The sequence below is a fragment of the Brevibacterium sp. MGP-B1 genome (assembly GCF_057766545.1).
Window position 1 is genome coordinate 1 of the sequence record NZ_CM173407.1, and the last position, 461373, is coordinate 461373.

Genomic DNA, 461373 nt, shown 5'->3' on the forward strand with positions numbered 1-461373 from the left:
TCTGGGGTGGTCTAGAGTTATATCTCGTTGCCCCGCCGGAAACACGGTCACTGAGACATTGTTTCCACCGGGTCTGACCAGGACAAACACGGTTTGATCCGAGGGTTCAGTACACCGGGTGGGTGACACAGAATGAAACTGATACCCCCAGTGAACACGCTCGTTTTTCGGGTGGTGGTGATGGGTGTGTGTTTGTGGTTTGAGAATCCAATAGCGTGTTTGTTTGAACAAGTTGTGATGCCAGAACATTTTTATTTTCTGGTGAGACAATTACCTGGCCAAACATTGGTTCACCCCGTGGTGGGTGGTTCTTCGCCGAACCTCCCGCATCACATTGGGTGGCTGTGTGTTTGGTCAGTTATTTTGTGGTCAACCTTCTCACCCCGTGAGGGGTTGGCTGTCTTGCTGGGATTCATTCGTAACATAAAGTTTTTTATGGAGAGTTTGATCCTGGCTCAGGACGAACGCTGGCTGCGTGCTTAACACATGCAAGTCGAACGCTGAAGCCGACAGCTTGCTGTTGGTGGATGAGTGGCGAACGGGTGAGTAACACGTGAGTAACCTGCCCCTGATTTCGGGATAAGCCTGGGAAACTGGGTCTAATACCGGATACGACCAATCCTCGCATGAGGGTTGGTGGAAAGTTTTTCGATCGGGGATGGGCTCGCGGCCTATCAGCTTGTTGGTGGGGTAATGGCCTACCAAGGCGACGACGGGTAGCCGGCCTGAGAGGGCGACCGGCCACACTGGGACTGAGACACGGCCCAGACTCCTACGGGAGGCAGCAGTGGGGAATATTGCACAATGGGGGAAACCCTGATGCAGCGACGCAGCGTGCGGGATGACGGCCTTCGGGTTGTAAACCGCTTTCAGCAGGGAAGAAGCGAAAGTGACGGTACCTGCAGAAGAAGTACCGGCTAACTACGTGCCAGCAGCCGCGGTAATACGTAGGGTACGAGCGTTGTCCGGAATTATTGGGCGTAAAGAGCTCGTAGGTGGTTGGTCACGTCTGCTGTGGAAACGCAACGCTTAACGTTGCGCGTGCAGTGGGTACGGGCTGACTAGAGTGCAGTAGGGGAGTCTGGAATTCCTGGTGTAGCGGTGAAATGCGCAGATATCAGGAGGAACACCGGTGGCGAAGGCGGGACTCTGGGCTGTAACTGACACTGAGGAGCGAAAGCATGGGGAGCGAACAGGATTAGATACCCTGGTAGTCCATGCCGTAAACGTTGGGCACTAGGTGTGGGGGACATTCCACGTTCTCCGCGCCGTAGCTAACGCATTAAGTGCCCCGCCTGGGGAGTACGGTCGCAAGGCTAAAACTCAAAGGAATTGACGGGGGCCCGCACAAGCGGCGGAGCATGCGGATTAATTCGATGCAACGCGAAGAACCTTACCAAGGCTTGACATACACTGGACCGTTCTGGAAACAGTTCTTCTCTTTGGAGCTGGTGTACAGGTGGTGCATGGTTGTCGTCAGCTCGTGTCGTGAGATGTTGGGTTAAGTCCCGCAACGAGCGCAACCCTCGTTCTATGTTGCCAGCACGTGATGGTGGGAACTCATAGGAGACTGCCGGGGTCAACTCGGAGGAAGGTGGGGATGACGTCAAATCATCATGCCCTTTATGTCTTGGGCTTCACGCATGCTACAATGGCTGGTACAGAGAGAGGCGAACCCGTGAGGGTAAGCGAATCCCTTAAAGCCAGTCTCAGTTCGGATCGTAGTCTGCAATTCGACTACGTGAAGTCGGAGTCGCTAGTAATCGCAGATCAGCAACGCTGCGGTGAATACGTTCCCGGGCCTTGTACACACCGCCCGTCAAGTCACGAAAGTCGGTAACACCCGAAGCCGGTGTCCCAACCCTTATGGGAGGGGGCCGTCTAAGGTGGGACTGGTGATTGGGACTAAGTCGTAACAAGGTAGCCGTACCGGAAGGTGCGGCTGGATCACCTCCTTTCTAAGGAGCACACATCAGAACCCCAACGACCGGCCGTACGTGCTTGGTGTTGGGAGCTCAAGGGTGGAACATCACTTCTTCCGCTCATACCTTCCAGCGTTGTCCGGTGACTGCCGTGTCGACGTTGATTGTTGTATGGGCTAGGACAAACACGTTATTGGGTCCTGGAATCACAAACCCCAACCAATGGGTTGGGTGTGGTTTCAACCAACAGGACCAACCCGACCACCAGGCAGCCACAGTGTGGGTGTGTGGTGGTGGGTGTTTGGTAGTGGTTTGAGAATCGTATAGTGGACGCGAGCATCAAACACCACGAAAGTGGTGTTTATGTAATGTGATTTTTCTTGTCATCATCTAGTAAAGGTGAATGAAACAATATTTTTCGCGCACATTTAGCCGGCCCTGTTTGGGGGTTGGGTGAGTGTGTAAGAGCGCATGGTGGATGCCTTGGCATCAGGAGCCGATGAAGGACGTGGAAATCTGCGATAAGCCTCGGGGAGCCGATAAACAGGCGTTGATCCGAGGGTCTCCGAATGGGGAAACCCCGCCACTCGTGAGGGTGGTGACCCGTGTCTGAATATATAGGGCATGTGGAGGGAACGCGGGGAAGTGAAACATCTCAGTACCCGCAGGAAGAGAAAATAACAATGATTCCGGGAGTAGTGGCGAGCGAAACTGGATGAGCCTAAACCGTGTGCGTGTCAAGCGTGCTGGTGTTGCGTACACGGTGTTGTGGGGTGTACATGGTCCGGTCCAGCATGGCCGGTCTGTGAGTGTGGTTGGTGTAGTCGAACCTGGTGGGAAACAGGACCGGAGTGGGTGAGAGTCCCGTAGACGAAACATCAACCGTTCACAGTATGTAGACGCCCGAGTAGCACGGAACTCGTGGAATTTCGTGTGAATCTGCCAGGACCACCTGGTAAGGCTAAATACTTCCTGATGACCGATAGCGGAATTAGTACCGTGAGGGAATGGTGAAAAGTACCCCGGGAGGGGAGTGAAAGAGTACCTGAAACCATGTGCTTACAATCCGTCAGAGCAGTATCTAGATGACTGTGATGGCGTGCCTTTTGAAGAATGAGCCTGCGAGTTAGCGGTGCGTGGCGAGGTTAACCCGTGTGGGGTAGCCGTAGCGAAAGCGAGTCCGAATAGGGCGATTGAGTCGCGTGTCCTAGACCCGAAGCGGAGTGATCTAGCCATGGGCAGGGTGAAGCGTGTGTAAGAGCGCGTGGAGGCCCGCACCCACTTCAGTTGAAAATGGAGGGGATGACCTGTGGTTAGGGGTGAAAGGCCAATCAAACTCTGTGATAGCTGGTTCTCCCCGAAATGCATTTAGGTGCAGCGTTGCGTGGTTCTTGCTGGAGGTAGAGCTACTGGATGGCTGATGGGCCCTACCGGGTTACTGACGTCAACTAAACTCCGAATGCCAGTCAAGGTTCAGCGTGGCAGTGAGACAGTGGGGGATAAGCTTCATTGTCGAGAGGGAAACAGCCCAGACCATCAACTAAGGCCCCTAAGCGTGTGCTCAGTGGGAAAGGATGTTCAGTTGCGAAGACAACCAGGAGGTTGGCTTAGAAGCAGCCATCCTTGAAAGAGTGCGTAATAGCTCACTGGTCAAGTGATTGAGCGCCGATAATGTAGCGGGGCTAAGTACACCGCCGAAGTTGTGGCAGCACCACGTATAACCGTAATGGTGTGGTGTTGGGTAGGGGAGCGTCGAGTTGCCGGAGAAGCTGCCGTGTGAACGAGTGGTGGAGGCGATTCGAGTGAGAATGCAGGCATGAGTAGCGAAAGACGGGTGAGAAACCCGTCCACCGGATGACCAAGGGTTCCAGGGCTAGGCTAATCCGCCCTGGGTAAGTCGGGACCTAAGGCGAGGCCGACAGGCGTAGTCGATGGACAACCAGTTGATATTCTGGTACCGACACACAACCGACAGTACCAAAACACACGAAACTAACCCCTAAACTCGCCCTTTTCGACTTCGGTCGAGTTGGGTGGAGCGCGGGGGGACCTGAGTGTGGAGTCGGTAAGCGTGAGGTGTGACGCAGAAAGGTAGCCAGGCCGTGCGATGGTAGTCACGGTCTAAGGTTGTAGCACGTGGGGGTAGGTAAATCCGTCCCCACAGGTGTGTGAGAGCTGATGGGCGCCCCACATTGGTGGGGTGATCTGGTGATCCTCTGCTGCCGAGAAAAGCATCGACGTGAGGGTGTGTGTTGCCCGTACCCTATAACCGACACAGGTGGTCGAGTAGAGAATACTAAGGTGATCGAGAGAATCGTGGTTAAGGAACTCGGCAAAATGCCCCCGTAACTTCGGGAGAAGGGGGACCATCCCGGTGAACCCAACTTGCTTGGGGATGTGCTGGTGGTGGTCGCAGAGGCCAGAGAGAAGCGACTGTTTATTAAAAACACAGGTCCGTGCGAAGATGTAAGTCGATGTATACGGACTGACGCCTGCCCGGTGCTGGAAGGTTAAGAGGACCTGTTAACCCGTAAGGGTGAAGCGGAGAATTTAAGCCCCAGTAAACGGCGGTGGTAACTATAACCATCCTAAGGTAGCGAAATTCCTTGTCGGGTAAGTTCCGACCTGCACGAATGGCGTAACGACTTCTCTGCTGTCTCAACCACGAACTCGGCGAAATTGCATTACGAGTAAAGATGCTCGTTACGCGCAGCAGGACGGAAAGACCCCGAGACCTTCACTATAGTTTGGTATTGGGATTCGGTGTGGTTTGTGTAGGATAGGTGGAAGACTTTGAAGCCCTGACGCTAGTTGGGGTGGAGTCGATCGGTGAAATACCACTCTGACCATAGTGGATTCCTTAACTTCGGACCCTGATCGGGTTCAGGGACAGTGCCTGATGGGTAGTTTAACTGGGGCGGTTGCCTCCTAAAGAGTAACGGAGGCGCCCAAAGGTTCCCTCAGCCTGGTTGGCAATCAGGTGTCGAGTGTAAGTGCACAAGGGAGCTTGACTGTGAGACGGACGTGTCGAGCAGGAGCGAAAGCTGGGACTAGTGACCCGGCCATGGCTTGTGGAAGCGTGGTCGCTCAACGGATAAAAGGTACCTCGGGGATAACAGGCTGATCTTGCCCAAGAGTCCATATCGACGGCATGGTTTGGCACCTCGATGTCGGCTCGTCGCATCCTGGGGCTGGAGTCGGTCCCAAGGGTTGGGCTGTTCGCCCATTAAAGCGGTACGCGAGCTGGGTTTAGAACGTCGTGAGACAGTTCGGTCCCTATCCGCTGCGTGCGTAGGAAATTTGTGGAGGTCTGTCCTTAGTACGAGAGGACCGGGACGGACGAACCTCTGGTGTGCCAGTTGTTCCGCCAGGAGCATGGCTGGTTGGCTACGTTCGGGATGGATAACCGCTGAAAGCATCTAAGCGGGAAGCCGGCTCCGAGATGAGATTTCCAACCAACTTTTGTTGGGGGAGGTGTCCTATAGATGATGGGGTTGATAGGCCGGGTATGGAAGCACTGTGAGGTGTGGAGTTGACTGGTACTAATACACCGATCACTCACCAACTTTTCCCTTTAGTGGGGTTGGTGTGTGCGAAGAATGTTTCTGTCAGTAGTCTTTTCTAGTTGTGATGAGAGAATGCGCCCCTTTTTGTGGGGTGTGCATGACATAGTTTTTGGTGTTCGCGTTCGCTGTGCGGTTCTTGGACCACTACCACCCAAACTTGGGTTTGGGTGAGTGTGGTTTGTTGGTTTTGCGGTGGTGATAGTGGTGGGGAAACGCCCGGTTAACCGTTCCGATCCCGGTAGCTAAGCCCATTCGCGCTGATGGTACTGCAACTTGGTGGTTGTGGGAGAGTAAGTGACTGCCGCAATATTTTTTAAGGTGATGGCCTCATCCAGTTTTGGGTGGGGCCATTGCTGTATTCACGCACGTGTGCGATAGCTGGTGCTTGTTGCTACCTGACGGGGGCTGGGCTACCTGGCGCGGGGTTGCTGCGCCCCCGTCAGGTAGTAAATGGGGGAGGTGGGGAATGTCTTGTGGAATAGTCCGGAGAACCCTACTTCGGGGCAAGTCGTTTTGTCAGTAATGTGAACATTATGACGACGAACGATACTGCACTTCACGCACAATCAGCAGTGCCGGACGCTCAACAGGCTCGGTCACGGTCGCGCTGGATCGGTATCCTCTGGGCCCTGCATTGGCTGCTGCGCATCGGATTGGCGGTCGCGCTCCTCCCCTACGCCTGGACGAAGATCTTCCACGTTCAGATGGGCTATGCCGACTACGCCGACGCATTAGTCCAGTACGGCGAGATGAGCCCCATGGGTCTTCTGTGGCGTTTCATGGCGTTCTCGCCGACTGTTCAATTCCTGGCGGGTCTGGCCGAGCTTCTCGCCGTCATTCTGCTGCTCTTCCGTCGTTCTGCCTGGCTCGGCGCACTCATCGCAGCTCTGGACATGAGCGTGGTCTTCCTTCTCAATCTGACGTTCGACGTGCCGGTGAAGCAGCTCTCAGGAGCGATGGCCCTGGTCGGTCTCATCCTTCTCATCCCCAACGTGCCCCGAGTCGCGAGATTCGCACTCGGGCGCAGCGTCGGGCCAGCGGTCAGCGGGCTCATCTGGCAGAACCGGATCTTCGTTCGCATCACCCGCTGGGTCTCCCCGATACTCGCTGTTGTCATCATCGTCGGCAGTGGACTGGCAACCGGAATCAGTCTCAATTGGGGCCGACCTGGGGCTCCTGAGGAGATCTCAGGTGTCTATACCGTCACCACGTCAGGCAAACCGGCCCCGATCGAGGGCGCCGACCATACAACCGCAGACATCACTCAGATCGCTTTCGGGCAGATAGGCTCGGGCAAGGGCAAGAGAATGAGCGTGCGGTACTCCGACGGAGACTTCCAAGACGGTGTCTACACCGTCGATGGCCAGTCGATCACAGGGAAGCTCTACCCCGTCCGGAAAGGCGCTCAGACGCTTATTCGCGATCCCTCCGCCACGGTTGAGTTCCGGTACTCGAAGGTCGGAGAGGGCGAGTTCTCTCTTCAAGCAGCGGACTCGGAACTGACGTTGCGCAATGATGAGGAGCGAAGGTTCCTCTTCGATCGAGGCTTCCGCTGGGGACCCGAGACGCCCGTCAACCGCTGAAAGCCGATGAATGATTTGGGGCCCCGCCGATCGGCGGGGCCCCAAGCATCCCTCAGGGATGCAAATGATCAGCGGCGCATCAGCGTCCGAACAGCTTGGAGAACAGGCCCTTCTTCTTCGGTTTGGCCTCCTTGCTCGGCTCTTCCTCGATCGGTGCCTCCGTCTCGGCGGGTTCGACAGACCCGTCACCGAGAGGCCGCTCGTCTTCCGGCTGCTGCTGTCCGCGTGCGGCATCCGAAGCCTCTGCCGCAGGCTCTGCAGCTTCGTCGGCCTGAGCCTCGGCCGCCGGGGTCGCCTCCGCAGCCGGCTTCTCGTCTGGCACGGACTCCGTGGGCGCAGGTTCCGCCGTTTCCTCTGTCTCAGCAGGCGTCGGTGTCGCGGGGGTCGATGCAGGTGGTGCGGCAACATCCTTCACGGTGGGAGCGGAAGTCGACTCGGTCGCGCGAGAGGCGGCGGCCGCCTCGGCGGGGGTGCCTGTGGGTTCCGCGGCGGCGTACTGCTCGGCGGCCTCGCCCTCCAGCGGCGCATTCAGGTCGCAGTTGGAGATGCGACGCTGATCGTCGAAGGACAGGTCGGCCGAGCCGTCAGCGAACAGCATCCGCAGGCCACCCTCGGGGAGCTCTGCCGTCGGAATGCCGCGTTTGGCGATGTACGCTTCGATGGCCGCGCGGTGGTCGGTCACCGTCGTCTGCGTCAGTCCCTGCATGAGCGCCCGCACAGAGACCTTGACCTGCGGTGCGGGCAGGGCGATCTCGGCGGCGTCGACGAGGAGCCAGACAGTGGTCCCGGCGCCGGCGCCGGCAGGATAGTGGGCCCACTTGTCGGTGGCCTCCTTCGACGCCAGGGTCAGCCGCAGTGCGAGCTCCTCATCGAGGGAGAGCTCCGGTGTCGTGAGCTCGCTGACGTCCTCAGCGGCCCCGAACTTGCGCACCTCGTGGGAGAGCCCGACGACGGCATCGGGGAAGTCATTGACATTCTCCCAACCCCACAGCCACGTCTTCTCCCTGCCTGACTCCGAACCAAGCAGGTGCGGCCGGGTGCGCAGGACGGCGCCCTCGGCCGACGTGAACGTCAGGTGCGGGTCGGAGCTGAAGTCGACTTCCCACTCGGCGTCGGCGATGAGCGCACCGAAATGCGTCTGCACCTCCGTCGAATAGAAGACGGCACGATTGACCAGGTCCTGCAGAGTTGAGCTCATGCTTTCAAGCGTATGCGGGAGTGCCCGAGAATCGAGGAGGCACGCGGTGCGAAGGCCGTGTCAGTGCCTCATGGTGAAGTAGAGATCGAGGCAGAACGCCCCGATCTGCCGCCGGATCGTCTATCTCAGAGAGGAGAATCAATGTAAGGTAGTCTGTTGCGCTTCGCAACTCTCACGACTCCATCATCAGCCGCTCTTCACTCAGGACGTTCAACGTGGCATTACTCCGCCTGTCCCTGAAATACGCCAAAGACTACTGGCCGTTCATCATTCTGGTCGTCATCCTGCAGCTGGCCTCGACCATCGCAGCACTGTACCTGCCCAGCCTCAATGCCCGGATCATCGACGAAGGAGTCGCCAAGGGCGATACCGACTTCATCTGGTCGACGGGCATGACGATGCTGCTCGTCTGCCTCGTGCAGGTCGTCACTGCGATCACCGCGATCTACTTCGGCGCCCGGACGGGAATGGGCGTCGGCCGCGACCTCCGCAGAGCCATCTACCGGCAGGTCGACGACCTGTCGATGCTCGAAGTCGGAAAATTCGGATCCGCCACCCTCATCACCCGCAACACCAACGACGTCCAACAGGTTCAGATGCTCGTGCTCATGACCCTGAACTTCATGGTCTCGACACCGATCATGTGCATCGGCGGCATCATCATGGCCCTGCGGGAAGACGCCGGGCTGTCCTGGCTGGTGTGGGTGTCCGTGCCCGTCCTGTTCATCGTCGTCGCCATTCTCGTCTACCTCCTCATGCCGCTGTTCCGCCGCATGCAGGACCAGGTCGACGACATCAACGGAGTTCTGCGCGAACAGATCACCGGCATCCGCGTCATCCGCGCTTTCGTCCGCGAGCCCTTCGAAACCGACCGCTACGCCGATGCCAACCGTGCCCTGACCGAAACCTCGGTCAAGGTCGGCAACCTGTTCGTGCTCATGTTCCCCGCCATCATGATGATCCTCCATCTCGCGACCGCCGCCGTCCTGTGGTTCGGTGGCCACCGCGTCGACGCCGGACAGATGGAAGTGGGATCGCTGACCGCGTTCCTGCAGTACCTGCTGCAGATCCTCGTAGCAGTGATGATGGGCGTATTCATGATGATGATGATTCCGCGCGCCGTCGTCTGCGCCGAACGCATCGCGGAGATCCTCGACACCCGCAGCACGATGACCATCCCGAGCGGTGTCACGGAGCTGCCTGGTCGCGGTGAGCTCGAATTCCGCAATGTCACCTTCGGATATCCCGGCGCCGAGGTGCCTGTGCTCGAAGGACTGAACTTCACCGCCCAGCCCGGAACGACGACCGCGATCATCGGATCGACCGGCTCCGGCAAGTCGACGATCGTCAACCTCATCCCCAGACTCATCGACTCGCAGGTCGGCGAGATCCTCATCGACGGCACCCCCGTCACCGAGTTCAACCGCCACCAGCTGGCCCAACTCATCGGTCTGGTGCCGCAGAAGCCGTACCTGTTCTCCGGCACGATCGCCTCGAACCTGCGCTTCGGCAATGAGGACGCCACCGATGAAGAGCTGTGGGAGGCCCTGCGCATCGCTCAGGCCGACGACTTCGTGGCCGAGAAGGACAACCAGCTCGAGGAGCGCGTCGCCCAGGGCGGTACGAACTATTCCGGTGGGCAGCGGCAGCGTCTGTGCATCGCCAGAGCCCTGACGGTGAAGCCGCAGATCTACGTCTTCGACGATTCGTTCTCCGCCCTCGACGTCGCCACCGACGCCCGCCTGCGGGCCGCCCTCGACGAATCGACGGGGGACGCCACCGTCATCGTCGTCGCCCAGCGCGTTTCGACGATCCGGGATGCCGATCAGATCATCGTCCTCGAATCCGGGAAGATCGTCGGCCGCGGCACCCATGAGGAACTCGCCGAGGCGAACCCGACCTACCGCGAGATCATCGAATCCCAGCTGACCACGGAAGAGGTGAACTGACATGGCCGACAACACCTCAACCGAAACTGTGGTGGCCGCGGAAGACGAATACATCCCCAGCGGCGAAGAGCTGGAGATGAGCGGAGGCACACCTCCGCGCAAGGCCAAGCACTTCTGGCCATCGGTCAAACGTCTGTTCGGACTCATGGCCACGGAGAAGAAGGGCATGTTCTACGTCGTCGCCCTCGTCGTCGGCTCCGTCGTGCTCACCGTCATCGCGCCCAAGGTCCTCGGCAAGGCGATGGACGTCGTCTACTCCGGAGTCATCGGCGCTCAGCTGCCCGCGGGCGCGAACATCGACGACATCATCGCCGGGGCCCGCGCCGAGGGCCGGGACGACTTCGCCGATATGCTCGCCACCGCCGAGGTGGTGCCCGGGCAGGGAATCGACTTCACGGCTCTCGGTCAGATCATCATCGCCGTCCTGCTCATGTACCTCGTGGCCTCGATGCTCATGTGGGCGCAGGGGTATATCCTCAACGCCCTGGTCATGCGCGTGGTCTACCGACTGCGTGAGGACATCGAACGCAAGATCAACCGGCTGCCGCTGCGTTACTTCGACACCCGTCAGCGCGGCGACGTGATGTCGCGAGTGACCAACGACGTCGACAACATCCAGCAGGCCCTGCAACAGGCATTCTCTCAACTCGTGCAGTCAGCGCTGACGATCATCGGCATCGGCGTGATGATGTTCATCGTGTCCTGGCAGCTCGCACTGTTGGCGCTCATCGCTCTGCCGCTGTCGGCGATCATCGCCGGCGTCATCGGTACCCGGTCGCAGAAGCTGTTCAAGGCACAGTGGAAGCACACCGGTGAGGTCAACGGACACGTCGAAGAGTCATTCTCCGGCCTCGACATCGTCAGGGCCTTCGGCCGTGACGAGGTCATGCTCGAGGAGTTCGACCGTCGCAACGAATCGCTGTACAAGGCTTCGGCAGGAGCACAGTTCGTCTCCGGCATGATCATGCCCTCAATGCAGTTCGTGTCCTACCTCAGCTATGTCCTCATCGCCGTCGCCGGCGGCCTCAAAGTGGCGACGGGACAGATGACGCTCGGTGATGCGACAGCGTTCATCCAATACTCGCGCGAGTTCTCGCAGCCGATCTCCGAAATGGCCGGTGTGGCGAATATGCTCCAGTCCGGTGTCGCCTCGGCGGAGCGGACCTTCGAACTGCTCGACGCCGAGGAGGAGGACCCCGACGAGGTGCAGAGGGAGCTGCCCCCGCGCACTCCGGGCAAGGTCGAATTCTCCGAAGCGAGCTTCCGCTACGCTCCGGAGACGCCTCTCATCGAGAAGGTGTCCTTCACCGCCGAACCGGGACATACGGTGGCAATCGTCGGCCCGACCGGCGCCGGCAAGACCACCTTGGTCAACCTCGTGATGCGCTTCTACGAGATCACGGGCGGAACGATCTACCTCGACGGCATCGACACCCGCGACCTCAGCCGGGCCGACCTCCGCTCACATGTGGGCATGGTACTCCAGGATGCGTGGCTGTTCGAAGGCACGATCGCCGACAACATCCGCTACGGTCGGCTGGGCGCCACCGATGAGGAAGTCGTCGCAGCCGCCAAGGCGACGATGGTCGACAGGTTCGTACGCCAGCTGCCCGACGGCTATGACACCGTCATCGATTCCGACGGCGGCAGCGTCTCGGCCGGCGAACGGCAGCTCATCACCATCGCCCGAGCGTTCCTCGCCGACCCATCACTGCTCATCCTCGACGAAGCGACCTCGTCGGTCGACACCCGCACCGAGGTGCTCGTCCAGCAGGCGATGGCGGCGCTGCGGACCGATCGGACGTCGTTCGTCATCGCCCACCGGCTGTCGACGATCCGTGACGCGCACACCATTCTCGTGATGGAGGACGGAGCGATCGTCGAACACGGCAACCACGAGCAGCTGCTCGCGGCAGAAGGCGCTTATTTCCGCCTGTACATGTCGCAGTTCCGCGGAGAGGACGCCGAGGAGCAGTTCACTGCCGAGGTGCTCGCCGAGACCGATGCCGAAGCCGGTGCGCCGGTCGACGAGGCTGCGGCCTCCGACAGCGCGAACGAACCGGACGCCGAAGTTGAAAGCCCCGAGGCGCCGGCAGAGGACGGTCCCACTCAGCAGGCATGATCGTTCCGAACAGCGGCAGGGTCCCCGAGCTCGAGCTCGGGGACCCTGCACCGCATTCACCGCAGAAATCAGATGGTGAACGAAAATCCGACATAACGTTTTTCAGGGCGTGGATGCCGAAGTCGATCCAAATGTGACACAACTCTGGCCGCTCTGCCGTGCGGCTCACTTGCCCCAATTAGAAATTGCTGTGCAGGTGAGAGCACAGCCTGAGGCGCGAACACGTGGGGCACTATGAATGGGGCGCGCGAACAGTATTGCGAAGTGATAAACATTCGGCCAAACACCTCTATCACTTCTGTCATGACCTAAATGACCTAAAGTCGTGCGCTCTTCATTGCCTGCGTATGGTCCAAGCCATAACTGAAGACGGCAACCGACCAGAACTCTGGAAGGACCATCATGAAACGGTTGGCAATGGCGGCAACGTTCGCTCTGGCACTCTCCATCGGAGGATGGGGCCAGGCAGCCGCACAAGCAGATGACAGTACAACCGCGCAGGCGGCCGACATCCAAGCCGCAGGAGAAGCAGGAAACAGCGACGCAGAATCCCCGGGAACAGAGGACCCGCCCACAGATCCTGGTGACGACGCCGCGGACAACGGCACACCCACCGAACCCGGTGACGGGGAGGAATCGAGTGATCCGGGAGGCGATGAGAATGCAGCCGATCCCGGAGACGGTGAAGAGGCAGCCGACCCTGGCGAAGGGTCGGACGAACCGACCGAGGACTCGACCCCGATCGATGCCTCGTTCTCCCTCGACCAGCCGTCGATGCCCGTCGACGAGGCAGCCGAGGCCATCCCGTACACCATCACCGGGCTGAAGGCCGGAGACTCCATCACCGCCGGTCCCGGCGAGAACGGTTCCATCACCGTCGACAGTGACGGAACGTTCAACGGAGAGCTCCGCGGCAACACCGAGCTCAAGGTCGGCGACGTCGTCGATGTCACCGTGACCGTCGCCCGCGACGGCGAGGAGTCGAAGACATTCAGCGGCAGTGTGGAGATCACCGACAGCCAAGATGACTCGGACGCCGCAGTCAGCGTCGACCCGCAGAGCCAGGGGATCGACTCGTATCTCGACAACGGTGTCGACATCACCGTGAGCAATTGCGAGGCGGGCGAAGAAGTGACCGTCACCATCGTCCGCAAGGGCGAAGATACGAACATCTGGGAAGAGACGAAGACCGCCGGCGATGACGGTTCGGTCTCTGCGTCCTTCATGCCCGGCACTGGTGGCGACGGCTGGATCGGTGACTTCGTCGTCAGCGCAGAATGCGGTGACACGAGCGCAGAGACGACGTATTCCGTCACTGAGAACGACGACGGTACTGATGCAGATCTCAGCGTCACCCCGCAGAGCCAGAAGCTCGCCGACTTCCTCGAGAACGGTGTCAACATCACACTCGTCAACTGCCATGTGGACTCCGAGGTGAAGTTCCAGGTGAGCTCCGCGAAAGACCCCGACACCGTGATCTGGGACGAGACCCAGGAAGCCGGTGAGGACGCAGCGGGATCCGTCCAGTTCCTCCCCGACGGTGACGGCGGCAAGGGCTGGATCGGTGACTTCAAGGTAGTGGCCTCCTGCGGTGACAAGAGCGCAGAGACCACGTTCACGGTCACCGATGACGGCAGCGTCGTCGACCCCGAGCTCTCGATCAACCCCGAAGAGATTTCGGGGGAGGACTTCATCGACCGGGACCAAGGTGTGCAGCTGATGGTCAACAAATGCGTCCCGGATGCTGACGTCCACTTCGAGGTCTACTCCGGGGACGAAAGCGAGAAACTCTACGAACAGACCGCGACGGCCAATGAAGAAGGCGCAGCCGGAATCCACGTCTACGGACTCGGGGATGATCCCGCATACTACGTCGGGTCCTACAAGGTCTTCGCCAATTGCATGGACGTCGGCAGGTCAGGGAAGTTCGTCGTGACAGGCGGTGAGCCCGGTGGCGGCAACGGAGGAGACTCCGGTGAAGCCGGCGGATCCGCAGGCGGCTCGTCGATGCCTCGCACCGGTGCCGAACTCACCGGTCTGGCTGCAGGCGCCCTGCTCATTCTCGGCGGTGGAGCGGCCATCGGTTTGGCCCGCCGGAAGAACAAGAGCTGACAGTGACCGGTGACCCGTCGGGTTGGTGACTCCACCCGGCCCGACGGCGAGAGGCGGTCCTGGCGGAAATGACCGGCCCCGGTCCCTCGACTTCGAGTCGAAGAACCGGGGCCGATCTGTGCTGTCCTCACAGGCAGTGCCGACCAGTTCGCGTGCACGCCCGTTGAGTCTCGTCGGAGGCTTGCCGGTGCAGGAACAACGGGCCTACCTTGGTCGTCGTGGAGGCAAGGAAGCTTCCATGAAACCGATGAAAGAGGAACACAATCATGTCCAATCCAGGTCAGCCCGAAATCAAACGCGGTGACAAGGGCACCGCGGTCCTGCGTGCCCAGCGAGCTCTGCGGAGAACTCCCGATCTCAGCGTCGCAGTCGACGGTGATTTCGGACCCGACACCGAAGCGGGGGTCAAACGATTTCAGGAGAGTGCCGGACTGACGGTCGATGGCATCGTCGGAAGAGACACCTGGGGAGCACTTCCGAATGGTGGTCCGATGCCGCTGCTGAAGACCGGGTCGAAAGGTGATGTCGTCCGCAACCTGCAGAAGGTACTCATCTATGGTGCAGACAGCGGTGATTGGCCGTCGCCGGGCGAGGCCGACGGAGACTTCGGGGCCGACACGAAGGAGTCTGTGGAGGGCTTTCAGAAGTGGGGCGGCGTCGACTCCGATGGCATCGTCGGGGACAAGACCTGGGCTGTCCCACTGCACGCCACGAACAGCACTCTCGAGACCGCCGTCGGACTCGACTGGGCCGAGGACTGAGTTCGGCCAGGGTGCTGCTGACGGTTGCGGTCCCCTCTTCCGGTGTCGCGAAGAGGGGACCGCAACATGATTCCACTGAAAATGGCGATAACAATACAGCCCGCCGAATTCTGCGGAGTGATGACGATGTGATCGGCAAGCTGACCAGGACCTGTGTGCGCGTATCACCTCGCCGTTTCTGACAGGACCCGGTCCGACCCGGCCACGCTGGGTCAGAGGGGATGACCAGGAACGACAGCGCCGCCTCGGCGAGAGGCCGCTGCGAGCGGAACTCGAATCTGAAAGTCGGCTCAGTGTTCGATTCGGCAGGTCACGTTGACGTCTCGAAACCAGTCGGAACGCTGTTTCGAAGTTGTCATGACCACAATGATCAGAACTCCACAGATCCCTTTCGTCCTGCCTACGGTCGCATCACAACCGAATACGGCAGATCAACCCGACAACGCTTTCAGCGCATCACTGGCAAAGACGAAAGAAGGAAGATCACAATGAAGAAGCTCGCACTCGCCGCAACCGTCGGTTTCAGCTTTTCCATGCTCGCAGCAGGGCCCGCAGCGGCCGCTGGACTCGACGGCTCGACGGCATCGTCAGAACCATCAGGCACCGCGCAGACGTCTGCATCCGTCGACCCTCAGGATGAGGGTCTCGGCAAAGGATCGTTGGCGCTCAAATACACTTATATGACTCCCATCGAGGTCACCCATGGGTCGGGCATCGAGTACACCATCGACCAGCTCGAAGAAGGTGACGTCGTCACGACCGATCTCAATGATGATGAAGTGAAGGTTGATGAGTACGGCTCCTTCCATGGTTCCGTCGCCCTCGAGTCGAAGCCGGGGCTCGACTCGAACGTCGACTTCACGGTGACTGTGAAGCGTTCGGGAAAGACGGTCGCCGAGTTGCCTGCCAGTGTCGAGATCGTCGATGGCGACCGTGGCGCGCAGGAACCCGGGACTCTGCTGCTCGGCGAGGAATCACTGACGGCCGACGACATGGCCGACATGGGAATGAACATGTCGATCATTGAATGCTCGGCAGGCGATTCGGCCGCGTTCGAGGTGTTTCGTCAGCAAGACGATGATTCCAAGCGCGTTGCCCGTTATCACCAGGCGGTGGGCGAAGACGGTAGTTTCGCAGCTGTGACCTACATGCCCTACGAAAAGAAGGAAAACCTGCCTGGAGACTATACGGTCAAGGCTCAGTGCGGTGACCACAAATCCGAGGAGACCTTCACCGTGACCGGCTGATGTGAGTCGGTCTGAGGCGATCGGCCGCCTCGGTCCGCATTGATTGCTGCTCGGGCCCCGAGCTCGGTTCTGAACCGAGCTCGGGGCCCGACGCGTGTGCGAGCGGAGGGGAACTGGCGCCCGAGCGTCCGTGGAGTCTTTCAGGTGGGTGGTGAGCTCGACCTTGCCGAAGGTCGAAATCAGCAGTAACAATCCGTCCTGACGAATCTGACGGAGTGATATCGACGTGATCGCAGTCTGATCGCGACCTGAGCGTGGAATTCTGCGCGCATCGTCACTGGGGCCTCCCGTCGCGGCCCAGTCCTGCAGCGGGTAATACTGCTGACCTGGAGCGGCAGCATTGTCCCGGCCGATTAGGTTGTGTGAGTCGAAGCTTGATCCTCATCGGTGACTCCACGCTTGGTTCGGCAGGTCACGCTGACGTCACGGAACAGGTCGGATTGCTGTTTCGAAGTTGTCATGACCACAATGATCAGAACTCCACAGATCCCTTTCGTCGTGACTACGGTCGCATCACAACCGAATACGGCCGTTCAATCCGGCGACGCTTTCAGAGCGTCACCGGCAAGGTTGAAAGAAGGATGATCACAATGAAGAAGCTCGCACTCGCCGCGACCGTCGCCCTCGGCCTCTCGGCTTTCGCAGCCGGACCGGCCGCGGCCTCAGCCCGGTCGGCAGCCGCTGCAGAATCTGCTGCGGCAGACCGGTCGGACTCGAACCACGCAGTCTCCTCTGGCGAGGTCGACTCGAGTGACGATTCGACGGTCAGAATAGCCGACCTGGCATTGAAGTATCGGACGATGACGCCGGCTGAGGTGACTGAAGGCAAAGGCATCGAGTATACGATCGACGGGCTCAAGAAGGGCGACCGGGTATCGACAAGCTTGGACAATATTCTGCATACGGTCGAAAAGGACGGAGCGTTCGACGGGGCTGTCGCGATGGACAAGGCACCTGAAGTCGGTTCGAACGTCGAATTCACGGTGAAGCTCGAACGCGGGGATGAACCGGAGCGAGTGTTTCACGAGCGAGTTCGTATCATCGAAGGGGATCGGGGCGACTACGATGACGGCACCCTCGTGATGGATCCGGAATCGACGATGCTCGACGAGGGCCTCTACCAAGAGGGACTCAACCTGACGATGGTCAACTGTTCGGCCGAGGACACAGTTGACTTCACCGTGTACCGGAAGGACGACGACGGCAGGAAGAAGGTCTGGGAGAAGAGCCAGGTGACGGGTGAGGACAAGTCCGCATCAGTGCGGTATATGCCAGAGAGAGCATGCCGCCGACCGGCGAGTACGAGGCTGTGGCCAAATGCGTTGATCTCGAGGACTCGGCGAAGATCGAAGTAGATCCCACCGAACCCCCTGCGTGAGATCACTGCAGCGGACTGCGGCAGAAGAACGGACAGGTGCCCGACTCACGGAACGATCCGTGAGTCGGGACACCTGTCCGTTCGGCGGGCGGCCGGGGGAGGGGTGTAGCCTCTTCCGGCTCAGCCCTTGGCGACGAGGGTGCGCACGGCCGAGGAGAAGAACCCCTGGCCGTCGATTCCGCCGCCGGACTCGGGGCCGAAGCCGGCCTCGACGGCGTGTTCGGGGTGCGGCATCAGACCGACGACATTGCCTGCTTCGTTCGTGATTCCGGCGATGTCTCGCAGTGACCCGTTCGGGTTGGAGCCCTGGTAGCGGAACACCACGCGTCCGGTGGACTCGAGCTCGTCGAGCACCTCGTCGGTGGCGACGAACCCGCCTTCACCGTTCTTCAGCGGAATGCGGATCGTCTGTCCCTGCTCATAGTCGCTCGTCCACGCGGTGTCCGCATTCTCGACGAGGAGGTCCTGGTCGCGGCAGACGAAATGCTGGTGGTCGTTGCGGATGAGCGCACCGGGCAGCAGATGGGACTCGCAGAGGATCTGGAAGCCGTTGCAGATGCCGAGCACCGGCATACCGGCGTTCGCCGCGGCCACCACGGACTCCATGATCGGAGCGAATCCGGCGATTGCGCCGCAGCGCAGGTAGTCACCATAGGAGAACCCGCCGGGCAGGATGACGGCGTCGACTCCGGACAGGGTCGAATCCGCATGCCACAGGTTCACCGGGTTCGCACCGGCCAGACGAACGGCGCGAGCGGCATCGCGGTCATCGAGAGTTCCGGGGAACGTGACGACTCCGACGGAGACACCGGACTCAGGCGTCGCCTCGGCGGTGGGGTCAGCCGCGACAGCGGTCACGATGCGTCCTCGGCCACGCGGACTGCCACAACGTTTTCGATCACGGGGTTCGACAGAAGCTTCTCTGCGGCTTCGCGTGCCTGGGCGAGGACCTCCTCGGTGGCTTCGCCGTCAACCTCGAGTTCGAACCTCTTGCCCTGACGAACCTCACCGAACCCGGTGAAGCCCAGACGGGTCAGTCCGCCGGAGATCGCCTTGCCCTGGGGGTCAAGGATCTCGGGTTTGGGCATCACCTCAACGACGACACGTGCCATGCGTGTACTGCTCCTTTGTGAAAGTGTTCGGGAGTTCCTCCCGCGCTCACCCAGAGTCTACCAACCGCGGCCGAATTCCCCGCCCGCGGCCCGGTCGCCGGACAGTCCGGAGCCCTCAGGAATCGAAGCCCATGCCCACTGCGTCGAGGACCTTGAGCAGAGGTCCGCGACGGCCCTCGTTCTCATCGGCCTTGATCAGCGCATTCGTCGTCATCTTGATGCCCAGCCATGCCACCGGCTCGGGCGGGAACGGCAGGGGGAGTTTGCGCACCATCTCGAGCTCGGTCAGTTCGGTGTCCTCACCGGAGAGCAGATCGAGCATGACAGTTCCGGCGAACCGAGACGCACCCACTCCGAGCCCGGTGAACCCTGCAGCCATGGCGACCTTCTTCCCATAGGCGCTGGTGAAGAACGAGAAGAACCGAGAGCAGGTGTCGATCGGTCCACCCCACTTGTGAGAGAACTTCAGCCCGGCCAGCTGCGGGAAGGTCTTGAAGAAGTGCTCGGCGAGGGTCTCGAAGGTCTCGGGCCGCTGATCGTATCTCCACGACACCTGCCGCCCGAAGTGGTAGACGGCGTCCCAACCGCCGAAGAGGATCCGGTTGTCAGCGCTCAGCCGGTAGTAGTGGAATCTGTTCGCACAGTCGCCGATGCCCTGACGGCCCTCCCATCCGATCGCAGCCATCTGCTCGTTGTTCAACGGCTCGGTCATCAGCGCATAGTCGTAGACGGGAACCGTATGCAGACTCACCCGTTTGAGCAGCGAGGGGAACACATTCGTCGCCAGGGCCACCCGCTTCGCCGTGACCTGGCTGCACTGAGCGGCCGCGCAGTCCTCGAGCGTCTCCGCGGTCACGCGGGTCTGGACTCGCACGCTCGTCTTCGCGTCGCTGACATCGGTGACCTTCGTGCCCTCATAGACCTCGACCCCGAGTTCGCGGACGACCCGCAGCAGCTCCCAGCACAGCTTCGCCGGATGGACGAGCGCGACCTCGCGAGAATCCCACAGCGCACCTTTGTACGTCGGCGACTTGACGATCCCCGCGAGTTCCTGCTGGTCGAGGAAGACGAAACCGGAATCGGGATCGTGGGCCTCCCGCAGCTCGGCGACCTGGTAGTCCTCGGTGGCGACATCGAGTTCGCCCGTGCGTTCGAACTCGACGTCCATCCCGTACTTCGCCACCGCTGCTTCGATGGCGTCGAGGTTCTCACGGCCCAGCTGCGCGAGCCGATCGTTCTCCTCCGGCAGGTGAGCTTCCCCGTTGTCGTAGCCGTGAGTGAGGCTGGCCGCGCAGAATCCGCCATTGCGCCCCGAGGCGGCCCACCCGATCGAGTTCGCCTCGACGAGCACGACCCGACGGTTCGGGTCCCGCTCCTTGGCCTGCAGTGCCGTCCACAGACCCGTGAACCCGCCGCCGACAACGAGGAGGTCGGTCTCGCGGTTCTCCTGCAGCGGCGGCAGCGGCTTCGGACGGAGGTCGGTGTCGAGCCAGAACGGAATGGTCGAGGCGTCGGCCAATGCGGCATTGACGTCCATGTCACTTCACTTTCTTCGCGGTGCGGTCGGTGGGCACTCTGCCGGATAGGTGGGTGCGTTCGGCGGGCACTTTGCCAGGTGAGCAGGTGCGGGGTGGTGCGGAACGGCGGGCCGGCACGAGCGGGCGAACTTCGGGGCCGCCTCGGTGATGGGGCGGGTCATGCGGCCATCGTCTTGATGATCTCGGTGGCGTTGCCGCCGGCCTTGCGCAGGACGAATCCGACGAAGCCGAGTGCGGCGAGGGTGAGCACGAACATCACCGTCGACATCGCCGCGACTTCGGGGCGCAGGGCCACGCGGACGGCGGAGAAGATGTAGACCGGCCACGGGGTGTAGCCCGGCTGTTGGACGAAGCTCGAGAGGATCGTATTGTCGAGGCTGACGGTGAACGACATCAGAGCACCGGCGAGGATGCCGGGGGCCGCGATCGGCAGCGTGATGTCCTTGAACCGGTTCCACGGGGTGGCACCGAGATCGGCGGCGGCATCCTCGAGCTGGGTGTCCATTCCGGCGAGCCGGGCCCTGACGATGAAGGTCACGATCGCCATGGAGAACATCGCATGCGAGATGATGAGCCTGACCAGGCCGTTGTTGAGCGGGGTGATTCCCCAGTCGACGCCGACGGTGACGAACCACGGCAGGAATGAGATGCCGTCGACGATCTCGGGGGTGACCAGGGTCAGTCCGAGGATCGCGGTCAGTCCGAGTGCCCACCATGCGCCCCTTCTGGCCCGGGCCAGAGCGACTCCGCCGAGGGTGCCGAAGATCGTCGAGACGATGGCGGTGCCGACGGCGGCCTGCAGGCTCGTGACGATTGAGGAGACGATGATGTCGTTGTTGATGCCGCTGATGTAGGCGTGCAGGCCGAAGCCGCGGAAGTTCGCGAGCACCTTGCCGTTGTTGAACGAATAGGCGATGATCACCGCGATCGGCACGAAGAGGTAGATGAAGACGAGGATGCCCCAGACGTGCAGGGCGATATCGGTCGGTGTCCGACGTGCGAACGTGTTCTTCTGGGGCATCTCAGGCCCTCCCGTCATGCAGCGGCACACTGTTCAATTTGGCCGTGATCGCCTGCCCGAGCTTGAGCAGTGCGAAGCCGACCCCGACGACGGCCAAGGTGGAGATGATGAGGATCATCGCCATGGCCGCTCCGACCGCCCAGTTCTGTGCGGTGTTGAACTGATTGGCGATGAGCTGACCGACCATGGAGCCGCTCGCTCCGCCGAGGACGGTCGCGGTGACGTAGTCGCCGTTGAGCGGGATGAACACGAGCAGGCAGCCGGAGACGACTCCGGGCATCGCCATCGGCAGCGTGACTCGCATGAAGGTCTTCACCTTTCCCGCGCCGAGGTCGTAGCTGGCTTCGCGCAGCTTCTTGCCCGAGGCGTCGATGGCGACGAACAGCGGCAGGATCATCAGCGGCAGATAGTTGTAGACGACGCCGATCTGCACTGCCGTTCGCGTGTAGAGGATGTCGAGGGGTCCGTCGAGCAGCCCGAGTCCCTGCAGCCAGTTCGACAGGAACCCGTCGGGGGAGAGCATGATCTGCCAGCCGAGGGTGCGGACGAGGAAGTTCGTCCAGAACGGCACCATCACCAGGGCCAGCGCCAGTGACCTGCGGGCGGGGGCAACCTTGATCGCCAGCCAGTACGCGAACGGCAGGGCGATGATCAGGCACAGCAGGGTGCCGAGCAGTGAGATGCGCAGCGTCGCGAAGAAGGTCGAGACGAAGCTTGCGCTCATCGCCTCCGGATACCGACCGAACGACAGGCGATCGGTGGCGATGGCCGTGAACTGGTCGGGCTTGTATCCGAAGCTGTAGAAGACGATGAGGGCGAGGGGAATGATGAAGAAGAACAGCGCATAGGCCCATGTCGGAAACGACATGGCCGCCGGGCCGAAGAACTTCGTCGCCGGCTTCTTCGGTCGTCGCTGCTGCGGTCGGGTCTGAGTGCTCATGCTCCGCTCCTGGCCTGGGCGTCGGTGAGGATCTTCGTCCGGATCTGATCGGCCGGGGTCTGCTTGCTCGGTTCGAGACGGTCGAGGACCTTCTGGGCGGGGAAGATGAGGTCCTGTTGGTCGAGGTCGGCCTTCTTCGCCTGCTCGGCCAGGCCCTTCGTCCCGATCGGGTAGCCGATGTAGTCGAGCTGGTCGACCGCAGTGTCCGGCGAGATCATGTGGTTGATGAAGGCGTGCGCGGAATCCGGGTGCGGGGCGCCGGTGGCGATCGCCCAGCAGTCCATCCACAGATTCGCCGAGGGGGTCGGGAAGACGAACTTCCAGTTCTCCGGGTCCTTGACCTCGGTCAGCCCCTGCCGGGCATCGCCGTTGAAGGCATGCAGGAGGGTGAAGCTGCCCTGAATCATGCTCGTGGCGGCGTTGCCGACATAGGCTTTCACGTTCGGGGCCAGATCGTCGACGATGATGTTCCGCGCTGTGTCGAGCTCACCTTCGTCCTGGGTGTTGAGGCTGTAGCCGCGTGCGGCCAGAGCGATCGCCGAGACCTCCCACGGGTCCTCGAGCAGTGCGGTCGTGCCGGCCGCTTCCTTCTGTGCGGCATCGAGGAAGTCCTGCCAGCTGGTCAGCTCCCGGGTGATCTTCTTCGTGTTGTACACGAACCCGGTGGTGCCCCACGCCTTGCAGATCGAGTATGTGTTGTCCGGGTCGAAGTACTGATGAGTGAAGTTCGGATCCATATGCTCGAAGTTCGGGATCAGGCTGAGGTCGAGCTCCTGGAGCAGGTCATGTTCGAGCATCTGCGGAATGTTCGATCCCGTCGGCACGACCACGTCGTAGCCGGACGTCCCACGCGAGGTCGAGAGCTTCGCCACGAGCTCCTCGTTCGATCCGTAGGCGTCGACCTGGACGAGGATGTCGTTCTGGGACTTGAAGGCGTCGAGAAGTTCGGGGTTGTCGTAATCGCCCCACGAGTAGAGGTTGAGCTTCGATTCGAGCTTTCCGTCGGTCGGCGGCGATGCCGCCATCTTCGTGGTCTTCCCACACGCGCTCAGTGCCCCGAGTCCGACGACACCGAATCCGGCCAGCAGCGCTCGCCGGCTCAACCTCGCCGAGGCGGCCCGCGGGGCCAGGAAGGTCACATCGGGTCTCTGCCGGGCCATTTCAGGCACCGCCTTCGAGGAGGGACGCGACCGCGCTCGGCTCCCGGTCGTACACGGCGACGGCGTCGGCGTCCCAGCTCAGCTCCACCTCGGTGCCGGCGCTGATCGGCTCCCGCCCGGCGGCAGGCACGCGGGCGAGGATCTCGTCGTTGTCACCGACGACGATCATGTACTGGATGACATCGCCGAGGAACGAATACGAGATCACGGAACCGCGCGCCGTGTTCGCCTCCCCGGAATTCCCACCGGCCGGGGCGACGTGCATCCGTTCGGGACGGATGGCTGCGCGCACTCGGTCACCGACCTCGAGATCCCGGGGCTCACCGGCGGCGGTCGCCGGTTTGAGCATCAGCGTCGGGGCCGTGAGCACGGCGTTGGCCGTGCGCAGGGTCGCGGTCGTCGAATCGGTGGACGCCACCTCGGCGGGAATGAAGTTCTGTTTGCCGATGAAGCCGGCGACGAAGCCGTTGTGAGGGTTCGCGTAGATGTCCTCACCGGAGCCGATCTGCTGGATGACTCCGTCGTACATGACGACGATGCGATCACTCATCGCCAGCGCCTCATCCTGGTCGTGGGTGACGAAGACGAAAGTTGTGTCGAGCTTCGTGTGGAGGCGTTTGAGCTCGAGCTGCATCTCCTCCCGCAGCTTCCGGTCGAGTGCCGACATCGGCTCGTCGAGAAGGAGGACCTGCGGCCGGTTGACCAGCGCCCGGGCCAGGGCGATGCGCTGCTGCTGACCGCCGGAGAGCTGTTCTGGCTTGCGTCCGGCGAAGTCCTCCATCTGCACAAGTGCGAGGGCATCGCGGACGCGCTGCGCGATCTCCGGTTTCGGGACCTTCGCCTGCTTGAGTCCGTAGGCGATGTTGTCGGCGATGTTCATATGCGGGAACAGCAGGTAGGACTGGAACACCGTGTTGACCGGCCGGCGGTGCGGCGGCAGGGACACGATGTCCTTGCCGGCGAGCAGGATCGCACCGTCGGTGGGGGTCTCGAAGCCGGCGATCATCCGCAGCAGAGTGGTCTTTCCGCAGCCGGAGGGGCCGAGCAGGGAGAGGAATTCGCCCTTGCGGACGTTCAGATCGAGGCGTTCGATGGCGGTGTTGTCGCCGAAGACCTTCTTCACACCCTGGATCTCGAGGTGGTCGAGTCCGGTCTCCGCAGAGGGCGCCGAGGTGGCTGTACTGGTCATGATGGCCTTTCGTCGTGGACGATGCGTCCGTCGCAGATCGTCAGTTCGTTCGTGATCCCCGCGATATCGGTCGGCGGCAGTGTGAAGGGGTTGGCGCTGGCCAAGGCGAGGTTGGCAGGCTGACCGGTGCGGATGTGGCCGTTGTCGGCCGAGCGCAGCAGGTGTGCCGAACCTGCGGTGTAGGCACGCAGCGCTGTCGTCAGGTCGATCGCCTCGTCGGGCAGCAGCGGCGACTCATCCGCGGCGGTCGGGTGCGAGCGGTTGAGCGCGACATGGATCGCGTCCCACGGGTTCGCTGTCGATACCGGCCAGTCCGAACCCATCGCCAGATGGGTGCCGGAGCGGTTGAGGGACCCGAAGGGATAGAGCCAGCCGCTGCGCTCGGCACCGAGGAACGGCAGGTTGAGGTCGATCATCTGCTCGTCATAGCAGGCCCACAGCGCCTGCAGGTTCGCGGTGACGCCGAGTTCGGCGAAGCGGGGGACATCGGCGGGATCGACGACCTGGACGTGGGCGATATGGTGACGGCGTTCGCCGGTGTCAGCTGCGCCGGTCGTCCCGGTGCCGGCCGTGCCCTGGCTGCGGACGGCCTCGAAGGCGTCGAGGGCGGCCTTGACCGCGGCATCGCCGATCGCATGGCAGTGGATGTCGAAACCGGCCGCATCGAGGGCCGCGAACGAGGCCTCGAGGTGGGCGCGAGTGAAATAGCTCGTTCCGAAGCCGCCGCAGGTGCACGTGTATTCGGTCGTCATCGCCGCGGTCCGGGACTCGACGATCCCGTCGAGCATGAACTTCACCGAGGTGGCGCGGAAGCGTCCGTCGGAGCGTGCGAGATCGGTCAGTCGGGCCACCTCGGCGTCGATGTCCTCGACTCCGCGCGGCCACCACAGGCTGCCGACGACCTCGGACCGGAGCACGCCCGATTCCGCTGCCCCGACGTAGGTGTCGTACGGGTCGCGGTGGCCGCCGTAGTCGCCGAGGATGGCGTCCATCCACGCGGTCACGCCGAGGGAGTGGAGGTAGCGCTGACCTTCGCGCAGACCGGCCAGGACCTCCACCTCGGAGGCGGCGGGAACGTGGGCTGAGACGAGGTCGATGGCCGATTCGTGCAGGCACCCGGTGGGGCGGCCCGCGGAATCGGCGACGATGACGCCGCCGGCAGGTGCCGTGGACGTCTCGTCGAGTCCGGCTGCGGTCATCGCCTGCGTGTTCACCCATGCCGAATGATGGTCGGCGCTGAGCAGGATCGCCGGCCGATCGGGGCAGGCCACGTCGAGGATGTCGGCGGTCGGGTCTCCTCCGGGGAAGTGGGCCATCGACCAGCCGCCGCCGATGACCCAGTCGTTCGCAGGGTCGGTCGCGCCGTCATCACGGTTCATGTCGGCGACATAGTTCCGGATCATCTGCAGTGCCGCCTCGAGGCTGTCCGCTCCGCTGATATCGCAGGCCAGGGCCTCCTGACCGCCGAAGGTCGTGTGCACATGCGCATCGACGAAGCCGGGAGTGAGCAGCTTGCCGTCGGCGTTGATCGTGCGCGACGCGGGCACAGCTGCGGGTCCGGTGCCGATCTCGGTGATGATCCCGTCGCGGATGCTCACACGATCCTCGGGGCGCAGAGCCTCACCGTCGAAGATCGTGACGTCGAGGATATCGAGGTCCAAGGCTGCCTCCCGACTGCAGTGTCGTGGCAGAGGCGGATTGCTGAGCCCGCTCTCTGAGTGTGTTGTGGATCACTGTGAAATCACCTTAGCGGAACTTCCACCGTGATTCCACTGATTCCGTTGCAGAAATATGCGTCAAGCGAGGGAAACTGCAACACGGATTGCCAGTAGCGCTGATTCAGCGTCTCACACTGCGATATTCGCACTGGAAGAGTTGGCAGCAAAGGTGAAGCCGCGGGGCACCGACCTGTCGTCGATGCCCCGCGGCTTCTGTGGGGTTGAGAACTGAGCGCTTCAGCCGGGGAAGGTCTCTCCGGTGAGCTTCTCGAAAGCCTCGACATAGCGGGCACGGGTCTTCTCGACCACCTCGGCGGGCAGTGCCGGGGGAGGAGTGTCCGATGCCTTGTCCCAGCCGGACTCCTCGGTCAGCCAATCGCGGACGAACTGCTTGTCGAAGCTCGACTGAGCCTTGCCCGCCTCATAGCCCTCGGCGTCCCAGAAGCGGGAGGAGTCCGGGGTGAGCACTTCGTCGCCGAGGACGATCGTGCCGTCGGGCAGGGTGCCGAACTCGAACTTCGTGTCGGCCAGGATGATCCCGCGCTCCCGGGCGATCTGCTCGGCACGCTGGTAGATCTCCACGGTCAGGTCGCGCAGCTTCTCCGCGGTTTCGGTCCCGACGGTCTCGGCGACGGCCTCGAAGCTGACGTTCTCATCGTGCTCGCCGAGCTCGGCCTTCGTCGCCGGAGTGAAGATCGGAGGCTCGAGGCGATCGGCCTCGACGAGTCCGGCCGGCAGCTGGATGCCGCACACGGACCCGGTGGCACGGTAGTCCGACATTCCCGAACCGGTGAGGTAGCCGCGGGCCACGCACTCGACGGGGAACATGGAGAGGTTCTTCACGATGAGTCCGCGGCCGGCCACGGCCTCCGGCACGTCCGAGCTGATGACATGGTTGCCGATGACATCGGCAAGCTGATCGAACCACCACAGGCTCAGTCCGGTGAGCACCTTGCCCTTGTCCGGGATCTCCGAATCGAGCACCCAGTCATAGGCGGAGATGCGGTCCGAGGCGACCATGAGCAGCTGTTCGGCGCTCGAGGCATCGGCGGCGTCGGCGGGAATGTAGAGGTCGCGGACCTTCCCCGAATACACGTGCTTCCAGCCCGGCAGCACCGGGGCGACCGGTGCGGGGGCGGCGTATCCGGAGGCGAGCTCGATACGTCCGGCGGCGGCCGCCTCGGCGATATCGGTGCGGTGCTGCTCACCGTCCCATTTGATGTCGTCGACCGCGGCATAGGCCTTCGCCCGCGCATCGTCGAGGTCGTCGCCGAGGGAGACGACGGAGAGCACGCGGCCGCCGGAGGTGACGATGTCGCCGGTCTCGGCGATGTCCTTCGTGATCACGGCATCTTCGGGGGCGAATCCGCCGCTGGGACCGGTCGCGAGTTTCGTGCCAGCGTGGAGGACGCTGATGTCGGGCAGGGTTGCGACGGTGTCGAGCCCGCGGATGATGTCTCCGGTGCTCGGAGTGCCCGGGTAGTTCTCGGCGGCCATGACCACGGTCACCGATGAGCGCGGATCCCATTCGAGGGGTGCGGTCTCGTTCAGGCGGCCTTCGGCGGCGGCGAGCAGCGTCTGACCCAGAGGGCTGGACAGGCGGGCGAGCACCGACTGGGTCTCCGGATCGCCGAAGCGGACGTTGAACTCGATGACGCGCAGACCCTTCGACGTCAGCGCGAGGCCGCAGTAGAGAAGCCCGGTGAACGGGGTGCCGCGGCGGGCCATCTCATCGACGACGGGCTGGGCGACGGTGTCGATGATCTCGTCAACGGTGCCGGCAGGCAGCCATGGCAGCGGCGAATACGCGCCCATTCCGCCCGTGTTCGGGCCGGTGTCACCGTCGCCGATGCGTTTGAAGTCCTGCGCCGGCGCCAGGGGGACGGTGGTCGTGCCGTCGCAGAGGACGAACAGGGAGACCTCGGGGCCGTCGAGATAGTCCTCGATGACGACCCGGTCGGAGACCTCGAGGCAGGAGCTCGCATGCGTCAGCGCAGCATCGAGGTCATCGGTGACGACGACTCCCTTGCCGGCGGCCAGGCCGTCGGCCTTGACCACGTGCGGGGCGCCGAATTCGCGCAGCGCCGCAGCCGCCTCGTCGGTCGAATAGGCGACGACGGTGCGTGCGGTCGGCACGTCCGCGGACTCCATGACCTCCTTCGCGAACGCCTTCGAGCCTTCGAGGTGCGCGGCTTCCGCGCTGGGGCCGAAGACGGGGAAGGAGGCTTCGCGCAGAGCATCCGCAACTCCGGCGACCAGCGGGGCTTCGGGCCCGATGACGACGAGATCGACGTCGAGGGTCTCAGCCAGCGCGGTCACGGCGGCGGCATCCGAGGCATCGACCGCCTCGGTGTGGGCGATCTGCGCGATACCGGGATTGCCGGGAGCGGCGATGACGGCGTCGACCTGCGGGTCGCGCGAGAGAGCGAGGACAAGGGCGTGTTCACGGGCGCCCGAACCGATGACAAGAACCTTCACGCCACCAGCCTAAAGGGTCGTAGGCTTGAGTGCGTGACCTTCTCGACTTTCACCCCCGCACAGGCCGCCGAGCTCGCCGTCATCGAGCGCTCAGGCTTCATCGAATCCCGACACATCGGGTCCGCTGTCGTCCTCGACCCGGAGGGATCACCGCTGATCAGCCTGGGTGCCCCCGATGCTGCAGTGTTCACGCGCTCGAGTCTCAAACCGCTGCAGGCGATCGCCGCGATGAGCCTCGGAGCGCAGCTGACCGGACCCGCCGCGGCCCTGGCCGCCGCCTCGCACAAGTCGGAAGCCGGGCACGTCGAGGTCGTCGAATCGATGCTCGACGATGCTGGGCTGAGTGTCGATGACCTGCAGTGCCCGTCCGCCCATCCCGCCGACGGAGCATTCCGCCGCGAACTGCAGGAACGCGCACGGGCACAGGGGGACGAGAACACCGACCCGCGCTCGCCCCTGTATTTCAACTGCTCCGGCAAGCACGCTGCGTTCCTCGCCGCCGCCCGCGCCATCGGCGCCGACACCTCCACTTATCTGTCCCCGGACCACCCCGTCCAGCAGAAGGTCGCCGAGGTGGTCGCCGCCTTCGCCTCAGAGAAACCCTCCGCGGTCGGCATCGACGGCTGCGGAGCCCCCGTGTTCGCGCTCAGCCTCACCGGTCTGGCCCGCGCGGTCGGCCGCGTGGTGCGGATGGGCAGTGCCGAGACCGACGTCCGTGCGGCAGGGGACGCGGCAGGCGAGGAAGACCCCGCCCCGGCGACGGGGGAGTGGACGACATACGAGGCCGAGGCGCGGACCCTCATGGACGCAGTCTTCGCCGACCCGTGGGCCATCGAAGGCCACGGCCGACCGAACTCGACGGTCATCGAACGACTTAGGATCTTCGCCAAGGGCGGGGCTGAGGGTGTCATAGTCATGGCCACGAAGTCAGGATATTCGGTGGCGCTGAAATGCCTCGACGGGTCGGCACGGCCGACCAGTTGGGTGGCACTCAACCTATTGGAGAAGGCGGGCGCCTTCGAGGAGGCCTACCGGCGTTCGGCGATGTACGACGAGCAACTCGAGGACCTCTACGAGGCCATCGTGGATCCGATCACCGGCGGCACCGATTCCGAGGGGCGGACGAACGTTGTCGGCGATCTGTCACTCGGGGAAGATGTAGCGAAGATTCGACGGAGGGAGCTGGACTGATGGCGATTCGCAGAAGGATCGACCCCGATCAGGGACGCAGCGCACTCGAGCTGTGGCTGACGCAGGCGAGGCTCGACGCGGCCCCGGCCGACCGATCGACCACCGCCACCGCAGTGCGCTTCACCCTCGAAGAGCTCGCCTCCCGCGCCGAAGGCAACAGCGTCGAAGTCCGGGTCCCGCCGTTCGGCGTCACCCAGTGCATCGCCGGTCCCCGACACACCCGCGGCACCCCGCCGAACGTCGTCGAAACCTCCGCCGAAGTGTGGCTGGGTCTGGTCACCGGACGCACCGACTTCGCGACCGCGCTCGCCGCCGGGGACATCGACGCCTCGGGAACCCGAGCCGACCTCGGCGATTTCCTGCCCCTCTTCACCCCTGCAGAACTCGAGGCCCGAGCATGAGCGCACAGATCACGCAGACGACGTCGTTCATCGGCGGACGGCATGTGCCGTCACTGCTCACCTACGCCAATATCGACCCGGCCACCGGCGGCCAGCTCGGCGATATCGCCCGCGCCGGGGCCGATGAAGTCGACCGGGCAGTGAATGCTGCGGCGAAGGCACAGCGGGAATGGAAGCGCTCGAGCCCCGAGCAGCGCTCCCGCCTGCTCATCGCCACCGCGGCCGTCATCACCGCCAACCGCGACGATCTGGCCCGCATCGAATCCGAGGACACGGGCAAACCTCTCACCCAGGCCTATGCCGACGTCGATGTATGCGCCCGTTACTTCGAGTTCTACGGGCACACCATCGAGTCCTACTACGGTCACGCGATCCCGCTGGCCGAGGACATGCACGTCTACACGCGCCGAGAGCCCTTCGGCGTCACCGGGCACATCGTGGCCTGGAACTATCCGCTCCAGCTCATCGGCCGCGCCGCCGCCACCTCGCTGGCCACCGGCAACTGCGCCGTCGCCAAACCCGCGGACGAGACCCCGCGGTCGACCGTGCGGCTGGCCGAGCTCATCCACTCCGTCGGATTCCCGGCCGGAGCCTTCAACGTCGTCACCGGACTCGGCGCCGAGGCAGGAGCGGCACTGAGCGCCCACCCCGGAGTCGCACATCTGGGCTTCGTCGGATCGACGCAGACCGGTTCGGCCATCGCCCACGCCGCTGCCGATCGGGTCGTGCCCACGGTCCTCGAACTCGGTGGGAAGTCCGCGAACATCGTCTTCGCCGACGCCGATATCGATGCGGCGATCCCGTCGCTGGTGCGCTCGATCATCCAGAACGCCGGGCAGACCTGCTCGGCCGGGTCCCGGCTCATCGTCCACCGTGACATCCACGCCGAGGTCGTCGAGAAGATGGCCGCCGCCATGGCGCAGGTGACCATCGGCTACGGTCTCGACGACCCGATGCTCGGGCCCCTGATCTCGGCCAAGCAGCATGAGCGGGTGGACGGGTTCCTCTCCGAGGTCGATTCCGGGCAGATCGTCACCGGCGGAACACGGCCCGACGGGCTGGCCGACGACCTTGTCGCCGGGGCGTTCGTCACCCCGACCATCGTCGACTCCGTCGACCCGGCGTCCCGGATCGCCCAGGAGGAGGTCTTCGGTCCCGTCGTCGTGACCCTGCCGTTCGCCGACGACGATGAGGCCGTGGCGCTGGCCAACGGCACCGACTACGGTCTGGTCTCGGCCCTGTGGACGCAGAACATCTCCCGTGCCCACCGGCTGGCCGCCGAGGTCGACGCCGGTCAGATCTTCGTCAACACCTACGGTGCCGGCGGGGGAGTCGAACTGCCCTTCGGCGGATTCAAGAAGTCCGGCTACGGACGCGAGAAATCCATCGAAGCCCTCGACGAATACACGCAGACGAAGACCGTCGCCATCAAACTGTGACGGTGTCGAAGAGGGCGGTGCTGAGGTGACCTTCCCAGTCCTCGGGCTCGTCCTCATCGCCTCCGTCGCCCACGCCGTATGGAACCTCGCCGCGAAATCCGTCACCGGCAAGGGCTATGCCTTCGTGCTCGCCTACCACGGGCTCTCGGCGATCCTGCTCGCCCCACTGGCAATCGTCATCATCGCCACCGGAACGCAGCCGCTGAACTGGGGACTGGTCGGCGCGGCGGCGCTGAGCGCGATCTTCCACATCGCCTACTCGGTGGCCCTGCAGTCCGGCTACGACCACGCCCCGCTCGGCGTCGTCTACCCGACGGCGCGCGGCACCGGGCCCTTGGTCGCGATCATCATCGCCGTGGCCTTCCTCGGTGAGCGCCCCACCCTCGCTGAGGCGGCCGGAGCCTTCACCGTCATCGCCGGGATCGCTGTCGTCACGATCCGTCCCCGCGGCGGGGACGGCCCCACCAGCAGTGACGGACTGCGCCGCGGGCTCGCCTGGGGCGGGCTGATCGGGGCGTTCATCGCCTCATACACGCTGTGGGACGACTTCGCCGTCAACCATGTCAGCGACTCCCCGCTGCTCTACTTCGCCGTCTCCGAAGCCTGCGTCGGGTTGATCATGACCGCGGGAGTCTTCGCGCTTCCCGGCGGGCGGGAGAAGCGCGCCGATCTCAGAGAGATCCTGACGAGCCACAAGCGCGCGCTGGTGACCGTGGCGATCCTCTCACCCCTGGCGTATGTGCTCGTCCTCTATGCGATGCAGCAGGCACCGGTGGCGCTCGTGGCCCCCGTACGGGAGACCTCGATCATCGTCGGCACCCTGCTGGCCTGGTGGTTCTTCGGGGAGAGGAACGTGGTGCTCAAACTCGCCGGTGCCCTCATCGTGGTCTTGGGTATCGGGTTCATCGCCCTCGGGTGAGTGAGGCGCGATTCAGCGGCGGCGCCCGGGCTGTCGGCGGTTGACCCGCACCACCCGCACCGGGCACACGGCATGCGAGAGCACACCCTGCGACGTCGACCCGAGGACGGTGGCGACGAACCCGCCACGGCCACGGGAGCCGATGACCATGAGATCGGCGGTGTATGTGGCGGACACAAGCACCTCGGTAGCGGGGGCATCGAAGACCGAGTACCGCACCTCGAGTTCGGGGAAGTCGGCCTTCAGCGAGTCGGCCGCGGCGGCGAAGGCCTTGGCCGCTTCGTCATACATCCTGATCAGATGCTCCTCGCTGGGCATCCACTCGGGCGAGAGGATATGTGTGGCGGTGACCCCGACGAGGCGCAGCGGAGCACCGTAGATCGCGGCCTGAGCGGCGGCGGCACGCAGCACCGGGGTGTCGGTCTCGAAGGGATCGACGGCGGCGACGACCTCCCCGGTGAAGTCGGGGCGCGAACGTCCGGCCGCCTCGGCGGAGGGATCATCGGTCGTGCGGACGGGATCATCGACGGGCAGGGGAGTCGTCGGCATGACCCGGGTCGGCCACGTGCTCGGGACGATGACGGTGGGGCACTGCGAATGTGCGGGCATGGCCAGGGCCACGGACCCGAGGAGGCGGCCGGCGAACCCGCCGCGACCGCGTGCCCCGACGACGGCGAGGGCGGCGTTCTTCGAATGCTCGACCATCACTCCGGAGGCGTCACCGGGCGCGATCGTCGTCGACACGGGAACGGCGGCTGCAGTGACGGTGGCGGCGGCCGCCTCGGCGATGTCTTCGACGGTCTTCTTCACGGCGCTGTCGAAGTCGGCGGGGTAGACGATGTCGGCCTGGCTCATATTGACGCCGGGGACGGTGTAGGCGGAGACGATGCGGATCTCGGCGGAGGTCTTCTGTGCGTGCGTGATCGCCCACTGCAGGGCGCAGTCGGCGTTGTCGGAACCGTCGATGCCGACGATGATCGTATGGGACATATCGGAACCTCTGTCTTCTGTGGCCGTCAACCTGGTTGCGTCCAGTTTCCATCTGGTTGCGTCCAGTTTATGGGAACTGGCATGAGGCTGCCTGGGAGGAACCTCAGGCTGACTCGACTAGACTGTTCGGGACCTGTTGTTCCGGGGTGTCCCCGGTGATCCATCGGCCCCCATCGGCCACGTGTCCAAGGAGATCATGAAGGACCAGATCGACGTCTCCGTCCGTCGCAGCCCCAAGTACTCGGTGTTCATGGGCATCGGCGCGGTGCTCGGCATCGTGGTCGCGGGAATCCTCGCGGTCTTCGTCGACCCGGCCGATATGCCGATGGGCTACACGGTGGCCAAGGGCCTGGGCCTGATGCTGCTCGTCCTAGGGATCGGCGGGCTGTTCCTCGGCGGACTCGTCGCGCTCATCCTCGACTGGCGGGGGCGGAAGAAGTCGAAGGACTTCCGGGTCGGTGCGCAGATCGACATGGTCGACGACCCGAAGGAGATCGCGCGCCGTCGCATCGCCGAAGCCCGCGGGGAGGACCCGGATGCCGGCGCTGCCGAGGGCGGGACCGCCTCGGCGAGCCAGGACGCCGCACCCGAGGCGGATGATTCCGCACCTGCGGCAGAGGATGTTGCGCCCACTGCCGACGATGCGGACGAGACGGACAATGCGGACGAGGTGGGAACGGGTCGGGATACGGCCCCCGGTTCCACAGTCTGATCACCGGGTCAGCGCGCAGTTGCGGGTATGAGACAATTTCACTCGTGGCAAGAGGAGACGGGCAGCTGACGCACGAAATCGACCCCCTGGACCGCGGACCGCAGGACGAATGCGGTGTGTTCGGAGTCTGGGCCCCCGGCGAGGAAACCGCCAAACTCACCTACTTCGGGCTCTACGCCCTGCAGCACCGCGGACAGGAGTCCGCGGGAATCGCTGCCAGCAACGGCAAGCAGATCCTCATCTACCGTGACATGGGCCTGGTCTCCCAGGTCTTCCATGAGCGTGATCTCGAGCTTCTGCAGGGCCATATCGCCGTCGGGCACACGCGGTATTCGACGACCGGATCACCGTCGTTCGAGAACGCTCAACCCACCCTGGGGCCGACACCGTTCGGCACCGTGGCACTGGCGCACAACGGCAATCTGACGAACTTCGACGCCCTCGAGGCCATGGCCGATTCCCGCCGCGACCACGCGACGAAGGTCGTCGAGGAGGCCACGAAGAAGACGTCCCGCACCCGGCCCTTCCGTGATTCGTCGAACGACACCTCCCTGGTCACCGAGCTGTTCGCGACCGAAGACGGAGAGAACCTCACCGAGGCGGCCCTGACCCTGCTGCCCCATGTCGAGGGTGCATTCTCGCTGGTCTACATGGACGAGCACACCCTCTACGCAGCCCGGGACCGGCACGGGGTGAGGCCCCTGTCGCTGGGACGGCTGGAGAACGGCTGGGTCGTGGCCTCGGAGACTGCGGCTCTCGACATCGTCGGTGCGAAGTTCGTCCGCGACATCGAACCCGGAGAGCTCATCGCCATCGACGAGGACGGTCTGCGTTCGCACCGCTTCGCCGAACCGGACCAGGCCCGCTGCGTCTTCGAATACGTCTACCTCGCCCGTCCCGACAGCATGCTCGCCGGCAAGAACGTCCACGCCGCGCGCACCCAGATGGGCCGGCAGCTGGCCGAGGAATACCCGGTCGACGCCGACCTCGTCATCGCCACTCCCGAATCCGGAACGCCAGCGGCCGTCGGCTATGCCGAGGCCTCGGGCATCCCGTTCGGCCAGGGGCTGATGAAGAACGCCTATGTGGGACGCACGTTCATCCAGCCCTCGCAGACTCTGCGGCAGCTGGGTATCCGCCTCAAGCTCAACCCGATCCGGGAGAACATCGAAGGACGGCGTCTCGTCGTCGTCGACGATTCGATCGTGCGCGGAAACACCCAGCGGGCGCTGGTGCGCATGCTGCGGGAGGCCGGAGCGGCAGAGGTCCATGTGCGCATCTCCTCCCCGCCGGTGAAGTGGCCGTGCTTCTACGGAATCGACTTCGCCACCCGGGCCGAGCTCATCGCCAACGGACTGACGACGAATGAGATCTGCGAGAACCTCGGCGCGGATTCTCTGGGCTATATCTCTCTGGACGGCATGATCGCCGCCACCCAGCAGGAGCGCAGCCAGCTGTGCACCGCCTGCTTCTCGGGCGAATACCCGATTCCCGTCAACAACACCCCCGCCGACAAAGGATGCTGAGTTGAGTTCCGACGCGAACCCGAAGTCCACCACCTATGCCGCCGCAGGCGTCGACGTCGAGGCCGGAGACCGCGCCGTCGAACTCATGAAGGCCGCGGTCTCGGCCACCCACAACTCCTCGGTCGTCGGTGGGATGGGCGGATTCGCCGGACTCTTCGACGTCTCCGTGCTCAAGGACTTCGAGCGACCGCTGCTCGCCTCGTCGACCGACGGAGTGGGCACGAAGGTCGCCATCGCTCAGGCCATGGACAAGCACGACACCATCGGCTACGACCTCGTCGGCATGGTCGTCGACGACATCATCGTCTGCGGTGCCCGCCCTCTATTCATGACCGACTACATCGCCTGCGGCAAGGTCGTGGCCGAACGCATCGCCGATATCGTGCGCGGAATCGCCGATGCCTGCGCCTCGGCCGGTGTCGCACTGGTCGGCGGGGAGACCGCCGAACACCCGGGTCTGCTCGGGGCCGATGAGTACGATGTCGCCGGTGCCGCCACCGGAGTCGTCGAGGCCTCGAAGCTGCTCGGCCCGGAGAAGGTCAAGGCCGGGGACGTGCTCATCGGTCTGCCATCCTCGGGCATCCACTCCAACGGATATTCCCTGGTCCGCCACATCATCGCCGAGGCGGGATGGGGTCTGGACAAGCCGGTTTCGGAATTCGGGCGCACCCTCGGTGAGGAGCTGCTCGTTCCCACTCATGTCTACACCGGCGAACTCGCCGCTCTCTTCGACGCACTGCCCGACGCGGTGCATTCGGTCTCGCACGTCACCGGCGGGGGACTGTCGGCCAATGTGGCCAGGGTGCTTCCGCAGGGTCTGGTCGCGAAGATGTCGCGCGCCTCGTGGGAGATCCCGGCGGTGTTCTCCGTGCTCGGCGACCTCGGCGGAGTGCCGCAGGACGACCGCGAACGCACCTGGAACCTCGGCGTGGGCATGGTTCTCGTCGTCGACGCAGCGTCGGTCGACGGTGTGCTCAATGCGAGCCCCGGAGCCTGGGTGCTCGGCGAAGTCGCTACCGATGACGGTTCTCTGGCGACCGATCCCTACTATGTGCAGGGTGTCAAGGGCGTCGACGGCGGCGCCGCGATCCTGCAGTAATGGGTCGCGTGCCTCGCGCAGCCGACTGGCCTGGTCGCGGTGCATCCCTCACCCGTACTCTCACACCCTCGGCGCAGAGGCTTCGCACACCGTTAGTCTCACACCCTCGTGCTCCTGCACGGGGGTGTGCTGCTTGCGGTGCGTGATGGCCGCGGGAGTGGAGGAATTGCACTCAACGGTGCGTGATGCTCCTCGGTCCCAGCCGCCTCGGCGAGGGGATGGAGCTCGAGCTCACGGTCATTCGGCGCGGTTACGCATGGCGGGCGCCGCCTCGGCGGGGGACTGCCCACGAGCGGAGGGACCGGCGGGCCCACGACCGTCTGCGCGTACGACAGAGGGCGGGGACCGAAGTCCCCGCCCTCTGTGCGTGTCAGATCAGCCGTGTGCGGCTGGACTCATCCGAGTTCAGTTCTCGTACTCGTCGTCATCGTCGACATTGTACTTGTCGGCGTAAGCCGAGTAGTCGGGTTCATCGTCGTACGGATCGGACGGACCGGACTTGCTCGCGTCGGCGCCCAGCTCCTGCTGGAGTCTATTAAGGTCGGTATCCGGGCTGTAGTACTTCAGCTTCCGAGCTACCTTGATCTGCTTTGCCTTTGCGCGGCCGCGACCCACTGGCGTGACCCCCTCCGTCGTCAATGGGGCGAATGGCCCCGGACTAGATCTCTGCTATGCGCTTAAATCCTACCTGTTCATACTGGGAAGTTCCATTTTGTGAGTGGACCTTGGATAGGCTGAACCCATGGCCTACCGTCGCGATTATGTCGTCACCCTGCGGATCTTCGAACCTCTTGTGGTGCATTCCGAATTGCAAGACAGGCAGGTGGAGGACAACCGGTCACGCATCGAGGAGCAGATTTCCCACGACGCTGACAAGCGCTTGATCTCCCTGCCTCCTTCGCCCGTGGCTGATTCCTTCCGGCGCACTCCGATCTACCTTCCGGCGTCTCAGACCGCGGACGGGGTGGATCGTTTCTGCCCTGCTCAGGAGGACATCCGCGGGTGGGAGGCGCTCGAATCACTGACCGAGCACACCTCGAAGGCGACCTTGGACATCGTCGCTCCGAAGTCCGCTCGGCGACGTGCCGCCAGCCGTCGTGCGGAGTGGCTGCAGGATGCCAAGGACACGCGGATCTTCACCCGGGTCTCGGCCTGGGACGTGCCGCCGTCGTGGTGGCTGTTCTTCTCCCTGACCGAGGATCAGATCATCACCGAGGAGACCGACGAGGGGCTCCGTGTGCTCATCCGCACCGACATCCTGGCCGCCTCGGCGCGCATGGAATGGGCCTCGGAGACGATCGCGGACACCTCGAAGGTCGTCGATATGGTCGAGCAGACCTCGGTTCTGGCCGAGTGGATCGACACCTTCGACATGAACTCGGTCCTCGAACTCGACCTCGGCGGGATGTCCGATGTGCTGTGGCCGAGCGAAGCCGCCGAACTCGTCGACTCGTGGGTCACGGCACTGAGCAACAACGATTCCGAGTCCGCGGTCGCCGCCTTCCAGAAGTATGCGGCCGGCTGGGAGCAGCTCAACCTCTACGCCCGCAGCTCCTGACCCCAATTACTACCTGACGGGGGCTGAGCAACCTGGCGCCAGGTTGCTCAGCCCCCGTCAGGTAGCAATTAGGGCGGATAGGATTGTCTGCGAACGAGCCGCACCCGAGAGGACGAGTCCCGCAAGCGTATGGAAGAGAAGAAGCGCCGTCTCCTGACGAGCCAGGATCCCGCCGCTCAGGGGCCTGATCCCGCCGGTGCGTCCGATGGCCCCGGCTCCGGGCCGTCCGCCCCCGGTGAGTCCGCGACCGACGTTGCCACGTCCACTGGTACCCCGAAACCCGCGACCCGGGTGAAAGCGCTGTCGAAGGTCTCCATCGGCTGGCGCATCGTCGTTCCCGCTATCGCCTTCGTCATCCTCACCTGCGGACAGTTCCTCAACACGAACGACTTCTTCCCGCTCGGATCGCTCACTCAGTACGCCACCGCCAAAGACCTCAACGGGACCGTCAACTCCACGTGCATCGAAGCCCAGTTCCCCGGTGAGGACGAACCGCGCCGCCTCGGGTTCAACGCCGCCACCGTCGGCATCGAACGCGGTGATGTCGAATCCCAGCTCGACCGGGTCATCGCCCACCCGGAGCTCCTGCAGTCGATGGCCGACTCGTACATCCGGCTGCACCCGGACGAACCGAAGCCCGAAGCGATGATCCTCTGCCGCACCACCACACAACTGAAGAACGGCCTGGCCGTCGGCGAACCCGAACAGACGACGCTGGCGAAGTGGGAGGTCCGATGAGCAGCATCCCGACCCTGAGGTCCACCCCCACCGAGGCGGCCCCTACGAATCCGTTCCTCCGCTGGTTCATGCCCGAGGTCCCTCTGGCTCGGGTGGCCGTGTTCCGCGTCTTCATCTACGTCTTCATCATCATCGATGTGCTCACGATCTCCGGTGATGTCATCGCCCACGGCTGGACGCCCGAGTTCTACCAGCCACTGTGGTTGGCGAGGTTCCTCCACATTCCCGCCGTCAGCGTCCTCGGCGCACAGATCCTGCTCACCCTCATCATCGTCTTCTCGCTGCTCGCTGCCGCCGGAATCCTTCAGCGCCTCAGCGGCTGGGCGGTGGCGCTCAGCTTCGGCGCGTGGATGTTCTACACCCAGGGCTACGGTTACGTCGCCCACGATCATATGGCGCTCGTCATCGCCGCCTTCGTCCTGCCGACGATCGGAACGGCGCGCTTCCGGGACGTCGGCACCGCCTCGGCGCGGGCCGGCTGGGCGCTGCGGATGGTGCAGATCTCCGTCGTCCTCACCTACTTCTACTCGGTGGTGATGAAGTGGATCGCCTCGGGCAACATCACCCACTGGGCCAACGGTGCGGTCATCATCTGGGCGCTCATGCGCCGCGGCGCCGAATGGTCGAAACCGTTCCTCGAGATGCCCGGCCTCCTCATCGCCGCGCAATGGGCGACACTCGTCTTCGAGTTCCTCTCACCCGTCGTCCTGTTCCTCAAGCGCAAGTGGCTGTACGGGGCCGTGGCCTTCTTCTTCCTCTTCCACCTCATGACCTACCTGGCGCTGGGCATCCACTTCCTGCCGACCGTCATCTGCTGGGCGGCGTTCCTGCCACTGGAGAGGCTCGTGCCCAAGCGCTTCACCAGCACGGGCACCGCCTAATCCGCGGCGTCGTCGACCCGGCTGAGCGCGCTGATCACGGCGCGCACCGCGACACGTTCGGCCGTGTCCGGACGCATCACGGCTACGATCCAGCGTGTCGTCGTCACCCCCGTCAGCGGCACCAGTGACAGTCCCGCATCTCGCGGCGTCGTGAACCGGGGAAGGAGCGCGACTTGGTCCGAGGAGGCGACGATCGCTTCGATGAGCCGGTTGTCCCGGATGCGTTGGACGACGTCGAGGTCGCGACCGGTGAGATGCTCGATCGAGGTGAGGATCGTGTCGAAGGGGTATCCGCGGGGTACTCCCACCCAGCGACAATCGACGACATCGTCCGGGGTCAGCTCGGCGCGATCGGCAAGCCGATGGCCGATGGCGAGGGCCACGTCGATCGGTTCGCGGGCGAGCGGGACGACGGTGAGTCCGTCGGTACCCAGGGGGCGTTCGGCGACGAGGCTGTGTGCGACGACGATATCGACATCTCGGGTCAGCCCCGCGAATTCGTGCTCGGCGAGGTCGACATCGTCCATGCGCAGATCGATGTGCGGGTGGTCCTCCCGCAGCCTGCGCAGCGCATCGGGGAGGAGGTGGGTGAGCGCGCTCGGCAGCCCGGCCAGGGCGATCTCTCCGGCAGCTTCGCCGAGGTGGCCCTCCCATTGGGCCTGCACCCGGGCAAGGGTGCGGGCCACGTCCCGACCACCGTCGGCGAGCAGTCGTCCCGCGGCTGTGAGCGTGAGTCCGCGACCGGCGGGTTCGACGAGAGCGTGGCCGATCTCGCTCCCGGCCTGCCTCAGCTGCTGAGAAACGGCCGACGGGGAGCGATAGGTGACATCGGCGACGGCGGTGACGCTGCCGTATTCGTCGAACAGGCGCAGCAGCTCAAGATGCTTCGGATCGATGACCATGAAGCCATGCTACAGAGTCGATGAAGCACTCTGCGATTGTGCTTCATTGTTGTCGAAGTTGAGAATGGAGCCATGTCATTCAAGCACTGCCTTCTCGCCGCCTCGGTGGCGGTCATGTGGGGACTGAATTTCCTCGCCATCGATTTCTCCCTGGCCCAGTTCCCGCCCTTCTTCCTCGTCGCTCTGCGCTTCGCCCTGCTCGCGGTCCCCGCGCTGCTTTTCGTCCCGAAGCCCGACGTCAAAGCGCGGTGGATCATCGGCTACGGACTCGGCTTCGGACTGCTGCAGTTCCTCTTCCTCTACTGGGCGATGGCCGCCGGCATGCCCGCGGGACTCGCCTCCCTCGTCCTTCAAGCCTCGGGCCCCTTCACGGTGATGCTGGGCATGACATTCCTTCGCGAGAAGGTCCGCGGCTCCCAGATGCTCTTCCTCCTCATCGCGATGGCCGGACTCGCGGTCGTCGGCTGGCAGCGCTTCGACTCGCACGCGAGCTTCCTGCCCTTCCTCCTCACGCTCGCCGGCGCCTTGGGCTGGGCGATCGGCAATATCTGCAACCGGCAGGCCCACACCACCGAGCCGATCAAGCTGACGATGTGGATGTCGCTCGTCCCGCCCGTGCCGATGCTCGCCCTCTCCCTTGCGGTCGAAGGACCCGACCGGGTCGGGGCGTCGGTCGCGGGGCTGACCACCCCCACCGGACTTCTTGCCATCGCTGGGCTGATCTATACAGTGGTCATCGCGACGATCCTCGGTTCGGGCATCTGGTCGTGGCTGATGTCGCGCAACCCCGCCGGAGTCGTCGCCCCCTTCTCGATGCTCGTGCCCGTCGTCGGAATGAGCGCGGCGTTCGTTTTCCTCGGCGAGCGGGTCACCGTCGGCGAGCTGTGCGGGGCCGTCCTCGTCATCATCGGGGTCCTCGGCGCGGGTCTGAAGGCCGCGAAAGGTGCGAAGATCCTCGCCGCCGCTGAGGCGGTCGTGCCCGTGAGTGCGCAAACGGAGGATTCCGACGCGGGCGTTTCCATCAAGGCCAGTTGACAGGGGTTCGCGTAGCCTGAGGTCATGACCGCCGATGATGCGCCTCCGACCCTTCATGACGACCGCCTGTCCGTCGAGGATCTGCTCGCGTCCCCGCGAGGACGCTCGCTCGTGTTCGGGCTGGCCCTGAATGGGCGCGACGACGAATTCGACGAGGAGGGCGAACCGCTCACCGAGGGGGCGCGTGCGCTTTCCGAGGCTCGTCACGATGTCTTCATCGCCGGCTTCCTTGCCGATAAGGAGCAGGGCGCTGCGGTGGCGATGTTCCTCGGCGAGGGAGACTCCGAACCACAACCCGGAGACGTCACTGCCCAGGACGTCGCGGCAACCCTGCGACGCGTCACACCGCTGAGGCCGACTCAAATTGACCTGGAGAACGAGATGGCCAAAGTCATCTCCGGCGCCATGTACTGGCAGCGTCCTCACGGTGCCGATCAGATCGCTGCTGACCCAGAGGTGCGGGACGCTCTGCGCCCCTTCGCGGAGATGCTCATATCCTCTGGCCTGCTCGATGTCTGGACCGCGCCTCTGCACCCGGGCAATCAATGGGCTCTGGCTTGGGACGACGCAGATCATCGCAGTGGGCTGCCTGCAGTATTCGACCGGCCCCTAGGTCCTGTTGATTCGACAGCGGCGCCTGCGATCACGCTGACCGATCTCTATCCGCCTCTCGAAGGAGACGGGGCGAGTCTCTCGTGGGGATTGGACGAGTGGCTCGCAGATGTCCTCACCACGGAAACCCGTTACCGTCACGATTTCGCCAAGAACCCGCATATGGAGCTCAGCGGCGAATGGTGGTCGACTCCGCCAGACGGGCTCTGGTCGTCGACGGGGACCTGGCCGGACGGAACCCTGATCGGCGTCGAACTCGTCGAGGACGATTTCGGTCTCGAGCGTGCCCGAGCCTGTCGTCTGCGACTGCGCCCGGACGCCCGTATCGTCGAGATTCGCGCACCTGAGGATTGGGCCGATCTGTGCCGCCGCTACCCGCTCGACGTCACCGCCCAGCGCCGCTATGTCTGGTCCGAGACCACCGGGCGCAAGGGCCGCTGGGTCATCCCCGACTGGTCACGGGTGGCCGAGGAATTCGACGGTGTCCACGTCGGTCTGGCAGGCTATCTGCGCACGGCCGGTGCGGTCATCGATGTGACGGAGGGCCGCCTCGGCGAGGAATCGGAGACCATCCCCACGGCCGGGAACACGGACGATCGGACCGCGAGTCTCGTGGCAGGGTGGCATCCGGATACGACGTTTTGGCTGAACAACGTCATCGAGGCCGTCACCGAGGTGGCCGAACGGCACTATGACGGCGACGCTGATCGGTGGGTGCGGGGCTGAGTCAGCTGAATGAAAGTCAGTCGCCCGGGGACAGGCTGGGTGCCTCGTCGATGCCGAAACGGGTCTTGAGAGCCCGGCGCGCGGCGAACCAGCCGTTCATTCCGTGCACGCCCGGGGCCGGTGGGGTCGCCGCCGAGCACAGGAATGCCCCGGGCACGCCGAGGCTGTAGGAGTCCCAGGTCAGACGCGGGCGGGCCATCATGCGGTAGAAGGACACGACGCCGGTCGCGATATCCCCGCCGATGTAGTTCTGGTTGTGGCCGGCCATCTCGGAGGCGGGGATCGCGTTGTGCGCGACGATCCGATCGCGGAAGCCGGGAGCGAAGCGTTCGAGCTGGCGGGTGATGTACTCGGTCGGGTCGAGCGGGCAGTCGAAGGGCACGTGCGCATACGTCCACAGCGGTCGCAGGCCGCCCACCTCGCGGGATGGGTCGAAGACGGTCGGATCCGAGACGAGGCACACGGGATCGGCGGGCATGCGACCGGACATCACCTGCGCCTCGGCGGCGGCCATCTGCGCCCGGGATCCGCCGATGTGGATAGTGCCGGCGCGTCCGACCGCGGGATCGGACCAGGGGACCGGGCCGTCGAGGACGAAGTCGACCTTCGCAGCGGCATTGCCGTGTTTGAAGCTGCGCAGAGCTTTGTCGACGTGGCTCGGGATGAGTCCCGAGAAGATCTGCGCGGCGTTCAGCGCCGAGGTGTCGAGCAGGTAGGCGCGGGCCGCTGGCATATCCGAGACGTGGTCGATGCGCGCATCCGTGTGTACGGTTCCGCCGTGGGCTTCGAGGTCGGCGACGAGGTAGTCGATGATCGCCTGCGATCCGCCGATGGGGGAGGGCCAACCTCCTGCGTGGGCGACGGTCGAGAGCATCGTGGCCGTGGCCGCGGTGCCCATGGCCGGCAGCCCGCCGATCGCGTGCGCGGCGACACCGGAGAACAGGGCCTGGGAGGATTCGTGGGAGAGCGGAATGTTCCACGCGGGACTGGCCTGGGACAGGAGCCGAAGGCCGAACTTCACGACGTTCGCGATGCCGGGAAGATCGCGCAGGGTCTCCGGCACAGAACGTTTGTCGCCGAGGGAGAGCCAGATCGCGTCATCGACCCGGTCGAGGAGCGGGGCGAAGAAACGCCGCCATTCCGGTCCTGCCGCGCCGAGGTGGTCGACCGTCTTCTCGAGATCGTGGAAGGCCAGCGCGGCGGGCTTGCCGTCGAGGGGCTGGGCGTAGGAGATCTCGGGGGTGGTGAACTCGAGGCCGCGGGCACGCAGGTCGAAGTCGACGAAGAAGGGGCTGGCGATCGCCAACGGGTGGACGGCCGAGCAGATGTCATGAGTGACGCCGGGAGCCAGACCGAGGTCGAGGGTGCGGGCGCCGCCGCCGATCGTCGGCTGAGCCTCGTAAACTTCGACGCTCAGCCCGGCACGGGCCATGGTGACGGCGGCGGCCATGCCGTTCGGGCCGGATCCGATGACAACTGCATCAACACCTGTGCTCATGTGGCCAGTCTAGGTCAGTGAGATGGACGGCTGCGGTGTGCGTTCCCTGGCGGCTCAGTTGTCGTACACGTTGTCGAAGAAAGCGCATTCGAGGTCGACGGCCCGCTGCCAGATGCGGGTGAGGGTCTTGGCCTCTGAACTTTGGTCTTCTTCCTCCGGGAATACGCGTTCGAGTTCGTCGACAAGGAACTGCACCCACCCGTGGAAGGCCTCGCCTCGGTGGAGATCGATCCAGCCTCGGTGAATATGTCGCGGCGGCATGTCCATCCGGGACTCGGCCCAGTCGAGATAGAGCCATTCGGCGACAACGAGGACGACGAGCAGCTGCGGATACGACGCCGAAGCGACTGACGAGTCCATGAGATCGCGGAACCCAACCGTCGGGGCGGTCAGTTCCGGGTGGAGATAATCGGCTGTATCGACTCCCAATTCGGCGAAGGAGTCGACGAAATAGGTGTCCTCATCGGCGACGAGCATTCCCAGCTGTCGGGCGAACCGCAGCTTCGCCTCGAGTTCATCGGCGTGGGCCACGCATGCGCCGAGCATCGACAGAAACGACTCGAAGAACTGATAGTCCTGCACCAGATAGTCGCGCATCACGGCGTCGTCGATGCTGCCGGCGAAGAGCTCCTGGACGAATCTGTGTTCGACGGCTCCCGCCCACTGCGAGCTGGTCGAACTCACCAGTGCTGATACCGCTCCGTCGGCGTCCACAGTGATCGATGTGTCGAAATCTGTGGTGGTCATTGCTTGTCCACTCCCTCCGCCGGTGCTCACCGGATCAGGTTCAAAGGGTCTGCATACGCACTCTCAGCGCCGGTCCTTTCGGCGCTCCCCTGTAGCACTTCGACACTATCATCGGGCTCAGGTGTGCTGTCAGTGCGAACGGGCCAGGGCCGGCAGATCAGGGCCGGTCGGGCCGGGACCGGCGGATCAGGGTCGGCCGTTCCAGATCGCGATTGTCGAGCACCCATGTGGCGTGTTCCCACGGAGCAGCCTCGGCGAAGTAGAGTCGCTGACCACCGACGTAGCGGCGATTCGACTCATCCTCGGGATCGGCATCGAAGGCTCCGGCAAACCGCTCGTTTCCTCGTGGGACCGAGACTTCAAACGGAACATCGACCCACACGCTCGCATCCCAGAGATCCACAAGCTCGGGACGGTGGAGGAAGATTCCCTCGACCAGGAGGACGCAGTCGCTCGGCAGGCTCCGAGGTTCCGGCGCAAGCGGCCGATCCTCGTCGACGTCCCATACGGCTGGAACGATCGCGCCGCCTCGTCGAAATGGTTCGACGACGGAATCGACGAAAGCTCCGTAGTCATAGGAATAGCGATAGAAAGTGTCTGGCCCCTTACCGTGGGCGTAACGTGTCGCCCGAGGGAAGTGGAAGCCGTCGATGCTGATGGCGGTGACCCGGCGGTCGGAACCATGTCCAGGAACGTCCGCAGCGATCTTGGCCAAATTCACGAGCTCGTGAGCGAGCATCGTCTTCCCCGCACCGTCGACCCCATCGAGGGCAATGAACGCGCGTTGCCTAGGCCGGACTGTTCGCAGTTCCGCCAGTAGTTCCGTGAGCACGCGGGTACGGGAACTCACCGGGATGCCGACCCGGCGGGGGATACCGACCGTGGGGCCGCCTCGGCGAGGGTGTCGGCGATGAAATCGGCGATACGGTCCGCGGCAGGTTGACGACCTGCCGACTGTTCGGCGGACTCGACGGACGGGTTGTAGTTCGTGTTCGTGTTGATGTCGTAGACGACCTGACGGCCGTCGGCGGTCTCGATGAACTCGATGCCGGCGATCTCGATGCCGAGGTCGGCCAAAAGCGTCTCGAGCCGAGCGATGAGCGGTGTTCCGGCCGAGATCTCCTCACGGCGGGCGAACTGGGGGACCGCCTCGACGTCGGGATCAGCCCCGGCACCCGGAATCGTGCAGGCATCGGCCGGGCACAGCTCGAACGACCCACCTGAGACATCGACGCGCACCGCATAGTGGAAGCGTCCGCCGATGAATTCGGCACGAGTAATGAACGGCTGGGCCGACTGCACGTACTCCTGGATGAGAGTGATGCCGTCGATCGGCGCATTCGCGCCACCGGGTGCGAACTCATCGGCGACCGGCTCAAGCTCGGCGTGGGAGTCGAAGCGACGCACACCGAGGCCTTTGCCGCCCTGATTGTGCTTCGTGATGAACGGGGGAGTGAATCCGGCAGCGGCCTCGACGAGGGCTTGCGGACCGAACGCGGCCGCGGTGAGCGGCACATCGAACCCTCGGCCGGCCAGCTCGCGATGCTGTCGGATCTTGCTCACCTCGAGCTCGTAGACTCCACGACCGTTGATCACCCGGCGGCCAGCGGCGGCGAGCCAGTCGAGGACCGCACGCCCGTACTCCTTCACATGCGGATCGGTTCGCGTGTGCGAGGACGCAGAAAGCCGCGACCAGAAGATCCCCTGTGGAGGCCCGGCGGCGAGATCGATCGTGGTCTCGGGCAGCAGCCATTCGACATGTGCGACGCCGAGGCTGTCGAACGCATCCGTGAATGGTGCGATCCATTCCGGATTGTCGTGGATGATGTACACCGTCGGAGTGCCGCAGACGGGCAGGGCATGAGAACTCATCGCGAACCTTCATCGTGTGGAGCCGGTGCGGCCGAGAGTACGCGGAAACATCGGCGGATCTGCTCAACAATCCTACGCCCTGGTGTCCAGCCCTTCGCTGTGTCAGTGCGGCGGCGTAGACTCAGGACATGGCTATCGCAAAGCAGCCCGTTGTCGTGCTCGACGCCCCTGACGCCGGTGAACTCGCAGAGTTCTACGGCAAACTCCTGGACTGGTCGGTCACCGTCGAAGAAGACGGCACCTGGGCAGAAGTCGTCTCCAATTCGTGGCCGCCGATCTGCGTCCAGCAGGTCGAGGACTACCACGCACCCAGTTGGCCCGGTCAGGCCCACCCGCAGCAGATGCACCTCGACGTCATGGTCGATGACCTCGACGTCGCAGAGAAGGCCGTGCTCGAGATCGGTGCAGGCAAAGCCCCAGAGCAGCCCGGAGAGACGTTCCGAGTGTTCCTCGACCCGGCCGGCCACCCGTTCTGCCTGTGCAAGGGATGACCGGCCCCGCCCAGAGCTGATCCGGAGAGACCGTCGGCGCTGATACGTGCCGGCTCAGACCAGGTCGGCCTCCTCGTTGAGCTCCTGGGCGAGGTCCTTCGCCTCTTCCTTCGACGCCGCCGACGGAGTCGAACCCCACAGCGGACGACGATTGCTCTCAGGCACGAAGTGGATCGTGACGAGCCCGATGACTCCAGCGGCCATGAGGTAGATCGCTGGCCACATGAGGAATCCGGTGGCGTTGATGAGCGAGGTCATGACGAACGACGTAGTGCCGCCGAACAGCGAGATCGAGACGTTGAACGCGATCGCCAGGGCACCGGCGCGGACCATCGTCGGGAACAGCGACGGCAGAGTCGAGGGCATCGTAGCGCTGAAGCAGATGAGGCTGAGCCCCATGATGAGCAGGCCGAGGAAGACTACGAAGTCGTTGTGCCCGCGGATGAGCCACAGTGACGGGAACGAGAGCACGATGAGTGAGAGCGCTCCCGCGCGCACAACGGCCTTGCGGCCCAGCCTGTCCGAGAGCTTGCCGATGACCGGGATGAGCGCCAGACAGCAGGCCATGACGATGATCTGCAGGACCTGCGAGGTCAGTTCTGAGACTCCGCCGCTGCCCTGGAGGTCCTCGACCATCGGGAAGTACACGGGAATGAACGAGGTGAGCATGTAGTTCGTCACGTTCCAGGCCAGCACCAGACCACAGCAGGCCAGCAGGTTCGGCCACAGCTTGAAGATCTTTTTGAACTCGCCCTTGGCGTGGTTCTTCTGTTCCTCCTGTTCGGAGAGCTTCTCCATCTCCTTGTAGGCAGGAGTATCCGCGAGCTTCGTGCGCAGGTAGACGCCGATGAAGCCGAGAGGCAGAGCGACGAAGAACGGGATCCTCCAGCCCCACGACTCGAGGAACTCGGGAGTCGAAACAGCCTGCATGATCGTGGCGACGAGTGCACCGAGGACGTAGCCGGTGAACGTTCCGACCTCGAGCAGGCTGCCGAGGAAGCCGCGGCGCCGGTCGGGTGCGTATTCGGCGATGAAGGTCATCGCATTCGAGTACTCGCCGCCGGTGGAGAAGCCCTGGAGCAGACGGCAGGCCAGCAGCAGGAACGGCGCCCACAGGCCGACGGTCGCATAGTCGGGGATGACACCGATGAGGAAGGTGCCGGCGGCCATCATGATCATCGTCATCGCCAGCACCTTGTTGCGCCCGATCTTGTCGGCCAAAGGGCCGAACACCAGACCGCCGAGCGGACGGACAAGGAAGGCGACGGCGAAGAGTCCGGCGACGATGACGGTCCCGATCGGTCCTGAGTCCTCCGGCAGGAAGATTCCCTCAATCACGACGGCGAGGTAGCCGTAGACACCGAAGTCGTACCATTCGGTGATGTTGCCGATGGCCGCGGCGCCGATGGCCCGCTTCGTGACGTCGGGCTTGGTCACTGTGATCTCTTCCGGCCGCCACCGCCGGCGGACATTATCCGGTCCGAACATGCCCCTCCCTCCGATTGCCGGTGAGAGGCTTGCGGGAACGCGATCCGGGCGCGAACTCGCAGAGTGTGAGAATCACGCGCAGTCGTCTCCGCGAGCCCCTCATCGTTCTGGTTGATGTCGTTGCTCTCAGCCAGGTCGCCCCGACGAAAAACACCACTCAAGGCTAGTCCTCTCATCTCTCATGGCAACCCCGATTGCGCGGGAACCCCCGATTTGGAGGTTGTGAACAGCCCGTCGCAGGTCCGTCTAAAGTGATTCCATGCGCGTTCTCACCAGCTTTGATGATCGTGATCCCGTTCCCTGGGCCAACGGTGCCGGGGAGACGACCGAGCTCGTCTCCCTCGCCGACTCCGAGAATCTGACCCCGCTTGCGCGGCCGTGGCGACTGAGCATTGCACGGCTCGACCGCACCGCCGAGTTCTCCGCCCTGCCCGGGATGGCGCGCACCTTCCTGCCCACCGCCGAGGTGGTGCTGTCCGTCGACGGTCGAACACACCGCATTCCCCGGCTGACTCCGCTGCGCTTCCGCGGGGACCGAGCCGTTGTCCTCACTGAACTGGGTGAGCCGTGCTTCGCAGTCAATCTCATGGTCGCTCAGGCGGATTCGGTCGACCCGCCTCGGCGAGGGCTGGCGATGATCGGCCCCGACGAGGAACACGCAGTGAGGGCGGACGACGGCGCCGCCTTCCTCCTCACCCTCGCGTCGAGCCCGGACCGCCCGCGTTTCCAGCTGTTCGAACTCACCGGTTCCGATGGTCCGGCGGACCGCCTCGGCGGAGTCCTCCTGCGCTGAGGGAAGACGGGGTCCACACGTCTGGGGAAATGGTGTGAGGCGCGTGTCTGCCGCATCACACCGGTTGTCGTTTTCGCAGGTCATCACGCCTACCCGCGGTCGGGTGGGTCAGCGATCTCCCAGACTGTGAGGGGGTGGGTCAGGATGTCCGCACACTCGAGTCCGATACTGGTGAGAAGTACGTGTTTATGGAGGACCATTGGCATCGAATCACGGCGAAACCGACCAGACGGACAAGCAGCGGACGACTCCCGGCAGTGAGGCTCCGACGAGCGCGCCGCGGCACTCTCAGACTCTGCCGCTCATCACCGAGGAGATCGCGGAGAGGCCTCGTACCGAGGCGGCGCCGACCGAGCATGTCACTACTCCGGTGATGCCGCCCAATCCGATCCGCCGTGACGATCGGACCGGAGCAAGTCCGGCGAAGAGCGTGTCGGCGGAGACCGTGGGCACCGAGGACGGGCAGCGGACTGCCTCGGTGCCGTCGAGGGACGGGAGCCAGGTGGGAGAAGCGACTGGCGGTGCGGACGAGAAGAAGTCCGAAGGGCGCATTTCGGCCACCCAGTTGATCGCGGGTGCCGGTGCCGCGGCGACCTCCTCGGTCATCGGTGGTCAGCTCGGCGTCGCCGGCACCGTCGTCGGCGCGGGCATCGCGAGCATCGTCACCGGTCTCGCTGTCACCCTCTACGGCCGCAGCCTCGACAAAGGCAAGGAGAAGATCCAAGAGGTCGGCTCCAAGCTGGCCCCGGCCGTCAAGGCGAAGATCGCAAAGAACCCCACCGCGAAGACCGCAGCTGTCGATCAGACACTTGCCGAGGATTCGGCCTTCGCCCCGCCGGAGCCCACCGGTGGCCATGCGACTGCGTCAGCCGCCTCGGTGCCGCACGACAGAACAGCCGAAGACGGCGACAGCAGTGAAACCGAGAGCGAGCCCCGTTCCTGGTGGCAGAAGCTGCGACGCAAACGGGTCCTCTACCCGTTGACGATCGGCGTCGCTGCCTTCGGAATCGGACTCGGTGCGGTCGTCGTGGCCGAGAACTTCACCGAAGCCGATATCTCACCGGGCACCTCGCAGATCTCACGATCGGTGACCGGGCAGTCGACGAACGACGAATCCGTCACCGACGACGGAACTTCGAACTCCGGGACCGCCGGGGACGAATCGTCGAGCGGATCCGGGTCGGGCGCCGATGGCGGTCAGAGCTCATCGAACAGCGGATCGAACACGCAGAACGGTCAGTCCACCTCGGCGGGGGAGACCGGCACCGAAGGTGCGGCCGAGGGACAGGAGTCTCAGGGCACGGACACGACGACGGGCACGAGCGATTCCACCGGCAGTTCGACGAGCACCGACGGCACCGAAGCGAGCAGCGGTTCCACCTCGACCGATGGCACCGGCAGCACCGGGGACACCAGCGGCGGGGCGAGCGGCAGCACAGGCTCCGGATCCGGCTCGGACGGTTCGGGCAGCGGTTCCGGCAGCGGCTCGTCGGGTTCGGGCGGATCCGGAACCGGCGGTTCCGGTGGTGGGTCGGCCGCCTCGGCGGAGGGGTGAGCCGGACAACGTCGCGGACGGGAATTTAGACAGCCCACCCTTGGTTGTTTCGAGTAGAGAACATCGCTAGGTTGAAACTAACTCCGACAGTGTTCTGCCGAAGTCGGGATATCGAGCCTGGCGAACGGCGCTCTGCCGATCGATCAGCTGCACCGGCGGGAAGCACTTCTCACCGGTGGCCGTGATCGCGGTCTGAGTGACGCCGCCTGAAATCAAACGGTTGAAGGAGATGTTATGACGCAACATACAGATCATGAATACGCCGGTCACGACAATACGAAGGCATCGACGACCGAGTCCGGTGCGCCGCGGGAATCCGATGCTCACTCGCTGAGCGTCGGCGCGAACGGGCCGCTGCTGCTCCACGATGTGGCTCTGGTTGAGAAGCTTGCTCGCTTCGACCGTGAGCGTGTTCCCGAGCGCAGCCCCCACGCCAAGGGATCCGGCGCATTCGGCGAGTTCGAAGTCACCGAAGACGTCTCCAAGTACACGAAGGCGGACTTCCTGCAGCCGGGCAAGAAGACCCCGATGCTCGCGCGCTTCTCCACTGTCGCCGGTGAGCTCGGCTCGCCCGACTCCTGGCGTGACGTGCGCGGATTCGCGCTGAAGTTCTACACCGAAGAGGGCAACTTCGACATGGTGGGCAACAATACCCCCGTGTTCTTCGTCCGTGATCCCATGAAGTTCCCCGACTTCATCCACTCGCAGAAGCGCACCCCCGATTCGGGTCTGCGCAGCAACAATATGCAGTGGGACTTCTGGTCGCTCTCGCCCGAGTCGGCTCACCAGGTCTCCTACCTCATGGGACCCCGCGGCCTGCCCAAGAGCTGGCGCCACATGAACGGCTACTCCTCGCACACCTACATGTGGGTCAACGCTGAGGGAGAGAAGTTCTGGGTCCAGTACCACTTCCACACCGACCAGGGCGTGGAGAACATGAGCAACGAGGAAGCTGGTCGGATGGCCGGCGAGGACGCGGACATGCACCGCCGCGACCTGTTCGATGCCATCGAGCGCGGGGACTACCCGTCCTGGACCTTCAGCGTGCAGATCATGCCGTACGAAGAGGCCAAGGACTACCGCTTCAACCCCTTCGACCTGACCAAGACCTGGTCGAAGAAGGACTACCCGCTCATCAAGGTCGGCAAGTTCACCCTCAACGAGAACCCCTCGAACCACTTCGCACAGATCGAGCAGGCTGCCTTCAGCCCCTCGAACACCGTGCCGGGGACCGGGCTCTCGCCGGACAAGATGCTGCTGGGCCGCGTGTTCTCCTACCCGGATGCGCAGCGCAATCGCATCGGCACGAACTTCAACCAGCTGCCGGTCAACGCCCCTGTCACGAAGACGAATTCGTACGACAAGGAGGGCCAGATGCAGTACCACCACTCGGGTAATGCACCGGTCTACGCCCCGAACTCGTACGGACGTTCCTTCCAGGACGAGCAGGGACCGGTCGACAACGGCTGGGAGGCCGATGGCGAGCTGGTTCGCAGCGCCTACAGCCTGCACTCCGAGGACGACGACTTCGGCCAGGCGCACACCCTGGTCCGCGAGGTCTACTCTGAGGAAGAACGCCAGGGTCTTATCGAGACCGTCGCCGGCGGACTCTCCGACGGAGTCGAGGAGCCGGTGCTGTCGAACGCGATCCAGTACTGGAAGAACATCGACGCCGAGGTCGGCGCAGCCATCGAGGCCAAGGTCAAGGGCTGACAGGCTCTGAGACCTTGAGCGTCTGACCGCTCGAGAGTTCGGCACGAGACGGCGGCCCGGAACCTCCCACCGCGGGAGCGTCCGGGCCGCTTTCTCTTTTTCCGTTTTCCAATTACTACCTGACGGCGGCCCAGCAACCTCGCGCCAGGTTGCTGGGCCGCCGTCAGGTAGTTCGTGGAGTCAACTGAGGTGGGCGGCGCGTTGGGCGATGCGACCGCCGGCGAGGACCATCTCGACCTGACGGGGCGACAGGCCATGGCTGAATTCGAACTTTCGGCCGGCCGCCTCGGCGGTGATCGTCGTCCCTTCACCGAGCTCATCGCGCAGACCACGGAACTCAAGCACATCACCCTGGGATAGGGATTCGTAGTCGGATTCGTTCGTGAACTCAAGAGCGAGGACGCCGAAGTTCGCGAGGTTCTGCCAATGGATCCGCGCCAACGATTTCGCCACCACGACCCGCAGTCCGAGATAGCGGGGAGCGATGACCGCATGCTCACGTGAGGACCCCTGACCGTAGTTCTCCCCACCGACGATCGCATGCCCTCCGTCGTGCTCGGCGGCGCGGGTGGCATAGGTGTCATCGACCTGGATGTAGACGAACTCGGAGATCTTCGGGATGTTCGACCGGTACGGCAGAACGCGGGATCCGGCGGGCATGATCTCGTCGGTGGAGACGTTGTCGCCGACCTTGAGCAGGACCTCCAGATCGATGTCATCGGGCAGCGGTTCGAAGTCCGGCAGGGTCGAGATGTTCGTTCCTTTGACGAGCTCGACCGACCGGGCTTCCTCCGGTTCCAGCGGTGGGACGAGCATCTTGCGGTTCGCGGAGTACTTCTCGGGCAACCGCACTTCGGGATAGTCCATGTCGAGATCGCGAGGATCGGTGATCTTCCCGGTCAGTGCGGCAGCGGCCGCGGTCTCCGGCGAGCACAGCCACACGGCGTCCTCGTCGGTACCGGACCGGCCGGGGAAGTTCCTCGGCATGGTGCGCAGACTGTTGCGCCCGACCGCCGGAGCCTGACCCATGCCGATGCAGCCCATGCAGCCGGACTGGTGGATCCTGGCCCCGGATCCCACCAGAGAGGTCAGCCATCTGCCGGCGATGAGGTCGGCAAGGACCTCCCGTGAGGTGGGATTGATGTCGAGTGAGATCTGCTGGTGGATCTGGCGGTCGGCAAGTGTTTCGGCGACGACGGCGAAATCCCTCAGTCCCGGGTTCGCCGAGGAGCCGACGACGACCTGGAAGACGTCGTCACCGGCGACCTCGCGCACCGGAGTGACATTGCCCGGCGACGAAGGTGCGGCGATGAGCGGCTCGAGCTGGGAGAGGTCGATGGCGTCGGTGAGGTCGTACTCGGCACCCTCGTCGGCCTCGATGCGGGTGAAGTCCTCACTGCGGTCGACGGCTTCAAGGTAGTCGCGGACGGCATCGTCGGCGGGGAAGACCGTGGCGGTGGCGCCGAGCTCGGCACCCATATTCGCAATCACGTGACGGTCCATGGCCGTGAGGTTCTTCAGGCCCTCTCCGTGATATTCGATGATCTTTCCGACTCCGCCTTTGACGCCGTGGCGACGCAGCATCTCGAGGATGACGTCCTTGGCCGAGACCCAGTCGGGCAGGGTGCCCGTGAGCTCGACGCCCATGATCTGCGGCGCGCTGATGAAGAGGGGCTCACCGGCCATGGCCATGGCGATCTCGAGCCCGCCGACGCCGATCGCGAGCATTCCCAGGGCACCGGCAGCGCAGGTGTGCGAGTCGGAACCGATGAGAGTGGCTCCGGGCTTTCCGAACCGGGACTGGTGAACGGGGTGGGAGACGCCGTTGCCGGCAGGGGAGAACCACAGACCGAACCGTGCCGCGGCAGAGCGGAGGAATTCGTGGTCCTCCGGGTTCTTCTCATCGGTCTGCAGCAGGTTGTGATCGACGTACTGCACGGACAGATCCGTGCGGATACGGTCGAGGCCGAGCGCCTCGAGCTCGAGCATGACCAGGGTGCCCGTCGCATCCTGGGTGAGAGTCTGGTCGATCCGGATCCCGAGTTCGTTGCCGGGGGCGAGCTCCCCGGATTCCAGATGTGAGTTGATGAGCTTCTGAGCGACATTCTCTGCCATCGTCAACCTCCTTCAGCAGTGGTCGAAGCACATGGCGCGGCACGCCCATGCGTGATCTGTCCACGTTAGCCCTCGCGCACAGGACTCACAAGGGCAGTGGTTTCCGCCCCGACCAGGGCGCATACTGGGACCATGCCGGAATTGCCCGAGGTCGACGCACTGGTGAGCTTCCTGCGCGCGAAGGTCGTCGGCGACTTCGTCACCCGCACCGACATCGGGGAGCTGAGCATCCTCAAGACCGCCGATCCGCCGCTGGATGCGATCCGCGGACTCGAGATCACCGGGGTCTCCCGGGTCGGCAAGGCCCTCATCGTCGAGTTCGACGGCCTCGAACTGGTCTGTCGTTTCGCCCGTGCCGGCTGGCTGGTCTGGCACGAGGCTGTGCCCACCGGCCCGGTGAAGATGGGCAAGGGACCGCTCGGCCTGCGCATCCATCTGGCGTCCGGGGCCGGCTTCGATCTGAGTGAAGCGGGAACGAAGAAGAACGCCGCGGTCTCGCTCGTGTCCGACCGCTCCGAGGTGCCCGCCATCGACAGGGCTGGGCCCGACGCCCTGTCCATCGAGGCAGACCAGTTCGCCTCGGCCCTGGCCGGTTCGAACTCTCGGATCAAGACCGTCCTGGAGGATCAGGAACTCATCGCCGGCATCGGCAACGCCTACTCGGACGAGATCCTCCATGCGGCCAGGCTCTCCCCGTTCGCTCCGGCCTCGGGCGTCGATGCACCGGCACTGCTCGAGACGGTGCGTGAGGTACTCGGTCGGGCCCGGGACGCGTTGATCGAGCTGCCGCCGGGGAAGATCAAGGCGGCGAAGAAGCGCCGACTGCGGGTCCACGGCCGCACCGGGAAGACGTGCCCGGTGTGCGGGGCGACCATCGCGGAGGTCTCCTTCGCCGATAAGTCACTGCAGTACTGCCCCGGCTGCCAGACCGGAGGCAAGAAGCTCAGCGACCGCAGGATGGACCGACTCCTCAAGTAGTCCGCTCAAGCAGTCCGTGTCCTCGACAGATTCGCTGCTCGGTCGGTACCGCACCGAAAGCGACCTCGAGGGAGGCCGTCGCGGCGGTACGGTGCTCTGCCGGCCGTCCCGGAGCTCGCTCTCACCGCCGACGAATCCGTTCGCCTGGACGAGGCTGCGGCGACCTCGGCCCGAGCACGAGCGGGCGCATCGCCAGCAGACCGAGCACGGGGCCGGGCAGGAGCAGCCACACGGCGACGGCTCCGAAACTCACGATGAGGCTCTGGAGGACGACGATGCTGATGACGCTGACGGCGAAGCCGAGGGAGTTCATCACCGTCAGCCCCGTTCCCGTCAGCTCTGCAGGAGCATAACGGGCGGCCAGGTCCGAGAACTGAGGGGAGTCGGCGATGACGAGGAAGCCCCAAAGCGCCAAGGCTGCGACGAGGATCGGGCCCACGTCGGGCAGTAGCGGGTAGATCAGGCACATCAGCCCAGAGCCCGCGAGCGCCGTTGCGGCGACGGCGGCACCCCCGGTCCGGCGAGCGATGATTCCGCCGAGCACACATCCGGCCACCCCGGCGGCGATGACGAGGAAGCTCGTCGTCGCCAGGCCGGTGGAGCCGCTCCTCTCTCCCACAGCAGCGATGACGAGTGTGGGAACCACGGCCCAGAAGGCGTAGAGCTCCCACATGTGGCCCGCGTACCCGAAGACGGCGGCTCGGAACATCCGGTCCCGGAACAGTCTGCGCAGCGCCGGTTCACCATCTCCCCTCGGACTCGTCGTCGCCGTGGACGCAGCGCTCGCCCGCATCACTCCACGGCTTCGGCGCGGCGCCCCGCGCCCGGAGATTATGGCGATGAGCACGGACCCGAGCACGGCCAGGGCGGACGAGCCCCACATGATCGACTGCCAGGGCAGGGAGGCCCCGACCGCCGACAGCAGTTGGGGCATCGCGGTGCCCAGGGTCAGCATCGCGACGAGCCAGGCCAGGGCCTGCCCGGACTTCGCCTGGGCCCGTTTGACGATCATCTTCATGCCCATCGGATAGATCCCCGCAAGGCTGATGCCGACGAAGAAGCGAGAGATCCACACGAGCGCGAGCTCCGAAGGACCGAGGGTCCAGACGAAGTTCAGTCCGGCACCGATGAGGCTCGAGACGATGAAGATCCGCTCGGGCGGAAAGCGGTCGGCGATCCCGGTCGCCGCGCTCAGCAGCGTTCCGCAGATGAAGCCGATCTGGGTGGCGGCGATGAGCCATCCGAACTGCCCGGGGGTCGCCCCGAGCCAGGTCGAGAGCCCTTCGACGGCGCCGCTGGGGCTGAACCACAGCGAGGTCCCGAACCACTGCGCCAAGACGATGGACAGCACAGCGGCCCCCGTGACCCGTCTTGATCGCGATTGCGAAACAGCCATTGTCTCTCCTCATCGACACCCGAAAAGGTGGCCGATCACAGGGCCATCGTGTCACGAACCGCGGTCGGGGGCCACCCCATAGGCGCGCATGGCCACCTCGGCGATGTGAGTGAGGAAGGCCGTGGTCGACATGCGCTCCGGCACGGGGGTGTGCACGCGCTGGACCAGGGCTTCGGTGATTCCGCCGACGACGATGAGGCTGGTGAGATCGCCGCCGTCCGCCTCCGGCGAGAAACCGAGGTCGGGCAGGTCGTAGGCGGACTGCAGCCGCACGAACGCAGAATCGACGGCCGCGGCGAGCATGCGCATCGTCTCCCTCCGCCGGGCTTCGAGCGACTCGTTGACGCCGACGGCCTCGACCTCGAGCACGCGGGCCTTGCGCTCATCGCGCAGCATCGGCATGAGTGCAGCGGACACGACGTGGACGGTCGCGTCGCGCAGGCTCGCCGCGGCCGGAATCGTCAGCGTGGCCATGGCCTCGCCGATCTCCGCATTGAGGACGATGTAGAGCTGTTCGAGCAGCGATTCCTGGGCCGATAACGACTCCTGTGCTGTCCCGTCCTCCGCGGTCGGCCCCGCCCTCCGAGCAGGGAAGAGCTCATAGAAGGACCTGCTCGACACGCCGGATTCGTGGCACAGCGCCTGGATGGAGGTCGCCCGAAATCCGAGCGTTCCGTACAGCTCGAGCGCAGCTTCGAGGAGGCGCTCACGGCGTGCCCCGTCGCGGTCGGCCCGTGAGGTTCCGCGCCACATGCCCGCCGAGGAGGTGCCGGGGAAATTCTCGGAGGCTTGCACATTCATTCCTCCAGTGTAGTGAAAATTCTGATTTTCAATGGCAGTATTGTGACATGCCTTACAGCGTCAGACAGAGACATCGAGCCCCGAAGGTGACCGCGCCCATCCCGCCGGACGACATGCTGCCTCGTGTGTGCATCATCGGGGCGGGATCCTCGGGGATCGCCGCCGCGAAGACCCTCTTCACCTCGGCAATCCCATTCGACTGCTTCGAAAAGGGCAGCGAAATCGGCGGCACCTGGCTCTTCGACAATCCCAATGGTCAGAGCGCCTGCTACGAGACCCTGCAGATCAACACCTCGTGCCCGCGCATGGCCTTCTCAGACTTCCCGATGCCCGAGCACTACCCGCACTACGCCAGCCACGATCAGGTCTTCGACTATTTCCGCGACTACGTCGACCACTTCGGATTCGGTCACACGATCACCTTCAACACAGAAGTCACCGATGTTCGCCGAGGCGGCCGTGGCGGTTGGGATGTCGACATCAGATCCGGAATAGGTCAGGACGCCGTGTCGGAGACCCGGCACTACGATGCCGTGATGGTCGCCAACGGCCACCACTGGGATGCCCGCTGGCCCGACCCTGCCTACCCGGGGGACTTCGCCGGCGAACAGATCCACGCGCACGACTACCGCAGGGGTGACCAGCTCGAAGGACGAGATGTGGTCGTCGTCGGTGCCGGCAACTCGGCCATGGACATCGCCGTCGAAGGCTCGCGCCGGGCGAACAACGTCACCCTCTCGATCAGGCGCGGCCAATGGGTGATGAAGAAGACGATCATGGGCATGGCCGCCGACCAGATCGTCCTGCCCGGGTGGGCCCCGTGGTGGATGACCTCGGCCCGGCTGCGCCTCGGCGCGATGCTCTCCGGAGGGTTGAAGAAATACGGACTGCCGGTGCCCGGCCACACGCCGGGCCAGTCCCACCCCGTGCAGTCGGACGCCATCCGGGATCGGCTCAAGGCCGGTGCCGTGACGGTGCGTCCCGGGATCGAACGCCTCGAGCGCGACCGCGTCGTCTTCACCGACGGAACTTCGGCCCCGGCCGACCTCATCGTCTGGGCCACCGGCTACCGGGTGTCGTTTCCGTTCCTGTCCTCCGACGTCGTCGACGTCGAGAACAACGACCTGCCGCTGTGGAAGCGGTGTGTCCACCCCGACCGGCCGGGTCTGTTCTTCATCGGCCTGCTCCAGCCGGTGGGTGCGGTCATGCCGCTGTCCGAAGCCCAGTCGAAGCTGGTGGCGAAGATCCTCACCGGAGACTGCGAACTGCCGAGCCGTCGGGACATGGTCAGACAGATGGCTCGCGATGACCGCCGGAACAAGAAGCAGTTCTACGATTCGCCACGGCACACGATGGAGGTCGACTTCGACCACTACCTGTGGGAGATCAACCGGGAGATGAAGAAGGGAGCGATCGCCGCATGAAACGCTCCGGCACGACCCGCGGGAAGATCGTCGCCGTCACCGGAGGGGCACGCGGAATCGGCAAGGCGATCGCCGCACAGTTCACCGCGGCCGGCGCTCGAGTCGCCATCGGCGACCGTGACCTCGAAGCGGCCGAGGACACCGCCGCGGAACTGGGAGTGCGCGCCTTCGGCCTCGACGTCACCGACCCGGATTCCTTCGCCGATTTCCTCAAAGCCGTCCGCAGCGATCTCGGCCCCGTCGATGTCCTCGTCAACAATGCCGGCATCATGTGGGTCGGTTCCTTCGATGAGGAACCGAACGAAGCTGCTCGCGGCCAGCTCGAGGTCAACCTCCTCGGCGTCATCAACGGAATCAAGACCGCAGCACCTGCCATGCGCGAGGCCGGGCACGGTCACCTCATCACGGTCGCCTCGGCGGCATCGATCCTGCCCACCCCGGGCGAGGCGACATACGCGGCCACCAAACACGGAGTGCTCGGCTACCTCAAGGCCGTGCGCACGGAGATGCGCGGAACCGGGGTGCACTTCACCGCCGTCATGCCCGCCGTCGTCGACACCGACCTGGCTGCAGGGACCGGCACCGGTGCGGGCCCGCTGCTGCGTCCGGACGTTGTCGCGGCCGCCGTTGTCCGTGCGGTGGTCCGGCCCCGTTTCGAGATCACCGTGCCCGGTTTCATCGGTCCCGTGGCTCGTCTGGCCGACCTTCTGCCGCAGCCGGTCAGGGACCGTATCTTCGGGGCCATGGTGCCCGACCAGGTCGCGCAGGTGCGGGCCGATGCTCGCGCCGGCTACGAGGGCGCGGCGTTCACGACCTCCCGCGCGGGGCGCGGTCAGGGGTGGGCCGCCTCGGCGGAATAGTCCTCCAGATCTATCCGTTGTGCGAACGTGCGGCCCGTTTGCGGCCGATCTTTCGACGAATGGAGGAAAGCTTGACGACGCGGAAGCAGATTCCCGGCACTGACCTGTCCATCTTCCCGATCAATCTCGGCACGAACACTTTCGGGTGGACCGCCGATGAGGCGCAGTCCCATGCCGTCCTCGGCGCCTTCGTCGCCGGCGGCGGCAATTTCCTCGACACCGCCGAGTCCTACCCTGCGTGGGTGCCCGGCAACACCGGCCGCGAATCCGAGACCATCATCGGCACCTGGTTGGCCTCGCGGGTCAACCGCGATGACGTCGTCATCGCCACGAAGGTCGGCGACCATCCCGAGCACAAGACCCAGGACCCCGAATACATCCGCACCGCCATCGACGCATCTCTGGAGCGTCTGCAGACCGATCACGTCGACCTCTACTACGCCCACCGTGACGATGAGGTGACCCCCATCGCCGAGGTGGCCCGCGTCTTCGATGAGATCGTCCGTTCCGGTAAGGCCAAGCACATCGCGGTGTCGAACTATTCGCCGGCGCGTCTGGCCGGATGGTTCGCAGCGGCTGAAGACGAAGGGCTGGTCAAGCCGGTCGCGATCCAGCCGCAGTACAGCCTCGTCTATCGGAGGGAGTTCGAGACCGATCTGCGCCCAATCGCCGAGCGGCGCGATCTCGCGGTGTTCTCGTACTTCAGCCTTGCCGCCGGCTTCCTCACCGGCAAATACCGCACCGAAGCCGACCTCGACGGGGCCGACCGAGGTGGCATGGTGCAGGGATATTTCAATGCCGAGGGACTCAAGGTCGTCGACGATCTCGTCGCGATCGCTGATTCGCACGATGTCGCTCCGACGACTGTGGCGTTGTCCTGGCTGCTGGCGAAGGGCGTGACGGCACCGATCGCCTCGGCCCGCACACCTGAGCAGCTCGAGTCGGTCATGGCCGCGCCCGGGCTCGAGCTCAGCGCCGACGAAGTCGACCGTCTCGACCGGGCCTCGACACCGTTCGCTGTAGAAGAACCGTCCTGACTTCCCTCCCAATTACTACCTGACGGCGGCTCAGCAACCTCGCGCGAGGTAGCTGGGCCGCCGTCAGGTAGTTCTAGGGGTGTCTCAGGCGACGATTTCGTCCTTGGGCTCGACGGCGTGGGCAATGGCAGCGCCGATGACCGTGCCGATGGCGATGGTGAAGAACGTGGTCGCAGCCGCGAGCATGCTGCCGGCAACCCCAGAACCGTCACCGAATTCGATCTGCGAGGCATTGAGGAGCCCGAACGACCCGGGAGCGATGACGAGGAACGCGGGCACGAAGCTGATTCGCCAGATCGGGCCTTTCGGCAGGCGCGAGAGCACGACGGCCACCACCGATGCGGTCAAAGCACCGGCCAGGCCGCCGATGGCCGCACCGAATTCGGCACCGATGCCCAGCTGCGCAAGCGCGGCCACAGCGATGGTGAGGACGATCGGCACGGTGTGCTCGAGCGGAGTGTGCAGATAGATGATGAGGCCCAGCGTCGCGGCGGCCACGCCCAGGGCGGAGAGCCACCATGTCGAGGCGGTGAGCTGGGAGTTCGCAAGCGCCTCGGCGCCGGTGCCGGTGACGACGGCGGCACCGGCGACTCCGGCGATGAACATCGCCAACTGGACGGTGGCCGAGACGAGCCGGGAACTGCCTGCCGAGAGGGCACCGGCGGAGATCTCGGTCAGCCCGGTGACCACGGCGCTGCCGGGCAGCAGCAGCGCCAGGGTGGCGACGATCGTGCGCAGGGGACTGTCCAGCCAGTCGAGGCGGTAGCCGATGAGGATGAGCACCGCGACGATGAACGCCGAGGCGACCGGCAGCAGCGGTCCGAGGCTGGGGTGGCGGGCGTTGACGGCGAGCACACCCGCGACGATGAGCGAACCGAGAGCGGCGAAGGCGAGGTTGACCAGTCCCGGTTCGAGCAGCAGGCACAGCCCGACGCCGACGGGCACCGCGCCGAGGCAGGTCACCCATCCGGGCCAGCGCGAGGGAGTGCCGTAGACCTCGGCCTCGATCATGCGGCGAGCGGCGTCGATGCCGAGCCGACGCGAGCGCACGGCATCGACGATGTCGAGCAGCCTCGCTGTCTGGTCGAACCGCAGGTCAGGACCGATGCGTTCGAACCGGGTGGGACTGCCGGAGCCGATGGTGAGGAACAGGGCCTTGGGAAGAGCTGCGACGTTGATGGACTTCAGGCCGACCGCAGGCGCCAGCCCGGTCAGTGCGTCTTCGACATCGACCGAGGAGATCCCACCAGCGAGCAGCCCGGTCCCGATCGTCACCAGCAGCTCCTGTGCGGGGACGGTCTTTTCGCTTGCCTCGTGCACTCCCAATCCCTCTCGTCTGCAGATCGGCCGACGAAGTAGAAGATACCAGCCTCGTGCTACCTGACGGCGGCCCAGATACCTCGTGTGGAAACTCGCGACCTTGTTGACAACCTCACTCAATACGTTGCTGACAACCTCGCTCACTAGGTTGTGAACGACCTGACTCCATAGGTTGCTCACACCAAACGAACGAGGTTGTCAGCGGCATTTCGTGACAGTTCAATCAGGCGGGGCCTCGCCGGGGAAGTGCATGAGCATGTAGTCCCGTTGCTTCTTCAACCACACATCCGTGGCTCCACGGATCCTGGCGCCGACGACTCTCCACAGCGGATATCGTCTCTGTGTTTCCGCGGTGCGGATCGGAAGCGGGAAGTACACCACTTCCTCACCAGTGGTGGGATCGAAGAGTGCGTAGAAGTCGTCAGTGACGACTGATTGATAGGTGCCGGCCAATGATCTCGGTACTCCGAGTCCAACTGCTTGAAAATAGATCTGCGCATTGCCAGAAGCGATGACGACACGGTCTGGCACCGAGTCAGCCGCGGTCTGGAGAGGTTCACCGACTGACTTCTCGTCGACGCGTGGCTCGTTCATCGCGGCTTGGGCGCGTCGTCGTTGAGCGTATTCACGTGCGATCGCTTCGACTTCAGTATGCGGGATCGGCGTACCGTCCGAAGGGGTGTGGATTGCTGCCTGCCAGGCCTGATGAGGATTCATATCGCCTGGCAGTGACTGATGCCGGCGATGATAGTTGTAGCGGTCGCGGAACATCGCGACCACTTTCCGCGCTTCAGCGAGGCTGCGGGGTCTGTGGGCCCTGAGGACATTCAGCAGTGTTTGGTGGCCACGTTCGTTCTTCCCCTGGGTTTGTGGGTGTCCGGGCCTGCCAGAGATTCCTCGGCACCCATAGTCAGCGAGGAAGAGCTGAGTGGCCACGACCCAACCCTGACGGTTGCCATTGAAGGCGTTACCGTTATCGGTCAGCATCTCTTGAGGCACCCCATAGTTGGCGATGGCGTCAGAGATCGTCTTGATCGCATGATTGCCGTTTTCCACGCCGTGGAAGGCTTGTGTGCCGACGTCGAAGCGGGTGGAATCGTCGAGGAGCTGATACACCGTGATCTTGGTGTCACTGCCGGTGAGTGGGAATTCGAAAGCGTCGAGTTGCCACAGTTCCATGGCGTTGGCGCGGACGAATCGGATCAATGATGATCGGGGACGTTTCTTCGGGTTCGCCTTCACTCGCCCGGAGTTGGAAAGAATCCGTCCGATCGTGGCCACCGATGGGATGGGTTCGCTGAATTGTCCGGTATCGACGCCGTGATACCAGATCGATTTCGGTCCGGCATCCCACCCGGTGGACTCGAGTTCGGTGCGGATCTTCAACACGAGATCGGTGGTGGCCCGGTCGTAGATTCGCACGGTGTTCTTCGGTGCCGATGAACGAGCGTGGAGTGCCTGTAGTCCCTCGGTTTTGTAGCGTTTGCGGATTGCGTAGAACGACGCTCGAGTAATGCCGTGTTGGCGACAGAACTCGGTGATCGATGGTGAGTCTGGTGCGTTGGGGTCGAAGTCGATGATCGCGCGGCGTTTGGCTAGTGAAAGGGCTTCAGGCATGGCCCGAAGTGTGTCAACAACGTATTGAGACATACTGTCAGCAACGTCATGAGTCAGGTTGTCAGCAACGTCATGAGACAACACAGCCCAGCAACCTCGCGCGAGGTTGCTGGGCCCCCGTCAGGTAGCAATAAGGGGAATCAGTGGGAGGCGGGAGCGGTGATTCCTTCGGCGGGGGAGCCGACGAGAGCGGCAGCGGCGCGTTCGGCGATCATGATCGTCGGAGCGTTCGTGTTTCCGGTCGGTACGAGCGGCATGATCGACGCATCGGCCAGCCGCAGCCGGCTCACGCCCCGGACCTCGAACGTGGCCGGGTCGACGACCGCCTCGGCGTCCGTTCCCATCCGGCAGGTCCCGGCTTGGTGATGATAGGTCACAACCGACCCGCGAACGTAGTCCTCGAGGTCCTCGTCGGCCACCTCGGGGCCTGGGTGGATCTCGGTGGGCTGCCACGATGACAGCGCCTCGGCGCGCCCGATCTCACGGCACTGCCTCACCGAGGCGACGAGAGCGTCGACATCGGCCTGTTCCGAGAGCACCTGCGGGTCGACGACGAGCGGATCCTGTGGATTCGGCCCGCTGAGCCGCACCTCTCCGCGGCTCTCGGGGCGAACCAGGCCGCCCTGCAGAGTGAATGCTCCGCCGGGTCCTGGTCCGGTCTGCGCGGCCGGCGCCGCATCCTGGGCATACATCGGCACGGAGAAGAACAACGGTTGGGTGTCGGGGACCGGCAGATCCGGTCGGGACTTCGCAAAGAAGTGCACCTCGGCGGGCGCCACCTCTCCCATCGGCACCTCCCGATCTCCGGTGGAGAAGATGACCGGCGAGAGCCAGTGATCCTGGAGATTCTTGCCGACTCCCGGCAGATCGACCACGGAACCGATGCCGACCTCGGAAAGCTCCTCGGCGGGACCGATGCCCGATCGCAGAAGCAGCTCGGGAGAGGCCAGGGCACCCGCGGAGAGGACAACCTCGTCGGCGGACACGGCGCCGACGCGGCCGCGGAAATCAATCTCGAGTCCGGTGACCGTGGTCCCGTCGAGGAGAAGCCGACGGGCGTGAGCAGAGGTGAGAATCGTGAGGTTCTCATCGCCGAGGCGGGGCTTGAGGTAGGCGCGCCATGTGTTCAGCCGTTTGCCGTCGCGAACGTTGAGTTGGATCTTTCCGATGCCTTCGACGGATCCGGAGTTGTAGTCGTCATTGACGGGTATGCCGGTCTGTGTGGCGGCCGTGAACATGTCCTCCTGCAGCGGGTTGCGCGCATAGTCGACGCGCACATCCATCGGACCGTCGGTGCCACGGTTGTCCGTGATGTCGCCGTCGAAGTTCTCGATTGCGGCGAAGACCGGCCAGACCTCGTCCCAGGACCATCCCGGACACCCGGCGTCGACCCACTGTTCGTAGTCCCAGGCATCGCCGCGGACCCAGATGACGGCGTTGAGGGCATTCGACCCGCCGAGGACCTTGCCGCGGGGGAGGTGGATGCGGCGGTTCATCGCCGCCGGCTGCGGGGGAGTGTAGTAGTCCCAGTCCTGCTGCGAATGCCAGATCAGTCCGAGGTTGTTGAGATGGTCGATGTTCGGATTGGTCTCGTCTCCGCCGGCTTCGACGAGGCAGACCTTCTTTCCGGCATCGAGCAGTCGACGGGTGAGGACGCACCCGGCCGATCCCGCTCCGACGACGACGTAGTCGAATCGCTCGTTCGGGATCTCTGTGGGGAACGTGTCCGGCTGATCTGAAGTGTTCGAGGCCACGGTGCCTGATTCATGCTCGGTTGTCATGGCCTCAAGCTAGTGATGTCGGTCACCGGTGAGGAATGCCCGCGGACGAGGTGTGCACGATTCGGCAAGCCGTCGGCGACGGTCGTGCGCGCATCGTCAATTCCGGTCCCACCCGACCTCTCCGTGCTACCTGACGGCGGCCCAGCAACCTCGCGCCAGGTTGCTGGGCCGCCGTCAGGTAGTAATTGGGGAGGTTAGGAGTCGCAGCAGGGGGAGCCGGACTCCGGGGCGGGGACGTCGAGGACGGGCGAGCGGTCGAAGAATCCCTCGGGCCGCAGCTTGAAGCCGACGGTGTCGACGGGCATGATCGGCCAGTCCTCGACCCGCGGGAAGTGGGTGAGGCCGAAGCTGTGCCAGACCACGATGTCCTCCCCGTCGACGCTGCGATCGGCCGCGGTCCACGCCGGCAGCCCTGCATGGCCGGGATGCTGATTCGGGAAATCCCCGGTCGGGTAGCGCTCGTCCTCCTGATACTGCGAGACCCACAGCGACTTCGACGCGAACGTGGCACGGCGATGAATCGACGAGTCCTCGGCCGCGAGCAACGTGGGCAGGCCCGTCGGGTGCAGTTTGTATCCGACCGGTTCGCCGAGGCGGTTGGTCGACTCCGGGTTCGTCACCACCCACGTCCGCGCCTTCGACTGATCCGCATCCCGCTGCGCAGCCAGTTCGGTCGCCAGGACGGTCCGGGACCGGCTGAAGGCATTGCCGCGCGGGTTGTCTTGCGAGACCGGCAGGCGCACCACGTCCTCCTCCTCGACCCGGCACTTGCCGCCGTCCAGGGCGAAGTCGAGTCGAGCCCCGAAGAGATGCTGGTGGAACGGGGCACCGAGTCCGGGCGCGATCTCCGAGGCGAAATCCGTCGACCCGCTCGGCAGCGCCGAGGTGAAGACGACACCGGTGGCCTTGGCCTCGAACTCGATCGTGCCGTCGAGGTAGAGATACCAGTAGAATCCGTAATCGTAGTTGCCGACCGTGGTGAAGAACGAGACGACGAAGCGACGGTTGCGCCGGGTATAGGCGACACCCGACCACAGGTCCGAATGCTTGGCCAGAATCGACGCGTCCTCCTCGTGCATGCAGATGCCGTTCTTGATCTGCCGAGGTTCGCCGAGGTTGTTCGCCACCCACGGCGACAGATAGGTGATGTCGCCGAGGCAGTCACACCCGAGCTCGAGCGAGTTCGCCCATTGCCCGACGAGGTATTCGCCGGTGTCGAAATAGTTCTGCCACGATCGCACCGGTGAGGGGTCACCATAGGGAACGACCATCTCGGCGATCGCCGCCCGATCGAGGATCGTGCGGCGGCGCTCACCGTCATCGAAGGCGATGTTGTGCAGGACGAGTCCCTCGCGCATGTCGAAGCCGACATCGAACGACCACTTCTCCCACTCGATGTGATTGCCCTCGGTGACCGTGAAGCTCGGCCCCTCCGGCTGCGTGATGGAGATCGGCTTCTGCGTGGTCCGCACAGGTCCGGTCAGCTCCGGATCCGTGTAGTTCCCGTGTTCAGACGGCACCGGAACGTTCTCGAGGTCGAGGACCTGGTCGACGGTTCTGTTCGTGACATCGACATAGGCGACGAGTCCGTCGATCGGGTGCGCCCACGCCGAGTCCGACTCATGCTGCTGGTGGAACGCCAGCCCGCGCAGGATCCTCCGCCCCTTCTCCTCCGGATATTCGAAGACTCCGGCCGACAACGGCGCCACTCGGACCTCTGCGACGGGCAGCCCGCGCTTCTCCAGGCTTGCCAGCCACGTCGGATCGGCGGCGAGGACCTCCTCGACGACCTCGAACTCCTCTTCCATGACGGGGAACTCGCCCTCTTGGGTGGAGTCCACCTCGGCGACGGATTCGACGGCACGTCGCGTCGTCGAGACGACGATATCGCGGGCAGTGCCGGCGGACTTGTCGACGATGAAGGCACGGAAACGGCGATCCACCTCGGCGATGGCCCGCTTCGTACCGCGCACGGGATCGAGCAGGCCGACGTAGGCCATGCGTGCGGTATCGGGGAAGTGCCCGGCCGCGCGCAGCACCGCGGTGACGGTCGAGATCTCGGCCTCGGTCGGCAGGGTGAAGGGGGTGGCGGTGGTCGCCTCGGCGACGGGGGCGGAGGAATGGCAGGACATTGTGCACCTTTGCAATCTGGGCCTGTGGGCTGAGTCACGCTAAAATCTACACTCGTAGGAAATAAAGTCAAGACCCGATCTGCACCGCTGTGGAGGAGCCATGCCCAAGATCGTCGACCACGACCAGCGACGACTGGACCTCGTGCAGGCGACGCTGCGCCTGATCGTCAGGCAGGGCCTCAACGGGGCGACGATGCGCGATATCGCGACCGAGGCCGGGTTCGCCAATGGGGTCGTCAAAACGTACTTCGGTTCGAAGGCGGACCTGCTCGCGGCCACCTACCTCTACGTCTTCGAGGCCACGAACGCCCGGGTCGCGACCTCGACGACGGGCCTGCGCGGTCTCGACGCTCTGCGCGCCTTTGCGCACGAGGTGCTCCCGGTGACCCCCGCGCTGCACGACGAAGCCCGCGTCGTTCTCTCCTATCTCGCCGAGGTGGCCCAGAACCTCGAACACGCCCGCGCGACCGCTGAGACCATGGAGCTCTGGCGGGCGTGGATCGTGTCCTGGCTCGGCGAGGCCGACGCCGACGGTCGTCTGCGTGCCGAGGTCGATATCGAATCCGAGACTGAGGTGCTCCTGACGTATCTGCTCGGAGCGCAGACCAGCGCGATCATCGGCGGGCGCGGATTCGACTTCGCCGGCTTTCGGACCCAGCTCGACTACGTCATCGCCCGACTCGACCGGTCGAACTGAACCGGTAGGGCAGGGGCGAACCTTGGGTAGAGGGAGCCTTGCCGAAGCTGGGTGACCAAATGGTCGGTAATCGTGCTCGGGGTCGTGACTGGCGCGACGGTTGGGGATAGAGTGACCGGACAACGGGCCTTCGGCGAAGCGGTCGGGGCCGAGTGAACTGAGGACGACGATGTTGCTTGAAGACACCGCGAACGACTTCGATGGCTGGCAGGGCCTGGTCTCGGACTCGTTCGTCCCGCTCGATACGGAACCCCAGCGCCGAGGCGGATTCCAAGGTCGCATCAGCGCGCGCGACTACGACTCAGTGGTGATGTCGCAGATCAACGCCAATCCCCATGCCGTCCTGCGCACCCCCGAGCTGATCGCCCGAACCCGACCGGAGGCGCACGGCTGCGCGGCCGGCACGAACTACTTCAAGGTCTCGCTGCAGCTCGACGGGCACGGACTGCTCATCCAGGACGGACGTGAGATGGCTCTGGCGCCCGGATCGCTGGCCATCTACGACACGTCCCGACCGTATACGCTCAGCTTCGATTCGGACTTCTCGTCCTACGTCATGATGTTTCCGCAGTCACGGGTCAACCTTCCTGCCGGAACCGTCGGCCAACTCACCGCCACCCCGATCGGAGCCGACCACCAGCTCGGCGCGGTCGTCGCCCAGGTCATCTCCCAGGCCGGGGCCATGCTGCCGACCCTCAACCGGGCGACCGGTGTGCGGCTGGCCGGCAACGTCGTCGATCTGCTCACCACCGTGATGGCCGACGAGCTCTCTGCCGCGGGCGGCGAGATCGACGAAAGGCAGCGACTGTGGGCCGAGATCACCTACTACATCGATGTCCACCTCTCGGACCCGCAGCTCAGCCCATCGACCATCGCCGCCGCCTATTTCATCTCGGTGCGCACCCTGCACCAGATCTTCGAAGGCACCGGGGAGACTGTTGCCGGAGAGATCCGGCGACGCCGCATCGAGAAGTGTCGACTCGACCTTGCCGACCCCGGACAGCGACAGACCCCGGTGGCTGCCATCGGTGCCCGCTGGGGACTTAGCGATCCCGCACACTTCTCCCGGCTGTTCCGCAGCGCAGTCGGCCAGCCGCCCGCCGGGTACCGCCGCAGCACCCACGCCGACTGAACCAGCCTTCGCACCGGTTGAACCGAAGCGCCCCGGCGGATGCGCGAATCGTCAAGAACTCTGCCTGCAAAGCCAAGACGCGGTCGGCAGGCGGCACCCACACTGGCAGTAATCACTTTGACTGTTAGGTGGATCACATGAGCACTCTCAGCTCGGACCCGGCCAAAGGCGGCCTGGGTTCCCCGATCGGCAATGCCGCCGATCGGGCCTCCACGGACGTCGGGCACGAACCTGCCGCCACGGCCTCACTCGATGCCCGCCGCATCGGAATCCCCGCGCTCGTCTTCATGATCATCGCCGCCTCGGCGCCGTTGACCGTCGTCGCGGGCGGAGTCCCCAGCAATTTCGCCGTCACCAGTCTGGTGGGGATTCCGCTGTCATTCGTCGTCCTCGGGCTCATTCTCATTCTCTTCGCCATCGGCTATGCGGCGATGAGCCGCCACGTCCACAACGCCGGGGCCTTCTTCGCCTACATCTCGAAAGGTCTGGGCAAGCCCGCCGGGATGGGGGCGGCGATGACCGCGCTCGTCGCCTATAACGCCATGCAGATCGGCATCGCCGGAATGTTCGGCTTCGTCTTCTCCTCGTTCCTCGACACCCTCTTCGGCATCTCCTGGTCCTGGTGGGTCTGCGCCCTCATCGCCTGGGTCATCGTCGGCATCATGGGAGTGCTGCGCGTCGACTTCTCCGCGAAGGTGCTCGGCATCATCGTCGGCGCGGAGTTCCTCGTCGTCATCGTCTTCGACATCATCGGACTCACGCACAGCCCCGAAGGCATCACCGGCGACGGGCTCGCGTTCGACCAGCTCTTCGCCCCCGGAGTCGGCGCGGCCCTGGCATTCTCGATCGCGGCTTTCATGGGCTTCGAATCCGGGGCCATCTACAACGAGGAGGTCAAAGATCCTCGTCGCACGGCAGGTCGGGCCACCGTCATCGCCGTGAGCATCATCGCGGTGTTCTACGCGTTCTCAGCCTGGGCGATGGTCGTCGGCGAAGGGACCTCGAAGGTCATCGGCCGGTCCCAGGAATGCGGGCCCGACCTCATGTTCGTCTTCCTCGGCGAACACGCCCCGGTGTGGTTCGTCGACCTCGGCAACCTGCTGTTCCTCACCTCGCTGCTGGCCGCGCTCGTGGCCTTCCACAACATCGTCGCCCGCTACGTCTTCGCCCTTGGTCGAGACCGGGTTCTGCCATCGTCGCTGGCCAGGACCTCGCGGCGCACCGGTGCGCCCGTGGCCGGCTCCCTCACCCAGTCGGGACTGGCACTCGTCATCATCCTCGTCTTCGCCGTGGTCGGCTCCGGCAGCGATGACCCGCTGTTCCCTGTCGTCACGCTCTTCACCTGGCTGACGAACATGGGTGCCTTCGGACTCGTCCTGCTCATGGCGCTGACTGCGCTCGCCGTCGTCGGATTCCTGCGCACGAAGTCGGGGGAGTATTCGCTGTGGACCCGCGCGATCGCCCCGGGTCTGTCAGCCATCGGACTCCTCGTCCTCTTCGTCGCCATCGTCATCAACTTCAACGTTCTCATCGGCGCAGAGGGCACCACGGTCCTGTCCTGGCTGCTGCCGGCAATCGTTCTCGTCCCCGGGCTCATCGGGACGATCTGGGCCATCGTCCTCCGTTCGTCCTCGCCGAACCTCTATGCAGGAATCGGTTCAGGTGGTTCCCTGGGATGACGTAAGCGTTCCGACCGCCTGAAACAGCCGTACATACCGCCAGAAGATGATCACACCAACCGCCGCCGACCACCCGGTCGCCGATCAAAGGAGCACCATGACCGCTGAGGCAACCGCCACCGAAATGACCACCACCGCTGGAATTCTCGCCGCCATCGTCGACCCCTCCGGACGCGAGATCCACGACCCCGCCACCGGTGAGGTCGTCGGCCGCACCCACGAAGGCACACCGGCAGAGATCGATGCTGCGGTGACAGCCGCGCGCCGGGCTCAGCCTGCTTGGGCAGCGCGCAGCTCTCAGGAGCGCAGCGACCTGCTGAATAAGGCCGCCGACGCCATCGAAGCCTCCGCCGAGGCGCTGGCCGAGTTGCTCTCCCGCGAACAGGGCAAACCCCTCAACGGGCCCAACGCCCGCTTCGAAGTCGGTGCCTGCGCGGCCTGGCTGCGTGCGAACGCGTCCTTCGAACTCGAACCCGAAGTCCTTGTCGACGACGGCGAAACCCATGCTGAACTCCATTACAAGCCGGTCGGCGTCGTCGGTGCGGTCGGTCCCTGGAACTGGCCGATGATGATCTCCGTCTGGCAGTTCGCACCGTCTCTGAAGATGGGAAACACCGTCGTCCTCAAACCCTCGGAGTACACGCCGCTGTCCGTGCAGGCGCTTGTGGCTGTGGTCAACCAGGTGCTGCCGGCCGATGTGCTCTCCGTCGTTCCCGGTGATGGTTCTGTGGGCGCTGCATTGACCAGCCACGAGGATGTCGACAAGATCATGTTCACCGGGTCGACGAAGACCGGGCAGGCGATCATGCGCACCGCTGCGGACAACCTCGCCCGCATCACCCTCGAGCTCGGCGGCAACGATGCAGGTATCGTCCTCGAAGACGCCGATCCGGCCCAGATCGCGGGAGACCTGTTCTGGGGCGCGTTCATCAATACCGGGCAGACCTGTGCTGCGATGAAGCGGCTCTATGTTCCCGAATCCCTCTACGACCAGGTCTGCCAGGCCCTCGTCGAGGTGGCCGGACAGTCCCCGATGGGGGTAGGGCTGGAAGAGGAGAACGTGCTGGGGCCGTTGCAGAACAAGCAGCAGTACGACATCGTCGCTCGCCTTGTCGACGCAGCCAAGGACGGGGGAGCGCGCGTGCTCATGGGCGGCGATCCCGTCGCCGATCAGCCCGGCTACTTCTACCCGACGACCCTCGTCGCCGACATCGACAACGACAACCCGCTCGTCGCCGAGGAGCAGTTCGGACCGGTCCTGCCGATCATCAAGTACACCGACCTCGACCAGGCCATCGAGTGGGCCAACGAGCTCGAAGTCGGTCTCGGATCCTCGGTGTGGGGCACCGATCTCGACGCCTGCCGTCAGGTCGCGGCCCGTCTCGAGGCGGGAACCACGTGGATCAACAAGCACGGCGCCGTCGACCCCCGCGTGCCGTTCGGTGGGGTGAAGAAGTCCGGCTTCGGTCTCGAATTCGGTCTCGAGGGCCTCAAGCACGTGAGTGTCCCCCAAGTCATCTCCTGGTAATTGCTACCCGACGGCGGCCCAGCAACCTCGCGCGAGGTTGCTGGGCCGCCGTCAGGTAGCACGGAGGGTCTTCTCCAGCCCTGGACCCTTAGCCGATCACTGCCCCGTGGAGGACGAACGGCTCGAAGACCGGGGCCGCCTCGGCGAGGTGGCAAGGGTCGATTCCGACGATTCGGCGTCCCAAGTGTTCGAACGCGGCATGTCGGCGATTGAGGTCGAGTCTGATCTGCGGCCGGATCCAGGATTCGGCCGACCACCGACTGCGGTTCCAATCGAAGGCACTCGAATGGCCGTGTATCTGATTGAACGGCAGCTCGGCCTCGAGCCGCGGCCAGGACGGGTAGACCTCTGTCCCGGCGGCCGCCCATACCGGGCCGGCATTGTCGTCATCGACGCCGAGGAGCATCGTCCCGGGATACCAGAGCGCACCGTCGTCGGCGGCCTCCTTCAGCGCCTCCACCGTCGCCCCGGCACTGTCCGGGGCTCCGAGCCCATGGCGCCAGAATCCAGCGGTCAGGCCGGCGTGAGTGATCAGCCACTCCTCACCTGAGTCGTCGGTGACTGCCGCTGCCGCCCGGAGGCGACCATCCGCCCACCAATCCCGCAGCTGCGTCTGGGCGGTCTCGTCGATGCTCTCACTCCATTCGAAAACCGGCCGGTCGACGTAGAGCTGCTCATGGTTGCCCACGATCTGAGTCCACACTCTGCGGTCAAGGAGGCCTTGGACGAGGGAGACGACTTCGGCGGATGCCGGACCACGATGGACCAGGTCGCCGACCTGGACGACGTGAAGGTCATCCGGCCAGTCGATATCGGTGCCGAACCGCACTCCGAGCTCCCCGAGGAGGTGGACGAGCGGCGCGAAGTGTCCGCCGACATCTCCGATCACTGCAATGCGAGTGCGGCTATTCATGCGCCCAATCCATCTGTGAAGCAGGGGAGTCGTGACGCTGCGCTATTGTGTCGCGGTCGCGTAGTGCGTGGATCCCGTCGGGCCCTTCGGCGGAGTGGCGGATGCCCGGGGCGACGTAGACGCTGACCGACCATGGCGAGTCAGCGTCGAAGTCGGCGAGGTGCCAGTCGCTGAAACGCTGCGTGAGACTCAGCGATGTGGCTGCTGTACAGTCGTCCAGATCGGCGGGGCCGCCTCGGCGGTGGGTCGTTGTCCCCACGACGAGTCGGCCACCGGGAGCCAAGAGCCCGGCTATGACAGAGATGGTATGCGCAAGCTCGGATTCGGAGAGGAAGGCCGGTACATTGCCCGACATGAGCACGATGTCGAAACGGGTCGGCAATCGGCGATCCGCCAACGTCTCCGAAGTCAGTTCGGTCGCCGACAGCTCGTGGAACCACGAAACCTCATGGAGTTCCCTCGCCACCTGCAGGACCTCGGGTGCCGGGTCGATTCCGAACGTTTCGTGACCAGCTGTGCGCAGCGCCGCGACCGCGTTGCCGATCCCGCACCCGATGTCGAGCACGGTCGCCCGCCGAGGCGCGAGCATGTCGACGAAACGGGCATCGACGGCCAAGTCGGTCCCGTTCGATGACATCCGCCGCATCTTCGCTGCATAGTCCGATAGATTGCTCGGATCAGTCATGATCTCAGTCTCTCACTGCTGGCCTACCCTCCCGTACTACCTGACGGCGGCCCAGCAACCTCGCGCGAGGTTGCTGGGCTGTGTTGTCTCATGACGTTGCTGACAACCTGACTCATGACGTTGCTGACAGTATGTCTCAATACGTTGTTGACACACTTCGGGCCATGCCTGAAGCCCTTTCACTAGCCAAACGCCGCGCGATCATCGACTTCGACCCCAACGCACCAGACTCACCATCGATCACCGAGTTCTGTCGCCAACACGGCATTACTCGAGCGTCGTTCTACGCAATCCGCAAACGCTACAAAACCGAGGGACTACAGGCACTCCACGCTCGTTCATCGGCACCGAAGAACACCGTGCGAATCTACGACCGGGCCACCACCGATCTCGTGTTGAAGATCCGCACCGAACTCGAGTCCACCGGGTGGGATGCCGGACCGAAATCGATCTGGTATCACGGCGTCGATACCGGACAATTCAGCGAACCCATCCCATCGGTGGCCACGATCGGACGGATTCTTTCCAACTCCGGGCGAGTGAAGGCGAACCCGAAGAAACGTCCCCGATCATCATTGATCCGATTCGTCCGCGCCAACGCCATGGAACTGTGGCAACTCGACGCTTTCGAATTCCCACTCACCGGCAGTGACACCAAGATCACGGTGTATCAGCTCCTCGACGATTCCACCCGCTTCGACGTCGGCACACAAGCCTTCCACGGCGTGGAAAACGGCAATCATGCGATCAAGACGATCTCTGACGCCATCGCCAACTATGGGGTGCCTCAAGAGATGCTGACCGATAACGGTAACGCCTTCAATGGCAACCGTCAGGGTTGGGTCGTGGCCACTCAGCTCTTCCTCGCTGACTATGGGTGCCGAGGAATCTCTGGCAGGCCCGGACACCCACAAACCCAGGGGAAGAACGAACGTGGCCACCAAACACTGCTGAATGTCCTCAGGGCCCACAGACCCCGCAGCCTCGCTGAAGCGCGGAAAGTGGTCGCGATGTTCCGCGACCGCTACAACTATCATCGCCGGCATCAGTCACTGCCAGGCGATATGAATCCTCATCAGGCCTGGCAGGCAGCAATCCACACCCCTTCGGACGGTACGCCGATCCCGCATACTGAAGTCGAAGCGATCGCACGTGAATACGCTCAACGACGACGCGCCCAAGCCGCGATGAACGAGCCACGCGTCGACGAGAAGTCAGTCGGTGAACCTCTCCAGACCGCGGCTGACTCGGTGCCAGACCGTGTCGTCATCGCTTCTGGCAATGCGCAGATCTATTTTCAAGCAGTTGGACTCGGAGTACCGAGATCATTGGCCGGCACCTATCAATCAGTCGTCACTGACGACTTCTACGCACTCTTCGATCCCACCACTGGTGAGGAAGTGGTGTACTTCCCGCTTCCGATCCGCACCGCGGAAACACAGAGACGATATCCGCTGTGGAGAGTCGTCGGCGCCAGGATCCGTGGAGCCACGGATGTGTGGTTGAAGAAGCAACGGGACTACATGCTCATGCACTTCCCCGGCGAGGCCCCGCCTGATTGAACTGTCACGAAATGCCGCTGACAACCTCGTTCGTTTGGTGTGAGCAACCTATGGAGTCAGGTCGTTCACAACCTAGTGAGCGAGGTTGTCAGCAACGTATTGAGTGAGGTTGTCAACAAGGTCGCGAGTTTCCACACGAGGTTGCTGGGCCGCCGTCAGGTAGCAAGAGGAGCGCGCGGGGGCCGCGACTGGTCACCCCTGAGTCAGACGCCACCCCTGCGCTGAGGCTCGTTTGTCCCAGAACTCACGGTAGCGACCGCCGCCGGCGAAGAGCTGCTCATGAGTGCCCTCCTCAGCGATACTGCCTTCCCCATCGAGGACGACGATGTGATCGGCCCGCTGTACGGTCTCGAGCTTGTGAGCGATGACGAGCACAGTCGAAGACCTCCGCAGCTCGTCGACGCTGCGCATCACATTCGCCTCGTTCTCCCCATCCAACGCACTGGTGGCCTCGTCGAAGAGAACGATCGGTGCCTTCTTCAGCAGAGCCCTGGCGATCGACACCCGCTGACGTTCGCCGCCGGATAGAGACCGTCCGCCCTCACCGACGACCGTCTGCCATCCGTGTGGCAGCACCTCGGCGATCTGGGTGACCCCGGCGAGCTCGGCCGCGGCGTACACCTCGGAGTCGGTGGCATCGGGGTCGCTCATCGCGACGTTCGACCACAGTGAATCGTTGAACAGGTACACGTCCTGGAAGACCATCGTCAGCTGCGCCATCAGCTGTGAGGTCGGCATGTCCCTGATGTCGGTGCCGCCGACGCGCACCGTCCCGGAATCGACATCCCAGAACCGGGCGATGAGCGCCGCCGTCGTCGACTTCCCCGACCCCGAGGCACCGACCACAGCCGTCATCGTGCCCGCAGCGATGCGCATGCTGAAGTCCTCGAGCACGCGGGACTCGGGCACATAGCCGAATGAGACCCGGTCGAACTCGACCTCGCCCGGTTTCGGCAGGGGGCTCGCGGTCTCGATCTCCGGCAGGGTCTCCGCGGTCAGGATCTCTCTGGCCTGCCGCAGCGGAATGCGTCCCATCTCGATGCCGACAACGGAGTTCGACAGATTCTGCAAGGTGATCGCGAACCGCAGCATCACCCCGATGAACGCAACCGTGACCAGTGGGGCCAGCGCCCCAGCGAGGGCGAGCAGGCCGGAGACGACGATACCGGAGGTGATGAGCAGCTGCACCGCGACCGCTCCCAGTGCCAGCGCAGCGCTGCTGATCCACAGGCTTTTGTGCTGATTGCGCGCATCTTCGGCCGCGGCGTCATCGAGAGGGGCGAACCCGTGGGAACGCCCCGCAGCGCGCAGAGCCGGCTGACACGTCGCGAACTCGACGATGCGGGAGGAGACCTCATCGGCAGAGGCATGGGTGCGAGCGTCGATGGTCTTCTTGATCCGCTGGCTGAGCCACAGCAGCAGAACCGTGAGTGGGGCGAGGACCGTGAGGATCAGCCCGAGCCGCCAGTCGAAGACCCACAGCCCGGCGATGACGGTCAGCAGGGTCGCGAATCCGGAGACCAGCGCCGGCAGCAGATGAGCGATGCCTTCACCTGCCGTCATGAACTGGTGGGACACGAGGCTCGAGATCCTGCCGGTGCGTCGCCGGTCGAACCATCCCAGCGGCAGCTTGGCCAGAGCGTCGCCGATCGCGTGATGCGCGAACCGGATGAAATCCACCGCAGCCAGGTAGCCGACGCGAGCTTCCGCGTAGCGGACGGCGAAGGCGATTGCCGCGAGTACACCGAGGCTGATCAGCCATCCGGTGGTGCCCATGCCCCACGCCGTGTCTCCAGTGCCCAAGGTTCGTGCGAGGGGGAGGAAGGCGAGCAGGGCGAGGCCCTCGAAGCAGCCGGTGACGGTGTGGAGGACCAATGCCGCGCTCAGGCTGCGATTGCCCGAGTCCGACATCAGTTCCCGGTAGGAGCGGATGAGTGGGGTCTTCACCGGGGAATCGGCGGCGGGTGAGTCAGTCATCGTTTCCCTGTCCTTCCGTGATGGTGGCAATGGATTCGCCGAGGCGGCCCGGCCTCCCGATGTCCCGATCGTCCATGATCCGGTGCAGCTGCTCTTCGTCCGGGGACTCGAGGACAGTATCAATGCGCCCCGAACGCATGAGCACCACACGATCGGATCCGATGACCGATTCGCTGCGATGAGCGATGACGAGCACTGTGCGTCCCCGCACCAACTGCGACAGGGCGCGCTGGATCTCGTCTTCCGAATCGGGGTCGGTGGCGGCGGTGGCTTCATCGAGGACAAGGATCGGAGCATCGGCGAGGATCGCTCGGGCGATCGCGATCCGCTGCTCCTGTCCTCCGGAGAGGCGGACCCCTTCACCCCAGATCGTGTCGAGGCTGTCCGGCAGATCGCGGATCTCCTCAGCGATGAAGGCTCTCTCCGCGGCCGCCCAGACCGCGTCGTCGTCGGCTGCCGGGCGAGCCAGCCGAATGTTCTCCCGCAGGCTCAGGCGCAGCAGCTGCGGGTTCTGCAGCACGAAGGCCACCTGTGAGTAGAGTTCGGCGGTGCCGAATGTGCGTACGTCCCGGCCGCCGATGAGCACTCGCCCGGTGTCGGGATCCATGAACCTGGCGGCGAGCACCGCGAGCGTCGACTTCCCCGATCCGGAGGGACCGATGAGCGCGGTGACCGAACCTTTCGGTACTTCGAGACTGACCCGATCGAGGGCATTGACCGCACCCGTATAGGAATAGCTGACGTCGTCGAAGGCGATCGCCGGTACGTCATCGCCAGCCGCGACCGCGGCCGTGCCCGGCAGCGCCCCGGGATCGGTGTCGAGGATGTCGGTGTCGAGGAGATCGCCGAGGCGCTTGGCCGAGCTGCCGGCGATCTGGTAGGCCCACATGGTCCGCCCGATGATTTGGATCGTGTTGGGAAGGACGAGGGCGATGAGGGTGGTGACGATGACATCGGCGGGGGTCACCTCGGTGGCAGAGACGAGGGCGGATCCGACGCAGATATTGAGGACGATGAGCACAGGCACGCTGACCAGGGCCTCGCCGATCGCGGAGGCCCGAAGCATCGGTCCGACCCAGCCGGTGTAGAAGGCGGAGAAGGCATTCGAGGCTTCCGTGTACCGGGCGTGTGCCCGCCCGGTGCGGCCGAACGCCTTGATCACCGCGATGCCGTCGGCGAACTCGACGGCCGTGGACGAGACGTCGGAGAGTCGGGAGTCCATCTCCGCGGTCTTCTCACCCATGCCGCGCATCGTGACCATCTGAACGATCAGATACACCGGCACCGAGGCGAAGGCGAGGAGTCCGAGACGCCAGTCGACGACGAATGCGTAGACGAGGAGCGCAAGCGGGGTGACGATCGCCATCGCCGATTCGACAGGGGCGTGGGCGACGAGCTGGTGGAGGGTCTTCGTATCGTCTTGTACCGCCTTGCGGATCCGCCCCGAGGAGGTTGAGGAGAACCAGGAGAGGTGGATGCCGGCGATGCGGTTGACGATGCGGGCCCGCAGAACTCGTGTGAGCTCGACATCGGCGAAATGCGTGACGAGCAGGGCCGTGAACGTCAGCAGCATCTGCAGGCCGGCCCCGCCGAGGACGAAGCCGATCGCGGAATGGACGGTGCCTTCGTCCGGGGCGGTGCCGGCTAGGGCGGCGCGAACCAGCACATCGCCGAGGTGGACGAGCGCGATATAGGGCGCTAGGGAGGCCACCCCGGCGGCCCCGCCGAGGATCCGCCCCAGCCACAATCGTCCGCGCACGGGCTTGAGCATCTGGGAGAGCATCTCGTTCTCCTGCGCGCGTTTCGTCTTCGGGTCGAGGACCTCGCTCGCCTTTTCGAGGGCAGCCATGGTCATCCTTCCTGCGGGGTGAGTGAGAAGACAGAGTCGGCCGCTTCGGCGATGAGCTCGTCGTCGTGGGTGATGACGATGACGACGGCTCCCTGGTCGGCCAGGGCGCGCATCTGCGCGGCGATGCCGATCAGGTGGCTGAAGCCCAACCCCGAGGTGGGTTCGTCGAAGACGAAGATGGGTGAGTGCGTCGCGGCGGTGGCGGCGATGGCGACCCGCTGTCGCTGCCCACCCGACAGCGACTGCGGGTGTCTGTCCTCGAGGCCGGTCAGGCCCGTGGCGTCGAGCAGTGTCGGCAGGTCGAGGGCTTCACGTTCGGCCACCGTCAGACCCATCGTCACATCGGCTCTCACGGTCTCTCCGAAGAGCTGGCGACCGACGTCCTGCATGACCATCGAGGCGGCCCGGTTGCGTGCACGCGGTCCCAGGGTCTTCCCGCCGAGGCGGATCGTTCCGGAATCCTGCTTGGCCAGTCCGCAGATGAGCCGGGCGAGGGTGGTCTTGCCCGCTCCGTTGGGTCCGGTCAAGGCCGTGATCCGTCCGCGCGGGAACACCATGTGCGGGATGTCTGTGACGGGGGTGCTGCCGTAGGAGAAGCGGAGGTCCTCGATCGCCAGTCCGCTGTTCGAGGTCGTGTCGACCATCGGCTGAGTCTGCGGCACACGCGCAGATTGCAGTCGACGCAGACCTCGTTCGCGCCGCTGCTGATCGGTCTGAGCGAAGAAGTCCTCGGCAGACATATCTTCTGCGACCCGGCCGTCGGCAAGCAGCACTGCTCGGTCGATGATGCCGTCGAGGTAGGCCAGCCGGTGCTCGGCGATGACGAGGGTGTGGCCGGCCTGCTTGAGTCCGTGCATCACCGCGACGAGGATGTCGACCGAGGCCGGGGACAGGTTGGCGCTGGGTTCATCGAAGAGGATGACTCCGGGGCGCTGAGCCAGTGCCGCTGTGCAGGCGACGAGCTGGAGCTGTCCGCCGGAGAGCGAATTGAGACGACGACTGAGGAGCCCGCCGATCCCGGTCACCGCGACGGCGGAGCGGATCCGGTCGAGTATCTCGTCTCGCGCCAGTGCTTGGTTCTCGAGCCCGAATGCCAACTCCCCGGCCACCTCGGTGGTGAAGAACTGGGTGCGGGGGTTCTGGAAGACGGTGGCCGCGACCTCGACGACCCGGTGGACGTCGAGGGTCGTCATCTCCTGTCCGCTGACGGTGACCGTCCCCGAGGTGGTCCCGGCGTGCAGCTGTGGGGCGAGCCCTCCGAGCAGGCGAAGCAGGGTCGTCTTCCCGCTGCCCGAAGGACCGCACAGCAGCACCGCTGACCCCGGCGCAATGTCGAGGTCGACATCGGTGATATCGGCTGCCTCGGTGGTGGCATCTGCAGCAGCCAGCTGCGCGAGGGCGCTTGCGGCGCCGTAGGTGAAACCGGCACCGTCGATCGTGATCCCTCCGGCCCTCATCCTGCTCGTCCTCCGGTGGTTAGGGCGAGAGTGAGGAGGCCGACGCCGGCGAGTCCGAGGAGGAGGTCGGCGGCGGAGAAGCGGAGGTCGTAGACGCTGCTGGGACGTTCGGGACGACCGAGCCCGCGGACGAGCGCTGCGGCAGTGAGTTCGTCACCGGAGCGGATGACTGAGGTCAGCAGCGGAATGATGAGCAGTTCGCCGGTGCGGATCGGGTGGGCGAGGAACGACAGCGGATCCGGGTGGAGGCCGCGCAGGGTCATGGCGTCGCGCACGGCGGCGGCTTCGCGCAGGATCGTGGGGAACATGCGGAAGATCACGGTGACGGGAACCACGATGAAGCGAGGGCAGCGGGCTCGGCGCAGTGCGGCGACGAGGACCGTGGGCCGGATCGCGATGAGGGCGTAGACGGCGAAGGCGACGGTCGCGGTGAAGCGCATCGTCCAGTGTCCGATGACACCGGCGAAGACGAACACAGGATTGGGCCAGATGCCTGCGGCAAGGGCGATGCCGGTGCCGATCGCCGCGACCGTCAGCGCAGAGAACGCGTAACGGGGGCGAACCGTGGCCAGGCAGACCCCGGCGAGCAGCACCGCGGCGTAGGCGAGGATCTGCGAGGTCGAGGCGAGCACGGTGGCATTGATGATGAGGAGGACGAGGACGATCGTGCGCGGATCGGGCACCTTCGCCGAGGAGCGGAAAGTCGAGTCGAGGTCGGCCCGAGAGGGTGACTCGGTTCCGACGATCGACGGGACCGCGGCAGTGCTCCCGGACCCGGCAGTGTGCTCAGGCAAGACCGGCCCTCTCGAAGTGCTTACGGGTGACCCGCACGCCGAGGAGTCCGCCGGCCAGCCCGAGGCCGAAGCTGATGACCGTCCACGCGGGCAGCACCCAGGCCTGCATGAGGGAGGCGAACGCGTCGGCGTAGTCCTGACCCATCTGCTCTGCCGTGGACGCGAAATAGGCCTGTGAGTCGAAAGCGATCGGCAGCAGCGGAACGACGGTGGTCATGGCGAGGACGGCGTAGGCCCAGGGGATGCGCCGCGGTAGGCGCGCAGGGTCGCCGCGGGTGACGACGAGGTCGGCGAGGAAACCGGCGATGAGTCCCGCAGGAACGACCAGCCACGTCTGGCCGGAGAAGACGAGGAGCACGCCGTTGATGCCGCCGAGGAGGGTCAGTGCACCGAGCTTCGGGGTGCGGACGACGAAGAGGGCGACGACGATTCCGTCGAGGATGATGCCGATTCCGAAGCCGACGAACATCGCCAACGGACCGAGGAAACCGACCATCGCGAAGATGAAGACGATGGCGAAGTAGAGAGCCGTGAAGATTCCGACGCTGATGAGGTCGCGAGCAGTGAGATTCAATTGTGTCCTTGAGTCAAGATGAAAGCTGAGGCTAACCTAACATCCATTTGAATCGACGACTACTGCAGTGATGCGCATACGTTGATACCTCGCAATTACTACCTGACGGCGGCCCAGCAACCTGGCGCCAGGTTGCTGGGCCCCCGTCAGGTAGCAATTGGGGAGGGGAAGAGCTCTCGGACGATGTCGAGCACCCTCGCCAGCGCCTCCGACGGGTTGTTCCGGCGCCAGCCGAGGGCGAGCGTGAACGAATCCCCGCCCTCGGCGAGGCGGACATAGCGCACCCCGTCGATGCGGATGTGATCCGAGGACTCGACGACGACGGCCATGCCGACCTGCGCGCCGACGAGCGCCAGCAGGCTGTAGGGGTCCGGTGCCTCCTGGACGACTTGCGGCAGGAAACCGGCGTCATCGGCCAGCCGCATCATCACCTCTCTGACCTGCGACCCGTGCGATGGGGCATAGGAGATGAACGGCTGACCGGCGAGTTCGCCCATGCTCACCGACTCGCGCTCGGCCAGCTCATGCCCCGAGGGCATGGCGATCATGACGCTCTCCTGTCGGATGACGTGGACCTCGACACCCGCCGGCACCGGCGGGCTGATGATCGCGAGATCCGTCTCTCCGTCGCGCAGGGCGATCGCGGCCTCCCCGCAGTACATCTGCGGCTGCAGGTCGAGGCTGATGCCAGGGTGTCGCTCACCGACCTCGCGGGCCAGTCTGGAGAGGATGGAGTAGCCGCTCGTGCCGCCGAACCCGATGCGCACCCGGCCCGCCAGACCCTGTTGAGCGGCCCGGGCGATGCGCCGGGCACCGTCCACCTGAGTCCCGATCGCCGCAGCGGGTTCGAGCAGCGCCTCACCCGCTGGCGTCAGTCGAACCCGCCGGGTCGTCCGCTCGAACAGATCGACGTCGAGGTCTCGTTCGAGCGCGCGGATCATCTGGCTGAGCGCGGGCTGCGCGATGTGCAGACGTTCCGCGGCCCGCCCGAAATGCAGCTCCTCGGCGACGGCAAGGAACGCTGTGACCTGCCTGAACTCCATGTCGTATCCCCACTGCCCAGATTGATAAGAATATACGCTTAATCACCTCGATATTACCTCTTGGACTCTGAGTAATTCCGATGGCACTGTTGAAGACGAACTCAATGCTCAAGGAGACGCCCATGACTGCCGAAACCACAGCCACCCCCGCCACCACCGCCGACCCTTCCGACCTGCTCAACCTCGCCGGACTCCTCACCGACGACGAGCTGGCGCTGCGCGAAAAGGTCCGCAGCTTCGTCGACGAGCGGATCCGCCCGAACATCGCCGAATGGTACGAAGGCGCGATCTTTCCGACCGAGATCGTGCGTGAGATGGGCGAGCTCGGCCTCCTCGGCATGCATCTGCAGGGGTACGGCTGCCCGGGGCGTTCCGCCGTCGAATACGGTCTCGCCGCCCTCGAACTCGAAGCCGGCGACTCCGGACTGCGCACCTTCGTCTCCGTCCAGGGATCGCTGGCGATGTCGGCCATCCACAAGTTCGGCTCCGAGGCGCAGAAGAACCGCTACCTTCCCGGAATGGCCGCCGGAGAGATCATCGGCTGCTTCGGACTGACCGAACCCACCGCCGGATCCGACCCCGCCTCGATGGCCACCACCGCCACCCAGGGCGCCGACGGATCTTGGACGCTCAACGGCGCCAAACGCTGGATCGGCCTGGCCTCGATCGCTGATATCGCCGTCATCTGGGCCGCCACCGACGACGGCATCCGCGGCTTCCTCGTGCCCACCGACACCCCCGGATTCACCGCCACCCCGATCACGCAGAAGCTGTCGATGCGGGCCTCCATCCAGTGCGATATCGACCTTGAGGGCGTGAAATTGCCCGCCGAGGCGGTCCTGCCCGAGGTCACGGGACTGAAGGGGCCGTTCTCCTGCCTCAATGAGGCACGGTACGGAATCATGTGGGGCGCCATGGGGGCCGCCCGTGACTCCTTCGAAGTGGCGCTGCACTACGCTCAGAACCGTCTGCAGTTCGACAAGCCGCTCACCGCTTACCAGATCACGCAGGAGAAGCTGGTGAATATGGCCCTCGAGATCCAGAAGGGCACCCTCCTGGCCATCCAGACAGGACGGCTCAAGGACGCCGGGACCCTCGATCCCGTGCAGATCTCCGTCGGCAAGCTGAATAACTGCCGCGAAGCCATCGCCATCTGTCGGGAGGCCCGGACGATGCTCGGCGGCAACGGCATCACCCTCGAATATTCGCCGCTGCGGCATGCGAACAACCTCGAATCGGTGCGCACCTACGAGGGCACGGATGAGGTCCACACCCTCATTCTCGGCCGCCACATCACCGGCCAGCAGGCGTTCCGCTGACCTGCACCCCGCCGACCCACACCTCGGCGGGGGTGCGCAGAACTTCCAGATCAGTCAGCGGATCGGTCCCGAGGACCAGCAGATCCGCACGGCCGCCTTCGACGATCCGCCCCCGGTCACTAAGCCCGAGCGCATCGGCCGCTCCCGAGGTGGCCGACCGGACCGCCTCGGCGGCAGTCATCCCGGCGTCGATCAGATAGCCGAGCTCATCGTGCAGCGACGCCCCGTGGGGCACAGGCGCGAACGGCGTCTCGTTCGCATCGGTGCCCGCAATGATCCGCACCCCCGCTGCATGCAGGGCGCGCACATTCGACAGGGCGAGAGCGAACGCGGAATCGGCATGCTCGCCGAGGCGGGCGTCGGCAATCGCACGCATCATCACCAGGGTGGGAGAGACGATGGTGCCCGTCTCGACGATCCGAGAGATCGTCGCCTCGCTCAGCCGTGCCCCGAAAGGGACATGGGTGAGCACATCGACACCGGCCTCGAGGCCGCGATCGAACGCCCCCGGAGTGACCGCATGGGCAACGGTGAGCAGCCCCCGGTCGTGGGCTCCGTCGACAAGCGCCCGCAGCGTCGGAATGTCGAGGGCGGGCACCTCGGTGGCGTCCGGATCCTCGATGATGATCTTGATGAGATCTGCTCCGCCTGCCTCCCGCCAGTCGAGGAACCGGACGGCATCGTCGGGCCCGGTGACACCGGATTCGACGGGGAATCCCATCACCTCGATCTGCGTGCTCCCCGGCGCCGAGGCGGCCGATCCGGCGCTGACGATCCCCGGGATTCCGTGGTCGGACCGGAAATCTTCGACAAGCGAGTCCGGATACGTCCCGAGATCGACGAGCGTCGTCAGTCCCGAGCGAAGAGCACCGACGAGCGGTTCCCGCGACTTGAGGTGAACGTGGGTGTCGATGAGTCCCGGCAGGACGAATCCGTTCGACTCCGCAGACGGGTCCTCGGCAGGGCTGATCGTCGTGATCGTATCGGCGAAGTCGATGTCGACGGCATCGCCGATGGCAGCGGTGTCGACATCGATGATGTGCACATTGCGGAGAGTCGTCATGCACCCACCCTAATCACCGCAGGCATCTGCAATCCTCACAGTTCCGGGAACGTGACCTCGGTCAGCTCTTCGGACACCGCCCACAGTCGGCGAGCCACCTCGGTGTCGGTGGACTTCGCCGAACGGGATGCGAACCCAGGCTTTCCGCGGATCTCGAACGGACCGGTCGGGCCGATGTAGCTGTCACCGGGCAGGTCGGCGACGGCGGCGCAGAGGATCGGCCGTGCCCCGTCCTGCTCGCTCTGAGCGACCACTCGGGTGAACGCACGGCTGACTCGCGCGTCCAAAGAGTTGTCGTCGCTGGAGCCGAAGAGGTTCGTCGCCGCCAACCCCGGATGAGCTGCCGTCGCGATCACCGGTGACGAGAGCTCGGACAGTCGACGCTGGAGTTCATTGGTGAAGAGCAGGTTCGCCAGCTTCGACTGACCATAGGCGGCCATCGGCCGATACGATCGGCTCGTCCACTGGAGGTCGTCGAATTCGATCGTGCCGAACCGGTGGGCGATGGAGGCGACGGTGACGATGCGCTCACGCACCTGCGGGAGCAGCAGACTCGTCAGGGCGAAATGGCCGAGGTGGTTCGTCCCGAACTGCGATTCGAACCCGTCGACGGTCCGGTACAGGGGCGGGATCATGATCCCCGCATTGTTGATGAGGAGATCGATCGGATCGGTGAAGTCCGCAGCGAAGTCGCGCACCGAGGACAGATCGGCGAGGTCGAGGTCGCGCACCTCCGTACTGCCGGGCATCGTCTCCGCGGCGGCTTCACCCTTCGCGCGGTTGCGCACGGCCAAGACGACATGGGCACCGCGGCCGGCCAGAACCCGGGCAGTCACCCGGCCGAGTCCGCTGTTCGCGCCGGTGATGAGGACCGTGCGCCCTGTGAGATCGGGAATGCCGAAGTCGATCGGAGAAGTCATGAAGCCATCCTAGATTTCCGCCCTGGCAGTCAGCTGTCCACCTGAGCCGCCACCGCACCACCGAATTTGTTAGGGTAGCCTTCGTGCCGAAGATCCCTGAAACCGGTGCGCAGATTCTGCGCCGAGCCGCCCGTCGGCGCATCCGTCCGCTGCTCGGTGGGGCAGGTGCCCTGTCGATCTGGCAGGTCTGCGAAGCGCTCGTGCCGGTGGCGATCGGCATCATCGTCGACCGGGCGATCATCCCGCTGTCGATCCCGGCTCTCATCATCTCCATCATCGGCCTCGGCCTCCTCTTCACCGTGCTCAGCCTCGGCTACCGTTTCGGCGCCCGCCTGTGCAATTCCGCCCGCGAGCACGAAGCCCACGCCCTGCGCGTCGAGATCACACACGCAGCCCTGACCGCCCCGAGCCTTCCGGCCGACCGTACCTCGGGCGAGGTGCTGTCCATCGCGTCCGCCGATGCCGACACCGCGGCCACCGCATTTCAACAGGCCGGACGCGGCATCGCCTCGGTGCTGGGCATGATCACCGCCGCGGTCTTCCTCCTCATCGCCGACCCCGTGACCGGACTCGTCGTCCTCATCGCCGTGCCCATCGGCCTGATCGTCGTCGCCCTGCCCGGCCGGTCCGTCTCCGCGCGCGCGACCGCGCAACTCGAAGCCGTCGCCTCCGCCGGACGCTCGGCGTCTGACCTCATGCACGGACTGCGCGTGATCAAAGCGATGGGAGGCGAGCCGTGGGCGGTCCGTCGCTACCGCGCCACCTCCGATGCGGCCGCCGAAGCCGGCGTCGCCACAGGTGAGAGGACCGGACGTCTGGCCGGGCTCGGGGCACTCGTCATGTCCGCGGTGCTGGCGATCGTCCTCATCGTCGCGGGCCTGCGCCTCATCGACGGCCAGATGAGCGTCGGCGCGCTCATCGGCATCCTCGGCATGACCGCCTTCCTCACCGAGCCCATGCGCGCACTCGCCGATATCGTCGGCCTCTTCGCCCAATCCCACGGCGCCGCCGAACGGATCGCCCGCCTGCTGACCAGCATCGATGCTGAAGCAGGCACCGGCGATGCGACAGACACCAGCGCCGAGGCGGCCCCCACCACCCGTCACGCCGCCGACATCCGCCCGAGCGTGACAACCACCGAATCCGGAATCACCATCACCGGGTGGCCGACGACCACGGAATCCCACGAACTCACCACCGTCGGGGGAGAGCTGACCTGCATCGTCTCCGACGACGCCGAGGACGCAGCCGGGCTGTTGTCGGCACTGACCTCCCATGCCCGGAGCCTGGGTCCCGCCCGGATGCTCGTCGCGCCCCACGACGTCGATCTGTTCGAAGGCACCATCGGATCGAACATCACGATGGTCGTCACTGACGCCAGTTCAGACGCCGACGTCCGCACTGACGCTGCCGACCACCCGCCGATCTCGGCCGAGGTGCTCACCGCCTCGGGCGTCGACGAGCTGCTCGACCTCGTCGACGGGGGACTCGACTACCGGATTCAGGAACTCGGCGGGAATCTCTCCGGCGGTCAGCGGCAGCGCGTCGCATTGGCTCGAGCACTTCACGCCGCCCCCGAGACCCTCGTCCTCGCCGAACCCACCACCGCCGTCGACGCGGTCACCGAAGCCAAGATCGCCCACGGGCTCTGCCGACTGCGCCGCAGGAGAAGAGACCTGGTCACGATCATCCTCACCTCATCCCCGGCCTTCCTCGCCGCCGCCGACACCGTCGTCTATCGACCGAGGTCCGGCCCGCTGCTCATCGGCCGCCATGCCGATCTCCTCGAGGCAGACACCGACAGTGCCGAAGCCTACAGAGATGCGGTGACCCGATGACGGCGCCGACGCACACCACTCTGACGATCGCCTCGCGGCGTCGATCCTTCGCCCACCTGGCCCCGCTGCTGCGCCGCCGAGCCGGCTGGATCGTCCTCCTCGTCGTCGCGGGACTGGCCAACGCCGGGGCCGGCCTCGTCGGGCCATGGGCGATCGGTCGTCTCGTCGACGAACTCCCCGCCGGAGCCGGCCCCGAACTCGTGTGGACGTGCGCCATCGCCGTCGCGATCGCCGGCATCGTCATGGCCGCCGGCACATGGATCGGCGCCTGGGCGCTCGCCCGCATCGCGATGCCCGTCGTCGCCGAACTGCGCACCGAGGTCGTCGACTCCGCCCTGACACTCGAGTCCCAGCGGATCGAACGCACCGGCACCGGCGACCTCGTCTCCCGCGTCGCCGACGACTCCCGCAAGATCGGCGAGGCCGCCGGCCAAGTGCTGCCGCTCGTCGTCGAATCACTCCTCGTCGTCGTGGTCTCTGCCTTCGGTCTGGCCGCCATCGATTGGCGTCTCGGACTGACCGGGCTCGTCGCCGTGCCGATGTACTGGCTCACCCTGCGCTGGTATCTGCCCAGATCAGAACCCATCTACAAAGAAGAACGCGCCGCTTTCGGCAGGCGTGCCGGACGCCTGCTCGGCGGCCTCACAGGTAGCGCGACCCTGCGCGCCTATCGCGCAGAGGCCGGGGAGATGCGACGCATCGACTCCGCTTCCGCGCATGCCCGCGACCTGTCGATCGACGTCTTCCGATTCGTCACCCGCGCCTTCGGCCGCAACAACCGCGCCGAGGCAGTCGTGCTCTCCCTGCTCCTGGTCGCCGGCTTCGTCCTCGTCTGGTTCGGGGAGTCCACCGCCGGCGCCGTGACCACGGCCGCTCTGGTCTTCCACCGCCTCTTCAACCCCATCGGCGCCCTCGTCGGACTCTTCGATCAGGTCCAGTCGGCCGGCGCCTCCCTGACCCGGATGGTCGGAGTCATCGACGAAGCCAGAACCGCGCCGAGGCGACCGATCCAGGCTGCACCCGCTACCCCCACGCTCGTGCTCGAGGACCTGTGGTTCTCTTACGACACCGACCCGGATACGGACAATCACGTGCTGCGCGGGGTGAGCCTGAGCATCGCGCCGGGTGAGCACATCGCTGTCGTCGGCACCACCGGTGCAGGGAAGACGACGCTGGCGAAGATCGCCGCGGGACTGTCCGCACCCGGCCACGGACGGGCACGGCTGACGGATGGCGGGGCCGCCTCGGCGAACGGGGTGGACGTGGGATCGATGGACGAATCCGCGCTGCGCCGGCATATCGCCATGGTCGCGCAGGAGGTGCACACCTTCTCCGGCAGCCTGCGCGACAACATCACCCTGCCGCGTCCGGACGCAAGCGATGACGATGTGCGCAATGCCGTGGACGTCGTCGGCGCCGGGTGGGCGACATCCCTGCCGAACGGCCTCGATACGCAGATCGGGGAGGGCGGGGTCCGCCTGTCCGCGGTTCAAGAGCAGACGATCGCGCTCGCCCGCCTCGTCCTCGCCGACCCGGACTTCGCGATCCTCGACGAAGCCACCGCCGAGGCGGGATCGGCCGGAGCCCATGTCCTCGAATCCTCCGCCGAGGCGGCCCTTTCCGGCCGTGGTGCGCTCATCGTCGCCCACCGGCTCAGCCAAGCGGAGAAAGCCGACCGGATCCTCGTCATGGAGCACGGGCAGGTCATCGAGGAAGGCACCCACCACGACCTCGTCGCTGCAGGCGGCCGCTACGCCGAGCTGTGGGAGGCGTGGTCGGGCTGAGGCCGTCGGGCAGGGGGCGTCAGCTCAGGCCGAGCACCGTGGTCGCGATCGTGAAATAGAGGATGAGGCCCGTGGCATCGCAGAACGTGGAGATGAACGGGTTGGAGAACACGGCCGGATCCGCCCCGACCTTCTTCGCGATGATCGGCATCAGACCTCCCACCGTCGCGGCCATGATGCACACCGACAGCAGTGTCAGACCGATGACCAGGCCGATCGCCCAACCGTAGACGAGTCCGGCGACGACGAAGCCCAATGTGCCGAGCACGGAACCGAGCACCGCACCCACGCGCAGCTCTCTCCAGATCACTCGGCCGAGGTCGCGGACGCGCACCTCGCCGACGGCAAGGGCGCGGGTGACGGTGGTGGCGGCCTGGTTGCCTGTGTTGCCGCCGGTGCCGGTGAGCAGCGGAATGAAAAGCGCGAGGACGACAACCTGATCGAGCCGGTCCTCGTAGACTTCGAGGACCTGGACGGTGAGGATCGCCGAGACGGCGAGAACGAGCAGCCACACGATGCGGCTCTTGACCAGACGCATGATCGTCGAGGACAGGTAGGAGCGATCCAGCGGTTCCGTACCGGACCCGCGAGCGAGATCCTCCGCATCCTCCTCGTCGACGATATCGAGGACGTCGTCCATGGTGAGGATGCCGACGAGCCGCTCCTCCTGATCGGTCACCGGCATCGCGATGAGCCGGTGGGAGAGGAACTCACGCGAGGCTTCCTCACGGTCCGTCAGCGCATGAGTGCTCAGAGAATCACGAACGATGTCCTCGATGATCGTGTCCTCATCGGCGGCAAGCAGATTGCGCAACGACACCACTCCCCGCAGCACCCGGCCGGGACCGACGACGGGCAGCAGGTAGACGGTCTCGGGTCCGTCGATGCGGGCGCGCACGACCTCCATGGCCTGGGCCGCCGTCCAATCCTCGTGGATGCCGAGGACCTCCGGAGACATGTACCGTCCGATCGCGGACTTCGGGTAGCCGAGCACCGCGGACGTCATCGCCCGCTCGTCCGGGGTCAGCCCCTTCATCAGGCGACTGGCCACACTCGCGGGCAGTTCGCCGAACAGTTCGGCACGGTCATCGGGGTCGAGGCCCTCGACGATATCGGCGACCTCGGGTTCGCGGAGATTGCCGATGAGTTCGGCCTGGTACGCGGGAGGCAGATCCTCGAAGACGTCGAGAGCCTCCTCCTTCGTCAGCACGCGGAAGAGCATCGCCGACTGCAGCGGGGTCGAGGTGTGGACGAGGCGTCCGATCTCGGCACGCGGGACCTGTTGAGCGAGGACTGCGATCTCATCGAGGGTGGACGTATCGATTCTGCCGGTGAGCGCGGATTCGAGCCGGTCGGCCGCCTCGGTCCCCTCTGTCGTATCGGCCACACATGCCCCCTCACCTCGGACGGAAACTTCCGCCCTCAACCTTAGGCCATCCACGAGGCGGCGCCGGGCTCGCCTCGACAGCGCGCAGCCGCGACGTTTCGGGCACCACCGAAACAACACAGCCCTACGATGGTGGCATGACGAGGAGATTCCCGGAGTCCGCACCGAACATCGCCGCCCTGGCGTCGGCCATCGCCGACCCGAGGCGCGTGATGATCTGTGCCAGCCTCCTCGACGGTCGTGCCTGGACGCTCACCGAACTTTCCCGCGCCCTGTCGATTCCGATGTCGTCACTGTCCGAACACGCCAGCATCCTCATCGACCACGGCGTCCTCGTCGAGCGACGAGAAGGCCGACACCGCTATGTTCAGATCGCCTCGACCGACATCGCCGACTGGTTGGAACACACCGGGGCGATGGCCGGCGGAGCGATGACATCAGCACCGACATTGTCTGCGAAGACCCGTGACCGTCAGCTCATCGAAGCCCGCACCTGCTACCGGCACATCGCAGGCCGGTTCGGCACTCAGCTCTTCTCCTCACTGATGCAGCGAGAATGGATCGATCCGTCACTTACCATCACCGAATCCGGGAGGGCCGGGCTCGCCGAGGCGTTCGGACTCGAGGTCGGTCCACCGACCGCCTCGTCGCGCCCCCTTGTGCGCCGGTGCCTCGATTGGACGGAACGTCGTTCCCACCTCGGCGGTCGCCTCGGCGATGACATCTGCCGCACGTTCTTCGACCGCGGGTGGATTATGCGACGGCCGAACTCCCGAGCCCTGACGATCACCCCGGACGGGCGCGAGCACCTCGCCTGGGTGCTCAGCGCACTGAGAGATCATCTCTGACCGACAGCGAACAATCCGACAGCGAACAACGGAGACCGACGATGACCGCACCCACCGACACCGCGAGAGCCTTCCGCGAACTGCACGTTCCCGGTGACCCGTTCATCCTGCCGTGCGCCTGGGACGTGGCCAGTGCGCAGTTCTTCGCCGAGGCGGGGCATGCGGCCATCGGCACCACGAGTCTGGGAGTCGCAGCTGCCATCGGCGCCGCCGACGAGGACCGGGAAACCCTGACCGCAAGCGCGGATCTTGCCGCCGACCTGCGACGGGCGCTGCCGGACCTGCCGCTGACCTGCGACTTCGAAGACGGCTATGGCGACGGCCCCGAATCCGTCATCGACTCCGTGCGCGAGGCCTTCGCCGACTCCGCAACCGGGCTCATCGTCGACGGCATCAACATCCAGGACTCGCGACAGGGTCGGATGAGCGAACCCGGAGTGCTCGCTGCCAAGGTGACGGCGATCAAGGAGACGTTCCCTGCTCTGTTCGTCAACGCCCGGATCGACACGTTCTGGATCGGCCAGGACAACCTCGGCGAGGTCACCTGCCGCATCGACGCCTACACCGCTGCCGGCGCCGATGGCATCTTCGTCCCCGGCTCCCTCGACCTCATGACGATTGAGGCGATCACCGGCCACAGCCGGATTCCGGTGAATCTGCTGGCCAGTCCGCGGTACCCGCGATCAACCCTCGCCGAGGCGGGGGTGGCCCGAATCAGCACCGGATCGCTGCTCTACCGCGCGGCGATGTCGGGGGCGCTGGGTTCCCTGCAAGCGCTCAGCGACGACCGCCCCGCACAGGCCGAGAGCGTGCTGCCGTACGAGGCCTTCACCGAACCGGACCGAGTCAGCGCCCGGTCGCGTCCCGACGGACGGTGAGCACGGGAACGGGGGAACGCAGGATGAGCCGCTGCGCGACCGACCCGAGGATCATCTTGCCCACGCGCGACCGGGCACGGACACCGAGGACGAGGCGATCGACCTCCGCGTGAGCGACCAGTTCGTCGATGACGGCGGTGACCGGGTCGCGATCACCGCGGCCGGACCGATTGATGACGGTGACCTCGAGCCCGGAGGGGATCTCATCCTCGGTGAAGTCATGGAGGGTGAGGTTGATGAGCAGCAGCCCGGTGCCGAGCTTCTGCGCCTCGGCGGCGGCCGATTCGAGGGCAAGCCGGCCCTCGGGGCTGTCGGTGACGGCGACGGCGACTGACATGGGGCTCCTTATCTGCGTCCGTACTCGGCTTTGAATTCGCGTTCGAACTCCGCGAGATCCTTGTCCTTCGTCTCCGGCAGCATCAGTGCCAGGAAGACGAAGGCGATCACGGCGAGGCCGGCGAACATGCCGAAGGTGGCCGTCATGCCCAAGGCCTCGATGAGCGGCGGGAAGAACTGCGCGACGATGGCGTTCATGATCCACAGCACGAACACGCAGATGCCCATTGCGAAGCTGCGGATCTTCATCGGGAAGATCTCCGAGAGCATCAGCCACGTCAGCGGGCCGACCGTTCCCTGCATGGAGAAGACGAAGAGGACGAGGAACGCGAGCACCGTCCATGCCTGTGCCGGTCCGGGCGGAACGATGACTGCGGTCAGGGCGATGAGCGTGTGGAAGACCGCGATGAGGGCGTAGCCGGTGAGGAACATGACCCGGCGCGGCAGCTTGTTGAGCAGGTACATGCCCAAGGAGATGCCGGCCAGGGAGAACACGCCGTTGGCGATGTTGCCGATGATGGCGACACCGGAGTCCAGGCCCGCGCTCGTGAGCAGCTGAGTTCCGTAGTACATGACCGAGTTGATCCCGGTGAGCTGCTGGAAGAAGCCGAGTCCGGCACCGATGATGACCAGTCGCAGCACCCATCGGGTGCCGAGATCGGAGAGTCCGCCCGTGGCCTCCTTCGCATCCTCGGCTGCGAGGTGGGTGACCTCGTCGATCTCGGCTTCGGCACGTTCGGGGGAGCGGACCTGCTTGAGCACGGCCAGAGCATCCTCGGTGCGCCCCTGCGAGATCAGCCAGCGCGGGCTCTCGGGCTGGAAGATCATGCCCACGAGGAGGGCGATCGCGGGTACCAGGGCAACGAGCAGCATCCACCGCCAGATCGAGTCGACATGCCCGAAGAAGTTGAAGATCACGGCGTTGATGACGAACGCCGCAAGCTGACCGCCGACGATCATGAGCTCATTGCGGGTGACATAGCTGCCGCGCTTCTCCGACGGGGCGATCTCACCGAGATAGACGGGCACCGTCGCCGAGGCGCCGCCGACTGCGAGTCCGAGGACGAAGCGGGCGCCGATGAGGAACTCCGCCCCGGGCGCGAGCACGCAGCCGAGGGTGCCGATGATGAAGACTCCGGCCAGGAGCAGGATCGTCTTGCGACGGCCCCAGGCATCGGCGACTCGACCGCCGAAGACCGCACCGAAGGCGGCGCCGACCATGAGAGAGGCGACGACGAGGCCTTCGCTCAGCGCGGTCAGTCCGAAGTCCTCGCTCAGGGGTTCGAGGGCTCCGTTGACGACTCCGGTGTCATAGCCGAAGAGCAGACCGCCGAAGGTGGCGACCGTGGCGATGATGCCGAGGCGGTGGACGGGGCGGCCCGTGCCGACGTGGGGGAGTTCGAAGTTCGTGCTGGCGGTGGACGTCGATCGGCGACGCGGCGATCCGGGTGGCATGGGCGACTCCTTTCCCCTTCAGTCCTAACACATGGGAGCCTGCCGCAAGCGGAGGGGGTGGAGCTCAGTCCTCCTGATACGAGTCGTCGATGACTTCTGGCATCCCGTCGATGACCGAGACCTCTTCGGTTCCGTCGTCGGCCAGGGCATCGACATCGAGGTCGTCGCCATCGAGCTCGGCGACTTCGAATTCGTCATCGTCGTCGGAGACCATCTCGTCGCCGACGCGATTGCCCTGTTCCGCGGCAGGTGACTGATCGGTGTTGAACTCGTCGGAGAGGCCGGGAGCCTCGTTCTCGTCGTCCCAGCCGGCGTCGCCGACGAGGGCATCGTCGGCACCTTCGATGCCCGTGCCTTCCGGCCCTTCGGCGCCGGGCTCGACGGGCGCCTCGGCGGGCTCATCGTCGATGCCGGAGTCGATGTCGACCTGGTCGGCTTCGGCCTCGGCGGCAGCGAGCTCGGGATCGTCCAGTTCGTCTCCCGTCGGCTCGTCGAGTTCGGGATCGTCGAGGATAGGGTCGTCTTCCAGCCGGTCGGTCGCGTCCGAATCGAACTCGCTCATGATCTCTCCTTCGCTCGCAATCAGGTTCGGGCCCTCATTCTTACACGTCGATCCGTCGCAGGCCATGGGGGACAGAATCATTTCCGGTCGAAGCGGTCCTTCCAGTCCCACCAGTCCCAGTGCGCCAGAAACTTCTCTCCGGCCATTCGGCCTGACGAGATGAGATCGAGTTTGTCGGTCGTCGTCAGGGCGAAGTCCGTGCTGCTGTGGCCGGTCGTGTCGACGAACACCGTCCGTTCGGTCACCGAAGGGTCGTCGATGTGCCGCCGGTCGTGTGCGTTGAGCATGGTGGTCAGCAGGGACTTCGCGTAGTGGAAGGTCGTCGCGTTGGGTCGCCATTCCGCGGCCGCGGTCTGCCGGGCCGAGAGCATGACGCCGAAGGTCGGCCAGCGTGCCGGCAGCGCATCCTTGCGGTCGAAGATGTCGACGGGAAAGTTCGAGAGCAGTCCGCCGTCGGCACCGAGCACGGAGTCTCCACCGGCCACATTCGGCTGGGCGGGCAGAGCGCGCGGACGGAAATAGAACGGGCTGGCCGCCGAGGCGCACACCGCCTCGGCGACGGACTGACTGTCCGCATCGACGCCGAGGGCCTCTTCGTAGTCCCAGGGGAGGCGGAGCATGCGGCCGCGGGAGACGTCGGAGACGATGACGACGAGGCGATACGATCGCTCCGACCCGATTGCGCTGTCCGGATCGTCGAACCTGAGGTCACCCCATGTGCGCACCCCCTGATCGGCCAACGCCGAGGCGAGGAAGTCATGGAGTGCCTGCCCCACATACATTCCCTTGTGCAGCAGCAGTCCCTGCACCCGCCCCAACCAGGGGACGAGGCGGAAGGCAGGAGAAAGGTCCTCGAACTCGGTGAAATCCTGTTCGAGGACCTTCTGCCGCAGAGTCTGCGGGCCGATGCCCGCCGCGGTGAGCACACCGACGATGGCCCCGGCCGAGGTGCCGGCGATCCGGTGGAAGTCGTAGCCGCCGTCGGCGAGAGCGTCGACCGCGCCGACCAGTCCCGGCAGCTTCGCTCCGCCGCCCTCGAGAACGAGATCGGTCATCGTCATGGCGGCTCCTTTCCTTCGCGCCCTGATTCCATTGTGGACCAGCGCCGAGGATGTGCCGCCTAGTGACGTGCGACGGTGACCGGCTCGTCTCCTTCCGGTGACCTGTGCTTCTGGCCCGGACCGGTCCGGCCGGTGAAGTGGTCCATCGTCTGGTTGACACCGAGGAAGTCCATGACCTTGTCGAACGCGCGGGTCGGCAGGAGACGGGCACCCGGAACCAGGCGGACGAGCGAGGGCATGACCAGCTGCTCACGACCGGATTCGATGGAGTCGAGGACGCGCGTGGCCACATCGTTCTCTTCGAGGATCGGGAGCAGGCGCGGGAACTTCGTCTGCACTCCCTTGAACATGCCGGTGTTGATGTAGAAGGGGCAGACGGCGAGTGTGTTGACCCGGCTGCCGTCGGCGCGCAGCTCTCCGCGCAGTGATTCGGTGAAGCCCACCGCCGCCCACTTGCTCGCCGAGTAGTCGGTCTGTCGAGCGACTCCTGTCAGGCCGGCAGCGCTGGCGATCGTGACCACCGAGCCGCGATCCCGCTCGATCATTCCGGGCAGGAATGCCTGGGTCGTCCAGTACAGGGCGAAGGTGTTGACGTCGTAGAGGCGACGGACCGCCGCCTCCTCCATGTCGAGAAGCTTCTTGCCGGAGACGATGCCGGCGCAGTTGACGAGGATGTCGATCTGACCGGTCTGCTCGGCGGCGGCGGCAACCTGGTCGGCATCACCGACATTGAGGGTGAAGGAGCGGGCCCTGGTTCCTGCGGCCTCCACCTCGGCGCGTACCGCGTCCCCGCGTTCGTCCGAGAGGTCCCAGATGATGACCTCGGCTGTGCCGCGAGCCGCCGCGTCCAGAGCCATGAGTCTGCCGATTCCGCTTCCGGCCCCTGTGATGAGGATGCGGTTGCCGGCGATCTTCGTTCCACGCGTCATGTCTATGCGTCCTTGCAGTTAGGCGTCAGTGCTGTCCCTCGCGAGCAGAACCCGCCCAAGCGGACCTCACGAGATGTTACTCAACAGTACATCAGTGTGCCGTGGGTCACGCAAGAGCGGGTTGGCCAATCGCCTGTCGCTCGGGGAGCTCAGCTCTCCTTCATGCCTTTCTGGATGAGGTCCATCACCGAGGAGTCCGCGAGGGTCGTGACATCGCCGACCTCGCGATTCTCGGCCACGTCCTTGAGCAGTCGACGCATGATCTTGCCCGACCGGGTCTTCGGCAGATCGGGCACGATCATGATCGAACGGGGAGTCGCGATCGGTCCGATCGAGGACCGCACATGACCTCGCAGCTCACCCACGACATCGTCCCCGCCGTCGTTCGCGCTCTCCCGGAGGATGACGAAGGCCTCGATCGCCTGCCCCGTCATCTCATCAGCAGCCCCGACCACGGCCGCCTCGGCGACCTTCGGATGTGCGACGAGGGCGGACTCGATCTCTGCGGTCGACATCCGGTGACCGGAGACGTTGAGGACGTCGTCGACGCGGCCGAGGACCCAGAAATCACCGTCGCGGTCGATCTTCGCCCCGTCGCCGGCGAAGTACACGTCCGGGTACTGCGACCAGTAGGTCTTCTTGAACCGTTCCTCATCGCCCCACAGGGTGCGCAGCATCGACGGCCACGGCTCCTTGATGACGAGATAGCCGCCGTTTCCGGGCTCGACCGAATTGCCCTCGTCGTCGTAGACGTCGGCGACGATGCCGGGCAGCGGGCGCATCGCCGAGCCCGGCTTCGTCTCGGTCACGCCCGGCAGGGGGCTGATGAGGATGCTGCCGTTCTCCGTCTGCCACCAGGTGTCGACGACGGGGCAGCGGTTCCCGCCGATTTGCTCGCGGTACCACATCCACGCTTCGGGATTGATCGGCTCACCGACGCTGCCGAGTAGACGCAGGCTGGACAGGTCGTACTGCGCGGGGATGTCGCGGCCCCATTTCATGAACGACCGGATGGCCGTGGGGGGCGCAGTAGAGGATGGAGACCTTGTACTTCTGCACGATCTCCCACCACCGGCCCCGGTGCGGTGTGTCCGGGGTGCCCTCATAGAGCACCGAGGTGGCCCCATTGGCCAGCGGACCGTAGACGATGTACGAATGGCCGGTCACCCAGCCGATGTCTGCGGCCGTCCAGTAGACGTCCGTCTCGGGTTTGATGTCGAAGACCGCCCAGTGGGTGAAGGAAGCGCCGACGAGGTAGCCGCCTGTGGTGTGCATGATGCCCTTGGGCTTTCCGGTCGTGCCCGAGGAGTACATGATGTAGAGCGGATGCTCGGAATCGAAGGCCTCCGGAGTGTGCGTCTCCGGTTGCCGATCGACGACCTCGTGCCACCACAGATCACGGTCGCCGTTCCAGTCCACGTCCTGGCCGGTGCGGCGGACGACGAGGACATTGCGCACCTCGGGGCAGTCCTCCATCGCCTCATCGACGACGGATTTGAGACCCGAGGGCTTGCCCTTGCGATAGCCGCCGTCTGCGGTGATGACGAATTCGACTCCGCAGTCCTTGACGCGGTCGGCGATCGCCGAGGCGGAGAATCCGCCGAAGATGACCGTGTGCGGGGCACCGAGGCGGGCGCAGGCGAGCTTCGCGAACACCGTCTCCGGGATCATCGGCATGTAGATGGCGACGCGGTCGCCGGTCTTGACCCCGAGTTCGGTGAGGGCATTTGCGGCCTTCGAAACCTCGCGCAGCAGATCGGAGTACCTGATGGTGCGGGTGTCGCCGGATTCGCCCTCGAAGTAGTAGGCCACACGATCGCCGAGACCGTTCTCGACGTGACGGTCGACGCAGTTGTACGCGGCATTGAGCTTGCCGCCTGCGAACCACTTCGCGAAAGGCTTCTCCGACCAGTCGAGGACCGTGTCGAAGGGGGTCTCCCAGGTGATGCGCCGAGCCTGCTCCTCCCAGTAGCCGATGCGGTCGGCGGCCGCCTTCTCGTATTCGACAGCCTGGGCATTCGCATTCGCGGCGAAGTCCGCAGGGGGTGGGAAAGCCCTGTCCTCGTGGCTGAGTTCCTGAATCGTCGGATTGTTCGTCATCGTGCTCTCCTTTCACCCTGCACCACCACGACGTGGGCGGGTCATCGAACTCACCTTCAACCTACTCCAGTTGATTCGGATTTCAAGAGGTGCGCGCAGACGCGAAGAAGCCCCGTCTCCCAGTCCAGGACTGGGAGACGGGGCTTCCGTGTTGTGGCTCCGACCGGCGTCGATCCGGTGACCTTTCGATTTTCAGTCGAACGCTCTACCAACTGAGCTACAGAGCCGAGCCGCCGACATACTCAATAAGTATGTCGAGAGAAACAAAGGCTCTTCCGAAGAAGAACCTTATGCTCCGCGACCCTGACGGGACTCGAACCCGCGACCTCCGCCGTGACAGGGCGGCGCGCTAACCAACTGCGCCACAGGGCCTTGCTGTTGTGATGGAAGACCTTACGATCTTACACCGTACCCCCAACGGGATTCGAACCCGTGTCGCCGCCGTGAAAGGGCGGTGTCCTAGGCCTCTAGACGATGGGGGCCCAGGTTGTCCTCGGATTCCCCGTGGGCAACGACGTTAAGCTTATCCCACCCGATTCGCGGAATGCAAAACGAAAAGGAGTGTCCTCAGTCACACGACGGAAACGGTGGTTTCGGACGCTCTGCAGGGCCGCCTCGGCGGAGGGATCGGAGTCGCTAGAGTGGGAGGCATGGAGGCCCTGAGTGATGAGGAGTTCGACGCGATCCTCGGCGAAGCCCTGGATCTGCTGCCCGCCGGGGTGACCGAACAGCTGGACAATGTCGCCCTGTTCGTCGAGGACCGGCCGGAGAGCGGTGATCGACACCTGCTCGGCTTCTATGAGGGCACACCGATCGGGGAGCGAGGGATCGCCGGGTTCGAGATGCCCGACAATATCTTCATCTATCGTGACAACCTCATCGACTTCGCCGAGGATGCCGATCACCTGCGCGAGGAGATCGTCATCACCATCGTCCATGAGATCGCCCATTTCTATGGGCTGGATGACGACCGACTCCACGAACTCGGGTGGGGGTGAGCGTCCCCGCCCGAAGGGGCCGACGGGATTACCAGCGGGTCATTTGACGTCACGGGAATTGGCGTCCGCGAGCCTACTTCGCCTATTGTGGGCGGGTACCTATCAGCACCGATACAACATTCCGTCCGTATCGATGCGGGGACACGGAGTCGTGAAAGCTGCGCCTCCTGGCCCCGCTGACCTGCGGGCAGGAGGCACTACCCCCTTATGACAGTTGCATCCAAGACTTCCAGCGCGGCGACCCCGGCCGTGCGAGTGCTCAACCTGGCAGGCATCGACTACAGCCTGCGCAGTTTCGACCACGACCCCGCCACCCGCCGTTACGGTTCGGAGGCCGCCGACAAACTCGGCGTCAGCTCCGACCAGGTGTTCAAGACCCTGATGATCCAGGTCGACGGGCAGCCCGTGACCGCGCTCGTCCCGGTCTCCGGTCAGCTCGACCTCAAGGCCCTGGCCTCCGCTCGCGGAGCGAAGAAGGCCCAGCTGTCCGGCGTCGCCGAGACCGAACGCCGCACCGGCTACCCCGTCGGCGGAGTCTCTCCGTTCGGGCAGCGCCACGCCGTGCCGGTCGTCGTCGACCGCACCGCGCTCGATCATTCGACAGTGTTCGTCTCGGCGGGTCGTCGCGGTCTCGAGATCGAGATCCGCCCTGAGGATCTCGTCATGCTCACGAACGCCCAGGTCGCGAAGATCGCCGCGCTCGACTGATCAGCTCTCGCTGAGAGCGCCGAACCCCGGCCTCATACCCATTCGACCTCACCGATCTCGGGCTCTGCCCGACCGGCGGTGAGGTCGGCGTACATCGCCACGGCATCGGCCACCTCGGCGAGGGGAACCAGGACGTCGAGTCCGACCTCACCTCCGTAGTCGGCCCGCGTCGCCCATCCCCGGTGCCCGGCCGCCCGCTCCAGGGCGTTGGCCTGGGCATAGTCGACGTGCGCGGACACCGGAACGCGCTCACGACGGGTGACGATCCGCGCCGCATCCACCGCCGCCGAGGTGGCCTGACCGTACGCGCGCACCAGCCCGCCCGCGCCCAGCAGGGTGCCCCCGAAATACCGGGTGACGACGGCGACGACGAAGGTCAGATCATGACCGGTGACGACATCGAGGATCGGAGCGCCCGCGGTGCCGGCCGGTTCCCCGTCATCGCTGAAGCGCTGAGTGCGCGAATCGGTGTCGAGGACGAACGCCGAACAATGGTGGCGGGCCTTCGGATGCTCGGCGCGCGCCTCGGCGATGACGGCCCTCGCCTCGGCCTCATCCGCGGCGGGGGAGAGACGGGCGAGGAAACGGGATCTCTTGATCTCGATCTCGGCTTCGACGGGGCTGACGATGGTCCGGTAAGACATGCTCGTCACTGTAGTCGAATGTGTTCTACGATGACCCCACGGGCGCGGATTCCGCGCTCATCCCGGTACTTCAGTGAAAGGGTGACAATGGTGCACCAACCAGGCGAGATCGACCTCGCAGCGCTCAAGGACGAATCCGCCCGAGCCCGTGAACTCGACCGCGCGCACGTCTTCCACTCGTGGTCGGCACAGCGGCTCATCGACCCGCCGACCGTCGCCCGCGCCCAGGGGTCGACGGTCATCGACGGTGAGGGTCGGGAGTTCCTCGACTTCTCCTCTCAGCTGGTGAACACGAACATCGGACACCAGCATCCGGCCGTCGTGCAGGCGATCAAGGACCAGGCCGATCTGCTGTGCACGATCAGCCCGGCCACGGTCAACGCGGCCCGTTCCGAAGCTGCGCGGCTCATCACCGAGCGCACTCCGTCAGGACTCGACCACGTGTTCTTCACCAACGGCGGCGCCGATGCGAACGAGCACGCCATCCGCATGGCACGTCTGCACACCGGGCGGCGCAAGGTCCTCTCCCGCTACCGGTCCTACCACGGTGGAACCCAGACGGCCGTCAACGTCACCGGTGACCCGCGCCGGTGGGAGAACGAGACCGGAGAATCGGGCATCGTCCACTTCTTCGGCCCCTTCCTCTACCGCTCGGAATTCCACGCGACCACCGAGGCTGAAGAGACCGAGCGCGCACTGCAGCACCTGCGTCGGACCATCGAGTTGGAAGGTCCGGCGACGATCGCCGCGATCATCCTCGAATCCATTCCCGGCACTGCCGGCATCATGGTGCCCAGTCCCGAGTACATGCAGGGTGTGCGGGCGCTGTGCGACGAGCACGGGATCGTGCTCATCGCCGACGAGGTGATGGCCGGATTCGGACGCTCGGGCAAGTGGTTCGCCTTCGAACACTTCGACATCGTCCCTGACCTCATCACCTTCGCCAAGGGCGTGAACTCCGGGTACGTGCCCTTGGGCGGTGTCGTCATCAGCGACGACATCTTCGAGACCTTCGCCGAACGTGTCTACCCAGGCGGGCTGACCTACTCCGGGCATCCGCTGGCATGCGCCGCGGCGGTCGCGACGATCAACGCGATGGCCGAGGAGGGCATGATCGAGCATGCCGCTCACATCGGGGAGACGATCATCGGGCCCCGTCTGCGACAGATCGCGGAGAACTCGAAGCACGTCGGCGAGGTCCGCGGCACTGGAGCGTTCTGGGCGATCGAGCTCGTCTGGGACAAGGAGTCCAAGGAGCCGCTGGCCCCTTACGGCGGAGGATCACCTGAGGTCGCCTCGGTAGTGGCGGCGCTGAAGGAACACGGCGTCATCCCGTTCAACAACTACCACCGGCTGCACGTGGTCCCGCCGATCAACATCAGCGAAGAGGACCTCGAACGCGGCCTCGGAGTCTTCGAGAAGGTCCTCACCGACTTAGACTTCCCCCACTAATTACTACCTGACGGCGGCCCAGCAACCTCGCGCGAGGTTGCTGGGCCGCCGTCAGGTAGTAACTAGGGGGTTTGGTGGGTGTAGTTGCCGCCGAGGATTGTCGCGCGGACCGGGATTGCTGCGATCTCGTCCGCCGCGACGTTGCGCGGGTGGGTTTCCAGGGCGACGAAGTCGGCGAGCTTGCCTCGGCTCAGCGTTCCCTTGTCCGCGCCCTGACCCGAGGCCTTCGCCGCCTCGACCGTGTAGGCCGCGATCGCCTCATCGACGCTTAGGGCTTCGGCCGCCGAACCCATGACGTCCCCGTCGCGGGTCTTCCGGGTGACATAGGCTTCGATTCCGCGCAGCACATTGCCGTCGGCGCACGGTCGGTCCGAGCTGCCGGCCATTGGCACACCCGCTTCGACGAACGACTTCGCCCGGTAGATCAGGTGCCGGCGGTCCGGTCCGAGCGAAGCGTTCATCCCGTCCCCGATGCCGTCGGCGAACGCCGCCTGCGGGGTGACGACGATACCGTGTTCGGCCAGCGTCGCCAGGTGCTCGTCATGGACCAATGCGGCATGCTCGATCCGGTTCGGCACCGCCCGGCGGCCATAGCGCTTCTGCGCCTCCACGATATTGGCGATCGCAGCATCCACGGCGGCATCGCCGATGGCGTGCACTGCCAGCGACCAGCCGGAGGCATAGGTGTCGAGGATCTGCTGACGCAGCACCTCGGCGTCGTCCTGCAGATAGCCGGGGTGGTCCTTGCCCGCGTAGTTCTCCCGCAGTGCCGCGGTTTCGCCGGACAGGGCACCGTCCATGAAGAACTTCACAGGCCCGATCGAGATGAGATCATCGCCGAGGCCGGTGCGCAGTCCCGCATCCAGACCGATGCCGAACCCGTCGGCGGAGTTCGCCGCGATCGGGTGCAGCCCGTCGGCCTGCGGCATGAGCTGAGCCCGCGCCCGGAGCTTGCCCTCTTCGCGGGCTCGCAGGTAACCGCTGATTTCGATGGGTGAGTGGCCGATCCAGCCGTAGGCGATTCCGCATTCGCCGAAGGACGTGATGCCTTCCTTCGCGTAGTAGGCCGTCGCGAGATCGAGGGCGTCGACGACGGTGTCGAGCGAATACGGGCGGATGAGATCCTGCACCAGAGTCTGCGCGGTCTCTTCGATCAGCCCCGTCGGATGTCCGGCCGCGTCACGCACGACCTTGCCGCCGACCGGCTCCTCGAAACCGGGGTCCAGAATCCCCGCCCGACGCATCGCCTCGGTGTTGGCGATCGCGGCATGACCGGACGTCTGCCGCATGAACAGGGGGCGGTCCCCGGTGATCTCGTCGAGTCTGGCCAGGTCCGGATACTGCCCGTCGTAGTCACGGTGGGCATACCCCGTGGCTTCGATCCATTCCCCGGACGGAGTCGTCGCCGCGGCCTTCTCGAGTGCGGCATACACATCGGGCAGACCGCCGGGCAGCGCCGTGACATCGACCGAGGCCAGGGTGAGACCGAACCAGGTCGTGTGGCAGTGGACGTCGTTGAAGCCCGGCAGCACAGTCGCCCCGCTCAGGGACTCGACACGATCGGCATCGATGCCGTCGAGCTCCTCGTCGAAGCCGATGATCCGGTTGCCCCACACCCCGATCTTCTGCGCCCGCGGGCGCGTCGGATCCAGCGTAAATGCATCGAGGTCGGTGAAGATCGCGTCGATTCTCATACCGCCACCTTAGTCAGATTCGCACGACTGCTGCCCCACCGTTCACGGCGGGCCGCTGCTGAGTTCACGGCAGGCGCGCCCCGCGAACGGCCGGATCCGTGATGCAGTGGACGAGCGAGAGCCCCTTGTGTGCCAGCGCCCGGTCGAACGCGTCCCGGAAATCCTCGGTGCGTTCGACGCGGATGCCGAGCCCGCCGAAGGCCGTGGCCATGGCTGCGAAATCCGGGTTCTGCAGGGCCGTGGCCGTGGCCCGGCCCGGATATTCGCGGTCCTGATGACCTCGGATCGTGCCGTAGACCGAATTGTCGTTGAGCACGACGGTGATGTCCGTGCCGTACTGGACGGCCGTGGCCATCTCCTGCCCGTTCATGAGGAAATCTCCGTCGCCGGCGATGCAGAACACCGTCCGTTCCGGATGGACGAGGGCGGCGGCGACCGCAGCAGGCAGGCCGAATCCCATCGATCCGTTGCGCGGGCCCAGCGCCGAGGGGAACCCGTGCGTGGGCAGGAACCTGGTCGCCCAGCCGGAGAAGTTCCCCGCCCCGTAGGTGATGATCGCGTCGTCCGGCAGCAGGTCCTGCACATGGACGAATGCTTCGTCCATGTCGACGAATCCCGCCGAGGCGGCCGACCCCGAGCCTGCCACCTGCGGTTTCCGCCACGCCTCGAGTTCGGCCCGGGACTCGGCGACCCAGGCCGGCAGCGGCACGGCATCCCCGGCGGCCTCGGACAGGGCATCGCCGAGCGGCGGTTCGTCGATCGAGCCGTCGGAGGACACCGAATACGTGCGGGTGCCCTCCTCGGTGAACAGGGACTGGGCGAACCGGCCGACCGAGGTGACGATGTGCTGATCGAGACGACCGAAGTGGCCGTGCGCATCGGCATCGGGGCCGATGACGACGGTGCGCTGGTCGACGCCGTTGCTGAACCCGTCGGTGGCCACATCGGTGCGGACACAGCCCAAGAAGATGTGCAGGTCCGCCTCGGCGAGGGTGCGCTTGGCCACGGGGGACGCACCGTAGCCCAAGATGCCGAGGAAGTTCGGACTGTCGTGGTCGATGCCGTCATAGGCGCGGAAGGTGCCGAGCACCCCGAGGCCGCGGTCGCGTGACCATTGGGCGATGCGCCGCGAGGTCGACGGCGACCAGTCCTCGCCGCCGATGATGAGCACGGGACGGTCGGCGGCGGTGATGCGGGCACGCAGCTCCGTGACGTCCCCGGCATACGGTGAGGCCGAGCCGTGCACGCGAGGGGGCAGCACCGTCCCCGAACTCGGGCGGACGAGGACCTCTTCGGGCAGACCGACGATGACGGGACCGGGCCGCCCGGTCACGGCGGTGTGCATGGCGTTGACGACCACCTCGGCGGCCTTATCGGGATCATCGAGGGTGAGCACCTTCTTCGCGGTCGAGGAGAACCAGCCGTCCAGGTCGAATTCCTGGAAGGATTCGCGGCCGCGATGATCGGTGGGGATGAGGCCGACGAAGACGACGAGCGGGGTCGCATCCTGGTACGCGGTGTGGACGCCGACCTTGACGTTCGCCGCACCGGGACCACGCGTGACCATGGCGATTCCAGGCACTCCGGTCATCCGCCCCTCGGCGACGGCCATATATGCGGCCCCGCCCTCCTGGCGGCAGACGATCGGGGTGATAGACGAATCGCGGAGACCGTCGATGACGTCGAGATACGACTCGCCGGGAACCAGATAGGTGCGAGTGACTCCGTGCGCTTCGAGTTCCTCGACGATGAGATGACCTGCAGAAAGAGACGCGGAGGTGTCCATATCCCATGCTTATCATCATTTCGCCTCCTGTGGTTGTCTCAACTGCCCACCACCCTGCCCATTCGAAACTGTGAGGTCGTATGATCGTGCAACAACGGAATCAGTACGGTCCGCCGACTGAGCCCGTGAGCAGGAAATCCGCACCGGACCGGGGTGGGGACTGAGACTGACAGCCAGGAGGCTCTCGCATGACCGGAATCGACTCCGACCAGGCAACGGCGCAGGAGTTTGAGCCCACCGACCTCGGCGGCGGCCGCAGGCACGGTCGGGCAGGAGCCCCCTCGACGCCGCGCCGGGCGCAGCTCGAGCGGGATCCGGGAATGCCGGCGAGCACGTGGCGGCTGCGTTCGGATGCGTGGGAGTATCTGAAGTTCGCGATCAAACGCCTGGCCGTCAGCGGCGGGGACTTCTCGATGATCGCCGAAGACGGCGAAGTGTGGCGGTCACTGCGTTCGCTGAAGACGATCGAGCTCTACTGGGCAGGTTTCGGTCAGCGCTATGTCGAGGAGATCACCGACCTGCTCTCGAACGGCGAATTCGACCGGGCACACGACATGATCACACGTGCGGTGAACCGGCTCCGGGGCACCACCGTGCCCGATACCGGTGAAGACGATCTCACCGAGGATGAGCGCGCCGAACTCAAGGATCGGCAGGACACCCGTCCTCGCTTCGAGGTCCTCATCGTCGACGAGACCACCGAGGGTGGCCGCGATGAGCTGCACACGGACCTGCTCAAACTCCGCAACGCCTCCGACCAGTTCATCTACGACTACGTCATCGTGCCCACCGCCGACGATGCGGTGGCGGCGGCCCTGACGAACCCGAACCTGCTCGCCTGCGTCATCCGCCCCGGTTTCACCGACAACACCCGCGAGGTGCTCAGTCGTGACCTGCGCGATTCCATCGAGTTCGCGCACACCTCGACGAAGGAATCGCCGACGGCGCCGATGAGCCCGCTCAATTCGGTGCGCCGGGTGCTGCGGCTGGCCGACACCCTGGCGAATCTGCGCCCCGAACTCGACCTCTACCTCATGGCCGGTGCCCATATCGAAAGCCTCGCAGGTGCTCTGACCCACCGGTTCCGTCGCGTCTTCCGCCGCGAGGACCAGTTCGAACTCCATCTGTCCCTGCTGCGCCGCATCCAGCACCTCTACGACACTCCGTTCTTCGACGCGATCCGTGAGCACGCCCGCCGTCCGGCCGGTGTCTTCCATGCGCTGCCCGTCTCCCGCGGCGGCTCCGTCGTCGGGTCGAAGTGGATCGGCGATTTCGTCGACTTCTACGGACTCAACCTGCTGCTCGCCGAATCCAGTGCCACCTCCGGTGAGCTCGATTCCCTGCTGGCACCGGTCCACACGCTGAAGAAGGCGCAGTCGCTGGCCGCCCGCGCGTACGGTGCCAAGCGCACGTACTTCGTCACGAACGGCACGTCGACGGCGAACAAGATCGTCCATCAGGCCGTCGTCTCACCCGACGAGGCCGTCATGGTCGACCGCAACTGCCACAAGTCCCACCACCATGCGCTCATGCTCACCGGAGCCCGCACCGCCTACCTCGAGGCATACCCGCTCAACGACGTCGCCTTCTACGGGGCGGTGCCGCTGAACAGGATCAAGCAGCTGCTGCTCGACTACCGGGCCGCCGGCCGCCTCGACGAGGTGCGGATGATCACCCTGACCAACTGCACCTTCGACGGAATCGTCTACGACCCCTACAAGGTCATGTCAGAATGCCTGGCGATCAAACCCGACCTCGTCTTCCTCTGGGACGAAGCGTGGTTCGCCTTCGCCCGGTTCCACCCGGTCACCCGCAAGCGCACCGCCATGGTCGCCGCGGAGACCCTCGAGGAGAACCTCGCCACCAACGCCCACGCCGCGGCGTACCGGGAGCAGCAGAAGCGCCTGTTCGATCCCGAGACCGGTGCCCCCGCCCCCGATTCGGTGTGGCTGGAGGAGGACCTGCTGCCCCCGCCGGATGCGACGATCCGCGTGTACGCGACCCAGTCGACGCACAAGACGCTGACCGCGCTGCGCCAGGGATCGATGATCCACGTCTACGATCAGGAGTTCTCCACCGGCGCCGAGGAGGCCTTCCACGAGGCGTACATGACCCACACCTCGACGTCGCCGAACTACCAGATCCTCGCCTCCCTCGACCTCGGCCGCAGGCAGGTGGAGATGGAGGGCTTCGCGCTCGTGCAGAAGCAGCTCGACCTGGCGATGAGCCTGTCCTCGGCGATCGCGCGTCACCCGCTGCTGAAGAAGACGTTCAAGGTGCTCACAGCCGCCGATCTCATCCCCGAGGAGTACCGGGTCACCGAACGGACGATGCCGCTGCGCGATGGACTGTCGACGATGTGGGACGCCTGGGTCCGCGACGAATTCGTCGTCGATCCCAGCCGCATCACCGTCGAGATCTCGGGCACGGGAGTCGACGGGGACACGTTCAAGCACGAACACCTCATGGACCGCTACGGCATCCAGGTGAATAAGACGAGCCGGAACACGGTGCTGTTCATGACGAACATCGGCACCTCACGCTCGGCCGTCGCCTACCTCATCGAGGTGCTGGTCAAACTGGCGGGGAAGTTCACCGACCCGCACGAACTCCAGGAACAGGATGCGCTGACCGAACCCGCCGCGGTGATGCCCCCGCTGCCGGACTTCTCGGCCTTCGCCCCCGACTACGCGGCCGAGGTGCCCGCCGACGACCCGTCGAAGCAGCTGCCCGACGGCGACCTGCGCACCGCCTACTATGCGGGTCTGCGCCGGCAGAACATCGAGCACGTGCTGCCGCATGAGCTGCGACGCCGCGTCGAGAACGGGGAACAGCCGGTCTCAGCCGGATTTGTCACCCCGTACCCGCCCGGGTTCCCGGTGCTCGTGCCCGGACAGGTCATCACCGCCGAGGTGCTCGACTTCATGTCCGCGCTCGACACCCGAGAGATCCACGGCTACGACTCCCGCCAGGGCTACCGCGTCATCCTCAAAGAGGTCCTGGAGAGCTGAGCGAGATCGACCGTGCAGACCAACCGTCTCATCCAGACCGTCGAAGCCCACACCGAGGGGCTGCCCGTCCGCGTCGTCACCGGGGGAGTGGGGCCACTCCCCGGTGAGTCCATGGCCGAACGCCGGGAGTGGTTCATCGAGAACTCCGACGATCTGCGGACCTTCCTCATGTGCGAACCCCGCGGCCACGGGTGGCTCTCGGGAGCGATCCTGCAGCCGCCGACCCGTGCCGACGCGGACTGGGGAGTGCTCTTCATCGAGGTCACCGGCGTGCTGCCGATGTGCGGGGCCGGCACGATCGCTGTGGCGACCGTGCTCGTCGAGACAGGCATGGTGCCCGTCGTCGAACCCGTGACGACCGTGCGTCTCGACGCTCCGATCGGGCTCATCACCGCCGAGGTGGTCGTCCGGGACGGTCGCGCCGAGTCGGTGACCATCGTCAACGTTCCCTCGTATGCGCATGTCCTCGACCAGACCGTCGAGGTGCCCGGGCGAGGGACGATCGCCTGCGACATCGGCTTCGGCGGGAACTTCTACGCCTTCGTCTCCGCCGCCGACGTCGACATCCCGTTCGAGCGCGACCGGGCTGAGGACTTCATCTCCGCTGGTCGCGAGATCATGGCTGCGGTCAACGAACAGCTCGACCCCGTGCATCCGGTGACCGGATTCCGCGGCTGCGAGCACGTCGTGTTCCTGACGCCGCCGACGGAGCCCGGGCCCAATGGAGAAGTGCCGGATGCCCGCCATGTGCTCATCAATTATCCCGGCTGGCTCGATCGGTCGCCCGGTGGTACCGGGACGAGCGCGCTCATGGCCGTCCGGCATGCCCGTGGGCAGTTGGGCCTGAACACGGATTTCGTCAATCAGTGCTTCATCGGCACCTCGTTCACCGGACGCCTCGTCGAGGAGACGAGAGTCGGCGAACATGTGGCTGTGGTGCCGACGATCACCGGCAGCGCCTGGCTGACCGCGACCTCGCAGTTCATGCTCGACCCCAGCGACCCGTTCCCCGCCGGCTTCACGCTCTGAAGTAGGACCGGCGGCTACCCTAGCTGGCCGGGGTGGAGGACGCGGGAGAGGAAGTCCTTCGTCCGCTGCTCCTGCGGATTGCCGATGACGTCCTTGGCAGGTCCAGCCTCGACGACGACTCCGCCGTCCATGAAGACCACGCGGTCAGCGACCTGCCGGGCGAACTCCATCTCGTGGGTGACGACGACCATCGTCATTCCCGCCTCGGCGAGGTTGCGCATGACCTGGAGGACGTCACCGACGGTCTCCGGATCCAGCGCCGAAGTCGGCTCGTCGAAGAGCATGACGTCGGGGTCCATGCTCAGTGCCCGGGCGATCGCCACGCGCTGCTGCTGACCGCCGGAGAGCGAACCGGGCTTGGCCTCCATCTTCTCGGACAGCCCGACCTTCGCGAGGTTCGCCTCGGCGACCTTGTTGGCCTCGGCCTTCGATCGCTTGAGGACCTTCGTCTGTGCGATCGTGAGGTTCTCGCGCACGGTGAGGTGGGCGAAGAGGTTGAAGGACTGGAAGACCATGCCGATGCGGGTGCGGGCGGCATCGATGTCGAGATCGAGGTCGGTCATGTCCATGCCGTCGACGACGATCGAGCCGCCGGTTGGAGTCTCGAGCGTGTTGATGCATCGGAGCATCGTCGACTTGCCTGAGCCCGAGGGGCCGATGACGCAGACGACCTCACCTTTGACGACGTCGAGGTTGATGTCGGTGAGGACCTGGTTCGTGCCGAAGCTCTTCTGGAGGTTGCGGATCGCGATGATCGGCGTCTTTGTCGACGCGTGCGAGGTGGTGGTCATCATTTCACTCCTGAATCGGCGGAACCGTATTTGCGCTCGAGCACCCGCGACAGATACGACAGCGGGATCGTGATAATGAGGTAGCACAGCGCGATGACGATGAACGGGGTGAGGTTCGCGGTGTTGACGATCTCGGCGCGGCCGAGTGCCGCGAGCTCACGGCCGTCGACCGAGGAGCCGAGGATGTAGGCCAGGGACGAGTCCTTCGCGAGCAGGATGAGCTCGTTCGTCAGCGGCGGGAGGATGATGCGCATCGCCTGCGGCAGGACGATCGTGAACATCGCACGTGACGAGGACATGCCGAGTGACCGGGCGGCTTCGATCTGACCTTTCGGCACCGCCTGGATGCCGGCGCGGATCGTCTCGGCCATATACGCCGAGGAGACGAGGCCGAGGGCGATCATGATGATGATGAGCTGCGGCAGATTGAAACCGGGAAAGGCCACAGGCATGCCGAATCCCAAAACGAGGAAGACGACGAGGGCCGGCAGTCCGCGGAAGAACTCGATGTAGATCGTCGCCAGCCAGCGATAGACACCAACGGAGGACAGGCGCATGAGCGCGACGAACAACGCGATGACAAGGCCGAGGGCGAAGCCGAGGAACGTGTAGACCACGGTGTTCTTCAAGGCCATCGTGATGACGTCAGGGAACATGCCCGTGGCGATGTCGATGCGGCCGAAGGAATCGATGAGCGTCGGCCAGTCGGCGAAGACCGCGACGAGGACCGCGATGACGACGAGGATGGCGTATTGGATGCCACGGGAGAGCTTCGCCTTCTGGCGTTTGCTCATCTTGGCCTTCGGAGTGGCGGTGGCGGCCGGGACGGCAGGGCCGGTCTGGCGGCCGTCCTCGCTCGCTGTGGGAACTGACATGGTTGTCCTTCGAAAAGCTGTGGCGGGGGTGTCCGCCGGGGTGCGTGCCGTGAGTGTCGGTTGGGACTCAGGCAGGTTGGTAGAACTCAGCCGAACGGGCGGCCCGCTGCAATGACAGATCGCAGCCGGCCGCCCATTCGCAAGTGGTCACTTCGGTGCGTCGCCGAACCACTTCTTGTAGATCTTGTCGTACTCGCCGTTGCCCTTGATCTCTTTGATCGTGTCGTCCACGGCCTTCTTCATCTCGGTGTTGCCCTTCTTCATCGAGATGCCGTAGTGCTCGTCGGTCTTGATGTCGAAGCCGACCGCGAAGCCCTTGTTCTCGGTGTTGTAGTTGTAGAGCACCCCGTTGTCATTGACCACGGCGTCGACCTGACCGGTCTTGAGCGCTTCAAGTGAGAGCGGCAGATCTTCGTAGGTGATGACCTCGGAGTCCTTGAAGTGCTCGGTCGCGTAGTCGAGTCCCGTGGTTCCGGCCTGAGCTGCGATCTTGAAGCCCTTGAGCGCCTTTTCGTCTTTCGCAGTCTTGTCGGCCTTCGTCAGGATCGCCTGATTCGCATCGAAGTACGGCTCGGAGAAGTCCGTGGCCTCTTCGCGTTCAGGAGTGATCGTCGTTGCCGCTGCCGCGACATCGCACTTGCTTTGGTTGAACTCCGCGCCCGAAGTGATCGTCTCGAACGAGGTGTTGATGATCTCCTGCTCGACGCCGAGCTTCTTCGCCACGGCATCGACGATGTCGACGTCGAAGCCGACGACCTCGCCGTCCTTCTCGAACTGGAACGGCTGGTAGGACAGATGGGTGCAGGTGGTCAGTTTGCCTTCCTTGACCAGGGGGACTCCGCCTTCGGCGGTCGCTGCAGGTTCGGAATCGCCTCCGCCGCCGCAGGCGGACAGGGCGAGCATGGCGCCGGCTGCCACAATGGCCAGGCTCGAGCGTCGTTTCATGGTTCCTCCAGGGGATCGGTGACGGTCTCGTCACGCAAACGGATTGCCCGGACATCCGTGTCTGGGCAATGTCTGAGAGGAATCCTACCGTGAACTGGGTCACACCAATGACGCTTTGATGATCGCCGAGGCGGTTGTGACGAAATCGTAGTCATTCCCGGTGACCGGGACGGCCGCTCGGTCTCTGACCGCGGACGCGAAAGGGCCCGACCAACGAAAACGTTGGTCGGGCCCTGACCCAGGAATCTCAGCTCAGCTGATCCTCCATATCGAGGTCAGAGGTGTCCTTGGCCAGCCACAGGGCGACGATCGTGACGATGGCCGCGGCGATGATGTAGAGACCGCAGTAGAAGATCGACCCTCCTTCGTGCTGCCACAGAGCGACCATGGCGAACGGTGCGGGACCGGCCCCGATGACGCTCGACATGTTGTAGGAGATCGCCGAACCGGTGTAGCGGACATTGGCGGGGAAGAGCTCCGGCAGGTACGCGGCCATCGGACCGAAGGTCAGCCCCATGAGGATGAAGCCGACGATGAGGCCGATGATGACTCCCGGAGTACCGGCATTGAACAGAGCATTGACGCCGAGTCCGTAGGCCGCGATGAGCACGGTCACGCCCAGCAGCATCTTCCGACGGCCCAACTTCTCGGCCAAGGGACCGGAGACGACGGTGAAGATGCCGAAGAAGACGACTCCGATGATGAGGTAGGTGAGGAATTCGTTCTTCGTGTACCCCAGCCCCGCGACGAAGCCTGCGGGATCGAAGGACTTCCCTGCCGCCTCGGCGGCGGTTTGGGCCTGCTCCGGGGTGGCCGGGGACGTGCCGTAGGTGAGGGTGAACGCGGTCATGAAGTAGAAGATCACGTAGGTCGCGAGCATGATGAACGTGCCCAGGATGAGCGGCTTCCAGCTCGTGGCGAAGACCCGCCCGAGCGGTGCCTTCGAGATCTGCTGCTTCTGAGCGACGAGCTGGAACGCCGGGGTCTCCATGAGCGACATGCGGACATAGAGGCCGACGGCCACGAGCAGCGCCGAGAGCAGGAAAGGAATGCGCCAGCCCCAGGCGAGGAACGCCTCGGGGGAGGTCCAGGTGCCGAGGGCGACGAAGAGCAGGTTCGCGATGATGAAGCCGACGGGCGCGCCGAGCTGTGGGAAAGTGCCCCAGATGGCGCGCTTGCCCTTCGGGGCATTCTCGGTGGCGAGCAGTGCCGCGCCCGACCATTCGCCGCCGAGGCCGACGCCCTGGCAGAAGCGCAGAAGAACGAGGAACAGCGGAGCGAGGACGACCCAGCCCGGCGTGCTGGCGGTCGGCAGCAGGCCGATGAGGAAGGTGCCGATGCCCATGATGAGCAGGGAGGCGATGAGCGTCTTCTTGCGGCCGATGCGGTCACCGAAGTGGCCGAAGATGATCGAGCCGAGGGGGCGGGCGACGAAGGCGACGCCGAAGATCGCGAACGAGCTCAGCAGCTGAGTCGTCGATGTCTGATTGGGGAAGAAGAGGGCCGGGAAGACCAGCGAGGAGGCTGTGGCGTAGGCGTAGAAATCGAAGAATTCGATCGTGGTACCGACCATCGAGGCGGTCAGGACTTTGCCGCGGGTGTTGTTCTTCCGAGTCGCTGCGATTGCGTCGTCGTCGACTCCGGGTGCCGAGGAGGAATTCTCCGGCTGTGTTTCGGTGGACATGGTGGTGCTCCGCTGTTTCGTGAGTGCAGGCACGGGCGGGTGGTCCGTGCCAATGGAAAAGGCCGTCGGCGCTGTGTCTGGCACAGCGTCGACGGCGACGAATCGAGATTACGCTCGTCTCACAAAACGTGATTTCCGAGTCTCACCAATTGGGATTACTAGGTGGTCGAAGTGTTCTGGACAACTCGGACGGGCGATCAGTCCGCGGTGGTGACCTCGGTGATCGTCACCTTCTCCTTGGGTGCGCCGTCGCCGGCGCCGGAGTCCGTGCCCTTGGCAGCGAGATCCGCGACGGTCTTCGTGCTCGTCTCATCCAGCTGTCCGAACACGGTGTAGTCGGGCGGCAGCGAGCTGTCGTCGTAGACGACGAAGAACTGGGAGCCGTTCGTATCCGGACCGGAGTTCGCCATGGCCAGAGTGCCGGCCGGGTAGGTCTCGGAGCCGTCAAGCTCATCGGCGAACGAGTAACCTGGGCCGCCTGACCCGGTGCCTGTGGGATCGCCGCACTGGAGGACGAAGATGCCCTCGGTGGTCAGGCGGTGGCATTCGGTGTCGTCGAAGTACTTCTGTGCGGCCAACGACAGGAAGCTGTTGACGGTACAGGGAGCGCGGTCGGCGTCAAGAGTCACAGCGAGGTCCCCGGCACTCGTCGCCACGGTGGCGTCGACGGTGCCCTTCGCCTGCGGCTTCTCTTCAGGAGCGTCGACGTCCTTCGCGCCCGGCTGCGAATCGGCGGGGTAGGAGCAGGTTCCCGCCGCGGCCGAGGAATCCGAGCTCCCAGAGGACTCGCCGGCGTCCCCTTCGGAATCAGACGATCCGCATCCGCTCAGCAACAGAAGGGCGAGGACAGCGAAGGCCGCGAGGGTCAGCACAAGGGCCGACTTCGGGCGACGGGTCGATTCATCAGAGTGGCGGGTCAGGGCATGAGAGCGACTGGGTGCAGGGTGATCCATGCGTTCATCGTATCGGCACTTTCAGCGAGAAACGGGCTGAGTGTCGAGACACGGGCGTGCGCACGCGTTTCTCGACACTCAACCCGTTTCTCGGCGGGGCCTGGGACTCAGGTCTCGACGGAGGTGCGGGTGCTCGGGTCGGGGGAGCCGCCTCGGCGAAGGAAGATCGCAACGGAGATGACGATGAGCCCGGACACGCACAGGCCCACGCCCACCCACGCCGGTGCACGGTAGCCGAGGCCGGCGGTGATGACGATTCCGCCGAGCCACGCGCCGAGCGCATTGGCGAGGTTGAAGGCGGCGTGATTCATGGCCGCTGACAGGCTCGGGGCGTCATGGGATTCGCGGAACAGACGCATCTGCAGGGCCGTGGTGATCATCGACCCGGAGATGCCGATGAGGAAGAGGGCGATGATCGCAATGGCCGCGATGTGGGTGAAGGCGCCGAACGCGGCGAGCACGAGAGCCGAGAGGATCATGCCGCCGGTCGCCGAGCGTTCGATGGACTTGTCGACCAGGGGTCCGGCGATCAGCGATCCGGCGGTCATGCCCAGGCCGTAGACGGCGAGCACCCACGGGATCGCGACGCTGGGGACGCCGGCGACGTCGGTCATGGTCGGGGTGATGTAGGTGTAGACGGCGAACATTCCGCCGAAGCCGACGGAACCGGCAACGAGGGTGAGGATGATCTGCACACGTCCGAGCGCTTTGATCTCCCCGCGGGCCGAGGGCACTGCGCCGAGCTTCACGCGCGGTACGCCGACGGCGACCATGATGACGGTGAGCACGCCGAGCGCGGCGACGAGGGCGTAGGCGCTGCGCCATCCGAACATATTGCCGAGTGCCGCAGCGAAGGGAACGCCGAAGATGTTCGCGATCGTCAGGCCGAGCATCACTCGTGACATGGCTCGGCCGCGGCGGTTGGCCGGGACGAGGGAGGCGGCGACGACGGCTCCGATGCCCAGGTAGGCTCCGTGCGGCAGTCCGGAGACGAAGCGCGCGATGTTGAACAGCCCGGCCGTCGGGGCGAGCATCGAGGCGAGGTTGCCCAGAGCGAAGAGACCCATCATGCACAGGAGCAGCAACTTGCGATCCATATGCGCGGCGATGGTCGTGATCAGGGGTGCGCCGACGACGACGCCGATCGCATAGAACGACACCGCATGCCCAGCCTGGGGGACCGTGATGCCCAGCTCCTCGGCGATCATCGGCAGCAGGCCCATGGTCGCGAATTCGGTCACCCCGATGGCGAAGGCGCCGATCGCCAAGGCGAAGACGGCGAACTTGTAGACTCCGCGGGAGACCGGGGCATCACTCATGGGGCTCCTTCAAGGAAACGCGGGATCGGGGAGGCAACCGCACCAGCCTATTGCCCGCAGCGGTTCCTCGGAACCCCTCAGGCACCCAATGTGACGATTCGAACAGCCTCAGTCGACGTTCGCTTCCTCGGCGTCGTATTCGGCCAGAGCCTGCGAGGCGACGGAGAAGGCGGTGTTCGCGCTCGGCACGGAGCAGTAGATGGTCGACTGGAGGAGGACCTCCTTGATCTCATCGCGGGTGAGCCCGTTGCGCAGCGCAGCCTTGACGTGCATCGCCAGCTCAGCTTCGTGGCCCCCTGCGATCATGGCCGTGAGCGTGATCGCCGAACGCATCCGCCGCTCGAGTCCCGGCCGAGTCCAGATCTCTCCCCAGGCGTAGCGAGTGATGAGGTCCTGGAAGTCACTCGTGAAGTCGTCGACCTTCGCGTTCGCGCGGTCGACATGGGCATCGGAGAGCACCTGCCGCCGCACGGTCATTCCGGCCTCGCGCACATCGTCGCGGCTCGCCTCCCGCGGCCCGGATGCGGTGGGCAGGTCGACTTCCGGATCGTCTGCGGCGGTCGCGCCCGCACCGCCGGTGCCGCCGGCCCCTGCGCCGAGTCCCTTGCCTGCGAGGAAGTCGTTGAGCAGTCCCGCGGCCACGACCGGAGCCTCGGCCGGCACGAGATGAGCGGCGCCGTCGATGACCTCGAGGAGCGCCCCGGGAACCCCGTTTGCGATCTCGGCGAGCTTCGTCGCCGGAGTCGGCTGGTCCTGTGAACCCGCGACTGCGAGCAGGGGACGCGTGATCTCGGGCAGTCGCGCGCGGACATCGAAGTCGGCCAGCGCATAGCAGAGAGACGCATAAGAGAAGCGGTCGGCGTCCTGCAGCGAATGAAGAAGCGCGGCCGAGGCCTCCGGTTCCCGGTCCATGAACCCTTCCCCGAACCAGCGCTGTGCCGAACCGATGACCTGAGTCGGGGTGCCCGAGGTCGCCACGGTTTGGGCGCGTTCCTCCCAGGCCGAGGCCTCACCGATCTTCGCGCCCGTGCAGAAGACGGCGATGCGGCCGAAGCGATCGCCGTGGTCGAGTGCCAGCTGCAGGGCCGTTGCTCCGCCGATCGAATCGCCGGCAAGGTCGATGGGAGCGCCGGTGGTGGCCACATCGGGAAGGACCCGATCGAGGGTGCCCAGGACCGCCTCGGCGAGGTCGGACATCGTCACCCGTGGGGCCACTGACGTCCCCGCGGGGACGTCGATCGGAACCGAACGACCGTGACCGGGCAAATCGATGCCGATGACCGTCGTCTCCGGACTGAGCGCGGTCAGTTCGGTGGCGGCCTGCTGCCACAGAGCTGCTACGGAGGTGCCCAGCGAAGGCAGGACGACGAGCACTCGGGCATCGGCGGCGGGGGAAGCGGGTGCGGCAAGGACGGATGCGGTGAGGTCCATGGATGTCACTTTCTTCGGTCGGCTCTCAAGTCGGAATACGGGTCTCAGTCGAAGGACGGCAGGTCGATCTCCTGCGGTCCGGAGCTGTCGATGGTCGCCAGGATGGTGCGCCTGATGTCCTCGGCCTCACCGAGGTAGGACTCGGGGGTGAAGAATTCCTCGATTCCATTCTCGTCGCCGATCTCGGCGCGCAGCGCTGCGACAGGGTCGGAGCCGGGGGCGATGATGGCTGCGCGGGTGTCTTTGCCGATCCGATCGCCGAAGACGATGCCGAGCTTCTCCCCATAGATCCCGGGGGAGGCGGCGTCGAGGTTCGCGCGCATGGCCTCGGCGTTGACCCGCAGGCCCGCGATCATCTCGTCGAGGATGATGAGCGAGGAGATCGCCAGGGTCATGAGCTCGGACAGGGCCGGCCATTCGGCATGCCAGGCGCCGTCGGAGCGTTCTTCGGTGGCTTCGGCGGCGGCCGTGGTCAGGGTGGAAAGCGATCCGGGGACGCGCATTCCGTTGCGGTGAAGCAGCACCGCCGAGGTGGGATTCGACTTGTGCGGCATCGTCGAGGATCCGCCGGTGGAGGCCAGGGACAGCTCACCGATCTCGGGGCGCACGCCGATGAGGACGTCGCGGGCGATGGAGGCCCCGACGGTGACGCATTGGGCGAGGTGGGAGCCCCAAGACAGAATGCGGACGCGATCGGTGTGCCAGGGAACGGGGACCTGTGTGAGCGCCGCATCGGGACCGACCATCTGCACGTGGAATTCGCGCAGGAGGGATTCGGTGGAGTCGCCGGCGAACCAGCGGATCGCGGCACGGGTGCCGGCTGCCCCGCCGACCTGCACATAGTCGACGTAGGGCGCCTGACCTTGGACTTCATTGACCTCGGCGGCCCAGGCGGCGGCCTTGAGGCCGAAGGTCGTCGGCAGGGCCGGCTGGGTGAGGGTGCGGGCCAGGCACAGGGTCTTCGCGTGAGCGTCGGAGAGTTCGACGAGGGAGGTGCCGATGACTTCGAGGCGCGCCTGCATCTGCCGCACGACGCGGGAGACGAGAAGGCCGATGGCCGTATCGATGACGTCTTGGCTGGTCAGCCCCCGGTGCAGGCAGCGCGAGGCCTCGGGGGAGAGTCGGGAGCGGACGAGGGCGAGAAACGGGATGAGCGGGTTGCCGCCGGATTCGGCGGCCTCACCCAGGGACTCGAGTTCGGTGTGATCGTCCGTGAGTGTGCGGATCGTGGCGTCGATGGCGGCGGCTACCTCGGCGCGGATCTCCGACGACACCAGCCCCACCCGTGCCTGCGCGACGATCCATGCGGTCTCGACTTGGCCGATCGCGGTGATGAACGCGGCGTCGTCGATGGCTTCGGATCCGCGCAGATCGCCGGGGGCGAAGAGGAACCGGGTGTGGGCGGTGTCGGTCATGTCGCGTCAGTCCTCGTGGCTGGGGAATCGGAGGAAGGGGGTTTCCTCCTCACCCTGCAACCGTATGTCGAAGTGCAGCGATCCGTCAGCCCCTCGAGTGGCGATGAGGCGGGCGCGCTCGTCTTCGTCGAGTGAGGACAGGAGCGGGTCGGCGGTCAGGGCCGCGGTGTCCTCGGGCAGGTAGATGCGGGTGAACAGTCGGTTGAGCAGCCCGCGGGCGAAGATGACGACGCTGATGAAGGGTGCCTTGCCCGCCTCGGTGGGGCCGGGATCGACCGTGGAGAAGCTGAACTCGCCTTCCGGGTCGACGGCGGCGCGGCCGAAGCCGGTGAAGGTGAAGCCGTTGCGGCGCAGCGATCCCGTCTCGCGGGGGACAGCGCCGTGCTCATCGGGCTGCCAGATCTCGAGGATGGCATCGGGGACCGGGTCACCTGCCCCGTCGAAGACGGTTCCCGTCAGCTGCACGGCGCGAGCCGAACCGGGCGGGACGAGCTCATTATCGTGCTCGAAGGGCAGCGCGTAGCCGTAGAACGGGCCGACGGTCTGGCCCGGGGTCGGTGTGAGATCAGGGGTCGTGGGGGTGTCAGTCATCGTCCTCTTCTTCCATCCAGGTCCGGTTGGCGCCGGTGAGCACGATGTCCCAGTTAAAGCCCATGAGGAATTCGTGCTCGGTGATGTTGTGGTCATAGGTCGCCACGAGGCGGTCGCGCGCTTTATGGTCGGTGATCGACTGGTAGATCGGGTCGAGAGCGAAGAGCGGATCTCCGGGGAAGTACATCTGGGTGATCATCCGCTGTGTGAACTCGGATCCGAAGAGCGAGAAGTGGATATGGGCGGGTCGCCAGGCGTTGTGGTGGTTCTTCCACGGGTAGGGGCCCGGTTTGATCGTCGTGAACGAGTAGGAGCCGTCGTCGCCGGTCAGGGTGCGGCCGACGCCGGTGAAGTTCGGGTCGATCGGGGCCGGGTGCTGGTCGCGTTTGTGGATATAGCGTCCGGCCGAGTTCGCCTGCCAGATCTCGACCAGCTGGTTGCGCACGGGGCGGCCTTCCCCGTCGAGGACCCGACCGGTGACGCGGATGCGCTCGCCGATGGGTTCGCCGTCGGCCTGGATCGTCAGGTCGGATTCGAGGGTGCCGATGTCCCGGTGTCCGAAGGCGGGGGAGAAGAGCTCGATCGTCTCGGGGTCGGTGTGGCGGGGGTCCTTCGTCGGGTGACGCAGGATCGATGACCGGTAGGGCCGGTAATCCAGCCGCGGCTGGGTCTCGGGCTTCTTGCCGCCGGCGACATCCTGCTTGTACTGCGCTTCGATGCCGTCGATCTCGGCGGACAGAGTCGCCTGCGATTCGGCTGCGTCGTCGGGGCCTGTCACGGTCTCAGCGATGACGGTCGGGGAATCGAACGCCTCGGTGGTCTCATCGTTCTCCGAGGACTGGTGCTGACTCATCGTCGAACCTCTCTTCGTCTCTTCGTCGGTTGACATCGTGGTGGGGTCGGTGGGGGTGCGGGTCAGCCGTGCGGCCAGCCGGTGTAGCACTCGGCCAGGTAGCGGCGACCGTGGTCGGATTCGAGGATGGACCGGAGTTCGCCGAGGCTGCGCTTCGTTTCGAAGGCATCCTGAGTCGGGTCGGTGTGGAGCATCCGTGTCATCTGGTAGGAGAAGTTCTGGGCCTTCCACACGCGTTTGGTCGCAGTCTGCGAGTAGCCGGCCAGCGCCTCGGCGTCGGAGTCCTTGAGTGCCGAGATCAGGGCGGGTGCGAGCACGGCGACGTCCGCGAAGGCGAGGTTGAGGCCCTTCGCTCCGGTCGGTGGGACGGTATGGGCGCTGTCGCCGGCGAGGAACATCGAACCGTGCTGCATCGGCTCGGTCACGGCCGAGCGGAAGGGGAGCACGGTCTTGTCGAAGATCGGCCCGGTCTTGAGTTCGAAGCCGTCGGGGCCGTCGACGCGGGCCTGGAGTTCGGTCCAGATCCGATCGTCGGACCATTCGGCGACGTCGGTGTCGGGGGAGGCCTGGAAATACATGCGCTGGACGTTGTCGGAGCGCTGGGAGATGAGTGCGAAGCCGCGTTCGGAGCGGGAGTAGATGAGGACTTCGTGGCTGGGCGGGGCTTCGCAGAGGATGCCGAACCAGGCGAACGGGTACTCGTGGAAGAAGCGCTGCCGGGTGCCGTCGGGGATCATCGAGCGGCATGGTCCGCGGGAGCCGTCCGCGCCGACGACGTAGCGGGCGTCGATGCGCAGTTCGTCGCCGTCGGAAGTGGTGGCGGTGACCCAGGGACGTTCGGTTTCGACATCGCCGAGGCGGGTGTCCGTGACCGAGTAATAGGTGGGGCGGCCGGTCCGTTCGCGGGCGGCGGAGAGGTCGACGAAGATCTCGTTCTGGGGGTAGAGCCAGACGGATTCGCCGACGAGTTCGGGGAAGTCGAAGTGGTTCGAGGAGCCATTGACTCGGATGTCGATGCCGTCGTGGCGGTGCCCGTCTGTGTGGACGCGGGATTCGACGCCTGCGGCCTCGAGCATGCGCACCGATCCTGCTTCGAGGATGCCGGCGCGGTGGGTGTGGGCGATGTCGTCGCGGCTGCGATTGTCGATGACGACGGATTCGATGCCTGCATTGTGCAGCAGGTGCGCGAGCATGAGCCCCGCGGGTCCGGCTCCGACGATTGCGACGTCTGTCTGAAGTTGTGCCACCTTGGCCTCCTTGCCTGTCTCTTCTGAACAGTGTGCGCCCAGTCACGGAAGTGAGGCGACGACGTTCTCAATGAATGGGAGAGGGGCGGGGAGGCGTGGGGTGAGTGATGCGCAAATTGTGAGGGGCTTTCCTCAAGGTCACTTTTCCGTAACAGATTACAGAAGTGTTAGAAAAAAGCGTCTTGAAAGTAATTCATGAGTCATCATGAAGTCATTACCCACATTATTTCATCGTGACAAGGCGCTGGAGCGCCCGACAATGAGGAGTCCCCAGTGACCACAAAGACCACGCGTTCGCGCAAATTCAAAGCCATCCTCGCCGGTGGCATCGTCCTCGGTGTCGGCGCTGCCGTGACGCTGGCAGCCTGGACCGACAATGAGTGGGCAGAAGGCACCTTCGGCGCCGGCTCGTTCAACGTCCAGGGCAGCACGGACGGAACGACATTCGCTGACCATGAGAGCAGTGACGGTGCCGCGGCGCTGACCTTCGACCTCGATGGTGGTGACAATATGTCGCCCGGCGATACCGTGGCGGCGCCTTTCGTGCTGCGCCTCGACGGACCGACGAGCTACGACGCGACAGTCTCTCTCGAGTCGGCGGCTGGTGACGGCGACAATGCTGCGGCGCTCACCTACGGGATCGTTCAGGTCGCCTCGTCGGGTGACTGCTCGGCCACCGCAGAGGGCACTTCGATTGTGCCCGAGGGGACGGCGCTGGGCTCGACCGCGGGAGCTGCGGAATTCAATCTCACCGCGGGCGCTGACACTGCGACCGGCGACCCGGTCACGCTGTGCTTCCAGGTCACTGCCGGTGAGTCGCTGGAGCAGGGGCAGAACACAACCGCTCAGTGGCAGTTCACCGCGACCTCGGCCGAATGACGACGCTGAGCTGATCGATGAGGTCGCTTCTGCCGACGCTGTTTAAATTCTTCTCGTCCGGGCGGGCGCCTGATGACGCCCGCCCGGTCAGTCGACGGCAGCTGCGTCAGCGACGGCATCTGCGAGGCCGCCGCATCAAAGCGATTCTCGCCGGCGGCCTCGTCTTCGGCGTGGGCGCGACGGCCACGGTCGCCGCGTGGACGGACTCGGAAGAGGCCTCCGGGTCTTTCGAAGCTGGTCGGTTTAATATCGAGCTCCGGGCCGGCGGCGAATGGAACGGCACGAATGAGATGACCTTCAATGCGGGCAACATGTACCCGGGGCAGAAGGTCTACGCGCCAGTGTCAGTGCGCACCACGTCGAATACGTCGATCGACGGCAAGCTCACGGTCTCAGCACGCGGTATTTCCAATCCGAATACCTTTGCCTCTGCACTCACATACCGAGCCGTGGCCCGATCGACGTCGGGTGTCACCTGTAATGCGGGGAATTTTCCTGGTCCGGGCGCCTTCGTCTTCGGCAGCGCTGCTGCTGCAGTCCCGCTGAGCTCCACTCCCACAGCCGACTCCACCCAGACCCTCAAAGCCGCCTCAGCGTCGGTCCAGGATTATTGCTTCGAGGTGACACTGGCAAGCAACGCTCCGAGCTCTGCCCAAGGTCTGCAGGCGAGCCACACCTGGACGTTCTCAGCCGAGTCCACCGCGCCGGGGAATTGACCATGGCGGGCTCTATGACACGCAAGAGGAACGTGGGTTCATTGCTGGGCGGGGCTGTGCTCAACATCCTCGCCGTCCTTGGCGTGGTCTGCATCGTGCTTGTCATCCTCAGCTTCGTGTTCAACGTGTCGATCATCATGTTCAAAACCGGGTCGATGAGTCCGATGATCCCGGCCGGATCGGCCTCTCTCGTTCGTGAGATCCCCGCAAAGGACATGGAAGTCGGCGACATCGTCACCGTCGATCGCGGGGAGAAGGTCCTACCGGTGACCCACCGCGTCACTGAGATCCAGAGTATTGACGACTCCACCGGTGCCGTGACCTTTGAGATGAAGGGCGACGCGAACGCCGAGAAAGACCCTGACCCATACACCGCCGAGACGGTCCGAACGGTGATGTTCTCCGTTCCCGGGGTTGCTCCGATCCTCCAGCAGTGGCGCAATCCGTTCCTGCTCGGCGGCATCACGATCGCGGCCAGCCTCCTCGTCGTGTGGGCATTCTGGCCACGGCGAGATGAGGATGACGACGACACCCTCGCCGAGGCGGCCCACCCCCGAACGCGGTCACCGCGGCATGCCATTGCGCTGCCGGTGGTGGTGGCCGTGGCTGTGGGTGGGCAGATCGTGCCTGGGGCGTCGTTCGCCGAGGATGCTCTGTCCGTAAACGCGGATCATTCCCTGTCCGCGTCGTCAGGAGCGGCAGATGACATCCTGCGAATGCGCGACTTCGGCGATGCCGAGAAGATGCGCAACCTCAGTCCAGGAAGCTCGGCCACATGGACGGTTGACGTCTGGGCCGACGCACCCGAACCAGGAGACGTAAAGGTTTCGATCGGGTCGGGGGCAGGAGCGGAGGCGCTGGCGGATTCGCTGTCGATCGATGTGCGGGAATGCGCGATGACTGAAGCGGAGGCCCCATGTCCAAGTGGTTCGCAAATGTTGATTCGCGGAATGGTGCTCGGCGAATTGGAGCCAGCTGCCGACGGCGGACTCAAGCTGTTGGAAATGGACAGCGATGACTCTCGCCGAATCCAGGTAACGGCGACTCTCGCTGACGACGCTGATGTTCGCGCGGTAGCTGGCACCACGGCTGGTGTGCGCGTGCTGGCGGAAGGACTCGGCGACAAGGTTTCGACAGGTCCAGGAGATCCTGGGGATCCGGGTGATCCTGGCGCGCCGGGCGATTCTGGCTCTGATTCTGATGGCACTGTCGAGGGCGCGGCCGATGGCGGCGGTTCCGGCGAGCTGCCGTGGACCGGAATCGCTGGTTGGCAGTGGATTCTGCTCGCGGCGTTCCTGCTCGTCGTCATGGGTTCTGCGATAGTGTCGCGGACCCGGAAAGCGAGGGTGTCATGACTGGCAGGACCTCGCCGCGACAATCTTGGAGACGAGCTCGTCTGCTGTTGGCAGTCGTCGCATTGCTCGCCCTCGTCGCCGGTCCAGCCGCAGTCAACGGCACGCTGGCCGGGTGGACTGATTCGAAGATGAGCCAGGGGGAGTTTCAAGCAGGGTCTCTCAATATTTCTGATCTGAAGTGCTCCGACAACTCAGTGATCCTGACTCTGCTTGGAACTGAGCTGCAACTCGATTGGGAGCCGCCAGCGGGAGTTGAGTCCGGCCGATTGACCTATGAGGTTACGGTGGTCAAGAAATATTTGCTGACCAGCGAGACGTTCAAATATGAGACTAGTGACGAGTCTTTCGTGTATAAGGAAACAGCGGGTCTTCTCAATCTGGCGACCTACGAAATGACTGTCCGCGCTAAACCAGTAGGGCAGTGGAGCGGGCAGCCGATGACGGTGAATGGGTATGCACTTACCCGATTGATCCTCAGGTGCAATTGACCTGTCGTCAGGCATATTTTCGCGAGAGTCCTGGCTGAGTGTGGGCTTGACGGTGACGCTTTCTCATTCGCGAGCCGAAGGCACCGGTGGAGTCCGCCGGTGCCTTCGCTGTTTCGGATGGAGCATTACCGCCTCACGGGCGTGGGTTGATCACCCGACCCCAGGTTGACTTATTGCCCCAGATGTTCTGGCGCAGTCCCTCGAGCTGGAGGATCTGCGAGTGGTCGACGAACAGGTTGCATTCGTTTCCGTAGTTCTTGATGTACCACTCGAAGACCGGTCCGTCGGCGGCTTCGAACATGACGTTCTCGAGGCCCAGACCGTTGATGATCGAGGCGGCCGCGGCAGTGTTCCACTCGTCGACGTTCTCCGTGATGCCTTCGGACTCGATCATGATGATCGAGGCCCCGGCGTCGAGGGCCCGCTTGCCGCGGTCGACGAGGTCGCCGATGTCCTTCGCGGACTCCGCAGCCAGCTCGGCTTCACCGGAGTCTCCGCCGGAGCCGATCTGGATGCCCAGCTCCGGCTTCGCCTTCAGCCCGGCCTTGACGACCTTCTCGACGAGGCGCTCCAGCCCTGAGGTCGGGAGCATGATGAATCCGGTCGAGATCTCGATAACGTCGAAGCCGACCTCCTTGGCCTCCTTGAGATACTGATCGACCGCGTCATCTCCGTAGCGCAGGACCGTCTCGATCCATCCGCCTGAGGACACGTACGCCCCGTTCTCATGAGCGATGTCGCTGAAGGCCTTCACCTGATCAGCCGGGATGAGCGAGAACGATCCGCCCGCCCACTTGATGCCGTCGACCCACTGGCCCGCTACATCGAAGACGTCCTGCAGGTGTCGGGTGCCGAAGGTCGAGTAGTACGGGGCGCGGATCTCGGTCATCCCGATGGTGCGGGGCTTGGCCGGGCGGTAGGCGCGGGGGACGAAGTTCATGGACACATCGAAATCGGTGGCGTTCGACATGGTCTTTCCTTTCTTCGGGTGTCGGCGGCTGCCGACAGGTTGTCGGCAATCTGCCGACGGGGTGCCGGGTTCTCCGGCGGGTGACGCAGCCTCAGCTGCGAGCCTGGGGGACGTGCGCGAGGACCGCGGTCAGCTCTCGGATCTGATGGTTCTCGAGGTCGTGGACAAGGTCGGCGATCTCGTCACGCAGCTCCGCCTCGGCGAAGGGAGACGTCAGGGCATCGAACTTCTTCCGGGCTCTCGTCCAGTCGAGAGGATGCGTGGTGAAACCCTCATAGTCGTCGGTGTTCGCCCGGAACTGGGTCCCATCGCCGAGGGTGACGACGAGGTCGGCGCACATCTGCTCGGGGAACCGATCGCTGAACTCCGTGGAGGGAGTGATCGTGACCTTGTGCATGAGGTCCTGGACATTGTCGTCGACAATCCGTTCAGCCTCGTACTGCGCCGGATTGAGCTCACCGTCGAGGAGGACGACCGCGAGCATCCACGGCAGAGAATGATCGGCCTCCTCCTTCGTGCGGATGGAGCGCTTGTCGCCTTCTTCGCCGCCGCCGATGATCGAGTATGCGACATCGAAGGTCGTCAGTTCGACGCTGGCGATGGCATCGGCGCGGAATCCCTCCTGGGAGCGGACTTCCTGTGCGGCGTCGAGGGCCGACTGCGAATGGATCTCCGCATTGTGCTTCTTGATGATCGTGTCCGTGACCTTCTCGAGATCCTCCGCCGACCAGTCGAGGTCGAAGTCTCCGGCCAGGGCCTTGAAGCCCTTGTTGCCTTCGAAGACCTCGGACGGTCCGGTGATTCCGCGTGAGGCCAGGAGCGCGTTGAAGACGCCTTCCTTCGACACGTGCGGATACGCCAGTCCCTTCCAATGACTGAGGTCGCCCGTGCGCGTCACCCTGAGGGCGACATTCGCGGTGCCGGCCATGGCGGCAGCATTCGCGATCTGTTCGACGTCCAGGCCCAGTGCCTTCGCCGAGGCGGCCGCCGCAGCGAAAGCGCCCTGTGTCGTGTGGTCGAAGCCGAGGTCTCTCACCGGTGCGACATCCGAGAGCCGGGTGTGGATCTGATAAGCCACGGCGAAGGCCGTGAGAAAGTCCGAGCCCGAGGCGTCGGCCAGCTCCGCGGCCGCGAGGACCGCGCCCATATTGTCCGACGGGTGGTTGGTTTCGCCCTTGGCCAGGTAGGCATCCATGAAGTCGAGATATCGGCTCAGGGCGGAATTGAAGAACGCTGCGTGATCGGGGCTGGCCTGGCCCCCGCCGATGAGCGTAGCTCCGCGTCCGTCCCCGAAGCCGTCGATGAGGGTTCTGATTTCCTGCAGTGGGGCAGCGTCCAGGGCGCCGATGGCGACGCCGATGGTGTCGAGGACGCGGATCTTGAGCTGTTCGAGGGCGGTATCGCTGAGCATGTCCAGCGAGGCATCGGCGACGAACTGAGCGAGTGATTGCACCTCTGTCGGTGCGTGGTGCTGGTCCATTGTGACCTTCATTTGACCCCTCCTTGTTAGGTAAGGCGTACCTAAATAATGACTCCATAAGTATCTTGACGTCAAGATACTTTTACTGAGACCTGAGTCACATCGGACTGAATGGGAGGTGCTGTGCCCGGCCGTGGTTGACTGATCATTGATTGTTGAGCAAAATGGAGGGTTGTTGTGTTCGTCCGCGAACCTGCCGTGAACAGAAAGCAGCTCAATGATCATCACCGGACTCATCGTCGGCCTCGTCCTCGGATTCGTCTTCCAACGTGGACGTTTCTGCGTGACCGGCGCCTTCCGCGATCTCACGCTGACGGGGAACACGCGCTGGTTCTCCGCCCTCATCGTGCTCATCGCCGTGCATTCCATCGGCCTGTTCCTGCTCAACAGCTTCGGGGTCATCACCCTCGAGGCGACGCCGTTCCCATGGCTGGCCTCGATCGTCGGCGGACTGATCTTCGGTTGGGCCATGGTCTACGCCGGAGGCTGCGCGACTGGCACCTACTACCGGGCCGGTGAAGGACTCGTCGGCAGCTGGTTCGCCCTCATCTTCTACGCGCTCTTCTCCGCGGTGATGAAGCTCGGCCCGCTCGCCGGCTTCACCGAAGGCATCCGCAGTATCACCCTGGACAACGGCAGCCTGCAGGCGAGCAGCGGCATGAGCCCCTGGGTCTTCGTCGCCATCATCTCTGCAGTGGCGATCTGGCTGACCGTCCACCACGCTCGCAAACTCAAGACCCCGATGGCCACCCTGCCTCCGCGCAAGACCGGTCTGGCGCATCTGCTCACCGAGAGGCGTTGGAACCCCTTCGCCACGGCCGTGGTCATCGGCATCATCGCCACGATCGCCTGGCCGCTCTCCGCCGCCACGGGCCGCAACTCGGGTCTGGGCATCACCACCCCCTCGGCGAACCTCGTCGGATACCTCACCACGGGCGACACGCAGCTCATCGACTGGGGCGTCATGCTCGTCATCGGCATCCTCGTCGGCTCCTTCATCGCAGCCAAGGCCTCCGGCGAGTTCCGGGTCCGCGTGCCGGACAAGAGCGTGATCATCAAGTCGATCATCGGCGGTATCGGCATGGGCGTCGGCGCAGCCATCGCCGGCGGGTGCACCGTCGGCAACGCGATGGTCTCGACCGCACAGTTCGAATACCAGGGCTGGGTGTCGATGGTGTTCATGATCGTCGGCTCCGGAATCGCGGCGAAGGTCTCCATCAAACCGAAGAAGTCGCAGGCCACAGCGCCCGCGGCGGAAAGCAGGACAGTGTGAAGCAAGTACTCGAAACCGACGGCCAGGTCTGCCCCTTCCCCCTCGTCGAAGCCAAGGACGCGATGACCGGTCTGGAAGCCGGTGACGAACTCGTCATCAACTTCGACTGCACCCAGGCCACCGAGGCGATCCCGCAGTGGGCCGCCGAGAACGGCTACCCCGTCACCCACTTCGACCGGGTCACCGACGCCAGTTGGACCATCACCGTCCAGAAGGCCTGACCCACCTACAGCCTGACGATCGTCTCCGCCCCATCGGCGACGGTCAGCCGCATGATCGTGTTCTGCTCGATGAGACTCCATCCCCTGTGTTCGAGTCCCGAGGAGGACACGATCATTGCCTTCTCGGGCGACCGCTGCCAGCTCATTCGGTAGTAGTGATCGTGATGGTCCGGGGGCAGCGGTCCCTGCAGATACGGCACTTGTGTTCCCGCAGTGGCGTGAACGACGATCATCTCCTCTGTCGTCAGGAAGAGCAGGTTCATGCCCGGGCGATCGAAGCCGGCCCGCAGCATCCTCACTGTCCCGATCACCGCGTCGAGCAACGATTCGCCGTGCCGCAGCCGCCGGAGGACGAGTGCGAAGACGATCGCAGAATCGGTGGTGCCGCCCACTTCGTCAGCCTCAGCGACGCTGACGAATTCGCGCAGCCGCTCGATCGGGTGCACCGAACCGTTGTGCGCCATCGCCACACCATCGGCCAGGAACGGGTGCGTGTTCTCCTCGAGATCGGCCAATCCGGTCGTCGCCATCCGCAGGTGGCAGATCCGCCCCTCGCTCGCTTCCGCATCCAAAGCGCGGGTCAACCGAGGATCATCGGCACCTTCCGTCGGCGTGCGGAACCGCGCGACCGCCTCGGCGCGGGGGTCGATCCACGCCGTGCCCCACCCGTCATCGTGGACGGTCCCCATCGACTGCCACTGCCGGCACTCATCGACACCGATGAGATCCGCGGCCGTGGTCGGGACGGGGGAGATGAAACCGAGCAGTCTGCACATAGCCTCTCCTTCGCGCTGACCTCAGGTTACGCCGATGGGTAGGCAGTGTCAGTGTCGATGCCTAGACTCAAGACATGAAGATCACGGTTCTCGAAGGCGATATCACCGAGGTGGCCGTCGACGCGATCGTCAACGCCGCGAATTCGTCTCTGCTCGGTGGCGGCGGAGTCGACGGAGCCATCCACCGCGCGGCCGGTCCCGCGCTCCTCGAAGCCTGCCGCGAGGTCAGGCAGACCACACATGTGCGCGGTCTGCCGCCGGGCCAGGCCGTGGCCACCTCGGCGGGGGAGCTGCCTGTCCGCTGGGTCATCCACACGGTCGGACCGAATCGGAACGCGGGCGAGGCCGATCCTGAAATCCTCGAGTCCTGTTTCGAATCGAGCCTCAACCTCGCCGAGGAGCTCGGCGCTTCCTCGATCGCGTTCCCGGCCATCGGCGGCGGAGTCTACGGCTGGTCGCCCAGGGACGTCGCCGAGGCGGCTCACTCCGTGATCGTCGACGGACGGTCCCGCGGACGCTGGGAATCGATCGACGAGATGCAATTCGTTCTCTTCAGCGATCAGATGACCAGCGTGTTCTGCCAGGTCTTCGACCACGATCAGTGGTGATGCCATGAAGGTCAACAGGGTCATTGCGGACATCGCGGTCGACGACCTCGACGCCGCGCGGGAGTTCTATGCGGGCTTCCTCGGGCTGAGCAGCGAGGAATTCAATCTCGGCTGGGTCGCACGTTTCACCTCGCCGGATACCGGTGCCAGCGTGCAGGTGCTCACCGACGATGAAACCGGGCAGACGAATCCCGTGGCTTCGGTGCTCGTCGAGGACGTCGATGCCGCCTACGCCGAAGCTCAGGAACAAGGCATCGAGATCGTCCACCCGCTCACCCACGAGGAATGGGGAGTACGGCGGTTCTTCGTCCGCGCACCCGACGGCAACGTGTTCAATATCGTCGCGCACCCGGAGTGAACCCACTAGAAGCAGTGTTCACGCTGCCCTGTGCCGCACCCTGTGTACGACCGCCACTGCCAGTGCGCTGATGGCGCATCCGGCGGCGATGAGCAGCGGGATTCCGGAGACGGCGGCCTCGACGACATATTCGGGGCCGGTCTGCAGAACCGGACCGACGACTTTGACGAGGAGGAAACCGAGGACGCCGATGAAGAGGAACAGCGCCGCCCTCTTGCCGAGGACCACCGCCAGGGGCTTCGGATACTGATAGGTCTGTGTCGTGCTCATGGTCGATCACCTGATGTTTTCGTCCACGGTCCAAACCATTTGGGCTGTGCCTGCCACGCTACGCCTGCAAGCAGAGTGTGCACTGGGGGATCTGAGGACGTTCGATGGGAGCAGCCGGCGATCACCCGCGTGAAGCACTGCCCGGTCGAACCAGCCCCGTCTCATAGGCGAGCACGATGAGCGCGGCACGGTCCCGGGCATCGAGACGAGTGAGCAGACGACTGACATAGGTGCGAGCAGTGGCGGGGCTGAGGAAGAGTTCGGCAGCAATCTCGTCATTGGTCAGCCCCCGCCCGATTCCGCTGAGGACCTCGACCTCCCGCTCAGTCAGCTCATCGAGCCCATGCCCGTGCGGATCGGGACAATGCCCCTCCGCGACGACCCGCATGACCGAAGCGGTGACAGATGGAGACAACAGGGCATCGCCGGCGGCGACCGTGCGGATCGCGCCGCGCAGATCGTCGGGAGAGACGTCCTTGAGCAGGTAGCCTGCAGCACCGGCGCGGATGGCGGCGAAGACGTTCTCGTCCTCGTCGAAGGTGGTGAGCATGAGCACCCTGACCCCGTTCAGCGCACCATCGGCGACGATGGCCTGCGTCGCCTCGATCCCGTCCATCACGGGCATGCGGATGTCCATGAGCACGACATCGGGGCGCAGCTCCCGCACATGCGACAGCCCTGACCTCCCGTCCGCCGCCTCGGCGACGACCGAGATGTCTCCGTCGCGTTCGGCCAATGGCCGCAGACCGGCCCGGACCAGCTCCTGATCGTCGACGATGACGACGCGGATCGCCTCGGTCATTCGTCCTCCTCCACGTCGATCGGCAGGTGCGCTGTCACAGTGAACCCTTCACCGTTCGGTCCGGCACCGAGGCGTCCCCCGAGCAGCCCCGCCCGTTCCGTCATCCCGCGGATGCCGGCACCGGCGGCCGTGTCTGCGGACCCGCCGTGACCGTCATCGTGGATGCGCACGTTGAGCTCGTCACCGTGCACCTGCGCGGAGACGTTGGCTGCGCTCGCCCCGGAATGGCGGAGCACGTTCGTCACCGACTCCTGGACGATCCGAAATGCCGCGGCGTCGACAGCCCGCGGCAGCCGTGCCGGATCGACCCCGAGGTCGACCGTGACGTCGAGGCCGGCGGCTCGGGCCGCCTCGATGACGGAGGAGATCGAAGCCAACCCCAGCGCCGAGGCGGGTCCCGGGTCGGTCTCGCCCGCGGACTCCTCGCGGAGGACCTTGACCGTGCGACGCAGCTCCCGCAGCGCCTCCGAGGTGGCACCGCGCACCCGTTCGAGTGCGGCCGCACGGTCGTCAGGGTCCACGGCCTCGGCCGCCACGGAGGTGTGCAGGGAAGCCACGGACAGAGTGTGTCCGATCGTGTCGTGAAGGTCGCGGGCGATGCGCACTCGTTCGGAGTGCATCCGCGCCTCGGCGGCTCGGGACTCCTCGGCCGTGGTGAGGGCGGTGATGCGCGCCGACTGCGTACGGGTCTCCCGGATCAAGCGGACCACGGACCCCAGCGCAATGGCGGCGGCTGCCAGGGCAAGTTCGGTGACGAAGCCGTAGCCGGTCAGTTGGGCACGCGGATCGAGGTCATCGAACCGGTAGAACGTCGACACGGCAATCAGGATCGCGGCACCGAGCACCGCCCACGAGGTGCGCCGAACCTCGGCAGTCGAGTAGAGAGCACCGACGGCGGGTAAGACCATACCGATCGGCGGCAGATTCAGGGCGTAGTAGGCGAAGATTCCGAACACGGTCACGGCCAGAACGGTCAGCGGCAGACGGCGACGCAGGAGCATCAGGGCACCGAAGCCGATGGCCCAGGCGACGCCGGGCAGCGGGGAGGACTCGGCATCGGCGGCGATGACCAGCGAGATCACCAGGGTCACCGCAACCGCCAGGGAGGCATCGGTCAGCCACGGTTCGAGGCGCTCGCGCTCCTCACCCGTCTCACTCACAACTGCCGAACCCATAGTCCAAGACTACGGAGCAAACGCGTCCGCCGCAGTCGTTCGGCGTCGATCGGGCAATCGCCTGCAGGCGACTCGAGCCTCGCCTCGGGGCGGGCGGAACTGACGCCTCAGCGTCGATGTGGCAGACCCGGCCGGCCGGAAGAGTAGAGGACATGAATACGACAACAGATTCGAAACGTCCCCTGTCCTGGCCGCTCATCGTCGGTCTCTCCTCTCTGGCACTGCTGTGGCCGCTGACCGGACTGTGGCCCATCCTCGGTGACGGTGCCGTCCGCGCCTTCATCCTGCTCGGTCTCACCGGAGCGGTGTGGATCGGGACCGTCGGCTTCGCCCGCGTTGCTCGGCCCGTACTCACCCTGACGATCTGCGGTGCGGCGCACGGCTTCCTCACCCTCGCATTCGGCGGACTGCTCGCCGGGACCGGGCTGATCAGCAGCGGGCCGGCAGTGTTCATGGCACTCATCCCGAGCCTCGGAATGGGCGCCGGGATCGGCGCCCTCACCGGACTGGCAGCCTTCGGAATCCAGGCGATGCTCGGGAAGCGGGAGCAGCGATGAGACGGCGCCCGCACGCCTCGGTTGCGGCCGGGGCCGCTGTCGCGGTGGTCGTCGCGGTCGGGCTGGCTGCCTGCGGAGTGTCGACTACCTCGGTGACGGAGGCCGAGTTCGACAACGAACTGGCCATCCCGCCGTTGGCGGAATCGACGGTCAAGGGCGGGGTGCGCACCTTCGACCTCACCGCTGAGAAAGGGTCGACGGAGTTCCCCGGTCAGGACGGACCGACGGAGACCTGGGGATTCAACGGGTCATTTCTCGGGCCCACCCTGCGGGCCGAACGCGGGGAGAAGGTCGCCGTCGACGTCGCGAATGACCTCGACGAACCGACGAGCGTGCACTGGCACGGGATGCATCTGCCGGCGAAGACGGACGGCGGTCCGCACCAGATGATCGATCCTGGTCAGACGTGGAAGCCACACTGGACGATCGACCAGCAGGCCTCAACCCTTTGGTACCACCCGCATCCCCACGGGAAGACCGAAGATCACGTGTACAAGGGGTTGGCCGGGATGGTCATCCTCGACGACGATGCCAGCGCCGAGGCTGATCTGCCGGACGAGTACGGCGTCGACGATCTGCCGCTCATCGTCCAGGACAAGTCCTTCGACGATGGTGAGCTCGAGCTCAACGACGACGGGGCCGAACCGGGGATGCTCGGCGACACCGTCATGGTCAACGGCACCATCGGCGGGGTGCAGGAGGTGACATCGGAGAAGGTGCGGCTGCGTCTGCTCAACGGATCGACGGCGAGGACGTACGCCTTCGAATTCCCCGATCGGTCGATGGATCTCATCGCCGGTGACGGCGGACTCCTCGACGAACCCGCCGAGGTCGAACGGCTGAGGTTGGCGCCGGGGGAGCGCGCCGAGGTGGTCGTCGACTTCACCGAGAGTGAGACGGTGCGGATGCGCTCGGCCGAGGTCGATCTCGGCGGGGTGGCGGTGCCGGCGACGATGGGCGGACACGATTCCTTCGACGTACTCGAGTTCCGTGCGGCCGAGACCCTGACGTCTGCTCCGGAACCAGCGTGGTCGCCGTCGTCGCATGCTGGGGACGATGCCCTAGTTGAGGCTGAGGCAGCCACGACCCGGAAGTTCGAACTCGAGGAACGTGAGATCAACGGCGAGCGGATGGACATGAACCGCATCGACGAGGTGGCCTACGTCGGTGACACCGAGGTGTGGGAGGTGCGCAGCAAGCAGCCGATCCCGCACAGCTTCCACATCCACGATGTGCAGTTCGAGGTGCTCTCGGTCGATGGAGAGGCGCCGCCGGTGGAGATGAGCGGAAGGAAGGACACGATCTACCTCGAACCGAACCGCGACTACCGACTGCTCATGCGATTCGAGGATTTCGCCGACCCGACGATGCCGTACATGTATCACTGCCACATGCTGCTGCACGAGGATGAGGGCATGATGGGCCAGTTCGTCGTCATCGAGCGAGGTCAGGAGGCAGAAGTCGGGGTGCCGGCCGGGCACGAAGGTGCAGGGCACGAGCACTGAGGTGGGTCACAATCATTTTGGTGTGACTATGCAGAAATATACCGAGGACGTCCATATGTGCATAGTTGCTAGGTGGTCAGCCCGCCGGGTGCTGTCTCAGTCCGACTGCGGCTCAACTCGAGCAGATGACTCAGGGCGTTCAATGTAACGTGCATGTTCAGAAAACTTGAACATGCACGTTACCTTGAACGCCCGGTGGGTGCGCGGAGGATGTCAGACCGCGGTATAGCCGCCGTCGATGAGGTAGTAGGCGCCGGTGACGAACGAAGCGTCGTCGGAGAGCAGGAACGATACGACCTTTGCGATCTCCTCCGGGGTGCCGAGGCGGCCGAGGGGATGCTTGGCCTTGAGGCCCTCGATGACCTCGGCGTCCAGGCTCGATTCGAGCAGGGGAGTCGTGATGTAGCCGGGGCCGACTGCGTTGATGCGCAAGCCTTCGGCGCCGTACTCGGCGGCGGCATTCTTCGTGATGCCGACGACGCCGTGCTTGGCTGCGGTGTAAGCACCGTTGTTGATCGCGGCGACGGTTCCGTGGACCGAAGCCATATTGACGATCGCCGACTCCGCTGCGCCGGTCTCGAGCATGGCCGGGATCTGGAAGCGCATTCCGTAGAGGACGCCGTTGAGGTTGACGTCGATGACCTTGTCCCACGAATCGAGGTCGGTCTCGCCGACGGGCACCTGCTTGCCGCCGATGCCTGCGTTGTTCACGGCGAAGTTGAGTCCGCCGTAGGTGTCGACGGCGAACTTGACGACCTTTTCCGAGTCCTCCTTCGAGGACGTGTCCTGCTGAATCGCCGAGGCGGTTCCGCCGGCCTCGGTGATCTCGCCGGCGACACGCTCTGCCGCTTCGAGAATGATGTCGGTGAGGACGACCTTCGCGCCCTTGGAGGCGAGGTCCTTGGAGATCGCCTCTCCGAGGCCCGATCCGCCGCCGGTGACGAGTGCGACCTTGTTCGTGAAATCTGCCATGGTGGTGACTCTCTTTCTCGAAAATCTGTGGGACCCTGCTGGTATGGTTCTCACCAGGTGTAACGAGGAAAAGTCCGAGAACATTCCGCTGTGAGTCGTGCTGATTGGTCACACGGAGCATTGATCGAGGCCGTCGGCTGTGGTTCACTGATTGCAATCTGCAATCACTAGCAGAATACACCGCAGCTCGAGGGGGAGCGATGGGAAAAGTGGCATGGGGATTCACCGCCTCGATCGACGGCTTCATCGCCGGGCCGGAGCACGATATGTCGTGGCTATCGGCGTCCGAACCCAACGTCGAAGGCACCACCGAAGACATGGCCTCCAAAGTCGCCGTCATCATCTCCGGCCGGCGCGGCTACGACGCGGCCAAGGCGCAGGCCGATGAACGCGATGAGCTGACCTCCTCTGCCTATGGTGGTGCGTGGTCGGGGACGGAGATCATCCTCACTCATCGTCCCGAGGAATTGGCGGGAGACACCTCGGTGACGGCATTGAACTGCACCATCACCGAGGCGGTCGAACAGGCTCAGCAGATCGCCGGTGACCGTGAAATCCAGATCATCAGCGCCGACATCGCCCGGCAGGCACTCGAGGTCGACCTCATCGACGAACTCCAGGTCTACGTCGCGCCGGTATTCCTTGGTGACGGAACCCGGATCTTCGACGTTCCCGGCGGACGACGGGTCGACTGGGAGCTCGAGACGATCGATACGGCGAACGTCCGCAGCTTCGGCCGGACGTACCGACCCAAGAGGTCTAGCCCTCCCGCCGACTGAGATCCCAGAGGATCCGCAGAGCCTCCTCGTCGAACTCCTCACCGGAATCGACATCCGGTGAACCGCTCCTGACCACGGCGTGGAGGCGTTCCATCTTCCGGTCGAGTTCACTGGCCGCGTCGGCCGCCTCGGTGAGTTCGCCGACGAGACGATCGGGAACGTCGCCGTCGAACTTGTAGTGGATCTTGTGCTCGAGGCTCGCCCAGAAGTCCATCGCGATCGTGCGGATCTGCACCTCGCAGATGACCGGGGTCGGCCCGCTGCGGAGGAACACCGGAACCTCGAGGATCGCGTGCAGGCTGCGGTAGCCGTTGGGCTTCGGATCTGCGATGTAGTCCTTGACCTCGACGAGGCGGACGTCGTTCTGCGCGGTCAGCAGCTCGAGCACATGATAGGTATCGGCGATGAAGCTGCAGGTGATGCGAATGCCCGCGATGTCGGTGATCTCGCGGCGGATGTTCTCGGTGTCGAGCGGCAGGCCCCGACGATGGACTTTCTCCAGCAGGCTCCGCGGCGACTTCACGCGAGAGGAGATGTGCTCGATCGGGTTGTAGCTGCGCGTGTGGACGGACTCCTCGCGCAGGATCGAGATCTTCGTGAGCACCTCGTCGATGACGAAGCGGTGGTGCATGATCAATTGGGACAATTCCAGGCGCAGCTGACGGATGCTCTCGATCTGCTGCGGTGTCAGGGCAGTCTCTGCTGGCGGCATCTCTCTCCCGATCTCCATTGTGGCCTCAGTGTATCGGCGGAGCATCTGTTCTGCGTCAGTGCCGAGGAGTACCGTTTTGGCATGTGCAGAAACATCAGGACCCTCCATAATTTCGAACCCGCCGCCACCTCCGACGAAGTCCACGCCGCCGCACTGCAGTACGTACGCAAGATCGCCGGCACGACGAAGCCCTCGCAGGCCAATGCCGAAGCCTTCGACGCCGCTGTCAAGGAGATCGCGCACACCACCCAGCACCTCCTCGATGCGCTGGTGACGAACGCGCCGCCGAAGAATCGAGAGGAGGAAGCGGAGAAGCGACGAGCGAGATTCGCAGCTCGCGCATGACGATCGCCGGACTCGTCCTCGCCGGCCTCGCCGCCGCCCTGCACGTCTTCATCTTCTACCTGGAGTCCATCGCCTGGACGAGTCCGCGTGCCCGCGCCACGTTCGGCACCACCGAGGCCGAGGCCACGGCGACGAAGTCCCTGGCCTTCAACCAGGGCTTCTACAATCTCTTCTTGGCCCTCGCTGTGTTCATCGGCCTCATCGTCTTCGGTGCAGGTTCTGCCGCGGTCGGTCTCACCCTCGTCTTCGTCGGGGCAGGATCGATGCTCGCCGCAGCGCTGGTGCTCGCGCTCTCAAGCCGTGAGCTGCTCGCCTCCGCTCTCAAGCAGGGCACGCTGCCGCTGCTTGGTGTGCTCTGCCTGATCGTCGGAATGCTGGTCTGAGTCGCAGCGATCCGGTTCAGCCGGCGAACCGCTGATCGGCCGTGAGGTCCTGCGTGATCCTCGCCGAGGCGGTCCGTAGGACCCGCATGATCGCGGGCACGCCTTTCCGGTGCTCCGAATCGATGACGACGCCGAGCCCGGCGATCGCCGCCCCGCCGGCGTCGAAGACGGGAACCGTGATGCCTGTCGTGCCCTCATCGATATGGCCGGAGAGCTCCGCGAAATGGTGAGAGCGGATGGAAGTGAACATCTTGCGCAGAGCTGCGGGATCCGTTGTCGTCTTCTCCGTGATGGCAGTCAGCGGCCCCCGCAGATACGCCTCACGCACGTGTTTGGGCGCATAAGCCAAGAGCACGAGTCCGCAGGACGACGCATGAGCGGGCAGCCGACCAGCGGTCTTCGAGCGGTGGATGACCGCGTTCGGCGCCGACATGCGCTCGATGATGAGCACCTCGCGTTCCCGCAGGATGCCCAACTGCGTGTTCTCGCCGACGAACTCGTGCACACCCATCATGTGCGGTCTGGCCACCGAAGCCAGATCGACGGCATCCGAAGCCCGGTTCGACAGCTCCCACATCCCGACTCCGATCCGGATGCGCCCATTGGGGTCGCGTTGGAGCAGATCGTGACGCATCATCTCGCCGATGAGTCGGTAGGCCGTCGACTTCGGCAGTTCGGCACGCTCGGCGATCTCGTCGGTGGCCAGGCTCTGATGGTCCGGGTCGAAGGATGCGAGCACGCGCACGAGCCGATCGATCATCGAGTCGCCGGAAGGAGAGTTCGCCATGCCTCGGATTCTAGCGGTTCTCCATCGAAATTCTCAATGAATGGGAGCGTTGTGGCTTCGGGTGGTGCGGGTCACTACTCTGACGAGAGGTGCACCACAGTCCTTCGTCGACTGTGCCCGCAGATCGGTTCGTTGCACGGAACCACAGACATGACCCGCCCCGACAAAGAAGTGAGGACAGACAATGACTGATTTCCTGGGAACCGACTGGCACGAGAAGATCTTCACCGGCACCTGGACCGCCGGCTCCGGAGAGACCTACGACGTCATCGAACCGGCCACCGGTGAGACCCTCGGCCGTCTCGGTGCCGCCAGCGCCGACGACGTGAACACCGCCGCCACGCGAGCCGCCGATGCACAGAAGGAATGGGCGAAGACCACCCCGGCCGAACGGGCCGCAGTGCTGCGCCGCGCCGGTGCCCTGTGGGCCGAACACGCCGAAGAGCTCTCCGGATGGATCATCCGCGAAGCCGGCTCCATCCCGCCGAAGGCCGCACTCGAGATCTCCTCCGCCGAAGCCATCTGCTTCGAATCCTCCGCCTTGCCAAGCCACCCCAAGGGGCAGGTGCTCACCTCGAACGAACCCCGTTGGTCCTTTGCCCGCCGAGTGCCCGCCGGAGTTGTCTCCGTCATCGCCCCGTTCAACTTCCCCCTCATCCTCGCCATGCGCTCCGTCGCCCCGGCCCTGGCCCTGGGCAACGCGGTCCTGCTCAAGCCGGACCCCCGCACCGCCGTGTGCGCCGGAGTGGCGATCGCGAAGGTCTTCGCCGAGGCGGGACTGCCCGAAGGACTGCTCCAGGTCCTGCCCGGCGGCCTCGACGCCGGTGAAGCCGTCGTCGCCGCACCCGAGGTCTCCGTCATCTCGTTTACCGGCTCCACCGCGGCCGGACGCAAGGTCGGCGAAGCCGCCGGTCGCCTCCTCAAGCGCTGCCACCTCGAGCTCGGGGGCAACAATGCGCTCGTCGTCCTTCCTGGTGCCGAGGTCGGTCCGGCCACCTCGGCGGGGGCCTTCGGATCGTGGATGCACCAAGGCCAGATCTGCATGACCACAGGCCGCCACCTCGTCCACGAATCCATCTACGACGAATACGTCGAACAGCTGGCCGAACGCGCCCGCAATCTGCCGGTGGGCAACCCCGCCACCGAGGAGGTTGCGATCGGACCGATCATCGACGAGAAACAGCGCACCCACGTCCGCGACATCCTCGACAAAGCCACCGCCGACGGCGCCACACTCGTCGCCGGCGGGCCGGGCGACGGGGCCTTCGTCCCGCCCACGGTGCTCACGGATCTCAGCCCCTCGAACCCCGCCTGGGCGCAGGAGATCTTCGGACCCGTCGCCCCGGTGGCCCGCTTCTCCACCCTCGAAGAAGCCGCCGAGATGGTCAACGCCAGCGAATACGGTCTCTCCTTGGGCATCCTCGGCGATGTGGGTCTGGCCATGGACCTGGCCGACCTCGTCGACACCGGGAAGATCCACATCAACGAACAGACCGTCTCCGATGAGGCCAACGTCCCCTTCGGTGGGATGAAGGACTCCGGCAACGGATCCCGTTTCGGCGGGGCTGAGGCCAATATCGAAGCCTTCACCGAAACCCAATGGGTGACAATGCGTTCGTCCATCGCGCCCTACCCGTTCTGACCTGCACGACAACGCCCCGGAGACACCGATGTCCGCAACCACCCCATCCGCATCCACGACCGGTTCCGCCTCGGCGGGCCGCTGGCCGGCCGTCCTGTGCTGGCTGGCTGTCGCTTTGGAGGGCTTCGACCTCGTCGTCCTCGGCGCGGTCATCCCCGAGCTGCTGGCCACCGAGGCCCTCGGATTCACCCCCGAGGCGGCCACGATGGTGGCCACGCTCAGTCTCGTGGGCGTTGGCCTCGGCGCCGTATCCGTCGGGCCCGTCGTCGACCGGATCGGACGACGGTGGGCGATCATCGGCTGCGTCATCGGCTTCAGCGTCTTCACCCTGCTCGTCGCGTTCGCTCCGAACGTCGCACTGTTCACCACCTACCGATTCATCGCCGGACTGTTCCTCGGCGCCGTGATGCCCAGCGCGCTCGCCTACATCAGCGAGTACAACAAGTCGGGTAAGACCGGCAAGGCCACGACCCTGACGATGACCGGCTACCACGCCGGCGCCGTCGCGATCTCCCTGCTCGCCGTCGCCTACTCCCACAACTGGCACCTGCTCTTCCTCGCCGGCGGAATCGCCGGCCTCGTCATGGTGCCCCTCCTGATCTGGAAGCTGCCCGAATCCGAGGTCTTCCTCATCGCTCAGGAGCTCAAACGCAACCCCGTAGCCGCGCAGGCGGTGGACGCCGACGCCGCCGATCCGTCCGGCACCGTCGATGCACAGGCGAAGACCGGAATGGCGGGACTCTTCGAGGGCAAGCTGGCGTTGGTGACCATCGGCGTGTGGGCAGCGAGCTTCATGGGACTTCTGCTGGTCTACGGACTCAACACCTGGCTGCCGAAGATCATGGCCGACGCCGGCTACGAGGTCTCGGATTCGCTGGTCATGCTCTTCGTCATGAACATCGGCGCCGTCGTCGGACTCGTCCTGGCCGGCTGGCTGGCCGACAAGCACGGGACGAAGAAGATCGTGCTCATGTGGTTCGTCCTCGCAGCCATCTTCCTCGCCGCACTGTCGATCCCGATGACCAGCCAGGTGCTGCTCAACATCGCGGTGTTCATCACCGGAGTCTTCGTCTTCTCCGCCCAGGTGCTCGTCTACGCCTTCGTCTCGGCCATCTACCCGGCTCAGGCCCGCGGCACCGCGCTGGGCATGGCTTCGGGCATCGGGCGGATCGGTGCCATCGTCGGTCCGTTCATCACCGGCGCCCTCGTCACCGCGGGCATCGCCTATCCGTGGGGCTTCTACCTCTTCGCCGTCGTGGCAGTCCTCGGGTTCGCTGCCATGGCGATCGTGCCGCGGACGGTGCGGTGAGGCCGCCGGCATCCGTGAAGTGGCGTCAGTGGGGTTCGCTACTCTGAAAGCATGACTCGGTGGATCGATGCCACGTTCGTTCGCGGCGGCACAAGCAAGGGACTCTTCTTCAGCGAATCCGCGCTGCCGTCGCTGAACGCGGACGGGGACACGGCGGAGTGGGACTCGATCTTCTGCCAGGCGATGGGCTCGCCCGATCCGTTCGGCCGTCAGCTCGACGGAATGGGCGGGGGAATCTCCTCGCTGTCGAAGATCGTCGTCGTGGCCGCCTCGGCGAGGGATGGGGTCGACCTCGACTACACGTTCGGTCAGGTCTCCGTCACCGAGGCGGCCGTCGACTATTCCGGCAACTGCGGAAATCTGTCGTCCGGGGTCGTCCCCTTCGCCTTGTCGGCCGGGCTGGTCTCCGCAGCCGATGGATGGCATGTCTTCCGGCTGTTCAACACGAACACGCAGAAACTTGTCGACGTCGGACTGGGCGTCATCGACGGACAGGCCGACGTTACGGGCGATCTGGTGCTGCCCGGAGTCAGCGGAACGGGCGCACCGGTCGAACTCATCTACCCCGACCCGGGCGGCAGCCGCACCGCCGGACTCCTGCCGACAGGAAAGGCAGCCGAGTCCATCACCGCCGGTGGGGCGATGTTCGAGGTCAGCCTCGTCGACGCCACCCTGCCCGTCGTCATCGTCCCGGGCGCTGCGATCGGACTCAAGGGCACCGAATCTCCGGGGGAGATCGACGCGAACGTGCATGCGATGGGCATGATCGCGGAGCTGCGCCGCAACGCCGCCGTGCGGATGGGTCTGTGTGAGTCACCGGAGGACGCACCGGACGTCGTGCCGAAGGTCGCCGTGGTCACCGCCCCACAGCCCACCCGACGGCTCGACGGAACGACCCTGGCCGCCGAAGAGGCCGACCTGCCCGTGCGAATGATCTCCATGGGGCAGACGCACAAAGCCGTGCCCGGAACCGGAGCCATGTGCCTGGCCACGGCCGCGCAGATCCCGGACACGATCATCAACCGCATCATCCGACGCTCCCGGCCAGGATCTGACACCGGGGACGAAGACAAAAACGTCGGGCCGGAAGTGCGGCTGGCCACCCCTTCGGGCGTCGTCACGGCCGGTGCCGTCTTCGATGCGGACACGGTGACGGCCACCTCCCTCTTCCGCACGGCACGAGTGCTCATGCGAGGGCAGGTGGGCGTCACCGACTAGGCGTCACCAACCGTTGTGGCGACCGTTCTTCCCGGCGTTCTTGCCTCCAGGGTGATCACCGTCGCGGCTGCCCCAATGGTTGCCGTTCTTTCCGCCGTTCTTCCCTGCGTTCTTTCCGCCGGGGTGGTCGCTTGAACCGTCGGCGTCGGCGTTATCCGCAGCGTCTGCTCCGGCGTCGTCGTCCCCGCCTTCATCTGAGGAGTCGAAGAGGCCGACGACGACCGGATCATGGTCGGAAGCCCGGAACTGGTCCGGAGCGAAGAGTTCGCTGACGTTGTAGTTGAAGCGGCTGTATTCGAGGGCCAGGGACTCGACCGAGTTGATGTTCCAGACGTCGGCCCCGGTGACGGAGTCGAAGGCCGTCGCATCCGTGCCTGCCCCGTGCGCTTCGTCCGAGGCGTCGAGGGCGAGGACATGGTCGAGGCTGCCTGTGCGCGAACCGAAGACATACGTGGATTCGTCCGTCTTCTCCGCCGCGATGTCCTTGTATCCGGCCTCGTAGAAGACCTGCATCGGGTCCTCCTGAGTGTAGGAATTGAAATCGCCGAGGAGGTAGACCAGGTCGCTGTTCGCCGCCTCCTGTTGGTCACCGGCAAACCCGACGAGCGCTTCGGCCTGCTTCACGCGATCGGCGTTCGACGCGCCCTGACCGTCACCGGAGTCCTCGTTGCCCGGACCTGACCCGGATCCCTTGGACTTGAAGTGGTTGGAGATCGTCACGAAGGTCTTGTCCTTTTCGATCTCACCGGTACCGTCCTTCGGGGCGAACGCCTGGGACAGGGGTTCGCGGGCATTGGAGAACGCATCCTGATCGTCAAGGATCGTGGATTCGTTCTGCGGGGCCACCTCGGCGGGTTGGTAGATCAATGCCGTGCGGATGACATCCTCATCGGACGGAACGGCGGCAGGGGAGTCGACGAAGTCCCATTTCTCGGTTCCGGCGGCCTTGTTGAGGCGCTTGACCAGGGTCGCCAGCGCGTCGTCGCGGTCCTTGCCGAAGGCGGCGGAATTCTCGATCTCCATGAGCGAGACCACCGAGGCGTCGAGCTTGTTGATCGCGGTGACGATCTTCGTCTCCTGACGCTTGAGACTCTCCGCGTTCGCGGCACCGCGGGCATCGCAGCCGCCGCGGACGGTGATGTGGTTGCCCTCGCGATCGTCGTAGTACTGGCAGCCTGAGAGCTGGTCACCGGTGGTGGTGAAGTAGTTGAGCACGTTGAAGCTGGCGAGGCTGACTTGCCCGCCGACGGCCTCGGGGGCCTCGGTGCGAGTGTCAGTGAAAGTGGTCGGCTGCACAGCCTCGGCGTTATCCCCGGTCAGACGGGTCGTCGGCTGGAATCGCCACTTCTCGTGATCGAAGCCGAGGACGACGGGGGAGGTGAAGTTCGCCTGCGCACCGACACGGACCGGGCCCTCATTACTGAGGTAAGGCAGGGGGATGTCCTTATCGGCCTTGAGGAAGTTCACGGTGGCGCCGTCATCGAGGACGACCTCACGGTCGAGATTCTCGGCTTCCAGAGCCTTCGCCTCGGGGGTGCCGGGGCGGTGAACGTCGGTGGGCTGGTCGAGCGTGCCCTCACCGGTGGCGAGGACGACCTCGCCGTACGTGTTCGTGTTGTAGTTGTCGGCCACGGTCAGCGATTCGCTCGGCTGCAGGAGCATGCCTTCGAGGGATTCGCGCTTCTCATCTCCTGCAGGAAAGGCGTCTTCGACGGGTTTGACCGCCTCGGCGGGTTCGTCGACCGTTTTGAGACCGGACGCGGATACGGAGATCTGGGTCTGACCGTAGTGTTCGGATACAGAGCCGGTGACCTCGACGTGGTCATTGATGTTGATATCGGCGACGGTGTCGGGGGAGTAGACGAAGATGCCGTCGGATGCTGCACCGTCGGCACGGTCGGCCCCGCCGGTGCCCGGAGTCTGGATATAGTAGCCGTTCAGCCCGCCCTCGGGGTAAGCGGCGGTGACGACACCGCGGGTGGTCACGGTTTTGCCTTGGATGGGGCTGGCGTCGCCGGTGCCCTGGACGTCGGCGATCGGCGTGACGCCCTCGGGAGTTTCGCCGTCGTCGCCGTCATCGTCGCCGTCGTCGCTGCTGTCGGGCAGGGCGTTCGGGGTGGGGGCTGCCGACTTCCACGCGTCGCCGGTGAGCTGGATCGACTGGCCGCCGGCGGCAGTCGCGCCGGTCGGTTCGGCTTCCTGGCCGATGACGGGTGCGGGGGTGAAGGTGTTCTTCGTGCCGGTGACGCCCTTGCCGTCGATGACGCCGCCGATCTGCTGGAAGTCGACCAGCTCGCCGTCATCGTCGATGACGAAGGCGCTCGAGCCGTACTCGCCGTCGGCGGCCGAACCGGCCTTGACGGAGTTCGTGATCGACACGTCGATCGCGACGGCACCGGAATCGCCGACCGTCGTGTCCTCGGGCACGGTGACGGTGTTCTCCTGCGCCTGGACGCTGCCGCCGCGTGTCACCGAACCGAAGGTCCACCCGGAGATGTCGGTGCCGGGGTCGGCGGCGACTTCGATGAAGTCGGTCGCGAGGGTGTAGGCGATTTCGGAGATGTGGATGTCGCTGTCTGCGGCGGCATCTGCTGCGACTGCCGGTGCGAGGGGGAGGGCCAGGCCCGCGACGAGGCTGAGCGCCGCGGCGGAAGAGAGGGTGGTCGTGACTTTCATGGGAGCCTTTCGGGCGGATGAGCGGCTGTGCGCCCCGTGACGATCACGTGCGCAGTCCCTTGCACCCTAGCGGCTCACTCATCGACGACAGCGGCGAAGATGTGAACAACTTGTGAACAGTCGAACAGTCCACTGAGTGCCACGGGTGGCACTCATCCTACACAACCCGCCCTGCCCCAGAACTACCTGACGGCGGCCCAGATACCTCGCGCGAGGTTGCTGAGCCTCCGTCAGGTAGCAATTAGGAGGTGAGGGTGGCGGCGAGCTCGTGGAAGTCGCGGCTCGGGTTGCCGAAGCGGTGCAGGGTCATCGACACCGCCTGCTCCTGCACGTAGTACCGCAGCTCCACCCGACCCGAAGTGGTCACCGGCTCATCGATGATCGCGACCTCCGGGCGAGGCGCGGCCGCGGCCAGCAGCTCGTCCTCGAACCGACCGAGGACCCGGATGCGGGCACCTACCGTGTCGTCGTAGCGACCCTGTCCGACCATCTCGGCGAACTCGGCGGCCGACTCCGTGCGGGCGGGGACACCGGCGTTCGTGACGGCGATCTTCACCTCGGCCGGCACATCTTCGGCGACGGACAGCTGCACCGTCGACCCCACCGTGGTGGCGGCGTGGAGGGAGCGTTCGAGATCGAACAGGCTCGCCTCGGCGGTGACGCGCAAGGTGACCGGGCGGGGACGGTAGCGGAAGATGTTCGCTTCCGCGCGCAGTCCCGTGTGGTCCTTCGCCGCACCGAATTCGTCCTCGAACCAGCGCTTGTCATCGGCCTTGGCCGCCTCGAGGTTCTGGCTGCCGGCATCGGCGAAGTGGCCGAAGAGCATGAGATAGTTCGGCCCGCCGGCCTTCGATCCCAGGCCGACCGAGGACTGCTTCCAGCCGCCGAAGGACTGCCGACGCACGATCGCACCGGTGATTCCGCGGTTGACGTAGGCATTGCCGACCTCGACGCGGTCGAGCCAGGTAGTGACCTCTTCGGGGTCGAGGGAATGGATGCCGCCGGTGAGGCCGAAGTCCACGGCATTCTGGAACTCGATAGCCTCATCGAGATCCTTCGCATGCATGAGACCGAGCACCGGACCGAAGACCTCGGTGAGGTGGAAAAACGAACCGGGCTTGACCCCGTCCTTGATTCCCGGGCTCCACAGACGCCCCGAATCGTCGAGCTGCTTGGGCTCGAGCAGCCAGGATTCGCCGGGCTCGAGCGACGTCAGTGCCCGACGCAGCTTGTCCGAGGGATCTTCGGTCAGCGGGCCCATGGTCGATGCGAGATTCGACGGCCAATCGACGACCATCGAGGAGGCGGCATCGATGAGCTGGCGGCGGTAGCGCTCGGAATCGTAGGTCGATCCGACCATGATGCCCAACGAGGCGGCCGAGCACTTCTGCCCGGCATGTCCGAACGCCGAGTACACGAGGTCGGCCATGGCGAGGTCTCGGTCCGCCGCCGGGGTGATGACCAGTGCGTTCTTGCCCGAGGTCTCCGCATTGACGTGGAGTTCGGGACGGAAGGACTTGAACATCGCCGCGGTCTCCGATGCACCGGTGAGGATGACTCGGTCGACATCCGGGTGGGAGACGAGATGCTGGCCGAGCTCCCGCTCGACCGGAGCGCACAGCTGCAGCACGTCCTTGGGCACTCCGGCCTGCCACAGGCAGTCGATGATGAGCGCCGAACAGTGCGGGGTCGGCTTCGACGGCTTATGGATGACTGCCGAACCGGCCGCCAGCGCCGCCACGGTGCCGCCGGTGGGGATGGCCACGGGGAAGTTCCATGGGGGAGTGATGACGACCATCTCATCGGGCGTGAACTCCGCGCCCTCAAGGTTCTCGAGCTCGAGCGAATTCAGCGCGTAGTAGCGGATGAAGTCGATGGCCTCTGATACCTCGGGATCCGACTGCGACGGCATCTTGCCGACCTCGGCGGCCTCGACGGCGATGAACTCGCCGCGACGGGCAGCGAAGATGTCCGCGGCCCGGTGGAGGATCTCGGCGCGACCGGCGGCGCCGAGGGCCCGCCAGTCGGCAGCCGCGGCACGACCGCGGGCGATCATCTCATCGAGTTCGTCCGTGGATTCGACCTTGGGCGCGTTCGGACGGTCGTCGAGGTAGCCGGGGGCGGTCGCCTCGGCGATGATGCTGCGCACCCACTCCTGGTTGGCCGGAAGGGACGGGTCGGTGTCCGGTTCATTGAAGAACTGAGTCGGCACCACGGTCTCGCCGAGTGTTTCGGTCGACCGGTTCTGGTGGCGGTTCGGAGCCGGTGCGGTCTCGCCCTCGGTGTCGAGGATCGATTCGAGCTGGTTGACCGACGCAGTGAACCGGTCGGCTTCGCGCTTGAACACGTCATTGCCGTTGGCGAGGTCGAAGATGCCGGACATGAAGTTCTCGGACGCAGAGTTCTCCTCGAGGCGGCGCACGAGGTAGGAGATCGCGACGTCGAACTCCTTCGGATGCACGGCCGGAACGTAGAGGAGGAGGTCTCCGACGTCCTCGGTCACGGCCGCGGCCTGCTCGCTGGCCATGCCCTGGAGCATCTCGAACTCGACGCGGTCGGTCACGGAGCGTTCGACGGAGAGGTGGTGGGCGAAGGCGATGTCGAAGAGGTTGTGCCCGGCCACGCCGATGCGCAGCCCCTTCATCCGCTCGGGCGTGAACAGCCAGTGCAGAACCCGCTTGTAGTTCGCATCCGTGGACTGCTTCGAATCGCACGTCGTTGCAGGCCAGCCCGCGATCTCGGCGTGCACGGTCTCCATCGCCAGGTTCGCACCCTTGACGAGGCGGACCTTGATCCCGACCCCGCCGTTCTCGACACGGCGGGAAGCGAATTCGCTCAGCCGCTGCACCGCGCCGAGCGCATCGGGCTGGTAGGCCTGGATGACGATTCCGGCCTCGAGATCCTTGAACTCCGGCTCGGAGAGCAGCCGCGTGAACACTGCGATCGTCAGCTCGAGGTCCTGGTACTCCTCCATGTCGAGGTTGACGAACTTCGCGCCGGTCGGGGCTTTCGCGGCCTGCTGGTAGAGCGGACGGAGGCGGTCGACGACATAGTCGACGGTCTCGTCGAAGGCCCACATCGAGATCTGCGAGGCCACGGAGGAGACCTTCACCGACACGTAGTCGACATCGTCGCGGGCGAGCAGCCGGTGGGTCTGCTCCAGGTGGTTGTCGGCTTCGCCGTCACCGAGCACGGCCTCGCCGAGGAGGTTGATGTTGAGCCGGTGACCGTCGGCGGTGAGGGCGGCGACGGTCTTGCCGAACTGCTTGTCCCGGGCGTCGACGACCATGTGGCCGACCATCTGACGCAGACGAGTGCGGGCGGCGGGCACGACGACCTGCGGAGCGATCTTGGCCAGTGCGGCACCGGCCTTGATCTGCGCACGATCGAGGTAGGACATCGTCTCAGGTGCCAGCTTGCCGACCTCGGTCAAGGCGTCGGCGGCGGCGTGGACATCGTCGGTGCGCACGACACGATCGACGAACCCGACGGTGAAGTCGAGGCCGTTGTCGTCGGAGAGGACGGCGGAGAGGCGTTCGGCCGCGGGGTTCTTCGCCGTGGTCATCGACGTCGACACTCGCAGCCACCGGCGGACGGTGTCGATCGACTGGGCAGTGAGCGTGGCGAGGTCGGTTTCGGTGTGCAGCAACTGTGCTCCTTCGGTGCTCGGTTTCGGTGCTCTCACGCGTCGGCGCTGACCGTGGAACCTGGGTGTGAGATCAGTATGCGCCGCCGAAATCCGGGAGTGAAGAGGTGGAGCCGACCGCTCGGAATCTTTGAGTCAGAAGTCCTAGAATAGAGGGATGTATTCTGCTGAGTTCCGTCGCGACGCCGTGGCGCTGCTGGCGACGTCGACCCTCGCCGAGGCGGCCGCGCGCACGGGCGCCTCACCGTCGACCCTGCGTCGTTGGGCGAGCCGATCCGACCTCGAGGATCGCCCCCGCAGCGGCCGCCCGCCGATCCAGGAGACCGCCGACCGGGTTGTCGAAGCACTCGTCGCGACTGCGGGGGCCAGGATCTCCGGACGGGACTATTCGACCCGTGCCCTGGCCGAGGCGACGGGGTTGAGCCAGAGCATCGTCTCCCGGTCGGTGCGGGCATTGACGGTTCCCGTCGCCGAGGTGGCCGGCGGCTCGGAGCTCATCCTCGCTGCCAGCGGGTTTCCCCTCGTCATCGTCGGCGTTCGCAGAAACGATGCAGGTGGGGACGATAGTCGTGGAGAGCCCGCAACCATCGTGCCGCCTCGGCGAATTCAGCGGCGCATCGCGGGAATCACCGCGGCCCTGCGCACCGCGGGCGTCGGGCGGTGGGCGCAGCGCTTCGACAGCGAGCATCGGCAGGTGTCCACCGCCGAACTGCTCGACCTGCTTAACGGTGATGGTGACTACCTCGTCTTCGACCCCCTCGGTGAGGTTCCTGACGACCTGTCCGACGCGGCGGGAGCCCGGGTGAAGGCGTGCGCGGATTTCGACGATTTCGTCAGCGCACTCAAGAGCCGCCTCGGCGAGTGTCAGGACATTCCCGGGTCCCTGCTCGATCTGCTCGCCGACCGCGTCCGGAACGGACTCGAAGGTGTGCTGTGGTGGGAATCGGCCCCGTACGAGGCCCAGAGAAGTTCCATCACTTCTGACTCAATGGAGATATCCTCATGGCTGCCGAAGGAGACCCGATCGATCACCGAGCACCTGGCGATCGCGCTGCGCGAGGAGATCATCGACTCCGGATATGAGCCGGGCGACCGGATCAATCCGCGCCTGCTCTCCCGCCGAATGCAGGTGCCCAGGGGCTCGGTCGATGCTGCGTTGCGGCGCATGGTCGATGACAAGCTGCTCGACGGGTCTCGCGGCGGCGCACGGATCCCCTTGATCACGACCGTCGACGTGCTCGACCTCTATGCCGCGCGCATGGCCATCGGGGAGGTCGTGCTCCGGTCCCTGGCCCTGCGTCCTCAGCGCTACCTCGTGCCCGTGCAGCTGGCCCTGCGGCAGGTGGAAGCGTCGACGCCGACGCGCAGCGGAATCGATGTCGAGGACGCCGACCTCCATTTCCAGCAGGAGCTAGCCCGAGCTTCGGGTCTGCGGGAATCTGCGCGTGCCTTCGAAGCCCTCACTCTGCGGCTGCGCCTGTTCATCTCCATTCTGCAGCTCGACTATTCTCCGGCCAGCGACCGTATCGTCAGCGACGATCGGGCCATGTTCCGTGCGCTCAGCCGGACGGATGCGAAGACGGCGATCGAGGTCTGGCGCGGCAAGGTCGACAATGCCGTGAGACATATGGCCGGTCTGCTGGGCCGGCGGCGCTTCGACCAGGAGCTGTGGATCCAACTGACCCGCAGCCTCGGATGAGTACGGAAGCCGGGACCCGCCTCGGCGGAGGTCGTGGTCTATATTTGTGCCGTGGAGATTTTGGTTGTGGGCGTGGCCGGCGGAACCGGCAGCGGAAAGACGACGCTGACTCAGGCGCTGTTGGACAAGTGCGAAGGCCCGCCGTCCGTGCTCTTCCACGACAACTACTACAGACGGCGCGACGAACTCACCTACGAGGAGCGCGAGAAAGTCAACTACGACGATCTCGACGCCTTCGACAACGACCTCTTCGTCGACCATCTCACCGCGCTGCGGAACTCCGAGGCGGTCGACAGCCCCGTCTACGACTTCTCGATCCACAACCGCAGCGACGAGACGACGCGCGTCGAACCCGCGCCGGTCATCATCGTCGAAGGCATCCTCATCTTCGCCGAACCGCGCATCTGCCGGCTGCTCGACATCAAGCTCTTCGTCGACACCGACGCCGATGTGCGCCTGCTGCGCCGGATCAAACGCGATGTCGTCGACCGTGGGCGGACCCTGCAGTCGGTGGAGGACCAGTACTTGGGCACGGTCAAGCCGATGCACGAACTCTACGTCGAGCCGTCGAAGCGCAATGCCGACCTCATCATCCCCGACGGCGGCCACAACATCGTCGCCATGGACATGATCCTCAACCGCATCCAGCGCGGAGTCGGCTGAAGCTGAAATAGGGTCTGACCTGGCCGTACTGGGTCTTTCGGGGCCGTTCGCGAAGTCGTGTCAGTGCCGACGGGTACCGTTTTCATATGGACGTCGACCCCGCACGGGAACCAGCGCCGGTTCCGGATCCGCCGACCGAGATCACTCGATTCGGTGAGCTCCTGCGCGGTCTCGACCCAGGCGGCACCGAGGCACAGACACTCGAGCGGATCACTGCGCTCGAGGAACTCAAGTCTGCCGTCGTCGCCGCACAGTCGCGGGAGGCAGTGGCGTTCGAAGGGCTGCGCATCGAGCGGGACCGGCTCAACAGGGTGCCCGCGCTCGACTGCGGAAAACGTGCCGGAGACGAGGTCGGGCTGGCGAAGAAGGTCTCGCCCGGATCGGGGCGGAAGTTCCTCAGCACCGCCCGCTCGATCGTCATCGGCATGCCCAATACCTTCAAAGCCCTGTCCAAGGGGGAGATCTCCGAGGACAAGGCGCACATCATGGTCGATGAGACCGCGGTCCTTGCCGCCGCCGATCGGCGCAAGGTGGACACGCGGATGAAGCGCAGTCTGGAACCGTCCGGGTTGCGCACCCTGCGCGCCGAAGTGCGTGCGCTCAGTGCGGAGATGGACGCCGAGGCGGCCGCGAAGCGGGCAGCGAAAGCTGAGTCCAATCGTCGTGTGAATCTGACCGTGATCGATGACGGGATGGCCAGGATCTCTGCGATCCTGCCGCTGGCTCAGGCCGTCGCCGCCTATGAGAGTCTCCGGGCCGGCGCCGAGTCGATCACTGCCGCCGGTGACGCAGGCGGGCGGAACCGCCAGCAGGTGCTTGCCGACACCTTCGTCGAACGATTGAGCGGCCAAACGAGTGCGACGGCGGTGCCTGCGGAGATCCATGTGCTCGTCGAGGCCGAATCCCTGCTCTCGGACGGGCTCGTACCCGCCTGGCTGCCCGGGTTCGGACCGCTGCCGGCGCAGACGGCACGGAAGTTCATCGCCGCGAACGAAGCAAAGATGTTCATCAGCCGGATCTTCACCCGTCCCGACGACGGGCAGTTGGTGGGGATGGATGCGAAGAGTCGAGAGTTCTCCGGCCGACTGCGGCAGATGATCACCTTCCGCGACGATGTGTGCCGGACACCGTGGTGCGACGCCCCGATCCGGCATGCCGATCATGCCCTTCCCGTTGCCGCTGGCGGAGCCACCACCTGGGAGAACGGTTCAGGTCTGTGTGCATCCTGCAATTACGCGAAGGAACATCCCGGGTGGAAGCATGAGGCCACAGCGGACGGGCTGCGCGTCACCACGCCGAGCGGACGATCCTACGAGGTGACCACGCCCGCGGTGGTCCGCCGCATGCGGTTCCCACGTCCCGAAGCGGTGTCCGAACCGGGTGATTCGCCGCCGGGGCCGGATTGGCGGCAGACCTTCTCCCGTTTCCTCGAACCGGATAGGGATGAGGCCAGGAGAGTCGCCGATGAGGCTGGCACAGACGAACCGCAAGAGGCGGCTCAGCCGGACCAGCCGGTCGAATATCAGACGATCGAACCGAAGTGCGTGCTGCCCGAGCGGCTGCCGCCGCGCTATTGCACTCGTGCCGAGAAGATCGCCGGGTGGCGCAGTCGCAATGCGCACCGGCGACCGAGTGCACAGGACTGCAACGGCAGCCCGGTCGAAAGGCAATTGGTTCGGGTGGTGTTCGGGCCCGACTGAGCCGCGTGTCGGATCTGGAACATCGCGGGAACACCTGTCACACGGACACTGCAGAGAATCGTGGTTATGGACAGGGCGGGTAAGAGCGGAAGCACACGACTGACGACTGCGCGGGGGCGAAGTCTCAACCTGGTGGCGCGAGTGCTCCCCTTAGGGGCGGTGGCCTGTTGGGTGATCACGATCTTCGTGCCGGTCCTCGACAGCGGCGGCCCCGCATCGATGCAGATCCGCGTGACGTCTCTCGGTTTCTCGCCGATCGATATGAATGACCTCGACGAGGTCTACCTCGTGCTCTGGATCGTCATCCTCACCGGGGCGTTCACCGCCTGGCTGCTGTCCGCGTCGAAGTGGTGGTCGATCGCGGCCATCGTTCTGGGCACTGTGCTGGGACTGCGACTCCTGCAGATGGTCGCCGATCCGCCGATCATGATGTGGGACGGCCAGACGGCCGACGGCATGCCCACAGGAGGCATGGAGGTCGCCTACCCGGCGGCAGGGTTCGGCCTCTGGGTGCTCGGCAGCCTGCTGTTCTTCGCCGCCGGCATCTGCGGTCTGGTCGCCGCCGCCCAACAGGACCACCACCGTCGTGAACGGATCAAACGCTGCATGTCGAAGCGCCATGGTCCCGCCGCGTGAGACTCGACTCGGCCGACTGCTTCTGCGATTCGCGCAAGCGCTGTCTCTGTCAGCTCTCTGCCTGTGGATCGTCATGCTGTGGGTTCCGGTGGTCGCCAGTCCTGAGGACACGTCCGAAGTGCCGCAGCCGCCGCGCATCATCGTCACTGCTCTCGGCGGACCGCCGTTCGACCTCGATGAGGCTCGGGGTTCGATGGTCCTGGTCGCCGTCGGCGTTCTCATATGTGCGGTTGCTTCGCTCCTGCTCACCGTTCGGGCTCGGCCCGATTCTCACCCGTGGCCGGACGTCGTCGGGCGCATTTGGTCGGTCGGAACTCTCTTTCTGAGCGTCTGCGTCTTCCTCGTATTGGCCGACTTGTCGGCGAATCTGCCGACGATCATGTGGGACGCCGTCGATGATCGCGGACGTCCGGTCTTCGGGATGGTCGTCGCCGAACCGGCGCTGGGTGCAGGGCTTTGGACCATCGGGGGCCTCAGTCTGCTGGCCGCAGGAGTCTGCGGCCTCCTCGGCGACGCCAGGCGGAGGAGGGCAACACCCGCTCACTACGCAAACGCCAGAATCACCCCGTGGCCCCGAGGCAACCGAACACATCGCTGGGCGCAACGGCTGCCGTGGGTCGCGCTCGCCTGCTGGATGCTGATGATCTGGGTACCGATCTTCGACAGCGGCGACCATGGCGACGAGCGATTTCTCGTCACCTCTCTCGGGCAAGTCTCGTGGGGGCAGACGTCCGTCGGAGAGCTGTCGATCGGCAGCTTCGAGTTCGTGTCGACACTGCTGCTGGCGTGGGCGGTCGTGCTCATCTGTGCCGCAGCCGCCAGAGTATTCAGCCCCTTCTCTCACTGGTCCTTCGTCGCGGGACTCAGCGGCGCCGGGCTCCTCATCATCGAGATCGTCCTCCTCGCACGCCCACCCCGTGAGCGCGTCTGGGTCACAGATTCCGCCGGCGAGGACCGCTCGGCACTCATCGTCGCCGATCCGTCAGCAGGCGTCCTCCTCTGGATGCTTGGCGGCTGCGCGCTCATCGCAGCAGGTGTGTGTGGGTTCATCAGCGACCGCCGCCGTATCGAACGAACCTCTCAGCAGGGAACACCGGGGGACGCTGCAGAGAAGTTACGCCGACTGCGGCGGCTGGCACGGTTCCTTCCGCTCATCACGCTGACCGCTTGGGTCATCACCCTCTTCGTGCCGGTCATCGACAGCTTCAACGACAGCGGTCCGCGCATCATCATGACCTCGCTGGGGGACTGGTCACTCGGCTTCACCACTCCTCCCGACACGTTCTACCTCATCCTCTGGGCGGTGATCGGCACCCTCGTAGTCCTCCTCATCGGGCTCGTCCTCGACCCGCCACTGATGATGTGGGACGGTCAGCTGCCTGACGGAACACCGACGGGCGGAATGGAGATCGGCTACCCCTCCGTCGGCTTCGGGCTGTGACTCATCGGCGCCGCAGCCCTCGTCGCAGCTGGGATCTGCGGGCTCCTCGCGCAGACCAAACGCCCCCGACAGGCAGTCCAGGGACCACCAGCCGGAGGCGTTTGAGAACAGAAACTTTCCGCAATCACTTCACGGGTTCGAAGACTCCCGCGAAGTAGTCGCCGATCTCGGCATGCGCATCCAAGGGGAAGATGCCGGAGACGTATTGGTCGGGACGGACCACGACGACGGCACCATCGCGACTGATCTCGCGGGCCTCGAAGATGTCCTCTTCGGGAAGGGTCGCGTAGATCTTCTCCACGTATTCGAGATCAAAGGCACCGATATGCGGACGGAAGACCTTCGGCACATCGGGGAACGCGAACTCCTTGTGCTCCTGCTGGTAGATGACGCTGAACTCGACGAGGGCATCGAGGTCCTCACCCTCCTTGCGGTAAGCGACCAGGGGAGAGGCCGGATCCGATTCGAGCCACGCAGCCAGAGCCGCCACCTTCGACTCGCCGGCGGAGTCGCCGGCAGAACCGTCAACGACCGGAGCGGCCCGATCGGCGAAGACATAGACCCTCCAGCGACCGTCGGCGCGGGCCTCATGTCCGAGGTGGATGAAGTTCGCATCGCAGCTGCGCTTGACCCGAGCCGATTTGAACCGCTTGCCGATCGGGAATCCGGCCGCGAGCTCCTGATGAGTCGTCGGCGTCGTGATCATCGACTCCGTGTACTCGGTCATGAACCCTGCCGGGAACTCCGCGGTCTTGACGTAGAAGTCCTCGAGGTAGGTCTTGTCCGGCAGCTCCTCCTGCGGAGTCGCCATGAGCGTCGACCATTCCTTGTCGAACTCGATGAGGTTCTTCGCCGCCACCTGACGTTCGGCCGAGTAGGTGCGCAGCAGTTCCGTCGACGACCGTCCGGAGATGACCTGACCGAGCTTCCACGCGATGTTGAAGCCGTCCTGCATCGACACGTTCATTCCCTGACCGGCTTTCGCCGAGTGAGTGTGGCAGGCATCGCCGGTGATGAACACGCGCGGACACTGAGAGTCGGGCGCGGTCTCGTCGGTGTCGTCGAAGGCGTCGGTGAGCCGGTGCCCGACCTCGTAGACCGAATGCCAGGCCACGTTCTTCACATCGATGCTGTAGGGCGAGATGATCGCATTCGCCCGACGGATGATCTCGTCGATGCTCGTCGACCGCACCTTGCGCGCATCATCCTCGGGCACCTCGCCGAGATCGACGTACATCCGGAACAGATGCCCGCCCTCGCGGGGGATGTGGAGGATGTTTCCGTGCTTCGACGAGATCGCGCACTTGGTGCGGATATCGGGGAAATCGGAATTCGCGAGCACATCCATCACGCCCCAGGCGTGATTGGCCTGGTCACCGGACATCGTCCGTCCGATCGACGACCGGACCTTCGATCGGGCACCGTCGCAGCCGACGACGTAGCCGGCGCGGATGGTCCGTTCTTCCCCGGCGCGCTCGCCGGCCGTGTAGCGGACGGTGACGGATACCGGATGGTCCTTCGCCGAGGCGGCCGCGGTGTCCTGGTCGACCGCGAGGTCGACGAACTCGATCCCATAGTCGGGCGTGATCTTGCCGGGGGACTGGGCGGCGAACTGGGCGAAGTAGTCGAGCACGCGTGCCTGGTTGACGATGAGGTGCGGGAATTCGCTGATGCCGTGCTCGTCATCCTTGGGCCGACCGGTGCGGATGATGTGCTCGGGGTTCTCCGGATCCGGATTCCAGAACGCCATCTCGGTGATGTGATAGCCCTCGCGCATGATCTCCTCGGCGAAGCCGAACGCCTGGAACGTCTCGACAGAACGGGCCTGGATGCCGTCGGCCTGACCGATGACCAGCCGCGAATCGCGCTTCTCGATCATCCGTGTGTTCACGTGCGGGTATTGCGACAGCTGAGCCGCCGCGATCATCCCCGCAGGGCCGCTGCCGACGATGAGGACATCGACCTCATCGGGCAGATCCTCTGCGCGCTCGATCCCGTAGCCAGCGGCATCCTCGATCCGCGGGTCCGCGGACACGTAGCCGTTCTGATGGAAATGCATGTCAACCTCCGGTTCGTGACACGTCGTCGTGATGTTTGAATGCTATCAGTTCATATACGATCTGGTGTCGGCGGGGTGGTGCCGGTCACCGTCATCGCTGGTCAGCTGCGGCGACCCAATGCCGATGATCGGGCTCACTGACTGCTCGTCTTCGTGGTCCGGGCCCAGCGGGATGCCGGTGCGATCGCGCAGCAGCAGAGTCGCGGCGAGGGCGAGCACGGCGACGACGCCCAGGTACACCGCCACCGAGGCGGTCGTTCCCGTCGATGACACGAGACCTTTCGCGATCGTCGGAGCAAAGGCGCCGCCGAGGATCGACCCGATCGCATAGGACACCGAGACCCCGGAGAAGCGGACGCTGGAGGGGAACAGCTCGGCGTACATCGCCGGCTGCTGACCGTAGGTGAAGCCCAGGCCGACCGTGAGGACGACGAGCCCGAGCAGGAGCATGCCCACCGAGCCGGTGTTGACCAGCGGGAACAGGGAGAAGATGCCCACGAGCAGGAGGATCCAGCCGAGGACGTAGGTGTTCCGGCGCCCGAGCTTGTCTGAGACGGCTCCCGCAATGATCGTGAAGACCAACCAGGACACCGCCGAGGCGGCGACGGCCCAGAGCACGGGACCGCGCTCGAGGCCGATGGGTCCGGCCGGATCCGTGGCGTAGTTCTGGATGTATCCGCCGGTGGTCATGTACCCGGCGGCGTTGTTGCCCATGAACACGAGTGAGGCGAGGATGACGAGCAGCCAGTGGCTCTTGATGAGCTTGCCCAGCGGGTTCGTGACCTGTTCCTTGCGCTCGGCGATCTCGTGGAAGACGGGGGATTCCTCGACTCCGCGGCGGATCCAGTAGCCGACGAAGACGAGCACGATGGAGAGGAAGAACGGCACCCGCCAGCCCCAATCGAGGAAGGCATCGCCCGGGGCGATCGAGGTCATCAGGGCGAGCACGCCTGAGGACAGCAGAAGGCCGATGGACACCCCGATCTGAGGGAAGGAACCGCGCAGCCCGCGTGACTTCTCATCCGCGTGTTCGACGGCGAGCAATACGGCGCCGCCCCATTCCCCGCCGGCCGAGATTCCCTGGACGATGCGCAGTGCGATGAGCAGGATCGGAGCCAGGACGCCCGCGGTTTCGAAGGTCGGCAGGAAGCCGATGAGCGCGGTCGCGGCACCCATGGCGATGAGGGTGATGATGAGGACCACCCGGCGGCCGAGCTTGTCACCGAAATGTCCGGCGAGGAATGCGCCCAATGGGCGGAAGAGGAAGCTGATCCCGACCGTCGCGAAGGCGACCATGGTCGAGAGCGTCGATCCGAGCGGGCCGAAGAAGAGTTCGTTGAAGATCAGCCCCGAGGCCGCCGCGTAGAGGAAATAGTCGTACCATTCGATGCTCGTGCCGACGATCGTTGCGAACGCCACCCGGGTCTGAGTGTGCTTCTGTGCTGCCATGACTCCTGTGTCCTGTCGTGCGTCCCGTCCACATTCTCTGTGGCCTGGATTACTTGTTCTCGGGAACCGTATCATATACGATCTGTGGTGAAGCCAATCGAAATGAGGTGTGAGATCGATGTCGACTCCAGCAGGTGTTCCGACCCGTCCGGGCAAGATCATTGCCGTTCATGTGGCCTACGAGTCCCGTGCGGCACAACGAGGAAAGCGCCCCGCCCAGCCGTCGTACTTCCTCAAAGCGGCCAGCTCCGTCGCCGCCTCCGGCCAGACCATCGAACGCCCCGCCGGCACCTCGCTGCTCGCCTTCGAAGGTGAGGTCGCCATCGTCATCGGCACCCCCGCCCGCAACGTCGCCGAAGCCGATGCCTGGTCGTATGTGGCAGGCGTGACCGCGTCGAATGACTTCGGCCTCTACGACATGAAGACCCCGGACAAGGGATCGAATGTGCGCTCGAAGAGCCGCGACGGATACACCCCGCTGGGTCCCGAACTCATCCTTGCCGCCGAGGCGGCCCCCGACTCCCTGCGCCTGCGCACCTGGGTCAACGGCGAACTCGTCCAGGACGACGGCACGCGCGCCGATCAGCTCATCTTCACGCTCCCGCGCATCGTCGCGGACCTCAGCCAGCACCTCACCCTCGAGCCCGGCGACGTCATCCTCACCGGCACCCCCGCCGGGTCCTCCGTCGTCGCCCCCGGTGACACGGTCGAGGTCGAGGTCACGGCCGCCTCGGCGAACGGCGACGAACTGAGCTCAGGACGACTGACCACCACGGTCGTCGAAGGGCCCGGGGACTTCGATGAGAACCTCGGGAGCCTGCCCGCGGTGAACGAAGCACTCACCGTCGATGCCTGGGGCTCACGCGAAGCCGCCGGGCTCGCCCCGGAGGGCGCCGCCGATGACACTGCCGCGACGGCACTCGGCGATGACCTCGTCGCCAGACTCACCGAGGCTCCGACCGCGGGCCTGTCGGCGCAGCTGCGGTCGCGCGGACTCAACAATGTCGTCATCGAAGGCGTGGCCCCGCTGAAGCCGGGTGCGAAGATCGTCGGCACCGCGAAGACGCTGCGCTTCGTGCCCAACCGCGAAGATCTGTTCAAATCCCACGGCGGCGGATACAACGCCCAGAAGCAGGCCTTCGATTCGATCCGCCCCGGCGAGGTCGTCGTCATCGAGGCCCGCGGCGAATCCGGCTCGGGCACCCTCGGCGACATCCTCGCGCTGCGCGCGAAATCGCTCGGCGCCGCCGGCGTCGTCACTGACGGGGGAGTCCGCGACTCCGCTGAGGTGGCCGAGATCCTGCCCGTGTTCTCCACCGCGAAGCACCCCGCAGTGCTCGGCCGCAAGCACGTGCCGTGGGAATCGGATGTGGCCGTGGCCTGCGGGAACGCCACCGTCCTGCCCGGCGATGTCATCGTCGCCGATGACGACGGAGCCATCGTCATCCCGCGTGACCTCGTCGAAGAAGTCGTCGACGCGGCACTGGCGAAGGAGGCCGAGGACGGCTGGGTGGCCGAACAGGTCGCCGCCGGCAACCCGATCGAAGAGCTCTTCCCGCCCAAGGGCGAATGGAAGGCGAAGTTCGACGAGTGGAAGGCCTCTCGGTGACCGCGACCCCGTCCCTGAGCAAGGCCGAGACCGCCTACCGGTGGATCCGCGAACGCGTCGCCGACCAGACGTATCAGCCCGGACACAAGCTCGTGCTCGCGCAGATAGCGCTCGAACTCGACACCTCGGTGGTGCCGGTGCGCGAGGCCATCCGTCGGCTGGAAGCCGACGGGCTCGTGACCTTCGAGCGCAACGTGGGGGCCCGCGTGGCCATGGTCGACCAAGGGTCCTACACCCAGTCGATGGAAACGGTCGCGATCCTCGAGGCCGCGGCCGTCGCCCAAGCACAGGGCCACCTCGGCGCCGATGATCTGGACGCCGCGGAGCGGATCAACGATCGGATGCGGGCTCTGCTCGATGACTTCGAGCCGGCCGAGTTCACCCGGCTCAACCATGAGTTCCACGAAATGCTCTACCGGCGCTGCCCGAACGAGCGGCTGTGCACCCTCGTCGAACTCGAGTGGGACCGGCTCAACCACCTGCGGGATTCGACGTTCTCCTTCGTCCCCGAACGGGCGCTCGAGTCGGTGGAGGAGCACTCCCGCATCGTCGCCCTCATCCGGGCTCGCGCCTCGGCGCAGGAGGTCGAACGGGCCGTGCGCGAGCACCGCTCGGCCACACTGCACAGCTTCCAGAACTCCCAGACGACCACAGCCCCAACCACGGATTTGCAGACAGATTCATAGAGAGGACAAGTCATGACACAGTCCACCACCCCGCCGGCCGATATGCCGGAGAAGATCCGCCACTACATCGACGGAGAATTCGTCGACTCCATCGACGGAGACGAATTCGATGTGCTCAACCCGGTGACGAACGAGCCCTACATCAAGGCCGCCTCGGGCAAGAAGGCCGATATCGAAGCCGCCGTCGCAGCGGCGAAGACGGCCTTCGACGAGGGCCCGTGGCCGCGGATGCTCCCGCGCGAGCGTGCCCGCATCCTCAACAAGATCGCCGATATCGTCGAATCCCGTAAGGACGATCTCGCCGCCATGGAGTCCTTCGACTCCGGTCTGCCGATCACCCAGGCCAAGGGCCAGGCGGCGCGCGCGGCGGAGAACTTCCGCTTCTTCGCCGACCTCATCGTCGCCCAGGTCGACGACGCCTTCAAGGTCCCCGGACGCCAGGCGAACTACGTCAACCGCAAGCCCATCGGCGTGGCCGGGCTCATCACCCCGTGGAACACCCCGTTCATGCTCGAGTCCTGGAAGCTGGGACCGGCGATCGCCTCCGGCAACACCGTCGTGCTCAAGCCCGCAGAGTTCACCCCGCTCTCGGCCTCCCTGTGGCCGGGCATCTTCGAAGAGGCCGGACTGCCCACCGGTGTGTTCAACATGGTCAACGGCTTCGGCGAGGAGGGATTCGCCGGCGATTCGCTCGTCAAGCACCCCGACGTGCCGCTCATCTCCTTCACCGGTGAGTCGAAGACCGGCCAGACGATCTTCGCCAATGCCGCCCCCTGGCTCAAAGGCCTGTCGATGGAGCTCGGCGGAAAGTCCCCGGCCGTGGTCTTCGCCGATGCGGACATCGAAGCTGCCGTCAACGCCACGATCTTCGGCGTCTTCTCCCTCAACGGGGAGCGCTGCACCGCCGGCTCGCGCATCCTCGTCGAGGAATCGATCTACGACGAATTCGTTGAGCGCTACGCCGCCCAGGCCAAGCGCGTGAAGGTCGGTCTGCCGTCGGATCCCGCCACCGAGGTGGCTGCGCTCGTCCACCCCGAGCACTATGAGAAGGTCATGTCCTACGTCGAGATCGGCAAGTCCGAGGCCCGCCTCGTCGCTGGCGGCGGACGCCCCGAGGGCTTCGAGACCGGAAACTTCGTCCAGCCGACCGTGTTCGCCGATGTGAAGCCCGACGCCCGGATCTTCCAGGAGGAGATCTTCGGCCCCGTCGTCGCCATCACCCCGTTCTCCTCCGACGAGGAGGCCCTGGAGCTGGCGAACAATACGAAGTACGGTCTGGCCGCCTATATCTGGACCTCGGACCTCAAGCGCGCCCACAATTTCTCCCAGGCCGTGGAGTCGGGAATGGTGTGGCTGAACTCGAACAACGTCCGTGACCTGCGCACCCCCTTCGGCGGCGTCAAGGCCTCGGGACTCGGCCACGAAGGCGGCTACCGGTCGATCGACTTCTACACGGAACAGCAGTCCGTGCACATCAACCTCGGCGAGGTCCACAACCCCGTCTTCGGAAAGCAGTGAGGCGGCCATGACCAATCGCAAAGATATGGCCCGGACCTCGGCCGGCTATTTCGTCAGCCAGGAGGCGCCGATCGTCACGGACAACCCCACCGCCACTCCGCAGGCGAGTCCGCCCGACATCCTCCGCTGCGCCTATATGGAACTCGTCGTCACCGACCTCGCCGCCTCCCGGGAGTTCTACGTCGACGTGCTCGGACTCTATGTCACCGAAGAGGATGAGAACACGCTCTACCTGCGCTCGACGGAGGAGTTCATCCACCACAATCTCGTTCTGCGCAAGGGGGAGGTCGCTGCCGTGGCTGCGTTCTCCTACCGGGTGCGCAGCCCGGAAGAGCTCGACAAGGCCGTGGCCTTCTACACGGAACTCGGCTGCGATGTCCGCCGCAACCCCGACGGCTTCGTCAAGGGCGTGGGCGACTCCGTACGCGTAGTCGACCCGCTCGGCTTCCCATACGAGTTCTTCTACCAGTCCGATCACGTCGAACGGATGTCGTGGCGCTACGACCTGCACATCCCCGGCGAACTCGTCCGCCTCGACCACTTCAACCAGGTCACCCCGGATGTGCCGCGTGCGGTGAAGTACATGCAGGACCTCGGCTTCCGCGTCACGGAGGACATCCAGGACGAGGAGGGCACGGTCTACGCCGCGTGGATGCGCCGCAAGGCCACCGTCCACGACACAGCGATGACCGGCGGAGACGGGCCGCGCATGCATCATGTCTGCTTCGCCACGCACGAGAAGCACAACATCCTCTCCATCTGCGACAAGCTCGGTGCCCTGCGCCGATCCGACTCGATCGAACGCGGGCCCGGCCGCCACGGTGTCTCGAACGCGTTCTACCTCTACCTGCGCGATCCCGACGGTCACCGCGTCGAGGTGTACACGCAGGACTACTACACCGGCGACCCGGACAACCCGGTCATCACGTGGGACGTCCACGACAATCAGCGCCGCGACTGGTGGGGCAACCCCGTCGTGCCGTCCTGGTACACGGACGCCTCCCTCGTCCTCGATCTCGACGGCAACCCGCAGCCCGTGCATGCCCGCACGGACGATTCGGAGATGGCCGTGACGATCGGTGCCGACGGGTTCTCCTACACCCGCGCAGATGAGAACGAGGGCAAGCTGGGCAACCAGCTCTGAAAGGAATCCACATGCTCGATGAGGCAACGATCGCGGCCATCGCCGACGATCTCGCTCAGGCGGAGCAGACGAGGTCGAAGATCGGTCTGCTCACCGCGAAGTATCCGGACATGACGGTCGAGGACTCCTATGCGGTGCAGAACGAATGGCGCCGTCGCGGTGAGGCCGCCGGTCGTCGACTCTATGGTCACAAGATCGGGCTGACCTCGAAGCCGATGCAGCAGGCCACCGGCATCACCGAACCCGACTACGGAGCGATCTTCGCCGATCAGGTCTATGACACCGGGTCCGTGATCGACCATTCGCAGTATTCGGGCGTACGCATCGAGGTCGAACTCGCCTTCGTGCTGCGCGACGAACTGCGCGGACCCGACGTCAGTCTCTTCGACGTCCTCCGGGCCACCGAATACGTCGTCCCCGCACTCGAGGTGCTGTCCTCGCGCATCGAGATGGAGGCCCGCACGATCGTCGACACCATCTCGGACAATGCGGCACTGGGGGCGATGGTCCTCGGCGGCCGTCCCGTTGCCGTCGATGCCGTCGACCTGCGTCGCGTGAACGCCCTGCTCTACCGCAATGAGACGATCGAGGACTCCGGAGTCGCCGCCGCCGTCCTCGACCATCCGGCCCGCGGAATCGTGTGGTTGGCAAACAAACTCGCCGAGCACGGAGATGTGCTGCAAGCCGGAGAGACCGTGCTCGCCGGGTCGTTCACCCGCCCCATGTGGGTGCATCCCGGCGACACCGTGCACGCCGACTACGGAGAGCTGGGAGTCATCACATGCCGTTTCGAGTAGAGCTTCCGCAGACCTTCGCCGACCGGGTGGTCGGCCTCGGCGACGGCGAGTACCTGGCCGGGATGTGGGTGTGCTCGGGTTCGCCCGTGGCCGCCGAGATCGCCGCCGCCTCGGGAATGCAGTGGGTGCTCATCGACGCCGAGCATTCCCCGATCGGACTCGAGACGACGACGAGTCTGCTGCGCGCGATGAACGGCTACCCGGCGACCCCCGTCGTGCGGGTGCCGGTCAACGACACGGTGCTCATCAAGCAGCACCTCGACCTCGGCGCGCAGAATCTGCTCGTGCCGATGGTCGATACGAAATCCGACGCCGAGGCAGCTGTGGCGGCCGTCCATTATCCGCCGAAGGGTGTGCGCGGGGTCGGTTCGGCCCTGGCCAGGGCCTCCCGGTGGAACGCCGTGGACGGGTACCTGGGGCGCGCCGATGAGTTCGTGTCCCTGACGGTGCAGATCGAATCGGCGAACGCGGTGGACAACGCCGCTGAGATCGCCGCGGTCGACGGAATCGACCAGATCTTCGTCGGGCCCTCCGACCTGGCTGCGTCGATGGGGCTGCTCGGTCAGCAGACCCATCCGGACGTCACCGATGCGGTGGCCCGGACCTTCGAAGCAGTGACGGCCGCCGGCAAACCCGTCGGTGTCAACGCCTTCGACCCCGAGCAGGCACGGAAGTACCTGGAAGCCGGAGCGTCCTTCGTCCTTGTCGGCGCCGACGTCGGTCTGATGATGAACGGCGCCCGCGCCTGGGCCGAGACCTGGGTTCAGGACTGAGCTCTCGTCACCCCCGGCCGCTGATTTGCGGTCGGGGGTGACGTGTATTCACTGGCTCTCAGTCTCTGCTGCGGCGGCTGCCGGAGATCAGCAGGATCGTTGAGCCGAGTCCGACGAGGACGATGCCCAAGCCGATGAGCATCCCGTTGCCTGTCGTGCCGGTGCGGGGCAGCTCACCGGATGGTGCCGGGGCCGCCGGAGATGCGGGGGTCTCGGGAGTTTCCGCGACCGGTTCGACCGGTGGGGTGTCTGGCTCCTCAGGCCGTTCGGGCGCTTCTGGCCTCTCGGGCTGTTCCGGCTGTTCTGGGGGAGCCGGAGGGGTGCTCGGCTCCTCCGGCGGCGGGCTGGGTTCTTCCGGGGGAGTCGACGGCTTCTCCTCGGGTGGGCGGTGCACGGTCTCGGCGGGAACGCCCCAGTCGCTCGTCCACGCCTTGTTGACGTCGCTGCCCTCGATCGCCGTCACATAGGTGACCCAGCCGACGGGCATGTCTATCGGCTCCGTGTCGATCTCGACGCGGCCGTCCTCGTCGGCGTTGACGGTGAAGTCCTGCACGGACAGCTCGGTGCCGTCGGGCTTCTTCGACTGCGCGGGTTCGGTCTCCACGTGGTAGGCGGTGATGGTGAGGACGGCTTCGGAACCCGGCCGCAGTCCGGTCACGGCCACCTCGTCGTGGGTCGATGTCCCCTCGAGCACTGCCTCGGTGTCGGCGGTCGGAGTCCACGGGACGAACCCCGTCTCACGGGGTTGGCCGTGGATTCCCTTCCATTCCTTCGTTGCCTTGTCCCCGGCGATCGTCTCGGTGAAGTACAGCCAGCCGCGGTAGTCCTCGGGCACGGTGATCTCGTCGGATGTGTGGGTGCCGTTGCCGACATTCTTCGAGGTCACGGATCCGATTTCGCGAGCGTCATCGTTCTTGATGCCCTGCCTCGGGGCCGTCGCGGTCTGCCACAGGGTGTGTTCGACGGTGACGGCGTGGTCGCCGATGAGGCCGGAGACGGTGAATTCGTCGGTGACCGTCTCACCCGGTGTCGGTGTCTGGTCGGAGATCTCGGTGGTCACCTTCGGCTGGGAACTCAGCTCCAGTGACGCCTTGTCCGTGACGGAATCGGGGGTGTCCGGGGTGATGACTCGCTGTACTCGTGTGCCGGACGTCGGTTCGAAGACGCGCACGGTCTGCGGGGCGACCTTCGCCGAGGCGGTCACGGACAGAGCGCCGGGGGCGCTCGCCTGCAGTGTCGTGGTCACGGGTTCCTTCCCCGTGGTCACGGTCGTCGGGGCTTTCGTCGTGCCGGTGGTCTTGAGTGTGACGGGAACGTCGGGGACCTGTGCACCTGAGGCGCTGAGCAGGGAGACCGTCAGCGTCGCCTCATCGGTGGGAGTGCCGAGGACCTTCGGCTTGTCAGTTTTGTCGGAGGCCCAAGAGTCAGGGGAAGTGTTGGATTCCGGGGCGGCATAGGGTTCGAGCACGGGCATGCGCATGACCGGCTCCAGGCTGATGTCGAGGGTGTAAGGGCCGGCCAACTTCTTCGCCTCGGTGAGGATCGTCGAGTGCTTCTTCGCGGCCGCCGCGAACTTCTTGCCCAGATCGGCCGGCTTTTGTGGCGGCACTTTGTGATCGTGGGGGAGTGCCTTGTCGAGTCGGGCCATCGCGCTCAACGCGGCCTGTACATCTTTCGACGTCGAGCCGGCATATTCGTGCAGTGCCCACGCTGTGCGAGCCGAGGTGACCGTGTCGGCCTGCGCTTTCTTGAAGTACTTCGGCAGCGGAGACTTCTTGCCCGCATCGATGCAGTAGGCGGAGGTGTCAGGGAAGGTCCGGTAGGAGCCGTACCAGGTCTTGCCCTGTTTCGCATGGTGCCAGATGCCCGGACCGTAGGCGTTGGGTGCGGTGTGCACCGGAACCTCGCCGAGGCCGACCGGCGGTCCCGCGGCCATGGCCGGTCCCAGCCCGATGAGCGAAGCGATTGTGAGGACGGTGAGGAGCAGCGCGGTGCGCAGCGATGCGAGTCTGAGAGTAGTCATGGACCGATTCGACATTGGGCGCTGGCTGGTCATCTAGGGCTGATTGAGGGGCTGTGGATACCGCTTTGAGCGTCCACAGGTTCTGACGTGTGAGTGGGGGAGGTGCTGGTCGATGGAGGGAGGGGAGTGGCCCCGGGGAGGAACGGCAGCGTCGGGCGCTTGTGGTGGGCGATGTCGACCGTCGGACGTCGGTCGTGGGTGCAGGGGCGGTCTGGTTCCCCGGCCGACACAGAGTCGACGAAACTGTGTCCATCCACAGTCGAAAATGGTTGAGTGGGGCGGGGGACGTCGTTTGAAGAACGTGGCAGTCGGCTGAAGTGTTGCTGGACGGATACACGACGAGGCCGCTTGTGGAGGGCTTCGACTCTAGACTGAGGTGAGCGGAATTTCCCCCATTGCAGAAGGACAGACTATGTCGGCACAGAACGGTCCCGGTTCGCAGAGACCGCAGCCGCCCCAGGTGCAGGGCCCACCGAACCCGAACGTGCCCCCTGCGCACGGCCAAGTGCCAAAGCAGGGCCAGGTCCCTCCGCAGCAGCCATATGATCCGCAGCAGGGTCAGCCGCAGAATCATGATCGGTTCCGGCCGCGACCACAGGGGTCGCAGCAGCCGAACCAGGAGCAACCCGGCGGGTCGCGGCCGCAGCAGCCGCCCATGCAGGGACAGAATCGGCCCCCAGCGCCGGGTCGACCCATGCCGGCGCAGGGACCGCCGGTTATGCAGGGACAGCCGACGCCGGGTCCCGGACGACCCATGCAGCCTCAGATGCAGCCGGTTCCCGGCCAACCCATGCCCGGTCAGCCCATGCCTGGTCAGCCGGTGATGTACGCGCCCCCGCCTGCGCAGGCTCGCGTCTATGCTCAGCCGCGGTTTGCTCCGACGGTGACGCAGGAGATGCGGATCCGTGCAGGGATGCAGGCACCCCAGCAGGTCGTCACCGACACTCCCTGGACCGGCGCCGTGCGGAAAACACAACCGGATACCGAACCCGACTCGACCGGAAACATCGTCCGGCTCGTCGCCGCGATCCTCGTTCTCGTAGGGCTTGTCATCGGACTGGCATTACTTGCCCTGCTCGGCGGACTGAGCTTCGGCGTCCGCCTCTTCGGTCTCATCGGACTCGCGGCGATCCCTCTTCTCGGCATCATCGCCTATGTGCTCTGGCTCGATCGCTGGAGGCCTCAGCCGAAGCTGCTCTTGGGCATCTGCCTGCTCTGGGGTGCCGTCGCCTCGGTCATCCTCACCCTCGGCTTCTCACTCGTCGGCGAGGTCGCGCTCTATATGATCGGCATCAATGGTGTGCCCGACGTCATCGGTGCGGTGATTCAAGCTCCGATCCTCGAGGAATCGACAAAGACCGTCCTCCTCCTCGTCATCGTCCTCGCCGCCCGGCGCCACTTCGAAGGGCCCCTCGACGGGCTCGTCTACGGTTCACTCATCGGTGCGGGCTTCGCCTTCACAGAGAACATCCTCTACCTCGGCCAGTCGTGGAACGACGGCGAACTTCCGGGACTGGCAGTGACATTCGCCATGCGCTGCCTCGGATCGCCGCTGCTCCACACGGCGTTCTCAACCTGTGCCGGTGTGTCCATCGGCCTTGCCGCCCGCAAATGGCCGTGGTGGTCACTCATCCTCATGTGGCTGCCCGGACTTGCGCTCGGCATGATCCTGCACGGCTTCTGGAACGCCTCGATGACGTTCCTCGGTGTCCTCGGCCAAGCAACCCGCGACGTGATGGGCGGAATGCTCCCGCAGATCATCGGCCTCATCGTCCTCAGCGCCATCCTCTCCGCGGCCTGGGTCACTCTCGGGATCATCCTGCGCCGCAGCGAACGCATGCACACTCAGAACATGCTCGGCGACTATGCGAACTCCGGTTGGCTCACCCACGCCGAGGTTGACATGCTCGGCACCTGGAAGGGCCGGAAGAACGGACGCGACTGGGCGAAGTCGTTCCCGGGCGGCAAGGAGGAGATGAAGACCATGATCCGCACCTCCGGCAAGCTGTCGACGACGCGGATGCGCGTGCTCGCCGGAATCGGCGGAGAGCAGGAACGCAAGATTGAACGGGCCGAACTCCAGCAGTTCGCCGACGCTCGCGAACGTCTGCTCGCGGCCTCCAAACAGACCGTTCCCCAACAGTCGATGCGGTAAGTTCCAGCGGTGACGATCTTCGACATTCTCCTCATCGTCCTCGGCATCGGGGCGCTCTTCGCCGGGTTCCGCCAGGGCATCATCACCGCCCTCGGAACCGCGGCGGGCTTCATCGTCGGCTGGATCCTCGGGCGCCTGCTCTCTCCGCTCGTCGAATCGCTGAGCGCCGGCACCGATGTCATGGACAACCAAGGCGTGCTCATGCTGCTGGCCTCGATGCCGTTGGTCCTCAGCGTGCTCTTCGCCTTCGCCGGCAGCGGCATCGGGGCGTGGATCAAGAACAATATGGACTCCGATCTCGGCCAGGGCATCGACGCCGTCGGCGGCACCGTCACCGCCGGAATCGTCTATGTCCTCGTCATCTGGCTCGCCGCAGGATTCATCCGCACCACCCCGCTCGTCGAACCCAATCGCTGGGTCGCCGACTCCTCCGTCATCGCCGCGATCGACCGCACCATTCCCTACTCCTCCCAGAACGCCCTGGGCGGACTGGCGAAGGGACTGAGCGCCTCCGGGTTCCCCCAGGTGTTCTCCGGGCAGCCCGAACAGATCCGCGGAGTCGGAGAACCCGACGAAGGCATGGTCGACGTCGGACGCAGCGTCGAGGACTCGGTCGTCAAGATCACGACGACGGCCACCAGCTGCGCCACCGGTTCGGAAGGCTCCGGCTTCGTCTACGAGGACGGACTCGTCGCCACCAACGCCCACGTCGTGGCCGGATCCACGGAACTGGCCGTACAGGTCGGGGGCAAGGGCAGGCCCTACCGCGCCGAGGTGGTCGAATTCGACGCCGAAGCCGATGTGGCCGTGCTCCGGGTCCAAGGTCTCGATGCTCCCGCACTCGACTTCGGCAACGGACTCGGACCGGGAGACGACTCCGTCGTCGTCGGATTCCCCGCGAACGGTCCCTATACGATCTCACCGACCCGAGTGCGAGAGAAGATCAACGCCCGCGGACTCGACATCTACGATTCGCAGTCGGTCGTCCGCGAAGTCTATGCTCTGCGCGGAATCGTGAGGGAAGGCAATTCGGGCGGACCGCTCATCGACGCCGACGGAAACGTCGTCGGCATGGTCTTCGCCCGCTCCGCCACCGATGACGAAACCGGCTACGCCCTCACCCGAGCCGAGATCGCCGATGAACTCGAAGCCGGTGCCGCCGAGCGCACGTCGCAGCCGACAGGGCAGTGCACGAACTGACCCCGACTACTTGAGGTCGAGCCCGGCGAGGACGGCGCGGTGGTCGCTCGATCCGCGTTCGAGCACCTCGTCGGAGGTGGCGTCGAAACCGCGGTAGAGGACATGGTCGAGCCGGGTGACGGGGAACTGGGCGGGCCAGGTGAAGCCGAAGCCGCCTCGGGCCTCTTCCCGGGTATCCTGCAGCGGCGGCACCAAGGTCTCCATATTGTTGTCCGTCGTCGCCGTGTTGAAGTCGCCGGCGACGACGACATGCTCGGCACCATCGGTCTCCACCGTCGTGGCAAGGCGGCGCAGAGCGGCATTGCGCATCGATTCGTGTCCGGGGCGCACCGAAGGCATATGCACGGCATAGAAGCGGATGTCACCGTGATCGGTCGAGATCGTGGTCGCGAACGCGCGCGGCCACTGCAGACCGAGGTCGACCTCCTCGGGTTCTGACATCGGCCACTTCGACCATACGCCGATGGTGTCGACGACCTGCGAATGCTCGAACGACGAGTCGAGCTCTTTGTGGATGATCTTGCCGGACAGGGATTCGAGTTCCTGGATCGTGACGATGTCGGGATCACGGTCGACGATGTTCTGCGCGGCAGCCGTGGGCTGCGGCATCCTGGCCCCCACATTGTGGGTGGCCACCGTCAGGTCCGGATCACCGGAATCCTCATTCGGCAGCAGGGCAGGTCCGAACATCCCCGTCCACACGAGAGCGGGCACGAGGAATCCGATGGCCGAGAGCCACGAGAAGCGGATGAGGAACATGAGCAGCACGAGCGCGAGGAAGATTCCCGTCCACGGCAGCACCGATTCGAGGATGAGCGCGATGCCCATCCGCGTCGGCAGCAGATCGTGGAGAAGCAGGAATGCCGCATAGAGGATCCCGAAGATCAATGCGGTGATGCCCTTCGCGGGGCTGTGCCTTCTGCGCGGTGAGGAATATGCCTGGTTCATCGATCAACGATCTTAACCGGGAAGTCTGGCCCCACGCTGGAAGCGACTTGCGACGCGGCTCACAGCCGCACGACGTCAGCGACGCGCAGTCGCGCTCCACACCGTCACATCGGGGTGGGTGTCGTAGCGATACCCCGAACCCCTCATCGTGCGCACCACGGAGGCATATTCGCCGAGGCGGCGCCGCAGTCGGCGGATGTGGACGTCCACGGTGCGTTCGTCGGGAACCTCACCGCCGGACCACACCGCGGTGATGAGGTCCTCACGGGGCAGGGTCTCATCGGCATGGGAGACGAGGGTGGCGAGCAGGTCGAATTCCTTCGTTGTGACATCGACGAGGTCACCGTCGATGCGGACCTCGCGGCGGGGGATGTCGATGCGCAGACGTTCGCCGGTGGCCTGGGTGTAGGCGTCGCCGGTCCGTCCGCCGAAACCGCGGGGTGCGGGAGCCGCCGGAGCGGCCTCCTCGCGCAGGGCCGGCGGGTGGATGCGGTTGGGAATGCGCGAGCGCACGGGGCCGTGTGTCGCCGCCGGTGCACCGGTCGCGGCGGGGGAGCCGTTGGCCACGGCTCGCACGGCGTCGATATCGCTGCCGCGGCCCTCCGGTGCCAGGGCGATGACAGCCTGCGTCTCGGCCTGGCTGGCAAGTTCCTTGGCGTAGGCCTGCAGCTCAGCGGCGATCGCGGAGAGGTTCGTGCCGTCGGCTGCGGCCTTGGTCTCATCGAGTCCGATGTAGACGATGATTCCGCGAGCGGCCTTCGGTGAGGGGACGACTCCGGCCGGCCCGTAGGTGTGCGGTGGGTTCTGCGGGTCGACTGCGCTCAACCTGGCTCCTGCACGTCGAGTGGCCACTGCACTGCGGGGGTGGACGTAGGCGGGTTCTGGATTCGGCATAGCTGTCCTTTGCTCCGACCATGAGGTCGATATGACTGGAAGAGTCCGCTGCTTGAGTGAACTCGTTCGAGGCCGGACAGCGGGAGTACGATCACCGACCACGAACGCAGGGCATACACATATGTGCGCCCGGCATTCGCATCTGATGGATCGTCGAAGTCATGACTTCATTATTTGTCACAAAACTTCGGCCGCGCAAAGGAAAACCCGAAAATGAGACGACTGTGACGAAATATGACGTCACAGTCGCCGAGGTCGACGACCGAAATCGTCATCCGCGCGTCGTTTCAGTCGACGATTCCGTACATCCTGTCCCCGGCATCGCCGAGTCCGGGCACGATGTAGCCCTTCTCATTGAGCTTCTCATCGAGTGCCGCGGTGTACACCTTCACCTCGGCGGAATCGCTGTAGTCGCGCTCGATGCGCTGGACGCCTTCAGGGGCGGAGACGAGGCACACGGCGGTGACGTCGCGGGCTCCGCGAGCGAGCAGGAAGTCGATGGCCATGGCCAGGGTGCCGCCGGTGGCGAGCATCGGATCGACGACGAAGATCTGCCTGCCGGTGAGGTCATCGGGCAGGCGATCGGCATAGGCGCTGGGTTCGAAGGTGGTCTCGTCGCGGACCATTCCGAGGAAGCCCACCTCGGCGGTGGGGAGGATGCGCAGCATTCCGTCGAGCATGCCGAGCCCGGCGCGCAGGATCGGGACCACGACGGGGCGGGGCTCGGCGATGCGGGTGCCGACGGTCGTCGTCACCGGAGTCGAGACCTCCTTGTCTTCGACGGCCACCGAGCGGGTCGCCTCATAGGCGAGCAGCATGACGAGCTCTTCGGTGAGCTGTCGGAAACGAGCGGAATCCGTATTCACATCGCGCAGAGCGGTGAGTTTGTGGGCGATGAGCGGGTGGTCGGCTACGTGAAGATGCATACCCAAATGGTACGGGAGAACTTCGGGCTTCAGGCAGTGGTCAACGCGGGGCGAAGCGTTCACAATGGAGGCATGTCGTACTTCACTGAGATCCTGGCCGATTCCGGCGATGGCTTCCGCGCCCTCGATGTCGACGTCCGTGACGCGAACGACCTCGACGACCTCGTCGATATGATGCGTTCGGCAGCCGGCGATGACGGAGAGGCCGTGGCCGTCATCGAACACGAGGACGAATGGTTCGGGCTCGTGCGCCTGTGCCGGAATAATGAGGTCAAGGTCTTCCTCTCCGATCTCGCCGCGGTCGAGACGAGCCCGTTCGCGGAGATCTTCGCCGACTTCCTCGACTCCCGTCCCGACGCCTATGACGCCGAACCCGAAGAGGACTTCGGCGCCGAGGAGGACGAGGCCGCCGTCGACGAGGAGGACGACGAAGACGAGGTCGAAATGCTCGAGTTCGACGCCGATGCCGAATGGGGCGGAGATGCCGATATCTACTCCGACCGCGGAGTCCCCGCCGCCACCCTGATCGACCAGGTCGAAAGCTATCGATCCGACCCGGCCCGCGTCGTCGCCCATGTCGGTGAGACCGTCGGCTTCGCCGATCAGCTCGAGGCCGCACGCTGACCGCTTCGTCCGTGACCCGGCTCGATGAATGGATGGGCCATGCCCTCGCCGAGGCGGCCCTGGCGCCCGCTCATGACGACGTTCCCGTCGGGGCCGTGGTCATCGATGGCGCCGGTGAGATCATCGGGCGCGGTCACAACCGACGCGAGATCGATGCCGACCCGCTCGGCCATGCCGAACTCATGGCGATCTCAGCCGCCGCCTCGGCGAGGGGCGAATGGCGCTTGGACGGCTGCACCCTCGTCGTCACGCTGGAACCGTGCGCGATGTGCGCCGGAGCCCTCGTCGGCTCCCGCATCGACAGGGTCGCCTTCGGGGCCTACGACGACAAGGCCGGGGCGGTCGGATCGGTGTGGGACCTGCTGCGCGACCGCGCCGCACTCCACCATCCGGAGGTCACCTCGGGCATTCGTGCGGAGGAGAGTCGGGCCCTGCTGAGGGAGTTCTTCGCGGCCAAACGCTGAAGTGTCCCAGCTCACGGCGAACCGATTTGGACGCAGAAAGTCCACCGCTGTACAGTTGTCGGCGGTGGCGTGTCCGAGCGGCCGAAGGTGCAACACTCGAAATGTTGTGTAGGGCAACCCCCTACCGTGGGTTCAAATCCCACCGCCACCGCCAAGGGAAACCCCTGATCAGACGCTTCTGGTCAGGGGTTTCGTCTGTCTCGTCGAAGGATGGCATCGGCGCGGGCAGAGGTGTGATGATTGACACACCAGGGTCGAGCGGCGAGACTTGCTCGGTGAAACAGAAAGAGTTTTCCGGGATATGGAATTACTTTTCGGTATCCCGGTCCGGTATCCGGGGCTGAAGACTCGACTGTCTCATTGCGCATGTTCAAGGCGCAGGGCCGACGACGATGATGTCGCCGGCTGACCAAATCGAACAACCTGAGGTGGTCCATGAAAATGGCTGACAACGACCAAGCGGTGCAGACCGCATCTTCGAGACCGGGGCTTCTCGACAAATTCTTCGAAATCACCCATCGAGGCTCGACGATCAGACAGGAGATCCGCGGAGGCATCGTCGCCTTCGTCGCGATGGCCTATATCGTCGTCCTCAACCCGCTCATCCTCGGCGGTTCCCAGGACGTCGCCGGGGACAGCCTCGACTTCGCTCAGCTGACCGCGGTCACCGGGCTCGTCGCCGGCGTCATCACGATTCTCTTCGGCGTCGTCGCCCGACTGCCCTTCGGTCTGGCCGCAGGCCTGGGCATGAACAGCTTCCTCGCCGTCTCCGTCGTCCAGGAGGTCACCTGGGCCGATGCGATGGGACTGGTGGTCATCAACGGCGTCATCATCGTCGTCCTCGGTGCCACGGGCATCCGCACCGCGATCTTCAACGCCGTCCCACATGCGCTGAAGATCGCCATCACTGTGGGCATCGGACTCTTCATCGCCTTCATCGGCTTCGTCAACGCCGGGTTCGTCACCCGCACCCCGGCCGGTCCGCCCGTCCAGTTGGGTCAGGACGGATCGATCGGCTCCCTGCCGACGCTGGTCTTCGTCTTCGCGCTCGTCCTCATCGGCATCCTCGTGGCGCGGAGGATTCCCGGCGGCATCCTCATCGGCATCATCGTGGCCACGATCGCCGCGATCATCATCCAGGCGTTCGCGAAGCTCGGCACCGTCGGCGACCCGGTCAATCCGGACCCGCTGGGCTGGAACCTCTCAGCTCCGGAATTCCCGAAACAGGTCATCGCCCTTCCCGACTTCGGTCTCATCGGCGCCTTCGACCTCGTCGGCGGCTTCCAGCACATCGGAGTCCTCGCGGCCACGATGCTCGTGTTCACCCTCGTGTTCACGAACTTCTTCGACGCCATGGGCTCGATGACCGGTCTGGCCCGCAGCGCCGGACTGCAGACCGAGGACGGAATGTTCCCGCGCATCCGCGGAGCCTTCATCGTCGAAGGTCTCGGCGCGGTCTTCGGCGGCGGTGCCTCTGCCTCGTCGAACACGGTCTTCGTCGACTCCGCAGCCGGAATCGCCGAAGGCGCACGCACGGGTCTGGCCGCCTGCATCACCGGTGTGCTGTTCCTGCTGTCGATGTTCTTCTCACCGCTCATCGCCGTCATCCCGATGGAAGCCGGAGCCGCTGCGCTCGTCGTCGTCGGCGCCATGATGGTCACGCAGATCCGTGAGATCGACATGACCGACTTCCGCACCTCGCTGCCGGTCTTCCTCACCATGGTGACGATGCCGCTGACCTATTCGATCGCCAACGGAATCGGCGTCGGATTCATCTCCTGGGCGCTCATCCACGCCATGAGCAACCGTGCCCGCCAGGTCCACTGGCTGCTGTGGGTCGTCTCGGCCGGATTCGTCCTGTACTTCGTTCGCGGCCCGATTTCGGCTATCTTGGGGGCATGAGAACAATGGTTGGACACTCAGCTTGGGGAAAGGGTCAGATCGCCCACGGGGCTTGACCTGCGGGGACGCCGAGTCCCCTCTTCCGCGTTCTTCTGCGCTGTTCGCATGGATAACCAGAGGCTCGAAGAACGAAGCAAATTGTTCCAACCATGCACTGTGCGCCTCAGTGGAGAGGCGCGGGAGGTGTGAAGTGCGATGTCCGCAGCGACAACGGACCAGTCAACTGCCGAAGTGACAATCAACGGGACCGTTCGTGAGTTCGACGGCCCACCCCATACGAATGCGCTGGACTTCCTGCGCGGTCAGGGTCTGACCGGAGCAAAGGAAGGCTGCGCCGAAGGCGAATGCGGGGCCTGCGCGATCATGGTCGCCCGCCCCGACGAATCCGGTGGAACCCGCTGGACCTCGGTGAACTCCTGCCTGCTGCCGGCAGCAGCCCTCGACGGGGGAGAGGTCGTGACCTCCGAAGGTCTGGCCGACGGAGACACCGTCCACCCCGTCCAGGAAGAGATGGCCGTGCGCGGCGGATCCCAATGCGGATACTGCACCCCCGGCTTCATCTCCTCGATGGCCGCCGAATACTACCGGCCCGACCGCTGCGAGGACGGCTTCGACCTCCACTCCCTGTCGGGCAATCTGTGCCGCTGCACCGGCTACCGTCCCATCCGCGACGCCGCGAATGCGTTGGGAGAGCCCGCCGCCGACGATGCTCTGGCCGCCCGCCGTGACCGCCCGGCCCCGTCGGCTCGAGCCACCGATTATCAGCGCGCCGACACCGCCACGGGAAAGATCGGACGCTACCGTCGTCCCGCCACCCTCGCCGAGGCGACCTCCATCCTCAGCCGGGATCCCGAGGCCACCGTCGTGGCCGGGGCCACCGACTGGGGCGTCGAGGTCAACATCAAGGGAGCACGCGGTAAGAACATCCTCGCCGTCGACCGGCTCGAGGAGATGCGCGGAATCCGCCGGACCGAGTCGTTCGTCGAACTCGGCGCCTCCCGCACCCTGTCCGAACTCGAACGTGAGCTCGCCGGAGACATTCCGCTGCTGGGCAAGCTGTTCCCACAGTTCGCCTCCCGCCTCATCCGCAACGGGGCGACCATCGGCGGCAACCTCGGCACCGGTTCGCCCATCGGCGACACACCGCCGGCTCTGTTGGCGCTGGAGGCCGAGCTCGTGCTCACCTCGGTGCGCGGATCCCGAACCGTGGCGCTGGCCGACTACTTCACCGGATACCGGCAGACGGTGCGGGAGTCCGATGAACTCATCACCGCCATCCGCATCCCGCTGCCGCTGTCCCCGCTGACGTCGTTCCAGAAGATCGCCAAGCGCCGCTTCGACGACATCTCCTCGGTGGCGATCGGCTACGCCGTCGACATCCAGGACGGATTGATCGCCAAGGCTCGGATCGGCCTCGGCGGAGTCGCCGCCACCCCGCTGCGCGCCACCGCCACCGAAGCCCTCCTCGAAGGCCGGCCATGGACATTGGAGACCGTTCATGCGGCGGCCGAGACCCTCGCCGCCGAAGGCACCCCGATGGACGACCACCGCGCGAGTGCGAAATACCGGACCGCGATGCTGCGGTCCTCCCTCGAACGCTTCTACGCCGAGCAGCTCGGCCACCCGGCCGTGACCAGCAAGGAGGTCCAGTGATGAGCCAGCTCTCCCAGCGCCCCGCCGACCCGGTCGTCGGCGAACGCCACCACCACGAAAGCGCCTTCGGTCACGTCACCGGAACCGCGCTCTACACCGATGACCTCGTCGGACGTCTCACCGGGGTCCTCCACGCCTTCCCCGTGCAGTCGACGACCGCGCACGGCCGCCTCGGCGCCATCGATATCGAACCCGCCTATGCGGTGCCCGGAGTCGTCAAGGTCATCACCGCCGCCGATATCCCCGGCGTCAACGATCAGGGCGTCAAACACGATGAGCCGATGCTGCCGGTCGACGAGATCATGTTCTTCGGCCAGCCCCTGGCCTGGGTGCTCGCCGAGGATCTCGAAGCCGCGAAGGAAGGCGCGACCGCCGTCATCGCCGAGGTCGAGGAGCTGCCGTCACTGGTGACCGTGCGGGATGCGATCGCCGCCGACAGCTACCACGGAAAGCCCCTGTCGATCGACAAGGGCGAGGTCGACTCCGCGTTCGCCGATGCCGCTCATGTCTTCGAAGGCGAATTCGAGTTCGCCGGCCAGGAGCACTTCTACCTCGAGACTCAGGCGTGCCTGGCACACGTGGACGAGAACGAACAGGTCTTCATCCAGTCCTCGACCCAGCATCCCACCGAGACACAGGACATCGTCTCCCACGTCCTCGGGGTTCCCGCCCACGAAGTGACCGTGCAGTGCCTGCGCATGGGCGGCGGCTTCGGCGGCAAGGAGATGCAGCCCCACGGCTACGCGGCCCTGGCCGCGCTCGGTGCGAAGCTCACGGGCAGGCCGGTGCGGCTGCGTCTCGACCGCACCCGCGATATCACCATGACCGGCAAACGGCACGGCTTCCACTCGTCCTGGAAGATCGGATTCACCGAGGAGGGGAAGATCCTCGCCCTCGATGCGACGCTGACCGCGGACGGCGGGTGGAGCCTCGACCTCTCCGAACCGGTGCTCACCCGCGCCATGTGCCATATCGACAACGCCTACTGGGTGCCCAACATCCGGGTCACCGGCCGCATCGCCAGATGCAACAAGACCTCGCAGACGGCGTTCCGCGGATTCGGTGGCCCACAGGGCATGCTCGTGATGGAAGACATCATCGGCCGTGTCGCCCCGCAGCTGGGGCTCAGCGCCCGCGAGCTGCGCCGCCGGAACTTCTACGCGCAAGGTCAGGACACTCCCTACTATCAGCCGGTGCGTCATCCCGAGCGGATCGGGGCGTGCTGGGACCAGCTCATCTCCCAATCCGATCTGGAAGCCCGCGAGTCTGAGATCGAGGTGTTCAACTCGGGCAGCGAGCACATCAAACGCGGTCTGGCAATCACTCCGGTGAAGTTCGGGATCTCGTTCAATCTCACCGCCTTCAACCAGGGCGGGGCGCTCGTGCTCGTGTACAAGGACGGATCCGTCCTCGTCACCCACGGCGGCACCGAAATGGGGCAGGGGCTGCATCAGAAGATGCTGCAGGTCGCGGCCACCACCCTCGGTGTGCCACTGTCGACGGTGCGTCTGGCGCCGACGCGCACGGACAAGGTGCCCAACACCTCGGCGACGGCGGCGAGCTCCGGATCCGACCTCAACGGCGGAGCGGTGAAGAACGCCTGCGACCAGATCCTCGATCGGCTGCGGCAGGTGGCCGCGGGCATCCTCGGGGCACCCGCCCATGAGGTGGAGATCTCGCGGGGAATCGTCTCCGCACTGTCCTCGACGAAGACGGTGACCTGGGAAGAGCTCATCAACACCGCGTACTTCCAGCGCATCCAGCTCTCGGCCTCCGGGTTCTACCGCACCGAGGGACTGCACTGGAACCTCTCGCAGATGCGCGGCGAACCGTTCAAGTACTTCGCCTACGGGGCCGCGGTGTCCGAAGTCGAAGTCAACCGCTTCGACGGCTCCTACACCCTGCGCCGCGTCGACATCGTCCACGACGTGGGTGACTCCCTGTCACCGCTGCTCGACCTCGGACAGATCGAGGGCGGCTTCATCCAGGGCGCCGGCTGGCTGACGCTCGAGGACCTGCGCTGGGACGAATCGGACAAGCCGAGCCGCGGCCGTCTGGCCACTCAGGCAGCGAGCACATACAAGATTCCGAGCTTCTCCGAAGTCCCCGAGGTCTTCAACGTCGCCTTCCTCGACAAAGCGCACGAAGAGGGCGCCGTGTACGGGTCCAAGGCCGTGGGCGAACCCCCGCTCATGCTCGCATTCTCGGTCCGCGAAGCCCTGCGCGAGGCCGTCGGCGCCTTCGCACGACCCGGCCACAGCGTCGACCTCGCCTCTCCGGCCACACCGGAAGCAGTGTTCTGGGCGATCGAGGATGCCCGCGGGCAGGGCTCGGGGGCGGCCGCCTCGGCGAGGGAAGGACAACGAGTTCCGTCATGACCTGGATGGACACCGCGGCCGAGCTTCGCGCAGCTCGGGTGCCGGCTGTCCTCGTCACTCTCGCCGCGGTGCGCGGGCATGCCCCGCGCGAGGCGGGAGCGAAGATGATCGCCACCGCCGATGATCTGTTCGGGACCATCGGCGGAGGCAATCTCGAGATGACGGCCCTCACCCGTGCCCGGGAACTGCTCTCCGAGGGGCAGACGGCTCCGGAGATGCTCACCCTGCGGCTCAACGACAAGGCTCCGGCCAAATACGGTCGCCAATGCTGCGGCGGAGAGGTCACCATGCTCTTCGAACCCCTGCCCGTGCCCGCCTCGGTGGCGATCTTCGGCATCGGCAACATCGGACTCGAGCTCACCCGGATCCTCGCCCGCCACGATCTCGACCTCACCGTGTCCGATTCACGGCCGGAACAGCTCGACGCGCTCGATGAGTTGGAGGAGCCGGTGGCGCGGATCCGTCGCGAATTCGCTGTCGTCGGGGAAGAGGTGATCACGGAGCTGCCGGCCGGTGCGCACGTGGTCATCATGACCCATGACCATGCCGAGGACCTGCACCTGTGCTCCGCGGCGCTGACCCGTGGCGACCTCGGATCGGTCGGGCTCATCGGCTCGAACGCGAAATGGCAGCGCTTCCGCAAGAACCTCGCCTCCGAAGGCTTCGCGCCCGAGGCCATCGACACCATCCGGTGCCCCATCGGACTGCCCGACCTGCCCGGCAAAGCGCCCGCGACGATCGCCGTGAGCGTCGCGGCGGACCTGCTCGGACGCATAGCCTGACGCTTCACCACCACTGACTTTCACCACCACTGACTCAAGGAGAACCACTGTGGTCATCTACCGTGCCCGCGTCTTCGATACGCCGGACAACCCATTCACCGGCGGCCGGCTGCGTTCGGCGGCCGATGTCGCCCTCGTCGTCGACGACGGGCTCATCACCTCCCGCACCGATTTCGACTCCGCCCGGGCAGCCCACCCCGACGCCGAGGTCGTCGATCTCCGCGACGGTGTGCTCATCCCCGGACTCATCGACACGCACGTCCATCTGCCGCAGGTCAGGGCCATCGGCCATCTCGGGCGGCCGCTGCTCGACTGGCTCGATCAGTGCGCCCTGCCCGAGGAGGCGAAGCTCGGCGAGCCCGCCTACGCGAAGGCGGTGGCCGGCGAATTCCTCACGGGACTGATCTCGGCGGGGACCACCTCGGCGATGGTCTTCGGTTCGCACTTCGCGGGTGCCATGGACACCTTCTTCGCCGCAGCTTCAGCGTCGGGGCTGCGGATCACCTCCGGGCTGGTGACGAGCGATCGGAATCTGCCCGATGCACTGCTCACCGACGTGGAGCGCTCGACCGAGGAGAGCCAGGCGCTCATCGACCGGTGGCACGGGAAGGGACGGCTGCGGTACGCGGTGACTCCGCGGTTCTCGTTCTCCGCGGGACCGGAGCTGCTGGCTGCTGGCGGCCGCCTCGTGGAGGAGAACCCGGGCATCTGGGTGACCTCCCACCTGAACGAGAACGTCGATGAGATCTCCGGGGTCGCGCAGATCCACCCGGATGCCCGTGATTATCTCGATACGTACGACCGGGCGGGACTCGTCGGTCGGCGCACAGTGCTCGCGCACAACGTCCACCCGCAGGACCGGGAACTGGCACGGATGGCCGAGGCCGGGTCCGTGGCCGCGCACTGCCCGACCTCGAACTCGGCTCTGGCCAGCGGCTTCTTCCCGCTGCGTCGGCATTTCGAGGCCGGCGTCCGGGTGGCACTGGGTTCGGACGTCGGAGCGGGCACCGGGTTCAACCTGCTCAAGGAGGGCGTGCAGTCGTACTTCATGCAGCAGCTCGACCCGGCCGGGGGAGTGGCGTTGACCTCCGCGCATCTGCTGCACCTGGCGACCTCTGCCGGCGCCGAGGCGCTCGAGCTTGATGAGGTCGGGGTGCTCGGCGAGGGCAAGCGCTTCGACGCCGTGCTCATCCGCCCGGCCGAGGGCCAGCCCTTGGACGTCGGCATCCGCCACGCCGCCGACGACGGCGACGCCTTGGCGAAGATCTTCGCCATGGGCACCCCGGGCGACATCGCGGACATCTGGGTCGACGGCACCCCTCTCTGACCCCAATTACTACCTGACGGCGGCCCAGCAACCTCGCGCGAGGTTGCTGGGCCGCCGTCAGGTAGTTCTGGGGAAATGTCTTGACGGGAACTCCACGGGCGACTTATGCTGATTTCACGGAATGGAAACACACTTCCACAATACGGAAAAAAGCGGCAACTCAAAGGAGAGCTCCATGTCCCAGAACTTCACCTCACCTGGCAGCTACGTCCTCAACTGCTCGACCCTGCTCGCCGAACTGCCCGTTCTCGAGCGCGCCCAGGCCGCGAAGGACGCCGGTTTCGACGACGTCGAATTCTGGTGGCCCTTCGACGGGAACCCGAGTCCCACCTCGGCGGAGGTCGATGAGTTCATCGCCTCCCTCGAATCCGCAGGCGTCGCCCTCAAAGGCCTGAACTTCTGGGCCGGAAACATGGCAGCAGGCGATCGCGGAATGGTCTCGATCATCGGCGCCGAAGAGGACTTCGCGAAGAACGTCGACATCGTCGTCGACATCGGCCGCCGCACCGGCTGCCGCGCCTTCAACGCGCTCTACGGTCTGCGCACCGACGGACAGGACCCGGCCGCTCAGGACGCCACCGCCGCCGCCAACCTGGCGCTGGCCGCCGGCAAGGTCGCCGAAATCGGCGGATCCGTCCTCGTCGAACCCGTCTCCGGAGCCGAGGCCTACCCGCTCAAGCGCTACGCCGACGCCGCCGAGGTGGTCGCCCAGGTCCGCGCCGACGGACCCGAGAACATCGCCGTGCTCGCCGACTTCTACCACATGCACGTCAACGGCGACGACGTCGCGGCCGTCATCGAAACCGAAGCCGCGAACTTCGGCCACATCCAGATCGCCGACGCCGACGGCCGCGGGGCACCGGGAACCGGGTCGCTGCCGCTGCGCCAGTGGATCGACCGCGCCTACGAGCTCGGCTACACCGGAGCCGTGGCGCTCGAATACAAACAGGACCGCGCGACCGCCTTCGACTGGCTCGACCGCGCCGCCCAGACCGCCTGAACATCACCACCGACGATTCGAAGGAAACCCCCACCATGTCCAAGACCATCGCTTTCATCGGACTCGGCATCATGGGCCTGCCCATGGCCAAGAACCTCGTCAACGCCGGATTCGACGTCCGCGGCTTCAACCGCACCCCGGCCAAGGCCGACGCCCTCGCCGAGGCGGGAGGCAGTGCCGCCACCACCATCGCCGAGGCGGTGGACGGGGCCGACGTCATCATCACCATGGTTCCCGACTCACCCGACGTCGAAGCCGTGCTCACCGGCGACGACGGAATCCTCGCCCACGCGTCCGCCGGGGCCACCTGGATCGACTTCTCCACCATCCGCCCCGATGTCGCGAAGGACCTGGCCGAACAGGCCAAGGCCGCCGGCCTCAAACCGCTCGATGCCCCCGTCTCCGGAGGGGAGCCCGGAGCCATCGACGGTGTCCTCTCCGTCATGATCGGCGGCGACCAGGCCGACTTCGACGCCGTATCTGATGTCTTCGACGCCGTCGGGAAGACCATCGTCCTCGTCGGCCCCTCGGGAGCTGGCCAGACCGTCAAGGCCGCGAACCAGCTCATGGTCGCCGGCAATATCGGACTCCTCGCCGAAGCCGTCGTCTTCCTCGAAGCCTATGGAGTCGAAACGGGTGCGGCCCTGCAGGTCCTCGGCGGCGGGCTGGCCGGATCCAAGGTGCTCGATCAGAAGGGGCAGAAGATGCTCGACCGCTCCTTCGACCCCGGATTCCGGCTCGAACTCCACCACAAGGACATGGGCATCGTCACCGCCGCCGCCCGCGAGGCGGGAGTGGCGATCCCGCTCGGCGCCACGGTCGCCCAGCTCGTCGCCGCAACCGTGCAGCAGGGCAACGGAGGACTCGATCACTCGGGCCTCTTCACTGTCATCGAAGCCCTCTCCGGCAAGAACGAGAACTGAACGACCGCATCGGCGCCGGTGATCGATCCGTCGATCATCCCCGACCGAGGCCACACCAGCCGGGCGGGGTCGTCGGCCCAACGACACCGACGGTCCCGCCCAACCATGAACCGAGCCGGCGACAGCGTCGTCGCCGGCTCACGAACAAAGGACGAACAATGACACGCATGCGCGCAGTCGACGCCGTTGTGCTCATCCTCGAGAAGGAAGGCGCCACCGAGACCTTCGGGCTGCCGGGGGCGGCGATCAACCCGCTCTACTCGGCGATGAAGGCCCACGGCGGAATCCGCCATACCTTGGCCCGGCACGTCGAGGGAGCCTCCCACATGGCCGACGGATACACCCGTTCGGCACCGGGCAACATCGGAGTCTGCCTGGGCACCTCGGGCCCGGCAGGCACGGACATGATCACCGGCCTCTACGCCGCGGCCGCAGACTCCCAGCCGATCCTGTGCGTCACCGGCCAGGCACCCGTCGCCGTGCTCGACAAGGAGGACTTCCAGGCCGTCGACATCGCCTCGATCGCGAAGCCCGTGACGAAGATGGCCAAGACGGTGCTCGAAGCCGGACAGGTGCCCGGCGTCTTCCAGACCGCGTTCCAGATCATGCGCTCGGCGCGGCCCGGACCCGTGCTCATCGACCTGCCCATCGACGTGCAGCAGACCGAGATCGACTTCGACATCGACACCTACGAACCGCTGACCCCGGCCAAGCCCGCGGCCACCGCGGCGCAGGCGGAGAAGATCCTCGACCTCATCGCCGAGGCGGAGCACCCGATCATCATCGCCGGCGGAGGAATCATCAACGCCGACGCCGCCGCCAGGCTCGTCGAATTCGCCGAACTCACCTCCATCCCGGTCTCGCCGACCCTCATGGGGTGGGGTGCGATCCCCGATGACCACCCGTTGGCCGCGGGCATGGTCGGAATCCAGACGCACGTGCGCTACGGCAACGCGTCCTTCCTCGAATCCGATCTCGTCATCGGCATCGGCAACCGCTGGGCCAATCGCCACACCGGGAACCTCGAGGTGTATCGCAAGGGCCGGAAGTTCGTCCACATCGACATCGAACCCACCCAGATCGGACGCGTCTTCGCCCCCGACTACGGGGTCGCCTCCGACGCCGGAGCCGCCCTCGACGCACTGCTGGCTGCCGCACGCGCTCGGTCGGGCGGGCTGCCGGACTTCACCGGCTGGGCCGGCGAATGCACGGCACGGAAGTCGACCGAGCACCGGAAGACGAACTTCACCGAGGTGCCGATCAAACCCCAGCGCGTCTACCAGGAGATGAACCAGGCCTTCGGCCGCGACGTCACCTACGTCTCGACGATCGGGCTCAGCCAGATCGCCGGCGCCCAGATGCTGCACGTCTACCGACCTCGGCACTGGATCAACGCGGGACAGGCCGGACCGTTGGGCTGGACCGGACCGGCCGCGCTCGGTGTGGCCAAGGGCAAGCCCGGCGAGACCGTCGTTGCTCTGTCCGGCGATTACGACTTCCAGTTCATGATCGAGGAGCTCGCCGTCGGTGCGCAGCACCAGATCCCCTATGTCCACGTCGTCGTCAACAACTCCTACCTCGGTCTCATCCGCCAGTCCCAGCGGGGATTCGAGATGGACTACGAGGTGTCGCTGGCCTTCGAGAACATCAACACCGCCGGTTCCGCATCGTCCGGTTACGGCGTCGACCATGTGGCCGTCGCCCAGGGGCTCGGGTGCAAGGCGCTGCGGGTCGAGGACCCCGAACTCATCGGCGAAGGCCTGCGCGTGGCCAAGGAACTCATGGACGAACACCAGGTGCCCGTGGTCGTCGAGGTCATCCTCGAACGTGTCACGAACATCTCGATGGGAACCGCCCTCGATCAGATCAACGAGTTCGAGACGCTCGCCCAGACTGCGGCCGACGCTCCGACGGCGCTGAGCCCGATGGGCGAACTGGCCGCAGCGAAATAGGCAGGGTTCAACCCGCCGGAGGGCTGGGCCGAACCGGCCGAGCCGAGTAGGCTAGAACGGTATACCGAAACTGCATTCACCGGCCCTCAAGGGCGGGCGACCGAGGAGGAACATGAGCAACGACGCCGACTTCGACCTGATCATCCATGCCGAGAAGGCTCTGCTGCCCGAGGGCATCGAACCGGTGACGGTCGGGGTCAGGGACGGGAAGATCGCCGAGATCGCCCGCGGTGGACAGGATCTGGCCGCGGCCGCCTCGGCGGAGGTGAAAGTCATCGAAATCGGGAATGATCAGGTGCTGCTGCCCGGTCTCGTCGACTCCCACGTCCACGTCAACGACCCCGGTCGCGCCGAGTGGGAGGGCTTCGCCAGCGCCACCCGCGCGGCCGCGGCCGGGGGAGTGACGACGATCGTCGACATGCCGCTGAACTCGCTGCCACCGACGGTCGACGTCGCAGCCCTGGAGACGAAGCGCGAGGTCGCCGAGCCCAAGGCCTTCGTCGACGTCGGGTTCTGGGGCGGGGCGATCCCCGGCAACACCGCGGATCTGCGGCCCCTGCACGAGGCAGGTGTCTACGGGTTCAAATGCTTCCTCGAGGACTCCGGCGTCGAGGAATTCCCGCCGCTGGAACCGGCGGAGATGACGGCGGATATGGCCGAGATCGCCTCCTTCGACGGAATGCTCATCGTCCACGCCGAGGATCACGAGGTCATGACCTCGGCGCCGAAGAACTCGGGGCCGAAGTTCGCCGACTTCCTCGCCACGCGCCCCCGCGAGGCCGAGAACGTCGCGATCGCCCGCGTCATCGACGCAGCCCGGGAGACCGGGGCAAGGGCGCATATCCTCCACCTGTCCTCGGCGGATGCGCTCGACCAGATCGCCGCGGCCAGGGCCGAGGGCATCAAGCTCACCGTCGAGACCTGCCCGCACTACCTTGTCTTCACTGCCGAGGAGATCCCGGACGGGGCGACGACGCACAAGTGCTGCCCGCCGATCCGCGAGGAATCGAACCGGGAGGCGCTGTGGCAGGGCCTTATCGACGGCACGATCGACTGCATCGTCTCCGACCACTCGCCCTCGACGGCCGAGCTCAAGCTGCTCGACACGGGCGACTTCGGTGCGGCGTGGGGTGGGATCTCGTCGCTGCAGCTGGGACTCTCGCTCGTGTGGACCGAAGCCGCGAAGCGCGGAATCGAGCTCGCCGAGGTGGTCCGCTGGATGTCCGCGGCACCTGCGGCCGTGGCGCGGGTCGAAGGCAAGGGAACGATCGCCGAGGGCAATGACGCGGACTTCGCCGTCTTCGCCCCCGACGACGAGTGGACCGTGCGGGCGACGGAGCTCTGGCATCGCAACCAGATCAGCGCGTACGACACCCGCACCGTCCGCGGTCGGGTCACGCAGACGATTTTGCGCGGGGCCCCGGTCGACTTCGAGACCCCGGGAGGCCGCCTCCTCAAAGCCCGCTGACCAATTACTACCTGACGGCGGCCCAGCAACCTCGCGCGAGGTTGCTGGGCCGCCGTCAGGTAGTTCTGGGGAGAAGTTATCCACAGATTGCGTTCGTCTATTGTCTTTTAATGCTTGACGATGCAATTTGGTGTCATGTATCTGTGTATGACGACTGAGAAGCTCTACCGGTTGGGGTTCACCAAGGATGAAGTCAGGCGCGGAGAGCGATGCTGCCTCACCCGCATCGCCCGCGGACGCTATGTGGCGACCGGATCGTGCGACGACGCACGACACGAAACCATCTGGGCGGCCCTGAGCGAAGCGGACTACGAAGAGTTCGGCCACCAAGGAGATATGCGCGACGAGATCGAACCCTTAAGGGTCCTCATCCGCACGCGCGCGGAGAAGATCCACACCGCATCCGGCAGGTGGCGAGTGACGAAGGGGCGTGAAGTCTTCTCCCACTTGTCGGCCGCGCTCGTCCACGGGCTCCCGATCGCCTATCCGGCCGGGACCAGGGTCGAGGTGTTCCGGCCGAACGTCAGTCGCAAGTATCGGCACCTCTATGTGCGCAATCGCGAGGTGCCGTCGGCGCACCGGAAGATGGTCGGCATCTATGCGGTGACGACGATGGAGCGCACGCTCATCGACATCGCCCGTGACTACCCACCGGACGTGTCTGTGCCGATGTTCGACGAAGTGATCCGTCGGGGCCGCACCACGCGTTTCCGAATCGAAGCGGTGCTGGCCGAATGCCCCGAATCCCGCGGGGACGCGGCGGTGCTGCGTGCCCTCGACCTCACCGACGGCCGGCGCGAGGCCCCTTCGGAGTCGATCGCGGCGGTGCGCTTCTTCGAACACGGGATCACCGGCTTCGAACCGCAGGTGGAGTTCTTCGGCCACCTCGGCGAGGCCATCGCCCGTGTCGACTTCTGCAATCACGATGCTCGACTCATCGTAGAGATCGACGGTCTGGAGAAATACACGATGGAGGGGCGTTCGACTCGGGAGAGCCTCGCTGCAGAGAAAGCTCGCGAAGCCGCACTCGAAGCCAGGGGGTACAAGATCATCCGTCTGACCTTCGGCGATCTGTTCCGCACCGCGCCGTTCGAACGGATCCTCGGCATCCTCGCCGCCCGTCTGCGCACCGGATGATCCCGCCCCGAACTACCCGACGGCGGCCCTGCAACCTCGCGCGAGGTTGCTGGGCCGCCGTCAGGTAGCAATTAGGGGAGGAGCTGGGTGCGGAGACGGGCTACGTGGCCGCGGGCGTCGACGTTGTACTCGGCGTGGGTGAGCGTGCCGTCGGCGCCGATGACGAAGGTCGAGCGCTGAGTGCCCTGGAAAGTGTGCTCGCCGACCGTCTTCTGCCCATAGCTGCCGTAGGCCTTCGCCACTGCAGCGCCCGGGTCGGAGAGCAGAGAGAAGGTCAGTCCCTCCTCGGCGGCGAATTCCTTGAGCGATTCGGTGTCATCGGGGGAGACCCCGAGGACCTCGAAGCCGGCGGCCGCCAGCGCCGAGAGATTGTCCCGGAAGTCGCAGGCCTCCGTCGTGCAGCCCGGAGATGCGGCCTTCGGGTAGAAGTAGAGGATGACGCTGCGGCCGGCATAGTCGGCCTTCGACACCGTCCGCCCCTCGGCGTCGGTGAGCGTGAAGTCGGGAGCGATATCTCCGACGGTGAGCTGAGTCTGAGTGGTCGTGGTCATGGTGCGTCCTTTCGTCGTTGAAACGGTGTGTCCGGCGGTGCGCTGAGTGCGCACGCCTGTGCGGCCGTGTCCTCGATGAGCGCTTCGGCGCGCTCGGACAGGGTGGTGAGGTCCGCAGGCCCCGGTGCGATCGACAGCGCCGCCGTGATCCCGGCTTCCCAGCATTCCGCGGCGGTCAGACCGACCCGACCGGCGATGACGACCACCCTCGCCGAGGCGGGGGCATGGTCCCGCACGGCCGCGACGACCTTCCCGCCCAAGGATTGGGAATCGAAGGATCCCTCTCCCGTGAGTACGAGATCGGCGTCGGCCAGGGCCTCGGACAGTCCCACGGCCTCGGCGACCATCGTCGATCCGGGAACCACCTCGGCGCCGAGCATCGTCGTCAGCGCCAACGGAATCCCGCCGGCAGCCCCGAATCCCGGAGTCGCCGCCAGGTCTTTCGCCTCGGCAGAGGTGCCGGTGAGCACCTCGGCCAAGTGGCCGAGCGCGGAATCGAGCACGGCCACCGAGTCCGCGTCCGCCCCTTTCTGCGGACCGAAGACCGCAGCGGCCCCGCGAGGCCCGGTGAGGGGATTGTCGACGTCGACGGCGATGCGCCACCGCACGGCCGTCGCCCGACGGTCCAGCCCCGAGGTGTCGACCGCAGCGATCGCGGCCAGGCCGCCTCCGCCCGGCGCGACCGGCTGACCTGCGGCATCGGTGAAACGGGCGCCGAGGGCGGCCAGTATTCCGGTCCCGCCGTCCGTGCTCGCCGAGCCGCCGATGCACAGCAGGATCTCCTCGACGCCGAGGTCGAGTGCCGCGGCCGCGATGAGCCCGACGCCGAAGGTATCGGCGCGTTCGGGCTGCAGCTCCACGTCCGAGACCTGCGGCAGGCCATTGGCTTGGGCCGCCTCGATGACCGCGGTCTTTCCGTCGGGGGAGAGGCCGAAGCCCGCCGAGGTGGTCCTGCCCAGGGCATCGACCGTGTCGACGGTGCGCGGCCGGGTTCCCCAGACGGCGAGCAGGGCGTCGAGCGTGCCCTCCCCGCCGTCGGCGAAGGGCAGTTCGGTGACTCGTGCGCTGGGGAAGACTGCCCGAGCTCCGCGGGCCATGGCGGCCGCGGCGGCCGGAGCGGAGGCCGAACCCTTGAATGAGTCAGGGGCGCAGACGATTGACGGGGTCTGATCTGTCGTTGTCAGGCTCATGCACTCATTCAACCTCATCGTCGATGGCCGGGTGTGCGGCGGTTGCCACACGAACAGTATCCACCATGCGGAAGAAAGTTTCCACACAAATGTGTGAGCAATTTGACATTGCCGATGACGCCCAGCAGACTCGGAGCAGTTGTTCGGAAATGGTATTCCGAACGGTGAAAGTCATTCAGCGCCTGCCAAGGAGGTCACCGTGGACCTGGCCGAGTTCAACCGACTCCCAGCCGATGATGCCCGCGGAATTCTGCGTCCCTGCCTCGACGTCGACCGGTGGATCGACGCGATCGTCGACGCCCGCCCCCTGGCCGACCTCGACTCCGCCGAGGCGGCGTCCCGCGCCGCCGCACCGCTGACCACCGCGGAGATCGACGCGGCGATGTCCCATCATCCGCGCATCGGTGAGAAGGCGAAGGGTGACAGCGCCGAGGCGGCCCATTCGAGCCGTGAACAGGCCGGACTCGGCACACTGGAAGCAGATGTGCAGACCCGGCTGGCCGCGGGCAACGCCGCCTACGAAGACCGCTTCGACCGCGTCTTCCTCATCCGCGCCGCCGGTCGCACCCCTGAGGAGATCCTCTCCGAACTGCAGCGCCGCATGGACAACACCGACGAGGATGAGACCGCCGAGGTCGGACAGCAGCTCATCCAGATCGCCGAACTGAGACTCGAAGGGATCCTCTCATGAGCTTCATCACCGCCCACGCGCTCGACTCCATGGTCGGCACCCCCGCCGCCGACCTCGAGGTCACTCTCTACTCCGGGGCCGAGACCATCGTCTCGGCCCGCACCGACGGCAACGGGCGAGTCTCCGACTTCGGCCCCGACTACCTCGAGCCGGGGGACTACCGGATCGTCTTCGGCACCGGCGACTACTTCGCGGCCCGCGAGATCGATCACTTCCACCCCGTGGTCACCATCGACTTCACCGTCCAGGCCGGGCAGGAGCACTATCACATTCCCCTGCTGCTCAGCCCCTTCGCCTACAGCACCTACCGCGGCAGCTGAGCCGCGCCCGCAATCGCTCACAGGGGAAGCAGGCCCCCTGCAGGATCGTCATCCTCAACAAACCGCCGAAGCCGACCGGGAACTGCCGGCAGGCCTCGCCAATCGAATGGTCACGGCGTGTGCAGGTGCGCACGCCGACGAACTGGAGGAAGAAAATGAGCAAGGTCCGACTGACATCGAACCAGTACGGCAAGGCGGAGAACCGACTCATGCGGGTCTACCGCGACACCGACCGCCACGAGATCCGCGATCTCAATGTCACCTCACAGCTGTGGGGCGACTTCGAGACCGCTCACACCGAGGGCGACAACGAGCACGTCGTCGCCACCGACACCCAGAAGAACACGGTCTTCGCGAAGGCCAAGGAGCTGGGCGTGACCTCGCCCGAACAGTTCCTCATGGGCCTGGCCGACCATTTCACCTCGAGTTTCGACTGGGTCACCGGCGGACGCTGGGAAGCCGAAGAATACGGCTGGGACCGGATCAACGACCACAAACACTCGTTCTACAAGTCCGCACCCGAGGTCCGCACTGTCGTCTTCACCCGTGACGGCGACAAGGACACGCTGATCTCCGGCTTCAACGGACTCACCGTGCTCAAGACCACGGAGTCGGGCTTCGTCGGCTACCCGAAGGACAAGTACACGACCCTGCCGGAGACCCAGGACCGGATCCTCGCGACCGATATCGCCACCCGGTGGATCTACAACACCACCGACCTCGACTTCGAAGCCGTGTACACCAAGGTCAAGGAGATCATCCTCGACTCCTTCACCGATCACTTCTCCCACGCCCTGCAGCACACGCTGTACCAGATGGGCGAGAAGGTCATCGAGGCCGTGCCGGAGATCGACGAGATCCGCTTCTCCTGCCCGAACAAGCACCACTTCCTCTATGACATCGAACGTTTCGGGCTCGAGAACCCGAACGAGGTCTTCATCGTCGCCGACCGCCCCTACGGACTCATCGAAGCCACCTTCACCCGTGAAGGCGTCGACGAGAACAAGGACGCATGGGCACAGGTCGCCGGCTTCTGCTGAGATCTGAACATCACCTGCTGAGACAGGACTTTCCATCTCCGGGCTCCCGGGGTACTGTTCCGGGAGCCCGGACCCCGTGAGAAGGAAACCCCGATATGACACAGGACACAACCTCGGCGAGTCCGAGGGGAAACGTCGACGAAGAGGTCGATGAATGGATCGAGTCCTGGGAAGGGCTCGTCGACGCGCGCGGAACCCAGCGCGCGGGCGAGATCATGGAGGCGCTGCGTGCACGCGCGGCCACGAACTCCGTCGCCCAGCCCAAGGTCACCACCACTGACTACGTCAACACCATCCCCGTTGACCAGGAGCCGTTCTATCCCGGCGAGGAGAAAGTCGAGCGCCGTTTCCGCAGATGGCTGCGGTGGAACGCCGCCATGCTCGTCCATCGGGCGCAGCGGCCCGAGATCTCCGTGGGCGGGCACATCTCCACCTACGCAGGCGCCGCCACGCTCTACGAAATCGGATTCAACAACTTCTTCCGCGGTCAGGACCATCCCGGCGGCGGCGATCAGGTCTTCTTCCAGGGCCATGCCTCACCGGGAATGTACGCCAGGGCGTTCCTCGAGGGCCGCCTGACCGAGGCCGACCTCGACGGGTTCCGGCAGGAGGTCTCGCGTGCCCCGCACGGACTGAGCTCGTATCCGCACCCACGGCTGATGCCGGAGTTCTGGCAGTTCCCGACCGTGTCGATGGGTCTGGGCCCGATCAACGCGATCTACCAGGCGCAGATGAACCGCTACCTCCACAACCGCGGCATCTCCGACACCTCGGATCAGCGGGTGTGGGCGTTCCTCGGCGACGGCGAGATGGACGAACCCGAATCGCGCGGCGCCCTGCAGCTGGCCGCGAACGAAGGGCTGGACAACCTCACCTTCGTCATCAACTGCAACCTCCAGCGTCTCGACGGACCCGTGCGCGGAAACGGCAAGATCGTCCAGGAGCTCGAGGCGACCTTCACCGGCGCCGGCTGGGACGTCATCAAGGTGCTGTGGGGCCGCGAATGGGACGACCTGCTGGCCAAGGACCGCACCGGCGACCTCGTGAAGATCATGAACGAGACCCTCGACGGTGACTACCAGACCTTCAAGGCCGAGTCCGGCGGATTCATCCGCGACAACTTCTTCGGCCGGACACCTGCGACGAAGGGACTCGTCGACCACCTCTCCGACGACGACATCTGGAACCTGAAGCGCGGCGGCCACGATTATCACAAGGTCTTCGCCGCCTACCAGAAGGCCGTGAACACCAAGGGTAAGCCGACCGTCATCCTCGTGCAGACCGTCAAGGGCTACGGCCTGGGCACGACGTTCGAGTCCCGCAACGCCACGCACCAGATGAAGAAGTTCACCGCCGACGACGTCAAGGCCTTCCGTGATCGGATGGACATTCCGATCAGCGACAAGGTCATCGACGAGGACCCGTACGCGGTGCCCTACTACCACCCGGGCAAGGACGACGACGCAATCCAGTACATGCTCGACCGTCGGCGTCAGCTCGGCGGATTCCTGCCGGCACGCAAACCCGAGCACAACAAGATCACCCTGCCCGCCCCCAGCGACAAGGCGTTCTCGCAGACGAAGAAGGGCTCGGGGCAGCAGATGGCCGCCTCGACGATGGCCTTCGTCCGGCTGCTCAAGGACCTCATGCGAGAGAAGGGGCTGGGCGAGCGGATCGTGCCCATCATCCCCGATGAGGCCCGCACCTTCGGCATCGATGCGTTCTTCCCGACCGCGAAGATCTACAACCCGAACGGGCAGAACTACCTCGCCGTCGACCGCGAGATGTTCCTCTCGTACAAGGAGGCGACGAGCGGCCAGCTCCTCCACGTGGGCATCAACGAGGCCGGTGCCGCGGCCGGATTCACCGCCGCGGGGACCGCGTACTCCACCCACGGCGAACCGATGATCCCGATCTACGTGTTCTACTCGATGTTCGGGTTCCAGCGCACCGGTGACGCCTTCTGGGCCGCCGGCGACCAGATGACCCGCGGGTTCATCATCGGGGCCACCGCCGGCCGGACGACCCTGACCGGTGAGGGCCTGCAGCACGCCGACGGACATTCCCCGGTGCTCGCGGCCACGAACCCGGCCGTGCGCGTCTTCGATCCGGCGTTCGGCTACGAGATCGGGCATATCGTCCGCGACGGTCTGCATCGCATGTACGGCGAGCACGACCTCGGCGAGGACGAACGAAATGTCATGTACTACCTCACCGTGTACAACGAGCCGATGCTCCAGCCGGCCGAGCCCGAGGACGTCGACGTCGAGGGCATCCTCAAGGGCATCCACCGCGTCGCCGAGGCGGCCCCGGGTGACCGTCCGCAAGCGCAGCTGCTCGCCTCCGGTGTGGCCGTGCCCTGGGCTCTCGAGGCCCGGGACCTGCTAGCCGCCGAATGGGGCGTCGATGCCGCCGTGTGGTCGGTGACCTCATGGGCGCAGCTGCGCCGCGACGGCCTCGAATGCGAAGCTGCGGAGCTCAATGTCGCCGACGGCACCGAGTCGGCCGACCGCGTGCCTTACGTGCGTGAGAAGCTGGAGGGCCAGCCCGGTCCGATCGTGGCCACGAGCGATTTCGACTCCACCCAGCCGGACCTCATCCGGCCGTACTTGGACCACGATTTCGCGACCCTCGGCGCCGACGGGTTCGGCTTCTCCGACACCCGCGCCGCCGCGCGCAGGCACTTCAAGATCGACGCGCATTCGATGGTCGTGCGCACCCTGCAGCTGCTTGCCAAGCGCGGTGAGATCGACGGATCCATTCCCGCCGAGGCGGCTCGACGTTATCGTCTGAACGACGTCAACGCCGGCACCTCGGGAACGGCCGGCGGAGACTCCTGACCCGGTTCGAAGCCAGAGTCAGCGGCCGCTCTGCATCTCTGCGGAGATGCGGGCGGCCGCGTCTTTGAGCAGGGGTACGGCGCGATCGGCGAACGACTGGTCGACGCGGCTGATCGGTCCCGATACGGAGATCGCCAAAGGAGCGGGGGAGTCCGGGATGGCCATGGCGAAGCAGCGCACGCCGAGCTCCTGCTCCTGCTCGTCGATGGCATAGCCGCGCTCACGGATGCGGCCCAGCTCGGCCTCGAGATCCTCGATCGTCCCGATGCTGTATTCCGTGGGGGTGGGCATTCCGGCGGTGGCGGCGATATGCCTCACCTGCTCGGATTCGAGCCCCGCGAGGATGGCCTTGCCGACCCCGGTGGCGTGCATATGGGCACGGCGTCCCACCTCGGTGAACATCCTCATCTGGCGTTCGGAGGCGACCTGATCGACGTAGACGACCATGTCTCCGTCCATCGTTGCCACGTTTGCCGACTCCCCGAGCTCGGCGACGAGTTCGCGCAGATAGGGGCGGGCGACGGCACCGAGCTGGGAGCCGGCGATATCGCCGAGTCGCACCAGTCCGGGTCCGAGCGCATAGCCGCGGTCGGGCAGCTGTCGGACCACACCGAGGTTGACCAGGGTGTTGAGCAGGCGATGGATCGTCGGCAGGGGCAGATTGACGTCCGCGGCGATATGGCTCAGCGTCGCCGATCCTGCGGAGTTCGCGATGCACTCAAGCAGTCCGAACGCGCGTTCGACGGACTGCACGCCGCCCTTGGACTGGCGGATCGCCGGAGTGTCCTTGCTGCTCATCGATGTTCCTTAATCTGTGGTGAGTCTCGGCAGTGAAACTCCGTTCAGTCTAGTCCCGAAATGGAAGAAACTTTCCGAATCCACCGACACCGTCTAGTATTTCCACTAGGCAAAAGTTATTATCCATAATACGGAAACTCGATATCAAGGAGGATATTGCCCATGGTCGCCACCAGCCCCGGATACTCCATCACTCTGCGCGTCGGCACCGAGGTCGGTCAGGCCTCGACGTCCGACCTCGTCGCCGCGGCCGCCGCCGCCGGCGCGTCAGTCACCGCCCTCGACGTCGTCGAGTCCACTCCGCACTCGGTCATCATCGACGTCAGCGCCGATACCCGCGATGTCGCCCATGCGGACGAGGTCTCCGATGCGCTGGGCGCGCTGCCCGGAGTCGAGGTCCACAAGGTCTCGGATCGGACCTTCCTCCTCCACCTCGGCGGGAAGCTCGAATCCACCCCGAAGGTGCCCCTGCGCAACCGCGACGACCTCTCCCGCGCCTACACCCCGGGTGTGGCCCGCGTGTGCAAGGCGATCGCTGAGAACAAAGAGGATGCGCGCCGACTGACGATCAAACGCAACACCGTCGCCGTGGTCACCGACGGCACCGCGGTGCTCGGCCTCGGCGACATCGGTCCCGAAGCGGCCATGCCGGTGATGGAGGGCAAGGCCGTGCTGTTCAAGCAGTTCGCCGATGTCGACGCCTGGCCGGTGGCCCTCGACACGAAGGACACCGAGGAGATCATCTCCATCTGCAAGGCCATCGCACCGGCCTACGGCGGCATCAACCTCGAAGACATCGCTGCCCCGCGCTGCTTCGAGATCGAGGCCCGGCTGCGCGAGGAACTCGACATCCCCGTCTTCCACGATGACCAGCACGGCACCGGCGTCGTCACCCTCGCCGCGCTGAAGAACGCGCTCAAGGTCGTCGACAAGAAGATCGAGGACCTGCGCATCGTCGTCTCCGGAGTCGGCGCGGCCGGCAACGCCATCATCCGCCTCCTCCAGGTCGCCGGAGCCGCGAACATCGTCGCCTGCGGCCGTGACGGGGCGATCGGTCCGGACTCGACGGTCGACACCGAGCACAAGAAGTGGCTGCAGGCGAATACGAACCCCGAAGGCTTCTCCGGCACCCTCAAGGAAGCCGTCGTCGGCGCCGACGCATTCATCGGCGTCTCCGCCCCGAATGTGCTCGACGGTGACGATATCGCGGCGATGAACAGGGACGCGCTGGTCTTCGCCATGGCCAATCCCGACCCCGAGGTGGACCCCGCCGAGGCGGCGAAACACGCAGCCGTCGTGGCCACAGGCCGCAGCGACTTCCCGAACCAGATCAACAATGTGCTCGCGTTCCCGGGAATCTTCCGCGGACTCCTCGACGCCGAAGCCCGCGACGTCGACGAGAACATCATGGTCGCCGCCGCCGATGCCATCGCCTCGTGCATCCCCGAGGACGAACTCCACCCCGGCTACGTCATCCCCTCCGTGTTCGATCCCGAAGTCGCGAAGAAGGTCGCCGAGGCGGTCGCCCGGGTCTCGTCCTGAAACCCCAGAGAGCCTTGCGTGCCTGGGGACGGAGAATGAGAGACAATGAGGCCAGGTCAGGCGCCGCCGCCTCGCCGTCGAACCCCGTGCAGAGAAAGAGAATGTGAAAGTGGAACGATCAACACTCGCCGATATCGACTCACTGCTGGGAGACACGGACGAGCTTCTGGCGACCGCGTATCCCGGTGATCGCGACGTCCGCCAGCCCGTGCACACCGTGTACGTGCCCGGACACCGCACGAGTGCGGACCTGCCGTACCAGTGGGGGCAGCAGGCGCTCGAATGCGTCGAGGCCCATGGCGGAATGCTGCAGCTGGCCGAACGCGTCATCACCGCCGCCCGGAAGGAAGCCGGTCCCGCGATCCCCGGTCACGTGCCCAGCATCCACCAGGTGGCCCGGGAGGCCGAACTCCTCGCCGAAGCGGTCACCGCGAAACTCGAACGTGAGCCGATCGAGGACCTGAGGCTGGACTTCGAAGACGGGTTCGGAGACCAGGGGGATGAGACCGAGGATCGGTGGGTCGTCCAGGCCGCCCGCGATGCGGTGGCCGGCCGCTCGGAGAAGGCAGCCCCCGGCTTCGTCGGCATTCGGTTCAAATGCATGGAGAAAGCGACCCGGGAACGCGGCCTGCGCACTCTCGACCTGTTCCTCTCCGAGCTCATCAAGGCAGGCGGCAGCCTGCCGGAGAATCTCGTGCTCACCCTCCCGAAGGTCAGCACCGTCGATCAGGTCCGGGCGATGGTGCTCGCCGCACGAGCGCTGGAAGCCGAGCACAGCCTCGGCGAAGGGACGATCACCTTCGAGATCCAGGTCGAGACCCCGCAGCTCGTCCTCGCCGCCGATGGCACCGTGCCGCTGGCGACGGCGCTGCAGGCCGGGGCCGGGCGCGTGACCTCGCTGCACTACGGAACCTATGACTATTCGGCGTCGATGGGAGTGGCCGCGGCCTACCAGGCGATGGACCATCCGGTCGCGGACTTCGCGAAGAACCAGATGATGCTCGCCGTCGCCGGCACCGGAGTCCACCTCTCCGACGGGTCGACGAACATCCTCCCGCTCGGCGAGCCCGCAGAGGTCCACCATGCGTGGGCCCTGCACGCCGGCCTCGTCCGCCGCCACCTCAAACGAGGGATCTACCAGGGCTGGGACCTGCATCCGCACCAGCTGCCGACCAGGTTCCTGGCGACCTTCGCCTTCTACCGCGAAGGCGGGCCACGGGCGGCTCAGCGGCTGCACGACTACGTGTTCAAGGCGGATTCGACGGTCCTCGACGAACCCGCCACCGCGAAGGCGCTCGCCCGCTACCTCGACAGGGGACTTGTCTGCGGAGCCCACACCGAGGAGTTCGTGACCTCGCGGACGAATCTCAGCCTCACCCAACTCGGGCAGCTCGCCCGCACCGGCTCGCTCGACTGAGCCCACTGACCACCGACCGAAGGAGACCCCGCCCATGACGACGACCGACCCGTACACCTACTGGGCCCCGACCGGCGGCCACCCGCCGCAGTCCGATCTGCTCACCGACCGTGCCCTCGTCACCGAGGCCTATACGGTCATCCCGCGCGGAGTGATGCGCGATATCGTCACTTCGAATCTGCCCGAGTGGACCGGGACCCGGTCGTGGGTGCTGAGCAAGCCCGTGGCCGGGGGAGCGGTGACGTTCTCGCAGACGATCCTCGAAGTCGCGCCCGGCGGCGGCTCGCAGGCGCCGGAACCGCAGCCCGAGGTCGAAGGCTTCCTCTTCGTCATGGCCGGAACGCTCGAGGTCACCCATGAGGGTACCGCGCACACGCTGACTCCGGGTGGGTTCGCGTTCCTGCCCGCCGGATCGACGTGGTCGGCGACGTCCACCGGCACCGAGGCGGCCCGCTTCCACTGGGTGCGCAAACGCTACCAGCCCGTGGCGGGACTGACTCCTGAGGCGAAGTTCGGCAACGAAGCCGATGTCGAACCTTCGCCGATGCCCGGAACCGACGGACGCTGGCGCACGACCCGCCCGCTCGACCCGGACGACCTCGCCTACGACATGCACGTCAACATCGTCACCTTCGAAGCCGGAGCGGTCATCCCGTTCGCGGAGACCCACGAGATGGAGCACGGCCTCTACGTGCTCGAGGGCAAGGCCGTCTACCGTCTCAACGGCGACTGGGTCGAGGTGCAGGAGGGCGATTTCATCTCCATGCGCGCCTTCTGCCCGCAGGCCTGCTATGCCGGAGGGCCCGGACGGTTCCGCTACCTGCTGTACAAGGACGTCAACCGCCAGGTCGAGCTCTGAGCTTCTCGACGCTCTGAACTGCTGAGGGAACGTAAGAAGCGGCTGGCCGGAAGGGATTCCGGCCAGCCGCTTCTCCTGTATGTCAGTCGGCTGAGTGTGTCAGTCCGCTCAGATGAGCTGCAGGGTCCGCGAGGTGTACTCGGAGACCTCCTTGAGCAGCGTCTCGTCGTCGACGAGGTCGCGGCCGAGCGACGGGATCATGTCCTTGAAGCTCTTCTCCCAGCCGGCGAACTCGCGGGGGAAGCAGGTCTTGAGCAGTTCGATCATGATCGGCACCGCGGTCGAGGCTCCCGGAGAAGCACCGAGCAGGGTCGCCAGTGAACCGTCGGCGGACGAGATGAGCTCGGTGCCGAACTGGAGGACGCCGCCCTTCTTCGGATCCTTCTTCATCACCTGCACGCGCTGACCGGCCTGGATGAGTTCCCAGTCGGCGGGGTCGACGGAGGGGATGAAGGTCTGCAGGGCCTCGAAGCGGGCCTTCTTCGTTGCGGCGAGCTCACCGAGGAGGTACGTGACGAGGTCCGTGTTGTCCTTGGCGACATTGAGCATCGTGCCGATGTTGTTTCCGCGCACGGACAGCGGCAGATCGGTGAAGCGGCCCTTCTTGAGGAACTTCGGCGAGAAGCCGGCGTAGGGACCGAACATCAGGTAGTCCTGGCCGTCGACGACACGGGTGTCGAGGTGCGGCACCGACATCGGGGGAGCATCCTGGGCGGCCTGGCCGTACACCTTCGCCTGGTGGCGGGTGACGAGATCCTGGTTCGCGGTGCGCAGGAAGTAGCCGGAGACCGGGAAGCCGCCGTAGCCGCGTCCCTCCGGGATGCCGGACTTCTGCAGCAGCGGCAGTGCACCGCCGCCGGCGCCGACGAAGACGAACTTCGCGCCCACCTGGTGGGTCTCGTGCGAGAGCAGATCCTTCACGGTGAGAGTCCAGCCGTCGGAGGAGCGGTCGAGATCGGTGACCTGGTGGCTCGTGCGCACGGTCGCGCCCTTGGCGGCGACGTAGCTGAGCAGCTGAGACGACAGAGAGCCGAAGTCGACGTCGGTGCCCTGCTTGATGCGCGAGATGCCGTTGACCTGCCCGGGACCACGGCCGGAGAACATCAGCGGCAGCCATTCGGCCTGAGTGTCCGCGTCCTCGGTGTATTCCATGTCCGCGAACAGCGGATTGCGCACCATCGTCTCGTAGCGGTTCTTGATGTAGTCACGTCCCTTGTCGCCGCGTCCGTAGCTGACGTGGGCGATGGGATTGATGAAGGTCGTCGGATCGGTGATGACACCGGTGTCGACGAGGTGCGACCAGTACTGGCGCGAGTGGTGGAACTGCTGGTTGATGTTCGAGGCCTTCTCCAGGTCGATCTGACCGTTGGAGTCCTCGGGGGTGTAGTTGAGTTCGCAGAGTGCGGCGTGGCCGGTGCCGGCGTTGTTCCAAGGGTCGGAGCTCTCCGTTGCCACATAGTCGAGCTTCTCGTAGACGCGGATGTCCCAATCGGGCTGAAGTTCGGTCAGCATGGCGCCCAGAGTGGCGCTCATGATGCCGCCGCCGATCAAGACGACGTCGACTTTTTCCTGCGGTGAGGGCATTTGGACTCTCATTCCTCGTCTCTGACTACATGTATTCGTCTCTCAGGGTACTCTCCGGCATCGGCCCACCTGTAACCCGGGAGGAGGGAACGAAGCGTCGCGAGAGCATTCTCACAGCGGATGGACGTCCGCCCTGCCCGCCTTTATCCGACCATTCGGACGCTTTGGCAAGACAGTCTGTGTTGCCCGCCACAAGATATGCAACTATGGGCACATGTCCAAACGTTTCCAGCTCCGTGACGCGCTCGCCGAATTCCCTTCCTACGTTCCCGGCAAGCCTCCCGTCGCATCCCCCGGCCTGACCCCGTACAAACTGTCGTCGAACGAGAACCACCTGCCGCCGCTGCCGGGTGTCGTCGAATCGGTGGCATCCGCCTCGGCGATTCCGGGGAACTACCCCGATCCCACCGCAGCCGCGCTCGTGGCCGATATCGCCTCCCACCTCGATGTCGAACACGCCGAGGTGGTCCCCGGCGCCGGGGCCTCCGAGGTCCTCACGGCGCTGACGAACATCACCCTCGAAGCGGGCACGTCCGTGGTCTATCCGTGGCCGTCGTTCGAGATGTACCCGATCCTCGCCTCGGCGCGGGGCGCGGAGAAGCGCCCCGTCGCTCTGCTGGAAGACGGTCGCCATGACTTCGCCGGGCTGGCCGCGGCGATCGATGACCCGACCCGCCTCGTGCTGCTGTGCTCGCCGAACAATCCGACCGGTCCGACGATCACCGATGCCGAACTCGAGGGATTCCTCGCCGAGGTGCCCGAGTCCGTCATCGTCGTCCTCGACGAGGCGTACCTCGAATTCGCCACCGAGGCGGCCGACTCCCTCGCCGCTCGCGCCAAGCACCCGAATCTCGTGCTCGCCCGCACCTTCTCGAAGGCGCACGGCCTGGCAGGTCTGCGCGTGGGCTACGGCATCGCCGACGTCGAGATCGCCTCGGCGATGCGACAGGTCATCGCCCCGTTCTCCGTCACCGCCGGTGCCCAGGCCGCCGCCCGGGAATCCCTGGCACGCGTCGACGAGGTGGCCGTGCGTGCCAAGGAAGTCGCTGCGGTGCGCGACCGGTTCGCTCATGATCTGCGGGAGCTGGGTCTGTCCGTGCCCGATGCTCAGGGCAACTATGTGTGGATTGCGCTCGACCCCGAGGCGGCCGTCGCCTTCGAAGGCGAGTGCGCGAAGCAGGCCGTGGCCGTGCGTCGTCTGCAGGGCGGTGTGCGTGTGAGCATCGGACCCGATGAGGCTCTCGAGCGCGTGCTCAAGGTCGCCGCGTCGCTGTGACGATGAGTGCGGAGACGACGGTGGGCACGGACCTGGACGGACTTGCGGCCGAGCTGAGCGCGGGCGCCCTGGTCACCGATCGGGACGTCATCGAGTCCTATTCGTCGGATAAGGCCCTGTTCTGTCCGGTGGGGACCGCCTCGGCGCTCGTGCGAGCTGCCGACGTCGATGATGTGGTCGCGGTGATGCGCTTCGCCACCGCGCATCGGATCCCGGTGGTCACTCAGGGTTCCAGGACGGGTTTGTCGGGGGCGGCGAATGCCACCGACGGGGCGCTCCTGCTCAACGTCGCGAAGCTGAACGCGATCGTCGACATCGACGAGGTGAACCAGACGTGCCGTGTCCAGCCCGGTGTCATCAACCAAGACCTCAAATCGGCTCTGGCCGAGCACGGTCTGTCGTATCCGCCGGATCCGGGGTCGGTGGCGATCTCCACGATCGGCGGGAACGTCGCGACGAACGCCGGCGGCATGTGCTGCGTGAAGTACGGAGTGACGAGAGACTATGTGCGGGGACTGACCGTGGTCCTCGCCGACGGGACAGTGACCCGGTTGGGTCGACAGACGGCCAAGGGTGTGGCCGGTCTCGATCTGGCGGGACTGTTCGTCGGGTCCGAGGGAACTCTGGGCGTCATCGTCGAGATCACCCTCGGGCTCAGACCTCTGTTGGCTCCGCCGGTGACCGGTGTCGGGATCTTCCCGGACCTGGAATCGGCCGGGCATACGGTCTCTGAGTTCATGGCCTCCGGGGCGGCCCCGTCGATGCTCGAGCTCATGGACAGAGGCACCGTGGGCATGATCAATGCCTATGGTGATTTCGGACTGCCCGACGAAGCCGGTGCCCTGTTGTTGGTGCAGTCGGATGCTCCGGGGCAGGCCGGAGTCGCCGAGTTGGAGTCGTTCGAGGCGATCGCCACGGCGCAGGGCGCCGATGAGGTGTTCTTCTCCGACGATCCGGCGGATTCGGAGATGCTCGTCGCGGCTCGTCGGGCGGTGTCCCCGGCGATGGAGAAGTACGTGTCGGGGATCGGTGGGGGAGAGCTCATCGATGATGTGTGCGTTCCTCGGTCCCGCCTCGGCGAGTTCTTCGCTCGGTTGGACGAGATCGCGGCCCGGCATTCGGTGGAGGTGTCCACGGCCGGTCATGCCGGCGATGGGAACATGCATCCGAGTGTGCTCTTCGACGCCCAGAATGAGGCGAGCGTGGCCGAGGCGAAGGAGACGTTCGCGGAGATCATGCAGCTGGGTCTTGATCTGGGTGGGACGATCACGGGTGAGCACGGGGTCGGGTATCTGAAGAAGGATTGGCTGGTGCGCGAACTCGATGCGGGTGCGCGGGCGCTGCAGACCTCGATCAAGGCGGCGGTGGATCCGTTGGGGATCCTCAACCCGGGGAAGATGCTCGGCTGATTCTCCTCTCCATGTCTCGGATTGTGACGGTTCGCGACCGTCTGTGACCGGTCGCGGCCGGCCCCGTCCGGGAGCGGCCTAAGGTGCTGGGAAAAGAGAGGAATCCCCATGACGCTCACCCAGCTGCCCGTTCTCGACCTCAGCCTCGCCGATGACCCCGCGACCGCCGAACAGTTCCGCGAGGACCTGCGTCGCGTCACTCACGAGATCGGCTTCTTCTACCTCACCGGCCACGGCATCCCCGACGCCGAATTCTCCCGCATCATCGATGTCGCACAGAGCTTCTTCGCATTGCCGGAGGACGCGAAACTCGCGATCGAGAACACGAACTCCCCGCATTTCCGCGGCTACACCCGCACCGGGGGCGAACGCACCCAGGGTCGCGTGGATTGGCGCGAGCAGATCGACATCGGCCCCGATCGCGCACCCGTGGCCGAACCGGTCAACGACTTCGACCATCTCACCGGACCCAACCAGTACCCGGAATCGCTGCCCGAGCTGCGGGAGGCCACGGAATCCTGGCATGCGCAGCTGACCGAGGTCGGCGCCCGGCTCCTCGAACAGTGGGCGCTCAGCCTCGGCCAGCCCGGCGATCATTTCGCCGACGCGTTCGCCGAGGATGCCGAATCCTTCATCAAGATCGTTCGCTATCCCGAAGCCGAGTCAGAGTCCGTGACCCAGGGGGTGGGCGAGCACCGCGACGGCGGCACCCTCACCCTGCTCTACCCGCAGCCGGGTACGACCGGTCTGCAGGTGCTCACCGATGACGGTTGGATCGACGCCGATCCGGTCGAGAACACCTTCGTCGTCAACATCGGCAAACTCCTCGAAGTCGCCACGAACGGCTACCTCAAGGCCACCGTCCACCGGGTCCTGCCGACCGGTCCCGGCCAGGACCGCATCTCCATCCCGTTCTTCTATAACCCGGCGCTCAGCAGCCGCCTGCCCGAGGTCGAGTTGCCTGCCGAACTCGCCGCCGAGGCCCGCGGGGTCACCGACGATGAACGCGACGCCCTCCACGCCGTCTATGGGGAGAACACCTTCCTCTCCCGACTGCGCTCCCACCCGAACGTCGCCGAGAAGTTCTACCCGGAGCTCGTCGGCGCTCAGGGCTGAGGGATCGCGTCAGCGGCGGGTCCGCTCCGACAGCTCTGCGATGTCGTCGGGACGGACCCGGCAGCAGCCGCCGATGATCCGTGCGCCGAGGCGGGTCCATTCCGCCGCCGGCCACGAACTGACACCGGGTTCCGCGCCGTCGTGCCAGGTCAGAGTGTTCGCGTCGTAGGTTTCGCCTGAGTTCGGGTAGGCGATGAGCGGCAGGTTTGTGTGCTTGGACAATTCTCTCAGCGCCGGAGTCACGAGGGACGGGCGAACGCAGTTGACCCCGACTGCATTCACGCTCGCCGAGGCGGCCACCGCCTCGGCGAGGTCCGCCAGGGTGCTGCCGTCGGGAAGAGTCGGGGCGGTCATGTCCGTGGTGCCCTGTAGAGTCACGGTCACCCAAGCCGGAAGGCCGATGTCCTCGGTCAGAGCGATGAGTGCGCGGATCTCATCGAGGCGCGGTTGGGTTTCGATGGCGAGCAGGTCCGCACCCGCCTCGGCGAGGGCTTCGACGCGCGGACGATGGAAGGCGGTGTAATCCTCAGGACTCCGGTGATAGCTTCCCGTGTACTCGGCGCCGTCGCCGAGTGCCGCACCATACGGGCCGACGGACCCGGCGATGAGGATTCTTGCGCCTGATGCGGCACTGCGATCTGCCGCAGTGCGCGCGATGCACACGCTGTCGCCGATGATCCGGCTGCCCTCCTCGGCGCCGATTCCCGCCGCGGCGAACCCGAGCGGCGTCGCCTGGTAGCTCGCGGTCGTGAGTATCCGGGCTCCGGCGTCGGCGAAGGCGGTGTGCACGGCGCGCAGGGTGTCGGGGACACGGCGGATGAGCTCGGCCGACCACAGTGCATGGTCGAGGTTGATGCCGCGATCCTCGGCGGCACTGCCCAGCCCGCCGTCGATGACGATGGGGGCGGCCGCCTCGGCGAGGGTGAGCATCTGGGTGAACGTCATGGACTTAGTTAAGCTTGTCTGGTGACTACAGACGAAACTCCGGCAGCATCCGAGACCGCCCCCATCAACGACCGATCGCAGTTCGGCTTCGAGGTGGGCACCCGCATGGACACGGGCGGACGCACCGGAGTCATCCGCACCCCGCACGGCGACATCCAGACACCCGCATTCATTCCCGTCGGCACGAAGGCCACGGTCAAGGCCGTGCGCCCCGACGAGGTCGCGGAACTCGGCGGCCAGGCGGTGCTCTCGAACGCCTACCACCTCTACCTGCAGCCCGGATCGGACCTCATCGACGAAGCCGGCGGGCTGGGGAAGTTCATGAACTGGCCCGGACCCACCTTCACCGACTCCGGCGGGTTCCAGGTGATGAGCCTCGGCTCGGGATTCAAGAAGGTCATCTCGATGGAATCGACGGGCGAGCAGAACGACGAGCTCGTCGCCGTCGGCAAGGAACGGCTGTCGAACGTCGACGATGACGGGGTCACGTTCAAGTCCCACCTCGACGGATCGATGCACCGGTTCACGCCGGAGATCTCGATGCGGGTGCAGCACGAACTCGGCGCCGACATCATGTTCGCCTTCGATGAGCTGACCACGCTGGTGAACACCCGCGGCTACCAGGAGGAATCGCTCGAGCGGACCCGGCTGTGGGCGATCCGCTGCATCGAAGAGCACTTCCGCCTCACCGAGGAGCGGTCGCACCGGCCATACCAGGCACTGTTCGGGGTGCTGCAGGGTGCGCAGTACGAGGATCTGCGGCGCAAGGCCGCCCGGGACCTGGGCGCGATGGACTTCGACGGCTTCGGCATCGGCGGTGCATTGGAGAAGGAGAACCTCGGCATCATCATCCGCTGGGTGTGCGAGGAGCTGCCGGAGAACAAGCCGCGGCACCTGCTCGGCATCTCCGAACCCGACGATCTGTTCGAAGCGATCAAGACCGGCGCGGACACCTTCGACTGCGTCTCGCCCTCCCGCGTGGCCCGCAACGCCGCGATCTACACCCGCGACGGCCGGTACAACCTCACCGGCGCGAAGTACCGCCGCGATTTCGGCCCGCTCGATCCCGACTGCACGTGCTATACGTGCGAGAACTACTCACGGGCGTACCTGCGGCACCTGTACAAGGCGAAGGAGATGCTCTTCTCCACCCTGTGCACCATCCACAACGAGCATTTCGTCGTCTCGCTCGTCGCCGAGATCCGCCAGGCGATGATCGACGGCCGCTTCGACGAGCTCGAAACCGAGGTCCTCGGCCGCTACTACGCGAAGAAGTAGGCGCGCTTCCGGCGGTCGCTGCGGTCGCCCGCCGGCCCGTGCCGGTCAGTCATCGACTTCTGATCAGCACATCGAGTTTTATCTCGATGACTTGATCAGAAGTCGATGTCGGCCGGGGACAAAACTCGATGACACTCGCCGACAACCGCTTTCCGTTCGGGCTGACCACTGGGCACCCGGTGCAGCAGTTCGCGAACAGATGGGCGGCACCGGATGTGGCCGTGGGCGTTCGAAATGTGGTCGCCGCTGTACGCAATGTGATCGGCATCGACCGCGTCAGGCGGCGCGGGCGTCCCTACGCTTCAGCTGCGTCGAGTTCGTAGCTGGGTTCGTGGCGTTTGACGAGCTTGATGACCCGGTAGGTCACGGGCAGGAAGATGATCTCGACGGCGACCTTGTAGACGAAGCCGACGATGATGTAGTTGAGGAAGTCGAGACCCGGGATGACACCGGCGAAGGCGATGATGCAGAACAGCAGCGTGTCGACGAACTCGCCGACACCGGTCGACGTGAGCAGCCGCACCCACAGCTTCGACTCGCCCATGCGCTTCTTCACCGCCACGAGCACCCACGAGTTGAGCAGCTGGCCGACGAAGTAGCCGACGAGGGAAGCCGCGACGATGCGCGGGTAGAAGCCGAGCACGGCGGCGAAGGCGTCCTGGTTCTCGTAACCGGGCCCCGGAGGCGAGATGAGCACGAGCCAGAAGACGAAAGTGGCCAGGATCTGCAGGGCGAATCCGGTGATCACGGCCTTGCGAGCGGCTTTGAAGCCGTACACCTCGCTGATCACATCACCGAGGATGTAGGCGATCGGAAAGAGGAACGCGCCGCCGTCGGTGACGATCGGACCGAAGCCGATGACCTTGGTGGCCGAGATGTTCGAGATGATGAGCACCGCGCAGAACACGGCGAGGAAGACCGCATAATAGCGGCCCCGGGAGGAAGCGAAAGCTGCGAATCGTGCAGCCGAGGTGGTGGTGTGCGCCGGATCGGTGGTGCGATCCGGCTGCCCAGACTCAGACTCGGAACGCCCAGACTCAGGACTCTTCTGCGACAACGGTGATTTCCTTTCCTCCGGTGACCGTGAGCAGCTGCTCGTACGTCAGAGGCACCATCGAATTCGGTGTCCCCGCGCCGGCCCAGAGAACAGGATAGTCCTTCAGCGACACATCGACATAGGTCGGAATCGGCCCCGGATGACCGCAGGGAGCGACCCCGCCGATGACCTGCCCCGAGGCCTCGCGGACGAGTTCCTTCGACGCCCGGTCGAGGGAGTCGACGCCGATGAGTTCGGCGACATGTGCGGTGTCGACCCGGTGGGCGCCCGAGGCCATGATGAGCACGGGTTCGCCGGCGGAGGAGAAGATGAGGCTGTTCGCGATCGCTCCGACCTCGATGCCCAGCGCTTCGGCCGCTGCGGCCGCCGTCGGCGTCGAACCGTCGAAGATCTCGATGCGCGGATCGATGCCCGCAGCCGCGAGATCGGCGGCGACCGCCTCGTGGTTGGGGTGGTCCCACCTCACCGAGGCGGCTCCGGACTCGGTCTCGATCGTTTCCTCCTCGTCCTCGCCGTCGACCTCGGTCACGGGTTCCGCGAGGCCGCGACGGCGCAGCAGCGGGGCGACATCCGGGCGGGTGCCGAAGAAGCGTTCGATCGCCGCCATCGGGTCGACCGAATAGCCGGGGGCGAGGATCGCCTCGCGGAAGGCATCTCCGGCCTCCCGGCTGAGTCCGCCCTGGGACTCGAACCATTCGCTCACCCAGGCGGCGATGACCTCGGAGTAGAGGTAGGAGTAGTAGCCGGCCGCATACCCGGAGGCGAAGATGTGCCCGAAGTAGGTCGACCGGTAGCGCGGCGGAACGAGCGGCGAGAAGCCGGCCGCGGCGAGCACCTCCGATTCGAAGGACAGGACTTCGGTGATGTGCTCTCCGGCCTCGAGCGAATGCCAAGACAGGTCGAGCATGGCAGCGGCGAGGTATTCGATCGTGTCGAAGCCCTGCCCGAACTTCTCTGAGGCGATGAGCGCGTCGACGAGTTCGGCCGGCATCGGCTCGCCCGTGTCGACGTGCTTGGCGAAGTGGGGGAGGACCTGCGGGTGGAAGCGCCACATCTCATTGAGCTGGGACGGGAATTCGACGTAGTCGCGGGGGACGGCGGTGCCGGCCGTCGACGGGTAGGTGGAGTTCGCGAAGAGCCCGTGGAGGACGTGGCCGAATTCGTGGAAGAACGTCGTCAGCTCGCTCGGATTGAGCAGAGTGGGCCGGCCCGGACCAGGCTTGGCGAGGTTGAGCGAGAGGGTGACGACCGGCAGCAGCCCGGTCAGCCGGGAGGCCGGAACCAACTGGTCCATCCAGGCCCCGCCGCGCTTCGTATCCCTGGAATACGGGTCGATGAGGACGAGGCCCAGGTGGCGCTCGTTGACGTCGGTGACCTCATAGACACGGACGTCCTCGTGCCAGGCGGTGACACCCTCGTAGGGGGCGAAGGTGATTCCGTACAAGCCGGTGGCGGCCCGGAAGACGCCTTCGGTGAGGACGGTGTCGAACTCGAAGTACTTGGCCACCTCGTCGGGGTCGATGCCGAATTCGTCGGCGCGGAACTTCGCAAGGTAGTACTTGACGTCTTCGGACGCAACCGTCTCGAGGCCGTAGCGCTCCTTGACCTGCGCAAGTTCCTCATCGAGTTGGGCATTCGCCGGATTGATGAGGGAGGAGACGATATCGGCGGCGGCATCGGGGTTGCCGGCCGTCTGATTGTCGATGGCGAAGGACGAGTAGGAAGGGTATCCGAGCAGATGCGCCTTCAGCGCACGCAGCGCCGTGGTGTCGGCGACCTGGGTGCGGGTGTCGCCGTCGCCGCCGCGGGATCCACGGGCCATCGAATTGTTCAGCACGTGCCGACGCGTCTGAGCTGTGCTCAGGGATTCGAGCACGCCCTGCTGGGTGAAGTTGTTCAGCGGCAGCAGGTAGCCGTCGACGCCGCGTTCGGCGGCACGATTCGCCGCTGCCGCGATCTGATCGTCGTTCATCCCGGCCAGGGAATCGGCCTCGCTGAGATGGATGGCCAACTCGCGCGTATCGAGCTGCAGCGCGCGGGAGAAGGAGTTCTCCAAAGTGGTCAGTTCGGCCGCGATCGTGGCCATCTGCTCGCGTTCGTCCTCGCCGAGGCGGGCGCCCGCACGCACGAACTGATCGATGGTCAGTTCCTGCTGGCGCTTGTCCTCGGGGTTGAGGTCGGAGACCGAAACCTGCTCGATGCGGTGGAAGAGGTCGACGTTCAGCAGGATCTCGGTCTCGGTGGCCGACAGGAGTTCCCAAGTCTCGGAGATGGCGTCGGTGAGTTCGGGACGCAGATGATTCGACTCGATGGCTGCTGCCACGGAGGCGATGCGGGTCATCGGCACGGACGCGGATTCGAATCTCACGGTGGTGGAGAAGAACGTGGACTCGGCGTCGTCGGCGATGATGGCAGCCACCTCGGCGCGGGCAAAATCGGTCGCCGTGTGAACCGCGGTCAACAGCGTCTCCGGGGTGACCGCGGCGAAGTCGGGCAGCGAATAGTCGGTATGCGGGTCGAGGAACGCTTCCCAGACATCGATGCTGTTCGGATCTGCGCTCATTCTCGACGATTCACTTTCTGAAGCGGGTGGGGGTTCGCTCCGATCCTAACGTGAGTCGACCGGCCAGTGCATGATCGCTGGTTACACTGGGTTCCATGGGCACTGGGCAGGGCAAGTCCCTCACACTCAACAGCGCGTTCCGGCTCGGTTTCACCGGCGCCTTGGGCGTCGGGCTGGCGATCGTGGTGATGACGGCGCTGCAGTCCTTGGCGACCGTGATCATCTATATCGGTCTGGCACTGTTCCTCGCTCTCGGTCTCGAACCGATCGTGCAGTGGCTCGTCGACCGCAAGGTCCCGCGGTCGCTGTCGGTGCTCATCGTCGTCGTGGCATTCATCCTCATCGTCGTCGGTGTCGCACTGCTCATCGCGCCGGCCGTGATCAGTCAGATCCAGACGTTCGTCGCGGATCTGCCCGGGATCGTGGCGAACCTTGCCACGACCGGGTGGGTGACGGAGCTCGAGGAGCAGTTCACCGGCGCGATCGACATCGATGCGGTGTTCGCCAACATCGCGGACTGGGCCTCGGATCCGAAGAATGTGCTCTCCCTCGGCGGCGGCGTCGTGTCGATCGGGGCGGGAATCCTCAGCTTCCTCACCGGGGTGATCATCGTCGTCATCCTCACCATCTACTTCGCCGTGTCCATGCCGACGATCAAATCCGCGATGTTCTCCCTGGTCGCGGCCTCATCGCGGCCGACGGTCGAGTCCGTCACCGAGGAGGTCACCCGATCCATCGGACGCTACGTCCTCGGCCAGGTGTCGCTGGGTGTCATCAACGGCGTATGCTCGGCGATCTTCCTCACCATCATCGGCGCCCCGTTGCCGGCACTGTTGGCGTTCGTGGCGTTCCTCGCCTCGCTCATTCCCCTGGTCGGCCCGATCACCGGGGCGATCATCATCACCGCGTCCTGTCTGATGGTCTCGCCCGGACTGGGCATCACAGCCGGAATCTACTACCTCGTGTACATGCAGGTCGAGGCGTATCTGCTCAGCCCGCGGATCATGAACAAGGCCGTCGACGTGCCCGGTGCCCTCGTCATCATCGCCGCGATCGCCGGCGGAACCCTCGGTGGGGTGCTCGGTGCGGTGGTCGCGGTGCCGGTGGCCGCCTCGGCGCTCATCATCATCCGCAAGGTCGTCGTCCCGGCGCAGGCGAAGAAGTAGCAGCGGCTGGCCGACTGTCAGTCGTGGTCGTCGTGGTGGTCGGAACCGATCCGGGTGACGAGGGCGTGGATGATGAGCTTGCCGATGAAATATGTGCCGAAATAGCCGACTGCTGCGACGACGAGCGTGACGAGCAGGTTGGACTCCCCGGTGCCGACCACCGACAGCGTGGCGAACACCGTGACGGTGATCGCCGCGAGATACGGGATCAGTCGGAGGACGGGGGACTCGGGCTCGCTCACGGGGCTGAGTCTAGCAACGGGGTACCGGAGCATCGATGCGGAGTCTAGGGTGGAGCCCATGACTGAAGCCGACTGGAGAGCTCAGCGCGACGACGCCGTCCCCGAGGATGTGGAACGTCTGCTCGCAACCGTGCCGGAATGGTTCGGCAGACCCGAATCCAACGCCGAATACATCGACGACGCGCGCCGCATGGAAACGTGGACGGTCCGCGACGAACGTGGCCGAGTCGTCGGAGTCACGCTGGTGACGCAGCACTTCCCGCAGACCAGTGAAATCCATTTCACCGTCGTCGACCGCTCCGTCCACGGCGGGGGAGTCGGGACTGCGATGATCGAAGCCATCACCGAGGATGTGCGGGCCCGTGGGTCGCGGCTGCTAGAAGTGAAGACCTTGGGCCCGTCGAAGGAAGATCCGAACTATGCGCGGACCCGTCACTTCTACGAGAAGATGGGCTTCCTGCCTCTGGAGGAGACCGACCTGTGGGGAGCGGACACGCCCTGCCTGATCATGGTGAAGCCGGTGGGGTGAGACTGCGGACGACTGTCCGCGCTCGCTAGAATTCCTGCACCATCGTCTGCTGATGGACTCGGCCGCCCTGCCAGCGGATGCCCGGAACCGGCGGGGTCGGGCCGTGCACGCGGAAGCCCGAGCGCTCGAAGAAGCGCACCGCACCATGGTTCTCGACGAGTGTCTGGAGGTGGCAGCCGGGAACACCATGCTCCCGCAGCCGATCGATCCACGCCGCCATCAGCGCTGCCCCGGCGCCCGTGCCGCGTGCCTCAGGGGCGACGTTGATGTGCAGATGCGCCGGCCACCGAGGATCGAGGAGCTCGCCGGACGCGGGCCGTCTGTGCAGACGATCGCGGATCGCGTCCGCCGTGCTGCGGGCGAAGAAAGCCACTGAGGATGGCCGTCGCATGATCAATCGAGCCGAGATGGCGTCGCCGAAGAGCTTGTCCTCGCGGGGAAACTCTGCGGTGTCGAGACATCCGGCCAGGTAACCGACCGGTCCCGACTGCGTCCATGCGAGCAGAACTGACTGAGGATCGTGGCGGATATAAGGAGTCAGGTAGACCTCGGCTTCGGACTCAGGATCTCCCCACAGCGTGCCCGTGGGCGAGCCCTCTCCTGCGCGTGCGAAGAGAGCCTCAAGGGCTTCGCGATCTTCCGGAGAGCAGGGCCTGATGTCCACGCCGACAGTCTCTCAGATTCCGGGCGAATCTCACCTGCGAACTCCCTCCACGGCTATTGTCCGCACCCGGGTTCCGACCTAAGGTGAGAGGACACGGACACATCCGCTCCGCGCCTCCGACCGCCATCGGACGAGGCACGTGTTGTGGGGTGGATGGACTCACACGAAGGAGTGTCATGGCAGTCTACTCAGCACCCGGTACCGACGGTTCGCTCGTCACGTTCAAGCCCCGCTATGAGAACTACATCGGCGGAGAGTGGGTGCCTCCGAAGGACGGCAACTACTTCGAGAACATCACTCCCGTCACCGGCCAGGTCTTCACCGAGATCCCCAGCTCCACCGCAGACGATGTCGAGACCGCGCTCGACGCCGCCTGGGCCGCGGCACCGGCCTGGGGAAAGACGTCGGTCGCCGAACGTGCGAACATTCTGCTCAAAATCGCCGACCGCATCGAATCCAACCTCGAGATGCTCGCCGTCGCCGAAACCTGGGACAACGGCAAGGGCATCCGCGAACCCCTGGCCGCAGACCTGCCGTTGGCCGTCGACCACTTCCGCTACTTCGCCTCAGCCATCCGGGCGCAGGAAGGCGGCATCTCCCAGATCGACGACGACACCGTCGCCTACCACTTTCACGAGCCCCTCGGCGTGGTCGGACAGATCATTCCCTGGAACTTCCCTCTGCTCATGGCCACGTGGAAGCTCGCACCGGCGCTCGCCGCCGGCAACTGCGTCGTCCTCAAACCTGCCGAGCAGACTCCGGCATCGATCCTCGTCCTCGCCGAACTCATCGGCGACCTGCTGCCTCCCGGCGTCCTCAACATCATCAACGGATTCGGCGTCGAAGCCGGCAAACCGCTGGCGTCGAACAAACGCATCCGCAAGATCGCCTTCACCGGTGAGACGACGACCGGCCGCCTGATCATGCAATACGCCTCGCAGAACATCATCCCGGTCACCCTGGAGCTCGGCGGCAAGTCACCGAACATCTTCTTCGACGACGTCATGGCCGCCGACGACAGCTTCAGAGACAAGGCGCTCGAAGGCTTCGCGATGTTCGCCCTCAACCAGGGCGAGGTCTGCACCTGCCCGTCGCGTGCACTCGTCCAGGACTCGATCTTCGACGACTTCGTGGCCGCCGGCGTCGAACGCGTCCGCTCCATCAAGCAGGGCAACCCACTCGACACCGACACCCAAGTCGGCGCACAGGCCTCGAACGACCAGTTCGAGAAGATCATGTCGTACCTCAAGATCGGCAAGGATGAAGGCGCCGAGGTGCTCATCGGCGGCGACAAAGCCGAACTCGACGGCGACCTCGCCGGCGGCTTCTACATCCAGCCGACGATCTTCAAGGGCACGAACAAGATGCGCATCTTCCAGGAGGAGATCTTCGGACCCGTCGTGGCCCTGACCTCGTTCTCCGACTACGACGACGCGATCGCCACAGCCAATGACACGCTCTACGGCCTCGGAGCCGGAGTCTGGGCCCGCACCGGCAACACCGCCTACCGAGCCGGACGCGACATCCAAGCCGGTCGCGTCTGGGTGAACAACTACCACGCCTACCCGGCCCACGCCGCGTTCGGCGGATACAAGTCCTCGGGCATCGGACGAGAGAACCACAAGATGATGCTCGACCACTACCAGCAGACGAAGAACCTGCTGGTCAGCTACTCCGAAAATGCACAAGGATTCTTCTGATGAGTGAAACAGCCGAAACAGCCGCCCTCGAATCGACACCGACGATCGAGGGCGAAGAGAAATCGCGAGTGGCGATGACTCAGGCCGCCATCGACCTGCTTGCCGGCCTCGTCGACAAACACGGACAGCTCATGTTCCACCAGTCCGGCGGCTGCTGTGACGGCTCGTCGCCCATGTGCTTCCCCGAAGGCGACTTCCTCACCTCGGAAGCCGATGTGCTGCTCGGACACTTCGAACTGCCCATCGACGATGCCGAGAAGGCCGGACTGGACTTCTGGATGTCGACGGAGCAGTTCGAGTATTGGAAGCACACGCATCTGACGATCGATGTGGTGCCGGGACGGGGGAGCGGCTTCAGCGTCGAATCACCGACGGGAAACCGCTTCATCATCCGCTCGACGCTCATGGACGTCGGCTGAGACGAGGCGCGACCGGGGAACCGGCGCAGCTGATGCCCGATTGTGTGCTCGATCCACGGCGTTCTGATCGCAGAAAACGCCGTGGATCGACCACACAATCGATGCCGCAGAACGCGTGTAGCCGCCGCGCCTGCGAGAAGAGGTCACTTCCCGGCGCTCAGCACCTCGGGTTCGCCCAGGGAGAGCATCAGCCGGTTCGCCCAGTTGAAGAAGGCGGCACAGCTGAGTGCGTCGATGATGTCGCCGTCGTCCAGACCCGCCGCACGCAGCTGCTCGACATGTGCGACGCCGAAGGACTGCGGGGTCAGGGTCAGCGCCACCGAGGCATCGACGACGGCATCCCACACCTGATCACCGAGGTGACTCTTCGTACCGATTCCCTCGTCGAGGAGGCGCTGGACGACGTCCCGACGCCCGGATTCCTCGGTGGCCCGATCCGCGTGGACCGACGCACAGAACAGGCACCCGTTGAGCCGGGAGGCCGCGGTCGCGGCGAGCTCGCGTTCGGCCCGGCCGAGTCCGTCGGTGGTGTTGAAGAAGATGTCGAAGTCGGTCAGGGTCCGTGCCTTGAGTGCGGCAGGATCCCTCGCCAGCAGCCGGAAGTACGGGTTCTTCGCCCGTCCGGCCTCGATGAGGGCATCCCGTTGGTCATCGCTGAGGTCCGCCTCGGCGACGGGAGCGATCCACGGCACCCACCCGAGCCCACCTTGCTGGAACAGCTTCGGGCGGTGGAGATTCGGATACGTCTTCACCCGGTCGCCGACGGCTTGCAGAGCTTCGTCCACCCTCGCCGAGGCGGGGCTGTCGTCGGCATCGTCCGTCTCGTCCGCGGATTCGCCTTTTGACCGGTCCGCCTGGTGCGGTTGGGAATCCGCGGTCGCGGAGGCCGCATCGGTGAGTGCGGCAAGACCGGTGCTGATGCGGATCTGGAAGTTGAGGAAGGAGACGAGCTGAGCGAGAGTGACGATCCCGTCCTCGTCCCATCCGGCCTCGAGCAGCAGCCCGAGGTGACCCGGGCGGCTGTCGCGCGGATGGAGGACGAGGAGATGAGTGAATTCGAGTCCTGCCGTCAGCTTCTCACCGAGTCTCTCTGTCGTCGCCTCGGCGGCAGTCAGCCACGGCCCGGGGACGTTCTCGTCAGCCAACGCCGCGGATTCGAAGATTCCGTAGGGACCAGCTGTGCCGGCAGCCGCAGTCGCCTCGTCGAGGAGTTCGGCGACCGCCCAGGACACGGACTCGTCTTCGTCACGCAGGAGATCACGGTAGAACTCCTCGGCCCGCTCGGAACCGAGCAGCCCCGCGGTGAACGCGGCGACCGCATAACGGTCGCGGTAGCTCACGCCCTTCGGATCAGCGGGTTCGAGCAGAGCCTCGAAACTCAGCTGAGCATTCTCCTTCGCCTGCGTCCGGTGATCACGCAGCTCATCGAGAGGATCATTCGCCGAGATTCCGGCGAGCAGGTTGATGATATCGGCCATCTCAGTGCACCCTCTCCTTGGTCACGGAGAACCCGAGGGCGGGTGCCACCTCGGTGGCCAGCAGTTCGATGGACCGCAGAGCGGTCTCGTTCGTCGCCGGAACCGAGTGCACCTGGAAGCTGACGTCAGTGGCCCGATCGAGGACGCGGTCATGCTGCAGACGTTCGCTCACCTGCTCGGGCGTGCCGAGGTATGTGTCGGTGGCGACGAGGAGCTCATCGAGGCTCAGCCCAGAGGTGTCATAGCCGACGAGGCGGTCGGCCTCGGCCCGCAGTGCCGGTTCGGTGATCTCGCGCAGCCGGGGCAGATCCTCGGCATCGGCGACCACGGCGGTGCGGGAGGCGAGGATGCGCGGTTCGGCCCCCTCGGGCAGCTGGGAGAGATAGGTGTCGATGACCGGCAGCTGCACCTCGTCGAGGCGTGCCGCCGGATTGTCCTGGGGACGCGGCTGAGTCCGCGAGAGCATGAGACCGTCACCGGCAGCGCCTGCCGCACCGGCTCCGCCGGCGGAGAACGTCGCCTGCCACAGTCGTCGCTCGAGGCTCGGACGCTGCCCATCGGGAGCAGGGTAGAGACCGTGGTCGGTGGGCAGCCGGTCGCCTGAGAACAGTGTGCGCAGGGTCGTGAGGTTGTCGGCGAAGACCTCACGACGCTCATCGAAGCTCGTGCCGAAGGCGGGGAACGACTTCGGGTTCCCGCCCGAGCCCAGACCGATCTCGAGGCGACCGCCGGAGAGCTCGTCGAGGACGGCGGCGTCTTCGGCCACGCGCACGGCATTCTCCATCGGCAGGGTGATGATCGCGGTGCCCAGAGAGATTCGGGTGGTGCGGGCTGAGGCGTGGGAGAGGAAGACGAGTGGGGAGGGCAGTCCGCCCTCTGCCGCGGAGAAGTGATGCTGGGCGACCCAGGCCGAATGGAAGCCGAAGTCCTCCGCTGCCTCGATCTGTTCGAGGGCGAAGCGATACCGGTCTGCGGCGGGGGCGTCTTCGAGCAGGCGGGTGAAGAATCCGAGCCTCGGTCCGCCTACCTGAGTATCGGTCGCCTGAGCGTCGGTGGGTTGAGGGGTCATGGTTCTCAGCTTTCTGCTGCTGCGGTGAGCAGGGTCGGGGTTGCCGGTCGATTGTTCGCAGGCGCTGCAACGGCCGACAGCGTCGCGGGACGGGGGATCGCCTCGAGCAGAGTGCGGGTGTAGACAGAGCTGGGGCGAGTGAAGATCTCTTCGGTCGCGCCGTCGTCGACGAGGTGTCCGTGCGACATCACGGACACCGTATCAGCGATCTGGCGGACGACGGCGAGATCATGGGTGATGAAGACGTAGGTCAGACCGAGCTCCCTCTGGAGCTCGTCGAGCAGTGTGAGGATCTGCGCCTGCACGGTCACGTCGAGAGCCGAGACAGCCTCGTCGAAGACGACGAGTTCGGGTTCGACGATGAGGGCGCGGGCGATCGCCACTCGCTGCAGCTGTCCGCCGGAGAGTTCGGCGGGACGCCGGTCGAGGAAGTCGGCAGGCAGCGCCACCCGGTCCATCGCTTCGGTCACGAGCCGCGGTCGGGAGGCGCGATCGCCGAGGCGGAAGTTGCGCAGAGGCTCCGTCAGGGTCGACCGGATCGAATGCTTGGGATCGAGAGCGGAGAACGGGTTCTGATGGACGAGCTGCACGGTTCGCCGGAACTCCCGCAGCCGCTGCCGTGAGGGACGACCGCGTCCGAGCTCCGCAGCATCGAAGTCACCGATGCGCACATGCCCGGACTGCGGGGTGAGGAACCCGGTCAGCGCCTTGCCCGTGGTGGTCTTGCCCGAGCCGGACTCGCCGACGAGACCGTGCGTGGTCCCGCGCACCACGGTGAAGTCCACCCCCTCGATGCCGGTGATCCGATCATCCGTACGGTCGAAGACATGGGTGAGCGATTCGACGGAGACGAACGGGTCTGCGGACTCCCTGGTCGCCTCGGCGCGGGCAGTTCGCGCCTTCGTCTGCAGTGCGGGAGCATCGGCGATGAGGCGGGAGGTGTAATCGGTGGCCGGGTCGGAGAAGACCCGTCCGGCCGGCCCCGATTCGACGATGCGTCCGCCCTGCATGACCACGACCTCGTCGGCGCGTTCGCCGGCGACGGCGAGATCGTGGGTGATGAAGAGGATGCCCATCCCGGTCTCGGCGCGCAGTTCGTCGAGGAGGTCGAGGACCTGCTTCTGGACGGTGACGTCGAGGGCGGAGGTGGGTTCGTCGGCGATGAGCAGGCGCGGGCGTAGCGCGACGGCAGCGGCGATGAGCACACGCTGTCGCATTCCACCGGAGAGCTCATGCGGGAACTGGTCGGCCCGCTTCTCCGGCTGGTCGATACCGACCCGGTCCAGCAGCTCGATGACCTGGGCGCGAGCCTCGGCGCGGCCCGCGCGACGATGGATGCGCAGCGCCTCGGCGACGGATTTCCCGACTGTCTGCAGCGGATTGAGCGAGGAACCCGGGTCCTGCGGGACGTAGCCGATCTGCGATCCGCGCACACCGCGCCAACCGGAGGTGCCCAGGCTGAGCAGATCAACCTCGCCGAGGCGGATCCGCCCGGCCGCGACCCTGGCCGAGGAGGGAAGGAGACCGATGACGGCGTTCGCCGTCGTCGACTTCCCCGAACCGGATTCCCCGACCACGGCGGTCATCGAACCGGGACGGACCACGAGATCGAGCTCGCTCACGGCCGGGGCCGCGGAGCCGCCTCGGTGGGAGTAGTCGACGGACAGGCCGTCGATGCGCAGCAGTGAGGAGTCGGTCATGATGTCACCTTTCGCAGGGTGTTGCCGATCTGGTGGGTGGCGAGCACGATGGCCATGACCACGAGGCCGGGCAGCACTGTCAGCCACCAGGCGGTGGCGACGAAATTGCGGCTTTCAGCGATGATGAGTCCCCATTCCGGGGTGGGCGGCGGGGTGCCGTAGCCGAGGAACCCGAGCGTGGAGATCTGGAGGATCGCCGAACCGACCTGGAGGACCGCCAGCGAGAGCACGGGAGAGATCGAATTCGGGAGGATATGGCGAGTGAGGACGGAGAAGAAGGTGCCGCCGGAACCGTAGGCCGCGGCCACGAAGTCGCTCGTATTGATCTGCACCGCCTGTGACCTGGCGAGACGCGCAAACTGGGCGATGGCGGTGACGCCGACGGCGATGGCCGCGTTGATCGTGCCGAAGCCGAGGACCACGACGATCGAAAGGCTGAGCAGGATCGCGGGGATGGACAGCAGCACATCGATCAGGCGCATGAGCACATCGTCGACGAGCCCGCGCCGGGTGCCGGCGATCAGTCCGATCGTGGTGCCGACGATCAGTCCGACGCCGACGGCCACGAGCGCGGCCAACAGGGACTGGGAGGCGCCGTAGACGACTCGGGTGAAGGCATCCCTGCCGGTCTGGTCGGTGCCGAACCAATGCTCGAGACTCGGTGCCAGCAGGGCAGGGGTGTCTCCGCCGTCGTTGGGGTCGAAATGGGTGAACAGGCCGGGGACCAGGGCCCAGGCGATGGCGATGAGCAGAACCAGAGCGGAGACGATGGTCGCCGGGGAGAGCGCGGCGCGTGCCCGGCCGCCGCGTGCGCGCCGGGTCTCGGTGCCCTGGTCGCGGGTGAAGACGATGCTCATGAGTTCTTCTCCTTCGTCTCGTCATCCCAGTCGAGGTCGACGCCGACGCTGGCCGCGGATGCCGTGAGAGCGCGACGTGTGGGTTCGTCTTGGCTGCGCAGGGTCCTGCCCGCCGAGGAGGAGCTGCGTTTCGTGCGCAGCCGGACGTCGATGACGGGGTAGAGGAGGTCGACTGCGAGGTTGATGATGACGTAGCCGAAGGTGGCGATGACCACGACGGCCAGCAGGATCGGATTGTCCCGGTGGGTGACCGCTTGGGCGGTGATGAGTCCGATGCCGTTGCGGCCGAACACGGTTTCGGTGACCACTGCGCCGGCGACGAGTTCGCCGAAGACGAGCCCGATGATCGTCAGCCCCGGCAGCACCGCATTGCGGGCGACGGTGTGGACGAGGATCCACAGTTCGGAGGCGCCCTTCGCGGTGGTGACCTTGACGAAGCCGGAGGCCTGCACCTCGGTGATGGAGCGGATGAGCACCTGGGCGATCGGGGCCGAGAGCGGAACCGCCACGGTCAGGGTTGGCAGCACGAGCGCCTCGGCGGGGCCGGGATCGACGACTGAGACGACGCCGAGCTGGAAGGAGAAGACCTGGATGAGCAGGATCCCGAGCCAGAACACCGGGATGGAGATGAAGAGACTGGGCACCGAGTCGAGGACCCGGCGCACCCGAGCCGTCGGCCCGGTGGACGGTCCGAAGGTGGCGAAGACGGCGATGATCACGGCGAGGACGAGGGCGGTGACGAACCCGGAGGCCGCGAGCACCGCGGTCGACGGCAGAGCCGCAGCGATGATCGTCGACACGGCCGCGCCGGTCTGGACCGAATAGCCGAAGTCGCCCGTGAGGAACCCGGTGAGGCTGAGGACGTAACGCGACCACCAGGAGTCGTCGGCGCCGGTGGCCTCACGGATCTCAGCGATCTGGTCATTGGACAGACCCAGCGCCGGATCGGCGAAGCGGGCAGTGACGCCGTCGCCGGGGATGAGGCTGAGCAGGATGAACGCCGCGGTGAACGCGAGCAGCAGCACGAGGACCGCTTGGCCCAGGCGCAGGAAGAGGTAACGGGTGTCGAGGATCATTTCTCTCCTGCCAGCCAGGTGCTGTAGAAGTCGGGCCGTCCCACGGGTTCGGTGGCGAAGCCGTGGACGCGGCGGCGGAAGGCGAAGACCTGCGGCTCCTCGAAGAACGGCAGCACATAGGCCTGGTCGACGAGGTAGTCCTGGACCGCCTCGGCGGCCTGCTGGCGCTTCTCCTGGTTCGGTTCGGACGCCAGAGTCTCGAGGAGTTCGTCGACCTTCGCATCGACCGAATCGTCGTCGGCGTCGGGGCGGTCGGCTCCGTTGAGGAAGACATCGCGGTTGACAGACGAGTAGTTCGAGCGCAGGTTGTCGAAGTCGGCGCGGGCGACCATGGAATGGTAGATCTGCACGGTGTCGAGTTCGAGGGCGTCGAGGGTCTGCTTCGATTGGTCGCCGGGATTGATCGACAGGCGCACGCCCACACGGCGCAGCTGCTGTTGGATGAGGGTCTGGACCTCGTTCGACCGCGGCTGCGGCAGAGCGATATTCACCGTCAGCGCCAACGGCTGCCCGTCTTTGACACGAAAGCCCTGCCCGTTGCGCTCACTCCACCCGGCCTTGTCGAGGAGGCGGTTCGCCTTGTCCGGGTCGAAGTCCCACGACCCCGACTGGTCGACATACCCCATGGCGCCCTTGGCCAGCAGACCGGTGGCCAGCGGGTAGTTCGGGGTGAAGAGCTTGTCGACGATCTCCTGGCGATCGATGGCGGCGATGAGCGCTCGCCGGACGTCGATATCGGCAAGCAGGTCGTGGCGGAATCGGAAGTTGATGCTGTTGTTGATTCCGTTCGTCGCCTTCGCATAGAGGCGCAGCCCCTGCTCGGTCACACGGGACTCATCCGGTGCTTGGACGTCGCGGACGCCGTCGGCCTGCCCGGAGAGCACGGCTCCGATGCGCACGGAGTATTCGTTGTTGGTCAGATAGTCGATGCCGTCGAGGTGGGCTCGGCCCTGGTGCTTCAGATGCGGGGGAGCCCAGTCGTAGTCTTCGCGGGCACGGACTGAGAGCTTCGTGCCGATGGTCTCGGCCGTGATGTGGAAGGGCCCGCAGGTGTGGATCTGCGTGGCTCCGCCCGGGCCGAAGCCTTCGGCGTCGAGGTCGAGAGTGGAATCGGCGAGCAGTCCTGCGTTCATCGTCGACGTCGCCTGCGCGAAACCGGGGGAGGGGGCGGAGAAGTGGAACCGAACCCGATGCTCGTCGAGGACTTCGCTGCGCTCGTAGTTCGAGATCTGCTCGGACACCGGCAGCGTGCGTGCTTCGTCGCCGCGACCGAACAGGTCGAAGTTCTTCGCCACGTTCTCAGGTGTCAGCGGTGAACCGTCAGAGTAGGTCACGCCCTCACGGATGGTGAATGTGTAGGTCGTGGCATCGGCGTTCGTCTCCGGCAGTTCGGTCGCCAACCACGGATAGAGCTCGAGTGTCTTCGGATCCTGCCACAGCAGGCGTGCGGAGATGTTGTTCATGATCCCGCCGTTGGGGTAGAAGCCGACCGACGGCGGGTAGAGCAGGGTCCAGGTCTGGGGTTCGAAGTAGGTGAGCACTCCACCGCGGACGGGTTCGCCCTCGGCCAGCGAACCGGAGTCGTGGGGTGTGCAGGCGCTGAGGGTGAGCAGAGCGCCGAAACCGAGACCGAGGCTGAGGACCGAACGGCGGTCGAGGCGGCGCTGAGTCAGACGCGCGGAGGCGGAGAGACGGTCCGGCATGGAAGAGGTCCTTCGGGCAAGTGGGATGGAACAGAGGGAGATGAGTGTGATAGTTCAACAATATGCGGACATCGCAGGTGCCGTTGACGGCAGACAGAGGCGGTGTCCGGCATGGAGCCCGAAGTGGATGTGCATGCCATGAGTAAAGCGCATCCGTGCAATCACCGTCAATCCGGGGCTTAATATTGAGACATGTTGAACAGTGCGGAATTCGATCATCTCGTCATCGCCGTCCCAGATCTGCAGAAATATGTTGAGCAATGTGAGGGTCGTCTGGGGGTGAGTGCGGTCGACGGCGGTGCCCATCCGGGCTTGGGAACGGCCAACGCACTACTCGGACTCGAGCTCAGCGACGAACTCTCCGATTCGCTGGGACTCACACGACAGAGCAGTCCGAACCCGCTGACGTACCTCGAGATCCTCGGCCCCGATCCCGAGCAGGACCCTGCGCTGGCGGCCACGCGGTTGGCCGGGATCACCGCGCCGACCGTGCAGAGGTGGGCGATCCGTCCGGACGATTTCGACGGCTTCGTCACGGCCGCTGCGCTGTCACGGGAACCGCGCGTCCGCCTCGGCGAGGTCCATGACATGACCCGGCGCAGACCGGACGGAACCGTTCTCGACTGGCGTCTGACCAGGCGCGCCCCGCTGCCGTGGTCGGGGATCCAGCCGTTCCTCATCGACTGGAAGGACTCCGAGCATCCCGCGATGCAGGAGATGCCGTCGGTTCGGCTCGAGCGCCTGTGGGCCACCAGCGACGACCCGGATACGGTCGGGGAGGTCCTCGACTTCTTCGGCATCGGACTCGACATCATTGCCCTCGATGTCGAAGAAGGGGAGACTGAGGGCCTACACGCTCATCTGAAAGGTCCGGGTGGATCATGGACTCTCTGAACACCATTCCCGCACAGCTCGACCACCTCATCATCACGGTGCCCGACCTCGACGCCGGGGTCGCCGCCGTGGAAGAGGCCACCGGGCTGCGCGCGGTTCCCGGCGGTTCGCACCCGGGACGGGGGACCGCGAACTATCTGCTCGGACTCGCCCCGACGGATTGGCCGGACGGAGCCCACACCTACCTCGAGATCCTCGGCCCCGACCCGCAGCAGGAGCCGCCCGCCGACGGCACTCTGCCGCTCGACGCGCATCTGGCCACCGAGCCGACCCTGCAGACCTGGGCCATCCATCCGCCGGCGTTCCTCGCGAAGATCGCGGCCGCGAACACCGCAGGCATCGACTTCGGCGAGGTCCAGGACATGGCTCGCGACACCGCCGAGGGCGATCGCCTCGAATGGCGACTGACCACCCGTTCCCCGCTGCCGCATGAGGGTGCACAGCCGTTCCTCATCGACTGGGGCGAATCCGTCCATCCCGCTGAGGCGGCCCTGCCGACCCTCGAACTGCTCGATTTCCGTGTGGAATCGCCGGAGCCCGAGGCGGCGCGGCAGGTGCTCGAGGTGCTCGGGGCCGGTGACACTGCGGTGGTCGAGGGGCCGGACTGTCGTCTGCGTGCCAGGTTGCGCGGGCCCGGCGGCGTGCTCGAGTTCTGACTTCGCCGAAAAACAGGCTGAGTGTCGAGACACGGGTGTGTGCGCACGTTTCTCGACACGTAACCCGTTTCTCGACGGATCGGCAGGAGATAGACTCACAGGCGTGCTCAGTCGAACCCGTCTCGCCTCCCGTCCACGCCTCCGCACCCTGACCTCGCTTGTCGCTGTCTCGCTGCTCGTCGGACTGAGCGCCTGCGCGCCCGCCGCCGACGAAGAGACGCGGCCGACTCCGAAGGCGGCCGAAACGCAGGCCGCCTCGCCGGACCCGAGCGACTCAGCCGAGGCCAAGCCGAGTGAGTCGCCCACGCCCACCGAGACCGCAAGCGTGGAAGACGCGGGAGCGGCCGGAGTCAGCGAAGACGATATCGACGATCATGGCAGTGGCAAATGGGACCGGCCGAAAGAGGAGACCGGGCCGAACCGCGACGAGGGCAAAACCTTCAAGGTGGCCCTGCGCGTCGAGGACAACCTGCCCATCGACGTCGATGAGGCCGGCGACTTCATCATCAAGACCCTGCAGGACGAACGCGGCTGGCAGGACATGGACGACGTCTCCATCGAGCTCGTCGATGAGGGTCAGGACACGATGATCTCCATCGCCAGCCCCGATACCGTCGACGAGATGTGCCTGCCGCTGCGGACCCTGGGCAAACTCTCGTGCCGCAACGGACCCAATGTCATCCTCAACGCCAAGCGCTGGGTCTCTGCCACCGAAGAGTTCGACGATATCGTCCAGTATCGGCAGTACCTCATCAACCACGAGGTCGGTCACGCTCTCGGCCATGGCCACGAATCCTGCCCCGGACCAGGCAAGACCGCACCGCTCATGCAGCAGCAGACGAAGGGCCTGCAGGGGTGTGAGCCGAACGGATGGCCCTCGAAAGGCTAGTTCCGCGACAGTCGCGGACAGACTCCGGCCGATACAGCGCAGGCCCCGCAATTGCGGGGCCTGCGCTGTCATTGCGTGGACGTGCGTATCAGTGCTTGGGCGAGCGGGGCCGCAGAGAGTAGTCTCCGGCACCCTGCGTGGCCTTCTCGTACTCGATCTCATCGCTGACGGAGCTCGCACCGGACGGGGTCAGCGATCCAGGCTGTTCGACGACGGCGATGCTGTCGGTCGCGACGACCTCACGCTGATGGTCCGTCGGGGCGCCCGCATCGATCTTCGTGGCCAGGGCCTTCTCGCGAACGAACATGAGGATGACTGCCGCGATGATTCCCAGCGGGCAGACCCACAGGAAGATCGGCACGAGTGCATCGCTGTAAGCATTGACGATGATCGAATGGATCGGATCGGGCAGCGACTTGACCACTTCGGGGGTCAGTGAGTTCGACCCCGTGCCCTTCATCGCCTGGGCACCCTGGGGTCCCAGGGACTTGATGCCGTCCTCGAGGTTCGACGCCAGCCGCGAGGTGAAGAGCGAACCGATCAGCGACATGCCCAGCGTGCCGCCGATCTGCCGGAAGAAGTTGTTCGACGCCGTCGCCGTGCCGACCATCGCCACCGGGAACGAGTTCTGGACGATGAGCACGAGCATCTGCATCGACAGCCCCAGGCCGAGGCCCAGCACACACAGGCAGCCGATGACGACGAGAACGTTCTGATCGGCCGTGACGAAGGTCCCCATGAGGAAAAGGGCGACGCCGACGATCGCGCTGCCGAGCACCGGGTACCACTTGTACCGTCCCGTCTTCGAGACGACGAAGCCGATGATGACCGAGCTCGGCAGCATCACGGCCATCATGGGCACCATGAGGAGACCGGCCTTCGTCGCCTCGATCCCGTGGGCCATCTGCAGGAACGTGGGCATGTACGAAAGGACGCCGAACATGCCGATGGCGATGCACATGCCGGCGATCGTGCAGAGGACGAAGTTCGTGTCCTTGAACACGAACATCGGGATGACGGGTTCGGGAACAGCCTGTTCGACGAACACGAAGACGACGGCGCTGATGACGGCGATGGCGATGAGTCCGATGATGATCGGATCGTCCCAGTCGTACTGATGCCCGCCCCACGAGGTCGTGAGGATGAGTGCCGAGGTGAATTCGGCGATGAGGATCATTCCCGCGACATCGACATGGCGTTTGACCGACCGATCCGACTTGGGGACCTTGAGGAAGAGGATGGCGGCGATGAGCGCGAGCACGCCGAACGGAAGATTGAGAGCGAATGTCCAGCGCCAGCCCGGACCCTCGGTGATCCAGCCTCCGATCAGCGGTCCCGCCACCGAGGTGACCGCGAAGTTCGCCCCCATGATGCCCATATACGGGCCGCGTTTGCGCGCCGGCACAACCGCGGCGATGAGAGCCTGCGAGAGGATGATGAGACCGCCGCCGCCGAGGCCCTGAATGACGCGTGCGGTGATGAGGACGGCCATGTTGTGGGCCAGGAAGCCGACGATCGAACCGAGGATGAACATGCAGATGGCGAAGATGAAGATCTTCTTCCGGTTGAACGAATCGCCCAACTTGCCGTAGATCGGCATCATGATCGTCGACGCCAGCATGAACGCCGTCGAGACCCACAGCATCTGGTCGACGCCGTTGAGGTCACCGACGATGGTCGGCAGGGCCGTGGCCAGCATGGTCTGGTTGAGCGAGAACATGAACATTGCCAGCATCAGGCCGGTGAATAGCAGGATGACCGACGAGGTCTCGATCTCCGGCTCCTCCTCGGCGCCGTGCTGCTTCTCGGCAGCGGGCTCGGTGGCGGTAGTGGTCATTTCAGCCTTTCTAAGAGGGTCAGGAACAGTTCGATCGAGGAGGTGAACGCCTGGTCCACCCGTTCGTCGTCCAATTCGTGTTCGGTGTCGAATCGCGCGGAGGCGAAAGCATGCTCGAGCGGGATGCTGCATAGCTGCGCGAGCATCCGCGTGGCCCGTGCGGCGGTGTCGTCATCGGCAAAGGTGATTCCGCGACGTTCGATCCGCCGGCGGATGCCGGTGATGATCTGCTCGGAGTAGTGCCGCTTCGTCTCCATGCTGAGCATGCCGAGGTGCGGATGCCGAGCCTGGATCGCGCGCAGCTTCTGCTTGTTCGCTGACCGCGGCAGCAGGAATTCGAACGCGGCGCGGATGGTGAAGGAGAGATCCTCCACCAGACGCTCGCGCCGGGGCTCGAAGTCCTCGATGAATCGCTGCAGAGCGTCGGCGATATCGTCAGAGGTCGTCAGTCCGACGATCGCCATCTCCTTGGTGGGGAAATAGTTGAAGAACGTGCGCGTCGAGACCTCCGCAGCTTCCGCGATCCGAGCCACAGTCACCTCGTCGAGTCCATGATCGAAGACGAGATCGACGGCCGCGGCGTGGATGGATGCGCGGCGCTCACGGGTCTGACGCTCGCGCAGGGATTCGGTCGGTTCGGAACTCACCAGAAAATTATGCACCTCTTGCAAATTTGCACCAAATGCAGAAATGCATTCAATGCATTTCTCGACGGTGATGTTGTTCACATTCCGTCGTCGGGCCGTCGACAGGTGGGAATATATGTCCGCATGCACCTGTTGATTGAGTCGTATACGCTCAACTTTGAAAGAGGAGGTCAGCTTTGGCCACATTCTTCGGACCCGCAGGCTCGGGCGGAGACTCGTTCGACGAGTTCCTCGCTCGTTTCCTCCAGGGACAGACCGGAGCCCGCCGAGGCCGTTCCGTCGACATCAACCGACTGCTGAGCAAGCGCAGCCACGAGGTCATCGAAGCGGCCGCGGAGTTCGCAGGACGACACGGTCAGTCCGAGGTCGACGCGCTCCACATCCTGCGCACCATGGTCGATTCCGAACCCGGAATCTCCGCCGTGCGCCAGGCCGGCGCCGATCCCGAGGCCATCGCCCATGCGATCGAGGAGCGCCTTCCGGCCAGCACCGACACCGAGGCGGATTCCACGCCCACACTGACCGGTTCGGCCCAGCGCGCCCTGCTCGACGCCTACCAGGTGGCGCGCGCCTTCGGGTCGACCTACATCGATCCCGAACACATGTTCTTCGCCTTCGTGCTCAACCAGGAGATGCCCGCCGGTCGGATCCTCGCCCAGGCAGGCGTCACCCAGGCTGCACTGCAGGCCGGTGCCGAGGCGGCCGAAGCCGCAGGCATGCACCCCGGCCAGGAGGCCGAAGGCGAGGACGGTCAGGAATCCGTGCTGGAGAAGTTCGGCACGGACCTCACCGAGCTCGCCGCCGTTGGCAAACTCGATCCCGTCATCGGCCGCTCGGAGGAGATCGAGCAGACGATCGAGATCCTCGCCCGCCGGACGAAGAACAACCCGGTTCTCCTCGGCGAGGCCGGTGTCGGCAAGACCGCGGTCGCCGAGGGGCTCGCCCAGGCCATTCACTCCGGAGAGGTGCCCAAGCAGCTGCAGGGCAAGCGCATCATCGCGCTCGATATGCCCGGAATGCTCGCCGGCACCCGCTACCGCGGTGACTTCGAAGAGCGCCTGACCGGAGCGCTCAACGAGATCGCCGATGACGGAGACATGATCGTCTTCGTCGACGAACTCCACACCCTCGTCGGTGCCGGCGGCAACGGCGAGGCGAACTCGATGGACGCCGGCAACATCCTCAAACCGCGTCTGGCCCGCGGCGATCTGCACATGATCGGCGCGACCACGCTCAAGGAGTACCGCACCATCGAGAAGGATTCGGCTCTCGAACGTCGCTTCCAGCCGGTGACCGTGGGTGAGCCGAGCGTCGAGGATGCGGTGACGATCATCGACGGGCTGAAGGACCGCTACGCGGAGTTCCACGAGGTCACCTACACCGCCGAGGCGGTCCGCGCGGCCGTGGAGCTGTCGAACCGCTACATCACCGACCGGTTCCTGCCGGACAAGGCTATCGACCTCATCGACCAGGCGGGAGCCCGGATGTCGCTCAGGCGCGGACCCGCGGTCGATATCGATGCACTCAAGCTCAATCTCTCCGAACTCGAAGCGGAGAAGAAGTCCGCTATCGAGGTCGAGGACTACGAGCGTGCCGGCCGTGTCCGCGATGAGATCAACGAGGTGACCGCCCGGATCGAATCTGCTGAGAATCCGGACGCGGAGGCCGCGAAGACCGCTGCCGCCGAGGCGATCATCGGTGAACAGGAGATCGCGCATGTGGTCTCCCGGGCCACCGGAATCCCGGCAGCACGGATGACGCAGAGCCAGAAGGCACGACTGGCGAATATGGAAGAGGTCCTCCACGACCGCGTGGTCGGACAGGACGAAGCCGTGACCGCCGTGTCGCGCGCAATCCGCCGCAGCCAGACCGGTATGGCCGATCCCAATCGGCCTATCGGCAGCTTCCTCTTCCTCGGCCCCACCGGTGTCGGCAAGACTGAGCTGGCGAAGGCTCTGGCGCAGACCCTGTTCGACGACGAGTCGGCCATGATTCGCTTCGATATGAGCGAGTTCGGCGAACGCCACACGGTGTCCCGCCTCGTCGGTGCTCCTCCCGGCTACGTCGGCTACGACGAGGCAGGGCAGCTGACGGAGAAGGTCCGCCGTCGCCCGTATTCGGTCATCCTCCTCGACGAGGTCGAGAAGGCCCACCCGGATGCGTTCAACCTGCTGCTGCAGGTCCTCGACGACGGACGACTCACCGACGGCCAGGGCCGCACGGTCGACTTCCGCAACACCGTGGTCATCATGACCTCGAACCTCGGTTCCGAGTTCATGTCCGGTACTCCGCTGGGCTTCGCTTCCGGGGCTGCGGGAGACGCGGAGAAGGATCTCAAGGCCAAGGTCATGGGTCGCCTCAAGGAGTTCATGCGGCCGGAGTTCATCAACCGCATCGATGACACCGTGATGTTCTCGCGGCTCGATCGCGAGCAGCTGCGGTCCATCGTCGATCACCAGCTGGCCGCGTCGAAGCAGCGCCTCGAGGCTCAGGGCATCGCCCTCGACGTCTCGGCAGAGGCTCTCGACTGGCTGGCCGATGAAGGCTACGAACCCGAGTTCGGTGCCCGTCCGCTGCGTCGCGCGATCCAGCGCGAGCTCGACGATCGCATCGCCGATCTCCTCGTCACCGAGGCGGTCGATGAGGGCGGCACCGTGCGTGCCACTGTCGAAGGCGGCGCACTCAAGGTCGTGGCCGGCACCCTCCCGGAGCCGATCATCGCCTGATCACCGAGGCGGCCCGGCACCGGCCGTCGCCACAGAGCCCGGGGCGGAGGATTCTCATCCTCCGCCCCCGGGCTCTTTTGTGTTCCTGATTCAGCCCGACACCGCGGTGGTCGCCTCGGGCTGGGGGTCGTTCGCTCCGAGGATGCGGTTGAGGACGAGTCGTTCGCCGAGCGTCCACGTGGTCGTCGTCGCCAGATAGAGCGCAGCGGCCAAGGGGACGAAGAGTGCGAAGATCGCCGTGAGGAACGGCATGAAGCTCAGGGTCTTCATCACTCCTGACAGATCCGGCATCGCCGGAGCATCTGCCCCGTTCTTCGCCGGGGGAGCGGTCGGAGTCTCGGGTGTGGCCGGGGTGAGCAGGTGTCGGGAGAATCCCGCGACGACGGCGATGAGGACGACGAGGATGAGGTAGACCGTGATAGCGGTGCCGGTCAGATCGCCGGTGCCGAGCAGTTTGACGAAGCTCGTGCTCAGCGGCAGGCCGAAGAGCGTATGCCCGAGCAGCTCATTGGCATGCCCGCCGATCGTCGCATTGATGAAGAGACCGTAGACCGCCATGAGCACTGGGGTCTGTGCCAGCACCGGCAGACATCCGGCAAAGGGGGAAGCATTCTCCTCTTTGTACAGCTCCATGAGCTTCTGCTGCATGAGCTCGGGCTTGTCTTTGTACTTCTTCTGCAACTCGCTGATCTTCGGCGCCAGTCGTTTTCGAGTGATGCCTGCCCTGACCTGGGACACCCCGACGGGGACGAGCACGGCGCGGACCAGGACGGTGAGCACGATGACGGCCAGGGCGGCACTGAAGCCGCCGGCGAGTGGTTCGAGAATGTCGCTGATCCCCGTGACCACCGTGTAGGCGGCCTCGACGAGCAGGCGGATGGGCAGGAATTCGTAGATGTTCACGGGTGAGTGTCCTTCGGACAGGGCGCACTGAGGCGCGGTTGAATGGGCCGTTGAAGGCCATCACCGTGACAATTGCCCGCGCCGAGGCGGGGGAGGCGTTCCGTGCGGAACAGGTCGTTCAGGCGATGGCGTGAACGACGGTAGAGGGGGCTCTGGGCAGGGCCGTACCTGGAGTTCCGGGCTCTTCCGGCATGCGGAATTCGCGGATGCTTCGGCGCGTGCCCGGCAGAGACGGCGGGCGCGCCGACAGCGAGAGCACACGCAGCAGAGCCATGCTCGCCCATGCGGCGATCGGCGTCAGCAGGGCCGCTCCGAGGAGAGCCAGGACGATGAGATGCGTGGGGGACTGGGGCACGACCGAGTCGAGGTCGGAAGAGAGCACGACGACGAGCAGCTGCAGAGTCAGCCACATATTCGCCATCATCTCGCTCCCTTCCCGGTGCGTCGATGCTAACACGCGGGCCTGTGCGGAGGTCTCAGTCCTCTGCGTCGGCGGCGAGGTCCGGATCTCGGGCGAGACGCACGAGTGCGGCCGCGAGGCCGGCGAGGTCGTCGTCACCGACCAATGCGGTCAGCTTCTCGTCCTGCTCCGGCAGCCCGGCCGTCTTTGCGCCCTTGCGGACGAGGGGGTCGAAGGCGGGCCTCACCGAGGGCCAAACCTGCTGGACCTCTCGGAGGAAGATTGACGCTCCGGTCGGACCGATGCCGGTGAATTCCTGCAGCAGCCTCGCAATCCGACCAGGCTGCCCCTCGGCCTCATCGCGCAGCTTCCGCAGGTCCCCGTCCCAGCGGTCGATGAGCAGATCGGCGGCCTCGGCCAGACGGGTGGCGGTGCTCTCGTCGTAGCGCCGATATCCGCCTCGACCGAGCGCATCGACCCGTTGCTGCCACGTGCTCGCGCGCAGACGCTGCGGCGTCCTCCACTTCGCCGAGAACAGCTCGCGCGCGCTCGCGAGGGCGATGTCGGAGCTGATGCGCGTCGACAGGAGCAGGCTGAGGACGAGCAGCTGCCACAGCGGGGCCGGCTTGTCCCGGAGAGTGATCGCAGCCTCCGCGGCGAAGGTGCGCCCGTGCGCATCGATGAGTCGAGCGGCGTGTTCTCGCTGTGTGCTCATGCGGCCGATCCTATGTCCGGGCCCGGTCGAAGAGTCAAGGGCCACCGGAGCCTCAGCCGCCGGTGCCCGTCCGCTCACAGCGGCACGGTCCCGCTTCCAGCGGATCCGCGCCCGGTTCGCTGCCGCCGGGTCGCACAGTTGAGACATGCTTACACGCCCCGCAGCCACACTGTCCATGTTCTCCGACTCCGACGAGGTCGACGCGGCCACCGCGATCCCCGAATCCCAGCGCATGCTCTACGCCTACCGGTCCGTTGTCTTCAACGGCGAGCTGCGGGACGAGAACGGAATGGAGATCGTCTCCCGACTCGTCCTCCTCTCCGCCGAGGATCCGCGTTCCGATATCCACCTGTGGATCAACTCTCCCGGCGGATCCGTGCCGATGATGCACGCGATCTCCGACACCATCGCCGCCCTGCCCAATGACGTGGTCACGATCGCCTTCGGGTGGGCCGCCTCGGCGGGACAGTTCGTCCTCAGCATGGGAACGCCCGGACGACGTCTCGCCCTGCCTCACGCCCGTATCCTCCTCCACCAAGGATCGAGCGGGATCGGCGGAGCCGCCGCCGACATCGAGCTGCAATCAGCTGACCTCCGATCGGTCAGAGACACCGTCCTGCACCGGATCGCCGAGGCGACCGGAAAGACCTACGACCGCATCTTCGAAGACTCCCTGCGTGACCGGTGGTTCACCGCCGAGGAGGCGATCGAGTACGGACTCATCGATCGCGTCATCGACTCCCCGTCCGACCTTCGAGCTCAGATCGGAGGAAGCCGATGAGCCAGTACACGATCCCCAATGTCGTCGACCGAACCGGTGGCGGCGAGAAGATCGTCGACGTCTACTCGCATCTGCTCGGCAACCGCATCGTCTACCTCGGCGTGCCCCTCGACGACGGGGTGGCGAATACGATCATCGCGCAGCTGCTCCACCTCGATTCGAGCAGCAGGGACCTGCCGATCAGCATGTACATCAATTCCCCGGGCGGCTCCCTGACCGCGATGACGGCGATCTTCGACGCAATGCACCACATCGGCGCACCCGTGGCCACCACCTGCGTCGGGCAGGCGGTCGCCGATGCGGCCGTGCTCCTGGCCGCCGGAGAACCCGGCCAGCGGGCCATGCTCGCACATGCCCGCGCTGTCCTGCGACAGCCGCATGCCGAAGGGGCGCGGGGCACGATCCCCGACCTCATCGTCGCCGCAGACGAGATCGTTCGGCAGCGGCGGGACGTCGAAGAGATGCTCGCCGACAGCACCGGTCGGACCTCAGAGCAGATCCACCGTGACTTCGATCGCGACCTCGTCCTCGACGCGAAGGCGGCGCGGGACTTCGGACTCGTCGACGTCATCCTCTGACCGCGTACTCTCACCGCGGTGGGCGGAAGTACTCCCCGAGGATGACGACGGGGTCCGGACCGGGTCGCTACGATCGGAGAATGAGACCGGACCGTCCAGACCGCCGCGCGCGCAGGCGAGTCGTCCTGCTCACCGTAGCCGCAGCGGTGCTGCAGCTGCCGTTCGCCATCGTCCTCGCCGCGGCGACCGAGACGTCTGCGGCCGCGATGATCATCCGCATCGGCACCGCGGTCCTCTCACCGGCGATCTTCATCTTCGCAGCGCGGTGGCCAGGACCGCGCGTGGCAGTACTGGCAGGGCTCGTCCTCCTCGACGTCCTCGTGTGGGCGGCGGCGACGCCCGATCCGGGCCCCGGCGGATTCGGCATGGGACCAGGTGCGTGGAGCGACCGCGGTCCCTGGTCGCCCGCGGAGGCCGGGCCCGGGACGACGCCGTTCTACGCTGCCTTCCTCTTCGCCGTCGTCGCCGCGATCGTCCGCGGAAATGCAGTCTGGGCGATCGCCTCGGCGGCGGGGGCCTGGGCGGGCTGCCTGCTGCTGGGTCCCCTGCTGGGAATCGACTGGTCGGTAGGACGGGTGGTTTCGGCGACGATGGGACTCGCCATCGCCGTGGGCATCGGCGCATTCGTCCGCCGCCGCAGCGAACTCCGTCGCCAGGAGGCAGCCCAGCAGAACGCGCGTCGCGCCGAGGTCGCCCAGGCCGAACGACTGCGCATCGCCCGGGACCTGCACGACGTCCTCGGCCATGCTCTGTCCCAGATCAACGTCCAGGCCGGAGTCGGCGAACACCTCATCGACCGCGATCCGGAACAGGCGCGGTCCGCACTCGCGGCCATCAGAGAACTCAGCCGCACAGGGCTCAATGAAGTGCGCACCGTGCTGCACACGATGCGCTCCGACACCGGTGCTGCGGAAGGCTCCGGACCGGCGCCCTTGGCTCCGATCCTCGGGCTCGACGCCGTTCCGGCGCTGGTCTCCCGCCTCGTCGGCTCCACTGACATCAGGGTGGACGATCGGCGGGATACGGACGCCGAAGGAGTAAGAGAGACACCCGGCCAGTCAACGGACGCAGCCGCCTATCGGATCATCCAGGAAGCACTGACGAACGTGCTCAGACATGCCGGCGCCGGCAGCGCACGGGTCGTCATCGCACGGAGCTCGGATCGGCTGCGGGTGAGCATCAGTGATGATGGGACAGGACTCCCAGACGGAGTCGAAGGGACGGGAATCATGGGCATGCGCGAGCGGGCGAAGCTGCTGAAAGGGTCACTCGTCCTGACCTCGGAGGGGCGGCAGGGAACCACCGTCGACGTCGACCTCCCCTGGAACGCCGACACCATAATGACACCGGACGAGGAGCCGCACCGATGACACCGATCCGAGTCGCCATCGCCGATGACCATCAGCTCGTGCGCGCCGGCTTCGCCTCACTGCTCGACTCCGAGGACGATATCGAGGTCACGATCCAAGCCTCCGGCGGGCACGCCCTGCTCGAAGCGCTGCGCACAGCACCCGTCGACGTCGCCCTCATGGACATCCGCATGCCCGACGGAGACGGACTGTGGGCGACGGAGGAGATCGCCGCCGATCCGCGGCTCGACGCCGTCCGCGTGGTGCTCGTGACCACTTTCGGACTCGACGAATACATCGTCCGCGCCGTGCGCGCCGGGGCGAGCGGTTTCCTACTGAAGGACACCGACCCGACCGACCTCATCCGCGCCGTGCGGGTCGTGGCCGCCGGAGAGGCCCTGCTCTCGCCCGAAGTCACGAAATACCTGCTCTCCCGCATGTCCTTGGGGCTGAAGGCAGAACCCGACTCCGGGCTCGACGTTCTCACCGACCGCGAACGCGAAGTTCTCGCGCTCGTCGGCCGCGGTCAGTCGAACGACGAGATCGCCGAATCGCTCGTGCTCTCCCCGCTGACCGCGAAGACCCATGTCTCGCGCATCATGACGAAGGTCGGGGCCAGAGACCGCGTCCACCTCGTCGTCCTCGCCTACGAATCGGGACTGGTCTCGCCCGGCTGGCTGAACGAGCACTGAGTTCTGCTCCATGCGGAGCAGCGCAGGTGACTCCCGTCGGCGGATTCGCAGCGACAGGCTTGCGGTGTGTCATTGATGTCAGGTCCACGAACGGCGTGGACACCCGCCAAGGAGGCATCATGCACATGGAACACGGACCGCTGGCCTGGCCGTTCTTCTTCCTCATCCCGATCTTCTGGGTCCTCGTCATCGGACTCATCGTCACCCTCATCGTGACCCTCAACCGTCGCCGGTGGCGGCAGGCCGGGGGACCGCCGTGGGCAGCTGCGGCACGAGAGGGAACAAGGAGCGCCGAGGCGACTCTGGCCCAGCGCTTCGCCCAGGGGGACATCGAGGAAGCCGAATATCGCGCCCGACTCGAGGTGCTGCGGGCGAACCGGCTCGAGGCCGGGAACGGCTGAGCCGCTCAGGCTGCGAGAGCGAGCCGTACCTGACCCGCTGCCGGCGGAGCGGGTGCGGCTCGCGTCATATCGGTCGCCGACAGCAGCGCGGTCGCAGGGACCCCGGAAGTCAGGCCGAAGGCGGCGAGCACGAGGACCTGCGGCAGCTGGAGCCCGAGCACCTCGGCCACTGCCTCGATGACCTCCGACGACGGGTCCTTGAGACCGCGTTCGACCTCGGAGAGGAACTGGGTCGAGACCCCGGACCGATGGGAGACCTGAGCCAAGGTGAGACCCAGATCGGTGCGGCGCAGTCGGAGAGCGCGGCCGAGCGCCTCACGCCACAGCGGCGGCGGGGTCGAGCTGTGCGGGAGCATGTCGGTCATGGGATGAGCCTACGGTCGGTGGGGCCGCCTCGGCGAGGGTTTCTGCTGTCAGCAGATGAGAATGACTGACGTGAAGTGGCTCACAGGTGTTGCGGAAACGGCAGGAGGTTAAGTTAGGCTGGCCTACGTTAATGTCGAGGGGCCGCATCAGGCTCCGACTACTGTCGAAAGGACAGGAATGTCAGTTCCTCACAGCCGCCGGACCGTCATCGCCGGAGCGCTCGTCGCACTCTCGCTCACCGCCACCGCCTGCGGGCAGGGATCGCAGGCCGCGGAGGAATCCGGGTCCGCGAATTTCGAGACCGTGACGATCAAGCACGCACTCGGCGAAGCGGTCATCGAATCCGAGCCCGAACGCGTCGTCACCCTCGGTCAGGGATCGACGGAAACTGCGATCGCTTTGGGCAAGACGCCGGTCGGCATGGAGGAATATGCCTGGGGATCCGATGACACCGGCTACATGCCGTGGATCTACGAGGCCGTGAAGGACAAGGGTGAGAAGCTGCCCGAACAGTTCCAGGGCGATACGGAACTCGACGTCGAGGCCATCGCCGAACTCGAACCGGATGTCATCCTCGCCCCCTGGTCGGGAATCACGGCCGAGCAGTACAAGCAGCTCGATGCCATCGCCCCGACCGTGGCGTACCCGAAGCAGCCGTGGACGATCAAGTGGGATGAGCAGATCACCACGATCGGCAAAGCGCTCGGTCAGGAAGAGGAATCCGAAGGCCTCGTCGACGACATCAAGACCCAGCTGAAAGAGGCGAAGCGGGAGAAATACAAGGACCTCACATTCTCCTTCATCTACAACTCGGGTCCCGGTACCCTCGGCGTCTTCTACCCCAACGAGCAGCGGGTGGCGATGGTCTCGGCGCTCGGGCTGACCCCGGATCCGATCATCGACGAGCTGAAGAAGGACTACGACGAGCCGGGAACGGATTCAGCGCTCATCGGTCTGGAGAACGCGGACAAGCTCAACGATTCGGACCTCATCTTCACCTTCTACTCCGATGAGAAGAACAGGAAGGAGATCGAATCGCAGGGACTGTACGCGAATATTCCGGCGATCAAAGCCGGGGCCGTCGTGGCTCCGGATGATCAGCCCTTCGTCACCGGATCCTCGATCATCAACCCGCTCACCGTCCCCTGGACGCTCGAGCGCTATGTGCCGATGATCGACAAAGCGGTGAAGAAGCTCGACAAGTAAGTCGTCGGCGAGGAGCCTGCCGCATCGGTCAGGCAAGCAAGCTGGGCGCTCTCAATCGAGGGCGCTCAGCTTCTTCCATTCATCCCAGGAGTACACCCAGTCCGAGATGTCGCTGTCATCGGTCGACAGGCTCACTTGGGAACCGGTGACCTCGACGGGATCGCCGAAGATCGCGGAGTCAAAGTACTCCTTGGCCCGTTCGGTGGTGAGATTGATGCAGCCGTGGGAGACGTTCTGCGAGCCTTGGACGCCTGCCGACCACGGGGCGGCGTGGATGAATTCTCCGTTGTTGTGGATGCGCACCGCCCACTGCACATCTGTCTCGTAGTCCCATTGTTCGGAGGTCATCGTATAGTCGGCGGCCTTCGACATGACCACATGCGTGCCGTTGTAGGACGGGGACTTCGGTGCGCCGAGCGAGGCCGGGAAGTCCATGACGGTCTTGCCGTCACGAGTGACGGTCATACGATGGGACTTCGCATCGGCCTTGACGACCTGCTTGCGTCCGATCTCGAAATCGAGGGTGAGGTCGTTCTGACCCACGCTGTTCTCGCCCGTCGGCACATCCTTGAGCGGAACGTCGACGGAGACCTTCGAATGAGCGGGCCAGAATTCCTTCGGGCGGAAATGCAGTCGGGACTGCGGGTCGTCATAGAGCCAACCCCAGGAGCCTTCGACCTCCCGCTCCTTGCCGTCTTCATCGGTGACCTTGACCGAGAGGCGGCGTTCGACATCGTCGCGGAAGTCCTTGGAGACGGTGGAACCGAAGTTGAGCATGATGGGGGCGGCGACGCCGACCGTCTGATCATCGGCGAGCGTTGTGCGCACCGACATCGGGGCGCCGTCGCTGTCGCCGACGGTGATCGTTGCGTCGAGGTCGACCTCGTCCCCGTCGGCAGTGGTGGCGGTCACTTTCACGGTGTATTCGCTGTCGGCGACGAGGCCGTAGGTCGAGATCCAGGCGGCGGACTCGTCAGGGGCGGCGACCGCCTCGGCGGTGTCCTTGTTCTCGGCTTCGCCGTCCTTCGGATCATTGTCGGCGGTCTCGGACTCGGTGGAGCTTGGTGTCGACGAACCGGCGTGGGCGTCGTCATCGGTTTCGAGCGCGGTGCCCGAAGCGTCGAAGAACGTGCCGGGATCATGCGCGATCCGGGGGTGGGCCTCCTCGGTGACGGAGATGTCACTGAGGTCGGCGTTCTCGACGGAGATGCCGATCCGCTGGCCGGCCTCGAGGTCGATGTCGTCACCGGATTCGGTCACCTCGCCGAAGTCCCCGGCACCGGGCATCGCGGTCGCCGCAGCGGCGGACTCACTCGGTGCAGCTGAGGAGGTCGCATTGCTGGGCTGCGACGTCGGTGTCGATTCGGACGCGGATTCTGCTGCCTCGGAGGTGATGGCTCCGACGCGGAACACGGGATCCGCGGCCGCCTCGGCGGTCTTGTTTGCGCCATTGCGGGTCGCGTCGGGATCGTCGCTCGACGGCGTGCACGCCGTGAGCAGGGCCAGTGCCGAAAGGGCGGCAACGGCCCCTTGGATCTTCGTGGACAACAGGGAAACCTCGTTTGAACACAGGGATGAGAACTGCGAATAATGGTAATGAAGCAAAATCACGAAAGTATTAACGCTTTCGCTTCTTCGCCCCGATTCCGGCGCCCGAAAGGTCGTGGAGGCGGAGCTGACCTGGGCAGATGGGGGAGAGGGGGAGTTGTGGAATTGTGATGTTGGGGAATAGAGGACTCCCCGTGCACCCGACAGAGCTCGCTTACCCTTGCTGCCTTCCGGCCCTGGGGGAGTTCACAAGATGACGCCGCACGGGGAGCCGTGAATCAGTCTAGTCGAGAGCGGCCTCGGTGGACAAAACGAGTGGGCGGGGCCACAAGATTGCGACAAGGACACTGTTATCCACTCGTGACAAAAACATCATCTGACCGGGACATTCACTGGATAGTGTGGACGCATCCTCGTTTCCCATCCCTAAGGAATCATGCACATTTTCCGCAGAGTGGTTCTGCCGCTGGCCTTCCTCCTCGTCCTCATCCTCATCGCTGTTTTCCTCGGGTGGATCGCCTTCAAACCGGCTGCCGACGACGAATTCGACGATGTCGGTGCCAGTGGGGAGCCGGCGGAATCTACCATCACCGCCGAACGCGGCGACATCTCCAACACAATCGAGGTCAAGGGACGCATCAACGTCGACTCCCCGACTGCGGTCAAAGCCGACCACGACGGTGTGGTCAACCATCTCTTCGTCAAGCCCGGTGATGAGGTATTCAAAGGCGCGGAGCTGTTCCAGGTCAGAAGCGAGGGTGAGCAGGAGGCGCCCGAGGAACCGGACGGCGGCAGCGACGGTGCCGAGACAGCAGACTCGGAAGGCGGGGACGAGGCATCGGGAGATGACCCATCGACCCCGGCCAAGCCGAAGTATCATTCGGTGATCGCCTCGGAAGACGGCACGGTGGGTGATTTCTCCGTCGAGCAGGGTGACACCGTCTCTGCCGACACTCAGGTGACCGAGCTGCTGAAGAAGACCTTCACCGCCAAGGCGCCGATCAAGGCGACCGACCTCTACCGAGTGCAGGAGCTTCCGGATACCGCGAACATCGCGATCGACGAAGGCCCGAAGCCCTTCGACTGCACGGGTCTCAGACTCGACCAGGGACCGGGTACGGCCTCGGGATCGTCGTCGACGAGTGAGGATGAGTCCGAGGACCCAGGGGCTGAAGGCGCAGGTGACGACGGTTCTGCCGCCGAAGGCTCGGAGGGAGGTTCCGGAGACGGTCCGCAGCTGATCTGTGCCATCCCCGACGATGTCACCGTCTACAACAGCCTCGATCTCACTATGACCATCGATGCGGGAGAGGCGAAGGACGTCATCGTCGTTCCGGTGACCGCGGTGCGCGGACTCACCGAGAAGGGATCAGTCTGGGTGACCGGAGACGGCGGCAAGTCCGAGGAGCGCGAGGTCGAGATCGGCCTCAACGACGGGTCCATGGTCGAAGTGAAGTCGGGCCTGGAAGAAGGTGAGGAGATCGATGAATTCGTTCCCGGCACCGAACCTGAAGATGAGAGTTCCGAGGGCGGAATGGATGACGAGTTCGGCGAGGGAGAGGACTGGTGAGCCGCCCGGAGCCGACGGCGGCAGAGACTCTGCTCTCGCTGCGGCATGTGTCGCGCTCGGTGCCGATCGCTGACGATCAGCTGCTCACGATCCTTGCCGATATCGACCTCGAGGTGGGGGTGGGGGAGCACATCGGTATCGTCGGTCGCTCCGGCACCGGCAAATCGACGCTGCTCAACATCCTCGGACTCCTCGACGCGCCGACGACCGGGGACATGGAGTTCGCAAGTGAGCCCGTGCAGAAGATCTCCCGGAACAGGGCCGCAGCGATCAGAGGACGGGACATCGGATTCGTCTTCCAGCAGTTCAACCTCCTGCCCGGACGCACCGCGGTCGAAAACGTCGAAGCCCCGCTGATGTACGCCACTGGACGGGAGTTCCGCAATCGGCGGAGATCGGCCGAAGCCATGCTCGAGCGCCTCGGCCTCGGCGACCGGATCGAGGCGAAGCCGAACCGTCTCTCCGGAGGTGAGCAGCAGAGAGTCGCGATCGCACGCGCGCTGGTGCGTGAGCCGAAGCTCGTGCTCGCCGACGAGCCGACGGGCGCCCTTGACGTTGAGACGGGGCGTCAGGTCATGGAGATCCTCGACGGCATCACCAAGGACTCGGGCGCCGCGCTCATCACGATCACCCATGATCTCGGGGTGGCGAACATGGCCACTCAACAGTTCTCGCTCAGTCAGGGGTGTCTCCATCCGGTCCTCGACGGGGCCACCGCCGAGGCACTGGCGGGTGAGAGCCGATGATCACAGGATTCGCCGCATCGATCGTCGAGGCCTGGCAGGAACTGAGGGTGCACAAGGTGCGCGTGCTGATGTCCCTGATCGGCGTGGGCGTGGCAGTGTGTGCACTGACCCTCGTCGTCGGGTTCGGGAACATGATGCAGAAGGGGCTCGCCGACTCGTATGAGCAGCAGGGTGGTCGAGCCGCGACCTACACACTGAGCCTCAATCCGACTGAGTCCGAGATGGGCGAATCCGAGGTCGAGAAGGTCCGGTCAGCACTCGACGAGACCGCCGACCGATTCGGAATCAGCCACATCTCCGCCTACGGTCAGGCCGAAACCACGGTGCCGGGACCGGCTGGCACCGTCAGCGCCTCGATGTACATCGTCGACCCGGATTTCGACGTCATGCGCCGACTCTCCGTCGATCACGGCAGGTGGTTCACCGCCGGTGACGCCGCGAACCTGTCGCCGGCTGTCGTCGCCGATGAGACTTTCCTCAGCGAATACGGCATCGACCCGACTTCCCTGCCGGCCACGATCGAGCTGTCCGGTTCCCCGAAGAAGACGGCCACTGTCATCGGTTCGATGCCCTCCTCCGAATTCCAGGAGTACGGGGAGATCTACGTCCTCAACGGGCAGGAGAAGCAGTTCGCCGCAGACGCCTACGCCGTCACCGAATTCGAGATGTGGGTGCCGCCCGAAGTCGGTGAGGAGCTGAGCAAACAGGTGACGAGTGATCTCAGGCGGCAGCTGCCCGGCTTCGACGTCAGTGCGGACAGAACCGATTTCGCCTCGGACATCGATGAAACGCTGGGTCCGGTGAAGAACGTGCTGTTGGTCATCAGCATTCTGATTCTCTTCATGGGTATGCTCGGCCTGCTCAACATCTCTCTTGTGACGATCCAACAGCGGATCAGGGAGATCGGCATCCGCAGATCCTTCGGGGCGACGAGTCGGCGCATCTTCTTCTCCGTGATGATGGAGAGCGTCGTCGCGACGACCATCGCAGGCGCCGTCGGCGTCCTCATCGCCGTTCTCGTGCTCAAGGCGCCGCTCGTCTCTGAGTTCATGTTCGACGGTGCGAGCACTCCGCAGGTCCCGATCTCTGCCGCGATCGTGGGGATGCTCGTTTCGGTCGGAGCCGGAGCGCTGGCGGGGTCGGTGCCGGCTGTCGTCGCCACTCGGGTGCGAATCATCGACGCGATCCGAGCCTGAGGAGTGCCAGAGCGCCAGCTCCGAAGGTCAGGCACAGCCCGACCTGAAGGAGGCATGCCACGGCGAAGGCATCGTCGTAGCCGAGGCTGAGCGTGAAGACATGGAAGAGCGCTCCGAGCAGCGCCACGCCCACGGCGATGCCTGCCTGCTGCATCGTTGCGATGAGACCGCCGCTCAGCCCGGCCACTCGGTCGGGTACCGCTCCGACCACGGTGCCGACGAGAGGACCGAACTGGAGAGCCTGAGCCGCGCCGAGGACGACTCCCGGAAGCTGGAACCACAGATTCCATTCAGTGGCTGGGGCCGTCGCCGACACCCAAGCCACCCCGAGAAGGCTGATCGCCTGCACGGCCGTGCCGAGGACCATCGTGCCGGGTCCGCCGAGTCGACCGACGGCCCGGGGGACGAGGAGCGAGGTGATGAGGAAAGCTGCGGCGAAGAGGCCGAGCGTGAGTCCGGAGACGGCGGCGGGGTCGCCATGGCCGGTCTGCGATGTGAGCGCGAAGTTGTAGAGAAACGTGCCGAAGCCGGCGAAGAACACGACGGCCATGAGCATCCCGATCCATGCAGCAGGGATGCGAACCACCTGCGGCGGAATGAGGGGGTCACGTCCGGCCGCCTCGGCGCGGTTCTGCCAGAGCGCGAACGCGGTGAGAGCTGCGGCGCAGGCTGCCAAGAGGATCGCGGGCAGCGGAAGCCAGCCGGTTACCGGTCCCAGCGCCAGTCCGATGACGAGGCACATCATGCCCACGCCGAGGAGGATCGCGCCGGGGGCGTCGAGGGGTGCCGGGTCGATGCTGCGTGATTCGGTCAGACGCAGGGAACCGAGATAGGCGGCTGCGGCGGCGACCGCGCAGCTGAGGAACGCCGCCCGCCACCCCCAGGTCTCGCCGAAGAGGGAGATGAGTCCTCCGCCGAGGACCTGACCGCCGACGGTGCCGACTCCGGAGAATGCGCCGAAGAGGCTGATCGCCTTCAACCGTGCGGCCCCGGACAGCGAATGCTGGAAGCTCGCGAGGATCTGCGGCATCATCACCGCCGCTGCCGAACCCTGGGTTGCACGAGCCACGAGCAGAAAGAGCGGATCGGGTGCCAGTCCGACGGCGATTGAGGTGATGACAAGCGCGCCCGTGCCGATCATGAACAGGCGGCGACGCCCGAAACGGTCCCCGACGCGAGCGCAGAGGATGAGGCCGGAGGCGAAGGCGGCGGAGAACAGACCGACGATGAGGGCCGAGGTCGACTCAGCAGCACCGATGTCGGCCTTCACCGCGGGGATTGCGACGTTCGAGACGGAGAACATGAACGTCGCGAGGAACGCACCGAGGTGGAGCGGCCAGAGCGCCGGGGCAGGATGGCCTGCGGTGGGGTCGGGGTCGACGTTGGGTGCGTGACCGGGAGCCGCCTCGGTGACGGCCGAGGTCGGAACCGCCTCGGCGGAGGTCGATGGTGTCTGCGTGTGGGAATCTCTCATGGGTCCAGTCTGCGATGGGCCGCGGGGAAGTGGGAGGGCGTGCTGATGGTGTTGGTCGCACCACCAGGCTGAGTGCGGTGACGGGGTGGAACGGCGTGAGCGTCGGACGGACAATGGAGGCATGGCACAAGTGAGAACCGAAGAGCTCGGACGATTCCTGCGTTCGCGACGCAACCGGGTGCGACCCTGCGAGGTCGGTCTTGCGTCGGGCACCCGGCGGAGGGTGCCGGGACTGCGGCGCGAAGAGGTCGCTGTGCTCGCGAACATCGGCACCAGTTGGTACACCTGGCTAGAGCAGGGGCGCGAGGTCCACCCCTCGGAGTCGGTCCTCGAATCCATCGCCGAGGCGCTCCTGCTCGACCGTGAGGAGCGTGCCCATCTCTTCCTGCTGGGCGGATATCCGGATCGGGTCGCGAACCCGGGGGACTCGGCGGTGGGAGAGCAGATGCGCACCTTGCTCGACGAACTGCTGCCGCTGCCGGCGATGGTCACTGACCCGCGGTATACGATCCTCGCCTTCAACTCCGTCGAACGGTATCTCGCCTCCGACCTCGAAGCACTCGCCCCAGCCGACCGGAACTGCGCGATCCAGTCCTTCGAGAGTCCGGAATGGGCGCGGACCTTCCACTCCGACGACGGTCACCGGGCGCAGGTCGTGGCGAAGCTGCGTGCCTCGTACGCGGAGTCGATCGACGATCCCGAGTGGTCGCCGCTGCTGACGCGGCTGCGCAGGAATCCGGAATTCTGCCGCCTGTGGGATTCGGGATCGGTCGGTCGATCTGTCGGTCGGGGCAAGACTATTGAGAACCCGTATGTGGGCACGCTCAAGCTGACGATGACGACGCTCATCGCGCAGGAGAACCAGCGGCTGACGCTCTCGGCCTATCAGCCGGTGGACACGGTGACGCGGTCCCGCTTGGAGACGCTGCACGGCTGGATCAATGACGGCAGCATCGAGCGCAGACGGGAGGACGGGGCGCAGCCGTCGGCAGAACGGCATCTCCGAGCCGTCGCCGATTGATCCGCGTGCCGTCGGGTGACGAGGTCGCGTGTTCGCGGTCGGGGTCGATGCTGCCTGTTCACCTGCGGGAAGTGGGATGCTTCACACTCGGCCACCGCGATTTCGCATTGTCGTCATGACTCGGATAAGCTGATTCGCGGAGGATTCGCCTAGTGGCCTATGGCGCTCGCCTGGAACGCGGGTTGGGTTAACGCCCTCAGGGGTTCGAATCCCCTATCCTCCGCCACGGAAGTCCCGGTCTCGCAGTTTCTGCGGGCCGGGACTTCGTCGATTCACCGGCTGCGGGTCCCGCGCCGGTCGGTCGCGGCATCCACCACCGGCCGTGTCATCTCCTACCGGCGCTTTCGCATCCCTCGTCGGTCCTGGCTCAACGCACCGGTGCAACGAGGTGGTGTGCCGCCAAAGGTGAGGGATGCGGAGCGAGTTGCAGCGGACGACCGCCGTGGGAACGCAAATCGCATGACGGTTCATGGCGAAGTGCGTCATTGTGACGGCATGCGTCAGCCCGCGAAGTCTGCCCGCCGTATGTGGTCTGCGTCTCAGTAGTCTGGCACGGCACACCTGCACACAAGATATTGCACACCTGCACACATCACGAGCGACTGAAGGGAACTGGCCCGATGACGTCGCAGCAACCGGTCCGGCGCGGACAGATCGCGCAGCGCACGACCCGCGGACACGGTGCTCATGCCAGTTTCGATGGGAAGGGACACACAATGACGAACCTCCACGCCAACCCGATCTCTACCGGCGAACCCGAAGACCTGAAATTCGCCTACTGGGTGCCCAACGTCTCCGGCGGCCTGGTCGTGTCGAACATCGAACAGCGCACCGACTGGGGCTACGACTACAACGTCAGGCTCGCCCAGACCGCCGAGGCAGTCGGCTACGAATACGCGCTCAGCCAGGTCCGCTACCTCTCCAGCTACGGCGCGGCCCAGCAGCACGAATCGACCTCCACGTCACTCGCGCTCGCCCTGGCCACCGAGAAGCTCAAGGTCATCGCCGCCATCCACCCGGGCATCTGGGAACCGGCCGTGCTCGCGAAGTTCATCCTCACCGCCGACCAGTTCACGAAGGGCCGGGCCGCCATCAACGTGGTCTCCGGCTGGTTCAAGGACGAATACACCCGCCTCGGCCTGCCGTGGCTCGAACACGGCGAACGCTACCGCCGGTCCGCCGAGTTCATGGATGTCGTCCGCAAGCTCTTCACCGAGGAGAACGTCGAGTACCGCGGCAATTTCTACACCGTCGACGACTTCACCCTCCGCCCCGGCCCCTACCCGGTCGAGGGCCGCCCCCACCCGGAGATCTTCCAAGGCGGAAACTCCTCGGCCGCCCGCATCAACGGCGGCAAGCACGCCGACTGGTATTTCTCCAACGGCAAGGACTTCGACGGCTTCCGCGAACAGTACGACGACGTCACCGAGGTGGCCCGAGCGCACAATCGGAAGGTCCGTTTCGGGCTCAACGGGTTCGCCATCGTCCGCGACACCGAGGCCGAAGCCCGCGAACAGCTGCGTGAGATCATCGCCAAAGCCGATGAAGGCGCCGTCGAAGGATTCCGCAAGTCCGTCCAGCAGGCCGGAGCCTCGACTCACGATAAGAAGGGCATGTGGGCGGATTCGAGCTTCGAAGACCTCGTCCAGTACAACGACGGCTTCCGCACCCAGCTCATCGGCACTCCCGAACAGGTCGCCGACCGCATCATCGAATACAAGAAGATCGGCGTCGACCTCATCCTCACCGGCTTCCTCCACTTCCAGGAGGAACTCGAAGCGTTCGGCAAGACCGTCATCCCGATCGTGCGCGAGAAGGAAGCCGAACTCGTCAACAGGGGACTGCTCACCCCTGCCGGAGTGTGATCCTGGAGGCGAGTTTCCCTCAGGCCACGCTGAATGACGCGGACTTGAGCTTCAGCTTCGTCCGCAGCTGATCGCCGGTGAGGCTCGCGGACTTCCCCTTCACCGAGGTGGCTTTCACCGTCTTCACCAGACCTGAGCCGGTCTTCGCCACCGTCACAGACCGGACGTCTGCCAGCCCGAACGCCCGTGCCATGTCGGCCTGCTTAGCCGTCACCGACCACGAGGCGTTCGGGTTCTGCGCAGAGGCATACTTCGACGGAGAGTCATCGACCGAGACCAGGTACGGCACGGCCGACCCCCACACCTCGGCAGCCGAATGCGTCTTCGACCCCGCCGACGACGAGTAGACAGCATCGATGAGCCCGCCCTTGTAGGTGATGAGGCGCGCCGACTTCACCGTCGACCCGCTCGTGGTCTGTGTCGCGGCCACGGCCTTGCGCCACGGACCGGAATCGCCTGCATTCTCATGAGTCCACCCGAGGAAACGCTGCGAGGCCACCTCGTCATAGACGTTGCACCCGCAGGCCGGCTTCACCGCACCGAGATTGCGGTACGCATAGGTGCGGGAGGCGATGGCCTGACTGCGCAGGGCTTCGGACTGCCACGACGCCGGCATCTCGGCGATGCCCGGCAGATACTCCTTGTTGAGACCCAGCACGTTGATGACGTTGAGCGAGCTCTTCAGCTGACCGATCTCGAGCCGTCCGTGTCGGTAGGTGCCGGTCGCCCCGTTCTGGGCACCGCTGACCGACACCGTCGTCGCCGACGAACTCTTCCAATATCGGGTGCCCTGCCATTCGAGGGTGAGCTTCGATCCCGAATAGCTCTTCGACCCGACGGTCGCCTTGACCGAACCGGACGATGTCCGTTCGATCGTGACCTTCGAGCCCGATTCGATGGTCTTCGCCCCGACCTTGACCCGCAGGCGCCCGGACCGCGGGGTGACCGTCACGGACTTCTTCCCGGTCAGCAGCTGCACCCTGAGACTGGCGTCGGCGTCCTTCGACATCGTCGTGACCTTGGCCCCGGTGTAGTAGTGCTGCAGGATCTGCGTCGACGACTTTCCGGCCGCCGCCATTCCGCGCGCTCCGTACTGGCTCATCCCGACCCCATGGCCGAACCCCGACCCTTTGATCGTGAACGACGACGGCGCCTTCGTCAGCGTCACCTTCGTTCCGGACTTCGCCGTCCACACGATCATGCCGTTCTGGAACTTCTGCCGAGTCTCGGACCCGGACCGGTACTCATTGCTCGTCGGATAGCCGAGCGGACCGCGTTCCCACCCGGACTTCTTCCACGCAGTGCGGATCGCACCCAGGATCGCATGGGCACCGGTGGCCTTCGTCCAATGGATGCTGCCGTGTTTGAACGACTGATAGCAGCCCTGGTGGATCAGCGTGCACCGCTGCGGGCCGACCGCTGGGCCGAGCTTGCCGGAATTCCCGCCGAGCGATCTGTGCATCGTCCCGATCGCGCCCGAGGTCGCATAGGCGGCATGTGCCGGAGGCGGTGTGGAGCAGAGAATGAGAAGGAACCCGATGAGCAGTGCCGCGAGGGCAGGAGTCGTCGCCTTGACGAACGGGGAAGCTGGCATGAGTAGATCATAAGCGCGGCTGTCAAGACCCCAGGTGACGAACAGACGAACTCCCCGGAACGATCGTTCCGGGGAGTTCGTCGCCGAGGTGGTTCCGCCTCGGCGAAAGAGGCATCGTTCCAGCTCAGCTCAGCTTGTCAGCGATCGCCTTGTTGAAGGCGTCGAGGTCGCCGGGGTTGCGGGAGGTGATGAGGTTGCCGTCGACGACCACCTCGGTGTCGGCCCAGTCGGCTCCGGCGTTGATGAGATCGGTCTTCGTCGAGATGAACGACGTCAGCTTCCGTCCCTTCGCCACTCCCGCCTCGGCGAGGATCCACGGGGCATGGCAGATCGCGGCGACCGGTTTGTCGGCGGCGAAGAACGCCTTGACGAGGTTGACGGCGTCCTCATTCAGACGCAGGGCATCGGCGTTGAGGGTGCCGCCGGGCAGGACGAGGGCGTCGAAGTCATCGACCGAGGCCTCGGCGACGGGAACGTCGACGTCGAAGGTCTCGGCATGCTCCCAATCGCCTTCCATCGCCTGCAGCGTTCCCTCGGACGGGGAGACGATGACGGTCGTCGCTCCGGCCTCGTCGAGAGCGGTGCGGGGACTGGTGAGTTCGATCTGCTCGACGCCGCGGGTGAGGAGGAATGCGACCTTCTTATCGATGATAGCCATGATGGTGCTCCTTTTCTTTGTGTTGTGGAAATGCTGTCTGTCGTGATAACTGTCTGTTGTGGGAATTGAGCTGCCGCAGAACCTGGGGCGGCGTCTCAGGTCAGATGGGCTCGCTGATCGTCGGTCAGCGGCTTCGCGGGGAAGCGCAGCAGCACCTTGCCCGCCGGGTGGGCGGTGAGCAGATGCCGGTAGGCGTCGTGGACCTCTTCGGCGTCGAAGACCCGGGCGATCGGGACGTGGATATGGCCGTAGGCGATGGCCTGGCCCAGCCAGACCATGTCATCACGGTGGGCCTTGGCTTCGCCGTCGATGCTCACCCCGTACTTCTCGTCGACCGTGGGGCCAGCGCCGATCGAGACGATGCGTCCAGTTGGGATGCCGAGGTCGATCATGCCCGTGATCTCGTCCTCGCCCTGCGTCGAATACGCGGCCTGGATCCCGTTCGGGGCGAGCTCACTGACCCGGCCCCACAGGCCCTCACCATAGGTGACGGGTTCGATCCCGAGACTTTCCAAGAGGGCATGATTGCCCTGGCTGGCGCTGCCGATGACCCTCGCCCCGAGATTGCGGGCGAGCTGGGCGACGATGATGCCGACGCCGCCGGAGGCCCCGGAGACGAAGAGAGTGTCGCCTTCGCTCAGACCCAAGGCGCGGATTCCGGCGACGGCGGTGCGCCCGGCGACGTAGAGGCCACCGGCGGTGTCGACGCCGAGTCCGCGCGGGATCCTGTCGAGCCTGTCGGCAGGATCGGTGATGAGCAGCTGTTCGGTCTGCGCCTGCTTCGGCAGCCCGCCGTAGACGAGGTCTCCGGGCGCGAAGTCCGTAACCCCCTCGCCGACCGAGGCGACGACGCCGGAGAAGTCGACGCCGTTGCCGGAGGCAGTTTCGACGGAACCGAAGCGACCGCCTTGGAGCATCTTCCAATCCAGGGGATTGAGCCCGGCATAGAGGACGGTGACGAGGACCTGGCCTTCGCCGACCTCGGGGACGACCACCTCGGCGAGGTGAAGCTGATCGATGTCTCCGTTGGCGGTGTACTGGACGCGTCTGGTCATGCTCTGCTCCTCATCGGTGGGCGAATCAGTCCGACTGACGAATCGGTTGGGGCCCGACCTGTTCCGCGGCCCACATCATCGACAACACCACTGGAAGCCGACTTGTTCCACGACACGAATGACCGCACTCCCCGGGCCGGGGCGGGCCAGGGGAGTGCGGGTGGGGATGCGCGGAATTCGTCAGGCGAATCGCGGCTGCTCGAGGGGAGCGGATCGGGGCGGTCGCGCCGATGAGGCGGCCGGACACCGTCGGCTCAGATGTTCGGGAACTCGAGGCTGTAGCCGATGCCGGACTGCGACGCCGAGGTGATCTTCACAGTGCCGTAGTGGTTCTTGCCGGCAGCGGTGACGGTGCAGTTCTGCGAGCCTCTGTGGGAGAGGATCCGCAGGTCGGAGTAGCAGTCGACGGTGTCGACCGTGGTGCCCTGCTTGGCGTAGGCGTTCTTGATGTCCGCCTCGAGAACGTCGGCGGGGATCTTGCCGTTGCCGTCGGCGTCGAGTTCGACTCCGTCTTCGCCGATCCGCGGGCCCTGGTAGCCGTTGTCGGTCGTGCCGCTCGACGACGATGATCCGCTCGAGGTGGAGTCGCTCGAGGACGACGATCCGGTCGAGGTGGAGGAGCCACTCGCCGAGGAGGCGCTGGACGAATCCGTGGATCCGCCGCTGCCGGTGGTGCCGTTGTCCGTCGTGCCGTTGTCGGTGGTGCCGGTCGAACCCGAACCGGCGGAATCCGAGGTGGAGCCCGAATCCGATGCCGGTTCTTCGGCGGTCGTCTCGGTGTCCGCGGTCTCCTGCGCCTGCGCCTGCTGGCCGTCCTGCTCCTGGCCCTGTTCCTGCCCCTGGCCTTCTGGGCCGAAGGTGATGTTCATATCGCAGGCCGAGAGCGTCAGGGTCGCGGCGAGAGCTCCGGCAACGGTGATGGTCTTGAGAAGTGTCTGTGCCTTCATGATCTGCTCCTGGTCTCGTGTGGAAAAAGCTGTCGGTGTTTCGTACAAGACAAGCCTCTCAGCGCGGAGCCGTGACCTGGGCCGATTCGTGTTCGGATCCGGTGACGCATGTTCCAGGACGGACACAACGGCCTATTCTGGGACTGTATTCGACGATCGGCGCCGAAGCGATCCGAGAAATCTTCGCCGCCGATGTCGAGAACACGAGTCCGGCTGCGTCCCAGACATGTCAGCGAGCACAACCAGTGCGAGCGGCACGAGACAAGGAGACCATCATGGCCAAGTACCTCATGCTCAAGCACTATCGGATGTCGAGTGACCTCATGAACTACACCCCGATGGATCAGTGGAGTCCCGACGAGGTCGACGCGCATATGGCGTACATGAACGCCTTCGCCGATAGACTCAAGGACTCCGGCGAATTCGTCGACTCCCAGGCGCTCTCGCCCGAGGGCACCTTCGTCCGATCCGGCGGACCGGGCAAGCCTCCGGTCACCGACGGCCCCTTCCCGGAGACGAAGGACCTCATCGCCGGGTGGATGGTCATCGACGTCGAGGACTACGACAGGGCTCTCGAACTCGCCGGTGAGCTGTCCGCCGCACCGGGCAAGGGAGGAGAGCCGATCAACGAATGGCTCGAACTGCGCCCCTTCCTCGACCACGCACCCAGCGTGGACGAATGATCAGGGACGCGAACGGAGTCCGCGATGACCGATCCGGATCCCCTCGCCGAGGCGGAGCTGCGTGAGCTCGTCCCCGCCGTGATCGGCATCCTCGTCAGTCGTGGAGCAGACTTCGCGACCGCCGAGGACGCCGTTCAGGACGCGCTCATCGAAGCCCTGCGATCGTGGCCGTCCGGCCCGCCCCGTGACCGGCGGGGCTGGCTCGTGACGGTGGCGTGGAGGAAATTCCTCGACATTGTGCGATCTGAAGGATCGCGGATGAAACGCGAGGAACGGGTCATGGCCGCCACCCTCGCCGAACCCGGGACCTCGGCCGAACCCGGAACCGACGGCGTACCGAACGCCGATGACACCCTCGACCTCTACATCCTCTGCGCCCATCCCGACCTCAGCCCCGCCTCGGCGGTGGCACTGACCCTGCGGGCGGTGGGCGGACTGACTACGAAGCAGATCGCCGAGGCTTATATGGTGCCCGAGTCGACGATGGCCCAGCGCATCAGCCGCGCCAAATCGACGATCGCAGGCTCCCGACTCAACCGGCCCGGCGACCTGTCCTCGGTGCTCACCACCCTCTACCTCGTGTTCAACGAAGGGCACTCGGGCAAGGTCGACCTCGTCGCCGAGGCGATCCGACTGACCCGCAGCCTGCGGGCGATGATCGACTCCGCCGAGGTGGACGGACTGCTCGCCCTCATGCTCCTCCACCACGCCCGCCGCGACGCCCGTTTCGGTCCCGACGGACGACTCATCGCACTGACCGATCAGGACCGCGCCCTGTGGGATCGACGGCTCATCATCGAGGGCATCGAAATCCTGCAGGCCGCTCTCGCCCGGGACGAATTCGGCCAATATCAGGCACAGGCGGCCATTGCGGCGCTCCACGCCGACGCGCAGAACGTCGAGGACACCGACTGGGTGCAGATCGTTCAGTGGTACGACGAGCTGCTGGCCCTGCGCGATACGCCGATCGTGCGCCTCAACCGGGCCGTGGCCGTCGGGGAGGCCGACGGCCCTGCGGCCGGCCTGACCGAACTGCGGGGACTGGACGAGAGCCTGCCGCGCTACTTCGCCGTCGAAGCGCACCTGCGCGAACGGGCAGGGGAGTCACAGCGGGCCGCCGTCCTCTACGCACGGGCCGCCGAACGGGCCGGCAACCTCGCCGAACGCGATCATCTCAACCGGCAGGCGGCACGCGCACGGTCGGGGCAGGGCCACCGACCGTGACCGAGAAGCCGGTGACGGCGGTGATCACGGTCTCGCTCGGCCGCCTCGGCGAGCGAGGTTGATCACTCCTGTCGGCAGAAGACATTCGTCAGCACCGATGGCGGACTACGATCGAAGGGAGCACTCAGCTCACCAACCCATGTCAGCGATCCCGTCACCGGGGTCCGTTCCCGATGTCGAAAGAGGCCGAACCCGTTTGAGCCACCTGCAGGAGTTCTTCCGCATCCCACCGGGCGAACGCGACCATATTCCCGCGTTCCGCATCGCCCTGGGAGTCGCCATCCCGCTCCTCGTGCTGCTCGTAATCGACCGCCTCGACCTCGCCGTCTATGCCGCCTTCGGCGCCTTCACCGGCATCTACGCGCGCTTCGAGTCCCCACGATCGCGGACCAGACGCCAGTCGATCGCTGCCGCCGTCCTCGTCGTCTGCGTGGGCATCGGCGCCCTGCTCAGCAGCCTCGGAGCTTCGGTCTGGGTGCTCGTCGTCATCACCTCACTCGTGTCCGGCGCGGGTGCGGCCATCGCCCTGCGCTTCCGGCTCAAACCCGGCGGGTCGATCTTCTTCATCTTCGCCACGGGAGCCGTCGGATCCATTCCGGGCGGCGCATCGGTGCCGGTGGCGATGGGTGTGGCGGCCGCCTCGGCGCTGGTGTGCATCGGTCTCGGAGCGCTCGCCCACTATGCCGGCGAACGCATGCCTCCGGAGAAGGAGACCTATGTGCGGGTAGGGCTGTCGCCGGTGGGCAAGGCTGATCTGGCCGCCCACGCCGCCCGGTTCACGATCGCCCCGTTCATCGCCGGAGTTCTCGGCACCCTGCTCATCGATGTGCTCCCGCTTCTGTCCCACAGCTATTGGGCGATGGTCGCGGCGGTCGCACCGATCACTCCGCCCGGTCGTTCGGCCCGTCTCAAGCGCGGCGTCCACCGGGTGGTCGGAACCCTGCTGGGCGTGATCGTCACAGCGTTCCTGCTGTCGTTCCCCACCGAGGCGTGGCAGCTGGTGGTGTGGGTGATCCTGCTGCAGTTCCTCGCCGAGATCTTCGTCCTGCGCAACTACTCGGTGGCTCTGCTCTTCATCACCCCGTTGGCCCTGCTCATGACCCAGATCGGCAGCCCGCACCCGGTTCCGGAGCTGTTGGCCTCGCGGGCCATCGAAACCGTCATCGGCGCCGTCGTCGGCATGCTCGTCGTCCTCGTCGGCTTCAGCAGTGCGAAGAGGACGCGCGCCGAAATCGATGCCTCCCCGCATGCCGATGAGGATGACTGATCCTAGGAGGACACCATGACCACCAGCACCGAGGTGCTCGCCACGCTGGCCTCGCTCGAGGACGAGAAGATCCGCGCCGTCAACGCCCGTTACGGCGACGACCACGCGGTCAACCTGACGAAGCTGCGCGCCGTGGCGAAGGACCTGAAGAAGAACGACGAACTCGCCGCCGAACTGTGGGACTCCGGAGACACTGCGGCCCGCCTCGTCGCGATTCTCATCATGCGTCCGAAGGCCTGGAGCGAAGCACAGCTCGATGAGATGCTGCGTGACTCCCGAGTCCCGAAGGTCCACGGCTGGTTGGTCAGCTATATCGTCAAGAAATCACCCCACGCCGAGGCGCTCCGCCGGTCGTGGATGGACGATCCGGATCCCGTCGTCGCCTCCGCAGGATGGGCGCTGACGAGCGAACGGGTGAACCGGAAACCCGAAGGCCTCGACCTGACCGGTCTGCTGGACGTGATCGAGGCCGAGATGGCCGAGGCCCCGGAGCGCCTGCAGTGGGCGATGAACGAGACGCTGTCCTATATCGGCATCGAGAACCCGGACCTGCGGAAACGTGCCATCGACATCGGTGAGCGCCTCGGCGTGCTCCGCGACTACCCGACTTCGCCCGGCTGCACCTCGCCTTTCGCCCCGACGTGGATCACGGAGATGGTGGCTCGGAAGTCAGCGGACTGAGCCGTCGGCGAGTCAGCCCAGCGTGCGGTGACGCCCGATCGGGAGCATGAGCGGCTGGCCGGACACGGGGTCTTCGATGATCCGGTTCTCCAGTCCGAAGACATGATGGACGTTGTCCTCGGTGAGAACCTCGGCAGGCGTGCCCTGGGCATGGATGGTGCCGCCCGAGAGCATGACGAGCCGATCGCAGTAGCGGGCGGCGAGGTTGAGGTCGTGGAGGACCATGACGATCGTCACTCCGGAGCGCTGATTGAGCTCGGTGAGCAGGTCGAGGACTTCGACCTGATGGTTGACGTCGAGGAAAGTCGTCGGTTCGTCGAGGAGCAGGATGTCGGTCTGCTGGGCAAGGGCCATCGCGATCCACACACGCTGTCGCTGACCTCCGGAGAGCTCGTCCACGGGCCGGTCGGCGAGCTCCGCGGTGCCGGTGGTGTCCAGGGCCTCGGCGACTGCGAGGTCATCGGCGGCACTCCAGCGGGAGAAAGCTCCCTGATGCGGATGGCGACCTCGTCCGACGAGGTCGGCGACCGTGATGCCCTCCGGGGCGATCGGAGTCTGAGGGAGCAGGCCGAGGATGCGGGCGAGCTGCTTGGCCGGCATCGCATGCACGTGCCGACCGTCGAGGACAACCTGCCCCGCACGCGGGGTCAGCAGCCGAGACATCGATTTCAGCAGCGTGGACTTGCCGCAGGCATTGGCCCCGACGATGCCCGTGATGTCCCCGGACGGCAGGGTGAGGCTGAGGCCGGAGATGATATCGGCGTCCCCGTAGGACAGATGCAGACCCTCGGCCGCAAGCGAATGGTCCGTGGTCACAGGGAACCTCCCGAACGGTTGATTCTGATGATGAGGTAGATGAGGTACGGGGCGCCGAGCACACCGGTGATGACACCGACCGGATACCGAGTGCCGAGGGCGAACTGACCGATGAGATCGGCGACGAGGACGAGGAGTGCCCCGACGAGTCCCGCCGGTATGAGGAGTGAGGAACCCGGCCCGATGAGTCGGGCGGCGATCGGTCCGGAGAGGAAGGCGACGAAGGCCACCGGACCGGCCGCAGCGGTGGCGAAGGCGATGAGTCCGACGGCGGTGACGATGACGAGGAGACGGGTGCGGGACACACGCACGCCGAGAGCCTCGGCGGTGTCGTCGCCGAGCTGCGTGATTGAGAGGTTCTTCGACTGGCCGAGGAGCAGCGGGGCCAGGATGACGAGCGCGATGAGCACCGGAATCACGGACTCCCAGTTCGCACCGTTGAGGCTGCCGGCCAACCAGCGCAGCGCCTCTTGGAGGTCCCATTGGGACGCCCGCGTCAGCTCCCAATTGATCAGGGCCGTCAGCATCGAGGAGATGCCGATGCCGACGAGTATGAGGCGGATTCCCGCGGCCCCGTTCTTGTATGCGAGCAGATAGATGAGCAGCGCCACTGCGAGGCCGGCGACGATGGCGAAGATCGAGACGCCGGTGGTGCCGAGGCCGAGGGTGATGATCGCGAACACCGCGGCCGCCGATGCTCCCGAGCTGATGCCGATGATGTCGGGACTGGCCAGGGGATTGCGCAGCATCGTCTGGAACGTGACTCCGCCGAGACCGAAGCTCAGTCCCACGGCCAGCGCCATCACGGCACGGGGCAGACGGAGACGACCGACGGTGAAGGACGCCCCGGGGACCTGTTCGCCGGCGACGACACGGACGACCTTGTCGAAGGAATAGAAGGTCTGCCCGACCATGAGGCTGGCCAGGAAGGTCGCGACGATGAGCACGGAGAGGATCACGACGATGCTCGTCCAGTGCCTCGACCGCGCCCTGCGCAGGCTGACGACCGCCTCGGCAGTGGGGGTCAGTGGTGTGATACTCACAGGGATCGGACCTTCTGCCGGCGGACGATGGCGATGAAGAACGGAGCGCCGATGAGCGCGGTGAGGATGCCGACGTCAAGTTCGGCCGGTCGGGCGACGATGCGTCCGAGGATGTCGGAGGTAGTCAGCAGCCCGGCGCCGGTGACTGCCGAGAACGGGAGCAGCCACCGGTGGTCGAGGCCGATGAGCAGTCGGCAGGCATGGGGGATGACGAGTCCGAGGAAGCCGATGGGTCCGGCCACGGCGGTGGCGGCTCCGCAGAGGACGACGGCCCCGGCCGCGGACAGGGCTCGGGTGAGTCCCACATGCTGACCGAGACCCGCCGCGAGCTCGTCGCCGAGGGCGAGAGCGTTGAGCCCCGGACCACACCAGACGCTGACGAAGAAGCCGCCGATGAGGAAGGGCACGATGAGCAGGACGGAATCCATGGTGACTCCGCCGACCCCACCGATCTGCCAATTCCGTGCGAGATCGGAGATGTCACCGCGAGGGAGGACTACAGCGGAGATGAAAGAGGACAGGGCAGCTGCGGTGGCGGCTCCGGCCAGAGCGAGCTTGAGCGGGGTCGCCCCCTGCCGACCGAGGGAGCCGATGGCGTAGACGAACACAGCGGTGACCGCCGCCCCGGCGATGGCGAACCAGATATAGCCCTCAGCACTGGATATGCCGAAGAAGGCGATGCCGATGACCACGGCCAAGGACGCCCCGGTATTGACACCGAGGATGCCAGGGTCGGCCAGAGGATTGCGTGTCACACCCTGCATGACGGCTCCGGAGACGCCGAGAGCCGCGCCGACGCAGACGGCGAGCAGGGTGCGGGGTATGCGCTTGGCCACCGCAGCCTGGTCGAAGCCGGTCGCCGATCCGCCGTAGGCGGCCCACACGTCTTCGAGGCCGACATTGCGGGAGCCGATCATCGTCGAGGCGATCATGAGGACGACGACGAGTGCGAGCGCGGTGAGCATCCACAGGAAGCGGACGCGAGTCGACCGCCGCAGCCTGGCAGCGGTCGATACTGCAGTCGACGTGGCTGTCATCGAGATGGCGGCCTATTTCTGATTCGAGGCGGCCTCGTCGAGCTCGTCGAGGTAGTCGTCGAGGATGTACGAGATCGACAGCGGAGTCGGGTTGGCGGCGGTGCCCAAGGGCTGGTCGCCCGGCAGGTTGACGATCGCATCGTTCTTCACCGCAGGCATCTGGGACAGAAGCTCATCATCTTCCAAGGTCTTGACGAGCTTGTCGTCGCCATAGGTGACGATGACGTCGACGTCATCGAAGACATCGGCTTGTTCGGCGCTGACCTGCGAGGAGAACTGGTCGGTCTCCTCCGAGGCCTTCGCAATGCTGGCGGGAGCCTTCATGCCGAGATCCTCGAAGAACATCGCACGGGTGTCGTGCGTGGTGTAGAAGTTGACCTCTGACAGATCGGATGGATCGACGTGAGTGAGGAACATCGTCGATTTGTCCTTGATCGCTGGATGCTCGGAGACTGCTGAGTCGATCTCCGACTCGAGGTCGGCGATGAGTTCCTCACCCTCGTTCTTCATACCGATCGCTTCGCTGTTGATCTCGATCATCTCTCGCCATGGAGTGCCCCATGCGGTCTCCGGGTAGGCGACGACCGGTGCGATCTCCGACAACGTGTCGTAGTCTTCCTGGCTCAGACCGGAATATCCGGCGAGGATGACGTCGGGCTGGGTGTCCGCGACGGCTTCGAAGTCGATGCCGTCGGTCTCGTCGAACAGGGTCGGCGTCTCCGCGTCCAGCTCGTCGAGCTTGTCTTCGACCCAGGGGAGAACGCCGTTGCCGTCATCATCACCGAAGTCGGCGCTGGCCATACCGACAGGCACGACGCCGAGTGCCAGGGGCACTTCATGGTTGGCCCAGTTGACGGTGGCGACCCGTTCGGGCTTCGACTCGATCTTTGTCGTGCCGAGGGCGTGTTCGATGGTCACAGGCGTCCAGTCACCGTCACCGGCTTCGGCATCAGCGGAGGTTCCGGAGGATGAACAGGCGGAGAGCACGAGTGCTGCCGAAATGGCCACAGGCAGAGCGAAGGCACGGGATGGGCGGTTCATTTCTTCCTTTCGAAAGGTGTGTGGGGCACACCCTGAAAGGTCCAGAAGTAGGTTTGCCTAATCAATACATAGGTGTGCCTAATCAAAGTATCCGAGGAGGCGGTTCGGCGCAATCGAGCAATTGTGACACTCGATTGCGTCAAACGGACAAGTGTGACCGTGGAGTCTCTGCTCGGAGATTCGCTGGTGTCGTCCCTGTGATCCGTCGGCACGCTGTGGTGAATGCGCTCGCCGAGGCGTAGCCCACGTCTGCGGCGGCGTCAGGGATCTCGCAGCCGAGTCCGATCAGGGTGATCGCGCAGTGGATGCGGGCCGTCGTCACCCACCGATTGAACCCCAAGCCGGTCTCCGCGGTGAATGCGCGGGTGATGGTGCGCGGACTGGTTCCCAGGCGCGTCGCCCATTCCTGAAGTGTCGTCTGATCGCTGGGGTCAGTGAAGACGGTCTCGACGATCGGGGTCAGCAGCTCGGCAGTCGGTCGGTGGACGATGACCTCGTGTTCGGCGGGGGACAGGACATCGAGGATCATCGCCTCGGTCAGTGCATAGGAATCGGTTCGGGGCTCGAGGGTCTGCAGCCGTGAGAGCAGAAGGCGCAGCAGCGGGTGGATTCTCACAGTGGTCGGCGCATTGCCCATCGGCGGATCGTCGACATCGAACTGTGCTGCTTTGACCACCACTCCGGCGGGTGTCCACCCGGAATGCAGAACCCCGGCAGGGACCCACATCCCCAGAGGCGGCGTGATCGTCCAGGTTCGAGTGCCGATCGTCACTGTCCCCACACCATCGTCTCGCCACAGAAGCTCATGTGTGGGATGGGAGTGTTCGGCCCAATAGGTCTCGTGCTCCATGGTCTCCGCGGAGCCGAGGATCTGCATCGGCAGACACACCTGTCCCGCTGAATAGCTGGGCAGGCGGCGTTCGGCCACATAACTCGAGGCCGAGTTCCGGGAGTGAAACTGCTTGATCGTGGAGGTCACTGATTCAGGATACGTGGACTCCTCATCCGGCGATCTCCGGGTGACGGGTGTGGTAGTCCGTGACCTGCTGGAAGGCATGACCGGCGGCCAGCACCAAGGGTTCGGTGAAGTCACCGCCGACGAACTGTGCTGCCAGAGGAGTGCCCCGGTCGGTGAACCCTGCGGGCAGAGTGATCGACGGCATTCCGCAGTTGTCGATCGGTGCCGTCGGTACGGTCACCGCAGCGAACAGCTTCTGGTCGGAACCCAGGTTCGCCATCTGCGCTATCGTCGGTGAGCCGACGCCGATTCCCGGCAGCAGGAGCAGATCGATATCGGCCATGAGAGTGCGCATACGGCCGGTGAAGTCTCTCCGCGATTCGAGCAGCCGATGGTAGTCGACGGCGGAGAGTCCGCGCCCGATCTCGATGAGACCGGACAGGTCGGGACCGTATTCGTCCGCCCGGGCCGGATACGTCTCCGAATGGACACCGGCGGTCTCGACCCCGCACAGAGCCGTCCATTCCTTGGCCGCGGCCTCAAAACCGGGAGTCTCGACCTCGAGCACCCGCCAGCCCAGGTCGGTCACCGTCTCGATGGTGTCCTCGAGCATCTCATTCGTCGCAGCGTCGAAGTGCTCTTCGGCCAGCTTGCGGTCGAAACCGACGACAGGGGCTCCGTCGACGCGCAACCTCTGCAGGTAGTCCGGTACCGGTTCGAGCGACGAGGTGGGATCGGCCGGATCGCGGCCGGCGATGGCCCGCAGCACGATCGCGGCATCACGGGAGCTGCGGGTCATCGGCCCGATGTGATCGAGGCTGGGAGCGAGTGCGAAGATGCCGTGGCGGGAGACTCGGCCCCAGGTCGGTTTGAGTCCCGTGACGCCATTGGCCGAGGACGGAAGGCGGATCGATCCGCCGGTGTCCGAGCCGAGCGAGGCGAAGCAGAGCCCGGCCGCAGTGGCCACACCGGACCCTGAGGAGGAGACTCCCGACCAGGTGTCGGCATCCCACGGGTTGACCGGGGTCGGCAGGTCGGGATGGTGACCGGTGAACGCCCCCTCGGTCAGACGCAGTTTGCCGAGGATGACGGCTCCGGCGGTTCGCAGTCGAGCGACGACGGTGGCATCGAAATCTGGGCGGAAGTTCGCATGGATCGTGGTGCCCGCACCGGTCGGTGCGTCGTGGGTGTTCGCAAGATCCTTTACCGCCACGGGGACTCCGTGCAGATCGCCGAGCCAGTTTCCGCGGTCCAGGAGGCAATCGGCGCGGTCGGCCTCAGCGAGGGCCGATTCGGCCATGACCGTGGCGAAGGCCTGCAGTCGGGGCTCGAGGCTGTCGATGCGTTCGAGCATCGCTTCGGTGACCTCACGCGAGGACAGCTGCCTGGTTCGGATGAGTGTCGAGACTTCGTGGAGCTCGAGGAACGGGATCTCGGTGCTCGTCGGTGTGGTCATCATGCCTCCCTGCATCGGTTTCCATTACCCTAGTCGATCTTCTCACCAGGGGGAACAGCCATCTACGGGGCTATGCTCCGGCCAGTTCCCGCAGTGCTTGGATGTGTGCCTCGAGACGTCTGCTCCCGTCTTTGCTGATCGAGATCCAGGTGCGCGGGCGTTTGCCCACGTACCCTTTCTTCACCTCGATCATTCCGGCCTTCTCGAGTGCGGTGATGTGCCGGGAGAGCACGGAATCGGAGACGCCGAGACTGTCGCGCAGCAGTTTGAACTTGGCCCTGTCCCGGTTCTTCAGGCTCGACACGATGCCGAGTCTCGTGGGGTTGTTGAGCTCCGGTTCGAGGCGGGTCAGAGAGTCGCCGAGGTGGGGGATCGGCTCGTCTTCGGTGTGCGCGTCCTTTGGTTCGGTCGCGGAGTTCTGTTTCGCTGTCATCGTCGGTCCCTCCTCAGCGGCGCAGGGCCAGCAGGGAGAAGACCGGGGCGGCGACCCACAGCAGTCCTGCGGCGATGAACGGGATCGGACCGCCGGCGGCGAACGAATCGGCCATGACGCCGACGATGAACGCGACGATGATGACGCCCAGCCATGTCGGCAGGAGGGCGGTGGAGCGGCGGCTCCAGGACAGGGCCTTGATGAGGTAGACGACCAGGGCGGGAATGATCCAGCTCAGTCCGGCTCCGGCGATGATGAGCTGGGTGGTGTTGTCGTCGATGATGCCGATGGCCATGAGGCCGACGGAGAGTCCGGCGGAGAGGACGAAGAGCAGTGTGACCAGCGGCCACGCATCTCCGCTGCGCGCCCGGGACTGGTTCGCTTCGACCTGGCTGAGAAGATCTGCAGCCTGCTGCGGGGTGGGGTTCGCGTTCATGTCGGTTCCTTTGAGTGGTGGTAGCTCTGTGGAAGTAATTCCACAATACCAACTACTTTCCATAGTGGAAAGTACTTTCACCAAAAACTTCCCCATTACTACCTGACGGCGGCCCAGCAACCTCGCGCGAGGTTGCTGGGCCGCCGTCAGGATCCTTCTATGTCTGTCAAGCGGCCTGGCCGATCGGTTTCGTGGCCTCGAGAATCCGATAAACAGAACGAGCCACGTGACGCTTCATGCACCGGATCGTCTCCTTCTTCGTCTTCCCCTCACCAAGCCGTTTAGCCATGTATGCCTGGGACTTCTCCTGGTGAGAAAGCCGCGTGATGGCCACCATGTACAACGCAGAATTCAACCGCCGATCGCCACTGCGGTTAAGCCTAAACCTCACCACGTTCCCCGACGACGCCGGTATCGGGCAGACCCCCGCCAACTTCGCGAACGCTGCCTCGGAACGCACCCGCCCATGATGCGACCAGGCCAGGTAGAACACAGCCGCGGTGATCGGCCCGATCCCCGGCTCAGCCAGCAACACCGCAGCTGGACTGTCCTTGACCATCGCCCCGATCCGGGTGGCGTAGTCCTTGATGTCCGCCTCGAGTTCGATGACGCGTTTGGCTAACCGGATGGCTTCCCGACGAGCCTCGGTCAGTTCCACAGCCTCGTTCCTGAGCCGCCACTTCGCCACCGTCTGGATCTTCACGACCGACAGTTTCCGACGCGCATCCATACCGAGGTCATGAGTCCGCAACAGCGCGGTGAGTGCGTTGATGGTGCGTGTCTTCTCCTGGGTCATGGACTCCCGCGCTTTGACCAGGATCCGCAGTCCCTGGCGCGGCCCATCAGCCTGCCGGGGAAACCGCAGCCGTGACTCGTCCAAAGGCAGGACCGTGCCAGCGATCCGTCGGGCATCGATCTGGTCGTCTTTGCCCGTGGCGTGCCGGTCGCGAGCATTCATGCTGGCGGCCTCGGCGACCGTATAGCCTGCGTCGGCGACATGGTCGGCCAGGATCGCCCCGTAAGTGCCGATGCCCTCGATGACCCACAGGGTATCGAGGTCGCCGCGAGTACGGCGGCCAGCCCACGCCAGGGCCCGTTTCAGGCCAGCTTTCGTGGTCGGGAATGCGGCCGTGTCGACGTGCTCGCCAGTGTTGGTCAGCACGCTGTAGACGTGGTTCTTCGCGTGGGTGTCGACGCCAACGACAAACGCGTATAAATGCGAGATGATAGTCATGACGGTTCGTGACTCTCCTGTGTCAGAGCGGATGAGGTCCGACCGTCAAAGCGGTCGGCTCCGGTCCGGGAGATAGTCACGTCGAAACACTACTGTGATGAGTCACGTTCGGTCAGGAACGGACAACCTTCTGATCAAGTTATCGATGTGGGCCGAGCCGGTGCCGACCGCCCACCAATCATCAGACAGATCCCGACGAGGACATCGTTCGAGTCAGTAGCAATAAGAGTCATGATGATCGATGGGACGGTCAGTTCCTACTCTGCCAGCCAGTCCCAGACCAGCCACCATCAATACTCACAGTAGCAATTAAGGGGTGGAGGCGGCTACTGTGGCGGCCAGCTCCGTGGCCCGCTCCAAATGCTCCGTGGTGACTTCGCCGGTGAAGATGAGGGGATCGAAGGCGAGCTTCCAGCCCAGGCCGGTCGTGATCTGCTTCATCGCGGTCTCGGCACCGGTCGTGTCGTAGCCGCCGTGGATCCAGTAGGAGAACGGTCTGCCGGCGGTCGGCTCGCGCACCGCGTCATACGTGGTGTCGAAGAAGTGCTTGAGGGCACCGGAGATATAGCCGAAGTTCGCGGTCGTGCCGAGCACATAGGCATCCGCGGCGAGCACATCAGCAACACTCGCCTCCAGCGCCGGGCGGATGGTGACGTCGATGTCGCCGAGCTCAGGCATACGCAGTCCGGACTCGGCCGCCTCGGCGATCCGTACCGTCGCAGCGGACGGGGAATGATGAACGAGCAGAACGTTGACCATGGCCCCACCCTAGCCCCGGCCGGTGACCTCCGTCAGCTGCGATGTCTACAGTGGAGCCATGGCAGTCATCTTCGACCCCCTGCGCGGACGTGTGCGTCCGGAAGCCAGCCACCCCGATGCCGCGATCATCGAAGTCCTCACGAAGACCTATTCCGATGCGGATTGGGCGGTGCTCACCGGGGCGGGAATGAGCACGGACTCCGGCGTGCCCGACTACCGCGGACCGGATTCCCCGCCGCGGAATCCGATGACGATCCAGACTTTCCTCTCCCACCCCGATCAGCGCGCCAGGTACTGGGCGCGGTCGTGGATGGGCTGGCCGCGGATGCGCAGCACCCAACCGAACCAAGCTCACCTCGCCCTGGCCGAGCTGTCCGTGGCCGGGATCATCACCCAGAACGTCGATGGACTCCATCAGGCCGCCGCCGAGGCGGTCGCCGCCGACCGCGGAAGCGGTGCCGGAGCGCCGGCGCCGAGTCCCGTCATCGACCTCCACGGCAGCCTCGACCGGGTGATCTGCCTGAGCAGCGGGCACCTGTTCGACCGCGACCTGGTGCAGCGGAGACTGAGCGAACTCAATCCGGACTTCGCCGAAGAGGTCGGCATCGACCCCATCGACGTCGAAACCGCACCCGACGGCGACGTCGAACTCGAGGACACCGCCGGTTTCGCAGTCCTCGACTGCCCCGAATGCGGTGGGCTGCTCAAGCCCGATGTCGTCTACTTCGGCGATTCCGTCCCGGCCGCCAGGGTCCAGGCAGCCAATCGGATCGCCGACGAGGCTGCCGGCCTCGTGGTGCTCGGTTCCTCGCTGGCGGTGCTGTCGGGACTGCGGTTCGTCCGAACCGCCGCGAAGGAAGGCAAACCCGTCGTCATCGTCACCGACGGGCCGACCCGCGGAGACGAATTCGCCGACTTCCGGTCGATCTCCCGCGTTGCCGACTTCGTCACCGCGTGGGCAGGCCGGTGAGGCGATCGGGCGGCGAGTCGGCCAGGCATCCAGGGGAGTCCAAGCCGGGGATGGAAGACTGAGAGTCATGAGAGACAATCTGGCTCGCGCCGAACGACTGCGCCTTGTCGACACCGCCCGCCGTGCCGGGGACGACGCCCCTACCCTGTGTGAGGGGTGGACGGTCAGGGACCTTGCCACCCACCTCGTCATCCGAGAACGTCATCCCCGCGCTGCCGCGGGCATCTTCATGCCGAAGTTCTCCGACCGCCTGCAGGCGAAGGAAGACGAGTACGCCGAGATGCCGTTCGGTCGGCTGCTCGGACTCGTCGCCGCACCGCCGAAGTGGACACCGGGCGCCCTGCCGGGAGTGGAGACGGTGATGAACACGACCGAGTTCCTCGTCCACCACGAAGACATCCGGCGAGCCGCGATCGAATGGATTCCGCGTCGGCTGTCGCAAGCGGAGACCGCTGCCGTCTGGGCGCAGACGAGGGTGGCCCTCCTGCCCTACGCGGCGAAGGCGAAGGGGCCCGTGACGATCGAAGCCCCGGGTTTCGGTACCCGCACGGCGGGGAAGAAGGGCAGCGGGGCGGCCGCGACGATCACCGGGGCACCTCTCGAGCTGCTTCTCTATCTCATGGGACGGGTTGACCACGCACTCGTCGACGTGCGCTGAACTTCGGGAAAACCCTATCCAGGTCGGGGGATTGGTCCCTGTCGGCGTCCGGTGACGTCTTCCTAGGCTGGTATCAACAGCCGATACCAAGGAGACCAACACCATGAACGCAGCACCCACCCCGACTCCCGATCAGTTCGACCAGACCTCCGCGGGACAGTACCCCCACCCGTCCGCCGGACAGTACGAAGCACCGCAGAGCTATCCGACGCAGAACCGCTATGGCCAGCGCGCCGAGGAGGACCCGGGCAAGGTGCTCGGGATCGTCTCGCTCGTGGCGACCCTGTCGACCTTCCTCGGGTTCAACTTCATCGGCCCCGTCGTCGGCATCATCACCGGACACATGGCGCGCAAGCGTTCCCAGGAATCCGGATTCGGAGACAACGAGATGGGCAAATGGGGCTTCATCTTGGGCCTTGTCTTCCTCGGGCTCCTCGTCCTCGGATGGGCACTCGGAATCTCCTTCGGCATCGTCGGCGGCCTGGCCAGCCTCATGGCCGGCTGACCGCGACAACGAGGCAACGCCGACAGAGAAACGGCAGAGGGCCGACCCGTGTGGGTCGGCCCTCTGCCGTTGTCAGGAGCCCGTGTCAGACGTCGTCGTCAGTATCCGACCCAGGCCCCGCGTTCCTGGTCGAGGACCCGCGGGTGCAGCAGCGTCGAGGCTTCGACCTTGCCCACAGCCGCGCGATCACGGTCCGGTGGGAACGTCGTCGAGGCGGCGAGCACCTCGGCGGTGGCGAATTTCAACCCGCTCGGGGCATCATCGGGCACGGTCACCTCGGGGCCCTCTCCGCCGAGATCGGCGAGGAAGTATCCCCAATCACCGAAGCTGGGGACATCGACGTGATACGGAGTCGTCGACAGTCCCGCCTCGGCGACGGCCTCACCGATACCCCAATAGGCTTCAGGGGCGAAATAGGGGGAGCCGGCCTGGACGACGAGGCGCGCCTCCGGGGACATCACCTGTCGGATGAGCCCGTAGAACTCGATGCTGTAGAGCTTCGACGTCGCCACATCATCGGGATCGGGCAGATCGGCGATGACCGCGTCATAGGCCGAATGCTTCGCCTCCCGCAGCCACGTGAAGGCATCGGCGGCGATCGTTCTCACCCGCGGATCGTCGAGGGAGTCGTCGTTGAACGCGGTGAAGTGCTCCGAGGTCTTCGCCAGTTCGAGGACCGCGGGGTCGAGGTCGACGAGCGTGACTGACTCGACGTCGGGATACTTGAGGATCTCGCGTACGGCCAGGCCATCACCGCCGCCGAGGACGAGGACGTTGCGGCGCGGACCGTCCAGCAGCGGATGGACGAGGCTCTCGTGATAGCGGTACTCATCGGCCGAGGCGAACTGCAGATCCCCATTGAGGAACAGCCGGGTATCGCCGGTCCTCTTCGCCTCGGTGAGCACGATCTCCTGGTAGTCCGACCGCTGCGAATACACGATCGGATCCCGGTAGAGACGCTGCCGGGTGGTGACTTCGATGTCGTCGGTATACACCCACACCACGGTGAGTCCGCCGAGGATGAGCACAAGCAGCGCTGCCAACATGAGTTGGGCGGCCCGGCTGAGTTCGGAGCGGAAGAGCCAGAGGACGATGAGGATGCCCACCAGCGCGTTCGTCATCCCCACGGCCAGCGCACCGCGCGGCAGACCGAGCAGCGGCAGCAGGAGGAACGGGAAGGCGAGCCCGCCGATGAGTCCGCCCACATAGTCGGCGGCGAAGAGGTCGGCCACCGCGCTCGAGGCCTTCTGCGCGCGGATGCGTTGGACGAGCTCCATGAGCAGCGGGATCTCCGCGCCGATGAGCGCGCCGATGACGAACGCGAGGGCCACCATGGCCACCGTGTAGACGTCGGCGAACGCGAAGGCGAGGTAGAGCAGGATGACGGAGAGTCCGCCGATGATGCCCAGGGCCGCCTCGATGAGGGCGAAGGAGACCGCGGCGAACCCGGTCAGCCGTTTGGTCGCCAGCGACCCCACACCCATGGCGAAGACCATGACGGCCAGGACGATGGAGGCCTGGACGATGGTGTCGCCGAGCAGATAGGACCCCAAGGCCACGAGCGCGAGCTCGTAGACCATTCCGCAGCTCGCGCAGATGAACACCGCGAGCAGGACGAAGAAACGGGCCGGTCCCGGACGCATTGGAAGGGTGATCGGTCGGGCCGCCTCGGTGGTGGTGCCGGAGCCGTCGTCAGCGGTGCTCAAAGGAGGGCTGCGGCCATGATGCCCGCGATGCCCAGGTGGGCGGTGGCGTTGACCCAGACCTCGGGGTGCATCTGTGGGGAGTTGATGATGTCGCCGGTCTTGCCCGGGGTGAGCAGGCCGATGAGCACGAAGCTCACTCCCATGAGGAAGATGCCGAGGATGCCGAAGACGAGGGTGGACAGGATGCCTGCGGCCAGGTCATCGGAGCTGGCGCGGATGGCCGCGATGACGATGATAGCGACTCCGGCCAGGTCGGAGGCGACGAGGACCGCGGCATTGCGCGACTTCTGCTCCCACAGGATGACGTGGAGCTTGCCCGGGGTGAGCAGGTCGACGACGAAGTAGCCGATGACCATGAGGAGGAGTCCGCAGCCCGCATAGGAGAGGACGACTCCGGTCTCGTAGATGAGGTAATTCAGGAGCATGTCTGCCTTTCGCTGTGCCTGATCGTGCCTATTTTCCGGTGCCCGGTCCGCCGCCGCGGAATCCTGAGCCGTCGCCGTAGTTCGATCCGCCGCCGGTGAAGAACGGGAGGAAGAAGAATCCGCCGCCTCCGGAGCGGGACGAGTCGCAGCCGACGTAGTCATAGCTGCTGCCGTTCTTGACGTAGTCGCCCTCGCCGGGGTTCGAGACGTACTGGCCGTTGCTGAGGTCGTAGTCACCGCAGTTCGCCGACGACCCGGACGAACCGCAACCTCGGAACATATTGCCGATGACGATGAGGATGACGACGAAGAAGATGATCGTTCCGCAGCCGATGCGGCGCGGCTTCCGCCCCGATCCGCCGCCGGGCCGCTGCGGTCCGCTGGGACGCTGTGGGCCGGATGGACCGGAGTTTTCGCGGTCGAAATCGAAAGAGCCGCCGCCCATCGAGACGTTCGGTCCCTGACTCATGCCGACCTCCTCAACTCGCTGCTGCTGTGCACGATCTCTCCATGCTGCGGGTAGCAGTGCCACGACTGCCAGGCGATCCGCTCGGGTTCCGCACAGGTCAGCGACAGTGCCGTCAGTGCGCCGGGCTGTCCGGGGAACGCGACCGAAAGGTGGTCGGCTGCGGTGAGGGCACGGACGGCACCCGCGGCGAGCACCTCGGCGGCGGCCGTCGGGAAGTCCCCGGACACGTGGGTGCGGGTCGCTGTGAACCGGTGTTCGGTGAATCCGGCCCACCGGCCGTGGCGGATGTCTTCGCGGTCCCACCGCGGTCGTTTCGGAGACGAACCGTCCCCACCCTCGCCGAGGCAGGCGAAGGTCTCGATGAACGCATCGGTGGGTCCGGCGCTCAGGATCGCCTGGTGGGAGGAGCCGATGACGGTCAGTGTCAGAGCCAACGCGGGCGCCGCCTCGGCGAGGACGGACCCTGTGTCAGTGGGTGCGGCTACGGTGGGCACATCGATGCGGCGGACAGCCAGCGGAGCGATCCGGTCGTGGTCGAGGCTCAGCCGCAGCGCCTCGGCATTGGTGTCGGTGAAGGGGACGTCGAGCGGGCGGGGGAGGGTGAGCATCAGCTGCCGGAATAGATGGTGAAGGAACCGGTCGGGATGGTCTCTCCCGTGCTCACTTCCCAGCGTCCGTGGTCGAAGCGTTCGAAGGCGAGCAGGCGGCCGTCGCCGGATTCGTAGTCGACATAGTCGACCCCGCCCTTCTCATTCAGTCCCGTGGTGCCTTCGGACCGGTAGGAGGCGGTGCCGTGCTCGACGAGGTCGTAGTCGGTGCCGTCGATGGTGATGGTCCGGGCCTTCGGCTCGATGTCGAGGTCGGGGCGGTCGCACCAGCGGGCGACCTGCACGTCGGGATCGCGTTCGACGCTCAGCCACATACGGGTCGCCGAGGCATCGGCCTGAAAGAAGTGCTCGGCCCAGTCGTAGCCGCCCTCGGAGATGCGCAGGGTGCCGCGGACGAAGAACTTCTCGTTGCCGAATTCGAGGAGATCGCCGGCCTTGATGGTCTCGGGATCACCGCCGGTGTTCTGGTCGGCGGCGAAGGGATCGCGCGGGGCGGTCGGCTGTTGCGTCTGCTCCTGCTTGCGGGCCCTGTTGGCGCGAGAGCGGATGACGAGCACGGTCACGAGGACGACGATGATGAAGACGAGGACGGCGATGAGGAGTTCTGTGGGCACGGCGGTCTGCTTCGATTCGATGGCCGGACGGGTCACCGCCCACTCTAGTCGACCGGAATGTCACGCGCGGCTGTGATCGTCCTTCTTCTCCAAAGCGGTCATCGTGTCGGCGATGAAGAACCCGAGGTCCCGGTTGAGTGCGAGCATCGGTTCGTTGTCCGTCGCCGTATACGTCTGCACCCATTCCGCCGAGGCGGTCGCCGCGACCGCGGGCAGCTGACGCAGGTTCGCGACCTTGAGGGCCCGACCGATCCCGCGACCTCGGAAGGCGCGGTCGACGAGCGTGTCCTCCTGGATGACGATCTGCGGATCGTGCGAGGAGACCATGATCTCCGTATAGCCGACGGCGAGTTCGCCCACGTGCGCCATCGAGCTGACCAAGGTCCAACCCTGTTCTTCCATCCGCTCCTCATGGCTGCGGATCGCCGCGGTGCTGGCATGGGTGGCGGAACGGGTGAGGAAACCGACGGGCACGTCCTCATCCATCTGCTCCCGCAGCTGGGTCCAGGATTCCAGCACCTCCTCGGGGCAGGCTCCGATCCATGAGGTGACCGAGAAGTCCGGGTCCTCCCTGATCACTGGCACGACCGTCGACGCCCCCGAATCCTTGTACCGATTCGCATCGGCGTCCAGGTAGGCGGGCAGGTCGAGTAGCAGCCGGTGCTCTTCGTTGCCGATGCTCATCCCGTGCGCCTGCGCGAAGGCGACCCCGGCCGGGCAGTAGGTTTCGGTCTGCACGATCGCCGAGGATTCGCCACCGTCATCGAGAAACTGTGCGGCCGCCTCGGCGAGGGCAGTGCCGAAACCCTGCCGACGGTGATCGGGCAGGACACCGAGTTCGATATCGGTCGGAGTTTCGGGGGAGAGACTGATCTCGACGCCGCCGACGATCTCCTCGCCGAGGCGGCCCGCCAGGGCGATGTCCCGCCCTCCCGGGCGCGGGTGGGCGAATTGGGACAGCGTCGTCTCGGCGCTGCGCCACCAGGCGGCGGTGCGGCGCTCGGTGTAAGCGGTGCGCATGACGTCGTTCCACGTCAGCAGCGCAGACGCATCGTCGGCCGCGATGCGCGTGATCTGAATCTCAGACATAGTGAAAGTCGACCACGACAGGTGCCGGTTTTCAAGGACGCCGGCGCCCGGGACCCTCAGGGCTGTCGGGGTCGTCGGTGCTGTTCGTCCCCTCGGGGTCGAACTGGTCCGCAGCGGATCCGCGGTCGGGCGGGTCGGTGGGGGCCGCCTCGGCGTGGGGATCGTGTTTGGGCAGGCGGGAGCCGATATGCGAACCGGGAGTGTTCATCACCCGGTACACGAGGAAGGCGCCGATGCTGAAGACGATGATGATGCAGAAGGTGAGGAAGATGACCGCGCCGAGCCCGGGCTCCATCATTTCGCCATTCGCCGACGGTCGAAGTAGTTCGCGAAGCGGGCCTTGAACGAGCCCATGCCGATCGATCCGCCCACGCGCACGAGGGGTCGGGGCCCGGTCGGAACCGCATCGACGACGGACTTCACGCTGCCCCAGGTCTTCGAGAGCTGGTCGACGTTGACGGCCCAATCGGCGGGGACGACGACGGTGACGGCTCCCATTCCGGCGACGATCTCGACCTCGATGACCTCGAGATCGGTCTCGACCTCGAGGAAGTTCAGTTCGATGTTCGACATCGAGGGTTCGCAGCGGATATACGGCGGGACCGCCCACCTGGCACGGCGGACCTCGGATTCCCAACCGGCCTTGATGACGAGCGGATCGAAGCGGTCGCGGCCCCGGATTGCGTGTGCGCGGGCGGTGACCGGAACGATCGCCGAGGTGGGGCGGAAGCGGTCGGAGGGCAGCTCGGTGGTGAGGTCGGCGAGCACCTCGTCAAGGTCGATGGGGAACTTCGCGGATTGGACCTTCTCCATCCGTTCGTCGAGCTCGTCGACGGTGATCCGACCGTCTCCGGCGGCTTCGCGCAGGATCTCGATCGCCTCGTCGCGCTCTTTGTGGCCGATGCGGAAGGTCTTCGCGGGGTCGTTCTCGTCGGGGGAGGTGGTGGCTGAGCTCATGATCTCTATCGTGCCTGATCGGGAAGTCAGCGACAACGGCAGGGAGTCGGGGGCCGTGTCTCGTGTCAGTCGTTGGCATTAGGCTAGGGGACGTGTCCACCGCACTGTACAGAAGATACCGCCCAGAGACCTTCGACGAGGTCATCGGTCAAGAGCATGTGACCGATCCGCTGAAGGCCGCCATCGAACGTGGCCGCATCAACCATGCCTACCTGTTCTCCGGCCCGCGCGGGTGCGGTAAGACCACCTCGGCGCGGATCCTGGCCCGGTGTCTCAACTGCGAGCAGGGGCCGACCCCGGTGCCGTGCGGGGAATGCCCGAGCTGTCGGGATCTGGCCAACGGCGGACCCGGTTCGCTCGATGTCGTCGAGATCGACGCGGCCAGCCACAACGGCGTCGATGATGCCCGTGACCTGCGTGAACGCGCCGTCTATGCGCCCGCGCGCGATCGGTACAAGGTGTTCATCCTCGATGAGGCGCACATGGTCACCTCGCAGGGCTTCAACGCTCTGCTCAAGATCGTCGAAGAGCCGCCGCCGCATATCAAGTTCATCTTCGCCACGACCGAACCCGAGAAGGTCATCGGCACGATCCGGTCGCGGACCCACCACTATCCGTTCAGACTGGTGCCGCCGGAGGCCCTGGGCAACTACCTCGAGGAGCTGTGTGCTCGTGAGAGTGTGCAGGTGGCCAAGGGCGTGCTGCCGCTGGTCGTGCGCGCCGGCGGAGGGTCGGTGCGTGACACGCTGTCGGTCCTCGACCAGCTCATCGCCGGGGCTGGGCCCGATGGAGTCGACTACGGCCGGGCCGTCGCGCTGCTCGGATACACTCCGGATTCGCTGCTGTCCGACATCGTCGATGCGTTCTCCGCCGGCGACGGTGCCGGGGTGTACCGTGCGGTGGAGCGGGTCATCGAATCCGGTCAGGATCCCAGGCGCTTCGTCGAAGATCTGCTCGAGCGCTTCCGGGATCTCATCGTCATCAACGCCGCACCCGAAGCGGCCCATGCCTTCCTGCCCGAAGTGCCGCCGGACCGCCTGGAGAGGCTGACCCTCCAGGCCAATGGTTTCGGACAGGGTGAGCTCTCCCGCGCCGCAGACCTGCTCAACGTGGGACTGACGGAGATGTCGGGTGCCACCTCGCCGAGGCTGCAGCTCGAACTCATCTGTGCCCGCATTCTGCTGCCCGGTTCCGGCCGCAGCCGGGATGCTGTGCTCAGTCGTATGGAGCGGATGGAACGTCGCATCGGCATGTCGGCCACCGGCGTGGCAGCGAACGTGCCGCCGTCGCAGGCTCCGGATCAGGGTGCGGCCCAGGCCCCTGTGCAGAGGCAGGGTGCTCCCGCCGGCGGGGCCGGCCAGGGGCAGGAACCTGCTGTCGATCAGGGACAGTCGGGCGGTCGACCGTCGGCAGGTGATGCGTCGCCTGGTGCGCCGGGCCGCGGGTCCGGAGCACCGGCTGCGAACGCGTCGGCCGGACAGCCCCAGAGCGCAGCCCACGACGACTTCGACGACATCGCGGCCATGGCCGCGGCCGCCGAGTCGATGCTCAACGAACCTGTGGCGCAGCCAGGGCAGCAGCCTGAGCAGGGGCAGTCGGCTCAGCACGATGGGCAGGCCGAGTCGGAACCGGCGTCGCAGTCCGGACCTCAATCTCAGACCGCGCACGCGGGTCCGCAGCAGCAGTCTGCTGAGAACCCTCGGAACGCAGAAGCGGGCCGGCCGGCGCAGGAACAGCAGCCGTCTCCCGATTCGCCGCCCGAGCCTTCGGCCGAAGGCTCGGGTGCGCCGCAGAATGAGTCGCAATCTGTGCAGGAGAACCAGCAGAGACAGGACTCTGCCGATGCCGCAGTGCCCAGTTCCGCACCGGACTCCGCGCCGGCGAACCAGCCTCAGAGTCAGGAGGCCGGGCAGCCTCAGCACCAGTCGGCTCCCGCGTCTGCGGCACCAGCCGGACCTGGCGATGGGTCACGACAGTCTGAGCAGGCAGCGGCGCCGGAAGCGACATCGGTGGCGGGATCCGGCGATATCGGCGGTGAGATCGAAGCGATCCGCCGAGCATGGCCGAGCATCCTCGCCTCGGTGGAGAAGCGCAGCCGTCTGACACGAGCCATCATCGCGGCCAATGCGATCCCGCAGTCGTTCTCCGACGGAGTCGTCTACCTCGGCTTCAACAACGCCGGATCCGTGCAGGGATTCCAGCAGCGTGACCATGCGGCCAAACTCGCAGCGGCGATCAACGACGTTCTCGGCATCCAGGCTCGTATCGACATCGGTGATGTCGGTCGGATCGGCGGAGGAACTGCCGGCGGAGGCAACCAGGGTAAAGGATCCTCGGCTCCGCCCATGAATGACTCCGGTGGCAATCACGGACCGGCGCCGAGCCAGCGACGCCCGAGCCCACAGGAAGTCGCGGCAGTCGTCGGCACTCGTGAAGTCGACAAACCACAGGTCGACCACGAGAAGTTCTGGGAACCGAGCGGTCCGACACAGGGCCCCTGGTCCTCCGACGACGAGGAGGGGGAACAGTCGGGCCCACCGACTGAACCCACACCTCAGGACAACCCCGGTGAACCGCCCGAGCAGACCGATGAGGGATCGGCCGAGTCTGAGCCGGAATCCTCGGTCGCTCAGGTTCCCGCTGCGGACTCGGCCGACTCCGAAAGATCGGACTGGACTGCTCCTGAGCCGAGAGTTCCTGACCACGATTCTTCCGAACCAGCCGTCCCCGACGTCGTTGTGCCCGACCTATCCGACGACGACTTCTTCGGTGCGCCGACAGACACCGGAACCGAGTCGACCGACTCCGGTAATGCACCGACCGACGACTTCGGACGCTCTGACCACTCGCGCGAGCAGGAACCAGCTCCAGCAAGATCGTCCGGCTTCGCCGACGATTCGCCGATGGAATATGTCGAACCGCGGTGGGAGGAACCGAATTGGAACGACGGTCCCTCCCCGATCGACCCCTCACCGGTCGATGCGGCATCGACGGGCACAGCCTCGACCGACGTCGACGAGACGAGCGCCGGCAGCGGAGCTGTCGACGTCGGAGCCGTCGTCGTTCCGCCGCCCGATGACGATCTCGACTATCCCGATCTCGGCGACACCTCGAGCGACTTTGGAGGAGGTGCCTTCGACCAGTCGGCACCTGCCGTGCAGTCGCCGCCACCGACCCATGGGGGAGAGGCGAAACCGTTCAAATCGCGCTTCGCTGCACTTGCCGAAAAGCACGGTGCCACCACCACTCCGCCTGCCGGATCCGGCTACGGATCTGCTCCGCAGCCCAACCCGGCAGGCGGGACAGCACCGGGGGCTGCCTCGGTGCCGGGATCGAACCCCTACCCGCAAGGGTCGGGATCGGACGAGGACGAGTATGATCCGGAAACGGACCTCGACGTCTCCGAAGCGCCGCAGATGGGCGTCGATGTGATCGCACGGGTCCTCGGCGGCGAAATCATTGACGAAAGAGAAGTATGAGCGCTGTATTCGAAGGTGCCCTTCAGGACTTGGTCGAAGAGTTCGGCAAGCTTCCGGGCATCGGGCCGAAATCGGCCCAGCGTCTGGCGTTCCACATCCTGCAGACGGACTCGCAGGACGTCAATGCGCTGGCCCAAGCGCTCACCGACGTGAAGAAACGAGTACGGTTCTGCGAGATCTGCGGAAACGTCTCCGAGGAGGCCGAATGCACGGTCTGCCAGGACCCGCGCCGCGATCGGTCGATGATCTGCGTGGTCGAAGAGCCCAAGGATGTCGTCGCAATCGAACGGACCCGAGAATACCGGGGCCTCTATCACGTCCTCGGCGGAGCCATCGACCCGATGGCCGGGGTCGGGCCCGATAACCTGCGGATCAAAGAGCTCATGACGCGTCTGCAGGACGGTGAGGTCAAGGAGACCGTCATCGCCACCGACCCGAACCTCGAGGGCGAAGCCACTGCCACCTACCTCGTCCGCCTGCTCGGATCACTCGGCGTGACCGTCACCCGCCTGGCCTCGGGGCTGCCCGTCGGCGGTGATCTCGAATACGCCGACGAAGTCACCCTCGGCCGCGCATTCTCCGGTCGCCGCGAGATCGACTGACCGCCTCGGGTTCGCCCTCTTGACACCATATCGATAATCGTGAAACATATTGTTTATCGATATATCGACAAACGATAAATCATCGGATGCGGCGAAGGTCGGCGGAAAGCTCGTCTGCTCCTCGCCGGGACGGGAAGGCGTTGTCATGTCACCGACAGAGGAACAGAGGCCGGACGGCGAACTTCAGAAGCGCAAGGCGTTCGGAACAGGTTACGAACTATGGATCGGTTTGGCGGTCGGCTTCTACGTCATCTATGCCGTCACTGATCTCGTCACGCGAATGATCCACTCCGAAGTGGCGGTGACGGTGGACTTCTCCGACGGCTCCGCCTCCTCGCTCGATGCCGGGAACGGAGCGGTATCCCTGTCCGGACTCACCGAGATCGTCGTTCCGACGGCCGACGTCTCGGCCGGGGCGATCGCCCTGGTGACCATTGCCGAAGTCACTCTTATCCTCACCGTGTTGGCGGCCGCGATCTCCTTGGTGCCTGTCATCCGTGACATCGCGGCGGGAACACCCTTCACGCTCCGGGCGTCCCGCGCCTTTGCGGCGTTCGAGTGGATCGTGGCGATCGGGTGGATTCTCCACTTCATCACCAAGGTTCCCGGCGGCAACTGGATCTCCGCCGATATCGGCATCGCTGATGAAGTGGGGCCGGGAATCACCGTCGTCCACGCATTCTTCGTTCTCGGGGCCGTCGGCGGCGCCGAACTGCTGCGGCGGTGCTTCAGATCAGGGCGCGAAGCTCAAGAAGAGCTCGAAGGGCTCGTGTGATGGTCGAGGAATTCGGCTCTTCCCGGGTCATCTGCCACCTCGACAGTCTGCTGACCCGGCGAGACATGAGCCTGACGGAACTGTCCAAGCGCGTCGGGGTCTCGCTCGCAAACCTCTCCGTGCTCAAGAACAACAGAGCGAAGGCCGTGCGCTACTCCACCCTCATTGCTCTGTGCGAGGTCCTCGACTGTCAGCCCGGTGACCTCTTCACCGTGGAACGACGGTCGGACTGACCGTCAAGGGCAGCGCCCGTCGGCACGAAGCCGGCGGGCCGCCTCGGCGAGCGAAACCGGCGTTCCGCGATGCCTCGTTTATAACGATTTCTGAGCAGGGGCTGAACGCCTGGTGACCAACCGCCGCCTCGCCTATGTGCACAGTCAACGCTCGGGTCTGCAGGGGCGGACATTCGGCCCGGTCAGGCGGTGTCTGAATGACGGGCGAAGGTGAAGCGAAATGACGTACCTCATACAATGGTTCAGGTGCCGGGAGCCCGACACGGCTGAAATCCTGATCGATGCAGCACGAGACCTCCATGTTTGGAACCATGGAATCGATCGCCTGGCACGGAACTTATCAGCGATAAGGAAGATACTGCAGTGAGCATAGTCGTCCAGAAGTTCGGTGGGTCCTCGGTAGCCGATGCGGAATCGGTCAAGCGAGTGGCCAAACGAATTGTCGAGTACCGTCAAGCCGGTCACGAAGTAGTTGTCGTGGTGTCGGCCATGGGTGACAGTACCGATGATCTCATCGACTTGGCCCAACAGGTTTCCCCCATGCCCCCCGCCCGCGAACTCGATATGCTGCTGACCGCCGGTGAGCGCATCTCGATGGCGGTCCTGGCCATGGCGATCGCCAACCTCGGCTTCGAAGCCCAGTCCTTCACCGGTTCCCAGGCCGGAGTCATCACCGATGAGCAGTTCGGCAAGGCCCGAATCATCGACGTCACTCCCGGCCGCATCCGGTCCTCCCTCGACGAGGGATACGTCGCCATCGTCGCGGGATTCCAGGGCGTCAGCCAGACTGCGAAGAACATCACCACACTCGGCCGCGGCGGCTCCGACACCACCGCTGTGGCACTGGCTGCGTCGCTCGACGCCGATGTGTGTGAGATCTACACCGACGTCGACGGCGTCTTCACCGCCGATCCGCGGATCGTGCCCACGGCGCGCAAGATCGATGAGATCGGCTACGAGGAGATGATGGAGATGGCCGCCTCGGGCGCCAAGGTCCTCATGCTCCGCTGCGTCGAATACGCCCGCCGTTACAACGTGCCCGTGCACGTGCGGTCCTCATTCTCTCGCAACCAAGGAACCTGGGTGACCGATTCACCCATCCCCGAAGCCTTCCGCCAGGGCCGGGGATCATCGACCCCGGCAGCGGAACCAGAAACGGAGTCCACCATGGAACAGGCAATCATCTCCGGCGTCGCCCACGACCGCTCGGAAGCCAAGGTCACGATCGTCGGTGTTCCCGATGTCCCCGGCAAGGCCGCTGAGATCTTCAAGACTCTGGCCAAGCAGGAAGCCAATATCGACATGATCGTCCAGAACATCTCCACCCGCGAGCCGGGGAAGACGGACATCTCCTTCACCCTGCCCATGGACGACGGAGCCAAGGCGCTCGAGGCCCTCGACGGTGTGAAGGCAGAGATCGGCTTCGACCAGGTCCGCTACGACGACCAGATCGGCAAGCTCTCCGTCGTCGGCGCCGGAATGCGCTCCCACCCGGGCGTGACCGCGACTCTCTTCGAGGCGCTCAGCGAAGCCCAGGTCAACATCGACATGATCTCCACCTCGGAGATCCGCATCAGCGTCGTCACCCGCGCAGACCTGCTCGACGACGCGGTCCGTGCCGCTCATGCCGCCTACGGACTCGACAGTGAAGACAACGAAGCAGTGGTGTACGGAGGTACCGGACGATGAGCGTCAATATCGGAGTAGTCGGTGCGACCGGCCAGGTCGGCGGAGTCATGCTCGACCTCTTGGCCGACGATCCCGGGTTCGAGATCGGGTCCCTGAGGCTCTTCGCCTCGGCCCGTTCGGCCGGGAAGACGATCGATTTCAAGGGTCAGCCGATCACCGTCGAAGACGCCGCCGAGGCGGATCCGAGCGGACTCGATATCGCTCTGTTCTCCGCCGGTGGGGCGACGTCGAAGGCACAGGCCGAACGTTTCGCGGCCGCCGGTGCCATCGTCGTCGACAACTCATCGGCGTGGCGTTCGGACCCGGAGGTCCCGCTCGTCGTCAGCGAGGTCAACCCGGATGCCCTTGACGAGCCGCCCAAGGGCATCATCGCGAACCCGAATTGCACGACCATGGCCGCCATGCCCGTGCTCAAGGCCCTCCATGACAAGGCCGGGCTCAACCGCCTCATCGTGGCCACCTACCAGGCCGTGTCCGGTTCGGGTCTGTCCGGAGTCGAAGAACTCGCCGGTCAGCTCGAAGCCGGTCTGCCCGACGCCCGCAAGCTCACCACCGACGGAAATGGTGTGAGCCTGCCGGAGCCGAACAACTACGTCGAACCGATTGCGTTCAACGTCCTGCCGATGGCCGGATCCGTCGTCGACGACGGGCAGAACGAAACCGATGAAGAGAAGAAGCTGCGCAACGAGAGCCGGAAGATCCTCGGACTGCCCGACCTCCTGGTCGCCGGCACCTGCGTGCGCGTGCCCGTCTTTACGGGACACAGCCTGAGCATCCACGCCGAATTCGACTCCGACATCAGCCCCGAGCAGGCCACCGAGATCCTGTCTCAGGCTCCCGGAGTCGCCCTCGACGAGGTCCCGACCCCGCTCAAGGCCGCAGGTCGGAACGACAGCTACGTCGGCCGCATCCGCGCCGACCAGTCGGCACTGGCAGGCAAGGGACTCGTCCTCTTCGTCTCCAACGACAACCTGCGCAAGGGTGCGGCACTGAACACCGTGCAGATCGCGGGCTTGCTGGCCAAGAAGCTCGAGGCGCAGGCCGCCTGACGAACTCGACTGTTGATCGCCGGCGTTGACCGCTGACGGGCAGCAGTCCGCTGTGGATCGCAACCGCCCGGGAGCACCTGCTTCCGGGCGGTTCGCCATCTCCGGCGGCTCGTTCAAGGCTACGCGCGTTTATGCAGAGCTGCCGAGCTCGTTCATGCCCGGGCGCGGATGGCACACGGTAGACGGGCACTGATGTGGGCTCTGCCTTGAACGAACAGAAGTGAGCGCTCGCCTGCAACATATAAAAGCGTTGCTATATATAAATATTTATATTAGTGGCGGGCCTCTGATCTGAGTATCGTCGACGATGTTGCTTCGTCCTCGATGCCTCAGAAAGGCTCCTCATGACCTCCTCGCGCATTCTTCTCACTTCCGCTGCCATCGCCTCCTCGGCGACGCTGGTCCTCAGCGGCTGCGGGGGAGGGGCCTCCGGTTCGGAATCGGGCGAGCTGCGGGTCGTGACCTCGACGAATGTCTACGCCGACATCGTCTCCCAAGTCGCCGGCGACTTCGCCGAGGTGAGCCCGATCATCGATGACCCCAATCAGGACCCGCACTCCTACGAAGCGACCACGCAGGACCGCCTCAAGCTGTCGAAGGCCGATCTCGTCGTCGAGAACGGCGGCGGCTATGACGCCTTCATGACCACGATGCTCGAGGCTTCAGACGCCGATCCCGAGGTGATCGATGCCGTCTCGATCTCGGGATTGCCCGGATCCGAGGATCTTGGAAACGAACCTCATGACCACAGCCACGACGAAGACGAGGCTCAGGCCGGCGGACACACGCACGACCACGGCGACGAGCACTCCGATGAGGGCAGTGACCATGAGGGGCATGACCACGGCGAGTTCAACGAACATGTCTGGTACTCGGTGCCCTCGATGACCAAGCTCGTCGACGAGGCGGCGATCCACCTCGGCGAGGCGGTGCCGGAGCACAAGGATGACTTCACCGCCAATGCCGATGAGTACAAGAAGAGCCTCGGCGAATTGCAGACGAAGATCGACGCGGCCAAGAAGGACCACGACGGTGAGAAGGTCGCAGCGACCGAGCCTGTGCCACTGTGGCTGTTCGCCGATATGGGCCTGGAGAACATCACGTCGGACGAGTTCCTCGAAGCCGTCGAAGAAGGCAACGACGTGCCGCCGCTGGTGCTCAAGGCCGCGGAGAAGCAGATCTCCGACGGCGAGGCGGTGCTGCTCGGATACAATACTCAGGCGGCCGGTCCCCAGGCGGAAGCGCTGAAGTCTGCCGCGGACGACTCCGATGTTCCGGTCGTCGACCTCGCCGAGACCATGCCCGACGGCGAACATTACGTCGATTGGATGGACGGATACATCACCGATATCTCGACAGCACTCGAAGGACACAAGCACTGACTATGGCCAAAGAATCCGACGCTTCCGCGCAACCAGCACCCCGGGAGCCGGTGATTCGACTGCGCGACGCTGAACTGCGGTTCGGCCCGCGTGTGCTCTGGCACGATCTCGACCTCGACGTCGCGCCCGGGGAGTTCCTCGCCGTGCTCGGCCCCAACGGCACCGGCAAGACCTCCCTGCTCAAGGTGCTGCTGGGACAGAATGCGCTGTCGGCCGGCACCGCTGAGGTCGGCGGTCGGGAAGTGCACAAAGGCAATCCCGCCATCGGCTACATTCCGCAGCAGCGCGGAATCGATCCGCACACTCCGATGCGCGGCCGCGATCTGGTGCGCATGGGCATCGACGGTCACCGGTGGGGGATGGGCCTGCTGTCCCGGGGACGAAAGAAGAAGGTCGAAGACCTCTTGGCCTCCGTCGGCGCCACCGACTATGCCGATGCCCCCGCCGGCACGGTCTCCGGCGGTGAGCTGCAGCGACTGCGCGTGGCACAGTCCCTGGCCAATGATCCCACGGTGCTGCTCTGCGACGAACCACTGCTGTCCCTCGATCTGCACCACCAGCAGGTGGTGGCCGCGCTGCTGCACGAGCAGCGGGTCGAACGCGATGCCGCCGTCGTCTTCGTCACCCACGAGATCAACCCGATCCTGCCGTATGTCGACCGGGTCCTCTATATCGTCGGCGGTCATTTCCTCATCGGCACCCCCGCCGAGGTGATGACCACCGAATCGCTGTCCCGCCTCTACGGGGCCCCGGTCGAAGTGGTCCGCGTCGGCGGCCGCCTCGTCGTCGTCGGCGGTGAAGAGGAATGCGTTGACCACCACAACCTGCCCGATGACTCCTTCGACCTCGACGGGACGGTGGTGAACCGATGAGCATTCCTCAGATCTTTGCCAACCTCTTCACCTTCGAGGATTACGGCGAGCTCGTCGCGCTGCTGGCCAATTCTCTCATCGCCGCGGCGCTCCTCGGCGTCGTCGGAGGCCTCATCAGCGTCTTCGTCATGGCTCGGGACATCCCCTTCGCCGTCCACGGGGTCTCCGAGCTCTCCTTCGCCGGTGCCGCCTTCGCCCTGCTCGTCGGTTTCGACGTCGTGACCGGGTCAATCGTCGGGTCCGTCGTCGCCGCTCTCATCATCGGCATCGGCGGGGCCAAGGATTCGGAGAAGAACGCGATCATCGGCGTCCTCATGCCCTTCGGCCTGGGACTGGCGATCCTCTTCCTCGCCCTCTACGACGGGCGAGCTGCGAGCAAGTTCGGGCTGCTCACCGGCCAGATCGTCGCGATCACCCCCGGCCAGATCCTCACCCTCATCATCTGTGCGCTGGCCGTGCTCGTGGTGTTGGCGATCGTCTGGCGCCCGCTGATGTTCTCCAGCCTCGACCCCGAGGTGGCACGGGCCAAAGGTGTGCCGGTCAGTGTGCTCACCATCGTCTTCATGCTCACCCTCGGACTCGCCGTGGCGCTGAGCGTGCAGGTCGTCGGGGTCCTCCTCGTCCTCGCTCTCCTCATCACCCCGGCCGCCGCGGCGACTCAGCTCTCGGCCTCGCCGGTGTGGGTTCCGGTGCTCAGCGTGATCTTCGCCGTGACCGCCTCGGTCGGTGGCATCCTCATTGCGCTCGGTTCACCGGTGGTCCCGATCAGCCCGTTCGTCACGACGATTTCGTTCCTCATCTACGTCGTCTGCCGCCTCGTCGGCGGTCGCCGGATGAAATCCCTGCACCGCCGCCGCGCCCACCGCGCCGCAAAAGAACACAACACCCCCATCCCCACCCCCTGATTGCTACCTGACGGCGGCCCAACAACCTCGCGCGAGGTTGCTGGGCCGCCGTCAGGTAGTTCTGGGAGCGGATAGAGTTGGGGGAATGAAGAAGCGCGCTCTCCTCGCCGGTGCTCTTGCCGCCCCCACGGCCGCCGGAATCTGGGGTGCGGTCATCGAACCGCACCTCTTCGCCATCCGCCGCCGCACCCTGCCGATCCTGCCTACCGGAGCCGAATCCATCCGGATCCTCCACGTCGCCGACCTGCACCTGGCGCCCTGGCAGAAGCACCGAGCCTCCTGGGTCAAAGCGCTCACCCGGCTCGAACCGGACGTCGTCGTCAACACCGGTGACAACCTCTCGGCCGATATCGTGCCCGACGTCCTCGACGTCTTCTCCGGTCTGCTCGACACACCCGGTGTCTTCGTCCTGGGGTCAAATGACTTCTTCTCGCCGCAGGCGAAGAATCCCGCGAAGTATCTGCGCTCACCCTCGGAGGTCAAACACCGCGTCAACCCGGACCTCGACGTCAAGGCTCTCGTCCGTGGTTTCGAGGGCGACACCGGGACGGGTGGGCGGGGGTGGCATTTCCTCGACAACGCCGAGGCGGCCCTGACGATCAAGGGCACCCGCATCCACTTCTCCGGGCTCGGTGATGCGCACATCGATCGTGACCGCATCCGGTGGAGTGGCGGAACGCCAGGGGAGGGAGACCTCGAGCATCCTCGCTTCGACCCCGAGGCCGGCCTCAAGGTGGGCGTGACACACGCCCCGTATTCGCGGACCTTGGAGGCGTTCGCCTCGGCGGGGGCGGACCTCATCATGGCCGGACACACTCACGGGGGACAGATCCGCGTACCCTTCTGGGGCGCGCCGGTGACGAACTGCGACCTCGATCGGACACGCGCACGCGGAGTCTTTCCGTACCGGAAGAGCCTCGTCGCCATCTCCGCCGGTCTCGGATTCTCACCGTACTCACCAGTGCGTTTCGCCTGCCGACCCGAAGTCAGCGTCTTGGAACTCGTCGCAAAGGCCTAACCCGTTCAGCGGTTTCTGAAGATTTGCACAAGGCAAATTCGTTAAACTGACTACCATGGTGTCTCCTGAGTCAAACGCCCCACCCACAAAAATGGGCGCGTTCATGCAGTTCGTGGCCGTCAGCGCAGTGGCGGGAATCGTCGCTGCCGGTCTGGCCATTCCCGGAGTCGGTGTCGCAACAGCCAGTGCGAACAGCGCTGTCGAGATCTTCGATTCACTCCCCGCGACCTTGGAGATCAAGGACCTCGGTGAGAAGTCGACGATGCTTGCCTCCGACGGGTCCGAGCTTGCGGAGTTCTACTGGCAGAACCGCCAGGAGGTCCCGCTGGATAAGATCTCGAAGGATATGCAGAACGCGACGATCGCCGTCGAGGACTACCGGTACTTCGAACACGGCGGCGTTGACATCGAGGGCATCGCTCGTGCAGCGGTGCACAATATGGTGTCCTCGACGACTCAGGGCGGATCGACACTGACCCAGCAGTACGTGAAGAACGTGCTGGCAGAGAACGCGCATGCCGAGGAGGACTCCGAAGGTGTGGCTGCGGCGAAGGAGTCCGAAGGCACCGCCGGCTATGCGCGTAAGCTGCGCGAAGCCAAACTCGCTGTCGCGGTTGAGAAGAAGTACGACAAGAAGGAAATCCTCAACCGCTACATGAACATCAACAACTACTCGGGATCCCCGAACGTCTACGGTGTCGAAGCCGCCGCCTACCGGTACTGGGGCATCCACGCGAAGGATCTCAACATCCAACAGTCGGCGATGCTCGCCGGAATCGTGCAGAACCCCTCGGCGTTCAACCCGCAGCGGTTCCCCGACCAGGTGCTCAAGCGTCGCAACACCGTGCTCGGGCAGATGCTCAAGTACGACCACATCACGCAGAAGGAATACGACAAGGCGGTCAAGACCGACCTCGACCTCGACCTGCATGAGACCCCGAACGGCTGTTCGGCAGCCAAGAGCAAGGCAGAATTCTTCTGCAACTATGTCCAGAACGTCATCATGAACGATGACACCTTCGGCGACACGGCTGATGAACGCCTGGCCTTCCTTCAACGTGGCGGTCTGAAGATCAAGACGAGCCTCAATCCCGATATCCAGAAGATCGCGGACAAAGAGATCAAGAAGCGCGTCCCCGTCGGCGACCCCTCCGGCGCCGGTCACGCCCTCGTGACGATCGAACCTGGAACCGGTGAAGTCATCGCCATGGCCGAGAACCGCGAATACACCGCGGGAGAGGTCAAGAAGAAGGACAAGAACAAGAAGACCTCGATCAACTACACCGTCGACAAGAAACACAACGGCGGCGGTGGCTTCCAGGTCGGTTCGACGTGGAAGCCTTTCGTCCTGACGGCATGGCTGAAGGAAGGCAAGAGCCTCAACACCACCGTCAATGCGACGAAGCGCAACTTCCCGGCCAGCTCCTGGAAGTACGAGGGCTGTCCGAACATGGGCGGAGACTGGGACCCGAACAACGCCGGCGACGGTGAAGGCAAGGGTTCGATGACCGCGCTGGAGGCGACGAAGAAGTCCGTCAACACGGGCTACGCGGCGATGGGCAACCAGCTGAACATGTGTGACGTCATGGACACCGCGATGGACCTCGGCATCCGCTATGGCAGCGGAGAGGCGCTCGACTTCAAGGACAAGTCCGGCTTCATCCAAGCCCTGTCTCCGTCGTCGATTCTCGGTACCACGGAGACCACGCCGATCGCCATGGCTGCGGCGTTCGCCACCTTCGCGAACGAAGGCGAATTCTGCGGACCGAAGCCGATCATTGAGATCAAGGACCGCAACGGCAAGAAGCTCGACCTGCCTGGCGAAGGCTGCAAGCGAGTGCTCGACAAGGAAGTGGCCAAGGGCGTCGCCTACGCGCTGACTCAGACGTTCAACGGCGGTACGACGAGCTCGCTGAAGATCGGCGTGCCGGCGGGCGCCAAGACCGGTACGACGAACTTCGAGGTCGGTCACACCTGGCTGCTCGGGTTCACCAAGACGCTGTCGACTGCGGTCTGGACCGGTGATCCGGGGGGCACTCGCGACTGGCGCACCAACGGCGCCGGCGCCGTCAGAGGCCACATCTACGGTGCGACCATCTCCGGTAAGACCTGGCAGGCCTACATGAGCCAAGCAGTCAAGGAGACCAAGGGCAATACCGGGTTCCCGAAGCCCAGCAGCAAGTACTTCTCCGGCGGCGGCTCCGGCGGTGGCGGCGGTTCGTCCACCGGTGGAGGCGGCGGTGGCGGCACCGGCGGCGGTGGCGGTGGCGGAAGCCACGGCAACGGCGGTGGCGGCACCGGTGGCGGCGGCACCGGCGGCGGTGGCAGCGGCAACTCCGGAAACAACGGAGGCGGCGGAAACGGCGGCGGAAACGGAGGCGGCGGTGACGGCGGTGACGGAGGCGGCGAGGCTCCTGGCCTCGGCGGCAACTGAGCCGATGAGGTGCCGGTCGTGACCGGCCGATAGAACCCAGCGGAGACCGTTCCAGCGAGGGCGGGGAGGACCAGATCCTCCCCGCCCTCGCTGTCTGACTTTCACGGGTGTCGCCGCAGCGAAACAGGAGTAGCCGCCGCCCACGGAACACAGGTGCCCAGCGTGCCCAGACTGGGCTAGTGTGGGGAACGGACCAGCGTCGTCGACCGCATCAGGAAAGCCTGGTCATACCGGAACACCCGGACCGCTTCGGCGCCGCACCAACAACTGAGGAGAACCATGACCAAGTGGGAATACGTCACCGTGCCGCTCATCGTCCACGCGACGAAGCAGATCCTCGACCAGTGGGGTGAGGACGGATACGAACTCGTGCAGGTCGTCCCGGGGCCCGACAACAACGGACTCGTGGCCTACCTCAAACGCCCCAAAGAATGAGCTGAACCGGCCGGACCGTTGACACCCCACCCCACCGAAAGAAGAACAATGTCGAAGACCCTTGAGCGCCTTTCCGAACTCGGCCTCGAACTGCCCGAGATCGCCACACCAGCCGGCGCCTACGTCCCCGCCCTGCGCACCGGGAACTACGTCTATACCTCGGGCCAGCTGCCCGTCGTCGACGGCAAACTGCCTGCGACCGGTCACCTCGGCACGGACGTCGACCTCGACACCGGCTACCAACTTGCACGCACCGCGGGGCTCAACGCTCTGGCCGCCATCGCCGGAGTCATCGGCGATCTCGACAAGATCGTGCGCGTCGTCAAGGTCACCGGCTTCGTCAACTCCGCCGACGACTTCACCCAGCAGCCGGCCGTCATCAACGGCGTGTCCGAGCTCTATGGCGAGATCTTCGGAGACCGTGGGCAGCACGCCCGCAGCGCGGTCGGCGTGAACACTCTGCCTCTGGGCACCCCCGTCGAGGTCGAAGTCATCGTCGAGGTCTCAGGCGATGCCGCTTAGCGGACGCACTCTTCCCGTCTCGTCGGAGCTGCGGTGGCTGCTTGACCACTGGCAGTCCGACGGACGGTGGCCCGTCCCGGAGGCCCCGCGCCCCACCTCGGCGATCGTGCTGATCCGGGATTCCGCGGACGGGCTGGAACTCTTCATCACCCGGCAACTCGACGCCCGCGGCGTCGAAGACCGCAACCGGTGGGCATTTCCCACCAGCAGCCTGCGCCCGGGTGATGTGCGGAAGCTGCCTCTGGCCGGATGGAATTCGGCCCGGTGCGCCCGTGCGCTGAGCATCGAAAACAAATCCCGCGCCCTCCACCACTTCTCCGCGGCCGCCCGCATCACCTTCGCTGCCACCGGAATCCTGCTCGCCGAGGATGTCGACCGGGAAATCGTGGCCACACCGCAGACGGACTGGAACACCACCCGATCGAGGCTGTTCTCGAACGAAGTGTCCTGGTCACAGGTCTTACGCGACCGAGACCTGCGGTTGCGTCCCGATCTGTGCAAACCGTGGCTGCGCTGGATCAACACCCCCACCCAGCTGCACCGGTTCGACACCACCTACTTCATCGCTACCGTGCCCTTCGGCCAGGACGTCGACTTCCTGTCACCGAACGAGACCTCCGCCGGATGGAAACGCCCCGACCAGATCATCGCCGAGGTGGGAGGAGACCCCGACCGCATCGGCGCGGCCGCCCGCATCATCGTCGAGAGCCTCGCCGAGGTCCCGACCGTGGGCGCGGCCATGGCGCAGATCCGCAACGTCCACCCGCTGCGTCCGGAGATCGTCGATGACGACGGCGACTGGAAGGTCGTCATCCACACGGGCAAGGACCCCCACAGCAAAGGAAGCCTGCGCGACCGGGCCGTGGCCGTCGGCGAGACCGACAACGACCAGAGTCCTGGCTTCCTGACATTCAGCGGTGACGATGACGAAACGACAGACGAGGAGAGCGACGACTCATGAGAATCCGTGCGAACAACCCCGGCCCGATGACACTGACGGGTACGAACACCTACGTGCTTACCAGCCAGGATGACACGTCCGCGGTTGTCATCGATCCGGGCCCGGAGATGGCCGATCATCGTGAAGCCTTCCTCGCCGAGGTGGCCGACCGTGATCTGGCGGCGATCGTTCTCACCCACCAGCACGCCGACCACTCCGAGATGCTTAGAAGCATCGACCAGTGGGCCCCCGACGTGCCCGTCTATGCCGTGCTCGAGCGTTTCGCCCGTCACACGGACCCCGTCGGAGACGGCGACGAGATCGCCTTCGGTGACACTCCGGCCGACGTGCTGCGGGTCGTCGCCACCCCCGGCCACACGAGCGACAGCATCAGCCTCATCCACTCCGGAGCCCTCTACAGCGGCGACACGATCCTGGGGGAGGGGACGACGATCGTCACCCACCCGGAAGGCTCCCTGGGCGACTATCTGAACTCCCTCGACCGATTGAAGGAGCTGCTCGACGCCGGGGAGTTCGCCATCATCGAGCCGGCCCACGGTGAGCGCATCGACGCCCCCGCCGAGGTGATCGACTACTACCGCTCCCACCGACTCGAACGCATCGAGCAGGTCAAAGCGGCATTGGAGCAGGGCGCGAAGACCGCCTCGGAGGTCTGCGACATCGTCTACCACGACGTCGACTCCAGCGTGCGGCCGGCGGCCGAGCAGATCGTCAAGGCTCAGCTGGCCTACCTCGACGCCCTGCCCGCCGCCGACGCCTGAGTCCCGCTGCTGACGCTGGAGCTGCAGGCACCTTGAGTGCCCTGCCGCGGCGCCTGGCGCGCCACGTCTTCGGTCCAGCTGGATGACACACCACTCACGACTCGGGTTCTGATCCAGTCATCGAGTTCAAACTCGATGACTGGATCAGAACGCGATCACGAAACTTCCCACGCCTCACGCGACAGCCCCTGAGACGGCGAGCGCCGGCCACGACGCACACCTGTCCCGACCAGAACGAACGCCCCAGCCGAATCGGCTGGGGCGTCCATTTGTCGCGGCGTCCACGCGGCCACAGCGGCCGGAGGTCGCTGGGAGGATCAGCGGGCGCGGTTGCGCATGCGGTCCATGTCGAGGATGACGACGGAGCGGGCCTCGAGACGGATGAAGCCGCGGGCGGCGAAGTCGGCCAGCGCCTTGTTCACGGTCTCACGAGAGGCACCGACGAGCTGAGCCAGCTCTTCCTGGGTGAGGTCGTGAGCGACGAGCACACCGTCGGGAGCCGGCTTCGAGAAGCGGGCGGCGAGGTCGAGCAGAGCCTTGGCGACACGGCCGGGCACATCGGAGAACACGAGGTCGCCGACGGTCTCATTCGTCCGACGCAGACGCTGGGCGAGAGCCTTGAGCAGGTTCATCGCGGCCTGCGGACGCTCATTGAGCCAAGTGGTGAGGTCCTCGTGCTTGAGGCTGAGCAGCTCCGACTGGGAGACGGCGGTGACAGAGGTCGAACGCGGGCCCGGATCGAAGAGGCTGAGCTCACCGATGATCTCGCCGGGGCCGACCACCGACAGCAGGTTCTCACGGCCGTCGGAGGACTCACGGCCGATCTTGAGCTTGCCCGAGGAGACGATGTAGAGCTCGTCACCGGCATCGCCCTCATGGAAGAGCACGGTTCCCCGACGGAGACTCCGCGGGTTCATGAACTTCATCAATGCACTGGTGGCTTCATCGTCCAGACCTGCGAAGAGCGTCGCGCCCCGCACCACTTCAATATCCACTGGTTCCTCCTTGTCGTGATAATCACACATAAATCTACCTGGTCATCTGCATCGATACCAGCAAAGACGCGGGAGTGTGGCCCATCAGTCTGAAAACCTCTCCCGCACCGCCCAACACGACTCCCGTCCACGCCGTTCCCGCAGATGGTCGTGTCCCGGCGCGCCGATCTGGGCACACATGCCTGAGCCGCGGGTGTGACCGGCATGACTGCGGAATGACGGGGCACTGATTAGGATGGTGAGTCGTGTTGACTGTGGCAGAGAAGAGCGCGCGGAAGTTCGCGAAGGAGACCCCGCTGGGCCGGACTCGCCGGGCGCGGAAGATCCATCGCATCCTCGCCGAGGTGTATCCGAACGCGAAGTGCGAGCTCGACTTCGAGACTCCGTTCCAGCTGCTCATCGCCACCGTCCTCTCCGCCCAAACCACCGATATCCGGGTCAACTCGGTCACCCCGAGCCTCTTCGCCGCCTTCCCCGACGCCCACGCCCTGGCCGTGGCCAATCTCATCGAGGTCGAGGAGCACATCCGCTCCACCGGGTTCTACCGGGCCAAGGCCCGCAATATCGTCAAGCTCGCGAATGAACTCGTCGATGAATACGACGGCGTGGTGCCGAACAAGCTGGACAAGCTCGTCAAGCTCGCCGGAGTCGGACGCAAGACCGCGAACGTCGTCCTCGGAAACGCCTTCGACACCCCCGGGCTGACCGTCGACACACATATGGGTCGGCTGGCCCGCCGGTTCGGCTGGACCGAGGAGACCGATCCGGTCAAGGCCGAGCACGAGATCGCGGCGCTGTTCCCGAAGAAGGACCTCACCATGCTTTCGCATCGGGTGATCTTCCACGGTCGCCGCATCTGCCATTCCCGCAAACCCGCCTGTGGAGCCTGCCCCCTGACCGAGCTGTGCCCATCGTTCGGGATCGGGGAACTCGACCCGGACAGGGCGCGTGCCATGCTCCGGTTCGAAATGGCGCCCTTGGCCACTCCCGCCGAGGAGGCTGTCCCCGAGGACGGACAGTGAGCGCCCGAATCCCCGACCTTCCACCCGAATCGGCGACGATCGCCGACGGTGCCCTGCGCGGGCAGCTCGAAGGTCTCGCCGCCTCGCACGGGTCCCCGCTGTGGCTGCGCCGACAGAAGGACGCCGCCGAGCAGTCCGCCCGTGACGCTGCCGTGCTCATGCTCTTCGGGCGCGGGGGAGAGCCTCGCACCGAGGCGGGAGGAGCAGAAGCATCGCGCCTGGCCGAACTCGGCGTCGCCGATGTCGACATCGTTCTTCTCCAGCGGGCCGCGACCCTGCGCCATCATCCCGGCCAGGTCGCCTTCCCCGGAGGCGGTCGTGACCCCGAAGACGATTCCATGGCGGCCGCCGCGCTGCGTGAAGCGGAGGAAGAAGCCGGAATCCCCCCGGACACCGTCGAAGTTCTCGGAGAGATGGACCCGCTCTATATCCCCGTCTCGAAGTTCGAGGTCACTCCGGTTATCGGCTATTGGCGTCAGCCGGGCCGAGTCCAGGTGATGGATCAGCGGGAGTCCTACTCCGTCTATCGGGTGGCCATCGCCGACCTCGTCGCCCCCGCCAACCGCGGAACCTTCGCCCGTCCCGATCTGAAGATCTCGACCCCGGCCTTCGACGTCGGAGTCCTCAAGGTATGGGGCTTCACCGCCGGCATCCTCGACTTCGCTCTCGAACACCTCGGCTGGGCCGGCGAATGGGACAAGAAGGCTCCCATCGCCATCGACTTCTGAGGCAGATGCGAAGGCGGCGCCGGACTTCATGTCCGGCGCCGCCTTCGTTCCTGCCGCGGTTCTCAGATTGGGAGAGGTGTCAGTACCTGGGTCCCGAGGGATTCTTCACTGCGCGCTTGACCGATGCCACCAGCGACTTGGCCGAACCGATCGCGGTGCCGGGAACCGGGTTGCCCTTCTTGAACAGCGGGAGGGCCACAAGGACGAGGATGATCGCTATGACGGCGAGGATGCCGAAGACGATGAGGAAGCTGCCCCACCATGGCCAGCCCAGACCCTCATGGAATGCTGCCGCACCGGCGAAGATCACCATGAACGAGGACAGGAAGAGCAGGAAGAGAGCGACGATGGCCAGTCCGGCCCCGATGCCCAGGTTCTTCGCACCGGCAGTGGCCTCGGCCTTGGCGAGGGCAATCTCTTCTTCGGCGATCGCTTTGGAATCGTCGCTGATGCCTTTGATCAGTTCGCTGATGGACCGTTCGGCCATGAGAGCTCCTAAATCGAGAACGAGGACAATCTAACTTAAGAGTAGTCTGAACGGGCTCTGCGGCCAAAGGCGAATCGGCGGGGAACCGGGAAAACCCGGCGGATCCGGACGACGGCCGTTATGCGGCAGGGTCGTCTGTCACCGACGGGTCATCCTATTTCGGCCTCAGAGCGAGGGGTTCAGGCTCCTGTGACGGACTTTTCGATCTGGTCCATCACCGAGGCATCGGCGAGGGTCGACGTATTGCCGACCTCGCGGTTCTCGGCAACGTCCTTGAGCAGACGACGCATGATCTTGCCCGAGCGGGTCTTGGGCAGGTCCGTGACGATATGGACCTTCTTCGGCTTCGCGATGGGACCGATGTCCTTGCCGACGTGCTGACGCAGCTCCTCAGACGTCTCGGGGGAGTCCTCGACGCCATTGGAGACGATGACGAACGCAACGACGGCCTGACCGGACGTGTCGTCGGCGGCGCCGACCACAGCCGCCTCGGCGACCTTGGAATGGGCGACGAGCGAGGACTCGATCTCCGCGGTGGACAGGCGGTGACCGGACACATTCATCACGTCGTCGACTCGGCCGAGGAACCAGATGTCCCCGTCCTCATCACGGCGGGCGCCGTCGCCGGCGAAGTACGTGTTCTCGAACCGCGACCAGTAGGTCTCCTTGAAGCGCTCCGGGTCTTTCCAGATTCCGCGCAGCATCGACGGCCATGGGCGGCGGATGACGAGCAGTCCGCCCTCGGGGCCCGCCGGGTTCTCACCCGAATCATCGACGACGTCGACGGAGATACCGGGGATCGGGCGCTGTGAGGAGCCGGGCTTGGTTGAGAGCACGCCGGGCAGGGGCGCGATCATATGGGCCCCGGTCTCGGTCTGCCACCAGGTGTCGACGATCGGGCAGCGCTCACCGCCGATGACGCGGTGGTACCAGCGCCAGGCCTCGGGGTTGATCGGTTCGCCGACGCTGCCGAGCAGGCGCAGACTGGAGAGGTCGTACTTCGCGGGTATTTCCTCGCCCCACTTCATGCAGGTGCGGATCGCCGTCGGGGCGGCGTAGAGGATCGTGGCTTTGTACTTCTCGATGATCTCCCACCAGCGACCCTGATGCGGGGTGTCCGGGGTGCCTTCGTAGATGATCTGAGTAGTGCCTGCGGCCAGCGGACCATAGGCGACATAGGAGTGACCGGTGACCCAGCCGACGTCGGCGGTGCACCAGAAGACGTCGGACTCGGGCTTGATGTCGAAGACGGCCTTCATCGAGTACAGCACCTGAGTGAGGTAGCCGCCGGTGGTGTGAAGGATGCCCTTGGGCTTTCCTGTCGTACCGGAGGTGTAGAGGATGAACAGCGGGTGCTCCGAGTCGAAGAATTCGCACTCGTGTGTGTCGCCGGCCCGGCCGACGGAGTCCTCCCACCACTGGTCCCGGCCTTCGACCCAGTCGACGTCCTGACCGGTGCGTTTGACGACGAGGACGTGCTCGACAGGAGTGTCGCCCTGAGCGATCGCCTCGTCGACGGCCGGCTTGAGACTCGTGGGCTTGGCACGACGGTAGCTGCCGTCGGCGGTGATGACGACGCGGGCTTCGGCGTCGATGATGCGCGAGTGCAGAGCATCAGCGGAGAAACCGCCGAAGACGACGGAATGCGCCGCACCGAGGCGGGCGCAGGCGAGCATCGAGATCACCGCTTCGGGGATCATCGGCAGATAGATGGCAACCCGGTCGCCGGTCTTCACTCCGAGGTCGGTCAGCGTGTTCGCCGCCTTCGACACCTCGGCGAGGAGTTCGGCATAGGTGAAGGTGCGGGAGTCGCCCGGTTCGCCTTCGAAGTTGATGGCCACGCGGTCGCCGTTGCCCGCGAGGACGTGACGGTCGAGGCAGTTATAGGCGACGTTGAGCTTTCCGCCGACGAACCATTTCGCGAACGGCGGGTTCGTCCAATCGAGGACCTCGCCGAAGTCTTCGTGCCAGTCGACGAGCTCACGGGACTGTTCGGCCCAGAAACCCAGGTAGTCTGCCTCGGCGCGTTCGTATTCATCGGCCTTGACGTTGGCTGCGGCCGCGAACTGCTCAGGTGGGGCAAACGTCTCGGTCTGCTCGGCAGCGGTTTCGGTCATGCTTTCCCTCCGACTTCCTTGGTGGATCGAAAATTCTAGTTGCACTGTATACCTGTGGTCGGGGGCTGGGGAGAGCAGTTTCACTCGATGAACGGGGAAATCGGGGGTAGCCACCGCGCATTTGTCGTGGTATGACTCACATGATTTCGATGGTTGCGCGGCGACGGAAGGGCCGCCCCGGCGGGGGACTGAGGAGTCTTCGACGTGCCTGAGAATGCGCATATGAGTGCACAGGAGGCCTGTGTTCTGCAAGGATGGGGTCAGAGTCTGTCGGGATCCGTCCCGCGCGGACACGGAAACACTGTTAGCTTTTCCCCGAGATCGACTGGAGTCAGCGATGAGTTCGCCGCAGCATCCAACCGGGTCCGGGCCACAGCCGTGGCAGGATCAGCCCCCGCAGTACCCGAGCCAGAACGCGCAGCAGCCCGGTGGTCAGCCGCCGGCCTACGGTTCGGGACCAGGGCAGTTCGGTTCGGCTCCCGGGCCGGGCTATGGTTCCGCACCGGGACCCTATGGTTCCGCACCGGGACAGCCCGCCGCACAAGGACCCTATGGTTCGGCCCCGGCCCAGTACGGTTCGGGACCTGGCCCGTACGGTTCTGCTCCCGGTCAGTACGGATCGGCGCCGGGACCTTATGGTTCGGCTCCGGGGCAGGGCCAGTTCGGTCAGGCGCCTGCGCCGAAGCAGAAGACCGGCCCGGGAATCCTCGGCCCGCTGACTCTGCGCGATCTCTTCCTCCTGTTCGCCGGACTGCTCGCCTTCATCGCATTGTTCGTGCCGTACCGGGCTTACGATTACGGCCTCGGCAGTGAGACGACCACTCTGTGGCACTGGAACGTTGCGGACATGGGCGCGCTCGTGTTCGGAGTGCTCACAATTCTGCTCATCGTGGCGGCCGTGCTCGTCAACAAGCTCGGCAACAGCCGACTGCGGGTCGGATCGCTCAGCCTCGACCAGTTCATCGCCGTGCTCTCGGCGATCGCCTTCACCTATGTGTTCGTCGATCTGCTCACTTCGGCGGTCTACTGGCATGTGGGTTCGTACCTGACGTTCTTCGCCGGCCTCATCGCGTTCTTCGCCGGAGTATTCACGATGCTGCCGTTCTTCGCCAAGGAATTCGCCGGCCGCGAGGACATCGAAACCCACCCGAAGGCTCGCCCTGTCGCCAAGCACACCCAGCATCCGGCACCAGTGGCCAATGTGCCCGGTGCTGCCAGCCCGGGCACCGGTGCACCCGGATTCGCGCCTTACGGAGCGGCTCCGGCCGGTGCGGGACAGGCGGGGCCCGGTCAGCCGGATCAGTTCGGCCAGCCGGGCGGCCCGGGACAGTCCGGCCAGCCGACTCAGTTCGGTGCACCCGGACAGCAGGACCAGTTCGGCGGACCAGGGCAGTCGGACCAGTTCGGCGGACCAGGACAGTCGGGTCAGCCTGTACAGCAGGGTCAGCAGGATCAGTTCGGTCAGTCGGGTCAGTTCGGTGGTCCGGAACAGCAGAACCAGTTCGCCGCTCCCGACCAGCAGGCCCAGACTTCCGACCAGCAGGCCCATCCCAGCCCCTACGCTCCGCCGCAGGAGCAGGACGCCGAGCGTTCGGCCAGTTCCTTCGCCGCGCCTGCCGCCGGCGCATCGGATGAGCCGTCGGCCGACGGACCGGTGCACAGCACCGGTGACGGACAGACCTATCTGGGTCGTCACGATTCGGACGCCCCGCAGCATTCGCAGAGCGAACCGACTCAGGCATTCGGGGTCGGAGCCGGCCAGCCGCAGACCGATGCGACCGGAGACCAGACCGCCGCTGCGGGAAACCAGGCTGCCGAGTCGGGCGGTCAGCCTGCAGCGCCTGACGCCCAGTCCACGCAGTCAGATGACACGTCACACACGGGCGCCGCGGCCGCTGCCGCAGGTGCCGGAGTGATCGGTGCCGGTGCTGCCGGCGTCGCTGCCGCGCATTCGGATTCCGAACGTCGCCGTGGCCGCCACGCCGCTCCCGAAACGGACTCTGAAGCGGACTCCGAAGCGGAATCGACGTCGGCTGCTCAGAAGGATGAGGCGAACCACGACAGGTCCGCGGACAGGTCCACGGCCGCCTCGGCGACTTCAGACGAGACCGAGGCCGAGGCCCCAGCGGTGGTGTCACCAGCAGAGAGCAGCGATCTGGTCTCCAAGGTCAACGCCAAAACGTCCGACACTAACGCCGCCGAAGGTGCGAACCTCGCCGGCGCGGATTCGGCTGCACAGTCCTCGACCGATGCCGATCAGGCGTCGACAGCAAACGCGTCGGAGAACGCGACTTCGGCAGATGCGTCGTCGAACGCTTCGCCATCGGATTCCCCGGCATCGACCGACGGAACCACGGCGCAGGGCTCGGACGATGCAAACATCCGCTCCACCGAAGCCACCGTCGTCAGCACCCCGGCCGACGACAAGGTCGTGTCAGACGATGAACCCACGTCAAATGGCAAGACGGGCGCGGACGACGACGAACAGGCGACCGCTGTGATGGAGCCGGCAGACAGCTCGGAGCGGACCACGGCTCCCGAAAGCGAAGAGCCGACTCAGTACGTTCCCGTGGCCGACTATGCCAACCGGCCGGAGACCGACGGGGGCGCTGAGAGGTCGAACGACGAGACCATGGCACAGACGGCCGTCGACAACCAGCCGGTGCCCGCCGGTTTGGGGCAGAACCGGTCCGGCAGTGCGCCGAACGACGGACGGAACGCCGATCAGGACAACGGTCAGGCTGAGAACCAGGACGGTGGACGCTCCATCATCCAGGCCTTCTGGTTCGCCGTTCCCGAACCGCGCGAAGCCGTGGACGAGACCACCGGAATGCCGGTGTTCACGATCTACCCCGGCGACTGGTACCTCAGCCTCGAGGACAACGGATCCTGGTTCAAGGTCCGCGACTCCGACGGCAGCACCACGGGCATCCTGCGCAATATCGAAGGAATCCAGCGCGGCTGACCCGACTGGAATCCACTCACGCGTCAACGCTGTGGACAGACCCCGGTCGAATCGGTGCCCACCGGCACCACATGATGTGACCGGCCGGTCGGCCCACCACGGCTGACGTGGACGGAGGCCGCCGACTGCCGCTAGGGGCGCCTCCTGTGACTCAACCTCACAGGAGGCGCCCCTTCGTCGTGCCATCCACAGGGCAGCACTCCGGTCTGGCCGGTGACAGCCGGGCGGATCCAAGCTCGATGCATGCAGGTAGCCCTCATCACCGACCTCGGAGCGATCACCGAAGAATGCGCCCGAGTGGCCGAAAGCATCGGCATCTCGCTGACCGTCCTGCCTCCCGACTCCGGAGGCTGGCAGTCCGCATCGCTCATCCTCCTCGGCGAAGACGTCCGCGAAGCCCCCGCCACCGACCGGGCAGACACGATCCTCGTCGTCCTCGACGATGACGAACCCTCCTCGACCTGGGCGAGGGCCGCCCACCTCGGCGTCGACCAGCTCGCCGTGCTGCCTGCTGCTGCGGAATGGCTGAGCGGGCGGATGATCACCGCTGTCGAACCGCCGACGGCACCCGGGACCACGGTCGGCGTCGTCGCCGGATGCGGTGGAGCCGGAGCCTCCGTGCTCGCCTGCGCACTCGCCCGGCGGGCCGGAGCCGATCACAGCACTGTCCTCGTCGACGCCGACCCGCTCGGAGGGGGACTCGACCTCGTCCTCGGTGCCGAACAGGCGCCCGGCCCCCGATGGACCGACCTCAGTGCCTCCCGCGGACAGCTGCGCCCCTCCACCCTGGCCGAAGCGCTGCCCCGCCACGACGGACTCGCCCTTCTGTCCTGGGGGCGAGACGACACCGTCGACCTCGATCCGGACGTCTTCGACGACTTCCTCGCCGCGGCCGGCCAGGCCTTCGACCTCGTCATCGTCGATCTGCCCCGCCACGCCCCACCGCAGTGGACCCGGCGCTGCCATCATGTCCTCCTCGTCTCCCCGGCCCGGGTCAGATCCGCCGTCGCCTCCTCCCAAGTGGCCAAGCGGCTCTCCCAAGCCCACCCGGATGTGCGCCTCGTCGTCCGTGAAACCGGGGCCGGCGGGCTCGACGCCGACCTCCTCGCCGATTCCATCGGGCTGAGCCTGGCCGGAAGCATCCGCGACGATCGGGGCCTGTCCGCCGCCGTCGACCGCGGAGAGGGAATCCCAGGTGGTGCGCACCTCGGCCGCCTCGTCGACCGATTGCTGGGGGAGTGGGTGGAATGAGCGAATGGCTCGACGCCTCGCTCGTCGCCGATGTCCGCAAAACGCTGCTCGACAATCCGGGGCCGGTGACCACGGCCGCCGTCGCCGAGGCGGTCCAGCGCACCGGTCGCGTGCTCGGGTCCTCCGCCCTGCTCGAACTCGTCACCCGGCTGTCCGCGCAGCTGTCCGGGGCCGGGCCCCTGCAGTCCGTGCTCGAGGTGCCCGGCACCACTGACGTGTTCGTCAACGGGCCGCGGGAGGTCTTCGCCGACATCGGTGACGGTCCCCAGCTGCTCGACCTGACCCTGGGATCCGAAGAGGACGTGCGGTCCTTGGCGGTGCGTTTGGCCGCCCTCGGCGGACGCCGCCTCGACGATTCGTCCCCCTATGTCGACGTTCGCCTGCCCGACGGGGTGCGGATGAACGCGATCGTCCCACCGATCTCCGGGGAGACGACGACGATCAGCTTCCGCGTACCCAAACGCGCCGGATTCTCCTATTCCCAGCTCTGCGCCGAAGGGTTCGTCCCCGATGAGATCAGCACCCTCGTCGCCGAGGCGGTCACCTCGCGGGCGAACATCCTCGTCTCCGGAGGAACGGGCACGGGAAAGACCGTCCTCCTCGGCGCTCTGCTGTCGCTGGTCGAACCGATCCAACGCATCGTCATCGTCGAGGACTCCCGCGAGCTCATCGTCGCCCACCCGCACACCGTGCAGCTCGCCGCGCGTCAGGCCAACGTCGAAGGCGGAGGCGAAGTGACCCTGACCGACCTCGTCCGCAACGCCCTGCGGATGCGGCCCGACCGCCTCGTCGTCGGGGAATGCCGCGGTGCCGAGGTCCGGGACATGCTCACGGCCCTCAACACCGGGCACGAGGGTGGGTGCGCGACGATCCACGCGAACACCGCCGAGGCCGTGCCCAGCCGGGTGGCCGCGCTCGGTGCGCTGGCGCAGATGAGTCCGGACGCCGTGTATTCGCAGTTCTCCACCGCCATCGACCTTGTCATCCATCTGCGTCGCACGGGTTCCGAGCGGGGAGTCACGGAACTGGCGATCCCGACGCGGACCGGATCCGAGGGAGTGGTGATGGAACCGGTGTGGGGTCGACCCTCGCCGTCGACGGCCGGCACAGTCAATCGGCGTGCCCTGGCCCGGTTCGAAGCCGTGCTCGAACAGAAGTCCGCGCAATGATCGTCGTCACCGCCATCCTCATCGCGGCGGGGATCGTCCTCGCCGCGCCCCCGGACCCGGGCTCCAGGCTGAGCGAGCTCTTGCCCCGTGGCGAGGGCGGAGAATCGGTGCGGAAAGGGGTGCGTGCCTTCTTTCGCCGAGGCGGTCATACTGCCGATGATCAGGCCGAACGTCTGTGGGCGATCGCCGCCGTGGAGAACTGCGCCCACCTGCTCAAGGTGGGGATGACCCCGCAGGCGGTGATGAGCACGCTGAGCCGCCGCAACGACGCCCTGACCCCGATCTCACGAGCCATCTCCCTGGGTGAGGAACCCGGACGCGCCATCGCCACCCGCAGCTCCGGACTGTCGGAGACCGCCGCTCACGTGCTGTCGGGAATGGCCGCTGTGTGGACGGTGTCCGAACGCTCCGGAGCACCGGCAGCGGAGATGATCCTCAGGTATGCGGCAGCGCAGAGAGACGCCCTCGACGCCGAACGCGAACGCCGCATCGCGATGGCCGGACCGAGGTCGACGGTGCGGGTGCTCAGCTGGCTGCCGCTCATCGGCGTCGGTCTCGGCCTGCTCATCGGCGTCCGCCCTCTGGAACTCATCACCGGACTGCCGGGACAGCTGAGTATCGGTGCCGGCCTCCTCCTGTACGGGGTCGGCCGGTGGTGGATGCGGACGATGATGCTCAGGGCACAGAGATGACCATGCTGATTGTGCTCATCGGTGTCTGCGTCGGACTCGGCGTGCTCCTGTGGTCCGGTCCGACCCGCGGGAGACTGCAGAGCCTCCTCGGCGAGGGCCGATCCGTTCCCACCGACACCGAGGCAGCTGCCAGGGAGGCGGGAACGCCGGAGTCGGGGACGGCAGGAGCGGTGGCCGATGATCAGCTGGCGTTCGACCTCGACCTTGTGGCGATCTGCCTGACCTCCGGTCTGCCGATTCCCGTGGCGCTGACCCTGACCGCCGAGGCGACCGACGACCGGTCGGGCCTGCAGAGGATCGCCCGTGCGATGACGATCGGAGGGCGCAGGCTCGCCGACGACGATCGTCTCCTGCCGGTGCTCGAGGTCTTCGAGTTCTCCGAACACACCGGCGTCGGCCCGGCACCTCTCATCGAGTCAGTGGCCGAGGAGCTGCGGGCTTCGTCCCGCCGGCGTCGGCAGGAGGCGGCCGCCTCTTTGGGTGTGCAGCTGGTGCTGCCCTTGGGCGTGTGCATTCTGCCGGCGTTCCTGCTGCTGTCTGTCGTTCCGGTCGTCATCTCCCTGCTGACCGACCTCACGACAGTGTTCTTCTGAAGTGGTGACCGGGTTTTCAGACTCGACCGATAGGCTCGGGACATGGCACCGGTCACACCTTTCAATCAGCTGTCCAATGTCGAACAAGCCGAGGACTACGCCGAGAATCTCTTCGTCGGTCGATCCGTGCGTCTGCGGCCGCTGAGGGAGGATGATCTGCCGTACCTCGAACAGTGGTGGTTCGATCCCTCGATCGTCGTCCTGCAGAATCACACGGTTCTGCCGCGGCCCGAAGGTGGTGTGTCCGAGCAGTTCTCGCAGTGGAGCGCGAACACCTCGAGCGAGGCAGTCGGCTTCAGCATCGAGCTGACCGAAACCGAGGAGTTCGTCGGCCATGTCACCCTCTACGGACGCAGTCCCATCAACCAGTCCGCCACTCTGGCGATCGTCCTCGGCCCTGAATTCCACGGTCGCGGATACGGCTCGGATGCCGTGCGACTGGCCGTGAAATACGGTTTCCTCCAATTGGGACTCAACCGCATCGAGCTGCAGACCTGGGCGTTCAACACCCGTGGAATCGCCTCCTATACGAAAGCCGGATTCGTCGAAGAAGGCCGTCGACGCGAAGCCGTGTTCTTCAACGGACGGCGCCACGACGAAGTCATCATGGCCATCCTCAGAGACGACTGGGCCGGCAACAGCTGATGCTCGGGCTGCGCTGACTCGCACGCCGTTTCCTGTGGACGGCGCCTCCACTCACACACGGTGAGCCTGTGGACGCAGAACGCGTTTCCACAGGTGCGAATCCGGCTCTGGACACGGCAGCGTGCCGAATCCCAGGCTGAAGGTCCGCTCGCAGAGTGCGAACGGGGTTTCAGCCAAGGAGGAGAGCATGGCCACCACATCACCGTCCCCGCAGATCGAGGACCCGCCGACCGGGCACGTGGAACCGGTCGAGGACCACAGCGAGATCGAACAGTTCTGGGAACCCGACGCCGGAGCGACCACAGCCGAATATGCGATCACCACTCTGGCCGCGTGCGGATTCGCCGCACTGCTCGTCGTGGTCCTCAAATCCGAACCGATCAAGGAACTCATCACGGGGGTCATCTCCTCGGCGCTCGGTCTGGGAAGCTGAACCGTCATGGCACGCGGACGCTCCCGTCAGCGGCAGCGAGGATGGGATCGCGATGCGGGAACGGCGACGGCGGAATTCGCCGTCGTCATGCCGGCTGTCGTTCTTCTCATCGTGCTGCTCGCGGGAGCCGCCGCTGTCGGGTTCTCCCAGCTGCGAGCCTTCGACGCGGCACGGTCCGCGGCACGTGAGATCGCCCGCGGCGAACCACAGGCCGCCGTCGTGTCCGAGGCGAAGAAGCACGCCGGTGACTCCTCCTCGGTCCGTGTGCGAGCCGACGGCGGGTACTCGGTCGTCACGGTCACGATCGAGCTGCCGGCCGCGATCTTCTTCCTCGACACCGTCGACGCGGATGCCACCGCACGGTTCGAAGGGGACAGAGGCGGACCGTCATGACGAACATCGTCGTGGGACTCTGCTCGATCGTGCTCGTCCTCGTCACCGCCATCGGCAGCCTCGGGCAGGCCTTCGTCGCCCACAGTCGGGCACAGAGCGCCGCGGACCTGGCGGCGCTCGCCGCCGCGGACGCCGTGCGCGGACTGGCCACCGGGGAACCGTGTGAGACGGCGAAGGAGGTCGCGATTCGCAACGGCGGCCACCTCAAGGACTGCCGTGCCTCATTGAGTGAGCAATCCGCCTATGTCGTCGTCGAAGTCGACATCCCGGGGCCTCTGCCGAAGGTCAGAGAGGAGGCGGTCGCCGGGAAATGAGGGGGATCGCTACCTGAGCACGGTGCGCAACAGCCGCAGCGCAGCGTCCTTCTCCAACGGTTCGTTGCCGTTGCCGCACTTCGGCGACTGCACACACGACGGGCAGCCGTCGATGCACTCACATGCGGCGATGGCGTCCCTGGTCGCTCCCAGCCATTCTTCGATGACCTCGCTGCCGCGTTCGGCGAAACCGGCACCACCGGCCAGACCGTCATAGACGAACACAGTCGCCAGTCCGGTGTCGGCATGCAGAGCCGTCGACACCCCGCCGATATCCCAGCGGTCACAGCCGGCGAAGAGCGGCAGCAGACCGATCGAGGCATGCTCGGCGGCATGGACGGCTCCGGGCAGGTCTCCGGAGACGACTTCGGCCTCGTCGAGGACGCTCTGCGGAATCGTCCACCACACGGCCTTCGTCCGCAGCGTGCGCTCCGGCAGGTCGAGCTCATGCTCGGCGATGATCGCTCCACCGCGCTTGGCCCGCATCCGGTAGGCGACGACCTGATCCTTGACGTCGACGGTGCCGCTGCACACAGCCACCCCGGAGGGCAGAACCCGCTGCGCATCGGTGTCGACGATCGAGATCTCCGTCTGCGAACGCGGCTGGGTCGTGTAGTCGACCTCGGCACGTTCGACGGCGACGATCCGGTCCTCGAGGTCGAGATCGAGGACGGTGAAGTCGATGCCCTGATGCGTGTACACCGCGCCCGGATGGGCTCCCGTATGTGCACCCGATTCGTCGACCGTGCCCAGCAGAGTGCCGGTGCTCGCTTCGACCAGGCTGAATTGGCCGCCGCCGGAACCGCGGATATCGGACAGGTCGGTCGCCGGTTGGTCTTTTGCCCAGAACCATCCGGTCGGCCGTGCCCGCAGCATCTTCCGCTCCACGAGATCGTCGATGACCTCGGACGAATCGTCCGGGAAGTGCACGAGATCGGCCGCCTTCAGAGGCACCTCGGCGGCGGCCGCACACAGGTGACCGGAGAGCACATGCGGATTGCCCGGATGGATGACGCCGGCGTCGACGGGGGAGTCGAAGATGACTTCGGGATGGTGGACGACGAAGGTATCGAGCGGATCATCGCGGGCGATGAACACAGCCGTCCACCGTTGCCCGGCTCGGCCCGCGCGTCCCGCCTGCTGCCATAGGGACGCCAAGGTCCCCGGCCAGCCGGAGATGATGACCAGGTCGAGTCCGGAGATGTCGATGCCCAACTCCAGAGCATTCGTCGACGCCACGGCCAGCAGCTGACCCGACCGCAGAGCCGTCTCGAGCATTCTGCGCTCTTCGGCCAGATACCCGCCCCGGTACGCCGCGACCTTGCCGGTCAGGGTCTCATCGACCTGACCCACCTGGTCACGGACTGTCTGCGCCAGCGCTTCGGTGCCGCGGCGGGAGGCGATGAATGTGATCGACCGATAACCGGCGCACATGGAATCGGTGATGACATCGGCGGCCTCGACCAGACCGCTGCGTCGGTCCCCACCCGGTGACACGGGAGGCTCCCACAAGGCGAAGCTGCCGGCGGCACGTGGGGACGAATCCTCGGTCACTGCGTGAGCCGTCCGCCCGGTCAGCTTCGCAAAGGCCACGTCCGGGTCCGCCATCGTCGCCGAGGCTCCGATGACGACCGGGGCAGCACCGTAGTGGGCGGCGATGCGCAGCAGGCGGCGCAGGACGAGTGCGACATGGGAGCCGAACACTCCGCGGTACCGATGGGCTTCATCGATGACGATGAAGCGCAGGTTCTTGAACATCCGGGCGAAGCGCTCGTGCTGGGGCAGAATGCTGCGGTGGAGCATGTCCGGGTTGGTGAAGATGATGTTCGCATGCCGTCTCGCCCAGTCCTTCGAGACCTGTGAGGTGTCCCCGTCATAGCTGGCGGGACGCATGCCCTGGATGACGAATCGTTCGAGTTTGGCCAGCTGATCGGCGGCCAGAGCCTTCGTCGGAGCGATGTAGATCGCCGAGGCGGTGCGCAGCTTCCCGCGCGTCGATTGGATCGCTTCGAGCACCGGCAGCCAGAATCCCAATGACTTGCCCGACGCGGTGGGGGTGGCGATGACGACGTCGGAACCGTCCCTGGCCGTCTGCGCCGCCTCGAGCTGATGCTGCCACAGAGCGTCGACGCCGATGGAATGGCAGGCGTGCTTGAGCTCCTCGTCGATCCAGTCCGGCCACTCGGCATCCCGTTCGAAACGCTGCGGGATATCGCGGACATGGACGATCCGCTCATCCCGGGCACCGAAACCGGTGACGATGTCGAGAAGAGCAGAGGAGGCCATGAGTCAATTATGGCGCAGTCGCTAGGATTCTTCTGTGACTGATCTGCCGTTGGCCCACCTGGGCGAGACCCTCTACCGTTCCGGATACACCGAACCACGGCTGCGCCGATTCTGGGGTGGTCCGACCTCGGAGGCGCTGCTGCGCAACAACGCCGCACCCGCCATCCACCACTGTGCCCGGACGCTGGCGGACCAGTCGTCGACGGTCGCCGACCGGGCCTTGGCCAGCGCGGCGCTGCTCTTCCACTTCCACCGCACAGTCCCGGTCACTGAGGTCCGAGCCCTGCTGGGGGAGTCCTTCGACACCGCCGCCGAGGCGGGGCTGATCACCGTGGACGATGACGAGGTGACCGCCCCTTTCGCCCTGACCCCCTTTGATCTTCCCGTCGGTGTCCCGCGCGGTTTCCGTCCCGGGGACGAGAATCTCTACCTCGTGGCCGATCACGGCACCTTGACCACACCGGATGTCCTCGACGGCGAGTTCGTGCTCGGACTCGGCGGAGCCGGCCGGACACTGGTGTCGATCACCCCGCGCGACCGCGTCGGTGTGGCCGCCGACATCGGCACCGGCTGTGGAATCCAAGCTCTGCTGCTGGCCCGACACAGCGACCGAGTCATCGCCACCGACATCTCCCACCGTGCCCTGCGTCTGGCCGAACTCTCGGCCGGACTCAACGGTGTGACGACGATCGAATTCCGGCACGGCTCGCTTCTCGAACCATTGCATGAACCCGTGGATCTGCTCGTGTCGAATCCGCCGTTCGTCATCACCCCGCGCAGCACGGACACCACCTTCGAATACCGGGACGGCGGGATGGCCGGGGACCGACTTGTTCGGGAGCTCTTCACCCAGATCCCGGAGAACCTCACTCCGGGCGGACGCAGCGTCTGCCTCGGAAACTGGGAAGCCGCCTCGGGGAAGGACGAAGGACCGGAGACCTGGGTCGGTGATGACGACACGTCCGTGTTCGTCATCGAACGCGAGGCCCTCGACCCCATCGCCTATGCGGAAACGTGGATCCGCGACGGCGGGATCCCTCGCGCCAGCACCGCCTGGAACGACGCAGTCGCCGCATGGCTCGACGACTTCGCCACCAGAGCTGTGGACGAAGTCGTCTTCGGGTACGTGCTGATGGCGAAGTCCGATAACGATGTGCCAACGATTGGTTTCGAAGATCCCGTGATCGGCGGCGCCGCCTCGGACGTCGGCCGTGGACCGTCGGGGACGGCCGAGGGAGTGTTCAAGAGCCGGGTCAGAGTCACCTCGGCGCCGGCGAACAATCCGCACGGACTCGCAGAGTTCCTCACCACGATCATCGCGATCCGGTCGTGGCTGGCAGCGGCCGGACCGGAGGAGATCGCCGCGACTGCTTTCACCCGCTCACCCGACCTCGTCGAACATCGCCATTTCGTTCCCGGAGCCCCGGAACCCAACTCGATCACCTTGGAACAGGGGATCGGCTTCGGACAGGTCTTCGACCTCGATACGGCACTGGCCGGATTCGTGTCCGTCGCGGATGGGACGCTGACCCTGCGACAGACGGCCGGGGCCTTGGCCCAGCTACTCGAGGTCGATCCCACGGCTCTGGAAGATCAGCTCGTCGCGCAGGTCAGAGCCCTGTGCGCGGCGGGTGCACTGCTGCCCGACAGCGGTGATCTCGGGAGCTCGGCGACTGGGACGTCGGCGGAATAGGGATAGGATCGGAAACCGTTGACCCCGTGTCCGAGCCGAGATCGGACGAGGTCCGGGCAGCATCCGGGCCGCAAGTGCCGATGAGGAACGTGTCCGTTCAACAGTGTTACATTGGGCCGGATCGTCCGTTGCAGCGGGCAGCTGATGCCGTGAGAGGAATGTGAAAGCGTGACCACAACCGAGAAGAAGCCCCGTCGCCTCGTCATCGTCGAGTCTCCGACGAAGGCGCGAACGATTGTGGGATACCTCGGCGACGGTTATGACGTCGAGGCCTCCGTCGGTCATATCCGCGACCTGCCCACCCCTTCGGAGCTGCCCGCCGATATGAAGAAGGGGCCGTACGGAAAGTTCGCTGTCGACGTCGACAACAACTTCGATCCCTATTATCGGATCGATCCGGGCAAGAAGAAGAAGGTCACCGAGCTCAAGCGTCTGCTCAAGGACGCCGACGAACTCTATCTGGCAACGGATGAGGACCGCGAGGGAGAGGCCATCGCCTGGCATCTGCTCGAAGTCCTCAAACCGAAGATTCCGGTCAAGCGCATGGTCTTCCACGAGATCACGCCTGAGGCGATCGAACGGGCCCTGGAGAACACCCGCGATATCGATTCCTCGCTCGTCGACGCGCAGGAGACACGCCGCATCCTCGACCGTCTCTACGGCTACGAGGTCTCACCCGTGCTGTGGCGCAAGATCCGTGCCGGGCTCTCGGCCGGACGTGTGCAGTCCGTGGCCACCCGCCTCGTCGTCGAACGCGAACGCGAACGCATGGCCTTCGTGCCCGCTGACTACTGGGACCTCGATATCGATCTCGGTCTGCCGGACGGGACGAACCCGTTCGCCGCGAATCTCACCACCCTCGACGGATCGCGGGTGGCCAGCGGCCGTGACTTCAACGACAAGGGCGAGCTGAAGAACACCTCGGCGACGATCGTCGACCAGGCGCGAGCGGAGTCGTTGGCCACGGAGCTGAACGGCAGCGCCAAGGATGCGCTGACGGTGGCCGCGGTGGAGTCGAAGCCGTACTCCCGGCGCCCGGCCGCACCCTTCACGACCTCGACCCTGCAGCAGGAAGCCGGACGCAAACTGCGCATGAGCGCTCGTCAGGCCATGCGCACCGCTCAGTCGCTGTACGAGCACGGCTACATCACCTATATGCGTACCGACTCCTCGGCGCTGTCGGGTCAGGCCATCGCCGCCGCCCGCAAGCAGGTGACCGAACTCTATGGTCCCGAATTCGTTCCGCAGTCGCCGCGCCAGTACGCGAGCAAGCAGAAATCGGCGCAGGAGGCCCACGAGGCGATCCGTCCCGCCGGTGACTCCTTCCGCACCCCGGCACAGGTGTCCAAGCAGCTCAACGGCGACGAGTTCCGTCTCTACGACCTCATCTGGAAGCGCACCGTCGCCAGCCAGATGGCCGATGCGAAGGGCAAGACCGCGACGATCAAGGTCAGCGCTGCTCTCGCCGACGGCCACGAGGCCGGTTTCAGCGCCAGCGGCACCGTCATCACCTTCCGCGGGTTCCTTGCCGCCTATGAAGAGGGCCAGGACGCGTCCCGCTACGACACGAAGTCCGGAGAATCGCGGCTGCCGCAGGTCGAAGAGGGCCAATCGCTGTCGGTCGTCAAGGCCGAAGCCGACGGCCACACCACCGCTCCGCCGCCGCGCTTCACCGAGGCCAGTCTGGTCAAGCAGCTCGAAGAGCTCGGCATCGGCCGACCCTCGACCTATGCTGCGACGATCTCCGTGATCCAGGACCGCGGCTATGTGACGACTCGCGGCAACGCATTGGTACCCAGCTGGTTGGCGTTCTCCGTCGTCCGCCTGCTCGAAGAGCACTTCACCGGTCTGGTCGACTACGCGTTCACCGCTGATCTCGAATCCGAACTCGACCGGATCGCGATGGGCGAGGAGGATCGCAACGACTGGTTGGCCGGATTCTACTTCGGTGACAAGACCCAGGACCGTGAAGGACTCAAAGCCATCGTCGACGACCTCGGCGATATCGATGCCCGCGAGGTCAACACCGTCGCCATCAGCGAGGGCGTGAACCTGCGCGTGGGCCGCTACGGTCCCTACCTCGAGGTGGCTTCGGAGATAGACGGAGAGGACCCGAAGCGGGTCTCCGTCCCCGACGATCTGGCACCCGATGAGCTGACAGCGGCGAAGGCAGCCGAACTCATCGAATCCCAAGGCGACGGCGACCGCGAGCTCGGTGTCGATCCGGAGACCGGACACACCATCGTGGCGAAGAACGGTCGTTTCGGACCCTATGTCTCCGAGGTGCTGCCCGAACCCGAGGAGAAGCCGAAGCGGGGCGCGAAGAAGCCGAAGCCGCGCACAGGTTCCCTGTTCAAGTCGATGGATCTGAACTCGATCGACCTCGAGACCGCGCTCAAGCTGCTCAGCCTGCCGCGCGTGGTCGGTCAGGACGAAGAGGGCACGGACATCACCGCGCAGAACGGCCGCTACGGGCCGTACCTGAAGAAGGGAACCGACTCCCGCTCTCTGACCGATGAGGAGCAGATCTTCAACATCACCCTCGAAGAGGCGCTGAAGATCTACTCCGAGCCGAAGCAGCGCGGCGGTCGTCGTGCCGCGGCACCGCTGAAGGAACTCGGCGAGGACCCGGAGACGAAGAAGCCCGTCGTCGTCAAGGACGGTCGCTTCGGACCGTATGTCACGGATGGTGAGACGAATGCGACCCTGCGCAAGGACGACTCCGTCGAAGCCGTGACGCTCGAACGCGCCGCGACTCTGCTCGCTGAGAAGCGCGCGAAGGGACCGGCGAAGAAGAAGGCTCCGGCGAAGAAGGCCCCCGCCAAGAAGACGGCTGCGAAGAAGACGACGGCAGCTAAGACGACAGCCGCGAAGAAGACCACTGCGTCGAAATCAACAGCGTCGAAGACCACCGCCGCGAAGAAGACGACGGCTTCCAAGTCGACTGCGTCGAAGACCCCGGCGGCGAGAACTACGGCTGCGAAGAAGACGAGCACGGCCAAGCCGAAGACTCCCTGAGCCGACGTCCGCCGAGCCCGCGGCGGTCACCTGTCACTGCTTTCGCCACCTGCCTGATGGTCCAGGCAGGTGGCGAAAGACTTTTCTTCTCCCGTGACCCGTGACACCCCGTGGCCTGTGATTGTTGGGTCGATCCAGCAGTGATTCTGGGACGAGGTCAGCAGTGCCTCAGGGGCGAGATCAGCCGCGCGACGAATCCGCGAAGTCGGTGAGCGCCTGACCATCGAGGCGGTAGGTCTCCCACTCGTCCTGCGGCTTCGCGCCCAGCGATTCGTAGAATCCGATCGACGGGGTGTTCCATTTGAGCACGCACCATTCGAGCCGCGTCAGTCCGCGCTCCTGGCAGATCTGCGCCAGCCGACCGAGCAGGGCCTTTCCGGCTCCCGAGCCGCGATGTTCGGGCAAGACGAAGAGGTCTTCGAGCCAGATGCCGTTCCTGCCCGTCCAGGTCGAGAACGAATGGAACCAGATCGCGATGCCGATGACCTCGCCGTCCGCCTCGGCCACGAGACCGAACGTATTCGCGTGACCATCGTCGGGGAACATCACTGCCGCGAAGTCCGGCTCGGTGGCCTCGACCGCATCTGGTTCCTTCTCGTAGACGGCCAGCGCATGGACAAGCCGCAGGATGTCGGGCAGATCAGAGCGTTCTGCTTCACGGATGGTGACGGTCATGGTGTGTGCTCCCAAAGTCGTTCGGTCAAAGGAATTCAGTCTCCGCAGTTCGCGCGCTGTCCCGGCCTGTGCCGTCCACAGCTTTCGCCGACCTCAGAGTCTGTGCTTGTCCGCGTGGGCGGCTACTTCGGCCAGCTCCTCGGCGGTGGGGGACAGGGGCGAATCCGGATTCGAGGCGGCGTAGAAGGCGGCGAACGCCTCGGCGACGGAATCGATCGTCACTTCCGGATGGACCTCGCTGATCGATCCGCCCGTGGACGGATCCCAGTCGATTCCGAGAGCCGCTTCGACATCGGTGAGCACCGCACGGATCGGATCCGGGTCCTCGACGACGACGGACGACGAGAACAGCCAGGCACCGGAGACCACACGTTGGGCGGTGCCGATCGCCTTGATCCGCCCAGCCACGTTGACACTGTGCTCACCGGGACAGTATTCGCCGGGAATCTCGCCGAGGCGGGCATCGATGCCCAGCCCGCGCAGCACCTCGACATAGTCCTGTCCGAAACCGGTGAACCGTGCGTTGGTGTTCGTGATGAATGAATCACTCGGTTCGATGTGATCGATGACCAGCGAACCCGGATGGTACGCAGCCGCGCGCCCGCCGAGGCTGCGCAGGGCAGGCGTGAAACCGTGATCCCGGGCCGCTTCGATGGCGGCGGCGAAGCCGGGCAGGAAACGATCCCTGGCACCGAACGCCAAGGTCGGGGCCGGTCGGTACATCCGCAGAGTCGCCCCGCGGCGTCCGGCCTTGACCGAATCGAGGAGGACGCGGGCGAATGCGAGTTCCTCCACGGGGCCCAAGCCTTCTGCCGCCACCGTGGTCATCGCCAGTGAGTCTGTGTGCACGAGTTCAAGGGTAGAGGATCGGCAGGCTCCGGTCGGGTTCGGGTTGTCGCAGATCGCACTCGTTTCCAAGAGATATGTCAGTTCGGCCAGATAGTGTAGGGCTGTGAGCATGTTGACGACTACAGGACACCGACTGCCCGGAGCCCCCGGCCGCCTGGTCACCGAGACCGCCGCCTGGGGTGCCCTGATCGTTCTTGTCGCGATCAGCTATGTCGTGGCAGGAACCAGCGGACTCGTCGCGACGGTGGGCGGGCGCGCCTACACCGCCATGGGGGAGTCTCTCAGCGCCGGAGGTTTCGACAATCAGTTGGGCAGTCTGTCGCTGCTCATCGTCTTCGCCCTCTCCTGCGCAGGTCTCTTCATTCCCGCAAAGGTCTTCGCCTCCCGACCGCCGGCGGTGCGCAAGACCGCTCTGAGCATTTCAGCGATCGTCGAAGCCGCGGCCCTCGTCGTCCTCAGCCTGGCTCCCAGCGCGTGGCTGACCTGGGTCGCGGCACTGTTCCTCGGCGCCGTGGTGGGTCTGCTCATGAGCATCAACCCCTTCAGACACGAGAAGCCGTGGCGCCGTGTCGGCATTCCTGCGGCCGCCCTCGTCTTCGTCTCCTGCGCTTTCCAGATCCTCGGTGGCTCTGCAGCGGGAACCCAAGCGCTCGGCTGGGTGTCTCTGCTGGTGGGCATCGGCATGGCCGCCGGGTCCGTCATCATCTTCCTCACCCCCGAACGTGCCCTGCACGCAGAGTCCGCGACGACCGGGCAATTCCCTGAACACAAGGCCCGGGTCGCCCGCCCCGCCGAGGCGATCGCGAACCCGTGGGTGTGCATCGGCCTCTTCGCCGTCCTCGGCGCGACCTTCATGCTTGCCCAGCCGACGGCGATCGGCCACGGCTATGGTCAGGCCGGTTTCGCGCTCATCATCGCCTGCTGCCTCGTCGGCTGGGCCGTCGGATTCGAGATGGGGCCGACCTTCGCCCCCGGAATGTCCCGTCCGCGCGTGTCCACTTTCGCTCTGCTCGTCTCAGGTGTGCTGCTGCTCGCCACCGGCGCCATCAACGAACTCTCCGGCAAGGTCGTGCTCTCGGCCGCGATCGCGTTCCTCGTCGGCATCGGCGTGCGCGCCCAGCCCTATGACTTCTCCCGCCGCTACGGTGCCGTCGCGGGCGCCGGTCTGGCCTTGGTGATCAACGCCCTCGATCTCGGCGGCACGGTCGAAGTCGGTTCAAGTCCTGACTGGATCCTGGCTCCCAGCGACGTCGCGTTCCTCATCTTCGGCATCGCCGCACTGGTCGCCGGAGTCATCGGACTCTTCACCTTCGACCCGCACAGACTGCAGGGCCTGTCCGTCGACATCGTCCACGGATTCCGCCCGCCCAGCCAGCCAGAGGCCGCGGCCGGCGGACTCGGGAACTCGGCCGAACGCCTCGGCGCCGGATTCTTCATTGCCATCGAAGGCGGAGACGGTTCCGGCAAGACCACACAGATCAAACGCATCTCCGCGGCTCTGGCCGATGACGGCTATCACGTGGAGGCCACACGCGAACCCGGTGGCACCGAACTGGGCACGAAGATCCGTTCCGTTCTCTTCGACTCCGACCCGCCGAGCCCGCGCACCGAAGCACTGCTCTTCGCCGCCGACCGTGCCCACCATGTGGCATCCCTGGTCGACCCCAGCCTCGACGCCGGAAACATCGTCATCACCGACCGGTACATCGATTCGACGATCGCCTACCAGGCAGCCGGTCGCAGCTTCGACGAGAAGACGATCCTCGCGCTGAGCCGCTGGGCCACCCAGGGGCTCGTGCCCAACCTGACGATCGTCCTCGACATCGAACCCGAGGTCGCCGCCGAGCGGATGGGCAAACGCGGCGACAGCAACTACCTCGACGAAGAGAACCAGCAGTTCCACCAGCGAGTCCGCCAGACCTATCTGTCCCGTGCGCACAAGGAACTCGACCGCTACGTCGTCCTCGACGCATCGGTCGACGCCGATGAGCTCACCGAGCAGATCCTCGCAGCCATCCGCGCCCGGCTTCCGCAGACCCTGGTCAAGCGCGACACCGGCACCGAGGCGGCCCCCGCCTCAACATCGAATGCTGAGCCCGACAGTGGCCCGGAACGCAGCTCCGTGCCGATCGCTGCCGTGGCCGCCGGAACCGTCCCCGCCGACGGCGCGGTCGAGTCGGACGACGACAAAGACGAAACGCCCTCTGCTGACGGCTCCGCAGAAGTGGTCGGTGCACCTGAGACTGAGGACGACTCTGTCGACAGCCGCAATACGGCAGATGGCTCCGCGGAGGAAGACACCGATGCGGACGACACCGACGAACGCGCTACGAGCGTCGATGACGCGGTGCACGAACGTGGTCCGCGTTTCGTGCCCGCCTCCGGTGATCGTTTCGTCCCCTCTGCCGTCACCGACGCCGAGGCCGAGATCTCGGGCGCTGTTCCCACCGAACGCGTCGACCTCGGAGCGGATCTGCGAGAGGACCCGACCGCCTCGGCGAGTGCGGAATCATCCGGCGCTTCCAGCGCTTCGGCGGCCGTGGGTGAGGCCGCGGACCGGGATTCGGAGAATGACGAGGAGGATCTCCCGTCGTTCCTCGAGCAGAAGGGTGCGCGCCGACCCGACGAGGATGACGCCACCACGGTGCTGCCGACCCACGGAACCACCTCCGAGGCGATCATCGATGACACCGACGATGCCGATGGTGTGCCGACGGACCGAATCGCCACGGATGAAGACGCGGAAACCCGCATCGTCAACCGTGTCGATCCCGAAGACGCCGAAACGCGCGTGGTTCACCGGGCCGATTCGAGTGCCGAGGCAGGTGCGGTTGACGCAGACGAGGACTCGGCCGATGCCGGGGATGCGGAGACCACGGTGCTGCCGGTCCGCAGTGCCCGGGAGATGAGCCGTGAACGGCTGCAGGCGCAGGCCGAGATCGAGCGGCAGGCACGGGAACGTCTGCGCAGGCAGCGCGAACGCAGCAACCGCCGTATTACCAACCCGGAGGATTCCTGAAGTGAGCGTCTTCGACGAACTCGTCGGCCAGGATGACGTCGTCACCCAGCTCGGCTATGCCCTGGACAACCCGGCGGCGATGACCCATGCGTGGCTGTTCACCGGTCCTCCCGGCTCAGGGCGATCCAATGCGGCTCGGGCCTTCGCCGCGGCCCTGATCTCCGGTGGCACCGAATCGAACGAGGTGACCGCCAGGGTACTGTCGGGGCATCACGAGTCGCTGACGATCATGTCGACGCAGAAGTCGGTCATCTCGATCGAAGAGGTCCGCGAACTCGTATCCAAGGCTCAGGCGTCGCCGGTGAACTCGAAATGGCGTGTCGTCATCATCGAAGATGCCGATCGGATGATGGAGCGCACGGCGAACGTGCTGCTCAAAGCCATCGAAGAACCTCCTCCGGGAACTGTGTGGCTGCTCTGTGCACCGAGCCCGATCGATGTGCTGACCACCATCCGATCGCGGTGTCGCCCGGTACGACTGCGGATTCCTTCTCGGGAGGCCGTGGCACAGCTGTTGATTCAGCGTGACAGTGTCTCGGAGGATCGTGCCCATTGGGCTGCGGCCGTGGCTCAGAACCACATCGGGCGGGCGAAATACCTGGCGCTCAACGAGTCGGCCGATGTCGAACGCAAACAGATCCTCGCCATCCCCGGCAAGCTCACCTCGGTGGGGGCGACGATTCGTTTGGCCGGTCGCATCGTCGACGCAGCGGCAGAGACCGCGAAGTCACGAGTCGAAGAGCGCAATGCCGCCGAGCGGACTCAGCTTCTGACCACATTGGGGGTCGAAGGGGAGAAGACGATTCCGCCCTCGGCCAGAGCACAGATCAGAAAGCTCGAGGAAGAGCAGAAGCGCCGTTCGGTGCGGGCCCGTAACGATGAGCTCGACCGGATCTTCCTCGAACTCATGAGCCTCTACCGCGACATCCTCATGTACCAGCTGGGGATCCGAGACGGATGGATCAACGCCGGCGAAGTCGATCTCATCGCCGAACAGGCGAACCGGGACGGCCCCGACACCACTCTGCTGCGCATCGATGCGATCGCCGAGGCCCGGCAGCGCCTGCAGACGAACATGTCGCCCGTGCTCATCGTCGAAGCAGCCTTCGTGCTGCTGTCGAACCCCTGGCTGCAGGAAGACCGCACCGGCGCGATCTGATCGCCGACGGTCGAGCGCGCCGGAGGAGTGGCCGAAGACGCTCAGCCGTCGCCGAGGAGTCCTGCGACGAGTGCCGCGGTGAGTTCGATGCGGCGGGGAATCCAGATCTGCAGAGCGTGTTCGGTCCGGGCGTGGGAACCTCCGCCGACGGTGCCGAGGCCGTCGAGTGTCGGCGTCCCGACTCCGGCGGTGAAGTTGCCGTCCGACCCGCCGCCGACTGCGACCGACCGCAGCGGGGGATGCCCGAGTCGTCCGGCCAGTCGTTGGGCACGGGCGTAGAGGCCCATCGCCATGTCCTCTTCGAGCGGGGCTCGGTTGATTCCGCCCTTGAGTTCGATCTTCGCACCGGCCACGCTGGGCGTCAGGGCACGCAGAGCCTCATCGATGCGCACCTGTTCATCCGCCGAGGCAGCTCTGGAGTCGACGCCGACGACGGCTTTGGCCGGCACGGTGTTCGTGGTCGATCCGCTGGCCATCACGGTCGGGACGACCGAGGTCCCGACCGAGGGTTTGTGCAGTGCAGCGATCTCGATGACCTGGTTGGCCACTTCGATGGTGGCGTTGATGCCCTTCTCCGGTTCGACTCCGGCATGCGATGCCAGACCGGTGACTTCGAGCTGGTAGATCGCCACGCCTTTGCGAGCGATTTTGACGGCGCCGTCGGCGGCGCCGCTCTCGAACACGAGGGCGGCCTCTGCCCCATGCGCTTCGTCTTCGATGATCTGCCGGGAACCAGGGGAACCGAGTTCTTCATCGGCAGTGATGAGGAGGCTGACGCCATCGAGATGGCCGAGTTCGGCGCGGACCTTCGCCAACGCGTAGATGGCGATGAGCAGTCCGCCCTTCATATCATCGGCGCCGGGCCCGCGAACAACTCCGTCCTTGACCGTATACGGAAAATCAGCGAGCGTTCCCGTCGGCCAGACGGTGTCGTGGTGGCCGATGAGCACGACCTTGCGCGGGCCGGTGCCGAAGCGCCACAGCACATGCGGGTGGCCGTCAGTCTCGATGATCTGGGGTGCGGCACCGAGCATTCCGGTGCCGATTCTCGAGACGAGTCGGGCGCTGCGGGCCAGTGAAGAGAGGTCGTTGGAGAACGACTCGCATTCGATGAGCGCCTGGAAATCACTCATGAAGTCGTCGGAGTCGATCTCTGCCATTTATGTCTCACCTTCTCGCTTGTCAACCAACTGTCCTTTCAAGGTTAACGGGTGCCGAGATGCAGCCCGGCGGCACCCGCGCGGAGGCGGGCCAGGTGGTCAGTTGTCGTCTTCCGGCGAGGGGGTGACGCAGCTCTCTGCCTTAACCGCCCAGGAGGGTGATCGTCGTTTTGACCGTTGGCAGAGAAGTTGGCTAAAGTTGGTTCGGTTGCCGCCTTAGCTCAGTCGGCAGAGCGATTCACTCGTAATGAATAGGTCGCGGGTTCGATTCCCGCAGGCGGCTCGGCAACATCACCCCAGGTCAATGGCCTGGGGTGTTTCCGTTGCTGGCACCGTCCTCCTCTCCACGTGTGCCCCCGGTGTGCCCCGGGCTGTTTAAACGGTCTAATCCGGCTCGGTCAGCGACCGTTCCGAGATGCTGAACATACAAATTCGTTGTGCTGATAGAGGCGTGTCCGGCCCAGGCCTGAACAGTCGCAGCATCCACACCACGGGCGAGCCATAGGCAAATGGCTGTGTGCCGAAGATCGTGGATTCGACGGTTCATGGCCGTCTGAGACCAATGTGCTGCCTTCTTGAAGCCGGAGGCATGTAACCGTGCTCCGGTGCCAGACGTGAATAGCGGGTCATCTCCGGCCTTGCCAACAGAACATGCCTCGACTAGACGCAGAACGCGATCCGCCACCGGAACCGTACGCGCGCGTCGACCTTTCGTAGTCTTGACGGCGACACCCTCCGGCGCAGCTCTCCGCACCACCAACACAGGAACAGGCACACGAGAGAAGTCTGCAACGGTCACCGCACGCAGCTCGGACCACCGCAAGCCAGTCCAGGCAGCAATGAGCACCAGGTCCGCAGCGCGATCATCGTGGACACGAATAGCTGAAACGACTTCTTCCAACTCAGTCTCAGTCAAGGGCTTCATCCGTCCAGGTTCGGCATCCTTACGTGGCACCTGACTACCATTGACCGGATTCGCGACGATGCAACGCTCGGCGACGCACCAGCCAAAGAAGCTGGCGAGACTTGCTCGAAATCGGCGAACACTCGCCTCGGCATATTTGACCGACCAGCCATTGAGTACTCGTTGCACGTCCCTGTCGGTAACCGAGCCAACTGCGCGAGCTGTAAATGCTCCGGGCAGTCGTTGCACCATTGCCGCGTCAGTATGTGCTGTAGTTGCCGCGACAGTCTGTGTGCGTTCCTCCAACCACGGAGAAAGGAGTGAACTCACCGATTGCTTTCGAGCAGACAGGTCGACTCCACCGGCTAATGCGGCCTTCTGGCGCTGTTCCCAGGACTTGGCCTCACGCTGTGTATTAAACGTGGCTCCATCGACATACCGCCGTCCTTGCTTCACGACCGCACGCCAACGACCTGAAGGCTCTTTGCGAACAGCCATACTCAGCAGCTCGCCTGTTCTTCAAGCCAAACCTCGACATCTTCACGACGATAGCGAGGACTCGAATCGCCCAATGCGACCCAACGTGGCCCCTTCCCAGACTGCCGCCACCGGCATAGCGTTGCAGGACTCGTAGCCAACCACTCAGCCACATCACGAGCCGTCAGCAGCCGGTCCATCATTTGCGACTCCATATCGACCAATCCTTAAAACTTGCGATCCGCTGCGCCTGCCCGGCGAGGGGCACCCTCGAAGCTCGTTCCTCGCTCCGAGGCTATTGATGAGTGACGGGACACCAGCACGATGTCTAACGACGATTCGCATTTGCGCAGGAGCCTCTCGATTCGTTCCTGGTCCTCAATCTCCACGACGCACGCGACCCACTCGCGCAGTGCTGCCACGAGGTCACCGGCCTCAAGGTGGCTCAGCGGACTGTATGAACAATTCGACTCAGGCATTGTCATCACCTTCGGTCTCGTGCGCTGGCTTCCTGAATGACTCTGCAATCGACTTTACGAGCACAGGCGAGGCAACCGCAGCTGCGAGAGCAAGCCCGACCGCCAAGGCAAGCCACGGAGACGCAATTGCCGCCATAACTGTCGATGCGATGAACCGACCGATGAGGAATGCAATCGTCGAGACTAGAGCGATGATTGCGAGGCTCAGCAGCTTTCGATTGGCCATCCACTGCGCAAAGTCTGCGCGCGCGGTGTCGATAAGACCTGCCGTACGTTCGAACTCCCGTGGAGCCCGCTTAGCCAAGCTAGGCCCAACCATGCGCATGCAAGTTACAGCGTAGTAACTAACGCCAGTGGCAGCGAGGTCCAATAATCCGTTCTTCGAAAGCCACCAACACAACGTGAACATAGATGCGACCGCCAAGAGAGTCGAGCAAACCTGCCAAACATGGGGCAGTTTGTCTGATGGCAACGCCCGAAGCAGAGGGTTGACATTCACAGCGTGCCTCCTGCATATGCGATGTTTTCTGGATCGCCCAGGTTCATGCTCATGAGCTCCACGCGATCGAACGAGGATTCCGGGAAGAGCTCGAGCACCTCAGTCGTCAAGCGGCGACCGGCATCGTAAAAGTCCTCTCCGTCACGGGCTTCTGTGCCGACGCTGATCTCAGCAGAGGTGTATCGCCCCGCTTCAAAGTCTTCCCAAGTCTCCTCCCCCTGCTCTTCCCAGTCCCTAGCTCGATGCAGTCGCGCTGCCGGTGAATGGTGGCCAAGCTGATCCAAAATTCGGAACAGTTCGTCTTCCATGTAAACGCGCTCAAAGGTCAACTGGACGGCGGCGGTGTGGTACTGAGTCATCAGATGTTCTCCTCTTCTGTTTCTGCGACCGGGGACAACCCAAGCCGTCTCCTGTACTCCTGATAAGGCGTGAAATCAGCTTGGACGAACTTCTCCACGCGGTGCTGCCAGAAGAGACACCGCCCCGCGGGGAACTTCGTCACCGCCTCAACAATCTCTGGACCAGCCAGCGGGTGAAGCATTCGGACCGCATCGGCATTATCGACGCCCATGGTGATTCGTGTTCCGAACTGGCCGCGGGAGTCTCCGTCAACGGTGCTCGCGTCCATTCGCTGAGTGATCAGCACGACGCGCATCCCACTCTTCGCCCCCTCAGAGACCAGCCGGCCTACTCTCCGTCGGATCTGCGGGGCAGTGCGCTCAGCAGGTTTAAGACCGTCGTCGTAAGCCGCCGCCTGGCGCAAGAGCCCGGCGTACTCCTCGAGCACGCAAACTCTCACCGGGAAGTCGACATCGAACGTCTCGTGCGCTGCGATACCCACATCGGTGAGCAGGTGAGCACGTTCATCCATCACCTGACACATCCGATCAAGCAGCGCGAGGGCGGCAGCCGGATCATCACCGAGCACGAAGTCACTGGGATCAACTCCGGCGGACTCAGCCAGCGGGCCAAGGAGCACCCGGTTCGGGTCAATACCAGAGACGTGAACCGCACCGGAATCAAACACTTGCCCTAATATCGTGTAAAGCAGTGCCGACTTCCCTGAGCGCGTCATGCCCTGAATCGCAATATGCGAGGGGTCCGCCAGATCAACAACGGCTTCTGTCCCGTCGTCGCACCGACCGATGACAATCCGCGTCGTCGTCGACGAACGAGCAGCCCTGATACCTCGCAACGCGTCATGCATAACCGCAGTCAGGCAGACCGTCATGGGATCCACGATTGACGCCCGGACGGGAAGACCGAACGCCGACCCCAACCGGTTCGACGCGGCGCAGATTTCTTCCGCCGCCTGGCCCGGAATCGTTCGAACCTGAACTTCAACGCCGAGAGGCACTGGCTTGGTGCTCTTCACCTTCGGTACTTCGACCCGAACGTGATCAATCCGACCCAGTTCTCGCGAGAGGTTCGCCCGACGGCACGTCTCGACCCAGTTCTTCCTCAACCGCCTGACAAGCCGACGCTGATCGTTATCAAACGTCGACAGCCTCGGCCTAGCGAAGATCGCATCCGGCTGGCGGAGGAGAATCACCACCGCGATCACGGTCCCCGCGGCCACATAGACGATTGCGACATTCATTGCCGCCAATTCGCTCACGGCCGCCGGGAACGAGGTGATAAATGGAACGACGGTTCCCATCCAGAACCAGACACCAAGGTAGGTCATGAGCATGATCGTCAGAGCCTTGAGAACTGCTTTCGACCGCAGCCTGTCCGCGGTCAGGACCACCCGATGGCTACTCATCACGAGTCACCTCACGGTCCTCTGCCGAATCAAACAAGGAGTCCCGAAGCCCACGCGAGGCAGCACGGGCTTCCTGCCCCTCAACCCACATCTTCCACGCGGCAAAACAGGCCTTGGTCCACCGCCGCCGATGGTCCGCGATTCCACGCATAAGCGTGGGCACGAACTTCCGAGCAAGCACCCACAGAATGCCCCCGACCACCACAGTGCCAGCTACGAGAGTCCAACCATCGGCGAGCAACAGAATCACCGCGCCAACTGCCACGATCGAGTGAACAGGGAATGCGATCACAGCGACGACAATGCCACTCGTGACCTTGAGTAACCTATTCATCCTTGACTCCATTCTCCCGAGCATTCAATGCCTCTGTAATAAGCTCGGCTATTAACGCGGACCGTGCCTGACCACCTTTCAGACTGGCATCAATTCGCTCGATTAGCAGCTGTGGCAATGAAATTCCGAGAGTTCGATTGAAACTCCTACTCATTTGCTCGCCTGTTTTGCCAACTGCTCAAATACCTGCTGAGCATTTCCGGCACCCCTCAAATGCTCGGCACCACGAATGGTTGAATTCACGGACCCATAATCTCCACCCCGCAAATCAGCGACGACATTAGTACCTTCGGCAATAACGACATCGTTAACATTGACCGACTCAACAGCTTGATCGGGAACCTCGAGAGTGAACTCTCCGACAGAACCAAACAAGGAGCCGAAAGCTCTGACACGAGTGATCGGACGTCCAAGTTCGTCTAGAACGCGCCTATCTGTCTTCTTCTCGTTCTCGTAAACAAACGCCGGCGTCACTCGGGTCACAAAAGCCGGAGTCGGCTCAAAAATCGGGATACTTGGATTTGCCATTCTGATTTCCTTTCGTCTGCCGCTCCTCCTGAACGAGGGGGGCTGACTTCACAAAATCATGTAGCAAATTGTTTGGCAACCAGCATTGTTGCAAGCATTTGTGCAAGCATTGGGGACACTGGGGACACTAGATATAAAGCCCCTAGAGACCCTAACGGGGGTGATGTTTCTATTGGCCCTGTTGGGCCGTACTCATCTTTCTAGTTGTGGACTTGCTCCAGGGCAGCGACGATTCCGTGCATTCCAGGCAATCCTCGTCGACCGTCGAGCCTCCAGTGGCCAGCCGGGGACCTGTTAGCTCCTCCGGATGCGCCGGTGATACTGGAGTCGATGGGGACAATGGTTCCAAAAGGTACAGTAGATCTGACGGGGATGGCGGGGCTGTCAAACCAATAAATGTGATATGCATCACACTTAACTGCTGTCCCGCTATCTGGACCACGCCGAGTACAGAACGCCTCGAGCTCGCCGATCTTCGCGGCGGTGGCGTCGACACATCGCCCCTCACCTGCCCATCCTCAAGCGCAACTTCCGATCCCGATCCGGCCTCGTTGCCTTTTTCGCTTCCAGTAAGTCTCGGTGCGCAACTTCATCGATACCGCAATCCGCCGGAGGAAAGGAACCCGGCAATAGCGTCTTCACTACGGCCTAATTCCCCGCTGCAGCTGCTTCCGGCACAACCGCAAGCAACTCCGATGCCGAGCGACGCAAAGTATCGTAGGCACGGCCATCTGCAAGCCACTGCACCGGAGCGGACTCCGTGTCATCGATGATCTCCTAGTGCGTCTTTTTACCTATTACTTGAAGAGTTCACCGCATGCGCAATGAGCCACTTCGACGACTTGGACCGCCGATAAAACCTCGACCGAATTCATATCTGTGGATCAGGCAGTCGCTACCCTCGAAGGTGATCTTGGCCGCTTCGGCCCCGCTTGCAATCACAAACAGGATCCATGTCGTGACGTCACTCTGGCACCCATCGCACCATAGACTGATGAGCCGACTTAACCTGTTCGAGAATGTGAGTCGCAATCGAAGAGATGCAGTTCGCTCCGCATCATCACGTGATGTACATACGCTGCCTGTGGAACAAGCAGCGCCGCAGTTTAGCCTTGGAGATCGCCTTTGGCGATTTTCTGATGTGCGGCTTGGATCTGCGAGCGATCGAGATCATTGATGAACGCCGAAGCGTATTGACCCTGCTCGGTCGTGGAAACACGGTGCCCCAGATCTTTGCGCGCAGCAATCATCGTTTTCTCCATTGAAGCCACCATGAGATTGACGGCGTCGGGGCCAAGCTCCCCGTCTCCCGCGGTGTTGAGCGCACTTGTCTCGCGAAACACATTCCACGCCTGCACGAACTCTTTGCTCCCGTAGAGGATCATCTGGGGTGTCAGTGACCGCATCTGGGATGCCCAGTCGTCAGCTAGGTCACCTTCGTCGCCGTTTGCAGAACTATTCATTATCTGCATGAACAGCTTGATTACAGTTTCGTAGAATTCTGTCCGTTTCTCCCGAATGGCTTGCTCACGGGAACGCTTCTTTTCCATCCCCCATTGAGTGATGAATGTGATTACTGGGACTGCGATGACACCGACTAGCGCAATAGTTGCTCCACGTGTGTCCCCATCCATCCTCTGCAGGGCGGAAAAGACAAGGGTGCCGAGAGTCCATGTCAGTATTACCGCAGCGACGACGACGAACAGAGTCAACAGTATTGCACCGGTCATCTTAAAAGCTTGTTTCACGTACTTTCCTTTCGCGATGACACGGAGCTGCTGACGGCCAGCCACATCTTTGACCATCACTGAACACACATCTTAGGCGAGCGGCCGAATCTAATGGGCAGAAGTGCTCGGTGCCTACTCGAATCCAACTAGCTTGTGCCGGACATGAACTCTCGTCTACGGTGTCCCATTTCCGTCGGCAGTCGGCGGCGGCATCCCTGGCAGTAGCATCTTTACCACACCCCAGTTACCTAAGCATGCAGCCTCCAACACAACTGCCAGCAGCTCCGGGTCCGACCGACGCAGCGAGTCATAGGCCCGGCCGTCGGCCACCCACCTGACCGGCGCAGCCTCGGTCTCCTCGATCAATTCCTCGTCAGACATCTCGCCCACGTCATATCGAGTTTTCAAGCCGCGAGACCAAGTGATCGCACGCCGGCCCTTCGTTCCCTCGTAGTACTCCACCCACAACCGGCGGCGTTGGGGGAGGGGTATCGGGTGATCAGGGTCGAGTAGTTCGAACGGCACGAAGTTGTCGCTACGACTCCGCTTCACGTCGGTCCGAGCAAGCTCAGCCGAGGCGTCCCACTTTTCCGTCTTGTGCTTCCCTTCTTCCTGCACCTTCGCCAGATACTTGCCGAGCACCTGACCATCCTCATCAACCCGCTGTACATCAGTCCCGTGCTCACGCGTCGGCAGCTTTCCCGTCGACTTGTGGACGAACCTCGCCCAACGGGTATGCAGCTCGTCCCCGAACGAAGCCACCTCCGTGTCAGACAGCTTGTCGTCACTGAAGAACAACGCGTGAACGTGTGGATGCCAGCCATTCGACCCATAGGTCACTTCAGTGCTGCGGACGTACCCCGAGACTCGATAGCGATCCCGCGCACCTTGTGCGGACTTTGAGCCGACCCACGCGCTTCCCTGCAGCAACTTCCGCCACGAACCAAGCACGGCATCCATGCCTTGCCTCAGCGAGTCGCCCTGATCATGGCGAATGGTTAGAGTCACGAACAATATTGACCCGCCTGCTGCATGATGAGCTTCGACTGCTTGCGAAATCTCTCGAGCACGTTCAGCTCGGATCACCGCCGAGCATAACGGGCATGCCCACACGGAAGAACACCGCTCAGTCCCGGAGAAGTGTGCGAGCTGACCATCAGAGTGCACCGATACGTTCTCGCCAATTCGCCAACCGCACCGAGCCGGACGAGGCGGACGCACCCAATCTGAATCCAGCAGCTCGCCGGTAGCTGAATCCGCGAACAAGCCATCACCTAGCTCCTCGATGGCCGAAGAGTCCACCGCATCGGCAATCAGCCACTTCGATGATTGCGACCGGCGAGCAAAACGCGACCGGCGTAGCCCCTCAACTTCAAGCCGATGACCGGTAGGGAAACTCTGTCCGCGATGTACCAAGGGCGGCTCTGCCGCTGCGCCTTCGTCGCGGCTGCGCGCGGCCGCAAGCGGCCGTGCTCGCGCTCCGAGGCTTGCAGCATCGCCGCCGTGGCCTCCTGCCACTGATGCCCGATCAAGGCGACCCGACTCCAACGAGGCTGATCTCTGACTGTGTCCGCGCTCTGGACTAAAATGATTCCGTGCAGATGACTGCATTCATCTGTAGGTGCTGGGGCTTGTGCCCCCGGCGTGCCCCGAGACCGAAACCAGCGGTCTCGGGGCTTTACCTTGCAACGTTTGTAACTGCCGAAACGGCTACTTATGTAGCAGTCGCCGCCCTCGTAATGAATAGGTCGCGGGTTCGATTCCCGCAGGCGGCTCGGCAACAGCCCCTCCCACCAGGACAGACTCTGGTTCGGGAGGGGCCTTCTCGTGGCCGCAGCGCCGTCAGGCGCGGACCCTCTCAGCCAGGAGGCCGAGCGAAGACGGTCTCACTTGCTTGGCAACCCGTCTGCAGGCTGCGGCTGAGGTCGTCAGTGGTGCTCACTCGGCTGACCATCAGACACAGCGCTTCGCCATCAACGGACGTCGTCGTGTGAAAGCTGCCTGGAGACATGACGATTCCCTGCCCCGGGCGGACCAGAAACCGAGTGACCGTTCCATTGTCGACATCGTCGCGGAACAGGTGCTGGACGATCATACCGGTGATCGGAATGAGCGCCTGCTCGGTGAGCAGATGCGCTTCGAAATCCTCCGGTGGCTCTGCGCGGTCGTACGATACCCACAGCAGATCGGTCGTTCCGCCGGCACCTGGTTCGAAAAGGGAAGCACGGAAGAACGAGGTCGCTGCTGACACGAATGCTGACGAACCGGGCACCTGCTGGGCGTGGAAATCCATCAGCCTGCCGAATGGCGCGAAGGCTTCCGGCGTCAGCTCGAGCATTCCGTCCCCCGCGAGGTCGGAGTTCTCGGTCCGGCCCAAGTTCACGTGAGAGCGAGAAGGAGACTTCACGGTTCACTTCACCCGACCGGCTCAGGCATCTTTTCCACGGTGTAGGACATTTCGATGCTGTCCTCGGTGCGCGGGTCGAACAGGCGCACTCGCCAGCGTGAGGCGAACTGGTCAACACCTTCGGCCATGGGGATGGTGCCAGAGATGAGGACGGTGCCCGGCTGCGCGACCTCCTTGGCCTTGAGTTCGTCCAGCCAATAGCTCGGAGGCAGCAGATCGGCGAAGCTTCCATCCTGAAGCTGTGATTCGACGCCACCCGCATCAGTGACGAAGGACTCGATGAGGATCTCGTCGATGTGATCGGCAATTTCCTCATAGACCCATGCACGCTTGGCCAGAATGTTCGGTGCAGCGTTCTTGCTCCATGCCACTCCATACACTTCGAGGTCGCGATCGGTCTGATCGCTGGCTGCGGTGATGAGTACGCCGCGGTCCGATACGACCAGCGCCCATTCCGCCTCTCCAGAAGACTGTCCGTGCTGGACCGTCACGGTCTCAGCCTGCTGAGCAAGGTAAGGAGACACGGGGTATAGGGCGGGCACCTGGCTGGGGCCAGGTACTCCGAGTGCGGCCAACTCGTCAATGTGATGCTGAACCGCTTCTTGGTTTCGACCGGCATAGCCCGCATTGAGAAGCCTGTCGACGTGTACGTCAACGGTGGTCTTGTCCGGGAGTTCGAAGGTGAGCATCGTGTGTTCTTCCTTGTCGTCGATGAGGTTTCGCTTGATGTTGTCTCATTGTATACAGCCTGTATACTGATAGCGCAATCACAGTTCTTGCCGCAGAGTCGCAGGCGAGGATTTTCCAGACAGATGAAAAGGATTGCTATGCAGAGTGCATCAACAACCCGTCCGCCGGTGGCGCGGAAGGATCTCATCAAGGCTTTCGCCGCCAGCCTGAGCGGCACCACGCTCGAGTGGTATGACTTCGCCATCTATTCGGCAGCGGCGGCCATCGTCTTCCCCGTGCTTTTCTTCCCTTCGGGCGACCCGATGGTCGGCGTGCTATTGGCCTTCTCGACCTATGCAGTCGGCTACGTCTCTCGGCCGTTGGGCGGAATCATCTTCGGCCGCCTCGGCGACAAAGTCGGCCGGAAGAAGGTCCTGGTCTGGACTCTTGTGCTCATCGGAATCTCGACATGTCTCATCGGCATCCTGCCGACCTACCAGAGCATCTCCCTGTGGGCTCCGCTCTTCCTGGTGCTCCTGCGCTTCGCTCAGGGCATCGGCGTCGGCGGTGAATGGGGTGGCGCTGTCCTCCTGTCGAGCGAATACGGAGATCCGCGCTACCGCGGCTTCTGGTCGTCAGCTGCTCAGATCGGACCTCCGGCCGGCAACCTCATGGCCAATGGTGCCTTTGCGGGGCTGACTCTCGCCCTCAGCGAAGAGCAGTTTTTCGCTTGGGGTTGGCGTGTGGCTTTCCTCGTGTCGGCAGTGCTCGTGCTCTTCGGCCTGTGGATCCGCCTCAAGCTCGAAGACACCCCGGTCTTCAAAGCAGTCGAACAGTCGGGCGAGCGTCCCGAGAAGCCGATCACCGAACTTCTGCAGACCGAGTCACGCCCGCTGCTCTCGGCGATCCTCGCCCGAATCGGTCCTGATGTCACTTACGCACTCTTCACGGTGTTCACCCTCGCTTACGGCACGATTGTGCTCGACCTCGACCGGACAACGGTGCTGGGTGCGGTCATGCTCGGCTCAGCTTTCCAGATCATCTGCATCCCGCTGGCTGGCTACCTCTCGGACATCATCAACCGACGTCTTGTCTATGGTGTCGCTGCGGTGGGCGCAGTGGCGTGGACCTTCGTTTTCTTCATCAAGCTCGAAGCAGGAGACGCCACCTGGATGTACATCGGCATTCCCGTCGGACTGTTCTTCCACTCGCTCATGTACGGGCCGCAGGCGGCGTTCGTCGTCGAGCAGTTCACACCTCGACTGAGGTACACAGGTTCGTCATTGGCATACACGATCGCCGGTGTTCTCGGCGGGGCGATCGCTCCGATGATGTTCACGCTGCTGCTCGACAACACCGGAACCTGGGTCTGGGTGGCCGTGTACTTGACCGGAGCCGTGACTCTCACGCTGATCGGTCTGATCATGGGACGCAACAACAACGTGCAGGAGGACGTCGAACATCTTGAGAAGCTTGCAGCCGCGCAGGGCTCGGCGGACTCCGTCGATGAGGTGACTGCGAGTCGTTGAGTTCGATGAGCCATGTGCTCCGGCGGCCCGCGGCTGCCGGAGCACTGTGCGTCAGGCGGGGGTGCAGAGTCATCGACGACTGCGAAGCCAGACATCGAGTAGGCGGCCCGAGAAGAGAGCCTGCTCGTCGAGGTCCGAGGTTCTCAGCGGGAGAGCAGTAGGTTCTGAGTTTGTGCGATGTGTTCGCGGATCGCCGCGGCGGTGGCATCGTAGTCGCCGGATTTCATGGCCTCGAGTATCCGAGAATGCTCCTCGAGTACCTGCGTTGGTCGGTCGGCGCTTGTCCACGTCGCAGAGATTCCGAAGCGGACGTGCTTGACTCGCAGGCGGGTATAGATGTCGCTGAGCACACGATTTCCTGCAGCGTCGACCATCGATGCGTGAAAGCGCTGATCGAGACTGATGAAATCGGGAATCGTATCAGGAGAAACGGGAAGCTCCACCTGCTGGCGATAGAGATCGTCCATGACTGCAACCGGTATTTCACCGGAATCCAGGATCTGTCGAGCTGTGTCGAGCTCGATCATCTGTCGTACTTCCATCGTCTCGCGGATCTCACGATCGTCACTGGGGCGAATATACGCTCCGCGATGCGGAATGAGATCGACGAGCCCGTCGGAAGCAAGCATGATGAGCGCTTCGCGGATCGGAGTCCGGGACAGGCCGAAACGTTTGACCAGATCCCCCTCGGTCAGGAAGGTTCCTTGAATCGCAGGATCCGTCAGGACGAGGTCACGCAGGCGCTCATAGGCTGTCCGGCGTGCGGCTGGACCTGACGAAGTTTGCATACAACCCACCTTAGTCGTTTGCTGGACAACCAGCATTCGCCGCACAGAAGACATTCGATTCAACCATGGAAACAGAGGAGAGAGACATGAAGATCGCGTTGGTTCAGATGAACTCGACGGGAGACCCGCAGGCGAACCTCGACAAGGTCGCAGACCACACTGCGGCTGCAGCGAGTGAAGGGGCGCAGCTCGTTGTCTTCCCCGAAGCCACACAGATCGCTTTCGGGCACGACTTGGCGCGCGCGGCTGCGGACGACGAGGGTGGGTGGATTCAGTCGATTACCGAGATCGCATGGAAGAACGAAACTGTGATCGCCGTGGGCGTCTTCCGCCCAGGCGACAACGGGACCGTGACCAATAGTCTCGTTGTCCGCGGTGTCGATGACGGTCGAGAGATCAGCGCCGACTACGACAAGGTCCATCTCTACGATGCCTTCGGCCACCGCGAATCGGACTCGGTGACCGCAGGGGAGTCGGTTCGCACATTCCGCCTCGGCGATCTGACCTTCGGCCTGGCGATCTGCTACGACGTGCGATTCCCCGCATTGTTCACCGCTCAAGCGCGAGCGGGAGCGGATGCGATCATCCTCGCGACCTCGTGGGGCGCCGGTCCGGGCAAGGTTGAACAGTGGAAGCTCTTGGGCCCAGCCAGGGCATTGGACTCCACAGCTTATGTGCTCGCCTGTGACCAGGCGGATCCCGCGGTTACGGAAGCACCGGCGCAGGAAGGAAGTCCGACGGGGATCGGCCATTCGTATGTGGCTGCTCCGAACGGTGAATTGCTCGCCGAGGCGGGGCGCGGTGAAGAGATCATCTTCGCCGACATCGACCCGGCCAGAATCACGGGCATCCGCGCTACACTGCCCGTTCTCAATAACTCGCGTCTGGAGAAGGACATTCGCGTCGAAAGCATTTGAAGGGAGGTCTTCAGCCGGTTGATTGCCGGAGCGCCCATCGCGGGCGGACAAGCGACAGCCCCTCTCGATCCAACGCACATGCTGGATCGAGAGGGGCTGATGCATCTCTACTTGCGTCCTCGGCCTGTAGGCGAATCGTCAGGTGCTCAGCGCTTCTTCACCGGTTTGAACGACGTCGAGCACTTCCACGTCGTCTTGCCCTTCTTCGCGGTGACGGTCACGGAAACCTTCTTGCCGGGGGTAGCCCCGGAGATGTAGTACTTCAAAGAGGCCTTGCCCTTCTTCGAAGCGGTGGCCTTCTTCTTCGTCTTCGTCGTCTTGTAGTGGGCCAGGGTCTCGACCTTGGCCTTCGAGCCGACCTTCGAGACGTTGACCCAGGTGTTGGAGTACTGGCGGGGCTTCGAATTCGACATCTTCACTGCGCATTTCTTCGTCGCAGCTTCGGCGGGTGCCGCGTCGACGGCGATGGGGCCGGCGAGCAGGCCGACTGCAAGGGTCAGTGCCATGAGCTTCGAACCCGTCTTTGTGCGGGCAGGGGTGGTCAAAGACATGATTCTCCAAGGGGTTCCGAGTTGATGCGTCGACTTATCATAATCACGTCTGTCGTCGAAAGGAAACGCGGAATATTCGACAACTGAGGAAGTTGCGGAAGTGCGAGTGTATGACCGAATTCACTCTGCTTGCGCCGGCGCTCGTGCGTGTGTTGCCCGTCACTCGAAACTGGGACACAATGGGGGTGCGAATATTACTGAACGATCGATCAGATCTTATGGTCGGTCTTCCATCCAGACTGTGAGGAACACATGAGCGAAGCGTTCATCTATGACGCAGTGCGCACCCCACGCGGCAAGAACCGCGGCGGAGCGCTGCACAGCGTCAAACCCATCGATCTCGTGACCGGACTCATCGACGCCATTCGCGAGCGCAACCCCGATCTCGACGACAAAGCCATCGACGACATCGTCCTCGGCGTCGTGTCCCCGGTCGGCGAGCAAGGGTCGGATATCGCCCGCGTCGCCGCCATCGTTGCCGGCCTCGACGAGTCCGTCGCCGGCGTTCAGGTCAACCGCTTCTGCGCCTCCGGGCTCGAAGCCGTCAACATCGCCGCCCAGAAGGTCGGCTCCGGATTCGAGAACCTCGTCCTCGCCGGAGGCGTCGAATCGATGTCCCGTGTGCCGCTGGGATCCGACGGCGGAGCATGGGCGCAGGATCCGACGACGAACTATGACACGTACTTCGTGCCCCAGGGAATCGGTGCCGACCTCATCGCCACTACAGAGGGCTTCAACCGGGCAGACGTGGATGCCTTCGCCGCCGAATCGCAGAAGCGTGCCGCTGCTGCCTGGGAGAACAACCTCTTCGAAAACTCGATCATCCCGGTCAAGGACATCAACGGCATCACTGTGCTCGACCGCGATGAGCACATGCGTCCCGGCTCGACCGTCGAATCGCTGTCGCAGCTGCCACCGGCCTTCGCCAAGCTCGCGGCACAGACCGGATTCGACGAGGTGGCTCTGCAGAAGTACCACTGGATCGAAGCCATCGACCACGTCCACACCGCCGCGAACTCCTCCGGAATCGTCGACGGCGCCTCGCTGGTCATCCTCGGCGACGAGGAAGTCGGCCAGAAGATGGGGATGAAACCCCGTGCCCGCATCGTCTCCACCGCGGTCACCGGCTCGGAACCCACGATCATGCTCACCGGTCCGACTCCGGCAACGAAGAAGGCTCTCGACAAAGCTGGCATGACCGTCGATGACATCGATCTGTTCGAACTCAACGAGGCATTCGCAGCCGTCGTGCTCAAGTGGATGAAGGATCTCAACATCCCCCACGAGAAGGTCAACGTCAACGGAGGAGCCATCGCCATGGGCCACCCGCTGGGAGCCACCGGCGCCATGATTCTGGGCACTGTCCTCGACGAACTCGAGCGCCGCGACCTCAAGCGTGGACTCGTCACCCTGTGCATCGGCGCAGGCATGGGCATCGCGACGATCATCGAAAGGGTCTGACATGACGAACACTGAAACCACAGCTGCCGACTACCAGCGCAACACCGATGCCGATGGCATCGTCACCGTCGTCATCGACGAGCCGGGTGCCAAGGTCAACACCATGAACGACTACTTCGCAGCCGCCCTCGAGGCGACCGTGGAGTGGCTCGAAGCCAATGTCGATGACATCACCGGCGTCGTGCTGACCTCTCCGAAGAAGACCTTCTTCGCCGGCGGAAACCTCAACAAACTGCGTGCGGCCGATCCGGCCAATGCCGAAGAGGAATTCGCGACCGTCGAAGACCTCAAGAAGGTGCTGCGTCGCCTCGAGACCTTCGGCAAGCCGGTCGTCGCCGCCCTCGGCGGTGCGGCACTGGGCGGCGGACTCGAACTCGCCCTGGCCGCTCATCACCGGATCGCCGCCGATGACAACCCGAGCGCCCGCTTCGGCTTCCCCGAGGTCTCACTCGGCCTGCTGCCCGGCGGCGGCGGAGTCGCCCGATCGGTGCGCATGCTCGGCATCCAGACCGCACTTCAGAAGGCCATCCTGCCGTCGACGAAGTTCAAAGCCGCCGACGCCCAGGCGCTCGGTCTCATCGACGAACTCGCCCCCGCGGCCGAACTCGAATCCAAGGCCAAGGCCTGGATCAAGTCCAACCCCGAGGCTGTGCAGCCGTGGGACGTCAAGGGCTTCAAGATCCCCGGCGGCTCCCCGTCCTCTCCGAAGATCGGCGCCATGCTTCCCGCACTGCCGTCCTTGCTGCGCAAGCAGGGCAAGGGTGCGCCGATGCCGGCTCCCCGGGCCGTGGTCGCCGCTGCGGTCGAAGGCGCACTGGTCGACATCGACACCGCGCTGACGGTCGAATCCCGCTACTTCGTCAACGTCACCCACACACCGGTGGCGAAGAACATGATCAAGGCGTTCTTCTTCGACCTCGGCCACATCAACTCCGGCGGCTCGCGCCCTGATGGCTTCGAGCCTCGTCAGGTGAAGAAGCTCGGCGTGATCGGTGCCGGAATGATGGGGGCGGCGATCGCCTACAGTGCAGCGAAGTCCGGTATCGAGGTCGTGCTCAAAGACGTCGAGCTCGCCAATGCGGAGAAGGGCAAGGCCTACGCCGCCAAGCGTGAGGAATCGGCCCAGGCCAAGGGCAAGACCACCGAGGCGAAGTCGCAGGCTGTCCTCGACCGGATCACCCCGAGCGCCTCGGCCGAGGATTTCGCCGGTGTCGACTTCGTCATCGAGGCGGTCTTCGAATCCGTCGATCTCAAGCAGAAGGTGTTCCAGGAGATCCAGGACATCGTCGAACCTGATGCCGTCCTCGGTTCGAACACCTCGACCCTGCCGATCACCGATCTGGCCAAGGGCGTCACCCGGGACAAGGACTTCATCGGCGTCCACTTCTTCTCGCCGGCCGACAAGATGCCGCTGGTCGAGATCATCTGCGGTGAGAACACCTCCGACGAGGTCCTCGCCCGCACCTTCGACCTCGTGCAGCAGATCCGAAAGACACCGATCGTCGTCAACGACTCGCGCGGATTCTTCACCTCCCGCGTCATCGGCACCTTCATCGCCGAGGCGGTCGCCGCCGTCGGTGAAGGCGTGGAGCCGGCCAGCGTGGAACAGGCGGCACTGCAGGCCGGATACCCCACCGGTGCCCTGCAGCTGCTCGACGAACTGACGCTGACCCTGTCGCAGAAGATCAACAAGGAGACCCGCGACGCGGTCGAGGCCGCAGGCGGAACCTGGGTCGCCCACCCCTCCGAAGCCGTCTTCGACTGGATGGTCGAGCAGGGACGGACCGGACGCAAGGACGGCGCCGGCTTCTACGACTACGACGAGAACGGCAAGCGCACCACGCTGTGGCAGGGTGTGCGCGAGAAGTACGAGTCCGGGTCGAACGATCAGCCCTTCGCCGATCTGCAGGAGCGGATGCTCTTCGCCGAGGCGATCGAAACGATCAAATGCCTCGACGAGGGTGTGCTCACCTCGGTGCCGGACGCGAACATCGGTTCGATCTTCGGCATCGGATTCCCCGCCTGGACCGGCGGTGTCCTCCAGTACGTCAACCAGTACGAAGGCGGACTGGCCGGCTTCGTCGACCGGGCGAATGATCTGGCCGCGAAATACGGCGAGCACTTCACACCGCCGGCCTCGCTGGTCGAACGTGCGAAGACCGGGGAGACCTACGAGTAAGAGGTGGCCCCTGGAATAGCCTGATGGCCTTCCGGTGTTGTCCAGTCACACTGAGACTTCAGTTTCACTGACATCTACCGGAAGGCCATTGCTATGCGCGCCGCCGTCTACGACGCCTACACCGAGAACTTCGACGACATCACCGTCCGCGAGCTGCCCGATCCGAAGCTGCCGCCCGCCTCGGTGCTCATCGAAGTCAAGGCCGCCGGAGTCAACCCGGTCGACTGGAAGCTCGTCGGCGGGCACCTCGACCCGTTCATGCCCACACAGTTCCCCGTCACCCCGGGCTGGGACGTCGCCGGTGTCGTCGTCGGACTCGGCTTCGACACCCCGGAATTCTCCATCGGCGATGAGGTCGTCGCCTATGCACGCAAGGACGTGCTCGGCGGCGGAACCTTCGCCGAGAAGGTCGCCGTCCCCGTGCGTGCGGTCGCCCCGAAGCCGAAGAGTTTGAGCTGGGAACAGGCGGGCGGACTGCCGTTGGCCGGCGGCACCGCTCTGCGGACCCTCGAGTCCCTCGGCGAGCTGGAGGGCAAGACCGTGCTCATCCACGGTGCCTCCGGGGGAGTGGGCAGCTTCGCCGTGCAGATCGCCCGGGCCGCCGGAGCGAGAGTCATCGGCACCGCGTCGGAGACCAATCATGAATACCTGCGGGGACTCGGCGCCGAACCCGTGACCTACGGCGACGGTCTCGTCGAGCGCGTCCTCGGGGCCGCCGGCGGCAAAGTCGACAGGGTCGCGGACTTCGTCGGGGGAGTCCTCGACGACACACTGGCCGTGCTCGCCGAGGGTGGGGCGCACGCCTCGGTGGCCGATCCCAGCGTCGCCGAGCACGGCGGACGCTACATCTGGGTGCGTCCCGACGGCTCCGAGACTGCTCGCCTCGGTCTCCTCGTCGACGAAGGCAAACTCACCGTCGACGTCGCCGGCACCTACGGCCTCGAGCAGGTTCCGCAGGCCTTCAAGGACAGCGCCACCGGACACGTCCGCGGCAAGCTCGTCATCGTGCCCTGAGCATCAGCTTTACCGTCCTCGGAGATCGAAATATCGCCGAGGCGGGACTCGGCTGATCCAGTGATCAGCTGAGTCCCAGCGCCGCGGCAGCAGCGGCGCGCAATTCCACCCCCACCACCTCGGCGCTGGAGCGGCGAGCCTGGTGCGGGGTCGAATTCATCATCCCGAACGCCGCATGCACGCGCACAGTGGCCGACTCCAGCGTCCACACCGGGTGGGCGGCCTCGACGACCTCCGCCCACCGACTGACATAGGAACGCTGGAGACGGCGCACGGTCCGTCGCGATTCGTCCGGCAGCGCCTCGAGGTCACGGTCCTGGATGCGGATGAGCTCGGGCTCACTCATGGCGAAGTCGACATGGAAGTCGATGAGACGCCGCAGGGTCAGGGCCGCCTCGGTGGGGGAGATCCCCGACGCGGTGTCCCACGCCGCGGAGACGATCTCCTCGCCTCCGGACTGCAGATAGGCGGAGATGCCGACGAGGAGCTCCTCGAGCACAGCCTCCTTCGACGAAAAGTGTCGGTAGACCGCCGGCGCCGAGATCCCCGCGCCCTTGCCCAGGTCGTCGAGGCGCACCCCATGGAAGCCGTGCCGGGCATAGAGCGTCTTCGCGACCTCGAGCAGCTGCTCGCGTCTGGCCGCCTTCGCTGCTGCCCTCGCCGTCGGCTTGGCCTCGTCCGAGATCGACATCCGGCCTCCTTCCCTGAGCCTGATGCCCACCGTCGCGGACGACGTCGGTGCGGTCTGGCTCGTGCGTTGTCAGTTCTGCCTGTGAGCAGTATCATAGCAGTCAGTTAAGAATCATTAACTGAAATGAGGATGGAATGAGAGCAGTGGGAACTGCGGTCAGTCCGGCGACGGGGCAGGTCAACTCCGAGGCCCACGCCGAACTCATCGCTGAACTCCGGGAGCGCATTGCGGCCACAGCCCGCGGCGGTTCCGAGAAGTCCAGACAGCGCCATATCGATCGCGGAAAGCTGCTGCCGCGTGAGCGCGTCGAGCATCTCCTCGACCCCGGCACGCCCTTCCTCGAACTCTCTCCGCTGGCCGCCAACGGCATGTACGACGACGCCAGCCCGGGCGCCGGAATCATCACCGGAATCGGGCGGGTCGCCGGCCGCGAATGCGTGATCGTGGCCAATGACGCCACCGTCAAGGGCGGAACCTACTACCCGGTGACCGTGAAGAAGCACCTCCGGGCTCAGGAAGTCGCCAAAGAGAACAGCCTTCCGTGCATCTACCTCGTCGACTCCGGTGGCGCGAACCTGCCGAATCAGGACGACGTCTTCCCCGACCGAGAGCACTTCGGTCGCATCTTCTTCAACCAGGCCACACTCTCCGCTTCCGGCATCCCGCAGCTGGCCGCCGTCATGGGCTCCTGCACCGCCGGCGGCGCCTACGTCCCCGCGATGGCCGACGAGTCGATCATCGTCTCCGAGCAGGGCACGATCTTCCTCGGAGGCCCGCCCCTGGTCAAGGCCGCCACCGGTGAGGAAGTCACCGCCGAGGAGCTCGGCGGCGGAGCGCTGCACTCCCGGGTCTCCGGCGTCACCGACCACCTCGCGGCCAATGATCCCCATGCACTGGAGATCATGCGGGACATCGTCTCGACTCTCGGGCCGAAGAGCTCTCCGAACTGGGACGTCATCGAATCCCGCCTGCCGGCGCACTCGCCGGAGGAGCTGACCTCGGTGGTGCCGGTGGACTCGCGCACACCGTATGACGTCCGCGAGGTCATCGCCCGCCTCGTCGACGGATCCGAGTTCCACGAGTTCAAAGCCGAGTACGGCACGAGCCTCGTCACCGGATTCGCTCACCTCGACGGACACCCCGTCGGCATCATCGCCAACAACGGAATCCTCTTCGGCGAATCCGCGCAGAAGGGCGCCCACTTCATCGAGCTCTGCGACCAGCGCAGCGTGCCCTTGGTGTTCCTGCAGAACATCTCCGGATTCATGGTCGGCCGCGACTACGAAGCCGGCGGCATCGCCAAACACGGTGCGAAGATGGTCAACGCCGTCGCCACCGCCCGCGTCCCGAAGTTCACCGTCGTCATCGGCGGCTCCTTCGGCGCCGGCAACTACTCGATGTGCGGCCGCGCGTACTCCCCGCGTTTCCTGTGGATGTGGCCCAATGCCCGCATCTCCGTGATGGGCGGCGAACAGGCCGCCAGCGTGCTCTCGACCGTCAGGCGCGACCAGCTCGAGGCCCGCGGCGAGGAGTGGAGCGCCGAGGCCGAAGACACGTTCAAACAGCCCATCCGCGACCAGTACGAAGCCCAGGGAAACCCGTACTACTCGACGGCTCGCCTGTGGGATGACGGAATCATCGAACCCGGTGACACCCGCCAGGTACTGGCACTGGCCCTCGAACTCGCCCGCTTCGGACCGATGGAACGCCCGCTGAATGCCAGCGGCTACGGCGTCTTCAGAATGTGAGCCCCACCATGACGAAAATGTTCACAACAGTCCTCATCGCCAACCGCGGCGAGATCGCCCTGCGCGTCATCCGCACCTGCCGCCGACTCGGCATCCGCACCGTCGCCGTCTACTCCGACGCCGACGCCCGTGCGGCCCACGTCAAGGCCGCCGACACCGCGGTCCACCTGGGGCCGGCCGCCGCCTCCGAGTCCTATCTGCGCATCGACAAGGTCATCGCCGCAGCACTGGCCACGGGAGCCGAAGCCATCCACCCCGGCTACGGATTCCTGTCGGAGAACGCCGAATTCTCCGCTGCCTGCGCCGACGCCGGAATCGTCTTCCTCGGCCCCGGAGCCGACGCGATCCGGACGATGGGCGACAAGATCACCGCGAAGCAGGCTGTCTCCTCCCGCGGGGTGCCGCTCGTGCCCGGCACGAAGGACGCCGCGATGAGCGACGAGGCCCTCATCGCGGCTTCGACGGACATCGGCTTCCCCGTGCTCATCAAGCCCTCCGCCGGCGGCGGCGGCAAGGGCATGCACGCGGTGTTCGAAGCCGACAAACTCGCCGAGGCGCTGCGGACCGCCCGCCGCGAAGCCGCGAGCTCCTTCGGCGACGACACGCTGTTCCTCGAACGCCTCGTCGCCACCCCGCGCCATATCGAAGTCCAGATCATGGCCGACGCGCACGGCAACGTCATCCACCTCGGCGAACGCGAATGCTCCCTGCAGCGCCGTCACCAGAAAGTCATTGAGGAAGCACCCTCTGCGCTGCTGGACGAAGAGACCCGCGCCCGAATCGGCCAGGCCGCCTGCGAGACTGCGAAGTCCGTCGGCTACGTCGGTGCCGGCACAGTCGAATTCATCGTCGGCGCCGACCGTCCCGATGAGTTCTTCTTCATGGAGATGAACACTCGACTGCAGGTCGAACACCCCGTCACCGAGGAGGTCACCGGAGTGGACCTCGTCGAACTCCAACTGCGCGTCAGCGCTGGCGAAGAGCTGCCGCTGACGCAGGATGACATCACACTGACCGGGCACTCGATCGAAGCCCGCATCTACGCCGAGGACCCCTCGCGCGGATTCCTGCCCACCGGTGGGCGTGCCCTCGACGTCGTCTTCCCAACCGGTGAGGGCATCCGCGTCGACGCCGGGCTCGAAGCCGGGCAGACCATCGCCTCGGACTACGACCCGATGATCGCCAAGCTCATCGTCCGCGCCGATGACCGCGCCCAGGCCATCGCCCGCCTCGATTCCGCGCTCGCCGCCTCGGCGGTTCCGGGAATCGTGACGAACATCGACTTCCTGCGCACCCTTCTCGCGCTGCCCGAGGTGATCTCCGGGGACCTCGACACCTCACTCATCGACAACCTCGGCGAGGATCAGCTGGCTCACGTCCCGGACGAGGTCGTTCAGCAGTTCGCTGCCTCGGCGGTCGTCGAAACCCTCGGCCGCGCAGGGACCACGATCACTGGCGCCGTTACCGCGGGCCATCAGGCGGGAGTCGCCGGTGGTGTCGCGGGTGGGGGAGCCACCTCGGCGTGGGGGAGACCGACGGCCTTCCGTCCCTCCCGACCCGAGTTCCGACCGGTCGTGCGTCTCGACTTCGTCGGTGCCGGAGACCTTGACACGGCTGCCGGGACCACGACCGACGAAACGGTGGAGTTCGAGCCCGCTCCCGCGGCCGAGTTCGCCCCCGGCGTCGATGTGACCGCACGGGCGAGCTTCGTGACCGTCGACGACGCAGGCATCTGGCATCTGAGCCTCGACGGGATCCAGCACACCGCGCGAGTCTTCTCCGATGCGCATGCCCGCACCGTCTGGGTCGCCGGCGAGCGCGGAATCCACGCCTTCGTCCGGCCGCAGGCCGACACCTCGCTGACCCCGGGACTCGAAGGTGCCGAGGTGCTCGCACCGATGCCCGGCTCCGTCGTCGATATCAAGGTCGAAACCGGCGACCACGTCGAACAGGGCGATCCGATCGTCGTCGTCGAGGCGATGAAGATGGAGCACGTGCTCACCGCACCCGCAGCCGGAATCGTCACCGTCACCGCTGTCGAAGGCGCCCAAGTCGCCCTCGACGAAGTGCTCGCCACGGTCGTCGACGAAGCCGCAGTTGAGGCCGTCGCAGGCGCCGCCGAATAGTCACCAGCCACTCACACCACAACCACGCCACAAGCGGGGAGGAAACAATGGAAACCTTTGTTCCGGGAATGCTGCCCGAAGAATACGAAGACCTGCGTCAAGGTGTCGCGAAATTCGCCGACGAAGAGGTCGCACCCGTCTCAGCCGAACTCGACGCCAAGCACGAGTTCCCCTACGACCTCGTTGCGAAGATGGGCGAGATGGGGCTCTTCGGCCTGCCCTTCGACGAAGAGTACGGCGGAATGGGCGGCGACTACTTCGCTCTGTGCCTGGCCATCGAAGAACTCGGCCGGGTCAACCAGTCCCTGGCCATCACGCTCGAGGCCGGGGTCTCGCTCGGGGCGATGCCGATCTACCGCTTCGGCACCGAAGAGCAGAAGAAGGAATGGCTGCCGAAGCTCACCGACGCCTCGGGCCTGGCCGCCTTCGGCTTGACCGAACCCGAGGCCGGATCCGATGCCGGCGGCACCCGGACCAAGGCCACTCTGGAGGGCGGCACCTGGACGATCAACGGCAGCAAATGCTTCATCACGAACTCCGGCACCGACATCACCCGCCTGGTCACCGCCACCGCCGTGACCGGAACCCGAACGTCGAAGTCGGGCCGCGAAGTGCCTGAGATCTCGACGATCATGATCCCGACCGGCACCCCCGGCTTCACCGCCGAACCGGCCTATGACAAGGTCGGCTGGAACTCCTCGGATACGCACCCTCTCACCTTCGACAACGTGCAGGTGCCCGAAGAGAACCTGCTCGGCGAACGCGGACGCGGCTACGCGAACTTCCTGCGCATCCTCGACGAGGGCCGCATAGCCGTGGGCGCCCTGTCCGTCGGCGCCGCCCAGGGCTGCGTCGACGAATCAGTGAAGTACGCGAAGGAACGCCAGGCCTTCGGCAAGCCGATCGCCGACTTCCAGGGCATCTCCTTCAAGATCGCCCGCATGGAAGCCCGCGTCGTCGCAGCCCGGTCGGCGTACTACCTCGCGGCTTCGCGGATGCTCGCCGGACTCCCGTTCAAGAAGGAAGCTGCCATTGCGAAGATGATCGCCGGCGAAGCAGCCATGGACAATGCGCGCGACGCCACGCAGATCCACGGTGGCTACGGCTTCATGAACGAATACCTCGTGGCTCGCCACTACCGCGACTCGAAGATCCTCGAAGTCGGCGAAGGCACCACCGAGGTCCAGCTCATGCTCATCGCCCGCGAACTCGGGCTCTGAGCCGAACGCACCATCCACGTCCGCCGAGGCGGTCCTGCACATCCGTCGGAAAGTGCAGGACCGCCTCGGCGGGCGTAGTGCATCCGTGATTGTGCACCGGGCGGTCGGTGCCCGGTGCGACTACCCGATAGTGTGGGGCGAGATCGAATCGGCACTGACAGACACTGACGAAGGGGCGAAGAGTGAACGTCGACTGGAGTGTGGTGGCATCGGTGGCGACGACGACGTGGATCGTCATCGAATACATCGTGAAGATCATCGCGGTCGGTGTGGTGCCGGAGAACCGTCGCCCGTCATCGTCATCGGCATGGCTGCTGCTCATCCTGTTCGTGCCGATCGTCGGAATTCCCGCTTTCCTGCTGCTCGGCAGTCCCTATATCAACCAGCGCCGGGCGCGGATCCAGGCCGAAGCGAACGAACTCATGCACGAAGGTGCCGACGATCTGCCCGATGTTCCGCCGTCTCTGGTCGCCGAGCCCGAATTCGTCTCCGTCGCCCAACTGGGGCGGGCACTGACCGCACTGCCGATGGTCACCGGCGACAGCCATGGGGTGATCTCCGACTACGAAGCGTCGATCGCGCGGATGGCCGAACTCGTCGACGAGGCACACGAATACGTCCACGTCGAGATCTACATCATGGCGTGGGATTCGACGACCGACGTCTTCTTCCAGGCGCTCGAGCGAGCATCTGCGCGCGGGGTCGAAGTCCGTGTCCTCTTCGACCACATCGGATCTCGGAAGTATCCGGGATTCCACCGGCTCGGCAAACGAATGAACGCGGCCGGCATCGAATGGCACCTGATGCTGCCGTTCATTCCATGGCGCGGCAAGGCTCGGCGCATCGACCTGCGCAACCACCGCAAGCTGCTCGTCATCGACGGCAAGCGGGCGATGATGGGTTCGCAGAACATGATTGATTCGAGCTACCTCAACAGGAAGAACTCTCAGATCGGCCGGAACTGGCACGACATCATGGTCGAGCTCTCCGGGCCCATCGTCGCCGGAATCGAGGCGGTGTTCTCCACCGACTGGTATTCCGAATCGGGACAGGCTCTGGGCATCCGCCCGTACGAGCGCGACGGCAACGAGCCCGAAGTCGGCGGGGCGACGAGCGCGATGCAGCTGGTTCCTTCGGGGCCCGGGTTCACGACCGCTCCGAACCTCAAGGTCTTCACCTCGATGATGTACCTGGCGCAGAAGCGTCTGGCCATCGTCAGCCCCTATTTCGTGCCCGACGAATCGCTGCTGGCAGCCGTGGAGACCGCGGCCAGGCGCGGCGTCGACGTCGAGCTCTACGTCAGCGAGCAGGCGGACCAATACATGGTCGACCGGGCACAGTCGTCCTACTACCGGTCGCTGCTCGAAGCGGGTGTGCGGATCTTCCTGTATCCGAAACCCGCGGTGCTGCACACGAAGTGCTTCATCGTCGACGACCTCTATGCCGTGATGGGCTCATCCAACATGGACATGCGCTCGTTCGGTCTCAACTACGAGATCAGCCTGCTGACCACCGGCGGCGACCTGGTCGACGACATCATCGATGTCGTCGCCGACTACCAGGACGTCAGCCACGAACTCACCCTGGAGGAATGGGAGAAGCGGCCATGGCCTCGCCGTTATATGGAGTCCGTCATGCGCCTGACGTCATCGCTGCAGTAGCCGGGCTGGGAAAGACTGCTTCGCTGAGAAACGGGCTGAGTGTCGAGAAACGGGTGCGTACACCCGTGTTTCGACACTCAGCCCGTTTTTCGCTTATCAGTCGTCTCGATGGCCCGCTTGATCGCAGCGAAGATGCGAGGTCTGAAGAGGTCGCCGAAGCTAAGGTTGAAGACCTTGAAGCCGGCGTTGAGAAGATCCATATTGCGCTGATGACTCAACTTGGCCGCCTCATCAGGGCCGCGAGGGTTGAGATAGAACTTGCCGAGACCGTGGACTTCCACTGCAACGGCAGCCAACTTGTGCCGAAAGTCATTGCGCCCGATAAATTTGCCCGACTCTGTGAACGTATCGACCTGCGGGACCATTCCGGTTACTCCAAAGCGATGGAACTTCACTGCGCAGACCGCCTCGGCTGGAGATTCATATTCGGCGCTCGAGAGATCAACGGCCAAGAGGGCTCTTCGGCGTCCGCGTTGCCCTTTCGCCAACAGATCGGTGATGTCTGCCCGGTCCACCTCTCCCGAACGGAGTGCTTGAGAGATGAGCGGTACAGAAACTTCGAGCGAACGGTCAAGAGCAACGTCAGCCAGAGTCCTGGGCAGAGTAGTGACTGGATAGGCGAACTCGGATGAGACCTGTTCCGGTGGAAGTCTGCGCGAGTAGATGAACACGCCGTCGTAGTTGCGGGTAGGGGAGTTCCTGGAGATCTCGACTTTCGACGATTCGAGCACAGCGGGGTCAAGACAGTGGATGAGCGCGGCCGAAACATGAGAGAACACATCTCCCGGCAGAAGCTCACCGAGGCGGCAGGCGATCTGGACCCGCAGCTCCTCGGCTTCGTCCCGCAGATCTCCGAAGGTTTGTGGAAACGAAGTGTCGTGAGCCGTGGAAAGGCCGCGGATGGGTCCGTGATGGCTATCATCACACGACTTGCGGATCACGTAGTGACCCTTCCTGACTAGGCGCAGGCAGCATCGTTTGGCTTCGGCCAACTGTCTGCGGGACATGCCGAGTCCACGGAGCTGTTGCGCTGTCAGCACTTGGAACATCTATCAAGGATGACCCTAAACTGTATCAAATGCAAGCAAATGCTATTAAACGTGGTCTTTGCGTGTGATCAGATGGTGCGGCTTCGATGACTGCAAAAAAGTGCGGTGATTGATGCGGTAGGGGCAAGTGCTGGCCTGCTGCATCGAAAAACGGGCTGAGTGCCGAAAGGCGGGCGCGTACACCCGTGTTTCGACACTCAGCCCGTTTTTCGGCGCAGGAGACACTCAGGCGGAACCCGTGGGGTCGGGACCGAGGTCGCCGCGGCTCTCTAGCGGCACGTCCAGCAGATTGTGGACGCCGTCGACGATCTCGTTGGGTCGGAACGGAAAGCGGCGCACATCCTCGGCGGTGGAGATCCCCGACAGCACGAGCACCGTGTGCATGCCCGCTTCCATGCCCGCGATGATGTCGGTGTCCATGCGGTCGCCGATCATTGCGGTGCTCATCGAATGGGCGCCGATCCTGTTCAGGGCCGAGCGGAACATCATCGGGTTGGGCTTGCCCACGACGTAGGGTTCGCGGTTCGTCGCCTTCGTGATGAGGGCGGCGATGGCGCCGGTGGCAGGCAGAACGCCCTCGGGGGAGGGGCCGGTGGCGTCGGGGTTCGTGACGATGAAGCGGGAGCCGGCATCGATGAGGCGGATCGCCTTCGTGATCGCCTCGAACGAATAGGAATGGGTCTCGCCGACGACGACGAAGTCCGGGTCGTGCTCGGTCATGACGAACCCGGCCTCGTGGATCGCCGTGGTCAGCCCCGCCTCGCCGACGACATAGGCCGTGCCGTGTTCGACCTGATTGGACAGGAAGTCCGCGGTGGCCATTGCCGAGGTCCAGATGTTCGACTCGGGGACGTCGAGCCCGTTCGAGCGCAGCCGGGCGGAGAGGTCGCGAGCGGTGTAGATGGAGTTGTTCGTCAGCACCAGGTAGGGGATATCGGCCTGACGCCACTGGGCGAGCAGCTCTGCGGCTCCCGGCAGAGGATTGTTCTCCTTGACCAGGACACCGTCCATATCGGTCAGCCAGCAGTCGATCGAATCGCGATCCATGTCTCTCCTCGAACTCGGGGTGGGCCGAAGCGGCTGCTTCCAGCCTAGTCGGGTTGGGCGCAAGTGTGCTGAGAAGTCCGATCCGGGGTGGTGCCGTACCACTTTGCGAGTCGTCCCAGAGCCCCCTTGACGGGACGGCCGAAGAGTGTATTGTAGTAATCACTTAATTAAGGGGATGCTTAAATGAGTATGGATCACGTCTTCGCGGCGCTTGCCGATCCGACGCGACGGGCGATCATCGATCGTCTGCGTGGGGGAGACAAGACCGCCGGTGAGCTCGCGGAACCGCTGCCGATCAGTCGTTCCGCGGTCTCCCAGCACCTCAAGGTGCTCGAGACGGCGGGGCTGATCACCCGATCGAAATCCGCCCAGCAGCGCATCGTCGCCCTCAACCCCGGTGCCCTCACGGAGGCGACCGACTGGCTGCAGTCGGCCCACGACGAATGGCAGCAGCGCTTCGACAACCTCGACCTCATCCTCGCCGAGGAGGTGCCCACCGACCCATCAACGACCGATTCGTCGACCGCAGATCGAACTGCGGACTGACCAATGCCCGCAACGACGTACCGAACGACGCAGGCATCACGTACGACGCAGACATCATGCACGACTCAAGGAGGAGAACAGCGATGAACGCCGAGAACACAGACACCGCAAGCAGCACAGACACCACAGACACCACAGGCAGCACAGAGACCTCAGCGACCGATCCGAACAGCGCACAGGCGGGTGAGCCCGGATTCACCATCATCCGCGAATTCGCCGCTCCGCGCGCCCGCGTCTGGAAAGCCTGGACGACCCCGGACGTCATGGCCCGGTGGTTCCACCCCGAAACGCTGGTGACGCCACGCGAATCCGTGTCCGTCGACCTGCGCGTCGGCGGCGAATGCACCTACACGATGCGCATTCCCGAAACAGGAGAGGAATTCCCGACCGTTGGGAAGTACCTCCACATCGACGAGCCCGCTCGACTCGACTTCACCTGGGGGAGTCCTGGCGAGATCGACGACGCGCCGCGCGTCAGCGTCGAGCTCGAGGAGCTGGCCGCCGACCGCACGCGCATGACCTTCATTCTCACAGGCCTGCCGGGCGACTCGGGTTCGGACGAGAGCGCGTACGACGGATGGTCATCGGCCTTCAGTGAACTCGACGCCGAGCTCACCGACTGACCGATGCGCCTCCGCACAGGCGGCGAACTCACCCGGTGACCGGCGAGGTCGCCAGCTGCCCGGCGAGTGCACGGTGCTCGCGCTGGTGGACCGCCTCAGTAGTCGCCGAGGTGGTCCACCGACGCCAGTAAGCGCAGGGTCCGATTGCCGAACAGATCGTCCTCGGTCAGTTCGGTGATGCACCCCGGCTGCGCCGCGAAGGTCGCTCGCCCCATCGCCTCGAGCGGCAGCTCGAGCCATCGGCCGATGACGAACGTATGGGTGAAGCCGTGCGTGACGACAACCTGGTGCGAAGACTGGAGGGCAAGGATCCCGTCGACCGTCGCATAGACTCTGGCGCCGGCTTCGCGTCGGGTCTCCGCGCCGTCGATGCCCTCGACATGATCGAGCCGAGTCGCGTGGTCGAAGGCATCGTCGGGCACCGGAGGGAAGACGAAGCGCTCGTCCAGCCAGGACTGCTCCCGCCCCTCGGCGACCCCGTACGACTTCTCGCGCAGGCCCCTGAACTCGATTGCGCGGCTACCGAGCCGATCGGCGATCACTCCAGCGGCTGTGCGAGTTCGCCTGAGATCGGAGGTGAACACCTGCGCCGAGGCGGTCAACGGGATCCGTGAGCGAAGCTCGGCGGCGATGAGGTCGGCATGGAGTTCGCCGCGGACGGTGAGCTCGGAATCGTGCCACCCGCCGACCCGCGCATCGAGATGGTGCCGAGCCTCGGGGTGGGTGACGACGAAGAGGGTTCGTGTGACGGCCATGGTGGCCTTGAGCTTACCGAAATCGACCTGCAGTGACGACCGTCATGACAGGAGTCGTAGGGTCAGCTCTCTAGCTCCACGCAGTCGGCGATCGTCGCCGTCGATGCCGCGGTGGACGATAGCCCCCTCCAAGATGAGAAAGATGTGCTCGGCCAGATCGAGCGGGTCGGGGAGGCCGCTGTCTTCCAGGCAGTCGGAGATGAGCTCCACGACCCGCTGCTTGTGAGCGCGGATGACGGTGCGTCCGGGGTGGTCGTCAGGAAGTTCTGCGGCCGCATTGATGAAGCCGCAGCCGCGATCCGCAGACTGGGAATCGAGAGTATACGAATCGAAGACCGTCATGACGTGTTCGCTCGCCTCCTTGCTGTCACCGAGGTGCTCGAAGCGTGATTCCAGTCTCTGCCACCAGGTGTCATGCCTGGCTTGCAGATAAGCGACGACGAGTCTGTCCTTGGACCCGAAGCTGTTGTAGAGCGTGCGTTTCGTGATTCCGGACTCATCTGCGATGGTGTCGACGCCGACTGCGTGTATCCCGTGAGCGTAGAAGAGCTCCGCCGCAGTTTCGAGGATGCGCCGTGCTCCGGCGGTCAGGGGTGGAGGTGAGAGCGCATCGGGCGGAGTTGTGGTCGACATCGCTTCGGTCCTGTCTGATTTCCGGTCATCTGGGCGACTCTGCCCGGTCGATCTTTACAGATCAGTGTACATGCGTGCACAATGATTCACAGATCTGTGAAGTTTACTGTCGCGACTTATTGCCTCTCGACAACTCAGCCGACGAACGGAGACCTTGCAATGGCATCGACTCTTCACACCCAGGGACAGCTCGACCGTCGCGGCCTGCTCACTCTGATCGCAGCCGGTACTAGTCTCATTGCCGTCTGCTATGGCTTTGCCCGCTTCGCCTATGGGCTGTTCCTTCCGGCCTTTCGCACGGAGTTCGATCTCGGGTCCTCGACGGCGGGCGCCATCGCTTCGGGATCGTATGTGGCCTACTGTGTCGCGATCATCGTCTCTACCGTGCTCACACCGCGATTCGGCGGTCGCTTCCTTGCCGTGGCGGCCGGGGTCATCGCGACTTCGGGCACCGCTCTGGTCGCGCTCGCCCCGAATGCTGCGCTGCTGGCGATCGGTGTGCTCGTCGCAGGGTCGAGCACCGGTGTCGCCTCACCACCGCTCGCCCATGCTGTCGCGCATTCCATGCGCGCCGCCGCCCAAGGTCGGGCACAGACGGTGATCAATGCCGGCACGGGCCTCGGTGTTGCGGTCGCTGGACCAGCAGCTCTGCTCGTTGCCGGCCAATGGCGGCTGGGCTGGCTCGCTTTCTCGGTGATCTCCGTCGCAGTCACTGTCTGGTTGCTGCGGGCCGTGCCCTCTGCCGCCCGGCCCGGCCGATCCTGCATGAAAAGCGGGGGCGAATTGACTGATGGGGCCGAAGCGGCGTCGCTCGCGGAGGACGGAGAGGGGGCACGGCCGGCCCTTTTGCCCCGCCCCGTATTCCCACCGGGGAGCGGCAAGATCATCGCGGCTTCGGTGCTCATGGGCCTCGCGAGTTCCGCGGTCTGGACGTTCGGTCGTGACGTCCTCGGCAGTGTGGGCGGAATGAGTCCGACTGCCGCTGCGGTCGTGTGGATACTACTGGGTGCCTTCGGAGTGATCGGTGCGCTCGCTGGAGACGCAGCGCGACGGATGGGGGTCGGACGGTCGTGGCTGTTGGGCATGATCCTCCTCGCCGTCACTACCGCGCTGTTCGTCCCAGTCGCCGGTATTCCCTGGGCTGTCGGCGCGCTGTCCGCGGCGTTCGGTGCCGTCTACATCGCGCTCACGGGCCTGCTCCTCGTTTGGGGTGTCGAGGTCTACACTTCCAGCCCCGCGGCCGGGGTCGGTCTGGCCTTCCTCGTCATTGCCATCGGCCAGGCTGTGGGGGCACTGCTGACGGGTGTGCTCATCGGCGGCGTTGGGCCTCATAGTGCCTTCGCCGTGATGGGTGGATGCGCTGCCCTCGGCTCACTGCTGAGTCCTCGACGGCTCCAGCGTAAGTCTTCGACCTCGGACGACCACGCGACCCCCGGGTCGCAGGGGTCCGGTGAATGGCGATAAACTCAAATCACGACGAGTGAGGAGCGTTACATGAGTGACAAGGTCATTGCACAACGAGGTCTGTGGCTGGACGAGATGGAAGTCGGCGCCACCTATAAGCACGCACCGGGCCGCACAGTCACCGAAGCGGACAACACCCTGTTCACGGCCGTGACGATGAATACCCAGGCCCTGCACCTCGACGCGGCATGGTCGGCTACCGAACCCTTCGGCGAGCGCCTCGTCAACTCGATGTTCACCCTGGCCACCCTCATCGGTCTGTCCGTGTCCCAGCTGACGCAGGGAACGACAGTCGGAAACCTCGGCTTCTCCGAGGTCAGCTTCCCGGCACCGATGTTCCACGGCGACACTCTCTACGCAGAGACGACGATCCTCGACAAACGCGATTCGAAGTCCCGTCCGGGCCAGGGCATCGTCACCTTCGAACACCGCGGCTACAACCAGGACGGCAAACTCGTCGCGAAGGCCGTGCGTCAGGCGATGATGTTCGACTCCAGCCACGAGTCCACGGCGGCGAAGTCCGCCGCCGACACCGCCGATCAGACCGACACCGGAAAGTGAGCCCCCATATGTCCCTCGAGTTCAAACCTGCCTGGCTCTTCGTCCCCGGCGATCGTCCCGATCGGTACACGAAAGCAGCCGAACGCTCGGATATCGTCATCCTCGACCTCGAAGACGCCGTCAACGAGGCCGACAAAGCTGCCGCACGGGAGTCCATCGTCGACTTCCCGCTCGACCCGACCCGCACGGTCGTGCGGGTGAACTCCCACGATTCGGGCCACCTCGGCGAAGATCTGAAGATGCTCGCGCGCACCGAGTACACGGCCGTGATGCTGCCGAAGGCGGAGCTTGCATCTGATGTGTCGATCCTGTCCGGGTTCCAGGTCATCGCGCTCATCGAAACCGCGCTCGGAGCCGTCAACGTCGCCGAGATCGCCGCCGCCCCGAACGTCTATGCGCTGATGTGGGGTTCGGAGGATCTCATCGCCGACCTCGGCGGAGGCTCCTCCCGCAGGGCCGATGGTGGCTACCGGGACGTGGCCAAGCATGTGCGCAGTCAGACCCTCCTCGCCGCTCGGGCCCACCGCAAGTTCGCGCTCGACTCGATCTGGGCGGACATCCCGAACCTCGAAGGACTGGCCGCCGAAGCCGAAGACGCCGTGCAGTCGGGGTTCTCCGGCAAGGTCTCCATCCACCCCAACCACGTGCCCGTCGTCCGCGACGCCTTCCGCCCCAGCGACGAACAGCTGACCTGGGCGCGGTCCGTGCTCGACCTGGCGAAGACGGAGAAGGGCGCATTCTCCTTCGAGGGCAAGATGATCGACGCCCCGCTGCTCAAGCACGCCGAACTCATCGTCGCCCGGGACGTCTGAGGAACACCGGCCCATGAGCTCCACCTACACGACCATCGCCGCCCAGATCCGCGCCGTCCTCGCTGCCGCCGAGGCGGGCGATGGGACCGCGCCCATCGTCGAGGCCGGGGACCCGGTCCTGCGCACCGACACCCGCCCCTTCGACGGGCAGGTCGACGACGCCGAGCTCGAGCAGCTCGCCGAGGTGATGCGAGCGACCATGCTCGCCGCGCCGGGAGTCGGCCTCGCCGCCCCGCAGGTGGGCATCGGCCTGTCGATGTTCGTCGCCGAAGATCCTGGTGCCCGTGATCCCGAGGTCGCGAAGGTCCGGCAGCGGGAGCCGATGCCGCTGCGGGTGGTCCTCAACGCGGGCTGCGAACGCGCCGGAGGTGAGGACGTCGCCTTCTATGAAGGATGTCTGTCGATCCCCGGCTACCAAGCCGTCGTGGCCCGCCCCCGCAACATCGCATTGACGGGCATCGACCTGCAGGGCGACCCCATCGCCGAGGAGGTCTCCGGCTGGTCGGCGCGCATCGTCGCCCACGAGACCGACCACCTGTCCGGGACCCTCTTCCTCGACAAAGCCGAGATGCGATCCCTGGCGACGAACGAATCCGTGGCGAAGTTCTGGCGCCAGCCCTCGACACAGAAGGCCGCCGCAGAACTCGGCTTCTCCTTGCCTTCGGGCATGGTGATGTGAACGTCCGCCGCGGTCGCCGGCCCGGACACCGCCGAGACTGTTGACCGCTCTCATCTGCGTCACAGGCGGGCATGTTTCGATGAGGATATGCGACTTCCCGACATCCCCCTTCGTCATCACCGAACCGTCCGCACCGCTGCCGCACTCGGCACCGGCGCCCTCGCGCTGGTGCGCCGCCGCGACGTCCCTGCCGAACGCCGGACCGGCCTGAGAGCGGGAACCGCCCTGGCCAATGCGGGACTGACCTGGCTGACCGGATCGAGCGCCTTCCTCGGGCGAGTCGGTGGATCGAGCGGCCTCGATGAGTTCCTCGAGCTCTTCACCAGCAGAGACAGCGGTCCCGTCCGATATGCTTCCTCTCCTGCGCACATCTCTGACGTCGGAGCACTCGATGGCGATGCCAATGCGGATACTTGGTGGGACGAGCACGCGAGCGTGACGTCACCGGCGTTCCTCAATGCGGTCACCGCGGCAGCAGCGGGAGCGGCCTCATGGGCGCTCTGGCCGCTGACGGAGCGGCTGGCGGAGAAAGTCGACGAGAAACTTCCGAGCGGAGTCGGCCGAGGTCTCAATGCCGTCGTCAACGGCGGGCTCGTCGCGCTGACAGCCGTCCTCATCGACAAGGTCGAGAACTGGGCCGACGACGTCGAGGAACTCAATTATGCTCCGCTCGAGATCGAACTGCCCGCCCATATCCGCGAATCGGTCGATTCGCTGCTGTCTCTGCCGCACCCGAACTCGGAGGCCAGCGCCGAGGCGATCCGAGAGCAGTTCGCTTCCGCGAAGTTCTTCGTGTGGGTCACCTATCCCGATTCCTTGTGTTCAGGCGATGAACCCGTCGTCCTCGACCCCGAACAGATCGAACAGCTGCTCAAGGACGAGGACATCGCTTCGATCGACGTCCGACCCGACGAATCGACCCCGAGCGCGGCACCGGCCCGGCATACCTACCCGGTCACCGGAATCACCGGCGGCAGCGCCGACGAAGGCGGCACTGTCAGATCAGGCGACCACGCCGGCATCTCGAACGGACGCTTGGAACTCACCCTTGACATCGTCGACGGACGTCTCACCAGTGTGGATCTCAACGAGGTCGACGACGAACCATTCGCAGACCTGCTCTCGGCCGAGGCCCTGCGCGAATCCGTACCCGGCACCCTGCACCCGGGAAGCCTCGACGACGAAGACGGCGGATATTCCTCGAGCTTCGAGATCGCCGATGGCGATGTCGAGGATGTCGTCCGCACACTGGAGCGATGGCCGCGCCCGGACGAATACACCTTCCGCCCCGACCGAGAGCGGCCGTGACCGCCGACCGGGGGAAGTTCGGGAATAACCTGCGCGCGTCATCGTTATACGTTGCATGAGCGATCTTCGTACCCTCACCCTCGGCGCCGGCTGCTTCTGGTGCCTCGACGCCGTCTACCAGCGGACCACCGGCGTGAGAGAAGTGATCTCCGGCTACACCGGCGGACACACCGACAATCCCGGATACCGTGAGGTCTGCTCCGGGATGACCGGCCACGCCGAAGCCCTGCAGGTGACCTTCGACGCCGACATCGTCCCCGAAGACGTCATCCTCGGCCTGTTCTTCACCGGCCACGACCCCACGAGCCTCAACCGCCAGGGCTACGACGTCGGCACCCAGTACCGGTCGGCCATGTTCTACCGCGACGAGACCGAGAAGCAGCACTTCGCCGAGGCCATCGAATCCGCGCAGACCCTGTTCGACGATCCCATCGTCACCACCCTCGAACCCCTCGGCACCTTCTATCCTGCCGAGGCGGTCCACCAGGACTTCTACACCGCGCACCCGGACAACGGCTACTGCCGTGTCATCATCGACCCGAAACTGCACAAGGCCCGCACCGCCTTCGCCGAATGGGTGAGCTGATGGGCAGCCACAAAAAGGACAGATGCAAGAAGTCCAAACACAAGGACCGCAAACGGTCCAAGGACGCGGGCGACGCCTGCGAAGTGACGAAAGACCGCGTCCGTGCCCACTTCCTCGACGGCAACACCGGGCCATGGGCGAAGAGCTTGGCCGCGCAGGAAGCTCAGGACATCAATGGGGCACAGGCCGAACCGTCGCCGAGGGACGGGGCAGAGGCGAACCCCGCCGAGGCGGCCGCCGCCTCGACGAGTGACCGCACCCCAGCCGTGACGCCCATCCGTCACGGACCCGACTACTCAGCGCCGTCATCGATCGACATCGTCGCCGATCCCGTCCTCCACGCTCTGAGCACCCGACGGTCGATCTCGAAGGTCGACCCGGAGACCCCGAACGACTCCGACCTGCTCGAGATCATCCGATCGATCTCCTCGGTCGCCGACCACAAGTCACTGCGCCCCTGGCGCTTCCTCATCATCCGCGGAGACGACCGGCACCGCCTCGGCGACGCTCTCGACGAAGCCGCCGGGGTTGTCCGCAAACCCGGCGAGACCAATACGAAGCCGCTGCGAGCCGAACTTCTGCTCGCCCTCGTCTCCTCACCGGTCGAGCATGACAAGGTTCCCGAATGGGAGCAGCACGCGACCGCCGCCGGTGCCGGCCACCTGCTCGAACTCGCCCTGTGGCAAGCCGGCTGGGGAGTCATGTGGCGCTCGGGAACCCTGACGAACACCGAACCGGTCCGCCGCCTCCACCGCCTGAACGATCACGAGCTGCTCATGGGCTGGTTCTACATCGGAGCCGTCCCCGAACGCTACCGACAGCGCCTGACCACGAGCACCCGCCCCCTGCCGAAGCCCGAACAGTTCCTCGATACCCTGTGAGCACAGCCGACACCGACACTCCGGAAACGCGCCGCCTGCCCAAGGAGATCTATGTCCTCGTGGCAGCGGCCTTCATCGTAGCCCTGGGCTACGGAATCATCGCCCCCGTCCTGCCGCAGTTCGCGGCGAGCTTCGACTTCGGGGTCACCGCCGCAACCATCGTCGTCTCCTCGTTCGCGTTCTTCCGGTTCGTGTTCTCACCCTCATCCGGGCGCCTCGTCGATGCCTTCGGCGAACGCCGCATCTACATCACCGGCCTCCTCATCGTCGCCGCCTCCACCGCGGCCGTCGCATTCGCACAGAACTATTGGCAGCTGCTGATCTTCCGCGGACTCGGCGGCATCGGCTCGACGATGTTCAGCGTCTCCGCGATGGCGCTCATCGTCCGCCTCGCCCCGATCGACGCCCGGGCGAAGGCATCGTCGACGTATGCGACGGCGTTCCTCGTCGGCAATATCGCCGGACCCGTCCTCGGCGGTGCCATGGCCGGATGGGGGGTGCGCATTCCGTTCGTCATCTACGCCGTCGGTCTGCTCATCGCCGCCGTCGTCGTCCGCGTCTTCCTCGCCTCCACCGCATCCTTCGGCTCCTCGACGAAGTCCGGGCGTGCCCGGCTGGAAGCGGAGAAGGACAAGGAGCAGCAGGAAGTCATGTCGTTCCGGGAAGCCTGGAAGGATTCGGCCTACCGGTCGGCGCTCATCTCCGCCTTCGTCCAAGGCTGGTCAGCGATGGGCATCCGCGTGGCCATCTACCCGCTCTTCGCCATCCAGGCTCTCAAGGCCGATACCGCCGTGGCCGGACTGGCGCTGACCATGTTCGCCATCGGCAATGCCTCGGCCGTGACGGTGGTCGGACGCTTCGCCGACACCGTCGGGCGCAAACCCTTCATCCAATGGGGACTCTTCGTCCTCGGCGTGACCACCGCGGCGCTGGCCTTCATCGATTCGATCTGGCTGTTCTTCGCCTTCTCCGTCATCGCCGGGATCGGTTCCGGCCTGGCCAACCCCGCTCAGCAGGCCACCGTCGCCGACGTCATCGGTCGCGACCGCAAGGGCGGCCGGGTGCTTGCCCGCTACCAGATGGCCCTCGACGGCGGAGCCATCCTCGGCCCGATCATCGCCGGAGCTGTCGTCGACCACTTCGACTACTCGTGGGCGTTCCTGCTCACCGGCGTCCTCGGCATCATTGCCGCAGGCCTGTGGTTCTTCGGCCGCGAGACCCGTCCCCGCACAGCCACTCCGGCTAAGTGACGCACCAGCAGCTGCCAGTGGCCTAAGCTCCTGATTCCGAAAAGTCAGGTTTTCCTCATGTGCGGTTCAGGGGACACTCACTAGGATGGTTGGTTGAGTCGGCGTTCTGCGTCGTCGCCCTGTCTACGACAAAGAAAGTCCCCCTCGTGAGTTTCCTGACCCGGCTGAGTCTGAAGAACCGCGCGCTCATCGCGCTCATCTCCGTCGTCGCCATCATCTTCGGCGTCATCGGTGCCGGTGCTCTCAAGCAAGAGCTCTTCCCGTCCCTCGACAACCCACAGGCCACGGTCACCGCCTCCTATGAGGGAGCCACCCCCGAGGCCGTCGAATCCGAAGTCACCGACCCCCTCGAAGGGGCGCTGACCGCACTGCCCGAGGTCGAGGACATGACCTCGACCTCCTCGGCGGGCAGTTCGCAGATCACCGTGAGCACGAAGTACGGCGACGACTCCGATGACGTCGTCCGTGCCCTGCAGCGCGCCGTCTCCCAGGTGCAGCCGACCCTGCCCGACGGGGTCGAACCGAACGTCATGATGATGGGCACCGATGATATTCCGGTGCTCGCCCTGTCCGTGACCTCGGATGCCGATGAAGACCAGCTGGCGGCGAATCTCGAAGACATCGTCGAACCGGAGCTGAAGAAGGTCGACGGCGTCTCCCAGGTCCAGATCGCCGGAGCGAAGACCAAACAGGTCGAAATCAGCATCCGCCGCGACGACCTCGAGGACGAAGGAGCCAACCTCGACGAGGTAGCCGGAATCCTCCAGTCCAACGGTGTGCCCACCTCAGCGGGTGAGCTCAAGGGCGACGACGGCACGGCCCCGGTCGAGGTCGGCACCCGCATCCGCTCGATCGATGCGATCAAAGACCTCGTCATCTCCGGCAAGGACGGACCGATCCAGGTCTCCGACGTCGCCGACGTCAAACTCGTCGATGAGCCCATCGAGTCGATCTCGCGCACCAACGGCGAACCCTCGCTGTCCGTGTCGGTGATGAAGGAATCCGACGCGAACACCGTCGACGTCTCACACGCGGTGGCCGACAAGCTGCCCGAACTCGAGAAGATGATGGGCGAGAACACGGAGTTCGTCTCCGCGTTCGACCAGGCGCCGTTCATCGAACAGTCCATCCACGACCTGCTCAACGAGGGTGGGCTGGGCCTGATCTTCGCGGTCCTCGTCATCCTCGTCTTCCTGCTGTCGGTGCGGGCGACGATCATCACCGCCATCTCCATCCCGCTCTCCCTCCTCATCGCCATGATCGGGCTGTGGATGGGCGGGGAGACCCTCAACATGCTCACCCTCGGTGCGCTGACGATCTCCGTCGGCCGCGTCGTCGACGACTCCATCGTCGTCATCGAGGCGATCCGCAGACGCCACGCCTCCGGTGGTGACAAATTCTCGAACATCCTCGCCGCCGTCTCCGAGGTGGCCGGTGCCATCACCGCATCGACCCTGACCACGGTGGCCGTGTTCCTGCCGCTGGCATTCGTGACCGGGCAGACCGGTGAGATGTTCCGGCCCTTCGCCCTGACCGCGACCATCGCCCTGCTCTCGTCCCTGTTCGTGGCACTGACGATCGTGCCCGTCCTCGCGTACTGGTTCCTGCGTCAGCGTGAAGCGAAGGTCAAGCTCACCCGTGCGGAGAAGGCGGAGATCCGTCGCAGCCGCAAGTCGATGCTGTCGCAGTGGCGGGCAGAGAAGAAGGAGGCGAAGAGGGCCGACAGGAAGCGCGACCTCGTCGCCGCCGGTGCCGAAGCCGAGGACACCGGTCCTCGCGACAGTGTCGAATCGTCTCAGGGGGCTGATGCCTCCGCACGAGCCGGTGCCACGACTCGTTCCGAAGCGACCGGAGTGGCCGCGGGCGGACCGCGCTACGGCGAATCCGAAGACGGAACGGAGGCCGTCGACGAGCTCGCCGGAATGCATTCTCCGGTGACGCGACTGCAGAAGACCTATATGCCGGCCATCGGGTTCTCGACGAAGCACCCGATCATCATGATCCTCATCGCCGTGCTCGTGCTCGCAGGCACCGGAGCGATGATCCCACAACTGAAGACCGAGCTCTTCGGCGACACCGGGCAGGACTCCCTGCAGATCTCGCAGACCTTCGACCCGGGCACCGACCTCGATGAGGCATCGGAGCAGGCGAAGAAGGTCGAGGACATCCTCGCGGATGAATCCGATGTCGACAACTACCAGCTGTCGCTCGGCGGCACGTCGTTCGGCTTCACCGACGATTCGTCGCTGACGGGCACCTATATCGTCAACACGAAGTCCGGAGTCTCGGCGCAGTCGATCTCCGCGGATCTGCAGAAGCAGTTCGACGACCTCAAGGGTGCCGGCGACGTCGAGGTGGCCAGCCAGAGCTCGACCCCGGGCGCGCAGACCATCGACGTCACACTCACGGCCACCGACCCCGAAGAACTCGAGGACGCGACGAACAAGGTCAGCGACAAGCTCGAGGGCGTATCCTCGGCACAGTCGGTGACGAGCGACACCGCCGCGGTCCAGCCCGTGATCGAAGTCAAGGTCGATCATGAGAAGGCCGCAGAGGAGAACCTCACCGAGGCGGCCATCGGCCAGTATGTGCAGCGTGCCATGCACGGTCAGCAGATCGGTGAGGTCGTCATCGACGATGTCTCGCACTCGGTGCTGCTCTTCGATCGCAATGCCGACACCGTGGAGAAGCTGCGCGAACTCAAGATCCCGGGCAAGCCGGAAGAGACGGCTTCCGCCGGAGGAGCCGGCGCAGATGCCGCAGGCGGCGCCGGTGGAGCAGCCGGAGGTGCCGGTGGCTCGGGTGATGCCGGAGCTGCCGGTGGCGCCGGGGGAGCTGGCGGCGCCGGTGCAGCCGATGGTGCTGGTGGTGCCGGTGGTGCGGCTGGTGGCGCGGCCGGTGGTGCCGGTGCGACAGGTGGCGATCCGAACGCGGGCGCGCCCGTGACCTCGGAGCCGCGCTTCATCGAACTCGATGAGGTCGCCGACGTCAAGGAGGTCAAGACCGCACCGACGATTCGCCACACGGATTCGCAGCGTTCGACCACCGTGTCCGTGACCCCGGAAGGCGATGACCTCGGAGCCGTGTCGACCGAGGTGCAGTCCGCCCTCGACGAGGTGGACCTGCCCGATACGGTGTCCGTCGACACCGGCGGTGCCACCGAGGAGCAGAACGAAGCGTTCTCGCAGCTGGGGCTGGCGATGCTCGCGGCGATCCTCATCGTGTTCGTCATCATGGTCGCCACGTTCAAGTCGCTGCTGCAGCCGCTGATCCTGCTGGTCTCGATTCCGTTCGCGGCCACGGGTTCGATTGCGCTCTCGCTCATCACCGACACCCCGCTGGGGCTGACGTCGATGATCGGTCTGCTCATGCTCATCGGCATCGTGGTGACGAATGCGATCGTGCTCATCGATCTCATCAACCACTTCCGAGTCCGCGGGGTCGACCTGCGTACGGCCATCGTCCACGGTACCAGGTTGCGTTACCGTCCGATCCTCATGACTGCGGCCGCCACGATCTTCGCTCTGCTGCCGATGGCCCTCGGGCTCACCGGCGGGGGAGTGTTCATCTCGAAGCCGCTGGCGATCGTCGTCATCGGTGGCCTGGTCAGCTCGACGCTTCTCACGCTCATCCTCGTGCCCGTGCTCTACCTGCTGCTCGAAGGAGTCAAGGAACGCCGGGCCGAGAAGAAGTACGTGAAGAACATGGCTCGCGGCGAGGTCCTCGATGCCGCCGAGGCACGGGCACATGAGAGGGAGACCGCCGCTGTGACAGCCGGTGCCGGGGCCGCTGCCGTCGGTTCCGACGACACCCGGGCGCAGGCAGAAGGGGAGGCCCCCACCGAGGCGACCGCACCGACCGCGGACTCGACGTCCGCGGATTCGGGCCGGGCCGCCTCGGCGTCGGACGAGTCGACGGACGCCGACCACCTCGGTGACCGCCGTGACGACGAACCGACCGGCAGCGACGGACAGGACACCGACGTGGAGCGAGGCGATGAGTCGGGAACGGACTTCACCCTGCGCAGCCAGCAGCCGCGTCGTGATGACGGGGACGGCGAACCCAAACACTGACCCGTCCCGGCTAGAGTTGAGTCCATGACGACCGAGCTCGAACCACAGGAGAGAAAGCGCCTGTGGTTCGAGCTCGGTCTCATTGCGGCCCTGTCCCTGGGGCAGGCATCCGTCTATGCGATCGTCCGTCTGGCAGACATCGCCACGCGCGGACCGATCAGCGACGCCCAGGCCAAGCTCAACACCTCGATCTCGCCCCGGCCGGCCTTCGACCTGATCTACCAGCTTCTCGACATCGGCTTCACCCTCGTGCCCGTCGCCCTCGCGATCTACCTGCTCAGTCGAGACCGACCGGCCCAGCCGCTGCCGATCAGGCTCGGAGTCGACGGTCACCGACTCCGTGACCTCGGCCACGGCGCCCTCATCTTCCTCGTGATCGGCATCGGCACCCTCGGGGTGTACGCGGGCGGCAGGGCACTGGGGATCACTGCCGAGATCCAGCCGTCCAACCTCGGCGATCATTGGTGGACGATTCCCGTGCTGCTGCTCTCGGCCGCGAAGAACGGAATCCTCGAAGAAGTGCTCATCTTCGGCTTCGGGGCGCTGCGACTGCGTCAGTTGGGCTTCGGGCCGTGGCCGCTCATCATCTCCCTGGCGATCTTCCGCGCCAGCTACCACCTCTACCAGGGCATCGGCCCGTTCATCGGCAACGTCGCCATGGGCATCATCTTCGGCTGGTACTTCCTGCGCAAGGGCAGACTCATGCCGCTGGTGTGGGCGCATGTCATCATCGACGCCGTCGGATTCCTCGCCCCGGGAGTGCTCGCCCTCGTCGACATCGGCTGAGTGCTGCAGGCGAGGTCGGGACAGGCGAACGGGACACTCATTCCTCCCTCCGGGTTCACCCCTGATTCACCGACGGGTAGTTCCAGGGCCGCTTGCCGGTGACAGTCTCGATCGGGTGAGTCCTTCCGGCTCCGCCCTCTGTACCGGGCGGGTCCCGGACTGGGAAGATACCCGATACAAGGAGAGAATCGATGCGAACCTTTCTGCCGATGGCCGACCATGTGCGTGGCAAGCGCAGCCCCGTCACGTGCGCACTGAAGTGCGACAACGCCTGCCTCAAGGCCACCTGCAACACATCGGCAAATGGGTATTTCCGCGATATCGTCAATGCGAAGCTCAGCCGTCGCGCGGTTCTCGGTGCCTCGGCTGCCGGTGCCTTGGCCATCGCAGTGACCACTGCACCCAGCCCGACCGCACGCTCTGCCGCCGCAGCCACCGCAGGCAGCCTGGCCTTCACCGCCATCGACCCGGTCCAGCACGAGGTCGACGAATTCGTCGTCCCCGAAGGCTACTCCTGGCATCCGATCGTCCGCTGGGGAGACCCCTTGTTCCCCGACTCCCCGAAATTCGACCCGGAGAATCAGAGCCCAGAGGCGCAGCGCCGCCAGTTCGGCTACAACAACGACTTCCTGTCCATCCAGATCGACCCCGACGACTCCAACCGGGCCGTGCTCTTCGCCAACCAGGAATACACGAACGACGCCATCATGTACCCCGAGGACATGGACGGAGCCGATCAGCGGGCGATCAGCCGTGAAGCCCACGGACTGACCGTTGCCGAACTCATCCGCACGGACGAGAAGTCGACGTGGACGATCGATGTCAACGGAAAGAAGAACCGCCGGTTCCTCATCGACACCGAGTACGAGTTCACCGGTCCCGCCGCCGGTTCCGATCTGCTGCGGACGAAGGACTACCCGAACGGTGACAAGGCGCAGGGCACTCTCGGCAACTGCTCGGGCGGGCTCACGCCCTGGGGCACTCTGGTGTCCGGTGAGGAGAACTTCAACTCGTACTTCAAGGCGCAGGGCACCTCGGCGGCCGATAAGCGCTACGGTCTCGACAGCGAAGACTCGGCCAACGGGTGGGAAGCCGATGTCGACCGATTCGATACGAACAAACCGGGCTACGCGAACGAAGCGAATCGGTTCGGCTGGATCGTCGAAGTCGACCCCTGGGACCCGAACTCCACCCCTCATAAGCACACGAACATGGGCCGCTTCAAACACGAAGGGGCGAACATCACGATCTCCGATTCGGGCCACGCCGTGGCCTATATGGGAGACGATGAGAAGTTCGACTACCTCTACAAGTTCGTCTCGAAGGACACCTACGTCGAGGGCGACCGCGAACACAACAAGACGCTGCTGACCGACGGCGACCTCTACGTCGCGAAGTTCACCGGCAACTCACCGAAGTCCGAGATCGACGGCAGCGGTGAGGTGCCCGCCGACGGCGAGTTCGACGGCAGCGGACAGTGGCTTCCGCTGGTCAAGGACGGCAAGTCGCAGGTGTCGGGATTCTCCGTCGAAGAGGTCCTCGTCAACACCCGTCTGGCCGCCGACAAGGTCGGGCCGACGAAGATGGACCGCTGCGAAGACGTCGAACCGAACCCGGTCAACGGCCGCATCTACGTCGCCTGCACGAACAACTCCGACCGCGGCACCGACGGGAAGGCCGCCGCAGATGAGGCCAATCCGCGCACGGAGAACCGCGACGGGCACATCGTCGAGATCACCGAGCGCTCCGGCGATCATACGGGCACCGAATTCGACTGGACGCTGCTGTTGGTCTGCGGAGACCCGAAGCAGGGCGACGCCACCTACTTCTCCGGCTTCCCCGCCGATCAGGTCTCACCGATCTCCTGCCCGGACAATGTCGCCTTCGATACCGCCGGAAACCTGTGGATCTCCACCGACGGTGCTCCCGACGGCATCGGCTACTGCGACGGGCTGTTCAAGGTCACGATCGACGGTGACCAGCGCGGTCGGGTCGAACAGTTCCTGTCCGTGCCTCGCGAAGCCGAGGTCTGCGGACCACTCGTCCACGACGAGTATGAGTCAGCTTTCGTTGCGGTCCAGCACCCAGGTGAGGACGGCTCCTATGCCGATCAGCACTCGCAGTTCCCCGACTATGTCGACGCGACCGATGTCGATAAGGGAGTGACCGCGATGCCGCGGCCCACGGTTGTGCAAGTCATCAAGGGCGACGGCGGATCGGCACCGGATCCGACTGAACCGCCGAAGGACCAGGACTCCGACGCCGACGGCACAGAGGAAGGGGCCAAGGACTCGGATGAGAACGGCAGCTCAGATGGTGCCGGAACGGGTGAGGACACCGATGCCAAGGGCGACAGGACCGGAACGGACGCCGACAGCTCCGGATCGACTGCCGGGTCGCAGGACGGCGCGAAGGATGCCGCGGCAGCTGGTGCGGCCGCGAGCGCCGGAAGCGACGGCGGCTCAGGTTCAGGCGGCTCCGGCGGCTCTGGTGCGGGCGGCGGTTCTTCGAACGGCGGTTCGGGTTCAGGTGGGTCCGGCTCAGGCGGGTCCGGTTCAGGTGGGTCCGGCTCTGACGGCGGTGAACTGCCGTGGACCGGTACTGACAGCACTCTGCCGCTGCTCGGCGGCGGAGCAGGTCTCCTCGCCGTCGGCGGTGCGATGGCGACGGCCGCTCATCTGCGTCGGAAGAACGCAGACGGGACGGAAAGCGAGCAGGACTCGCCGACGGAGTTCCAGGGCGACTGATGACTTCAGCACCATAAGCTGAAGAAGGCCAGAGGCGACACTGCCTCTGGCCTTCTTCGACTCCGCAGAGTATGCGGACTCTGATGTGCTCAGATGGTGACGGGGCCGTTCTCCGTGTTGAAGCTCACCGACATGATGCCCGGCGTCCCGTGTGGTGCGGACCAGTCGATGTTGATCTCAGAGATCGGCTTGGCATCCTGAGTGCCCAGCCAATCGCGCAGACGATCGCGATCCCCGGCGATCTGCAGGGTGTCGATGTCGACGCCCTCATTCGTCTTGTACGTCGACGGGTGCTGCGAGGAGTCGGCGGACCACTTGATGAAGAACGGCAGCTGGGGATCGGCGATGAGCCCCTTGACACCGATCTGCAGCCACCGAAGTTCCAAACCGGACTCCGGCGTGCGGTTTCCATCGACAGCCTTGCGCTCGAGGCGGGTTTCGACTGCGGTGAGATCGTCGACCGAGACGCACCAGCCCATCCAGCCGCCGCCGAGCTCGGAACGAGCCCGGACCGCCTGACCGAAGGGGGTCGAGAGAGCGGCCGGATGCTCCAAGGCTTCCACGACTTCGAGGTAATGGCCGTTCGCTAGGGGGAAGATGAGGTTTCTGGTGCCGAATCGAGGATGCACACCGCCGTCGTAGGGAGCCACTCCGAGCTTCTCCGCGATCCGCTCGGCGGTCGCACGATAGCCGTCAGGTTCACTGGCGTATGACACATGATCGAGTTTCATGACTCGACAATCGCATAACCTGGCTCACACTGCCCCTTAGGCTTACCTAAGAAATCGTGATGGTCGTCACGCTGCGGCCCCGGCCGGGGCCAAAACGAAACCGCCCGGATGGTCATCATCCGGGCGGTCGCAGACCAGCGCTGAGTTCTCAGCACAGTGAGAGGGGAGGGACTCAGTGGCCCTCGGCCTTGAAACGCTCGATCGAGGAGTTGATCTCGGCCTCGGCGGCTTCGCGGCCGGCCCAGCTCGAACCCTTGACGTACTTGCCGGGCTCGAGGTCCTTGTACCGGTTGAAGAAGTGTTCGATCGAGTCGAGCATGAACTGGTCCACATCCGAGATGTCGGTGTAGGAGTCCCAGCGGGGGTCACCAGCAGGCACGGCGAGGACCTTGTCATCGCCTCCGGCCTCGTCTTCCATCTGGAACATGCCGATGGGACGGATGTCGATGAGCACACCGGGGAACAGCGGCTCGGGCAGCAGCACGAGCACATCGAGAGGGTCGCCGTCGTTTCCGAGCGTGTCCTCGATATAGCCGTAGTCGGCGGGGTACTGCATCGAGGTGTAGAGGTAGCGATCGAGCTTGACCCGACCGGTCTCATGATCGACTTCGTACTTGTTGCGGGACCCCTGAGGGATCTCGATTGTGGCCAGCAGTTCCATAGTGCTCCTTCACGTTAGGGGTGCATCACTAGAATAGATGGTACAAGTCCCCGTCACCGCCCACCGACGGCGACCGCCTCACGGTCGTCGAGGAATGAGAGCCTGCGTTTGAACGACACCGATGCGCCGCAGAACCCGTCGGACTCCGGCTCCCCGCGCCGCGACCGCAGAGAGGCGACCTCGCGGCGGAAGAAGGGCGGGGCGATCACCGCCGGGATCATCGTCCTCGCCCTCGGTGCCTATGCCGCCGTCGACGCCTTTGACCTCGTGGCCGGCCTGCCCAGCGTGCTGACCACCGACCCCCAGGTCGAGGTCCAGACCGTGCCCACTCCGCAGGCCCACGCCCAGCAGGTGCCCGCCCCCGCCTCGGCGGTCGACGATTCCGCTCCTGTGCCCACACAGATCCCGAAGACGATCGACGCCGTGCTCAAGGATTCAAAGGTCAAGGGCTTCGGCCTCGAGGTCCGCGACGGGATCAGCGACGCCGTCCTCTACGCGAAGGACGAGACGAAGCCGCGCACTCCCGCCTCCGTGACGAAGGTGCTCACAGCGGCCGCCTCCCTGTCCGCGATCGGTGGGGAGACGCGCCTGGCGACGACGACGGACTTCGATGCGGACACGAACACCCTGACGCTCACCGGCGGCGGCGATGTGCTCCTGTCGGCCGGAGATTCGGACCCCGGTTCGGTCAACGGGCACGGAGGACTGCGGACCCTGGCCGAAGACACCGCGGCCGCACTGGAAGAGCAGAACGTCACCGAGGTGGCCCTCAACCTGGACACGAGCCGCTACGTCGGCGAGGACTTCGACTCCGGCTGGTCCCGGTCCGATATCGCCAAGGGCGTGATCACCCCGATCCAGCCGATCATGGTCGACACCGCCTACGTCGGGTCGAAGAACGCCGAATGGCGGGGCCGCAGCGAACACCCGGCCAAGGACGCGTTCTCGATCTTCGAAGAGGAGCTGAAGAAGACCGGGATCACCGTCACCGAGGCGACCGACCGGTCCGAATCCGAGACGCCGTCCGAGTCCGAGAACCCGAAGGAACTCGCCCGGGTGGAATCGGCGACGATCTCCGAGATCGTCGAATACGCGCTCGTGCACAGCGACAACGTCGTCGCCGAGATGCTCGGCAACGAGGTCGCCATCGCCCAGGGACAGGACGGCAGCCTCGAGAACGGTCCCAAGGCGGTCCTGGAGGCCCTCGGCGAATCGGTCGATCTCGGGCGCACCCACCTCGTCGACACCTCGGGGCTGTCCTATGACAACCGGATCGCCCCGCACGATCTCACGACCGTCCTGCAGGCCTCGGTCGTCGCCGATGACTCGCTGGCCGGGCTCGTCAGCTACTTCCCCGTCGGCGGACTGACCGGCACCCTGCACGACCGATTCCTCGACGAGAGGAACGCCTCAGGGGTGGTGCACGCGAAGACCGGAACTCTGTCGACCGTGACCTCCCTGGCCGGGGGAGTGCTCGACGCGGAAGGCCGCTACCTCGTATTCTCCATCCAGATCGACGACGTGGATAAGGACAAGATCTTGGAAGCCAGAAAGACCGTGGACGATATCGTCACAGCCCTCGCGAACTGCGGCTGCCGATGATCATCGACGAGAACTTCGCCGCCCGCACCGCCCGTGAGCTCGTCTCCGCGGCGAAGGTCCCCGAACCGGGTGTGCTCGACGGACTCGTCGAGGGGATGAAGGACAATGCGCTGACCGCCCAGGACCTCGTGCTCGACTCGTTTCTGCTGCCGCCGGAGCAGGCCGATGATGTGCGCGGCCGCCTCGCCGCCGGATCCGTGCTCGTCCTCGACCAGGTCAGCTGGGTCAAAGCCAACGCGCAGTCCGTCAATGGAATGCTCGACGAGGCGGCCCTGCCTGCCCCGGTCAGCCCCGCCACCGCGAAGGTCGGCGCCGTCGAGGTCGCCGGGGTGCTCTCACTCCTGTCGACTCGCGTGCTCGGCCAGTTCGACCCCTTCGCCGTGGAGACGGGACGGCTGATGTTCGTCGCCCCCGCCGTGCTCATCGCCGAGAGAGCCATGGACGTCGACCCGCGTGACTTCCGCATGTGGGTGGCCCTCCACGAAGCCACCCACCAAGTGCAGTTCGCGACCGCGCCGTGGCTGCGCGAACATATGCGCACCCTGCTCTCCGGGGCCGTGTCGACCCGACTGACGATGCCGGGAGTCGGCGGGATCGTCGACCTCTTCGCCACCCTCGGCCGCATCGTCAAGGGCGAGGCCAGCATCATCGACCTCATCCGTGACGAGAACATGCGCACCGCGCTCGACGAGGCGACCGCGGTCCTGTCCCTGCTCGAAGGCCACGCCGATGTCGTCATGGACGAAGTGGGCGCCGGTGTCATCCCGAGCGTGCGCCGGCTGCGGCGGAAGTTCGAGGCCCGTCGCGATGCCGCCCAAGGCGGGTTCCTCACCAATCTGCTCGGAATGGACCTCAAACTCGCGCAGTATCGCGACGGAGCGAAGTTCGTCCGTGCCGTCCGCCGCGAGGTCGGACAGAAGGGCTTCTCCCGCATCTATGCCGAACCCGCGAACCTGCCGCGCACAGCAGAGATCCACGAACCGCAGCTCTGGCTCGACCGTGCCCACGGCTGAGGGCCCGCGCAGCGCATCGTCGCCGAGGCGGCCGACCCTCGACCCGGCCAGCGCAGCCATCCGCAATGCCGTGCGAGCAGCGCTCGCCGTCGCAGGAACGTCTGTCCCGGGCCTCATCGTCGCAGTGTCCGGGGGAGCGGATTCGATGGCGCTGCTCCACGCGACTGCGTTCCTGCACCGTCGCGGTGAGATCCGTGCCCGTGCCGTCACCGTCGACCACGGTCTGCAGGCCGTCACCGCCGAGGTGGCCGACCGGGTCGCCGCCACCGCCGAATCCTGGGGCGTGCCCGCCGAGGTGGTGAGGGTGAGCATCGATGCCGGCGAGGAGGGCCTCGAGGCCGCGGCGCGCACCGCCCGCTATGCGGCCCTCGAAACCGCTCGGGCCGCGGCCGGAGCCGACTGGATTCTCACCGCCCATACCCGCAGCGACCAGGCAGAGACCGTGCTGCTCGGCCTCATGCGCGGATCGGGCACCCGGTCCCTGGCCGGGATGAGCCCGCTGGCCGGTCGCCTCATGCGTCCCCTGCTCGGCCTCGACCGAGACCAGACCGAAGCGTCCTGTCAGGCACAGAGCATCGAGATCTGGAACGACCCGATGAACGCCGACACCGCGTTCACCCGCGTCCGGGCCCGGCAGCTGCTGGCCGGACTCGAAGCGGAACTCGGCCAGCCGATCACCGCGAACCTCGCCCGCACCGCCGACCTCTGCCGAGCCGACGCCGATTTCATCGATGCCCACGCCGAGGCGGCAGGGCAGACGATCCGCGGAGCCGCCTCGGTGCCGGTGGAGGTCTTCACCGCACTCGACGATGCCGTGCTCAGCCGAGTCGTGCGCGACTGGGTGATCTCACTCGGCGTGCCCGGACAGAACCTCGGAGCGGTGCGGGTCGCCGAACTCTGCGCCCTCATCCGTGACCGCAGGCGCGGTCGACTGTCCCTGCCCGGGGACACGGAAGTCGTCGTCTCCGCCGGGCGGGCCGTGTTCCAGCCGGCCGCGAAGGCCCGCTGAGACTCAGCTCAGCCGCGGCCCGCCTGCCAGTTCGCCGCCGGAGGCGATGAGTCGACCGCTCTTGAACACATCTCTGTCCCGTGGGCAGTCCATGATCGCCGAGGTGACCGTGTCGGCGTCGACGAGCACGAAGTCGGCGGGAGCGCCCACCGCCAGACCGAACCGGGAATCGTCGACCAGCGCCGAACCGTCGGGACGAGCACCGGCCATGACCTGCGCTCCTCCACGTGAGGCGATGTCGAGACAGCCTTCGATATCTGCGTCTGCACGGAACCCGTTCGTGAACGCCAGCTGCCAGGTCCGGCGCAGCAGATCGCCGTCACCATAGGGACTCCAATAGTCCCGCTGACCGTCCTCGCCGAGCCCCAGAGCCATTCGGCGCTCACGGATGAGTCCCTGCGGCAGCGCACCCTTGGCCGGGGCAACCGTCGTCAGGGCCACTCCCGCCTCGGCGAGGACATCGAGGATCCGAGCGACCTCGGGTTCCGGGTTCGTATTGAGTGCGAAGGCATGGGAGACCGTGACCTGCCCGGCCATACCCGCGGCTCGAGTACGCGCAGCGATCTCCTCGAGCGTGAAGAGTCCCGCAGTGCCCGCTTCGTGGAGGTGGATGTCGATGCCCCTGCCGTGCTTCTCAGCCAGTCCGAAGACGACATCGAGGTGGGAGACCGGATCCCGGTCGTAGAGCAGCGGATCGAGTCCGCCGACGAGGTCCGCGCCGTCGCTCAGAGCTGCATCGAGCAGCTCTTCGACGCCTTGCTCGTGCACGATTCCGGCCTGCGGGAAGGCGACGATCTGGAAGTCGAGGACATCGGCATGAGCCTCGAGCGCGGCCCTGACCCCGTGGAAGCGCTCGAGACCGCAGTCGGCATCGACCTGTGCGTGTGAGCGGATGCGCGTGCCTCCGGACGCGATGATCTTCGCAATTGCGTACGCGGCCTGATCGGCGACGCTGCGCTCGCCGTGGCGCCAGTTCTCGCGATCGTTCATGATGTACCCGTGCAGAGTGCCGTCGGCGGTGTGCGGACGGAACGTCTGGCCCATCCGATTCGAGTCCAGATGAGCGTGGACATCGCCGAGGCCAGGCAGCAGGATCCGCCCTGCCCCGTCGATGACCTCGGTCCCGGTCGCCGGTGGCGCGGAATCGGGGGCGGCATCCTCGGCGGGGGAGAGACGAGAGAACCGTCCCTCGGTGATCTCGACGTCGACGGCGGGAGCATCGGGGGTGCGTGGGAACAGGCGCACATTCTTCACAACGATCATGTGCTCAGCCTACGACCGTCAAAAGGTATACCATCGGAAGCTGTGCCCGTCTGCGTGCCTCTATGGGGCCGCGGCCCGCGCGCACGACGACTGCAGCGGTCTGAAAGGATGAGGCCATGACGACTTCGCCCGTGCAGGGATTCCGACGCAGCCGCGGCCTCGACGTTCTGGCCCTGGCCTGCCTCGTCCTCATCGCCGCCTCGCTGCGCCCAGCTGCCTCCTCCCTGGGGCCTGTGCTCTCCGAAGTCAGCGACGGATTCTCCCTGGCCGAATGGCAGACCGGTCTGCTCACGGCTCTGCCGGGACTCGTGTTCGCCATCTGCGGCATCATCGCCGTGCCCCTGCTCAAGCGCCTCGGTCTGTTCTCAGCTCTGGCCCTGAGCGCCGCCCTCATCGTGGCAGGCATCGGTCTGCGCGCCATCGTCACCGAATGGGTGGCCTTCGCTCTGCTCACGGTCCTCGCCCTGGCCGGAATGTCGATCGGCAACGTCATCCTGCCCGTCTACGTCAAGTCCCGCTTCCCGCACCGGCCCACCCTGGGCGCGACGACGTTCACGGTCTCGCTCGGTCTCGGATCGATGCTGCCCTCGCTGCTGACTGCACCCCTGGCCGAACAGTTCGGCGGGTGGCGCTTCGGTCTCGGCTTCTGGCTGGTCCTGCCCTTGTCCGCGCTCATCACCTGGACGGTGCTGCGGTCGCTGAAGTCCGTGCCCGTCCTCTCCGGACAGGCCGCGGAGCCCGGTGGGCAGCAGGAGGAGGCGCCGCCTCGGCGAGCGGTCTTCACCTCGCCCAAGGCGCGGTATATGGCCATGTTCTTCGGCCTCCAGTCGGCCAATGCCTATCTCCAGTTCGGATGGCTGCCGCAGATCTACCGCGACGCCGGACTCGACCCCTTCCTCGCCGGGATCATGCTCACGATCGTCACCTTCGGCGGTCTGCCCGGCGGATTCCTCGCCCCGCAGATCATCGTCCGGGGCATCGCCCCGCGCGCCTTCCTCGTCTCCTTCGGGGCCAGCGCCGTCGCCGGCTATACCGGACTGCTGCTCAGCCCGGTCAGCTTCCCCTGGCTGTGGGCGGCTCTGCTCGGATACGGCGGATTCGCGTTCCCCGCCGCGCTGGCGCTCATCACCTCCCGCACTCGCGAGGTCTCCGTCACCGCCTCGACCTCGGCGTTCGTCCAGTCCTCGGGCTATGTGCTCGCCGCACTGTGTCCCCTGGCCGTGGGCGGACTGCTCGGCGTCAGCGGCGGCTGGCAGGTGCCGCTGTGGTTCATGGTCATCATCTCCGCGCTCATGGCGATCACCGGTTGGCTGTCGGCCGGTCCGGGGACCGTCGACGACGAACTGGCGCCGACATCCGGGCCCACTGGCACCGGTGAGGCAAAGTGACCCATAATGGAAGCTCCAGGACCCGCATCTGAGGAGAATCGACACTCGTGGACATCAACGATCTCGGCAATGACATCGAAAAAGTACTCGTCTCGGAAGAGCAGATAGCCGCACGACTCGTTGAACTGGCCGCCGCCATCGATGCAGACTACAAAGACAAGGACATCCTCCTCGTCGGCGTCCTCAAAGGCGCCGTCATGGTCATGGCCGACCTCGCCCGCGCCCTGCACTCACCGGTGACGATGGACTGGATGGCCGTGTCCTCCTACGGTTCGGGCACCAAGTCCTCCGGCGTCGTGCGGATCCTCAAGGACCTCGACACCGACCTCACCGATCGCCACGTCCTCATCGTCGAAGACATCATCGACTCCGGCCTCACTCTGTCCTGGCTGGTCCAGAACCTGCGCACCCGCGGAGCTGCCACCGTCGAGATCTGCACCATGCTGCGCAAACCCGAAGCCGTCAAGGTCGACATCGACGTCAAGTACGTCGGCTTCGACGTGCCCAACGAATTCGTCATCGGCTACGGCCTCGACTATGCGGAGAAGTACCGCAATGTGCCGTTCGTGGCGACCCTGGCTCAGCACGTCTACAGCTGAGTCCGCTGGCACCGCTTTTTACGCCCGCGGCGAACCCGGGCCGAGTCCGGGGCCTGTGACGGAATAGATTCGGCACGCATTCGGGCTATAGGGGTGCGAAGTACTAGGCTGTGGGGGATGTTCCCAGGCAGCCTCGGTAGCCTGAAACGGTTGCCCACATCTTTTTCCTGAGAGGACTTATGGCCGAGTCGAACAAACGTCGCCCCCTGCTGAACAAGGCGACGAAGGGCCCATTGGTCTGGATCGTCCTGGCGCTGCTCGTCGTATCGATCGGTGCTCTGCTGTTCAGCCAGTCCGGGTTCAGCCAGATCGACACCGAACAGGGTCTGCAGCTGCTGGAGGACGACAAGGTCGAACAGGCCAAGATCGTCGACAAGGACCAGCGCGTCGACCTCACTCTCAAGGACGACTACAAGGTCGACGGCAAGGACTTCGGCAAGAAGGTCCAGTTCTTCTACGTCGAACAGCGCGGAGAGCAGGTCGTCAAGGCCGTCGACTCCGCCGGCCCGGACAAGGGCTTCACCGACGAGGTGCCCAAGCAGAGCTGGCTGATGTCGCTGCTGGGCACGCTCATCCCGTTCGTCATCATCTTCGTCGTCTTCTGGTTCCTCATCTCGCAGATGTCGGGCGGGAAGATGATGAACTTCGGCAAGTCGAAGGCGAAGCTCGTCAACAAGGAGAACCCGGACGTCACCTTCAAGGACGTCGCCGGAGTCGACGAGGCACTCGAAGAGCTCGAAGAGATCAAGGAGTTCCTCGCCGAACCCGAGAAGTTCAAGGCAGTGGGAGCGAAGATCCCCAAGGGCGTGCTCCTCTACGGTCAGCCCGGTACGGGCAAGACCCTGCTGGCCAAAGCCGTCGCCGGTGAGGCCGGAGTCCCGTTCTACTCGATCTCCGGTTCCGACTTCGTCGAGATGTACGTCGGCGTCGGTGCCTCCCGAGTTCGTGACCTGTTCGAACAGGCGAAGTCGAACGCCCCCTGCATCATCTTCATCGACGAGATCGACGCCGTCGGCCGCCAGCGCGGCGCCGGAATGGGCGGCGGACACGACGAGCGCGAACAGACGCTCAACCAGCTGCTCGTCGAGATGGACGGATTCGACGTCAAGACGAACGTCATCCTCATCGCCGCGACCAACCGTCCCGACGTCCTCGATCCGGCGCTGCTGCGTCCCGGTCGCTTCGACCGGCAGATCCCCGTCGAAGCCCCTGATATGAAGGGCCGCAAGCACATCCTCGAGGTCCACGCCGCCGACAAGCCGCTGGCCGACGAGGTCGACCTCGGGCAGGTGGCGAAGCGGACCCCCGGATTCTCCGGTGCGGACCTGGCCAATGTCCTCAACGAGGCGGCCCTGCTCACCGCACGTGAGAATGCGAAGGTCATCGACAACCGGATCCTCGATGAGGCCATCGACCGTGTCATCGCCGGCCCGCAGAAGCGGACCCGACTGATGAACGACAAGGAACGCCTCGTCACCGCCTACCACGAGGGCGGGCACGCACTGGTCGCCGCGGCCATGAACCAGACCGACCCGGTGACGAAGGTGACGATCCTCCCGCGCGGACGCGCACTGGGCTACACGATGGTGCTGCCCAGCGAGGACAAGTACTCGACGACCCGCAACGAGCTGCTCGACCAGCTCGCCTACGCCATGGGCGGGCGCGTGGCCGAGGAGATCGTCTTCCACGACCCGACCACCGGCGCCAGCAACGACATCGAGAAGGCGACGAACATCGCCAGGAAGATGGTCACCCAGTACGGAATGAGCGAGAAACTCGGCATGGTCAAGATCGGCGACGACCAGTCCGAACCCTTCGCCGGCCGCGGCTACGGCGGCGGCGACGAATACGGGGATTCGACCCTGTCCTCGATCGATCGCGAGGTCCGCGGTCTCATCGACTCCGCGCACGCCGACGCCTACTGGGCGCTGACGCACAACCGCGATGTGCTCGACAACCTCGCCTACCAGCTGCTCGAACGCGAAACGCTGGACCAGGCCGCCCTCGAGGAGATCTTCGCCCCCGTCGTCAAACGCGCCACCCGCGAAGTGTGGCTGGCCCACGACGATCGCCCCGTGTCCGAACGCGGCCCCATCGTTCCGCCCGCACCGCAAAGCGAACGCAGCGACGGTGAAGGATCGACCGGCGCCGAGGTGGACACCACCGACATCCCCGGAGCCGGACCCACGGGCGTCAGCGGACCCCACGTCCCGCACAACCCGCCGGGACCCGAGAACCCGACCGGCCCGACGGGCGGCCCCACCGGGGGACCGACCGGAGGACCAGGCACTAGCGGTCCGGGAACCGGGGGACCGGCGACGAATGACACGAACGAAGACAGAGGGAACAACGACTGATGGCCGATATCGAAGAGGTCTCCGCCGGTCTCGGCCCCGCCCCCGCAGGGCAGGACAACAAGGTCGACCAGGAGCGCATCGCCGCTGCCGTGCGTGAGATCCTCATCGCCGTCGGCGAAGACCCCGACCGGGAAGGACTGGTCGAGACCCCGCACCGAGTGGCTCGAGCCTATGAGGAGATCTTCGCGGGACTCCACCGCGACCCGGCCGAAGTCCTCGGCGTCACCTTCGACATCAGCCACGAGGAACTCGTCCTCGTCCGCGATATCGACCTCTATTCGACCTGCGAACACCACCTCGTGCCCTTCCACGGAGTCGCCCATATCGGCTACATCCCGAGCAAGAACGGCAAGGTCACGGGACTGTCGAAACTGGCCCGCCTCGTCGAGATCTATGCTCGGCGCCCCCAGGTGCAGGAACGCCTGACCTCACAGATCGCCGACGCGCTCGTCGACCATCTGGAACCGCAAGGCGTCATCGTCGTCGTCGAAGCCGAACACCTGTGCATGACCATGCGCGGAGTGCGCAAACCCGGAGCCTCGACGATCACCTCGGCCGTGCGCGGGCAGCTGCGCGAAAGCGCCTCCCGAGCAGAAGCGATGAGTCTCATCCTCGGTCGCTGAGGCAGAACACGGATCACACAGCGATGGACGAAACAGCCGCTAAGACGACGCAGATCATGGGCGTCCTCAACGTCACCCCCGACTCCTTCTCCGACGGCGGACTGTGGTTCGACCAGGACCGGGCCGTCGCCCACGGAATCGAACTCATGGCCGCCGGTGCCGACATCATCGACGTCGGAGGCGAATCGACGCGTCCGGGATCGGCCCGCGTCGACGAAGCCGAAGAGCTGCGCCGAGTCGTCCCCGTCGTCCGTGAGCTCGCCGCAGCCGGAGCTGTCATCAGCGTCGACACGATGCGTGCCCGCGTCGCCGCAGAATCCCTGACAGCCGGGGCGCACATCATCAACGACGTCTCCGCCGGACAGTCGGACCCCACCATGCTCAGCGTCGCCGCCGAGTCCGGAGCCCCCATCGTGCTCATGCACTGGCGCGGCTACCTCGATCAGGCTTCGGCGACGTTCCACTACGACGATGTCGTCGCCGAGGTGATCTCCGAGCTGCGCACCCGCATCGACGAAGCCATCGACGTCGGCGTCGAACCTGCGAATATCATCGTCGACCCCGGCCTCGGGTTCTCGAAGAACGCCGAACACAACTGGCAGCTGCTCTCCGCTCTCGACGAATTCGCCGTCCTCGACCACCGACTCCTCGTCGCCGCCAGCCGGAAGCGCTTCATCGCCTCCCTGCTCAGCCCCGACGACCCGAAACAGGCCGAACAGGCGGCGAAGGATCAGGCCACGGCCACGATCTCCGCGATCTCCGCACAGGCCGGTGCCTGGGCGGTCCGCGTCCACGATCCGGCCACCTCGGCGGTCGCCTGCAAGGTCATCGCCGCGGTCAGGGAACACTCCGCAGCAGCGGCACACCCGGCAGCGGACTCCGGGGCTGAGGGAGCCGGACGATGACCGGCGCCGAGGCGGCCCCCGACCGCATCGAACTGCGCGGACTGACGGTGCGCGGCAACCACGGCGTCTTCGACTTCGAGAAGCGCGAGGGCCAGGACTTCATCATCGACGTCACCCTCCACACCTCCGTCGCACGTGCCGCGGCCACCGACGACCTCGCCGAGACGATCCACTACGGCGAACTCGCCGAAGACGTCGCCGGAATCGTCGAGAACAACACCTTCGACCTCATCGAAACGCTGGCCGAACGCATCGCCGACCACTGCCTGAGCCTGTGCGAGCACGTCGAGGTCGTCGTCCACAAACCCTCGGCACCGATCCAACGGACCTTCGACGATGTGCGCATCCGAGTCGAACGCAGACGCGTCGACTCTGCCGCCGCCTCGGTGAGGGAGCCTGCAAGGGCCGCGGACGCGCCGCGCGGTTCGGGCGACACGGCCGAGGGCGAGACCGAAGCGTATCTCAATCTCGGGGCGAACCTCGGCGATGCCGCGGACACCCTCGACCAAGCGGTGGCCGCCCTCGACCGGCATCCGGACATCACCGTCACCCGCCGGTCCTCACTCTTCCGCACCGCCCCCTGGGGCGGAGTCGACCAAGCCGACTTCCTCAACCTCGGAGTGCTCGTGACGACCACATTGTCGGCTCTCGAACTGCTCTCGGTGGCACAGGGCATCGAAGTCGCCTGCGGGCGGACGCGCGAACTCAGGTGGGGACCCCGCACCCTCGACATCGACCTCATCCGCTTCGGAGACGAGGACGGGGAGCAGCACAGCCGGACCCCGCGACTGACGCTGCCGCACCCGCACGCTCACGAACGCGCCTTCGTCCTCGCACCATGGGCGGAACTGGTCGGAGACACACTCATCGACACCCCACAGGGGCGCCGCCCCATCAGCGCGGTCCTGGCCGAACTCGACGACCAGGACATCGCTCGGATCACCTCTGGATAACCGCTCGCGATCTGAGAGACTGGGAACCATGCAGAGAACCTCCTCGTCCACCCTCGCCGTCTGGGCCGTGATCGGCACGGTTCTCGCGATCGTGGTCGACGTGGTGCTCGAAAGCCAGGGGTTCTCACTGCCGGGACTGCCGTGGTTCGCCGTCATCGGCATGCTCGTCCTCGCAGCCATCCTGTTCCTGCTCGGCTGGCCCATCAAGAAATGGAACGACGGTGACCGGACGAAGGAGATCGACCCGATCCAAGCGGCGAGAGTGGCGATCATGGCCAAGGCCAGCGCCCTGACCGGGGCCGGACTCTCCGGCTGGTATCTTGGCAACGCCGGCTACTACTTCCTGTCGGCGCCCGGGATCCGCAATGATCTGGCCGCAGGTATGCTTGTCGCAATGATCTCTGCCGCAGTGCTCATGATCGTCGGTATGATCGTCGAGGGATTCTGCGAGATCCCACCCCAAGACCCGCCGGGAGCTGAAACAGCATGAACCGCGACCTCTCCTTCTCCATCGGAGCCGATGTGCCCTTCAACAGGGTGAGTCCGAAGTACGGGCTGAAAGAGGTTCTGGCCTCACTGACGCTGCTCGTTCCGATGCTCATCGCCGGGCTGGTCTTCGCGATCATCTTCAACTCCGAGGTGCCCTGGTTGCACCTCATCTGGATCGCTGTCGTCGTCTACGGCATCATCTCGACGATCGTCATCCTCCGTCAGGCTCGCGCCATCGGCTATGCCGAACGGGAGGACGACCTGCTCGTCCGTCGCGGCATCATGTTCCACCGCGCCACCGTCGTGCCCTACGGCCGACTCCAGTTCGTCGACGTCGACGCCGGCCCCATCGACCGCATGTTCGGTCTGGCCACCGTCAAACTCCACACCGCGTCGGCAGCCACCGACGCGACGATCCCCGGACTGCCCCGCGCCGAAGCCGATCGCCTGCGCGACAGCCTCGCCGGCCTCGGCCAGGCCAATCTCGCCGGGCTGTGACCATGAGCGACGCATCTTCACCCGGAATCCCGAACCCCGGCACCGAGGCGGCCGCACCGGAGGTCTGGCACCGCGTCCATCCGCTGACGCCGATCCTCGAGAGCCTCGCTGTCCTCGTCGGTATCTTCATCGCCGCGGCCTACGGTCTGCAGAACTTCTTCCAGAGCGCCGTCGAAGACCTCGCCTCCGGCCGGTCCGTCAACCTCACCTTCGCCGAATGGCTGGGCGCCCACCCGCTGGTGATCCTCGCCGTCGTCGGCGGAATCATTCTGATCCTGGTCCTCACCGCCTTCTTCAGCTGGCTGGCGTGGCGAGTCATGGGGTATCGGGTCGACGCCGAGGCGATCTACTACCGTCGGGGGCTGCTGTCGAAGAAGCTGCGCAAGGCCCGTCTGGACCGCGTCCAGTCGATCGACCTGCAGCAGAAGCTGCTGCCGCGCATGCTCGGCATGGCCGAACTCGTCTTCGATGTCGCCGGCGGCACTGACTCGAACATCTCCCTGAAGTACCTGTCGAAGAAACGTGCCGAAGAGCTGCGCGATGAACTTCTCGCCGCGGTGAAAGCGAAGAAGAATGCATCCGCGACGTCTGCGACGTCCGTCACTGCAGAGCCCGGAGTCGCAGCCGACCACGGTGGGGCCGAGCCCGATACAGGGGCCGGCAGCGGCGCAGGAGCCGGTGCAGCACGCTTCGGGGCCGGAGACCACGGCAACCCGGGCCCAGGTCCGGATGGAGAACAGCCGGGCATCGACCGCTCAGTGCCCGAACGCAGCGCCGACAGCATCGGAGTGCGACTGAGCAAACGCCTGGGCGTCCTGGCCGACGATGTCTCCCAGGAAGCGGAACGAAGCCTCAATGACCTGCTGGCTCCGTACAACCTCTCGGCCGATGTCGGCGAAGAGGGGGAGATCATCCGAGTGCCCGCCCATCGGGTCATCGTGTCCTCCCTGCTCAGCACGGGAACGCTGATCTCCGTCGGAGTGATCGTCGCCCTCGTCCTCATTGCCGTCGTGTTCCTACTCGTCGGGATCGAGGAGGCCTTCCTCCCGATCCTCATCGGTGGACTGCCCGGCATCTTCGCCGCGTTCGCCGGGTTCAAGAAGAACCTCGACAATGCCAACTTCGTCGTCCGCATCAGCGAAGACGGGCTGGCCGTCAGCCATGGACTCTTCTCCACGTCCCGCAAAGTCATCCCGCTCGACCGGCTCCAGGCCGTCTGCCTCCACCAGCCGCTGCTATGGCGCTGGGCCGGCTGGTGGAGAGCCGAATACAACATCGCCAGCGATGGCGGAAAGAGTGACGAGAATCTGCTCCTGCCGGTCGGCGATATCGACCAGGCACTGCTCATGGTGGGCCTCGCTCTGCCCGACCCGCAGCTGCCCGAAGGCATCTCAGCCGACGGCCTCGTCCGGTCGGCCATGTATGACAGGAAGTCCTCACACCCCGACGCAGCGGCGGCCGAGGAGCTGTTCCACGCGCAGCCGCGGTCCTCACGGATCCTCGACCCCCTCGTCTGGAGACGACGGGCCTATGCCCTCACCGATTCCCTGCTCGTGCTGCGCCTGGGAGTCCTCGATCGCCGGGTCGACTTCGTGCCCCATGTCAGAGTCCAGTCCCTGCGCTACTACCAAGGGCCGCTGATGAGGTCGCTGAAACTGGGCAGCGTGGCCGTGCACTCGACCGCCGGACCCATCACCCCGCTCGTGAAGCATCAGGACGTCGAAGCTGCCAAACGCTTCTTCACCGAACATGCCGAACGTACTCGGATCGCCCGCCAACGCTTCGACGCCGCCGCGAAGTCGGCACACACCGGCCCCATCGAGACCTACGAGGAAGACAACGGATGAGCCAGGACGACGCACCACGGCTGGGCATCGGAATCATCGGCTGCGGCCGAGTCGGAGCCAGCATCGGTGCCGCCTGGAGGCAGGCCGGTCACGCGATCATCGGAGTCAGCGCCACTTCGACGGCCAACCTCGAACGTGCCGAGGACATGCTGCCCGGAGTGCCGGTCCTCGACCCCGACGCGATCACCGAACGCGCCGAACTCGTGCTCATCGCCGTCCCCGACGACGAGATCGCACCACTGGTGACCGGACTGGCGAACCTCGGCCGCATCCATGCCGGGCAGATCCTCGTGCACTGCTCCGGCCGATACGGAACGGACGTCCTCGAGGCCGGGACCCGCCTCGGCGCTCTGCCCATCGCTCTGCACCCATCCCTGACATTCACCGGCACCGAGGTCGATCTCAGCCGTCTGCGGCAGGCGACGATCGCGGTCACCGCGCCCGCCCCGATCCGTCCGGTGGGCGAGGCCCTCGTCGTCGAACTCGGTGCCGAACCGATCGACATCGCCGAGGCGGACCGTCCTCTCTACCACGCGGCGATCACCCACGCGTCGAACCATTCGATCACGATCCTCGCCGAGGCCATGGAGCTGCTCGACGAGGCGGGCGTCGCCGATCCGTCGGCCGTCCTCCACGCCCTCGTCGACGCCAGCGTCGCCAATACCATGCAGAACGGACCGAAGGCGCTGACCGGACCGATCAGCCGTGGTGATGTCGGAACCATCGAAGCGCACCTGGCGGCACTGAGCGAGTTCAGCCTCAGCCGATCGAACCCGGCCGTGCGCAACAGCTACATCGCACTCGCCCGATCGACGGCCGCGAAAGCACTGGCGATGGGACGGATCACAGAAGCTCAGGCACAGCAGATCCTGAGCGCTCTGGACTGACCGCCGAATTCCCCCGTGCGGCCCGTCCACGGTAGCCTTGAAGCATGGCGAATACCGACTCGAAGACACCTGAGAACGCAGACCTTTCACCCGAACACCTCGATCCGGAACAGATCCGGATTCGAAAGGACAAGCGCCAGCGTCTCCTCGACGACGGAACCGATGCCTACCCGGTGACGGTGCCCCGCACCCACAGCCTCGCCGAGGTCCACGCCGCCCACGACGGACTCGAGGCGGGGGAGGAGACCGAGGCTGTCGTCGGCGTCATCGGCCGAGTCGTCTTCGTCCGCACCACCGGCAAACTCTGCTTCGTCACACTGCAGTCCGGTGACGGCACCCGTCTGCAGGGCATGCTCTCGCTGCGTGAAGTCGGCCAGGAGCGCCTGGACGACTTCAAGACCGACGTCGACCTCGGCGACTTCCTGTTCCTGCACGGAAAGGTCATCAAGTCCAAGCGCGGTGAGCTCTCCGTCCTCGCGGACTCCTGGACCATGGCGTCGAAGGCCCTCCGCCCGCTGCCCGGACTGCACACCGAACTCGCCGAGGACACCCGCGTCCGCCAGCGCTACCTCGACCTCATCACCCGCGAGCAGGCTCGGGAGACGATGCTCACCCGCGCGAAGGTGATGTCGTCGCTGCGGAAGACCTTCGCGGACCAGGACTTCGTCGAGATCGAGACGCCGATGCTGCAGACCATGCACGGCGGTGCCTCGGCACGCCCGTTCAAGACGCATATGAACGCCTACGACATCGACATGTACCTGCGCATCGCCCCGGAGCTGTTTCTCAAGCGGGCAGTCGTCGGCGGAATCGAGAACGTCTTCGAGATCAACCGCAACTTCCGCAACGAGGGTGCTGACTCCACTCACTCCCCGGAATTCGCGATGCTCGAGGCCTATCAGTCCTTCGGCGATTACCATTCGATCGCCGATCTCACGAAGACCCTCATCCAGAACGCCGCCCAGGAAGCCACTGGATCGCTCGTCGTCACTCTCGACGACGGCACGGACTACGACTTCGGCGGAGACTGGCCGGTCGTGAGCATGTACGACTCCCTGTCCGAGCTGTCCGGCGTCGAGGTGACCCCGGAGACCGGACTGGACGTCCTCGACAAGATCGCCGCCGACAACGGCGTCGACATGGGCGGAGTCTTCCGCTCACACGGAAAGTACGTCGAAGAGCTGTGGGAGCACTTCTACCAGGACAAGCTCTGGGCTCCGACCTTCGTCACCGACTTCCCGGTCGACACCTCACCTCTGGTGCGTGAGCACCGGACGAAGAAGGGCGTCGTGGAGAAGTGGGATCTGTATGTGCGCGGCTTCGAGCTGGCCACCGGCTATTCGGAGCTCGTCGACCCGGTCATCCAGCGTCAGCGTTTCGAGGCTCAGGCCGCGGACGCCGCCCGCGGTGACGATGAGGCGATGGGCCTCGACGAGGACTTCCTCATGGCGATGGAGCACGGAATGCCGCCGACCGGCGGAATGGGCATGGGACTCGACCGTCTGCTCATGGCGCTGACCGGTTTGGGAATTCGTGAAACCATTCTGTTCCCATTCACCAAGCCTTTGGCTTCTTCGCAGGAGGACTCGGCTCAGGAAGGCTGATCTAATATGTTGGATATCCTCAAAGCGCTGCTCCCGTCGATCTGTGTGGGATTGCTGTTCTGGTATGTGTTCCGGAATATCGTCCGCGCAGATCGCAATGAACGCGAACAGGTAGATAAATACTATTCAGAGATTGACGTTAGCGAAGTCGACGATAATCCCCGAACGGATGTTAAGATGACAGCGACAAAGACCTCTGATTACGAAAAGAGTGAACATGGCAAGGGAAATGCGCCTCGTTCTCACGGATGATTTCGACGGAAGCGAAGCGGCGGAAACCGTTCGTTTCAGCCTCGACCAGGCGACGTACGAACTCGAGCTCTCAACCGAGAATGCCGACAAACTCCGTGAGACGTTCGCCCCATTCATCGCCAAAGCACGTCGTGTAGCCAACACCGGTGGCCGTGGCCGCCGTGCGGGCTCGTCGGGCCCCAAGCGGGACACGGCGAAGATCCGCGAGTGGGCTCAGAACAACGGGTACCAGCTCGGTGATCGTGGACGGATCCCGCTGGAGATCGTCGAAGCATACGAAGCAGCGGAGAAGTAAGAGGCTCATTCGAAAGCCGATAGCTTCCGATTAGACCCGAGGGGTCAGCGAATTGAATCGCTGGCCCCTCGGGCTTTTTGTGCTCGACCTCGGTATTATCAATTGCCCTCATCCGGCGATGCGGCAACACAGCAGTGATGAAACATCACAGACAATTGCCAGGTGGAGAGTAGTTGAAAATAATATCGATTGATGCCGCAGACAAATGATTCGAAGAAGCTGCACACGAATCAAGGGAGCCTGCACTGCGGCTGAGGAAAGACCTCTGCTCACCGCACGGCTGTCGAAGTCGGTTCAGTTCTCCGGGTTCAATTGAATTCGTGCCGCACTCATATGCTCCGGGTCTCCGGTCTGCAGCGCGTACAGCCCCAATTCGACGGGCGACGTCGAGTAGAGCTCGCCGCAGTGCTCTGCGAACCTGGGCCAGATCCGACCGCCGGCTTCCACGTATCGCGCGCTCGTGTCCTCGAACGCTGAGGCCGAGACACTGGCGTGATGGAACATGAAATCTCTGGCCGGATCGCTGATTGCCGCGGTCGTCCAGTCGAGGATGCTCAGATTGACGGGTCCGTCCATGAGCTGATGAGCCGGGTACACCTCGCCATGAGTCACGGTTGAGAACGACGGCCAATAGCTGTCATCGTCGAGCCACGCGGTCCACCGCCGGAGCAGGGACGGCGCCACCTCGAACTCGGCGGCGACGTTGTCGATGTCTTCGCGCTTGCGCTGTCGGATCTCAGTGGGGGAGAACTCCGGAATGCCTGTAGCCCGGACGGCAGCCGGGTCGACGGTGTGAAGTTCGGCGAGGACTGACCCGAGCGATGCGACATACTCGGGGGATTCGACATCGAAATGCCACTGCGGCACTCCCGCGTCATCGATCGTCAGTCCGGGAGTGCCCGGCAGCAGCGGATAGGCGATGAGACCGTCCGAGTGGATCTGCCAATCCGGGACCGCGACACTCAGGTGCGGTGCGATGGCCGTGAGGAAGCGGCCCTCGACGGCGGCGCGGGCGGAGACATCCGGACGCCGAGGTATCCGGAGCACCCACGATCCGCCGTCGACCGCCTCGGCGATGGCGACCTGGAAGTCGAGGCCGAGCTCGTTGATGACGATGGAATCGGTGATGATGTCGAGACCGTGGGCCCGGGCCAGGTCCCGGATGATCGTGAGATCGGTGGGCATGTCTGCGTCCTCTCTGACGTTGCTGTGTGGGTCTCGAGTCTAGAGAATTTCGCCCACAGCCAAACGGTTTCGGCTGATGGCGAAACCTGCAATAGAACCGCAGTCGTGGTGGTTAGGCTCAGAAGAATCAGAAGACCGAGGAGGATGAATATGTTCGAGCGGTTCACCGACCGAGCACGACGCGTCGTGGTGCTCGCGCAGGAAGAAGCGAAACTTCTCAAACACAACTACATCGGCACCGAGCACATTCTGCTCGGCCTCATCCATGAGGGTGAAGGTCTGGCAGCGAAGGCACTCGAGGGCATGGACATCTCCCTCGAGCAGGTGCGCGACCAGGTCCAGGAGATCATCGGTCAGGGACAGCAGGCTCCGAGCGGCCATATTCCCTTCACCCCGCGGGCGAAGAAGGTCCTCGAGCTCAGCCTCCGTGAAGCACTGCAGCTGGGTCACAGCTACATCGGCACCGAGCACATTCTGCTCGGCCTCATCCGTGAGGGCGAGGGCGTTGCCGCGCAGGTGCTCGTCAAGCTCGGCGCGGACCTCGGACGCGTCCGCCAGGAAGTCATCAAGCTGCTGTCGGGCTACCAGGGCAAGGAGCCCGTGTCCGCCGGCGGCCGCGAAGAGGGAACTCCCTCGGGATCGCTCGTGCTCGACCAGTTCGGCACCAACCTCACCGCTGCGGCCCGCGAGGCCAAGCTCGACCCGGTCATCGGCCGGCACGAGCAGATGCAGCGCGTGATGCAGATCCTCTCGCGTCGCACGAAGAACAACCCGGTCCTCATCGGTGAACCCGGTGTCGGCAAGACGGCTGTCGTCGAAGGACTCGCACAGGCCATCGTCAACGGCGATGTCCCCGAGATCCTCGCCGACAAGCAGCTCTACACACTCGACCTCGGTTCGCTGGTCGCAGGCTCCCGCTACCGCGGTGACTTCGAAGAGCGTCTGAAGAAGGTGCTCAAGGAGATCCGCACCCGCGGCGACATCATCCTCTTCATCGACGAGATCCACACCCTGGTGGGTGCCGGGGCCGCCGAAGGTGCGATCGATGCCGCTTCGATCCTCAAGCCCATGCTGGCTCGCGGAGAGCTGCAGACCATCGGTGCGACCACGCTGGACGAGTACCGCAAGCACATCGAGAAGGATGCCGCTCTCGAACGCCGGTTCCAGCCGATCCAGGTTCCCGAACCGTCGCTGGCGCATTCGATCGAGATCCTCAAGGGTCTGCGGGACAAGTACGAAGCGCACCACAAGGTCACCGTCACCGACGGTGCCCTGGCCGCCGCTGTCAACATGTCCGATCGCTACATCAACGACCGGTACCTGCCGGACAAGGCGATCGACCTCATCGACGAAGCCGGTGCCAAGCTGCGCATCTCGCGTCTGTCGGTTCCCCAGGAGGTGCGTGACCTGGAGGAGAAGATCCTCGAGGCCCGCCACCGCAAGGAAGCCGCCATCGACGCTCAGGACTTCGAACTGGCAGCTTCGGAGCGCGATTCCGAGATGAAGCTGCAGAAGGAGAAGGAAGAGCAGACCGAGGCGTGGCGCAAGTCCGGCACCGACACCTCGAAGGTCGTCGACGCCGATCTCATCGCCGAAGTGCTCGCCTCTGCCACCGGCATTCCGATCTTCAAGCTCACCGAGGAAGAGTCCTCGCGTCTGCTGCGGATGGAAGACGAGCTGCACAAGCGCGTCATCGGTCAGGACGATGCGGTCAAGGCGATCTCGCGGGCGATCCGACGTACCCGCGCCGGGCTGAAGGATCCGAAGCGCCCCTCCGGGTCGTTCATCTTCGCCGGCCCCACCGGCGTCGGCAAGACCGAGCTGGCCAAGGCTCTCTCGGAGTTCCTCTTCGGCGATGAGGACTCGCTCATCAGCCTCGACATGTCCGAATACTCGGAGAAGCACACAGTTTCGCGACTGTTCGGCTCACCTCCGGGATATGTCGGATACGAAGAGGGCGGTCAGCTCACGGAGAAGGTCCGCCGGAAGCCGTTCTCGGTCGTCCTCTTCGACGAGGTGGAGAAGGCCCACTCGGACATCTTCAACTCGCTGCTGCAGATCCTCGAGGATGGTCGCCTGACCGACTCGCAGGGTCGTGAGGTGGACTTCAAGAACACCATCATCATCATGACGACCAACCTCGGTACGCGTGATGTCTCGAGCGGACTCCAGCTCGGATTCCAGGTCGAGGGTGACACGAAGACCAACTACGACCGGATGAAGCAGCGGGTCAACGAAGAGCTCAAGCAGCACTTCCGTCCCGAGTTCCTCAACCGTGTCGATGACACGATCGTGTTCCCGCAGCTGAGCATGGTCGAGATCATCAAGATCGTCGATCTCTTCCTCGAGCGTCTCGACGTCCGTCTGGCAGATCAGGGCATGAAGGTCGACGTCACGGCCAAGGCGAAGGATCTGCTCGCCGAGCGCGGCTACGATCCCGTTCTGGGTGCCCGTCCTCTGCGTCGGACCATCCAGCTCGAGATCGAGGACACTCTGTCGGAGAAGATCCTGTTCAAGGAGATCGGACGCGGCCAGACCATCAAGGTCGACGTCAAGGGCGAAGGAAAGGACGCTGAGTTCACCTTCGAAGGCATCGAGACCGAGAGCCTGAAGCCCGCTGAGGATGACGACAGCGAACTCGCAGGTTTCGGTTCGTCGAATTCGAGCGGATCCTCGGAGACCTCCGCCTGATCGTTCATCACCTTCTCGGATAACGCATAAGAGTCCGGGGAGTCGGCAGCAGCCGGCTCCCCGGACTCTTTCGTGTTCGCCTCCGGTGATGGTGTTGAATGTCGGTATGAGCTCACACGCAGGCGACTTCGATCACGGTCAGATCTCCGAGGACCACCATTCCAAGCACGAACTCCCTGGAGGCCTGTACCTGCGACGCGCGAGGACCGGCGACGTCAAAGGCATCGAAGCCCTGGTCGCACCGCTGGCCGGTGAGCGGATCCTGCTCGCCAAGGACACGGTGACCTACTTCGAGTCGCTGCAGGAGTTCTGGCTGGTCGTCGACCCACAGCCCGATGGTTCCGAGATCGTCGCCGGCTGCGGCGCCCTGCACATCATCTGGTCGGATCTCGCCGAGGCTCGCACGGTGGCCACGTCACCGGACTACCGGGGCAGGGGAGTGGGCAAGGCGATCATCAAGCAGCTGCTCGCCGACGCCCGTGAGATCGGAGTCGACCGGGTGTTCTGCCTGACCTTCGAGACCGGATTCTTCGGTTCGCTCGGCTTCGAACCGATCAAGGGGATCCCCGTCTCACCCGAGGTCTACGTCGAGCTGCTTCACTCCACCGATGAGGGCGTCGCAGAGTTCCTCGACCTGGCCCGGGTCAAACCGAACACCCTGGGCAACTCACGGATGATCAAATACCTCTGAGACAGACCCTGATTCTGCCCGTCACCGGCGGGCGTCGGAGTGGGCCACGTCCTCGCCGGCCGGTGTAGGCGACTGCCGCACACGCACCGTCCAGTGGCGACGTCTGCCACGTTCGGGTCCTGATTCAGCTGTTCGGCAATGCCAATCGGCCATCGACCTGTTGTGCCAGACCGTCGTCGACGAGGTCGGAGATGAGCCGATTGATCCTGTCCTGGTCGGCACTGAGTTCACGCACTCGCGCCACCGCCGTGGCCGTCGATTCGGCCAGTGAGTCGAGAAACACCGGGTCGAAGTCGGTCACCGAGGCGGTGAAGACGTCGAGCCGGACACCGGGTCGGTCGTCCCCGGCGACGTGCGCTGCCTTGAGGACATCCATGATCGCACCGCGCAGCTGTCGATCGGTGCCTGCCCACTTCTGAGTCTTCGGTTTCGTCGCCGAGGCGGGTCTGCCCAACTGGTTCCATGTGCAGATGTCCTGGAGCGGGCAGGCGGGGCAGTCGGGATTGCGTGCCGTGCAGACGAGGGCCCCGAACTCCATGACTCCGGCGTTCCACTCAACGTGCTTGTCCTCGGGCACCAGGGCGGCCGCCCAGGCAGTCTCCTTCCGGCCAGGTGAGCTGGTGGGGCGTTCCCGGCCCGCGAAGAGGCGGATGAGGACCCGACGCACGTTCGTGTCGAGCACGGTCGTCTTTCTGCCGAAAGCGAAGGAGGAGACCGCGGCGGCGGTATAGGACCCGATGCCCGGCAGTCGTTCGAGCTCTTCGGTCGTTTCGGGAACCCGGTTGTCCAGGTCCGCAGCGATGACTTCGGCGGCTTCCTGCAGTCGCAGCGCTCTGCGCGGATAGCCCAAGCGATCCCAGGAGTGGAGGACTTCGGCGGTCGGGGCGGCGGCGAGATCGGCTGGTGTCGGCCATTTGTCCATCCACGCACGCCATCGCGGTTCGACTCGGGCAACAGGGGTCTGTTGGGACATGATCTCACTGACGAGGATTGCCCAGGCGCTCGTCTTCGGGTGCCTCCACGGCAGGTCCCGGGCGGTGTCCTCGAACCAGGTGATGATGGTGTCCTGGACTCGTCTGAGCACAGGTTCGGACACCTCGGGGAAGGCGGAGGTCGACCCGGAGGGATTCGATTCGGGACCGGCTCGGTGTGTCATTTGGATGCTCAATCGCTTCGGCCTAGGCTCAAAGCGATGACTCCTTCCAATCGTGGTTCGCAGCCGAACAGAGCTGCCGGGCAGCCTCGTCAGTCTAGCGGGAAGCTGCCTGCTCACGTGTACCGCCGACGCCGCATCACGCTTGCTGTGGCCAGCCTCCTCGTCCTGGGGCTTCTCGGGCTCGGTATCGTCGGTATCGTCAAAGCCATCGGCGGCCGCAGCGACGGATCGGACAAGGTTGCAGCCGAGGAGACGACCCCGGCCGAATCGACGACGGCGGCACCCGTGCCGGATAAGAAGGCAGCGAGCGGAAAGTGCCCGGAGGACAAAGTCTCGCTGAAGGCGAAGGTCGATCCGAAATCCGTGAAGGACGGGAAAGAACCCGAATTCGGCATGGTCATCGAGAACGGCCACACCGCTACGTGCCTCATCGAGGTCGGTACCGATAAGCAGGAATTCATCGTCGAAAAGAACGGTGATGTCGTGTGGTCGTCGGAGTACTGCGCAGCCGCGAAAGATGAGAACGCCGAGGCTTCCACGGAGTTCGCACCGCAGTCGGAGAAGACTGCGAAGCTCAAATGGAACCGGATCAAGGTCGACAAGAACTGCAACCGCGAAGACGCTGACTTCGCCCCCGGCGACTACGAGCTCATCGTGAAGCTCGATGACAAGAAGAGCGAACCGACGCCGTTCGAGCTCGAGAAGAGCGCCGCCGATAAGGCCAAGGAGAAGAAGGCCGCGGAGGAGAAGAAGAAAGCCGACGAGGAGAAGAAGTCGGAAAAGGAATCCGGTGAGAAGGACTCCTCGGATGAGAATAAGTCAGAGGAACCGCAGGACTGAGTCCTCAGGCACCTCGGTAGGAGCCGACTCCCCACGAGTTCCCGTCGTGGTCGCGGAAGTCGAATTCGCGGCCGCCGTAGTCTTGAGTCGCTACCGGTCGCACGATCGCATGCCCCAGGTCGACGATCTCCTGGTAGAGCCGGTCCACTTCTCGTTCGGTGTCGACGACGACGTAGATCGAGCTGCCGCCCACCGAATCGAGGGCTGACCCGTCGTTGCGGACCGAACCGAACATGATCCCGCCGTTGTCACCGAACGCGAATTCGGCATGCTCGACGAGCGCAGGGTCCTGCTCATTGCGCACGAGCAGTCTTTCGGTGAATCCGAGCGTGACCAGCAGTTCGATCGTCGCTGCGGCATCGGTGGTCCGGAAGGCTGGAAAAACTGTCGTGGTCATGACACCAGGATGCTCCAAAACCAAGCGAAAGTCCCGAACTTTCTCACTTCTGCTCCCGAAGACCCTGCTTCGTCAGCATCAGTTCGACCGCCCCGGCGATGTGTTCGCACTCCTCGACCTCCATCTTGTCCGGTGCCGCCACATTGGTCATGGCTCCCTTGGCGACGACGGCATGGGTGATGCCCAGTCGTTTGGCTTCGTTGAGGCGTTGGCCGAGATTGGGGACATTGCGGATCTCCCCTGACAGGCTGACTTCGCCGATCGCGACGAGGTGGCGAGCCAGCGGCTTGCCGAGCAGCGCCGAGGCCAGGGACATGCAGATCGCGAGGTCGCTGGCCGGCTCGGAGAGCTTCGCTCCGCCGACGGTGGCGGTGAAGACATCGCTCTTGGCGAGGTTCGCCTGCGCGACGTTCTGGCTGAGCACAGCCAGCATCATCGCCACTCGGGAGGAATCGACTCCGGAGACCGAGCGACGGGACTGGCCGCCGGCGGATTCTGTGATGAGCGATTGGACTTCGACGAGCAGCGGTCGCTTGCCCTCCTGCGTCACCGTTAGGCAAGTGCCGGGCGGATTCGCACCGCTGCGCGAGAGGAACAGTCCCGACGGGTCCTCGAGACTCTTGATCCCGTTCTCCTCCATATCGAAACAGCCCACGTCGTCGGTGGGGCCGAAGCGATTCTTCACCGCGCGCAGCATACGCAGACGCGAATGCCTCTCACCTTCGAAGGTGCATACGACGTCGACGAGGTGCTCGAGAAGGCGAGGACCGGCGATCGTGCCGTCCTTCGTGATGTGGCCGACGAGCACAGTGGGCAAAGATCGGGCCTTGGCTTCCCTGATGAGGGCGGAGGCGACTTCGCGGACCTGGGTGACTCCGCCGGGGATGCCTTCGACCTCGGAGGATGCCAAAGTTTGGATCGAGTCGACGACGAGCAGCTCCGGCTGTTCGGATTCGATCATTCCCAGTACCGACCCCAGATCGGTCTCGGCGGCGAGGAGCAGCGAGTCGGCCAGGGCATTGATCCGTTCGGCGCGCAGCCGCACCTGACCGGCGGATTCCTCACCGGTGACATAGAGAACCTTGACCCCGAACATGGCGATCTTCGCGGCGACGTCGAGCAGCAGCGTCGACTTGCCGACCCCCGGCTCGCCGGAGAGCAGGACAACGGCGCCGGGCACGATGCCACCGCCGAGCACCCGATCGAACTCGGGGACGAACGTCGATCTCGCCTGCGCGAGCGTCGAGTCGATCTCGCTGATCGGCTTCGCCGCATTGGATTTCTTGACCTTCGTCTTCACCTTCGACGAGTTCGCGCCCTTTTCCTCGAGGGTGCCCCAGGCCTGGCATTCGGGGCAGCGTCCCAACCATTTGACCGTCGAATAGCCGCATTCCGAGCATGTGAAAGACATACCGCAATTCTGGCACGGGCCGCTGACATGAGATTCGGGGAACGGGAACCCGGCCGCAGCGGTGGCGAGAGTCAGTCGGTACTCACAGCAGCGTCGCGGTGAATGCAGAAGGGCGCCCGACGATGAGTTCGTCGGACGCCCCTGCCGGCAGAGTGCGGCAGCCAGATCAGTCGAGCGTGGTGAGGATTCGGGGACCATCCTCGGTGATGGCGATCGTGTTCTCCGAATGGGCACCATTCGAACCGTCGGCCAGACGCAGGGTCCAACCGTCCTTGTCGACGGACAGCTTCTTCGAGGTGAACGACCACCAGGGTTCGATCGCCAAGGTCAGACCCGGTTTGAGCACCAAGCCGCGACCTCCCTTGCCGCGGTTGGGCACATGCGGATCCTCGTGCATCGTGTGGCCGAGACCGTGCCCGCCGAAGTCGAGGTTCACGGGGATGCGGTGGGCATCGGCGACGTCACCGATGGCCTTCGAGATATCGCCGAGGCGGTTGCCTGCTTGGGCGGCACCGATTCCGGCTTCGAGACCGGCCCAGGTGGTGTCGATGAGGCGCTGGTCCTCGTCGCTGCCGTTGCCGACGACGACGGAGCGGGCGGCATCGGCGACCCAACCGTCGATGGATACGGCGAAGTCGAGGGTGAGCAGGTCGCCGTCCTTGAGGACGTGGCTGTGCGGTTTGCCGTGGAGCACGCCGTCATTGACGGACAGGCAGATGACGTTGCGGAAGGGGCCTGAGCCGAAAGAGGGGGCGTAGTCCCAGTAGCAGGACTTCGCTCCGGCATCCTCGATCATCTTCCGCGCGGTCTTCTCCAGGTGCATGATGTCCATGCCCGGTTCTGCGATCGAGGTCAGCTCGGCCAAGGTCTTCGCGACGAAACGGCCGGTCACCGCCATCTTGTCGATCTCGGCGGGCGTCTTCAGCTCAATCACAGGGGTCTCCTTAGGCGGGGTGCAGGGTTTCGACGGCGTTCACTGGTCCAGACTCGATTTTAGTCCTCGGCTGTTGTGAAGTCGCGGCCGCACCCGGATCTGTGGGCAAGCAGACAGGCCCGAGCCGAGCTCAGCGTCACTCGGTTCGGTCTACCGGACAGCCGACTTTTGCCCGAAACCTGCTCGTTCAAGGGCTCGCGCGAATATCGCCCCGTTTACGTCGTGTGATTCGAGCGAGCCCTTGATCGATGCGCGAAGGCGGGCGTTAAGCGGTCGGGGACCTCTCAGAGGTGGGGTTGTGAACCAGGCAGCAGTTCCGACTTCGTGCAAGGATGCTTGTGTCTTGATTTCCTGGTGCGTAGGGTGCGGAGCATGAGGCACATCATCATGGCTTACAGCGCAGGCATCGCTCTGGCAACTTCGGTGCTGTCGGGTGAAGAGGACCTCCGTGCGGGCGGGCCCTGGGTTCTCACGCTCATCGTCTTTCCCGCCTGCTCACTGCTCTGCCTCGCTTTCATTCTCCGTGACCACCGGCGCCGGGAGCGTGCGGACGGCCGACGTGAGCACGATTCTGCATCTTCGACTGCAGAGACAGGCGAGAGGGCGAGCAACGATCGCTGAAGACGCAGTCCTGCGCGAGAGTCGCTCGTTCAAGAGCCAGCGCGTTTATTGCCCCGTCTGCGGCCTGTAGTCCGAGCGAAGCCTTGATCGGTGCGAGGAGCGTCAGCTGAGACTGGTGTCCGACTTCTGCGGTCGTGCAATGAGCCAGCAGATCGGCCCGACGACGGGCAGCAGCAGGACGATGATCGCCCAGACGAGTCTCAGCCGAGGGTCGAGGCCTGATCGGGCGATGCTCACCATCGCCCAGATGAGCAGAACGACGAGCAGTACGACGACTCCGGACCAGATCACGTCATAGGCGGCGGGCAGCAGTGGATTTTTGCTCATGGCATCAATCTACCTTGGTTTTTGTACGAAAGTCGCTCGTTCAAGGGCCAGCGCGGATATCGCGTCGTGTACCACGTGATATCCGCGCTGGCCCTTGAATGACGTGAAGGGTCGTCGATGGACTGGTCTGCGCTTCGACCAGCCCACCGGCCCACCGGCCCACCGGCCCACCGGCCCACCGGACGAGGACCTCACCTCACCCAGAGGCCACAGCTATCTCAGAGGAACTCGACTCCCTGCGCCAGCGGCAGCTCTCCGGAGTAGTTGATAGTGTTCGTGGCCGGACGCATATAGGCCTTCCACGAGTCCGAACCCGACTCGCGTCCGCCGCCGGTCTCCTTCTCACCGCCGAAGGCACCGCCGATCTCCGCACCGGAGGTGCCGATGTTGACGTTGGCGATTCCGCAGTCGGAGCGGGACAGGAACTTCTCGGATTCGGCGAGTTCGGCAGTGAAGATCGCCGAGGACAGACCCTGTGGCACCCCGTTGTGGATCTCCAGCGCCTCATCGAGATCCGAGTACGTGACGACGTAGAGGATCGGGGCGAACGTCTCCTCCTTGACCACTGCGGTCTGATTGGGCATCCGCACCACTGCCGGTTCGACATAGTGGGCATCCGGGCGTTCATCGGCGAGCACCCTGCCGCCTCCGCAGAGGATCTCGCCGCCCTCTGCCTCTGCCTGCTTGAGGGCCGCCTGCATCGCATCGTACGAACCCGAATTGATGAGCGGTCCCACGAGCACTCCGTCATCGGTCGGCGATCCGATGCTCAGCGTCTTGTATGCGGCGACGACCTTGTCGACGAATTCGTCGGCGATGGATTCGTGCACGATGAGCCGCCGCAGGGTCGTGCACCTCTGACCTGCGGTCCCGGCGGCTGCGAAGACCACTCCGCGCAGCGCCAGATCGATGTCGGCGCTCGGGGCGACGATGGCGGCGTTGTTGCCGCCGAGCTCGAGCAGGATCTTGCCGAAGCGCTCGGCCACGACGGGTCCGACCTCGCGACCCATCCGCACCGATCCGGTCGCCGAGACCAGTGCCACCCGAGAATCCCTGACCATGACGTCGCCGATGTCCCGACCGCCGACGAGGACAGGCGCGAGATTCTCCGGTGCCCCCACCTCGGCGGCGGCCCGGACCAGCAGAGACTGTGCCCCGAGGGCTGCGAGCGCGGCGTTCTCCGAGGGCTTCCACACGACCGCGTCACCGGCGACCAGGGCCAAGGCGGTGTTCCAGGAGTACACGGCCACGGGGAAGTTGAAGGCGGAGATGACACCGACGACGCCGAGGGGATGCCACGTCTCCATGAGCCGGTGACCCGGCCGTTCGCTGGGCATGGTCTTGCCCCACAGCTGCCGGGACTGACCGAGTGCGAACTCGCAGATGTCGATCATCTCCTGGACTTCCCCGGCCGCCTCGGAGGGGGTCTTGCCGGCTTCGACGGTGATGATCTTGGCCAGATCCTCCTTGTGCTCGCCGAGCAGCTGTCCCCACCGCTGCACCAGCTGACCGCGGACCGGAGCGGGCACGTCCCGCCAGGTCTCGAACGCGGTCTGGGCTACGGCGATCTTGTCCGCCGCCGTCTGCGCGGTGTCCGCGGCGATCGTGCCGAGATCCTGTCCCGTGATGGGGGAGCGAGCCGGAAGGCTCGCCGAGGCGGCCGATCCCTCAAGCACGGATGCGTCTACTCCGCAGGCGCTCAATCCTGAAGTGAGGAGGTCGGTGATGGTCTGATCGGTGGGCAGTGCGGTCATTGCTGTCCTTTCGTCGTCTGCTGTGTCGATCGGCTGCTGCGCCGGTCGATGGAGTTCAGTCGCTGCGGGGAAGTGGGAGGTGATGGGCGGGTGTGCGAGGACTCAGATCACATTGAGCTCCTTACGCAGTCCGGTGGTGGAGAAGCGTCGTTTGTCCATGGGGGCCACGTCGACGAAGGGAGTGCGGCCGGTCATGAGGTCGGCGACGACCTCTCCGACGGCCGGGCCCATGAGGAAGCCGTGGCCGGAGAACCCGCAGGCGTAGAAGAATCCCGGCCTCTCCTCGGCCTCGCCGATGAGGGCATTGTGGTCGGGCGTCATCTCATACAGTCCCGCCCACCCGTGTTTCGCTTCGACATCGCCGAGCTCCGGGGTGCGGGCTTCGATGTGCTCGGCCAGGGTGGCCAGCCAGTTCGGGTCGCGTTTGTCGTTGAAGGACCAGTCATCGACCTCATCGGGGCAGCCGAACAGCAGCCCGGCTCCTTCCGGGTGGACGTAGTAGCTGGTGGAGAAGTCAATCGTGAAGGGCATCCGCGAGGTGTCGAAATCGACGGGCTCGGAGACCATGATCTCCCGCCGCAGCGGCTCCACGGGCAGGTCGACCCCGGCCATGTCCCCGATGGGGCCGGACCAGGCTCCCGCCGCGACGACGACCTGTTCGCAGCTGATCGTGCCCTGATTCGTGATCACCGAGGTTGCTCTGCGATCCGTCCCGCCGTCGGTGTCGAATCCGGTGACCTCGCAGTTCTTGACCACCGTGACCCCGCGCTCGCGGGCGGCGGTGACGAAGCCTGCGACGACGGCCTCGGGGGTGCAGTGACCGTCGCCGGGATTGAACGCCCCGGCGATCAGCCCTTCGGTGTTGACGAACGGGGCCAGCTCAGCCACCTCGGCGATGGTGAGCATCCGCGAATCCAGCCCCATCCGCTGTTGCAGGGCCACGTTGTCGGTGAACGCGCGCACGTCGTCATCGTTGTCGAGGAGGAACAGATAGCCGTTGCTGACCAGGTCGATGTCGACGCCGAAATCGGTCTCGAAGTTCCGCAGCACTTCGAGCCCGCGGGCGGCCAAGGCGATGTTGACCTCGTCGGAGAATTGGCAGCGCACACCTCCAGCGGCCTTCGACGTCGATCCGGCTCCGGGGGTGTCGCGTTCGACGATGACGATGTCGCGGACTCCGCGTTCGGCCAGGTGGTAGGCGATGGCCGCTCCCATGACGCCGGCGCCGATGATGACGACGGAGGCTTCGGCGGGCAGGGCTCTGGACGTGTCGGGGACCCCGTCGGTGTGAGGGGTGGTGGTTGATGCGGTGGGGGATTCCACGGTTCACCTCGCTGTCTGCTGCCGGGGCGACCGTCGTTGGCCGCCCCGGAAACGGAGAGTGCCGACGGCGATGTCGGCGTTTGTGTCTTGACTTCATTGTGGTTGCCATCACACTTAAGAACAAGGGAGAGTTTGTGAACATTGTGTTCAAGAAACCTAAAGACAGGAGAGCGCTGCCATGACATGGACGCTCGGACAGCTGCGGACGTTCGTCGCTGTGGCCGAACTCGGATCGATGACGCGGGCGGCCGACCACCTCGGCTACAGCGTCGGGGCCGTGTCCCAGCACATCTCAGCCCTGCGCAGAGTCGTCGATTCCGACCTGTTCCGACGGCGCGGCCGTGGGCTCGTCCTCGCCGAAGCCGGGCGCACCCTGCTGCCCAGGGCGCGGAACATCCTCGCCGCTCAACAGCAGGCGGAGATGGCGATGCTCGGCCGGGACTTCCGCAGCGAGGCCATCGTCACCCTCGGCGTCTTCGGATCGGCATCGACGACGGCGCTGCCGAAGGTGGTGCGGGCGCTGGCCGAGCGCCATCCGCATATCGAAGTCCGGGCGCGGGAGATCAATGTCGAGACCATGTCGGCCGCCGTCATCGACGGGATCATCGACCTGGGGATCGGGATCAACTACCCGGCCGCGCCGCTGCCGCCGATGCGGGGGCTGCGTTGGGAAGCCGTGGCCGAGGAAGGCTTCGGCATCGTCGTCCCCGCGGGGACGTCCCGGCCGAGCGATGACGATCTGGCCGAGGCCGACTGGATCCTCCCGCCAGCCGAGGAGCTCTTCGGACGCGCGATGCGGTTGGCCACCTCGGCGCTGGGAATCAATGCGAAGGAGACCCATATCGTCACGGACACCGCGGTCGCGCTGGCGCTCGCTGGAACCGGGCTCGGCCTGACCTTAGCGACGCCGATCATGATGTCGTTGGGTGGGTCCGACGTCGACCTCTACCCCGTCGTCGAGGCGGGCGGACGCGAGATCATCGTGCTGACTTCCCCGGACCCCAGCGATCCGGTCCGGGCGGTCGCCAAGGTGGTCACCGAAGTCTTCGCCTGAGATTCCGGCCTAGGATGAGGGCATGAGCTTCGACCATCAGTGGAACAAGGTACGCAGGGCCAACCCTGACCATTCGGCAAACTACGCGCAGCGGTGGCGCGATCTTGCGGCCGCCGGGCATGACATCGGCGGTGAGGCCAGGTTCGTCAACGCCATGGCTCCGCGGGGATCGCGCATCCTCGATGCCGGCTGCGGAACCGGACGGGCCGGCGGACTGCTCATCGACGAAGGGCACACCGTCTTCGGCGTGGATCTCGACGAATTCCTCATCTCCGTCGCCGAGGAGGACTTCCCCCGCGGTGAATGGCACACCGGCGATCTCGCCGACTTCGATTTCGCCGGAGCCGGGATCTCCGAGATCGACGTCGCCTTCTGCGCCGGAAACGTCCTGTCCTTCCTCGATCCCGCCTCCCGTCGTCAGACCTTGGGCAACATCAAATCGACGCTCAAACACGGCGGCCGGTTCGTGTCCGGCTTCGGTGCCGGACGCGGGTATGACTTCGATGACTTCATCGAGGACGTCAAGGCCACGGGGATGTTCGTCGACCAGAAGTTCTCCACCTGGGAGCTCCGCCCGTTCGAGCCCGACAGCAACTTCCTCGTCCTCATCGCCGAAAGGCTGTGAGTCGGTCGGATGGAGGACGCCGGCTACGACGACGAGCTTCTCGCCCAGATCTATGACGAGGACAACGGCGACGGACCTGACCACGACTACTTTCGTGCGATGGCTGACGATCTCTCGGCTTCATCTATCACCGACCTCGGCTGTGGAACCGGAATTCTGACTGTCACTCTCGCCAAGAAGGGACGCAGAATCGTCGGCATCGATCCTGCGGCTGCGATGCTTTCTCACGCGGCAAATCGGCCCGGCGGCGACCGGGTCGAATGGCGACTGGGCACCTCCGAACTCATTGACCACGACGCTAATGATCTGATTCTCATGAGCGGAAACGTCGCCATGCACATCATCGACGAGGCATGGGAGACAACTCTGCTCGATATCGCTCAAGGGTTGAAGCCAGAAGGGCGTCTCGTCTTCGAGACTCGAAACCCACGAAACGAATCGTGGAAGGCGTGGGGCGGCCCGACTGAAGTTCGCGAGACCTCGGCGGGTACGTTGCGAGAGTCCGAATCTGTCTCGGGTCCCGACGCAGACGGAACAGTGACGATGACAACTAGTCATGAATTTATCGGCGCAGGTCGAACCATTGAAACTACTCTGCGACTGCGATTCCGGTCTGCCGAAACTCTGCAACGTGATCTTCACTCGGTCGGATTGCGGGTCGACAATCTGTGGAGCGATTGGAACCGGACTCCTTTCACCGGATCGGCCGAAGAACGCTTGATCATTATGGAAGCGAGCAGAGGATTCGACTGAACAGCGGTCGATTCGCAATTGCGGCCGAACTAAGCTGGGATCGACCCGTACCGCTGATCAGCTGAAGGAGAATAACCATGATCTTCATCGTCGTGAAGTATGACGTGAAACCCGAAAGCGTCGAGAAGTTCCCCGAAGCCGTTCGAGCCTTCACCGAGGCGACCCGCGCCGAACCCGGCAATCTCTTCTTCGAATGGTCGAAGAGCCTGGAGAACCCGAACGAGTTCGTGCTCGTCGAGGCATTCACCGACGAAGGCGCAGACCCGCACGTCACCAGCGATCACTTCGCCGACGGCCTCGAAGCCATGCGCCCGCACCTGGCCTCGACCCCGAAGATCGTCTCCCGCAAGATCGACGGCGAAGGCTGGGACGAGATGGGCGAACTGAAGATCGACTGATCGCCTACCAGGCCTTCAACACCGGTCGATCGAGCACATAGACTTCTGCCATGGCGACCAAAGCGCAGAACATCGCATCGATCGAAAAGGCCCTCGGCGAACCATGGGCCGACACCCGTGCTCGCTTGGAGGCGGCCGGGGGAGCGTCGGCGAGTCACAAAGAGCTCGCCGACGCTCTCTATCCCCAGTTCGACGGCAGAGTCGACAACCACGGCTGGTGGGTCCAGGGCGCCGTCGTCGCCTATGAGCAGGAGATCGGACGCCGAGTTCCCGGCCAGCGCACCGACGGCACTTTCGACGTCGCCGTCTCCCGCACAATCCCCGGCGATCGTTCCGCACTCATCGAAAAATTCGCGTCCCTCGTCGGCGACACCCTCAACGAGGTGGCCCTCGACGGTGATCCCCGCACCTCGGAGACGGCGAAGCGGTCCTTCTGGCGAGCCGACCTCGAGGGCGGCATCAAGGTCGAAGCCGCAGCCGAGACGAAGAGCGAAGACAAGTCCCTCTTCGTCCTCACCACGTCAAAGCTTCCCAGCCCCGAAGCCCTGGAGGAATGGCGGGCCTTCGGCAAGAAGTTCCTCAAACAGCTCTGAGCTCTGACCGTCCGGCAGCTCTGATCGACCGGCGGAACGGCTCCGACTTCTCATGAGCACGGCAGCTCCGGGACACCCGATCCGCCTCAGCCGATGATCGGGTTCCAGACTCCGAGCACGTGAGCTGCACCGATCGCGACCGCGCAGACGGCCAGACTCATCAGCACCGCCACGACATCTCGGACCGCGAACTTCGACCGCCTGCGCCACGTGCGGCCCGAACGACCGAATGCCCGCCCCTCCATCGCCATCGCCAAGGTCGTTGCCCGGCGAATCGAGACCACGAGCAGAACGAATACCCCGCTGAAGAGGCTGCCCGTGCGCCGCAGAAGCGAACCGCCCGCGACACCTCTGGCCCGCCTGGCCATCGCCAGCACCTGCCACTCACTGACCAACAGTCCGAGCAGACGCGAGGCCGCGAGAACCGAGACCACAACGACCTCTGGCAGCCGCAGATGCTGAATCAGCGCATCGGCGAGATCACGCGGATCGATCGTCGACGCGAGCACGATGAGCGGGATCGCCAACGCCAAGGCACGGACGAAGATCGCCGCGGCGGCCGTCAGCGAACCTGTGGTGAACAGAATCGGACCGAAGGCGACGACCACATCCCCGGTCTTCTCCGCCAACAAGGCCGTGCCCCAAGCGGCGAGCAGAGCTCCGGCAGGGAGGAACCACAGCCGCTTGGCCGCGGCCACCAGATCGAGTCCCGTCGCCGGCAGCGCCAGCACTGCCGCGAGCAGCACCACCCCGGCAGAGGCGAGATCAATGCTCAGCAGCGCCCCGACCATGAGGATGAGGGCCACTGCGATCTTCGTCAGCGGATTGCACCGAGCCAAAGCGGTGGAACGCACCACGGGGATGAGCTGTCCCGGATCCTGTACGGCGGCCTCGGGGGAGGGGCGAGAATGCACATCGAGACTGTCACTCACCGCGATCACCCGCCCTGACACGCGATTCCGACTCGTCGACGACATTGCGATCTCCACTCATGCAGCCGCCGAGCTCGAGGACGTCGGCACCTATGGCCTCGAGGAACGCCTGATCATGGCTGACCGCGACCACCGCGGAACCGTGTTCCAAGGCATCGAGGAACATCTCCACCAACCCCGCCCACGTGAGCGCATCCTGACCGAAGGTCGGCTCATCGACGATGAGCACCCGTGGCCGGGGAGCCAGCATCGCCGCCACCGACAGGCGTCGCTTCTCCCCACCTGAGAGACTCTGCGGATGAGCCTGCGCCAACCCGGTGAGACCGAGTCCCTCAAGAAGCTCATCCACCCGTGCCTGCGACTCGGCGGCAGGCCACCCGGCCAGCCGGGGACCCAGCTCGAGTTCGGTCGCCACGCTCGAGGTGAGGAACTGGTGTGCCGGTTCCTGGAAGACCATGCCGATGCGCGCCGCCAGCTGCTTCGACGGCCAGGCGAATGGCCGGGCCCGTTTGGCTCCGTCCCGCAGGGCCGCCTCGGCGAGGACCTGTCCGGAGAATTCGGGCAGCAGACCCGCCAGGGTCAGGGCCGTGGTCGATTTGCCTGCCCCGTTCGCACCGACGATTCCGAGCGCCTGACCAGCGCTCAGGCTCACGTCCAGACCGGCCGCGGCGGGAGCGGCCATGCGTGGTCGAGCAACGCTGAGCCGATGGGTGCGCAGCAGAACCTCGCCGAGGCGGCCCGACGTTCTATCGATTCTCGCGGTCCCGCCTCGGCGCGGGGTGGGGGAGTTCTGCGGCATCCAGATTCCGCAGTCGATGAGCGTCTCGGTCAGGGCCGCCTCGGTGAAGATCTGCCCCGGCGGGCCTTGGGCGGCGATGCCTTCGCGGCCGAGCACGATGACCCTATCGACGTGATCGAGCCACAGCTCCACCCGGTGTTCGACGATGAGCATGGTCGCCTGTGTCTCGGCTTGCACGGTGAGCACGGCATCGCGGACCTCGGTCGCCGAGGCGGGATCGATATTGGCCGTCGGTTCGTCGAGGACGATGACCTCCGGGGCCATCGCATGGATCCCGGCCAGAGCCAGCCGCTGCTTCTGCCCACCGGACAGAGCGGCACTCGGATGCTCCGGCGGCAGATCGAGTCCCAGCGCCTGCAGGGACTCGGGGACCTGAGCGTCGATTGTCTCGGACGGGAGTCCGAGGTTCTCCATCCCGAACGCCACATCATCACCGATGCGGGAGAAGATCACCTGAGAATCGGGATCTTGGAGGACCAGCCCGGTGCTGCCTCGGCGCGGATCCGGTTTCTCACCGCCGACGAGGAGTTCACCGGTGGTCTCACCCGATTCCTCGGGCAGGACACCGGCGACGGCGTGGAGGAACGTCGATTTGCCGGCCCCGGAGGCGCCGAGCAGCAGCACTTTCTCTCCGGCCGCGATCTGCAGGTCGAGCGGACCGACAGCCGGCTGGTCACGGTCGGTGTGCGTCCATGAGAAGCCGACGGCCGTGATCGGCAGCGCCATCAGCGCAGACGGCCGGAGGCGAAGGAGCTCAGAGCACCCGTGGCCGCGATCGCCCGATAGGCGAACCAGGCGCCGATCCCGGAGATGACGAGGCCGGAGACGATCGCGCAGACGGCGTAGATCGCCTGGAAGCCGAAATGCCATTCGGCGTTGTACATGATGTTCTCGCTCACGGCCATGAACGCAGCCGCCAGCATGCCCGATGCGGCGGTGACCCACAGGGTGAAGCGCTTGTAGCCGAAGGCGGCGAAGACGAGTTCGGCACCGAGGCCCTGCAGCAGACCCGAGAGCAGAACGGTTGCTCCGAAGTGGGAGCCGAGGACGGCTTCGACGATGGCGGCGATGAGTTCGCACAGGAGCGCGGCACCGGGTTTGCGGATGATCGCACCGGCGAGCGGACCGGCCAGCACCCAGAGCCCGGCGATGAGGCCGATCGACGGCGGGAATGCCTGGAAGGCGAGTTCGAGGACCTTCCAACTCAGCGCCAACACCCAGAACACGAGTCCCACGGCGATGCCGAGAACGGCGGTGGTGACATAGTCGACCACCCGCCACTGTTTGGATTTCGGCGCCGCGGTGAAGGCGCGTGAAGGGGTGGGGGTGGTGTTCGGCGTGGTGGTTTTCGGCATTGTGCCTCCTCATTTCAAGGAGGGGTGAAGAGTCTCGACTTCCTTCGGCGGTGCTAACCGCATCAGGTTCGAGGGTCTGCAGCTTCTTCTGCACTCTCAGCGCCCCTGACGGCGCTCCCCTGTCGTAGCCACCACTGTACAACAGGGGAGCGAAGCTGCGACCGGAATCGGAAGCGGAGCAGAGGCCGGGATCGGTCATCGAGGATTCACTTCCCGTTTCCCTCGCCGTCGACGGGCCTCGAGCGACCGGACACTACTAGTCAGTAGGAATGGGCGGGTGAATATGCATCGACTTAAGAGACCGCTCAGTGCCCTGTCCGCCGCCACCCTGCTCGCCGCTCTGGTGGCGGCCCCGGTGCCCGTGCGTGCCGAACCATCTCTCGGCTCCGGAGGGCCGACCGCGTCCCAGGGCACGAATGCTGACTCTGCTCAGACTCCGAGCCCGGACCGGGCGGATTCGCCCGCCGAGGCGGATGCGGGGAGCGAGGCGATCACCGATCCCGTAGTGCAGGTCGGGGCCGACTCGACGGCGCGCAACCTCTCGTGGATGAGCGAGAGCTCCGGCGGAGGCGAGGTCCGGTGGGCGCCGGTGCGTGAACTCGAGGGAGGCGAACTTCCGGCCGACGCGGCAACAGCAGAGACCGCGGACTCCGGTCTTGCCACCGACCTCAAACGTCACTTCAACCATGCGAGCATGACCGACCTGGAGCCCGACACCGAATACGCCTACCAGGTCGGCAGCGAAGAGGACGGGTTCACCGAGGTGCAGCAATTCACCACAGGATCTGCTGGAGGAGAGGACGAATTCCTCGTCTTCGGCGACCCCCAGGTCGGTGCCGGAGGCGGAGATCCCGACGACGCTGCCGGTTGGGACCGGACCCTGTCCTCGGCAGTGGCCACCGCCGACGAACCGAGCTTCTTCTACTCGCTGGGAGACCAGGTCAACTCCGCCGGCAACCAGGAGCAGTATGCTCAATACCTGGCACCGGAAGCGACCCGCACGATCCCGCAGGCGACGACGATCGGCAACCACGATGTGTCTTCGAAAGCCTACGAGCAGCACTTCAATCGACCCAATGTCAGCCAGGATCACGGCGGTGGCGGCGTCATCACCTCCGGAGGCGACTACTGGTTCATCGAAGACGGAGTCCTGTTCCTCAACATCAACTCGAACAGCCCGGACGTGGATGCCCACGCCGAGTTCATCGACGAGGTCGTCGCCGAGCACGGAGACCAGGCACGCTGGACTGTTCTCGGGTTCCACCACTCGATCTATTCGACGGCCACGCACTGGGATGACCTCGACGTCAAACGGCTGCGGAAGGCGATCCCTCCGGTCGCGGCCCGCAACGACATCGACCTCGTCGTCTCCGGCCACGACCACATCTATAACCGCACCTTCCTCATGGACGGCGAAGGCAAGCCTGTTGAGGGCTCCGAAGCGGGAGCCGAGGAAGAGAAGGAAGACGGGCAGACGCTCTACCTCACGCTGACCTCCTCGTCAGGGTCGAAGTTCTATGACTACGTTCCCGGTCTCGACTGGGAAGGCAAGAGCGTCCACAACGACGTGCCCGCCTTCACCCGGGTCCGGGTCAGCGACGAAGCGCTGCGGGCGACGACCTATGAGGTGCCGGCAGGTGGGACACCGGCCGATGGTCAAAGCGCGGAAGCGCAGGCCGCAGCCGAGCAGATCGACGATGTCGAACTCAGGCGCGCCGAGGCGGAAGAACCAGCCCCGGATGACGATGCGGAGGCCGACGCCGGTTCCGGAGCCGGCGCCGGCTCCGGTGCAGACTCCGCGGCAGGTGCTGATGATGCAGGTGCGAATGATGACGCCGACAGTGCAGGAACGAGCGACGACGCAGACGCAGACGCAGATTCCGAGGATGCCGGAACCAGTGACGACGCAGATGCAGGTGCCGATGGTCCGAGTGCAGCTGCCGATGCTGGTACGGGTGGCACCGCCTCCGACGGTGCTGCCTCGGGTGGTGTGGGGTCTGACGGTACCGACGACGGGAACGGATCCGACGCCGGCACGGCAGGTGCCGGCACCGCAGGCACCGCCGACTCCGGCGCCGAGGCAGATTCAGCCGAGGCGGCCGAGGCGAACGCCGCAGGAACGGGCGATGATTCGGATTCATCCGGGACCGCCTCGGCGAGTGGGGACGGAGACCTGCCCCGCACCGGCGGTGGGCTCACACTGCCCTTGGCTGTCGGCGCGGGGGCGCTGGCACTCGGCGCGGCACTCCTCGTTGTGAGCCGTCGCCGCCGAGGTGCCGGACTCAGCTGATCGGCACAGCCTTGCTGATCAACCCGGCGCTGTCGATCAGCTCGGAACCACCATGACCGGACCCTCGGCGTGGTTGAGGACTCCGCGCGAGACGGATCCCAGCAGAGCGCTGCGGATCCGTCCGCGCCCACGGGTGCCCATCACCGTCAGCTGTGCGCGCGAGCTGATCTCGACGAGGATCTCCGTGGGATCGCCGACCGGCACCGAGGTGGTCACCGCCAGATCCGGGAACTGCTCCGCTAGCGTCGCGGCTTCCTTCTCGAGTGATTCGGTCAGCTGCCGCTGCCGGCGCGCGGTGACCTCGGAGCTGAGTTCGAGGTCGGGGTACCAGTAGAGCCATTCCTCACCGGCCGGCAGCACCACGACGAGTTCGAGCTCTGTGCCCCGTAAGGCGGCCTCGGCGGCGGCCGTGAACATGGCGACCCGACCGCTGTCGGAACCGTCGACCGCGACGACGACTGGGCCGTTGCCGGCCGTTGCCGAGGCCGACCGTTCGGAAACGACGATCGTCGGGCAGTGAGCGTGGGCAGGCAACGCCGTGGACACGGATCCGAGGACTCGACCCATGAAACCGCCGCGGCCGCGGGCGCCGACGATGGCGACCTCGGCATCGGCGCTGAGCGTGACGAGCGCACCGGCGGAATTGCCGGGTGCCGTGCGGAAGGACTTCTCACCGGAGTAGTCGCGCAGAAGTTCGACCGCCTCGGCGAGGGTCTTCTCGGCTTCCTTCTTCGCCTTGTCATCCTCGGGTTCACTGGGGATGGAGGCCATATTCGGGTAGATCATCGTCGGCAGCTCATAGGCGGTGACGACGGTGAGAACGGTCCTGCGGCGTTCGGCCTCGAGTGCGCCGTAGCGGACGGCTTGGGCGGCGAGCTCGGAGCCGTCGAAGCCGACGAGGACGCCGAGTTCGAGGTTGAGGCCGGATTCGGACGAACTGGTTTGAGCAGACATCTCGCACCTCTCGATCGGGGCCTGTCCAACCCAGACGCCGACGACGGCCCCGACTGGCGGTATCGTCCGCGTCGCTTTCAGTCTACCAAGACATTTCTACAAGATGTAGAAAAAGCGTGGGGCGAGAGGGCCCGTCTCACCTGGGCGTGCATCCGGCTCAGACGCGGAAGCCCAGATGGGCCAGTGCGATGCGCAGGATATGGTCCTGGCCGTAGCAGAGCTCGCCGACGATATCGGGACGCAGGGTCTCTTCGGGGGTCAGCCAATCGAGGCTGAGGGCATCGGCCCGCGGGGTGCATTCGCCGCGGACCTCCATGATGAAGCACATGGCGATCGCATGCTGGCGCGGATCGTGGAGGAGAGCCGAACCCTCGGTGGGGAAGTACTCGGCGATGTGGAACGGGCTGATCGCAGGCGGAATGACCGGCAGCGCCATCGGGCCGAGGTCGTTCTCGGCGTGACGCACCAGTGCGGTGCGGATCGTCTCATGGAAGCGGATCCGCCCGCCCACGACCTCTCGTCCGAGGGTGCCGTCCTCGAGGCTGCGCAGCAGCAGGCCGATGCGTTCGACGTTGCCAGTCTCGCCCACCCGCACCGGGATGGCGTTGACATAGGGGATCGGCATGCGTCTGCGCAGGCGCGCGTATTCCGCGTCGTCGAACCAGTTCTCGTCGAAGTCCAGGGCAGTCCGAGTCATGACCCAATATTCCCACAACCATCCCTCGCGGCAGAAGAGCATGGAGACCCCGTTGGTGAACTGGGACACGCTTCGGGTAAAATATCTTGATGTCGAGATAAATTTCCGACCGGCAGGGACCTGTCGAGTGACGTGGCCTACAGTTGTGTCAGCACTATGTGACCATTTCCGGTCAAGGACTATGAAGGGGTATCCATGATCAATCATGAAGTCCGCACCTACAAGAGCTCAGAGAACCTGGCTCGCGAAGATCAGCTCGCATGGAAGATCGCCGAGGTCGCATCCGACCCGACGCCGGTCGATTCCGAAGTCACCGAAATGGTCATCAACCGCGTCATCGACAACGCTTCCGTCGCTGCCGCATCCGTGCGCCGCTCCGCTCCGACCCACGCTCGCGAACAGGCCCAGACCCACCCGTTCAATCCCGGTGCCAACATCTTCGGCCTGCCGGTGAGCGACCGCTTCTCACCGGAATGGGCCGCTTGGGCCAACGGTGTGGCCGTGCGCGAACTCGATTTCCACGACACCTTCCTCGCCGCAGAGTACTCGCACCCCGGTGACAACATCCCGGCCGTGCTCGCAGTCGCCCAGCACAAGGGCATCGGCGGCAAGGACCTCATCAACGGCATCGCCACCGGCTACGAGATCCAGGTCGACCTCGTCAAGGGAATGTGCCTGCACGAGCACAAGATCGACCACGTCGCCCACCTCGGTCCCTCGGCCGCAGCCGGCATCGGCGCCCTGCTCCACCTGCCCACCGAGATCACTTTCCAGGCCGTCCAGCAGGCTCTGCACGTGACCACCGCGACCCGTCAGTCGCGCAAGGGCGAGATCTCGTCCTGGAAGGCCCACGCTCCGGCCTTCGCCGGCAAGATGGCCGTCGAATCCGTCGACCGTGCGATGCGCGGCGAGGGCGCCCCGAACCCGATCTACGAAGGTGAGGACGGCTTCATCGCCTGGATCCTCTCCGGCCCCGAAGCCCGCTACACCATCCCGCTGCCGGGCAAGGGCGAAGCGAAGCGCGCGATCCTCGACACCTACACCAAGGAGCACTCGGCCGAATACCAGGCCCAGGCGCTCATCGACCTCGCCCGCAAGCTCGGCGGACAGATCGAGGACCTGACGAAGATCAAGCGCATCGTCATCCACACCTCGCACCACACCCACAACGTCATCGGCACCGGTGCGAACGATCCGCAGAAGATGGATCCTGGTGCCAGCCGCGAGACCCTCGACCACTCGATCATGTACATCTTCGCCGTGGCCATGCAGGACCAGGGCTGGCACCACGAGCACTCGTATGCTCCCGAGCGCGCCGGCCGTCGCGACACTGTCGAACTGTGGCACAAGATCGAGACCACCGAGGATCCCGAGTGGACCCGCCGCTACCACTCGATCGACCCGAACGAGAAGGCCTTCGGCGGACGAGTGGAGATCGAGTTCGAAGACGGCTCGACGCTGACCGACGAGATCGCCGTCGCCGACGCCCACCCCTTCGGTGCCCGTCCCTTCGCTCGTGCGAATTACATCGAGAAGTTCAAGACCCTGGCCGAGGGCATCGTCTCCGACTCGGAGCAGACTCGCTTCCTCGATCTCGCCGAGAACCTCGAGAGCCTCGACGCCAAGGGCGTTGCGGAGCTGAGCTTCGCCGTCGACGGACTCGAGCACAGCGGATCGAAGGGCATCTTCTGATGCTCGGCGCACAGGCAACCCCCGCCGAGCGCCGCGCCAAGTTCCGCGAGCTGCTCGCCGGTGATCAGATCGTCCAGTTCCCCGGCGCCATCAACCCGATCAACGCTCAGCTCATCGAGCAGACCGGCTTCGAAGGCGTCTACATCTCCGGCGGAGCATTCTCCGCGGCCATGGGTCTGCCCGATATCGGGCTGACCACGCTGACCGAGGTGGCCGACCACGGACGCAATATCGCGCGGGTGACGAACCTGCCGACCTTCATCGACGCCGACACCGGATGGGGCGAAGCCATGAACGTGGCCCGTACCGTTCAGGAGTTCGAGGACGCCGGAATCTCGGGCATGCACCTGGAGGACCAGGTCAACCCGAAGCGCTGCGGCCACCTCGACGGCAAGGAGGTCGTGACCGCGGCCGAGATGTCCAAGCGCATCAAGGCCGCTGTCAAGGGCCGCCGGGACGAGAACTTCGTCATCTGTGCCCGCACCGACTCCCGCGCCGGGGAAGGCCTCGACGCCGCCATCGACCGAGCGAAGGCCTACGCCGATGCGGGAGCGGACATGATCTTCCCCGAAGCGATGCGAGACTTGGGCGAATTCGAGAGATTCGCCTCGGCCGTCGATGTGCCGATCCTGGCGAACATGACGGAATTCGGAAAGAGTGAACTGTTCACCACCGAACAGTTGGCGAATGTCGGAGTCAAGCTTGTGATCTACCCGGTCACGACTCTGCGCATCGCCATGGGTGCGATCAAATCGGGCCTGCAGACCATTCGGGACAAGGGCACTCAGGTGGACCTGCTCGAGGGCATGCAGACCCGTGCGGACCTGTATGACACGATCGACTACGCGGCGTACAACGAGTTCGATGCCGCAGTCTTCAACTTCTCACAGGAGGGTCACCAGTGACCGAAGAAATCAAGAAGGGCCTCGCCGGTGTCGTGGTCGACACCACCGCAGTGTCCAAAGTGGTCCAGGAGACCAACTCGCTGACCTACCGCGGCTATCCCGTGCAGGAGCTCGCCGCCAAGCGCAGCTTCGAGGACGTCGCCTACCTCATCTGGAACGGCGAACTGCCCACCGAGGCGCAGCTGGCAGAATTCCAGGAACGCGAACGCTCCCAGCGTGAGATCGATGACAAGCTCGTCGACCTCATCCTCGGCCTGCCCAAGGACTGCCACCCGATGCACGTCGTGCAGACGGCTGTGGCCTACCTGGGTGCCGTCGACCCCGAGGCCGACACCGAGGGCGCCGAGGCGAACCTCGCGAAGGCCGAGCGTCTCTACGCCCAGCTGCCGACGATCGTGGCCATCGACCACCGTCGTCGTCACGGACTCGACCCCGTCGCCCCGACGAAGGATCTCGGCTACGCCGCGAACTTCTTCAAGATGGTCTTCGACGAAGTTCCCGCCGAGGAGGTCGTGCGCTGCTTCGACGTCTCGATGATCCTCTACGCCGAGCACTCGTTCAACGCCTCGACCTTCACCGGTCGCGTCATCACCTCGACCACATCGGACCTGTACTCGGCAGTCGCCGGTGCCGTCGGCGCCCTCAAGGGCCCCCTGCACGGCGGAGCGAACGAAGCCGTCATGGCGATGCTCGAAGAGGTCGGCACCGCCGACAAGGCTTCGGCCTGGATCGACGAGGCACTGGCCAAGAAGGCGAAGATCATGGGCTTCGGCCACCGCGTGTACAAGAACGGCGATTCGCGCGTTCCCACCATGCGCAAGGCCTTCGAGGACATGGTGGCCGTCAAGGGTGCGAACGATCTGCTGGATCTGTACAACACCTTCGAAGAGGACTTCGTCGGGCGCAAGGGCATCTACCCGAACCTCGACTACCCCTCGGGCCCGGCCTACCACCTCATGGGCTTCGACACCGAGCAGTTCACCCCGATCTTCGTGATGGCCCGCATCACCGGCTGGACCGCTCATATCTTCGAACAGCAGGCGAACAACGCCCTCATCCGTCCCCTGAGCGCCTACGACGGTGAGGACCAGCGCGAGGTTCCCGACAACCGGGGCTGACCTCTCGAAAGGCAGAACACACACATGAGACCAGACGGCTCCTACCGTCCGGTCGATCTCGAGGGTTTCGACTTCACCGTCTCCGGTGGGGTCGGAACCCTCGTCATTGATCGGACCGAAAAACGCAATGCGATCTCCCGGCCCATGTGGCGGGCGCTGCCGCAGATCATCGCGAACGTCGATGCCGACGATTCGATCGGCGCGCTGGTGATCACCGGGGCCGGCGGGCACTTCTCCGCCGGTTCGGACATCGCCGACCTCAACGTCGCACTCGCGGACTTCTGGGAACTCAATTCCACCGCCGAGGCGGCCCTGGCGAACTCGCGGACCCCGACGATCGCTGCGATCACAGGCAACTGCGTGGGCGGTGGAACGGAGATCGCCGCGGCCTGCGACATCCGCATCGCCGCCCCCGGATCGATCTTCGGCGTCACCGCCGCCAAACTCGGACTCGTGTACCCGGCTGGACCCACGAAGCGGCTGGCTGAGATCCTCGGCGACGCCTGGGCACGGTACCTGCTCATCACGGCCTCGATCGTGAAGTTCGAGAAGATGGCCGAACTCGGGTTCTTCCACGAAGTCTCCGACACCCCGCTCGAGACGGCACAGGCCCTGGGGGAGCGGATCGTGGGACTGTCCCGGCTCAGCCAGGTCGGAGCCAAGGCGATCCTCGACGGTGAACTGACGGAGGACACTGAGCCGCCTCGGTGGCTCGATGACGCCTACCGGGACGAGATCATCCGCGGTCAGGAAGCCTTCTTCGCCAAGGAACCGCCGGAATTCGGCTTCGCCAAAACTGCTTGGCAGAACGGCCCCCAGGTTCGTTCTCAGGGAGTCCCGCGGAGAGGATAAACTGGGCGAATGCGCCTAGCAGTCCTCGATATCGGCTCCAACAGCGTCCACCTCCTGGTCGTCGACGCCCACGTCGGAGCACCGCCCTTGCCGGCCACCTCGCACAAGGAGGTGCTCCGACTCGCCGAATTCCTCAGCGACGACGGAACGATCGACTCCGAAGGGCAGGAACGGCTGCGGTCCTTCATCGCCGATGCCGTCGAGATCGCCGAAGACCAAGGGGCGGAGCAGATCCTCGCCTTCGCCACCTCGGCGGTCAGGGAGGCTCCGAACGGGATCGGACTCATCGAATCGATCAACGCTCAGCTCGGGGTCACCCTCAACGTGATGTCGGGACGGGACGAGGCCCGCGTGACCTTCCTCGCCGCCCGCCGCTGGTTCGGGTGGTCGGCCGGGAAAATCCTGCTGCTCGACATCGGCGGCGGCTCACTCGAGATCGCGGCAGGACAGGACGAATACCCGCAGGCGGCCGTGTCGATTCCGCTCGGCGCCGGACGCACCTATTCGGAGTTCCTCCCGGACCCGATGCCCACTGAAGAGGACATCCACCGCCTGCGCAAGCATGCCCGGGCGCAGATCGGACGCATCGCCGGCGACATCAACCGCGTAGGAGTGCCCGACCAGGTCGTCGGGTCGTCGAAGACCTTCCGCTCGCTGGCCCGCATCGCCGGCGCCGCCCCGAGCGGAGACGGAATCTATGCTCCGCGGAAGCTCTTCCGCCGCGACCTCGAAGGCATCATCGACACCCTCGCCTCCCGCACCCCCGCGGAACGTGCGACCCTGCCCGGCGTATCCGAAGCCCGAGCCGGACAGGTGCTGGCCGGAGCAATCGTCGCCGAGGCGGCCTTCACGATCTTCGACATCGGCGTCATGAACATCTCCCCATGGGCGCTGCGTGAAGGCATCATCATGCGCAAACTCGACCTCCTCGACTCGGCCGAACAGTCATCGGCGATGCGCGTCGAACCCGTCGCCGCCCTCGATTGAGTCTTCGGCGGGTCGCACGCCGGCGTTCCCCCGGACGCAGCCGAGCCGCCTGCCCATCAGGTGGTTTGCTATCGGAATTCAGGTTCGCCTGCTAGTTTTTGATTAGTCGCCGAGGCGGCACCCGCACTGATCTGCCCGTGCCGACATCGGTGAAAGCCCGAATCTTCTGACGGAAAGCATGAATCTGCTGATGCGAAATGGTGAGCTGTCCCCGAACTTCCGCGACCAGGCGCTGGAGACTCTGAAGAAGACGAGCGCGGCCGACCCGCTCGACGTCTTCGTCGTCGGCGGGGGAGTGACCGGAGCAGGATCGGCCTTCGACGCAGCCACCCGCGGACTCAAGGTCGGTGTCGTCGATGCCAAGGACTGGGCCTCGGGAACCTCGTCCCGGTCCTCGAAGCTCATGCACGGCGGACTGCGGTACCTCGAGATGCTCGACTTCAAGCTCGTCGCCGAGGCGCTCAAGGAACGCGACCTGCTGCTCCAGCACACCGCGCCGCACCTCGTCGAACCTGTCGCCTTCGTGTTCCCCTTCGAGCACCGCCTCATCGACCGGGCCTTCATCGGCTCCGGCGTGCTCCTCTACGACACGATGGCCACCCGGCCGGGCCGCAAACGGGCCGTTCCGATGCATCGCCACCTGGGGAAGAAGGCACTGAGCGCCCACTTCCCGGGCTTGGCCGACGACGCCGCCGTCGGAGCCCTCGAATACTATGACGCGAAGGTCGACGACGCCCGCTTCGTCATGACCCTGGTCCGCTCGGCCGTGAGCTACGGGGCCGCTGCCGCCAACCATGTCTCCGTCATCGGCTACCTCCACGACGGCGATCAGGTCACCGGCGTCCACGCCCGGGACGAGATCACCGGTGAAGAGTTCGACATCCACGCCCGCCGCACCATCCTCGCCGGTGGAGTCTGGACCGAAGAGCAGCAGGATCTGGCGAAGGCCGATGCCGGACTCAAAGTGCTCGCCTCCAAAGGCGTGCACATCACCGTGGCCGAGGACAAGATCAAAGCCGACCCGAACACCGGAATCATCTCGAAGACGGAGAAGTCCGTCCTCTTCGTCATCCCGTGGGAAGGCTACTGGGTCATCGGCACCACCGACACCCCGTGGAACGAAGACGTCGACGCACCCGTGGCGACCTCGCAGGACATCGACTACCTGCTCGAACATGCCAACGCCATCCTCGCCGACAAACTCACCCGCGAGGATGTCATCGGCGTCTACTCCGGACTGCGGCCGCTGCTCCAGCCGGTCGTCAAGGAAGGGCAGGCCTCGACGAAGGTCTCCCGCGAACACACAGTGATGGAAGTCGAACCGGCCCTCGCCGCGATCGCCGGCGGCAAGTTCACCACCTACCGAGTGATGGCCGAAGACGCCGTCGACTTCGTCCTCGGTGACGACGCGAAGGACCGCAGGTCACTCACCGAATCCGTGCCGCTGCTCGGTGCCCAGGGCGTCGGTGCGCTGAGGCGCGGCCAATCCGGGATCGCGGAGAAGTACGAATGGGACGAGGACCGCGTCAAACGACTCATCCGCCGCTACGGAACCCTCATCGAGGATCTGCTCGACCTCGTCGATGAGGATCCGGAACTCGGACAGCCGTTGGACGGTGCCGAACGCTACCTGCGCGTCGAAGCCCACTACGCGGCCGCCGCGGAGGGAGCCGTCCACCTCGGCGACATCCTCGAGCGGCGGATGCGGCTGAACTACGAGACCCGGGACCGGGGGAAGAACGCCGCCGAGGCGGTCGCGGCCATCGTCGCACCCGTCCTCGGATGGGACGACGACCGGCAGACGGCCGAGGTCGAGGCGTTCAACGCCCACGTCGACGCCCAGGTAGCGGCCGAGTCCACCGACGACGACGCCTCGGCGGCGGCCCTGGTCGGACCAATGCTGGCCTGAGCAATTTCCTGGTGCCGGCACAGAGGAGAGAGCTGTGCCGGCACCACCGGCAACACCCTGTACCTGCACCACCCAGGTGCACCCGCACCAGCGTCACCGTCTGTCAATGCTGACAGTGACGAGACCTGAGAACACACGAACAATGAGGAGTTTGTGAGATATGGGCACCATCTTTCTCTATGAGATCGCCGGTACGGCGATGCTCATCCTGCTCGGCGTCGGCGTCGTCGCCAATGTCGTACTCGCCAAAACCAAAGGCAACGGAGGCGGCTGGCTGCTGATCTCGTTCGGTTGGGGACTCGCGGTCTTCGCCGGTGTGTTCGTCGCCTATAAGACCGGCGCACACCTCAATCCGGCTGTGACGATCGGCATCCTCTCCAGTGGTGCCGACGAATACGCGGACGGGATCCCCGTCACCTTCGCGAACACGGTGGCCTACCTCGCCGCCGAGCTCATCGGAGCGATGATCGGTGCGTTCCTCGCCTGGGCTGTCTACAAGAAGCACTACGACGAGGAGAAGGATGCGGGGAACATCCTCGGCACCTTCTCCACCGGTCCGGAGATCCGCTCGTACGCCTGGAACTTCGTCACCGAGGTGATCGCGACGTTCGTGCTCGTCGTGGTCATCCTGCTCTTCGGTGGGACACCGGACAAGCTCGGACCGTTGGCAGTGGCACTCATCGTCGTCGCCATCGGCGCCTCGTTGGGAGGGCCCACCGGCTACGCCATCAACCCGGCTCGTGACCTCGGACCGCGCATCGTCCACGCTCTCCTGCCGATCCCGAACAAGGGCAGCTCCGACTGGGCCTATTCCTGGGTGCCGATCGCCGGACCTCTCGTCGGCGCCGTCCTAGCAGGCCTGGTCTCCCAGGCCTACATCTAAGTACGATCACAGACAACTGAGCACGATCACAGACAAACCACTTCGACACAGGAGTCAGAATGAGTCAGGAAAAGTTCATCCTCGCCATCGACCAGGGCACCACCTCGTCGCGGGCGATCGTCTTCAACCATGACGGACAGATCGTGTCGTCCGGCCAGCTCGAGCACGAGCAGATCTTCCCTCGTGCCGGCTGGGTAGAGCACGACCCGGTTGAGATCATCAAGAACACCAATGAGGCGATCGGGCAGGCGCTGGCCCGGGCGAACATCAATCGTCACCAGCTCGAGGGTGTGGGCATCACGAACCAGCGCGAGACCACCGTCATCTGGAACAAGCGCACCGGCGAACCCGTCTACAACGCCATCGTGTGGCAGGACGCCCGCACCCAGAAGGTCTGCGATGAGCTTGCCGGGGACGAAGGACCGGATAAGTACAAGGACCGGGTGGGTCTGCCCCTGGCGACCTACTTCGCCGGCCCGAAGGCCAAATGGATCTTCGACAACGTCGACGGGGTCAAGGAAGCCGCCGCGGCCGGGGACCTGCTCTTCGGCACCATGGACACCTGGGTGATCTGGAACCTCACCGGCGGGGTCAACGGCGGAATCCACGTCACCGACGTCACCAACGCCTCGCGGACGATGCTGATGAACATCGACACCCTCGACTGGAACCCCGACATCGCGGCAGATATGGGCATTCCCGTCGAGATGCTGCCCGAGATCAAGTCCTGCTCGGAGATCTACGGCTACGGGGCGAAGAACGGGCTGATCATCGACACCCCGATCTGCGGCATCCTCGGTGATCAGCAGGCCGCGACCTTCGGCCAGGCCTGCTTCGAGAAGGGGCAGGCGAAGAACACCTACGGCACCGGCAACTTCATGCTCATCAACACCGGCAATGAGCCGGTGGCCAGCAAGAACGGGCTGCTCACCACGGTCGCCTACAAGATCGGCGAGGACGAAGCCGTCTACGCACTCGAGGGATCGGTGGCGGTGACCGGTTCGCTCGTGCAGTGGCTGCGCGACAACTTCGGCATCATCAAGGACGCCCCCGAGGTCGAGACCCTGGCCAAACAGGTCGAGGACAACGGTGGCTGCTATATCGTGCCCGCGTTCTCCGGACTCTTCGCCCCGCACTGGGAATCCGATGCCCGCGGCGTGATGGTGGGGCTGACCCGGTATGTGAACAAGAACCACATCGCTCGCGCCGCCCTGGAATCCGTGGCCTTCCAGTCGCGCGAGGTCCTCGACTCGATGAACCTCGACTCCGGTGTCGAACTCACCGAGCTCAAGGTCGATGGAGGCATGGTCGCCAACGAGACGCTCATGCAGTTCCAGGCCGACCTCCTCGGCGTGCCCGTCATCCGTCCCGAGGTCATCGAGACCACGGCACTGGGTGCGGCCTATGCGGCGGGCATCGCCGTGAAGTTCTGGAACGGTGAGGACGACGTGAAGGGCAACTGGCGCGAGGACAAGCGCTGGAACCCGTCGATGGACGACGAGACGGTCGACCGCCTCTACCGCCTCTGGAACAAGGCGGTGGAGAAGTCGAAGAAATGGGTCGACGACGACACCGAAGCCCTCTACGGCTGAATTACTACCTGACGGCGGCCCAGCAACCTCGCGCGAGGTTGCTGGGCCGCCGTCAGGTAGTTCTGGGGTGGGGGAGCCGCGTTAGACTGGAAGAGATGAGCAAGAAGTCGAAATCTCAGCGGAAGGTGTTGACCACCAAGAATTCTGCGCGCTCGAATTCGAAGCGCCACAAGGAGTACTTCGACAAACACGACGTCTATGAGAAAGACGCCCATCACGTCTCCGACAACAGGATCAGGCTCGGTCTCTCCAGCTCCTCCGTCTCACCCATGACCGTCGAGGAGACCTTCACCCAGGCAGCCAAACACGGCTACGACGGCGTCGAGATCATGGTCACTCATAACACCGAGACCCGCGACGTCGACCTCATCAACGGACTCGCCGGCGACACCGGACTCGACGTCATTTCCCTGCACGCGCCGACCCTGCTGTTCCTGCCCCGGGTGCTGCACAGAGACCATTGGGAGAAGCTGCGGATCACTGCGAACCTCGCCAAAGCGGTGGGCGCCGACACCGTCGTCCTCCACCCGCCGTTCCGGTGGCAGGGCGAGTATGCCCTCGGCTTCGTCGACGGCGTCCGCCAGGTCGCCCAGGAGACCGGTGTGAGACTGGCCGTGGAGAACATGTATCCCTGGCGGGCCGGCCTGCGCGAGGTCCAGGTCTACTATCCCGACTGGAACCCTCTGGACGAGGACTACGACGACCTCACCTTCGACTTCTCCCACGCTTCCACCGCCGGAATGAACGCCCTGGAGACGGTGGGCGAGATCTTCGACCAGCTCCGCCATGTCCACCTCACCGACGGTGCCGGCTCCCTCAAGGACGAACATCTCGTTCCGGGCGAAGGCACCATGCCCGTCGCCGAGACCCTGCAGTACCTCGCCAAACACAATTGGCAGGGCGACGTCGTCGTCGAGGTCAACACCCGATTCGTCCGCCGACAGTCAGCGCGCGAGAAGATGCTCGCCGACTCCATCGCCTTCGCTCGTGAGCACCTCGGCCTCGACGCGGATACTCCACGACGCAACGCCCACAGCCACACCCGCACCTCCGAGCACAAGCCCTCGCGATCCGGAAAAGCCGGCGCCGAGAGCTGACCCTGCGAGCGCCTGCGACCTCGCACATCACCCTGCCCGTCTTCGCCTCGCCTCGCCCGACCTCGCACTGGCACGTCTAAGCGCATAGACACCCACCGACCACCACACATCAGATATCGAAAGGCTGACGCACTTTGACCACCATCGCCTCCATCGGAACCGGCAACATGGGCACTGCCCTCATCCAGGGAATCCTCACCGCCGACGCGGGCATCACCGTCCGCGCGACGACGAATTCGACCGCCTCGGCGCAGAAACTGCGCAATGAGCTGCCCACCGCCACGGTCACCTCGGTGGAGGACGACGCTGACGCGAACCGGAACGCCGTGTCCGGTGCCGATTTCGTCTTCCTCGGTGTGAAGCCGTGGATGATGGCCCAGACCCTGCGCGAGCTCGCCGACGACCTCGACCCGAATTCCGTGCTCGTGTCCATGGCCGCCGGCGTCGCCGCGGCCGACCTTGCGAAGCTCGCCCCCGAGAATCCGATCGTGCGGATCATGCCGAACACGCCGAGCGCCATCGGCCACGGCGTCATCGCGCTGGCCCCCACCGCCGAGGTGACCGCCGCCAGCGTGGACACACTGAAGTCGCTGCTGTCGGGCGCCGGCCTCGTCGTCGATCTCGACGAATCCCAGATCCCGGCCATGACCGGCATCTCCGGTTCCGGAGTGGCGTACTTCTTCCTTCTCGCCGAAGCCATGATCGCCGCGGGCGTCAAGCAGGGCCTCAGCGAGGGCGTCGCCCGCCAGATGGTCGTGGCCACCGCCGACGGTGCCGGCCGACTCCTGACCGAGAAGCCCGACCCCGCCGCTCAGCGTCAGGCCGTGAGCAGCAAGGGCGGGACGACCTTGGCCGGTCTCCAGCAGTTCCTCGACTCCGGGATCTTCGATATCGCCGAGGCGGCCGCGCAGGCGGCAGCGGACCGTTCCCTGGAGATGGAACAGGAGAACTCCGAGGTCATCAACGGCTGAGACGGATCTCCTCGCTCAGGGGAGGACGTGGGACGAGCGGGCGATCGACACGGCCTCATGCCGGGTCCGTGCCGAGAGCTTGACCATCGCCGTATTGAGATAGGACTTCACCGTCGACTCGCGCAGCGACAGCGCCTCGGCGATGCGGGCATTCGGCCATCCCAAGGCAACATGCGAGAGGATGTCGGTCTCCCTCGGCGACAGCCTGACTGCGGGTACCGGCGTCTGGAAGTTCTCCGGATTGTGTCCGGAGAGAATATCGGCCAGGCGCGCCTCGATGCCAGTGAGCTTCTCCCTGGTCTCCTCATCGACGATCCCGGAGCGGATCGCCCTCAGCTCGGCATAGGTGTGCCGGAGAGCTTCGCGTCCCGAAGGATCCAGGTCCGGGTAGAGCAGTTCCTCCTTGACAGGGCCGCGCGGTTCCTGCCTGTATCCGAGTCGAGCGAGATCGACCGAAAGCTGTCGTACCCGTCTGACGAGGTCTCCCGTCTGCGGGGCGGCGGCATTGTAGTCCGCGCGGTGGCCGCAGTAGACCATACCGGTGACCTCACCGCCGTGCAGAGTGGGGACGGCGACGAGGACGCGGATGCCCTCTCCGAGGACCTCCTCGTCGTAATGGTGGGTGATGAGAGGGTCGATCTCATAGTCACGGGTCAGCTGCGGAGTGCCTTCGGTCATGGCCCGTCCGCCGAGGCCGCGCCCTGTGCTGACGATGAGGGTCGAGAGCAGGTCCTTGTCGGCTCCGGCGACGGCTTCGACCGCGACCGAATCCTCTTCGACCATTCCTCCGAAGACCACGTCACCGGTGCCGCTCTGGTGCAGGGAATCGACGGCTTCGACGAATAGGCGACGGGTCTCGACCTTGAGAGCCCGCGTTTCCTTGGCGTGCGCATTCATGTGAACAAGCTACCAACTTTCGGTGGTATTCCCTAGCGCATGCTGAACGTTACCTTTGGGTCATGTGATTCAGGACACTGATGTTCTGTCCATTCAAAGGAGAAAGAATGACTGACTCTGTCAACACCGGTGTTGACTTCCTCGCGGAGGAGGAGAAGCCGGAGTTCAAGGCCCTCAAACGCAAGCGCTTCTCGGTGGTGATCCCGCTGTCGATCGCGTTCCTCGTCTGGTACTTCCTCTACGTCATCCTCAGCACGTACGCCCACGATTTCATGTCGACGAAGGTCGTGGGGGAGATCAACGTCGGACTCGTATTCGGGCTGCTGCAGTTCGTGACGACCTTCGCGATCACGATGTTCTACGTCTCGTTCGCCAACAAGAAGCTCGACCCTCCCGCGGAGGCGATCCGTGAACGACTGCAAGCCGAAACGGAAGGACACCGCTCATGAGCACTTTGGCAATCGGAGACTTCGTCGCTTCGGGAGTCGACCTCCTCAGCGCAGCGACCACCGAGGTGGAGAACAACCCGGTCCTCAACATCACGATCTTCGCCGCATTCGTCGCGGTCACGATGTTCATCGTTCTGCGGGCCAGCCGCAACAACAGATCCGCTTCGGACTACTATGCGGGTGGCAGGTCGTTCACCGGACCGCAGAACGGCTTCGCCATCTCGGGTGACTACCTGTCTGCCGCGTCCTTCCTCGGCATCTGCGGTGCGATCGCCGTCAACGGCTACGACGGGTTCCTCTACTCGATCGGCTTCCTCGTCGCCTGGCTCGTCGCTCTGCTCATCGTCGCCGAACTCATGCGCAACACCGGCAAATTCACCATGGCCGATGTGCTGTCCTTCCGCCTCAAACAGCGCCCCGTGCGCATGGCAGCAGCCCTGTCGACCCTGGCGGTCTGCTTCTTCTACCTGCTCGCGCAGATGGCCGGTGCCGGCGGGCTCGTGTCTCTGCTCATGGGAATCGACGGCAAGGTCGGCCAGTCGCTGGTCATCGCCGTCGTCGGCGCGCTGATGATCATCTACGTTCTCGTCGGCGGAATGAAGGGCACTACCTGGGTGCAGATCGTCAAGGCGATTCTGCTCATCGCCGGTGCTTTCGCCATGACCATCTGGGTGCTCGCACTCAACGGCTTCAACCTCTCGACCCTGTTGGCCTCGGCCGTGGACAACGCAGCCGAAGGAGTCGGGGAAGGCGTCCTCAACCCGGGTCTGCAGTACGGCGAGAATCCGCTCGACTTCATCTCCCTGGCACTGGCGCTCGTGTTGGGCACGGCGGGTCTGCCCCACGTGCTCATGCGCTTCTACACCGTCCCCACGGCTAAGGAAGCTCGCCGTTCCGTGGTCTGGGCGATCTGGCTCATCGGTGCGTTCTACCTCTTCACCCTCGTTCTCGGATACGGTGCGGCCGCGCTCGTCGGCGCCGACGCGATCAAGAACGCTCCTGGCGGCGTGAACTCCGCGGCGCCGCTCCTGGCGCTTCAGCTCGGCGGGCCTCTGCTCATGGGCTTCATCTCCGCGGTCGCCTTCGCCACGATCCTCGCAGTGGTGGCGGGACTGGCGATCACGGCAGCGGCTTCGTTCGCTCACGATATCTACGCCAACGTCATCAAGAAGGGCAAGGTCGAGGACTCCGAGGCGGAGGTCAAGATCGCCCGTCGCACCGTTGTCGTCATCGGTGCGGTCGCGATCATCGGCGGCATCGGAGTGCAGGGGCAGAACATCGCATTCCTTGTGGCGCTGGCCTTCGCCGTCGCCGCCAGCGCGAACCTGCCCACGATCGTGTACTCGCTGTTCTGGAAGCGCTTCACCACTCGCGGTGCGGTGTGGTCGATCTACGGCGGACTGATCTCGGCGATGGTGCTCATTGCCTTCTCGCCGGTCGTCTCCGGCTCCGAGACCGCAATGATCCCCGGGGCCGACTTCGCGATCTTCCCGCTGTCGAACCCCGGCATCATCTCGATTCCGCTCGGCTTCATCCTCGGCTGGATCGCCTCGGTGACGGACCGGACGGTGGAGAGTCCCGAGCTGGCCGCCGAAATGGACGTCCGTGCCCACACCGGATTCGGCGCCGAGGAGGCTGTCGAGCACTGACCCCATCCGCCATCCGCGTGTTCGAAGTGCAGGCGACTAGATTCCGATCAAGACGTATGCACTTCGAACAAGCGGTTGTCGCTGGCTCCCTCACGCTGTCGAGTGGAGGGGCCATGTGGTGGGCTTCGGCGGGTGCGCCTCGGCGTTCGAGGCGGCGGCTGATGGGGGCCGCTTTGGTGGGATGCCGATGCGCCGGATGTGAGAAGCTGTAGACTGGTCCGAGTCGCTGACCACGGCATGATCACGCGGAATACCACCTGCGCGAACGCCTGCTGACCAGCGGCGACGTGCGGGCGTAGCTTAATGGTAAAGCTTCGGCTTCCCAAGCCGATGACGCGGGTTCGATTCCCGTCGCCCGCTCTCTTGATTCCTGTGGACTCCGCGAAATGGTACAGGTTTCTCTGTAATGCACACGGAAGAACCTGATCAGTTCAGAGCAGCCAGTACCATTGTCGTTCCGGCAGTGATGTGAGGCCGAGACGAGAGCAGTGTGAAGCCGACTGCAGGCCTCGAGCGAAGCCCATGCGAGCGGGCGCAGAGGGCCAACGAGAGACTGGGCCGCGACGCACCCTACGGGCGGCCGGCGAAGCGGCCGAGCAGCTCGACGTGACCGGCGACGATGAGCAGATCCTGTTTGCCCACGCGGGTCGTCGGATCGGCGTAGGTGAAGTCGCGGCCGGGGCTCTTGATGCCCACGATCGTAACGCCGTACTTGTCGCGGACACCGGACTCGCTGAGAGTGAAGCCCTGGATCTCCCGCGGCGGACGCATCTTCACCACCGCGAAATGGCCCTCATCGAACTCGATGTACTCCATCATCCTGGAGCTGACCAGGTGGGCGACGCGGCGACCGGCATCCGACTCCGGGTAGAGCACATGGTGGGCGCCGATGCGGTGGAGGATCTTGCCGTGCGACGGCGAGATCGCCTTCGCCCACACCTGCGAAACTCCCAGGTCGACGAGGTTGGCGGTCGTGAGCACGCTGTCTTCGATCGAGGTTCCGATCCCGACGACGGCAGTCGAGAAGTCACCGGCACCGACCTGCCGCAATGCGTCGATGTTCGTCGAATCGGCTTCGACGACGTGCGTGAGTTTCCCGCTCCAGTCCTTGACGAGCTCAGGGTTGTGCTCGATGGCCATGACCTCGCGCCCCAAGCGGGCAAGAGTCGCCGCAGTCGAGGACCCGAAACGCCCCAGCCCGATGACCAGGATTGAAGTGTGTTCGTTAGCCAACGACCGGCCTTTCCTCGGGGTAGCGGTACAGGCGCACCGAATCCTGCATAGACAGTGCAGCCGCCAGTGTAATCGTACCGAGTCGACCGATGAGCATGATCACCGACAGAACATAGAGTCCCGAATCCGGCGAGGTCGCCGACACCCCGGAGCTCAGACCCACGGTGCCGAAGGCGGAGATCACCTCGAACAGCACCCGATCGAGCGGCTCCGCACTGATCTGCAGCATCGTCAAGGTGCCGATGAAGACGATCATCGCACCGGTGAGCAGGATCGAGATCGACAGTTTGATCGTCGACGACGTCAGCCGCCGACCGAACACGTGCACGTCCTGCAGACCCCTGGCCTCGGCATACGCAGCGAGGACGAGCACGGCCACCGTCGTCACCTTGATTCCGCCGGCCGTCGACGACGAACCGCCGCCGATGAACATCATGAGATCCATGAGCAGATGCGACGCCTGGCTCATGTCCGCGACCTCCATCGTCGCGAAGCCGCCGGACCGGGGCATGACCGCCATGAACAGCACTTCGACGAAGGTGTGGCCGGCATTCTTATCGCCCAGGGTCGCCGGGTTCGCCGACTCGAACAGCGCCAACAGCAGCAGTCCGATCGCCAGCACCGTCGTCGTGGTCGTCAACGTCAGCTTCGTATGGAGATCCCAGCGGCTGGGCCGGTTCCAGAACATCGCGACCATGAGCACGACGGGGAACCCCAGCGACCCGACGAACACTCCCGCCATGAGCAGCGACAGAATCCACGGATCCGAGGCGAAGTATGCCGCCCCGCCCTCGTGGATGGTGAATCCGGCGTTGTTGAACGCCGAGATCGAGTAGAACACCGAGTACCAGATCGAGTCGCCGAGCGATTCCCCGCGGATGAGGAACCGGGGGAACAGCAGCACCGCGAGGATCGACTCGGCGGTGAAGATGGTGATGACCACTGTCTTGAGCAGCGAGCCGACCTGGCCCAGATTGAGCGCCGAGGTGGCCTGCTGAGCGATCAGGCGCTGCCGGACTCCCAGCCTCCTGGAGACCGCCATGCCCAGCACCGAGGCGAGGGTGAGGATTCCGAGACCGCCGACCTGGATGCCGGCGGTGATGACCGAGATCCCGAAGTCCGACCAGTACTCCTCCGTGACGACCGGGGTCAGCCCGGTCACGCACACGGCGGAGACTGCCACGAACACCGAGTTCGCGATGTGCGTGGCCTGATCGACCGAACCGGGGTCGCGCATGCTCGCCGGCAGCATCAGCAGGATCGCGAACGCTGCGACGACGGCGACGAAGGACCCGATCGCCAATCGTGCCGGTGAGGCCACGGCGAGGTCGTCGACGAAGTCACGGACCCACCGGCCCGGCTTCAGCAGCCGATCGAAGCGCGGCGAGGAATTCTTGGACACAAGCACCATGGTAGAGCCGGTGGCCCCGGAATCGGCGCAAGTGAGCTGTGCCATATAGCATGGTGGGCATGGCCGAAAATGATGTGTATGTCGTTTGGGACGACGAGGTGACCGGTTACAACTTCGGTCCCAGCCACCCCATGCACCCTCTCAGGCTCGACCTGACAGCGAAGCTCGCCGACGACTTCGGACTCTTCGGCGCAGACAACGTCCACGTCAATCCCATCGGTGAGATCGATGAGGCGAAGCTCGCCCGCCTCCACGACCCCGACTACATCGCCGCGGTCAAGCAGGCCGGCACCGAAGAGGGCCTCGAGGAGCAGGACGCGAACAGATACGGAATCGGCACCGAGGATGTTCCCGGGTTCGAGAATATGCACACCGCCTCGGCGCTTCTGTTCCAAGGCAGCGTCAACGCCGCGAACGCGATCATCTCCGGGGACTTTCGGCGCGCGGTGAACTTCTGCGGCGGAATGCACCACGCGATGCCGGGCAAGGCCAGCGGGTTCTGCGTCTACAACGACGCGGCCGGAGCGATCACCGAATTCCTCGACGCAGGATACGAGCGCATCGTCTACCTCGATATCGACGCCCACCATGGTGACGGTGTCGAGACGTTCTTCTGGGACGACCCGCGAGTGCTCACGATCTCGATCCACGAGTCGGGGAAGTTCCTCTTCCCCGGCACCGGATTCCCCGCCGATATCGGGGGACTCAAGGCGGCCGCCTCGGCGGTGAATATCGCCTTGCCCCCGCGCACGGGCGACGCGGACTGGCTGCGCGCCTTCGATGCCACGGTCCCGCAGGTCGTCGCCGCCTTCGAACCTCAGGTCATCGTCTCCCAGCACGGGTGTGACGGTCACCGGGCGGACCCGCTGACCCATATGCGCCTGAGCGTCGACGCGATGCGCATCGCCGCCGAACGCATCCGCGACCTCGCCGTCGACCATGCCGATGGACGCTGGCTGTCCGTCGGGGGAGGGGGCTACGCGATCATCGACGTCGTGCCCCGCGCTTGGACGAACCTCCTCGCCGTCGCCGCCGGCCGCGATATCGATCCCGGAGCCCGGATCCCCGGACGCTGGGCGTCCTACGCGCAGACGAAGACCGGGCGCGAGGCGCCGCTGTCGATGACCGACGGCTTCGACGGGGCGTTCGAACCATGGTCGAAGGGGTTCGACCCCGAAGTCGAACTCGACCGTGCCGTGATGGGCACCCGGAAGAACATCTTCCCTTTCTTCGCGCTCGACCCCTACTTCGACTGAGCGCGACGGGTCGACGCCGGTCGACCCGGCCGAACGCGAGTCCGGTCCTGCCGTGCACGCCACCCGGACCGAACCCGATCCCCGCGTCCGCGCGGATCGCCTGGCACCGCCGTTGTGGATCTGGACACAGTTTTGGGAAAGCAGGCGGCCAAGCGATAGAATTGCACGGTTAGTTCAATGGGTGGGCACCTGATGTTCACCCTCCACCGACAAGCACAAGGGGTACCCGAGTGGGCTCAGTCATCAAGAAGCGCCGCAAGCGTATGTCGAAGAAGAAGCACCGCAAGCAGCTTCGCAAGACACGTCACCAGCGTCGCAACAAGAAGTAAGACCCAACGGTCCTACGCCCCCGCTCGAGTGATTTCTCGGCGGGGTTTGTTGCACCCGATGAGGAGTGAGCCATGGTCGATCTGACCTTTCTCACGCGTGTCGACTGCCATCTGTGCGCTGATGCGCTGCAGACCGTCACCGAGGTGGCTGCGGGCAGAGATGTGACCGTGACCGAGATCGACATCGATACAGATGACGATCTGGCCGCGCAGTACGGCTGGGACGTTCCGGTCGTTCTCCTCAACGGGCGACAACACAGTTTTCATCGAGTCGATAGGGATCGGCTGTCCAAGGCGCTCGACGCCTTGGGCGCATGAGATCGATTGAAGGAGTGAGGCGGATTCGTGGGCGAGATTCTGTCCGCCAACAGGATTGAGGGTGTCGTTCGCAAGGACGTACCCGAGCGCGTGATATCCCGACTCCCGATCTATCTGCAGACCGTCGAGACGATTGCCGCCACCGGCCAGGACACGGTTTCGTCGGAGGACCTTGCCGCTCGCAGCGGTGTGTCCCCGTCGATTCTGCGCAAAGACCTGTCCCAGCTGGGGCGATCGGGAACTCGTGGGGTCGGCTACTCCTGTCCGGAGCTGGCCGCGACGCTGCGGACGTTCCTCGGCCTCGACCGGGACCGCCGCGTCGCCATCATCGGCGCCGGACGTCTCGGCTCGGCGCTGGCCGACTACGCCGGATTCCGTCGGCGCGGCCTGCGTCTGACCGCCGTCTTCGACATCGACGAGGAGAAGATCGGCACCTCCATCGGCGCCCTGACCGTCTCTTCCCTGGACGACCTTCCCGCCTGGTCCGAACACATCGACCTGGTGGTCATGGCCGTCCCCGCAGCCGCGGCACCCGCGGCGGCCCAGAAGGCCGTCGAAGCAGGTGTGCGCGGCATTCTCAACTTCTCACCCACCGTGCTCGACGCACCGGATACCGTGCGTGTCCATCAAGTCGACTTGGCCAGTGAGCTGCAAGTACTCGCATACTATTCGGCGCTGGACACGGCACCGCTCAACCCTGGTTTTGAGGAGCACAGGAATTGACTCTCTTGGTTCTCGGCATTTCACATCAGTCGGCTCCGATCGACATGCTCGATCGGATGGCCTTCGGCGCCGGTGAGGTCGGCACTCTGCGACGGGACGCCTTGGCCGGAGAGAACATCGAGGGACTCGCCGTGCTCTCGACGTGCAATCGTCTCGAACTCATTGCCGACGTCTCCGCCTTCCACGGAGGACTGGCCGACCTCGGCAACGCGCTCGTGTCGTCGATCGACAAAGAATGGTCCGATATCGCCGGGCACTTCTACGCCCACTACGACCATCAGGCCATGGAGCACCTGCTCAAGGTCGCCTGCGGACTCGACTCCATGGCCATCGGCGAAGCCCAGATCCTCGGTCAGCTCCGGACGGCGTTCACGGATTCGCAGTCGGACAAGGCGCTGACCTCCGAACTCTCCCAGGCACTGCAGCAGGCGCTGCGTGTGGGCAAGCGCGCCCATTCGGAGACCGACCTCGGAGACGTCGCCCGGTCCCTGTTCGGCGCAGGCATCGAAGCCTCGGCCGCGCACATCGGGTCCCTGCGTGCCGCGAATGCCCTCGTCATCGGCGCCGGAGCCATGTCGGGGCTCGTCGTGTCCGGGCTGCACAAGGAAGGCGTCGCCCACATCACCGTGCTCAACCGGACGCTCGACAAGGCCGAACGCCTCGTCGCCGAGGTGGGCGGACGTGCCCGCGAACTCACTCCGCGCATCATGGCCGAGGAGATCGCCGACGCCGACCTCATCGTCTCCTGCACCGGTGCCCGCGGAGTCGTCGTCAGCCGCGACGACATCGTCGCCGGACTCTCACAGAACCCGAAGGGCGCAGCGAACAAGGCCTTCATCGACCTCGCCCTGCCGCACGACATCGACCCCAGCGTCCGCGAGTTCGAACATGTCGCCCTCTTCGGCCTCGGCGAGATCCGCGAACTGCTGCGCCGCTCCGATAAGGAAAGCGATGCGAAGGTCGCCGGCACCATCGACGAAGTCCGCGCCATCATCGCCGCCGAGCTGGAGAACATCGCCACCGGCAACAAGGAGCGCTCGGTCGCTCCGACCGTGACCGCTCTGCGCTCCCACGCCAAAGATGTGCTCGCCTCCGAGACACAGCGCCTGGAGAAGAAGCTCGGTGACTCCGTCGACGAGAAGGCGTTCGCAGAGATCCGCAAATCCCTGCACCGGGTGGCGGAGAAGCTCATTCACACCCCGACCGTGAAGGTCAAGGAACTCGCTGTGACCGAATCCGAGGTCGACTACGCCCAGGCTCTCATGCAGCTCTTCGACCTGCCGGTCAACAAGGTCGCCCACGCCAAGACCGCTCCGGAGACGAAGGTCGCGAAGGCCGCCAGCGCGCATCATGTCGAGGCCGACGGCATCCGCCCGGTCGCCGATCACACCCTCGACATCGTCGAACCCGAACACTTCACCGGCCGCACCGTGCGTCTGGGCACCCGCCGGTCACAGCTGGCTCGCTCCCAGTCCACGGCGATCGCCCACCAGATCGCGGCTCTGACCGGCTGGCGCGTCGAGATCGTCGAGGTCGTCACCGAGGGCGATGTCAACATGTCGCCTCTGGCCGGCTTCGGCGGCACCGGAGTCTTCGTCTCCGCCGTCCGCCAGGCCCTCCACCAGGGCAAGATCGATCTGGCCGTGCACTCGCTCAAGGACCTGCCCACCACCCCCGAGGCGGGAATCCAGATGGCAGCCATCCCACCGCGCGTCGACCCGGCCGATGTCCTCATCGGCCGCGACGGGCTGAGCCTGAACGACCTGCCCTCCGGGTCCGTCATCGGCACCGGTTCGCCGCGTCGTGCCGTTCAGCTGCGTGCCGCACGTCCCGATATCGAGGTCCGCGGAGTGCGCGGAAACGTCGACACCCGGATCGCCCATGTCCGCGACGGCCGTCTCGACGCAGTCGTCCTCGCCGCCGCCGGAGTGCGTCGCATCGGGCGTCTGGCCGAAGCCACCGATTCGCTCAACTTCGATGTCATGCTCCCGGCCCCGGGCCAGGGAGCCCTGGCGGTCGAGACGCGCAGCGCCGACAGCGCCTTCGCCACCACCGCGGACATCCTCGACGGCGACGCCGAGGTGCGGGCCGCGCTGCGCCGGATCCACGACCAGACGACCGACCTCGCCGTGACCTGCGAGCGGGCGATCCTCTCCCGTGCCGAAGCCGGCTGCTCGGCTCCGATCGGCGCGCTGGCGAAGATCGAAGGCACCGAGTTCATCGTCGACGCCGTGATGGCCGATGATGACGGCAAGCTCGCCCGCACGCGTCAGAGCACCGAGCTGCCCGCCCTGCTCGAAGTCGACTGGAGCAGCACCGGAGAACAGCAGCTGTCGGTGACCGCGAAGGAACTCGCCCGTATTGCCGATGAACTCGGCACCGCAGCGGCCGAGGATCTTCTGGGACGCCTCGGCATCGACCCGGCCGCCAGCGCCGAACACCTCACCCCCGTCAAGGCTCAGGAGCAGGGATGAACAGCGAACCGACAACGGGCCAGGTGCAGCCGCGCCGACTCCTGCCGGCAGCCCCACGAGTCGTCTTCATCGGCAGCGGACCCGGCGAATCCGGTCTGATGACGATGCGCGGCGCCGAGATCCTCGCCACCGCCGAAACCGTCGTCTACGACGCCGATGTGCACTCCGAGATCGTCACCGCCTATGTGCCGCAGGCCGCAACGCTCATCGATGCCGCCGACCTCGGAGTCGCCGCCTCGACCCGAGGCCGCCGCATGGCCGAACTCGCCCGCCCGGACAAGACCGTGGTGCGGCTGAGCTCGGACGACGGCATCATCTTCACCACCACGACTGCGGAAGCCGGAGTCTGCCGCAAGGAACAGGTCGAGGTCGAAATCGTGCCCGGAGTGGGACTCTCCGCCTCGACGGCGGCTTATACCGGAACGGCTCTGACGACCAACCGCGTCCGGTCGGTGCGCTTCATCGAAGCGGGACCGCAGACCCATGTCGACGTCTCCCGCCACCGGAACACGACCCATGTGCTCACCGGCAGCGCAGCCGCCCACGAACAGGCCATCGAGGCCCTGCTCGCCGACGGCTGGGACGAGGACACGAAGGTCCTCCTCGGGTGGGGGATCTCCACCATCGAGCAGACGAGCGTGGAGACGACCTTGAAGCAGGCGCTGTCCATGGCGCAGACAGGTTCGGATCGTATGGTGGTGATCATGGGGCAGGGAGTGGAATCCAGAGGAGAGCTCAGCTGGTTCGAATCCAAACCGCTCTTCGGCTGGCAGGTGCTCATCCCGCGGACGAAGGAACAGGGCACCTCCACCGCTGAAGCCCTGGCCGAACTCGGGGCCGTCGGCACCGTGGTGCCGACCATCGCCGTGCAGCCGCCGCGCACCCCGACCCAGATGGAGAAGGCGATCCGCGGCCTCGTCGACGGATCCTACGAATGGGTCGGCTTCACCTCCGTCAACGCCGTGCGTGCCGTGCGCATGTGGTTCGAAGACTTCGGACTCGACTCCCGTTCGATGGCAGGCGTCAAGGTCGCCGCCGTGGGCGGTCGCACCGCGGCAGCGCTGGTCGACTGGGGAATCACCCCCGACCTCGTCCCCGACGGGGAGCACTCCGCTCGCGGGCTGGCCGCAGCCTGGCCGGACTTCGTCGATGACATCGACCCGATGAACACGGTGCTCCTGCCCCGTGCCGATATCGCCACCGAGGTGCTTGTGGCCGGGCTGCTGGAGAAGGGCTGGGACCCCGACGACGTCACCGCCTACCGCACCGTGCGCGCCTCCCCACCGCCGGCTCCGATCCGCGAATCGATCAAGGCCGGCGACTTCGACGCCTTCCTCTTCACCTCCTCATCGACGGTGCGCAACCTCGTCGGCATCGCCGGCAAACCCGCCCCCACCTCGGTGATCTGCTGCATCGGCCCGGCAACGGCGAACACCGCAGCCGAACACGGACTGCGCGTCGACGTCCTCGCCGAGGAAGCCAACCTCACCTCTCTCATCGACGGTCTCGTCGAATTCGCACTCACCCAGCGCGCCGATGACGTGGAAGCCGGGATCTCCCCACAGCGTCCGAGTCAGAAGCGCCGCAGAAGGAAGGCCTGACATGTCATTGGTTCCCGGAACCGTCCGTCCCCGTCGGCTGCGGTCGACCCCGGCCCTGCGTCGCCTCGTCTCCGAAGTGCGGCTGAACCCCTCCGAGCTCATCCTGCCGATGTTCGTCAAGGAAGGCCTGAGCGAACCTCTGCCGCTGGGCGGAATGCCCGGAGTCGTCCAGCACACTCTGGATTCCCTCCTCGACGCCGCTCGGGAGGCCGTCGCGGCCGGGGTCGGAGGGGTGATGCTCTTCGGCATTCCCGAGCACAAGGACGAGATCGGCTCCCAGGCCGATGACCCCGACGGCATCCTCAACCGCGCGCTGCGTCTCCTGGCCGACGACCTCGGCGAGGAGACGGTCGTCATGGCCGATCTCTGCCTCGATGAGTTCACCTCCCATGGTCACTGCGGAGTCCTCGATTCCGCCGGGGGAGTCGACAACGACGCCACCCTCGACCGCTACGCTTCGATGGCGCTGGCCCAGGCCCGCGCCGGAGCCGAGGTGCTCGGGCTGTCAGGCATGATGGACGGCCAGGTCGCCTACTGCCGAGAAGCCCTCGACGCCGCCGGATTCACCGACACCGTGGTCATGGGCTACACCGCGAAGTACGCCTCCGCCTTCTACGGTCCCTTCCGCGAAGCCGTCGACTCCGAGCTCAAGGGCGACCGCAAGACCTACCAGCAGGATCCCGCGAACGGTCGCGAGGCGCTGCGCGAACTCGGCCTCGACCTGGCCGAAGGCGCCGACATCGTCATGGTCAAGCCGGGTCTGCCGTATCTCGACGTGCTCGCCGAGGTGGCCCAGGAATCGATCGTGCCCGTGTGGACCTACCAGGTGTCCGGAGAGTACGCGATGATCGAATTCGCGGCCGCCGCCGGAGCCATCGACCGGGAGAAGGCGATCGAGGAGTCCCTCATCGCCTTCAAACGTGCCGGTTCCGATGCGATCCTCACCTACTGGGCCACCGAGGTCGCCCAGCGCCTCCAATCCGAGGCCGCGGGCCATCTGACCAAGCGCAGCGCAGACGGAGGCCGGTGATGACCGAGCCTCGCTGGCTGTCGGCCGTCGACCAGAAGGCCTGGCGCAGCTACCTCAGCGGTTCTCAGTTGCTCAGCACACAGCTGGACAAGGAGTTGCGTGAGAAGCACGGCATCGGCCTGCCCGAATACGAGATCCTCGTGCGTCTGTCCGAACACGATGACCGGACGATGCGGATGGCGCTGCTGGCCACCGATACGACCATGTCGCGGTCACGGCTGACCCACAGCGTCGCCCGAATGGAGAAGCGCGGACTGCTCGAGCGCTCTGCCATCCCCGAGGACGGCCGTGGGGTCAACTGCGTGATGACCGAGGCCGGATGGCAGCTGCTGCGGGCCGCGGCACCCGATCATGTCGCCGGAGTCCGCAGCCACCTCGTCGATCTCCTCGACCCCGAGGAGATGGAGATCCTGGGGCGGATCTTCACCAAAGTCTTCGACCATATGACAGACATCGACGGCTCCTGAGCCGTCCCCACGCGTAACTGAGAACGATCCCGGGACGAAACCCGACCCGCGAAGAATCAGAGGAGAATCATGACGACAGCAGAGACGAACGGTCACACCACCGATCGGTCCGCCGCCCTCTTCACCCGCGCCGAGGCGGTCATCCCCGGCGGAGTGAACTCCCCGGTCCGCGCGTTCAAGGCCGTCGGCGGCACCCCCCGTTTCATCACCGAGGCGACCGGTGCGTGGCTGCGCGACGCCGACGGCAACGACTACATCGACCTCATCGGCTCGTGGGGTCCGATGATCATGGGCCACTCCCGCCCCGAGGTCGTCGCCGCCGTCCAGGAAGCCGCCGTCAAGGGATTCTCCTTCGGCACCCCGTCGACCGGTGAGGTCGAACTCGCCGAGGAGATCGTTCGCCGCGTCGATCCCGTCGACCAGGTGCGCCTCGTGTCCTCGGGCACCGAGGCGACGATGTCGGCGATCCGTCTGGCCCGCGGTTACACGGGACGGTCCAAGGTCGTGAAGTTCGCCGGCTGCTACCACGGTCACGTCGACTCGCTGCTGGCCCAGGCCGGCTCCGGGCTGGCCACGTTCTCTCTGCCCGACACCCCGGGAGTCACCGGAGCCCAGGCACAGGACACGATCGTCGTCGACTACAACGACGCTGCCGGGCTCGAAGCCGTATTCGCCGAACACGGGGAGGACATCGCCTGTGTCATCACCGAGGCCAGCCCCGGCAATATGGGCGTCGTGCCTCCCCGCGACGGTTTCACGAACACCATCCGCCGGCTGACCAAGGCCCACGGTTCGCTGATGATCAGCGACGAAGTGATGACCGGCTTCCGCGTCTCCGCCGCCGGCTGGTACGGCTATGAGTCCGAGACTCTCGGCTACCCGGAGGGCCCGGCCGACCTGTTCACCTTCGGAAAGGTCATGGGCGGCGGCTTCCCGGCAGCGGCCTTCGGCGGTCGCGCCGAGATCATGGCCCACCTCGCCCCGTCCGGCCCCGTCTACCAGGCCGGAACGCTCTCGGGCAATCCGGTGGCCACCGCTGCCGGACTGGCCACTCTCAAGCTGACGACCGAACTCGACGTGTACTCGCATATCGGTCGTGCCGCGGACACTCTGCGCCCGGCCGTCGCCGCCAGCCTGGAGGCCGAAGGCGTCGCCCACGTCATCCAGTCGGCGAACTCGATGTTCTCCGTGTTCTTCACCGACACCGACGTGACGAACTACGACCAGGCACGGGCCCAGAACGTCGACCGCTACACCGCCTTCTTCAACGCCATGCTCGATCAGGGCATCCATATGCCCCCGAGCGCGTTCGAAGCCTGGTTCCTGTCCTACGCCCACACCGATGAGATCCTCGACCGGATCATCAGCGCCCTGCCTGCGGCAGCCAAGGCTGCGGCCGCGGTTCCGGAGGTCGGGAAGGCGCAGTCATGACCACCATCCACCTCGTTCGTCACGGCGAAGTCGACAACCCCGACGGCATCCTCTACGGACGCCTGCCGCAATTCGGTCTCACCGAGCGGGGACACGAGATGGCTGTGCGCGTGGCCGAGCACTTCCATGCCGCGCCCACCCGTCCGGTCGAACTCGTCGCCTCCCCGCTGCTGCGGGCCCAGCAGACGATTCGTCCGCTGTCGAAGTCTCTCGACCTGCCCGTGTTCGACGACGACCGGGTCATCGAGGCGGCGAATTCCTTCGAGGGACAGAAACTGGGCGTGCGACGCCTGGCCGAGCCGAGGAACCTGGTGCGCCTCTACAACCCGCTCACCCCGTCCTGGGGAGAGCCGTACAAGCAGATCGTGCTGCGCATGCGGGCCGCGATGGCCAGTCTGAGAGCCAAGCTCGACCTCCACGGTCCGGACGCCGAAGGAGTCATCGTCTCCCACCAGCTGCCGATCTGGATGACCCGCCTGTCGGGGGAGGGACGTTCACTCGTCCACGACCCGCGCAGACGCGAATGTGACCTGGCTTCTATCACCAGTTTCACATTCGATTCCTCCACACTGGTGTCCGTGAGTTATGAGAGCATCTGTGCGGATCTGCAGCCGGGCACCGCGGTGGCGGGAGCATGAGCTTCGGACGCCATTCCCTCAACCGTCGGGCCCTCTTCACCTCGGCGCTCGCCGCCGGAACGGCCCTGGCGCTCAGCGCCTGCAGCGAGAACGATGAGCTGGCCGATCAGGCCGGATCCGACCAGGGATACGTCTCCGGCTCGGGAGTCGTCTCGCAGGTAGCGGCCGAGGACCGCGGCGAACCCCTCGACCTGAGCTTCGAGACCCTCGACGGGAAGTCGATGTCCCTGGCCGATCTGCGTCCCGCCCCGGTCGTCGTCAACCTCTGGTACGCGGCGTGCCCACCGTGCCGGAAGGAAGCCCCGGACCTGAAGTCCGTATCCGAGGAATTCGGGGATAAGGCCCAGTTCATCGGCGTGAACGTCCGTGACCAAGAGGCTGCAGCCAACGCGTTCATCCAGAACTACCAGGTGCCGTACCCGAACATGCTCGATACGAACGGTGAGATGGTATCTCTGCTCTCCGGAGTCCTGCCCCCGCAGGCCACCCCCTCGACGGTGGTCCTCGACGCGAAGGGCCGCGCCGCGGCCAGAGTCGTCGGTGAGATCGATGCCTCGACTCTCAAGGGACTCATCGAGGACGTGCTGGCCGAGTGAGTGGACTCGGGGCGGACTTCGCCCAGACCGTCCTCTCCGGCCCGCTGCTGCTGGCTGCCGGCGCAGCGGCCCTGGCCGGACTCGTCTCGTTCGCCTCCCCGTGCGTGCTGCCCCTGGTTCCCGGCTATGTCGGGTACGTCACCGGGCTGTCCGGATCATCGCTGAGGGACAAGCAGACGTGGCGAGTGGTCGTGGGCATCAGCCTGTTCGTCCTCGGCTTCACCGTCGTCTTCGTGCTGCTGGGGACCAGCTTCTCCGCGCTGGGAGCGCTGTTCTCCCAATGGCAGTCGGTCATCCTCCGCGTCCTCGGCGTCATCGTCATCCTCGCCGGTTTCGTGTTCATGGGCGGATTCGGACTGCTGCAGAACGAACGTCGCATCCGTGCCAGACCGAAGGCCGGACTCTGGGGCGCACCGTTGCTCGGAGCGACCTTCGCCCTCGGGTGGGCACCCTGTGTGGGGCCGACCCTGTCGGCTGTGCTGAGCATGTCGGTGAGCTTCGGCGGTGACGGGATGATCTGGCGCGGAGCGCTGTTGGCCTTCGTCTACTGTCTGGGCCTGGGCATCCCGTTCATCCTCCTGGCGCTGGCGATCCACAAGGGCGCGGGGCGACTCGTTTGGGTGCGGAAGCATCAGACCGCGATCGTGCGGGCCGGGGGCATCATGCTCATCATCCTCGGCGTGCTCATGGCCAGCGGCGTATGGAACATGTGGATGACCTCTCTGCAAGGTCTCATCAATGGATTCGAAGTGGTGATCTAGTGGCGGGCTCAACCGAAGGCTCGGAGAAGACGCAGCCGAAATCGGGTGCGAAGACGACGGCGAAGCAGGGAGACAAGCCTGCCGCGAAGTCGACCGTGACGCAGCCGCAGCTCGGGTTCATCGGCATGTGCCGGTGGGCCTGGACCCAGCTGACGACGATGCGTGTGGCTCTGATCCTCCTGCTCATCCTCGCCCTCGCCGCGATCCCCGGATCTCTGCTGCCGCAGCGGATCCAGGACCCGGGTCGAGTGAACACCTTCCTGGAGAACAACGGTGCCTGGGGGCAGTTCCTCGACACGATCCAGATGTTCGACGTCTACTCCTCGGTCTGGTTCTCCGCGATCTACCTGCTGCTGATGATCTCCCTCATCGGCTGCATCATCCCGCGGACGAAGCAACACTGGAAGGCGATGCGCTCGTCCCCGCCCAAAGCACCGAGGCGGCTGTCCCGGATGCCCGGATACGCCACCTTCACCTCGGCGCAGGCAGACGCAGAGACCCGTAAGGATGCGGATGAGGCATTTCTCGGTGCAGCGGAGGCCCGGCTGAAGAAGTCGGGGTACCGCATCAACCGGCAGTCCGATCACATCGCCGCCGAACGCGGCTATCTCCGCGAGACCGGCAACCTCGTCTTCCACATCGCGCTGCTCATGGCGACCCTGACGATGGCGATCGGATCGCTGTTCGGCTACGAAGGTCAGCGCATCCTCGTCGAAGGGGAGACGTTCTCGAATTCGCTGGTCTCCTACGATTCCTTCGAACCCGGCTCCTACTACGATGCCGACAATCTGCCGGACTTCCGGCTCAAGCTCGATTCCTTCACCTCCACCTTCGACGATCAGGCGGCGGGCAACCAGTTCGGTCAGCCGCGCACCTTCGACGCGAAGGTGACGACGACGGCGGACGGGACGACCGAATCGCACGTCCTCAAGGTCAACGAACCGGTGCGCGTGGGCGGGGTCGGCGTCTATCTCACCGGCAACGGCTATGCCCCCGAGGTGACCGTGCGCGATGCGAAGGGCGATATCGTCCAGTCCGGTCCGCAGGTGTTCATCCCGGACGGCGGGGACCCCGGATACACCTCCGAGGGCGTCATCAAGGTCCCGGATTCGGCCGGCACGCAGATGGGCTTCGTCGGGGTGTTCCTGCCGACGGCCGCACAGAATGAGAACGGTGAGCTGATCTCCAGCTTCGCCGAGCTGCGCAACCCCTACCTCGTGATGAGCGGGTACACCGGCGACCTCGGCCTCGATTCCGGAGTCCCGCAGTCCGTGTACTCTCTCGACGCCGAGAACATGACGGAGATGACCGATAAGTCGGGCAACCCGCTCGTCATCCAGCTCGCCGAGGGGGAGACGCAGAAGCTGCCGAACGGCGGTTCGGTGACTTTCGACGGAGTCAAGAAGTACATCGCCGTCGACATCTCCCAGGACCCGACACAGGCGCTCATGCTCATCAGCGCGATCCTCGTCCTGGCCGGGCTCGGCCTGTCCCTGTTCATTCCGCGCCGACGCGTATGGGTGCGGATCAAGAACGGCGACGCCGAGGTGGCCGCCCTGGCCCGCGGTGAGGATCCGATGGTCGAGCGCGCCGTCGATGACCTGGTCAAAGACCTGCGCGATCCGGAACCCGATGAGGGTGAGCACGGTGACGACGACGAAAGATGAACCCGAAGTACTACGCGGAGTAGAATAGCCGCGGAGTGCGCGTCGCCGGTGGCTTCGTCACGGAGTCGGCAGGGCGCGCACCGACATATGGTCGGACAGAGAGTCTGGCAGCTGCAACCTGCGACAGAAGAGCACTTCAGCGGTGCGGAGGATGAATGGACGTCAACACTGACCTCGCAATGTGGTCGAACCAGCTGATCATCTCGGCGATGATCGTCTACGCCGTCGCCATGATCTTCTACGCCTTCGATCTCTTCGGCGCGCGTGAGCTCAAGACCTCCGAAGCCGAGGTCGCCACCTCGGCCAAGGCCAGCACGGTGCGGCGGACGAACCGGAAGACGGCGACGACTGCCGTCCTCGACCGACCCGGCGATGACGACTCCGCGACGGTGAAGTCGTCCCGCAAGAACAAGCACCGCGGAGCCCGCATCGGCACCTCGCTGCTCGTGCTCGCCATGCTGCTGCACGTCGGCGGAGTGCTCACCCGTGCCCTGTCTGTCTCCCGTGTGCCGTGGGGCAACATGATGGAGTACGTCCTCACCGCCACCGCGATCACCGTCATCGTCTTCCTCGTCGTGCTGACGAAGAAGGACGTGCGCTACCTGGGAACGTTCGTCTCCGGGGGAGTGCTGCTGTGCCTGGGACTGGCGATCACCGTCTTCTACACGCCTGCCGCGAAGCTCATCCCGGCGCTGGATTCGTACTGGATCGCCATCCACGTGCCGATCGCGATCCTCTCGACCTCCCTCCTCTACATCTCTGCGATCCTGGCGGTCTTCCAGATCCTGAAGAGCGTGCACGAGACCAAGGATCCGAAGTGGCTGCGGTTCCTGCACCGTCTGCCCTCGAGCACTGACCTCGAGCGGATCTCCTACCGAATCGCGGCAGTCGGCTTCATCACCTGGACGTTCACACTCATTGCCGGTGCCATCTGGGCCGAGGTGGCCTGGAGCCGGTACTGGGGCTGGGATTCGAAGGAGATCTGGACGTTCGTCGTCTGGGTCATCTATGCCGCGTACCTGCACGCTCGTGCGACCCGCGGTTGGGGCCCGACGAAGGTGGCCGTGCTCAACCTCATCGGCATCGCCTCGGTGATCTTCAACTTCACCGTCGTCAACATGTACTTCAACGGCCTGCACTCGTACTCCGGACTCGACTGAGGCGTTGCGTCGCTCTCAGGGCCGCTCTGACGTCCAGCACCGGGACCACCGCCCGCACCGGGGAACCAACGCCTGCACCGGGAACCACCGCGCGCGCCCGGGACCACCGCCCGCACCGGGAGCCATATCTGCTGACGGCCCAGTCTGAGGCGAACAGCCCATGTTTGAAACAGGGCTCTCCGCCTAAGACTGGGCCCTTTGCGTGCTGGTTCGCTGCCGTGATCCGGCGGCGGACAACAGTTTCGGCTCAGTCTGCTCTGAACTCACCACGTTCCTCGGTGTGTAATTCAGAGAAAGCAATGACTATTCGCCGAATGGCGGCGTGGCAACGCACCTGCGGTATCGATGCCGTCGTCGAACAGCGGCAGTGCGGTGCGGCTGCACTGCGGCAGGGGGCGAGAGCGGGAAGCTGCTTGTCCGCGAAGGCTGTCTGCTTCACAGCAGCAGCTGGCAGTCGAGGGGTCTCTTACCGCGGAGACGTCTTCACGCGAGGATGGTCTCGCACGCCAGAGGCGATAGTTCGCCGAGGATGTGCTCAGTTCGAGCGGCCGCGGCCGTCTCCCTTGGTACCCCGGTCGTCGGAGTCGGCTGACGTATCGGCGGCGGAATCAGCGGGATCACCGTCATCATCTGACTCAGCAGAATCATCGCGCGGAGATTCCTTCTCGTCGCCGTCCTGAGCCGGAGGCGCATGCTTGCCGAGTTTGAGCTCGCGATCGACCTGTCGCAGATAGTCCGGATCATCATCCGGGGCGACCTGACCGCGAGGGCGGGTGCCGCGGGTGGGCTTGTCTTCCGAACCGCGTCCGAACAGATACCAGAGGATGAATCCGAGGACGGGGATGAAGAGGATGATGAGTGCCCATGCAGGTTTGGGCAGGACTCGAATCAGACCCCGATCGCGCAACAGGCAATCGAAGAGTCCGTACAGTGTCACCGCTGCCGCCAGGACGATCGCGGCAATGAGTAGTCGAGCCATGCAACAAGGATAGTCCACCAACCTGAGCGCGGCCTCCAGCGGGCGGTGACAAGACTGTCACGATCGGAGGCTAAAATGAGTTCAATGCGCACCTTCTGGCTCTACACACTCGCTCGCTTCGGCCTCATCATCGCCGCCGGCCTCGTTCTGTTCCCGTTCCTCGGCTTCAACCTGGTCATGGCGATCGCCGCCATCATCATCGGCGCACTGCTGAGCTACCTCCTCTTGGGCAAGATGCGCGCCCAAGCAGCGACCGAGATCGAAGCGAAGGTCGCCAAGCGGGCCTCCAAGCCCAAGCGTGTCGGTGCTGATGAAGCGGCAGAGGATGAGATCGTCGAGGAGCGTCTCGGAGAAGACGGCGACCAGTCCAAATGAGCTGTGGCTCAGCCAAATGAACTTGTGGCTCAGCCGAATGAGCTGCGGCTCGGCTGAGCCGGTTCAGATCGGAATGAGCTGAGGCCATTCAGAGCGCTGAGCTTTGGAACACCAGGCGTCAGCATTGAAATGCCTCAGAGCGCCAGTCCGAGGCCCATCAGTGCGGAGAAGGCCAAACCGGTCAGTCCAGTGGATTTGATCGGCGGAATCAGGCCAGGGCCCGATGTGCCGCTGAGCACCGTCTTGAGTGGGTTGAGTGCTGGGACGAGGGCGAGGATCGCCAATGCCACGGCGGGATGTCCGTCGAGGATCGCCAGTGCCAGTAGCGCGAACGGCAGCAGCACGAGCACCGCATAGGTGATGCGTGCGGCATTGTCGCCCATCCTCACAGCCAGGGTGATCTTGTCTGCCTCGATGTCTGTCGGGATATCGCGGAGGTTGTTGACCATGAGCACAGCCGAGGCCAGAGACCCGATTGCCACGGCACCGGCCCAGCCGCTGAGACTGAGATGTCCGACCTGCATCCACATCGTGCCCAAGGTCGCCACGAGCCCGAAGAACACGAACACGAAGACCTCGCCGAGGCCCATATAGCCATAGGGGCGTTTGCCCCCGGTGTAGAACCAGGCGGCGGCGACGGCTGCGGCACCGACGACGAGGAACCACCACGCCTGTGAAATGAGGATGAGCACGATGCCCGCGACCCCGGCCAAGCCGAAGAAGATGAAGGCGGCTCGTTTGACCTCGTGAGGTTCGGCCAGTCCGGTCGCGGTGAGCCGGACGGGTCCGACGCGTTCGTCATCGGTGCCGCGGATGCCGTCGGAATAGTCGTTGGCGTAGTTCGAGCCGATCTGCAGACACAGGGAGACGAGGAGGGCGAGGAATCCGCGCAGCAGGATCTGTCCGAAGCTGACGTGGTCGCCCTTGCCCGAGATGTCGTCGAGGATGAAGGCGGTGAATCCGCCGAGCGATCCGATCGCGGCGCCGGTTCCGATGAGGACGGGTGCGAGAGCCAGGGGCAGAGTTCGCAGTCGAGCTCCAGAAATCCACTGGGCGGCATCAGCCATAGTCCTCGCTCACCTTCCTGTCGGTTTGTGGAGCCGTCTTATGTTACCGGTTGTTCACCGGTATGGGTATTCGCATCACGCGCCATGAGATCGGCAGCGATGCGGGCTGCCGCCCGGCGATCGGGCTTGCCGATCGACCGGTTCGGAATCTCGGCGACCGGGAAGACGAGCTGCGGCAGCAGCTGCCCCGTCATCCCGTGATCGAGAGCGTTGAGTCTCTGTGCCGATTCTCGCGGATCCTCGGCTCCGACACCACCTCCGCCGTCGGCGAGGCGGACGAGCGCGACGATCCGTCTGCCCCATTCCTCGTCGGGCACCCAGGTCACGAGCATCTCCTCGATTCCCGCCTTCTGCCAGCTCGGCAGCAGGCCGGTCTCCAGGGCGTGCGGGGAGACGTTCGTCCCTCCGGAGACGATGATGTCATCGGCTCGACCGAGGACGCTGAGCACACCGGAATCGATCCGGCCCAGATCGCTGGTGTGCGTGATCCGCCGTCCCGCCTCGTCGACGGTGAGGGTGGGGGAGTCGACCGGCCGGATGGTTCCGTCGATGCCGATCTCGACGTAGCCGTCGGCGACGACGGGGCCGCTCAGGTCGATCGTTCCCGCCTCGGTGATGGTGACGTCGACGCCGTCGAACGGAACCCCGTCATAGACGCAGCCGCCCGCCGTCTCGCTCATCCCGTAGGTCCGTACGATCGCCAGGCCCGCGGCCTCGGCGCGCTCGAGCAGGGACGGTGAGATCGCCGCCCCGCCGAGGAGGATGTGCGTGATCCGCGCGGCTGCAGCGGTCGCCGCGTCGTCCTCGAGGATGCGGTGGAGCTGGGTGGGCACGAGCGAGGTGTACGTCGGTCGGTCGCCCGCCCGTTCCAGCAGAGTCGTGACCTCGGCGGCGAAGGACTGGGCGGTGAACCTCGCCGAGGCGGCCCTGACCGGGGCGCGGCCCGCCAGGCGGGCGCGCAGCTCGACTTGGAACCCGGCGATGTGGTTGACCGGCAGGCACAGATGCCAGTCACCCGGCCCGGAGAGGAACCGTTCGGTCGCCTGGGCCGAGGTTGTCAGCGCGTCAGCTGACAACGCCACCGCTTTCGCCTTCCCTGTCGACCCGGAGGTGAAGAGGATGAGGGCCGGAGCGGGACGAGGTCCTGCCCACTTGCCGGGGGACACCTCGGTGACGGCGCCGTCCCGATCCGAGGGGAGGATGAGGATCGAGGTCCTGGTCAGTGCCCGATCAATGGCCTCGGGCAGCTCGTGAGGGCTGAGTTCGCGCGTGGACACAGTTGTGGGTACCGGCCGCTCAGTAGTACCAGGGGAACGGCGACCAGTCGGGATCGCGCTTTTCGAGGAAGGCGTCGCGGCCTTCGACCGCTTCGTCGGTCATATAGCCCAGTCGGGTGGCTTCTCCGGCGAAGACCTGCTGGCCGACGAGCCCGTCGTCGACGAGGTTGAAGGCGAACTTGAGCATGCGCTGCGCGTTCGGTGACTTGCCTAGGATCTCTCGCGCCATCTGCAGGGCTGCGGTCTCGAGGTCGGCGTGGTCGACGACTTCGTTGACGGCTCCCATATCGGCCATCTCCTGCGCGGAGTAGGTGCGGCCGAGGAAGAAGATCTCGCGGGCCTTCTTCTGCCCGACCATCTTCGCCAAGTACGCGGAACCGTAGCCGGCATCGTAGGAGCCGACATCGGCATCGGTCTGCTTGAACTTCGCGTGTTCGCGTGAGGCGATCGTCATATCGCAGACGACGTGGAGGCTGTGGCCTCCGCCGGCTGCCCAGCCGGGGACGACGGCGATGACGACCTTCGGCATGGTGCGGATGAGGCGCTGGACCTCGAGGATGTGGAGGCGGCCGGCACGCGCCGGATCGACGCTTTCACGGGTCTCACCGGAGGCGTACTGGTAGCCGGAGCGGCCGCGGATGCGCTGGTCGCCGCCGGAGCAGAAGGCCCAGCCGCCGTCCTTCTCGCTCGGGCCGTTGCCGGTGAGCAGCACGGCGCCGACGTCGGAGGTCTGGCGGGCATGGTCGAGGGCGCGGTAGAGCTCGTCGACGGTGTGGGGACGGAAGGCGTTGCGGACTTCGGGGCGGTCGAAGGCGATGCGCACACAGCCGATGTCGTTGCCGGTGGCGGGGTCGATGGCCCGATGGTAGGTGATATCAGTGAAGTCGAAGCCGGAGACTTCGCGCCAGGCAGAAGGGTCGAAGAGTTCAGAAACCGTCATGACCCCAGCCTAGCGCTTGGTCATTGTGGTGAGGTCCGGGGCCGGGCGGCGGATGCTGAGGTTCCGAACGGCAGGCAGGGGTGGTCAGGTCGGCGGGGGGCTAGTCTGGGCTCATGGCCGATTTCGCACGTTCGCACCCTGGCACACTGGCCTCAGAGGCTCTGGCTGCCGCACCGCTTGACCTGCCCGAACGCTTCGATGAGGTCATCGAGGACCTGCATGTCGTGCGGCTGCCGATGGTCACCCGGTTCCGGGGGATCACGGAGCGGGAAGTGGCGCTCTTCACCGGCCCCTCCGGATGGGCGGAGTTCTCCCCGTTCGTCGAATACGGCATCGAGGAGGCCAGCCGATGGCTGCGCGCCTCCCTCGAATTCTCCGGGCTGATTCCGCAGAAGACCGCCCTCGCCGAGGCGGCCCCCTCCGCCGTTCCTATGCGCGGTTCCGTTCCGGCGGAGACGAGCGGTGAGACCGTCGACGTCAACGGCACCCTGCCCGCCTGTCCACCCGATCAGGTCGCACCGATCCTGTCTCGATATGGCCGGGTCGGCACCGTGAAGGCGAAGGTCGCCGAGCACGGATTCGCCTCCCTCGACGAGGATCTGACACGCCTGCGGGAATTCCGCAGGCTCTACCCCGAGACGACGCTGCGCCTGGACGCGAATGCCGGATACACGCTCAGCGAAGCCCTTCAAGCCTGTGAGGCCTTTGCCGAGTTCGACCTCCAATACTTCGAACAGCCCGTGCCCGAGGTCGAGCAGCTGGCCGAACTGCGCGATGAGCTTGCCCGGCGAGGACTGCCGATCGTCATCGCCGCCGACGAATCCATCCGCAAAGCCGAGGACCCGCTGCGCGTGGCCGAACTCGGAGCAGCCGAGGTCATCATCGTCAAGGTCCAGCCGCTGGGCGGAATCCGTGCTGCCCTCGAGGTCATCGGCGCTTCAGGGCTGCCTGCCGTCGTCTCCTCGGCTCTCGAGTCATCCGTCGGCCTGGCCGCCGGAGCCGAACTCGCCGCCAGACTGCCGCGCACCGACCGCAGCCGGGACATCCTCGGCGATCGGGTGGCCTGCGGTCTGGGCACCGGGCGCCTCTTCACCGCCGATGTCGTCGCCGAGGACGAGGCCCTGACTCCGGTCGACGGCGCCATCCCGGTCACGCGAATCGTCCCGGACCCTGATCGCCTGCAGCAGCTGGCGGTGGATCCGGGACGATTCGATTGGTGGGCTGAGCGGCTGCAGAACTGTTGGAGCGCCCTGCGAGGCTGAGCCGATTCTGTTTGAACTGATTCCGCCTGAATCGACTCGCGGGTGAACCGGCTCAGCCTGCGTTCTTCACCGCGTCGACGAAGGCACCGGCGGTCTTCGTCACGGTGGCCTCTTCGACATCGGCGATATTGGAAACGGCCACGACGTTGTTGCCGACGAGGGCGTAAACCATGCGCAGGTTCATGGCTGTCTGTCCGCCGGCCTCGACGGAGGCGACGATTCCATTGGTCTCGTCTGCCCCGTCGACCTTGGCGTCGAAGGTCTTGTACTTCATCGACATCTCGACGCCGGCGGTCTTGATCTTCACATCGCTGCATTCTTCTGCGATCTTCGAGGCGCCCTCGACCTGGGTCTGTGCGCCGTCCAGATCGTCATAGCTCGACAGTGCCGCGGAGAGGATGTTGTCGGTGGAGGTTCCAGCGACCGTGGTGCCTTTGGCAGCGAGGTTGGCGTTGAGGAGGTTCATGGTGATGTCTTTGCACTTGGCCGGTTCGAACTCAGAACTCTCCAGAGCCTTGACTGCCTCGCTGGAGGAATTGCCAGCACCGTCGACGGCCTTGAACGACTGACCCTCGGCCTTGGTCGACTCAAGGATCTCCTTGAGCTTCGCCTCATCGAGTTTGCTTGCCTGCGGGGTCTCTTCGGCTGACGCCTGCGAGGAGTCACCGCCGCTGTCAGCCTGGTCCGGCTTGTCTCCTCCACCCGTGCAGCCGACGAGGGAGAGTCCGGCGAAAAGAGCGATGGCTGGGAGTATGCGTTTCATGGTTGACCTCTCGAGTCAGCGTTCTGAAGAATCAGCGGCCGTCGATTCGCGACCGCTCTCAATATAAACGCCAGTGGGATCGTCCGTGGTTTCTGTCTGTGGCGGATCTGGAACATCGGCTGTGGATCTTTCGCCATCGACGTCTGGCGTGTCGCCCGGCGCCGAGGCAATCCTCACCGTGGTTACCTCGTCCTGCCCCAGCGCGGCGAAGTGAGCGGTGCGTTTTCCGGGGATGATCGGATCGTGCATGGCCGCGGCCAGGCGGCCGGTGAATGTCAGCCGCCCTTTCTTGTCGGCCTTCTGCTGATAGGCATTGTCCCCGCCGGGACCGGACACGCAGATGTCGTAGCGGCGGCCGGGATCGAAGAGACCTGGAGTGCGCACGCGGAAGCTGCCAGTCCCGGTCAGAGAGAAGCCGGCGGCGCTGACTGCGTCGAAGCGCACCACCTGCGCGCGACGACGGGAGATCTCCACCCGCCACCCATGGATGTCGAAGAGGGCATGGCCGGTGAGGAAGGTGAACTGTCCGCCATCGGCCACGCGATCGGTCCGACCGCGATCCGAACTCGCATAGTTGCGCCGCCTGGCGAGGGTCTTCAACCAGGCCCCGAGTTCCCGTTCCCAACTCGTCCAGTTGTGCAGACCGCTGGTGCGCGGAAACCAGGAATGGCGGATTCCGAGGGAATTGAGACGGGCAGAGAAGCGCTCGCCCTGCGAACTGATCATCGATTCCAGCAAGTCGCGATCCTTCGCCCCTTCGAGGCTGCCGGAACCGGCGCTGAACCACAGGTCGAGGCCGCGGAGGTTCTCGGCCAGAGCGTACGGGGAATTCGCCAGCCATTCGCTGCTGTCGAGAGCGGGATCGCCGAACAGGCTCAGTGATCGCGCGCCTTCGCGCATCGCGATGATGTCGAAGGCGGGCACGGTCGACAGGGGATCCAGAGGAGAGGAGAACGCGGCGGCCGATCCGTACCTGTCGGGATGCCAGGCCGCGTACTTCATCGCCCCGTACCCGCCCATCGACAGCCCCGCCGCCAACTGGCTGGCAGGCGCCCAGTCGACGGAGAAATTTGCCTTGAGGAACGCCGGGATCTCTTCGGTGTGGAAGCGCGGCCAGTCGTGGACTTCGCTGCCGACAGCCAGACGCGAATAGGTTCCTGCCCCGCCGTCGGGCATGACGACGAGGTACGGGGAGTCGAGGGTGAGCTCCTCGGCGGATCCGAAATCCGTCCATGAGCGGAAATCATCGCCGCCTCCGTGGAAGAGGTGGATGACGGGGCTGACCTCGGCGGGAATCCCCGGCAGCAGCACACGCACGCCGACGGTGCGACCGAGCGCGGGGGAGTAGAGGAAGAATTCGCGCAGCCTCGGGGAGAGTTTCCGTTTGTCCCGGATATGCCAGGTCCGGGCATCCTTGCCACGGAGTTCGGGGCCGAGGAAGGAGGTGGTCTGGTCGCGAGCGGGATAGCGTCCGCGATGGGAGCGGGCCGCGGTCAGAGTGCGGATGGCTCGTGCTCCCATCGCAATGATCAACGAGCGGCGCATTTCTCGAGGTTAGAGGGCGGAGGTGAACCACAGGTGGTCAGGTGGTTGAATATCAGGTGATGTCGAATTCGAGCGCGGTGGCGCAGCAGATTGCCCGAAGCCTGGTCCATGCCGGGGTCAGTGATGTCGTCTTCGCCCCCGGTTCGCGGTCCGCCCCCTTGGTCTATGCTCTGGCTCCGCTCGCCGAGGCGGGGCTCATCCGCACTCACGTGCGCGTCGATGAGCGTGATGCCGCCTTCCTCGCCCTCGGCCTGGCCCGCGGTCTGCGTGCGCGCGGCAGTGAGTCCGCCGTGGCGGTCGTGACGACGTCCGGCTCGGCCGTGGCCAATCTCCATCCCGCCGTCCTCGAGGCCTCGTACGGGCACCTGCCGCTGCTGGCACTCACCGCGGATCGTCCCGCCAGGCTGCGCGGCACCGGAGCCAACCAGACCATCGACGATCAGTCGCAGGTGCTCAGCGATGTCCGTGCCCGTTTTGACATCCCCTCCGGCGACACGGCCGATGCGGTCGCCCGAGCGATGTCAGACGCCGTTGCCGCGTCATTGGGATCACGCTCGGACACCGCCACCGAGGCGGCCGGCCCCGTCCAAATCAATGTGCAGTTCGACACCCCCTTGGTTCCCACCCCGGAGGAGTTGGGCACGTGGAAGGACGAGATCGGCGAGCTGGTCGGGAACGGCGCCGGGCAGCGTTCGACCACAACCGCGTCGGAGTCTCATTCGAACCTCAGTGTCACCGTGACCGAAGGAACCGTCGTCGTCGCCGGAGACGCAGGCGGGCATTCGGCCGAGTCCCTGCGCGCGCTCGCCGCCGATCATCATCTGCCGGTGCTGGCCGAACCCTCGAGCCCGCTGGCCCGCACCTCTGCCGATCATTCGAGCTCGCCGGCCACCGGAGCGGCCGAAGCGTCGACTCTCGTGCCCGCGCATGCCCGTGTGCTCAGCGAGCATCCTGAGCTGCGCGAGGCGATCCGCACCGTCATCGTCCATGGGAAACCGACACTGACCAGACCCGTCGCCGCGCTGCTCGCCGACAAAACCGTGACCGCGCAGCGCATTCCCGACGCCGTCGATGCATTCGACCTGACCGTCCGCGATGAGAGAACCGTCGCGGACGACGTGACGGCTGCGGGCGAGACACAGGGCACCGCCGCCTCGGGGCCGACCTGGGTTCGCGCCTGGATCGACGCCGGGACGTCGCTGGTCGCAGCCGCACGAACAGAGCGGTCTGCGGAACGATCCCCGGAACCGAGCATGGGAGAGAAATCGGGTGCCGCCTCGGCGAAAGATTTCCAGGCGACGGCCCGGACGATCACCGAGCAGCTGGCCGCCCTGGACATCGTTCTGTTCGTGGCCAGCTCGAACTCGGTGCGCTATCTCAGCGACGCCACCGACCTCCGCGCCCGCATCCACGCCTCACGCGGACTCGCCGGAATCGACGGACTGATCTCGACGGCGACAGGACTGTCGCTGGGCCTGGGGGAGCCGGTCGTCCTGCTCATCGGTGATATCGCCGTGCTCCACGACATCGGCGGACTGCTCACCCCGAGCGCCGAGGATGCCGGTGACGTGACGATCGTCGTGCTCAACGACGACGGGGGAGCGATCTTCTCCGGGCTCGAACATTCCCAGCCCCATCTCGAAGGTTTCCTGGAACGCTATTTCACCGTCCCCCACGGTCGCGGTTTCGCCGACCTCGCTGCAGGGTACGGATGGGATCACGAGCAGGTGACCAGCGCTGAGCAATTTGAAACGACCCTGAGCCAGATCGACGGACGGCGAAACGCACAGGCTCGGCGGATCATCGAGGTGACCGTACCGCAGCAGCAGTAGGATCGTCCGCGGTCCGGAGCCCCGGGCCGGCCGGCGCTTGCCTTCGCCGACTGGCTAACGACAACTCAGGAGCAGGGTGACCGTCCGACGCTGATAGTGGTACCATAAACGGGTACAACTCGTTCGAAAGCGGAGGTCGTCATCATGTCCATCAGCGCAAGCGAGGCGCGCAAGACCCTGTTCCCCCTCATCGAGCGAGTGAATGAGGACCGTGATGCAGTCGAGATAGTCTCTCGCAAGGGCAATGCTGTTCTGATGCCGGCCGACGAATACGCCGCATGGCAGGAGACCGCTTACCTTTTCCGCTCGCCGGCCAACGCCCGCCGCCTGCTCGATGCCTACGATCGTGCCCGAGGTGGAAAGGTCGAAGCTCACGACCTCGATCGCTCGGACGAGGAAACTTGAGTGCGTCTGGTCTGGGACGAGTCGGCCTGGGAGGACTACAAGCACTGGCAGACTGCCGACCGGAAGACACTGAAGCGCATCAACACGCTCATCGACGCCTGCCTGCGTGAACCGTTCTCCGGGATAGGCAAGCCCGAACAGTTGAAGTACGGAGCGCCAGGCGCGTGGTCACGGCGTATCACCGCAGAGCACCGACTGGTCTATCTCGTAGACGACGAGGACCTGGTGATTCTTCAGGCCCGCTACCACTACTGAGCCAAGTGCCCTCTGCGTGGGCACACGGAGCACCTCATCGGTCGACCTCTTCTCACCTTCGCCGACTGGGCCCGCGACAATGCCGGAGAGTTCCGGTGAAAGGTCAGTCTCGGTCGAGACCGAGCGCCCGGCGCATCGGGGCCAGCTTCGCGTTCGTCTCGGCCACCTCGGTGGCGGGATCCGAATCCGGCATGATCCCGGCACCGGCATACAGTCGGATGCGGTTGCGGTCCTCGAGCTGGCCGCAGCGCAGGGCGATGCCGAACTGGCCGTTGCCGCGCCCGTCCATCCATCCCACGGGACCGGAGTAGCGGCCGCGGTCGAGGGGTTCGAGCTCATCGACGTGTGCCACGGCGCTCGCCTGCGGGTAGCCGCCGACGGCAGCAGTGGGGTGGACCGCTGCGGCGACGTCGAGGGCGGTGAGCCCGGAATCGGGGGAGAGGTTCGCCTGCGCATCGGAGGCCGAATGGATGACATTGGCCAAAGGCAGCAGGTGGGGGCGCTCATCGACGGTGACATCCTCGGCGACCGAACCCAGACTGCGCTGCAGCGAGGCGATGGCGAACGCATGTTCGGTGCTGTCCTTGTGCGCGCTCAGCAGCTTCCGAGCCGCCGGCATCTCCTCCATCGGGTTCTTCTCCACCCGGTAGGTTCCGGCCAACACTCGTGAGGTCACTCTGTTGTTCTCGACCCCGATGAGCAGCTCCGGGGTCGACCCGATGAGACCGGCGATGTCGAAGGTCCAACAGCTCGGGTAGCTGCGGTTGAGCGCACCGAGCACCGCACGCACGTCGATGTCCTCTCCGGTGGTGACGACCTCGTCGCGGGCGAGGACGATCTTGCGCAGAGTCGGATCATCCGAGAATGCGTCGACCTCCGCCGAATTGTCGATCGGAGTGAGCATGGCGGCGACCTGCTCGACGAGCCGGGACCATTTGTCGGGATCGAGCTCGCCGGCCTCGGCATGGGCCGAGTGCACGCGCTGCAGCGGTTCGGCATGGAGGATCGGCGGCAGGGGAGGTACCTCGGCCGTCGAGATCGAGGTCAGCCACACGCGGCCGCCGCGGCGGCCGAGAACGAATTCGGGGACATGGATGATCGAATCGACGGCTGATTCCCCCGAATAGGCGACCGTGGCAAAGCACATGAGTCCGGAACCGAGCAGATCGACTTCATCCTCGACCGCAGCCGCCTCGGTGATGGCCTTCCACGCATCCGAGAGTTCGGTGAACCTCTCGGGGCCGCGGGCCCGTATGCGCAGAGTGCGGCCGAAGCCGATGAGGCCGGAGGTGTCACGGACCCAGCAGGAGAAGCCGTCGGTGGGCAGCAGTTCGAGCGTCTGCTCCACGGTCGTGGGCAGTCCCGATTCGAAGGGGAAGCCGGGCCCCGGATCGACATCGTCGACGAAACGGGACCGCACATGCAGGCGCGGAGGGGCGGAGAGGATGTCGGAAGTGCCGAAAGTCGTAGTCATGTCGCCTCGATTCTAGTTGAGGATCGCGAGTACCAGGGATCCGGATTCGCCCTCCCGGTTCAGGTGTTGAGAGAATATGGTCATGAACCGTGCCAAGCTGGACAAACAGCCCGCAGACGTCGCGTCGATGTTCGACGATGTCGCCTCCCGCTACGACCTCACGAACGACGTCCTCTCCTTGGGCTTCGCCCGTGCCTGGAGGCGCACCGTGGCCCATTCCGTGGCCGCCGGGCCCGGTGAGCGCGTGCTCGACCTGGCTGCCGGCACCGGCACCTCCTCGATGACGTTCACCCACCACGGCGCCGAGGTGGTGGCCGGGGACATCTCCACGGGAATGCTCGCCGAGGGACGCCGTCGGCACCCGCAGATCGACTTCATCTACGCCGATGCGATGGACCTGCCTTTCGCCGATTCGAGCTTCGACGTCGTCACGATCTCCTTCGGCATCCGCAACGTCCACGATGTCGACCTGGCGCTCACCGAGATGCTGCGCGTGCTCAAGCCCGGCGGACGTCTCGTGATCTGCGAATTCTCCACTCCGACGCTCGATGCCTTCAGCCTCGTGTACAAGGAGTACCTGATGAGAGCCCTGCCGCCGCTGGCCCGTGCCGTGTCGTCGAACCCCGAAGCCTACGTCTACCTGGCCGAGTCGATCCGTGCCTGGCCGAACCAGGACGCCTTCGCCCATCAGATCCTCGACGCTGGCTTCGACCAGGTGAAATACCGCAACCTCACCGGCGGAATCGTCGCAGTCCACCATGCCCTCAAACCCACCGAGGCGGCAGGCGCCACGGAGCCGGCCCAGCCTTGACGATGAATGAGTTCGATGCCGAAGTCGTCGTCGTCGGTGCCGGCCCGGCCGGCTCGGCGATCGGCGCCTACCTCGCCCAGGCCGGGCACGAGGTCATCATCCTGGAGAAGTCCGGATTCCCGCGCGACAAGATCTGCGGCGACGCTCTGACCCCGCGCGCGGTGAAGGAAGCCGGCTATCTCGGAATGGACCTGCCGGAATCCGACGGCTGGCACCGCAACAGAGGGCTGCGCCTCATCGGCGGTGGTCACCGGCTCGAACTCGACTGGCCCGAGATCGACGGCACCCCGAACTACGGGGTGACCCGCCCACGGATGAGTATGGACGAAGCCTTCGCGCGTCATGCCCAGCGCAGCGGGGCCCGGCTCTTCGAACAGGTTCGCGCCATGTCCCCGGACGTGGGCGACGACGGGTGGATCCGCGGAGTCCACGCCTCCGGAACAGACCACCGAGGTCGCCGAGTGGGGCCCGAGGCCCACTTCCGGGCACCGATCGTCATCGCCGCCGACGGAGTCTCCTCCCGCCTGGCCGTGTCGGTGGGGTTGGAGAAGCGCGACGACCGTCCGATGGGAATCGCCGCCCGCGCCTATCACACGACGCCACGGCATGCCGATGACTACATCGAATCCTGGGTGGAGATGCGGTCGACGAATGCGGCCGGGGAATCCGAGACCCTGCCCGGATATGGGTGGATCTTCCCCCTCGGCGACGGCACGGTGAATATCGGTGCCGGACTGCTCGACTCCTCGCCCCAGTTCAAATCCGTGGATCTGCGCGGAATGATGAACCAGTGGATCGCCGACATGGGCCACGAGTGGGGCATCGACGAAACCACCTCCCTGGGTCCGATCAAGTCCGCGGCCCTGCCGATGGCCTTCAACCGCACACCGCACTTCCACCGTGGACTGCTGCTCGTCGGCGACTCCGGAGGAATGGTCAACCCGTTCAACGGCGAAGGCATCGACTACGCCCTGGAATCCGCACGCATCGCCGCCGAGGTGATCTCCACCTATTCGCGCTACCCGCAGTCCGTGATGCGTCGTCGGTTGGAGGAGTACCCGGCTCTGCTCGGAGAATCGCTGGGCGGCTACTTCACCCTGGGACGCGTTTTCGCCTCGATCATCGGCCATCCTGCGCTCATGCAGTTCGGAATCAAGTACGGTATGGGTGTTGACGTTGTGATGGAGTTCGTCGTCAAATTGTTGGCGAACCTCTACCGCGACCCGAAGGTCTCCGAGGCCGATCTCATCGACAGGATCATCTCGGCCCTGACCCGAATCGTCCCGGCCACCAGCAATGTCTGAGCGCAAGGACCACGGTGAGACCACAGTGAAGAACTCTGAGCGCAAGGGCTGCGACAACACCATGCCGACACCGACTACGACGAATGACGAGGACATGAGCCACCCAGCCTCTCCGGCCACCTTCACCGGTGACGACGCCCAGCTCGCGGCAGAGCTCTCGACTCAGTTGGAAACCGTGGAGGCCCGTCTCTACGAAGTCACCGAACAGACGCGGAGACTGCCGGACGAGACATCGAAGCACCTGCTGGCCGCCGGCGGTAAACGCGCCCGCCCGAACCTCGTGCTGCTCACCGCCCGCCTCGGCGATGCGGAGAACGACGACATCATCGATGCGGCCGTCGCCGTCGAACTCATCCACCTCGCCTCGCTGTACCACGACGACGTCATGGACGATGCTCCCGTCCGCCGCGGTGCGAAGGCCGCCCATGAGGTGTGGGGCAATTCGGTGGCGATCCTCACCGGCGATCTGCTGTTCTCCAAGGCCTCCGGCGTCACCGCGAAGCTCGGTCCCGAAGCCGTGCGCATCCAGGCTGAGACGTTCGAGCGTCTCGTCCTCGGTCAGCTCAACGAATTCGCCGGCCCGCCCGAAGGCGCCGACGAGATCGAGCATTACATCCAGGTACTCGCCGACAAGACCGGATCGCTCATCGCGACCTCGGCGCGCTTCGGCGTCATGTTCTCCGGAGCCGATTCGGCCCTGGCCGAACCGGTCCGGGTCTTCGGCGAACGCGTCGGTGTGGCCTTCCAGCTCGCCGATGACATCATCGACCTCACCACCACATCCTCTGAGTCGGGGAAGACCCCGGGCACGGATCTGCGTGAACGCGTTCCCACCCTGCCCGTGCTCTACGTTCGGGCGGCTGCCGCCGGCGGGGATGCCGCCGCCGCCGAGGTGGTCGACCTCCTCGACGCGGATCTGACCTCCGATGACGCTTTGGAGACCGCCCGTGCGGCGCTGGCAGCGCATCCGGTGACGGAGAAGGCCCGAGCAGAGGCTGCGCGCTGGGCCGAAGAGGCCAAGGCGGCTCTGGCGCCGCTGCCGGAGGGCCAGATCAAGGAATCGCTGTTCGCCTTCGCCGACTCCGTCGTCGCCCGCACCTCCTGAGCTCCCACCCCTCACCGTTTCTCTACTGTCTCTCAGCCGTTTCGGCACAGGCACAAAGGACATACCGCGATGACGCATACCTCGGCTTCGGCACCGGTTCGGACTCCGCAGAGGCTCAGCGCCGCCGACTGGATCGGACTCGGCATACTCGCGGTGCTGCTCGTCGTCGGCCTGAGCTGGTCGAAATGGCTGCCGTACTGGGACAAGGCGTGGACGATGAGCCGGACGTCCCTGTGGGACGGTACCCCGCTGTTCGACGCCGCCGGAGACACGGTGTCGCTGTCGGGCGCGTGGGACTTCACGCTCGTGTACTTCACCGCCGTGTGGAAAGCGCTGCTGGTGGCACTGCTCGTCGCGGCGGCAATCGACGCACTGGTGCCGCGTGACTGGCTGCTGAGGCTGCTCAACCGCCGCAGCCACACAGGCCAATCCCTCGTGGGTGCCGCCTTGTCGATGCCGTCGATGATGTGCACCTGCTGCGCGGCACCGGTGGCCGCAGGCCTGCGGGACTCGGGTGTGCGCCGTTCGGCCGCTCTTGCCTATTGGGTGGGCAATCCGCTGCTCAACCCCGCGGTCATCATCTTCTTGGCCCTCGTCCTGCCGTGGCAGTACATGGCGGTGCGCATCGTCTTCGCGCTCCTCGTCGCGGTCGGTGCCGCCGCGCTCATCGGACGGTGGGTGAACGGCCCCGCCGAGGCGGCACCCGAGCCCGCACCCGCCTCGGCGAATCTGCTGTCTCTGCCCACGCGCTATCTGCGGTCCTTGGCCAGGTTCACCCTCATCCTCGTGCCCGAACACCTCGCGCTCGTCTTCGTCATCGGGCTCATCGCACCGTGGCTGACCGGCGTCTTCGGGCTCGAAGCCCAGTTGGGTGCCGGCGCTGTGCTCATCGTGGCGGTTGTGGCGACCCTGCTGGTCATCCCCACCGGCGGAGAGATCCCGATCATCCTCACCCTCGTTCCCCTCGGGGTCGGGGCCGGTGTCACGGGTGCACTGCTCATCGCTCTGCCGGCTCTGAGCATCCCCTCGATGGTCATGGTCGGCAAGGCGATGGGATGGAAGACGACGGCAGCGATGGGAGCGGCCGTGGCGGTTGCCGCGGTACTGGCCGGGGGAGTACTCGCGGTGCTTAGCTGAGCTGCTGACCGCGGCGCTCCGCCTCGGTGAGGGTAGGACCGCTTCGGTGAGGGCATCGGCGGACTACGTCGTCAGGCGACGCAGGGTGAGGTACGAGCCCAGGGCGAAGACCGCGGTCAGCCCCAGCGCCCACAGGGCCAGGCCGATCGCCTGCGCATCCACGATCGCTGCCCACACTTCTGGCCAGGCCCGATTGACGTTGATCCACGCGGCTCCGGCCAGCAGAGCCAAGGCGATGACGGTGAGGGAGATTGTGAGGATGAGAGCGCCGGCGCGTTTGTAGAAGATCGCAAACCAGAAGCCGAGGACGAAGCACAGCATTGTGAGCACGAAGTAGACGAACCCGGCACCGAGTGGGCCGTGTTCCCACACCCACGGCAGGTAGGCGAAGTAGCCGCCTAAGCCGTAACCGTCGGTGGCCTGTTCGATGAGTCCCAGGACGACGAAGACTGCGGAGATGCCCGCGGCGCTGATCGCAGCCGCCGTGAGGGAGCCGAGGCAGAACTCCCGTCGGGTGAGGCTCATCGCCTGGGAGAAGTAGAACGTGAGATTCACCGCCTGTGCACCGACGACGGCGAAGTACCACAGCGGCGCTTGCGAACCTCCGCTGTACATCTGGGAGTCCACGCCTGCGGAGGCGATGATCCAGTGGATGATGAGCGTGATGAGCCACGCGGCGACAAGAATGAGCAGAGGCACCCAGACGAAGGTCTGCGTGTTCGTGAACTGCAGACGGACGACGCCGAGGATCCGGTTCTTCGGTCGCGACGTGCGGGCTCCGGGCGGGTGGTCGATGACGGCGGTCATGATTGCAGGCTCCTTGAGTCGGTCTCCGCTGCCGATGACTCGGCGAGGTCCGTCTGAGTGCTGCGGACGACGAGCTGCTGCAGGGAGACGGGAGTGAGGTCGAGGTTGGCGTCGGCGATGAGTTCGCGATCGGCATTGCTGAGGTGGCCGAGCATCGTCACCGAGGCGACTCGGCCGAGTGATTCGCGGTGGATGACTTCGCGACCGGCGACGAGCCGATTGATCGAGTCGGCATCCCCGACGACGTTGACCGCGCGACTGCGGACCTCCTCGGTGGTCTCATCCATGATGATCCGGCCGCGGTCGATGACGATGACCTTCTCGATGAGATCGGCGACCTCGTCGATGAGATGGCTCGAGAGCACGATGGTGCGCGGGTGCTCGGCGTAGTCGGCGATGAGACGGTCGTAGAAAGTCTGCCGGGCAACGGCGTCGAAGCCGAGGTAGGGCTCATCGAAGAACGTGATCTCGGCCCGGGAGGCGAGGCCGATGATGACTCCGACGGCCGACTGCTGACCGCGGGAGAGCTTCTTGATCGGCGTCTTCAGCGGCAGATCGAAGTCCGAGACGAGTTGGTCGGCGAAGTCCTGATCCCAGTGGGGGAAGAACAGGCGGGCGTTGGTCAGAGCATGCCGGGCATTCGAGTCGTCCGGATACTTCTGGCTCTCACGGACGAAGCACATGCGATTGAGTACGCGGGCGTTCTCGTACGGGTCCTCCCCGAAGACCTCGACGTCGCCGCTGGTCGCGAAGTTCTGGGCCGTGAGGATGGACATGAGGGTGGTCTTGCCAGCGCCGTTGCGTCCGAGCAGGCCGTAGATCGAATCCTCGTCGATGCTCAGGCTGACATCGTCGAGGGCGGTGGTGGTCTTATACGTCTTGGTGAGGCGGCGGACCTCGACGACGGAGTTCATGGGTCATCCCTTCGCTGCGGTCGGATCGAGTGCGGTGGTCAGGTGGAGTTCTCGGGAGCGCTCTTCGATGAGCGCGATCACGTCCTTCGACCCCAGCCCGAGGCGATTGGCCTCGTTCAGCAGGGGGCTGATGAAGTTCTCGGAGAAGGTGGTTCGGTGTTCGTTGATGAGCAGAGCGCGG

At 65.2% G+C, this 461373-nt stretch carries 400 protein-coding genes, 7 tRNA genes, 3 rRNA genes, 1 other RNA gene, 1 pseudogene and 3 riboswitches (1 of these 415 only partly in view); of the genes and pseudogenes, 238 read left to right on the forward strand and 174 right to left on the reverse strand.

Annotation, left to right across the window (positions count from 1 at the left end):
• Positions 1-432 precede the first annotated feature (432 nt).
• From AC3CD9_RS00005 to AC3CD9_RS00020, 4 genes are all read left to right on the forward strand, one after another.
• Positions 433-1958, forward strand: a 16S ribosomal RNA gene (locus AC3CD9_RS00005).
• Between the two features lie 415 nt (positions 1959-2373).
• Positions 2374-5488: ribosomal RNA gene (locus AC3CD9_RS00010) — 23S ribosomal RNA — on the forward strand.
• A 188-nt stretch (positions 5489-5676) separates the two neighbouring features.
• Positions 5677-5795 (forward strand): 5S ribosomal RNA (rrf, locus tag AC3CD9_RS00015).
• The 16S, 23S and 5S rRNA genes sit together here, the layout of an rRNA operon.
• Before the next feature lie 226 nt (positions 5796-6021).
• Positions 6022-7071 (forward strand): DoxX family protein, encoded by a 1050-nt coding sequence (locus tag AC3CD9_RS00020; RefSeq protein ID WP_488365718.1) that lies wholly within the window; start codon positions 6022-6024, stop codon positions 7069-7071.
• Positions 7072-7150: 79 nt separating this feature from the next.
• On the opposite strand, the gene AC3CD9_RS00025 is transcribed toward AC3CD9_RS00020, so the two are convergent.
• Positions 7151-8269: a DUF6882 domain-containing protein gene (locus tag AC3CD9_RS00025; protein ID WP_488365719.1), complete on the reverse strand. Its 1119-nt coding sequence runs from the start codon at positions 8267-8269 to the stop codon at positions 7151-7153.
• A 215-nt stretch (positions 8270-8484) separates the two neighbouring features.
• Here AC3CD9_RS00025 and AC3CD9_RS00030 point away from each other — a divergent pair, with 215 nt between their 5' ends.
• The 6 genes from AC3CD9_RS00030 (at position 8485) to AC3CD9_RS00055 (ending at position 17815) form a co-directional block, all read left to right on the forward strand.
• On the forward strand, positions 8485-10218 hold the full coding sequence (locus AC3CD9_RS00030) for an ABC transporter ATP-binding protein (RefSeq protein ID WP_488365720.1): 1734 nt from the start codon (positions 8485-8487) through the stop codon (positions 10216-10218).
• A gap of 1 nt (position 10219) precedes the next feature.
• Positions 10220-12340: an ABC transporter ATP-binding protein gene (locus AC3CD9_RS00035; protein ID WP_488365722.1), complete on the forward strand. Its 2121-nt coding sequence runs from the start codon at positions 10220-10222 to the stop codon at positions 12338-12340.
• Positions 12341-12742: 402 nt separating this feature from the next.
• Complete coding sequence (locus AC3CD9_RS00040; RefSeq protein ID WP_488365723.1) at positions 12743-14452, forward strand: LPXTG cell wall anchor domain-containing protein; 1710 nt, start codon at positions 12743-12745, stop codon at positions 14450-14452.
• 266 nt (positions 14453-14718) lie between these two features.
• The gene (locus AC3CD9_RS00045; RefSeq protein WP_488365724.1) at positions 14719-15213 is read left to right on the forward strand and encodes a peptidoglycan-binding domain-containing protein; all 495 of its coding nucleotides are present in this window, start codon (positions 14719-14721) and stop codon (positions 15211-15213) included.
• A gap of 488 nt (positions 15214-15701) precedes the next feature.
• Positions 15702-16460 (forward strand): hypothetical protein, encoded by a 759-nt coding sequence (locus tag AC3CD9_RS00050; RefSeq protein ID WP_488365725.1) that lies wholly within the window; start codon positions 15702-15704, stop codon positions 16458-16460.
• 374 nt (positions 16461-16834) lie between these two features.
• The gene (locus AC3CD9_RS00055) at positions 16835-17815 is read left to right on the forward strand and encodes a hypothetical protein (RefSeq protein ID WP_488365726.1); all 981 of its coding nucleotides are present in this window, start codon (positions 16835-16837) and stop codon (positions 17813-17815) included.
• Positions 17816-17958: 143 nt separating this feature from the next.
• Here the strand turns inward: AC3CD9_RS00055 and purQ are convergent, their stop codons facing one another.
• The 9 genes from purQ to purD all read right to left on the reverse strand — a co-directional run bounded on the left by purQ (position 17959) and on the right by purD (position 28994).
• A complete protein-coding gene (gene purQ, locus AC3CD9_RS00060; RefSeq protein ID WP_488365727.1) occupies positions 17959-18696 on the reverse strand; it encodes a phosphoribosylformylglycinamidine synthase subunit PurQ in 738 nt (245 codons plus the stop codon).
• Positions 18693-18950, reverse strand: coding sequence for a phosphoribosylformylglycinamidine synthase subunit PurS (purS, locus tag AC3CD9_RS00065; protein ID WP_025780534.1), 258 nt, complete (start codon positions 18948-18950; stop codon positions 18693-18695). The genes purQ and purS overlap by 4 nt, the downstream gene beginning before the upstream one ends.
• A 115-nt stretch (positions 18951-19065) precedes the next feature.
• Entirely contained in the window at positions 19066-20487 is a 1422-nt protein-coding gene (locus AC3CD9_RS00070) for an NAD(P)/FAD-dependent oxidoreductase (protein WP_488365729.1), read from the reverse strand.
• 158 nt (positions 20488-20645) lie between these two features.
• Positions 20646-21509 carry an ABC transporter permease gene (locus AC3CD9_RS00075; RefSeq protein ID WP_488365730.1) on the reverse strand — a complete coding sequence of 288 codons (864 nt, stop codon included), beginning with the start codon at positions 21507-21509 and terminating at the stop codon, positions 20646-20648.
• Position 21510: 1 nt separating this feature from the next.
• Entirely contained in the window at positions 21511-22449 is a 939-nt protein-coding gene (locus AC3CD9_RS00080; RefSeq protein WP_488365731.1) for an ABC transporter permease, read from the reverse strand.
• Positions 22446-23609 carry a polyamine ABC transporter substrate-binding protein gene (locus AC3CD9_RS00085; RefSeq protein WP_488365732.1) on the reverse strand — a complete coding sequence of 388 codons (1164 nt, stop codon included), beginning with the start codon at positions 23607-23609 and terminating at the stop codon, positions 22446-22448. Before AC3CD9_RS00085 ends, AC3CD9_RS00080 begins: the two co-directional genes overlap by 4 nt.
• A 1-nt stretch (position 23610) precedes the next feature.
• Positions 23611-24798 (reverse strand): ABC transporter ATP-binding protein, encoded by a 1188-nt coding sequence (locus tag AC3CD9_RS00090; RefSeq protein WP_488365733.1) that lies wholly within the window; start codon positions 24796-24798, stop codon positions 23611-23613.
• Entirely contained in the window at positions 24795-26459 is a 1665-nt protein-coding gene (locus AC3CD9_RS00095; protein ID WP_488365734.1) for an amidohydrolase, read from the reverse strand. The genes AC3CD9_RS00090 and AC3CD9_RS00095 overlap by 4 nt, the downstream gene beginning before the upstream one ends.
• Before the next feature lie 294 nt (positions 26460-26753).
• Positions 26754-28994 (reverse strand): phosphoribosylamine--glycine ligase, encoded by a 2241-nt coding sequence (purD, locus tag AC3CD9_RS00100; RefSeq protein WP_488365736.1) that lies wholly within the window; start codon positions 28992-28994, stop codon positions 26754-26756.
• 33 nt (positions 28995-29027) lie between these two features.
• Between purD and AC3CD9_RS00105 the strand changes: the two genes are divergently transcribed.
• Genes AC3CD9_RS00105 through AC3CD9_RS00120 form a run of 4 tightly spaced genes read left to right on the forward strand, consistent with a single transcriptional unit; the run spans position 29028 to position 32944 of the window.
• Entirely contained in the window at positions 29028-30185 is a 1158-nt protein-coding gene (locus AC3CD9_RS00105; protein WP_488365737.1) for an asparaginase, read from the forward strand.
• Positions 30185-30586, forward strand: coding sequence for a sterol carrier family protein (locus AC3CD9_RS00110; protein ID WP_488365738.1), 402 nt, complete (start codon positions 30185-30187; stop codon positions 30584-30586). The genes AC3CD9_RS00105 and AC3CD9_RS00110 overlap by 1 nt, the downstream gene beginning before the upstream one ends.
• Positions 30583-32025 carry an aldehyde dehydrogenase family protein gene (locus tag AC3CD9_RS00115; RefSeq protein ID WP_488365739.1) on the forward strand — a complete coding sequence of 481 codons (1443 nt, stop codon included), beginning with the start codon at positions 30583-30585 and terminating at the stop codon, positions 32023-32025. Before AC3CD9_RS00110 ends, AC3CD9_RS00115 begins: the two co-directional genes overlap by 4 nt.
• Positions 32026-32050: 25 nt before the next feature.
• The gene (locus AC3CD9_RS00120) at positions 32051-32944 is read left to right on the forward strand and encodes an EamA family transporter (protein WP_488365740.1); all 894 of its coding nucleotides are present in this window, start codon (positions 32051-32053) and stop codon (positions 32942-32944) included.
• Between the two features lie 12 nt (positions 32945-32956).
• On the opposite strand, the gene AC3CD9_RS00125 is transcribed toward AC3CD9_RS00120, so the two are convergent.
• The gene (locus tag AC3CD9_RS00125; RefSeq protein WP_488365741.1) at positions 32957-33934 is read right to left on the reverse strand and encodes a universal stress protein; all 978 of its coding nucleotides are present in this window, start codon (positions 33932-33934) and stop codon (positions 32957-32959) included.
• Between the two features lie 196 nt (positions 33935-34130).
• Between AC3CD9_RS00125 and AC3CD9_RS00130 the strand changes: the two genes are divergently transcribed.
• Genes AC3CD9_RS00130 through purM form a run of 3 tightly spaced genes read left to right on the forward strand, consistent with a single transcriptional unit; the run spans position 34131 to position 37271 of the window.
• Positions 34131-34646: a hypothetical protein gene (locus tag AC3CD9_RS00130; RefSeq protein ID WP_488365742.1), complete on the forward strand. Its 516-nt coding sequence runs from the start codon at positions 34131-34133 to the stop codon at positions 34644-34646.
• A 44-nt stretch (positions 34647-34690) separates the two neighbouring features.
• Positions 34691-36172, forward strand: a complete 1482-nt coding sequence (purF, locus tag AC3CD9_RS00135; RefSeq protein WP_488365743.1) for an amidophosphoribosyltransferase — start codon at positions 34691-34693, stop codon at positions 36170-36172.
• A 1-nt stretch (position 36173) separates the two neighbouring features.
• The gene (gene purM, locus AC3CD9_RS00140; protein ID WP_488365744.1) at positions 36174-37271 is read left to right on the forward strand and encodes a phosphoribosylformylglycinamidine cyclo-ligase; all 1098 of its coding nucleotides are present in this window, start codon (positions 36174-36176) and stop codon (positions 37269-37271) included.
• Between the two features lie 405 nt (positions 37272-37676).
• Here the strand turns inward: purM and AC3CD9_RS00145 are convergent, their stop codons facing one another.
• A complete protein-coding gene (locus AC3CD9_RS00145) occupies positions 37677-37886 on the reverse strand; it encodes a DUF3073 domain-containing protein (RefSeq protein WP_101546328.1) in 210 nt (69 codons plus the stop codon).
• A 127-nt stretch (positions 37887-38013) separates the two neighbouring features.
• On the opposite strand from AC3CD9_RS00145, the gene AC3CD9_RS00150 reads away from it, so the two are divergent.
• From AC3CD9_RS00150 to AC3CD9_RS00160, 3 genes are all read left to right on the forward strand, one after another.
• Positions 38014-38829: a DUF8083 family protein gene (locus AC3CD9_RS00150; RefSeq protein WP_488365745.1), complete on the forward strand. Its 816-nt coding sequence runs from the start codon at positions 38014-38016 to the stop codon at positions 38827-38829.
• A 129-nt stretch (positions 38830-38958) separates the two neighbouring features.
• Positions 38959-39567 carry a hypothetical protein gene (locus tag AC3CD9_RS00155; protein WP_488365746.1) on the forward strand — a complete coding sequence of 203 codons (609 nt, stop codon included), beginning with the start codon at positions 38959-38961 and terminating at the stop codon, positions 39565-39567.
• Positions 39564-40448 carry an HTTM domain-containing protein gene (locus AC3CD9_RS00160; RefSeq protein WP_488365747.1) on the forward strand — a complete coding sequence of 295 codons (885 nt, stop codon included), beginning with the start codon at positions 39564-39566 and terminating at the stop codon, positions 40446-40448. Before AC3CD9_RS00155 ends, AC3CD9_RS00160 begins: the two co-directional genes overlap by 4 nt.
• Here the strand turns inward: AC3CD9_RS00160 and AC3CD9_RS00165 are convergent.
• Complete coding sequence (locus tag AC3CD9_RS00165) at positions 40445-41350, reverse strand: LysR family transcriptional regulator (RefSeq protein ID WP_488365748.1); 906 nt, start codon at positions 41348-41350, stop codon at positions 40445-40447. The two genes, AC3CD9_RS00160 and AC3CD9_RS00165, sit on opposite strands and share 4 nt — an antisense overlap.
• Positions 41351-41422: 72 nt before the next feature.
• Here AC3CD9_RS00165 and AC3CD9_RS00170 point away from each other — a divergent pair, with 72 nt between their 5' ends.
• Positions 41423-42385: an EamA family transporter gene (locus tag AC3CD9_RS00170; protein WP_488365750.1), complete on the forward strand. Its 963-nt coding sequence runs from the start codon at positions 41423-41425 to the stop codon at positions 42383-42385.
• Between the two features lie 24 nt (positions 42386-42409).
• Positions 42410-43723: a hypothetical protein gene (locus AC3CD9_RS00175; RefSeq protein ID WP_488365751.1), complete on the forward strand. Its 1314-nt coding sequence runs from the start codon at positions 42410-42412 to the stop codon at positions 43721-43723.
• A 16-nt stretch (positions 43724-43739) separates the two neighbouring features.
• Here the strand turns inward: AC3CD9_RS00175 and AC3CD9_RS00180 are convergent, their stop codons facing one another.
• The 4 genes from AC3CD9_RS00180 to AC3CD9_RS00195 form a co-directional block, all read right to left on the reverse strand.
• Positions 43740-45221, reverse strand: a complete 1482-nt coding sequence (locus AC3CD9_RS00180) for a phytoene desaturase family protein (protein ID WP_488365752.1) — start codon at positions 45219-45221, stop codon at positions 43740-43742.
• 54 nt (positions 45222-45275) lie between these two features.
• Positions 45276-45968 carry a TenA family protein gene (locus tag AC3CD9_RS00185; RefSeq protein ID WP_488365753.1) on the reverse strand — a complete coding sequence of 231 codons (693 nt, stop codon included), beginning with the start codon at positions 45966-45968 and terminating at the stop codon, positions 45276-45278.
• Positions 45963-46069: riboswitch (TPP riboswitch) on the reverse strand. It overlaps the preceding gene by 6 nt.
• Positions 46070-46125: 56 nt before the next feature.
• The gene (locus tag AC3CD9_RS00190) at positions 46126-46707 is read right to left on the reverse strand and encodes a nucleoside/nucleotide kinase family protein (protein WP_488365754.1); all 582 of its coding nucleotides are present in this window, start codon (positions 46705-46707) and stop codon (positions 46126-46128) included.
• 107 nt (positions 46708-46814) lie between these two features.
• Positions 46815-47840: an ATP-grasp domain-containing protein gene (locus tag AC3CD9_RS00195; RefSeq protein WP_488365755.1), complete on the reverse strand. Its 1026-nt coding sequence runs from the start codon at positions 47838-47840 to the stop codon at positions 46815-46817.
• A 128-nt stretch (positions 47841-47968) separates the two neighbouring features.
• Here AC3CD9_RS00195 and AC3CD9_RS00200 point away from each other — a divergent pair, with 128 nt between their 5' ends.
• Positions 47969-48331, forward strand: coding sequence for a VOC family protein (locus tag AC3CD9_RS00200; protein ID WP_488365756.1), 363 nt, complete (start codon positions 47969-47971; stop codon positions 48329-48331).
• 54 nt (positions 48332-48385) lie between these two features.
• On the opposite strand, the gene AC3CD9_RS00205 is transcribed toward AC3CD9_RS00200, so the two are convergent.
• Positions 48386-49819: an MFS transporter gene (locus AC3CD9_RS00205; RefSeq protein ID WP_139469149.1), complete on the reverse strand. Its 1434-nt coding sequence runs from the start codon at positions 49817-49819 to the stop codon at positions 48386-48388.
• Positions 49820-50078: 259 nt separating this feature from the next.
• Here AC3CD9_RS00205 and AC3CD9_RS00210 point away from each other — a divergent pair, with 259 nt between their 5' ends.
• The 3 genes from AC3CD9_RS00210 (at position 50079) to AC3CD9_RS00220 (ending at position 53880) form a co-directional block, all read left to right on the forward strand.
• A complete protein-coding gene (locus AC3CD9_RS00210; protein ID WP_488365757.1) occupies positions 50079-50612 on the forward strand; it encodes a HutD family protein in 534 nt (177 codons plus the stop codon).
• Between the two features lie 199 nt (positions 50613-50811).
• On the forward strand, positions 50812-52167 hold the full coding sequence (locus tag AC3CD9_RS00215; protein ID WP_488365758.1) for a hypothetical protein: 1356 nt from the start codon (positions 50812-50814) through the stop codon (positions 52165-52167).
• A 234-nt stretch (positions 52168-52401) separates the two neighbouring features.
• On the forward strand, positions 52402-53880 hold the full coding sequence (locus tag AC3CD9_RS00220) for a catalase (RefSeq protein ID WP_488365759.1): 1479 nt from the start codon (positions 52402-52404) through the stop codon (positions 53878-53880).
• Between the two features lie 180 nt (positions 53881-54060).
• Here AC3CD9_RS00220 and AC3CD9_RS00225 read toward each other — a convergent pair whose 3' ends face one another.
• Complete coding sequence (locus AC3CD9_RS00225; protein WP_488365760.1) at positions 54061-55995, reverse strand: aconitate hydratase; 1935 nt, start codon at positions 55993-55995, stop codon at positions 54061-54063.
• 132 nt (positions 55996-56127) lie between these two features.
• Between AC3CD9_RS00225 and AC3CD9_RS00230 the strand changes: the two genes are divergently transcribed.
• Positions 56128-56973, forward strand: a complete 846-nt coding sequence (locus tag AC3CD9_RS00230; protein ID WP_488365761.1) for a DNA-formamidopyrimidine glycosylase family protein — start codon at positions 56128-56130, stop codon at positions 56971-56973.
• Positions 56974-57094: 121 nt separating this feature from the next.
• Here AC3CD9_RS00230 and AC3CD9_RS00235 read toward each other — a convergent pair whose 3' ends face one another.
• Together AC3CD9_RS00235 and AC3CD9_RS00240 are read right to left on the reverse strand one after the other, a co-directional pair.
• Positions 57095-58369: an MFS transporter gene (locus AC3CD9_RS00235; RefSeq protein ID WP_488365762.1), complete on the reverse strand. Its 1275-nt coding sequence runs from the start codon at positions 58367-58369 to the stop codon at positions 57095-57097.
• A gap of 51 nt (positions 58370-58420) precedes the next feature.
• Positions 58421-59170, reverse strand: a complete 750-nt coding sequence (locus AC3CD9_RS00240) for a TetR/AcrR family transcriptional regulator (RefSeq protein ID WP_488365763.1) — start codon at positions 59168-59170, stop codon at positions 58421-58423.
• A gap of 47 nt (positions 59171-59217) precedes the next feature.
• Here AC3CD9_RS00240 and AC3CD9_RS00245 point away from each other — a divergent pair, with 47 nt between their 5' ends.
• The 3 genes from AC3CD9_RS00245 (at position 59218) to AC3CD9_RS00255 (ending at position 62491) form a co-directional block, all read left to right on the forward strand.
• Positions 59218-60594, forward strand: coding sequence for a flavin-containing monooxygenase (locus AC3CD9_RS00245; protein WP_488365764.1), 1377 nt, complete (start codon positions 59218-59220; stop codon positions 60592-60594).
• Positions 60591-61454, forward strand: coding sequence for an SDR family oxidoreductase (locus tag AC3CD9_RS00250; RefSeq protein WP_488365765.1), 864 nt, complete (start codon positions 60591-60593; stop codon positions 61452-61454). Before AC3CD9_RS00245 ends, AC3CD9_RS00250 begins: the two co-directional genes overlap by 4 nt.
• A gap of 71 nt (positions 61455-61525) precedes the next feature.
• Positions 61526-62491, forward strand: a complete 966-nt coding sequence (locus tag AC3CD9_RS00255) for an aldo/keto reductase (RefSeq protein WP_488365766.1) — start codon at positions 61526-61528, stop codon at positions 62489-62491.
• Positions 62492-62575: 84 nt separating this feature from the next.
• Here the strand turns inward: AC3CD9_RS00255 and AC3CD9_RS00260 are convergent, their stop codons facing one another.
• From AC3CD9_RS00260 to AC3CD9_RS00275, 4 genes are all read right to left on the reverse strand, one after another.
• Positions 62576-63811, reverse strand: a complete 1236-nt coding sequence (locus tag AC3CD9_RS00260) for a threonine/serine exporter family protein (RefSeq protein WP_488365767.1) — start codon at positions 63809-63811, stop codon at positions 62576-62578.
• A gap of 219 nt (positions 63812-64030) precedes the next feature.
• Positions 64031-65428: an integrase core domain-containing protein gene (locus tag AC3CD9_RS00265; protein ID WP_488365421.1), complete on the reverse strand. Its 1398-nt coding sequence runs from the start codon at positions 65426-65428 to the stop codon at positions 64031-64033.
• A 140-nt stretch (positions 65429-65568) separates the two neighbouring features.
• Positions 65569-67209 carry a GMC family oxidoreductase gene (locus AC3CD9_RS00270; RefSeq protein ID WP_488365768.1) on the reverse strand — a complete coding sequence of 547 codons (1641 nt, stop codon included), beginning with the start codon at positions 67207-67209 and terminating at the stop codon, positions 65569-65571.
• 194 nt (positions 67210-67403) lie between these two features.
• Positions 67404-69341, reverse strand: coding sequence for a primary-amine oxidase (locus AC3CD9_RS00275; protein ID WP_488365769.1), 1938 nt, complete (start codon positions 69339-69341; stop codon positions 67404-67406).
• Positions 69342-69441: 100 nt separating this feature from the next.
• Between AC3CD9_RS00275 and AC3CD9_RS00280 the strand changes: the two genes are divergently transcribed.
• The 4 genes from AC3CD9_RS00280 (at position 69442) to AC3CD9_RS00295 (ending at position 74377) form a co-directional block, all read left to right on the forward strand.
• Positions 69442-70038: a TetR/AcrR family transcriptional regulator gene (locus tag AC3CD9_RS00280; RefSeq protein ID WP_488365770.1), complete on the forward strand. Its 597-nt coding sequence runs from the start codon at positions 69442-69444 to the stop codon at positions 70036-70038.
• 169 nt (positions 70039-70207) lie between these two features.
• Entirely contained in the window at positions 70208-71170 is a 963-nt protein-coding gene (locus tag AC3CD9_RS00285) for an AraC-like ligand-binding domain-containing protein (protein ID WP_488365771.1), read from the forward strand.
• Positions 71171-71457: 287 nt separating this feature from the next.
• Positions 71458-72849 carry an APC family permease gene (locus AC3CD9_RS00290; protein ID WP_488367477.1) on the forward strand — a complete coding sequence of 464 codons (1392 nt, stop codon included), beginning with the start codon at positions 71458-71460 and terminating at the stop codon, positions 72847-72849.
• Positions 72850-72973: 124 nt separating this feature from the next.
• Positions 72974-74377, forward strand: coding sequence for an aldehyde dehydrogenase family protein (locus AC3CD9_RS00295; RefSeq protein WP_488367479.1), 1404 nt, complete (start codon positions 72974-72976; stop codon positions 74375-74377).
• An 88-nt stretch (positions 74378-74465) separates the two neighbouring features.
• On the opposite strand, the gene AC3CD9_RS00300 is transcribed toward AC3CD9_RS00295, so the two are convergent.
• Both AC3CD9_RS00300 and AC3CD9_RS00305 read right to left on the reverse strand, forming a co-directional pair.
• The gene (locus AC3CD9_RS00300; RefSeq protein WP_488365772.1) at positions 74466-75290 is read right to left on the reverse strand and encodes a metallophosphoesterase; all 825 of its coding nucleotides are present in this window, start codon (positions 75288-75290) and stop codon (positions 74466-74468) included.
• Positions 75283-75975, reverse strand: a complete 693-nt coding sequence (locus tag AC3CD9_RS00305) for a class I SAM-dependent methyltransferase (RefSeq protein ID WP_488365773.1) — start codon at positions 75973-75975, stop codon at positions 75283-75285. Before AC3CD9_RS00305 ends, AC3CD9_RS00300 begins: the two co-directional genes overlap by 8 nt.
• Before the next feature lie 164 nt (positions 75976-76139).
• Here AC3CD9_RS00305 and AC3CD9_RS00310 point away from each other — a divergent pair, with 164 nt between their 5' ends.
• Complete coding sequence (locus AC3CD9_RS00310) at positions 76140-77537, forward strand: integrase core domain-containing protein (RefSeq protein WP_488365421.1); 1398 nt, start codon at positions 76140-76142, stop codon at positions 77535-77537.
• Between the two features lie 192 nt (positions 77538-77729).
• On the opposite strand, the gene AC3CD9_RS00315 is transcribed toward AC3CD9_RS00310, so the two are convergent.
• From AC3CD9_RS00315 to AC3CD9_RS00340, 6 genes are all read right to left on the reverse strand, one after another.
• A complete protein-coding gene (locus tag AC3CD9_RS00315; RefSeq protein WP_488365774.1) occupies positions 77730-79514 on the reverse strand; it encodes an ABC transporter ATP-binding protein in 1785 nt (594 codons plus the stop codon).
• Positions 79507-81363 carry an ABC transporter ATP-binding protein gene (locus AC3CD9_RS00320; protein ID WP_488365775.1) on the reverse strand — a complete coding sequence of 619 codons (1857 nt, stop codon included), beginning with the start codon at positions 81361-81363 and terminating at the stop codon, positions 79507-79509. The genes AC3CD9_RS00315 and AC3CD9_RS00320 overlap by 8 nt, the downstream gene beginning before the upstream one ends.
• Before the next feature lie 2 nt (positions 81364-81365).
• On the reverse strand, positions 81366-82820 hold the full coding sequence (locus AC3CD9_RS00325) for an ABC transporter ATP-binding protein (protein WP_488365776.1): 1455 nt from the start codon (positions 82818-82820) through the stop codon (positions 81366-81368).
• A complete protein-coding gene (locus tag AC3CD9_RS00330; protein WP_488365777.1) occupies positions 82817-83614 on the reverse strand; it encodes an energy-coupling factor transporter transmembrane component T in 798 nt (265 codons plus the stop codon). The genes AC3CD9_RS00325 and AC3CD9_RS00330 overlap by 4 nt, the downstream gene beginning before the upstream one ends.
• Positions 83607-84188 (reverse strand): MptD family putative ECF transporter S component, encoded by a 582-nt coding sequence (locus tag AC3CD9_RS00335; RefSeq protein ID WP_488365778.1) that lies wholly within the window; start codon positions 84186-84188, stop codon positions 83607-83609. The genes AC3CD9_RS00330 and AC3CD9_RS00335 overlap by 8 nt, the downstream gene beginning before the upstream one ends.
• A gap of 146 nt (positions 84189-84334) precedes the next feature.
• Positions 84335-85231, reverse strand: a complete 897-nt coding sequence (locus tag AC3CD9_RS00340) for a LysR family transcriptional regulator (protein WP_488365780.1) — start codon at positions 85229-85231, stop codon at positions 84335-84337.
• A gap of 122 nt (positions 85232-85353) precedes the next feature.
• Between AC3CD9_RS00340 and AC3CD9_RS00345 the strand changes: the two genes are divergently transcribed.
• On the forward strand, positions 85354-86550 hold the full coding sequence (locus tag AC3CD9_RS00345) for an acyl-CoA dehydrogenase family protein (RefSeq protein ID WP_488365781.1): 1197 nt from the start codon (positions 85354-85356) through the stop codon (positions 86548-86550).
• Here the strand turns inward: AC3CD9_RS00345 and AC3CD9_RS00350 are convergent.
• On the reverse strand, positions 86525-87613 hold the full coding sequence (locus AC3CD9_RS00350; RefSeq protein ID WP_488365782.1) for an amidohydrolase family protein: 1089 nt from the start codon (positions 87611-87613) through the stop codon (positions 86525-86527). The genes AC3CD9_RS00345 and AC3CD9_RS00350 overlap by 26 nt on opposite strands.
• A 35-nt stretch (positions 87614-87648) precedes the next feature.
• Entirely contained in the window at positions 87649-88533 is an 885-nt protein-coding gene (locus AC3CD9_RS00355) for an oxidoreductase (protein ID WP_488365783.1), read from the reverse strand.
• Positions 88534-88616: 83 nt separating this feature from the next.
• Between AC3CD9_RS00355 and AC3CD9_RS00360 the strand changes: the two genes are divergently transcribed.
• Entirely contained in the window at positions 88617-90371 is a 1755-nt protein-coding gene (locus AC3CD9_RS00360) for an ABC transporter transmembrane domain-containing protein (RefSeq protein WP_488365784.1), read from the forward strand.
• Positions 90368-92155 (forward strand): ABC transporter ATP-binding protein, encoded by a 1788-nt coding sequence (locus AC3CD9_RS00365; protein ID WP_488365785.1) that lies wholly within the window; start codon positions 90368-90370, stop codon positions 92153-92155. Before AC3CD9_RS00360 ends, AC3CD9_RS00365 begins: the two co-directional genes overlap by 4 nt.
• 19 nt (positions 92156-92174) lie before the next feature.
• On the opposite strand, the gene mgtE is transcribed toward AC3CD9_RS00365, so the two are convergent.
• Positions 92175-93542 (reverse strand): magnesium transporter, encoded by a 1368-nt coding sequence (gene mgtE, locus AC3CD9_RS00370; protein WP_488365786.1) that lies wholly within the window; start codon positions 93540-93542, stop codon positions 92175-92177.
• 137 nt (positions 93543-93679) lie between these two features.
• Here mgtE and AC3CD9_RS00375 point away from each other — a divergent pair, with 137 nt between their 5' ends.
• Together AC3CD9_RS00375 and AC3CD9_RS00380 are read left to right on the forward strand one after the other, a co-directional pair.
• Complete coding sequence (locus AC3CD9_RS00375) at positions 93680-94390, forward strand: ArsR/SmtB family transcription factor (RefSeq protein ID WP_488365787.1); 711 nt, start codon at positions 93680-93682, stop codon at positions 94388-94390.
• 41 nt (positions 94391-94431) lie between these two features.
• Complete coding sequence (locus AC3CD9_RS00380) at positions 94432-95268, forward strand: isocitrate lyase/PEP mutase family protein (protein ID WP_488365788.1); 837 nt, start codon at positions 94432-94434, stop codon at positions 95266-95268.
• Here AC3CD9_RS00380 and AC3CD9_RS00385 read toward each other — a convergent pair.
• From AC3CD9_RS00385 to AC3CD9_RS00425, 9 genes and pseudogenes are all read right to left on the reverse strand, one after another.
• Positions 95237-95605 (reverse strand): universal stress protein, encoded by a 369-nt coding sequence (locus AC3CD9_RS00385; RefSeq protein ID WP_488365789.1) that lies wholly within the window; start codon positions 95603-95605, stop codon positions 95237-95239. The two genes, AC3CD9_RS00380 and AC3CD9_RS00385, sit on opposite strands and share 32 nt — an antisense overlap.
• 8 nt (positions 95606-95613) lie before the next feature.
• Positions 95614-97059, reverse strand: coding sequence for a sugar porter family MFS transporter (locus tag AC3CD9_RS00390; RefSeq protein WP_488365790.1), 1446 nt, complete (start codon positions 97057-97059; stop codon positions 95614-95616).
• Positions 97060-97123: 64 nt separating this feature from the next.
• Positions 97124-97621, reverse strand: coding sequence for a hypothetical protein (locus AC3CD9_RS00395; RefSeq protein WP_488365791.1), 498 nt, complete (start codon positions 97619-97621; stop codon positions 97124-97126).
• A 77-nt stretch (positions 97622-97698) separates the two neighbouring features.
• Entirely contained in the window at positions 97699-98682 is a 984-nt protein-coding gene (locus tag AC3CD9_RS00400; protein ID WP_488365792.1) for a patatin-like phospholipase family protein, read from the reverse strand.
• A gap of 59 nt (positions 98683-98741) precedes the next feature.
• Entirely contained in the window at positions 98742-99611 is an 870-nt protein-coding gene (locus AC3CD9_RS00405) for an SDR family oxidoreductase (RefSeq protein WP_488365793.1), read from the reverse strand.
• 149 nt (positions 99612-99760) lie between these two features.
• Positions 99761-101711, reverse strand: a pseudogene (gene acs, locus AC3CD9_RS00410) (acetate--CoA ligase).
• 154 nt (positions 101712-101865) lie between these two features.
• Positions 101866-101938: transfer RNA gene (locus AC3CD9_RS00415), tRNA-Phe, on the reverse strand.
• 71 nt (positions 101939-102009) lie between these two features.
• Positions 102010-102083: transfer RNA gene (locus tag AC3CD9_RS00420), tRNA-Asp, on the reverse strand.
• Between the two features lie 37 nt (positions 102084-102120).
• Positions 102121-102193, reverse strand: a tRNA-Glu gene (locus AC3CD9_RS00425).
• Positions 102194-102361: 168 nt separating this feature from the next.
• Here AC3CD9_RS00425 and AC3CD9_RS00430 point away from each other — a divergent pair.
• Together AC3CD9_RS00430 and ybaK are read left to right on the forward strand one after the other, a co-directional pair.
• Entirely contained in the window at positions 102362-102709 is a 348-nt protein-coding gene (locus tag AC3CD9_RS00430; protein WP_488365795.1) for a metallopeptidase family protein, read from the forward strand.
• A gap of 207 nt (positions 102710-102916) precedes the next feature.
• Entirely contained in the window at positions 102917-103417 is a 501-nt protein-coding gene (ybaK, locus tag AC3CD9_RS00435) for a Cys-tRNA(Pro) deacylase (protein ID WP_101546357.1), read from the forward strand.
• A gap of 32 nt (positions 103418-103449) precedes the next feature.
• On the opposite strand, the gene AC3CD9_RS00440 is transcribed toward ybaK, so the two are convergent.
• Entirely contained in the window at positions 103450-104061 is a 612-nt protein-coding gene (locus AC3CD9_RS00440) for a YigZ family protein (RefSeq protein ID WP_488365796.1), read from the reverse strand.
• Between the two features lie 87 nt (positions 104062-104148).
• Here AC3CD9_RS00440 and AC3CD9_RS00445 point away from each other — a divergent pair, with 87 nt between their 5' ends.
• Positions 104149-105513, forward strand: coding sequence for an aminotransferase class III-fold pyridoxal phosphate-dependent enzyme (locus AC3CD9_RS00445; protein ID WP_488365797.1), 1365 nt, complete (start codon positions 104149-104151; stop codon positions 105511-105513).
• A gap of 62 nt (positions 105514-105575) precedes the next feature.
• Here AC3CD9_RS00445 and AC3CD9_RS00450 read toward each other — a convergent pair whose 3' ends face one another.
• Positions 105576-107207, reverse strand: a complete 1632-nt coding sequence (locus tag AC3CD9_RS00450) for an amidohydrolase (protein WP_488365798.1) — start codon at positions 107205-107207, stop codon at positions 105576-105578.
• A 64-nt stretch (positions 107208-107271) separates the two neighbouring features.
• A complete protein-coding gene (locus AC3CD9_RS00455; protein WP_488365799.1) occupies positions 107272-108993 on the reverse strand; it encodes a thiamine pyrophosphate-dependent enzyme in 1722 nt (573 codons plus the stop codon).
• A 188-nt stretch (positions 108994-109181) separates the two neighbouring features.
• Here AC3CD9_RS00455 and AC3CD9_RS00460 point away from each other — a divergent pair, with 188 nt between their 5' ends.
• Positions 109182-112004, forward strand: a complete 2823-nt coding sequence (locus AC3CD9_RS00460) for an aminotransferase class I/II-fold pyridoxal phosphate-dependent enzyme (protein WP_488365800.1) — start codon at positions 109182-109184, stop codon at positions 112002-112004.
• 12 nt (positions 112005-112016) lie between these two features.
• Entirely contained in the window at positions 112017-113033 is a 1017-nt protein-coding gene (locus AC3CD9_RS00465; RefSeq protein ID WP_488365802.1) for a proline racemase family protein, read from the forward strand.
• 14 nt (positions 113034-113047) lie between these two features.
• On the opposite strand, the gene AC3CD9_RS00470 is transcribed toward AC3CD9_RS00465, so the two are convergent.
• From AC3CD9_RS00470 to AC3CD9_RS00520, 11 genes are all read right to left on the reverse strand, one after another.
• The gene (locus tag AC3CD9_RS00470) at positions 113048-113827 is read right to left on the reverse strand and encodes an amino acid ABC transporter ATP-binding protein (RefSeq protein ID WP_488365803.1); all 780 of its coding nucleotides are present in this window, start codon (positions 113825-113827) and stop codon (positions 113048-113050) included.
• Entirely contained in the window at positions 113824-114618 is a 795-nt protein-coding gene (locus tag AC3CD9_RS00475) for an amino acid ABC transporter permease (RefSeq protein ID WP_139469379.1), read from the reverse strand. Before AC3CD9_RS00475 ends, AC3CD9_RS00470 begins: the two co-directional genes overlap by 4 nt.
• Positions 114619-114846: 228 nt before the next feature.
• Positions 114847-115644 carry a transporter substrate-binding domain-containing protein gene (locus AC3CD9_RS00480; RefSeq protein WP_488365804.1) on the reverse strand — a complete coding sequence of 266 codons (798 nt, stop codon included), beginning with the start codon at positions 115642-115644 and terminating at the stop codon, positions 114847-114849.
• A gap of 247 nt (positions 115645-115891) precedes the next feature.
• A complete protein-coding gene (locus AC3CD9_RS00485) occupies positions 115892-117328 on the reverse strand; it encodes an MFS transporter (protein ID WP_488365805.1) in 1437 nt (478 codons plus the stop codon).
• 197 nt (positions 117329-117525) lie between these two features.
• Positions 117526-118281 (reverse strand): peptidylprolyl isomerase, encoded by a 756-nt coding sequence (locus tag AC3CD9_RS00490; protein ID WP_488365806.1) that lies wholly within the window; start codon positions 118279-118281, stop codon positions 117526-117528.
• 107 nt (positions 118282-118388) lie between these two features.
• Positions 118389-119600 carry an MFS transporter gene (locus AC3CD9_RS00495; protein WP_101546367.1) on the reverse strand — a complete coding sequence of 404 codons (1212 nt, stop codon included), beginning with the start codon at positions 119598-119600 and terminating at the stop codon, positions 118389-118391.
• Between the two features lie 108 nt (positions 119601-119708).
• Positions 119709-121031: a bifunctional 3-oxoadipate enol-lactonase/4-carboxymuconolactone decarboxylase PcaDC gene (gene pcaDC / locus AC3CD9_RS00500; RefSeq protein WP_488365808.1), complete on the reverse strand. Its 1323-nt coding sequence runs from the start codon at positions 121029-121031 to the stop codon at positions 119709-119711.
• Between the two features lie 44 nt (positions 121032-121075).
• Positions 121076-122446, reverse strand: a complete 1371-nt coding sequence (locus tag AC3CD9_RS00505) for a lyase family protein (protein WP_488365810.1) — start codon at positions 122444-122446, stop codon at positions 121076-121078.
• A gap of 6 nt (positions 122447-122452) precedes the next feature.
• On the reverse strand, positions 122453-123037 hold the full coding sequence (pcaG, locus tag AC3CD9_RS00510; RefSeq protein WP_488365811.1) for a protocatechuate 3,4-dioxygenase subunit alpha: 585 nt from the start codon (positions 123035-123037) through the stop codon (positions 122453-122455).
• Positions 123030-123890, reverse strand: a complete 861-nt coding sequence (gene pcaH / locus AC3CD9_RS00515) for a protocatechuate 3,4-dioxygenase subunit beta (protein ID WP_488365812.1) — start codon at positions 123888-123890, stop codon at positions 123030-123032. Before pcaH ends, pcaG begins: the two co-directional genes overlap by 8 nt.
• Before the next feature lie 62 nt (positions 123891-123952).
• The gene (locus AC3CD9_RS00520) at positions 123953-125137 is read right to left on the reverse strand and encodes a 4-hydroxybenzoate 3-monooxygenase (RefSeq protein WP_488365813.1); all 1185 of its coding nucleotides are present in this window, start codon (positions 125135-125137) and stop codon (positions 123953-123955) included.
• A gap of 273 nt (positions 125138-125410) precedes the next feature.
• Here AC3CD9_RS00520 and AC3CD9_RS00525 point away from each other — a divergent pair, with 273 nt between their 5' ends.
• From AC3CD9_RS00525 to AC3CD9_RS00540, 4 genes are read left to right on the forward strand one after another with little or no spacing between them, the layout of a single operon-like run.
• The gene (locus AC3CD9_RS00525; protein ID WP_488365814.1) at positions 125411-126016 is read left to right on the forward strand and encodes a SipW-dependent-type signal peptide-containing protein; all 606 of its coding nucleotides are present in this window, start codon (positions 125411-125413) and stop codon (positions 126014-126016) included.
• A gap of 17 nt (positions 126017-126033) precedes the next feature.
• Positions 126034-126732, forward strand: a complete 699-nt coding sequence (locus AC3CD9_RS00530; RefSeq protein WP_488365815.1) for a SipW-dependent-type signal peptide-containing protein — start codon at positions 126034-126036, stop codon at positions 126730-126732.
• 14 nt (positions 126733-126746) lie between these two features.
• On the forward strand, positions 126747-128087 hold the full coding sequence (locus AC3CD9_RS00535) for a signal peptidase I (protein WP_488365816.1): 1341 nt from the start codon (positions 126747-126749) through the stop codon (positions 128085-128087).
• Between the two features lie 47 nt (positions 128088-128134).
• The gene (locus AC3CD9_RS00540) at positions 128135-128575 is read left to right on the forward strand and encodes a fibronectin type III domain-containing protein (protein ID WP_488365817.1); all 441 of its coding nucleotides are present in this window, start codon (positions 128135-128137) and stop codon (positions 128573-128575) included.
• A 133-nt stretch (positions 128576-128708) separates the two neighbouring features.
• Here the strand turns inward: AC3CD9_RS00540 and AC3CD9_RS00545 are convergent, their stop codons facing one another.
• Both AC3CD9_RS00545 and AC3CD9_RS00550 read right to left on the reverse strand, forming a co-directional pair.
• Positions 128709-129545, reverse strand: coding sequence for a phosphosulfolactate synthase (locus AC3CD9_RS00545; RefSeq protein ID WP_488365818.1), 837 nt, complete (start codon positions 129543-129545; stop codon positions 128709-128711).
• A gap of 91 nt (positions 129546-129636) precedes the next feature.
• A complete protein-coding gene (locus tag AC3CD9_RS00550) occupies positions 129637-131037 on the reverse strand; it encodes an MmgE/PrpD family protein (protein WP_488365819.1) in 1401 nt (466 codons plus the stop codon).
• 205 nt (positions 131038-131242) lie between these two features.
• Between AC3CD9_RS00550 and AC3CD9_RS00555 the strand changes: the two genes are divergently transcribed.
• Both AC3CD9_RS00555 and AC3CD9_RS00560 read left to right on the forward strand, forming a co-directional pair.
• Entirely contained in the window at positions 131243-132298 is a 1056-nt protein-coding gene (locus tag AC3CD9_RS00555; RefSeq protein ID WP_488365820.1) for a YeeE/YedE family protein, read from the forward strand.
• The gene (locus AC3CD9_RS00560) at positions 132295-132519 is read left to right on the forward strand and encodes a sulfurtransferase TusA family protein (protein WP_039207979.1); all 225 of its coding nucleotides are present in this window, start codon (positions 132295-132297) and stop codon (positions 132517-132519) included. The genes AC3CD9_RS00555 and AC3CD9_RS00560 overlap by 4 nt, the downstream gene beginning before the upstream one ends.
• 5 nt (positions 132520-132524) lie before the next feature.
• Here AC3CD9_RS00560 and AC3CD9_RS00565 read toward each other — a convergent pair whose 3' ends face one another.
• Entirely contained in the window at positions 132525-133295 is a 771-nt protein-coding gene (locus AC3CD9_RS00565; RefSeq protein WP_488365821.1) for a class II glutamine amidotransferase, read from the reverse strand.
• 74 nt (positions 133296-133369) lie between these two features.
• On the opposite strand from AC3CD9_RS00565, the gene AC3CD9_RS00570 reads away from it, so the two are divergent.
• Positions 133370-133903 (forward strand): O-acetyl-ADP-ribose deacetylase, encoded by a 534-nt coding sequence (locus AC3CD9_RS00570; RefSeq protein WP_488365822.1) that lies wholly within the window; start codon positions 133370-133372, stop codon positions 133901-133903.
• Positions 133904-133907: 4 nt separating this feature from the next.
• Positions 133908-134261: a VOC family protein gene (locus AC3CD9_RS00575; protein WP_488365823.1), complete on the forward strand. Its 354-nt coding sequence runs from the start codon at positions 133908-133910 to the stop codon at positions 134259-134261.
• 18 nt (positions 134262-134279) lie between these two features.
• Here the strand turns inward: AC3CD9_RS00575 and AC3CD9_RS00580 are convergent, their stop codons facing one another.
• From AC3CD9_RS00580 to AC3CD9_RS00590, 3 genes are all read right to left on the reverse strand, one after another.
• A complete protein-coding gene (locus AC3CD9_RS00580; RefSeq protein ID WP_488365824.1) occupies positions 134280-134531 on the reverse strand; it encodes a hypothetical protein in 252 nt (83 codons plus the stop codon).
• Positions 134532-134652: 121 nt separating this feature from the next.
• Positions 134653-135333, reverse strand: a complete 681-nt coding sequence (locus AC3CD9_RS00585; RefSeq protein WP_488365825.1) for a response regulator — start codon at positions 135331-135333, stop codon at positions 134653-134655.
• Positions 135330-136508, reverse strand: coding sequence for a sensor histidine kinase (locus tag AC3CD9_RS00590; RefSeq protein ID WP_488365826.1), 1179 nt, complete (start codon positions 136506-136508; stop codon positions 135330-135332). The genes AC3CD9_RS00585 and AC3CD9_RS00590 overlap by 4 nt, the downstream gene beginning before the upstream one ends.
• Positions 136509-136660: 152 nt before the next feature.
• Here AC3CD9_RS00590 and AC3CD9_RS00595 point away from each other — a divergent pair, with 152 nt between their 5' ends.
• Together AC3CD9_RS00595 and AC3CD9_RS00600 are read left to right on the forward strand one after the other, a co-directional pair.
• Positions 136661-137065 (forward strand): hypothetical protein, encoded by a 405-nt coding sequence (locus tag AC3CD9_RS00595; protein ID WP_488365827.1) that lies wholly within the window; start codon positions 136661-136663, stop codon positions 137063-137065.
• Positions 137062-138570 carry a multicopper oxidase family protein gene (locus AC3CD9_RS00600; protein ID WP_488365828.1) on the forward strand — a complete coding sequence of 503 codons (1509 nt, stop codon included), beginning with the start codon at positions 137062-137064 and terminating at the stop codon, positions 138568-138570. The genes AC3CD9_RS00595 and AC3CD9_RS00600 overlap by 4 nt, the downstream gene beginning before the upstream one ends.
• 213 nt (positions 138571-138783) lie before the next feature.
• Here AC3CD9_RS00600 and AC3CD9_RS00605 read toward each other — a convergent pair whose 3' ends face one another.
• Positions 138784-139542 carry an SDR family NAD(P)-dependent oxidoreductase gene (locus AC3CD9_RS00605; RefSeq protein ID WP_488365829.1) on the reverse strand — a complete coding sequence of 253 codons (759 nt, stop codon included), beginning with the start codon at positions 139540-139542 and terminating at the stop codon, positions 138784-138786.
• A gap of 200 nt (positions 139543-139742) precedes the next feature.
• Between AC3CD9_RS00605 and AC3CD9_RS00610 the strand changes: the two genes are divergently transcribed.
• Positions 139743-140321, forward strand: coding sequence for a dihydrofolate reductase family protein (locus tag AC3CD9_RS00610; RefSeq protein WP_488365830.1), 579 nt, complete (start codon positions 139743-139745; stop codon positions 140319-140321).
• On the opposite strand, the gene AC3CD9_RS00615 is transcribed toward AC3CD9_RS00610, so the two are convergent.
• A complete protein-coding gene (locus AC3CD9_RS00615) occupies positions 140302-141051 on the reverse strand; it encodes a GTP pyrophosphokinase (RefSeq protein ID WP_488365831.1) in 750 nt (249 codons plus the stop codon). The two genes, AC3CD9_RS00610 and AC3CD9_RS00615, sit on opposite strands and share 20 nt — an antisense overlap.
• A 63-nt stretch (positions 141052-141114) precedes the next feature.
• Between AC3CD9_RS00615 and AC3CD9_RS00620 the strand changes: the two genes are divergently transcribed.
• Entirely contained in the window at positions 141115-141378 is a 264-nt protein-coding gene (locus AC3CD9_RS00620; RefSeq protein WP_488365832.1) for a DUF2277 domain-containing protein, read from the forward strand.
• Positions 141375-141761, forward strand: coding sequence for a DUF1304 domain-containing protein (locus AC3CD9_RS00625; protein WP_488365833.1), 387 nt, complete (start codon positions 141375-141377; stop codon positions 141759-141761). Before AC3CD9_RS00620 ends, AC3CD9_RS00625 begins: the two co-directional genes overlap by 4 nt.
• Positions 141762-141777: 16 nt before the next feature.
• Here AC3CD9_RS00625 and AC3CD9_RS00630 read toward each other — a convergent pair whose 3' ends face one another.
• A complete protein-coding gene (locus AC3CD9_RS00630; RefSeq protein ID WP_488365834.1) occupies positions 141778-142548 on the reverse strand; it encodes an IclR family transcriptional regulator in 771 nt (256 codons plus the stop codon).
• Positions 142549-142732: 184 nt separating this feature from the next.
• Here AC3CD9_RS00630 and AC3CD9_RS00635 point away from each other — a divergent pair, with 184 nt between their 5' ends.
• From AC3CD9_RS00635 to AC3CD9_RS00645, 3 genes are read left to right on the forward strand one after another with little or no spacing between them, the layout of a single operon-like run.
• Entirely contained in the window at positions 142733-144190 is a 1458-nt protein-coding gene (locus tag AC3CD9_RS00635) for a benzaldehyde dehydrogenase (protein WP_488365835.1), read from the forward strand.
• 28 nt (positions 144191-144218) lie between these two features.
• Positions 144219-145499, forward strand: coding sequence for an MFS transporter (locus AC3CD9_RS00640; RefSeq protein WP_488365836.1), 1281 nt, complete (start codon positions 144219-144221; stop codon positions 145497-145499).
• A 51-nt stretch (positions 145500-145550) separates the two neighbouring features.
• Complete coding sequence (locus AC3CD9_RS00645; protein WP_488365837.1) at positions 145551-146717, forward strand: PrpF domain-containing protein; 1167 nt, start codon at positions 145551-145553, stop codon at positions 146715-146717.
• A 3-nt stretch (positions 146718-146720) separates the two neighbouring features.
• Here AC3CD9_RS00645 and AC3CD9_RS00650 read toward each other — a convergent pair whose 3' ends face one another.
• Positions 146721-149393, reverse strand: coding sequence for an ExeM/NucH family extracellular endonuclease (locus AC3CD9_RS00650; RefSeq protein ID WP_488365838.1), 2673 nt, complete (start codon positions 149391-149393; stop codon positions 146721-146723).
• Positions 149394-149634: 241 nt separating this feature from the next.
• Complete coding sequence (locus tag AC3CD9_RS00655) at positions 149635-153042, reverse strand: bifunctional proline dehydrogenase/L-glutamate gamma-semialdehyde dehydrogenase (protein WP_488365839.1); 3408 nt, start codon at positions 153040-153042, stop codon at positions 149635-149637.
• 154 nt (positions 153043-153196) lie between these two features.
• On the opposite strand from AC3CD9_RS00655, the gene AC3CD9_RS00660 reads away from it, so the two are divergent.
• The 5 genes from AC3CD9_RS00660 to AC3CD9_RS00680 all read left to right on the forward strand — a co-directional run bounded on the left by AC3CD9_RS00660 (position 153197) and on the right by AC3CD9_RS00680 (position 159178).
• Positions 153197-154738, forward strand: coding sequence for a GntR family transcriptional regulator (locus AC3CD9_RS00660; RefSeq protein WP_488365840.1), 1542 nt, complete (start codon positions 153197-153199; stop codon positions 154736-154738).
• 51 nt (positions 154739-154789) lie between these two features.
• Entirely contained in the window at positions 154790-155401 is a 612-nt protein-coding gene (gene udk / locus AC3CD9_RS00665) for a uridine kinase (RefSeq protein WP_488365841.1), read from the forward strand.
• Between the two features lie 86 nt (positions 155402-155487).
• Positions 155488-157101: an HNH endonuclease gene (locus AC3CD9_RS00670; protein WP_488365842.1), complete on the forward strand. Its 1614-nt coding sequence runs from the start codon at positions 155488-155490 to the stop codon at positions 157099-157101.
• Positions 157102-157272: 171 nt separating this feature from the next.
• Positions 157273-157737 (forward strand): hypothetical protein, encoded by a 465-nt coding sequence (locus AC3CD9_RS00675; RefSeq protein ID WP_488365843.1) that lies wholly within the window; start codon positions 157273-157275, stop codon positions 157735-157737.
• On the forward strand, positions 157721-159178 hold the full coding sequence (locus AC3CD9_RS00680; RefSeq protein WP_488365844.1) for a hypothetical protein: 1458 nt from the start codon (positions 157721-157723) through the stop codon (positions 159176-159178). The genes AC3CD9_RS00675 and AC3CD9_RS00680 overlap by 17 nt, the downstream gene beginning before the upstream one ends.
• A 124-nt stretch (positions 159179-159302) precedes the next feature.
• Here the strand turns inward: AC3CD9_RS00680 and AC3CD9_RS00685 are convergent, their stop codons facing one another.
• Positions 159303-161237: an FAD-binding monooxygenase gene (locus AC3CD9_RS00685; RefSeq protein WP_488365845.1), complete on the reverse strand. Its 1935-nt coding sequence runs from the start codon at positions 161235-161237 to the stop codon at positions 159303-159305.
• A gap of 45 nt (positions 161238-161282) precedes the next feature.
• Positions 161283-162686, reverse strand: coding sequence for an MFS transporter (locus tag AC3CD9_RS00690; RefSeq protein WP_488365846.1), 1404 nt, complete (start codon positions 162684-162686; stop codon positions 161283-161285).
• A 118-nt stretch (positions 162687-162804) separates the two neighbouring features.
• Here AC3CD9_RS00690 and AC3CD9_RS00695 point away from each other — a divergent pair, with 118 nt between their 5' ends.
• Genes AC3CD9_RS00695 through AC3CD9_RS00720 form a run of 6 tightly spaced genes read left to right on the forward strand, consistent with a single transcriptional unit; the run spans position 162805 to position 169213 of the window.
• A complete protein-coding gene (locus AC3CD9_RS00695) occupies positions 162805-164295 on the forward strand; it encodes a fumarylacetoacetate hydrolase family protein (RefSeq protein ID WP_488365847.1) in 1491 nt (496 codons plus the stop codon).
• Entirely contained in the window at positions 164256-164981 is a 726-nt protein-coding gene (locus AC3CD9_RS00700; RefSeq protein ID WP_488365848.1) for a GntR family transcriptional regulator, read from the forward strand. Before AC3CD9_RS00695 ends, AC3CD9_RS00700 begins: the two co-directional genes overlap by 40 nt.
• 12 nt (positions 164982-164993) lie before the next feature.
• Positions 164994-166499 carry a 5-carboxymethyl-2-hydroxymuconate semialdehyde dehydrogenase gene (hpaE, locus tag AC3CD9_RS00705; protein ID WP_488365849.1) on the forward strand — a complete coding sequence of 502 codons (1506 nt, stop codon included), beginning with the start codon at positions 164994-164996 and terminating at the stop codon, positions 166497-166499.
• A gap of 7 nt (positions 166500-166506) precedes the next feature.
• Positions 166507-167643 (forward strand): 3,4-dihydroxyphenylacetate 2,3-dioxygenase, encoded by a 1137-nt coding sequence (gene hpaD / locus AC3CD9_RS00710; protein ID WP_488365850.1) that lies wholly within the window; start codon positions 166507-166509, stop codon positions 167641-167643.
• A gap of 11 nt (positions 167644-167654) precedes the next feature.
• The gene (locus AC3CD9_RS00715; RefSeq protein ID WP_488365851.1) at positions 167655-168440 is read left to right on the forward strand and encodes a fumarylacetoacetate hydrolase family protein; all 786 of its coding nucleotides are present in this window, start codon (positions 167655-167657) and stop codon (positions 168438-168440) included.
• Positions 168425-169213, forward strand: a complete 789-nt coding sequence (locus tag AC3CD9_RS00720) for an HpcH/HpaI aldolase family protein (protein ID WP_488365852.1) — start codon at positions 168425-168427, stop codon at positions 169211-169213. The genes AC3CD9_RS00715 and AC3CD9_RS00720 overlap by 16 nt, the downstream gene beginning before the upstream one ends.
• A 58-nt stretch (positions 169214-169271) precedes the next feature.
• On the opposite strand, the gene AC3CD9_RS00725 is transcribed toward AC3CD9_RS00720, so the two are convergent.
• A complete protein-coding gene (locus tag AC3CD9_RS00725) occupies positions 169272-171236 on the reverse strand; it encodes an LPXTG cell wall anchor domain-containing protein (RefSeq protein WP_488365853.1) in 1965 nt (654 codons plus the stop codon).
• A 754-nt stretch (positions 171237-171990) separates the two neighbouring features.
• Between AC3CD9_RS00725 and AC3CD9_RS00730 the strand changes: the two genes are divergently transcribed.
• Positions 171991-173391 (forward strand): PrsW family intramembrane metalloprotease, encoded by a 1401-nt coding sequence (locus AC3CD9_RS00730; protein ID WP_488365854.1) that lies wholly within the window; start codon positions 171991-171993, stop codon positions 173389-173391.
• A 9-nt stretch (positions 173392-173400) separates the two neighbouring features.
• The gene (locus tag AC3CD9_RS00735) at positions 173401-174591 is read left to right on the forward strand and encodes a MarP family serine protease (protein ID WP_488365855.1); all 1191 of its coding nucleotides are present in this window, start codon (positions 173401-173403) and stop codon (positions 174589-174591) included.
• Between the two features lie 6 nt (positions 174592-174597).
• Here the strand turns inward: AC3CD9_RS00735 and AC3CD9_RS00740 are convergent, their stop codons facing one another.
• The 3 genes from AC3CD9_RS00740 to upp all read right to left on the reverse strand — a co-directional run bounded on the left by AC3CD9_RS00740 (position 174598) and on the right by upp (position 177359).
• Complete coding sequence (locus AC3CD9_RS00740) at positions 174598-175539, reverse strand: endonuclease/exonuclease/phosphatase family protein (protein ID WP_488365856.1); 942 nt, start codon at positions 175537-175539, stop codon at positions 174598-174600.
• 75 nt (positions 175540-175614) lie between these two features.
• Positions 175615-176433, reverse strand: a complete 819-nt coding sequence (locus tag AC3CD9_RS00745; protein WP_488365857.1) for a winged helix-turn-helix domain-containing protein — start codon at positions 176431-176433, stop codon at positions 175615-175617.
• A 287-nt stretch (positions 176434-176720) separates the two neighbouring features.
• On the reverse strand, positions 176721-177359 hold the full coding sequence (upp, locus tag AC3CD9_RS00750) for a uracil phosphoribosyltransferase (protein WP_488365858.1): 639 nt from the start codon (positions 177357-177359) through the stop codon (positions 176721-176723).
• Between the two features lie 72 nt (positions 177360-177431).
• Between upp and AC3CD9_RS00755 the strand changes: the two genes are divergently transcribed.
• The 13 genes from AC3CD9_RS00755 to AC3CD9_RS00815 all read left to right on the forward strand — a co-directional run bounded on the left by AC3CD9_RS00755 (position 177432) and on the right by AC3CD9_RS00815 (position 192969).
• Positions 177432-177983, forward strand: a complete 552-nt coding sequence (locus tag AC3CD9_RS00755) for a tRNA adenosine deaminase-associated protein (RefSeq protein ID WP_488365859.1) — start codon at positions 177432-177434, stop codon at positions 177981-177983.
• Between the two features lie 32 nt (positions 177984-178015).
• Complete coding sequence (locus AC3CD9_RS00760) at positions 178016-178447, forward strand: nucleoside deaminase (RefSeq protein ID WP_488367480.1); 432 nt, start codon at positions 178016-178018, stop codon at positions 178445-178447.
• Between the two features lie 63 nt (positions 178448-178510).
• A tRNA-Ser gene (locus tag AC3CD9_RS00765) sits at positions 178511-178601 on the forward strand.
• A 287-nt stretch (positions 178602-178888) separates the two neighbouring features.
• Positions 178889-180349, forward strand: a complete 1461-nt coding sequence (locus tag AC3CD9_RS00770; protein ID WP_264800756.1) for an NCS2 family permease — start codon at positions 178889-178891, stop codon at positions 180347-180349.
• A gap of 195 nt (positions 180350-180544) precedes the next feature.
• Entirely contained in the window at positions 180545-182002 is a 1458-nt protein-coding gene (locus AC3CD9_RS00775; protein ID WP_488365860.1) for a xanthine dehydrogenase small subunit, read from the forward strand.
• Positions 182002-184380 carry a xanthine dehydrogenase molybdopterin binding subunit gene (gene xdhB / locus AC3CD9_RS00780; RefSeq protein ID WP_488365861.1) on the forward strand — a complete coding sequence of 793 codons (2379 nt, stop codon included), beginning with the start codon at positions 182002-182004 and terminating at the stop codon, positions 184378-184380. The genes AC3CD9_RS00775 and xdhB overlap by 1 nt, the downstream gene beginning before the upstream one ends.
• Entirely contained in the window at positions 184377-185162 is a 786-nt protein-coding gene (gene xdhC, locus AC3CD9_RS00785; RefSeq protein WP_488365862.1) for a xanthine dehydrogenase accessory protein XdhC, read from the forward strand. Before xdhB ends, xdhC begins: the two co-directional genes overlap by 4 nt.
• 49 nt (positions 185163-185211) lie before the next feature.
• A complete protein-coding gene (guaD, locus tag AC3CD9_RS00790; RefSeq protein ID WP_488365863.1) occupies positions 185212-186489 on the forward strand; it encodes a guanine deaminase in 1278 nt (425 codons plus the stop codon).
• Between the two features lie 175 nt (positions 186490-186664).
• Entirely contained in the window at positions 186665-187489 is an 825-nt protein-coding gene (locus AC3CD9_RS00795) for a hydroxypyruvate isomerase family protein (protein WP_488365864.1), read from the forward strand.
• A 35-nt stretch (positions 187490-187524) separates the two neighbouring features.
• Positions 187525-188412 carry a 2-hydroxy-3-oxopropionate reductase gene (locus tag AC3CD9_RS00800; protein ID WP_488365865.1) on the forward strand — a complete coding sequence of 296 codons (888 nt, stop codon included), beginning with the start codon at positions 187525-187527 and terminating at the stop codon, positions 188410-188412.
• 158 nt (positions 188413-188570) lie between these two features.
• Positions 188571-190364, forward strand: a complete 1794-nt coding sequence (gene gcl / locus AC3CD9_RS00805) for a glyoxylate carboligase (protein ID WP_488365866.1) — start codon at positions 188571-188573, stop codon at positions 190362-190364.
• A 112-nt stretch (positions 190365-190476) separates the two neighbouring features.
• On the forward strand, positions 190477-191832 hold the full coding sequence (gene allB, locus AC3CD9_RS00810; protein WP_488365868.1) for an allantoinase AllB: 1356 nt from the start codon (positions 190477-190479) through the stop codon (positions 191830-191832).
• 147 nt (positions 191833-191979) lie between these two features.
• Positions 191980-192969 carry a DUF559 domain-containing protein gene (locus AC3CD9_RS00815; protein WP_488365869.1) on the forward strand — a complete coding sequence of 330 codons (990 nt, stop codon included), beginning with the start codon at positions 191980-191982 and terminating at the stop codon, positions 192967-192969.
• Positions 192970-193040: 71 nt separating this feature from the next.
• On the opposite strand, the gene bcp is transcribed toward AC3CD9_RS00815, so the two are convergent.
• The gene (bcp, locus tag AC3CD9_RS00820; protein WP_139469307.1) at positions 193041-193520 is read right to left on the reverse strand and encodes a thioredoxin-dependent thiol peroxidase; all 480 of its coding nucleotides are present in this window, start codon (positions 193518-193520) and stop codon (positions 193041-193043) included.
• Positions 193517-194710: a glycerate kinase gene (locus tag AC3CD9_RS00825; RefSeq protein ID WP_488365870.1), complete on the reverse strand. Its 1194-nt coding sequence runs from the start codon at positions 194708-194710 to the stop codon at positions 193517-193519. Before AC3CD9_RS00825 ends, bcp begins: the two co-directional genes overlap by 4 nt.
• A gap of 199 nt (positions 194711-194909) precedes the next feature.
• Here AC3CD9_RS00825 and uraD point away from each other — a divergent pair, with 199 nt between their 5' ends.
• The 4 genes from uraD (at position 194910) to aceE (ending at position 199601) form a co-directional block, all read left to right on the forward strand.
• Positions 194910-195401 (forward strand): 2-oxo-4-hydroxy-4-carboxy-5-ureidoimidazoline decarboxylase, encoded by a 492-nt coding sequence (gene uraD / locus AC3CD9_RS00830; protein ID WP_488365871.1) that lies wholly within the window; start codon positions 194910-194912, stop codon positions 195399-195401.
• A complete protein-coding gene (uraH, locus tag AC3CD9_RS00835) occupies positions 195398-195721 on the forward strand; it encodes a hydroxyisourate hydrolase (RefSeq protein ID WP_488365872.1) in 324 nt (107 codons plus the stop codon). Before uraD ends, uraH begins: the two co-directional genes overlap by 4 nt.
• 155 nt (positions 195722-195876) lie before the next feature.
• Positions 195877-196761, forward strand: a complete 885-nt coding sequence (gene pucL / locus AC3CD9_RS00840; RefSeq protein WP_488365874.1) for a factor-independent urate hydroxylase — start codon at positions 195877-195879, stop codon at positions 196759-196761.
• Between the two features lie 95 nt (positions 196762-196856).
• Positions 196857-199601, forward strand: coding sequence for a pyruvate dehydrogenase (acetyl-transferring), homodimeric type (gene aceE, locus AC3CD9_RS00845; protein ID WP_488365875.1), 2745 nt, complete (start codon positions 196857-196859; stop codon positions 199599-199601).
• An 18-nt stretch (positions 199602-199619) separates the two neighbouring features.
• Here aceE and AC3CD9_RS00850 read toward each other — a convergent pair whose 3' ends face one another.
• Complete coding sequence (locus AC3CD9_RS00850) at positions 199620-200399, reverse strand: IclR family transcriptional regulator (protein ID WP_139907129.1); 780 nt, start codon at positions 200397-200399, stop codon at positions 199620-199622.
• A gap of 162 nt (positions 200400-200561) precedes the next feature.
• Between AC3CD9_RS00850 and AC3CD9_RS00855 the strand changes: the two genes are divergently transcribed.
• From AC3CD9_RS00855 to AC3CD9_RS00865, 3 genes are all read left to right on the forward strand, one after another.
• Positions 200562-201941: an NAD-dependent malic enzyme gene (locus tag AC3CD9_RS00855; RefSeq protein ID WP_488365876.1), complete on the forward strand. Its 1380-nt coding sequence runs from the start codon at positions 200562-200564 to the stop codon at positions 201939-201941.
• A 109-nt stretch (positions 201942-202050) separates the two neighbouring features.
• Entirely contained in the window at positions 202051-203358 is a 1308-nt protein-coding gene (locus tag AC3CD9_RS00860; protein WP_488365877.1) for a DUF6986 family protein, read from the forward strand.
• Positions 203359-203392: 34 nt separating this feature from the next.
• The gene (locus tag AC3CD9_RS00865) at positions 203393-204217 is read left to right on the forward strand and encodes a bifunctional allantoicase/(S)-ureidoglycine aminohydrolase (RefSeq protein WP_139469323.1); all 825 of its coding nucleotides are present in this window, start codon (positions 203393-203395) and stop codon (positions 204215-204217) included.
• 108 nt (positions 204218-204325) lie between these two features.
• On the opposite strand, the gene AC3CD9_RS00870 is transcribed toward AC3CD9_RS00865, so the two are convergent.
• The gene (locus AC3CD9_RS00870; RefSeq protein ID WP_488365878.1) at positions 204326-205801 is read right to left on the reverse strand and encodes a malate:quinone oxidoreductase; all 1476 of its coding nucleotides are present in this window, start codon (positions 205799-205801) and stop codon (positions 204326-204328) included.
• A gap of 214 nt (positions 205802-206015) precedes the next feature.
• Between AC3CD9_RS00870 and AC3CD9_RS00875 the strand changes: the two genes are divergently transcribed.
• The 3 genes from AC3CD9_RS00875 (at position 206016) to AC3CD9_RS00885 (ending at position 209602) form a co-directional block, all read left to right on the forward strand.
• The gene (locus AC3CD9_RS00875) at positions 206016-207077 is read left to right on the forward strand and encodes a pyridoxal phosphate-dependent aminotransferase (protein ID WP_488365879.1); all 1062 of its coding nucleotides are present in this window, start codon (positions 206016-206018) and stop codon (positions 207075-207077) included.
• A 2-nt stretch (positions 207078-207079) separates the two neighbouring features.
• The gene (locus AC3CD9_RS00880) at positions 207080-208486 is read left to right on the forward strand and encodes an FAD-binding oxidoreductase (RefSeq protein ID WP_488367481.1); all 1407 of its coding nucleotides are present in this window, start codon (positions 207080-207082) and stop codon (positions 208484-208486) included.
• 108 nt (positions 208487-208594) lie between these two features.
• Entirely contained in the window at positions 208595-209602 is a 1008-nt protein-coding gene (locus AC3CD9_RS00885; protein WP_488365880.1) for an isopenicillin N synthase family dioxygenase, read from the forward strand.
• Between the two features lie 9 nt (positions 209603-209611).
• Here the strand turns inward: AC3CD9_RS00885 and mmuM are convergent, their stop codons facing one another.
• Complete coding sequence (gene mmuM / locus AC3CD9_RS00890) at positions 209612-210547, reverse strand: homocysteine S-methyltransferase (RefSeq protein WP_488365881.1); 936 nt, start codon at positions 210545-210547, stop codon at positions 209612-209614.
• A gap of 21 nt (positions 210548-210568) precedes the next feature.
• Here mmuM and tgt point away from each other — a divergent pair, with 21 nt between their 5' ends.
• Positions 210569-211825, forward strand: a complete 1257-nt coding sequence (gene tgt, locus AC3CD9_RS00895) for a tRNA guanosine(34) transglycosylase Tgt (RefSeq protein ID WP_488365882.1) — start codon at positions 210569-210571, stop codon at positions 211823-211825.
• A 295-nt stretch (positions 211826-212120) separates the two neighbouring features.
• On the opposite strand, the gene AC3CD9_RS00900 is transcribed toward tgt, so the two are convergent.
• Both AC3CD9_RS00900 and AC3CD9_RS00905 read right to left on the reverse strand, forming a co-directional pair.
• Positions 212121-212882, reverse strand: coding sequence for a queuosine precursor transporter (locus tag AC3CD9_RS00900; RefSeq protein ID WP_248284022.1), 762 nt, complete (start codon positions 212880-212882; stop codon positions 212121-212123).
• On the reverse strand, positions 212863-215445 hold the full coding sequence (locus AC3CD9_RS00905; RefSeq protein WP_488365883.1) for a M3 family metallopeptidase: 2583 nt from the start codon (positions 215443-215445) through the stop codon (positions 212863-212865). Before AC3CD9_RS00905 ends, AC3CD9_RS00900 begins: the two co-directional genes overlap by 20 nt.
• Before the next feature lie 95 nt (positions 215446-215540).
• On the opposite strand from AC3CD9_RS00905, the gene AC3CD9_RS00910 reads away from it, so the two are divergent.
• Positions 215541-216611, forward strand: a complete 1071-nt coding sequence (locus tag AC3CD9_RS00910; RefSeq protein WP_488365884.1) for an AI-2E family transporter — start codon at positions 215541-215543, stop codon at positions 216609-216611.
• A gap of 17 nt (positions 216612-216628) precedes the next feature.
• Here the strand turns inward: AC3CD9_RS00910 and AC3CD9_RS00915 are convergent, their stop codons facing one another.
• Complete coding sequence (locus tag AC3CD9_RS00915; RefSeq protein ID WP_488365885.1) at positions 216629-216853, reverse strand: hypothetical protein; 225 nt, start codon at positions 216851-216853, stop codon at positions 216629-216631.
• Between the two features lie 58 nt (positions 216854-216911).
• On the opposite strand from AC3CD9_RS00915, the gene AC3CD9_RS00920 reads away from it, so the two are divergent.
• The gene (locus tag AC3CD9_RS00920; protein WP_488365886.1) at positions 216912-217382 is read left to right on the forward strand and encodes a GNAT family N-acetyltransferase; all 471 of its coding nucleotides are present in this window, start codon (positions 216912-216914) and stop codon (positions 217380-217382) included.
• 25 nt (positions 217383-217407) lie between these two features.
• Here AC3CD9_RS00920 and AC3CD9_RS00925 read toward each other — a convergent pair whose 3' ends face one another.
• A complete protein-coding gene (locus tag AC3CD9_RS00925; RefSeq protein WP_488365887.1) occupies positions 217408-218046 on the reverse strand; it encodes a GNAT family N-acetyltransferase in 639 nt (212 codons plus the stop codon).
• A 176-nt stretch (positions 218047-218222) separates the two neighbouring features.
• On the opposite strand from AC3CD9_RS00925, the gene adh reads away from it, so the two are divergent.
• Both adh and AC3CD9_RS00935 read left to right on the forward strand, forming a co-directional pair.
• A complete protein-coding gene (adh, locus tag AC3CD9_RS00930) occupies positions 218223-219746 on the forward strand; it encodes an aldehyde dehydrogenase (protein ID WP_488365889.1) in 1524 nt (507 codons plus the stop codon).
• Positions 219746-220165, forward strand: coding sequence for a DUF779 domain-containing protein (locus tag AC3CD9_RS00935; RefSeq protein WP_262775993.1), 420 nt, complete (start codon positions 219746-219748; stop codon positions 220163-220165). Before adh ends, AC3CD9_RS00935 begins: the two co-directional genes overlap by 1 nt.
• Positions 220166-220308: 143 nt before the next feature.
• On the opposite strand, the gene AC3CD9_RS00940 is transcribed toward AC3CD9_RS00935, so the two are convergent.
• From AC3CD9_RS00940 to AC3CD9_RS00965, 6 genes are read right to left on the reverse strand one after another with little or no spacing between them, the layout of a single operon-like run.
• Complete coding sequence (locus AC3CD9_RS00940) at positions 220309-221643, reverse strand: alkylhydroperoxidase domain protein (RefSeq protein WP_488365890.1); 1335 nt, start codon at positions 221641-221643, stop codon at positions 220309-220311.
• 1 nt (position 221644) lies between these two features.
• A complete protein-coding gene (locus AC3CD9_RS00945) occupies positions 221645-222712 on the reverse strand; it encodes a putative FMN-dependent luciferase-like monooxygenase (protein ID WP_488365892.1) in 1068 nt (355 codons plus the stop codon).
• A 5-nt stretch (positions 222713-222717) separates the two neighbouring features.
• Positions 222718-224412: a dipeptide ABC transporter ATP-binding protein gene (locus AC3CD9_RS00950; protein ID WP_488365893.1), complete on the reverse strand. Its 1695-nt coding sequence runs from the start codon at positions 224410-224412 to the stop codon at positions 222718-222720.
• Entirely contained in the window at positions 224409-225269 is an 861-nt protein-coding gene (locus tag AC3CD9_RS00955) for an ABC transporter permease (protein ID WP_488365894.1), read from the reverse strand. Before AC3CD9_RS00955 ends, AC3CD9_RS00950 begins: the two co-directional genes overlap by 4 nt.
• On the reverse strand, positions 225266-226345 hold the full coding sequence (locus tag AC3CD9_RS00960; protein WP_488365895.1) for an ABC transporter permease: 1080 nt from the start codon (positions 226343-226345) through the stop codon (positions 225266-225268). Before AC3CD9_RS00960 ends, AC3CD9_RS00955 begins: the two co-directional genes overlap by 4 nt.
• Entirely contained in the window at positions 226342-228048 is a 1707-nt protein-coding gene (locus tag AC3CD9_RS00965; protein ID WP_488365896.1) for a TIGR04028 family ABC transporter substrate-binding protein, read from the reverse strand. Before AC3CD9_RS00965 ends, AC3CD9_RS00960 begins: the two co-directional genes overlap by 4 nt.
• A 192-nt stretch (positions 228049-228240) precedes the next feature.
• Between AC3CD9_RS00965 and AC3CD9_RS00970 the strand changes: the two genes are divergently transcribed.
• The 3 genes from AC3CD9_RS00970 to AC3CD9_RS00980 all read left to right on the forward strand — a co-directional run bounded on the left by AC3CD9_RS00970 (position 228241) and on the right by AC3CD9_RS00980 (position 230487).
• Positions 228241-228942, forward strand: a complete 702-nt coding sequence (locus AC3CD9_RS00970; protein WP_488365897.1) for a VOC family protein — start codon at positions 228241-228243, stop codon at positions 228940-228942.
• Entirely contained in the window at positions 228930-229598 is a 669-nt protein-coding gene (locus tag AC3CD9_RS00975; RefSeq protein ID WP_488365898.1) for a VOC family protein, read from the forward strand. The genes AC3CD9_RS00970 and AC3CD9_RS00975 overlap by 13 nt, the downstream gene beginning before the upstream one ends.
• Positions 229599-229701: 103 nt before the next feature.
• Positions 229702-230487, forward strand: a complete 786-nt coding sequence (locus AC3CD9_RS00980; protein WP_488365899.1) for a DUF3152 domain-containing protein — start codon at positions 229702-229704, stop codon at positions 230485-230487.
• 88 nt (positions 230488-230575) lie between these two features.
• Here AC3CD9_RS00980 and AC3CD9_RS00985 read toward each other — a convergent pair whose 3' ends face one another.
• Complete coding sequence (locus AC3CD9_RS00985) at positions 230576-232324, reverse strand: DHA2 family efflux MFS transporter permease subunit (RefSeq protein ID WP_488365900.1); 1749 nt, start codon at positions 232322-232324, stop codon at positions 230576-230578.
• Positions 232321-232971 (reverse strand): TetR/AcrR family transcriptional regulator, encoded by a 651-nt coding sequence (locus AC3CD9_RS00990; protein WP_488365901.1) that lies wholly within the window; start codon positions 232969-232971, stop codon positions 232321-232323. The genes AC3CD9_RS00985 and AC3CD9_RS00990 overlap by 4 nt, the downstream gene beginning before the upstream one ends.
• A gap of 176 nt (positions 232972-233147) precedes the next feature.
• On the opposite strand from AC3CD9_RS00990, the gene AC3CD9_RS00995 reads away from it, so the two are divergent.
• Positions 233148-235697 (forward strand): ATP-dependent Clp protease ATP-binding subunit, encoded by a 2550-nt coding sequence (locus AC3CD9_RS00995; protein WP_488365902.1) that lies wholly within the window; start codon positions 233148-233150, stop codon positions 235695-235697.
• A gap of 90 nt (positions 235698-235787) precedes the next feature.
• Here the strand turns inward: AC3CD9_RS00995 and AC3CD9_RS01000 are convergent, their stop codons facing one another.
• The 3 genes from AC3CD9_RS01000 to AC3CD9_RS01010 all read right to left on the reverse strand — a co-directional run bounded on the left by AC3CD9_RS01000 (position 235788) and on the right by AC3CD9_RS01010 (position 237715).
• Positions 235788-236600, reverse strand: coding sequence for a YidC/Oxa1 family membrane protein insertase (locus AC3CD9_RS01000; RefSeq protein ID WP_488365903.1), 813 nt, complete (start codon positions 236598-236600; stop codon positions 235788-235790).
• 118 nt (positions 236601-236718) lie between these two features.
• On the reverse strand, positions 236719-237024 hold the full coding sequence (locus AC3CD9_RS01005; protein ID WP_035320514.1) for a hypothetical protein: 306 nt from the start codon (positions 237022-237024) through the stop codon (positions 236719-236721).
• A gap of 52 nt (positions 237025-237076) precedes the next feature.
• Positions 237077-237715, reverse strand: a complete 639-nt coding sequence (locus tag AC3CD9_RS01010; RefSeq protein ID WP_488365904.1) for an endonuclease — start codon at positions 237713-237715, stop codon at positions 237077-237079.
• A gap of 175 nt (positions 237716-237890) precedes the next feature.
• Here AC3CD9_RS01010 and AC3CD9_RS01015 point away from each other — a divergent pair, with 175 nt between their 5' ends.
• The 5 genes from AC3CD9_RS01015 (at position 237891) to AC3CD9_RS01035 (ending at position 241516) form a co-directional block, all read left to right on the forward strand.
• Positions 237891-238496, forward strand: coding sequence for a ClpP family protease (locus tag AC3CD9_RS01015; protein ID WP_488367483.1), 606 nt, complete (start codon positions 237891-237893; stop codon positions 238494-238496).
• A complete protein-coding gene (locus AC3CD9_RS01020; protein WP_488365905.1) occupies positions 238493-239074 on the forward strand; it encodes a ClpP family protease in 582 nt (193 codons plus the stop codon). The genes AC3CD9_RS01015 and AC3CD9_RS01020 overlap by 4 nt, the downstream gene beginning before the upstream one ends.
• A gap of 80 nt (positions 239075-239154) precedes the next feature.
• Complete coding sequence (locus AC3CD9_RS01025) at positions 239155-240444, forward strand: sensor histidine kinase (RefSeq protein WP_488365906.1); 1290 nt, start codon at positions 239155-239157, stop codon at positions 240442-240444.
• Positions 240441-241115, forward strand: a complete 675-nt coding sequence (locus AC3CD9_RS01030) for a response regulator (RefSeq protein ID WP_488365907.1) — start codon at positions 240441-240443, stop codon at positions 241113-241115. Before AC3CD9_RS01025 ends, AC3CD9_RS01030 begins: the two co-directional genes overlap by 4 nt.
• 119 nt (positions 241116-241234) lie before the next feature.
• Entirely contained in the window at positions 241235-241516 is a 282-nt protein-coding gene (locus AC3CD9_RS01035) for an SHOCT domain-containing protein (RefSeq protein WP_139469354.1), read from the forward strand.
• Positions 241517-241521: 5 nt separating this feature from the next.
• Here AC3CD9_RS01035 and AC3CD9_RS01040 read toward each other — a convergent pair whose 3' ends face one another.
• Entirely contained in the window at positions 241522-241881 is a 360-nt protein-coding gene (locus AC3CD9_RS01040) for a helix-turn-helix domain-containing protein (protein ID WP_488365908.1), read from the reverse strand.
• A 178-nt stretch (positions 241882-242059) separates the two neighbouring features.
• On the opposite strand from AC3CD9_RS01040, the gene AC3CD9_RS01045 reads away from it, so the two are divergent.
• Entirely contained in the window at positions 242060-243088 is a 1029-nt protein-coding gene (locus tag AC3CD9_RS01045) for an iron-siderophore ABC transporter substrate-binding protein (protein ID WP_488365909.1), read from the forward strand.
• A 51-nt stretch (positions 243089-243139) separates the two neighbouring features.
• Here AC3CD9_RS01045 and AC3CD9_RS01050 read toward each other — a convergent pair whose 3' ends face one another.
• Together AC3CD9_RS01050 and ffs are read right to left on the reverse strand one after the other, a co-directional pair.
• A complete protein-coding gene (locus AC3CD9_RS01050; RefSeq protein WP_488365910.1) occupies positions 243140-244636 on the reverse strand; it encodes a L,D-transpeptidase in 1497 nt (498 codons plus the stop codon).
• A 180-nt stretch (positions 244637-244816) separates the two neighbouring features.
• Positions 244817-244912, reverse strand: an RNA gene (gene ffs, locus AC3CD9_RS01055) — signal recognition particle sRNA small type.
• Between the two features lie 160 nt (positions 244913-245072).
• On the opposite strand from ffs, the gene AC3CD9_RS01060 reads away from it, so the two are divergent.
• The 3 genes from AC3CD9_RS01060 to AC3CD9_RS01070 are packed head-to-tail and all read left to right on the forward strand — an operon-like array spanning position 245073 to position 248148.
• Complete coding sequence (locus tag AC3CD9_RS01060; protein ID WP_488365911.1) at positions 245073-246206, forward strand: efflux RND transporter periplasmic adaptor subunit; 1134 nt, start codon at positions 245073-245075, stop codon at positions 246204-246206.
• Positions 246203-246952, forward strand: a complete 750-nt coding sequence (locus AC3CD9_RS01065; RefSeq protein WP_488365912.1) for an ABC transporter ATP-binding protein — start codon at positions 246203-246205, stop codon at positions 246950-246952. Before AC3CD9_RS01060 ends, AC3CD9_RS01065 begins: the two co-directional genes overlap by 4 nt.
• Positions 246949-248148 carry an ABC transporter permease gene (locus AC3CD9_RS01070; protein ID WP_488365913.1) on the forward strand — a complete coding sequence of 400 codons (1200 nt, stop codon included), beginning with the start codon at positions 246949-246951 and terminating at the stop codon, positions 248146-248148. The genes AC3CD9_RS01065 and AC3CD9_RS01070 overlap by 4 nt, the downstream gene beginning before the upstream one ends.
• Here AC3CD9_RS01070 and AC3CD9_RS01075 read toward each other — a convergent pair.
• Complete coding sequence (locus tag AC3CD9_RS01075) at positions 248126-249622, reverse strand: MFS transporter (protein WP_488365914.1); 1497 nt, start codon at positions 249620-249622, stop codon at positions 248126-248128. The two genes, AC3CD9_RS01070 and AC3CD9_RS01075, sit on opposite strands and share 23 nt — an antisense overlap.
• Positions 249623-249743: 121 nt before the next feature.
• Here AC3CD9_RS01075 and AC3CD9_RS01080 point away from each other — a divergent pair, with 121 nt between their 5' ends.
• The 3 genes from AC3CD9_RS01080 to sfnG all read left to right on the forward strand — a co-directional run bounded on the left by AC3CD9_RS01080 (position 249744) and on the right by sfnG (position 252508).
• Positions 249744-250643, forward strand: coding sequence for a helix-turn-helix transcriptional regulator (locus tag AC3CD9_RS01080; protein ID WP_488365915.1), 900 nt, complete (start codon positions 249744-249746; stop codon positions 250641-250643).
• A 138-nt stretch (positions 250644-250781) separates the two neighbouring features.
• Positions 250782-250869 (forward strand) — tRNA-Ser (locus AC3CD9_RS01085).
• A 360-nt stretch (positions 250870-251229) separates the two neighbouring features.
• A riboswitch (SAM riboswitch) is annotated at positions 251230-251349 on the forward strand.
• 10 nt (positions 251350-251359) lie between these two features.
• Positions 251360-252508, forward strand: a complete 1149-nt coding sequence (sfnG, locus tag AC3CD9_RS01090; protein WP_488365916.1) for a dimethylsulfone monooxygenase SfnG — start codon at positions 251360-251362, stop codon at positions 252506-252508.
• A 19-nt stretch (positions 252509-252527) separates the two neighbouring features.
• Here the strand turns inward: sfnG and AC3CD9_RS01095 are convergent, their stop codons facing one another.
• The 4 genes from AC3CD9_RS01095 to AC3CD9_RS01110 form a co-directional block, all read right to left on the reverse strand.
• Complete coding sequence (locus AC3CD9_RS01095) at positions 252528-254102, reverse strand: SpoIID/LytB domain-containing protein (RefSeq protein ID WP_488365917.1); 1575 nt, start codon at positions 254100-254102, stop codon at positions 252528-252530.
• Between the two features lie 124 nt (positions 254103-254226).
• On the reverse strand, positions 254227-254760 hold the full coding sequence (locus AC3CD9_RS01100) for a type 1 glutamine amidotransferase domain-containing protein (RefSeq protein WP_488365918.1): 534 nt from the start codon (positions 254758-254760) through the stop codon (positions 254227-254229).
• 95 nt (positions 254761-254855) lie between these two features.
• On the reverse strand, positions 254856-255815 hold the full coding sequence (locus AC3CD9_RS01105; protein ID WP_488365919.1) for an NADP-dependent oxidoreductase: 960 nt from the start codon (positions 255813-255815) through the stop codon (positions 254856-254858).
• Between the two features lie 254 nt (positions 255816-256069).
• A complete protein-coding gene (locus tag AC3CD9_RS01110) occupies positions 256070-256762 on the reverse strand; it encodes a hypothetical protein (RefSeq protein ID WP_488365920.1) in 693 nt (230 codons plus the stop codon).
• A 275-nt stretch (positions 256763-257037) separates the two neighbouring features.
• Here AC3CD9_RS01110 and AC3CD9_RS01115 point away from each other — a divergent pair, with 275 nt between their 5' ends.
• The 4 genes from AC3CD9_RS01115 (at position 257038) to AC3CD9_RS01130 (ending at position 260617) form a co-directional block, all read left to right on the forward strand.
• Positions 257038-257445 carry a YciI family protein gene (locus AC3CD9_RS01115; RefSeq protein ID WP_488365921.1) on the forward strand — a complete coding sequence of 136 codons (408 nt, stop codon included), beginning with the start codon at positions 257038-257040 and terminating at the stop codon, positions 257443-257445.
• Between the two features lie 24 nt (positions 257446-257469).
• Positions 257470-258669, forward strand: a complete 1200-nt coding sequence (locus tag AC3CD9_RS01120) for an RNA polymerase sigma factor (protein ID WP_488365922.1) — start codon at positions 257470-257472, stop codon at positions 258667-258669.
• 196 nt (positions 258670-258865) lie between these two features.
• Positions 258866-259936 (forward strand): FUSC family protein, encoded by a 1071-nt coding sequence (locus AC3CD9_RS01125; RefSeq protein ID WP_488365923.1) that lies wholly within the window; start codon positions 258866-258868, stop codon positions 259934-259936.
• Between the two features lie 15 nt (positions 259937-259951).
• Positions 259952-260617, forward strand: coding sequence for a DNA alkylation repair protein (locus AC3CD9_RS01130; RefSeq protein ID WP_488365924.1), 666 nt, complete (start codon positions 259952-259954; stop codon positions 260615-260617).
• Between the two features lie 12 nt (positions 260618-260629).
• On the opposite strand, the gene AC3CD9_RS01135 is transcribed toward AC3CD9_RS01130, so the two are convergent.
• The 10 genes from AC3CD9_RS01135 to AC3CD9_RS01180 all read right to left on the reverse strand — a co-directional run bounded on the left by AC3CD9_RS01135 (position 260630) and on the right by AC3CD9_RS01180 (position 269830).
• Positions 260630-261433, reverse strand: coding sequence for an ABC transporter ATP-binding protein (locus AC3CD9_RS01135; protein WP_488365925.1), 804 nt, complete (start codon positions 261431-261433; stop codon positions 260630-260632).
• Positions 261430-262476, reverse strand: a complete 1047-nt coding sequence (locus tag AC3CD9_RS01140; RefSeq protein ID WP_488365926.1) for a FecCD family ABC transporter permease — start codon at positions 262474-262476, stop codon at positions 261430-261432. Before AC3CD9_RS01140 ends, AC3CD9_RS01135 begins: the two co-directional genes overlap by 4 nt.
• On the reverse strand, positions 262473-263513 hold the full coding sequence (locus AC3CD9_RS01145; protein WP_488365927.1) for a FecCD family ABC transporter permease: 1041 nt from the start codon (positions 263511-263513) through the stop codon (positions 262473-262475). The genes AC3CD9_RS01140 and AC3CD9_RS01145 overlap by 4 nt, the downstream gene beginning before the upstream one ends.
• Before the next feature lie 12 nt (positions 263514-263525).
• A complete protein-coding gene (locus AC3CD9_RS01150; RefSeq protein WP_488365928.1) occupies positions 263526-264554 on the reverse strand; it encodes an iron-siderophore ABC transporter substrate-binding protein in 1029 nt (342 codons plus the stop codon).
• A gap of 139 nt (positions 264555-264693) precedes the next feature.
• Complete coding sequence (locus tag AC3CD9_RS01155; protein ID WP_488365929.1) at positions 264694-265533, reverse strand: helix-turn-helix domain-containing protein; 840 nt, start codon at positions 265531-265533, stop codon at positions 264694-264696.
• A 22-nt stretch (positions 265534-265555) separates the two neighbouring features.
• On the reverse strand, positions 265556-266968 hold the full coding sequence (locus AC3CD9_RS01160; RefSeq protein WP_488365930.1) for an amidase: 1413 nt from the start codon (positions 266966-266968) through the stop codon (positions 265556-265558).
• Between the two features lie 70 nt (positions 266969-267038).
• On the reverse strand, positions 267039-267401 hold the full coding sequence (locus tag AC3CD9_RS01165) for a winged helix-turn-helix domain-containing protein (RefSeq protein WP_488365931.1): 363 nt from the start codon (positions 267399-267401) through the stop codon (positions 267039-267041).
• Positions 267402-267414: 13 nt separating this feature from the next.
• Positions 267415-267837: a hypothetical protein gene (locus tag AC3CD9_RS01170; RefSeq protein ID WP_488365932.1), complete on the reverse strand. Its 423-nt coding sequence runs from the start codon at positions 267835-267837 to the stop codon at positions 267415-267417.
• Between the two features lie 166 nt (positions 267838-268003).
• Entirely contained in the window at positions 268004-269071 is a 1068-nt protein-coding gene (locus tag AC3CD9_RS01175; protein WP_488364469.1) for an IS110 family RNA-guided transposase, read from the reverse strand.
• Positions 269072-269380: 309 nt separating this feature from the next.
• Positions 269381-269830, reverse strand: a complete 450-nt coding sequence (locus tag AC3CD9_RS01180; RefSeq protein ID WP_488365933.1) for a flavodoxin family protein — start codon at positions 269828-269830, stop codon at positions 269381-269383.
• A gap of 58 nt (positions 269831-269888) precedes the next feature.
• Here AC3CD9_RS01180 and AC3CD9_RS01185 point away from each other — a divergent pair, with 58 nt between their 5' ends.
• From AC3CD9_RS01185 to AC3CD9_RS01195, 3 genes are all read left to right on the forward strand, one after another.
• Positions 269889-270800 (forward strand): Sir2 family NAD-dependent protein deacetylase, encoded by a 912-nt coding sequence (locus AC3CD9_RS01185; protein ID WP_488365934.1) that lies wholly within the window; start codon positions 269889-269891, stop codon positions 270798-270800.
• A gap of 67 nt (positions 270801-270867) precedes the next feature.
• Entirely contained in the window at positions 270868-271458 is a 591-nt protein-coding gene (locus tag AC3CD9_RS01190) for a TIGR03085 family metal-binding protein (RefSeq protein ID WP_488365935.1), read from the forward strand.
• Positions 271459-271561: 103 nt separating this feature from the next.
• Positions 271562-271963 carry a DUF4190 domain-containing protein gene (locus AC3CD9_RS01195; protein WP_488365936.1) on the forward strand — a complete coding sequence of 134 codons (402 nt, stop codon included), beginning with the start codon at positions 271562-271564 and terminating at the stop codon, positions 271961-271963.
• 98 nt (positions 271964-272061) lie between these two features.
• Here AC3CD9_RS01195 and AC3CD9_RS01200 read toward each other — a convergent pair whose 3' ends face one another.
• Genes AC3CD9_RS01200 through AC3CD9_RS01235 form a run of 8 tightly spaced genes read right to left on the reverse strand, consistent with a single transcriptional unit; the run spans position 272062 to position 277831 of the window.
• On the reverse strand, positions 272062-273669 hold the full coding sequence (locus AC3CD9_RS01200; RefSeq protein ID WP_488365937.1) for a polyamine aminopropyltransferase: 1608 nt from the start codon (positions 273667-273669) through the stop codon (positions 272062-272064).
• Positions 273666-274094 carry a DUF350 domain-containing protein gene (locus AC3CD9_RS01205; RefSeq protein ID WP_488365938.1) on the reverse strand — a complete coding sequence of 143 codons (429 nt, stop codon included), beginning with the start codon at positions 274092-274094 and terminating at the stop codon, positions 273666-273668. Before AC3CD9_RS01205 ends, AC3CD9_RS01200 begins: the two co-directional genes overlap by 4 nt.
• Before the next feature lie 28 nt (positions 274095-274122).
• Positions 274123-274563, reverse strand: coding sequence for a hypothetical protein (locus AC3CD9_RS01210; protein WP_488365939.1), 441 nt, complete (start codon positions 274561-274563; stop codon positions 274123-274125).
• Entirely contained in the window at positions 274560-275171 is a 612-nt protein-coding gene (locus AC3CD9_RS01215) for a DUF2617 family protein (RefSeq protein WP_488365940.1), read from the reverse strand. The genes AC3CD9_RS01210 and AC3CD9_RS01215 overlap by 4 nt, the downstream gene beginning before the upstream one ends.
• Complete coding sequence (locus AC3CD9_RS01220; protein WP_488365941.1) at positions 275171-275821, reverse strand: DUF4178 domain-containing protein; 651 nt, start codon at positions 275819-275821, stop codon at positions 275171-275173. Before AC3CD9_RS01220 ends, AC3CD9_RS01215 begins: the two co-directional genes overlap by 1 nt.
• Before the next feature lie 24 nt (positions 275822-275845).
• The gene (locus tag AC3CD9_RS01225) at positions 275846-276874 is read right to left on the reverse strand and encodes a GNAT family N-acetyltransferase (RefSeq protein ID WP_488365942.1); all 1029 of its coding nucleotides are present in this window, start codon (positions 276872-276874) and stop codon (positions 275846-275848) included.
• 31 nt (positions 276875-276905) lie between these two features.
• Positions 276906-277172, reverse strand: a complete 267-nt coding sequence (locus AC3CD9_RS01230) for a hypothetical protein (protein WP_488365943.1) — start codon at positions 277170-277172, stop codon at positions 276906-276908.
• Positions 277169-277831: a DUF1707 SHOCT-like domain-containing protein gene (locus AC3CD9_RS01235; protein ID WP_488365944.1), complete on the reverse strand. Its 663-nt coding sequence runs from the start codon at positions 277829-277831 to the stop codon at positions 277169-277171. The genes AC3CD9_RS01230 and AC3CD9_RS01235 overlap by 4 nt, the downstream gene beginning before the upstream one ends.
• 92 nt (positions 277832-277923) lie before the next feature.
• On the opposite strand from AC3CD9_RS01235, the gene AC3CD9_RS01240 reads away from it, so the two are divergent.
• From AC3CD9_RS01240 to AC3CD9_RS01310, 15 genes are all read left to right on the forward strand, one after another.
• Positions 277924-281310: a DNA polymerase III subunit gamma and tau gene (locus AC3CD9_RS01240; protein WP_488365945.1), complete on the forward strand. Its 3387-nt coding sequence runs from the start codon at positions 277924-277926 to the stop codon at positions 281308-281310.
• A complete protein-coding gene (gene recR, locus AC3CD9_RS01245) occupies positions 281307-281912 on the forward strand; it encodes a recombination mediator RecR (protein ID WP_488365946.1) in 606 nt (201 codons plus the stop codon). Before AC3CD9_RS01240 ends, recR begins: the two co-directional genes overlap by 4 nt.
• A gap of 145 nt (positions 281913-282057) precedes the next feature.
• Positions 282058-282687: a hypothetical protein gene (locus AC3CD9_RS01250; protein ID WP_488365947.1), complete on the forward strand. Its 630-nt coding sequence runs from the start codon at positions 282058-282060 to the stop codon at positions 282685-282687.
• Positions 282687-282920, forward strand: a complete 234-nt coding sequence (locus tag AC3CD9_RS01255) for a helix-turn-helix domain-containing protein (RefSeq protein WP_139468723.1) — start codon at positions 282687-282689, stop codon at positions 282918-282920. The genes AC3CD9_RS01250 and AC3CD9_RS01255 overlap by 1 nt, the downstream gene beginning before the upstream one ends.
• 363 nt (positions 282921-283283) lie before the next feature.
• Complete coding sequence (locus AC3CD9_RS01260) at positions 283284-284609, forward strand: aspartate kinase (protein WP_139468722.1); 1326 nt, start codon at positions 283284-283286, stop codon at positions 284607-284609.
• Positions 284606-285658, forward strand: a complete 1053-nt coding sequence (locus AC3CD9_RS01265) for an aspartate-semialdehyde dehydrogenase (protein WP_488365948.1) — start codon at positions 284606-284608, stop codon at positions 285656-285658. The genes AC3CD9_RS01260 and AC3CD9_RS01265 overlap by 4 nt, the downstream gene beginning before the upstream one ends.
• 344 nt (positions 285659-286002) lie before the next feature.
• Positions 286003-287040 carry a metal ABC transporter solute-binding protein, Zn/Mn family gene (locus tag AC3CD9_RS01270; RefSeq protein WP_488365949.1) on the forward strand — a complete coding sequence of 346 codons (1038 nt, stop codon included), beginning with the start codon at positions 286003-286005 and terminating at the stop codon, positions 287038-287040.
• 2 nt (positions 287041-287042) lie between these two features.
• Positions 287043-287912, forward strand: coding sequence for a metal ABC transporter ATP-binding protein (locus AC3CD9_RS01275; protein WP_488365950.1), 870 nt, complete (start codon positions 287043-287045; stop codon positions 287910-287912).
• The gene (locus tag AC3CD9_RS01280) at positions 287909-288817 is read left to right on the forward strand and encodes a metal ABC transporter permease (protein ID WP_488365951.1); all 909 of its coding nucleotides are present in this window, start codon (positions 287909-287911) and stop codon (positions 288815-288817) included. Before AC3CD9_RS01275 ends, AC3CD9_RS01280 begins: the two co-directional genes overlap by 4 nt.
• An 85-nt stretch (positions 288818-288902) precedes the next feature.
• A complete protein-coding gene (locus AC3CD9_RS01285; RefSeq protein ID WP_488365952.1) occupies positions 288903-289835 on the forward strand; it encodes a metallophosphoesterase in 933 nt (310 codons plus the stop codon).
• Between the two features lie 55 nt (positions 289836-289890).
• Positions 289891-292269: a transglycosylase domain-containing protein gene (locus AC3CD9_RS01290; protein ID WP_488365953.1), complete on the forward strand. Its 2379-nt coding sequence runs from the start codon at positions 289891-289893 to the stop codon at positions 292267-292269.
• A gap of 279 nt (positions 292270-292548) precedes the next feature.
• Positions 292549-292704 carry a Sp36 family protein gene (gene sp36 / locus AC3CD9_RS01295; protein ID WP_009883339.1) on the forward strand — a complete coding sequence of 52 codons (156 nt, stop codon included), beginning with the start codon at positions 292549-292551 and terminating at the stop codon, positions 292702-292704.
• A gap of 48 nt (positions 292705-292752) precedes the next feature.
• Positions 292753-293226, forward strand: a complete 474-nt coding sequence (locus AC3CD9_RS01300; protein ID WP_101545695.1) for a RidA family protein — start codon at positions 292753-292755, stop codon at positions 293224-293226.
• The gene (locus AC3CD9_RS01305) at positions 293216-294187 is read left to right on the forward strand and encodes an NUDIX hydrolase (RefSeq protein ID WP_488365954.1); all 972 of its coding nucleotides are present in this window, start codon (positions 293216-293218) and stop codon (positions 294185-294187) included. Before AC3CD9_RS01300 ends, AC3CD9_RS01305 begins: the two co-directional genes overlap by 11 nt.
• Positions 294184-294948, forward strand: coding sequence for an MBL fold metallo-hydrolase (locus tag AC3CD9_RS01310; protein ID WP_488365955.1), 765 nt, complete (start codon positions 294184-294186; stop codon positions 294946-294948). Before AC3CD9_RS01305 ends, AC3CD9_RS01310 begins: the two co-directional genes overlap by 4 nt.
• Positions 294949-295265: 317 nt before the next feature.
• Here AC3CD9_RS01310 and AC3CD9_RS01315 read toward each other — a convergent pair whose 3' ends face one another.
• Positions 295266-295943: a Crp/Fnr family transcriptional regulator gene (locus tag AC3CD9_RS01315; RefSeq protein WP_101545702.1), complete on the reverse strand. Its 678-nt coding sequence runs from the start codon at positions 295941-295943 to the stop codon at positions 295266-295268.
• A 245-nt stretch (positions 295944-296188) separates the two neighbouring features.
• On the opposite strand from AC3CD9_RS01315, the gene nth reads away from it, so the two are divergent.
• Both nth and AC3CD9_RS01325 read left to right on the forward strand, forming a co-directional pair.
• Complete coding sequence (nth, locus tag AC3CD9_RS01320; RefSeq protein WP_488365956.1) at positions 296189-296965, forward strand: endonuclease III; 777 nt, start codon at positions 296189-296191, stop codon at positions 296963-296965.
• Entirely contained in the window at positions 296962-297693 is a 732-nt protein-coding gene (locus tag AC3CD9_RS01325) for an NUDIX hydrolase (protein ID WP_488365957.1), read from the forward strand. The genes nth and AC3CD9_RS01325 overlap by 4 nt, the downstream gene beginning before the upstream one ends.
• Before the next feature lie 79 nt (positions 297694-297772).
• Here AC3CD9_RS01325 and AC3CD9_RS01330 read toward each other — a convergent pair whose 3' ends face one another.
• Together AC3CD9_RS01330 and acs (AC3CD9_RS01335) are read right to left on the reverse strand one after the other, a co-directional pair.
• Positions 297773-298180, reverse strand: a complete 408-nt coding sequence (locus AC3CD9_RS01330; protein WP_039211350.1) for a phage holin family protein — start codon at positions 298178-298180, stop codon at positions 297773-297775.
• Between the two features lie 179 nt (positions 298181-298359).
• On the reverse strand, positions 298360-300297 hold the full coding sequence (gene acs, locus AC3CD9_RS01335) for an acetate--CoA ligase (RefSeq protein WP_488365958.1): 1938 nt from the start codon (positions 300295-300297) through the stop codon (positions 298360-298362).
• Positions 300298-300634: 337 nt separating this feature from the next.
• Between acs (AC3CD9_RS01335) and AC3CD9_RS01340 the strand changes: the two genes are divergently transcribed.
• From AC3CD9_RS01340 to AC3CD9_RS01380, 9 genes are all read left to right on the forward strand, one after another.
• Entirely contained in the window at positions 300635-303262 is a 2628-nt protein-coding gene (locus AC3CD9_RS01340) for a hypothetical protein (RefSeq protein WP_488365959.1), read from the forward strand.
• Between the two features lie 243 nt (positions 303263-303505).
• Positions 303506-304513: a septum site-determining protein Ssd gene (gene ssd / locus AC3CD9_RS01345; RefSeq protein ID WP_488365960.1), complete on the forward strand. Its 1008-nt coding sequence runs from the start codon at positions 303506-303508 to the stop codon at positions 304511-304513.
• Positions 304510-305682 carry a TadA family conjugal transfer-associated ATPase gene (locus AC3CD9_RS01350; protein ID WP_488365961.1) on the forward strand — a complete coding sequence of 391 codons (1173 nt, stop codon included), beginning with the start codon at positions 304510-304512 and terminating at the stop codon, positions 305680-305682. The genes ssd and AC3CD9_RS01350 overlap by 4 nt, the downstream gene beginning before the upstream one ends.
• Complete coding sequence (locus AC3CD9_RS01355) at positions 305679-306374, forward strand: type II secretion system F family protein (protein WP_488365962.1); 696 nt, start codon at positions 305679-305681, stop codon at positions 306372-306374. Before AC3CD9_RS01350 ends, AC3CD9_RS01355 begins: the two co-directional genes overlap by 4 nt.
• Positions 306371-306967 carry a type II secretion system F family protein gene (locus tag AC3CD9_RS01360; protein ID WP_488365963.1) on the forward strand — a complete coding sequence of 199 codons (597 nt, stop codon included), beginning with the start codon at positions 306371-306373 and terminating at the stop codon, positions 306965-306967. Before AC3CD9_RS01355 ends, AC3CD9_RS01360 begins: the two co-directional genes overlap by 4 nt.
• Before the next feature lie 42 nt (positions 306968-307009).
• Complete coding sequence (locus AC3CD9_RS01365) at positions 307010-307612, forward strand: GNAT family N-acetyltransferase (protein ID WP_488365965.1); 603 nt, start codon at positions 307010-307012, stop codon at positions 307610-307612.
• A 187-nt stretch (positions 307613-307799) separates the two neighbouring features.
• Entirely contained in the window at positions 307800-308045 is a 246-nt protein-coding gene (locus AC3CD9_RS01370; RefSeq protein ID WP_139468701.1) for a DUF4244 domain-containing protein, read from the forward strand.
• Positions 308046-308051: 6 nt separating this feature from the next.
• Complete coding sequence (locus tag AC3CD9_RS01375) at positions 308052-308438, forward strand: TadE family protein (protein ID WP_139468700.1); 387 nt, start codon at positions 308052-308054, stop codon at positions 308436-308438.
• Positions 308435-308752, forward strand: a complete 318-nt coding sequence (locus AC3CD9_RS01380; protein WP_101545727.1) for an Rv3654c family TadE-like protein — start codon at positions 308435-308437, stop codon at positions 308750-308752. Before AC3CD9_RS01375 ends, AC3CD9_RS01380 begins: the two co-directional genes overlap by 4 nt.
• Before the next feature lie 9 nt (positions 308753-308761).
• Here the strand turns inward: AC3CD9_RS01380 and AC3CD9_RS01385 are convergent, their stop codons facing one another.
• Positions 308762-311038 carry a DEAD/DEAH box helicase gene (locus AC3CD9_RS01385; RefSeq protein WP_488365966.1) on the reverse strand — a complete coding sequence of 759 codons (2277 nt, stop codon included), beginning with the start codon at positions 311036-311038 and terminating at the stop codon, positions 308762-308764.
• Between the two features lie 34 nt (positions 311039-311072).
• Here AC3CD9_RS01385 and AC3CD9_RS01390 point away from each other — a divergent pair, with 34 nt between their 5' ends.
• Both AC3CD9_RS01390 and topA read left to right on the forward strand, forming a co-directional pair.
• Positions 311073-312731 carry a DUF7059 domain-containing protein gene (locus tag AC3CD9_RS01390; protein ID WP_488365967.1) on the forward strand — a complete coding sequence of 553 codons (1659 nt, stop codon included), beginning with the start codon at positions 311073-311075 and terminating at the stop codon, positions 312729-312731.
• Between the two features lie 168 nt (positions 312732-312899).
• Positions 312900-315749 (forward strand): type I DNA topoisomerase, encoded by a 2850-nt coding sequence (topA, locus tag AC3CD9_RS01395; RefSeq protein ID WP_488365968.1) that lies wholly within the window; start codon positions 312900-312902, stop codon positions 315747-315749.
• Between the two features lie 180 nt (positions 315750-315929).
• Here topA and AC3CD9_RS01400 read toward each other — a convergent pair whose 3' ends face one another.
• On the reverse strand, positions 315930-316424 hold the full coding sequence (locus tag AC3CD9_RS01400) for a GNAT family N-acetyltransferase (RefSeq protein WP_488365969.1): 495 nt from the start codon (positions 316422-316424) through the stop codon (positions 315930-315932).
• Between the two features lie 93 nt (positions 316425-316517).
• On the reverse strand, positions 316518-317273 hold the full coding sequence (locus AC3CD9_RS01405) for a lipoate--protein ligase family protein (RefSeq protein WP_488365970.1): 756 nt from the start codon (positions 317271-317273) through the stop codon (positions 316518-316520).
• A gap of 109 nt (positions 317274-317382) precedes the next feature.
• Here AC3CD9_RS01405 and tmk point away from each other — a divergent pair, with 109 nt between their 5' ends.
• Positions 317383-320292 (forward strand): dTMP kinase, encoded by a 2910-nt coding sequence (gene tmk / locus AC3CD9_RS01410; protein WP_488367484.1) that lies wholly within the window; start codon positions 317383-317385, stop codon positions 320290-320292.
• Position 320293: 1 nt separating this feature from the next.
• Positions 320294-321451 (forward strand): DNA polymerase III subunit delta', encoded by a 1158-nt coding sequence (locus AC3CD9_RS01415; protein ID WP_488365971.1) that lies wholly within the window; start codon positions 320294-320296, stop codon positions 321449-321451.
• A 41-nt stretch (positions 321452-321492) separates the two neighbouring features.
• On the opposite strand, the gene AC3CD9_RS01420 is transcribed toward AC3CD9_RS01415, so the two are convergent.
• Positions 321493-322611, reverse strand: coding sequence for a M20/M25/M40 family metallo-hydrolase (locus tag AC3CD9_RS01420; RefSeq protein WP_488365972.1), 1119 nt, complete (start codon positions 322609-322611; stop codon positions 321493-321495).
• A 210-nt stretch (positions 322612-322821) separates the two neighbouring features.
• Here AC3CD9_RS01420 and AC3CD9_RS01425 point away from each other — a divergent pair.
• Positions 322822-322894: transfer RNA gene (locus tag AC3CD9_RS01425), tRNA-Thr, on the forward strand.
• Positions 322895-322912: 18 nt separating this feature from the next.
• Here AC3CD9_RS01425 and AC3CD9_RS01430 read toward each other — a convergent pair.
• The 9 genes from AC3CD9_RS01430 to AC3CD9_RS01470 all read right to left on the reverse strand — a co-directional run bounded on the left by AC3CD9_RS01430 (position 322913) and on the right by AC3CD9_RS01470 (position 332423).
• Entirely contained in the window at positions 322913-324013 is a 1101-nt protein-coding gene (locus AC3CD9_RS01430; protein WP_488365973.1) for a tyrosine-type recombinase/integrase, read from the reverse strand.
• Positions 324014-324015: 2 nt separating this feature from the next.
• Positions 324016-324207, reverse strand: coding sequence for a helix-turn-helix transcriptional regulator (locus AC3CD9_RS01435; protein WP_488365974.1), 192 nt, complete (start codon positions 324205-324207; stop codon positions 324016-324018).
• 759 nt (positions 324208-324966) lie between these two features.
• Positions 324967-325329 carry a hypothetical protein gene (locus tag AC3CD9_RS01440; protein ID WP_488365975.1) on the reverse strand — a complete coding sequence of 121 codons (363 nt, stop codon included), beginning with the start codon at positions 325327-325329 and terminating at the stop codon, positions 324967-324969.
• Positions 325329-326735, reverse strand: a complete 1407-nt coding sequence (locus tag AC3CD9_RS01445) for an FtsK/SpoIIIE domain-containing protein (protein WP_488367485.1) — start codon at positions 326733-326735, stop codon at positions 325329-325331. Before AC3CD9_RS01445 ends, AC3CD9_RS01440 begins: the two co-directional genes overlap by 1 nt.
• A gap of 484 nt (positions 326736-327219) precedes the next feature.
• Positions 327220-327597, reverse strand: coding sequence for a hypothetical protein (locus AC3CD9_RS01450; protein WP_488365976.1), 378 nt, complete (start codon positions 327595-327597; stop codon positions 327220-327222).
• A 1106-nt stretch (positions 327598-328703) separates the two neighbouring features.
• Positions 328704-329405: a hypothetical protein gene (locus tag AC3CD9_RS01455; protein ID WP_488365977.1), complete on the reverse strand. Its 702-nt coding sequence runs from the start codon at positions 329403-329405 to the stop codon at positions 328704-328706.
• Between the two features lie 96 nt (positions 329406-329501).
• Entirely contained in the window at positions 329502-330938 is a 1437-nt protein-coding gene (locus tag AC3CD9_RS01460; protein ID WP_488365978.1) for a protein rep, read from the reverse strand.
• Positions 330939-331185: 247 nt separating this feature from the next.
• Positions 331186-331734, reverse strand: coding sequence for an ureidoglycolate lyase (locus AC3CD9_RS01465; RefSeq protein ID WP_488365979.1), 549 nt, complete (start codon positions 331732-331734; stop codon positions 331186-331188).
• 8 nt (positions 331735-331742) lie between these two features.
• The gene (locus tag AC3CD9_RS01470) at positions 331743-332423 is read right to left on the reverse strand and encodes a DUF2848 domain-containing protein (RefSeq protein WP_488365980.1); all 681 of its coding nucleotides are present in this window, start codon (positions 332421-332423) and stop codon (positions 331743-331745) included.
• A 138-nt stretch (positions 332424-332561) separates the two neighbouring features.
• Between AC3CD9_RS01470 and AC3CD9_RS01475 the strand changes: the two genes are divergently transcribed.
• Positions 332562-333932, forward strand: a complete 1371-nt coding sequence (locus AC3CD9_RS01475; RefSeq protein WP_488365981.1) for an MFS transporter — start codon at positions 332562-332564, stop codon at positions 333930-333932.
• 143 nt (positions 333933-334075) lie between these two features.
• On the opposite strand, the gene AC3CD9_RS01480 is transcribed toward AC3CD9_RS01475, so the two are convergent.
• Positions 334076-334756: a GntR family transcriptional regulator gene (locus AC3CD9_RS01480; RefSeq protein WP_488365983.1), complete on the reverse strand. Its 681-nt coding sequence runs from the start codon at positions 334754-334756 to the stop codon at positions 334076-334078.
• Between the two features lie 50 nt (positions 334757-334806).
• Here AC3CD9_RS01480 and AC3CD9_RS01485 point away from each other — a divergent pair, with 50 nt between their 5' ends.
• Positions 334807-335637, forward strand: coding sequence for a carbon-nitrogen hydrolase family protein (locus AC3CD9_RS01485; RefSeq protein ID WP_488365984.1), 831 nt, complete (start codon positions 334807-334809; stop codon positions 335635-335637).
• A 146-nt stretch (positions 335638-335783) separates the two neighbouring features.
• On the opposite strand, the gene AC3CD9_RS01490 is transcribed toward AC3CD9_RS01485, so the two are convergent.
• Positions 335784-336188 carry a hypothetical protein gene (locus AC3CD9_RS01490; RefSeq protein WP_488365985.1) on the reverse strand — a complete coding sequence of 135 codons (405 nt, stop codon included), beginning with the start codon at positions 336186-336188 and terminating at the stop codon, positions 335784-335786.
• A gap of 252 nt (positions 336189-336440) precedes the next feature.
• Between AC3CD9_RS01490 and AC3CD9_RS01495 the strand changes: the two genes are divergently transcribed.
• From AC3CD9_RS01495 to AC3CD9_RS01505, 3 genes are all read left to right on the forward strand, one after another.
• Complete coding sequence (locus AC3CD9_RS01495) at positions 336441-337649, forward strand: acetyl-CoA C-acetyltransferase (RefSeq protein ID WP_488365986.1); 1209 nt, start codon at positions 336441-336443, stop codon at positions 337647-337649.
• A gap of 1 nt (position 337650) precedes the next feature.
• The gene (locus tag AC3CD9_RS01500; protein ID WP_488365988.1) at positions 337651-339828 is read left to right on the forward strand and encodes a 3-hydroxyacyl-CoA dehydrogenase NAD-binding domain-containing protein; all 2178 of its coding nucleotides are present in this window, start codon (positions 337651-337653) and stop codon (positions 339826-339828) included.
• Between the two features lie 93 nt (positions 339829-339921).
• On the forward strand, positions 339922-340842 hold the full coding sequence (locus AC3CD9_RS01505; protein WP_488365989.1) for an NADP-dependent oxidoreductase: 921 nt from the start codon (positions 339922-339924) through the stop codon (positions 340840-340842).
• A gap of 64 nt (positions 340843-340906) precedes the next feature.
• Here AC3CD9_RS01505 and AC3CD9_RS01510 read toward each other — a convergent pair whose 3' ends face one another.
• Positions 340907-341533, reverse strand: coding sequence for a TetR/AcrR family transcriptional regulator (locus tag AC3CD9_RS01510; protein WP_488365990.1), 627 nt, complete (start codon positions 341531-341533; stop codon positions 340907-340909).
• 134 nt (positions 341534-341667) lie between these two features.
• On the opposite strand from AC3CD9_RS01510, the gene AC3CD9_RS01515 reads away from it, so the two are divergent.
• From AC3CD9_RS01515 to cls, 4 genes are all read left to right on the forward strand, one after another.
• Positions 341668-343281 (forward strand): carboxyl transferase domain-containing protein, encoded by a 1614-nt coding sequence (locus AC3CD9_RS01515; RefSeq protein WP_488365991.1) that lies wholly within the window; start codon positions 341668-341670, stop codon positions 343279-343281.
• Positions 343282-343298: 17 nt separating this feature from the next.
• Complete coding sequence (locus AC3CD9_RS01520; protein ID WP_488365993.1) at positions 343299-345407, forward strand: acetyl/propionyl/methylcrotonyl-CoA carboxylase subunit alpha; 2109 nt, start codon at positions 343299-343301, stop codon at positions 345405-345407.
• 47 nt (positions 345408-345454) lie between these two features.
• Positions 345455-346627, forward strand: a complete 1173-nt coding sequence (locus AC3CD9_RS01525) for an acyl-CoA dehydrogenase family protein (RefSeq protein ID WP_139468680.1) — start codon at positions 345455-345457, stop codon at positions 346625-346627.
• Positions 346628-346809: 182 nt separating this feature from the next.
• Positions 346810-348288, forward strand: coding sequence for a cardiolipin synthase (gene cls / locus AC3CD9_RS01530; protein ID WP_488365994.1), 1479 nt, complete (start codon positions 346810-346812; stop codon positions 348286-348288).
• Positions 348289-348365: 77 nt separating this feature from the next.
• Here cls and AC3CD9_RS01535 read toward each other — a convergent pair whose 3' ends face one another.
• Together AC3CD9_RS01535 and AC3CD9_RS01540 are read right to left on the reverse strand one after the other, a co-directional pair.
• On the reverse strand, positions 348366-349337 hold the full coding sequence (locus AC3CD9_RS01535; protein WP_488365995.1) for a hypothetical protein: 972 nt from the start codon (positions 349335-349337) through the stop codon (positions 348366-348368).
• A gap of 225 nt (positions 349338-349562) precedes the next feature.
• A complete protein-coding gene (locus AC3CD9_RS01540; protein WP_139468677.1) occupies positions 349563-350384 on the reverse strand; it encodes an HAD-IIA family hydrolase in 822 nt (273 codons plus the stop codon).
• 183 nt (positions 350385-350567) lie between these two features.
• Between AC3CD9_RS01540 and AC3CD9_RS01545 the strand changes: the two genes are divergently transcribed.
• Both AC3CD9_RS01545 and AC3CD9_RS01550 read left to right on the forward strand, forming a co-directional pair.
• Positions 350568-350930: an ArsR/SmtB family transcription factor gene (locus AC3CD9_RS01545; RefSeq protein ID WP_488365996.1), complete on the forward strand. Its 363-nt coding sequence runs from the start codon at positions 350568-350570 to the stop codon at positions 350928-350930.
• 83 nt (positions 350931-351013) lie between these two features.
• The gene (locus AC3CD9_RS01550) at positions 351014-351553 is read left to right on the forward strand and encodes an SRPBCC family protein (RefSeq protein WP_488365997.1); all 540 of its coding nucleotides are present in this window, start codon (positions 351014-351016) and stop codon (positions 351551-351553) included.
• A gap of 95 nt (positions 351554-351648) precedes the next feature.
• On the opposite strand, the gene AC3CD9_RS01555 is transcribed toward AC3CD9_RS01550, so the two are convergent.
• Together AC3CD9_RS01555 and AC3CD9_RS01560 are read right to left on the reverse strand one after the other, a co-directional pair.
• A complete protein-coding gene (locus AC3CD9_RS01555) occupies positions 351649-352308 on the reverse strand; it encodes a histidine phosphatase family protein (protein ID WP_488365999.1) in 660 nt (219 codons plus the stop codon).
• A gap of 42 nt (positions 352309-352350) precedes the next feature.
• A complete protein-coding gene (locus AC3CD9_RS01560) occupies positions 352351-352941 on the reverse strand; it encodes a TetR/AcrR family transcriptional regulator (protein WP_488366000.1) in 591 nt (196 codons plus the stop codon).
• Between the two features lie 159 nt (positions 352942-353100).
• On the opposite strand from AC3CD9_RS01560, the gene AC3CD9_RS01565 reads away from it, so the two are divergent.
• The 11 genes from AC3CD9_RS01565 to AC3CD9_RS01615 all read left to right on the forward strand — a co-directional run bounded on the left by AC3CD9_RS01565 (position 353101) and on the right by AC3CD9_RS01615 (position 368088).
• The gene (locus tag AC3CD9_RS01565) at positions 353101-354405 is read left to right on the forward strand and encodes an MFS transporter (protein ID WP_488366002.1); all 1305 of its coding nucleotides are present in this window, start codon (positions 353101-353103) and stop codon (positions 354403-354405) included.
• Positions 354406-354435: 30 nt separating this feature from the next.
• Positions 354436-354966 carry a MaoC family dehydratase gene (locus AC3CD9_RS01570; protein WP_172173848.1) on the forward strand — a complete coding sequence of 177 codons (531 nt, stop codon included), beginning with the start codon at positions 354436-354438 and terminating at the stop codon, positions 354964-354966.
• An 8-nt stretch (positions 354967-354974) separates the two neighbouring features.
• Positions 354975-355778: an HpcH/HpaI aldolase/citrate lyase family protein gene (locus AC3CD9_RS01575; RefSeq protein ID WP_488366004.1), complete on the forward strand. Its 804-nt coding sequence runs from the start codon at positions 354975-354977 to the stop codon at positions 355776-355778.
• A gap of 13 nt (positions 355779-355791) precedes the next feature.
• Complete coding sequence (locus tag AC3CD9_RS01580; protein WP_488366005.1) at positions 355792-356457, forward strand: peptide deformylase; 666 nt, start codon at positions 355792-355794, stop codon at positions 356455-356457.
• 87 nt (positions 356458-356544) lie between these two features.
• Positions 356545-357765: a hypothetical protein gene (locus AC3CD9_RS01585; RefSeq protein WP_488366006.1), complete on the forward strand. Its 1221-nt coding sequence runs from the start codon at positions 356545-356547 to the stop codon at positions 357763-357765.
• 55 nt (positions 357766-357820) lie between these two features.
• A complete protein-coding gene (gene msrA, locus AC3CD9_RS01590) occupies positions 357821-358351 on the forward strand; it encodes a peptide-methionine (S)-S-oxide reductase MsrA (RefSeq protein ID WP_488366007.1) in 531 nt (176 codons plus the stop codon).
• On the forward strand, positions 358351-359232 hold the full coding sequence (locus AC3CD9_RS01595; protein ID WP_488366008.1) for a nitroreductase family protein: 882 nt from the start codon (positions 358351-358353) through the stop codon (positions 359230-359232). The genes msrA and AC3CD9_RS01595 overlap by 1 nt, the downstream gene beginning before the upstream one ends.
• Positions 359229-360482 (forward strand): MFS transporter, encoded by a 1254-nt coding sequence (locus AC3CD9_RS01600; RefSeq protein WP_488366009.1) that lies wholly within the window; start codon positions 359229-359231, stop codon positions 360480-360482. Before AC3CD9_RS01595 ends, AC3CD9_RS01600 begins: the two co-directional genes overlap by 4 nt.
• A gap of 146 nt (positions 360483-360628) precedes the next feature.
• A complete protein-coding gene (locus AC3CD9_RS01605; RefSeq protein ID WP_488366010.1) occupies positions 360629-364555 on the forward strand; it encodes an efflux RND transporter permease subunit in 3927 nt (1308 codons plus the stop codon).
• 24 nt (positions 364556-364579) lie between these two features.
• Positions 364580-365341 (forward strand): CPBP family intramembrane glutamic endopeptidase, encoded by a 762-nt coding sequence (locus tag AC3CD9_RS01610; RefSeq protein ID WP_488366011.1) that lies wholly within the window; start codon positions 364580-364582, stop codon positions 365339-365341.
• Between the two features lie 191 nt (positions 365342-365532).
• Positions 365533-368088 (forward strand): PhoX family protein, encoded by a 2556-nt coding sequence (locus tag AC3CD9_RS01615; RefSeq protein WP_488366012.1) that lies wholly within the window; start codon positions 365533-365535, stop codon positions 368086-368088.
• 89 nt (positions 368089-368177) lie between these two features.
• Here AC3CD9_RS01615 and AC3CD9_RS01620 read toward each other — a convergent pair whose 3' ends face one another.
• Both AC3CD9_RS01620 and AC3CD9_RS01625 read right to left on the reverse strand, forming a co-directional pair.
• Complete coding sequence (locus tag AC3CD9_RS01620) at positions 368178-368819, reverse strand: VOC family protein (RefSeq protein WP_101545790.1); 642 nt, start codon at positions 368817-368819, stop codon at positions 368178-368180.
• A gap of 172 nt (positions 368820-368991) precedes the next feature.
• A complete protein-coding gene (locus AC3CD9_RS01625) occupies positions 368992-369480 on the reverse strand; it encodes an inorganic diphosphatase (protein ID WP_488366013.1) in 489 nt (162 codons plus the stop codon).
• Positions 369481-369588: 108 nt separating this feature from the next.
• Between AC3CD9_RS01625 and dacB the strand changes: the two genes are divergently transcribed.
• From dacB to tilS, 3 genes are read left to right on the forward strand one after another with little or no spacing between them, the layout of a single operon-like run.
• Complete coding sequence (gene dacB, locus AC3CD9_RS01630; RefSeq protein WP_488366014.1) at positions 369589-371082, forward strand: D-alanyl-D-alanine carboxypeptidase/D-alanyl-D-alanine endopeptidase; 1494 nt, start codon at positions 369589-369591, stop codon at positions 371080-371082.
• Positions 371079-372095, forward strand: a complete 1017-nt coding sequence (locus AC3CD9_RS01635) for a zinc-dependent metalloprotease (protein ID WP_488366015.1) — start codon at positions 371079-371081, stop codon at positions 372093-372095. Before dacB ends, AC3CD9_RS01635 begins: the two co-directional genes overlap by 4 nt.
• On the forward strand, positions 372082-373104 hold the full coding sequence (tilS, locus tag AC3CD9_RS01640; RefSeq protein WP_488366016.1) for a tRNA lysidine(34) synthetase TilS: 1023 nt from the start codon (positions 372082-372084) through the stop codon (positions 373102-373104). Before AC3CD9_RS01635 ends, tilS begins: the two co-directional genes overlap by 14 nt.
• A 3-nt stretch (positions 373105-373107) precedes the next feature.
• Here tilS and AC3CD9_RS01645 read toward each other — a convergent pair whose 3' ends face one another.
• Positions 373108-374367, reverse strand: coding sequence for an amidohydrolase family protein (locus AC3CD9_RS01645; RefSeq protein WP_488366017.1), 1260 nt, complete (start codon positions 374365-374367; stop codon positions 373108-373110).
• A 116-nt stretch (positions 374368-374483) separates the two neighbouring features.
• Here AC3CD9_RS01645 and AC3CD9_RS01650 point away from each other — a divergent pair, with 116 nt between their 5' ends.
• From AC3CD9_RS01650 to AC3CD9_RS01705, 12 genes are all read left to right on the forward strand, one after another.
• Positions 374484-375755 (forward strand): MFS transporter, encoded by a 1272-nt coding sequence (locus tag AC3CD9_RS01650; protein WP_488366018.1) that lies wholly within the window; start codon positions 374484-374486, stop codon positions 375753-375755.
• Between the two features lie 47 nt (positions 375756-375802).
• Positions 375803-376354 (forward strand): hypoxanthine phosphoribosyltransferase, encoded by a 552-nt coding sequence (hpt, locus tag AC3CD9_RS01655; RefSeq protein ID WP_139468656.1) that lies wholly within the window; start codon positions 375803-375805, stop codon positions 376352-376354.
• 179 nt (positions 376355-376533) lie between these two features.
• Positions 376534-378711, forward strand: coding sequence for an ATP-dependent zinc metalloprotease FtsH (gene ftsH / locus AC3CD9_RS01660; RefSeq protein WP_488366019.1), 2178 nt, complete (start codon positions 376534-376536; stop codon positions 378709-378711).
• Positions 378711-379334 (forward strand): GTP cyclohydrolase I FolE, encoded by a 624-nt coding sequence (folE, locus tag AC3CD9_RS01665; protein WP_139468654.1) that lies wholly within the window; start codon positions 378711-378713, stop codon positions 379332-379334. Before ftsH ends, folE begins: the two co-directional genes overlap by 1 nt.
• Positions 379335-379357: 23 nt before the next feature.
• Positions 379358-380239, forward strand: coding sequence for a dihydropteroate synthase (gene folP / locus AC3CD9_RS01670; protein ID WP_488366020.1), 882 nt, complete (start codon positions 379358-379360; stop codon positions 380237-380239).
• Positions 380236-381192 (forward strand): 2-amino-4-hydroxy-6-hydroxymethyldihydropteridine diphosphokinase, encoded by a 957-nt coding sequence (gene folK / locus AC3CD9_RS01675; protein WP_488366021.1) that lies wholly within the window; start codon positions 380236-380238, stop codon positions 381190-381192. Before folP ends, folK begins: the two co-directional genes overlap by 4 nt.
• Before the next feature lie 28 nt (positions 381193-381220).
• Positions 381221-381682 carry a DUF3180 domain-containing protein gene (locus AC3CD9_RS01680; protein WP_173157091.1) on the forward strand — a complete coding sequence of 154 codons (462 nt, stop codon included), beginning with the start codon at positions 381221-381223 and terminating at the stop codon, positions 381680-381682.
• Complete coding sequence (locus AC3CD9_RS01685; protein ID WP_488366023.1) at positions 381679-382179, forward strand: PH domain-containing protein; 501 nt, start codon at positions 381679-381681, stop codon at positions 382177-382179. Before AC3CD9_RS01680 ends, AC3CD9_RS01685 begins: the two co-directional genes overlap by 4 nt.
• Positions 382180-382181: 2 nt before the next feature.
• Positions 382182-384026: a PH domain-containing protein gene (locus tag AC3CD9_RS01690; RefSeq protein WP_488366024.1), complete on the forward strand. Its 1845-nt coding sequence runs from the start codon at positions 382182-382184 to the stop codon at positions 384024-384026.
• A complete protein-coding gene (locus tag AC3CD9_RS01695; RefSeq protein WP_488366025.1) occupies positions 384023-384913 on the forward strand; it encodes a Rossmann-like and DUF2520 domain-containing protein in 891 nt (296 codons plus the stop codon). The genes AC3CD9_RS01690 and AC3CD9_RS01695 overlap by 4 nt, the downstream gene beginning before the upstream one ends.
• A 44-nt stretch (positions 384914-384957) precedes the next feature.
• The gene (lysS, locus tag AC3CD9_RS01700) at positions 384958-386517 is read left to right on the forward strand and encodes a lysine--tRNA ligase (RefSeq protein WP_488366026.1); all 1560 of its coding nucleotides are present in this window, start codon (positions 384958-384960) and stop codon (positions 386515-386517) included.
• Between the two features lie 217 nt (positions 386518-386734).
• A complete protein-coding gene (locus tag AC3CD9_RS01705) occupies positions 386735-387064 on the forward strand; it encodes a histone-like nucleoid-structuring protein Lsr2 (RefSeq protein WP_092015973.1) in 330 nt (109 codons plus the stop codon).
• Between the two features lie 294 nt (positions 387065-387358).
• On the opposite strand, the gene AC3CD9_RS01710 is transcribed toward AC3CD9_RS01705, so the two are convergent.
• Positions 387359-388249 (reverse strand): macrolide 2'-phosphotransferase, encoded by an 891-nt coding sequence (locus AC3CD9_RS01710; RefSeq protein WP_488366027.1) that lies wholly within the window; start codon positions 388247-388249, stop codon positions 387359-387361.
• 150 nt (positions 388250-388399) lie between these two features.
• Here AC3CD9_RS01710 and AC3CD9_RS01715 point away from each other — a divergent pair, with 150 nt between their 5' ends.
• Together AC3CD9_RS01715 and AC3CD9_RS01720 are read left to right on the forward strand one after the other, a co-directional pair.
• The gene (locus tag AC3CD9_RS01715; RefSeq protein WP_488366028.1) at positions 388400-390940 is read left to right on the forward strand and encodes an ATP-dependent Clp protease ATP-binding subunit; all 2541 of its coding nucleotides are present in this window, start codon (positions 388400-388402) and stop codon (positions 390938-390940) included.
• A 106-nt stretch (positions 390941-391046) separates the two neighbouring features.
• Positions 391047-391631, forward strand: coding sequence for an amino-acid N-acetyltransferase (locus AC3CD9_RS01720; protein WP_488366029.1), 585 nt, complete (start codon positions 391047-391049; stop codon positions 391629-391631).
• A 124-nt stretch (positions 391632-391755) separates the two neighbouring features.
• Here AC3CD9_RS01720 and AC3CD9_RS01725 read toward each other — a convergent pair whose 3' ends face one another.
• A complete protein-coding gene (locus AC3CD9_RS01725) occupies positions 391756-392787 on the reverse strand; it encodes an HhH-GPD family protein (protein ID WP_488366030.1) in 1032 nt (343 codons plus the stop codon).
• A gap of 36 nt (positions 392788-392823) precedes the next feature.
• Here AC3CD9_RS01725 and AC3CD9_RS01730 point away from each other — a divergent pair, with 36 nt between their 5' ends.
• The gene (locus AC3CD9_RS01730; RefSeq protein WP_488366031.1) at positions 392824-393627 is read left to right on the forward strand and encodes a hypothetical protein; all 804 of its coding nucleotides are present in this window, start codon (positions 392824-392826) and stop codon (positions 393625-393627) included.
• Positions 393628-393631: 4 nt separating this feature from the next.
• Here AC3CD9_RS01730 and AC3CD9_RS01735 read toward each other — a convergent pair whose 3' ends face one another.
• From AC3CD9_RS01735 to AC3CD9_RS01760, 6 genes are all read right to left on the reverse strand, one after another.
• Positions 393632-394024, reverse strand: a complete 393-nt coding sequence (locus AC3CD9_RS01735; protein WP_488366032.1) for a VOC family protein — start codon at positions 394022-394024, stop codon at positions 393632-393634.
• A gap of 43 nt (positions 394025-394067) precedes the next feature.
• The gene (gene radA, locus AC3CD9_RS01740) at positions 394068-395435 is read right to left on the reverse strand and encodes a DNA repair protein RadA (protein ID WP_139907236.1); all 1368 of its coding nucleotides are present in this window, start codon (positions 395433-395435) and stop codon (positions 394068-394070) included.
• A 166-nt stretch (positions 395436-395601) separates the two neighbouring features.
• Positions 395602-396369 (reverse strand): type I methionyl aminopeptidase, encoded by a 768-nt coding sequence (gene map, locus AC3CD9_RS01745; protein WP_488366033.1) that lies wholly within the window; start codon positions 396367-396369, stop codon positions 395602-395604.
• 723 nt (positions 396370-397092) lie between these two features.
• Positions 397093-397317 (reverse strand): PLD nuclease N-terminal domain-containing protein, encoded by a 225-nt coding sequence (locus tag AC3CD9_RS01750; protein WP_488366034.1) that lies wholly within the window; start codon positions 397315-397317, stop codon positions 397093-397095.
• Positions 397318-397535: 218 nt separating this feature from the next.
• Positions 397536-399071: an L-piperidine-6-carboxylate dehydrogenase gene (gene amaB, locus AC3CD9_RS01755; RefSeq protein ID WP_488366035.1), complete on the reverse strand. Its 1536-nt coding sequence runs from the start codon at positions 399069-399071 to the stop codon at positions 397536-397538.
• Positions 399072-399173: 102 nt separating this feature from the next.
• Positions 399174-400394: an NAD(P)/FAD-dependent oxidoreductase gene (locus AC3CD9_RS01760; RefSeq protein ID WP_488366036.1), complete on the reverse strand. Its 1221-nt coding sequence runs from the start codon at positions 400392-400394 to the stop codon at positions 399174-399176.
• A 178-nt stretch (positions 400395-400572) separates the two neighbouring features.
• On the opposite strand from AC3CD9_RS01760, the gene AC3CD9_RS01765 reads away from it, so the two are divergent.
• From AC3CD9_RS01765 to AC3CD9_RS01785, 5 genes are all read left to right on the forward strand, one after another.
• The gene (locus AC3CD9_RS01765; protein WP_488366037.1) at positions 400573-401448 is read left to right on the forward strand and encodes a LysR family transcriptional regulator; all 876 of its coding nucleotides are present in this window, start codon (positions 400573-400575) and stop codon (positions 401446-401448) included.
• 22 nt (positions 401449-401470) lie between these two features.
• On the forward strand, positions 401471-402073 hold the full coding sequence (locus AC3CD9_RS01770) for a class I SAM-dependent methyltransferase (protein WP_488366038.1): 603 nt from the start codon (positions 401471-401473) through the stop codon (positions 402071-402073).
• Between the two features lie 9 nt (positions 402074-402082).
• Positions 402083-402826 (forward strand): class I SAM-dependent methyltransferase, encoded by a 744-nt coding sequence (locus AC3CD9_RS01775; RefSeq protein ID WP_488366039.1) that lies wholly within the window; start codon positions 402083-402085, stop codon positions 402824-402826.
• A 77-nt stretch (positions 402827-402903) separates the two neighbouring features.
• Positions 402904-403224, forward strand: coding sequence for a putative quinol monooxygenase (locus tag AC3CD9_RS01780; RefSeq protein WP_488366040.1), 321 nt, complete (start codon positions 402904-402906; stop codon positions 403222-403224).
• Positions 403225-403274: 50 nt separating this feature from the next.
• Positions 403275-403817, forward strand: a complete 543-nt coding sequence (locus AC3CD9_RS01785) for a hypothetical protein (RefSeq protein ID WP_488366042.1) — start codon at positions 403275-403277, stop codon at positions 403815-403817.
• An 86-nt stretch (positions 403818-403903) separates the two neighbouring features.
• Here the strand turns inward: AC3CD9_RS01785 and AC3CD9_RS01790 are convergent, their stop codons facing one another.
• The 3 genes from AC3CD9_RS01790 to AC3CD9_RS01800 are packed head-to-tail and all read right to left on the reverse strand — an operon-like array spanning position 403904 to position 406903.
• Positions 403904-404749: an energy-coupling factor transporter transmembrane component T family protein gene (locus AC3CD9_RS01790; protein ID WP_488366043.1), complete on the reverse strand. Its 846-nt coding sequence runs from the start codon at positions 404747-404749 to the stop codon at positions 403904-403906.
• Positions 404742-406274 carry an ABC transporter ATP-binding protein gene (locus AC3CD9_RS01795; protein WP_488366044.1) on the reverse strand — a complete coding sequence of 511 codons (1533 nt, stop codon included), beginning with the start codon at positions 406272-406274 and terminating at the stop codon, positions 404742-404744. The genes AC3CD9_RS01790 and AC3CD9_RS01795 overlap by 8 nt, the downstream gene beginning before the upstream one ends.
• Positions 406274-406903: an ECF transporter S component gene (locus AC3CD9_RS01800; protein WP_488366045.1), complete on the reverse strand. Its 630-nt coding sequence runs from the start codon at positions 406901-406903 to the stop codon at positions 406274-406276. The genes AC3CD9_RS01795 and AC3CD9_RS01800 overlap by 1 nt, the downstream gene beginning before the upstream one ends.
• Positions 406904-406925: 22 nt before the next feature.
• Positions 406926-407034: riboswitch (TPP riboswitch) on the reverse strand.
• A gap of 152 nt (positions 407035-407186) precedes the next feature.
• Between AC3CD9_RS01800 and AC3CD9_RS01805 the strand changes: the two genes are divergently transcribed.
• Positions 407187-409193: a purple acid phosphatase family protein gene (locus AC3CD9_RS01805; protein ID WP_488367486.1), complete on the forward strand. Its 2007-nt coding sequence runs from the start codon at positions 407187-407189 to the stop codon at positions 409191-409193.
• A gap of 36 nt (positions 409194-409229) precedes the next feature.
• On the opposite strand, the gene AC3CD9_RS01810 is transcribed toward AC3CD9_RS01805, so the two are convergent.
• Together AC3CD9_RS01810 and AC3CD9_RS01815 are read right to left on the reverse strand one after the other, a co-directional pair.
• Positions 409230-410147 carry a universal stress protein gene (locus AC3CD9_RS01810; RefSeq protein WP_488366046.1) on the reverse strand — a complete coding sequence of 306 codons (918 nt, stop codon included), beginning with the start codon at positions 410145-410147 and terminating at the stop codon, positions 409230-409232.
• Between the two features lie 157 nt (positions 410148-410304).
• Positions 410305-410844, reverse strand: a complete 540-nt coding sequence (locus AC3CD9_RS01815) for a DUF4916 domain-containing protein (protein WP_025777997.1) — start codon at positions 410842-410844, stop codon at positions 410305-410307.
• A gap of 195 nt (positions 410845-411039) precedes the next feature.
• Between AC3CD9_RS01815 and AC3CD9_RS01820 the strand changes: the two genes are divergently transcribed.
• The 10 genes from AC3CD9_RS01820 to proC all read left to right on the forward strand — a co-directional run bounded on the left by AC3CD9_RS01820 (position 411040) and on the right by proC (position 422850).
• Positions 411040-412536: an MmgE/PrpD family protein gene (locus AC3CD9_RS01820; RefSeq protein WP_488366047.1), complete on the forward strand. Its 1497-nt coding sequence runs from the start codon at positions 411040-411042 to the stop codon at positions 412534-412536.
• On the forward strand, positions 412536-413441 hold the full coding sequence (prpB, locus tag AC3CD9_RS01825; RefSeq protein WP_488366048.1) for a methylisocitrate lyase: 906 nt from the start codon (positions 412536-412538) through the stop codon (positions 413439-413441). The genes AC3CD9_RS01820 and prpB overlap by 1 nt, the downstream gene beginning before the upstream one ends.
• Positions 413438-414559: a bifunctional 2-methylcitrate synthase/citrate synthase gene (locus AC3CD9_RS01830; protein WP_259357103.1), complete on the forward strand. Its 1122-nt coding sequence runs from the start codon at positions 413438-413440 to the stop codon at positions 414557-414559. The genes prpB and AC3CD9_RS01830 overlap by 4 nt, the downstream gene beginning before the upstream one ends.
• Positions 414560-414583: 24 nt before the next feature.
• Positions 414584-415411, forward strand: coding sequence for an enoyl-CoA hydratase/isomerase family protein (locus tag AC3CD9_RS01835; protein ID WP_488366050.1), 828 nt, complete (start codon positions 414584-414586; stop codon positions 415409-415411).
• A gap of 9 nt (positions 415412-415420) precedes the next feature.
• On the forward strand, positions 415421-416398 hold the full coding sequence (locus tag AC3CD9_RS01840) for a Ppx/GppA phosphatase family protein (RefSeq protein ID WP_173157138.1): 978 nt from the start codon (positions 415421-415423) through the stop codon (positions 416396-416398).
• Positions 416399-416576: 178 nt separating this feature from the next.
• The gene (locus AC3CD9_RS01845; RefSeq protein WP_488366051.1) at positions 416577-418307 is read left to right on the forward strand and encodes a glycerol-3-phosphate dehydrogenase/oxidase; all 1731 of its coding nucleotides are present in this window, start codon (positions 416577-416579) and stop codon (positions 418305-418307) included.
• Positions 418308-418467: 160 nt separating this feature from the next.
• The gene (locus AC3CD9_RS01850) at positions 418468-419190 is read left to right on the forward strand and encodes an MIP/aquaporin family protein (protein ID WP_488366052.1); all 723 of its coding nucleotides are present in this window, start codon (positions 418468-418470) and stop codon (positions 419188-419190) included.
• Between the two features lie 59 nt (positions 419191-419249).
• Positions 419250-420782 (forward strand): glycerol kinase GlpK, encoded by a 1533-nt coding sequence (glpK, locus tag AC3CD9_RS01855; RefSeq protein ID WP_488366053.1) that lies wholly within the window; start codon positions 419250-419252, stop codon positions 420780-420782.
• Between the two features lie 95 nt (positions 420783-420877).
• Positions 420878-421879: a sugar phosphate isomerase/epimerase family protein gene (locus AC3CD9_RS01860; protein WP_488366054.1), complete on the forward strand. Its 1002-nt coding sequence runs from the start codon at positions 420878-420880 to the stop codon at positions 421877-421879.
• 134 nt (positions 421880-422013) lie between these two features.
• Positions 422014-422850 (forward strand): pyrroline-5-carboxylate reductase, encoded by an 837-nt coding sequence (proC, locus tag AC3CD9_RS01865; protein ID WP_488366055.1) that lies wholly within the window; start codon positions 422014-422016, stop codon positions 422848-422850.
• 15 nt (positions 422851-422865) lie between these two features.
• On the opposite strand, the gene AC3CD9_RS01870 is transcribed toward proC, so the two are convergent.
• Positions 422866-423747 (reverse strand): helix-turn-helix transcriptional regulator, encoded by an 882-nt coding sequence (locus AC3CD9_RS01870; protein ID WP_488366056.1) that lies wholly within the window; start codon positions 423745-423747, stop codon positions 422866-422868.
• Between the two features lie 107 nt (positions 423748-423854).
• Here AC3CD9_RS01870 and AC3CD9_RS01875 point away from each other — a divergent pair, with 107 nt between their 5' ends.
• From AC3CD9_RS01875 to AC3CD9_RS01885, 3 genes are all read left to right on the forward strand, one after another.
• A complete protein-coding gene (locus AC3CD9_RS01875; protein WP_488366057.1) occupies positions 423855-424196 on the forward strand; it encodes a DUF485 domain-containing protein in 342 nt (113 codons plus the stop codon).
• Positions 424193-425845, forward strand: coding sequence for a solute symporter family protein (locus AC3CD9_RS01880; protein WP_488366058.1), 1653 nt, complete (start codon positions 424193-424195; stop codon positions 425843-425845). The genes AC3CD9_RS01875 and AC3CD9_RS01880 overlap by 4 nt, the downstream gene beginning before the upstream one ends.
• A gap of 289 nt (positions 425846-426134) precedes the next feature.
• Positions 426135-426205 (forward strand) — tRNA-Gly (locus AC3CD9_RS01885).
• A gap of 210 nt (positions 426206-426415) precedes the next feature.
• Here the strand turns inward: AC3CD9_RS01885 and AC3CD9_RS01890 are convergent.
• Entirely contained in the window at positions 426416-427078 is a 663-nt protein-coding gene (locus tag AC3CD9_RS01890; protein WP_101546810.1) for a potassium channel family protein, read from the reverse strand.
• Positions 427071-428489: a TrkH family potassium uptake protein gene (locus AC3CD9_RS01895; RefSeq protein ID WP_229664137.1), complete on the reverse strand. Its 1419-nt coding sequence runs from the start codon at positions 428487-428489 to the stop codon at positions 427071-427073. Before AC3CD9_RS01895 ends, AC3CD9_RS01890 begins: the two co-directional genes overlap by 8 nt.
• 59 nt (positions 428490-428548) lie before the next feature.
• Between AC3CD9_RS01895 and AC3CD9_RS01900 the strand changes: the two genes are divergently transcribed.
• From AC3CD9_RS01900 to ccsB, 14 genes are all read left to right on the forward strand, one after another.
• Positions 428549-429745 carry an acetoin utilization protein AcuC gene (locus tag AC3CD9_RS01900; protein WP_488366059.1) on the forward strand — a complete coding sequence of 399 codons (1197 nt, stop codon included), beginning with the start codon at positions 428549-428551 and terminating at the stop codon, positions 429743-429745.
• A 230-nt stretch (positions 429746-429975) separates the two neighbouring features.
• Positions 429976-430074: a 30S ribosomal protein bS22 gene (locus AC3CD9_RS01905; protein WP_009882927.1), complete on the forward strand. Its 99-nt coding sequence runs from the start codon at positions 429976-429978 to the stop codon at positions 430072-430074.
• Between the two features lie 72 nt (positions 430075-430146).
• Complete coding sequence (locus AC3CD9_RS01910; RefSeq protein ID WP_172173720.1) at positions 430147-430392, forward strand: glutaredoxin family protein; 246 nt, start codon at positions 430147-430149, stop codon at positions 430390-430392.
• Positions 430393-430419: 27 nt separating this feature from the next.
• Complete coding sequence (locus tag AC3CD9_RS01915) at positions 430420-431115, forward strand: redox-sensing transcriptional repressor Rex (protein WP_039206526.1); 696 nt, start codon at positions 430420-430422, stop codon at positions 431113-431115.
• Positions 431112-433589, forward strand: coding sequence for a glutamyl-tRNA reductase (gene hemA / locus AC3CD9_RS01920; RefSeq protein ID WP_488366060.1), 2478 nt, complete (start codon positions 431112-431114; stop codon positions 433587-433589). Before AC3CD9_RS01915 ends, hemA begins: the two co-directional genes overlap by 4 nt.
• Positions 433586-435190, forward strand: coding sequence for a bifunctional uroporphyrinogen-III C-methyltransferase/uroporphyrinogen-III synthase (locus tag AC3CD9_RS01925; RefSeq protein ID WP_488366061.1), 1605 nt, complete (start codon positions 433586-433588; stop codon positions 435188-435190). Before hemA ends, AC3CD9_RS01925 begins: the two co-directional genes overlap by 4 nt.
• A 1-nt stretch (position 435191) precedes the next feature.
• Positions 435192-436220, forward strand: coding sequence for a porphobilinogen synthase (gene hemB, locus AC3CD9_RS01930; RefSeq protein ID WP_488366063.1), 1029 nt, complete (start codon positions 435192-435194; stop codon positions 436218-436220).
• Positions 436220-436687, forward strand: coding sequence for a MarR family winged helix-turn-helix transcriptional regulator (locus AC3CD9_RS01935; RefSeq protein ID WP_488366064.1), 468 nt, complete (start codon positions 436220-436222; stop codon positions 436685-436687). Before hemB ends, AC3CD9_RS01935 begins: the two co-directional genes overlap by 1 nt.
• A 69-nt stretch (positions 436688-436756) precedes the next feature.
• Positions 436757-438118, forward strand: a complete 1362-nt coding sequence (hemL, locus tag AC3CD9_RS01940; RefSeq protein ID WP_488366065.1) for a glutamate-1-semialdehyde 2,1-aminomutase — start codon at positions 436757-436759, stop codon at positions 438116-438118.
• Positions 438115-438756, forward strand: coding sequence for a histidine phosphatase family protein (locus AC3CD9_RS01945; protein WP_488366066.1), 642 nt, complete (start codon positions 438115-438117; stop codon positions 438754-438756). Before hemL ends, AC3CD9_RS01945 begins: the two co-directional genes overlap by 4 nt.
• Positions 438753-439352 (forward strand): TlpA family protein disulfide reductase, encoded by a 600-nt coding sequence (locus AC3CD9_RS01950; protein ID WP_488366068.1) that lies wholly within the window; start codon positions 438753-438755, stop codon positions 439350-439352. The genes AC3CD9_RS01945 and AC3CD9_RS01950 overlap by 4 nt, the downstream gene beginning before the upstream one ends.
• Entirely contained in the window at positions 439349-440113 is a 765-nt protein-coding gene (locus AC3CD9_RS01955) for a cytochrome c biogenesis CcdA family protein (RefSeq protein ID WP_488366069.1), read from the forward strand. The genes AC3CD9_RS01950 and AC3CD9_RS01955 overlap by 4 nt, the downstream gene beginning before the upstream one ends.
• A complete protein-coding gene (gene resB / locus AC3CD9_RS01960; RefSeq protein ID WP_488366070.1) occupies positions 440113-441780 on the forward strand; it encodes a cytochrome c biogenesis protein ResB in 1668 nt (555 codons plus the stop codon). Before AC3CD9_RS01955 ends, resB begins: the two co-directional genes overlap by 1 nt.
• Positions 441781-441935: 155 nt before the next feature.
• On the forward strand, positions 441936-442940 hold the full coding sequence (ccsB, locus tag AC3CD9_RS01965) for a c-type cytochrome biogenesis protein CcsB (protein ID WP_139907266.1): 1005 nt from the start codon (positions 441936-441938) through the stop codon (positions 442938-442940).
• Positions 442941-443475: 535 nt separating this feature from the next.
• Here ccsB and AC3CD9_RS01970 read toward each other — a convergent pair.
• The gene (locus AC3CD9_RS01970) at positions 443476-443919 is read right to left on the reverse strand and encodes a PLD nuclease N-terminal domain-containing protein (RefSeq protein ID WP_488366071.1); all 444 of its coding nucleotides are present in this window, start codon (positions 443917-443919) and stop codon (positions 443476-443478) included.
• A gap of 84 nt (positions 443920-444003) precedes the next feature.
• On the opposite strand from AC3CD9_RS01970, the gene AC3CD9_RS01975 reads away from it, so the two are divergent.
• Positions 444004-444294: a DUF4229 domain-containing protein gene (locus AC3CD9_RS01975; protein ID WP_101546796.1), complete on the forward strand. Its 291-nt coding sequence runs from the start codon at positions 444004-444006 to the stop codon at positions 444292-444294.
• Between the two features lie 134 nt (positions 444295-444428).
• Here the strand turns inward: AC3CD9_RS01975 and AC3CD9_RS01980 are convergent, their stop codons facing one another.
• The 3 genes from AC3CD9_RS01980 to AC3CD9_RS01990 are packed head-to-tail and all read right to left on the reverse strand — an operon-like array spanning position 444429 to position 447578.
• Positions 444429-445361: a 1,4-dihydroxy-2-naphthoate polyprenyltransferase gene (locus AC3CD9_RS01980; protein WP_488366072.1), complete on the reverse strand. Its 933-nt coding sequence runs from the start codon at positions 445359-445361 to the stop codon at positions 444429-444431.
• Positions 445362-445399: 38 nt separating this feature from the next.
• Positions 445400-446638, reverse strand: a complete 1239-nt coding sequence (locus AC3CD9_RS01985; RefSeq protein ID WP_488366073.1) for an AMP-binding protein — start codon at positions 446636-446638, stop codon at positions 445400-445402.
• A gap of 19 nt (positions 446639-446657) precedes the next feature.
• Positions 446658-447578: a 1,4-dihydroxy-2-naphthoyl-CoA synthase gene (locus AC3CD9_RS01990; RefSeq protein WP_488366074.1), complete on the reverse strand. Its 921-nt coding sequence runs from the start codon at positions 447576-447578 to the stop codon at positions 446658-446660.
• A gap of 113 nt (positions 447579-447691) precedes the next feature.
• Between AC3CD9_RS01990 and AC3CD9_RS01995 the strand changes: the two genes are divergently transcribed.
• Positions 447692-448840 (forward strand): o-succinylbenzoate synthase, encoded by a 1149-nt coding sequence (locus AC3CD9_RS01995; RefSeq protein WP_488366075.1) that lies wholly within the window; start codon positions 447692-447694, stop codon positions 448838-448840.
• A gap of 52 nt (positions 448841-448892) precedes the next feature.
• Here AC3CD9_RS01995 and AC3CD9_RS02000 read toward each other — a convergent pair whose 3' ends face one another.
• A complete protein-coding gene (locus AC3CD9_RS02000) occupies positions 448893-449603 on the reverse strand; it encodes a hypothetical protein (protein ID WP_488366076.1) in 711 nt (236 codons plus the stop codon).
• A gap of 15 nt (positions 449604-449618) precedes the next feature.
• The gene (locus AC3CD9_RS02005) at positions 449619-451148 is read right to left on the reverse strand and encodes an alpha/beta hydrolase (RefSeq protein WP_488366077.1); all 1530 of its coding nucleotides are present in this window, start codon (positions 451146-451148) and stop codon (positions 449619-449621) included.
• Positions 451149-451207: 59 nt separating this feature from the next.
• On the opposite strand from AC3CD9_RS02005, the gene menD reads away from it, so the two are divergent.
• From menD to AC3CD9_RS02020, 3 genes are all read left to right on the forward strand, one after another.
• Positions 451208-452980: a 2-succinyl-5-enolpyruvyl-6-hydroxy-3-cyclohexene-1-carboxylic-acid synthase gene (menD, locus tag AC3CD9_RS02010; protein WP_488366078.1), complete on the forward strand. Its 1773-nt coding sequence runs from the start codon at positions 451208-451210 to the stop codon at positions 452978-452980.
• Between the two features lie 144 nt (positions 452981-453124).
• Positions 453125-453385, forward strand: coding sequence for a type II toxin-antitoxin system Phd/YefM family antitoxin (locus AC3CD9_RS02015; RefSeq protein ID WP_488366079.1), 261 nt, complete (start codon positions 453125-453127; stop codon positions 453383-453385).
• Complete coding sequence (locus AC3CD9_RS02020) at positions 453386-453640, forward strand: Txe/YoeB family addiction module toxin (RefSeq protein ID WP_488366080.1); 255 nt, start codon at positions 453386-453388, stop codon at positions 453638-453640. It abuts the gene before it with no gap.
• A gap of 103 nt (positions 453641-453743) precedes the next feature.
• On the opposite strand, the gene AC3CD9_RS02025 is transcribed toward AC3CD9_RS02020, so the two are convergent.
• Positions 453744-455114 (reverse strand): isochorismate synthase, encoded by a 1371-nt coding sequence (locus tag AC3CD9_RS02025; protein ID WP_488366081.1) that lies wholly within the window; start codon positions 455112-455114, stop codon positions 453744-453746.
• An 82-nt stretch (positions 455115-455196) separates the two neighbouring features.
• Here AC3CD9_RS02025 and AC3CD9_RS02030 point away from each other — a divergent pair, with 82 nt between their 5' ends.
• From AC3CD9_RS02030 to AC3CD9_RS02045, 4 genes are all read left to right on the forward strand, one after another.
• Entirely contained in the window at positions 455197-455925 is a 729-nt protein-coding gene (locus AC3CD9_RS02030; protein WP_139468597.1) for a demethylmenaquinone methyltransferase, read from the forward strand.
• Between the two features lie 2 nt (positions 455926-455927).
• Complete coding sequence (locus tag AC3CD9_RS02035; protein WP_488366083.1) at positions 455928-457229, forward strand: geranylgeranyl reductase family protein; 1302 nt, start codon at positions 455928-455930, stop codon at positions 457227-457229.
• A 94-nt stretch (positions 457230-457323) separates the two neighbouring features.
• The gene (locus AC3CD9_RS02040; RefSeq protein ID WP_488367488.1) at positions 457324-458334 is read left to right on the forward strand and encodes a polyprenyl synthetase family protein; all 1011 of its coding nucleotides are present in this window, start codon (positions 457324-457326) and stop codon (positions 458332-458334) included.
• A 69-nt stretch (positions 458335-458403) separates the two neighbouring features.
• A complete protein-coding gene (locus tag AC3CD9_RS02045) occupies positions 458404-459471 on the forward strand; it encodes a permease (protein WP_488366084.1) in 1068 nt (355 codons plus the stop codon).
• 63 nt (positions 459472-459534) lie between these two features.
• Here AC3CD9_RS02045 and AC3CD9_RS02050 read toward each other — a convergent pair whose 3' ends face one another.
• The 3 genes in view from AC3CD9_RS02050 to AC3CD9_RS02060 are tightly spaced (at most 3 nt apart) and all read right to left on the reverse strand, a layout consistent with a single transcriptional unit that may run on beyond the window.
• On the reverse strand, positions 459535-460278 hold the full coding sequence (locus AC3CD9_RS02050; RefSeq protein ID WP_488366085.1) for a hypothetical protein: 744 nt from the start codon (positions 460276-460278) through the stop codon (positions 459535-459537).
• Entirely contained in the window at positions 460275-461192 is a 918-nt protein-coding gene (locus AC3CD9_RS02055; RefSeq protein WP_488366086.1) for an ABC transporter ATP-binding protein, read from the reverse strand. Before AC3CD9_RS02055 ends, AC3CD9_RS02050 begins: the two co-directional genes overlap by 4 nt.
• A 3-nt stretch (positions 461193-461195) precedes the next feature.
• On the reverse strand, positions 461196-461373 hold the 3' end of the coding sequence (locus AC3CD9_RS02060) for a GntR family transcriptional regulator (protein ID WP_172174274.1). It continues 224 nt past the right edge of the window; 178 of the gene's 402 nt are visible here — the last part of the coding sequence; its start codon lies off the right edge, out of view; the stop codon is at positions 461196-461198.

Coding starts and splice junctions, on each gene's coding strand:
- AC3CD9_RS00865 (WP_139469323.1), top strand. CDS start 203,393: ATGACGACGACCGACCCGTACACCTACTGGGCCCCGACCGGCGGCCAC.
- hemL (WP_488366065.1), top strand. CDS start 436,757: ATGACGACAGCAGAGACGAACGGTCACACCACCGATCGGTCCGCCGCC.
- AC3CD9_RS01185 (WP_488365934.1), top strand. CDS start 269,889: ATGGCAGTCATCTTCGACCCCCTGCGCGGACGTGTGCGTCCGGAAGCC.
- AC3CD9_RS01205 (WP_488365938.1), bottom strand. CDS start 274,094: ATGCTCCTGAATTACCTCATCTACGAGACCGGAGTCGTCCTCTCCTAT.
- AC3CD9_RS01255 (WP_139468723.1), top strand. CDS start 282,687: ATGGTCGAGGAATTCGGCTCTTCCCGGGTCATCTGCCACCTCGACAGT.
- glpK (WP_488366053.1), top strand. CDS start 419,250: ATGAGTCAGGAAAAGTTCATCCTCGCCATCGACCAGGGCACCACCTCG.
- AC3CD9_RS00975 (WP_488365898.1), top strand. CDS start 228,930: ATGGACTCTCTGAACACCATTCCCGCACAGCTCGACCACCTCATCATC.
- AC3CD9_RS00350 (WP_488365782.1), bottom strand. CDS start 87,613: ATGACGACTCTCCGCAATGTGCACATCATCGATGTCGACACCGCTGCC.
- AC3CD9_RS01645 (WP_488366017.1), bottom strand. CDS start 374,367: ATGATCGTTGTGAAGAATGTGCGCCTGTTCCCACGCACCCCCGATGCT.
- AC3CD9_RS00700 (WP_488365848.1), top strand. CDS start 164,256: ATGGAAGGCGAAGTTCGACGAGTGGAAGGCCTCTCGGTGACCGCGACC.
- AC3CD9_RS02035 (WP_488366083.1), top strand. CDS start 455,928: ATGAATGAGTTCGATGCCGAAGTCGTCGTCGTCGGTGCCGGCCCGGCC.
- AC3CD9_RS00945 (WP_488365892.1), bottom strand. CDS start 222,712: ATGACCCCTCAACCCACCGACGCTCAGGCGACCGATACTCAGGTAGGC.
- AC3CD9_RS01585 (WP_488366006.1), top strand. CDS start 356,545: ATGCGACTTCCCGACATCCCCCTTCGTCATCACCGAACCGTCCGCACC.
- AC3CD9_RS00045 (WP_488365724.1), top strand. CDS start 14,719: ATGTCCAATCCAGGTCAGCCCGAAATCAAACGCGGTGACAAGGGCACC.
- allB (WP_488365868.1), top strand. CDS start 190,477: ATGAGCAACGACGCCGACTTCGACCTGATCATCCATGCCGAGAAGGCT.
- AC3CD9_RS00555 (WP_488365820.1), top strand. CDS start 131,243: ATGATCATCACCGGACTCATCGTCGGCCTCGTCCTCGGATTCGTCTTC.
- AC3CD9_RS01800 (WP_488366045.1), bottom strand. CDS start 406,903: ATGCCGAAAACCACCACGCCGAACACCACCCCCACCCCTTCACGCGCC.
- AC3CD9_RS01160 (WP_488365930.1), bottom strand. CDS start 266,968: ATGACCACACCGACGAGCACCGAGATCCCGTTCCTCGAGCTCCACGAA.
- AC3CD9_RS00235 (WP_488365762.1), bottom strand. CDS start 58,369: ATGGCTGTTTCGCAATCGCGATCAAGACGGGTCACGGGGGCCGCTGTG.
- AC3CD9_RS01025 (WP_488365906.1), top strand. CDS start 239,155: ATGAGACCGGACCGTCCAGACCGCCGCGCGCGCAGGCGAGTCGTCCTG.
- AC3CD9_RS01910 (WP_172173720.1), top strand. CDS start 430,147: ATGGTCGATCTGACCTTTCTCACGCGTGTCGACTGCCATCTGTGCGCT.
- AC3CD9_RS01680 (WP_173157091.1), top strand. CDS start 381,221: ATGCAGAGAACCTCCTCGTCCACCCTCGCCGTCTGGGCCGTGATCGGC.
- AC3CD9_RS00905 (WP_488365883.1), bottom strand. CDS start 215,445: ATGAGCGCAGATCCGAACAGCATCGATGTCTGGGAAGCGTTCCTCGAC.
- AC3CD9_RS01625 (WP_488366013.1), bottom strand. CDS start 369,480: ATGGAACTGCTGGCCACAATCGAGATCCCTCAGGGGTCCCGCAACAAG.
- AC3CD9_RS00545 (WP_488365818.1), bottom strand. CDS start 129,545: ATGTCGAACGCCACCGATTTCGATGTGTCCATGAACTTCGTCCCCCGC.
- AC3CD9_RS01560 (WP_488366000.1), bottom strand. CDS start 352,941: ATGTCGACCACAACTCCGCCCGATGCGCTCTCACCTCCACCCCTGACC.
- AC3CD9_RS01980 (WP_488366072.1), bottom strand. CDS start 445,361: ATGGCTGATGCCGCCCAGTGGATTTCTGGAGCTCGACTGCGAACTCTG.
- AC3CD9_RS00195 (WP_488365755.1), bottom strand. CDS start 47,840: ATGAGTTCTCATGCCCTGCCCGTCTGCGGCACTCCGACGGTGTACATC.
- AC3CD9_RS01115 (WP_488365921.1), top strand. CDS start 257,038: ATGGCCAAGTACCTCATGCTCAAGCACTATCGGATGTCGAGTGACCTC.
- AC3CD9_RS01845 (WP_488366051.1), top strand. CDS start 416,577: ATGAATCTGCTGATGCGAAATGGTGAGCTGTCCCCGAACTTCCGCGAC.
- AC3CD9_RS00190 (WP_488365754.1), bottom strand. CDS start 46,707: ATGCTCGCTCACGAGCTCGTGAATTTGGCCAAGATCGCTGCGGACGTT.
- AC3CD9_RS00720 (WP_488365852.1), top strand. CDS start 168,425: ATGCCGTTTCGAGTAGAGCTTCCGCAGACCTTCGCCGACCGGGTGGTC.
- ccsB (WP_139907266.1), top strand. CDS start 441,936: ATGGACGTCAACACTGACCTCGCAATGTGGTCGAACCAGCTGATCATC.
- AC3CD9_RS02000 (WP_488366076.1), bottom strand. CDS start 449,603: ATGAAACGCATACTCCCAGCCATCGCTCTTTTCGCCGGACTCTCCCTC.
- AC3CD9_RS02005 (WP_488366077.1), bottom strand. CDS start 451,148: ATGCGCCGCTCGTTGATCATTGCGATGGGAGCACGAGCCATCCGCACT.
- AC3CD9_RS01685 (WP_488366023.1), top strand. CDS start 381,679: ATGAACCGCGACCTCTCCTTCTCCATCGGAGCCGATGTGCCCTTCAAC.
- AC3CD9_RS00620 (WP_488365832.1), top strand. CDS start 141,115: ATGTGCAGAAACATCAGGACCCTCCATAATTTCGAACCCGCCGCCACC.
- AC3CD9_RS00605 (WP_488365829.1), bottom strand. CDS start 139,542: ATGGCAGATTTCACGAACAAGGTCGCACTCGTCACCGGCGGCGGATCG.
- AC3CD9_RS01840 (WP_173157138.1), top strand. CDS start 415,421: ATGCGCCTAGCAGTCCTCGATATCGGCTCCAACAGCGTCCACCTCCTG.
- amaB (WP_488366035.1), bottom strand. CDS start 399,071: ATGACCGCACTGCCCACCGATCAGACCATCACCGACCTCCTCACTTCA.
- tmk (WP_488367484.1), top strand. CDS start 317,383: ATGTTGACGACTACAGGACACCGACTGCCCGGAGCCCCCGGCCGCCTG.
- sp36 (WP_009883339.1), top strand. CDS start 292,549: ATGACCAAGTGGGAATACGTCACCGTGCCGCTCATCGTCCACGCGACG.
- AC3CD9_RS02055 (WP_488366086.1), bottom strand. CDS start 461,192: ATGAACTCCGTCGTCGAGGTCCGCCGCCTCACCAAGACGTATAAGACC.
- AC3CD9_RS00490 (WP_488365806.1), bottom strand. CDS start 118,281: ATGGATCACCCTGCACCCAGTCGCTCTCATGCCCTGACCCGCCACTCT.
- sfnG (WP_488365916.1), top strand. CDS start 251,360: ATGACGAACCTCCACGCCAACCCGATCTCTACCGGCGAACCCGAAGAC.
- AC3CD9_RS02040 (WP_488367488.1), top strand. CDS start 457,324: ATGAGCCACCCAGCCTCTCCGGCCACCTTCACCGGTGACGACGCCCAG.
- AC3CD9_RS01110 (WP_488365920.1), bottom strand. CDS start 256,762: ATGAAGGCACAGACACTTCTCAAGACCATCACCGTTGCCGGAGCTCTC.
- hpaE (WP_488365849.1), top strand. CDS start 164,994: ATGACACAGTCCACCACCCCGCCGGCCGATATGCCGGAGAAGATCCGC.
- AC3CD9_RS00340 (WP_488365780.1), bottom strand. CDS start 85,231: ATGGAGTTCAGGCAGGTCACAGCGTTCCTTGCCGTCGCCGAGGAGCTG.
- AC3CD9_RS00670 (WP_488365842.1), top strand. CDS start 155,488: ATGGACGTCGACCCCGCACGGGAACCAGCGCCGGTTCCGGATCCGCCG.
- AC3CD9_RS00645 (WP_488365837.1), top strand. CDS start 145,551: ATGACTCGGTGGATCGATGCCACGTTCGTTCGCGGCGGCACAAGCAAG.
- AC3CD9_RS00595 (WP_488365827.1), top strand. CDS start 136,661: ATGAATACGACAACAGATTCGAAACGTCCCCTGTCCTGGCCGCTCATC.
- AC3CD9_RS00185 (WP_488365753.1), bottom strand. CDS start 45,968: ATGACCACCACAGATTTCGACACATCGATCACTGTGGACGCCGACGGA.
- AC3CD9_RS00635 (WP_488365835.1), top strand. CDS start 142,733: ATGACTGATTTCCTGGGAACCGACTGGCACGAGAAGATCTTCACCGGC.
- AC3CD9_RS01925 (WP_488366061.1), top strand. CDS start 433,586: ATGAACAGCGAACCGACAACGGGCCAGGTGCAGCCGCGCCGACTCCTG.
- AC3CD9_RS01820 (WP_488366047.1), top strand. CDS start 411,040: ATGATCAATCATGAAGTCCGCACCTACAAGAGCTCAGAGAACCTGGCT.
- adh (WP_488365889.1), top strand. CDS start 218,223: ATGGCAGTCTACTCAGCACCCGGTACCGACGGTTCGCTCGTCACGTTC.
- AC3CD9_RS01570 (WP_172173848.1), top strand. CDS start 354,436: ATGAGTGACAAGGTCATTGCACAACGAGGTCTGTGGCTGGACGAGATG.
- AC3CD9_RS01935 (WP_488366064.1), top strand. CDS start 436,220: ATGACCGAGCCTCGCTGGCTGTCGGCCGTCGACCAGAAGGCCTGGCGC.
- AC3CD9_RS00460 (WP_488365800.1), top strand. CDS start 109,182: ATGACCGGAATCGACTCCGACCAGGCAACGGCGCAGGAGTTTGAGCCC.
- AC3CD9_RS01290 (WP_488365953.1), top strand. CDS start 289,891: ATGGTGTCTCCTGAGTCAAACGCCCCACCCACAAAAATGGGCGCGTTC.
- AC3CD9_RS01045 (WP_488365909.1), top strand. CDS start 242,060: ATGTCAGTTCCTCACAGCCGCCGGACCGTCATCGCCGGAGCGCTCGTC.
- AC3CD9_RS00715 (WP_488365851.1), top strand. CDS start 167,655: ATGCTCGATGAGGCAACGATCGCGGCCATCGCCGACGATCTCGCTCAG.
- AC3CD9_RS00155 (WP_488365746.1), top strand. CDS start 38,959: ATGGAAGAGAAGAAGCGCCGTCTCCTGACGAGCCAGGATCCCGCCGCT.
- AC3CD9_RS01190 (WP_488365935.1), top strand. CDS start 270,868: ATGAGAGACAATCTGGCTCGCGCCGAACGACTGCGCCTTGTCGACACC.
- AC3CD9_RS01690 (WP_488366024.1), top strand. CDS start 382,182: ATGAGCGACGCATCTTCACCCGGAATCCCGAACCCCGGCACCGAGGCG.
- AC3CD9_RS01095 (WP_488365917.1), bottom strand. CDS start 254,102: ATGCCAGCTTCCCCGTTCGTCAAGGCGACGACTCCTGCCCTCGCGGCA.
- mmuM (WP_488365881.1), bottom strand. CDS start 210,547: ATGACGTTCACCCAGATGCTCACCCTCGCCGAGGCGGCCGCCCCCATC.
- AC3CD9_RS01540 (WP_139468677.1), bottom strand. CDS start 350,384: ATGGATCGCGATTCGATCGACTGCTGGCTGACCGATATGGACGGTGTC.
- AC3CD9_RS01875 (WP_488366057.1), top strand. CDS start 423,855: ATGACTGACTCTGTCAACACCGGTGTTGACTTCCTCGCGGAGGAGGAG.
- AC3CD9_RS00745 (WP_488365857.1), bottom strand. CDS start 176,433: ATGCCGAATCCAGAACCCGCCTACGTCCACCCCCGCAGTGCAGTGGCC.
- AC3CD9_RS00380 (WP_488365788.1), top strand. CDS start 94,432: ATGACCGCACCCACCGACACCGCGAGAGCCTTCCGCGAACTGCACGTT.
- AC3CD9_RS01060 (WP_488365911.1), top strand. CDS start 245,073: ATGCACATTTTCCGCAGAGTGGTTCTGCCGCTGGCCTTCCTCCTCGTC.
- AC3CD9_RS00265 (WP_488365421.1), bottom strand. CDS start 65,428: ATGCCTGAAGCCCTTTCACTAGCCAAACGCCGCGCGATCATCGACTTC.
- AC3CD9_RS00940 (WP_488365890.1), bottom strand. CDS start 221,643: ATGGCCGATATCATCAACCTGCTCGCCGGAATCTCGGCGAATGATCCT.
- AC3CD9_RS00470 (WP_488365803.1), bottom strand. CDS start 113,827: ATGATGACCACCACCTCGCACGCGTCGACAAAGACGCCGATCATCGCG.
- AC3CD9_RS01480 (WP_488365983.1), bottom strand. CDS start 334,756: ATGCTGGTTGTCCAGCAAACGACTAAGGTGGGTTGTATGCAAACTTCG.
- AC3CD9_RS00160 (WP_488365747.1), top strand. CDS start 39,564: ATGAGCAGCATCCCGACCCTGAGGTCCACCCCCACCGAGGCGGCCCCT.
- ybaK (WP_101546357.1), top strand. CDS start 102,917: ATGACAGTTGCATCCAAGACTTCCAGCGCGGCGACCCCGGCCGTGCGA.
- AC3CD9_RS01715 (WP_488366028.1), top strand. CDS start 388,400: ATGTTCGAGCGGTTCACCGACCGAGCACGACGCGTCGTGGTGCTCGCG.
- AC3CD9_RS00575 (WP_488365823.1), top strand. CDS start 133,908: ATGAAGGTCAACAGGGTCATTGCGGACATCGCGGTCGACGACCTCGAC.
- AC3CD9_RS00075 (WP_488365730.1), bottom strand. CDS start 21,509: ATGCCCCAGAAGAACACGTTCGCACGTCGGACACCGACCGATATCGCC.
- AC3CD9_RS00935 (WP_262775993.1), top strand. CDS start 219,746: ATGAGTGAAACAGCCGAAACAGCCGCCCTCGAATCGACACCGACGATC.
- AC3CD9_RS00355 (WP_488365783.1), bottom strand. CDS start 88,533: ATGACTTCTCCGATCGACTTCGGCATTCCCGATCTCACAGGGCGCACG.
- AC3CD9_RS00550 (WP_488365819.1), bottom strand. CDS start 131,037: ATGAAGGTCACAATGGACCAGCACCACGCACCGACAGAGGTGCAATCA.
- AC3CD9_RS00275 (WP_488365769.1), bottom strand. CDS start 69,341: ATGTCCTGCCATTCCTCCGCCCCCGTCGCCGAGGCGACCACCGCCACC.
- AC3CD9_RS01785 (WP_488366042.1), top strand. CDS start 403,275: ATGGCGACCAAAGCGCAGAACATCGCATCGATCGAAAAGGCCCTCGGC.
- AC3CD9_RS01470 (WP_488365980.1), bottom strand. CDS start 332,423: ATGCTCACCTTCGAACTCCCGGACAAGACCACCGTTGACGTACACGTC.
- AC3CD9_RS00405 (WP_488365793.1), bottom strand. CDS start 99,611: ATGACGCGTGGAACGAAGATCGCCGGCAACCGCATCCTCATCACAGGG.
- AC3CD9_RS00180 (WP_488365752.1), bottom strand. CDS start 45,221: ATGAGCACAGGTGTTGATGCAGTTGTCATCGGATCCGGCCCGAACGGC.
- AC3CD9_RS01010 (WP_488365904.1), bottom strand. CDS start 237,715: ATGAGCACACAGCGAGAACACGCCGCTCGACTCATCGATGCGCACGGG.
- AC3CD9_RS00505 (WP_488365810.1), bottom strand. CDS start 122,446: ATGACCGACACCGCCCACACCCGGTTCCTCTTCGCCCCCGGCGATCTG.
- xdhB (WP_488365861.1), top strand. CDS start 182,002: ATGAGCCAGCTCTCCCAGCGCCCCGCCGACCCGGTCGTCGGCGAACGC.
- AC3CD9_RS01210 (WP_488365939.1), bottom strand. CDS start 274,563: ATGAGTCAGGGACCGAACGTCTCGATGGGCGGCGGCTCTTTCGATTTC.
- AC3CD9_RS00730 (WP_488365854.1), top strand. CDS start 171,991: ATGCAGCCTCAGATGCAGCCGGTTCCCGGCCAACCCATGCCCGGTCAG.
- AC3CD9_RS01775 (WP_488366039.1), top strand. CDS start 402,083: ATGGAGGACGCCGGCTACGACGACGAGCTTCTCGCCCAGATCTATGAC.
- AC3CD9_RS00305 (WP_488365773.1), bottom strand. CDS start 75,975: ATGACTGATCCGAGCAATCTATCGGACTATGCAGCGAAGATGCGGCGG.
- AC3CD9_RS01230 (WP_488365943.1), bottom strand. CDS start 277,172: ATGATGGAGCCCGGGCTCGGCGCGGTCATCTTCCTCACCTTCTGCATC.
- AC3CD9_RS00395 (WP_488365791.1), bottom strand. CDS start 97,621: ATGAGCGAGTTCGATTCGGACGCGACCGACCGGCTGGAAGACGACCCT.
- AC3CD9_RS02050 (WP_488366085.1), bottom strand. CDS start 460,278: ATGACCGCCGTCATCGACCACCCGCCCGGAGCCCGCACGTCGCGACCG.
- AC3CD9_RS01020 (WP_488365905.1), top strand. CDS start 238,493: ATGAGCCAGTACACGATCCCCAATGTCGTCGACCGAACCGGTGGCGGC.
- ftsH (WP_488366019.1), top strand. CDS start 376,534: ATGGCCGAGTCGAACAAACGTCGCCCCCTGCTGAACAAGGCGACGAAG.
- AC3CD9_RS01370 (WP_139468701.1), top strand. CDS start 307,800: ATGGCCACCACATCACCGTCCCCGCAGATCGAGGACCCGCCGACCGGG.
- AC3CD9_RS01595 (WP_488366008.1), top strand. CDS start 358,351: ATGGGCAGCCACAAAAAGGACAGATGCAAGAAGTCCAAACACAAGGAC.
- AC3CD9_RS00565 (WP_488365821.1), bottom strand. CDS start 133,295: ATGTGCAGACTGCTCGGTTTCATCTCCCCCGTCCCGACCACGGCCGCG.
- folE (WP_139468654.1), top strand. CDS start 378,711: ATGGCCGATATCGAAGAGGTCTCCGCCGGTCTCGGCCCCGCCCCCGCA.
- AC3CD9_RS00250 (WP_488365765.1), top strand. CDS start 60,591: ATGAAACGCTCCGGCACGACCCGCGGGAAGATCGTCGCCGTCACCGGA.
- AC3CD9_RS01005 (WP_035320514.1), bottom strand. CDS start 237,024: ATGATGGCGAATATGTGGCTGACTCTGCAGCTGCTCGTCGTCGTGCTC.
- AC3CD9_RS00020 (WP_488365718.1), top strand. CDS start 6,022: ATGACGACGAACGATACTGCACTTCACGCACAATCAGCAGTGCCGGAC.
- AC3CD9_RS01375 (WP_139468700.1), top strand. CDS start 308,052: ATGGCACGCGGACGCTCCCGTCAGCGGCAGCGAGGATGGGATCGCGAT.
- AC3CD9_RS00920 (WP_488365886.1), top strand. CDS start 216,912: ATGACTGAAGCCGACTGGAGAGCTCAGCGCGACGACGCCGTCCCCGAG.
- AC3CD9_RS00375 (WP_488365787.1), top strand. CDS start 93,680: ATGACGAGGAGATTCCCGGAGTCCGCACCGAACATCGCCGCCCTGGCG.
- AC3CD9_RS01365 (WP_488365965.1), top strand. CDS start 307,010: ATGGCACCGGTCACACCTTTCAATCAGCTGTCCAATGTCGAACAAGCC.
- AC3CD9_RS00150 (WP_488365745.1), top strand. CDS start 38,014: ATGGCCTACCGTCGCGATTATGTCGTCACCCTGCGGATCTTCGAACCT.
- AC3CD9_RS01445 (WP_488367485.1), bottom strand. CDS start 326,735: ATGAGTAGCCATCGGGTGGTCCTGACCGCGGACAGGCTGCGGTCGAAA.
- AC3CD9_RS00650 (WP_488365838.1), bottom strand. CDS start 149,393: ATGAAAGTCACGACCACCCTCTCTTCCGCCGCGGCGCTCAGCCTCGTC.
- AC3CD9_RS01870 (WP_488366056.1), bottom strand. CDS start 423,747: ATGAATGCGCACGCCAAGGAAACGCGGGCTCTCAAGGTCGAGACCCGT.
- AC3CD9_RS00880 (WP_488367481.1), top strand. CDS start 207,080: ATGAGTGCGGAGACGACGGTGGGCACGGACCTGGACGGACTTGCGGCC.
- AC3CD9_RS01070 (WP_488365913.1), top strand. CDS start 246,949: ATGATCACAGGATTCGCCGCATCGATCGTCGAGGCCTGGCAGGAACTG.
- AC3CD9_RS01705 (WP_092015973.1), top strand. CDS start 386,735: ATGGCAAGGGAAATGCGCCTCGTTCTCACGGATGATTTCGACGGAAGC.
- AC3CD9_RS00175 (WP_488365751.1), top strand. CDS start 42,410: ATGACCGCCGATGATGCGCCTCCGACCCTTCATGACGACCGCCTGTCC.
- AC3CD9_RS01350 (WP_488365961.1), top strand. CDS start 304,510: ATGAGCGAATGGCTCGACGCCTCGCTCGTCGCCGATGTCCGCAAAACG.
- AC3CD9_RS00295 (WP_488367479.1), top strand. CDS start 72,974: ATGACCACCACCGCTGGAATTCTCGCCGCCATCGTCGACCCCTCCGGA.
- AC3CD9_RS01105 (WP_488365919.1), bottom strand. CDS start 255,815: ATGACCAGACGCGTCCAGTACACCGCCAACGGAGACATCGATCAGCTT.
- AC3CD9_RS00740 (WP_488365856.1), bottom strand. CDS start 175,539: ATGAACCAGGCATATTCCTCACCGCGCAGAAGGCACAGCCCCGCGAAG.
- AC3CD9_RS01180 (WP_488365933.1), bottom strand. CDS start 269,830: ATGGTCAACGTTCTGCTCGTTCATCATTCCCCGTCCGCTGCGACGGTA.
- AC3CD9_RS00125 (WP_488365741.1), bottom strand. CDS start 33,934: ATGTCCCATACGATCATCGTCGGCATCGACGGTTCCGACAACGCCGAC.
- AC3CD9_RS00040 (WP_488365723.1), top strand. CDS start 12,743: ATGAAACGGTTGGCAATGGCGGCAACGTTCGCTCTGGCACTCTCCATC.
- AC3CD9_RS01250 (WP_488365947.1), top strand. CDS start 282,058: ATGTCACCGACAGAGGAACAGAGGCCGGACGGCGAACTTCAGAAGCGC.
- AC3CD9_RS02030 (WP_139468597.1), top strand. CDS start 455,197: ATGAACCGTGCCAAGCTGGACAAACAGCCCGCAGACGTCGCGTCGATG.
- AC3CD9_RS01400 (WP_488365969.1), bottom strand. CDS start 316,424: ATGACCGTCACCATCCGTGAAGCAGAACGCTCTGATCTGCCCGACATC.
- prpB (WP_488366048.1), top strand. CDS start 412,536: ATGCTCGGCGCACAGGCAACCCCCGCCGAGCGCCGCGCCAAGTTCCGC.
- AC3CD9_RS01510 (WP_488365990.1), bottom strand. CDS start 341,533: ATGTCGATCTCGGACGAGGCCAAGCCGACGGCGAGGGCAGCAGCGAAG.
- AC3CD9_RS00680 (WP_488365844.1), top strand. CDS start 157,721: ATGGTCCCGCCGCGTGAGACTCGACTCGGCCGACTGCTTCTGCGATTC.
- AC3CD9_RS01475 (WP_488365981.1), top strand. CDS start 332,562: ATGCAGAGTGCATCAACAACCCGTCCGCCGGTGGCGCGGAAGGATCTC.
- AC3CD9_RS01440 (WP_488365975.1), bottom strand. CDS start 325,329: ATGACTCAGTACCACACCGCCGCCGTCCAGTTGACCTTTGAGCGCGTT.
- AC3CD9_RS00615 (WP_488365831.1), bottom strand. CDS start 141,051: ATGGAGATCGGGAGAGAGATGCCGCCAGCAGAGACTGCCCTGACACCG.
- AC3CD9_RS01285 (WP_488365952.1), top strand. CDS start 288,903: ATGAAGAAGCGCGCTCTCCTCGCCGGTGCTCTTGCCGCCCCCACGGCC.
- AC3CD9_RS01080 (WP_488365915.1), top strand. CDS start 249,744: ATGGCACAAGTGAGAACCGAAGAGCTCGGACGATTCCTGCGTTCGCGA.
- AC3CD9_RS00445 (WP_488365797.1), top strand. CDS start 104,149: ATGGTGCACCAACCAGGCGAGATCGACCTCGCAGCGCTCAAGGACGAA.
- AC3CD9_RS00400 (WP_488365792.1), bottom strand. CDS start 98,682: ATGACGATGACCGATCTCGTTCTCGAGGGCGGCGGAGCGAAGCTGCCG.
- AC3CD9_RS00050 (WP_488365725.1), top strand. CDS start 15,702: ATGAAGAAGCTCGCACTCGCCGCAACCGTCGGTTTCAGCTTTTCCATG.
- AC3CD9_RS01635 (WP_488366015.1), top strand. CDS start 371,079: ATGATCATCGACGAGAACTTCGCCGCCCGCACCGCCCGTGAGCTCGTC.
- AC3CD9_RS00955 (WP_488365894.1), bottom strand. CDS start 225,269: ATGAGCATCGTCTTCACCCGCGACCAGGGCACCGAGACCCGGCGCGCA.
- AC3CD9_RS00325 (WP_488365776.1), bottom strand. CDS start 82,820: ATGAGGGCCGGAGGGATCACGATCGACGGTGCCGGTTTCACCTACGGC.
- AC3CD9_RS00775 (WP_488365860.1), top strand. CDS start 180,545: ATGTCCGCAGCGACAACGGACCAGTCAACTGCCGAAGTGACAATCAAC.
- AC3CD9_RS02015 (WP_488366079.1), top strand. CDS start 453,125: ATGTCCATCAGCGCAAGCGAGGCGCGCAAGACCCTGTTCCCCCTCATC.
- AC3CD9_RS00640 (WP_488365836.1), top strand. CDS start 144,219: ATGTCCGCAACCACCCCATCCGCATCCACGACCGGTTCCGCCTCGGCG.
- pcaG (WP_488365811.1), bottom strand. CDS start 123,037: ATGACTGACACCCCCACGACCCCTGATCTCACACCGACCCCGGGCCAG.
- AC3CD9_RS01815 (WP_025777997.1), bottom strand. CDS start 410,844: ATGACTCGGACTGCCCTGGACTTCGACGAGAACTGGTTCGACGACGCG.
- AC3CD9_RS01900 (WP_488366059.1), top strand. CDS start 428,549: ATGGCCGAAAATGATGTGTATGTCGTTTGGGACGACGAGGTGACCGGT.
- AC3CD9_RS00230 (WP_488365761.1), top strand. CDS start 56,128: ATGCCGGAATTGCCCGAGGTCGACGCACTGGTGAGCTTCCTGCGCGCG.
- AC3CD9_RS01725 (WP_488366030.1), bottom strand. CDS start 392,787: ATGACACACCGAGCCGGTCCCGAATCGAATCCCTCCGGGTCGACCTCC.
- AC3CD9_RS02025 (WP_488366081.1), bottom strand. CDS start 455,114: ATGACTACGACTTTCGGCACTTCCGACATCCTCTCCGCCCCTCCGCGC.
- AC3CD9_RS00800 (WP_488365865.1), top strand. CDS start 187,525: ATGTCCAAGACCATCGCTTTCATCGGACTCGGCATCATGGGCCTGCCC.
- AC3CD9_RS00795 (WP_488365864.1), top strand. CDS start 186,665: ATGTCCCAGAACTTCACCTCACCTGGCAGCTACGTCCTCAACTGCTCG.
- AC3CD9_RS00875 (WP_488365879.1), top strand. CDS start 206,016: ATGTCCAAACGTTTCCAGCTCCGTGACGCGCTCGCCGAATTCCCTTCC.
- AC3CD9_RS01165 (WP_488365931.1), bottom strand. CDS start 267,401: ATGACAGCGAAACAGAACTCCGCGACCGAACCAAAGGACGCGCACACC.
- AC3CD9_RS00310 (WP_488365421.1), top strand. CDS start 76,140: ATGCCTGAAGCCCTTTCACTAGCCAAACGCCGCGCGATCATCGACTTC.
- AC3CD9_RS01265 (WP_488365948.1), top strand. CDS start 284,606: ATGAGCGTCAATATCGGAGTAGTCGGTGCGACCGGCCAGGTCGGCGGA.
- AC3CD9_RS01505 (WP_488365989.1), top strand. CDS start 339,922: ATGCGCGCCGCCGTCTACGACGCCTACACCGAGAACTTCGACGACATC.
- menD (WP_488366078.1), top strand. CDS start 451,208: ATGTCGAATTCGAGCGCGGTGGCGCAGCAGATTGCCCGAAGCCTGGTC.
- AC3CD9_RS01995 (WP_488366075.1), top strand. CDS start 447,692: ATGGCCGATTTCGCACGTTCGCACCCTGGCACACTGGCCTCAGAGGCT.
- pucL (WP_488365874.1), top strand. CDS start 195,877: ATGAGCAAGGTCCGACTGACATCGAACCAGTACGGCAAGGCGGAGAAC.
- AC3CD9_RS01710 (WP_488366027.1), bottom strand. CDS start 388,249: ATGCCCACCGATCTCACGATCATCCGGGACCTGGCCCGGGCCCACGGT.
- AC3CD9_RS00910 (WP_488365884.1), top strand. CDS start 215,541: ATGGGCACTGGGCAGGGCAAGTCCCTCACACTCAACAGCGCGTTCCGG.
- AC3CD9_RS01525 (WP_139468680.1), top strand. CDS start 345,455: ATGGAAACCTTTGTTCCGGGAATGCTGCCCGAAGAATACGAAGACCTG.
- AC3CD9_RS01300 (WP_101545695.1), top strand. CDS start 292,753: ATGTCGAAGACCCTTGAGCGCCTTTCCGAACTCGGCCTCGAACTGCCC.
- AC3CD9_RS01330 (WP_039211350.1), bottom strand. CDS start 298,180: ATGGCCGAACGGTCCATCAGCGAACTGATCAAAGGCATCAGCGACGAT.
- AC3CD9_RS01450 (WP_488365976.1), bottom strand. CDS start 327,597: ATGGCAAATCCAAGTATCCCGATTTTTGAGCCGACTCCGGCTTTTGTG.
- AC3CD9_RS01720 (WP_488366029.1), top strand. CDS start 391,047: ATGAGCTCACACGCAGGCGACTTCGATCACGGTCAGATCTCCGAGGAC.
- AC3CD9_RS01730 (WP_488366031.1), top strand. CDS start 392,824: ATGACTCCTTCCAATCGTGGTTCGCAGCCGAACAGAGCTGCCGGGCAG.
- AC3CD9_RS01500 (WP_488365988.1), top strand. CDS start 337,651: ATGACGAACACTGAAACCACAGCTGCCGACTACCAGCGCAACACCGAT.
- AC3CD9_RS00870 (WP_488365878.1), bottom strand. CDS start 205,801: ATGCCCTCACCGCAGGAAAAAGTCGACGTCGTCTTGATCGGCGGCGGC.
- AC3CD9_RS01750 (WP_488366034.1), bottom strand. CDS start 397,317: ATGAGCAAAAATCCACTGCTGCCCGCCGCCTATGACGTGATCTGGTCC.
- AC3CD9_RS00590 (WP_488365826.1), bottom strand. CDS start 136,508: ATGGGTTCGGCAGTTGTGAGTGAGACGGGTGAGGAGCGCGAGCGCCTC.
- uraH (WP_488365872.1), top strand. CDS start 195,398: ATGAGCTTCATCACCGCCCACGCGCTCGACTCCATGGTCGGCACCCCC.
- AC3CD9_RS00115 (WP_488365739.1), top strand. CDS start 30,583: ATGAGCGCACAGATCACGCAGACGACGTCGTTCATCGGCGGACGGCAT.
- AC3CD9_RS00815 (WP_488365869.1), top strand. CDS start 191,980: ATGACGACTGAGAAGCTCTACCGGTTGGGGTTCACCAAGGATGAAGTC.
- AC3CD9_RS00885 (WP_488365880.1), top strand. CDS start 208,595: ATGACGCTCACCCAGCTGCCCGTTCTCGACCTCAGCCTCGCCGATGAC.
- pcaDC (WP_488365808.1), bottom strand. CDS start 121,031: ATGGACCTCACCGCATCCGTCCTTGCCGCACCCGCTTCCCCCGCCGCC.
- AC3CD9_RS00690 (WP_488365846.1), bottom strand. CDS start 162,686: ATGGCAGCACAGAAGCACACTCAGACCCGGGTGGCGTTCGCAACGATC.
- AC3CD9_RS00685 (WP_488365845.1), bottom strand. CDS start 161,237: ATGCATTTCCATCAGAACGGCTACGTGTCCGCGGACCCGCGGATCGAG.
- AC3CD9_RS00485 (WP_488365805.1), bottom strand. CDS start 117,328: ATGTCCACCGAAACACAGCCGGAGAATTCCTCCTCGGCACCCGGAGTC.
- AC3CD9_RS00580 (WP_488365824.1), bottom strand. CDS start 134,531: ATGAGCACGACACAGACCTATCAGTATCCGAAGCCCCTGGCGGTGGTC.
- AC3CD9_RS01225 (WP_488365942.1), bottom strand. CDS start 276,874: ATGTCTGAGATTCAGATCACGCGCATCGCGGCCGACGATGCGTCTGCG.
- AC3CD9_RS00170 (WP_488365750.1), top strand. CDS start 41,423: ATGTCATTCAAGCACTGCCTTCTCGCCGCCTCGGTGGCGGTCATGTGG.
- AC3CD9_RS01880 (WP_488366058.1), top strand. CDS start 424,193: ATGAGCACTTTGGCAATCGGAGACTTCGTCGCTTCGGGAGTCGACCTC.
- AC3CD9_RS01195 (WP_488365936.1), top strand. CDS start 271,562: ATGAACGCAGCACCCACCCCGACTCCCGATCAGTTCGACCAGACCTCC.
- AC3CD9_RS01990 (WP_488366074.1), bottom strand. CDS start 447,578: ATGACGGTTTCTGAACTCTTCGACCCTTCTGCCTGGCGCGAAGTCTCC.
- msrA (WP_488366007.1), top strand. CDS start 357,821: ATGAGCGATCTTCGTACCCTCACCCTCGGCGCCGGCTGCTTCTGGTGC.
- AC3CD9_RS01555 (WP_488365999.1), bottom strand. CDS start 352,308: ATGGCCGTCACACGAACCCTCTTCGTCGTCACCCACCCCGAGGCTCGG.
- AC3CD9_RS00600 (WP_488365828.1), top strand. CDS start 137,062: ATGAGACGGCGCCCGCACGCCTCGGTTGCGGCCGGGGCCGCTGTCGCG.
- AC3CD9_RS01120 (WP_488365922.1), top strand. CDS start 257,470: ATGACCGATCCGGATCCCCTCGCCGAGGCGGAGCTGCGTGAGCTCGTC.
- AC3CD9_RS01150 (WP_488365928.1), bottom strand. CDS start 264,554: ATGAACCGCCCATCCCGTGCCTTCGCTCTGCCTGTGGCCATTTCGGCA.
- AC3CD9_RS00695 (WP_488365847.1), top strand. CDS start 162,805: ATGTCGACTCCAGCAGGTGTTCCGACCCGTCCGGGCAAGATCATTGCC.
- AC3CD9_RS00475 (WP_139469379.1), bottom strand. CDS start 114,618: ATGAGCAAACGCCAGAAGGCGAAGCTCTCCCGTGGCATCCAATACGCC.
- AC3CD9_RS01650 (WP_488366018.1), top strand. CDS start 374,484: ATGACGACTTCGCCCGTGCAGGGATTCCGACGCAGCCGCGGCCTCGAC.
- AC3CD9_RS00855 (WP_488365876.1), top strand. CDS start 200,562: ATGGTCGCCACCAGCCCCGGATACTCCATCACTCTGCGCGTCGGCACC.
- AC3CD9_RS01535 (WP_488365995.1), bottom strand. CDS start 349,337: ATGTTCCAAGTGCTGACAGCGCAACAGCTCCGTGGACTCGGCATGTCC.
- AC3CD9_RS01340 (WP_488365959.1), top strand. CDS start 300,635: ATGAGTTCGCCGCAGCATCCAACCGGGTCCGGGCCACAGCCGTGGCAG.
- AC3CD9_RS01850 (WP_488366052.1), top strand. CDS start 418,468: ATGGGCACCATCTTTCTCTATGAGATCGCCGGTACGGCGATGCTCATC.
- AC3CD9_RS01420 (WP_488365972.1), bottom strand. CDS start 322,611: ATGGCAGAGATCGACTCCGACGACTTCATGAGTGATTTCCAGGCGCTC.
- AC3CD9_RS00970 (WP_488365897.1), top strand. CDS start 228,241: ATGTTGAACAGTGCGGAATTCGATCATCTCGTCATCGCCGTCCCAGAT.
- AC3CD9_RS00315 (WP_488365774.1), bottom strand. CDS start 79,514: ATGACTGACTCACCCGCCGCCGATTCCCCGGTGAAGACCCCACTCATC.
- AC3CD9_RS00270 (WP_488365768.1), bottom strand. CDS start 67,209: ATGACAACCGAGCATGAATCAGGCACCGTGGCCTCGAACACTTCAGAT.
- AC3CD9_RS00085 (WP_488365732.1), bottom strand. CDS start 23,609: ATGGCCCGGCAGAGACCCGATGTGACCTTCCTGGCCCCGCGGGCCGCC.
- aceE (WP_488365875.1), top strand. CDS start 196,857: ATGACACAGGACACAACCTCGGCGAGTCCGAGGGGAAACGTCGACGAA.
- AC3CD9_RS01280 (WP_488365951.1), top strand. CDS start 287,909: ATGAGCATTCCTCAGATCTTTGCCAACCTCTTCACCTTCGAGGATTAC.
- ssd (WP_488365960.1), top strand. CDS start 303,506: ATGCAGGTAGCCCTCATCACCGACCTCGGAGCGATCACCGAAGAATGC.
- AC3CD9_RS01215 (WP_488365940.1), bottom strand. CDS start 275,171: ATGCTCACCCTCCCCCGCCCGCTCGACGTCCCCTTCACCGACACCAAT.
- AC3CD9_RS00480 (WP_488365804.1), bottom strand. CDS start 115,644: ATGAAACGACGCTCGAGCCTGGCCATTGTGGCAGCCGGCGCCATGCTC.
- AC3CD9_RS02045 (WP_488366084.1), top strand. CDS start 458,404: ATGACGCATACCTCGGCTTCGGCACCGGTTCGGACTCCGCAGAGGCTC.
- AC3CD9_RS00960 (WP_488365895.1), bottom strand. CDS start 226,345: ATGATCCTCGACACCCGTTACCTCTTCCTGCGCCTGGGCCAAGCGGTC.
- AC3CD9_RS00985 (WP_488365900.1), bottom strand. CDS start 232,324: ATGACCACTACCGCCACCGAGCCCGCTGCCGAGAAGCAGCACGGCGCC.
- AC3CD9_RS00035 (WP_488365722.1), top strand. CDS start 10,220: ATGGCCGACAACACCTCAACCGAAACTGTGGTGGCCGCGGAAGACGAA.
- AC3CD9_RS01565 (WP_488366002.1), top strand. CDS start 353,101: ATGGCATCGACTCTTCACACCCAGGGACAGCTCGACCGTCGCGGCCTG.
- AC3CD9_RS00205 (WP_139469149.1), bottom strand. CDS start 49,819: ATGTTCGGACCGGATAATGTCCGCCGGCGGTGGCGGCCGGAAGAGATC.
- AC3CD9_RS01520 (WP_488365993.1), top strand. CDS start 343,299: ATGTTCACAACAGTCCTCATCGCCAACCGCGGCGAGATCGCCCTGCGC.
- AC3CD9_RS00025 (WP_488365719.1), bottom strand. CDS start 8,269: ATGAGCTCAACTCTGCAGGACCTGGTCAATCGTGCCGTCTTCTATTCG.
- AC3CD9_RS01495 (WP_488365986.1), top strand. CDS start 336,441: ATGAGCGAAGCGTTCATCTATGACGCAGTGCGCACCCCACGCGGCAAG.
- AC3CD9_RS00090 (WP_488365733.1), bottom strand. CDS start 24,798: ATGACCAGTACAGCCACCTCGGCGCCCTCTGCGGAGACCGGACTCGAC.
- AC3CD9_RS01735 (WP_488366032.1), bottom strand. CDS start 394,024: ATGACCACGACAGTTTTTCCAGCCTTCCGGACCACCGATGCCGCAGCG.
- AC3CD9_RS00200 (WP_488365756.1), top strand. CDS start 47,969: ATGGCTATCGCAAAGCAGCCCGTTGTCGTGCTCGACGCCCCTGACGCC.
- upp (WP_488365858.1), bottom strand. CDS start 177,359: ATGCATCTTCACGTAGCCGACCACCCGCTCATCGCCCACAAACTCACC.
- AC3CD9_RS01575 (WP_488366004.1), top strand. CDS start 354,975: ATGTCCCTCGAGTTCAAACCTGCCTGGCTCTTCGTCCCCGGCGATCGT.
- AC3CD9_RS00110 (WP_488365738.1), top strand. CDS start 30,185: ATGGCGATTCGCAGAAGGATCGACCCCGATCAGGGACGCAGCGCACTC.
- pcaH (WP_488365812.1), bottom strand. CDS start 123,890: ATGAGTCAGCACCAGTCCTCGGAGAACGATGAGACCACCGAGGCGTTC.
- xdhC (WP_488365862.1), top strand. CDS start 184,377: ATGACCTGGATGGACACCGCGGCCGAGCTTCGCGCAGCTCGGGTGCCG.
- AC3CD9_RS01170 (WP_488365932.1), bottom strand. CDS start 267,837: ATGAACGCGAACCCCACCCCGCAGCAGGCTGCAGATCTTCTCAGCCAG.
- AC3CD9_RS00165 (WP_488365748.1), bottom strand. CDS start 41,350: ATGGTCATCGATCCGAAGCATCTTGAGCTGCTGCGCCTGTTCGACGAA.
- AC3CD9_RS01015 (WP_488367483.1), top strand. CDS start 237,891: ATGTTCTCCGACTCCGACGAGGTCGACGCGGCCACCGCGATCCCCGAA.
- AC3CD9_RS01835 (WP_488366050.1), top strand. CDS start 414,584: ATGAGACCAGACGGCTCCTACCGTCCGGTCGATCTCGAGGGTTTCGAC.
- AC3CD9_RS01100 (WP_488365918.1), bottom strand. CDS start 254,760: ATGGCTATCATCGATAAGAAGGTCGCATTCCTCCTCACCCGCGGCGTC.
- folK (WP_488366021.1), top strand. CDS start 380,236: ATGACCGGCGCCGAGGCGGCCCCCGACCGCATCGAACTGCGCGGACTG.
- AC3CD9_RS00130 (WP_488365742.1), top strand. CDS start 34,131: ATGAAGGACCAGATCGACGTCTCCGTCCGTCGCAGCCCCAAGTACTCG.
- AC3CD9_RS00570 (WP_488365822.1), top strand. CDS start 133,370: ATGAAGATCACGGTTCTCGAAGGCGATATCACCGAGGTGGCCGTCGAC.
- AC3CD9_RS01355 (WP_488365962.1), top strand. CDS start 305,679: ATGATCGTCGTCACCGCCATCCTCATCGCGGCGGGGATCGTCCTCGCC.
- AC3CD9_RS01040 (WP_488365908.1), bottom strand. CDS start 241,881: ATGACCGACATGCTCCCGCACAGCTCGACCCCGCCGCCGCTGTGGCGT.
- AC3CD9_RS00660 (WP_488365840.1), top strand. CDS start 153,197: ATGTATTCTGCTGAGTTCCGTCGCGACGCCGTGGCGCTGCTGGCGACG.
- acs (WP_488365958.1), bottom strand. CDS start 300,297: ATGACCGAAACCGCTGCCGAGCAGACCGAGACGTTTGCCCCACCTGAG.
- AC3CD9_RS01950 (WP_488366068.1), top strand. CDS start 438,753: ATGAGCTTCGGACGCCATTCCCTCAACCGTCGGGCCCTCTTCACCTCG.
- AC3CD9_RS01235 (WP_488365944.1), bottom strand. CDS start 277,831: ATGAGCTCAGCCACCACCTCCCCCGACGAGAACGACCCCGCGAAGACC.
- AC3CD9_RS01795 (WP_488366044.1), bottom strand. CDS start 406,274: ATGGCGCTGCCGATCACGGCCGTCGGCTTCTCATGGACGCACACCGAC.
- recR (WP_488365946.1), top strand. CDS start 281,307: ATGAGCGCTGTATTCGAAGGTGCCCTTCAGGACTTGGTCGAAGAGTTC.
- AC3CD9_RS01895 (WP_229664137.1), bottom strand. CDS start 428,489: ATGGTGCTTGTGTCCAAGAATTCCTCGCCGCGCTTCGATCGGCTGCTG.
- AC3CD9_RS00755 (WP_488365859.1), top strand. CDS start 177,432: ATGTCGTACTTCACTGAGATCCTGGCCGATTCCGGCGATGGCTTCCGC.
- AC3CD9_RS01615 (WP_488366012.1), top strand. CDS start 365,533: ATGCGAACCTTTCTGCCGATGGCCGACCATGTGCGTGGCAAGCGCAGC.
- folP (WP_488366020.1), top strand. CDS start 379,358: ATGGACGAAACAGCCGCTAAGACGACGCAGATCATGGGCGTCCTCAAC.
- AC3CD9_RS00825 (WP_488365870.1), bottom strand. CDS start 194,710: ATGAGCCTGACAACGACAGATCAGACCCCGTCAATCGTCTGCGCCCCT.
- AC3CD9_RS01765 (WP_488366037.1), top strand. CDS start 400,573: ATGACATGGACGCTCGGACAGCTGCGGACGTTCGTCGCTGTGGCCGAA.
- AC3CD9_RS00245 (WP_488365764.1), top strand. CDS start 59,218: ATGCCTTACAGCGTCAGACAGAGACATCGAGCCCCGAAGGTGACCGCG.
- AC3CD9_RS00760 (WP_488367480.1), top strand. CDS start 178,016: ATGGGCCATGCCCTCGCCGAGGCGGCCCTGGCGCCCGCTCATGACGAC.
- AC3CD9_RS00535 (WP_488365816.1), top strand. CDS start 126,747: ATGACACGCAAGAGGAACGTGGGTTCATTGCTGGGCGGGGCTGTGCTC.
- AC3CD9_RS00455 (WP_488365799.1), bottom strand. CDS start 108,993: ATGGACACCTCCGCGTCTCTTTCTGCAGGTCATCTCATCGTCGAGGAA.
- AC3CD9_RS00530 (WP_488365815.1), top strand. CDS start 126,034: ATGAGGTCGCTTCTGCCGACGCTGTTTAAATTCTTCTCGTCCGGGCGG.
- AC3CD9_RS01490 (WP_488365985.1), bottom strand. CDS start 336,188: ATGTCTTTGACCACCCCTGCCCGCACAAAGACGGGTTCGAAGCTCATG.
- AC3CD9_RS00585 (WP_488365825.1), bottom strand. CDS start 135,333: ATGACCGAGGCGATCCGCGTCGTCATCGTCGACGATCAGGAGCTGGTC.
- AC3CD9_RS01945 (WP_488366066.1), top strand. CDS start 438,115: ATGACCACCATCCACCTCGTTCGTCACGGCGAAGTCGACAACCCCGAC.
- AC3CD9_RS01975 (WP_101546796.1), top strand. CDS start 444,004: ATGCGCACCTTCTGGCTCTACACACTCGCTCGCTTCGGCCTCATCATC.
- radA (WP_139907236.1), bottom strand. CDS start 395,435: ATGTCTTTCACATGCTCGGAATGCGGCTATTCGACGGTCAAATGGTTG.
- AC3CD9_RS01810 (WP_488366046.1), bottom strand. CDS start 410,147: ATGTCTGCTCAAACCAGTTCGTCCGAATCCGGCCTCAACCTCGAACTC.
- AC3CD9_RS00495 (WP_101546367.1), bottom strand. CDS start 119,600: ATGAGTGATGCCCCGGTCTCCCGCGGAGTCTACAAGTTCGCCGTCTTC.
- AC3CD9_RS01550 (WP_488365997.1), top strand. CDS start 351,014: ATGAACGCCGAGAACACAGACACCGCAAGCAGCACAGACACCACAGAC.
- AC3CD9_RS00965 (WP_488365896.1), bottom strand. CDS start 228,048: ATGCCGGACCGTCTCTCCGCCTCCGCGCGTCTGACTCAGCGCCGCCTC.
- bcp (WP_139469307.1), bottom strand. CDS start 193,520: ATGACCACGACCACTCAGACTCAGCTCACCGTCGGAGATATCGCTCCC.
- AC3CD9_RS00390 (WP_488365790.1), bottom strand. CDS start 97,059: ATGCCACCCGGATCGCCGCGTCGCCGATCGACGTCCACCGCCAGCACG.
- AC3CD9_RS01035 (WP_139469354.1), top strand. CDS start 241,235: ATGCACATGGAACACGGACCGCTGGCCTGGCCGTTCTTCTTCCTCATC.
- AC3CD9_RS01970 (WP_488366071.1), bottom strand. CDS start 443,919: ATGGCTCGACTACTCATTGCCGCGATCGTCCTGGCGGCAGCGGTGACA.
- AC3CD9_RS00440 (WP_488365796.1), bottom strand. CDS start 104,061: ATGTCTTACCGGACCATCGTCAGCCCCGTCGAAGCCGAGATCGAGATC.
- AC3CD9_RS01485 (WP_488365984.1), top strand. CDS start 334,807: ATGAAGATCGCGTTGGTTCAGATGAACTCGACGGGAGACCCGCAGGCG.
- AC3CD9_RS01770 (WP_488366038.1), top strand. CDS start 401,471: ATGAGCTTCGACCATCAGTGGAACAAGGTACGCAGGGCCAACCCTGAC.
- lysS (WP_488366026.1), top strand. CDS start 384,958: ATGGCGAATACCGACTCGAAGACACCTGAGAACGCAGACCTTTCACCC.
- AC3CD9_RS00285 (WP_488365771.1), top strand. CDS start 70,208: ATGTTGCTTGAAGACACCGCGAACGACTTCGATGGCTGGCAGGGCCTG.
- AC3CD9_RS01145 (WP_488365927.1), bottom strand. CDS start 263,513: ATGACAGCCACGTCGACTGCAGTATCGACCGCTGCCAGGCTGCGGCGG.
- purS (WP_025780534.1), bottom strand. CDS start 18,950: ATGGCACGTGTCGTCGTTGAGGTGATGCCCAAACCCGAGATCCTTGAC.
- AC3CD9_RS00210 (WP_488365757.1), top strand. CDS start 50,079: ATGCGCGTTCTCACCAGCTTTGATGATCGTGATCCCGTTCCCTGGGCC.
- AC3CD9_RS01860 (WP_488366054.1), top strand. CDS start 420,878: ATGAGCAAGAAGTCGAAATCTCAGCGGAAGGTGTTGACCACCAAGAAT.
- AC3CD9_RS01380 (WP_101545727.1), top strand. CDS start 308,435: ATGACGAACATCGTCGTGGGACTCTGCTCGATCGTGCTCGTCCTCGTC.
- AC3CD9_RS00240 (WP_488365763.1), bottom strand. CDS start 59,170: ATGAATGTGCAAGCCTCCGAGAATTTCCCCGGCACCTCCTCGGCGGGC.
- AC3CD9_RS01695 (WP_488366025.1), top strand. CDS start 384,023: ATGAGCCAGGACGACGCACCACGGCTGGGCATCGGAATCATCGGCTGC.
- AC3CD9_RS00290 (WP_488367477.1), top strand. CDS start 71,458: ATGATCATCGCCGCCTCGGCGCCGTTGACCGTCGTCGCGGGCGGAGTC.
- AC3CD9_RS01460 (WP_488365978.1), bottom strand. CDS start 330,938: ATGCAGTCATCTGCACGGAATCATTTTAGTCCAGAGCGCGGACACAGT.
- AC3CD9_RS00070 (WP_488365729.1), bottom strand. CDS start 20,487: ATGGACGTCAATGCCGCATTGGCCGACGCCTCGACCATTCCGTTCTGG.
- AC3CD9_RS01130 (WP_488365924.1), top strand. CDS start 259,952: ATGACCACCAGCACCGAGGTGCTCGCCACGCTGGCCTCGCTCGAGGAC.
- AC3CD9_RS01620 (WP_101545790.1), bottom strand. CDS start 368,819: ATGAAACTCGATCATGTGTCATACGCCAGTGAACCTGACGGCTATCGT.
- AC3CD9_RS00725 (WP_488365853.1), bottom strand. CDS start 171,236: ATGACTACTCTCAGACTCGCATCGCTGCGCACCGCGCTGCTCCTCACC.
- AC3CD9_RS01515 (WP_488365991.1), top strand. CDS start 341,668: ATGAGAGCAGTGGGAACTGCGGTCAGTCCGGCGACGGGGCAGGTCAAC.
- AC3CD9_RS00080 (WP_488365731.1), bottom strand. CDS start 22,449: ATGAGCACTCAGACCCGACCGCAGCAGCGACGACCGAAGAAGCCGGCG.
- AC3CD9_RS01780 (WP_488366040.1), top strand. CDS start 402,904: ATGATCTTCATCGTCGTGAAGTATGACGTGAAACCCGAAAGCGTCGAG.
- AC3CD9_RS00770 (WP_264800756.1), top strand. CDS start 178,889: ATGGCTGACAACGACCAAGCGGTGCAGACCGCATCTTCGAGACCGGGG.
- AC3CD9_RS00450 (WP_488365798.1), bottom strand. CDS start 107,207: ATGAGAATCGACGCGATCTTCACCGACCTCGATGCATTTACGCTGGAT.
- AC3CD9_RS00385 (WP_488365789.1), bottom strand. CDS start 95,605: ATGTCAGTCGCCGTCGCCGTCACCGACAGCCCCGAGGGCCGGCTTGCC.
- AC3CD9_RS01610 (WP_488366011.1), top strand. CDS start 364,580: ATGACGACCGAGCTCGAACCACAGGAGAGAAAGCGCCTGTGGTTCGAG.
- AC3CD9_RS00345 (WP_488365781.1), top strand. CDS start 85,354: ATGACTGCCGAAACCACAGCCACCCCCGCCACCACCGCCGACCCTTCC.
- AC3CD9_RS01805 (WP_488367486.1), top strand. CDS start 407,187: ATGCATCGACTTAAGAGACCGCTCAGTGCCCTGTCCGCCGCCACCCTG.
- AC3CD9_RS00950 (WP_488365893.1), bottom strand. CDS start 224,412: ATGACCGACTCCTCACTGCTGCGCATCGACGGCCTGTCCGTCGACTAC.
- hemB (WP_488366063.1), top strand. CDS start 435,192: ATGTCATTGGTTCCCGGAACCGTCCGTCCCCGTCGGCTGCGGTCGACC.
- gcl (WP_488365866.1), top strand. CDS start 188,571: ATGACACGCATGCGCGCAGTCGACGCCGTTGTGCTCATCCTCGAGAAG.
- AC3CD9_RS01545 (WP_488365996.1), top strand. CDS start 350,568: ATGAGTATGGATCACGTCTTCGCGGCGCTTGCCGATCCGACGCGACGG.
- AC3CD9_RS01270 (WP_488365949.1), top strand. CDS start 286,003: ATGACCTCCTCGCGCATTCTTCTCACTTCCGCTGCCATCGCCTCCTCG.
- AC3CD9_RS01310 (WP_488365955.1), top strand. CDS start 294,184: ATGAGAATCCGTGCGAACAACCCCGGCCCGATGACACTGACGGGTACG.
- AC3CD9_RS00320 (WP_488365775.1), bottom strand. CDS start 81,363: ATGGCTGCCCTCGAAAAGGCGAGCGAGGTCCTCGACCCGAAGACGAAA.
- AC3CD9_RS01175 (WP_488364469.1), bottom strand. CDS start 269,071: ATGACTATCATCTCGCATTTATACGCGTTTGTCGTTGGCGTCGACACC.
- AC3CD9_RS01430 (WP_488365973.1), bottom strand. CDS start 324,013: ATGGCTGTTCGCAAAGAGCCTTCAGGTCGTTGGCGTGCGGTCGTGAAG.
- AC3CD9_RS01580 (WP_488366005.1), top strand. CDS start 355,792: ATGAGCTCCACCTACACGACCATCGCCGCCCAGATCCGCGCCGTCCTC.
- AC3CD9_RS00610 (WP_488365830.1), top strand. CDS start 139,743: ATGGGAAAAGTGGCATGGGGATTCACCGCCTCGATCGACGGCTTCATC.
- AC3CD9_RS01305 (WP_488365954.1), top strand. CDS start 293,216: ATGCCGCTTAGCGGACGCACTCTTCCCGTCTCGTCGGAGCTGCGGTGG.
- AC3CD9_RS00365 (WP_488365785.1), top strand. CDS start 90,368: ATGACGGCGCCGACGCACACCACTCTGACGATCGCCTCGCGGCGTCGA.
- AC3CD9_RS00430 (WP_488365795.1), top strand. CDS start 102,362: ATGGAGGCCCTGAGTGATGAGGAGTTCGACGCGATCCTCGGCGAAGCC.
- AC3CD9_RS01385 (WP_488365966.1), bottom strand. CDS start 311,038: ATGGCCTCCTCTGCTCTTCTCGACATCGTCACCGGTTTCGGTGCCCGG.
- AC3CD9_RS00220 (WP_488365759.1), top strand. CDS start 52,402: ATGACGCAACATACAGATCATGAATACGCCGGTCACGACAATACGAAG.
- AC3CD9_RS01275 (WP_488365950.1), top strand. CDS start 287,043: ATGGCCAAAGAATCCGACGCTTCCGCGCAACCAGCACCCCGGGAGCCG.
- AC3CD9_RS00300 (WP_488365772.1), bottom strand. CDS start 75,290: ATGAATAGCCGCACTCGCATTGCAGTGATCGGAGATGTCGGCGGACAC.
- AC3CD9_RS00225 (WP_488365760.1), bottom strand. CDS start 55,995: ATGGCAGAGAATGTCGCTCAGAAGCTCATCAACTCACATCTGGAATCC.
- AC3CD9_RS00625 (WP_488365833.1), top strand. CDS start 141,375: ATGACGATCGCCGGACTCGTCCTCGCCGGCCTCGCCGCCGCCCTGCAC.
- AC3CD9_RS01435 (WP_488365974.1), bottom strand. CDS start 324,207: ATGGAGTCGCAAATGATGGACCGGCTGCTGACGGCTCGTGATGTGGCT.
- AC3CD9_RS00280 (WP_488365770.1), top strand. CDS start 69,442: ATGCCCAAGATCGTCGACCACGACCAGCGACGACTGGACCTCGTGCAG.
- AC3CD9_RS01030 (WP_488365907.1), top strand. CDS start 240,441: ATGACACCGATCCGAGTCGCCATCGCCGATGACCATCAGCTCGTGCGC.
- hpaD (WP_488365850.1), top strand. CDS start 166,507: ATGACCAATCGCAAAGATATGGCCCGGACCTCGGCCGGCTATTTCGTC.
- AC3CD9_RS01360 (WP_488365963.1), top strand. CDS start 306,371: ATGACCATGCTGATTGTGCTCATCGGTGTCTGCGTCGGACTCGGCGTG.
- AC3CD9_RS01075 (WP_488365914.1), bottom strand. CDS start 249,622: ATGAGAGATTCCCACACGCAGACACCATCGACCTCCGCCGAGGCGGTT.
- AC3CD9_RS00630 (WP_488365834.1), bottom strand. CDS start 142,548: ATGGCGAACTCTCCTTCCGGCGACTCGATGATCGATCGGCTCGTGCGC.
- AC3CD9_RS00850 (WP_139907129.1), bottom strand. CDS start 200,399: ATGAGCAGCAAGGACACTCCGGCGATCCGCCAGTCCAAGGGCGGCGTG.